Origin of the sequence: Janibacter sp. HTCC2649, from assembly GCF_000152705.1 — a bacterium.
GTDB lineage: Bacteria > Actinomycetota > Actinomycetes > Actinomycetales > Dermatophilaceae > Knoellia.
In genome coordinates, this window is sequence record NZ_CH672413.1 from 572052 (window position 1) to 1033424 (window position 461373).

Sequence of the window (461373 nt, forward strand, 5' to 3'; positions counted from 1 at the left end):
TCCGACTGTCGCTGGTCTCGGCCGCCGTGTGGTGGGCGGCCTTCACCATCATTCCGCTGCGCCGGCTGCGCAACTACGCCGCGACGAATGTGGTGCCGGAGGGTCCTTCGGCAGGCTTGTTCCAACGTAGTTTCGGGCAGTTGTTCGCGACCCTCAAGGACCTGAAGAACTACCCGATGACGCTGACATTCCTGGTCGCGTACCTGTTCTACAACGACGGCATCCAGACAGTGATCTATGCCGCGTCGACGTACGGCGAGAAGCAGTTGAAGTTCGACAAGTCGGTGCTGATCGCGACCATCCTGGTGATCCAGTTCGTGGCCTTCGGCGGTGCGCTGTTCTTCGGCCGGTTGGCCAGCAAATTCGGCTCCTTCAGGTCGATCCTGTGGGGCACCTACGCCTGGATGGTGATCGTGGTGCTCGCCCTGTTCCTTCCGGAGAAGAACGTCGCGCTCTTCCTTGCGCTGGCCGTGGCGATCGGCATCGTCCTGGGCGGCACCCAAGCCCTCTCCCGGTCCTTCTTCAGCCTGCTCATCCCCCGTGGTCGAGAGGGGGAGTACTTCAGCCTGTACGGCGCTGCCGAGCGGGGCACCTCCTGGTTCGGCACCCTGCTGTTCGGTGTGATGTTCCAGCTGACCGGGTCGTACCGACCGGCGATCTTCGCCCTGATCATCTTCTTCGTGCTCGGCGCGTTCTTCCTGTTGCGCCTCGACGCCGAGCGCGGGATCAAGGATGCCGGCAACACCCTGCCCGCGATCGTCTGACGCCGGCACCCGGCACCCGGCACGACGATGTGCCAGTGGCGGTCCAGATCCGCTAGACTGATCTGTCGCGCCGATACGGCGTGATTCCGGTCACAGGGGGACCTGCGCCCAAGCACGGGCGGCAGCGAGTCATCGCTGTTCTCGGAACAACGGCGGTTCCTCAGCCGTTTCACACTGTGACACCCGACGCGGCACCCTCCGTCGGGATCCACGAATTCGTTGGGAGATACCCCATGGCAGAACGCAGCCTGCGCGGCAGCCGACTCGGCGCCCTCAGCATGGAGACGGACGAGAACGTCGTCCCGAGCGAGCGTCAGATCACCACGTACCTGTGCCCGCAGGGACACCGCATCGAGCTTCCGTTCTCGATCGAGGCAGAGATTCCCGCCACCTGGGAGTGCCGTTGCGGCGAGGACGCCAAGCTCCAGGGCGGCGGCCCCGAGCCCGAGGCCAAGCCGGTCAAGCCGGCTCGTACCCACTGGGACATGCTGCTCGAGCGTCGCTCCATCCCCGAGCTCGAGGAGCTCCTCGAGGAGCGCCTCCTGCTCCTTCGCGCCTCCCGTGGCGAGAAGCCGGGCAAGAAGAAGTCCGCCTGAGGGTCACTCCCCCACGACGCCGTATGCCGTGTGCCCAGTTGGGCACACGGCATACGTGCGTCTGGTGGTGATGTCCTGACGGTGAACCGCCCAGCAGGTATGCCGGGTGGTTCAGTCGACGACTTCGCCGCGGATCGTGCCCTGCGCGCCCGGGGACGACTGACCATCCGCACCTGACGGGAACGGCATGCGCACGAGCACCCGGCTGGCGACGAAGGCCTCGAGGAGGCGCCGTGCGAAGACCCGGGTGAACGGGAGCACGAAGAAGAGCCCGATGATGTCACTGACGAAGCCGGGCAGCAGCAGGAACGCGCCACCGATGAGGACGAGCACCCCGTCGGCGATCTCGCGGCTCGGCATGCGGCCCGTCTGTGAGGCCTCTCGGAGAGCCTTCCAGGTGCGCGCACCCTCGCGGCGCACGAGCCACGTGCCAAGGAGGGTGAGGAACAGCAGCGCGAGGATCGTCCAGCCCAGACCAATGGTCTTGCCCACGGCGATGAGGACGGCAATCTCGATGATCGGGGTCAGGACGAGGCCGACCAGGACGAACACGAGCCAACGAGGGCGCTTCTGCCGTCGCGCATAAGGGGTGGAGCCGATCGGGTGTGTCACAACTTGTGCCAACGCGCACGGCGCGTCAGCCGTTCCCTCACCTGGTCGGCGCGACGCTGCACTCCCCAGACCGTGATGCGGGTCAGGGACTCTCGCACGATGCTCTGGTCCATCTTGGACTCGCCGTGCTCGCGCTCGACGAACGTGATCGGGACCTCGACCACGACGAGGCCCGCTTGGACGGCGCGACGGGTGAGGTCGACCTGGAAGCAGTAGCCGGCGGACTCGACGCTGGCGAGATCGAGCTGCCTGAGGGCCTCTGCCCGGTAGACGCGGTAGCCCGCCGTTGCATCGTTGACGTGCATGCCGAGCACGATGCGGGTGTAGATGTTGCCGCCGACGCTGAGGACCTTGCGGTGTGCGGGCCAGTTGACGACCTCGCCGCCGGGCACCCACCGCGATCCGATGACGAGGTCAGCCTCCTCGGCCGCCTCGAGCATGCGGCGCAGGTCCTCGGGCCGGTGCGAGCCATCGGCGTCCATCTCGACGAGCGCGTCGTAGCCGCGCTCCAGGGCCCAGGCAAAACCGTGGAGGTATGCCGCGCCCAGACCTTCCTTGCCGGCTCGGTGCAGGACGTGGATCCGGTCGTCGGCCTCGGCGAGCTCGTCGGCGAGGGCACCGGTGCCGTCGGGCGAGTTGTCGTCGAGGACGCAGACGTCGATCTCCGGCACGGCTCGGCGGACCCGGTCAAGGATCGTCGGGAGGTTCTCGCGCTCGTTGTAGGTCGGGATGAGCACGACAACGCGGTCGAGAGGGGGACGTTCAGTCAACGTGGTCCTTCGTGGATGGTGCCGAATCAAGTTGCTCGACCCTATCCCGTCGACCGCGCAGGCCAGCCGCAAGGACGAGGGCGATGAGCACCACAGTGGCGAGGCGCTCCGGCCACGGCCCCAGCTGATCGGAGACCGTCCGGTCGGCGCGGATCACGACGGAGCCGATTCCCTGCTCGGCGGTGAAGAGGCCGGTCTTGCCCGTGACCGCCCCGTTGGGGGCGATGAAGCCGGAGACTCCGACGGTCGACACGTGCACCACCGACCGGCCGTGCTCGATCGCGCGGATCCGGGAGATGGCGAACTGCTGCTCCGACTCCGCGGTGTAGCCGAAGGTGGCGTTGTTCGTCTGGACGAGAAGGAGGCTCGCGTCCTTCCCGGGCTGGGTCACGGAGTCGCGCATGAGGCCGTCATAGGCCACCTCGAAGCAGATCGTCGGCAGGGCCCAGTAGCTGCCGGTCGGCGCATCGACCTTGAAGGCGCCGAGCTGGGTGCCCTGGACGAAGTCCTTGGTGACGAGGTCGACCTTGTCGCTGAAGTTGCGGAAGAAGGAGCGGTATGGGATGTACTCGGCGAAGGGCACGGGGTGGTTCTTGACGTAGCGCTCGGGCTCCGCTCCCCCGGGCTGGTAGAACAGCGAGACGTTCGAGACCTTGGGCGCCGGCTCCTGGAGCACGGCCCCGACGATGATTGGCACCCCGACCGCTGAGACGGCGCGCTGCACCTGGGCCGCGGCGTCGGCGTTGCGGATGGGGTCGATGTCCGAGGCGTTCTCGGGCCACACCACCAGGCTGAGCGGCCCGGGTACCCGCTCCCCCAGGTCCGTCTTCGCCTTCTCCGCGAGGAGCTCCGTGCCCCGGACGTGGTTGTCGAGGACGGCGCGACGCTCGGCGTTGAAGTCGAGGCCGGCGTGCGGCACGTTGCCCTGGACCAGTCCCACTGTGACGCGCTGACCGTCGACGGACGGGGTCATGAAACCGACCAGGACCACCCAGGCAACGGTCACGGCCGCGATGGCGGCTGACTCGCGCGGGTGCCGACGCAATGCCGCGGCAGCCATGAGGAGCTGGGTGCCCACGACGGCGACTGCAAGGGTCACGCCTGGTGCTCCGAGCCATTGAGCCCAGTTCGCGAGCGGGCTGTCGGCCTGGCTGAACGCGAGCCTGGCCCAGGGGAATCCGCCGAAGGGTGTCGTCCCGCGGGCGAGCTCCTGGGCGACCCACGCCAGGGGAATCACGGCATACACGGCGTCCCCCCACCGCGGACGGAGACGTTGGCCGACGTAGCCGACCACGGCGCACATGACGCCGAAGTACAGCGCTTCGAGCGTGGCCAGGGCGCCCCAGGGGAGCTTGCCCACATAGACCCCGGACCACGAGAGGACGGGAACGAAGAACGCCCAGCCAGCCACCACACCGAGTCCGAAACCGCGCTTGGCGCCGACATCGAGCGTCACGGCTCCGAGGAGGGCAACGGCGATCGGCGCGAGCCACCAGAGGTTGTGTTCGGGGAAGGCCAACCACAGCAGGATCCCGGCAAGGATCGCACCGACGAGGCGCACGGCATACGGGATCTTGGGTGGCACGCAGCCACCGTAGGTCACCAACCTCAGCGGGGTGGCACCACCACGACACCGCGGGCCGTCGTGGCGACGATCGGCGGGTCGAGGACCTCGGCCGCGGACTCGCCACGCTCGGGAGTGCCCCGGGTGACGACGCGCACGACGAAGTCCATCTCGCGGCTGCGGGTACCGACGCGCACGAGCGTGGCCTCGATCTCGATGCAGTCGCCGGCGCGCACGGGAGCGAGGAACTGCACGTCGCTGTAGGACGCGAAGAGCCCCTCGTCGCCGTCGGTGACGATGCACATCTCGGTGGCGACGTCACCGAAGGCGGCCAGCGAGTAGGCGCCGTCGACGAGGTTGCCGGCGTAGTGCGCGTGGCTGTAGGGGACGTAGCGGCGGTGGGTGACCTTCTGGCCCTCACTCGCGTTCGACGTGGTCATGGGGTCATGCTCCCTTGGCCTGGCGGTCGGCGTCACGCTGTGGCACGAGGGCGTGGACGAGATAGCTCGCGACCTCGCCGGGTGTCGTGCCGCGACCGAAGATACGGTCGACGCCGAGGCTGCCGGCCGACCCTTCCTCGAACCGGGGCCCGCCGACCACGAGCAGCGGCACCTTGCCGGCCGGGAAGGCCTCGCGGAAGGCGGCCGACATCGCCGTCGTGTTGTGGATGTGGGCGTCGCGCTGGGTGACGACCTGGCTCACGAGGACGGCGTCGGCCCTGGCCTCGCGGGCGCGCTCGACGAGCTCGGGGATGAGGACCTGGGCGCCGAGGTTCACGACGGTGATCTCGCGGTGGTACTCGAGACCCTTCTCCCCGGCGAAGCCCTTGATGTTGAGGATCGCGTCGATGCCGACGGTGTGGGCGTCGGTGCCGATGCAGGCACCGACGACGACGAGCTTGCGACGCAGCTGCTTCTTGATCGCCGTGTTGATCTCCTTGCCGGACAGGAGCGGGAACTCGCGCTCGATGACCTCGACGAGGTGCGGCTCGACGAGGTGCTTGACCGATCCGTAGACGACGAAGAAGGTGAACCCGTCGCCGATGGCCTTGCTGTGCACGACGATCGCCGGCTCGATGCCCATCTTGCTGGCGAGCTGGAGGGCGGCACCCTCCGCCCGCTTGCTGCTGGCCATCGGGAGGGTGAAGGAGACCTGGACCATGCCGTCGCCGGTCTGGTCACCGTAGGGCCGGATGACTTGGGGGATGTCCGTGACGCTCATCGGGTGGCTCCCGTCTCAAGAAGGGTGATCGCGGGGTTGTCGTAGCCCGGGGCGCGCACGATGACACCGTCGAGGCCCTTGCCTGCTGTGGCCGGCCGCTTCATCTCGCCGAAGGTCCCGTCGGCGATGGCTTCGAGCAGGGGCGCCTTGCCGGGCTCGTCGGTGATCTGCTGGAGCAGGTCGATCGCCTCCCCCAGGACCTGGCGGGCCCGGGTCTGGATGAAGCCGTTGCGCGGCGGGTGGAAGTCCTCGGTCAGTCCGCCGGCCGCGTTGAGGACGTAGCGCACGTTCTGCAGGGCGATGTCACGGTCGGAGATCCAGGGCGTGACGACGGCCTCGGTCATCATCCCGACGAGGAGGATCCCCTGGCCGGTGAGTGCACCGACGAGGTTGAAGAAGCCGTCGAGCAGGTTGCCCTTGAAGACGTCACCCGTCATGTGCTTGGTGGGCGGCATCCACTTCAGGGGTGCGTCCGGGAAGAGGGTGCGCGCGAGCAGGGCGTGCGCGAGCTCCATCCGGAACGAGTCGTGCAGGTCTGGGTTGATCTCGAACGCGTGCCCGAGCCCGAGCTGCCAGTCCTCGAGGCCGGCCTCCTTGGCGAAGTACTCGTTGAGCAGCTGGCTCACGGTGACTGTGTGGGCGGCCTCGACGGCGTCGCTCGTCGTGAGGTAGTTGTCCTCACCGGTGTTGATGATGATGCCGGCGCGCGCATGCACCTGACGCGAGAACCGTTGGTCCACAAAGGTTCTGATCGGGTTGATGTCGCGAAAGAGGATGCCGTACATCGAGTCGTTGAGCATCATGTCGAGCCGCTCCATGCCCGCGAGCGCGGCGATCTCGGGCATGCACAGCCCGGACGCGTAGTTGGTCAGCCGGATGTAGCGACCGACCTCCTTGCTCGTCTCATCGAGCGCGGCGCGCATGAGCCGGAAGTTCTCCTGGGTGGCATAGGTCCCGGCATACCCCTCGCGTGTCGCACCCTCGGGCACGTAGTCGAGCAGGCTCTGCCCGGTCGAGCGGATGACGGCGATGACGTCGGCACCCTCGCGCGCGGCCGCCTGCGCCTGCGGAATGTCCTCGTAGATGTCGCCGGTGGCGACGATGAGATAGATCCAGGGTCGCTGCTTCGGGTCGCCGTGGCGCTTGACGAGCCGCTCGCGCGCGACGCGCTGCTTGTCCATGGTGCGTATGCCGCGTGCCACCGCCGCGCGGGACTGCTTGGCTGCCGCTGTGGCGTCCTTGCCTTCGGGGATGCGGAACTCGACCGAACGGCTGCTCGCCATCTGGGCCAACGTCAACAGGTCGGGTGCGAGTCCACGGCGGAGCGCGTCCCAGACCGGGAGCGTGACGCCATGCTCGAGGCCCGCGCTCTCTCGCACGGCGTCGACGAGGTGGTTGACCCACGGGACGCGTTCGTGGTCGGCGCCAGCGAGGCCCGCGAGCCTCAGCGTGGCGCGCTCGACCGACACGGTCGTGTGTTTGTTGGCGATGTCGACGACCGGCTTGCCGACCTTGCGCGCGAGGGCGCGGGCACGTCGGACATCGGCCTTGTCGAGCTCGAGCAGCGGGGTCACGCGTGGTCCTCCTGGGTGAGTCGGCCTTCGAACAGGTCACGCACCGCGGCGTTGCCGCGAATGAGCTCGAGCGCGTATGCCGCGTGTCCGGGAACGTAACCGTTGCCGACCAGCATGGTCACGTCGGCAGCCAGGCCCTCGGCGCCGAGCGCTGCTGCAGCGAAGTTCGTCGCCATCGAGAAGAAGATGACCGTGCCACCCTCGGCGGTCGCCAGGATCGCTGGCTGCTCACACCCGGTGACGTCGACACAGACGACGGTGAGGTCGGCCGGACCGCCGACGCTCGCGAGCGCTTCGGTGAGCCCGAGCGGGTTGCGGGCATCGGCGATGACGACGTGGGTCGCGAGGCCCGTGCCCTCGAGGAGGTTGGCCTCGCTCTGGTCGCGCACGACCGACACTCGGCGGGTGGCGCCGGCGTCGGCAGCCGCGGCGAGGGACAACGAACCGGACTTGCCGGCTCCTCCGAGCACGACCACGGAAGGTGAGGTGTCAGCGGACCCAGAGCGGGCGGCATACCCCTTGACCGTCCGGGCCACCAGCGCGGGTGCGCCGCAGACGTCCATGACCATGAGCGCGAGCTCGGGTGACAGGTCCGCGGGGAGTTTCGCCGCGATGGAGCGGCCGAACAGGATGGCGTGACCCTGTGCGGGCACCCGCTCCCCCAGTCCGTCCCAGCGCGCCAGATCGTCGGTGATCGCCAGCGGCGTGAGCGACAGCGACACGAGGGTGGCCACGCGGTCGCCGGCCGTGAGTCCCAGGGTCGACTCGGGCCCGACCTCGGCCACGGTGCCGATGAGCATGCCGCCACTGCCGGTGACGGGGTTCTGCATCTTGCCCCGCTCCCCCACGATCGCGAGGACCTCGCTGCGGATCGCAGCGCCGTCACCCGCGTGCTTGTCGTGGAGCTGGCGGTAGGACGCGGCGTCGAGGTTGAGCGTCTCGATGTCGATGCGCACCTCGTCGGGCCAGATCTCCGGGCGGGGATCGAGGACACGCGCGGCCTGCGGCAGCGATTCTCCGACCGGCTCGAGGACCCTGTGCACTCCGAACGGAGAGCTCGTCGTGCTCACCGGTGACGTTCCACGCACGGGAAGTTCTCCTGTCTGACAACACTGGGCAACAAATATTGCGGGATGAAGATGACTTGCGAGTGGTCTATCCGTATCCTCGCATGCATGACGACAAACATCGAGCAGCCCTACGTCTATCGGCGTCGCGAGCTCGTCGAGCCCGACTGGACCCGCTTCCCCGGGTATCGCCAGGTCACGAAGGACGAATGGGCCAGCGCCCAGTGGCAGCGGGCGCACTGCGTCAAGAACGTTGCCCAGCTGCGCGAGCTCATGGGAGACCTCCTCACCGAGGACTTCTACGCCGACCTCGAACGCGACCAGGTCGAGCGCGCCACGATGTCGATGCTCGTCCCGCCACAGATGATGAACACGATGGTCAGCGAGATGTCGTGGGCCGACGGCTCGATGCCTGCTGCCGGCGCGGCGTTCACTGAGGCGTTCCTCGCCGACCCGGTGCGTCGCTACATGCTCCCTGTCTTCAGCGACCGGCGCACCGACTGGCCCTCGCACCCGTTCGCCGCGCGTGACAGCCTCCACGAGCACGACATGTGGGCGGTCGAGGGCCTGACCCACCGCTACCCCACCAAGGTGCTGGCCGAGATGCTGCCGACGTGCCCGCAGTACTGCGGCCACTGCACGCGCATGGACCTCGTCGGCAACTCGACCGCGCAGATCGTCAAGCTCAAGCTCGCCGGCAAGCCGGTCGACCGCCACGCCGCGATGCTCGACTACCTGCAGCGGACCCCGCAGGTGCGCGACGTCGTCGTCTCCGGTGGCGACGTGGCCAACATGCCGTGGAAGAACCTCGAGGGCTTCCTCGACAAGCTCATGCGGATCGACAACATCCGCGACATCCGCCTCGCGACCAAGGCGCTCATGGGTCTGCCGCAGCACTGGCTCCAGCCGGACGTCGTCGAGGGCGTCGCGCGGGTCTCCGCTCTCGCACGCTCTCGTGGCGTGTCGCTCGCGATCCACACGCACGTCAACCACGCGCAGTCCGTCACTCCCCTGGTCGCCGACGCGTCCAAGGCCATGCTCGAAGCGGGCGTGCGCGACGTGCGCAACCAGGGCGTCCTCATGCGTGGCATCAACGACACGAGCAAGGACCTGCTCGACCTCTGCTTCGCCCTGCAGGACGAAGCGATGATCACGCCGTACTACTTCTACATGTGCGACATGATCCCGTTCTCGGAGCACTGGCGGCTCGCCCTGCACGAGGCGCAGCACCTGCAGCACTCGATCATGGGCTACCTCCCCGGCTTCGCGACGCCGCGCATCGTCTGCGACGTCCCGTTCGTCGGGAAGCGCTGGGTCCACCAGGTCGACACCTACGATCGCGACAAGGGCATGTCGTTCTGGCGCAAGAACTACCGCACGTCCATCGAGGGCTCGGACGAGCAGGCGCTGTCGCGCGAGTACGTCTACTACGACCCGATCTACACGCTGCCCGAGGCCGGGCGGCAGTGGTGGAACTCCAACACCGATGTCGACCAGGTCCACGCCGCAGCGCTCGCGGGCGCGGGTGCGAGCCGCGAGGCGTCTGCGCGCGACCTGCTCTGAGCGACTGACGCCGAAGGCCTGACCCTCCGCTTGAGGGTCAGGCCTTCGGCACGTTCAGGACGCTGTCGAGCAGTCCGGGGAAGGTGTCGTCGAGCTCCTCGCGGCGCAGTGACACCAGCCGCCCCCGCCCCAGGGGCTCGTTGCGCACGACGCCCGCTTCTCGCAGGACTTTCATCAGGTGCGACTTCGTCGACTTCGGCAGGGCGGGGTTCGTGGCGCCGCACTGGGCCATCTCGAGCGGGCCCTCGGCGAGGTCACGCACGATCTGCAGCCGGGCGGGATCGCTCAACGCGAAGAGGACGTCGGTGAGGGCCACGTCCCCGATCACGGGATGGGGCAGCACCTGGTTGGCGGTCATGGTTCGATAATAGTCGAACCAAATACTGGACACCGGGAATGTCCGGGGCGAAACCACAGTTCGATATCTTTCGAACCATTGTTTCCTCCGAGAGGCCCGTCATGAGCGCGACCAGCAGCATCCAGACCAGCCACGAGACGAGCACTGACCCCGTGGTGTCGCCCACCAGAGCGTCGTCGTCGCGTCGACTCGGAAGGGGTGCGGGCTTCACCCTGGCCCTCACGTCCGTCGTTGCCCTCATGGTCGGTGCGAGCGCCCCCTCACCGTTCTACCCGGTGCTCCAGGCGGAGATCGGGTTCTCCGCAGGCACCATGACGACGATCTTCGGGGTCTACGCGCTGGCGCTGCTCGCCACGCTGCTGGTCACCGGGTCGCTCTCCGACCACATCGGCCGTCGACCGGTGCTCGCCGCAGGGTTCGTCGTCCTCGCCGGGAGCATGGTCGGCTTCTGGCACGCCGACAGCGTCACGACCCTGCTCATCTCTCGCGCCGTCCAGGGCCTGGCAGCCGGTCTGCTCATGTCGACGATGACGGCAGCGGTCGCCGACCTCGAACCCGCTTCCCGGCCCGGCCTCGGCGCGACTCTCAACAGCGTGACTCCGCTGTTCGGCCTGGCCGCAGGCGCCCTCATCGGCGGTGCCGTCCTCGACTCCTCCCCCGTATCTGCCCTGACGATCGTCTTCGCGACCCTTACCGTGGTCTACCTCGTCATGGCTCTGGGCGCCCTTGCGCTCCCTGAGACGTCGCCGCGCCACGAGGGCTGGCGTCGATCCCTTCGACCGCGGGTGGGGATCCCTGCTCCGGCCCGTCCGGCCTTCCGACGGAGCGCTCCGGCTCTCTTTGCAGGCTGGGCCACGGGTGGGCTCTACCTGTCCCTGGGTGCGCCGATCGTCGGCCAGCTCCTCGGTGGTCGCTCGCACTTCGTCCAGGGCTCCGTCGTGGCCGTGCTCACGGGGACCGGTGCGCTCAGCTCCTTCCTCTTCCGCAACCGCACACCCCGACAGATCACGATCTACGGCACGACGATGCTCGCGCTCGGGACGGCACTCACCCTGGTCGCACTGCACGCCGAGTCGCTCACCGGCTTCCTGCTCGCGGCCGTGGTGGCAGGGTCGGGCTTCGGCACCTCCTTCCTCGGCATCATGCGGTCGATCTCGAACACGGTCGGTCCTGACCAGCGCGGCGAGCTCTTCTCGAGCGTCTTCGTCGTCAGCTACCTCGCCTTCGGCCTCCCCGCGGTGGCCGCCGGCTTCGCCGCTCCCCGACTGGGCCTCGAGACGACGGCCACCATCTACGGACTCGTCGTCGTGGTGCTCTCCGGTGCCGCCGCCCTGACGCGGACGTTCACCACCAAGGCCTGACCACACGGCATACTCGCCTGTCATGGCACGCAAGGAACGCGGTGGCTCGGTGGGCACTCCGGCGACCGTTGCGCTGGGCAACGCCGGGATTGCGTATGCCGTCCGTGCCTATGAGCACGACCCCGCGGCGGAGTCCTTCGGGCTCGAAGCCGCCGAGGCGCTGGGCGTCGAACCAGGTCGGGTCCTCAAGACTCTCCTCGTCGACACCGGCGCAGGGCTGGCCGTGGGCGTCGTGCCGGTGGATCGCACGCTGGACCTCAAGGCGATGGCCAGTGCGCTGGGTGTCAAGAAGGTCGCCATGGCCGATCCCGCTGCGGCAGAGCGCAGTTCGGGCTACGTCGTCGGCGGGATCTCCCCCATCGGACAGAAGCGGGCACTGCAGACGGTCGTGGACTCCTCCGCGCACGAACACGAAACCGTGCTCGTGTCCGGTGGGCGCCGAGGGTTGGATCTCGAGCTCTCGCCCAGCGACCTCGTCGCAGTCACACGCGCGAAGACGGGGCCGATCGCGAGATAGTCAGGACGCCATCCTCAGGTGGTCGGGCAGCTCTCGAACGAGGTTGTCCGTCGCGACGTAGGCACCGAGCAGCTCGATCTCGAGGTCCCGGCAGAGGTCGACCAGGACCTGGTGGCAGGCACGGTCCGTGTCGGTGAACAACGGGGACCCGGTGCGTCCGAGCGCCCCGATGATCGCCTGTGGTCGGGCTTCGGTCAGCAGTGCTCGCACCGGTATGGCCAGAGCTGGCGGGTCGGCCTCCCCCATCTCGGTGATGAGGACCGGTTGGACGATCCGGTGTGCGTCATCGAGCAGGACGATGGCGAAGCACCCGTCGAGGCGGTCGAAGTAGCCGACGAACAGGTCGACCACGTCGGCGCGCAGATCGGGGTCATCGAGTGAGAGGTCGCGCAGGTCATGGGGCAGGTCTTCGAAGGTCATGCCGGGATCGTGCCGGAGATCGCGATGACGGCCGCCGGGTTTTCCACAGCGGAGCGGGGGCCTACTCCCAGGGAGTGGAGAGAACGACCGTGGTCTTGGTGGAGACGTTGGCCGCGGCGCGAATGCGCGCAAGCAGCTCTTCGAGCTCGAGGGGTGTGGCGACCCGGACCTTGAGGATGTAGTTCATGTCGCCCGCGACGGAGTGGCACTCCTCGATCGCGGGGATGTCGCGCAGGTGATCGGGGATGTCGTCCGGTGCCGCGGGGTCGAGCGGCGTGATCGAGATGAACGACGTGATGGCCACCCCGACGGCGGCGTGGTCGACCCGGGCGGTGTAGCCCTTGATGACGCCGCGCTTCTCGAGGCGGCGAACGCGCTGGTGCACAGCGGAGGTTGACATGCCGAGGGCGCGTCCGAGGTCGGTGTAGCTCATGCGCCCATCGGTCGAGAGCTGCTCCACGATCTTGCGGTCAAGGTCCTCCACGTCGCCAACAGTAGTCACAACAGGGCACGATGCTCTGTCATGACCACAACAGCCGAGACGCGTCGCCGCCCGCGCGGATCCCTCGTCGTCCTCATCGTCCTGGTGGCTCTGTGGGCAGCGTGGCTCCTCTGGTTCACGACGGCACCGGACACGAATCCTGGCGGGCAGTGCTCCGGGCTCGGTTTCGGGTGCACGCTCACCCCTCATGACCTCGCTGCTTTCGCGGGCGCCATCGTCGTGGCCCCACTGAGTGCCTTGGTCGTGGCCGTGACTCTCGTCGTGCGGGTTGTGCGGATCGGACGAGGTTCGCCGAGGACGACTTGGGACGTCCTCCTGGGCGCCCTGTTGCTCCTCGTGGGCGTGCTCTGGTTGATCGGCACCGTCGCCGGCTCGTTCTGAGGCAGAGTGTCACGGTGGCGCAACTAGGGTGACGGGCATGACTTCGGAACGGCTGCTGCTCCTGGACTCCGCCTCGCTCTACTTCCGTGCCTTCTTCGGAGTGCCGGACCAGCGATCCTCGTCCGACGAGCCGCCAACCAACGCGCTGCGTGGGTTCCTCGACATGATCGCGACGCTCACCACCGCTCACCAGCCGACGCATCTCGTCGCCTGTTGGGACAACGACTGGCGCCCCCAGTTCCGGGTCGACCTCATCCCGAGCTACAAGGCCCACCGGGTCGGTGAGCCGGTTGGCTCGGCCAAGAACTCCGTCAACGTCGCCGCAGGCGCCGTTCCCGACCAGGCGCACCCAGCCTCTGCCGACACGGCCATCGAAGAGTTGCCCGACGACCTGTCGCCCCAGGTTCCTTTGATCGCTGACGCGTTGGCGGCGCTCGGTATCGCTCGCTTGGGCGCCGACGGGTTCGAGGCCGACGACGTCATCGGCACCCTCGTCGAACGGCACCGCGGATCGATGGCCATCGACGTCGTCACCGGCGACCGCGACCTGCTGCAGCTCATCGACGACGCCAACTCGGTGCGCGTGCTGTACACCGGCAAAGGCGGTGTGCGAGAGCCGGATCAGGGCACTCAGGCGTACCTGCAGGAGAAGTACGCAGTGCCCAACGGCGACGCCTACCTGGACATGTCGATCCTGCGCGGGGACACCAGCGACGGCCTTCCGGGGGTCAAGGGCATCGGCGACAAGACAGCGGCCCAGCTCATCGCGGCATACGGATCGTTGGAAGGACTGCGCAAGGCGGTCGCTGACGGGGACCCGGCCATCAAGGGTGCCCGACGGGCCAACCTCGAGGCGGCTGCGGCATACCTCGATGTCGCACCGCGGGTGGTGCGCGTTGCACGCGACGCTCCGGTCGCCGACACCGACATCTCGCTGCCGACCAAGGTCGCGGACACGCGCCTGCTGAGCCTGCTGGCGTCGACCTACGGCATCACGAACCCCATCAACCGCGTCCTCGGGGCTCTCCAGATTCCCTGAGAACCGTCTTCGTGCCCCTGACGGACATGAGGAGTGCAGCGACGAGCGTCCGTCAGGGGCACGAAGACGAAAAGGGTGCCTCAGTCGAGGCGGTCCGCCGACACGACTCCGCGCCGGACGCCGTCGATCGCCTTGCGGGCCGTGCGTCGCAGCTCGGTGTCGGGTGCGGCATCAGCGATCTGGCCGAGCAGGTCGACGATCTGCTTGCACCGTCGCACGAAGTCACCGGCAGCCATCTCCTGGCCGCGCAGCACGGCGTCAAGCCGTTCGCCGCTCGCCCAGCGGTGGACCATCCAGGCCATCCCGCCGTCGGGGACGGCGGTGACCTCGAGACCATGATCGCCCTCGAGGTCGTCCAGCTCGCTCCACCGGCGCTGCATCTCGGTGATGGCGGCGGCGACGTCTTCGTTGGGCATGCGTGGTGACGGGTCGGCCTGTTCGTGGCGGGGCTCGTGGACGAGGGTGGAGACACACGCCGCCAGACCCGGTGCGTCGAGGCGCATCCACACGTCGTGGCGCAGGCACTCGGCGGCGAGCAGGTCGCGCTCGGTGTAGAGGCGTCGCAGCCGCTCCCCACGCTCCGTGACGACATCGTCCTCGAGATAGCCGAGCTGGGTCAGGACGACGCAGATGCGGTCGAACGTGCGCGCCACCGAGTTGGTGCGGCCCTCGACCTTGCGCTTCAGCCCCGAGGTCTCACGCTTGAGCCGGTGCCACCGTTCGGCCCACCGTGCGTGGTCCTCGCGCTCGGGGCACTGGTGGCAGGGGTGGGCCTTGAGTTCGGCGCGCAGGTAGGCAATGCGGTCGTTCTCCTGGGCAGCTTCCTGTGCCACCTCCTTGGCCCTCATCGGTGGCGGGTCGTGGGGCACGGCGATGCGCATCGAGGTCGCGAGGTCGCGGCGCGCCTTCGGCGACTTGGGGTTGAAGTGCTTGGGGACGACGATCGATGCAGCGGCCGACACGGGCACCGGGACGTCGACGAGAGTGAGCCGGCGGAACTGCCGATCCTCGGTCACGACACCCGGGCCACTGGGCGCGCCCTTTCCGGACCGGGCGGTCTGCACGACGACGGCCCAGCCGGAGCGGCGACCGGCAGGCACCTTGATGATGTCGCCCATCCTGAGGTTCTCGAGGCTGACCGCGGCCTCGGCCTTGCGACCGGCAGAGCGCTTGCGCACGCCATCCTTCTCGGCATCGGCGATGGCCCGCCTCAGCTCGGCGTACTCGCGGAAGTCGCCGAGGTGGCAGTGCATCGACTCGGCGTAGCCCTCGAGGGCCTCGTCGTTCCGGCGGACCTTGGTCGCGAGCCCGACGACTGCACGATCGGCCTGGAACTGGGCGAACGACGTCTCGAGGATGTCGCGGGCCACCTGACGCCCCACCTGGGCGACGAGGTTGACCGCCATGTTGTAGGTCGGCTTGAAGCTCGACCGCAACGGGTAGGTGCGGGTCGAGGCAAGACCACCCACGGCCAGCGGGTCGAGGCCCCGGCTCCACTGCACGACGGCGTGGCCCTCGATGTCGATGCCGCGTCGGCCGGCGCGACCCGTGAGCTGGGTGTACTCGGCCGGGGTGATGTCGGCGTGGGTCTCGCCGTTGAACTTCACGAGCTTCTCGAGCACGACCGTCCGGGCCGGCATGTTGATCCCGAGGGCCAGGGTCTCGGTGGCGAACACCGCACGGATGCGGCCACCGGTGAACAGCTCCTCGACGATCTCGCGGAACAACGGCAGCATGCCGGCGTGGTGGCAGGCGAAGCCGCGCGAGAGCCCCTCGACGAAGTCGTAGTAGCCCAGGATCCCGAGGTCCTCCTCGGCCAGGGACCCCATGCGTTCCTCGACGTGCCGCCGGATCTGCTCACCCTCGCGCTGCGGGATGAGTCGGGTGTCGGACGACAGCAGCTGACCGACGGCGCCCTCGCACCCCATGCGACTGAAGATGAAGGTGATCGCGGGCAGGAGCCCGTCGCGGTCGAGCTGGGCGATGACCTCGGCCCGCGTGGCTCCCCCACCGGGGCGAGCGCCCCGGGTGAAGCCACGATCTGCGCGCCCGGCCGACGCACCGGAAACGGCGACCGATCCACCTCGTCCGGGGCCGCGTCCGTGATCACGACTGACCCCGCGACCGCCGCCACGCCCTCCGTCGCGGCCCTGGTCGCGCGGGCGCTCGGGCCCACGGCCCTTGTCGCGCGTGCTCCCCCGCACCCAGCCGTCGGCGCGCTGCTGCTCGGCGCCCCGGATGGCCTGGATGAGGTCTGGGCTGACCCGAGCTGACGCCCCGTCGGCGTCCGGCTCGGACGTCCCCTCGACGAAGAGGTCGAACATCGAGTTGCCGACGAGCATGTGCTGCCACAGCGGAACGGGTCGGTGCTCGGAGACGACGACCGCATGGTTGCCACGCACCTCGGCGAGCCAGTCGCCGAACTCCTCGGCGTTGCTCACGGTGGCCGACAGCGAGATGACCTGCACCGACTCGGGCAGGTGGATGATGACCTCTTCCCAGACCGCACCGCGGAAGCGGTCGGCGAGGTAGTGCACCTCGTCCATGACGACGAAGCCGAGTCCCTGCAAGGTGGACGACCCGGCATACACCATGTTGCGCAGCACCTCGGTGGTCATGACGACCACGGGAGCCTCGCCGTTGACCGACGAGTCACCGGTGAGCAGACCGACCTTGTCGACGCCGTGGACCGCGACGAGGTCGTGGTACTTCTGGTTCGACAGCGCCTTGATGGGCGTCGTGTAGAACGCCTTGCGTCCCGTGGCCAGCGCCATGTGCACGGCGAACTCGCCGACGATGGTCTTGCCCGCACCCGTGGGTGCCGCGACGAGCACTCCCTGACCGCGTTCGACCGCCTCGCACCCCTGCACCTGGAAGTCGTCCAGCGGGAAGTTCAGTGAGGCCACGAACGCGGTCAGGTGTGACGTGGACTCAGTCGTTGGCCCGCTCATAGCCGTCAGGCTACGTCAGGACGGTGACCGCTCCCGGGACGACCTCGCACTCGAGCGGCAGCGGTTCGAACCGCTCCCCGTCGGCGTACGACACGATGCCCTTGGCTTCCAGCCGGACGTGCTTGCCACGAATGATCTCGACCGCGGGGTGGCTCACGTGCTGGCCCTTGAAGACCTTGGGGAAAACGCGCAACAACGTGGGGATCGAGACCTCGTGGAGGATGAGGACGTCGAGGAGGCCGTCGTCGAACTGGGCGTTCGGGACGATTTTCATACCGCCTCCGTATGCCGGTCCGTTGGCGACCGCGACCAGCATCGCCTTGGTCTCGTGGCGGACTCCGTCCACCTCGACGACGTAGGGAATGGGCTTGAAGACGCCGAGCTCGCGCGCGATGGCGAGGTTGTAGCGCATCTGACCCTTGGGCCACTGCCAGCCGTTGGCGCGCTCGTTGACGACGGCGTCGAAACCGGCGGCCAGGACACCGGCGAACCAGCGCTCCTCACCGTGCGGCGTCACGTGGCGGACGGCATCGATCCGGCGGGTGGCTCCGTGGGTGATGCGCTCGACTGCCTTGGCCGCGTCGCGCACGGGGAGTCCGAGCTCACGGGCGTTGTCGTTGCCCGTGCCGGCGGCGATGATGCCGAGAGGCATGTCGGTCCCGGCGACGAGGTTCACACCGAGGTGCACCATGCCATCGCCACCGGCGACGACGATGCAGTCGATGCTGCGGTCGGCGATGGCGGCCCGGCCGCGCTCCACCGCATGGGCGCCGTCCATCGCGGACAGGTCGACGATCTCGTGTCCCGTGGCGGCCAGGAGCGAGGCAGCCTCGCGACCGATGCGGGCGCCGGTGTTCTTGCCAGCCGTCGGGTTGATGACCAACCCGATGCGCTGACGGTGCTCACTCACAGCGCGGAGGCCTCGTCGTCGGACGTCTCGAGCCAGTCTGGTCGGTCCTTGGCACGACGCCGATCGATGAGTCGGGCGACTCCGTAGGCCATGAAGTACAGGAGCATCAGCGGGGCCGCGAGCAGGAACATCGTCATCGGGTCCGCAGTCGGCGTGGCCACCGCGGCAAAGACGAAGATCAGCACGACCGCCACGCGCCATCCGCGGATCATCTTGTCGGCGGAGAGGATCCCCACGGCGTTGAAGGCCACGAGGAAGACCGGGAAGAGGAACCCGCCACCGAAGACGAGGATGAATCGGGTGACGAACGAGAAGTACGCCGACACCTGCTGGATGTTTGAGGTCCCCTCGGGCGAGAAGCCGTAGAGCAGCTGGAGCGACTGCGGCAGCACGATGTAGCCCAGCCAGCACCCACCCAGGAAGAGCGGCACGGTCGCGGCGATGAACGCCAGCGAGATCCGCTTCTCCTTCTTCGTGAGTCCCGGGACGATGAACGCCCAGACTTGGTACAGCCACACCGGGCTCGATGCGATGACGCCGACGAAGACCGACAACGTGATCAAGTTCGAGAACGCGGACGTCGCCTCACCGAAGTTGAGGCTGATGTCGCTCTGCGGGTTGGCGACCTTGTAGTCGTTGAAGGGCGCCGAGAGGAAGTTGAAGATCCGTTCGTAGTTCAGTCCGGCCGCAACGGCAGCAACGACCACCGTGCCGGCAGCAATGAGCACCCGTCGCCGAAACTCGCGCAGGTGGTCGCCGAGCGACATCCTGCCTTCGGGGTCGCGCTCACGCCGCTTGGGCAGGTGAGGCCGACCGGGTCTCGCAACTCGGGGCATCGAAGAGATGGGTCAGACAGTGGTGCCGGAGGTCGGACCGGACTGGTTGTCCGTCCGGGGGGCCGTCTCGTCGATGGGCGATGCGGGCCGCGGGGCAGGACCATCGGTCTCGCGACGAAGGGTCTCGCCCGGGACGGTCTCGGACGGCTTCTTGTCCTTGCCGTCGTTCTTCATCTCCTCGACCTCGGACTTGAACACCCGAGCCGAGCGGCCGAGGCTGCGTGCCGCGTCGGGCAGGCGCTTCCATCCGAAGATGACGATGAGAAGCACGGCGATGACGATGATCTCGGGGGCGCCAATGTTGCGCATGAGGGTGTGCCTTCTTCCAGTGTGAGGTCGTTGGTCAGTCTACGTCTTGGGTCTGTGGATCGAGCGCTGCGTGCGCTCTCGCGGCTATGCGTTCGCTGAGATCTTCCGGTGCAACGACCACCGCGTGGCCGCCCATCCGCAGAACGAGACGCTCGATCCAAGCCGTGTCGGCCGTGCGCAGCGTGATGGTGCGCGACCCGTCCTTGGCATCCCAGGAGGATTCCACCGGGTAGTAGTCGCTCACCCAGAGGGCGCCGGGCAGCAGTCGAACCGTCACCAGGAGGTCGTCCTCGGCAGGGCTGAAGATGCTCTCACCGAGCTCGCGCGGCGCCAGGCCCTCGGGCGGTGTCCCGTCCTGGTCGAGGACGGTGAGGTTCTCGACGCGGTCGAGCCGGAAGACGCGAATCCCCTCGGCGCGGTGGCAGTAGCCCTCGAGGTACCAGTGCCCGTCAGCGGCGATCACCCGCATGGGGTCGACGTCGCGCTCGGTCGACTCGTCGCGCCCGGGCACGTGATAGGTCAGGTGGAGGCGGCGCTGGTTCCTGACGCCCTCGCGGGCACCAGCCAGCGTGGCGTCATCGACGCGCTCTCCCGCAAGATCCACGGAGACCCGCGCAGCGGCCTCGGCAGCGGTCCCCGATGCGGTCTCGAGCTTGGCCAGGGCCCGCTCGATGGCATCGCGCTCGGTGAGGCCCGGGACGTCAAGGAGGGTGCGCAACCCGACGATGAGCGTCACGGCCTCGTCCACGCCGAGCCGGAGGGGCCGCGAGATCGTGTCGGCATTGCCCACGAAGACCCGACCCTCCTCCCAGTCGGCCTCGATGAGCTCGTCGGGCATCTGCCCGTAGCCACACAGGAAGAGCAGGTTGAGGTCGGACTCGAGCTGCTCGACGCTCACGTCGAGGCCGCGCGCAGCCTCCTCGAGCTCGATGCCCTGGCGGTTGACGAGCCACGGCACCATCGTCAGGAGCCGGGCGAGCCGGTTGGTTGCGGTCTCGGTGGCCATCAGACGCCTGCCTCGTGTGCGGCGAGGGTGGCCCGCAGCTGGGTCTGGACGCGGTCGAGGAGGTCGGCGGGTTCGAGCACCCGCACGTTGTCGGCGTGCCCGGCGATCTCGGCCGCAAAGCCGTCGACGTCGTGGAACTCGATGCTCAGCTCGGACCAGCCACTGTCGACCTCGGTCGTCGACGTGGCCCGGCGGCGCAGGCTGTGGGCGGCACCGGGGCGGACGAGCAGGGTGGCAGGACGGGCCTCGCCACGCGGAGCCGAGCGCTCGACCATGATGCGGGCCTCGTGATCGGCCGGGACGTCGAAGGACCCCGCCTTGCCTGCTTTGCGCACCGAACCGTCGACACGCGACAGCCGGAACACTCGGGTGTCCTCGCGGTCGAGGTCGTAGGCCGCGAGGTACCAGCGGCCGTGCCACTGCACGAGCGACCACGGCTGCACCTTGCGCAGCTGGGCCTCGCCGAGCTCGGGACGTCGGTACGTGAACGTGATGGGCGTGCGACTGAGCACGGCGTCCTTGACGGCCTCGAAGGCCGGCTCGGTGGTCCGCAGGCGTGGCTCGATGCCGATGAGGGCTCCCTCATCGCGTTCGACGCCAGCTGCGCGCAGCTTGCGCAGCGCCTGTGCCGCGGGACCGGCCATCGACGCCTGCGCCCAGCTGCGACTGGCCAGACCGAGGACGGCCAGCTCGTCGGGCTCGAACTCGAGGTCGGGCAGCGCGTAGTCGCGCTGGTGGATCCGGTAGCCCGGCTCGTCCTCGTGGAAGAGGTCGATCTCCTCGGTCGCCAGCGGCACACCGAGTGCGCGCAGCTCGTCCTTGTCGCGTTCGAACATCCGGTCAAAGGACTCGGTCGACGCGGTCTCGCCGTACTGCGGGACGAGGGCACGGATCTGCGCCTTCGACAACGGTCGGCGCGTGTAGAGAAGCACGAGCACGAGGTTGAGGAGGCGCTCCGTCTTGGCCGCCGGGCCCGTCGCTGCGCTCATGTCTGCGACGCTACTCGATAGCCTGCACCTCGTGATGCAGTGGCGCGAGGGCGTAGTCGTCGAAGAGATCCGTGAATGGCCGGGATCGGTTGAGTATGCCGTGAGGCTGGCTTCCGCTGATGACACCGGTTCCGAGGTGCGTTGCCTCGCCTACACGGCGATGGTCGGGCGCCCCGAGCCGGGCGACCGGGTGATCCTCAACGCCTCGGCCCTCCTCAAGGGTTTGGGCACCGGTGGGCTGGCGTTCATCGTGGCCATCCCGGATCGCCTTCCCGAGGATGCGCCCGACTCCCCCGGGCACATCGTCAAGGCGCGCTACACCCCACAGCAGCAGATGTTCCTCGCGGTCGACGAGCAGGACAGCATCCACCATGACGTCCTCATCGACGCGACGTCCCTTGACGCGATGCCTGTCGTCGTCGCGGACCTTCACTCAGCCCTGCCCGCGATCATCGCCGGTGTGCGGCTGGCGCGACCGGATGCCCGGGTCGCCTATGTCATGACCGACGGCGGCGCGCTGCCGATCGCCTTCTCCCGTGCGGTCGCCGGGCTGAAGGAGGCCGGGTGGCTCGCGGCGACCCTGACCGTGGGCCAGGCGTTCGGCGGTGACTATGAAGCGGTCTCCTTGCACAGCGGCCTGCTGGCTGCGCGCCACGTCGTGGACGCCGACGTCACCATCGTCATCCAGGGCCCGGGCAACGTCGGCACGGGAACCCCTTGGGGCTACTCCGGTGTGGCCGCGGCGGAAGCTCTCCACGCCACCCACGTTCTCGATGGCACGAGCATCGCGGCGCTGCGCGTCTCGGGAGGCGACCCCCGCCCACGGCACCGCGGGATCTCGCACCACAGCACCACGGCATACGGAAAGGCTCTGCTCTCGCCTGCGATCGTTCCAGTCCTCGCGGGCGGTGGCGAACTCGCCGCCCTCATCCGTCGGCAGGCCACGGAACTGGCCGCACACAGCCGTGCCGACCTCGACGTCGTCGAGATCGGCACGGAGGGTGTGCTGGAAGCGCTGCGTCAGACCCCGGTCAAGCTCTCGACGATGGGGCGCGGCCTCGAGGAGGACCTCGCCGCGTTCATCGTCAGCGCTGTCGCGGGTGTCTGCGCGGCTCAGCGGATCAGCGAACGCTGACGAGGTCCACGACGAAGATCAGGCTCTCGCCCGGCTTGATGACGGCGCCGGCGCCGCGTTCACCGTAGGCGAGGTCGCTCGGGATGAGCAGGCGACGTCGGCCGCCCTCCTTCATCCCGACGATGCCGTCGTCCCAGCCGCGGATGACCTGGCCGACGCCGAGACGGAAGTCCAGGGGTGCACCGCGACCCCACGAGGCGTCGAACTCCTCGCCGGTCGAGTGGGCGACACCGACATAGTGCGCCGAGATGGTCGAGCCGACCGTGGCCTCGGCGCCATCACCGACGGTGATGTCCTCGATGACGAGCTCGGTGGGTGCTGCATCGCCCGGGAAGTCGATCTCAGGCTTGGTGGTTGCGGGGTCAAAACCCATGGAAGGTCCTTCCGGAGGTGTGGTCAGGGTGGGTCGTGCTGGGTGGTGCCTGGTCGTGCAGGTCAGACGGCGCCGAGGATGTCCACGACGAAGACCATGGTGTCAGTGCCCTTGATCTCGCCCTGGCCCTCCTTGCCGTAGCCATCGGCCGGCGGGACGACGAGCAGGACGCGGCTACCGACGGTCTGGCCGACGATCGCCTTGTCCCAACCGGGAACGACCGCGCCGACACCGATGGGCGTCGGGTAGCCGGGCGAGGAGTCGAAGACCTTGCCGTCACGCCAGAGGGCGCCGGTGTAGGCAACCCGCAGGGTCTGGCCGCTCGTGACCTTGTCGCCCTTACCGGTGATGAGCGGCTGGTTGACGAGAGTCGTCGGGGCCGTGGCCTTGGGGATCGTGATGACGGCGGGCTTGCCGAGGGTCGTCTTGGCGGTGGGCAGGCCGGCCTTGGGGGCGACGGCCGTGCCTTCGGCCTCCTTGAGCGGGGAGACGACCTTGACGACGTCGACGACGAAGAGGATCGGGTCCTCGGCCTTGAGCCCGAGATCGGTCTTGCCCTCGGGGCCGTAGACGGCGGAGGTGGGGGCACCGATGAGGATGCGGGCGCCGGGCTTGGCGCCGGGGAGCTGGCTCGTGAAGATCGGCAGCATGTTCTTGTCGGTGAGGTCGATACCGAGCGTCTGCTCTTCCTTCCACGTGGTCGTGGCGACCTTGCCGTCGGTGCCGTTGATGATCTGCGCCTTGATCGAGAGCAGGTCGGTCTTGCCAGCGGCCTGGCCCTTGCCCTCCGTGATGACGCGCTTGCTCTCACCGGTCAGCTTGAGCGGCTTGGTCCCGAGAGTGACGGTCGGCTCCTTGGCCGGGTCCGTTCCCTCGACCTTGACCGAGGCGAGCGGGCCGGTGTCAGCCTTCGCGTCGCCGGAGCCGGAGGAGTCGCCGCAGCCGGCGAGGGCCACGACACCGACGGCGAGAGCCGCGGCGAGAGGTGCAAAGCGGGGGCGGAACACAGGTGATACCTCAGATTTCAGCGGTGGCTGGGAAGGGGCCACCATAACCAGTGGACCTGTCCCTTTCCTGAATCCCGACCTCGGAGCGACCGGCGATCACATGCCGGCGATGAGCCGTTCGACGCGGGGGTCCTCGTTGCGGAACGGGTCCTTGCACAGAACGGTGCGCTGGGCCTGGTCGTTGAGCTTGAGGTGCACCCAGTCGACGGTGAAGTCCCGCCGGTGCTCCTGCGCAGCCCTGATGAAGTCACCGCGCAGCTTGGCCCGGGTCGTGGGCGGTGGCTTGACCTTGGCCTCGAAGATCTCGGGGTCGGTCACTGCCCGCGCCGCCCGCCCTCGGGCCTGGAGCAGGTAGAAGAGCCCGCGCCGGCGGTTGATGTCGTGGTAGGCGAGGTCGATCTGGGCCAGTCGCGGGTGATCGAGGTCGAGGCTGTGCTTGGTGGCGTAGTCACTGAGCAGCTTGTGCTTGATGATCCAGTCGATCTCGGTGTCGACGAGCGAGTGGTTGTCGGTCTCGATCGCCTCGAGCGTGCGCTCCCAGAGGTCGAGCACCGTCTTGTGGTCCGGATCGCTCGTGCCTTCTCGCTCGACGTATGCCGTTGCCGCGGTGAGGTATTCGCGCTGCAGATCGAGGGCGCTGAGTTCGCGACCGTTGGCCAGGCGCACGAGGCGTCGACCCGTCGTGTCGTGGCTGATCTCGCGGATGGCGCGGATGGGGTTCTCGAGGGTGAGGTCGCGCATGACGACACCGTCCTCGATCATCCGCAGGACGAGGTCGCACGATCCGACCTTGAGCAGGGTCGTCGTCTCGCTCATGTTGGAGTCACCGACGATGACGTGCAGACGCCGATAGTGCTCGGCATCGGCGTGCGGTTCGTCGCGGGTGTTGATGATCGGGCGGGAACGGGTGGTTGCCGACGACACGCCCTCCCAGATGTGGTCCGCCCGCTGACTCACGGCATACTCCACGCCTTTGGAGGTCCGCACGAGCTTGCCCGCGCCGCAGATGATCTGACGACTGATGAGGAAGGGCAGCAGGGCGTCGGAGAAGACCTGGAAGTCGCCGGCGCGGCCGACGAGGAAGTTCTCGTGACAGCCGTAGGAGTTGCCAGCAGAGTCGGTGTTGTTCTTGAAGACGTAGATGTCGCCGCGGACGCCGTCCTCGCGCAGACGCGCCTCGGCGTCGGCGACGAGTCCTTCGACGACCCGCTCCCCCGCCTTGTCATGCGCGACGAGCTGGCGCAGCGAGTCACATTCGGCGGTCGCGTACTCGGGGTGGCTGCCGACGTCGAGGTAGAGACGCGAACCGTTGGCGAGGAAGACGTTGCTGGAACGCCCCCAGGCGACGACCTTGCGGAAGAGGTAGCGGGCGACCTCGTCGGGCGTGAGCGTGCGTTGCCCCTCGGACGAGGCGGTGATGCCGTACTCGTTCTCGATCCCGAAGATCCGTCGGTCCATGCCGTCACCCTAGCCTCGTGGCCCTGCGCGCCGACCCTGCGACAGGCAACCGACTCCCCCATGACGTGAACTGTGGCGTCCAGCATCCGGAACGTCGATACCAGCATCCGGTACTTAACGGCATGTTTGGTGTCTGACAACTTCGTGTTACCGATGAGAGGACCGTTCCCATGGCCACGCTGCGTCTCGGCGACAACGCCCCCGACTTCACCGCTGAGACCACCGAGGGTGAGATCAGCTTCCACGAGTGGAAGGGCGACGGCTGGGCCGTCCTCTTCAGCCACCCGGCGGACTTCACACCCGTCTGCACGACCGAGCTCGGCCGGGTCGCCGCGCTCAAGGACGAATGGGCCAAGCGCGACGCCAAGGTTCTCGCGGTCTCGGTCGACGCGATCGAGGACCACAACGCGTGGAAGAAGGACATCGAGGAGGTCGGCGGTTCCGCCGTGACCTACCCGATCGTCGCCGACAAGGACCGCAAGGTCGCCGAGCTCTACGACATGATCCACCCCGGCGAGGGCGACACCTCGAGCGTGCGCTCGGTGTTCCTCATCGACCCCAAGGGCAAGGTGCGCCTCTCCCTCGTCTACCCCAAGAGCGCCGGCCGCAACTTCGACGAGGTCCTGCGCGCCCTAGACGCCCTGCAGGTCAACGACTCCGGACCCTTCTCCACCCCCGCGGACTGGAAGCCGGGCGAGCGCGTCATCGTTGCGCCGACCGTCTCCACCGAGGACGCGCGCTCGACGTTCGGCGAGGTCGAGGAGATCAAGCCCTACCTGCGCTACACCGCGGCACCCACAGCCTGAGGCCTCAACTTATTGCGCAATCCGTCGGATGCGAGCTCTGCGAGCCGCGACGGATTGCGCAATAAGTCGAGCAGGATGTCTGCATGGCTGACAACATCGCACTCGACCTTCCCGCAGACCTGCTGATCCCCGCGTCCGGCTCCGGACCGGGGATCGTGCTGTTCCAGGAGATCTTCGGGGTCACCGACTACATCCGATCGCGCGCGCAGGACCTGGCCGATCTCGGCTACGTCGTCCTCGTCCCCCACTTCTACGGGCGGCTCGGCGACCCCGTGGTTGAGGAGGGTGGCGACGGACTTCCCCAAGCGATGGGCCTGCTCGAGGAGCTCGACTGGGACCGTGCCGTGACCGACGGTGTGGCCGCCCTGAACGCGCTGCGCGACCACCCCGCCATCTCTGGCGGCGTCGGCCTCCTCGGCTTCTGCTTCGGTGGCGGCCTGGCCTACAACGTTGCGGCAGTGGCGGATTCGAAGCCCGATGCCTTGGTCAGCTACTACGGCTCAGCCCTGCCGAACCTGCTCGGTCTCGCGTCCCGGGTCACGACACCGAGCCTGCACCACTTCGGGGACAGCGATGACTACATTCCGCTGGACATGGTCCGCGAGATCGAGCAAGCCGTGACCGATGGCCACGACGAGGTCACGTTCGTGGTGCACCCCGGCGCCGGACACGCCTTCGACAACCCGTCACCGATGTTTCACCACGAAGGTGCCTCACTGGAGGCCTGGGCCAAGACCGTCGCCTGGCTCGCCGCCGAGCTCCCCACTGCCTGACCGACCCTTCGACTCCTTGCGCATGACTGTGCGCGCTCAGTCGCCCTCCGGGCTGCGCGCGCACAGTCATGCGGTTCGGTGACACTTGTCGTGCCAGCGCGCTACGCCCTGCGGTCGAACGCACGCACAGCCATGCGCAGTCGGAGTCGAAGGGCCTCAGTCGGAGTCGGGCGTCCCCTCGTCGCCGTGGCGCTGCGTCTGCGGGTTGCTGGCAGCCTGTCGCGGGCTGTCGTGGTCGACGGGCGGCACGTCGTCCGTCGGGTCGTCTTCGGACAACAGCTGGCCCAAGAGGTCCCCGTTGATCCGGCGGAACGTGCGTCGCGATCTGGTGCGATCGAGAACCGCCACTTCGAGTGCGTCCGAACCCAATTCACGATCGGGACCCCCCGCGGGATCATGGGCGAGACCGGCCACGGCGAGCTGCAACGCCTGGGCCAGCGTGAGCCCGGGCCTCCACTGCTCGGTGAGACGCTCCTCGATCTGGTCGGAGGCGCCACCCATCGCGACGAGACCACGCTCGTCGGCGACCGAGCCGTCGTAGGTGAGCCGATAGATCTGGTCGCCATCGACGTCCTGACCCACCTCGGCCACGACGATCTCGACCTCGTAGGGCTTGGACTCCTGGGTGAAGACGGTGCCGAGTGTCTGCGCGTAGGCGTTGGCCAGACCGCGCGCAGTCACGTCGCTGCGGTCGTACGAGTAGCCACGCAGGTCGGCATACCGGACACCCGCAACGCGCAGGTTCTCGAACTCGTTGTACTTGCCGACCGCCGCGAAGGCGATGCGGTCATAGATCTCACCGATCTTGTGCAGGCTGCGCGACGGGTTCTCGGCGACGAAGGCGATGCCGTGGTCGTAGCCGAGGACGACGACCGAACGACCGCGGGCGATGCCCTTGCGCGCGAAGTCGGCTCGGTCCTTCATGAGCTGCTCGGGCGAGACGTAGAACGGCATACCCGCGGTCATGAGGCACCTCCCCCACGTCGTCCGCCGGGATTGCCCCGACGATCGGCCACGATGGCGTCGACGACGGGCGCCACACCGTCGTCGGGCACGAAGCGCGCCCCGTCGGAGTCCACGAGAGCCACGGTCGGCCAGATGCGGCGGCCCACGTCCGGGCCACCCGTTGCCGAGTCGTCGTCGGCGGCGTCCCACAGAGCCTCGACAGCGATGCGGACGGCCTCGTCGCTCGACATGCCGGGACGGTAGAGCTTCTTGAGCGCGCCGCGGGCGAAGAGCGAGCCCGATCCGACGCTGTGGTGGTCGTGCTCCTCGTAGCACCCGCCAGTGACGTCGTAGGAGAAGATGCGGCCGCACTGGCCGTGGTGGTCGAAGCCGGCGAAGACGGGCACGACGCTGAGGCCCTGCATGGCCATCCCGAGGTTGCCGCGGATCATCGAGGCGAGCCGGTTGGCCTTGCCCTCGAGAGACATGAGCGTGCCCTCGATCTTCTCGTAGTGCTCGAGCTCGACCTGGAAGAGTCGGACGAGCTCGATGGCCAGACCAGCCGTGCCGGCGATGCCCACGACGGAGAACTCGTCGGTCGCGAAGACCTTCTCCATGTCGCGGTTGGCGATGATGTTGCCCATCGTGGCGCGGCGATCACCTGCCATGAGGACACCGCCCTCATAGGACAGGGTGACGATCGTCGTGCCATGAGGTGCGTCGATCGTTGCTCCCGGCGGCAGACCGCGCCGCGACGGGATGAGGCTCGGCTCGTGCTCCGCGATGAACTCGGTGAACGACGCAGAACCCGTGCGCAGGTATGCCGCCGGGAGACGGCCGCTGTCCGACACGGGGCTCACTGGCCGCCCTTCTGGACGAACCCGCGGACGAACTCCTCGGCGTTGGTCTCGAGGACTCCGTCGATCTCGTCGAGGATGTCGTCGATCTCGGTGTCGGAGACCTGGGCGGCGGGTGCTGCCGCGGGCTCGGGCGCGTCGTCCGGACCGTCGTCCCGTCGACCTGGCTTGATCTGCTCCTGGCCGGCCATGGGCTCCTCCTCGTGTCGCGTCGAGCACCGTCACGGTGCCTGAGGTCCGAGCCTAGTCCGCGGCCCGCTCCACAGCGGCCAAGGACTCGAGGAGCGACCGGATGTCGGACGCCCCGTCGACGAGGTCGCCGACGGCATCCTTGGTTCCGCGCAGCGGTTCGAGAATGGGAATCCGCTGGAGGGAGCGCTCCCCCGGCACCTCGACGACGACGGAGTCCCACGATGCGGCGACGACCGACTCGGGGAACTTGCGCAGGCACGCCCCCCGGAACCAGGCCCGGGTGTCCTCGGGGGCGTTGTCCATCGCGGCGGCAGCCTCGGCCTCGGGGACGAGGACCTCGACGCGACCCGTGGCGGCCAGCCGGTGGGCGAGACCGCGATCGGCGCGCACGTCGGACCACTGGATGTCGACGGCCTTGAGACGGGGGTCGCCCCAGCCGAGCGAGTCCCGCTCGCGATAGGCCTCGAGCACCGACAGTTTGGCCACCCAGTCCACCCAGCGACGCGCGTCCATCGGGTCCCCCTCGAGCGCGGTGAGCACGGTGTCCCACCAGTGCAGGACCTCGGTGGTCTCGGCATCGACGTCAGCACCCCACTTGTTGTCGACGTAGCGGGCGGCGAGCTCGTGGAAGGTGCGCAGCAGCTCAACGGATCGGATCGACCGACCGTCCACGAGCTCGATCGTCGACCTCAGGGTTGGGTCGTGGCTGATTGCTCGCAGCGTGGGCACGGGCGATCGAACGCTGAGGTCGGTCGTGAACGCGTCGTCCTCGATCATGGCGAGGACGAGCGAGGTCGACCCCATCTTCACGAGGTTCGCGACGTCGCAGTGGTTGGCGTCGCCGAGGATGACGTGCAGTCGTCGATACAGGTCGGCGACAGCATGCGGTTCGTCGCGGGTGTTGATGATGGGGCGCTTGAGCGTCGTCTCGAGTCCGACCTCGGCCTCGAAGAAGTCAGAGCGCTGGGCGATCTGGTAGCCCGTCGTGCGCGAGTCCACGCCGATCCCGACCCGACCCGAGCCGGACATCACCTGGCGCACGACGAAGAACGGCGTGAGCTGGGAGATGATCCTCGCGAAGGGCGTCCGGCGCGACATGAGGTAGTTCTCGTGGGTGCCGTAGGACGCACCCTTGCCGTCAGTGTTGTTCTTGTAGAGGTTGACGCCCGGGGGCACCGTCGCGAGTCGCTGGACAGCCTCGCGCATGACGAGCTCCCCGGCCTTGTCCCAGACGACCGCGTCGCGCGGGTTCGTCACCTCGGGCGAGGCGTACTCGGGGTGGGCGTGGTCGACGTAGAGCCGGGCACCGTTGGTGAGGACGACGTTGGCCATCGTCGGGTCCTCGATGTCGGTGAGCTGGCTCGAATGGGCCGCTCCCCGCCCCATGTCGAACCCACGGGCGTCGCGCAGCGGCGCCTCGTCGGCGTAGTCCCAGGAAGCCTGCGCGGGACGGATTCCCCGGCTCGCGGCATACGTGGTCACGACGTCTCCGGACAACACCATGGGGTTGGCCGAGGGTGACCCCGGGACCGAAATGCCGTACTCGGTCTCGATACCCATGACTCGTCGCACTGACATGGATGCAAGGAAACCACGCGTGACGCCGGATGCCCGTCGCGCCCCCCGGCATACTCCTCGCATGCGCTCCTACCGCGGGATGTCCCCGTTGACCACCGCGACCGTGGCCGTCGTCGACCGGATGCGGACGCCCGTCGAGCAGATGAGCGAGGAACAGCGCCACCAAGCCCGAGCCAGGACCTATCCGGCCAAGCCGCCGTACTCGTGGATCACCGGCGCGGTCGACCCTGCCGTCGGCATCACGTTCGGGACAGCACCCGCGCGCGACGGCTACGAGATCCCGCTGCGGATCTATCGTCCGCGGGCCATCCGGGACTCACAGACCGACGTGCCGGTCATCGTCTACTTCCACGGTGGTGGTTGGGTTCTCGGCAACGTCGTGAACTACGACCCACTCTGCACGCATCTCGCGGCCGAGGTCGGAGCCGTCGTCGTGAGCGTTGACTACCGGTTGGCGCCCGAGCATCCGGCGCCCACAGGCGTCAACGATGCCGTCGACGCCACGACCTGGATCGCGGCCCAGTCGGACGTGTTGCGGGCAGACGCCCACCGCATCGCGGTCTGCGGCGACTCCGCCGGTGGGCACCTCGCCTCCGTGGTCGCCCAGGTCGTCCATGGCAGCGGCGCCGACTGGATTCGCCATCAGGCGCTCATCTATCCGGCCACCGACCTGACGATGCAGTCGCCGTCGATCGACGAGCACGCCAACGCTCCGATCCTCACCAAGGCGTCGATCGTGGCCTTTCGGGAGATGTATGCCGATGGGCAGGATCTCGCGGCTGCGGTGCACTCACCGTTGTTCGGCCAGCTCGTCGGCCTTCCTCCCGCGCTGATCCAGACTGCGGACCTCGACCCGATCCGGGACGACGGATACCGGTATGCCGCCGCGTTGCGTTCCGCGGGAGTCGACGTGCGCCACACCAACTACCTTCGGGTGCCGCACGGTTTCGCGAGCTTCCCCGGCGCGGCTGCCGCGGGCGCCCAGCATCGTTGGGAACTCGTGAGCGAACTCCGTGCTCACCTGACCTGACGTCTGGCCTAGGGTCGACCCATGCGCGAGATCGTCGTCTTCTCCGGTAGTGCCCACAAGACCCTCGCCTCCCAGATCTGCGACCAGCTCGGGGTGCCCCTGTCCGGCAGTGAGATCAAGCGGTTCAGCAACGACTGCCTCCAGGCGCAGCTGCTCGCGAACTGCCGCCAGCGGGACGTCTACATCATCCAGCCGCTCGTCCCGCCGACGCAGGAGCACCTCATGGAGCTGCTCCTCATGATCGACGCAGCCCGTGGTGCGTCGGCCGCGCAGATCACCGCGGTGATCCCCCACTACGCCTATGCCCGGTCGGACAAGAAGGACGCATCGCGGATCTCACTCGGTGGCCGACTCGTCGCTGACCTGATCTCCACCGCTGGCGCCCACCGCGTGCTGACGATGAACCTGCACGCCCCACAGGTGCACGGCTTCTTCTCCGTCCCCGTCGACCACCTCACGGCGCTCGGTGTCCTCGCCGACCACTTCCGCGGCACCGACCTCACGAACTCCGTCGTCATCTCCCCTGACCTCGGCAACGCCAAGGAAGCGACCCAGTTCTCGCGCCTGCTCGGCCTGCCCGTCGCGGCCGGAAGCAAACAGCGCCAGAGCGACGACAAGGTCGTCATCGACTCGATCGTCGGCGACGTGCGAGGCAAACGCGCCATCGTCCTCGACGACGAGATCGCCACCGGCGGCTCGATCATCGAGCTGCTCGACCGGCTCGCCGACTTCGGCGTGACCGAGGCCGCTGTCGCGTGCACCCACGGCCTCTTCGCCGGCAAGGCCGTCGAGCGCCTGCGCGGCCACCCGATGGTGACCCAAGTCGTCACCACGGACACCGTGCCGGCCCCGGCCGACTGGCCCGAGCTCCAGGTCCGCACCGTCTCGGGCCTCTTCGCCGAGGCGATCACCCGCATCCACGGAGGTGAGTCGGTGAGCATCCTGTTCGACGGCGTCGACCCGACGCACGCACCGCCCCAGGGATCGCTCTTCGACAAGGTTGGTGGGTGAGTCGATGAGTCGCCTCCTCGCCCCACTCCTCGACCTGCTGGCCGTCGCGATCTTCGCCCTCGTCGGGCGACGCTCGCACGCGCACGGGATCACCCTCGTCGGCGTCCTCGAGACCGCGGCACCCTTTCTCTGCGGCACCGCAGCGGGCTACCTCGTCGCCTCGATCGCGACGGACGCGGCACCTCGCTCCTGGCAGTTCGGCACGATCGTCGTCGTGGCCACCGTCGTGGTCGGCATGCTCTTCCGCCGGCTCGCCGCAGCGGGCACGGCCCCATCCTTCATCGTCGTGGCCACGATCTTCCTTGCGGTGACGATGCTTGCCTGGCGCGTCATCGCGCGGTTCGTTTAGGTCGGCGGTCCGTCCTCGCATTGCGTGGGACGCGCTAGCTGTCCTGCGGTCTGCACGCGCCCACGAATGCTGCGCGCTCAACTCTCGTTGTCAGGCGCGCCCAGACCTTCGGCCAGACGCACGTCCCACGTAATGCCACGGCCGACCTCGCGTCACGAGTTGCTGGCTCTTCCCGGGTCTTGGGGGGCGCGGCTAGCTGTACTGACCCGACAGGTTGGTTAAGCGGGTGATGGGTGGCTTGTTCCCGCAGGCGGTGTGGGGTCGGTGGTGGTTGTACTCGTGGAGCCATGCTGGCAGAGCTTGGCGTCGTTCGGTTTCTGAGGTGTAGCAGCGGGCGTATCCCCACCCGTCGGCCATGGTGCGGTGGAAGCGTTCGATGCTCCTATGTTCGTCAAGCGGCAGTTTCGACCGTGCGCGCGAGTGGGTCCGCGATGGCGGGTGTGGGCAGGTTGTTGAAGACCTCGCGGGCGATGTAACGCTTGAGGCACCGGATGATCTCGCGTTTGCTCAGGCCCTCGGCGGTTCGGCGCTCGACGTATTCACGAGTTGGTTGGTGGTGGCGCATCCGGACGAGCGTGACGATGTACAGCGCGCTGTTGGCGGCCCGGTCACCACCTCGGCTGAGGCGGTGTCTCCCGCGGGTGCGGCCGCTGCTGGCAGGTTGAGGCGCGACACCGCAAAGCTTCGCGAACGCGGCCTCGTTGCGGATCCGATCAGTGTTGTCACCGGCGGTGACGAGGAACTGGCCGGCGATCTCTACTCCGACGCCATGCAGCTCCAGCAGTTCCGGTGCAGCCGCCTGGACGAGGGCCTCGATCTGCTTGTTCAGAGTCTTGATCTCGGCGTCGAGGCCCTTCCAGCGGCGGGCCAAATCCCGCAGCGCGGTCTTGACCCCTGCCATCAGCATCCGGTTGGGGTCGTGGGCCAAAGACTGCAGGTCATCAGTTTCCGGACGTAGCCCGAGGCAGCGGTTGACTAAGGTTCGTTTGCTGAGGATCACCAGTTCGTCACGCAACGGTGACGGGGAACCGATCATTACCCCGAACAGGGTGTTGAACGCCTGCGTGCGCGCTTTCACGGCACTGGTGCGGGTCACTCGTAAGGTGCGGATCACCTCAACGGCACCGGACTTGGCCTTCGGGGTTGCTGTCGACGTTTCGCCGAGTACGGCGCGCGCGATCTGCTCGGCGTCCAGGCGATCAGATTTGCCATCCATGCGCCTGGCTGCCCGGTTGGGTCGGTTGACTTCGACCACTCGTTCACCAGCGGTCGTGAGCGCCCTGGTCAGCGTCGCGCCGAAGGAGCCGGTGCTCTCGACGCCGATTGCCTGCACGGTCCCGTGCTGGCGAATCCAGCCCAGGAGCGCCTGGTAGCCCGAATCGTTTGCCGGGAACTCGTGGTGGCCGAGCAACCTGCCGTGGTCGTCGATGGCTGCTGCGTAGTGGGTGTGCTTGTGGGTGTCGACGCCGCCAATCACGGTGACAGTCGCGGTGGTGGTTGTCATGCTGGATTTCGCTCCTCCGTTAGGGCTGATCTGACGGATGCGGCGAACCGGCCGGACGGACGACAGGTCTGTGACGGGGCTTCTAGTCCAAGCTCCTATCAGGTCAGTTCCGTCTGGCCGGTGCGCGCCACGGCGCTGCACCAGCACCGGTCGACAAATCGAACGCAGGACACCTTGGTCATACCTTGGCCGGGGTCAGACCGGGCCGGTGCAGCGCCTACCAACATGCTCACAGATCTTGCCGTTGGTCTGCGGACGGCGGGGTCGGGTGCGGGAGTGCTTGATCCCGAGCTCGGCGCACAGGTCGCGCCACAGGTGCGAGATGTAGGCGGATCCGTTGTCGGACAGGACTCTGCGTGTGGTGATGCCACGGACAGCGAACCAGGCGACGGCGCGGCGTAGGACACCAGTGGCGGTCACGGCGGTTTCGTTGTCGTGGACCTCGGCGTAGGCCACACGAGAGTGGTCATCGATGACGGTGTGCACGAACGCGTGGCCCATCTTCGGCTGGTAATGCTTGTTCCTCGGTTTGCCCGGGGTGCCTGCCCGGTTCTTCCCGCCTTGGGCTCGGCCCACGAAGCGCCACCCGCCACCGTCGGGGATGTTTCCGAACTTCTTGACGTCCACGTGCAGCATGTCCCCGGGGCGCTCGTGCTCGTAACGGCGCACCGGCTCCCCGGTGGCACGGTCGACGTGCGCCAACCGGTTGAGGTGGCACCTGGTGAGCACCCGGTGCACTGTGGAGGGTGCAACCCCCACGTGTGCGGCGAGCTGGACCGGGCCCAACCGTTTGCGCAGCCGCAACGACACGATCCGCTTCGTCGTCGAGGGAGACGTCTTGGCGGGCATCGCGTGTGGACGGCTCGAGCGGTCGCTCATCGGTTCACCAGCGGCGTACCGATCGGCCCATCGCTTCACCGTCGGCCAGGAACATTGGAATCGTGCCGCGACCTCGCTGATCGGGACTCGCTGATCGACGACGAGCTGAGCGACCTTGAGCCGGTGACGAACCGTCAGAGCGGCGTTAGCGTGGGACATGAGGGCCTCCTGTGTGTGGCAGTGGTGACTTGGCAGTTCCACTCCACCGCGGGAGGCCCTTCCCGCGCCACTGATCAGATCAGCGGATCGCAATCACTCAACCAACCTGTCGGGTCAGTACAGCTAGCCTCTGGGGGTGGCGATGATCGAGTGGCTGACGGATGAGCACTTTGGCTCGCGTGTCGGGGAGCGGTTCGACGCGATGGCTGGCGACGGGGTGGCGGTCGTTCTCGAGTTGGTGGAAGTTGTCACGAGCGACGAGCCGGGTGGTCGTGGGCCCGATGGGCAGGAGCGGACGCAGTTCTCGCTGCTCTTCCGCGGGCCGTTGTCGCCTGCTCTGGGCCAGGGCACGTATGACGTGAGGCATGCAGAGCTCGAGGACTTCGTTCTTTTCCTGGTGCCGCTGGGGCCAGACGCTGACGGGCCCCGCTATGAGGCGTCCTTCGCCTGAGCGAGCGGCCGAAGCAGGTCATCGGCCACGCCACTCCATGCGTCGGTAGGGGCCACGCTCGGCCACCACCTCGAAGCCCAGACGGGCATAGAGCAGTGCGGCCCGGTTGTGGATCTCCACGTGCATGCTGACCATCCGACCGGTCGCCGCAGCCTCGTCGGTGAGCCGGGTGACGAGGTCGCCGCCGATGCCACGGCTCCGGAACTGCGGCAGGAGGGAGATGTCGACGAGCCGGATCTCGGCCGGGCGGCGATCGACGTACATCCGTCCTGCGTCGATTCCATCGACCTCGACCACGTCGAAGCAGCCATGGGGGTTCTGGGCTCGGTACGACCTGTCCTGGGCGTCGAACTGAAGACGCACGAACGCCTCCATCGCGCCCTCTGGCCAGTCGACCGACGCCAGCTCATCCTCGCGAGTCGACCCGTAGACACCGACGAGGAAGTCGCGGTCCCGTTCGGTGACGGGTCGCAACCTCACGGCGGATGCCGTCACGGCGACGTCCGCTAACTCCGCGGCGGGAAGATGCCCTGCAACGCGATGCAGAAGTTCACGGTCAGGTAGGGCTGCATGTTGTTGTGCGGCAGGTCGCCGCCCGCAGGTGCCACCGCCTCCGCCGCCAGCTGGGTGTCCTGCGCCGACTGGTAGATCCCGCCGCCCTGACTGAGCGACCACGACGCCGACGGGTTGACCGCCTTCGCGAGGGCCGGGTCCTGGGCCGCCCCTTGCATCTGGTGGGTGTGGGTGGCGAGCTCGCTCTGCAGCAGGGTCACGCTCTCACTCCCCCCGGACTGACCAAGGTCGTAGAAGCTGAGCCCCGGACCTTGCCCGGGATGCATCGGCGCCGCGCCCCTGAGGTCAGGGAGCGCGAAGGTCACCTTGCCGTCCCCGCCGTAGACCGTGCCGAGGAGGGAGAAGAGTGCGGTGTTCTGCGAGATCGGCATGAGCTGTCCGTTGCACATCGCCCAACCAGTGGGGGCGAAGTTGAACGGAAAGATGCGGATCTCGGCCACGAATTGGTCAGTCATGTCGGCTCCTAGGTGGGTGAGGGGAAGATGCCGAACAACGAGATGATGAAGTCGACGCAGAGATAGGGCTGCAGGTTCGTGTGCGGCTGCGAGCCCCCAGCGGGTCCGATCGCGGACGCGTTGAATGCCGAGTCCGGAGCGGTGTTGAGGTAGGGCGTGATGGTCACCGAGTTGGCCGGGAGGGCGCCGCCGGCGCTGGCCTGGTCGGCCGTGACCGCCGCCCCGATCGCGGGATGGTTGTGAGAGGGGATCTGCTGCGTGGTGAGGGTGACCTCCTCCGCTCCGCCGTTCTGGGACAGGACCAGGCCATTGCCCTGGTGCACCGGGACCCTGCCCCGAAGGTCGGGCAGCATGAAGGTGCTCTCCCCATCTCCGCCGTAGGTCGTCCCGATGAGCTGGAAGAGAATCTCGTTCTCGGAGATCGAAAGCGGCTGGCCGTCGCAGAACAGCCAGCCTGCCGGCGCGAAGTTGCCTGCGAACATCCTGATTTCGCCGACGAAGGGTTGCGACATGTCCGTGACCTCAGTTCGGGGAGGGGAAAATACCTTGCAGGGCGATGCCGAAGGTCAGCGTGAGGAACGGCTGCATGTTTTCGTGCGCCTGGCTCCCGCCGGTGTTCGTGATCGTCCCGGGGTTGAGGGTCTGAAAACTCACCGGCGAGTGATAGAGATTGCTCGCGCTGCCGAGGAAGCGACCAGTGGGATCGTCCGACCCGCCCGATGCCGTCGTCGACCCGTTCATCGCATGGCCATGGGTCGGCATCTCGTTGGTCGTGAGGGTGTGCGCCTGCTCGCCGGCGACCTCACCCAGCGAATGGCCAGCGCCCTCGCTGATCGGCACCCGTGAGCGCAGGTCCGGCAACGCGAACGTGGTCTGACCATTGCCGCCGTAGATCGTGCCGAGCAGGGAGAACAGCGCCTGGTTCTGGTTGATCGGCAGCAGCTGCCCGTTGCACATCGCCCAACCTCGTGGCACGTAGTTGAACGAGAACAGCCTGATCTCCGACAGGTACGGTTCTGCCATCGCGGTGTCTCCTTCTGGTCGGGCCCGAGTCGGGCGAGGTGGATCAGGGGCAGGTGGACCCCGCCCCGCTGAACGTGCCTGGTGCGTTGGCCACGGCTGTGCCCGCGGCTCCGCTGCCGATGAGTGAAGCGGCGTAGTTGGCGAACGCCGTGCCGTCGGTGCTGCCACCCACGTAGCCGGGCTGGCGCAGTGTCGTCTGCTGGCTCGCGACCAACCGGAAGTCGCGCCCGGCGCTTCCTCCCGCACCACTGATGGAGTTCGCGCCGAACTTCACACAGGTGGAGAACGTGTCGGCCGTGTCGACACCGCTGTCGACGCGAATGCCCTGCAACAGGGTGATCAACGGGTTGGTACCCGGATTGCCGACCACGTTGCCGCTGACGTTGAGGTTCATCTGACCCGTGGCCGTCACACCAGATCCGGCGACGAACTGAATACCGCTGGAGTTGTACTGGCTGATGTTGTTGTTCAGCACGTTGAACGTCGCGTTGCCGTCGCCGAACGTCGTGATCTCCATGCCGTCACCCTCGAACGAGCCGGAGTTGGCCGTGGCTGCGACACCGATGGTGTTCCCGGTGATGTTGCTGACCAGGGGGTTCGTCCCGGCCGTCGCATCCGCGCTCTTGATCACCGTCAGGGCGTTCGTCAGCGAGTCCCGGAACGTGTTGCTCACGATGTCGAGCGTCGCAGCGCCCTTGGCGCCGGCCACGATCGCGACACCGCCACCACCGGTGGCGATGCTCGGCTCGTTGTTGGTGAACGCGTTGGACGTGAGGTCGAGGTTCCCACCGCCCGTCCCGTCGCCGATGTACTGGAAGAGGTCACCCGTCGCCGTGCCGATCGCGCTGTTCTTGTAGTCCACGTTCATCGTCGATGTGCCGATGCCCTCGAACTGGACCGCGTCGTCGCCGCCAGTGGCGTTGATCGTCCCGCTGTCGACATTGTCGAAGGTTCCGTTGAGGATTCCCGCGGTGTTGTCGACCATGAGGTTGGTGAAGTACCCGCCGCTGAGCGCCACGTTGGTCATGGCCACCGTGCCGGTCAGCTCCACGAAGCGGACGCTGCCGTCCTTGAAGGTCGTGGTTCCGTTGGTGCCGTTCACGCCGTTGACCACACTGTCCACCATTGAGAAGCCGACCACGGACGTGCCGCGTATGCCGTAGTTGGAGTGATCGTGGAGGTGCATCCGGGTGAGCGAGACTCCCCGGGTGTTGTTGAGGACGATGCCCGTGCCGGTAGGCAGCGCTCCGCTGTCGTCGACACCGGTGGCGCTGCGGATCTCTCCACCTGTGCAACCGCTCTGGTCAGCGGCAGTACAGGTGCCCGAGCCGCTGCTCGCGACCACGAGGGCGTTGTTGGAGCCGGTGTTGCTGAGGGTGATCCCTGCACCCCCCAGCGAGGAGATGCGTTGCAACGACAACGGACTGGGCCCGACATCGGTGTCCGAGACACTCAACGCCTTGCCCGCGCTGGTGTCGATGGTGTTGCCTGCGCCGGTGATGTTCAGCGTCCCGGAACTGGCCGCGTCGACGCCTGTCCCCGAGACCGTGTCGATGTCCAGGCCACCGCCGGAGAGGGTCAGCGTGTGACCGTCGCTGCTGCTGAAGTCCACCGCCTTCTCGCTGCCGGTGTTCAAGGTCTTCGTCGTGCCGCTCAGGACCGTTGAGCCGCCCGAGTTGCCCGTGACGAAGATCCCGCCACCGACATCGTTCGTGTCGTTGATGTTGCCGGTCAGGGTCACGGTGCCACCTGTGCGGGCCGAGACCTCCACGCTCCTGCCGGAGCCGTTGTTGATCGTGCCGCCATAGCTGATCGGGCCGTTGCCGGTTCCGGTGGTGAACGCCGTTCCGGCGGTGTTGGAGATGCTTCCGGTTGCTGCGCTGAACGACCCAGTGCCCAGGGCCACAGCCGCGATCCCGACACCGCTGGGGTTGCTCACCACGGTGACGTCGTCGAACGCCAGGGAGGATCCGGACGAACCGTTGACGAAGACCCCGGCCCCGGCCGTCGCATTCACGTTCGCCGTCCCGGCAGCGGGCACGGAGACCGTGCCGGTGCCCTGGAGGTTGAACGCGGACCCGCCCGTCGTCGTCAATGCAAGGTCGACTCCGACGCCGTCACCAAAGGCCGTGCCCGAACCAAGACTGTTCACCATCGAGACACCGCCGGTGGGTGAGCCGGTGACCGTGATGTCGTCGAAGACACTGGCCAGGCCCATGTTGGCGCCTGTCACCTCGAGAGCCTTCGCGCCCTTGGTCGTGAGGGAGATCGTCCCGGCCGATGCGAAGTTCGCCGTGAAGCCGAGGATGTTGCGATTGAGCCGGACTCCGATCGAGCCGGCGGTCTGGCCAGTCGCTGCTGAGTTGTCGACGGTGAGGTCGGAGATGTCGTAGGTGCCCTCCACGCCGTCGAGCTCGAGACCTGGCTGCGTTCCAGCCGTCCCGGTGTCGATGATGCGCACGTCGGCGATCGTGCTCGTGCCCGGACCAGAAGCGGTGCCGATGCCCGCGATGCCTCCGCCCGCGCCCTGTGGGTCGAGCTGGACACCGCGCACGGTGGTCGCGTTCGCCAGCGTCACCACGTCCTCGTCGTTGGCGGTGAGCGTCGGGCGGTTCGCCGGAACGCCCGTGTAGAGGACGTCGGCACCCACCTGGAGGGTGACGGCCTCCCCCAACAGCCGTTCGCCCGCAGCCATCACGAACCCGGAACCGAGGTTGAGCGAGGTGTTGTCACCGTCGAAGACGTAGGTCGTGTCGCCGGCGTCGGCGGCTGTCTCGGCCTCGCCCAGGGTGTCGAACGGCGCCTCAGAAGTGCCGTCGCCTCCGGCCACTGCGTTGTTCCTCACGTACCAGACCTGCGAGCTGCTGATGGGAAGGTTCAGGGTGCCCGTTGCATTGGCAACGGTGCTCGCGTTGCAGGGCGAGGCGTCGCACACCCGATAGGTGAACGAGTCGGTGACGCCGGAGTCCCCGTCGTCGGGGTAGAAGGTGAAGTTGCCGTCGGACTCGATCGTGATGCTGCCGCCGAGTGTCGTCGGCGCGTTCGTCACGGGCTCCGCAACCAGGTTGGCCTGGGCGGTGTCAGGGTCGGTGTCGTTGGTGAGGACGGACCCGGTGAGCACCTTGCCCGCCTCGCCTACCGGTCGTGACGTCCCGACGAACAGGTTGGTGTTGCCGTGCGTCTGGAAGGAGTCGGTCACGGCCGTCGGGGCATCCGAGACACCATTGATCGTGATGGTCACGGTCGCTGTGCTCTGTGCCCCGCTCCCGTCCTGAGCCGTGTAGGTGAAGGTGTCCGTTGCGGACTGTCCCGTCGACAAGCCCTGGAAGAGGCCGCCGGGGTTGTAGGTGAAGGAGCCATTGGCGGCGATCGACACGGCAGCCCCGCTGGTCGACGTGCCCGTCAGAGTTGCGCTTCCGTTGAGCCGGGTGACGGTCCTGGTGTCCCCCGTGTCGGGATCGGTGTCGTTGGCGAGGACGCCCGGTGCGCTCTGGCTGAGGGTGGTGTCCTCGTCCGTCGTCCCGGTGTCGTTCACGGCGACGAGGGGGTCGTTGGCCCCGGTGACGGTCACCGTCACCACGGCTGTGTCCGTTCCGCCGTTCCCGTCCGAGACGGTGTAGCTGAAGGTGTCGGTGGCGGTCGCCCCGGCGGCAAGGTACTCGAACTGGCCGTTGGGGTTGTAGGTGACCACCCCGCCGACCAGGCTGACCCCGCCGATGGTCCCGGTCGTGTCGACCGAGGTCACGGAAAGCACGTCGGTGGGGTCCGGGTCGGTGTCGTTGGCGAGTACTGGGACGGCTGCGCCGGCAGCGCCTTCGCCCACACTCGTGGCGTCGTCGACCGCGTTCGGTGGGTCGTTGACGCACGTCACGGTCAGGCTGACGGTCGCCGTGGAGCCACCGGGCGTGAGTGTGTAGGTGAAGGTGTCCAGGGTCGTGCCTGGCGGGTTGTTGCAGTAGTTCGCGTCCGGCTGATAGGTCAGGCCGGTGCCGCCGCCGCTGATCACCACGGTCCCGTTTGTCGGCTGGTTGACCGACGCGATGGAGATGGGACCACCGTCGACATCGGTGTCGTTGGCCAACACGTCGACTGCCGTCGCTGCAGCATCCTCGACCACGGTCTTGGCGTCGTCGACCGCGACCGGAAGGTTGTCCACGCAGGTGACCGTCACTGACACGGTCGCTGTCGAGCCACCGGGCGTGAGTGTGTAGGTGAAGGTGTCCAGGGTCGTGCCGGGCGGGTTGTTGCAGTAGCTCGCATCCGGCTGATAGGTCAGGCCCGTGCCACCGCCGGTGATCACCACGGTCCCGTTTGTCGGCTGGGTCGCCGACGCGATGGAGATGGGACCACCGTCGACGTCGGTGTCGTTGGCCAACACGTCGACTGCTGTCGCTGCGGCGTCCTCGACCACGGTCTTGGCGTCATCGACTGCGACCGGTGGGTCATCGCACACGACCCTCACGCTCACCATCGCGGTCGAACCGCCGTTGAGGGTGTAGGTGAACGTGTCCGGTGTCGTGCCGGGCGGATCGTCGCAGTAGCCAGCGTCCGGCTCATAGGTCAGGCCCGTGCCACCGCCGGTGATCACCACGGTCCCGTTCGTCGGCTGCGTCACCGACGCGATCGACAGCGCCCCACCGTCAACGTCCGTGTCATTGGCCAGGACCATGAGGGCGGTCGCGGTCGCATTCAGCGTGACCTGTTCGGAGTCGTCGACTGCGACGGGAAGATCGTCCACGCAGGTGACCATGACGCTGACGGTGCCCGTGGACCCGCCGTTGACGGTGTAGGTGAAGGTGTCCGGAGTGGATCCGGGTGGGTCGTTGCAGTAGTTCGCGTTCGGGTCGTAGGTCAGGCCCGTGCCGCCGCCGGTGATCGCCACCGTCCCGTTCGCAGGCTGGGTCACCGAGGTGATGGAGATCGGGTCACCGTCTGGGTCGGTGTCGTTGGCGAGAACGTCGACTGCTGTCGCTGCGGCGTCCTCGACCACGGTCTTGGCGTCGTCGACCGCGTTCGGTGGGTCGTTGACGCAGGTCACGGTCAGGCTGACGGTCGCCGTGGAGCCGCCGGGCGAGAGCGTGTAGGTGAACGTGTCCAGGGTCGTGCCGGGCGGGTTGTTGCAGTAGTTCGCGTCCGGCTGATAGGTCAGGCCGGTGCCGCCGCCGGTGATCACCACGGTCCCATTTGTCGGCTGGGTGACTGACGTGATGGAGATGGGACCACCGTCGACATCGGTGTCGTTGACCAGCACGTCGACGGCTGTCGCTGCGGCATCCTCGACCAGGGTCTTGGCGTCGTCGACCGCGACCGGAAGGTCATCCACGCAGGTCACCGTCACCGACACGATCGCCGTGGAACCACCGGGCGTGAGTGTGTAGGTGAAGGTGTCCGGGGTCGTGCCGGGCGGGTTGTTGCAGTAGCTCGCATCCGGCTGATAGGTCAGGCCCGTGCCACCGCCGGTGATCACCACGGTCCCGTTCGCAGGCTGGGTCACCGACGCGATGGAGATGGGACCACCGTCGACATCGGTGTCGTTGGCCAACACGTCGACTGCCGTCGCTGCAGCATCCTCGACCACGGTCTTGGCGTCGTCGACCGCGACCGGCAGGTCATCCACGCAGGTCACCGTCACCGACACGGTCGCGCTCGAACCACCTGGCGCCAAGGTGTAGGTGAACGGGTCAGCGGGACCGGCGACCGAATTGCAGTAGCCGGCGTCCGGCTCATAGGTCAGGCCCGTGCCACCACCGGTGATCACCACAGTCCCGTTCGCGGGCTGCGTCACCGACGCGATCGACATCGGCCCACCATCAACGTCCGTGTCGTTGGCCAGCACGTCCACCGTCGTTGCTGGGGCGTCCTCGACCACGGTCTTGGAGTCGTTCACGGCGACAGGAGGATCCGCCAGTCCGGTGACCGTGACGGTGACGGTTGCGCTGTCGGAGCCGCCGAAGGCGTCGGTGATCGTGTACGTGAAGGTGTCCGTGTCCTGCTCGCCGGGTGCGAGGTTGTCGAACTTCCCGTCCGGGTCGTAGGTCAGCCCGGTTCCGCCGCCCGTGATGGTGACAGCGCCCTGCGTGCCGGTGGTGCCGATCGCGGAGATCGTGAAGGCGTCACCGTCCGGGTCCGAGTCGTTCGTCCGCGGATCGAACGAGGTCGAGCTGTCCTCGTCGATCGTCACGGCGTCGTCGCTGGCGTTCGGCGGGGTGTTGAGCGCCGTGTAGCCGGTGAGCGTCGTCAGCGGCGAGGTGCGGTTGGTCGCAGAGCCGATCTTCGCGATGACGGTCTTGCCCGGACCGGCGAGCGTGGTGATGGTGACATTGCTCCACCTGCCGAGCACGACGCTCGCGGTGGTGGGCGCAACGGGACCTGAGGAGAAGGCCCCCTGCCCCGCGAGGAAGGTTCCCCCCAGGCTGGACTGGGCTGCTGTCGGTGTCAGCGTGCCGGTGGTGCGGTTGCGGCCGCAGATGACGATCGTGTGCCCAGCACTCCCGGTGACAGCACTCTTGGCCGGCGACGGACAGGCGCTTCCCACCGTGCTCGTCGCGGGGTCGACGACCGCGTCGAGGATCTGGAAGGAGTGTGCCGTGATTCCGAGGCCGGGCGAGGTGGACGCTGCGGCAATGAGCTTGCTCTTGGTGTCGAAGTTGCTGGAGCGGCTCACCTTCACCGGCCAGGTTCCGGTGAGGTTCTGCGTCCCGGGCGCCACGACGGCGGTGACCCGGAAGGCCGTGGTCTGCTGACCCGGCGCGATGTCGTCGCCGGTGCCGGCTGCACTGCGGAAGCGGCATGCAGTGTCGGAGCGTTGCGCGCTCCATCCGGTGGGCGCGGACGGACAGCCGGTGATCTGCCACTGTTTGCCCGGTCGGTCGATCTCGACGGCGCCGATGGAGTCCGCCGTCCCCGTGTTCGCCACCATGAACGTGAAGGTGACGCCGGTGGAGTCGCCGAGATACTGCACCCCCGGCGAGACCGACGCAACAGCCGCGTAGGGCGCTGCGGCGGCGCTGGGCGTGAGCCCCATCGCCGCGACGACCACCCCGATCCCCGTCAGGGCGCACCAGCGACTCAACATGGGGCGCACGTGCTGAGATGTCATGAGACTCTCCAAGCATTGTGTCGCGACGAGCCGACGCACGGGCATCAGCGATTGACGTCTGTCGCGAAGGAATTTGCCCCGTGCGCTCGTGACGCTAGAACTCGCGCAGCGCGAGCAAAATGGTTCTATCTGGCCACCCCGATGGACACATCATGCTCACGCGCAGGGGGCCCGCCCTCCCCGGCCGCCTGCTCGTCGGGGCCGCCCGATGGGGTCACCCCTGCAGGGTCAGGTCCCTGCCCAGCAGCTCGGCCAAGCGGTCGACCTCACTCGCAAGGGCCGCCTCTGGGCGCCGTCCCGGACCGAGCCAGGTCACTGTCACGGCGTCGCGGGCGCGAGCCCACGTGCCGCACACGACACCCCCATCGATGACGGGGTTCGCCTTTCGAGTCATCAGATCTCGGTGTGCCGGCGGTGTCACGTGGCCATCGCTCGTTCCGGGCCCCATGATCCATTGGTCGTGCCCGGGGAGGAGCCGAACCACGTCCGAGGGCGTGGCAGCCTCAAGGGCGTCAACATCCTGCCGCGCCACGTAGGCAAGTCCTCCCTCGAGGTCGACGGGGACCAACTCGTCCCCGAGGTCGTCGAGCCACCCGCCAAGCCTCTTGCGCCCAGCGCTCAGACCCTTTCCCAGCCAGTGGTCGAGGTTGTCGAGCGACGCCGGCCCATAGACGCTGAAGTAGGCCTTGATCGCTCGTGGACCGGCGACGTCGAGCTCAGGGATGCCGCCCCACCGGGGGTTGCTCTCGAGGAGCTGCAGCGTCAGGCGTCCCTCCCGCCGCGGCCCCAGAGTCAGGTCCCCCTGCCAGCTCAGGGGTTTGATCAGCGTTCCCGCTCCGTCGTCGAAGACCGGTCGCAGGTGCTGGTAGGCACGGTGCTTCGCCACCGCCTCGCCGAGCTCGGCAACGGTGAGCGGTCCGTCGGCCAGTGCCTCCCGCACTGCGGCCCTGAAGTCCGGCCAGTCGGAGGGCGTCAGCTGGTAGTGCTCCACCCAGCTCGGCAGCTCCCACTGTCGACCTGCTTGTCGGAGGGACAGGTAGACACCACCCTCTTCCGGCGAAAGGTAGTGCACGGCTCCCCGGAACGCGAAGGCCTTGATCACCTCGCCTGCCGCGAGGGCCCTCGTCAGATCTCCCGACTGCACCGAGCTGCTACGGGCGTGGACCGCGAGCTCGGCCAGGGACTCGTCCATGGAGAGCACTGCACCCAGACGACCCACAACCTCCGCTGCTGACCGCGACACCAAGGGTCCGAGGAACTGTCGCTCCGTCCGCCACGACAGGGCCTGCGCACGGGTCACCGAAACGTGTGCAGTGGTCTTCATGCCGCCGAGCCTTGCACGGGATCCGGACGAAAATCGTCCTGGTTCTCAACTGCCGGTCTGGGCAGGCTCAGAGGTACTGGCCGGTGTTGGCGATCGTGGAGATCGAGCGGCCGGGCTCGTTGCCTTCCTTGGTCTTGATGAGCGTGCGGATGTAGACGATCCGCTCACCCTTCTTGCCCGAGATCCTCGCCCAGTCGTCGGGGTTGGTCGTGTTCGGAAGGTCCTCGTTCTCCTTGAACTCGTCGACGCAGCTCGCCAGGAGGTGGTCGACGCGCAGGCCGCGGTGACCCGTGGTGAGGAAGTCCTTGATGGCCATCTTCTTGGCGCGGTCGACGATGTTCTGGATCATGGCGCCACTGTTGAAGTCCTTGAAGTAGAGGACCTCCTTGTCGCCGCCGGCGTAGGTCACCTCGAGGAACTCGTTGTCCTCGTCCTCCGCATACATACGGGTCACGACGGCCTCCGTCATGGCCTCGACCGTGGCCTCGGGAGAGCCACCGTTGACGGCGAGGTCGTCGGTGTGGAGCGGCAGGTCGGGGGTGAGGTACTTGAGGAAGATCTCGGTCGAGGCCTGGGCATCGGGGCGCTCGATCTTGATCTTCACGTCGAGGCGGCCAGGGCGCAGGATGGCCGGGTCAATCATGTCCTCGCGGTTGCTGGCGCCAATGACGATGACGTTCTCGAGGCCTTCGACACCATCGATCTCGCTGAGGAGCTGCGGGACGATCGTGGTCTCGACGTCGCTGGAGACGCCCGATCCACGGGTGCGGAAGAGGCTGTCCATCTCGTCGAAGAACACGACGACGGGGAAACCTTCGGAGGACTTCTCGCGAGCTCGCTGGAAGATGAGCCGGATGTGGCGCTCGGTCTCACCGACATACTTGTTGAGCAGCTCGGGGCCCTTGATGTTGAGGAAATAGCTCTTGCCCGGCTCACGCCCTTCCTTCTCCGCGATCTTGCGCGACAGGGAGGCGGCGACGGCCTTGGCGATCATCGTCTTGCCACAGCCGGGAGGGCCGTAGAGGAGCACACCCTTGGGGGCCTTGAGGTGGTGCTCGGTGAACAGATCCGGGTGAAGGTAGGGCAGCTCGACGGCGTCACGGATGAGCTCGATCTGGCTGCCCAGGCCCCCGATGTCGTCGTAGGCGATGTCGGGCACCTCTTCGAGGACGAGGTCGGCGACCTCGGCCCGAGGGATCTGCTCGTAGACGAACGCGCTGCGCGACTCGAGGAGGAGGGCGTCTCCGACACGCAACTTGACGTCCTTGAGGGACGCAGCCACGCGGCATACCCGCTCTTCGTCGGCACGCGAGAGGACGAGAACTCGGCCGTCGTCGAGGATCTCCTTGAGGAGGACGATCTCGCCAGCACGCTCGAAGCCATGCACCGCAACGACATTCATCGCCTCGTTGAGCATGACCTCGCGACCGACCTCGATGTCGCTCGCATCGATCGTCGGGCTCACGGCAACGTGCATCTTGCGGCCGCCAGTGAGCACGTCGACCGTCTTGTCGGGAAAGGTCTCGGCGACGATGCCGTAGCCCGAGGGCGGCTGCCCGAGACGGTCGACCTCGGTCTTGAGCGTGACGATCTGCTCGCGAGCGTCACGCAGGGTGCGCACGAGTCGCTCGTTCTGTGCCGACACGGTGTTGACCTGCGAACGCAGGTCGTTCACGGTGCCTTCAAGACGGCGCGTGGCATCGCGTTCGGACGGAGTGAACTCGGTCATCGGGGCCTCCTGAAGCTCTGCTGGCCCCTCAACGCTAACCCGTGATGCTGCGACGGACCTTGCGGACTCGCTTGTCGGACGGAACACGTTCGCCGATGGCCTCCGAGGTCCACTCCTCATCAGTCGAACCGGGCAGGCCCTCGATGGGGTTGCCCTCGGCATCTTCGGTGCCCTCGTAGCCCTTGCCGGGGCGGCGCTTGCGCAGTGGCGGGGTGACTCCGGGCGCCAGTCGACGCGTGGTGATGAGGAAGCCCGTGTGGCCGTGCATGCGGTGCTCGGGGCGGACGGCGAGGCCCTCCAGGTGCCATCCGCGCACGAGCGACTCCCACGCCGAGGGCTCGGTCCAGTTGCCGGCGTCACGCATGGCTTCGGCGACCTTGGACAGCTGCGTGGCGGTGGCGACGTAGCAGATGAGCACACCACCGGGCGCGAGCGCCTCACCGACGACGTCGAGGCACTCCCAGGGGGCGAGCATGTCGAGGACGACGCGGTCGACGGTTCCGGGCTCGACGTTCTGGGGCAGGGCCTCGACGAGGTCGCCGACCGTGACGGTCCACGCCGGGTGGTCCTCACCGAAATAGGTGCGGGCGTTGGCCATGGCGATGGCGGCGAAGTCCTCGCGGCGCTCGAAGGAGTGGAGCTTGCCCGTCTCGCCCACGGCCCGCAGCAGTGACATCGACAGTGCGCCCGAGCCGACACCGGCCTCGACGACGACGGCACCGGGGAAGATGTCGGCGAAGGTGACGATCTGGCCGGCGTCCTTGGGATAGACCACGGCGGCGCCGCGCGGCATGGACATGACGTAGTCGGAGAGCAGCGGCCGCAGCGCGAGGTACTGGAAGCCGGCAGTGTTGCTCACGGTCGAGCCGTCGGGCGAGCCGATGAGGTCGTCGTGCTGCAGGTAGCCGCGGTGGGTGTGGAACTGCTTGCCGGGCGCCAGCGTGATGGTGTGGAGCCGCCCCTTGGCGTCGGTGAGCTGCACCCGCTCACCTTCGGCAAAGGGTCCACGTCGCAGGTCAGAACCGGTCGCACTCATGAGGGTGGAGTCTAGTTGGCGGCGATGGCCGCGTTGACCGCCTCGACGGTGACGAGCCCGAGGACCCGACCACCCTCGACAGCCACGACGACGTTGCTCGTGGATTCCTGGATCGCGGTGACGACGGCGGTGAGGTCATCCTGTGGCCTGGTGTCGGCGACCCATCGTTCGGGTTGCACCCTGGCAAGGGCGGAGGCGGGCGTGCTGGCCCATCGTTCGCGCGGCACGGTCTGGGCGTCCTGCGGGAGGACCAGCGAGGTGGGGCGCCCGGATTCGTCGACGACGACGGCGAGGCCTCCGGTGGCGGCGGCCGCCTCGAGCAGGTCGCTGCCGCGCAGCACCGGAACCGGGCGCACGACCTGCGCCACGGTGCCCCGGGCGAGCATTTGCCTCGCCTGGCCGGTGCGGATGGCGCCGGTGGCTCCCTGCCACATGAAGACGCAGATGAGCCCCATCCAGATGATGGAGGTCAGCGACGGTTGGCTGCCTTCGACCAGTGGGCGCACGACGAACCATCCGATGACGCCGAGGGTCACGACCCGGCCGGTCCAGCCGGCGGCGATGAGGCCCTTCTCGCGTCGCCCGGTGAGCTTCCACACCAGGGCGTCGACGAGCTGTCCTCCGTCGAGGGGCAGGCCGGGGAGCAGGTTGAAGCCCGCGAGCAGCAGGTTGACGAACGCGATGCCGAAGAGGATCCGGCTCGGCACGTCCGCACTGACGGCGAGCGACGCGATCCACGCGACGAGGGCCAGTGCCCCGTTGGCGACCGGGCCGACGACGGCGATCGCCGCCGCCCTTCCGGGCGTCGAAAGACGTGCGTCGTATGCCGTGTGCCCACCCCAGAGGTCGGCCACCACTCGGTGGACCGGGAACCCGAGTGCACGGGCCATGCCGGCGTGGGCGCCCTCGTGCACGAGGACCGAGACGAGGAGCGAGATCGCATAGGCCACACCGACGACGTAGGCCACGGCGCCGAGCTCGGGCGCACCACTGCCGACGATGTAGGTGATGACGGCGGCCAACAGGAGCCAGCTCGCGCCGATCTGCACAGGGACACCGCCGATGCGGGCGATGACGAAGCCGGAGGACCCGGAGGACGATGTCTCATTGGGTGCGGCCACGCCGCGACCCTACAAGCACGACGGCATACTGGGGCAGGTGACTTCCTCCCCCACCGAACTGTCGCCCGTGGACACCGCGGTCGACCACCGTCCGGATGCGACGGCCGCCCTGACGGCCGCCCTGACCGAGCGCGTTCTCGTGCTCGACGGTGCGATGGGAACGATGATCCAGCGGGAGGGTCTGTCCGAGGAGGACTACCGCGGTGAGCGGTTCGCGGACTGGCCCAGCGACCTCCGGGGCAACAACGACCTTCTCAGCCTGACGAACCCGTCGATCATCGAGGGAATCCACCGCGCCTACCTCCTCGCCGGTGCGGACCTCGTGGAGACGAACACGTTCAACGCCCAGCGGATCTCGCTGGCGGACTACGACATGGCCGACATCGCCTACGAGATGAACCTCGAGGCAGCCCGGTTGGCCCGCCGTGCGTGCGACGAGGTGGCTGCCGAGACCGGGCGCCCGCGATGGGTCATGGGCGCGCTCGGGCCGACCACGCGCACCGCCTCCATCTCCCCGGACGTCAACGACCCGGGTGCACGCAACGTCAGTTTTGACCAGCTCGTCGAGGCCTACCTCGAGCAGGCACGCGGCCTCGTCGACGGCGGCGCGGACGCGCTCATCATCGAGACGATTTTCGACACCCTCAACGCCAAGGCGGCGATCTTCGCCGTCGAGACCCTCTTCGACGACCTGGGTCGGCGCTGGCCGGTCATCATCTCGGGCACGATCACGGACGCCTCCGGGCGCACGCTGTCGGGTCAGGTCACCGAAGCCTTCTGGAACTCCGTGCGCCATGCCCGCCCCCTCGTGGTCGGCCTCAACTGCGCCCTCGGCCCCGACGAGCTCCGCCCCTACATCGCCGAGCTCTCACGCATCGCCGGCTGCTTCGTGTCGGCCTACCCCAACGCCGGTCTGCCCAACGCCTTCGGTGAGTACGACGAGACCCCGGACCAGATGGCGTCGGTCGTCGGCGAGTTCGCCACGAGCGGGCTCGTCAACATCCTCGGTGGCTGTTGCGGCACGACGCCGGAGCACATCGAGGCCATCGCCGAGGCGGCCGCCAAGGGCAACCCGCGCGTCCCGTCCGAGGTCCCCGGAGCCCTGCGCCTCAGCGGGCTCGAGCCACTCACGGTGGACGAGAGCTCGCTCTTCGTCAACGTCGGCGAGCGCACCAACATCACCGGGTCGGCTCGCTTCCGTCGCCTCATCAAGGAAGAGGACTACCCGGCTGCCCTGTCCGTCGCGCGGCAACAGGTCGAGGCGGGCGCCCAGGTCATCGACATCAACATGGACGAGGGGATGATCGACGGCGTCGCCGCGATGGACCGCTTCGTCAAGCTCATCGGGAGCGAGCCCGACATCTGTCGCGTGCCGCTGATGATCGACTCCAGCAAGTGGGAGGTCATCGAGGCCGGCCTCAAGTGCTCCCAGGGCAAGCCGATCGTCAACTCGATCTCCATGAAGGAGGGCGTCGAGCCCTTCCTCGAGCACGCCCGCCTCTGCCACAAGTACGGCGCGGCGGTCGTCGTCATGGCCTTCGACGAGGAGGGTCAGGCCGACTCGCTCGAGCGCCGCAAGGTCATCTGCCAGCGCGCCTACGACCTGCTGACCCAAGAGGTCGGCATGGACCCGCACGACATCATCTTCGACCCCAACATCTTCGCGGTGGCCACGGGCATCGAGGAGCACGCGGCCTACGGGACCGACTTCATCGAAGCGACCCGGTGGATCAAGGAGAACCTGCCCGGGGCGCTCGTCTCCGGTGGCGTCTCCAACGTCTCCTTCTCGTTCCGGGGCAACAACCCCGTGCGCGAGGCGATCCACGCGGTCTTCCTCTACAACGCCATCCAGGCCGGCATGGACATGGGCATCGTCAACGCCGGAGCGCTCGTCGTCCTCGACGACGTCGACCCCGAGCTGCGCGAACGCATCGAGGACGTCGTCCTCAACCGCCGCCCCGACTCGACCGAGCGACTGGTCGAGATCGCCGACCGGTTCAACAACACCGGCGAGGCCGCACCCGAGGTCACCGAGGCCGAGTGGCGCGGGCTGCCCGTGCGCGAACGCATCACCCACTCGCTCGTCAAGGGCATCGACGACTTCGTCGTCGAGGACACCGAGCTCCTGCGCCAGGAGATCGAGGCGGCCGATGGCAAGCCCATCGAGGTCATCGAGGGTCCGCTCATGGACGGCATGGGCGTGGTCGGCGACCTCTTCGGCGCGGGCAAGATGTTCCTCCCCCAGGTCGTGAAGTCGGCGCGCGTCATGAAGAAGGCGGTCGCGCACCTCATCCCCTACATCGAGGCCGAGAAGGAGCGCTCCGGCGTCTCCACCCAGAACAGCAAGGGCCTCATCGTCATGGCCACGGTCAAGGGCGACGTCCACGACATCGGCAAGAACATCGTCGGGGTCGTGCTGCAGTGCAACAACTACGACGTCATCGACCTCGGTGTCATGGTGCCGACCCAGAAGATCCTGGACACGGCCAAGGAGAAGGGCGCCGACATCATCGGCCTCTCCGGCCTCATCACGCCTTCGCTCGACGAGATGGTGCGCGTGGCCCAGGAGATGGAACGCCAGGGCTTCACCATCCCCCTGCTCATCGGTGGCGCGACGACGTCCCGGGCGCACACCGCGGTCAAGGTCGACGGTCAGTACTCCGGACCTGTCGTCTGGGTCAAGGACGCGTCACGGTCGGTGCCCGTCGCCAGCCAGCTGCTGTCGGCGACCCAGCGCGAGCCACTCCTGCAGACGATCAAGGCCGACTACGACTCCATGCGTGCCCGCCATGCCGCCAAGTCGACCGAACGCCCTCTGGTCTCGATCGACGCGGCACGCAAGGCACACACCCCCATCGACTGGACGGCATACCGGCCGGTTCGTCCGCACCTGCTCGCCCAACAGAGCAAGGACGTGTGGTCGGGCAAGGCCGACACGAAGTGGCACCGGGCCGCAGCCCAGTTCACCAGGGAGTTCATCAGCTACCCGATCGAGGAGCTGCGCCGTTACATCGACTGGACACCGTTCTTCCAGGCCTGGGAGATGAAGGGGCGCTACCCCGACATCCTGTCCAACCCGGCGACCGGCGAGACGGCACGCAAACTGTTCGAGGACGCCAACGCGATGCTCGACAGGATCATCGAGGAGAAGTGGCTCACCGCCAAGGCGGTCATCGGCCTCTTCCCCGCGAACGCCGTCGGCGACGACATCGAGGTGTATGCCGACGAGTCCCGCGAGACCGTCCTCACGACGATCCATGGGTTGCGTCAGCAGGGACAGCACCGCGAGGGCGTGCCCAACCGGTGCCTGTCCGACTTCATCGCGCCCAAGGAGACCGGGTTGCGGGACTACGTCGGCGGGTTCGCCGTCACCGCGGGCCACGGGACCCACGAGCGGATCAAGGCCTTCCAGGAGGAACTCGACGACTACAGCGGGATCCTCCTGGAGGCGCTGGCCGACCGGCTGGCCGAGGCCTTCGCCGAGCGCCTGCACGAGCGGGTCCGGCGCGAGTTCTGGGGCCACGCGGGTGACGAGCACCTGTCCAACGAGGACCTCATCTCCGAGAAGTACGCCGGCATCCGTCCCGCCCCCGGCTACCCCGCCTGCCCGGACCACACCGAGAAGGAGACGCTGTTCAAGCTCCTCGGTGCGGCCGAGCGCGCAGGCATGGAGCTCACGGAGTCGATGGCCATGCAGCCGGGAGCGTCCGTGAGCGGCTGGTACTTCTCCCACCCGCAGAGCCAGTACTTCGTCGTCGGACGGCTTGGTCGCGACCAGGTCGAGGACTACGCCGCGCGCAAGGGTTGGACCCTCGCCGAGGCCGAGCGCTGGCTCGGGCCCAACCTCGGCTACCAGCCCGAGGACTGAGCCGACGATCGCGCCCTGAGGTCAGGCGTCGAGGTCTGGGCGCGATCAGGCGTCGACGTCGTCCAGGTGGGCGATGACGCCCTCGAGCAGGCGGGCGAGCTCGCCTCGCTCGTCGGCGCTCAGCCCGCGCAGGACGTCGCTCTCGACGACGTCGGACTCACGGATCGACTGGGTGAACACCTGCCATCCGTCCGGTGTGAGTGAGACCAGGGTGCGGGTGCGGTTGTCCGCGTCGGGCCGGCGCTGGACGTAGCCACGCTCGGACATCTTGTCGAGCCGATGCGTCATGGATGACGGCGCAACGCTGGTGAGCTCGGCGAGCTGGCTCGGCGTGAGGCACTCCTCACCGGCCTTGGCGAGGGCTGCGACGACGGCCCACTCCCCCTGGGTGAGATCGAGGTCCGCGAGCTGGCGGGCGTACCACTGGTCGAGCTTCTTGGTCACGCCGTAGACCGCTGTGATGACCCGTTGGACCGACTCCTCGCCACCTGCTGCGACGTAGGCCGCCACGGCATCTCGGTGCTGTTGCGCGGCCGATCGTTGGCGTTTGGGCATAACCGAGTGTCGCACGGCGTTCTTCGTTTGCTAATATTTCGATATCGAACGTTCGACCTCGAACTTTTCGACCTCGAAACCCTCCGGACCACGATCGGTCCTCTCCCAACACCTGAAGGGTGTGATTTCGTCATGCGCGCCAAGCTCCTCATCCTCGCGTCGTCCATCGGGATGCTCGGTTGGGGTGCGGTCCTGCCGTATCAGTACGCGTATGCCGCCGACACCCGCGGGTGGGGTGCGCTCGTCGCCGCTGCGGCATCGTCCCTCTTCTCGGTCGGGGCGCTCGTGGCTGCGCCGATCGCCGGTCGGCTGAGCGACCGCTTCAACCCGGTCGCCGTCGCGGTGCTCGCCCAGCTCCTCGGCGCCGTGGGCGTGGGTTCGCTCGTGTTCGCCGACTCGGCCGCCGTCTTCCTCGGCGGAATGTTCGTCTTCGGCCTCGGCCTGACCGCAGCCGTTCCGGCCAAGCAGGTCCTCGTGCTGCGCTGGGTCGACAGCAACGACCGCCGCCGCACCTTCGCCTACAAGTTCACGGGCGAGGCTCTCGGCATGGCTGCCGGTGCCTACGTGGCCGGGCACCTCGTCGATCTGCGCGCACCTCAGGGGCTGGACGTCGGATTCCTCACTGCCGCAGCCGGTTTCGCGATCTCGTCGCTCATCATCGGTCTCGCCGGACGAGGCGCCATCAGCCACGAGGGCAGCGACCTCACCGCCTCCTCCGAGCTCCAGCCCACGAGTCCGATCGAGTCGATGCGGGCCATCTTCGCCACGCCCGCGCTGCGGTGGACCGCCGTCATCACGGTGGCGCTCGCCCTCGGCTTCTACGCCCAGTTCGAGTCGGGCCTGCCCGCCTATGCGCTCACGACCCTCGATGTCGACACGTCCACCGTCGGGACGGCTGCGGCAGTCAACGCACTCGTCATCGTCGTGCTGCAGGTCATCGTGGTGCGCCTCACGGCGAAGCGGAGCGCGCCGACACTGCTCATGGCGGTCGGTGGGATCTGGGTCCTGTCCTGGCTGGTGCTCTCGACCGCACAGTTCGCTCCCGGGGTCGCCTCAGCACTGTTCGTGACGACCTATGGCATCTTCGCCGTCGGCGAGACGATGTACAGCCCGGTCCTCAGCCCGCTCACTGCCTCCCTCGCACCGCGCGGGATGGTCGGCCAGACCCTGGGGACGTTCGCTGCACTGCAGACGACCTTCTCGGCGCTCGGACCGCTCGTCGCCGGAGTCCTCCTCGGTGCCGGCCTCACAACCGGCTTCCTCGGCCTCCACATCGCGATCAGCGCGCTTGCGGTGTATGCCGCGTGGCGCCTTCGCGTAGCCCTGCGCCGCTCGGTGGCCGTACCCACAACGACGGTGCCGGTGGGCTCGGACGACCAGGTCCTTGCCGCCTGACCATCGTCGACTTCGTGCCCGCGACGGACGGCGAGCGCCAGCGAGTTGTCGTCTCGGGCACGAAGTCGCGGTTGGGGGCTGGGAGGTGAGGCGTGTAGGGGTGTCGGCGCGACGGCATACCGTGTCGTCCATGACTCCCGCACTGTCTCCGAGCCGCGCAGCGGACTTCAAGCAGTGCCCCCTGCTGTTTCGCTTCCGGACCATCGACAAGCTCGATGGCCCGCCCTCTCCCGCAGCAGCTCGCGGAACCTTGGTCCATGAGGTCCTCGAGCACCTCTTCGAGCTGCCCGCGGCCGAGCGCACCCCGGAGGCCGCGCTGGCGCTGCTGCAGCCACGCTGGGCGAGCCTCGTCGAGGAGCGCCCCGAGCTGGCCACGATGATCGAGGACGACGAGACCCTCACCGAGGACGGGTGGTTCACCGCTGCCGGCGCCCTCGTCGAGCGGTGGTTCACCCTCGAGAACCCCCAGTGGCTGGAGCCGGCCGAGCGTGAGCTCTATGTCGAGACCGAGGTCGACGGCCTCACCCTGCGTGGCTACGTCGACCGCCTCGACATCGCGCCGGACGGGTCGATGCGGGTCGTCGACTACAAGACCGGCCGGTCGCCGCGGGAGGCGTTCGAGGGTAAGGCCCTGTTCCAGATGAAGTTCTACGCCCTGGTGCTGTGGCGCCAGCGCGGCGTCATACCCAAGCTGCTCCAGCTCGTCTACCTGGGCAACGGCGAGATCGTGCGCTACGAACCCGACGAACACGACCTGCTCGGGCTCGAGCGCAACGTGCAGGCCGTGTGGCAGGCGATCGTGCGCGCCAGCGAGACGGGCGACTGGCGCCCGCGCGCGTCCAAGCTGTGCGACTGGTGCGACTTCAAGGAGTTCTGCCCCGAGTGGGGTGGCACTCCCCCGCCACTACCCGCCGACGCCGGCCGCATCGTCCTCGACCCGAGCGTCACCGGCGAGGCGCTCGTCGGCGACGACTGAGACGAGATCCTGCGGGGTGAGACCTCGCAGGCTCGGCAGCTGGACGGCGCCCCGGGTGATCGGCACCGGCACGACGTGAGGGACGGCGATCGTCGGCACGCCCGCGGCAACCGCAGAACGCACCCCCGTCGGCGAGTCCTCGATCGCGATGCACTCGCGCGCCTCGACACCGAGCATGCGCGCGGCTGCGTGATAGGGCTCGGGGTGCGGCTTGCCGTGCTCAACCTCGTCGCCGGTGATCAACACGGTGAACGTGCCCTCCGGCAGTGCCTCCACGACGGCAACCGCCAGCGAGCGCCACGACATCGTGACCAGCGCATTGGGCACTCCGGCCTCGACGAGGGACGCGAGCAGCTCGCGGGCACCGGGACGCCACGGCACGTGCTCGCGCACCTGTGCGGTGACGCGCACGAGCAGCTCCTCGATGATCCGCTCGGGCTCCCAGGTGATCGGTGAGTTGTCGCGGATGAACACCGCGCTCACCATGAGGTCGTTGCCGACCAGCTGGTGCGCGTACTCGTCGGACCAGACGCCCCCGTGCTCCTCGACGATGTCGTGCTCTGCCGCAATCCAGTAGGGCTCGGTGTCGACGAGCGTCCCGTCCATGTCCCAGAGAACCGCCGCAGGCAACGTCATGCGCCGAGTGTACGAATAGGGTGGAGTCGTACCTACGAGGAGGACGCGTTGATCGAGCTGGACGACCTGCCCGAACTGGAGAATGCCGTGTTGATCGCGGCCTTCGAGGGCTGGAACGACGCCGGTGAAGCAGCCAGTGGTGTCATCGAGCACCTGGCCCAGCTCTGGGACGCCGAGCCGGTGGCAGCACTGGACCCCGAGGACTACTACGACTTCCAGGTGAACCGGCCCCGCGTCGTCTCCGAGGGTGGTCAACGACGGATCAGCTGGCGCACGACACGCATCCTCGTGGCGACCAACACCTCGCTCGGGCGCGATGTGATCCTCGTCCAGGGGGTCGAGCCGTCCTTCCGCTGGCGGTCCTTCGCCATCGAGATCATGGAGCTTGCCCAGGCCGCCGACGTCACGACAGTCATCACGCTCGGCGCGCTCCTCGCCGATGTCGCGCACACTCGCCCCATCCAGGTCACCGTGACGTCGGACAGCGAGGACACGCGTCACCGTCACGACCTCGAGGCCAGCACCTACGAGGGTCCGACCGGCATCGTCGGTGTCATCTCGGACGCGGCCATCCAGGTGGGGATCAGCTCCATCTCGGTGTGGGCCGCCGTTCCGCACTACGCCCACCACACGCCCTCGCCCAAGGCCACCCGCGCCATCGTGTCCCGGCTCGAGGAGCTCCTCGACGGAACCATCGATCACGAAGGCCTCGACGACGACGCCCGAGCCTGGGAGAACGGCCTCGACGCCCTCGCCTCCGAGGACTCAGAGGTGGCTGAGTACGTCGAGTCGCTCGAGGAGGCCCAGGACACGGCTGAGCTCCCCGAGGCCAGCGGAGACGCCATTGCCAAGGAGTTCGAGCGCTACCTGCGCAAACGCGGCACCGACGACTGACAAGGCCCCATGGCGTTGCACGGGAGGTGCGTCCGACCGGAGGACTGCGCGCGTGGACAGCGTGAGGCGACGTGACCCGGGAACGTCGCGCGCGTGCCGGAGGTCGGCTGGCGCCTCACGCGCAACGCGAGGGGCCGCCTCAGGCGAGCCCAGCGCCTCGCGCGCAAAGCGGGTCCGCGGCCGGGGGCGGTCAGACGCGGATGCCGAGGAGGGCGTCGAGGGCGCGGCCGAGCACGCCGGGCGCGGCTTGCTCGTCGCCGCCGGTCGACAGCGTCTTGTCGGCCCAGACGTCGATGGCAGCGAGGGCGCGAGGTGCGTCAAGGTCGTCGGAGAGGGCGGCGCGGATCGCGGCCACGGTCTCGTCCGCTGAGGGCGCGGTGTTGACCGACAGGGCTTCACGCCAGTGCTCGAGGCGGGTCTGGGCCACGGTGAGCAGCTCGGGGGTGTAGTCCCAGTCGGAGCGGTAGTGCTCGGCGAGCAGGACGAGGCGGATGGCCATGGGGTCGACTCCGTCCGCGCGAAGCTTGGAGACGAGGACGAGGTTGCCGCGCGACTTGCTCATCTTGTGGCCATCGAGACCGACCATGCCGGCGTGGGCGTGGAGCCGGGCGTAGTCGTCGACGCCGATGGCGCTCGCCTGGGCGACGGTCATCTCGTGGTGCGGGAAGATCAGGTCAGAACCGCCGCCGTTGACGTCGATCGGGACGCCGAGGCGGTCAAGGGCGATGGCCGTGCACTCGACGTGCCAACCGGGCCGACCGGCCGGCAGGCCCTCGAACTCCCACGAGGGCTCACCGTCACGAGCAGCGCGCCACAGCAACGGGTCGAGGACGTCGCGCTTGCCCGGACGGTCGGGGTCACCTCCGCGCTCGGCGAACACGGTCAGCATCTGCTCGCGCGTCCAACCGGACACCTTGCCGAAGCCGGAGACGTGAGAGAGGTCGACGTAGAGGTCGGGCCCCTCGGCCTCGTCGTTGGGCAGCTCGTAGGCCGCGCCACTCTCGATCGTGCGCCGCACCAGGTCGGCGATGACGGGCAGGGCCTCGACGACACCGATGTAGTCCTGGGGCGGGATGACCTGCAGGGCCGTCATGTCCTCGCGGTAGAGGTCCGCCTCGGCGACGGCCAGGTCGCGCCAGTCGATGCCGTCACGCTTGGCGCGCTCGAGCAGCGGGTCGTCCACGTCGGTGACGTTCTGCGTGTAGTGCACCTCGTGGCCGTTGTCGCGCAGGACGCGACCGACAAGGTCGAAGGCGACGTAGGTCGCGGCGTGCCCGAGGTGGGTCGCGTCGTAGGGGGTGATGCCGCAGACGTAGAGCCGGGCGACCTCCCCGGGGACGACCTCGCGCAGCTCACCGGAACTGGTGTCGTGCAGGCGAAGGGCCAGCCCGTCTCCGGGGATGGCGGGCAGGAACGGAGGCGGCCACGAGATCACGGAGGAAGCCTACGGCGCAGGGGTCACATCGCTGGCCACGGGATGGCCGGCCACCCCGGCAGCGGCAGTGGATGCCGCCGGTCCACGAGCAGGTGATCGGCCCGGGCACGCAGGGCGGCGACCTCGTCGGCAGTGAGCAGGGCAGAGAGACGCTGCGCGAGATCACCCTCCGACAGGGCGTCACGGACGCGTTCGAGCCGCGTGAGGTCCTCGTTGGCGAGCGGTTCGCCGGCCCAACCCCACAGGACGGTCCGCAGCTTGGGCTCGACCCCGAGGCTCACCCCGTGGTCGACGCCCCAGACGGTCCCGTTGATGCGCAGGAGGTGTCCGCCCTTGCGGTCGGAGTTGTTGATGAGCGCGTCGAAGACAGCAGCGGTGCGCACGCCGGGCTCGACCGCGTGAGCGACGACGACCTCCTCGCCCTCGGGCGTCTCGCCACGGAGCACCTCACGCCACCCCTCGGGGACCTCGCCCGGGGCGACGACGTCAACGACGAGGTCCGGTGCTGTGTGCGGCTCCCCGACCCACTGTTGCGTGGCCGCCAGACCCCACGGGCCCTCGTGCAGGACGGTCGGCGGAACGACACCGAAGCCTCCGGCTTCACTGATCAGGTATGCCGCCCGCTCCCTTCCAGCCAACGTCCCGTCCGGGTAGTCCCAGAGGGGGCGTTCGAGGGCGACGGGTTTGTGGATCGCGAGCCGTGAGTCCTCGTCGAGGGTCACCCGCACGAGGACGGCGCCGTTGGAGGACTCGACGATCCGCCCGAGCGGCTCGACCTCTCCGGACTCGAGCAGCAGCTCGACCTCGGTGACCACGATCTAGCGCTTGTAGCCGTTGGACCGGGGGCAGATGTGCCCCTCGGGGTCGAGCGGCTGACCGCAGAAGGGGCACGGCGGTCGGCCGGCCTGGACGATGGCCTGGCACCGCTTCGCGAAGGCGCGCGCAGTCGTCGGGTCGAGGACGACCCGGACGGTGTCGCTCGGCAGAGCCTCCTCAGGGTCGCTGTCATGGCACTCGATGACGATGCTCGCACGGTCCTCGTCCCAGGCAAGGCTCACGGTGTCGACGCGGAACTCGTCCTCGATCGGAGTCTCAAGGGCGTCGGTGTCGACGAGGTGCTCGGCCACTGACGCTGCACCGGCAAGGCCGCCCATGGTGTCGAGCAGGTCCGAGATCCGATCGGCGAGGATGCTCACCTGGACCTTCTCGATCGACACCGAGACGAGTCGGCCTCCCCCACGTGCCTGCAGGAAGAACGTGCGGCCACCGGGAGGGCCGACGGTGCCGGCGACAAAGCGCTCAGGCGGGTCGAAGTCACTGATCGCCATGCGCGCAGACTAACCCGAGAAGCCCCACGGCAGCTCCAGGCGGTGCTGCGCGAGCAGGGCTTTGTCGTCGAGGATCGCTCGGGTGACGCCGTCGGCGGCGACGATCCCGTCGGAGAGGATGACCGATCGCTCACACAGCTGCAGTGCGAACGCGAGATCGTGCGTGACCATGAGGACGGTGACGTCGAGCGACTGGATCAGCTCGCCGAGCTCGCGCCGCGAGGTGGGGTCGAGGTTGGACGAGGGCTCGTCGAGGACGAGGATCTCGGGCTCCATCGCGAGGACGGTCGCGATGGCCACGCGTCGGCGTTGACCGTAGGACAGGTGGTGCGGCGCCCGGTCGGCGAACTCCAGCATGCCGACAGCCGTGAGGGCGGCGGTGATGCGACTCTCCAGCTCTGGGCCGCGGAGCCCGAGGTTGGCCGGCCCGAAGGCGACGTCGTCGCGCACCGTGGGCATGAAGAGCTGGTCGTCCGGGTCCTGGAAGACGATGCCCACCCGGCGACGGATCTCGAGGTGGTTCTCACGGACGACGGGCAACCCCGAGACGCTGACACTGCCCGCACCAGCCTCGAGGATCCCGTTGAGGTGGAGCACGAGGGTTGTCTTGCCGGCGCCGTTGGGTCCGAGCAGAGCGACACGTTCGCCGCGATGCACGTGGAGGTCGACGCCGAAGAGCGCCTGATGGCCGTCGGGATAGGCAAAGGCCAGGCCGCGGATGTCGAGAACGGGAGTGCTCACAGGACGTGCACCGTGATGAGTGCGACGAGGGCGAGGGTCGCGGGCACGAGGCCACGCGACCAGTCACCTCGATGAGCGTGCAGTGGATCGGTCACCGGCATCCGTCCGTTGTAGCCGCGAGACATCATTGCGAGGTGCACGCGCTCGCCGCGCTCGTAGCTGCGGATGAACAGGGCCCCTGCACTCGAGGCGATGACCGGCCACGAGCGCACCGACCGCGCCGTGAAGGCCCGTGACTCCCTGGCGACCTTCATGCGCTGGGCCTGCGATCCGACAACACCGAGGTATCGCACCATGAACGCGAGAATCTGGACGAGGCGGTCCGGTAGCCGGAGGTGCTGCAGGGCGCGCACGAGGTCACGGCTGGACGTCGTCGTCGCGAACGCCACGGCCATGAGCACGCTCGTCGTCGCGGTGAGGAGCAGGGCGATGCTGGCCTCGACCCCGTCGCGCGACACGGTGAAGGGGCCGACCTCCATCGCCGGACCGGTCGCCACGAAGGGCAGGACGAGAGCGAAGACGACGAAGGGCGTCTCGACGACGAGGCGGGCCGCCACATGACGCAGCGGAACCCTCGTCGTGACGACCACCGCTGCCGCGACTGCCAGCATCACCAGGCGCGCCACGTGGGCATCGCGCGGCAGCGCCACGACCAACAGCACGAAGGTCACCAGGCCAACGAGCTTGACGTGGGCGGGTAGCCGGTGGACGACGGAGTCCCCGTCGACGTGGAGGTGAGGGCCGAGCTCGGCGCCCATCTCAGTCGTCGTCGCGTGAGCCGCGGCGACGGAGCAAATACATGAGCCCGAAGGAGATCAGTGCCACGACGACGACACCGACAAGGCCGGCCAGTCCCCCGGACAGACGAGCGTTGTCGACGCCCGCCGTGCCGTAGCCGGCGAAGGGTGAGCCATCGGACGCGTGCCGTCCTGCGGAGTCGATGAAGCCGAGCCGCTTGGCAACGAACTCGAGACCATCGGGATGGCCAGAGGCCCACAGGGAGACGACGCCAGCGAGCACCAAGCAGATGACCAGACCCGTGACGACGAGGCGCGTGGTTGAGATCCGGCGTCGGGACGCGAGGCTCATGCGTGCGCCTCCGTCCGGATCTCGAGCTGTCGGGTCTCGACCAGCCCACGTGCTCCGTGGACGAGGTCGGGCCGGGTGGCGATGATGCTCCCGACGGCCAGCAGGGTGATGACGCCCTCGCCAAGGCCGATGACGGTGTGCCAGCCCACCATCGCCGTGACGAGCTCACCGAGCGGGATCGGCGCGCGCCCGCCCACGGCATACAGGGCCGTGAAGGCCAGCGCAGCGACGGGAACCGAGACGAAGGCCGCCCCACCCGCAAGGGCAGGAACGGCCTTGAGCCCGTAGCCGCGCGCGACGCGACGCAGGCCGACGAAGACGAGCCACCCGGTCCACACCCCGACGAGCGCCATGAGAGTGACGTTGGTTCCGAGAGCCGTGATGCCGCCGTCGGCGAAAAGCAGGGCCTGCACCGCAAGAACGACGGTCAGGCAGAGCGTTGCCGTCCACGGACCCACGAGGACCGCGGCGAGGGTTCCGCCGAGGAGATGGCCCGAGGTGCCCGCTCCTACGGGGAAGTTGAGCATCTGGGCCGCGAAGACGAAGACCGCGACGAGACCGGCCAGGGGCGCTGTGCGGTCATCCAGCTCGCGGCGGGCCCGGCTCAGGGCCAGGGAGACGCCAGCAACCGCAACCACGGCAGTGCCGATCGAGGTGGGTGCGTCGAGGAACCCATCAGGAACGTGCATGCCGAGAAGCCTTCCGAAGTCGCCGAGCACGATCGTGAACGACCGTGCTTGTTGCACATTGTTTGCAACAACGACTCTAGCCCGTTCCTCCGCCGATGGTGGCGTCACCTGCCGGGACAACCGCCGCGGACTTCTGGTGCGGCCGAATGGCGCCACCGGAGGAGTTCACGGCCATGACCATCGACCGTTCCCCCGTACGGCGGATGACCGAGACGGAAGCAGGGTCGACGTGCACCCGCTGCAGGCCACCCAGGCCCGCACCCATGGCATCGGCAATGACGGCCTTGATGGGGTCGCCATGGCTCACCGCGACCCAGATGGCATCAGGCCCGCGCTCGGCCTCGACCTCGGCGTCGATGCGGTTCACGACCGCCACGATGCGGGCCGCCATCTCGGAAAGGGACTCTGCGGCATACACGTCGCTGTCCGGGAAACGGGCGGACGCCGGGTCGTCCTGCACGGTGCGCCACAGCGGCTCTGACGTGAGCTCGGCAATCGGGCGGCCGGTCCACGCACCGTAGTGGCACTCCCCCAGGTCGTCGACGATCTCGGCGGTCGCGTCCGGCAGCAGCAGGCCGGCAGTCTCGCGGCAGCGCTGAAGGGGGCTGGTGACGAGTCGCGCAACCTCCGTGCCGGCGTCGGCCAGACGGGCGGCGAGGCGGCCCACGTCGGTGCGCCCACGGTCAGTGAGACCAACACCCTCGCTCCAGCCCGCGAGGACGGAGTCGGCGTTGGCCGTTGAGTGCCCGTGTCGAACGAGCAGGAGCAGTGCCACGGCGCCCACTGTAGGCAACAATGACGCGCGTGATCATCGACAAGGCGTTGTATCGGGACGGCAAGCGCGGATCGTGCGGCGATCTGAGCGATGAACTCGACATCCTGCGGGCTGCCGGGTCGAGTACCGACTTCCTCTGGATCGGCCTCAAGGACCCGACGATGGCCGAGCTCGAGCACGTCAATGACGAGCTTGGTCTCGGTCTGCACCCCCTCGCGATCGAGGATGCCGTCAGCGGAAGGCAACGCGCGAAGATCGAGCTCTACGGTCGCAACGTGTTTGTCGTCCTCAAGACCTTGAGCTACGTCGAGGCCACGTCCGACATCGAGACCGGCGCGCTCATGGTCCATGTCGGACAGCACTTCGTCCTGACGATTCGCCGGGGCGAGCTCAGCCCTCTTGCGGGAGTTCGCAAAGGGCTCGAGGACGACCCGGCCAAGCTCGCCCTCGGGCCGATGGCGGCCCTGCACGCCGTCATGGACCGCGTCGTCGACCAGTACACCGAGATCGACGTCGAGGTCGCCCGAGACGTCGACGAGATCGAGGAGGCGGTCTTCTCCGAGGGCCTCGTCTCGTCGGACACGATCTATCGGCTCAAGCGCGAGGTCCTGGAGTTCCGCCGAGCCATCACTCCGCTCATCACACCGCTGCGCATGCTGCACACCAGCCCGCGCTCACCGGTCCCCGACGACGAGCTCCGCCTGCTCTTTCGCGACGTCGACGACCACCTTCACTTCGTGGCGGACCGGATCGAGTCCTATGACGGGCTGCTCACGTCAGTCCTCAGCGCCAACCTCGCCAAGATCTCGGTGCAGCAGAACTCGGACATGCGCAAGATCTCGGCGTGGGTCGCCATCGCCGCGGTGCCCACGATGATCGCCGGCATCTACGGGATGAACTTCGACAACATGCCCGAACTCCGTTGGCACTACGGCTATTTCATCGTCGTTGGCGTCATGGTGGCTGCATGCGCGACCCTCTTCGCCACGTTCAAGAAGGTGAAGTGGCTCTGAGGTCCGCGCCGTTCGTGGGTCAGGTCGCGGTGATCCAGCCGGCGCCGAGGGCCAGGATCATGAAGGACCCCAGCACGACGCGGTAGGCGATGAACGACATGAGCGAGTTGCTCTGCACGAACTTCAACAGCCAGGCGATGGACGCGTAGGCCACGACGAATGCCACGACGATGCCGGTGATGATCGGGCCGATGCCGAGGGTCTCGAGTGCGTCGAGGTTGCCGAGGGTCTCGTAGAGCCCCGCTCCCGTCAGCGCCGGGATCGCGAGGAAGAAGGAGAGCTCCGTCGACGTGACCCGGTCGATGCCCCGCATGAGGCCCGCCGAGATCGTCGCACCCGAGCGTGAGACACCGGGGATGAGCGAGAAGCACTGCACGAGACCGATGATCAGGCCGTCCTTGATGGTCAGGGCGTCCTCACCGCGAGCCACACCCGACTTCGCGAGGACGTCGTGCCGTCGCTCGGCGACCCACATGACCGCGCTCCAGGCGATGAGCGCCGCGGCGACCACCCACAGGTTGCGCAGCGGACCCGAGATGAGGTCCTTGAACAACAGCGCTGCGATCACGACGGGGATGGAGCCGACGATGACCGCCCACGCCAGCTGGTAGTCGTGGTGCTCGCGCGCCTGCGCGCTGCGCAGTCCACCCACCCAGGCGAGAAGGAGACGCAGGATCTTCTTGCCGAAGTAGGTGAACGTCGCCGCGATCGCGCCGATCTGGATCAGGGCCGTGTATGCCGTGATCGCATCTGCGTCGACCGGCAGACCGAGGAGCTTCTCGGCAATCGTGAGGTGGCCCGTGGACGAGACCGGGAGGTACTCGGTGAGACCCTCGACGATGCCGAGGACGACGGACTGGAAGTAGCTGAGTTCAACAGAGACGTCGATGGTGGGGATCACGGAGCGGGAACTTCCTCAGGAGTGGACGGGACGAGCTCGGACATGACCCGCAGGGTCTCGAGGCGTTCCTCGATGGTCAGGGCGAACGGCGCGACGCCGAGTGTCGTGACACCCGCCTCGGCGTAGCGACCGATGCGCTCGGCGATGCGGGCCGGCGGACCGATGAGCGAGGTGGCGTCGATGAAGTCGAAGGGCACGGCTTCTGCCGCATCCCGGTGCTGACCGGCCAGAAAGAGCTCCTGGACACGCGCAGCCTCTTCCTCGAAGCCCATGCGGCAGGCGAGCTGGTTGTAGAAGTTCTTCTCCTTCGAGCCCATGCCGCCGATGTAGAGAGCGGAGTATGCCGCGACGGCCGCAGCCCCCGCTTCGACTTCGTCGGTGACGACGACTGGCACGGTGGGCACGATGTCGAACCCGTCGAGCGGGTTCTCCTCGGTGCCCCTGCCGGCCGCGCGACGGCCGGTCGCGATCGACTCGACGATGTCACCGGAGTGTTCGGGCGAGAAGAAGATGGCGAGCCAACCGTCGGCGATCTCGCCGGTGAGCTCGAGGTTCTTGGGGCCGACCGCTGCAAGGTAGATCGGCAGGTTCTTCTGCGTGGGCGCGATCGTCAGTTTGAGAGCCTTGCCGGGACCATCCGGAAGCGGCAACGTGAAGTGCTCGCCGGCATACTCCACGCGTTGGCGCGACAGCGCCTGCCGCACGATCTCGACGTACTCACGGGTGCGACCCAGGGGCTTCGTGAACCGGACTCCGTGCCAGCCCTCACTGACCTGAGGGCCCGAGACACCGAGGCCGAGGCGAAAACGCCCTCCGGACAGGTGATCCAGCGTCGCGGCGGTCATCGCCGTCATGGCGGGGGTACGGGCCGGGATCTGCATCACGGCCGAGCCGAGCCCGATCTGCTCGGTCTTCGCGCCGATCCACGCCAGGAAGCTCACCGCGTCGCTTCCATAGGCCTCGGCAACCCACGCCGAGTCGTAACCGAGCCGATCTGCCTCGGCCGCGAGCGTGAGCATGTCGTGGCTCGTCGAGAGGCCCATGTAGCCGAGATTCACTCCGAGTCGCATGCCGTCAACCGTAGTGGCGCAGCGCGGCTCGACCGTCACCGAGGTGGGTCAGCGACGGCGCGTGTCGCCGTTGCGGCTGCCGATGGGCGTGGCGCCGCCGTCGTCGTCGGAGGCGTCGGACTCTTCCGACTCGTCATCGAAGTCCTCGTCGTCCAGGCCCGAGTAGACGCCGTCGTCATCGTCATCGTCTTCGTCGAGGTCGTCGTCCCCGTCGTCGTCGTCCTCGTCGTCACTGTCATCGCCGGTGTAGACGTCGAGGGGCGTCATCTCACCAAAGGCCTCGTAGAGCGCGTTGTCGTAGGTCTCGAACGCGTCGAGCAGGTCGTCGTAGGCCGCTGCGACCGTTGGGTCGTCCTCACCGCGACGACCGGAGCACGCTTCCAGGTGACGTTCGAAGGCGGAGACGAGGAGGGAAAGGGTGGCACGCGGGTCGGCGCTCATAGTTCAGAACGGTAGCGCCTCGTGAAGCACAATGGGTCGATGGTCGAATACGAGTATCGGGTCCTGTCGTTCGGGCGCGACACCCGCCGCGGTGACATCCGACGCGCCCTCACCGAGCACGCCGAGTACGGGCACTGGGAGTTGCACCGCACGCGCATCTACATCGGCGGTGTGACGCGAACATGGTTGCGGCGCAGGATCATTCGCGCTCGACGCGTCTCCTGAACGGAGGTCGGCAAGGCCGCCGTTCAGCTCGGCAGGCGGTCAGCTGGTCTCGATGAGGCGCTGCAGAACCCGGGCCCCGAAGCGGAGCGATTCGGTGGGCACGCGCTCGTTGATTCCGTGGAACATCGGTGCGAAATCGAGATCTGCCGGGAGTCGCAGCGGAGCAAAGCCGTAGCCCGTGATCCCGAGCAGTGACAACGCCTTGTTGTCGGTGCCGCCGGACAGGCAGTAGGGCAGCACCTCGGCCTCGGGATCCTCGGCCTTGAGGGCAGCGACCATGGCCTCCACGAGCGGGCCCTCGAAGGGCGAGTCCAGGGCGATGTCGCGGTGCAGGACCTCGATCGTCACGTGCTCGCCGACGAGGTCCTTGACGGTCTGCATGAGCTCGTCCTCGTGACCGGGCAGGAAGCGACAGTCGACGTTGGCGCTCGCGTGTTGCGGAATGACGTTGTGCTTGTAGCCGGCGTCGAGCATCGTCACGTTGCTCGTGTCCTGGAGCGTGCCGCGGACGAAGCCCTGAGCGCCGCCGAGGTGCTCGAGCAGCTCCTCGGCGTCCTCGTCGGAGTAGCTCACGCCGGTGAGTTCGCTCAGACCGTCGAGCAGGGTGCGCACTGACGGGATGTACTCGCGGGGCCACTTGTGCGCGGCCAGGCGACTGATCGCCTCGGCGAGGCGGGCAATGGGGTTCTCGTCATTGGGGACCGAGCCGTGACCGGCGCGTCCGGTCGCGGTGAGCCGGATCCAGGCGATCCCCTTCTCTGCAGTCTGCAGGAGGTAGGCACGGGTCTCGCCGCCGTCGGCCGTGGGCACGGTGACGCTGTAGCCGCCGACCTCACTGATCGCCTCCGAGACACCCTCGAAGAGGTCCGGACGGGTGTCGATGAGGAAGTGGGACCCCCTGAGTCCCCCCGCCTCCTCGTCGGCGAAGAACGCGATGACGAGGTCGCGCGGCGGCACGATGCCCTCGCGGGCGATGTGCCGGACGCAGGCGATGATCATCGCGTCCATGTCCTTCATGTCGACGGCGCCGCGACCCCAGATGCACCCGTCCTTCTCGAGGCCGGAGAACGGATCGACCTCCCAGTCCTTGGCATCGGCCGGCACCACGTCGAGGTGACCATGGATGCAGAGCGCCCCGCGTTCGCGATCCTTGCCGGGGATGCGCACGACGACGGAGGCCCGACCCGGGTCGGACTCGATGATCTCGGGGTCCAGGCCGACCTCGCGGAAGAGCCCGGCAACGTGGTCCGCGGCAGCCCGCTCCCCCGGCCCGGAGCCGTCTCCGTAGTTCGACGTGTCGATGCGGATGAGGTCCTGACAGATGCCGACGACCTCGTCCTCCGGGCGGCTGTTCGCGGTCTGCGTCATGCCTTCCACCATAGGACGCAGACCCGATTTCTCGATGGGCCGGTATGCCGTGTAAAGTTCCGGCACGTTGCAGACACCGCGTTTTGGGGTGCTGCGAACACCCTGTCCGGGTGGCGGAAATGGCAGACGCGCTAGCTTGAGGTGCTAGTCCTCGTATAGAGGGTGGGGGTTCAAGTCCCCCCTCGGACACAGACTGCGCCCCGAGTCCTTGCAGGTCAAGGACTCGGGGCGCTTCTCTTTGCCCTCGTGGCGTCAGCCGGGGGTTCGCCAGCGGCACATCAGGGCGTGCGCTGGCCCACTGACCGTGGCTGGTCCGCGTTCTTGAGGACCCCGCGGTTGCGCACCACCATCCCGAACACGGCGGCGATGGGGAACATCAGCACGCCATAGACCGCGGACGGGACCGACATCTGCGCATTGCCAATCACGGTGAGGGCCATGGCGATCGCCAGGGTGCTGTTGTGGATCCCGATCTCAAAACCGCACGCCACCGCCTGGTCCTCCGTGAGTCCCAGTCGACGCGGGACGACGTAGCCGACGCTGAGCGAGATGAGGCAGAAGACGGCGGCGATGAGGCCGACCTCGGCGAGGTAGGTGGAGATGTTCTCCTTCTCGGTGTACATCGCACCGACGACGACGAGGAGCAGCATCACGGCCGACGCGGTGCGCACGGGACGGTCCATGCGGTTGGCGAACTCGGGCGAGCGACGCCGGACGAACATCCCGATGAGGACGGGGATGAGGACGATCGCGAAGACCTGCAGCAGTTTGTCGAACTGGAGCCCGATCTTGGACGACCTGTCGACGAAGTGGTCGATGGCCCAGCCACTCACCAGTGGCAGGGTGACGATCGCGATGACCGAGTTGATGGCCGTCAGGGTGATGTTGAGGGCCACGTCGCCACGGAACAGGTGGCTGTAGAGGTTGGCCGTCGTACCACCGGGTGAGGCTGCCAGGATCATGAACCCGACCGCGAGCAGCGGCGCAAGGTCGAACAGCTTGACGAGGCCGAAGGCCACCAGGGGAAGGACCAACAGCTGGCAGACGAGCGCGATCCCCACAGCCTTGGGGCTCTGCCGCACGCGGCGAAAGTCATCGGGGGTCAGTGAGAGGCCGAGTCCGAACATGATGACGGCCAGGGGGATCGGCAGGCCGACCGTGAGAAGCGCGGAATCCATGGGCGGACCGTACCGTCACCAGGCGTGGGTCAGGGGTTGAACGCGTCGGCGGCATCTCCCAGATCGCCGAGCGGGCCCTCGAGCTGAGCAGCTCCGGTCTCGGTGAGCTTGTTCTCCTGCCGGGCCTTGTCGAGCTCGCCCTCGATCTCGCCGACGAGGGAGTTCACCTTCGCTGCATCCTTGGCCTTCACGGCCTTGTCGATGTCGCGCAACTTGCTCTGGATCGTCTTGGCCACGTCCGCGTCCAGGTCGTCAGCCGACAGGGCGCTCACTGCGTCGCTCATGGCGGCGCTCGCATCCGTGACGGGGGTGGCCGTGTCGGACGGTGTGACCGAGGGAGTCACCGAAGGGGTCGGCGTCTCCGTCTTGGTCTCCGTGACCGTCGGGGTCGGACTGGCTGTCGTGGGCGTCGGCGTCGTGGACTCGATCGTGGGCGTCGTGCTCGGCGTCGACGAGGTCGACGACGTCGGCGTGTCCGCAGTGCCATCGTCCCGGTTCTGGAGGTACCAGATGCCGGCAGCCGCGAGGGCGACGGCGAGCAGCAGGAGCCAGATCCAGGCACGCGATCGACGCGGCTCGGGTTCCCAGGCCGGCTCATAGGCCTGCTCGTATGCCGGTTCGCTCCACTGTTCCTGGCGCGGCACCACTGCGGTCGGCGCCGCAACAGCGGCGGGAGGCAGGACCTCGGTCAGGGCCGGCGCCGTGTGGGAGCGCAGCAACTGGGCGACCTCGGTCCCTGACTGCGGACGCACCGTGGGGTCCTTGGCGAGCAGCGCCGTGATGAGACCGGCGAGGTCAGCAGGGGTTTCGGGTCGGGCGTCCCTCACGTCCGCGGGCAGGTCGTGCGCGTGCTTCATGAGGATCGCGACGGGGGTCGGTGCCGTGAACGGCGGTGAACCGGTCAGCAACGTCGTGAGAACGCAGCCCAGGGCATAGAGGTCGGCTCGCGCATCGACGCGCTGTCCCATCGCCTGCTCGGGCGCGAGGTACTCGGCCGTGCCAACGATCGTGTCGGTCATGGTCAGCTGGTGGTGGCCCAACGCTTCGTCGACGAGCTGGGTGATGCCGAAGTCCAACACCTTGACGGTGCCGTCCGCGGCATACGAGATGTTTCCGGGCTTGATGTCACGGTGGACGATTCCGGCGTCGTGCGCGGCCTGGAGCGCTCCGGCCACTTCGTAGCCGATGGTGCGGACCGCGTCGATGGGCAGCGGACCGAAGTCGCGCACCTCTTCGGCGAGCGTCGGTCCCGGGAGGAGTTCCATGACGAGGTAGGCCGTCTGGTCCTCGACGCCGGTGTCGTAGACGGTGACGATGTGCGGGTGGTTGAGCATCGCCGTGGCGCGGGCCTCGCGGCGGAAGCGCTCACCAGCGTTGTCGCTGTCGGGACCGGTGAGGTCGAGCGTCTTGACCGCCACTTCGCGACCGAGCATCTCGTCGTCGGCGCGCCAGACGACAGCCATGCCGCCTCGCCCCAGAGGGGCACCAAGTCGATAGCGACCGCCGAGCAGCCGCCCTTGCGTCGTGCTCATGCATCTCCTCGCGTGGACGTCCGTTCGACCCTAGTCCCTCCCGTAGCCTGTGAACGTGCTGCCCCACATCACTGCGACGAGGTTCGTCACCCCACTGCGCGAGGGTGGCTCCCTCCCCGGGCTGGTCGAGGCCTCGGACGACGGCACGTACGTCGTGAAGTTCCGCGGAGCCGGCCAGGGACTCAAGGTCCTCGTGGCCGAGGTGATTGTCGGCGAGCTCGCTCGACGGCTCGGCGTCCGCGTTCCCGAGATGGCCGTCATCGACATGCCCGCAGCCATCGCGCGCTACGAGGCCGACGAAGAGGTCCAGGACCTGCTCAACGCCAGTCCGGGCGACAACCTGGCCGTCGACTTCCTGCCGGGTTCCTTCGGCTACGACGGTTCGCGACCGCCGAGCGCTGACGAGGCCGCCGACATCGTCTGGCTCGACGCGTTCACCGCCAACGTCGACCGCACGTGGTCCAACCCCAACCTGCTCGTCTGGAACCGGGAGGTGTGGGCCATCGACCACGGCGCGGCGATCTGGTTCCACCACTCCTGGCCCAGCCGTGGGGCCGATGCCGGCCGGTTCGCCACCCAGCCCTTCGACACCTCCGAGCACGTCCTGCGTGACGTTGCCGGCGACCTGGCTGCGGCCCACTCCCGGGCCAGCGCCATCGTCACCCCCGATCTCCTGACCGAGGTCGTCGCGTTCGTGCCCGACGAATGGCTCGAGTCGGCACCCGGTCTCGATGACCCGGCAATGGTGCGCGCGGCATACGTCGACCACCTCACTCGACGACTCGAGAACGCGAGCTCCTGGTGGGAGGCGACCCGATGAGTCACCCCTATCAGTACGTCGTCCTCAAATGCGTGCCCCGCGTCGACCGTGGTGAGTGCCTCAACGTGGGAGTCGTGCTCTTCTCCCAGTCCGCCGGCTTCCTCCAGGCTGCCTGCCACGTCGACGCCGAGCGGCTCCGCTGCTTTGCGCCCGATCTCGACATCGACGCCGTCATCGCCTCCCTCGCGGTCGTCGACGACGTGTGCGTTGGCACCGACGGTGGAGGGCGTCCCCAGCTCGCGACGCCGGGCAAGCGCTTCGGCTGGCTCAGTGCACCGCGCAGCACCGTCCTCCAGCCCTCCGGCGTGCACGGTGGCACCGCCGAGGAACCGGCGGCCGAGCTTCAGGCCCTGCTCGACCGCCTCGTCCGCTGATGAACCACAATCGCGTATGCCGGTGAGCCACTCCCCGTTCGCGCTCGTTCCAGCGTCCTACGTCTACCTGTTGCGGGACAACGAGGTTCTGCTCCAGTGCCGCGCCAACACCGGATACATGGACGGCCACTGGGTCGCCGGGGCCGCGGGTCACATCGAGCGCGGCGAGACGGCGAGTGAGGCCGCGGTGCGTGAGGCGTCCGAGGAACTCGGCATCGGACTACGACCCGAGCACCTCACTCTGATCACCGTGATGCACCGGACCGACGGCACGGACAGCCCCATTGAGCAGCGCATCGATTGGTTCTGGTCGGCGCGCACGTGGAACGGCGAACCGCGGATCTGCGAACCGACGAAGTGCGCAGATATCCGTTGGCACGCCTTCGACGCCCTGCCCGAGCCGATCCCCGACTACGAGCGCGCGGTCATCGAGAGCCTCGCGGGCAATCCGCTCCCCCTCACGACGACCCACGGGTTCCACTAGCCATCACGCGGCACAGTCCATCCACGTCGTTCCCGCTGGGACATGGCGCCGGGGCAGCATGCGCCGTCGCCAACGACATGGACGGGCGCGAACTGCAGTTCTGGTCAGCGGGGGCGCAGGGCCCAGGCCGCAACGGCACCTGCCGCGGCCACGTTGAGTGAGTCCACTCCCCCGGCCATTGGGATCTTCACGACGACGTCGGCGCCCTCTACGGTGCGCCGGCTGAGCCCGTCGCCCTCGGTCCCCAGGACCAGCGCCAGTCGCTCCGGTGGGTTCGCAGCGAGCTCGTCAAGGCCCACCGCATCGTCGGACAGTGCGAGGGCTGCGACGGTGAACCCGCTGTCCCGCAACAGGTTGATGCCCCGCGGCCACGGGTCGATGCGAGTCCACGGGACCTGGAAGACGGTGCCCATCGACACCCGGATGGCCCGTCGGTAGAGCGGGTCAGCGCAGCGCGGGGTGACAAGGACGGCGTCCATGCCGAGAGCCGCGGCGCTGCGGAAGACCGCGCCGACATTGGTGTGGTCGACGACGTCCTCGATCACGAGGACGCGACGCGCGTCGGCGACGACCTCCTCCACGGACTTGAGCTCGGGGCGCTGCATTGATGCCAAGGTGCCTCGGTGGAGGTGGAATCCGGTGAAGCCTTCGATGACGTCGTGGTCGGCGACGAAGACGGGTATGCCGTCCTGCTCGGCTTGCGCCACCAGGTCACCGAGGTCGGTGAGCCAGCGCTCTGCCATGAGGTACGACCGCGGTCGGTGTCCTGCCGCCAGCGCGCGCCGGATGACCTTCTCGGACTCGGCGATGTAGAGGCCGCGTTCGGGTTCGGTGCGCCGACGGAGGGCCACGTCGGTGAGCGAGACGTAGTCGGCGACGCGTTCGTCGGTGGGGTCAGTGATCCGAATGGGCACGAGGTGAGGTTAGGAGGTGCGGGCCCAGAACACGAATGCATCACCAGGGCGGGGTGGGATCAGGAGAACCAGAGCATCCGCACGATCGCGACCACACCGATGACGATGATGACTGCTCGCAGGACCTGCGGCGGGAGACGGCGACCCACTCGGGCGCCGAGGACACCACCGAGCAGGGATCCTGCAGCGATCAGTCCGGCCACACCCCAGTGCACCTCTTGGGGCGCCACGAGGATGAAGGTCAGGGCAGCAACGGAGTTGACGATGGTGGCCAGGACGTTCTTGATGCCGTTGAGACTCTGCAGGGACTCGCTCGTGAGGGTCGTGAGGACGCCCATGAGGATGACGCCCTGCGCTGCTCCGAAGTAGCCGCCGTAGATCGCACCGGCGAACACGCAGAACATGAGCAGGGCCGAGCGCCGCCGCGAGTGTTCACCCAGGGCCGGCGGAGCCGCCGAGCCGCGCCGGGCCGTGGTCCACGCCGTCAGCCGAGGGCCGAAGGCGACGAGGAGGACACCCAGCCCGATGAGGACGGGCACGATGGCCCTGAACGCCGCAGGATCGAGGACGAGGAGCAGGACGGCTCCGGTGATCCCCCCGATGAGCGACATCGGGGCCCACCGCAGCAGGGTGCCCTTCGCGCCCCGGAGCTCGTGCCGGTAGCCCCACGATCCTGTGAGGCCACCGGCCACGAGCCCGATGGTGTTGGACACGTTCGCCATCACCGGGGCGTACCCGAAGAAGAGCAGCGTCGGGAACGTCACCAGCGTCCCGGAACCGACGACCGTGTTGATGGTGCCGGCGACGACGCCGGCCGTAAAGATGAGCGCTGCCTCGGCGGCGCCCACCTCAGCTCTCGCGCGGCGGGGTGGGGTCGACCGGCGGGGCTGCGGGCGGGGTGGGGTCGACCGGCGGGATCCGCGGGGGAACGGCGTCAGCGGGCGGCGTCAGCGGCGGCTGCTGCCGGGCCGGGGGCTTCGCGTGGTCCGAGGCCTCGCGGGAGGCCTCGCCCGCTTCGCCCCGGGCTTCGGCGAGGGCCTGGGCCGGGTCGGCCAGGACGGTGTCGTCGAAGACCGTCTTCAGCTCTTCGGACGGCTCCCACGGCTCGGCGTCGTCGTCGTTGAAGCTGCCGCCGCCTTCGCCACGACCGAGCATGCCGCCGATGCCCTTGAGGGCGTCGGTGAGTTCGCTCGGGATGATCCACATCTTGTTGGAGTCACCGCGGGCGATCTGCGGCAGCACCTGGAGGTACTGGTAGGCGAGCAGCTTCTGGGTCGGCTTGCCGCGGTGGATGGCGTCGAAGACCTGCTGGATGGCGCGGGCCTGACCCTGGGCCTCGAGGACCCGGGCCTGGGCCGAACCCTCGGCGCGCAGGATCTGGCTCTGCTTCTCACCTTCGGCGGTGAGGATGTTGGACTGCTTCGCGCCCTCGGCCGTGAGAATGATGGCGCGGCGCTCTCGCTCGGCCTTCATCTGCTTCTCCATGGACTCCTGGATCGACATGGGCGGGTCGATCGCCTTGAGCTCGACTCGGTTGACGCGGATTCCCCACTTGCCGGTGGCCTCATCGAGGACACCACGCAGCTGCGCGTTGATCTGGTCACGGCTCGTCAGGGTCTGCTCGAGGTCGAGCGAACCGATGACGTTGCGGAGCGTGGTGACGGTGAGCTGCTCGATGCCCTGGATGAAGTTCGCGATCTCATAGACGGCGGACTTGGCATCGATGACGGAGTAGTAGATGACCGTGTCGATGTTGACGACGAGGTTGTCGCTCGTGATCACCGGCTGCGGCGGGAACGAGACGACCTGCTCACGCAGGTCGATGTTGGCGCGCACCTTGTCGACGAACGGGACAAGGAAATGTATGCCGCCCTCGAGGGTCGCGTGGTAGCGCCCGAGGCGCTCGATGATCAGGGCGGTCTGCTGCGGCACGATCCGCACCGTGCGGACGATGACGATGACTGCGAAGAGCAGCAGCAGGCCCAGGATGATGAGTTGAATCATGAGTTCCCCTTAACGATCAGTGGCGGTCGGCGGCGACGATGGCCGTCGCTCCGTGAATGGCGATGACACGGGCGTCGTCACCGGGGCGCAAGGGCTCAGAACCCTCGGCGACCCGGGCCGACCACGTCTCCCCTGCGAGCTTGATGCGCCCGTCGGTGTCGGTGACGGTCTGGATGACTCGGGCCTCACGACCCACGAGGCCGGAGGCCCCGATGGTGTTGTCGTGCTCCCCCTCGGTGAACTTGCGCTTGACGATCGGACGCACCACGAAGAGCAGCAGCGCGGCGACGAGCACCGCGACGATGACCTGGACCGCGATGTTTCCGCCGAGTCCTGCAGCGAGTCCACCGGCGAGCGCGCCGCCGGCAAGCATGACAAAGACGAAGTCGACCGTGGCCGCCTCGATCGCGGCCAGGATCAGCGCCACCCCCACCCAGGCAACCCACGGATAATCAGTGAGCCAGTCCATGACACTCCCCTTTCGTGCCGTCGTCTTCGACGGCCTCTGTCAGGTCAACGAACCCATGAAGCACAACGATCCCATGGAGCACATCTCAACCACGGCAAGTGGTCGGAAACAATGAGGTGCCCACCGCTCAGCGGGACCACGCGGCATACCGGGAACCGCGCTTCTCCAGCTGGAGGTCGAGCCCGAACGTGGCACTGAGGTTCTCGGCGGTGAGGGTGATCTCGATGGGTCCCTGCGCGACGACGCGGCCGTCGCGGAGCAGGAGGACGTCGGTGAAGTTCGGCGGGATCTCCTCGACGTGGTGCGTGACGAGGATGAGGGCCGGTGCCGTGACGTCGCCGGCGATGACGCCCAGGCGAGCGACGAGGTCTTCGCGACCGCCGAGGTCGAGACCCGCAGCGGGCTCGTCGAGCAGCATGAGCTCGGGGTCGGTCATGAGTGCCCGGGCGATCTGCACGCGCTTGCGCTCCCCCTCGGACAGCGTGCCGTAGGTGCGGTCGGCCAGATGCGCGGCACCGAGGGCGGCGAGCAGCTCACCGGCTCGGGCGTGGTCGAGCCGGTCATAGGTCTCGCGCCAGCGGCCGACGACACCGTAGGACGCGGTGACCACGACATCGCCCACCCGCTCGTCTCCCGGGATGCGTTCGGCAAGTGATGCGGACGCCAACCCGATGCGCGGACGCAGCTCGAAGACGTCGACCGCGCCAAGGACCTCTCCGAGGATCCCCGCGACCCCACGGGTGGGGTGCATCCGGCCCGAGGCCAGCTGCAGGAGCGTCGTCTTGCCCGCTCCGTTGGGTCCGAGGACGACCCAGCGCTGGCCCTCCTCGACCTCCCAGTCGATCTCGTCGAGCAGTGTCGCGCCCCCGCGGACGACAGTCACACCGGCCATCGCCAGCACATCACTCATGACGGGAACCCTAGTTGAACGGTGCGTGCCTACGATGACGGCATGCCCGAGCTGCCCGCATCTGTTCGGATCGCGCTGTGGGTCACGTCCGCGTGGACCACGGGCGAGTCCCTCGAGAGCGCCATCGAGTCGGCCCTGCCCGACATCGACGCCGTCGGATCGGGGATCCACACTCTCGACCTGTGGCACGACCTGGGCGAACGCACCGTTCTCGTGGCCCTGCCCACGAGCGGTGACACCACCAGCCTTCCGAGGTGCCAAGCCGAGGCGCGCGAAGCCGCTGTCGAGGCCGAGGAGTGCCTCATTGCTCCCGGGCTCGGCGCACTTCTCGTCCCGACCCTGTCGACGTTCGGCGCGCCGGGGGCGACCGGACCCGACACGGGCACGCGACTGGACTGGACGGCATACGACTGCGATCCCGTCCCCACCCACCGGGTCGAGGCACTCGACCCGCGCGAGTCCATCCGGATGCTCACGACGACAGTCCTCGAGATGACCGATCAGCTCGACGCGCTCGGAGGCCAGCCCTTTGACGCCGTCTCAGCCCGAGAGGCGATGCCGCGCCCGGGTGCCTGGGCCCTGCCCGATGAACTCCCGGGTCAGGCGCTGCGCGCCATCACCTTCGCGGCAGCGATCAGCACGGCGGCTGCCGCCGGACTCGACGGACCTCAGGACGGGCCGGATGGGTGGACCCAGCAGCGGCGACTCGACCTGCTGCGAGACCTTCGGCGCGTGGCCGAACGAGCTCTCGTGGATGCGGCGAACGCTGGCGTCGCCGCTGTCGCTCACCCCAGGACGTCGCGATAGACCGCGAGGGTCTCATCACCAATTCGCGCCCAGGAGAACGACTCCACGGCCCGAGCGCGCCCTGCCTTCCCGAACCGAGCTGCTCGCTCGGGGTCTGACACGGCGGCGTTGAGGGCGCTGGCGAGGTCAGCGACGAACCTGTCGGGGTCAACCGGGGTGCCGGAGCCGTCCTGCACCTGGTCGATGGGGACGAGCCAGCCGGTCTCACCGTCGACGACGACCTCGGGGATGCCCCCGGTCGCCGTGGCGACGACGGGGAGGTCGCACGCCATGGCCTCGAGGTTGACGATGCCGAGAGGTTCATAGACCGATGGGCAGACGAACACCGTCGCGGCAGAGAGCAGTGCGATGACTTCGGCCCGCGGCAGCATCTCGGGCACCCACACCACGCCGTCGCGGGTCGTGCGAAGGTCATCGATCAGCTGCTCGACCTCTGCCTTGATCTCGGGGGTGTCCGGCGCGCCCGCGAGGAGCACGATCTGCACCTCGGGCGGCAGCTCGGCAACAGCCCTCAGCAGATAGGGCAGGCCCTTCTGGCGGGTGATCCGTCCGACGAAGATGACGCTCGGACGATCGGGGTCCACGCCGTGCCGACGGACCGTGTCGGGGTCCTCCGCGCGCTTCCACAGCTCACTGTCGATCCCGTTGTGCACGACCTTGACCTTGGCCGGGTCGATGGAGGGATAGCTGCGCAGGACGTCCTTGCGCATCCCGTGGCTCACCGCGATCACCGCAGCAGCGCCTTCGTATGCCGTTCGCTCGATCCACGAGGACAGGCGGTAACCGCCACCCAGCTGCTCGGCCTTCCACGGACGCATCGGCTCGAGGCTGTGGGCGCTGACGACATGCGGCACACCCTCGAGGAGCGAGGCCGTGTGCCCGGCGAAGTTGGCGTACCAGGTGTGGGAGTGCACGAGATCGGTCCCACCGCACTCGGCCGCGATGGCGAGGTCCACGCCCATCGTCACGAGCGCAGGGTTCGCTCCCGCAAGAGCCGGCAGGTCGGCATACCCCGTCGTCCCCTCCTCGTCACGAGGAGGGCCGAAGGCCCGGACCCGAACATCGATGTCACCGCGTTCTCGCAGGGCCCGGGTCAGCTCGGCAACGTGCACCCCCGCCCCGCCGTAGATAGTCGGGGGGTACTCCTTGCTGAGGATGTCGACGCGCACGTGACGACCCTAGCGCCGACGAACCGTTGTTGAGACGCCGATCACATCCGTGGACGAGGTCCACTAGGTTGGCGTCATGGCATACCGCAGCGGTGGACCCAAGGTTCTCGTCATCGTCCTTGCAGGTGGAGAGGGCAAGCGACTCATGCCTCTCACCGCCGACAGGGCCAAGCCAGCAGTGCCGTTCGGCGGCATCTATCGGCTCATCGACTTCGCCCTGAGCAATGTCGTGAACTCCGGCTATCTCAAGATCGTCGTGCTGACGCAGTACAAGTCGCACAGCCTCGACCGGCACGTCACCAAGACGTGGCGCATGTCGACGATGCTGGGCAACTACGTCGCCCCGATCCCGGCCCAGCAGCGCGTGGACAAGTCCTGGTACCAGGGCAGCGCGGACGCGATCTTCCAGAGCATGAACACGATCACCGACGAGAAGCCCGACATCGTCGTCGTCGTGGGCGCCGACCACGTCTACCGCATGGACTTCTCGCAGATGGTCGACCAGCACATCGAGTCCGGCGCGGGAGTCACCGTGGCCGCGATCCGCCAGCCGATCGGGATGTCCGACCAGTTCGGCGTCATCGAGGTCGAGGCCGACGACCACACGCGCATCAAGGCCTTCCGCGAGAAGCCCACGGACCCCGATGGCCTGCCCGACTCCCCCGACGAGATCCTCGCGTCGATGGGCAACTACGTGTTCGACGCGGACGTGCTCCAGGACGCCGTCACCCGCGACTCCGAGGATCCCGACAGCACCCACGACATGGGTGGCGACATCGTGCCGGCGCTCGTCAAGCAGGGCGCCGCCTACACCTATGACTTCAAGAAGAACGTCATCCCGGGTGGGACGGACCGTGACAAGGGCTACTGGCGCGACGTCGGGACGCTCGACTCCTACTTCGACGCCCACATGGACCTCATCTCGATCCACCCGATCTTCAACCTCTACAACTTCGACTGGCCGTTGTTCACGAGCTATGGCCCCTACCCGCCGGCGAAGTTCGTCCACGGGGCGTCCGGCCGGTTCGGCGAGGCCCTGAACTCGATGGTCTCCCCCGGCGTCATCATCAGTGGCGCCCGGGTCTCGTCCTCGATCGTCTCCCCCGACGTCCGCGTCCACAGTTATTCGGAGGTCGACGACTCCGTGCTCCTGGACGGCGTCGACGTCGGTCGCAACTGCCGGGTGCGTCGGGCCATCATCGACAAGAACGTCCACCTCCCCGAGAACACCTCGATCGGCTTCGACGCGGAGCACGACCGGGCGCGTGGTTTCACCGTCACCGAGTCCGGCATCACCATCGTCGGCAAGGGAACGGTGCTCGAGTCGTGAGCGCAGCGCGCATCGGCGTACAGATCCAGCCGCAGCACGCGGCATACGCCGACATCCGGCGCACGTGCGCGACGTTGGAAGAAATGGGCGTTGACGTCCTCTTCAACTGGGATCACTTCTATCCCTTGAACGGTGACCCCGACGGGGCCCACTTCGAGTGCTGGTCGATGCTCGCCGCCTGGGCCGAGGCGACCGAGCGCGTCGAGATCGGCGCCCTCGTCACGTGCAACTCCTATCGCAACCCGCAGCTGCTCGCCGACATGGCTCGCACCGTCGACCACATCTCGGCGCGAGGCGGCGAGGGCCGGCTCATTCTCGGCATCGGGTCAGGGTGGTTCGAGCGCGACTACGACGAGTACGGCTACGAATTCGGTTCTGCCGGTGGACGATTGAACGCCCTCGACCGAGACCTGCCGCTCATCAAGGAGCGCTGGGGCAAGCTCAACCCCGCACCCACGCGTCAGATTCCGGTGCTCGTCGGTGGCGGCGGAGAACGCAAGACATTGCGCATCGTCGCTGAGCAGGCCGACATCTGGCACGGCTTCGGCGACCCCGAGACGATCGGCCACAAGCACGCCGTCCTCGACGAGTGGTGCGCCCGCGTGGGTCGCGACCCGTCCTCGATCACCCGCTCCGCCGGAGTCAGCCCGACGCCGGGCCGGCTTCCCGAGGACGTCAAGGACTACGCCGCAGGCGCGCAGGCCCTGTATGCCGTGGGCACCCGTTTGTTCACCACCGGACTGAACGGTCCGGACCACGACCTCGGTCCGGTCCGTGATCTGCTCGCGTGGCGTGATGCGGTGAACTCCTAGCCTGTGCCAGTGACCACCCATCTGGCCCCTGACGGGCAGGAGCCCAAACTCCCGTCGACCCTGCTCGTGACGCTGACCGGCGAGGACCGACCGGGCGTGACCAGCACGTTGTTCGACGCCATCGCACCCACGGGGGCTGTCGTCCTCGACCTGGAGCAGGTGGTCGTTCGTGGCCAGCTCACCCTCGCGGTCCTGCTGGCCCCCGGTGGCACGGCGAAGGCGTTGCGCGACGTCGTGACCGCCGTCGGCGAGGAGCTCGGACTGGCCGTCAGCGTGGCCAAGGGGCGCGGTGACAACCGCCGCCGCCCCACCGGACGGGCGGCCGTCGTCGTCCTCGGAGCACCCCTGCGCGCCCACTCCGTCGCGGCCATCTCACGCTCGGTCGCGGCGCACGGCGCGAACATCGACCGCATCCGACGTCTCTCGCGCTATCCCGTGACCACCCTCGAGCTCGACGTCAGTGGCGCCGACCTCGACGCGCTGCGACGAGAGCTTGCCCTGGTCGCGGCCAAGGAGCAGGTCGACATCGCCGTGTCCCCCGCCGGGCTCGCCCGCCGTGGGCGGCGCCTGGTCGTCATGGATGTCGACTCGACCCTCATCCAGGACGAAGTCATCGAGATGCTCGCCCACCACGCCGGTCGAGAGGCCGAGGTGGCCGCGGTGACCGAGCGGGCGATGGCCGGTGAGCTCGACTTCGCCGACAGCCTGCACGCCCGCGTCGCGACCCTGGCCGGACTCGACGAGTCCGTCCTCGAGGAGGTGCGGGCCGCGGTGCGCCTCACCCCCGGGGCGCGCACGCTCGTCCGGACCCTCAAGCGCCTCGGGTTCACCGTGGCCCTGGTCTCCGGCGGCTTCATCGAGATCGTCCAGCCCATCGCCGACGAACTCGGCATCGACCACGCCCGGGCCAACCGCCTCGAGGTCGTTGACGGAAAGCTCACCGGTCGAGTGCTCGGAGCGGTCGTGGACCGAGAGGGCAAAGCCAGCGCCCTGCGCGAGTTCGCAGAGGCCGCCGGTCTCCCGCTGGCGCGCACCGTCGCCATCGGGGATGGTGCCAACGACCTCGATATGCTGGCGACAGCCGGGCTCGGGATCGCGTTCAATGCCAAGCCGGTTGTGCGTGAGCAGGCTGACACCGCAGTCAACGTGCCCTATCTTGACGCAGTACTCCACCTTCTCGGGATCACCCGGGAGGAGATCGAGGAGGCCGACGACGCTGACGGCACACCGACACCCGCGCCTGCCGTCGAGCACGGCTGACACCTCCTAGGCTGGTCCAATGCCCCGCTACCCGTCCACCACCCCGACGCTGTTCATCATCGGCGGCGCCGAAGACCGCGTCGGCCGGGCAGCACTGCTGCGTCGGTTCGTCCGAATCAGCGGTGGTCGACGCGCGCGCCTCGTCGTGATCCCCACCGCCTCGTCCTTCCAGGACGAGGTCGTCGCCTCCTATCGCGAGGTGTTCACCCGCTTTGGCGTCGAGGACGTCGACGTCGTCAACCCGCAGTCCCGCCAGGAGGCCCACGACCCCCACGCCGTGGCCCTGCTCGACCAGGCCACCGGCATCTTCATGAGCGGCGGTTCCCAGCTCCGCCTCTCGCAGTACTTCCCGGGCACGCCGCTCGGTGATGCGCTGCACCGCGCCCACGCTCGCGGTGCCGTCGTCGCGGGCACGTCGGCCGGTGCCTCGATCATGAGCGAGTTCATGATCTCCATGGGTGACGAAGGCATCACGCCAGTCCAGCGCGCCAGCCAGGTCAGCGCCGGCATCGGCCTCGTCAAGGGTGTCATCGTCGACCAGCACTTCGCCCAGCGAGCCCGCTACGGACGCCTGCTGTCCGTCGTCGCCGCCTCGCCCAGCCTGCTCGGCATCGGCATCGACGAGGACACCGCCATCGAGGTCACCGACGGCTCGCGCTTCACGGTGCACGGCCGCGGAGGCGTCATCGTCATGAACTGCCGCGACATCACCACCGACGCACCGGACGCCCGCCGCGGGGCCCCCCTCCTCGTGTCGGGCGCCGTCATCCACACTCTTCCCGCAGGCGCCACCTTCGACCTGATGTCGGCCACCCTCGTCGACTTCGTCGAGCAGCACGGCGACGTCGGCGTCACTCTCGCCACAGCGAAGTCCTGACCAGCTCCACCCGCAGCACCCCGCTCCGCCCCTGCCAGCACCGAGGAGTCCGATGACCGAGGACCGCCCCACCCCCACCGGCCCCGCCGTACCTGAGCTCACGATCGTCGAGTCGCGGATCTATCGCGGCGGCAACATCTGGTCCTACGATCCGGCGATCCACCTCATCGTGGACCTCGGCATCCTCGAGCAGTACCCCACGGACCTCCTCGAGGGCTTCACTGACCAGCTCCTCGAGCTGCTGCCCGGGCTCGAGAACCACACCTGCTCCCGTGGCGTCAAGGGCGGGTTCATCCAGCGGCTTCGCGAAGGCACGTGGCTCGGACACGTGAGTGAGCACGTCGCCCTCCAGCTCCAGCAGGAGGCGGGACACGACCAGCGGCGTGGCAAGACGCGCATGGTCAAGGAGCACCCCGGCCGCTACAACGTCGTCTACGGCTACACGGACGAAGGCGTGGGACTGGCCGCGGGCAAGCTCGCCGTGCGACTCGTCAACCACCTCGTCCGGGCCGAGGAGGACTTCGACTTCAACACCGCCCTCGAGGCGTTCCTGCGCCGCGCCGAGCGCACGGGCTTCGGACCGTCGACGGCCGCGATCCTCGAAGAAGCCGTCAGCCGCGACATCCCCTACATCCGTCTCAACAGCGGCAGCCTCGTCCAGCTCGGTCAGGGCGTCCACGCGCAACGCATCCGCGCCACGATGACGTCCAAGACCGGCGCGCTCGCCGTCGACATCGCCGGCGACAAGGACATGACCACCAGGCTGCTGGGCTCCGCCGGGCTCCCCGTGCCGAAGCAGGAGACCGTGCGTGGTCCCGAGGATGCCGTCGCTGCAGCGCGCCGAATCGGATTCCCGGTCGTGCTCAAGCCGCTGGACGGCAACCACGGACGGGGGGTGTGCCTCGACCTCACGACCGATGACGAGGTGCGCGAAGCCTTCGTCGTCGCTCGTGGGGAGTCCCGGCGCGGCAACGTCATCGTCGAGTCCCACATCACCGGCAAGGACTACCGCTGCCTCATCGTCGGTGGCCGGATGCAGGCCATCGCCGAGCGCGTCCCGGCACACGTCGTCGGCGACGGAGAGCACACCGTCACCGAGCTCGTCGAGATCACCAACGCCGACCCGCGGCGAGGAGTGGGCCACGAGAAGGTCCTCACCCGCATCAAGGTCGACCAGACCGCGGAGTCGCTCGTTCGCGACCAGGGCTTCGCGATGGGCGACGTCCCGCCCCAGGGCACCATGGTCAAGCTCGCCCTCACCGGCAACATGTCGACGGGTGGCATCTCGGTCGACCGGACCTTTGACGCACACCCGGACAACGTGGAGATCGCCGAGGAGGCGGCCCGCATGGTCGGGCTCGACGTCGCCGGCATCGACTTCATCTGTCCCGACATCGCCTCCCCCGTGCGAGAGACCGGCGGCGCGATCTGCGAGGTCAACGCGGCACCCGGATTCCGGATGCACACCCACCCCACCGTCGGCGAGCCGCAGTTCATCGCAAAGCCCGTCGTCGACCTGCTCTTCGCGCCGGGCTCGCCATCGCGTGTGCCGATCGTGGCGGTCACCGGGACCAACGGCAAGACGACCACGTCGCGCATGATCGCGCACATCATGAAGGGTGTCGGGCGCAAGGTCGGCATGACGTCGACCGACGGCATCGTCGTCGACGAGCGGCTCGTCTTCAAGGCCGACGCCTCTGGGCCCAAGTCTGCCCGCATGGTTCTCCAGAACCCCCGCGTCGACTTCGCGGTGATGGAGGTCGCCCGCGGCGGCATCCTGCGCGAGGGCCTGGGCTACGACCGCAACGACGTCGCCGTGGTCACGAACGTGGCGCCCGACCACCTCGGACTGCGCGGGATCAACACTGTCGAGCAGCTGGCCGACGTCAAGGCCGTCATCGTGGAAGCGGTGCCCCGCAACGGTTTTGCCGTGCTGAACGCCGATGACCCGCTGGTGCGCAAGATGCGCAAGCGCTGCTCGGGGTCCATCGTGTGGTTCACGATGTCGCCTCCCGGGTCGGCCGTGCGGGAGTTCGTCGACGACCACTGCCGTCGCGGTGGCCGAGCGATCGTGCTGGAGCCGTCCGACAAGGGCGACATGATCGTCATCCGGCACGGCCGTCGCGCGATGCAGCTCGCCTGGACCCACCTTCTGCCGGCCACGTTCGGCGGCACGGCGATGTTCAACGTGGCCAATGCCATGGCCGCCGCCGGCGCGGCGTTCGCAGTCGGCACGGGGCTGCACGAGATCCGTCAGGGACTGCGCACCTTCTCGACGAGCTACTACCTCTCCCCCGGCCGCATGAACCAGGTCAACGTCAACAACATCGACGTCATCGTGGACTACTGCCACAACGCTCCGGGCATGAAGGTGCTCGGCGACTTCGTCGAGCGCTACGCCGACGCGAAGGCCGGGTCGAGCGAACTCGGCAAGATCTCGCGTCTCGCCGTCATCGCCACCGCGGGTGACCGGCGCGACGAGGACATGCGCGAGCTGGGCTCGATCGCCGCGCACCACTTCGACGTCATGGTCGTCCGCGAGGACGAGCGACTGCGTGGTCGCAAGCCCGGTGAGACGGCAGGTCTTGTTGCTGAGGGCGCCAAGGCTGCCATGGCCGACGGAGCTCGCTGCCGCCAGGTCGAGGTCGTCACCGAGGAGCTGTCGGCCGTGCGCCACGTCATGGCTCGCGCCAACCCCGGTGACATCGTCGTCGTCTGTGTCGACCAGCACGGTGTGGTCATGAACGAGCTCGAGACCATGACCAAGCAGGCCCAGCCGGGAACGCACACGGCCGACTCCCTCGCCGACCCCGACCTCGACCCCACGACCCTGTCGGCCGAGGCTCAGGTCAGCGGTGAGGAAGCCACCGACCAGGACCTCGCCGAGCACGACGCCGACACCGGTGGCGAGCCCGACTCCGAGACCGACCCCGACGCGGACCCGGAGGAGCCCGCTCAGCCCAGCAGCTGAGCCCTCAGGGGACGACGATCACCGGCACGGGTGAGTGCCGGACGATCTTCGTGGCGCTCGAGCCCAGGAAGAGCCGTTCGAGACGGCCTTCCCGGGACGAGCCGACCACGAGCACGTCGTCACGCTCCCAGCCGACCGCGTCGAGAGCGGCTGTCCAGGACCGTCCGGCGCCGACGACCGTCGTGAGGGCCTCGGGCGCAGTTCCGGTCGCTTTGAGGCCCTCGACGGCGTCGACCTGCGCCCGTCCCGCCTGTTCGAGCCACGCATGGAGGACCGCGTCCTCTGCGGCCACACCCACCTCCGGCGGATACATCGTGCGGCCCCGCACGGCGAAGGTGGCCACCCGCAGCTCGGCGCCGACCTCGGTGCAGATGATGGCCGTCCGCTCCAGGGTGGAGAGTGAGGACTCGTCACCACGGAAGGCACACGTCACCCGCCTGACTCGAGCCGCCTCCGACTGGTGGTAGCCCCGCGTCGCCAGGGCCACCGGCACCCGTGAGGAGTGGAGCAGGCGGCTCGCGATTGAGCCGACGTTGACCTGCCCGTGCCCGGCATCGGATCGGGACCCGATGACGATCATGTCGGCGCCTGCCTCCGCGACGGCGTCGAGCAGACCGGTCGCCACCGACCGGGAGGACGTCCATCGCGTCGTCGTCTCGAGGTCGGGGCAGATCTCGGCGACGAGTTTCTCGGCCTCGCGAACGGCGGCGTCACCCTGCTCCGAGGACCACCGGGCAAAGTCGCGGTCCGCAGCACCCGCGATCGGCGTCGGCCATGACGCCGGGACGACCGAGAGGATTTCCAGCGGCACGCCCGACGAGCGCGCGAGCGTCGCCGCGAGCTCCAGCCCCGACAGGTCGTCGGCTCCCCCGCGGAAGCCCACGAGCAACGTCACGACTCCTCCACGTCAAGCGAACCGAGCCGGGAGTGCTTGCGTCCCCAGAAGAAGTAGAACGCCAGCACGATGGCCAGCCAGACCGCGAAGACGATCCAGGTGATGGCGGCCAGCCCGGAGAGCACGTAGACGCACGCAACGATCGTGATGATCGGCGTCACCGGGTACCCCGGGATCTTGAAGGGCCGGTGCAGATCCGGGCGGGTACGCCGCAGGACGATGACACCGAGCGCCACCACGGAGAACGCCATGAGCGTGCCGATCGACACCGTGTCCCAGAGGTAGTCCGAGGGGACGAAGCCAGCGATGAGGGCCACGACCGTGCCGACGACCACCGTGTTGAAGACTGGCGTCAGGGTCTTGGGGCTCACCTCGGCAAACTTGTCGGGGAGCATTCGGTCCCGACCCATCGCGAAGAGGATGCGGGTCTGCCCATAGAGCGTCACCAGTGTCACGGAGAAGATCGAGATCACCGCTCCGGCGGCAAGGATCGTCCCGGCCACGGCGTTCCCGGTGATGTTCTCGAGGATCACGGCGAGTCCAGCACTCTGCTGCTCGTCACTGGAGAACTCTTCGAGGGGCTGTGCACCGATACCTGCCAGCGCAACCAGTACATAGACCGAGATGACGATGACCAACGCGGCCATGAGGGCACGCGGCAGAGCCTTCTGGGGATCCTTCACCTCCTCGCCCGCTGTCGACACGGCATCAAGTCCGATGAAGGAGAAGAAGATCGTGCCCGCGGCCGCGCTGATTCCCGCCGAGCCTGACGCCCAGAAGTTGTCGAAGCGGTCGACCTGGAAGGCCGTGAGGCCGATGACGACGAACAGCACGAGGACCGCGAGCTTGATGAGCACCATGATCGTGTTGATCCGCGCGGACTCACTCGCTCCGCGCATGAGGAGCAGTGTACACATCACGACGAGGATGACGGCCGGCAGGTTGAGGATGCCGGTGGTGTTCTCCTCAAACGGAATCGGGCTGTAGGACAGGGCGTCAGGGAACTGCACACCAACGGTTTGCTCGAGGAACTCGTTGAGATAGCCGCTCCACCCGACCGCGACCGCCGAGGCCGCGACGCCGTACTCGAGGAGGACACATGCGGCGATGACCATCGCGACCAGTTCGCCAAGCGCGTGGTACGCATACGAGTAGGTCGATCCGCTGACCGGGATCGCACTCGCCATCTCCGCGTAGCAGAGCGCCGAGAGACCAGCAGCCACACCCGCGATGATGAACGAGATGATGACCGCGGGCCCCGCGTCCGGCACGGCCTCCTGGAGCACGAAGAAGATGCCCGTGCCCACCGTGGCGCCGACACCGAACATCGTCAGCGCAAAGGTGCCGATCGTGCGCTCCAGCTCCGGGCCGGCGTGGTGGTGCTCCGGATGGTTCGGATCCGTCGCGAGGGCGATCGGCTTCTTGCGGGTGAGCTGCTGCGACAACGAGATGGCCATGGGGCACTCCCCTGCTCGGCGGGACACGCGAATTCCGTGCTCGCGAACCTAGACCCACTCGCCCCTCTGCGGCCAGACCTCGGGCAATTGGCTCAGTCGCTGGACTGCGCCGGACGAGCCAGTTCTTCGGCGTATGCCGTGAGCGAACGTCGGTAGCGCAGGACGTCCTCGTCCATGCTCCCGTGCGCCACGGCTGCCAACAGGCTGCCGAGGGCCTCGTCGGATCGTCCCGCGGAGTGCAGCGCGAGGGCCCGGAAGCCGGCGATGCCGATGGACTCGGGGCGGTCAACGGCCAGGTCGTCGAGGAGCGCGACAGCCTCGTCGTGCCCACCCACGTTGCGCAGCGATGACGCCATCTGGATGACTGCCCGGTGCCGAAACGGCTCTCGCAGACCTCCGCTCAGCGCTTCGCGGTAGAGCTCGATGGCCCGGTCCGGCTGTCCTGCGGAGTCGAAGGTCCCGCCGTACTCGTAGGCGATACGAGCGTCGTCGGGATACGCGGCATACAGCGCCGTGCCGGTGGCGATGCGGCGTTCGGCGTCCTCGTCCTCCCAGAGGGCCGTGATGGCCTCCTCGGCCTCGTGCTCACCGCGGGCCAGGATGACCTTGCGCCGGATGCTTGCCGTCGTGTCGGCGACGGCACCGATCTCGGCGAGCCAGTCGTAGATCGCCTGGCGTTCCGAGTGGCACATGATCGCGACCACGTCGCCGTCGTGGGCCACTTCGACCAGGGCCCTCAGACCGGTCAGCTCGGTTTCGTACGAGTCGATGTCGGCAACCCCGGCGCGCTGGAGGCCGATGCGCAGGTGCGCCTCGAGGTCCTCCATGCTGCGGCCGCGCAGGTAGTGCGCCTTGTGTGCCGCGACGATGTGGTCGGCGCGGTGACCGGCGATCTCGCCGAGGTTCTCCAGGATCTCGTCTGTGCGGTCGCCGCCGGCACCGAGTCCGAGGTGAATGCGCGAACCGGGCTGGCGCAGGCCCTCGGCGACGTCCATGAGAGCCTCGAGCCCGGCCTCGTTGTGGGCGAGGTCGACGACCACGGTGCACGTGCCGCCGAGCCCGCCGGGAGCCGAGTAGGTGTTCATGCGACCGGGGTTCAACGCGGCATCGGGCCGGAAGGTGCGCAGCCCCTCGATGACCGCGGCACGATCGATTCCGAGCGCCAGCGCCGCTGCCGTGGCCGCCAGGACGTTGGTGACGTTGTGGCGCGACAGACCACTGATCGTCATGGGGACGTCGACGACGGACACCAGCCGGTCCGGGACGCCGGAGTCGGTCAGCACGGTGACGCGGTCGTCGAGCACCGTGATGGCGCGACCACCGGCTCCGAGTGCCTCACGGATGGCCGGGGAGTTTGCGTCGAGCGAGAAGACCCAGGGCTTGGCGGGCGACCCGGTGCGCATCGCCCAGACACGGGGGTCGTCGCCGTTGAGCACGGTCCATCCGTCGGGGCGGGTCGCCCGCGTGATGATGGCCTTGACCTCGGCGAGCTGGTCGACGGTGTCGACGCCTTGGAGGCCGAGATGGTCTGCCGTCACGTTCGTCACGACCGACACGTCGTTGTGAGAGACGCCCAGCCCCTTGAGGAGCATGCCGCCGCGGGCCGTCTCGAGGATGCCGATCTCGACACCGGGCGCGCCGAGGACGCCACGTGCACCAGCAGGGCCGGAGAAGTCGCCGGGCTCGATCATCGTCCCGTGGTCGACGACACCGTCGGTCGAGCTCCAGGCAGTGTGCTTCCCGGACGTCATCGCGATGTGGGCGAGCAGGCGGGTGGTCGAGGTCTTGCCGTTGGTCCCGGTGATGGAGGCCACGGGGATGCGGGGCGTGACGATGCGGGCAGGTGGGCCATCGGGCGCCTCGCGCACCAGGACAGCCTGCTCATCGACGACGTCGCGCCCCTCGAGCCACGCCGCGAGAACCGGCGCGACCGACTCGCCCAGGGCCTGGGCCGGTCCGCGTCGGCGCCACACGAACGACACGACGACGACCGAACGGTCCCCACCCGAGCGGGACTTCACGCCGAGCCGGCCCGTCCCGGAACCCACCGACACGCGACGCACGGCCCGCTCGGCCAGTCGGGCGATGACCCGCTGGCGTTGCTCGGTGCCGGGCGACCCGGCCTGGATGGCGCCGAGGCCAGCCGTGCGGGCGACGCGACGGACCGTGTCCTTGTCGGCCTCGAGGTATGCCGTGAGGTCGAGCGTGACTTTGACGGCTGGCTTCGGGAAGTAGAGGTTGGGTCCCTCGAGGACCCTGACCTCGGTGGCGGTCACGGCAGGGCTGGTGTGAAGGTCGCTGGTCACCAGCAGAGCCTAGTTGGAGCGGGGAGGATCAGAAGCCCATCGCGTGCACGCCACCGTCGACGTGGACGATCTCGCCCGTCGTCGCCGGGAACCAGTCGGACAGCAGCGCCGCACAGGCCTTGGCTGCAGGAACGGCGTCGTTGACGTCCCAGCCCAACGGCGCGCGCTGGCCCCAGGACTCCTCGAAGGTCTGGAAGCCCGGGATGGACTTCGCGGCCGTCGTGCGGATGGGGCCGGCAGCGACGAGGTTGCACCGCACGCCCTTGGGCCCGAGATCGCGCGCGAGGTAGCGGTTGGTCGACTCGAACGCGGCCTTCGCCACGCCCATCCAGTCGTAGACGGGCCAGGCGAACTTCGCGTCGAAGGTGAGGCCGACGACGGACGAGCCGGGCGTCATCAAGGGCAACGCAGCGACAGCCAGGGACTTGAGTGAGTAGGCCGAGGCGTGCATCGCGACCGAGACGTCCTCGAAGGTCCCCTCGAGGAAGTTGAAGGCGCCCTGGGGTGCGAACCCGATCGAGTGCAGGACTCCGTCGAGGTGGTCGACGTGCTCGCCGAGGCGCTCCGCCAACGTGTCGAGGTGTTCGGCGTCGGTGACGTCGAGCTCGACGACGGGCGGCGTCGTCGGCAGGCGCTTGGCGATGGTCGTCGTGATCTTCATCGTCCGCCCGAAGGAGGTGAGCACGACCTCGGCGCCCTGCTCCTGTGCCAGCTTGGCGACGTGGAAGGCGATCGAGGAGTCCATGAGGACCCCCGTGATGAGCAGCTTCTTGCCCTCGAGCAGCATCGGCGTCGTTCTCCTTCAGGATGTGGTCTACAGGGTGTGTGGGTGAAGTCTGGTGTCAGTGGCCCATGCCGAGGCCGCCATCGACGGGAATGACCGCGCCGGTGATGTAGCCCGCGTCGTCGGACGCGAGGAAGCGGACGACGGCGGCCACCTCTGCGGGCTGGGCAAAACGACCAGCAGGTATGCCGGCCTTGTAGGACTTCTGCGTGTCGTCCGGCAGCGCTGCGGTCATGTCGGTCTCGATGAACCCGGGCGCCACGACGTTGGCCGTGATGCCACGGCCGCCGAGCTCGCGGGTCACCGATCGCGCGAGGCCCACCAGTCCCGCCTTGCTGGCGGCGTAGTTGGCCTGTCCCGGCCCTCCGTAGAGCCCGACGACGCTGGAGATGAGGATGATCCGGCCACCACGGGCCTTGATCATCCCGGTGCTCGCGCGCCGGACGCAGCGGAACGTCCCGGCAAGGTTGGTGTCGATGACCGCGTCGAAGTCCTCGTCACTCATGCGCATGAGGAGGCCGTCCTTGGTGATGCCGGCGTTGGCCACGAGCACCTGGACGGGTCCTCCGAAGATCTCCTCCGCCGCACTGAAGGCCGCGTTGACCGACTCGGTGTCGGTGACGTCACACGTCACGGCGGTCAGACCGTCCGGGGCGTCGCCGCTGCGGCTGGTCACGACGACGGTGTCGCCGGCCTCGACGAAGGCGGTGGCGATGGCCTGACCGATACCCTTGTTGCCACCGGTGACAAGGACGTTGCGTGCTGCGCTCATGGCGCACGACGCTAGTGGACTACCGCCCGGTAGCTCGCATCCTCGGGGCCGTGCCTCGTCCTCAGGATGCGGACGTAGAGTGGCGTGGTGAGCACGAACCGGCGAGGCGAGCCGACGGTGCAGTCCGTGACGAGTGCACGGTCCGCCGCCGATGACGACATCAACGCGAGGATGAAGCACTACCTCGTGACGATGGGAGTTCGCACGGGGTGCTTCGTGCTCGCGTTCGTCACCCAGGGGTGGATCCGCTGGACCTGCGTGGGGCTGGCCGTTGTCCTGCCCTACGTCGCGGTGGTGTTCGCCAATGCGCGTGCGCCGCGCGTGGCCGGTCGGGTCTCCGCCGTCACCCCGCAGGACCCCCACCGGCGACAGCTCGACCAGTGAGCGGTCTCTTCGGGCTTGAGCCTTCGAAGACGCAGGGCCCCGAGATGATCTGCAGTGCCAAGGGCTGTCGCGAGCAGGCGACGTGGGGGTTGCTCTGGAACAACCCCAAGCTGCACACCGCCGAGCGACGCAAGGTGTGGCTCGGCTGCGACGAGCACCGCGTCACCCTGGGTGACTTCCTGTCGATGCGGGGCTTCCTTCGTGACACAGTCCCCGTCGACGAGATTCCCGCCGACGCAGGCTGAGGACCCTCAGCCGCCGATGGCGCTCATGGGCCGGATCGGCTGTACGAAGTCGGCCGTGCCGATGCCGTGCCCCTTGGCCTTGCGCCACATCTCGCCCGTGATGAGGGCCGCGAGGTCGTCGTCGCTGGCACCATCACGCATGGGCGCGCGCAGGTCGGTCTCACGCTGGGAGAAGAGGCAGTTGCGCACCTGGCCGTCCGCCGTGAGTCGAGTGCGGTCACACGCTCCGCAGAACGGAGCCGTCACGCTGGCGATGATGCCCACGGTGGCGGGTCCGCCATCGACGAGGAACCGCTCGGCAGGCGCACTCCCCCGCTCTGACACCGGCAGCGGCGTGATCGTGAAGCGCTCCGAGAGTCGGGTCCGGATCTCGTCGGAGCCGATCATCGTTGACGCGTCCCAGCCGTGCTGCGCATCGAGCGGCATCTGCTCGATGAACCGCAGCTCGTACCCACGCTCGAGACACCACGCCAGGAGGTCGGCCACGGAGTGGTCGTTGATGCCCCGCATCGCCACCGCGTTGACCTTGACGGGCACCAGCCCGGCTTCGCGGGCCGCCTCGAGTCCGGCCTCGACGTCCTTCAACCGGTCGCGCCGGGTCAGGTCGGCGAACTCCTTGGGGTCGACCGTGTCCAGGCTGATGTTGACCCGGTCGAGACCGGCAGCGGCCAGTGGTCCGGCAAGCCGATCCAGCCCAATGCCGTTGGTGGTCATGGCGATGCGCGGCCGCGGCGTGAGGGCGGCGATGCGGCCCACAAGGTCGGTCAGGGACCGGCGGAGCAGAGGCTCGCCACCGGTGAGACGCACCTGCTCGACGCCCAGTGCGACGAAGATCGACACGAGCCGGATCAGCTCGTCGTCGGTCAGCATCTCGGGCTTCGCGAGCCAGGGCAGGCCCTCGGCCGGCATGCAGTAGCGGCACCGCAGGTTGCAGCGGTCCGTCACCGACACCCGTAGGTCACGTGCCACCCGACCGTGTTGGTCGAGCAGTTGGGCGGCGATCGGGGCGGTGGACATGACCTCAGGGTATGCCGGGTAGCGTGACGAGCGTGTTTCGGCGTCTGTTCACCCCCCGTTGGATGGGTGCTCTCGCCCTCGCCATCCTCTACGCCTTCCTCGGCTACCACCTGGGTCACTGGCAGTACGGCCGCTACGAGTTCAAGGCGGAGCGCAATGCTCTCCTCAACGCCCACTACCGCGCCGCTCCCGTTCCGGCCACGGATGTCCTGTCCCACCGGCCGGTGAACCGGGCCAAGGACGACTGGACGAGGGTCACCGCGTCCGGCACGTATGCCGGTGAGCAGCTGCTCGTGCGCAACCGACCGAACAACAGTGTCTTCGGCTATGAGGTGTTGGCTCCCCTGCGACTGGCCGACGGCACCACCGTGGTGGTCGACCGCGGCTGGGTGCAGAACTCCGACCGCGGAGCGGCTGTGGTCCCGGACGTCCCACCGGCGCCACAGGGCGAGGTCACGGTCGTCGGTTGGGTCCGCCCCCTCGAGAACACCGACAGCAAGAAGTTGCCGTCCGGTCAGGTGGCGAGCATCAGCCTTCCCGACGTCGAGAAGGCGTGGCGCACGCAGGTCCTGGATGGCTATGTCGTCCTCGACGCCGAACAGGTCGCTGACGGAGCGTCACCAGCACGCCCGGCGCCCCTTGCCGATCCCGACCGCAGCCTGGGGCCACATCAGGCCTACGCGTTCCAGTGGTGGATGTCCATGCCCGTCGGGCTGTTCCTCATCTGGCTCGGACTGCGACGGGAGCTGCGCGATGAGCAGCCGGAGCGCCCCGCCAAACCCAAGAAGGTCCGCATCTGGGACGAAGAGGACTACTGATCCCCTCGACGACTCGCAGTGAAGCCCTGGTCACCTGACCCGACCGTCAGAGGGCGTCCGCGACGACGACGTAGTTCGCGACGCGATGTCCATCGCTGCGATAGCCGAGCTCGTCGTCGCAGGTGATGAGGACGATTCGCCGCTTCGAGGTGTTCTGTCCCCAGACGTCGGCGTCATGGGTCAGGGCTGACTTCTTCACGACGGCTGCGCGGGTGACGACATAGGTGCGTGACATCGACCCAGACGTGACAACCACCTCGTTGCCCACCCGGACTGACGAGAGGCGTGAGAAGACGTCCGGGTCACCCGACGAGACGACGTGCCCAGCGATGACGGCCGTCCCGACCTTGCCCGGTTGCACCCGACCAAAACCGCGCACCCAGCGGGCCTGGCCCGCCGGCGGGCTGATCACGCCCGACGCATCCACGCCGACCGACCGCAGGGAGGTGCGGAGGTTGATGGCAGCAACGCTCAGACGCAGGCCCGCGGTGGCCGGTGTCGACACGCTGGGACTCGCGCCCTGCACCGCCTTACGGACGGCTCGCGTGGGTGTCGGCGACGGGACAGGGACCGGGACCTCGGGCTGGGAAGGGCTGACCGACGGAGTCGTCTGGGATCGACTCGCCTCGGAATGACTGGGCGAGGCAGAGCTGGCAGACGCCGATGGCGCAAGTGCGGAGCGCAGCGCGGCCGGCGCGGCCTCCTCCCCCGCCCGGCCCAGGCCGAGCGAGAGGAGGAGCGCGCCGACGAAGATGGCGACGAGACCCCCGACGTGCAAGGGGCTTCGTGGCATCAGGAGTGGCTACCCCGGCGACGCGCGGCGGCCACAGACGCAGCAGCACCGGCCAGGAGCAGCGCGGCGCCACCACCGAGGAGGGCGGGGTTGGGGCCGGCCGGGTCGACGAGGTCGGTCTCGACGACCGGACCCGTGGGACCCGAAGGCGTGGAGGTTCCGGTCGGGGTCGACGTCGGGGTCATGGTCGAGGTCGATGTCGGGGTCGATGTCGGGGTCACGGTCGGCGTCGGGGTCGAGGTGGAGCCGGGGGCCATGCAGTCGGCCTTGGTCACCTTCTCCAGCGCGACACCCTCGCCATTGGTCTCCCAGTTGTCGTCCCAGTTCAAACCGTCGAAGCTCACCGTCTCCTCAGTGTTCTCGGAGACGTACTCAAACGGCGGAATGACGTCCTGTTTGCCCTGGTGCTCGCTGTGTCCGTTCTCCTCGACGATCGAGGAGGCGTCCACCTTGATGACGACGAACTCGTTGCTCGTCGAGCTGGTCGCGTGGCAGATCGTGATGTTCTTGTTCGGGTCAGCGTGTGCCGCACCGGTGAAGGCGATGCCGGACGCGCCGACCAGCGCCAATCCGAAAGCCGCACTGGTGAACCGTCGTGTCGTGTGCCGAGCCATGAGCCGTGTCCCTCCGAGGAGTCCGTGGGACGCACGAGTCGTGCCTTCCCCACTGTCCATGCTTGGGATGCATCACGCACAGAACCGCGGAACTGCCGGAAGTTGGCCCAAAGGGATTACCACCTGCGCGCCAAGGGACTAGACGTGGGGCGCCGGAGTGACCTTCGTGTCATCGGCGAACTGGGTCGTGTAGAGGTCGCTGTAGAGACCTCCGCGCGCGAGCAGCTCCAGGTGCGTCCCCCGTTCGACGATTCGGCCGCCGTCGAGCACGAGGATGACGTCGGCATGGCGGACCGTGGAGAGTCGGTGGGCAATGACCAGCGCGGTCCGGCCCTCGAGCGCGGCGTCGAGTGCTCGCTGCACCGCCACCTCGCTCTCGCTGTCCAGGTGGGCGGTGGCCTCGTCGAGGACGACGAGCCGGGGACCCTTGAGGAGCAGGCGCGCAATCGCGATGCGCTGCTTCTCCCCGCCGCTGAGGCGGTGCCCGCGGTCCCCCACGACCGTGTCGAGCCCGGAGGGCAGTCGGTCGACGAGGTCCCAGATGCGGGCCGCGCGCAACGCCGCCTCGATGTCGGCATCGGTGGCCGACGGGGCGGCATACAGGAGGTTCGTCCGGATCGTGTCGTGGAAGAGGTGAGCCTCCTGCGTGACCACGCTGACGGTGTCGCGCAGCGACTCCAGGCTCACCGTCCGCAGGTCGGCACCGTTGATGCGCACGGCACCGCTCGTCGGGTCGTAGAGGCGAGCGACGAGTGAGGTCAGGGTCGACTTGCCGGCACCGCTGGGTCCAACGAGTGCGACCAGTTGACCGGGCTCGATCGTCGCGTCGATGTCCTCGAGCACGACGTCACCGGCTTCGCGGTCGCCGGTGGCGGTGGACTCGAGGGAGCTGAGCGACACGGCGTCGGCGGCCGGATAGGAGAAACCGACATGGTCGAGGTCGAGGCGCACCGGTCCAGCGGGAACGACTGTGGCGTCGGGCGCCTCGGCCACGAGGGGCTCGAGGTCGATGATCTCGAAGACACGCTCGAACGACACGAGCGCGGTCATGACGTCGACCCGAGCGTTGGAGATCGTCGTCAACGGACCGTAGAGACGGGCCAGCAGCGCGGTGAGGGCAAGGAGCGTCCCGACCGAGAGCGTCCCGTTGACCGCCAGGACCCCACCGAAGCCGTAGACGAGCGCTGTCGCCAGCGCAGCGACCAGGGTGAGGCCGACGAAGAAGATCGATCGGTTGACCGCGATCTTCACGCCCACGTCCCTGACGCTGCTCGCGCGCTGGGCGTATTCGCGGTTCTCGACCTTGGGGTTGCCGTAGATCTTGACGAGCAGTGCGCCGGCGACGTTGAACCGTTCGGTCATGCGCGTGCCGAGGTCGGCGTTGAACCCCATCTGGTCGTGGGCGAGGCCAGCCAGCCGACCACCCATCGTGCGCGCCGGGATGAGGAAGAGCGGCACGAGGACGAGCGAGGCCAGGGTGAGCTGCCACGACAGGAACCCCATGACACCAATGATCAGGACGAGTGAGACGGCATTGCTCACCACGCTCGACAGCACCGAGGTGAAGGCCTGCTGGGCCCCGATCACGTCGTTGTTGAGGCGCGAGACGAGCGCGCCGGTCTGGGCGCGGGTGAAGAAGGCAATGGGCTGACGCAGCACGTGGGAGAACACTTGGGTGCGCAGGTCGACGATGAGCCCCTCGCCGATCCGGGCCGACAGCCACCGCGACAGCAGGGTGACCACGGCGCTCACGACCGCCAGCGCGGCCACGAGGAGGGCGAGGCGGATGACGAGGCTCGAGTCCTTGGGCATGATGCCGTCGTCGATGAGGCTCTTGAGGATCAGCGGTGTGGACACGATGAGCAGTGCGTCCACGACCACCAGCAGGAGGAACCACACGATGATCCGGCGATAGGGACGCGCATACGACAGCACGCGTCGCGCCGTCCCCGGCGCGAGCTCCTTGGACTTGACGCTCGCGTCCTTGCTCAGGCTCTGGATTGCCTGCCAACCGGCCATGCTCATGGTGTGTGGTTCCCGACCTCGTCGAACGTGTTCATGTGAACGATCCTCAATCCTCAGGTGCGCTTGAGGTCAAACCAGCGTCACTGCGCCCGCATTCCGTGGACTTCGGTGCGACCCACCTCGACGTTACGGCGCGGCACCGACAGCCGTCGCCCATCCCGCGAGTCAGGCGAGGTTGACGAGGTCCTTGTAGTCAGGACCCCACAGGTCCTCGACACCGTCGGGCAGCAACAGGATCCGCTCGGGCTCGAGGGCATCGACGGCACCCTCGTCGTGCGTCACGAGGACGACGGCACCCTTGTAGGTCTTGAGAGCGCCGAGGATCTCGGCGCGTGATGCCGGGTCGAGGTTGTTGGTGGGCTCGTCGAGGAGCAGCACGTTGGCCGACGACACGACGAGCAGGGCGAGCGACAGACGGGTCTTCTCACCACCGGAGAGAACTCCGGCCGGCTTGTCGACGTCATCACCGGTGAAGAGGAACGAGCCCAGCGTCTTGCGGACGTCCGTCTCGCCGAGCTCCGGTGCGGCCGACTTCATGTTGTCGAGCACGGACCGGTCGACGTCGAGGTTCTCGTGCTCCTGGGCGTAGTAGCCGATCTTGAGACCGTGGCCGGGCTCGACCTGTCCGGTGTCCGGAGCGTCGACGCCGGCGAGCATGCGCAGCAGCGTCGTCTTCCCCGCACCATTGAGGCCCAGGACGACGACCCGAGAACCTCGGTCGATCGCGAGGTCGACGTCGGTGAAGATCTCGAGCGACCCGTAGGAGCGGGACAACCCACTCGCTCGCAGTGGCGTCTTGCCGCACGGCGACGGGTCCGGGAAGCGCAGCTTGGCGACGCGGTCACTCACGCGCTCGGTCTCGAGCCCCGACAGCAGGCGCTCGGCTCGGCGCGCCATGTTCTGGGCGGCAACCGTCTTGGTGGCCTTGGCGCGCATCTTGTCGGCCTGCGCCATGAGGACGCCGGCCTTCTTCTCGGCGTTGGCCCGCTCGCGCTTGCGCCGACGCTCGTCGGTCTCACGCTGCTGGAGGTAGGCCTTCCAGCCGAGGTTGTAGATGTCGAGCTCGGCCCGGTTGGCGTCGAGGTGGAAGACCTTGTTGACCACGGCCTCGAGGAGGTCGACATCGTGCGAGATGACGATGAGCCCACCCTTGTAGCCCTTGAGGTGGTCACGCAGCCAGACGATGGAGTCGGCGTCGAGGTGGTTCGTCGGCTCGTCCAGGAGCAGGGTCTCGGCGCCGGAGAAGAGGATGCGCGACAGCTCGATGCGGCGACGCTGACCACCGGACAGGGTGGCGAGGGTCTGCTCGAGATGGCGCTCCTCGAGCGCAAGAGCGGAGGCGATGGACGCGGCCTCGGACTCAGCGGCATACCCTCCGGCCGCGTGGAACTCACCCTCGAGCCGACCGTAGCGACGCATGGCCTGCTCGAGCTTCTCGCCCGTCTGCTCGGCCATGGCCACCTCGGCGGCGCGCAGCTCGCGCACGATGCGGTCGAGGCCACGGGCGGACAGGATGCGGTCACGACCCGTGACGTGGAGATCGCCCGTGCGCGGGTCCTGCGGCAGGTAGCCGACCTCGCCCGTGCTCTGCACCGACCCGGCCGCCGGTTGACCCGAACCCGCGAGGACCTTGGTCAGCGTGGTCTTGCCGGCACCGTTGCGACCGACGAGGCCGATGCGGTCACCCGCCTGCACTCGGAAGGAGACGTTGTCCAGCAGGAGACGGGACCCCGCGCGCAGCTCGATCGCAGCGGCAGTGAGCACAGGGAAGTCCTTAATCGGGGGAAACTGAGGTGGATCATGAGGCGCACCGCTGACGCACCGCGGGCCTTTCGACGTTTAGTCTAGGTGGGCCGTGCTCCGCACGGAAAACGCGATACATGGGAGGCCTTGGATGAGCTTCAACGACGGCGCCGGTCTGGACACCTCACAGGTGGAGTCCGGAGGCGGTGGCGGAGGTGCCCCGGGAGGCATCGCCGTCGGCGGTGGCATCGGCGGCATCATCCTGCTCATCATCGGTTTGATCTTCGGCATCGACACGTCCGGCATGTCCCCCGACACGTCGGGCAGCAGCCAGGAGCAGGTCGACGGCACGTCCGGAAGCAGTGCCGACTTCGACAAGTGCAAGACGGGCGCCGACGCGAACGCCGACGTCCAGTGTCGCGTCGTGGGCACGGTGAACTCGGTGAACGCCTTCTGGGCCGCCGAGCTCCCCCGCTACCAGAAGCAGTGGCAGTTGACGAAGACCGTGATCTACACCGGCTCGACGCAGTCGCAGTGCGGCACGGCCAGCAACCAGGTCGGCCCGTTCTACTGCCCCCTCGACCAGAAGGTCTACATCGACGCCGACTTCTTCGCGATCCTCACCAAGCAGTTCGGGGCTGACAGTGGCGCCCTCGCGCAGGAGTATGTCGTCGCCCACGAGTACGGCCACGCCCTCCAGGACCAGCTCGGCCTCCTCGGTCGCGCGCAGCAGGACCCGCAGGGCCCCAACAGCGGCGGCGTGCGCATCGAGCTCATGGCCGACTGCCTCGCTGGTGTCTGGGCCAAGAACGCCTCGACCACCAACGACGCGAGCGGCAAGCCCTTCCTCAAGGCGCTCACCGACACCGACATCAAGAGCGCCCTCTCCGCGGCCTCGGCAGTCGGCGACGACCGCATCCAGGAGAAGACGCAGGGGCAGGTCAACCCCGAGTCGTGGACCCATGGTTCGGCCGAGGCGCGCCAGCGCTGGTTCCTCCAGGGCTACACCAAGGGCGACATCAACTCGTGCAACACCTTCAACGTCGACACGGTCTCCTGAACCGCACCTGACGCAGGCACGCTCACCCCGGGCGCATCACTGCGACCCGGGGTGAGCTTTGTCCAGTTCCTGAAGCAACCGATGGGCGGCGAGCTCGACCTTCTTGTGCCGCCACTCCGACGCCCGATAGACGCAGGCGATCAGCGCACTCCGGTGCACCTTGGTGAAGTCTCCATAGACAAACGCGTGACGCGCCTTGGTCTCGTCGTTCGCGTCCTTCGTGAGACCGAGGTGCCACACCGCGTAGTCGTCCCATTCGTGCTCCTGCAGGAACGCGTTCTGCGCGTCGGCGTCGGGTTGGACGTCTCCCCAGTCACTGTCGAGGACGACCTTGCCGGCCTCGATGAGCTCACGGCAGTGCTTCACCGCAGCCTTGTTCACGCTGTAGCTGGCCATCTCCCCATCATGGCCCCGTCACGCCGTTGAGTCGCGTCACGCGCCGTCGTCGATGCGGATCTCGACCGACCGCGCTCGCTTGAGGACCTCGTCGAGCACGGCTCGCCGGGGGTCGCCGATGTCGTGGAACTCGCGACGCGGCAGCTTCTCCAGGAACGACATCCGTGCATCCTCGAGGACTTCGCCCACCAAGGTCTTGTCCCCACCGACAACCAAACCTTGGGGTATGCCGGCCGGCACGATCCGCAGGAAGTGTTCCGTCACAGCCCGGACGAGTTCGTCGGCCTGGTTGCCCCGGCGTCGGGCGAACCGCTGCTGTGACCACCCACCCGCCGCGGTGCGCGACTGGACGTGACGCGTCCCGACCTTGTGCGCGACGAGAGCGGACCCCTCGACGAGCGCGACGGCATACCCACCCCTGCGGATCAGGACCACGGCGAGCGGTGAGTGCTCGAAATGCGCAATCCCGACGATCCGCTGGGGACCGTCGGGATTGGCGGCGTCGAAGCGCTCGCGCCAGGCGGGATACCGCTCGGGCGAGACTTCAACAACACGACCAGCGAGGCTCAACGCCTGGGTCAGATGTTGAAGCCGAGGGCGCGGAGCTGGTCGCGACCGTCGTCGGTGATCTTGTCCGGTCCCCACGGCGGCATCCAGACCCAGTTGACGCGGTAGGACGAGACGAGTCCCTCGAGGGACTGCTGCGTCTGGTCCTCGATGACGTCGGTCAACGGGCAGGCCGCGGACGTCAGGGTCATGTCGATGACGGCGTGGTTCTGGCCGTCCACCGTGATGCCGTAGACGAGGCCGAGATCGACGACGTTGATCCCGAGCTCGGGGTCGACGACGTCGCGCATGGCCTCCTCGACGTCGGCCACGTTGACCGGTGCGTTGGTGGTCTCACTCATGACGTTCCTTCCACGATCTTCAAGGGTTCGATCTCGGGCTCAGTGGTGGTCACAGTGGCATTTCCACGACCACTCTGGTGCAACGCGTCGGTGAACGCCATCCATCCAAGGAGGGCGCACTTGACGCGTGCGGGGTACTTGCCGACGCCAGCGAGGGCAACGCCGTCGCCGATGACGTCCTCGTCGCCGGGGTCCTCGCCCTTGGACGTGAGCATCGCCTTCATGGCCTCGAAGGTCACGAGGACCTCGCTCAGCGGGCGACCGATGCTCTCCTCAGCGAGGATGGACGTCGAAGCCATGCTGATCGAGCAGCCGAGGGCGTCGTAGGAGATGTCTTCGACGAGGGGGCCGTCGGCGGTGTCGACGACATGGATCCGCATCGTCACCTCGTCGCCACACGTCGGGTTGACGTGGTGCACCTCGGCCTCGAACGGCTCGCGCAGCCCCGCGTGCTGCGGGCGCTTCGAGTGCTCGAGGATGAGTTCCTGGAAAAGGTCCATCAGCTGGCCACTCCATAGATCTGTGGGACGCGGTCGAGCGCTTCGAGGAGCACCTCGACCTCGTCGAACGTGTTGTATGCCGCGAAGCTGGCCCGCGTCGTCGCCGCCACCTTGAAGCGGCGGTGCAGCGGCCAGGCGCAGTGGTGTCCGACCCGCACGGCCACACCGGAGGCATCGAGCACGTGCCCGACGTCGTGGGCGTGAACGCCGTCGACGACGAAAGCGACTGTGCCGCCACGGGATTCGAGATCGGTCGGGCCGACCACGGTGACCCACGAGCGGGTCGCGAGACCGGCGAGCAGGCGTTCGGTGAGGGCCAGCTCATGCGCGTGGATGCGATCAATGCCGAGGTCGTTGATGTAGTCCACGGCCGCGGCGAGCCCGATGGCCTGGGCCGTCATGGGCACGCCCGCCTCGAAACGCTGCGGCGGCGGCGCGTAGGTGCTGCCCTCCATGCGGACGGACTCGATCATCGAGCCGCCCGTGAGGAACGGCGGCATGGCCTCGAGCAGATCGCGACGACCCCACAGGACGCCGATGCCGCTGGGCCCGAACATCTTGTGGCCGGAGAAGGCCACGAAGTCCGCGGCGAGCTCGGTCACGTCGATGCCGATGTGGGGCACCGACTGGCAGGCGTCGAGCACGACGACCGCGCCGACGTCGTGGGCCCGCGTGACGATCTCGTCGAGCGGGTTGACGGTGCCAAGGACATTGGAGGCGTGGACGAACGCGACGACCTTGGTGCGCTCGGTGATGAGCTCGTCGAGGGTGCTGAGGTCGAGTCGGCCACCGTCGGTGACGGGGATCCAGCGCAGCGTTGCTCCCGTGCGGCGGCAGAGTTCCTGCCACGGCACGAGGTTGGCGTGGTGCTCCATCTCGGTGACGAGCACCTCGTCGCCCTCGCCCAGCGCGAACCGCTCGCTGCCCGGGATGCCCGGGTGCGGCGAGTTCGAGAAGGCGTAGGCCACGAGGTTGAGCGACTCCGTCGCGTTCTTGGTGAAGACGACGTCCTGGGCCTGGGCCCCGATGAACGCCGCGATGCGCTCACGCGCTCCTTCGTATGCCGCCGTCGCCTCTTCCGAGAGTGCGTGCGCCCCGCGGTGTGGCGCGGAGTTCAGACGCTCGTAGAAGTCACGCTCGGCGTCGAGTACCTGGACGGGTTTGTGCGAGGTCGCACCCGAGTCGAGGTAGACGAGCGGTGCACCGTCACGCACGGTGCGCGCGAGGATCGGGAAGTCGGCCCGAATCCGGGCGACTTCCTCATCGGTGAACGGCGCGGCAGTCATGTGGGTCCTAGCTCAGGCAGTGGTGATGGTCGCGGGGGCCGTCTGGAAGCGGTCGTAGCCCTCGGCCTCGAGGCGGTCGGCGAGCTCGGATCCACCCTGCTCGGCGATCTTGCCGTCGACGAAGACGTGCACGAAGTCGGGCTTGATGTAGCGCAGGATCCGCGTGTAGTGCGTGATCAGGAGGACGCCGGAACCAGTGGACTCCTTGGCGCGGTTGACGCCCTCGGAGACGATGCGCAGGGCGTCGACGTCGAGGCCGGAGTCGGTCTCGTCGAGGATGGCGATCTTGGGCTTGAGGAGCTCCATCTGGAGGATCTCGTGGCGCTTCTTCTCGCCACCGGAGAAGCCTTCGTTGACCCCGCGCTCGGAGACGGCGGGGTCCATCTTGAGGTCGGCCATCGACGACTTGAGCTCCTTGACCCAGGTGCGGAGCTTGGGAGCCTCACCATCGATCGCGGTCTTGGCGGTGCGCAGGAAGTTGCTCACGGTCACGCCGGGGACCTCGACGGGGTACTGCATCGCGAGGAAGAGGCCGGCGCGGGCGCGCTCGTCGACGCTCATCGCGAGGACGTCCTCACCATCGAGGGTGACGGTGCCGCTGGTCACGGTGTACTTGGGGTGACCGGCGATGGAGTAGGCGAGGGTCGACTTGCCCGAGCCGTTGGGGCCCATGATCGCGTGGGTCTCGCCCGAGTTGATGGTCAGGGTGACGCCGCGGAGGATCTCCTTGGTGCCCTGATCGGTGTCCACGGTGACGTGGAGGTCGGTGATTGCCAGAGAGTGATTCTGTGTGCTCATTCGTTGCAACTCTTCTCAGTTCTGGGAGAGGGCGACGTAGACGTCATCACCCTCGATCTTGACGGTGTGGACGGCGATGGGGACCAGCGCCGGGGGGCCGGACGGCTGCCCGGTGCGGATGTCGAAGCGCGAGCCGTGGAGCCAGCACTCGAGGGTGCAGCCGTCGAGCTCTCCCTCGGACAGGGAGACGTTGGCGTGACTGCAGGTGTCGTCGACCGCGTGGACGTTGCCGTCCTCGGTGCGGACGATGGCGACCGTGCGGCCGTGGATGTCGGCCGCGGCCGCACCAACGGCCGGCAGCTCGTCGAGTGCGCACACCCTGACGAATTCGGACTCCGCCGTCGCTGTGCTGGATCCGGTGACCTCGCTCACGCGGTGGCCTCCAGCTCGCGGTCGATCGCCTCCATGAGGTGGTCCTCGATCTCGGGAACACCGATGCGGCCGACGATCGAGGCGAAGAAGCCACGGACGACGAGACGGCGCGCGGTGTCCTCGTCGATGCCACGAGCCTGCAGGTAGAACAGCTGCTGGTCGTCGAACCGCCCTGTGGCGGAAGCGTGCCCAGCACCGGCGATCTCGCCGGTCTCGATCTCGAGGTTGGGCACGGAGTCGGCACGGGCACCGTCGGTGAGGATGAGGTTGCGGTTGAGCTCGTAGGTGTCGGTGCCCTCGGCGCTGGCGCGGATGAGAACGTCACCGACCCAGACCGTGTGAGCACTGTCGCCCTGGAGCGCGCCCTTGTACTCGACGTTGGACTTGCAGTGCGGCGCCTCGTGGTCGACGAAGAGACGGTGCTCCTGGTGCTGACCGGCGTCGGCGAAGTAGACGCCGAGCGCTTCGAACGAACCGCCGGGACCGGCATACGAGGCATTGGTGTTGAGCCGCACGATGCCGCCACCGAGGGTGACCGCGATATGACGGACCTTCGCGTCGCGACCCACGACGACGTCGTGCTGCCCGAGGTGGAGGGCGCTGTCGGCCCACTCCTGGACGGTCACGACGGTGACGTCCGCGCCATCGCCGACGACGACGGAGAGCAGCTCGGAGTACTGGGCGTCGCCCTCGTGACGCAGGACGATCGTCGCCCGGGCGAACTTGCCGACGCGGATGACCGTGTGCGCGTGCGACAGGCCGCCCTCACCGGTGAGGATGAGGCGCACCGGCTCGGTCAGCTCGGCCTCGGCCGGGACGTCGAGGACAGTGATCGACTCGGCCTGAGCCGTCGCGATGACGGCGGCCCGGTCGGCTGGCTTGGGTGCGCCGCTCCCCTGCCACTCGTCACGCGAGAGCGAGGAGACGGTCACGCCGTCGGGCAGTGACTCCTCGCGCCGCAGCGCCGTGCCGGCCGTCTCGGCGAACAGTGCCTGGAGACGGTCGACTGGCGTGAAACGCCACTCCTCCTCGCGACCGGACGGGACCGCGAAGTCCGCGACGGCATACGAGGTCGTCCGCTCTGCGCGCGACTGGTCGGGCACAAAGGCGGAAACTGCATCGGAGTGCGCCGCTGAACCGTCAACGGCGGGGACTTTCTGGGCCAGCAGGCTCAACCCACTGCTCCTTCCATCTGGAGCTCAATGAGGCGGTTGAGCTCGAGGGCGTACTCCATGGGCAGTTCCTTGGCGATGGGCTCGACGAAGCCGCGGACGATCATCGCCATGGCCTCGGTTTCGGACATGCCTCGGGACATGAGGTAGAACATCTGGTCCTCGGACACCTTGGAGACCGTGGCCTCGTGACCCATCGTCACGTCGTCCTCGCGGATGTCGACGTAGGGGTAGGTGTCGGAGCGGCTGATCGTGTCGACGAGCAGGGCGTCACAGACGACGCTCGACTTGGAGCCGTGCGCGCCTTCCATGATCTGCACGAGACCGCGGTAGGACGTGCGGCCACCACCACGGGCGACCGACTTCGACACGATCGTCGACGAGGTGTTGGGGGCAGCGTGGACCATCTTGGATCCGGCGTCCTGGTGCTGACCCTCGCCGGCGAAGGCGACGGAGAGCGTCTCGCCCTTGGCGTGCTCGCCCATGAGGAAGACGGCGGGGTACTTCATCGTCACCTTGGAGCCGATGTTGCCGTCGATCCACTCCATCGTCGCGCCCTCGGCGCAGGTCGCGCGCTTGGTGACGAGGTTGTAGACGTTGTTGGACCAGTTCTGGATCGTCGTGTAGCGCACGCGGGCGTTCTTCTTGACGATGATCTCGACGACGGCAGAGTGCAGCGAGTCGGACTGGTAGATCGGCGCGGTGCAGCCCTCGACGTAGTGAACGTAGGAGCCCTCGTCCGCGATGATCAGGGTGCGCTCGAACTGGCCCATGTTCTCGGTGTTGATCCGGAAGTAGGCCTGCAGGGGGATGTCGACGTGGACGCCCGGCGGGATGTAGATGAACGAGCCACCCGACCAGACGGCCGTGTTGAGCGCCGCGAACTTGTTGTCACCGGCGGGGATGACGCTCGCGAAGTACTCGCGGAAGAGGTCCTCGTGCTCGCGCAGGCCGGTGTCGGTGTCGACGAAGATGACGCCCTTCTCCTCCAGGTCCTCACGGATCTGGTGGTAGACGACCTCGGACTCGTACTGGGCCGCCACGCCAGAGACCAGGCGCTGCTTCTCGGCCTCGGGGATGCCGAGACGGTCGTACGTGTTCTTGATGTCCTCGGGCAGGTCCTCCCAGGAGGTCGCCTGCTTCTCGGTGGACTTCACGAAGTACTTGATGTTCTGGAAGTCGATGCCGGTGAGGTCACTCCCCCACGTCGGCATGGGCTTCTTGTGGAACAGGCGCAGGGACTTCATGCGCAGGTCTTCCATCCACTGCGGCTCGCTCTTGCGCCGCGAGATGTCGAGGACGACATCGTCGTTGAGTCCCCGTCGGGCGTTGGTGCCAGCTGCGTCGCTGTCCGCCCATCCGAAGTCGTAGCGCCCGATGTCTTTGAGACCCGGGTTGAGTTCCTCGATGGTGCTCATCGCGTGGACCTTCCTGTTGAAAGCTCAGCCTTGGTGGGGACGAACGTCGTGCACACGTGATCTCCGTGCGCGAGTGTTGCGAGTCTTTGGACGTGCACGCCGAGCAGGCGTGAGAACGCGTCCGTTTCAGCGTCACAGAACTGGGGAAATTCCCGAGCCGCGTGCTGGACCGGGCAGTGACCCTGACAGAGCTGTATGCCGGTCAGTGGACTTGAGCTGCCCGAATCGCCCACGGGGCGGGCCGAGGCGGCGAAACCGTCGCGCGTCAGCGCGGTGACGAGCGCGTCGACCCGAGCGGCAGTGTCACTGCCTGCGGCGGCGAGCTCTGCGGCATACCGGACTTCGAGGGCACCGACCCGTGACTCGGCAAAGCGTCGCACGGCTTCGGGGCCGACCTCGGCCGAGAGGAACCGCAGGGTCTCGGTGGCGAGGTGGTCGTAGTCGGACTCGAGGGCCAGGTGGCCGCCCTCACTGAGGACCCAGGAGCGGGCCGGACGACCGCGACCGCGACTCGTCGAGGACGTGGACTCACGCTCATCGATGAGGCCGGACTCGGTGAGGTTCTCGAGGTGACGGCGCACTGCCGGGACGGTCAGCCGGAGTTCGTCGGCCAGCGCCGTGGCGGTCAAGGGGCCGTGCTCACTGATCGCCTGGAGGACCCGGTCGCGCGTACGCGACTCAAGGACCACAGGCACCGCAGTGGAGGCCGGGATATTCACAACGACAATGTTACGTAATTGCGCAACCCCCATGAAACGAAGGTGAACCTAACCCCGTCAGCAGGCCTCGTGGGACGCGTCGTCGCTGTCGGTCTCTGTATCGGGCAGGAAGACCGACGGCATGCGTTCGCGGCGCGGAGCGACCGCCTCCGGGCCCAGGAACCGCTCACGAAGCGGGGCCGTGAGAACGCCGAGCGGCGCCTGGAGGATGTAGCCGTACGCGATGACGAGGCCGGTGAGGCCGGCATTGATGACGAGGCCGACGATGATGACCAGCGCGCCGAGGCCCGTGGTGATCCAGCCGGCGCGGCCCGTGGGGGCCAGCAGGTTCCGGAAGGACCGGAACCGGATCGACGTCACCATGAGCACCGCCGGGACGAAGCTCACGATGACCGGCACGATGAGCGAGGTGTCGTAGCCCCCGGCCTTGGGCTGGTTGAGGGCGAGGATCGTCGCCATGACGACTGCCGCCGCTGCCGGGCTGGGGAGCCCGACGAAGTAGCGCTTGTCGGCCGTGGGGTCGACCGTGACGTTGAAGCGCGCGAGGCGGAACGCGGCGCAGCCGAGCCAGAAGAACGCGGCCAGCCACGAGAGCACGGGATAGTCCGGCAGGGCCCAGGTGTGCACGAGGATCGCCGGCGCGAACCCGAACGCGATGAGGTCCGCGAGCGAGTCCATCTGCAGGCCGAACGGCGACGTCGCGCCGACGAGGCGAGCGACCCCACCATCGGCGATGTCCATGACGATCGAGACTGCGATGAGCACTGCGGCCCACGTGAACTCACCACGGAAGGCGAGGAGCACGGACGAGAGGCCGCTCATCATGTTGACGATCGTGAAGAGGGTCGGGGCGGTGACCCGCAGCCGCTCGCGCTTGCTCAGCTGGCGCAGCGAGACGACCTCGGCACCGGTTGGGGAGATGAGCCGCCAGCGGTCGAACCGGCGGCGTCGCCCAGCCTCGTCGTTCATCGGGGAGCGTCCGAGGACGGCCATCGGGCGATGACGGTCTCACCGGCGATGACTCGCTGCCCGACGTGGACGAGGAGTCCGACCTCGGGGGGCACGAAGACGTCCATGCGCGACCCGAACTTCATCAGGCCGACGCGCTGGCCGGTCGTGACCTCGTCGCCCTTGGCCACACGGGTGACGACGCGACGCGCCATGAGCCCCACGATCTGGCGGAAGTGGACGACGCGCTTCTGGCCCTCGACCTCGCGCTCGACGACGAGGTCCGTGCGCTCGTTGAGGTGAGCACTTTCGTGCGTGTATGCCGCGAGCCACTTGCCGGGTCGGTACGTCACGTCCGTGAGCCGACCGCCGTACGGCGCCCGGTTGATGTGCACGTCGAAGGCCGACAGGAAGATGCTCACCTGCTGCCACTCCCCCTCAGGAGCCACGCCGTCCTGGCCGGGCCCGGCGTACATCACCTTGCCGTCGGCGGGCGACACAACGGTGTCGGCGTCGATCGATCCGTGGTCCGGACCGTCGGGACGACGGTCCGGGTCACGGAAGAACAAGGCGATGGCGGCGGGAAGAACACCGAGGGCGAGTGCCGTTCCGCGCCGTCCGGCGAGGGCCGCCGCGAGGGCGGGAACGGCTGCAACGGCGGTTGCCGGTGCGGCCTCGCGGTCGATGGTGACCATGTGACTCCTTGGGTTGAGTGGGGGCCAGCCTAGGATGTGCGCCGTGTCTGCAGTCGAGGTCGTCGGTCTGCGCCGCGATGTCGGCGCGGTGCGTGCCGTCGACGACGCGTCGTGGTCAGCACAGTCTGGCGCAGTCACGGCCGTCCTCGGTCCGAACGGTGCCGGGAAGACCACGACGATGGAGTGCCTCGAGGGTCTGCAGCGCCCCACGGCGGGTTCTGCTCGTGTCCTCGGGGTCGACCCCTGGCGGGCACCGGCCGAGCACCGAGCCCGGATCGGCGTGATGCTGCAGGACGGCGGGTTGCCCGTGACGACGACCGCACGACGGCTGCTCCGCCACGTTGCTCGCCTGCACCAGACCCCTGCCGACGTGGCGTCGCTCATGACGCGGCTCGATCTCGACCGGGTTGCGGACCGTTCGATCCGTCGACTCTCTGGCGGCGAACGACAGAGGGTCGCTCTGGCGGCCGCACTCGTCGGTCGCCCCGACGTCGCCTTCCTCGACGAACCGACGGCCGGACTCGACCCGCACGCCCGACTCGAGGTGTGGGACCTCGTGCGCGAGACCGCACGGTCCGCTGCGGTCGTGGTGACCACCCATTCGTTCGAGGAGGCCGAGCGCCTCGCCGACCACGTCGTCATCATGAATGCCGGTCGAGTCGTCGCCGAGGGATCGTTGGCGCAGGTGTGCGACGGGCGGCCGCTCGAGGAGCGCTACTTCGCCCTGACGGCGGGGGTTCGACGATGAGCGCGGCGACGACTGGTGCGGCTCCGGCCCGGGCGACCCAGCGGTGGCTGGCGCAGGCACGCTTCGAGACTGCGACCATCCTCAGCCACGGCGAACAGCTCCTCGTCGCGCTGGTGCTGCCTGCCCTGGCACTCCTGGGGCTCGGCCTCGCCGACGTCCCCGACCTCGGAGCGGGCCGGCGCATCGACGTCGCGACGGCAGGTGTCTTCGCCCTGGCAGTTGTCTCGACGGCCTTCACCGGGCAGGCCATCGCGACCGGCTTCGACCGGCGTCATGGTGTCCTCCGGTTCCTCGGGGCGAGCCCGCTGGGTCGCGAGGGCCTGCTCATCGGCAAGCTCGCGGCGGTCGGCTTCGTCATCGTGGTGCAGCTCGTCGTGCTCGGCACGATCGCGGCCATCCTCGGTTGGCACCCGGCGATCGCCGGGCTCCTGCCTGCGCTGGTGACGGTCGTGCTCGGTGCGACGGCGTTCCTGGCCCTCGGGCTGCTCCTCGCCGGGACGGTTCGCGCCGAAGGTGTGCTGGCCCTGGCCAACCTCGCATGGGTGCTGCTGCTCGGGCTCGGTGTCCTGCTCCCCACCGAGCGCCTTCCGGACGCCGTCGCCGGACTCGCCAGAGCGCTGCCCTCGGGCGCGTTGGGCGATGGCCTGCGGCTCGCCCTCGTCGACGGCCAGTGGCCTCTGGGCCAGTGGCTGGTCCTCGCGGTGTGGGCGGCGGCAGCTGGTGCCGCCACCGCCCGATGGTTCCGCTGGTCCGACTGACCCCCACCTGCGACTTCGTGCCCCGCACGGACAACTCGCTGGCGCTCGCTGTCCGTGCGGGGCACGAATTCGCTACGGGTTGTGGTCAGGCGGGGTTGGTGGCCAGGGCTGGCGTCGACTCGGGCACCATCTCCTCCTCGAGCTCAGAAGGGATTGCCGGCACGATCGGGGTGCTGCGGGGGCGCAGCACCACGAGTGCGATGAGCAGGGCGATCCCGACGAAGAGAGCCGACGTGTGGAACGCGGTTGCCGTGCCGGGCACGAACTGTCCCGGGATGGAGCCCGAGGCATAGACGCTGACGATGACCGCCAGACCGACCGCACCGCCGAGCTGCTGGGCCGTCTGGAGCAGGCCCGAGACCGTTCCCGCGAGCGTCCGGTCCACGCCACCCAGGACGATGACCGACACAGGCATGAACACCAGGGCGGCCGAGGCGCCGTTGAGCATCAGCGGGCCGAGAAGGTCAACGGCGTACGTGCTCGTCTCGGAGATCTGCGCGAGCCACAGGAAGCTCACGACGAGGCCAGCCGCGCCGAGCATGACGAGACGTCCGGGTCCGACCTTGGCCACGAGACGGGCAGCGACACGTGAGACCGCGAAGATCGCGAGGCTGAGCGGGAGGAAGGCCGCACCCGTCGCGATCGGGCTGAACCCGAGAACGCGTTGGAGGTACTGCGTCACGAGGAAGAATGTCGAGAACTGAGCGCCCACGACGAGCATCATCACGATGAGGGCGGCCGCCCGCTGACCGTTGCGGACGAGCGCGAGCGGCAGCAGCGGGGCCACGACACGGGACTCGGTGTGGATGAACAGTCCCAGCAGGGCGACACCGATGACGAACGAGCCGATGGTCGACGGAGCCGTCCAACCGGCGTCGGGCGCGTTGATGAACCCGTAGACGAGTGCCACGGCGCCGACCGTTGCGGAGATCGCACCGATGACGTCGAAGCGGCTCGTCTGACGTGGGGTCTCGACGACGAATCGGCGAGCGAACACGAGGACGGCCAAGCCAATGGGGACGTTGACGAACAGCGTTCAGTGCCAGCTCAGGACGTCGGTGAGGAAGCCTCCGAGCAGCAGGCCAAGGGAAGCGCCGGCCGACGAGACGGCCGCAAACAGGGCAAGCCCGCGGTTGCGCGCGCCCTCGTCCGGAGCGCTCGTCGTCACGAGGGCGAGGACACCCGGGGCCGCCAATGCGGCTCCGACCCCCTGAAGCGTGCGAGAGGCGATCAGCCACGACGGGCTGGTCGCGAGCCCGCCGAGCAGGCTGGCCAGGGTGAAGATGGCCAGACCGAGCTCGAAGGTGCGCAGGCGCCCGAGGACGTCGCCGAGGCGGCCGCCCAGGAGCAGCAGGCCGCCGAAGGCCAACGTGTAGGCGTTGAGGACCCAGGACAGGCCGGCCGGGGTGAAGCCGAGGTCGGCCTGGATCTCCGGAAGGGCGACGTTCACGACGGTGGCATCGAGCACGAGCATGAGCTGTGCGATGAGGACGATGCCGACGCCGACGGCAGCGCGACGGACGTCACGTTCTCGAGGCGCCTCGGCGGTGGATTCGGTTACGGGTGGAGTGGTGGTGCTGATCGACATCAGTTGCCTCGGTCTTCGTGGATCTCGGGTCGGTTGGTGTGGTCGGTGTCCGTGCGCGGGCCGGGAGCCATCGGTGTGAAGGAGGTGGCTCGGACGCGGGCTCCTCCCCCGGTGCGAGGCGAGAGGGGCGCGCGGTGGGTGGTGGCGAGGTGGGACCGGTGGAGGCGCAGGGCCTGCGCGGTCGGGTGAAGGGTGGTGGTGCTCATGGGTGCCGAACTCCTTTGTGACGAGCTGCAGTGGCAACTGGCGGCTGCGGCGTCAAGCGGCGTACGCTTAACGGAGAGCCACTCCGGTTCTGCAATGACCACAATACGGAGACTGTCTCCGTTTTTGCAAGGAGGAATCCTGTGACACCTGCGGACACTGACCGCGCGACACTCGACTTGTCGCCGGAATCCGTTGTGGCACAGGCGAACTCGGCAGCACGGGTCGACGCAGATGTCACCGAGGATTCGGCCCGCCCGATGCGCGCGGACGCTCGCCGCAACTACGACAAGATCCTCGCGACTGCTCGCGTCGTCTTCACCGAGCGGGGCACGGACAGCTCCTTGGACGAGATCGCCAAGCGCGCCGGCGTCGGTCCGGGCACCCTCTATCGCCACTTCCCCACCCGTGAGGCCCTGGTCGACGCCCTCATGAAGGACTGGACCGACCGCGTGGAGGCCGACGCCGACGCCGCGATCGCGACCGCCCTCCCGGCGCGCCCCATGCTCCTCGGCTGGTTCGAGCACTTCATCGACCACATCACGCTCCACCGCGGGCTCGCGAGCAAGATCTGTGCCGCCATGGACGACCCCGACTCCCCCATGTACCGCAAGTGCCGCGTCATGGGTGACGCCAACCGACGGGTCGTCGCCCACCTCGACGCGCGCGGTGAGCTCCGACCCGACATCGACCCGGTCAACGTCATGCGGCTCGTCAGCGGGATCGCGAGTGTGGCCGACATGAGCCCCGAGGGCCTCGACGTGCGCCCGATGCTCGAGGTCGTCGTCGACGGGATCGTCCGCGGCTGAGCGGGCCCCCCTCCTGCTCTCCCACCGCTTCGCACTCCTGGCCCTGAAACGCAATGCGCCGCCGACCCTGAGGTCGGCGGCGCATCATCATCCCACCACGAGGTGGGTCGGGGTCAGCAGGTGGCCGAACCCGCCGGAACCGCGATGGCGTCGAAGGCCGACTTCACCGCGACGCAGGTCGGTGACCCAGCGCCATACAGCTCCTTCGCCGAGGTGATCGCACCCTCGCGAGCAGCCTTGTAGTCGCTACGCGACGTGAGCTTGGTCGACAGCGTGCGGTACCAGACCTTCTCGATGTTGGCCCGGCCCGCACCCGTCACGGCAGCGGCAGTGCCGCAGACCGGGCTGTTGTAGGCGACGCCGTTGACGGTCCGAGCACCTGAGCCCTCGGAGGCCAGGAAGAACCAGTGGTTGAGCGGACCCGAGGAGTAGTGCGGGTCGAGGTTCTTCAGGCTGGTGCTCCAGCAGTCCTTGGAGGCACCGTCCTTGCTCGGCTTGTCCATGTATCGCAGCGGCGTGCCGTTGCCACGGATGTTGATCTTCTCGCCGATGAGGTAGTCACCCGGGTCGGCGGCCGAGTTGGCGTAGAACTCGACTGCTGTGCCGAAGATGTCGGACGTGGCCTCGTTGAGTCCACCCGCGTCTCCTCGGTAGGCGAGTCCGGCGGTGTTCTCGGTGACGCCGTGGCTCATCTCGTGGCCGGCGACGTCAATGGCCGTGAGCGGCTGCGTGTTGTTGGCGCCGTCGCCGTAGGTCATCTGCGTGCCGTCCCAGAACGCGTTCACGTAGGCGTTGCCGTAGTGGACGCGGCTGCGCGCCCCGACTCCGGTGTCCCAGATGCCATTGCGGCCCTGGACGTTCTTGTAGTAGTCGAACGTCTTCTCGGCGCCATAGTGCGCGTCGACCGCTGCGGTCTGGCGTGAGCTCACCGACCCGTTGCCCCACACGTCATCCGCGTCGGTGAACTGCGTGCCGGTGCCGGACGTCCCACCGTTGAGGTCGGTCGTGTAGTTGCCGAACGCGTCCTTGAGCTGGTACGAGCCACCGGACAGCGTCGTTCCGAGGCTGACCGTGCCCGAGTACTGCGAGTTGCCCGTGCCCTCGACGATGTCGTCGTAGCGGTCGAGGGTCGCGCCGCTCTGGGCGTCGACGATCGTGTGGAGTCGGCTCGGGGTCTGGTCGGCCCTGACGCTCTCGACGACGACGTCGTACGCGAGTCGCGGGCCGGCCTCACCGGCGAAGACGACGAGGCTCGAGACGTCCTGTCCCGCTGCCTTCGCGGCGCTGCGGGCCTGTCCGGGGCTGAGCTTCGGCGTCGTCGCGACCTCAACGGCCTTGGTGGCGTTCCACCGGACCGACTTCGTGGCCCCGTTGGCGGCGCGCTCGACGACCAGGTCGCCACCGATGACCCGAAGGCCCTTGAACGTGCGCTCGTAGCGGACGTGCTTGGTGCCGTTGGGGTCCGTCACGACGCTCTTGACCGAGAGCTGCTGGCCGGAGCCGAGACCGAGAGTCTTGGCCGCGTCTGCGACCTTCGCCTGCTCTGCCTTGGCGGCCGGGGACTGACCTGCGTTGGCCGTGGGAGCGCTGGGGGCGGCCTGGGCCACCGCCAGTGGCGCGGCAACTGCTGTTGCCACGGCGATACCGAACGCGAAACCTGCTGACAGCTTCTTCACGTGATCTCCTTCAGGGAAAGGTGCGCCGGGTTGGCGCGGTGGTGACGGTGGATGCGAGACCGGAGGTGCCCCGCATCCACCGTCACCAGTTCAGGGGGCGGTCAGCTGGTGCTGACCGCGGTGTCGTCCACGACGAACGACGTCTGGAGCGAGGAGTCCTCGCTCAGGAGGAACTTCACGGCGACGGTCTTGCCCTTGTATGCCGTGAAGTTGAGTGACTTTTGCGCGTACGTCGCGTTGGCGCCCACGTTGGAGTACGTCGCCAGGGTTGTCGTCGTCGAGCCGTCGACGACCTGGACCTTCAACGTGTCGTATGCCGTGCTGCCGGACTCGGCTGTGTCCGTGCGCAACCAGAACGAGAGGTTCGCTGCGGTGACGGTCGAGGGGATCGCGACACTCTGCTGGATCGTCTCGGTCGAGGTCGAGCCGTTACCACCCAGCCACGCCTTCCACGTGCCCGTGCGGGCCGGACGAGCGGAGTTGTTGGTGATCGGACCCGACGTCCCGGTCCAGTTCACCGCGCCGGACTCGAAGCCGGGGTTGACGAGCAGGTTGCCGCCGGTGGGCGGCGTCGTCGTGCCGTAGTCCTTGGCGGCATACAGCCACAGCATGTGACCGATGAGGTCCACCCCGCGGTCGAGCGACGTCACGTTGATGTTGCTGATTGTGTCGCATGACGAGTGGTAGCAGGGGTCGAACGCGCGACCCGCGGTTCCGCCCCACTTGGTGGCCTGGCTGCTGGACTTCAGCGTCTCGGCGCCACTGAAGATGCCGGCCGTGGCGATGCCGTACGACCGGAAGGCCGCGTGGTCGCTGCGACCCTGGACGTCGATGTACTCCCACGGAATGCCCTTGGAGGTGTACCAGGCCGTCAGCTCGTCGCGGGCGGCGTTGCCCGCGGCGTTGTCGTCATAGACGAAGTAGCCCGGGTTGGGCGACCCGATCATGTCGAAGTTCAGGTAGACCCGGATCTTGTTCTTCTCCGCGGTCGGCAGGCTGTTCATGTAGTACTTCGAGCCCAGGAGCCCGAGCTCCTCAGCACCCCAGAACCCGATGCGAAGGCGACTCTTCGCACTCTGTCCGCTCGCGGCATACGCCAGAGCGGCCTCGAGCACTCCGGCGCTGCCGGAACCGTTGTCGTTGATGCCCGGGCCGTTCGACACGCTGTCGAGGTGGCCGCCGAGCATGACGACGTTGTTGGCGTCACCGGCCGGCCATTCGGCGATGAGGTTGGAGGACGTGCCGGCTGAGGTACTGAAGTTCTGGACGGTCGTCGTGTAGCCAGCGGCGTCCAGCTTGCCCTTCACGTAGGTGATCGATGCGGTGTAGCCGGCCCGACCGGTGTAGCGGTTGCCGCCGTTCGCCGTCGCGATCGACTGCAGCTGGTTCAGGTGCGCCTGCGTGTTGGCGACCGAGATGTCAGGGCTGGCCGCAACCGCGGTGGCGCCTGCGGGGCGTGCCTGGGTGATGGGCGCTGCGGCGACCACGGTGGCCGCGGCGAGTGACGCGACGGCCAGTGGGGCGAGGAACTGTCGGACGTGTGAAGGCATGCGAGGTCTCCTTGTGGATGCAGCGAATGGGGCCGGGTCGGCGCCCGAGTGGAGCGCCGACCCGGCCCGGATCCGACTAGCTGGTGGCCAGTGCCGTGTCGTCGACGACGAACGACGTCTGCAGCGAGGAGTCCTCGTTCATGAGGTACTTCACGGTGATCGTCTTGCCCTTGTATGCCGTCACGTTGAACGACTTCTGGGTGTAGGTCGCGTTCGTCCCGACGTTGGAGTACGTCGCCAGGGTGGTGGTCGTCGAGCCGTCGACGACCTGGACCTTCATCGTGTCGTAGGCCGTGCTACCGGACTCGGCCGTGTCAGTGCGCAGCCAGAACGACAGGGTTGCGGCGGTGACGGTCGACGGGATCGCGACGCTCTGCTGGACCGTCTCGGTCGAGGTCGAGCCGTTGCCACCGAGCCACGCCTTCCAGCTGCCGGTGCGTGCCGGGCGACCCGTGTTGTTGGTGATCGGGCCAGCGGTGCCGGTCCAGTTCACCGCGCCGGACTCGAAGCCCGGGTTGAGGAGCAGGTTGCCACCGGTGGGCGGCGGCGTGGTGCCACCGTCACAGGCCTCGGTGCCGGCCGGGACCGCGATGGCCGTGAAGGCCGCCTCGACCGACTTGCAGGTCTGGCTCGTGGCGCCATAGAGCTCCTTGGCCGATGCGATCGCAGCGTTGCGAGCGGCCGCGTAGTTGCTGCCCGAGGTCAGCTTGGTCGCCAGCGCGCGGTACCAGACCTTCTCGACGTTCGAGCGACCGGCGCCGGTGACGGCCGGAGCGCTGCCGCAGACCGGGCTGTTGTAGCTCACGCCGTTGATCGTCTTGGCGCCCGAGCCCTCGGAGGCCATGTAGAACCAGTGGTTCAGCGCTCCCGAGGAGTAGTGCGGGTCGAGGTTCTTGGTGTTGGTCGACCAGCAGTCCGGGCTCGACCCGTCCTTGCTCGGCTTGTCCATGTAGCGCAGCGGGGTTCCGTTGCCGTTGATGTCGATCTTCTCGCCGATGAGGTAGTCGCCCACGTCGGTGGCGTTGCTGGCGTAGAACTCGACCGCGGTGCCGAAGATGTCCGACGTCGCCTCGTTGAGGCCGCCAGCGTCGCCGCTGTAGTCGAGGCCGGCGGTGTTCTCCGTGACACCGTGGCTCATCTCGTGGGCCGCAACATCGATCGAGGTGAGCGGGTGGGTGTTGCTGATCCCGTCGCCGTAGGTCATCTGGGTGCCGTCCCAGAAGGCGTTGACGTAGGCGTTGCCGTAGTGGACGCGGCTGCGCGCACCGACTCCGGTGTTCCAGATGCCGGCGCGGCCGAGGACCGAGTTGTAGTAGGCGTAGGTCTTCTCGGCGCCGTACTGCGCGTCGACACCAGCCGTCTGGCGGTTGCTCGCTGCACCGCTGCCCCAGACGTTGTCGGCATCGGTGAACTGCGTGCCCGTGCCGGACGTGCCGCCGTTGAGGTCGGTCGTGTAGTTGCCGAGCGAGTCCTTGAGCAGCCAGGAGCTGCCGGACTGGATCGTGTTGAGGGTGACGGTGCCGGAGTACATCGAGTTCCCGCTGCCCTCCTTGACCTCGTCCCACGAGTGGAGGATCGCGCCGGAGTCGGCATCGACAAGGGTGTGCAGACGGCTGGGCGTCTGGTTGGCCTTGATGCTCTCCGTGATGACCTCGTACGCGAGTCGGGGCGATGCGCCACCGGCCCACACGACGAGCTCACTGTCGGTTGCCTTGGCCGAGGCCTTCTTGCTCGCCACCGCAGAGGCGTCGGCGGCGCTCTTCTTCGGGGTCGTCGACGCAACCGCGGCCTTGCCGGAGGCGTTGAACTGGACGTCCTTCTTGGCACCGCTCTTGGACTTCGCCAGGACGAGGTCCCCACCGATGACGCGCAGACCCTTGAAGGTGCGGTCGTAGCGGATGTGCTGCGTGCCGTCCTTGTCCGTCAGGATCGACTTCACGACGAGCTTCTCGTCAGCCGACAGTCCCAGGGCTGCGTGGTCGCCTGCGGGGTCGGCCTTGGCGTTCGAGGTCATGGTCGGCCACGTCGTGTCCGCGCCAAGGGCTTGTGCCGAAGGGACGGCCAGGGAAAGGGCCAGAGGAAGGGCCAGGGCGGCGGTGACCGCCATTGCACCTGTGGATCGTCGATTCACGTCGTACCTCTTCTCGTTCGGACCGCACGGGATGACGTGCGATCGCGGGTGGAAGCGTCGTCCCCCTCCGGAGCGGCCTCGGGTGTGCCACGGGCTTCGGCGCGATCCGAACACAACTCGCCAGTAGTGGTGTGCGTCAACGAAACTGACCAACCTTTTGCCAAACTCACACTTTTCTTTGCAGTGGCACGACGTTGGTCAAGGCAGGGTCAAGGCTTGGTCAAGGGGGTGACCCCCGACAGCGCGGGGGCCGCTGGAGATTTCCTCCAGCCCCTGCGCGACCACCGAGGAGGTGCACTGTCAGGCCCGCACACCGCGGTCACCTACCCTGCGTTAGGTGAGCACGCTGATCTCCCGCAACCACCACCGCATCCTGTTCGCCAACCTTGTGGCCCAGGTGGCGATCATCGTCTCGGGCGGCCTCGTGCGCCTCACGGGCAGTGGGCTGGGCTGCCCGACCTGGCCCCAGTGCGTGCCCGGCTCCTACGTCCCGGTGCGGGAGCAGGCCGAGGGCTTCCACAAGGTCATCGAGTTCGGCAACCGCACCCTCACCAGCGTCCTCACGGTCATCGCCATCCTCACCGTCCTTGCCGTCTGGCAGTGCGCGCCGGTGCGGCGCCTCAAGATCGCGGCAGCCACGGTGCTCGGCGGCGTGATCTTCCAGGCGGCACTGGGCGGCGTCACCGTCCTCACCGAGCTCCACCCGGTGACGGTCGCGGCGCACTTCCTCGTCTCGGCGGGCCTCGTGGCGGCAGCGGCATACCTCTGGTTCGCCCGCAACGAGCGCGACGGCGAGCCGGTCTCGCTGGTTCCCGAGCTCGTGCGGCGGATCGCTTGGCTGACCTCCGGCGTCGGCGCGGTCGTGCTCGTCCTCGGCACCATCGTCACCGGTTCGGGTCCCCACTCCGGCGACGCCGACGCGCCCGCCCGGTTCGGCTTCGACCCCCGCACGATCTCCTGGCTGCACGCGGATGCCGTGATGCTCTTCGTGGGTCTCGTCGTCGCCGTCTGGCTGGCGACCCGCCTCTCCCCTGCCCCGGCATCGGTCAGCTCGGCCTGGCGGGCGGTGCTGCTCGTCACGCTCGCGCAGGGACTCATCGGCTATGTCCAGTACCTCACCGACCTGCCGGAGGTCCTCGTCCTCACCCACATGCTGGGTGCTGCGGCGCTCATCGTGGCCCTGACCAACGGTCTGCTCGCGCTGCGTCGCGTGTCACCCCACGATGTTGCACAAGAGTAGTTGCACAAGAGTTCTTGTGGGTTTATGGTCGTGCGTATGACCACACCTCAGACCCCCGGTCGGCGGTCCTCCGACGGCGTCCGGACGATCACGGATGCCAAGGCCCTCTCGGCCATGGCCAACGCCTTCCGCTCGCGCATGATGGATGCCCTCAAGGTGGATGGACCCTCGACCGCCTCCGCCCTCGCGGCCCGCACCGGGCAGGCCGTCGGCTCGGCGAGCCACCACCTCAAGGTGCTGAGTGAGGCCGGCCTCGTCGAGGAGGCCCCGGAGCTGGCCAAGGACCGTCGCGAACGGTGGTGGCGTCTGGTCGACCCCGGCACCCGGTGGTCGCGCGCCGACTTCGCGGACGACACCGCTGCGGTCACAGCGGCGTATGCCGCCGAGGCGCTCACCGTGCAGCGGCAGTTCGAGCGGGTCCAGGAATGGAACGCCAACGCCGCCACAGTGCCCGAGTGGGATGACGTGGCCTTCGCCACCCAGAACTGGATGCGCCTCTCCCCTGCGGAATTGCGAGAGGTCGCCGACGAGCTCGTCGAGGTTCTCGTGAGATGGAGTCAACGGCAGATCCCCGACGACGGCGTCGAGCGAGAACCGGTCTTCGTCTTCTCCCGTGGCTTCCCGGCCCAGCCGTGATGACGCCCATCGACGCCCTTGCGCCCCAGCCCACGTTGGCCCGCAACCGCAACTTCCGACTGCTGTGGATCGGCGAAGGTGTGAGCGTCCTCGGCTCGATGACGACCACCGTGATCTTCCCGCTCATGGCCGTGACCCAGTTCGACGCCGGACCCTTCTGGATGGGCATCCTGGCCGGCGCCATCTGGTTGCCGTGGCTCGTCCTCGGGCTCTTCGCCGGCACGTGGGTCGACCGATCGGACCCGCGCCGGATCATGATGCGGGCCGACCTCGTCGCCGCGGTCGTGGTGGCCACGGTGCCGGTGGCCTGGGCGCTCGGCGTCCTCACCCTCCCCCACCTCGTCCTCACCGCGCTGGGACTGGGCGGGTGCACGGTCTTCTTCCGGACGGCATACGCCGCGTTCGTTCCGCGGGTGGTGGCGAACCCGGACCTCGAACGCGCCAACGCTCGGATCTACGGCACCGAGTCAGCGATGCAGATCGGCGGCCCCGGCGTGGGCGGCCTTCTCGTGCAACTCTTCTCGGCCGCCTTCGCTGTCGTCATCGACGTCCTCAGCTTCGTCGTCTCCTGGGTGTGCCTCGCCCGGATGCGCCCCGAGGAGCTCGGCCCAGCGCCGGAGAAGCCAGCGCCGCAGTCGATGCTGCGACAGGTGCGTGAAGGGATCTCCATCGTCGCTCGCGACCCCTACCTCCGGTTCTTCTCCATCCAGGGCGGGCTGAGCAACTTCGCCCTCACGGGGTTCTGGGCCCTGATGGTGCTCTTCATGGTGCGCGACCTCGACCTCGAGCCGGGGGCCGTGGGTGTCGTCATGGCCCTGGGTTCGACGGGCGGCCTCCTGGGCGCCACCCTGGCCACCCGCACGACCCAGCGGCTCGGCAATGCCGGCGCTCTGCGGTGGCTCCAGGTTCTCGGCGGTCCGGTTGCCATCCTCGAGGGCCTGGCCTGGCCCGGGATCGGCGTGGTGCTGATCCCCGTGGGTGCCTTCCTCGTCGGCGTCGGAGTCGTCGGCGCCAACGTCGTGCGGTCGTCCTTCCGAGTGCGCTACACGCCGGCGGAACTCCTGGGTCGCACGACGGCAACCTCGTCGGTACTCAACTTCGGGACGATGCCCCTGGCCGGGCTGGTGGCTGGAGGGCTCGGCACCTGGATCGGGGTGCGCGAGACCATCCTGCTCATGGCAGCGATCCACGCGCTCGTGTCGCTGTCCGTCTTCTTCGGCCCGTATCGCACGGGCCGCGACCTGCCCGATCAGCCGATGGCGAGGTGGACCAGCGGGTCGATGGCGACGGCCAGGAAGAGCAGCGTCACGTAGGTGATCGAGAAGTGGAAGAGCCTCATCGGCTTGAGCACCTTGGTCGCTGCACCGGTCTTGGCAAGGCGCAGGAGGCGGTGGGCCTCACCGATGAAGACGGCGCCACTCACGACCGCGGCCACGAGGTAGATCCAGCCCATGTCCGCGACGGGCACGAGGGCCAGGGACACGGCGACCATCACCCAGCTGTAGGCGACGATCTGGCGGGCAACGGCGATCGCGCCCCGCTCGACGGGAAGCATCGGCACGTGCGCGTTGGCGTAGTCGTCCTTGAAGGCCATGGACAGCGGCCAGTAGTGCGGCGGGGTCCAGAAGAAGATGACGAGGAAGAGGATGACCGCAGGCCAGCCGACCGATCCGGTGACGGCGGACCATCCGATGAGCGTCGGCATACAGCCGGCGACGCCGCCCCAGACGATGTTCTGCGGGGTGCGGCGCTTGAGGATCATCGTGTAGAGCACGGCATACAGGACGATCGCCGCAAGGGACAGCAGGGCCGAGGCGACGTTGACGAAAACGACGAACCACGCCGTCGAGAGGACGGTGAGGGCGGCGCCAAAGACCAACCCGGCGCGGGGCGTGATCTCGCCCGTCACCATGGGCCGCTTCTTGGTGCGATCCATGAGCGCGTCGATGTCGCGGTCGTAGACACAGTTGAAGGTGTTGGCAGCGCCAGCGCTGAGGGTGCCGCCGATGAGCGTCGCGACCACGAGCCAGAGGTTCGGAACCCCGCGCTCGGCCAGGAACATCACGGGAACCGTTGTCACGAGCAGCAACTCGATGATCCGCGGCTTGGTGAGCGCGACGTAGTTGCCCACCGATCGCTTCCAGCCAGTCGTCGGCAAAGCCGGCGAGACGGTGCTGATCGGGGCGGTGGCCACAGCGTCCTTCGGAAGTAGTTCACGGTGCAGTGGGGCAGTCAAGACAACGTGAGTCTAACCGGGGCTGGACGTGGTCGCTCGCACCGGTGGGCGTCGGTCTAGGGTGGGAATCAAGTGATTGATCTTCATCACATTCGCTCGACGTCAGAGAGGCTCCACGTGACCACCACCCCGACGAAGGCAAGCCGGCCGAAGACCCGCCGCGCCTCCGCAGCGACCGCCGCCCGTTCCACCGAGATCGCCCGCCCCACGGCCCGCAAGGCAAAGTGGAACGACCTCGACGTCAAGGCCGTCGACACCGTGCGTGTTCTCGCGGCGGACGCCGTCCAGAAGGTCGGCAACGGTCATCCAGGGACGGCGATGAGTCTCGCGCCCGCGGCCTACCTGCTCTTCCAGAACGTCATGACGCACGACCCGTCGGACCCGACGTGGCTCGGACGTGACCGGTTCGTCCTGTCCTGTGGCCACTCGAGCCTCACCCAGTACATCCAGCTCTACCTGTCGGGCTACGGCCTGGAGCTGAAGGACCTCAAGGCGCTGCGCACCTGGGGCTCGCTGACCCCGGGCCACCCCGAGGTCCACCACACCCCCGGCGTCGAGATCACGACCGGCCCGCTCGGCTCCGGTCTCGCGTCCGCCGTCGGCATGGCCATGGCACAGCGCCGCCAGCGCGGCCTCCTCGACCCCGACGCCAAGGCCGGTCAGAGCCCGTTCGACCACCACGTGTGGGTCATCGCCTCCGACGGCGACCTCATGGAAGGTGTTGCCTCCGAGGCCAGCTCGCTCGCCGGCCACCAGGAGCTCGGCAACCTCACGGTCATCTACGACGCCAACCAGATCTCCATCGAGGACGACACCGACATCTCGTTCTCCGAGGACGTCGCCAAGCGCTACGAGGCCTACGGCTGGGAGGTCGCGGACGTCGACTGGCGCAAGAGCAACGACCCCGCGGGCTCCCCCGACTACGTCGAGGACGTGGACGCGCTGCTCGACGCCCTCACCAAGAGCAAGAAGTCGACCAAGCCGACGCTCGTCCGCCTGCACACCGTCATCGCCTGGCCCTCGCCCACCAAGAAGGGCACCGGCAAGTCGCACGGTTCGGCGCTGGGTGACGAGGAGATCGCCGGCCTCAAGTCGCTGCTCGGCTTCGACCCCAAGAAGACCTTCGAGGTCGACAAGGCCGTGCTCGCCCACGCCCGCAAGGCCAAGGCCCGAGGCAAGGCCGCCCACAAGGCCTGGAACACGACGTATGCCGCGTGGCGTCGCAAGAACAAGGACGCCGCCACCCTGCTCGACCGCCTCGTCGCCGGCGACCTGCCCGACGGCCTCGATGCCGCGCTGCCGAGCTTCCCGGCCGACCCCAAGGGCATCGCGACCCGCGCCGCCTCGGGCAAGGTCCTCGGTGCGCTCGCGCCGATCATGCCCGAGCTGTGGGGCGGCTCGGCCGACCTCGCCGAGTCCAACAACACGACGATGGAGGGCGAGCCGTCCTTCATCCCGAAGTCGAAGCAGACCGACGCCTGGAAGGGCGGGCCCTACGGCCGCACCCTGCACTTCGGCATCCGCGAGAACGCCATGGGCATGATCCTCAACGGCATCGCGCTCGAGGGCCTGACCCGTCCCTACGGCGGCACCTTCCTCGTCTTCTCCGACTACATGCGCCCGGCCGTGCGTCTCGCTGCGATCCAGCAGCTTCCGGTCACCTTTGTCTGGACCCACGACTCCATCGGTCTCGGTGAGGACGGCCCGACCCACCAGCCGATCGAGCACCTCGCCTCCTTGCGCGCCATGCCCGGGCTCGACGTCGTCCGCCCGGCCGACGCCAACGAGACCGCTGCCGCCTGGGGCGCGATCCTGCGCAACGCCGTACCAGCAGCTCTGGCCCTCAGCCGCCAGAACCTGCCGATCGTGGACCGTTCCACGCACGCCAAGGCGAGCAACGTGGCCAAGGGTGGCTACGTCCTCATCGACGGCGGTACCGACGGCAAGCAGACCCCTGAGGTCATCCTCGTCGCGACCGGCTCCGAGGTGTCCGTCGCCGTCGAGGCACGCCTCGCTCTCGAAAAGTCCGGCGTCCGCACGCGTGTCGTGTCGATGCCCTGCCGCGAGTGGTTCGACAACCAGACCAAGGCCTACCGCGACAAGGTGCTGCCGCCCGCGATCCGCGCGCGTGTCAGTGTCGAGGCCGGTGTGGCACAGGGTTGGCGCGAGATCGTCGGCGATGCCGGGCGCTCCATCAGCATCGAGCACTTCGGTGCGTCCGCCGACGCCAAGACCCTCTTCACCGAGTTCGGCTTCACCCCCGACGCCGTCGTCAAGGCGGCCAAGGACTCCCTCAAGGCGGCCGGCGCAGATGCCCGCGTCGCTGCTGCCGTCGAGACCGCGCCACGCAGCCGCAAGGACACCGGAACCGACGTGCCCACCACGAAGAAGCCTGCCCGCAAGAGCGCGGCCAAGGCTGGGAAGTGAGTTCTCGCATGACAGATCAGACTGACAACTCCGCACTCAAGGCCCTCGCCGACAACGGCGTCTCCATCTGGCTCGACGACCTGAGCCGCGAACGGCTCACGTCGGGCAACCTCCAGGAAGTCATCGACACCAAGGGCGTCGTCGGAGTGACGACCAACCCGTCGATCTTCCAGGTCGCCCTCTCCGACGGCGAGAGCTACAGCGAGCAGGTCGCCCAGCTCGCCGCCGACAAGAAGACCCTCGACGAGGCCGTCACCGCCATGACGACCCAGGACGTCCGCGACGCCTGCGACGTGCTCCTCCCCGTCTTCGAGGCCACCAACGGCCTCGACGGTCGGGTTTCCATCGAGGTCGACCCCCGTCTCTCCGCCGACACCGGGCGGACGGTCGCGCAGGCCAAGGAGCTGCGCGACCTCGTGGACCGCCCCAACCTGCTGGTCAAGATCCCGGCCACGGTCGAGGGCCTCCCGGCGATCACCAAGGTTCTCGCAGAGGGCATCTCGGTCAACGTCACGCTGATCTTCAGCCTCGATCGCTACCGCGCCGTCATGAACGCCTTCCTCACCGGGCTCGAGCAGGCCCGCGAGGCCGGCAAGGACATCAGCACGCTCGAGTCGGTCGCATCGTTCTTCGTGTCGCGGGTCGACAGCGAGGTCGACAAGCGGCTCGATGCCATCGAGGGCGAGCACGCCGAGACCGCCAAGGGGCTCAAGGGCAAGGCCGCCATCGCCAACGCGCGACTGGCCTACCAGGCCTATGAAGAGGTCTTCTCGACCCCGCGCTGGAAGAACCTCGAGGCCGACGGAGGCAAGCCACAGCGTCCACTGTGGGCGTCCACGGGAGTCAAGGACCCGGCATACCCCGACACCATGTACGTCACCGAGCTCGTCGCCCCCGGCACGGTCAACACGATGCCCGAGAAGACGCTCGACGCGGTCAAGGACCACGGCGAGATCACCGGCAACACCATCGAGGGCACCTACGAGGAGTCCGCCGAGGTCCTGGATGCCCTCGAGCGTCTCGGCATCTCCTACTCCGAGGTCACCGCACTTCTGGAGAAGGAAGGCGTCGACAAGTTCGAGAAGTCGTGGGGAGAGCTGCTCGACGGCGTGCAGTCCGAGCTCGACAAGGCCTCTCGATGAGCAGCCTCGAGATCACCGCGCGCGGCGCCGCCGCGGACGCGATCGCGACCCACGTCCCCCAGCTCGTCAAGGACGAGGTCGCGAGCAAGCTCTTCGCCCAGGACGCCACCCTCTGGGGCAAGGACGCCGAGCAAGAGGCCAGCAAGCGCCTGTCCTGGGTGGGCCTCCCCCGGACTTCGCGTCCACTGCTCGGCGAGATCGCCGCGCTGCGCGAAGAGCTGCGCGGTGACGGGGTGTCGCGCATCGTCCTGTGCGGCATGGGCGGATCGTCGCTCGCGCCCGAGGTCATCTGCGCCACCGCCGGGGTCGACATCGTCGTCCTCGACTCCTCGGCGCCTGACGTCGTGCGCCGTGTCGTCGCCAAGGACCTCGACAAGACGGCGGTCGTCGTCTCGTCCAAGTCGGGCTCGACCGTGGAGACGGACTCCCAGCGGCGTGCGTTCGAGCAGGCGTTCACCGACGCCGGCATCGACGCCACCCGCCGGATCATCGTCGTCACCGACCCCGGCAGCCCGCTTGACGGGGAGGCTCGCACGGCTGGCTTCCGTGTCATCAACGCCGATCCCGACGTGGGCGGCCGCTACTCCGCGCTGACCGCGTTCGGTCTCGTGCCCTCCGGTCTCGCCGGTGCCGACGTCGGTGCCCTCCTCGATGACGCCGAGGCCGTGGCCGACCTGCTCGCCGACGACGGCGAGGGCAACCCGGCCCTGCAGCTCGGCGCGGCAATGGCTGGCACCAAGCCGCTGCGCGACAAGCTGGTCCTCGTCGACGCAGGAACCGAGAATGTCGGTTTCGGTGCGTGGGCCGAGCAGCTCATCGCCGAGTCCACCGGCAAGAACGGCAGGGGCATCCTCCCCGTCGTCGCCGATGGTGAGGCACCGAAGCACACCTACGCCGATGCCAACCTCGTGCGCCTCGTCGCCACGGGCGGCGACGACGACCTCGATGACGACCCCACGACCGACTCGGACGGCGCACCTCGCCATCCCGACTCGATCGCCGCCGAACAGCCCGGCCCCGGTGACCCCCTCCCTGAGGAGAACCTCGGCGACAGCGGCTCGGTGATCACCGTTGCGGGGACGCTCGGAGCGCAGCTCCTCCTCTGGGAGGTCGCCACCGCCGTCGCTGGTCGCCTGCTCGACATCAACCCCTTCGACCAGCCCGACGTCGAGAGCGCCAAGAAGGCCGCCCGCGGCCTGCTCGACCAGGCCGGGTCCGTGGCCGAGGATCCGGCGTTCGTCGACGGCTCCGTCGAGGTCCGCGCCCTGGGCGGTGACTGGCTCGGCGACGCAGCAACGCTGCCGTCCGCCGTCGCAGCCCTGCTCGGTCAGCTCGACGAGTCGAGCGGCTACGTCGCGGTCATGGCCTACCTCGATCGTGAGCAGGACGCCGACCTCGAACACGTCGCCCGCACCCTGTTCGACCACACCGGACGTCCCGTGACGTTCGGGTGGGGCCCTCGCTTTCTCCACTCCACGGGGCAGTACCACAAGGGTGGACCCGCCAACGGCGTCTTCATCCAGATCACGGCGACCCCGGACGAGGACCTCGCGGTCCCCGGGCGTGAGTTCACCTTTGGTGAGTTCATCTCGGCCCAGGCAGGCGGCGACGCCCAGGTCCTGGCCGAACACGGTCGTCCCGTCCTCCGCCTTCACCTGACCGAGCACCGGCGCGGCCTGAGTCAGGTGCAGTCGGCCCTTTCGACACCAGGAGCTTGATGAGTCCGTCGCGGATCACTGCCACCCACAACCCCCTTCGCGACCCGCGCGACAAGAGGCTTCCCCGCATCGCCGGGCCGTGCAGCCTCGTGTTGTTCGGGGTCACGGGCGACCTCGCCACCAAGAAGCTCATGCCGGCGATCTACGACCTCGCCAACCGCGGTCTGCTCCCGCCGGGCTTCTCGCTCATCGGGTTCGCCCGTCGCGACTGGGCCGACCAGGACTTCGGCAAGATCGTCTACGAGTCGGTCAAGGAGCGTTCGCGCACACCGTTTCGTGAGGACGTCTGGCGTTCGCTGAGCGAAGGCATCCGCTTCGTGCCCGGCACGTTCGATGACCCCAAGGCCTTCGACCTGCTCGCCGAGACCGTGCGCGAGCTCGATGAGCAGCGGGGCACCGGAGGCAACCACGCCTTCTACCTCTCGATCCCGCCGTCGTTCTTCGCGACGGTGTGCGAGCAGCTCAAGCGTTCGGGTCTGTCCACGCCCCCAGAGGGTTCATGGCGACGCGTCGTCATCGAGAAGCCGTTCGGTCACGACCTCAAGAGCGCCCGCGAACTCAACGAGATCGTGGCCGAGGTCTTCCCGGCCGACTCGGTCTTCCGGATCGACCACTACCTCGGCAAGGAGACCGTCCAGAACCTCCTGGCCCTGCGCTTCGCCAACCAGATGTTCGAACCGGTCTGGAACAGCCACTACGTCGACCACGTCCAGATCACGATGGCCGAGGACATCGGCATCGGCGGACGGGCCGGCTACTACGACGGCATCGGTGCGGCGCGCGACGTCATCCAGAACCACCTCCTGCAGCTGCTCGCCCTCACGGCGATGGAGGAGCCGGTGTCGTTCGACGCCGACCACCTGCGCAGCGAGAAGGAGAAGGTCCTCTCCGCGGTGCGCCTGCCCAAGGACCTGACCAAGGGCACGGCCCGAGGCCAGTACGCCAAGGGCTGGCAGGGTGGCGAGGAGGTCATCTCCTACCTCAAGGAGGATGGCGTCGGCGCAAAATCGACGACCGAGACGTATGCCGCGGTCAAGCTCGAGGTCGACACGCGCCGTTGGGCGGGAGTTCCGTTCTACCTGCGGACCGGCAAGCGTCTCGGCAAGCGAGTCACCGAGATCGCCGTCGTCTTCAAGAAAGCGCCACACCTGCCCTTCACCGACACCGCGACCGAGGAGCTCGGCCAGAACGCCGTCGTCATCCGGGTCCAGCCCGACGAAGGCGTGACGATGCGCTTCGGCGCCAAGGTCCCCGGCGCACAGATGGAGGTGCGCGACGTGACCATGGACTTCGGCTACGGCCGGGCCTTCACCGAGAGCTCGCCCGAGGCCTACGAACGCCTCATCCTCGACGTGCTCCTCGGCGAGCCGCCGCTCTTCCCCCGGCACGAGGAGGTCGAGCTCTCGTGGGAGATCCTCGACCCCATCGAGCAGTTCTGGGCCAAGACCAAGGGCGGCATCGACCAGTACGAGTCAGGCACCTGGGGACCCCAGAGCGCTGACGAACTCATGAGCCGTGACGGCCGCGAATGGAGACTCCCGTGAACACCCCACAAAGTTCTCCCCCGCTGCGCTCCTCCGATACTTCGCGGGGACCCCGGAAAACCAGGAGATCCCATTGATCGTCGACCTGCCCAGCACGACGACCGTCGACATCTCCAAGAAACTGGTCCGGCTTCGGTCCGAGACCGGTTCCATGGCGCTGACGCGCGTGCTCACCCTCGTGGTGGTCGTCGGCGAGAACGACGCCGACTCCGCCATTGAGACCGCGAACGACGCGAGCCGCCAGCACCCCTGCCGGATCATCGTCGTCGTCATCGCCAACCGTCGGGGTGCCACGCGGCTCGACGGCCAGATCCGGATCGGCGGAGACGCCGGCGCCAGCGAGGTCGTGGTCCTCCGGTTGTTCGGACCGCTGGCCTCGCACGGTCGAGCCGTCGTCACCCCGCTCCTGCTGGCTGACGCCCCGATCGTCGCGTGGTGGCCCACCGAGGCCCCCAAGGACCCGGGCGCCGACCCGATCGGCGAGATGGCCCAGCGCCGGATCACCGACGTGTCCCGAACCACGGGCGCTCCCCGGGCTCCGCTGGCCCGTCTCGCGGCGGCATACTCCCCCGGTGACACGGATCTGGCCTGGTCCCGGATCACCCTGTGGCGAGCCCTGCTCACCGCGGCGCTCGACCAGGCGCCCTTCGAACCGGTCACTGCTGTGACGGTCACCGGCGGCACCGACTCCCCGTCCGCAACGCTGCTGGCCGGGTGGCTGTCCAAGCGACTGCGGTGCCCCGTCACCCTCGTCCCCTCACGCAAGGGCACCGGCATCATCAGCGTCCGGCTCGACCGACCCAGTGGGCCGCTCGACCTCGTCCGTCCCCAGAACGGCACCACGGCGACGATGTCGCAGGCCGGTCGTCCCGAACGGACGATCGCACTGCCTCCGCGCAGCGACGCCGAGTGCCTGGCCGACGAGCTGCGCCGGCTCGACCCCGACGAGGTCTACGCAGAGGCTCTGCGCCAGGGACTCGACGGTGTCAGCCACAGCCGCCGGACCTCCACCGAGGCCCAGCGCAAGGGCATCACTCCGTCCGTGGCCGAGTCCCGCGAGGACGCCGCGCGTATCCGTCGCGAGTCCAAGGTCAGTGCCAGCTCGGCGATGATCGAGGCACCCATGCCGGAGAAGGCCGATGACCCCAAGCAGGTCAAGAAGGCAGCCGCGGCGCAGCTCGAGACGGCCCGAGCCAAGCGCAAGAAGTCATCCTGAGAGGACCGACCTCATGACCGAAGCGAAGGATGACAGCCCGGTGGGCGACGTCGAGATCGTCGTGCACCCGGGCAAGCAGGAGCTCAGCGACGCGATCGCTGCACGGCTGGTGACGTCCATCGCCGACGCCCAGGCCGCTCGGGGCGTCGCGCACGTCTCCCTGACAGGAGGTTCTCTCGGGTCTGACCTCTGGGCGTCCGTGGTGGCCCTGCCCGCGCGGTCGGCCGTCGACTGGTCACGTGTCGAGCTGTGGTGGGGCGACGAGCGCTATCTCCCCGCCGGTGACGCCGACCGCAACGACGTCCAGAACGACGCCGCCGGTCTCGCGTCGCTCCCCCTCGACCAGGCCCGCGTCCACCGGGTCCTTGGACCGGACGCGTCCGACAGCGCGGAAGCCAGCGCCGCGGCCTACGGAGAGGTCATGCGCGCCAGCGGCGCCGGTGCGTTCGACGTCATGATCCTCGGCGTCGGACCCGACGGACACGTCGCCTCGCTCTTCCCGGGGCACCCGGCCCAACAGAGTGTCGACGCCATCGCGGTCGCCGTGCACGACTCCCCCAAGCCGCCACCGGACCGGGTCAGCCTGACCTTCGAGGCCCTGCGTCGCTCGCGTGAGGTGTGGTTCATCGTCGCTGGTGCCGACAAGGCCGAGGCCGTCGCCAACGGCGTCGCAGGAGCAGACCCGGCCGTGAACTCGGCCGCTCAGGTCAAGGGCGAGCAGCGCACCCTCTGGCTCATCGACAAGGACGCAGCCGAGAACCTCTGACACCGACTTCGTGCCCGTGACGGACATGAGGAGCGCAGCGATGCGTGTCCGTCACGGGCACGAAGTCGAACGACTACTGGATGAGTCCGCGCTCTCGCAGTGACCCGAGCGCCTCGTCGAGGATCGCTTCGCCGTCCTTGTCGGAGCGACGCTCCTTCACATAGGCGAGGTGCGTCTTGTAGGGCTCGACCTTGGTCGGGGCCGGCGGGTTGTCCTTGTCCTGACCGGCGGGCAGCCCGCAGCGGGGGCAGTCCCAGGTCACCGGGATCTCGAGGTCCTGATCCTGGGCGAAGCTCGGCCGGGTCTCGTGCCCGTTGGAGCACCAGAACGAGACGTGGACCCGGGGGGCTGCTTCGCCGCGCTCGGCCTCGCCCATCGGGCCAGCGCCAACTCGGCTACCGCGGATCGCGCTACCACCAGCCATCGCCATCGCCTTCTCTCTCGTTCAGGGAGTGAATCTGCGGATCAGGATGCGAAACGGTCGAGGACGCCGAGACCGACGATGCTCACGAACCACACGACCGCCACGGCATACGTGATGCGGTCGAGGTTGCGCTCAGCGACCGAGGAGCCACCGAGGGAGGTCGACATCCCTCCGCCGAACATGTCGGAGAGTCCGCCACCCTTGCCCTTGTGCAGCAGGATCAGAAGGGTGAGGAAGAGCCCACCAAGGACCAAGAGGACCTGGAGGCCGATTTTGACCGCTTCCACGGTGCTCCTTCGATAGTTGTCGTTGACTGTCTCGACGCAGTGCAGGCGTCACCCGACGAGGGCGCGCGGCTACAGGATACCTGTCGCGTCAGCTCGTCTTGAGATGGTCGCGGTAGCGGCAGATCGACGCGAACTCCGCGGGGTCGATCGAGGCGCCTCCGACGAGGGCGCCATCGACGTCCACCTGGCTCATGATCGCCGCGACGTTGCCCGACTTCACGGAGCCGCCGTAGAGGATGCGGACACGGTCGGCCAGGTCGCCGGAGTAGAGCTCGGCAAGCGCCGTGCGGATCGCTGCACACACTTCCTGGGCGTCCTCGGGGGTCGCGACCTCGCCGGTGCCGATGGCCCACACGGGCTCATAGGCGATGACGATGCTCGCAGCCTTGTCGGCAGGCAGGCCCTCGAGGCCTGCGCGCACCTGGGTGAGGACGTGCTCGACGTGGGTGCCCGCCTGGCGGATCTCGAGTCCTTCGCCGACGCAGAAGATCGGTGTCAGACCGTTCTCGTATGCCGCCGCAACCTTGGCCTTCACGGTCTCGTCGGTCTCGCCGTGGTACTCACGACGCTCGCTGTGCCCGACCGCGACGTACGTGCAGCCGAGCTTGGCGAGGAAGGCGCCGCTGATCTCGCCGGTGTAGGCACCGTTCTTGTGCTGGGAGAGATCCTGGGCGCCGTACTTGAGGTGCAGACGGTCACCGTCGACGAGCGTCTGGACGCTGCGTAGATCCGTGAACGGCGGCAGCACCGCGACCTCGACGGCGCCGTGGTCGTGCTTGGCGTCCTGGAGCGTCCAGTCGAGCTTCTGGACGAGGTGGGTCGCCTGGAGGTGGTCGAGATTCATCTTCCAGTTGCCCGCCATGAGCGGGGTGCGCTGGGTCGAGGTCTTGGCAGCCATGGGTGCGCCGTCCGTTCAGTTCTCGGAGAGAACGGTGAGACCGGGGAGATCCTTGCCTTCGAGGTACTCGAGGCTCGCACCACCGCCGGTGGAGATGTGTCCGAACTGGTCATCGGTGAAGCCGAGCTGACGCACAGCAGCAGCCGAGTCGCCACCGCCGACGACGGTGAGAGCGCCGTCAGCCGTGATCTCGACGAGAGCCTTGGCCAGGGCGGCCGTGCCCGCTGCATACGGTTCCATCTCGAAGGCGCCCATGGGCCCGTTCCAGAAGACCGTGCGGCAGTCCGCGAGCTTCTGCGCGAAGAGTTCCGAGGACTTCGGTCCGATGTCGAGCCCCATCCGGTCGGCGGGGATGGCGTCGATGGCCACGACCTCGTGGTCGGCATCTGCCGAGAACGCGGTCGCGGCAACGACGTCGACGGGCAGCACGATCTCGACTCCGCGCTGCTGCGCCTGGTCGAGGTAGCCCTTGACCGCCTCGACCTGGTCCTGCTCGAGAAGGCTCTTGCCGACCTCGTGACCCTGGGCCTTGAGGAAGGTGAAGACCATGCCGCCGCCGATGAGGAGGCGGTCTGCGGTCTGGATGAGGTTGTCGATGACCGCAAGCTTGTCGGACACCTTCGCGCCACCCAGCACCACGGCATACGGGCGTTCGGGTTCGGTCGTGAGGCGACGCAGCACGGCGACCTCGGTCTCGACGAGACCACCGACGGCCGAGGGCAGCAGGCGGGCGACGTCGAAGACGGACGCCTGCTCACGGTGGACGACACCGAAGCCGTCGGAGACGAAAACGTCTGCGAGAGAAGCGAGCTGGCCCGCGAACTCGGCCCGGTCCTGCTCAGTCTTGCCGGTCTCCCCCGCGTTGAAACGGAGGTTCTCGAGCAGGACGACGTCGCCGTCCTGAGCGGCGGCAACGGCAGCCTGCGCGCTCTCGCCGACGGTGTCGGTCGCGAAGGTCACCTCGCGCCCGAGCAGCTCGCCGAGGCGAGCGGCCACGGGGGCCAGGGAGTACTTGTCCTCCGGCGCACCCTTGGGGCGCCCGAGGTGGGCGCTCACGATGACGCGAGCACCCGCCTCGGACAAAGCCTTGATCGTGGGGACCGACGCGATGATGCGTCCGTCATCCGTGATCGTGGTGCCCTCAAGGGGAACGTTGAGGTCGGACCGAACGAGGACGCACTTGCCCCGCAGGTCGCCCAGATCGGCGATCGACTTCATGTCAGACAACTCCGTTGTTGGTGGTCAGCGCAGGTCAGAGCGAGGCGCCGACGAGCGTGACGAGGTCGGCGAGGCGGTTGGAGTAGCCCCACTCGTTGTCGTACCAGCCCACGACCTTGACCTGGTTGCCGATGACCTTGGTGAGGCCGGCGTCGAAGATGCACGAGGCCGGGTCGGTCTCGATGTCCTTGGAGACGATCGGGTCCTCGGTGTAGACGAGGATGCCCTTGAGCGGACCCTCGGCGGCCTTCTTGATCGCGGCGTTGACCTCTTCGACGGTGGTCTCGCGGCCCGCCTCGAAGGTGAGGTCGGTGGCCGAACCGGTCGCGACCGGGACACGCAGGGCGTAGCCGTCGAGCTTGCCCTTGAGCTCGGGGAGGACCAGGGCAACTGCCTTGGCCGCGCCGGTCGTCGTGGGCACGATGTTGAGCGCGGCGGCGCGGGCGCGACGGAGGTCGCTGTGCGGGCCGTCGTGGAGGTTCTGGTCGCCGGTGTAGGCGTGGATGGTCGTCATGAGTCCCTTGACGATGCCGAACTCGTCGTTGAGGACCTTGGCCATCGGCGCGAGGCAGTTCGTGGTGCACGACGCGTTGGAGATGACCGTGTGGGTTGCCGCGTCGTAGTCGCCGTCGTTGACGCCCATGACGATCGTGACGTCCTCGTTCTTGGCGGGTGCCGAGATGATGACCTTCTTGGCGCCGTTGTCGACGTGGACCTTGGCCTTCACCGCGTCGGTGAAGAAGCCGGTCGACTCGATGACGACGTCGGCGCCCAGCTCGCCCCACTTGAGGTTGGCGGGGTCGCGCTCGGCGAAGACCTTGAACGTCTTGCCGTTCGCGGTGATGTCGGTGTCGGTGGACGTGACGTCACCGTCGAAGCGACCCAGGATCGAGTCGTACTTCAGCAGGTGGGCCAGCGTGGCGTTGTCGGTGAGGTCGTTGACGGCGACGATCTCGATGTCGGCGCCGGACGCAATCACGGCGCGGTAGAAGTTGCGGCCGATGCGGCCAAAGCCATTGATGCCAACGCGGACAGTCACGAGCAGTCTGCCTTCCGGAAGGGAGGGTGCGCGGGGTCAGCCACGTCACCGGATACGAGGCCCAACCTTAGTGCTGTGACCCGGCTCACTCCCCCAGAGGTCCGCAGTACGGGCAGGTAACCGCGTCCGGCCTCCGCTTACGTCCGCGCCAATGGTCACCTTCGCGACCGTTCACGCGGACGTTGGCGTATGCCGCCCGCGTACGTCCGCGCCAACGGTCACCTTCGCGACCGTTCACGCGGACGTTGGCGTATGCCGCCCGCGTACGTCCGCGCCAACGGTCACCTTCGCGACCGTTCACGCGGACGCTGTGTCGGGCGGCCGTCAGGTGTCGAGCATGTCCGGTGTGAGGTCGGCGTCGGTTCCGGGGATCCCCATGTCCTCGGCCCGCTTGTCCGCCATGGCGAGCAACCGTCGGATACGACCAGCGACGGCGTCCTTGGTCATCGCGGGCTGGGCCAGCTGGCCGAGCTCCTCGAGCGAGGCCTGCTTGTGCTGGAGCCGCAACTGACCGGCCTCGCGCAGGTGGTCGGGGATGTCCTCGCCGAGGATCTCGAGTGCGCGTCCGACGCGCGAACCCGCTGCGACCGCCGCGCGGGCGGACCGGCGCAGGTTGGCGTCGTCGAAGTTGGCCAGACGGTTGGCGGTGGCACGGACCTCGCGGCGCATGCGGCGCTCCTCCCAGGCGAGCACCGCGTCATGGGCGCCGAGTCGCGTGAGCATCGCGCCGATGGCGTCACCGTCGCGGATGACGACGCGGTCGATGCCGCGGACCTCACGAGCCTTGGCCTGGATGCCGAGGCGACGAGCGGCGCCGACGAGGGCGAGCGCGGCTTCTGGGCCCGGGCACGTCAGCTCGAGAGCGGACGAGCGGCCGGGCTCCGTGAGGGACCCGTGGGCGATGAACGCCCCGCGCCAAGCCGCCTCGGCGTCACAGACGGAGCCGGACACCACCTTGGGCGGGAGCCCTCGCACGGGTCGCCCGCGGCCATCGATGAGACCGGTCTGCCGGGCCAGTGCCTCGCCGTCCTGGACGACGCGCACGACGTAGCGACTCCCCTTGCGCAGTCCGCCCGCAGCGAGCACGAGCACCTCGGGCGTCTGCCCGTAGAGCTCGTGGATCTCGCGGCGCAGCCGACGTGCAGCGTTTGCCGTGTCGAGCTCAGCCTCGACCACGATGCGTCCCCCAATGATGTGCAGCCCGCCCGCGAACCGGAGCGTGGCAGCCACCTCAGACTTGCGGCAGCAGGGCTTGGTCACCTCGTGGCGGCTGAGTTCGTCCTTCACCTTCGCCGTCATTGCCATGCCGGTCATCCTGCCACGCGTCATCAGGGGCGGCGTCCGGAGCCAAGAACGTCCTGCAGTGCCGCGGCCAGCCTGAGCCGGTCGTGCTCCTTGGGCGAGGTGGACACGGCGACCCGGTGGATGTGCAGCTCGGCCCCGAGGGCACGGCACGCTGCCGCGAGTTCCTCCTCGTCATCGATGACCGAGGGATCGGCGAGGACCGCATCGAGACGGACGCCGGGCGCGTGTGCACCGAACGACTCGAGGTGATGAATGGCCCGGAACCCCGCGGTCTCGTTGGTCACCATCTCGAGGTTGAGGACAAGGAGTCGCTGGGCCCGGGTGACGGCCAGGGCCTCGGCCAGATCGGGCACGAGGAGGTGCGGCATCACCGAGGTGAACCACGATCCGGGGCCGAGGACGACCCAGTCCGCGGCCCTGATGGCCGCGATCGACTCGGGGTATGCCGGTGGGCTGGCCGGGACGAGCCGCAGGTCGCGCACCTTGCCCTTGGTCGTCGCGACCTGGGCCTGCCCGCGCACCAGGGTCACCGCGTCGGGCTCTCGCGGATCGGCGCCGACGACGTCGGCTTCGATGTCGAGGGGCACGGACGCCATCGGCAGGACCCGCCCTCGGGCGTTGAGCAGTCGACCGACGAGCTCGAGGCCGGCGACCGGGTCCTCGTGGAGCTCCCAGAGAGCGACGATCAGCAGGTTGCCGAGGGCGTGCCCGCCAAGTGGCCCAGTGCCCTCGAAGCGGTGCTGCAGGACGTCACGCCACGTGTGTCCCCACTCGGTCTCCTCGCAGAGGGCGGAGAGGGCCATCCGCAGGTCCCCCGGAGGCAGGACACCGAACTCACCACGCAGTCGCCCCGACGACCCGCCGTTGTCGGCCACGGTGACGATCGCCGTGATCTCGTCGGTGACGAAGCGCAACGCCGCGAGCGACGCCGCCAGGCCGTGCCCACCTCCGAGCGCAGCAACGACCGGGCCACTCACTCGCGCCCCAGGTCACGGTGGACGAGGAAGGTCTCGATGCGGTCCGAGGACAGCCGTTCGGCCAGCGCCTCGGCCATGGCCACGGACCGGTGCTTGCCACCGGTGCACCCGATCGCGAGCGTGACGTAGCGCCGCCCCTCGGAGTGATAGCCCCGGGTCACCGGCTCCATGAGCGCCACGACCCGGTCGAGGAACTCCCCTGCATCGCTCTGTCCCAGGACGTGGGCTGAGACCTCGGGGTCGCGCCCGTCGAGCGATCGCAGCTCGGGCACCCAGAACGGGTTGGGCAGGAAGCGCATGTCGAAGACGAAGTCGGCATCGAGGGGAACGCCGTACTTGAAACCGAAGGACAGAAGGGCAAGGCGAAGCGAGGGTCCGTCGCCGGTGCCGAACAGCGGCGCGACCTTGCGGGCGAGCTGGTGCACGTTGAGGCCGGAGGTGTCGACGACGATCTGGGCCCGCGATCGCAGGTCTCGCAGGATCTCGCGTTCGTGCTGGATGCCGTCGAGGAGGCGGCCTTCGCCCTGGAGAGGATGAGGTCGACGCACCGACTCGAAACGCCGCACGAGGGCCTCGTCGGTGGCGTCGAGGAAGAGCAGCTGAGGCGTCCACCCCGTCGCCTTGAGGTGCTGTGCGGCGTCCTCGAACGCAGTGAAGAAGTGCTTGCTCCGGACGTCGACGACGGCCGCGATCTTGATCTCGCGGCCCTCGGCTCGCGCCTGGTTGCCGAGCTCGGCCATGGAGACGAGCAGCTGCGGGGGCAGGTTGTCGACGACGTACCAACCCTGGTCCTCCATGACGTTGGCCGTCGTGGAGCGCCCGGCACCACTCATCCCGGTGACGATGACGAAGTCGGCACCCGAGGCCACTGTGGGCTCGGGTGCGTCGGGGACGGGACTCTCAGGCATTGCTGCCCCTCTCGTCGTCGAGGATCTCGCCGGTCATGAGATTGACCGTGGGTTCTGCCGGTGCGCCGGTCAGCTCGCGCTGAATCGTCTCTGCCAGCCTAGGTCCGATCCCGGCGACTTCAACGAGTTCGTCCAAGCTTGCCGCCCGGATCCGTTTGACCGAACCGAAGTGCCGCAGGAGCGACTTCTGCTTCACGTCTCCCAGACCAGGTATGCCGTCCAGTGCCGAGTTCGTCATGGCCTTGCTCCGCCGTTGGCGGTGGAACGTGATGGCGAACCGGTGTGCCTCGTCGCGCAGTCGTTGGAGGAGGTAGAGACCCTCGCTGGTCCGGGGAAGGACGATCGGGAAGTCCTGACCGGGCACCCAGACCTCCTCGAGCCGTTTCGCGAGTCCGACCACGGCAACGTCCACGATGCCGAGGTCCTCGATGGCCCGAGCCGCGGCGTTGACCTGGGGCAGGCCACCGTCGACGACGACGAGCTGCGGTGGGTACGCGAATCGCGTTGGCCTGCCTGTCTCCTCGTCTCGCCCCTGCGGCTCGTCACGGTCCTTGAGGTAGCGGCGGAAACGACGCGTCAACACCTCGTGCATGGCGGCGGTGTCATCAATCGTCACAGCCGCCCCCTCGTCGTCGTTGGCCCCGCGGACGATGAACCGGCGGTACTCGCCCTTGCGCGCAAGACCGTCCTCGAAGACGACCATGGAACCGACGACCTGCGTGCCCTGGACGTGGCTGATGTCGTAGCACTCGATGCGCAGCGGCGACTCGTCGAGGGCGAGGAACTCCTGAAGCTGTTGCAGGGCTTGCGAACGCGCCGTCAGGTCGCCGGCGCGGGCAACCTTGTGCCGGGCCAGGCTCTGGGTCGCGTTGCGCTCGACGGTCTCCATGAGGGTCTTCTTGTCACCGCGCTGTGGGACGCGCAGGTCGACCCGGCTCCCCCGCAGACCGGACAGCCACTCACTCATCGAGTCGGCGTCGTCGGGCAGCACCGGGACGAGCACCTCGCGCGGCACGGACTCGCCCTCCTCGCCGCCATAGAGCTGCTGGAGGAGGTGCCCCACCACCTCGGGCACGGTCTCGAACTCCTTCTCGGCGACCCACCCGCGCTGTCCCCGGATGCGTCCGCCGCGGACGTGGAAGACCTGCACTGCAACCTCGAGCTCGTCGTCGGCCAGGGCGAACACGTCGGCGTCGGTGCCGTCGCCGAAGACGACGGCCGACTTCTCCAGAACCCGTTGCAGCGCACCGATGTCGTCACGCAGTCGCGCGGCCGTCTCGAACTCCAGCTCGTCCGAGGCGTCGCGCATCTGACGCTCGAGCCGCTTCATGAACTTCGTGCTCTCCCCCGCCATGAAGTCGCAGAACTCCTCGGCGATCTGACGGTGCGCATCGGCGTCGACGCGCCCCACACACGGGGCCGAGCACTTGTCGATGTAGCCGAGCAGGCACGGTCGCCCGACCTGGCTGGCGCGCTTGAACACGCCCGACGAACAGGTCCGGATCGGGAACACGCGCAGGGCCTGGTCGAGCGTCTCGCGGATCGCCCACGCGTGCGCATAGGGGCCGAAGTAGCGAGTGCCCTTGCGCTTGGCCCCTCGCATCACCTGCGCCCGCGGGTACTCCTCGCCCAAGGTCACGGCGAGGTAGGGGTAGGACTTGTCGTCGCGGTACTTGACGTTGAAGCGGGGGTCGAACTCCTTGATCCAGGAGTACTCGAGCTGGAGCGCCTCGACCTCCGTGAGGACCGTGGTCCACTCGACGCTCGCACCAGCCATGACCATGGAGGCCGTGCGCGGATGCAGCATCCCCACGTCCTGGAAGTAGGACGACAACCGGGGGCGCAGCGACTTCGCCTTGCCGACGTAGATGACGCGTCCGTCCTTGTCCCGGAACCGGTAGACACCCGGGTCGGTCGGGATCTCTCCCGGCCGGGGACGGTAGGTCGACGGATGAGCCACCCCCCAACCCTAGGACGCGGCACCGTCAGCCTCGGACGGCACCGTCGGGACCACGCGGCATACTCACCGCTCTGGTATGCCGTGCGCTCAGGTGATGCTGATGCCATCCGCTCCCACGGTCACCGTCTTTGCCGGCAGTCCGGAGGTGGCCGGGCCGGCCTTCACGTCACCCGTGGCGATGTCGAACTTGCTGCCGTGGCACGCGCAGTTGATCGTGCCGTCGGCGACACCCGACACGGTGCAGCCCTGGTGGGTGCAGACGGCGGAGAAGGCCTTGTACTCACCAGCGGTGGGTTGGGTGATGACGACCTTGGCCGAGTCGAAGATCTTGCCGCCACCCACAGGGATGTCGGCCTTCTTGGCGAGGTCCTTCACGGCTCCTGCTGCGCCCGTGGCGGCCGAGGAAGCCGCGTCAGCGACGTCACCCGAGCCCGTGCCACAGGCCGTCAGGCCAGCGCCGGCGATGGCGACGACACCGGCGGCACGCAGTGCCTCGCGCCGGCCACAGCAGGCCAACGTGGAAGCGGCGTTCTCGGTGCGTGTGTCGTGGGTGTCCAGTGCTTCTGCCATGGTCCTGCGCCTTTCGTCGTGCGCTGACTTCGTGCGGTCAGGCGTCAGTATGCCGATGCTTTCTGTTCTGCGCCTGTGGAGATTGCACAAGGAATTGTGCATAACGGCCTTGGTAACGACTCGGCACAATCTCTGGCAACGTGCCCGGAATGGGGGTGCGCCGTGGATATTGTTCGCCGTGCTCGCACACCCGTCGCGAGCTCCTCGGCACATCGCCGCGGGAGAAGAAGTTTCAGGAGGAAACGTGGCTCAGCGTTCCGTCATGACCATGGGTGCATCGCTGCTGGTGGCCTCGATCGCCCTCGCCGGATGTGGATCCCGCGGCGACGACACCACCGACACCGGAACCACCGGCGGCGCCGCCAAGGTCGCCAAGATCGGCGTCATCGCGCCCCTTTCGGGCGACCTGTCCGCTCTCGGCAAGGGCATCCAACACTCCGTCGAACTTGCCGTCAAGCAGGCCAACGACTCCAAGGCCATCCCCGGTTGGACCCTCGAGGTCGAGGCCGCGGATGACGAGGGCAAGGCCGACGTCGGCAAGAACGCCGCGACCAAGCTCGTTGCGGACGACCAGCTCATCGGCGTCGTCGGCAACCTCAACTCGAGCGTCAGCCAGCAGACCCAGCCGGTCTTCGCTGCCGCCAACATCACCCAGATCTCCCCCGCCAACACCGGCCCCGCCCTGACCCGCGGTGCAGACAACAACGCGCCGGCACGTCCCTACAAGACGTACTTCCGCACCTGCACCACGGACATCGCGCAGGGTGGCTTCGCGGCGAAGTTCCTCATCGACCAGGGCATCAAGACGGTCGCGACCATCCACGACAAGAAGACCTACGGCCAGGGCCTGGTGCAGTACTTCACCGAGGCCTACAAGGCTGCGGGTGGCACGGTCGTGGCCGCCGAGACGATCAACCCGGACGAGTCCAACTACGCCCCGGTCGTGTCCAAGGTCGCTCCGTCCAAGCCGGGCGCTGTGTTCTACGGCGGTGAGTACCCGCAGGCCGGACCGCTGTCCAAGCAGATGAAGGCCGGTGGCCTCAACGTCCCCCTCATGGGTGGCGACGGCATCTTCGACCCGAAGTACATCGAGCTCGCGGGTTCGACGTCCAACAACGACCTCGCCACCTCGGTCGGCGAGCCGACCGACGCCAGCGAGGCCGGCAAGAAGTTCCTTGCTGACTACGAGGCAGCCAAGTACGCCGAGCCTTCTGCGGCCTACGGCGGCTACTCCTACGACGCCGCGAACGCCATCATCAACGCGCTCAAGGTCTCGCTCAAGGACGCCAAGGACGCCAAGTCCGCTCGTCAGGCCACGGTCGACGCTGTCGGCAAGGTCTCCTTCGACGGTGTCACCGGCAAGGTCTCCTTCGACGAGTACGGCGACACGCTCGTCAAGGTCATCACCGGCTACAAGGTCGAGGGTGGCAAGTGGGCCTCCATCAAGTCGGAGAACGTGGGCTGATCGGCTGACGCCGAAAGTCTGACGTTATTCCTTCGAGCAGGGGCGGACAGGTGTCCGCCCCTGCTTGAATGTGCGAGCCCCCTACACAGAGAGGTGCCGGGTCTGCGATGACCGAGTTCCTGCAACAGATCGTGAACGGCTTGACCATTGGGTCGCTGTACGCGTTGATCGCCGTCGGCTACACCGTTGTCTACGGCATCGTCCAACTCATCAACTTCGCCCATGGCGAGGTCTTCATGATCGGCTCCTTCGGCGCCCTGGCCACCTGGACCGTCCTGTTCAAGGGACAGACCGGGCTGTGGGTGCTGCCGATCATGATTCTTGGCGCCGTGGTCGTCTCGGTGCTGACGGCCGTCGTCATGGAGCGCCTCGCCTACCGGCCGCTCCGGAACGCCCCGCGCCTCGCGCCGCTCATCACCGCCATCGGCATCTCGGTCTTCCTCCAGGAAGCCGTACGCCTCTTCTACCCCGGCGCCAAGAGCAAGCTGGTGTTCCCCGACATCGACGTCGTCACCGGCCCGGCTCTCTCGCTCGGCGGGCTCACCATCCAGCGCGCGGCGATGTTCACCGTCGGTGCGCTCGTGGTCGCGGCGTTCCTGCTCTGGTTCTTCGTCAACCGGACCCGGCTCGGTCAGGGCATGCAGGCCGTGTCGCAGGACCCTGACACTGCTCAGCTCATGGGCATCAACGTCAACCGGATCATCGTCATCGCGTTCGCGCTCGGTGCCGCCCTCGCCGCCGTGGCCGGTGTCGCGCAGGGACTGCTCAACTCCAACATTGACTTCCGGATGGGCTTCCTCGCCGGCCTCAAGGCCTTCACCGCTGCCGTGCTCGGCGGCATCGGCAACATCCAGGGCGCCGTCGTCGGCGGCCTCACGCTGGGCATCGCCGAATCCATGGCGACCCAGTTCATCCCCGGCCAGTTCGGCGGGTCGGCATGGAAGGACGTGTGGGCGTTCGTGCTCCTCATTCTCGTGCTCGTCTTCAGGCCGCAGGGCCTCCTCGGCGCAAGGGTGGTGGACCGCGCATGAGCATCAACACTCCTGACCTCACCCAGGCCCCGGACGACGATGTCCGCAAGGTCCCCCTCCTTGAGCGCATCCCGGGCCGCGGCAGTGCGGCTGCCTGGCCGCTCGGTCTCGTCGGCGTCCTGCTCCTCGTCGGGGGCACCTTCCTGTCATGGAGCTACACCCCGGACGTCCTGGGCGACCTCTCGATCAACTTCTACCCGGGCGGCGTGCAGATCTGCATGATCGTTCTCGGGCTCCTCGCCCTCGTCGGCCTCCTGGCACACCAAGGCCTCCTGCGCGGACTCGGCGGCTGGCTCAAGACAGCTGCTGCTGTCCGGATCCTCGGCTTGGGCGCTGCCGTCTACATGCTCGTCGCCGTCGGCTACATCGCGGCGAAGTCGGGTGGGCTGATCAACATCAACCCCGGCGGATGGATCTCGCTCGTCGGGTCCCTCCTGCTGGCTGCGTCCGGTCTCATGCTCGTTCAGGGCAAGACGAAGGACCCGTTGTTCGCCAAGACCTCGTCCTGGCTGGAGATCCTCACGATCATCGCCCTCATGGCGTTGGTGCTCTTCGGTGCGGCCTACGCGCTGGGTGTCGGCGACGGGACGAGCTTCCTGCTCTTCCTGCTCTTCGTCGGAGCAGCCGCGTGGGCGCTGGCCAAGGCCGGAGTCTTCACCTGGATCGGTCTCATCGCGCAGAAGAACCGTTCGGTGCTCATGCTCGGCGCGTTCGCCGTCGCGTTCCTCTTCCCGTTCACCCAGGGCGGGTCCGACGAGAACATGTCGATCGCCACCCAGGTGCTGATCTTCGCGGCCACGGCCCTCGGCCTCAACATCGTCGTCGGCCTGGCGGGCCTGCTCGACCTCGGGTACATCGCCTTCCTCGGTGCCGGTGCCTACGTCGGTGCCACCCTCTCGACGTCGGCGTTCGCGACGATCGGTTGGAAGCCGCCGTTCATCATCGTGGTCCTCGTCGGTGCCTGCTTCTCGGCGCTCCTGGGGCTCATCATCGGGTCGCCCACCCTGCGTGTCTCGGGTGACTACCTCGCCATCGTGACGCTGGCGTTCGGTGAGATCTTCCGGTTCACGATGGGCAACCTCGATGGCAACAACGGTCCCGACCTCACGAACGGACCGAACGGCATCCCAGCCATCCCGGACCTTGCCATCGGCTCGTTCGACTTCGGTCAGCCACACACGATCGCCGGGATCACGCTCGGCCGATTCGCGAACTACTACTTCCTGCTGCTCGTCATCGCGGCGTTCATCATCCTGGTGTTCACCCGCCTCAACAACAGCCGCATCGGCCGTGGTTGGGTCGCGATCCGCGAGGACGAGAAGGCCGCCGAGGCCATGGGTGTCAACGTCTTCGGCCTCAAGCTGTTCGCCTTCGCCGGTGGTGCGTTCCTCGCCGGCATGGCTGGGACGGTCAAGGCCCACCACGACGTCTCGGTCACTCCTGACCAGTACGTCTTCCTCGAGTCGGCGTTCCTCCTCGCAGCCATCGTCCTCGGTGGCATGGGCACCGTCGCCGGCGTCCTCGTCGGGGCGACGATCCTCAAACTCCTCCCCGAGAAGCTGCGTGACGCCGCCGACTACCGGCTGATGATCTTCGGACTCGTGCTCGTCCTCATGATGCGCTTCCGTCCGGAGGGGCTCATCGCGAGCCAGCGTCGCAAGCTCGAGTTCCATGAGGACGACGAAGAGCTCGCGGAACGAATAGAAGAAGTCCATCTAGAGGAAGCGGAGGCCACGGCATGACCGTCACCGAAACTCCCCCGCCTGCTGCGGATGCCCCGACCGTGGGTGCCACGATCCTCGAGGCTCGTGGTGTGACCATGCGCTTCGGTGGTCTCACTGCCGTCAAGGACGTCGACATGGTCGTCCGCGAGGGCGAGATCGTCGGCCTCATCGGCCCCAACGGTGCCGGCAAGACGACCTTCTTCAACTGCCTCACGGGTCTCTACAAGCCCACCGAGGGAGTCGTCACGCTGGGCGGTGCGGTCCTGCCGCCCAAGCCGCGCGCCGTCGTCATCGCTGGCATGGCCCGCACCTTCCAGAACATCCGGCTGTTCGCCAACATGACGGCCCTCGAGAACGTCATGGTCGGCCGCTACTGCCGCACCAGCTCGATGGCACTGACATCGATCCTGCGCGGACCGAAGTTCCGTCGGGAGGAGGCAGCCACCAGGGCTCGCGCCCAGGAGCTCCTCGAGTTCGTCGGTCTCGGCAACTCGGCCGAGAACCTCGCGCGCAACATGCCCTACGGCGACCAGCGCCGGCTCGAGATTGCTCGTGCTCTGGCCACCGACCCCAAGCTCATCCTTCTGGACGAGCCCACGGCCGGCATGAACCCGCAGGAGACCAAGCAGGCGAGCGACCTGATCTTCCGGATCCGGGACAGCGGACTGGCGGTCGTCGTCATCGAGCACGACATGCGGTTCATCTTCAACCTCTGCGACCGCGTGCTCTGTCTCGTGCGTGGCGAGGTCCTCGTCGAGGGAACCCCCGGTGAGGTGCAGTCCGACCCGCGTGTCATCGAGGCCTACATCGGTGGCGGCGACGACGAGGATGAGGACGAAGTCACACCCGCCCCATCCGCCGAGAAGACGGAGGACCAGCTGTGAGCCCCATGCTCGAGGTCAAGGACCTCGTCGTCGCCTACGGCAAGATCAAGGCCGTCAAGGGCATCAGCTTCTCGGTCGAGGAGGGAGAGGTCGTCACGCTCATCGGCACCAACGGCGCCGGCAAGACGACGACCCTGCGGACCATCTCTGGTCTCCTTCGACCAGCTAGCGGCTCGATCCGCTTCCAGGGCAAGCGCATCGACGAGACTCCTGCCCATCAGATCGTCACGCTCGGACTGGCGCACTCCCCTGAGGGTCGCCGGATCTTCCCGCGACTCACGGTCGAGCAGAACCTGCTCCTCGGTGCGTTCTCGCGGCGTGACAGCGACGTCAAGAAGGACCTGCAGGCGGCCTACGACCTCTTCCCGATCCTCGGGGAGCGCAAGGCGCAGGCGGCCGGCACGTTCTCCGGTGGCGAGCAACAGATGCTCGCCATGGGTCGCGCGATGATGAGCCGCCCCAAGCTGCTCATGCTCGACGAGCCGTCCATGGGTCTGTCGCCGCTCATGATGAAGACCGTCATGTCGACGGTGACGACGCTTCAGCAGCAGGGCACGACGATCCTGCTCGTGGAGCAGAACGCCCAGGCCGCGCTCAAGCGAGCCAGCAAGGGCTACGTCCTCGAGGTCGGCAAGATCGTCCTCCAGGGCACGGGCAAGGAACTGCTCGCGAGTGATGACGTCCGCAAGGCCTACCTCGGCGAGGACTGAGGCCGGGTCCCATGCGCCCACGCAGACCGTGGGACCCGTGCGTGGGCCCGGGCACGCGTCACCTGAGAAGGCCCCGCACCGTGTTGGTGCGGGGCCTTCTCATGGGCGGGTTGACAGACGGGGAGTATGCCGCCCGCTCACCTACGCGCTCTTGCGCGGCGTCCGCTTCGCTGTCTTGGTCGTCTTGGCTGTCTTGGTCGTCTTGGCACCCGTGGACGGCCGGGCCGACGTCGCGGCCGTCGTCTCGGTCCGCGTCGCGGCGCGCGCCGCCGCGGTCTTCTTGGGTGCCGCAGCCTTCTTGGTCGCAGCGGTCTTCGCGGTCGCCTTCTTCGGGGCGACTCCCCTTGCGGCAGCTGTCGTCTTCGATGTGATCGCCTTGGTGGGAACGGCCTTCTTCTTGGCTGCTGCCGTGGGACGCGTCGTCGTGCGTGACGTCTTCGCGAGCACCGGCGCGAGGAAGTGGCCGGTGTAGCTGTCTGGGTGGAGCGCAACCTGCTCGGGCGTGCCGGTCGCGACGACGGAGCCACCCTTGTTGCCGCCCTCGGGTCCGAGGTCGACGATGTAGTCCGCGCACTTGATGACGTCGAGATTGTGCTCGATGACGATGACGGTGTTGCCCTTGTCGACGAGGCCCTGGAGGACGCCGAGGAGCTTGCGGATGTCCTCGAAGTGCAGACCCGTCGTGGGCTCGTCGAGGACGTAGATCGTCCGGCCCGTCGAACGCTTCTGCAGCTCGGTCGCGAGCTTGACGCGCTGCGCCTCGCCACCGGAGAGCGTGGGAGCCGGCTGCCCCAACCGCACGTAGCCCAGGCCCACCTCGGTGAGCGTCGTCATGTGACGGGCGATCGCCGGGACGGCCGCGAAGAACTCGGCCGCCTCCTCGATCGGCATGTCCAGGACGTCGGCGATGGTCTTGCCCTTGAAGTGGACCTCGAGCGTCTCGCGGTTGTAACGGGCGCCGTGGCAGACCTCGCACGGCACGTAGACGTCGGGCAGGAAGTTCATCTCGATCTTGATCGTGCCGTCGCCGGAGCAGGCGTCGCAGCGACCACCCTTGACGTTGAACGAGAAGCGCCCGGGCTGGTAGCCGCGGATCTTGGCCTCGGTCGTCGTTGCGAAGAGCTTGCGGATCGCGTCGAAGACGCCCGTGTAGGTGGCCGGGTTGGAGCGCGGTGTGCGGCCGATCGGGCCCTGGTCGACGTGGACGACCTTGTCGAGATGCTCGAGCCCGGTCACCGTCTTGTGGCGACCGGGGACGTGTCGTGCGCCGTTGAGCTTGTTGGCGAGCACGTGGTAGAGGATGTCGTTGACCAGCGTGGACTTGCCCGAGCCGGACACACCGGTCACGGCGACGAGGTTGCCGAGGGGGAAGCTGGCGGTGACGTCATGGAGGTTGTGCTCGCGAGCGCCGACGACGGTGACCTCGCGGCCCTTCTCCTGCGGCCGGCGGACGGCCGGGAGCGGGATCTCGGCGCGACCCGAGAGGTACTTGCCGGTGATCGACGTGGGGTGGGTGAGCAGGTCGGCGACGGTGCCGGAGTGGACGACCTCTCCCCCGTGCTCGCCCGCGCCCGGGCCGATGTCGACGACCCAGTCGGCGGTGGCGATCGTGTCCTCGTCGTGCTCGACGACGATGAGCGTGTTGCCGAGGTCTCGCAGTCGGGTCAGGGTCTCGATGAGCCGGTGGTTGTCGCGCTGGTGCAGCCCGATGCTCGGCTCGTCGAGGACGTAGAGGACGCCGACGAGGCCGGAGCCGATCTGGGTGGCGAGCCGGATGCGTTGTGCCTCACCACCGGACAGGGTGCCGGACGGCCGGTCGAGACTGAGGTAGTCGAGGCCGACGTCGAGGAGGAAGCCGAGTCGGGCGTTGATCTCCTTGATGACCCGCTCGGCGATCTGCTGCTCGCGCACGGTGAAGTCGACGTGCTCGAGGAAGCCAGCCGACTCGGAGATGGGGAGGGAGCAGACGTCGGCGATGCTCTTGCCGCCGATGAGGACGGCGAGCGACTCGGGCTTGAGCCGGCTGCCTCGACAGGCAGGGCAGGGCACCTCGCGCATGTAGCCCTCGTAGCGCTCACGGCTCCACTCGGAGTCGGTCTCGGCGTGCCGACGCTTCACGAACGGGATCGCGCCCTCGAAGCCGGTCGTGTAGGAGCGCTCACGACCGAAGCGGTTCTTGTACTTGACGTGGACCTTGTGGTTGCGGCCGTGGAGGAGTGACTCCCTGGCGCGTTCGGGCAGGGACCGCCACGGGGCGTCGATGCTGAACTTCAGCTCCTCGGAGAGAGCGCCGAGAACCCGCTGGAAGTACTCGGACGCGCCACTGCCGGACGCCCATGGCGCGATGGCGCCCTCGGCCAGGGACAGGTCGTCATTGGGGACGACGAGCTCGGGGTCGACCTCGAGCTCGGTGCCGATGCCGGTGCAGACCGTGCAGGCACCAAAGGGTGAGTTGAACGAGAAGGAGCGGGGCTCGACCTCATCCATCGCCAGCGGGTGGTTGTTGGGACAGGCCATCTTCTCGGAGAAGCGTCGCTCGCGGGGCAGGGCCTCACCCTCGGCTCCCTCGGGGACGTCGACGAACTCGATGAGCACGACACCACCAGCAAGGCCCAGCGCGGTCTCGACGGAGTCGGTGAGACGCCGCTTGGACGAGGCGTCGCCACCCTTGGCGACGAGGCGGTCGACCACGACGTCGATCGTGTGCTTGATCTGCTTCTCGAGCGTCGGCGGCTCGGCCAGAGAGACGACCTCGCCATCGACGCGCGCTCGAGCGAAGCCCTTGGACTGCAGCTCGGCGAAGAGGTCGACGAACTCCCCCTTGCGGGCCCGCACGACCGGCGCGAGCACCTGGAAGCGGGTGCGCTCGGGCAGTTCGAGCAGCTGGTCGACGATCTGCTGCGGGCTCTGCCGCGTGATCGGCTCGCCACACGTTGGGCAGTGCGGTCGGCCGGCACGGGCGAACAGCAGGCGGAGGTAGTCGTAGACCTCGGTGATCGTGCCGACGGTCGAGCGCGGGTTGCGGTTGGTGGACTTCTGGTCGATCGAGACGGCCGGGGACAGTCCCTCGATGAAGTCGACGTCTGGCTTGTCCATCTGCCCGAGGAACTGACGGGCATAGGCGGACAGCGACTCGACATAGCGGCGCTGTCCCTCGGCGAAGATCGTGTCGAAGGCGAGCGAGGACTTGCCGGACCCCGACAGACCCGTGAAGACGACGAGCGAGTCGCGCGGGAGGTCGACCGAGACGTCCTTGAGGTTGTGCTCACGCGCACCACGCACGATGAGGCGGTCGTGGGTGGCGCTCCCGGAGCGTCGGGCGGGCGTGGGGGTCACAGCAGAAGTCACGTTCACCATGCTAGGTGTCGCCACCGACATTTAGCGTTGGGGTAGGTTCGCGGGCGGCCGAACCACCGACCGGGACACGTGGTGATCCCTGAGCGCTGAGTGGTCGTCCGCGAGCCGGTGTCTGGTCGATGCGGTGTCCCTGTTCGGGAACTTGGAGCCAGCCGGTTGGCGTGGACTCCTGCTTAGAGAATGTCTGGGCCGCGGCCGCGAGGGTCAGTCACCTGATGGATCAGGATCCGACTGACAGGAGCGGTGACGATGGTATTGACATTGGGTATCGACGTGGCCTGCAGGGCTGCGCATCAAGCGACACTCGTACGCGATGGCGCGACCGTGTGGCGGGGCAGAAAGTTCTGGACCCGGCCCGCGGATCTTGATCGGTTGTGGGCCGATCTGGACCTTTGTGACCCGGGCGATTTGACGGTCGTTGTTGAGCCCACCCGCAATGCGTGGATCGTGGTCGCGGAATGGTTCCGGCGTCGCGGAGCCCGGGTGGTGATGGTCCCGACGACGCAGTCGGCGGACCTGCGGAAGTACTACTCCAAGCACACCAAGAACGACCGGATCGACTCTGAACTGCTCGCCAGGTTGCCGATGCTGCACCCCGAAGGCTTGCGTGAGTATTCCGGCCAGGGACCAGCCGACGCGCTACGGCGGCTGGTCAAGCAGCGCTCGACGATGGTCAAGCGCCGCACTGCGGTCTACTCCCGGCTCGACGCTCTGGTCGAGCTCCTGGGCCCTGCCTGGTACGAGGTGCTCCGGTCGAACTATGGCATCGCTGCGCTCGAGTTCCTGGCCCGCTATGCCGACCCGAACGCGGTGATCCGGCTCGGTCAGGCACGGCTGGCCAGGTTCCTGATCGCTCGTTCGCGCGGTGCGTGGCGTCAGGATCACGCAGCAGGACTGGTCGTGGCAGCCAAAGACACCCTCGCCCTGTGGGGACCTGCCGGGATGGACTTTGCCGAGCTCGCCGACGACATCGGCCACGAGGCCGAGCAAGCCTTGTTCCTGACCCGTCAGATCAAGCAGATCGACGAGCGGGTCGCGAACCTCTACGCCGAAGCCGACCCCCAGGGCATCGTGGCCTCCGCCCCCGGAGTGGGCCCGGTGATCAGCGCCGTCATCGCCGGCCGGATCGGCGACCCGCACCGGTTCACTTCGCTGGCCGCGATCCGCGCCTACACCGGGCTGGTCCCCAAAGTCAGCCAGTCCGGGGTCCGCAAGGTCGAGTCCTCAATCACCAAAGCCGGCGACCCCCTGCTGCGCGAAATGTTGTTCACCGCCGCCGACCAAGCCCGCAAGATCGACCCGCAGATCGCCGCGAAATACCAGCGACTGATGGTCGGCGACCGCCACCATGACTCCGCGATCTGCCACCTGGCCACCCAACTGCTCACCCGCATCGCGACCTGCATGCGCACCGGCCAGCCCTACGCCCTACGCGACGTCGACGGCACCCCCATCACCGAAGCCGAGGGCCGAGCCATCGTCAAAGAGCGATACCAGATCCCTGCGCGGCACCGCGACAACCTCCGCCACAAGCAGATGCGCGACCGCCGCAAGCAGGCGGCGAGCCCGGAGTCACAGAAGTCGCAAAGCGCTCCAACATCCGGGCCCGCCAACACCAAGCCTACGAGCCGCCAAGTGGCTTGACTCTGGTTAGGAACTCAGCCTCTGACGAAGACTCCTCGCGCCCACCACAGGCGCACCTACAGTGACAGGGGTGAAGGCGCGTTCACTCATGCTCGGGGTCCTCGTGGGATCGGGACTCCTCGTCGGTGCGTGCAGCACCGACTCCCCCGAGCCCACGCGCACCACCGGCCCCACGAGCCACCTCGGCCTCTCCTGGCAACGGGTCGCACTGCCTCCAGGACTGTCCGCGGTGACCCTGGCCAGCGACGACAGCACTGTCCTCGTCGGCGCCTTCAGCAGCGAGCGGCCACACCCCCGCATCCTGGTCGGGACAAGTCCCACGACCTTGCGCGACGTCCCGCTCACCCCACGCTCCCCCTACGCCTTCGAGGGCCGCTGGTCACAGATCGTCGCCCGCGACGGTCACATCGACGCCATCGCCGGCGCGCGCGGTGGAGCCCACGGCAACTACCGCTGGACGACGTGGTCGGGCACCACGACCGGTGTGGCAGAGCAGGAACAGCCCTTCGGGGTCTTCGGCAGCTACGGCGCGGGAGACCTTGCCGGCATGGCGTATGCCGGCACGTCACCCGTGATTCTCGGTGCCTGGCAGAGCGACCGAACCGGTCTGGACATCGCGACGTGGAACCGCACCGGCCCCCGATGGGCCCGGCAGACATCCACCGGCACCCCCTTGGGCAGCACCCCGTCAGAGCTGGTCGGCGCGACGGCCATCACGTCCGGGGGCGACGGTCTCGTCCTGTCCGGCTCCCTCACCCGACTCGAGCCCGGCTCCGTCACAGTGAGTCCCGCCGTGTGGACCTCACCTGATGCGGACGGTCCGTGGACCCGGGTGGACCTCCCCCACGCGGTCCCCTCACAGGGCAGCACCCTCGCCGAAGCGCACGCTGCCACGTGCACCCCACACCAGTGCCTCGTCGCGGGCACGGTCGGCGGACGCTTCAGCCTCTGGGAGGTGGGCGGCACCACGACAACGAACGCACCCGGCATACCCGACATCGAGGTGACCGAGAACGCCAGCGTCCTCCCGCCCGTGAGTGTCGACGGGAAGGACGACTTCGTCGTGCCGTCCGGCAAGGGCAGCAAGGTGCTGCAGCGGTCGGGCGAGGACTGGTCGGTCGGTGACGGACCCGATGGGACACCCGTCTCCGCGATCGCCCATGGTGATGAGGTCTGGGTCGTCACCACGGACGCGCAAGGCATGGGCACGTTGTGGCGCTCGCGCGTAGCCTGACGTCGTGACCGATCTCCTTGCCGCCATTGATGATCACACCGCCCGACTGGTCTCCGACGCCCGTGGCGCCGACGACCTCACGGCCCCGAGCCTGTGCGAGGGGTGGAGCCGCGACCACGTCCTGAACCACATCGCGCGCAACGCGGAGGCCCTGAGCCGCCTCGTGGCGTCGGCCGTCGACGGCACCGGCGAGACGATGTACGCCTCACCGGAACAGCGCGACCTCGACATCGATGCCGGTGTCGGCCGTCCACCCGAGGTCGTCGTGGCGGATGTCGAGGAGACCGCGGGGCCCCTCAGCGCCGACCTCGCTCGTCTCACTGATGAGCACCGCGACATCGTGCTGGAGCGGACGCCCGGTGGACCGACCTTCAAGGGCGGGATGCTCACGTTCATGCGCCTGCGCGAGGTCATCTACCACCACGTCGACCTCGACCTCGGGTTCGGTTTCGACGACCTCGACAAGGACCTCCAGACCCTCTTCATCGAGAACGAGCTCAAGCGCCAACAGGGCGCGCCCGCAGCGCCCTCCGTCACGATCCGCAGCGACGAGGGTGATGTCTGGACCATCAGCGACGGCGACACGGCCGTCGAAGGCACGCGCGGCGGCATACTCCACTGGTTGGCCCGCCAGGACCCGTCGGGCGTCCGCAGCGACGCCCTCCCGGACCTCACGGCCGGACTGTGACGATGACGGACTACACCGGCGACGTGGCCCCCGGCGGTCCCACTGACACCCGCGAGCTCGAGCACCTCGTCATCCGCAAGATCGCGGTGTCGGAGATGTCGAACAACGCCTACCTGCTGACCTGCCGCGCCACTGGGGAGCAGCTCCTCATCGACGCGGCCGACGACCCGACCCGGCTCACCGCCCTCATCCGTGAGGGCACCGGCAGCCTCGAACACATCGTCACGACCCACCAGCACTGGGACCACGTGCGGGCTCTGCCCGACCTCGTCGACGCGTTCCATCCGCGCACCTACGCCGGGCGCGACGACGCCGAGGCCCTGCCCGTGCGCCCCGATGTCCGCCTCGCCCAGGGCGATCGGATCACCGTCGGCCAGTGTGAGCTCGCGGTCATCCACCTGCGCGGACACACCCCCGGATCGGTGGCGGTGGCGTACGCCGACCCCGCCGGGCACACGCACCTCTTCACCGGCGACTCACTCTTTCCCGGTGGGATCGGCAACACCAAGAACCCCGGCCAGAGCTTCGACAGCCTCATCGAGGACGTCTCCGCACGACTCTTCGACGTCTTTGATGACGAGACCTGGGTCTACCCGGGCCACGGCGGCGACACCACCCTCGGAGCCGAGCGACCCCATCTCACGGAGTGGCGCGAACGCGGTTGGTGAGTGGGGCGACCTAGCCTGACGACGTGCGTCGTCTCGAGAGTGTGCCCGCCCCGCTCCTCGTCCTCGCCGGCATCATCTCGGTGCAGTTCGGTGGTGCCCTCGCGGCCACCCTCGTCCCCGAGATCGGCGCCGGCGGTTCGGTGGTCATGCGGCTGCTCTTCGCAACCGTCATCCTGCTCGCGATCGTGCGGCCACGCTGGCGGGGGCACTCACGCCGCGCCTGGCTGACCGTCATCGGCTTCGGGCTCGCGCTGGGGCTCATGAACTTCACGTTCTACGGCTCGCTCGCCCACCTGCCCATCGGCGTCGCGGTGACGATCGAGTTCCTGGGGCCCCTGCTCCTCGCGGCGGCCATGTCGCGACGAGCCGTGGACCTCGTTGCCGTCGCCGCTGCCGCCGGTGGAGTCCTCCTCATCTCGCAGGCGCTCTCGGTGCCCTTCGCCGAGCTCAACCTCACCGGGCTGGGACTGGCCGCGGCAGCGGGAGCGTTCTGGGCGGCATACATCATCTTCAGCGGGCGAACGGGAGCCGAGTTCGAGAAGCTCGAAGGACTCGCCCTCGCGATGGTCGTCGCCAGCGTCGTCACCCTGCCGCTGGGGATCGCGTCCGTCCCCGACTGGACCGGCGGGCTCATCGCCAAGGGCCTCGGGATCGCCGTGCTGTCCTCGGTCCTGCCGTACTCCCTCGAGCTCGTCGCGCTGCGTCGCCTCAGCGCCCAGGCGTTCGGCATCCTGCTCAGCCTCGAGCCAGCAGCGGCTGCCCTGGCGGGGTTGCTCGTCCTCAGTCAGACGCTCAACGGCTGGCAGCTGGTCGGCATGACGCTCGTCGTCCTCGCGTCAGCGATCGTCCTCGGTCTCGGGACACGCAAGGACCCCGCCGAATCGACGGGGTCCTAGACGTTTTCACACGGCGTATGCCGTGTGCGCGGCTCAGGCGTTGATCTCCGCCTTGGCGTCGCGCTTGGTCTTCCAGAGGCTGGCCACCGTCGTGACACCGAGGATGACGACGATCGCGCCGAGCGAGACCGCGATCGGGATCTCCGGGACCCTGATGTGCTCGCCACCGTTGATGAACGGCAGCTCGTTCTCGTGGAGCGCGTGGAGGATGAGCTTGACGCCGATGAAGGCCAACAGCACCGAGAGGCCGAGGCTGAGGTAGACGAGCTTCTGCAGCAGGCCACCCAGCAGGAAGTACAGCTGCCGCAGACCCATCAGCGCGAAGAGGTTCGCAGTGAGGACGAGGTAGGGCTCCTTGGTGAGGCCGTAGATCGCCGGGATCGAGTCGAGCGCGAAGAGCAGATCGGTCGTGCCCAGTGCCAGGACCACGATGAAGAGCGGCGTGACGACGCGCTTCGCGTTCTCCTTCGTGAAGAGCTTGCTGCTCCACTCCTTGGTCGACGGGAGCGTGTTCTCGACCCACTTCATGAAGCGGTTCTCCTCGTACTCCTCGTCGTCGCTCTCACCCTCCGTCGCGAGCTTGATCGCGGTGTAGATGAGGAACGCGCCGAAAATGTAGAAGACCCACGAGAAGTTGTTGATCGCAGCCGCGCCCAGCCAGATGAAGATGCCGCGCAGGACGATCGCGATGATGATGCCCCACATGAGGGCGGTCTGCTGGAACTTCTCGGGCACGGCGAACTTCGCCATGATCAACAGGAAGATGAACAGGTTGTCGACCGACAGCGAGTACTCGGTCAGCCACCCTGCATAGAACTCACCCGCCAGCTGACTGCCGTGGCTCAACCACACCCAGACGCCGAAGAGGACTGCAGCGCCCACGTAGAACGACAGGGCGAGGACCAGTTCCTTCGTGGCGGGTCGATGCGGATTGCGCGCGATCATGACCACGTCGAAGATCAGGACGGCGACGGCGATACCGATGGTCAGGAGCCACTGCCACGTGGCGACGTTCATGGACGGTGTCGCCGCTGCGAGGGTGCTGAGAGAATGCAAAGCGGACAACCTTTCGAGGTTGGGGACATGGCCCGGAGGTCTCTCCCGCCCCTGAAGGCTGGACCGGCTCCCCGGGCTGGCGCTGAGGCCAGCCGTGATGACGAGGAAACCGCACTGGGGATACTCCCCTCCGCTGGTCAGGATTCTCTCACGGCTTCGCTCGTGAGATGAATCCTGACCACCGGAGTGGGCCCGCCCTCCGCTGAAGGAGGCCCGCCCTCCGCTCGCACGGCTTCGCTCGTGAGATGAATCCTGACCACCGGAGTGGGCCCGCCCCCGTTCGAGGAGGCCCCTCCGGTCAGTCAGCGACCAGCAGCATCCTCAGAAGGGTGGGTCGTGGGTGATGGGCCGTTGGCCGGGGCCGTGACTCGTGCCCGCGTGCTCGAAGGTGATCTCGTCAGTGGGGTGAGACCAGATGACCCTGACTTCGTCCGCGTATCGCTGTGGTGGCGGCGGGCCGAGGGCGGAGCCCTTGTGAGCGGTCTCGAGCTGACGCCACAGGTGGTCCTCGAACACGGACGGGATCGCGTCGAGGTCACGCAGGTGGGTGCGGACCATGTCGTCGAAAGTGGCCGCGTCGGAGTGTTCGCACCTTTCGGGCACGTCTGGGCCCAACGGGACGGTAATGCGTTCGAGGTGGTTGATCGGATGAGTCGCGCTGACCCGGCCGGTGGGGTCGGTCCAGTGCACGACCCCATCGGGGTCGAGTCGAACCCTCCAACCGGGGCGTTGCTTGACCCGGTGATGCCGTCGACACAAACACATCAGGTTGATCGGGATCGTTTCACCGACCGGCCACGCGACGACGTGGTCCTGGTCGGTCTTGCTCGCGGGAACCACACAGTTCGGGAAGCGGCACCGCCCATCACGCAACCGCACGAGGCGGGCCATGTCCGCTGGGACGACGTACTTGTCGCTGCGCCGGGCAGCGTCTTTGCGGACCAGCCTGGCCAACGACGCCGGCACGATACCGCCGATGATCGCCCCCGTGTCACGGTGGCAGGTCAACGCTGTCGAGGGCACGACCTTCACGCCACGAGCAGCGGCGAGCCGGACCAGGTCAAGCAGGGTCGGTTGCGTCGAACCCAACCCACCGACCTCGGTCAACCGCCCAGCTGATGTCCGTTCCGCCGCAGCCGCAGCTGCGGGTTCCGGTTCACCTGCGGATTCCGGTGCAGGGCCGCCCTCGGCCCACGAGGGCTTGCGGGCCGACGAGGACTTGCGGGTCGACGAGGACTTATGGGCCGACGAGGGCTTGCGGGTCGGCGAGGACGAGGTCGAGGCCGAGGTGGCCGCACTGGTGTCGCGGTCCCTGCCTGCCGGTTCGGTGGTGTCCTCGGGCACGGTGCCGTGCAGGTGGATCGTGATGTCGGCCTGCTGCAAAACCAGTTGCGCGAGGGCATCAGCGCGGGCCTGGTCGATCTTCAGGGACGGGTCCGCGTTCTTGAGTTCCCGTGCGAGGGCTTCGACGGCCTGCCACATCGGCAACGACACCTCCACCGGCAGGTCGGCCTCCCAGTGATCGGTACCCAACGTCGCCGGAGAACGCCGCACCGACCGCCCCTCACGCGCTTCCGCTGCCTCCTTCTCGACCAGGTCGGGGTGAGCCCGCGCGACCATCCGCCGCACCCGACCCCGCAACGGACCAGCAGTCTCGTGCCAGCCCTGGCCGCGGCCCTCGTAGTGCTCGAACAGGTCGTCCACGATGTCCTGAGCGCCGTCGGACTCTTCCTCCCCCGCGCCACCGCACGCCTCAGCGTCGTCAGCATCGCCCGCCGCATCCGCCGCTTCGGCTCCTCCGGCCGCATCTGCTGCTTCCGCCGCACTGTGCTGGGTGCCCCTGTCCGTATCCGCGTTCGCGTTCGTGTTCGCTTCGGTGTCCTTCGGGATGATCTCCACCTCGGTGGTGACCACCCGGGCCCGCCACGGGTCCAGGTCACCGGACAACATCGCTCCCACCAGGCGCGGGGTCCTGCTCACCTGGTGCACCGCCAACTCGACCAACGTCGAGGCTGCCTGCGCACTGATGCCCAACACCGGCGCGATCAACCCGGGGGCATCCAAGGACACGTGCCCCAGCCCGCGGTGCTGCTCCACCCACGCACCGTGCACATCAACGTTGTCCTCCACCGCGGCCAGGTGCGCCACCGCGACGGTCTGCACCCCCGCCATGGTGTTGCTCGCACGGTGCGCCGCCTCGACCACACAGACAAGCTGCTCGCGGGACAACCCGGTCAGATCTGCCTCGCGCAACGCATCGACCACCGAGGCCGTGGCGGCCTTCAAAGTGGTGAGTGCGGCATCGAGTTCCATGCCTTGATTCTACCCGAACGTGAGTTCGATATTCGCGATATCCACAGATGAATCCGGTTCTGCTGTAAGCGAATTCGCCGAATTTCACGACGAGCACGCAGCTTCCCGTTAGCGTAGGAACAGTCCATCACGACCCACCGACAGCCCACCAAATCCGGCGAGCCGCCCAAGGCTTCGACTGCCCCATGGCGCGACGTGGAACGAGGGCCTGACCCACTGGCGGCATAGGGTGCGTTCGTGCCCACTCGCAGGTCGATCCTCCTCGCCGCGACAGTGCTGCCCCTCGCGGCGTGTGAGGCCTCAACGCCCGATTCGACCACCGATGGAGATGGACCGATGCGGATCAGCTATGGCGACGACGAGAGCCAGTTCGGCGAGCTGACCAAGCCTGCAGGTGCGAGCAAGGGTGTCGTGGTGGTCATTCACGGTGGCTTCTGGAAGTCGGCGTACGACCTCGACCTGGGGCGCCCCCTCGCGCAATCCCTGGCCGGGCAGGGCTGGACGGCCTGGAACATCGAGTACCGCCGGGTCGGGAACGGCGGCGGCGCTCCCGCCACGTTCGATGACGTCGACGCGGCCATCGACAAGCTCGCCGACATCGACGGCCTGGACACCACCACGACGCTCACGCTCGGGCACTCCGCCGGCGGGCACCTCGCAGTGTGGGCCGCAGGTCGGCAGGACCAACCTCAATGGCAGGGCGCCAAGGTCCACATCACCGGCGCGCTCTCGCAGGCCGGAGTCCTCGACCTGCGAGCCGCCCACGACGACGACCTCGGCAGCGGGGCCGTCGAAGCGCTCCTGGGCCATGCGCCCACGAAGGCGGACGTGGCCTACGACCCGCAGCAGCAGATCCCGCTCAAGGTGCCGGTGCGCTGCATCCATGGCGGCAGCGATGAGAACGTGCCACCGAGCCAGTCCACCGACTACGTGGCCGCAGCCACCAGGGCCGGCGCGGACGCGTCAGTCGTCGAGATCGCCGGCGACCACTTCATCGTCATCGACGTGGAATCGAGCGCCTGGACCCGTCAGCTGGACCTGCTGGACGAACTGTCGGGCCGCTGACTTCGGGGCAGCTTCCCGACGACGAGGTCGTACGACGTGTCGATTGCCTCGCGCAACGCCTCGTCGGGGACGGCACCACCGATCGCCAAGGTGTTCCAGCCGTGGCGCCCGATGTAGGGCGAAACAGCAGCGTCGTCCGGAAACTCGGCGATCCACTCGTCGGCCTCGGCCCGTGACCCGAGCTTGACGCCGACGCGGGCACCATCGGGCCCGCCACCGCCGAGGAAGGCGAAGATCTTGTCGCCGACCTTGGCGACGTCGTCGCCTTCCCAGGGCTGGTCGGCCCACGCACCGGGCTTGCTCAACGCGTAAGCGCTCACCTCGTCGGGAGTCATGCGCTTACCCAGACCAGGCCCGTCAGGTTCACTTCGTGGCCTCACTCATCTGGCGAAGCTCCTTCTTGAGGTCGCCGACCTCGTCACGCAGACGTGCCGCGAGCTCGAAGTGGAGGTCCGCCGCAGCCTTGTGCATCTGCGTCGTGAGCTCCTGGATGAGGTTGGCGAGGTCCCCGGCAGCGATGTTCTCGAGCCGACCGGCACCGACCGTGACCGCATCCGCAGCCAGAGCCCCGCGACCGCCACGACCGCCATCGCTCTTGCCCCGCGAGCGAGCACGACCCGAACCGAGCAGCTCCTCGGTGTCGGCATCCTCGCGTTCGAGCATGTCGGTGATGTCGGCGATCCGCTTGCGCAACGGCTGCGGGTCGACGCCGCGTTCGAGGTTGTAGGCGACCTGCTTCTCGCGTCGACGACTCGTCTCGTCCACGGCCTCCTGCATCGAGGGCGTCACCTTGTCGGCGTACATGTGCACCTGACCGGAGACATTTCGGGCAGCGCGACCGATGGTCTGGATGAGCGAGCGGGCCGACCGGAGGAAGCCCTCCTTGTCGGCGTCGAGGATGGACACCAGCGAGACCTCGGGAAGGTCGAGACCCTCACGCAGCAGGTTGATGCCGACGAGGACGTCGTACTCCCCCAGCCGCAGCTCGCGCAGCAGCTCGACCCGCCGCAACGTGTCGATGTCGGAGTGGAGGTAGCGAACCCGCACACCCTTGTCCAACAGGTAGTCCGTGAGGTCCTCGGCCATCTTCTTCGTCAAGGTCGTCACGAGCACGCGCTCGTTCCTGGCAGCTCGCAGGTTGATCTCGTGGAGCAGGTCGTCGATCTGGCCCTTGGTGGGCTTGAGGACGATCTCGGGGTCGATGAGCCCCGTCGGGCGGATGATCTGCTCGACGACACCGTCGGCCTGCGCCATCTCATAGTTGCCCGGCGTCGCGGACAGGTAGACGGTCTGACCGATGCGCTCGAGGAACTCCTCCCACTTGAGCGGGCGGTTGTCCATGGCCGACGGCAGGCGGAAGCCGTGGTCGACGAGGGTCCGCTTGCGTGAGGCGTCGCCTTCGTACATCGCACCGATCTGGGGCACGGTCACGTGCGACTCGTCGAGGACGAGAAGGAAGTCCTCGGGGAAGTAGTCGAGCAGGCAGTTCGGAGCCGTGCCGGCGGTGCGACCGTCGAGGTGCATCGAGTAGTTCTCGATCCCCGAGCACGACCCCACCTGGCGCATCATCTCGATGTCGTAGGTGGTGCGCATGCGCAGTCGTTGGGCCTCGAGCAGCTTGCCCTGGCTCTCGAACGTCTTGAGCTGCTCCGCGAGCTCGTGCTCGATCCCGGCGATGGCGCGCTCCATGCGCTCCGGTCCGGCGATGTAGTGCGAGGCGGGGAAGACGTACATCTCCTGCTCGTCGCGCACGATCTCGCCGGTGAGCGGGTGCAGCGTGTAGATCTTGTCGACCTCGTCGCCGAAGAACTCGATGCGGACTGCGAGCTCTTCGTACATCGGGATGATCTCGACCGTGTCGCCGCGCACCCGGAACGTCCCACGGGTGAACGCCAGGTCGTTGCGCGTGTACTGCATCTGCACGAACCGCCGCAGCAGGTCGTCGCGGTCGAGCTCGTCACCGACGCGCAGCTGCACCATCTTGTCGACGTACTCCTGCGGTGTCCCGAGACCGTAGATGCAGGACACCGACGCGACCACGATGACGTCACGACGGGTGAGCAGCGAGTTCGTCGCCGAGTGCCGCAACCGCTCGACCTCGTCGTTGATGGACGAGTCCTTCTCGATGTAGGTGTCGGTCTGCGGGACGTACGCCTCGGGCTGGAAGTAGTCGTAGTAGCTCACGAAGTACTCAACCGCGTTGTTGGGCAACAGCTCCCGGAACTCGTTGGCGAGCTGGGCCGCGAGCGTCTTGTTGGGGGCCATGACGAGCGTCGGCCGCTGCACCTGCTCGACGAGCCACGCCGTCGTCGCCGACTTGCCCGTGCCGGTGGCACCGAGCAGGACGACGTTCTGCTGGCCGGCGTTGATCCGCTCGGTCAGGTCCTTGATCGCTGCGGGTTGGTCGCCGGCCGGCTCGAAGTCGGACACGACCTGGAACGGTGCGACGGTGCGCTTCAAGTCTGTGGTGGGACGCATGCGTCCACGGTATGCCGTGCCACTGACAGTCGTGCCCGCCGTGGCACAGGACAGTCGCGTATGCCGGACGGGTACCTCCCTGACACGGAGTCACTTCGTGCGCGACGATGGTCCCGTGACCACGACGCTGCCCTTCCCCCGCACCCCCGACCCGCGCACTGCCCCGACCCTTCGGTGGGGAGTCCTCGGGCCCGGCTACATCGCCCGAGAGAGCGTCACGGCCCTGCGTGCCGAGACCGACCAGGTGATCCAGGCGGTCGCGTCGCGCGACCTGACCAGGGCGCAGGCCTTCGCGGACGAGTTCGGTGCGCACACGGCATACGGGTCCTATGAAGAGCTGGTCAACGACCCCGACGTCGACATCGTCTACATCGCCACCCCTCACTCCGAGCACCATGCCCAGGCGCTGCTCGCGCTCAACGCCGGCAAGCACGTCCTCGTCGAGAAGGCGTTCGCACGCAACGCTGCCGAGGCGCGCGACATCCTCGACACCGCGAAGGCCAAGGGCCTGTTGGCGATGGAGGCCATGTGGACACGTTTCCTGCCCGGCATCGATGTCGTGCGGCAGTGCCTCGAGGACGGCCTGCTCGGTGAGGTCGAGAACGTCTTCGCCGACCACGGCCAGCCGCTCTACCCGGGCGGGCCGCAGCGCCTCTCCGACCCGGCACTGGCCGGCGGCGCGCTCCTCGACCTCGGGATGTATCCCACGTCCTTCGCCAGCTTCGCGCTCGGCGGGATCGACACCGTCACCGCCACGGGCCGCCTCACCGACGAGGGGGTCGACGCGGAGGAGACCATCCTCGTCACCGGCACCCGGGGTGGTCGCGGTCTGCTGCACGCGACCATGACCACGCGGACGCCCACGACGGCGAGCATCAACGGCACCGCAGGGCGACTCGAGCTCGGCGACCCGGACAACCCCTCGAGCAGCTGGTACGCCCCCTCACGGGTCCGGTTCGTGTCACGCGACGCGCAGACCGACATCTCGTGGGAGCCCGAGAGCCGCACCCACGGGCTGCACTTCGAGTTCTGCGAAGCCGCGCGCTGCGTCGACGCCGGCCTCACCGAGAGTCCGCTCCTCCCCGCGGCCGAAACCCTGCGGATCATGGAGGTCCTCGACGCAGTGCGCGCCGATGTTGGGGTCACCTATCCCGGCGAGTGACCCGTCACGCGCTCATGCACGGAGTCGAACCACGGCTCCTTGGCATCGGTGTAGTCGTCGGTCGTGATCATCTGTGCCAGCAGGTCCATCTTGAGAGCCGCGTACTCCTCCCGCGCCTCGGCGTCCGTGCGTAGCCAGTCGCGGAAGTCCAGCGCCCAGCGATAGCCCGGCCCATCGACCTCGCGCACGTGAATGTGAGCGACTCGGCCGGGGTCCGCACTGCCGTGGAACCGCTTGGGCCACTCCGTGCCGTCCTTGCCGTTGTCCCTGGTGCTGTCGGGCACGCGCGGAAAACCGCTGCGCTGCAACGCTTCCACGAACTCCGGTGCATCGGCATCTGACAGGGATCGGACGCCGATCTGGAGGTCGATGACGTCCTTGGCGACGAGCCCAGGAACCGCGGTCGAGCCGATGTGGTCGACGCTGACCGCTCGGTCCCCCAACGCCCGCTGGAGGCGCGCGATGAGGCGTGCTGCCTCGGCCGACCACTCGGCCCTGTGTGAACTGAGCGTCAGTGCGTCCGGGCGACGAGCGCGTATGCCGTGAATCAGGTTCTCGTTGAACGGTTCCAGCCGCTCGGCCCAGAGTCTGCGAACCTCGGCCTCAAGGTGCTCACGCGTCCCGTTGTTGTCGAGCCAGATGTCAGCGGCGGCCATCCGGTCCTCGTCATCGGCCTGGGCGTCGATGCGGGCTTGAGCGTCCTCGGTGGGCATGTCACGGTCGCGCACGAGCCGCGCGAGCCGCTCCTCCTCGGCCACGCCGACGACGACGACCAAGTGGTAGTCAGCGCCCATGTGCTTCTCGACGATGAGCGGCATGTCGTGGACGACAACGGTGTTCGTGGGCACGGCGCTCATGAGCTCGGCGGTGCGCTTCCAGATCGCCGGGTGAGTGATCCCCTCGAGATCGGCCAGCGCGCTCGGGTCGGTGAAGACCACGCGCCCCAGCGCGGGCCGGTCCAGCTCGCCGTCAGCGGTGAGCACAACGTCCCCGAAGCGTTCGCGGATCTCGGTGAGGGCCGGCATACCCGGTTCGACCACTTCGCGGGCCACAACGTCTGCGTCGACAACGACGGCACCCAGCTCCGCCAGGAGCTTCGCGACCGTCGACTTGCCCGACCCGATTCCACCAGTGAGACCCACACGCAACATGGGCACAAGGTACCCGGCGGCGTCGTAGGGTCGCCCCCATGACCTCGGCCCTGGAAGCGGGCCTCCTGGCAATGGGGCTCGTGATCATCGTTCTCGTGTGGTGGATGCGCCGTCTCCGGATCCGGTTGCGCACGAGCACTCGAGAGATCGCCCGGCTGCACGATCTCGCCCTGAGACGGGCCGACCAGGTGTCCGTCCTCAGCCACGAGGTCCGCACACCGCTGGCGCTCATCAAGGGCTCGGCGGACCTCCTCGCCGAGGAGACTCCGGGACCGCTCACCACGACGCAGGCCAAGTTCGTCGACACGATCTCCGGAAGCGCCGAGCACGTCATCGCCCTCGCCGAGGACCTGCTTGCCCACGCCCGCATCGAAGCCGGACTCTTCGAGGTGCACCTGCGCCAGGTCGAGCTGCGGGCCTACCTGCGCACGGTCGTGCGCGAACTGCGTCAGGTGCACCACCACCGCGCCATCGCCCTCGACGCACCGGGTCCTCCCACGCGGGTCTATCTCGATCCGCAACTCATCCACCAGCTGGTGAGCAATCTCGTCGGAAACGCACTGCGGCACGACGACTCCCCCGCGAACGCCGTCGTGGTCCGGGGCCTGACTGCCGATGGCAACGTCATCATCGCCATCAGTGACCAGGGCCGTGGGATGAGCGAGGCCGAACGCTCCCGCCTCTTCGCCCGGTTCTCGAGCAGCGCACCCGTCGGCGAGGGCACGGGCCTCGGCCTCTACATCTCGTCGCACATTGCGGAGCTCCACGGCGGCCGGATCCTCGTGGACACCATCGCCCAACACGGCACGACAATGCTTGTGACCTTCCCGGCGGGAGAGGACAAGGTGGAGACATGACAGAAGCCCCGTGGCGCGCCCTCGTCGTCGAGGACGAGCCCGCGATGCGCGACATCATCACCTTCGCGCTCGAGACCCAGGACTTCACGACCCTGACCGCCGGGTCTGCGGAGGAGGCGTGGACGATCATCAACGAGCAGCAGGTCGATCTCGTCGTCCTCGACGTCATGCTGCCCGGGATGTCCGGCATCGAGCTGTGCAGGCGGGTCACGTCGACCAAGCCGGTGCCGGTCATCCTCCTGACCGCACTGGGCGAGACCTCGCAACGCATCGCCGGCCTCGAGGCCGGGGCCTCCGACTACGTCACCAAGCCCTTCCATCCACGAGAATTGGCTCTGCGGGCGGCCGGGCTGGTACGACGCTCCCCGCTCAGCCGTGGGGCGCTCACGCAAGCAGGCCCGGTCACCCTCGACCTCAGGTCGGCCACGGCCTACGTCACCAGCAAGCGGGTGGACCTGACCTCGCACGAATACCGTTTGCTGGCAGCCCTCGTCACCCATCCCGACGAGGACCTGCCGTTCCGCCAGCTGCTCCTTCTCGGCTGGGGCGACGCCCAACCACTGGGTGGCCGCGAACTCCTCAAGACCGCGGTGTATCGGCTGCGGCTCAAGCTCGAGTCCATCGACCCGGTGGCCAAGGGCTGCATCCAGAGCGTGCGCGGTGTGGGCTATCGCTACGTCCAGCCCCCTGTCGAGACCGATGACTCGGTCACAGGAACGTGACCGACTGACCCTGTTTCGTGACCCGTTCGCGCGCCGGGGCGACCTAGTGTCGGGCCCGCAGCAGGCCGTAAGTGTCACGGTCGGTCATTGACAAAGGAGTCAACCGCCATGCGTCGTACCCGTTCTTCCGCCATCCTCCTCGCGGTTCCCCTTGGGCTCACCACGCTCCTGGCAGCGTGCGCCGTCGAAGAGCCCACCACCTCCACCCCGGGCGCCAGTGGCTCCGGTGGCGGTTCGATCAAGGGCACCGGTGAGGTCGTCGTGGCCTGCACGCCCCAGGAGGAGCAGTGCCAGGCCATGGCCGCCGCCTTCACCAAGGCCTCGGGCATCAAGACCTCGTTCGTCCGGATGAGTTCGGGTGAGGGAGTTGCCCGACTCGATGCCGCCAAGTCCAAGCCCGAGTTCGACGTCCTCTACGGCGGACCGTCCGATGGCCACGTGGCTGCCTTCAACGCGGGACTCATCGAGCCCTACGTCTCCCCCAACGCAGCCGTGATCCCGGACAAGTACAAGGACAAGGACGGCAAGTGGACCGGCACCTATGTCGGCGTCCTCGGCTTCTGCTCCAACAAGGACCAGCTCGCCAAGGCCGGCGTCGCTGCTGCCCCCACGTCGTGGGCGGAGCTGCTCGATCCCAAGCTCAAGAATCAGGTCGCGATGGCGCACCCGTCGACGTCCGGCACGGCATACACGGCTGTGTGGACACAGATGGTCCTCAACGGCATGGACGTCACCAAGACGTTCGGCTACCTCGCCAAGCTGCACAACAACGTCCTCCAGTACTCCAAGAGCGGTTCGGCACCCGGGCAGATGGCCGGGCGCGGCGAGGTCGCCGTCGGCGTGATCTTCAGCCACGACTGCGTGAAGTACCAGAAGGAAGGCTTCGACATGCTCGAGTCGACCTTCCCCAGTGAGGGCACCGGCTACGAGATCGGCGCGGTCTCCGTCGTCAAGGGTGGCCCCAACGCCGAGAACGCGAAGAAGTTCATCGACTGGTCCCTGACCCCGGACCACCAGAACATCGGGCCGACCGTCGGCAGCTTCCAGATCCCGACGAATCCCGACGCCAAGATCACCGATGACATGGTCAAGCTCGACGAGGTCAAGCTCGTCGACTACGACTCCCTCGCCGCCGGTGAGAAGAAGAAGGAACTGACCGCGAAGTTCGACGCCGAGGTCGCGCCCGCTCCCAAGGAGTGACGGCGACCAGACCCATGACCACCACGCTGCTCCCCGCAGCCGCTGACCCGGTCGGGGCGAGCCACCCCTCGCCCCGACCGCGCCGCGGCTCCGGACGCGACCTCACCCTCATCGCGATGGTGACCGTCGTCGTCCTGCTCCTCGCCGTCATCGTCGGGCTCCCCCTCGTGCGGATCCTCACCGTGGCCTTCTCCAGGGAGGGCTGGGAGATCGTCAGCTCGATGCTGACGAACCCAGTCAACCGGCGCATCCTCTGGAACACCGTCCAGCTCGGCGTCATCGTCGCGGTGCTCGGGACCGGGGTCGGCTTCGTCATGGCCTACGCCCAAGTGCGTCTCAAGTTCCGCGGCAAGAAGCTGCTCCACCTCATCTCGCTCATGCCCATCGTGTCGCCGCCGTTTGCGGTGGCCACAGCAGCCATCACACTCTTCGGGCGCAACGGGATCATCAGCAACGGGGTCTTCGGGCTCGACATCAACATCTACGGGCTCAAGGGCCTGGTCTTCGTCCTCACCCTGTCGTTCTTCCCCGTGTCCTACATGAACCTCAAGGGGATGCTCGAGAGCCTCGACCCGAGCCTGGACGAGGCCGCGGCCAACCTGGGTGCCAACAAGCTCAAGATCTTCACCTCCGTCACTTTGCCGATGCTCATCCCGGGGATCGCCGGATCGTTCCTGCTCCTCTTCGTCGAGTCGATCGCCGACCTCGCCAATCCCCTTGTCCTGGGCGGCGACTACACGGTCCTGGCGTCGCGGGCCTACCTCGCTGTGACGGGCGAGTACAACGTTGCCGGCGGAGCGGCATACTCGCTCGTCCTGCTTCTCCCTGCGCTGAGCGTCTTCCTGCTCCAGCGCTACTGGGTGAGTCGCAAGAACGTCGTCAGCGTGACGGGCAAGCCGGCTGGCAGCCCCGAGCTCATCACCGCTCCCGCGCTGCGCATCCCGATTCTCATCGTGGCTGTCTTCGTTGCGAGCCTCGTCGTCCTGATGTACGCCACGGTGATCTTCGGTGGGTTCGTCAAGATCTTCGGCGTGAACAACGACTTCACCCTCGCGCACTACCGGTTCGTCCTCGCCGGGATCGGCTCGGACGCGATGTTCACGACCACCCTGCTCGCGCTCATCGCCACCCCGATCGCCGGGCTGCTGGGCATGCTCATCGCGTGGCTCGTCGTCCGCAAGCTCAAGCGGACGTCCGGGCTCATGGACTTCATCGGCATGCTCGGACTGTCGGTGCCGGGCACGGTCATCGGCATCGGCTACGCGATCGCGTTCAACACGCCAACGATCTTCGGTGGGCGGCAGTGGTTCCCGGCGGTCGCCGGTGGCTCGGCCATCCTCGGTGGGTCGATGGCGATCGTCATGGTCTTTGTCGCACGTTCGCTCCCGTCGGGTCAACGGGCCGGCATCGCCGCCCTGCAACAGATCAACCCGGCCATCGACGAGGCGGCGACAAGCCTCGGCGCGGACAGCCTCACCACCTTCCGGACGGTGACCCTCCCCCTCATCCGCCCGGCGCTGCTCTCGGGCCTGACCTACGCCTTTGCGCGGTCGATGACGACCCTGTCACCGATCGTCTTCATCACCACGCCGCAGACCAAGATCATGACCAGCCAGATCCTGGCCGAGGTCGACGCCGGTCGCTTCGGCAACGCCTTCGCCTACTGCGCCATCCTCATCGTCATCGTGCTGAGCTTCATCGGACTGCTCAACCTCGCGATGCTCCTCCCCTCCATCCGCGGCATCCAACGCCGATGACTGCCACCTCGGAGAATGCCATGACGCAACAGATCGACGAGACCATCGAGTCCGCGCGCGACAGCCTCGCCACGGCCACCCCGGGCCGCGTGTCCCTGCGTTCCCTGCGCAAGGTCTACGGCGACGACAAGAAGGCCGCCCCAGCGGTGCAGGACGTCGACCTCGACATCGAGCCGGGCGAGTTCATCACGCTCCTCGGTCCCTCCGGCTGCGGCAAGACGACGACCTTGCGGATGATCGCCGGATTCGAGACGCCGACCGCCGGCGAGATCCATCTCGACGATGACCTCATCAACAAGGTCGCCCCCAACAAGCGGCCCATGGCGATGGTCTTCCAGTCCTACGCGCTCTTCCCCCACCTCAGTGTCTTCGACAACGTGGCCTACGGGCTCAAGCTCAAGAAGCTGCCGTCGGCCCGGGTCGCCGAGGAGGTCGAGACCGCACTGACCTCGATGAACCTCGGGCCCTACCGGGACCGTGCACCGCACCAGATGTCCGGTGGGCAGCAGCAGCGCGTCGCGCTCGCACGCGCCCTCGTGATGCGCCCCAAGGTGCTCCTCTTCGACGAGCCGCTGTCCAACCTCGACGCCAAGCTCCGCGTGCAGATGCGCGGCGAGATCCGTCGACTGCAGCGACGGCTGGGCATCACGACGGTCTTCGTCACCCACGACCAGGACGAGGCCATGACGATGTCCGACCGGATCGTGGTCATGAATGTCGGCGTCATCGAACAGGTCGACACGCCCCAGGAGATCTACCGACACCCCGCCTCGGTTTTCGTCGCGGACTTCATCGGGCGCGCCAACTTCCTCGACGTGGACGTCCACGGGGTGACCGACTCCGACGCCGACGTGAGCGTGCTCGGTCAGCGGTGGACCGTCCCCAAGCACGCCGCCGTGGGTGTCGACGGCTCGGTCACCCTCATGGTGCGTCCTGAGTCGGTGCGGCTCACCGCCACCGAGGGCCGCGCGGTTGGCGGGTCTGTCGGTCGCGTCCTCTCGTCGATGTTCTATGGCCAGTCGATCGAGTACGACATCGAGACCGAAGCAGGCAACCTCGTTGTCTCCGTGGCCGATCCGCACGCCCACGAGACGTTCTCCCCCGGCGACTTCCTCGATGTCGGTTTCGAGGCAGGCCGTGCCTGGCTCATGCCGGTCGACGGCGACGCCCCGTGACGGACGCCGGGACCAGCACCGACGAGTCCCGCCACCTCCGGTGCGTGGCGGAGGAGGTCGCGGCCCAGAGCGCCGACCACCTGATGCGCGCCTTCCGCCGCCCCATGTCGGTCGAGCACAAGGGCGGACCGTACGACCTCGTCACCGAGCATGACCTTGCGTCCGAAGCCATCATCCGGGAGGGGGTCACCCGTGCCGTCCCCGACAGCGTCGTCCTCGGAGAAGAGGGCGGACTGTCGGGGACGGGACGGGTGACGTGGCACGTCGACCCTATCGACGGCACGGTGAACTTCAGCCACGGGCTGGCGTTCTGGTGCATCTCCATCGCCGCCGTGGTCGACGATGTCGTCGTGGCCGGCGTCATCGCGGCACCCGCTCTCGGTGAGGTGTATGCCGCCGACCTCACCGGGGTGACCGTCAACGGTGTCCCCGCCGGCCCCAGGCGCGTTGAGCGCGAGATCGACAGCCTCGTCATCTCGACCTTCCCGCGCGACCTCGACCTCGAGTCCAACGGTGATGACGCCCTCACGGCGAGTGGACGGATCATCAGGTCCTACGGTGCATCACGCACCCTCGGCAGTGGCGCGCTGGGTCTGGCTCACGTCGCCACGGGTCGCGCCGACGCCACCTTCGACCTCCACACGAACTCCTGGGACGTCGCTGCCGGAGCGTTCATGGTGCGCCTCGGTGGCGGCCGCTACCTGGGGTGTGAGAACGGCGTCGTCGACGAGGAGCCCCGCACGTCCTACCGCCGTCCGGCCTACTGGGCGACGGCCGCCCACCTCGAGCACCCGACCCTGCGCAGCGTCGTCACCGATCTGACGGCGGGTCGTCAGTTGCCAGCCGAGCAGGGAACCCACCAGTGGCGACAGGCCCCCAGCGCGTCGGCGTGATCCTCAGCAACGACTTGTCCTGCGCGCGCATGGCCTCGCGGTGCTCGTCCCAGTCCGGGTGCTCCCCCGAGATGCACCGGAAATAGTCCACGAGCGCGTCGGCTGCCTCCGGCATGTCGATGACTTCGCAGTCACCGTCGACCTGGACCCAGGCGCCGTCGAAGTCGTCCGACAACACGAGGACGCTGACCCGCGGCTCGCGACGGGCGTTGCTCGTCTTGGCCCGTTCCGGGTAGGTCGAGATGACGATGCGGCCCTGCTCATCGACGCCGCCCGTGACGGGTGAGGCCTGCGGACTGCCGTCCCGACGCACGGTCATGAGCACCATGTGGTGCCGGGGCCGGACGAAGTCCAGCAGCCCGTCGAGGTCGGTCGTCGTCTTCGTCGCGATGGTGCGTGCCATGCCGACCACTGTGGCATGCCCGGTCAGCAGCCCGCCTTGGTGTAGCGGCACAACTGCGGCACGACGTGCTCGATGGCCGGCCGCGACCTGTCAATCAGGTACGGGTCGATGGTGTCCTTCAGCTCGGAGCGGGTTGAGAAGTTGGCGAAGGTCACGGCTCGTCCCACCCTGACGAACAGGTCGACACCCGTGGCGAGAAACTTCGGCTCCTCGTAGTTGAGATCCCGGTTCGACTGGGCGACGGCGAGCCCAGATGCCCACGGACCTGAGAGGGGTTGAACCAGCGTCTTGGTCTGCCCTGACGACTCGTCAGGGCACGACAGGGCAGCGGCCCGCACGCTGTCCATGTAGGCGACGGCATCGCCCGCGGAGGGGAAGATCACGATGCCTTCGGACCGGTTGGCTCCGGCGATGTGGGTGTCCCAGATGACCCTCAGCTCCTCGTATCCCTGAGGCTCGGGAATGACGGCGGCCTCGCCCACGCACAATCCGCCCTCGAAGGTCGACTTCACCCATTGAGCGTTGCCCTGATGGAGCAGGGTCACCGGCTTGAGCGTGACGGATCGTGGCGGGGTGTACGACGGCGACGGCGTGGAGCTGGCTCTGGTGGTCGACGTGGACGGCGTGTTCGTCGGCGAGGGAGTTGCCGTCGGCGTCGCCGTCGGTGACTTCGTGCTCGTCACGGTCGGCGTGATCTCGGGTTGGGTCGGCGTGGGCGTCGGTGTGGCGGGCAGGGCCGTCTCGCGTCCCAGCTGGTCGCTGATCACGAACGCCCCTCCGCCGATGACAGCGACGGCAGCCGCAGCCGCGATCCCCGCGACCCACTGCTGGCGACGGCGCCGGAAGCGCCCCTGGTGGACGACCTGCTCGGCAAACCCCGGCCGTGCCGTTGCGGGCTGCACGCTCCTGAGCCGGGCGCGGAGCTCGTCCTCGCTGATCGGGCTCATGACAACCTTCCTTCTCCCACGCGCTGCGTTCCGAGGCGGGCAATCGCTCGGGAGCACGTGGATTTCACTGTTCCGACGGAGATGTCGAGTTCTTCGGCGACCTGGCGTTCGCTGAGGTCGAGGTAGTAGCGCAGGACGACGATCGTGCGTTCGCGATCGGAGAGCCCTGCGAGCTCGTGGACGATCGAGTCCCGGTGGTCGACGGTGGCGTACCCCCGCGAGGCCGCTGCACTCACATGGTCGTCACCGATGTCACCGACAACCGGCTCGAGGTGGCGTCGGCGCCACCTGTCCGTGTTGAGGTTGACGAGGATCCTGCGGGTGTACGAGTACGCGCCCTCGGGTCGCACCTTCCCCCAGTGCAGGTACGTCCGGATGAACGCCTCCTGGAGCAGGTCCTCGGCCGTGGCCCGGTTGCCCGTGAGCAGCACCGCGACCCGCGACAGCCGTGGCTGCGCCCCCTCGACGAACGCCGTGAACTCGACGTCCGCCCTCTCCGATGTCTTCACATCGCCCCCCATCGTGTGGTCCCCGTTGTCCCCTGTCACCCATCCCTACGAGTCAGCGACTCGATGGGTTGAGTGTCTCCGACAGGTGCTTCACAAGCCCGGGGACAGGCCGAAGGCCCGGCTCCCCGCAAGGGGAAACGGGCCTTCGGTGGTGCGTCACGGCATACGCAAGGTATGCCGGTCGGCTCAGTTTCCGGTGAGCTTCTCGCGCAGTGCAGCGAGGGCCTCGTCGGAGGCGAGGGTGCCCTCGTTGGCCGGCGGGGCGGCCGGACGCGAGTCCGAACCCTCGTCGTCCGAGTCGGACGCTGCAGAGGACGAGTCGCTGCTGTAGGACGTGGCGGAGTCGCCACCAGCTGCGGCCTCGGCGTCGGCCTTGGCGGCCTCCTCGACCTGGGTGCGGTGCGACTCCCAGCGCGCGTGCGCCTCGGCGTACTGCTTCTCCCAGACCTCACGCTGCTTCTCGTAGCCCTCGAGCCACTCGTTGGTCTCGGAGTCGAAGCCCTCGGGGTACTTGTAGGCACCCTGCTCGTCGTACTCGGCAGCCATGCCGTAGAGGGTGGGGTCGAACTCGGTGAGTCCGGCGCCGTCCTCGTTGGCCTGCTTGAGCGAGAGCGAGATGCGACGACGCTCGAGGTCGATGTCGATGACCTTGACGAAGATGTCGGCACCGACGGTGACGACCTGCTCCGGCAGCTCCACGTGGCGCTCGGCCAGCTCGGAGATGTGGACGAGGCCTTCGATGCCGTCCTCGACGCGCACGAACGAGCCGAACGGGACGAGCTTGGTGACCTTACCGGGCACGACCTGACCGATGGCGTGCGTGCGAGCGAAGTGCTGCCACGGGTCCTCCTGCGTCGCCTTCAGCGACAGGGAGACACGCTCACGGTCCATGTCGACGTCGAGCACCTCGACGGTGACCTCGTCGCCAACCTCGACGACCTCGGACGGGTGGTCGATGTGCTTCCAGGACAGCTCCGAGACGTGGACGAGACCGTCGACGCCGCCGAGGTCCACGAACGCACCGAAGTTGACGATGGAGGACACGACGCCCGAACGGACCTGGCCCTTCTGGAGCTCCTTGAGGAAGGTCGTACGGACCTCGCTCTGGGTCTGCTCGAGCCACGCACGACGCGACAGGACCACGTTGTTGCGGTTCTTGTCGAGCTCGATGATCTTGGCCTCGATCTCCTTGCCGACGTACGGCTGGAGGTCGCGGACACGACGCATCTCGACGAGGGAGGCGGGGAGGAAGCCGCGCAGGCCGATGTCGAGGATGAGTCCACCCTTGACGACCTCGATGACGGTGCCGGTGACGACGCCGTCCTCTTCCTTGACCTTCTCGATGGTGCCCCAGGCACGCTCGTACTGAGCGCGCTTCTTGGACAGGATGAGGCGGCCTTCCTTGTCCTCCTTCTGGAGAACGAGGGCTTCGACCTCGTCGCCGACCTTGACGACCTCGTTGGGGTCAATGTCGTGCTTGATCGACAACTCACGCGAGGGGATGACACCCTCGGTCTTGTAGCCGATGTCGAGCAGAACCTCGTCGCGGTCAACCTTGACGATGATGCCTTCGACGATGTCGCCGTCGTTGAAGTGCTTGATCGTCGCGTCAATGGCGGCGAGAAGGTCTTCCTCAGAGCCGATGTCGTTGATGGCGATCTGAGGGGCGGTCGTTTCGACCGTGCTGGCAGTCATGTAGTAGGAACTCCGATGTGGACAGATGGATGTGGGTTGGTACTGGTGCCGTTCGACGCGCTCTCGAGCCCTTGCGGGCATGCAAGAACACACACGAATGCTCGCTCACCTTACCGAGGTTGTCTGTGAGCGGTCAAAGCGGGGTATGCCGGTGAGCGACGACGTCGCACGGCGCACCGCTGACACGGGCGAGACCCATTCCGCGAACCGGGCCTGGTGGGACGGCGAGGCGGCCGAGTACTACGCCGAACACGGCTCGTTCCTCGGCGACGACGAGTTCGTCTGGGGTCCCGAGGGGTGGACCGAGGAGATGCTCGATCTGCTCCGCGCGACATCGGGCCAGCGCATCCTCGAGATCGGTGCCGGTGCGGGTCAGTGCGCCCGGTGGTTGATGCGCCACCACGAGGTCGAGGTCGTCGCCAGCGACCTTTCCGCAGGAATGCTCCGCGTGGGACTCGAGGTGAGCGCACGGACCGGAGTCGCTCCCCCGCTCCTGCAGTGCGACGGACTTGCGTTGCCCTTCGGTGACGCATCCTTCGACACGGTCTTCACGGCATACGGTGTCGTGCCGTTCGTCGCCGACAGCGCGGCGGTGATGGCCGAGGTGGCTCGCGTGCTGCGACCCGGCGGACGCTTCGTCTTCTCGACGACCCACCCGATCCGGTGGGCCTTCGCCGACGATCCGACCGAGGCCGGGCTCACGGCTCGGCTCAGCTATTTCGACCGGACGCCGTATGTCGAGTCCGACGGCTCGGGTCGGGCGACCTACGTCGAGCACCATCGCACGATGGGCGACCGCATTCGCGAGATCGTCGCGGGTGGGCTCATCGTCGAGGACGTCGTCGAACCCGAGTGGCCAGAGGACAACACGGCGACCTGGGGCGGATGGTCACCCACCCGCGGGGCGGTCATCCCCGGGACAGCAATCTTCGTCTGTCGCAGACCGTCGAAGGCCTGAGGCTCGACGGCCCGGGCCTCAGGGAGCCGACCAGGGGTGCACTTCGCGGAACCAGGCGATCGTGCGGGCCAGTCCCTCGTCCATGTCGACCTTGGGCTCCCACTTGAGGATCTCGCGGGCGAGCGTCGTGTCGGGCTGGCGCACCGTGGGGTCGTCCACCGGACGATCGATGAGCACGATCTCGGAGGAGGACTCCGTGAGCGAGATGACCTTGCGGGCCAGGTCGAGCATGGAGATCTCGTGCGGGTTGCCGATGTTGATCGGGCCCTGGTGCTCACCGTCGGCCATGCGCAGGATGGCCTCGACGAGGTCGTCGACGTAGCAGATCGACCGCGTCTGGGACCCATCACCTGCGACCGTGACCGGCTCGCCAGCCAGCGACTGACGGATGAAGTTGGGGATCGCTCGACCGTCGTTGGGCCGCATCCGCGGACCGAAGGTGTTGAAGATGCGCACGATGCCGGTGTCGACCTGGTGCGTGTTGCGGTACGCCAGAGTCAGCGCCTCGGCGTATCGCTTGGCCTCGTCGTAGACCCCACGAGGTCCGACCGGGTTGACGTGTCCCCAGTAGGTCTCGGGCTGGGGGTGGACCTTGGGATCTCCGTAGACCTCAGAGGTTGAGGCCAGGATGATCCGGGCGCCCTTGTCCCGGGCCAGCCCCAGAGCGTGGAGGGTCCCGATCGAACCCACCTTGAGCGTCTCGATGGGCAGCTTGAGGTAGTCGATCGGGGACGCCGGGCTGGCGAAGTGGAGCACCAGATCGACCTTCCCGCCCACGTGGACGAAGTCGGTCACGTCGGAGCGGATCAGCTGGAAGCCCGGCTCCTCCATGAGGTGCGCAACGTTCGCCGGGGTGCCCGTGAGGAAGTTGTCGAGGCAGACGACCTCGTCACCGCGGCGGATGAGCGTCTCGCACAGGTGCGAGCCAAGAAAGCCGGCGCCGCCGGTGACGACGACGCGCACGTCAGGATTTGCGCAGGTCGGTGCGGCGGCGCGTGGTGTCCTCTGGAGCGTTGTCACCGAAGACGTCGTCGAGTGAGTTGGCCCCGCCGGCGTTGTCACCGTCGCCACCACGGCCACCCACGACGGCCGGCTGGCCCTGGGCGGTGGCGCGACGGGCGGAGTTCCAGAGGAAGAAGCCCACGACGCCGGACAGGAGACCGAGCAGACCGGCGATCAGCGGGAGCTTGCCGATGAGGCCGAGCTGGGAATCTGCTTCCTTGGACGACTTCACGTTGGCCGCGACAGTCTCGGGGGTGAAGCCGAAGTCGAGGTCGAGGACCGTGGTGCCGTTGTCGAGCTTGCGAATCTGCTTCTCGGTCTGCTTCTGGATCGCGCCGGTGCGCTGGTCGATGTACATCGTCTTGAGCGACGAGTAGGTGCCCTGGATGCCCGACGAGATCTCGGCAGGTTCGTCGGCAACGTCGATGACGAACTTGTAGGTGTTCCAGCCGTCGACCTTCTCCTCACCGTCGAACTTCGCGTCCACCGCGCGGCCGAGGATGCCGTCCCAGAAGGGGTACGTCTTCTTCTCGACGTCGAAGGGGAACTTGTTGACCAGGCCCTCGTGGGGCTGCGCGTCGCCGATGTACTTCTTGTCGTTGACCGCGACCCCGGTCTTGCGGTCGGTCGCGAAGCGGTCCGTCGTCGCGGAGACGAGGCGCTTGTCGGGGTCGGTGTCGTCGACGCAGTCGGGCGCGTCACCGTTGGGGTCCGTGATGAGGCAGGTGAAGGTGTCGAAGACGACGACCTTGCCATCCGACTTCGTGCCGTCGGCCACCGTGTGGCTCAGGGCCTTGACCGGTGCGCCGCCACCCGTGGGGAGCGCCGCAGCCTGGCCGGTGAGACGAGTGTTGGAGTCGGTGTCCAGGGGGGTCTTCTTGACCGCGCCGGGAATGTAGAGCAGGGCCAGCAGGGCTGTCGTGACCAAGAAGCCGGCAAGCCCCATCAGGACCAAACCGATGATTCTGCGCATCTGCGGGACACCTTTGTCTCAGGGAAGCATGGAGCGTGACTGCGGTGACCCTACCAGTCGGTATTGCCGATGTCCGGCGCCTCGCGGACGTGATCCGGATCTCGCCTAGCATGCGGGCATGAGCGCGCGCGAGGTCACGGCTTCCCCCCGGGGTGCCGTGACCTTGATCCCGGCGCTCGACGGGCTCCGTGCCGTGGCCGCCGTCCTCGTGGTCATGACCCACGCGGCCTACCTCACCGGCTTTGGTGTGGGCGGCGGTCTCGTGGGCAGGTTGTGGGCCAGGGGCGACTTCGGAGTCGCGATCTTCTTCGCCCTGTCGGGCTTCCTGCTGCACCGCGGACTGGTCTCGGACGACTCGAGCGGACGCCTCGACATCGGCGGCTATGCGCTGCGCCGTGCGGCCCGCATCCTCCCGGCCTACTGGCTCACTCTGCTGGCTGTGACACTCGTGGCGCGGCCGCCACTTCACGATGTCGCGATCCACGCCGCCGGCCTCCAGATCTACTTCGCGGATGCCTGGATCCCCGCGTTCGGCCAGTCGTGGAGCATCTCGACGGAGCTGGCGTTCTATGCCGCACTGCCTCTCGCGGTCCTTGCTCTGAGGCCGTTGAGGCGGCGTGGCGCAGCACTTCCTCTCGTCGTCCTCTCCATCCTGATCGTCCTGCTCACCCTGACGTCCGGCATCGGGGGCGGCGCCGAGTTCGGCGAGGACGTCCTGTACGAGCGCTGGCTCTACGCACGCGCTCCGCATTTCCTGGTGGGGATGGTCTGCGCCGAGGCTCTCCTGCTGCCGATGCATCCGATCGCGCGTCGGCTGTCGGCGTGGGGGTCGCAGGTGCCCACCTGTCTGGCGGTCGCCGCCTCGGCCTATCTGCTCGCGACCACGCCGATCAATGGCTCGCTCACCCTCGAGCCAGCAACACCTGCTCAGCTCGTCGTACGCAACGCGCTGTCCGCGATCGTTGCGCTCGCACTTCTCGTCCCGCTCACGCATGGTGGACCCTCGGCCTACCGGGCAGCGCTGTCCCAGCCACTCGTGCGTTGGCTGGGCGTGACCAGCTACGGAGTGTTCCTGTGGCACCTTCCGGTGTTCGAAGCCCTGTATGCCGCGACCGGAGTCAAGGTCTTCCAGGGCGGTCTGCTGCCTCTCCTGGCCATCGGTGTGCCGGTCACCGTGTTGCTGGCGGCCATGAGCCACCACTGGGTGGAGGTCCCGGCGTCACGCCTTGCGGGACGCGTGCTGTCCCGCCGTCGCCGCCGCGAGCGCGAAGGCCGCGAGCACGAGCAGCCTGACGGTTCCCTCCACCGCTGACGTCCCGACCGCTCCCGGAGCCAGCCAGGTCTGAATGGCCGCTGCCACGAGGCCGAACCCGAAGACCGCGGCGGGTGCCGTCACCTCAGACCTCGGCAACCATCGGGCGGCGGCGACAGCAACGAGGCCGACGAGCAGGCCGACCGGCCCAGCCAACAGCCCCGCTCCGAGGATGACGCCCAAGGCGGCGATCCGGGGGCGCCCAGCCAGCGAGGGCGTGGCCGCCAGCGAGAGCGTGCGTCTGCGGCGATCGGGCCAGACGGCCGCGACGACCAACATCGCGGCCAGGAGTGCGCCGAACAGGAGTCCCCATCGGTACGAGCCATCGGGGCCGAACTCGATCGTGAGCGCCCCAGACAGGCCAGCCGGAACGACGAACCCCTGCCGGTGGCCGTCCACCACCTGGGGTGTGAGGACGTGTCCGTCGACCCGTGCCTCCCAGCCCGGGTTGGGGTTCTCGGCCATGACCAGGAGCCGTTGGGTGCCGCTCCCGATCTGGGCGTGCAACGCCGTCGGGCTGTCCCGAACGAGCGGCACCGCCGTGGGGGTGGCCGCCGTGGGAGCCGTCTGTGGCCGGATCACCGCCGTGCGGGGCGCCAAGTCGTGCCAGGTGTCGAGAACGACCCGGTGGGTCTCGGCATCGGTGAGTGTGAAGGTGCCGCAGGCCTGCCAGCTGAACTCACCGAGCCCGAAGAGGGCACTGCGGGGGCCTCTGGCCGAGGTCGGTACGGCACGGCCGTCCACGGTGAGGGTTGGGCCGGAGCCGCACTCCCCCGCGAGCTCTTGGCCGGGAGGCGCGAAGTCGCGCCCGGCGATCACGAGGTTCTCGAGCTCAAGGGCTCCGAGGCCCGGACGCCCATTGCCGGGTACGTGGATGAAGGTGAGCGTGATGCGGCGCCCGGTGGTCGGCGGGATGGTGACGACACCATTGGGTTGGAGGCGGCGTGTCACGGCGGTCCCGTCCACGCCAACGATGACGGCCGGAGACTCCTTGAGCGCCCAGTCCCGGCGCGTGTCGAGCCTCAGGATCGTCACGGTCGTGGGTTGGTCGAGATCCAGGGTGATCGACGGGGACTCGTCGCTGGACGACGGGCTCCACGCGGTGTGTGGGTCCGAGTCGATGACGCCCACCGGGAGTCCGACGGGGGCGTATCCACGCAGGCTGCTGGCCGTGACTCTCACGCCCGGGACGGTCATGAGTTCGCTCGGTGGCTTGAGCGGGTTGACCGCCAGGGTTCCGTGGGCGATGCGAGTACCACTCGTCAGTCCCCTGACGTCGCGAACCATCTGCCCCGTGGACTCCGGATCAACGAGTTCGCCGGTGAAGCACACCGGCTCTGAGGCCAGCGACGCGCACCCGTCCCTGCCCGTGAGTCCTGCCGAGAGCACGGCGGTGTCAGCCTTCGCCCCCACCGGCACCGGGGTGGTGACAACCTCGCGCGGGGTGATCCCCGGAAGGCCGACCTCTGCCAGGCCGGTGACGACCCGCGACGGCGGTCCGCCCGTGGTGTCGTGGATCGCAATCCGAACGGAGGTCGTGGGGCCGACCGGCAGGGTCACCGTGGTCACCGCACCGGTGCCCGGAAGGTGCACCTCGGTCGAACCGTGATCCGTGGTCACCAGGATCTCGGTGGCCACCCCCAGGCCCTCGCCGAAGCGCACCCGGTCGGCCAGGGGCTGCAGCGTGATCGAACCGAGGTCGACTGCCGACTCGAGGTCGATGGTGAGCTCCGGGTCCTCGGACCACTGCGCGGCCCAGGCCGTGCGCTCGTCACCGTCGAGGGCCGCGAAGGGTCGATGGGCCGGCTGCAGACCGGCGAAGCCGAAGTCCTGGGCGATGGACGCCGTCGCGCGCACGGAGCGGACACCCTCGGTCGTGATCACCGACCGCCGATCGACCTCCGGCCACGGAAGGTAGTCCGGCGCGTCAGCGGCCTGTGCAGCGTCCAGAGCGTTGGTCAGGTCCTGGCCACGAGGGGCTCCGAACCATCGAGTCCGCGCGCGGAACCCGTCGGTGACGACCTCCTGTGTCGGAGCAATCACCTTGTCGTTCCGGTCGCCGTCGAAGATGACGGGACGGCCACCCACTCCGGACCCGGCCAGTCGCGCAAGGTCCTCGGGTGCACCGCTGGCACCCACCACGTCCGCGCTGTCCCAGAGGGCCAGCTCGGGCGCGACCTCGCCCACGAGGCTGTAGACCTCGACCGGGTGCACGCGCTCACCGGTGGAGTCGACCACTGTCGATCCGAAGCCTCGGGTGAAGGTCACGTCAGAGGTGTTGCGCACCGATGACCGGGCGAGGGCCACGGGGGGCTGTCCACCTTCCTGCGCAGAGAGGTCGTTGCGCACCACGAGGTAGCGCACACCTGCCGAGCGAAGCATCTGCGTCGCTCCACCCAGCGACCGTCCGGTCTGAAGGCGCCGTTCCACCTCGTCAAGGAGGCGAATCGTTCCGGCAGGCGTGAGCGGGACCGCATCTCTGACGGCATACGGGGCAGTCGACAGGCTGCGCAGCGGTTCGTCGATGGTGCGACCCCAGGTGTACTCACCGAAGTTCGCTGCGGGCACGATCAGGGCCCTGCCCCGGCCCTCGGTCTCGAGCCAGCTGCCGAGGTCCTTCCACTGCGATGCCATCTCGGTGAAGGTGCCCCTCGTGGCGATCGCCCCGCTGAAGGCGGGCGCGGCCGCACCGATGATGATGGCGGTCGCTGCGGTCAGTGCCGCTCCCCTCAACCAGTGCCGGCGCGGGCGCCAGGCCATGGCTCGCGTGAGGAGCTGGGCCAGACCGATCGCCAGCGCGAGCCGCACGAGGAGATCCGCCTTGTGAATGTTGCGCAGGGCCACGAGCGGTCCGTCGAGCGCGGCCTGGGCCTGGTCCACCAGGGGCGAGTCGAAAGGCCCCTCGTGAGGGAGGCTCAGGGCGACGACGCCGCAGAGCAGCATCACGAAGAGAAAGCGTCGGTGCGGCGACGGGCGCAGGGTCAACCCTGCGAGCCCCGCAGCCATCACGGCCGTGGTCAACATGATGCTCGTCCGGGAGGTCACGAGCTCATGGCCTGCTGGCCACCACACGCCACCGGACGTGACGAGGTGCCCGAGCCAGTGAGTGGTTCCCCGAAGGACGTCAAGGAGCGTGATCTGCGAGGACACCGCGTTCGCGTTCTCGATCCAGTTCAGGAACGGCGGCGAGTAGCGACCCATGGTGACCAGAGGGACGACCCACCAGCTCGTCGCGGCCGCGACGGCCACCCCCCACACCCACGTGACGGGCTGACGCCACCACCTCGGGCGGGTCAAAAGCCACAGGGCCGCCGGCAGGATGGCGAACGCGGTCGCGGTGGCGTTCACTCCCCCACAGCAGAGGATCGCGAGGCCGCTGAGGGCCGCTCCCCCACGAGGTCCCAGTCGTCCTCGGTCGACGAGGACGAGTGGCAGGAGAACAGCAGGTGCGAGCAACTGAGGCTGTGCCTCGGACGACAGGCCACCGATGGTGCTGACGACACGTGGGGCCAGGACGTACGCGAGCGCCACCAGGACCCGCACGCCCGAACTCTTGACGTCGAGAGCCCGCAGGAGGGCGAGCATGGCGACGAACCCTGCCGTGAGGAGGGTGGTCCACCACAGACGCTGGACGATCCACATCGGCAGGAACTCGGACCCCAACCCGAAGAAGGGGCCCATGGGGAAGAGGTAGCCGAAGGCCTGGTTCTGCAGTCCCCCCCAGGTGACCTGGGGATCCCAGAGGTGCAGCGCCCGCCCGAGGAAGTGCCACGGGTCCACATACAGGTCGTTCTTGGTGTCCTCGGCGATTCGCCCCGGAGTGACCGACCACGCCACCGTCCACACGACGAGCAGGCCCGCCCAGGCAAGGCCGCTGACGCGCGGACCTCTTCTCACGTGCGACGCAGAACCATCATCAGGTTCCACGTGAGGACCTCTCGCAGGCCCGGCACGCTGAGCACGCCATCTGCCCAGTCAGGGTGGTAGCGGGGGGCCGCTTCGATGAGCCAGGCATCGGACTGTCTCCGGGCCCAACGCAGCCCGCCGGACACGGTCGTGGCATGCATCGACTCTCCGAAGACGTTCTTCGGGGGGTGCCCGTGTTTGCGCTCGTAGCGCTTGGCCGCGTAGTTGCCACCGAGCCAGTGCCACGGCGAGGTCTCGTGCCCTCCCCACGGCGAGGCCCATGCCGTGTAGGAGATGAAGACCAGTCCGCCCGGTCGAACGACGCGGAGCATCTCCTCGCCGACGACTCCGGGTTCGAGGACGTGCTCCATGAGGTTGTTGGCCATCACGATGTCCACGCTGCCGTCAGCCACAGGGATCTGCTCGCCTCGACCCACGACCCCGACAGCGGCGGAGCCGACCGGGAAGGACTCGCGCTCCAGGTCCACGGCCACATAGTTGGCGCCGCGAGCCGTGAACTCCCGGCCGAACTGCTCCGAACCGGCACCGATGTCCAGCACCAGGCGGCCGTCAAGGGGCTCGTGCCGAGTGATGAGAGTGATCGTGTCCTGCGCCAGGTCCGTGTAGAAGCGTTCCGGATCCGACTGCTCCACGAGGAAAGAGCGGAAGAGGTCGGCCGACCTCCTTACTGTCCGGTATCTTCGGTTCGGCGTCGGGAGCATCCCTGAATGCTAGTCAAGGCCGACTGGCCCGCCGCACCGACCAACGACAACGTCGTCAGCAGAGGCATTCATGTCACTTCGCATCCTCATGTTCAACTGGCGCGACATGCACCACCCCGAGGCTGGCGGCGCCGAGAAGTACCTCGTCACCGTCGCGGAGGGGCTCGCGGCGCGTGGTCACGAGGTGATCTTCCGCACGTCGGGCTACCCCGGCGCCCTCGAGGACGAGGTGGTCGGCGGTGTGCGTTACGTCCGCAAGGGCGGTCGCTACGGCATCTACCCACGCGCGCTCGCGGCAAACCTCACGCGGCGCTACAACGCCGACGTGGTGATCGACGTCCAGAACGGTGTGCCATACCTCAGTCCGCTGACGCGTCGCGGCCCGGTCATCAATCTCGTCCACCACGTCCACAAGGAGCAGTGGCCCATCGTCTTTGGCCCGCGGCTCTCGCGCGCGGGCTGGTGGCTCGAGTCCAAGCTCGCGCCACACGTGTATCGCCGCACCGACTACATCGCCGTGAGCGACTCGACCCGTCGAGAGCTCGCTGGTCTCGGCATCGATGAAGAACGAGTCCGGGTCATCCACAACGGGACGGACGCGACCGCGTTGGACGGCACCCCCCGCTCCGAGAACCCCTCGATCATCGTTCTCGGTCGCCTCGTTCCCCAGAAGCGCGTCGAGTTCGCGATCGAGACCGTGGCGCGGCTCGTTCACGAGATCCCGAACCTCACGCTCGACATCGTCGGGTCGGGCTGGTGGGAGCCACAGCTCGTGGCCCGCGCCGAAGAGCTCGGCGTCGAGAAGTACGTGACCTTCCACGGCCACGTGTCCGAGGCCGAGAAGCACCACCTGCTGGCACGGGCCTGGGTCCACGCTCTGCCGAGCCTCAAGGAGGGCTGGGGACTCGTCGTCGTCGAGGCCGGTGTCCACGGCACTCCGACGGTCGCCTTCACCGAGGCCGGCGGGCCGACGAACTCGATCGTGGACGGCAAGACCGGGATCCTGGTCGACCACGGGTCGGAGGAGCTCACCCCCGCCATCAGGTCACTGCTCCTGGACGATGACTTGCGCGGGCGCATGAGTGCCGAGGTCGCCACCTGGGTGACGCAGTTCCACTGGGACGAGTCAGTCGACCGCTGGGAACGTGCCCTGCTCGAGGCCGCTGGCCGAAACTGACCCAGCTGACGCAGGATCGCCCGGACCCAAAAGGGTCCGGGCGATCCCGTTCTCCACGGGACACGACGAGACCGGCACCCCAACGGGGTGCCGGTCTCAGGTTTGATCCGGGGCGAAGCCCCCTCGATCAAGGAGCGTCGTAGTTGACGACCTGCTCGCTCTTCGCGGCCGAGTTGGCCGACGGGGTCACAGCGGAGACGCCGCCAATAACGGCGACGAGTGCCAGGACGACGCCAGTGATCGTCGCGCCAATGGCAGAAGCGGAGTTCGTCATGGGCGAAAGATTAGCAGACCCACCGGTAACCTCCGACGCAGTTGGAGCACGACACCCCGTGTGATCACCACGACAGCGGTCAGCAGCGACATGAGCCAGCCGAGCCGGCCCGGTCCACTGCTGCTGGCGCCGTGCTCGCCACCACCGACATCCACGACGAGGAGCGTCGGGTCGTCCACCACGACCACGCCCGAAGACCTCACTGCAGCAACGTCGACGTCGAGTCCGGTCCGTAGCTCGGCAGCGATGTAGCGCACCCCAGCGTCGCGCAAAGCCTGCACCGGCGACGCTCCCGCAGCGATCGCGCGGGAGACGCGGGCGGCCCGCGGGCTCTCGCCATCGACCCTCCCACTGCTCAGGGGCAACGAGTCATCGAACAACACCGTCTGATCGATGATGCGGGGCCCCAGGGTGAGCGACACCCTCCTGTCGTTCCAGTCGTAGCGCCGGTACTGGCTCCAGGGCAGAAGTCCGACCTCGGCGGGGGGAAGGTCGGAGAGCCGAGTGGCGGCCGTGCGATAGCCCTCGGGGACGTCGACCGCCTGCAGCCGGCCCCCCATCCCCCACGCCATCTGGGGTGACAACAACACGACGAGTCCTGTGACCCCCACGGCGGCGGACCCGATGATCGCGCGCGGAAGGACACGAAGCAGGCGCTCGACGACGAGGCCGACCCCGAGGGCAAGAGCGAGCACCCAGATGGCCAAGAGCTTCTGACTGTCCCGGAGGGCACCGCCACCCGGCAGTCCCGTCACCAGCCACGACCACGCGTCACGAGCAAAGGGCGCCGCGCTCAGGCCCACGACAGCCACACCCACGAGGACCGGGGCGGCCAGCGGCCAACGATGACTTCGTCGCACCTCCGCCACGAGGCTGGCGACGGCGACCAGTGAGAGCAGCGCCGCCAGCAGGGCAATGAGGGGGACGGACCTGGCCGTCGGGTGTGAGGCTGTGTTCCAGAAGCCACCACCACTCAGCAGGGAGCCCCACACGCCGAAGGGCGTGTCGGCGCCCGGGCCGAACGCATCAGCACTGGCGCCGGACACTGGCGGCGAGTTGACCAACGAGGGCACCATCCACACTGCCGACACTCCCACGATCGTGGCCACCACGACGGCGAGAGATCGCAGGACCGACCGCGTGCCACGACCCAGGCCGGTCAGCAGCACGGGCACGACCGCGGCCGCCACGATGAGGACGGAGTTCACCCCGCCGACTCCGGCAACGCACACAGCCAGCGTCACGGCATACGCACCGCTTGTGCCCTGGGCTGTCCGCAACGCGGCACGAAGTGCCCACGGAAGCACGGCCAACCCCAGGACGACGACCCACTGCCCGATCACGAGCCGTTCGGAGACGAACGGATTCCAGACCGCGGCGACGGCGCACGCGCACCTGGCCGCCAGTCCCGCGTCAGGAGCGATCTCCTCAAGGAGGGCGACGGCACCCAACGCGAGGCCGACGAGGATCGCCAGCAGGACGAGGGACTGCGTCAGGCCGGCTCCCAGTACCTTGCCCAGGAGCACCATGACCGCGTCACTGGGGACGACGCGAGGGGCAGGAGTGTCCTGCCCGAGGACGAACGGAGTCCACCGGGCATCCGGCGACCACGGCATGTCGTAGGCGATGACCACCCCCGGCCCCAGGGCCGGCCCCAGCACGACGAACGCCTGCACCCACGCGACAGCAGCCGGCAACCAGCGGTGCAGCGTCCCGGACTTCACCTCGCGCGAGTGGCCTTGGCCGCGCCGAGGGCGTAGGCCACAGCCTCGGCGACCCGCAGACCCCCCAGCGCCACCGCGTGGATCGGGTCCCCGGCCAGAGTGGGGAGGCCGCGCGCGTAGGCCTTGACCGTCGCGACTCCCTGGGCGCGGATGGCGCCCGGCTGCGCGTCGTTGTATGCCGGAAGCGACTGTCCGTAGTAGTAGCGCTTGCGCATCACGTCACCGAAGGTCAGACGGCCCTCGTCGTGCAGGATCGTGGCATCGATGTGCGTCATCCTCGCGCCGCTGCGGAGCAGTCTCATGCGAAGGTCAGCGTCCTCCTGCCCGGCAACGGTGAGGACGAACCCACCGTGCTCGGTGAAGAAGTCGCGACGGATGAGCCGAGGCGCCTCGATCATCTCCTCGCCGACGTAGCACTTGCGCTCCAGGGTGCGGCACGCCGTGAGAAAACCTTCGCCGACGGTCTCCTCCGGGATGAACACGGCCGTGCTGCCGGTTCGCTCCGCCGCGAGAACGGCGTCCTCGAGGACGTGAGGTGTGAGGACCATGTCGGCGTCGATCCACAGGATGTAGTCGCCCGTGGCCTTCTCGATGCCGAGGTTGCGTTGAGCGCTGCGCTCTGGGCCTGCCTGCACGGCAATGTCTGCGTACTGCTGCGCGATCTCGAACGTGCGGTCGTCGCTGAAGTTGTCGATGACGACGAGCTCGGTCGCCTCCCAGCTCTGGCCCGCGATGGAGCGCAGGCACCGATCCATCGTCCGTTCGACATTCTTCGTCGGGACGACCACGGACACGACGGGCCGTGTTGCCACGTGGTTCCTCCAAGTTCGCGCGCCACCCCACCCGGATGGTCGGTGACGACTATGCCTCATGGGGCACCGATCCCCGCGACTTTCACATAAGATCTGGCCGGATTGCTACTGAGGAGTAGATGATGCGTTCACAGTTGCCGCGCGGCCTCCCGCTCACGGAGCCGGCAGGCCCGTCGGTCGATCTGGGGAATCGCGCGACGGTGAACGGTGACCGTGCGAGCGTTGCCCCATGACGACGCAGCCCACGACGCGGAGCAGCCGGTCCCGCGTTGCGCCCACGGAGGCGGAGGCGGAGGCGGATTCCGGGGCGGAGTCGCACGTCGTCAAGCTCAAGCACCGACCGGCCCTGGACGGGCTGCGCGGGTATGCCGTGGCGGCGTGCCTGCTCTATCAGACCTTCACCTGGATCCTCACGGGTGCGTGGATCGGCGTGGACATGTTCCTCGTGCTGTCTGGGTTCTTCATCGCCTCGATGCTCCTGCGGGAAGAACGCACGTGGGGAAGCATCGACTACCTGACGTTCCTGTCGAGGCGGGCGCGACGGTTGTTGCCGACCCAGTTCTTCATGCTGGCGGTCGTCGTCGTCCTGGGCTTCTTCTACATCGTTCCGGCGAGGCGGCCCTCGTTGGGAGCGGACGTCGTCGCGTCGGCGTTCCAGTTCGTCAACTGGCGATTCATCTTCTCGGACCAGTCGTACTTCGCCAACCTCTCCATGCCGACGCCGTTGCGACACATGTGGTCGCTCAACGTCCAGGAGCAGTTCTACTTCGTCTTTCCCTTCGTCGTCATGGGCCTGTTTGCCCTGACGCGACGGCGGTCGGTGCATGTCGCCGCCCTCGCGGGTCTGGCCGCACTGTCGATCTGGCGGATGGCCACGGTCTACGTCCCCGGAACGGACCCGAGCCGCGTCTACTACGGGACCGACACCCGAATCTTCGAAGTCATCATCGGGGTCATCGCGGCCTACCTCATCAGCGAACGCAGTTTCGCCATGGGGAGCGGACGCCGCCATCGGGGGTGGCTGGACCGCTGGGACCGTCAGGTGGGGTGGGCGGGCCTGCTGAGCATGGCCATCCTCACCGTGCTCATGTTCACGGTGTCGGAGTACTCCACGTTCGTCTTTCGAGGCGGCCTCGTGGCCGTGTGCCTGCTGACCCTGGTGGCCATCGTCGCCGCGAGCGGACCCACGACCAACGTCCTGCAGCGTGTCCTGTCCTGGCGCCCCCTTCAACGCGTCGGCGTCATGGGGTACTCGCTGTACATCTGGCACTGGCCAGCGCTCGTCTTCTCCCTGGCCGCCTTCACTGCCTTTCCCGTCTGGATGCGACACGTGCTGGCGATGGCCCTGACGGTCCTCGTTGGCGGGTGGGCCTACAAGCACATCGAGGAACCGGCCCACCGGCGCGGTCTGAAGGCACTGGTGCCCGGGCGACCGGTCCTGCGCAAGGTGCTCATCGTGGGCATGTTGCCGGCGCTGCTGCTCGGCGCCTGGGGCCTCACCCGCAGCACGAGGCCCGTGGCATCCTTCGGCGGATCCTCGGACATCACCCTCGAGACACCTCAGTACACGCCCCGGTCTGCGCCCCGGAAGATCGTGATCCTGGGGAACTCGGTGGCCCACAGCGTCGTCGTCGACCGCGGTGACTCGACACCGGATCTGGCAGTCGACATCGTTGCCCGGTTTGGCTGCGATCCGTTCGACAGGGAGCTGGTTCGAGGAGACAGGACCATCCCGCCGACCGAGGAGTGCCGTCAGTACCAGAAGACCTGGCAGTCGAACGTCAAGGCGGACGAGAAGCCCTTTGTCGTCTACTTCCTGCCCATCAACCTGTTGGCCGACTACCGGATCTCCGGTCGAACGATCACACCGGGCAGCGCGGAGTACGACGCACTGGTCAGGAGTGTCCTCGATGAGGTGCTCAAGAAGTCTCGCGACAACGGCGCCACCGGGTTCGCGCTGAACAACCTCGCGTGCCACGAGCGCCCGGACTTCGGCGGAGACTCCAGCATCACGCGCTCCAACGACACCACTGCGGTGCGCCACCTCAACGACGTGGCAGCGCAATGGGCCTCGGCCTCCGGCGTCACGGTGTTCGACACGTACTCCGCACTCTGCCCCGACGACCAAGTGCACGCCACGATCAACGGCACCGGGCTCTACGGCGACACTCTCCACTTCACTCCGACGTCTGCGCCGATCTACTGGCGCTGGCTGGCCCCGCAGATCCGGGCGGCTGCCGAAAAGTGACGTGGCGCCCCTCGTGAACGGGGTCGCGACCATATAGTGATGGCGCATCAGCGCCCCGAGGCGAGACCTCCATGACACAACGAAGGCTCATTTGATGGCTGACCGAGAAGCTCACAGCACCGACCGCCGCGCGGTCCGCATTCCGGGCACGGGGGCCAAGGTGTGCCTGCTCATCGCCGCACTGCTGGTGGTCGCCGGCGCCTACTTCCTGCTCACTCCCCTGATGATCATGACGACCAACGGGACCAGCTGGAACTGTGGAAGCGCGATGAGCCCTCCCACTGACGCCTTCGGGAGCAAGATCTGCGGTCAGCTGAACGGCGCGTACGTCGCGCGCGGCATCGCCTGCTTCGCAGCCGCGGCAGTTACCGGTGTGGGTGGGTTCCTGCTGTTCGGCAGCGTGAAGCGCATCGAGCAGCGGCGCCGGTCGGCCGACGAGCCGAGCGCGTCTGCCTCGAGGGTCTGACCAGGGCGGCTTCCCGCCGTCAGACTCCCTGACTCAACTGTTGGTCATCGGCCGCCCGAGGTCAGCAGCCCGCCGTCAGCAACCGGCGTGGCGACGCCCCGCGGGCGGAGTGGGCCACGGGCCGGTGGGTGCCTTGCCGACGTAGAGGAGGCCGGACGCCACTGGGACCAGGCGACGTGACAGGACCTTGTCCAGCTTGTCGATCGGCGGCGGGAAGAAGGTCGGAACACCCTCTCGCCGGGTGACGACGAAGCCGTAGCGCTCGAGGATCTCCTTGAGCGCCTTGTGGGTGAACACCTTGAGGTGGCCCTGCACCTGGTTCCCCTGACCCAGGACCCGGTGCTTGCGACCGAGCGCGATCTCACTGCTCGTCTCGGTGCCCAGCGGCTGGACTCCGAGAGGCACGAGGATCCGGTTGGCCCAGGAAACCATGTTGGGGGTCGAGATGATGAGGTGGCCACCCGGCTCCAGAACTCGTCGGATCTCCCGCAGGAAGTGGTCCGGGTCCGGGACGTGCTCGATGATCTCCCCCGCCACGACGCAGGCGAAGGACGCGTCCTCGAAGGGCAGGCGCTGAGTCACGTCGCCCCTCGCGTAGGACCATCGCTCACTCACGACGTCGTCGTAGACATCGACTCCGGTGAGACCGGTGAGGCCTGCGTCGGCGAACTGGTCCAGGAGGAAGCCGCGCCCACAGCCGATGTCGAGGAGAGAGCTGGGCGCCAGTTCGCTGGCGAGCTCGATGATTCTGGCAAGCCTGGGGTCAACCCGGGAGATGTAGGTGACGTTGCCCTGGTAGTACTCCTCGAAGCTCACAGTCGGCTCCTCCGCGTCTCGATGATCGGGGGGTCGGAGTCGGGGCCGACCTCGTGCGTGCCTTCATGGTCGAACCCGTCGTGAGCCACCTCGTCCGAACCACCGGGCTCGTCCCCCGGCAGGTCCTCGACGGCATCACCGGACTCGTCATCGTGGTCACGTGGCACGGGTTTGGTGCCGACGTAACCTGCGGCCGCGATCAGCAGGATCGACAGGGCGGCCCCGCCGAACGCCAGGGTCCGCTGCCGCTCAGGCAGCTGTCCACAGGTGCCACGCACGAAGGGGTCCGCCGAGGGCCGGACTGCTGTGCCACAACGGATCAGGCTCCCGTCCGCTCCCTCGGTGCCCACAGGTGAGAACAACGCTGCGACGGAGAGTGCGGCCAGTGGCACGGCGAGGGGAAGGATTGCCGCAACACCACGAAACCAAGCGCGATCCCAGACCAACCGGGCGACCTGTTCGCTGATGAGGAGCAGAACCGCGGCCGACGCGAGGAGGGCAAAAATGGTCAACCGAGTTCCGGCGAGGTCCGACTGGCAGATGAGTTCCGCGAGCTTGCTCTTCACCGGAGACGCCGGTGATCCACAGCCGAACGGCTGCAGGTTCTTGCCGGGCACGTTGATCGGCGTGAACCACACGATCAGGGCGCCTGCGAGCAGGAGCACGCTCGAGGCCCGGAGCAGGCGAATGGGCCATGCGGGACCCGCACTGGTGGCGTTCATCGTTGAGCCCTTTCGCGAGGTTTCAGGTCCAGCAGGACAGCGACGCAGAGCATCCACATCGCCAGGCCGCCCAGTTGGTGCGCAGCCACGTTGTCCTGGAGTCGTTGCGACGGCAGGTTCAGTGCCACGCCTGTGCCGAGGAGCCACACCACAGGGATGGCGACGAAGAGCACCACCGTGGCATTGGCCAGAACCTTGCGGCCGGGCGAGATCCACCGATCCCAGACGAGGAGAAGCACGGCGCCGAGCGCGGCCCAGATGCCGACCGTGAGCCAGACGAGGCAGGCGAGAATGCCGGCGCCGAGGACCCAGCGCCAGCTCAGGCTCGCCAGCAGTGCCTTCACGGCAACGTCTCCTTGACCTCGTCATCACGGGCATCAACTCGGCTTCCAGCACGCGCTGTGACCGTCGGACGCCGAACGCCCACCACCAGGAGCCCCAGGCAGGCGAGCAGCGCGGCCGCGCTGATCAGCCAAGCGGCCAAGGCGGCCCTCGCGGGCCCAAACGTGATGTGAATGACGTCACCCGGCGCGGCATTGACACGCCATCCAGCCGCAAACCCGTCCACCACCAGCGGTTTGCCGAGGTCGCGGCCACCCGCGGCCGCCGTCCACCCGGGGTCGAACGCCTGACCAGAGGACACCAGGCACGGCGAACAGTTGCCGGTGATTCTCAGGTCCATCGAGGCCGACGCATGCTTGAGAACCTCGACGCGCGGTCGCAGGTTCTCCGAAGGGGTTTCCTCGGCCGACGCGAGGCGGAGGTCGTCAATGGCGAAGTCGGCCACCGACCCGACGTCGTGCCGACCCTCCGCGAGCCGCAGCGTGGAGTCACAGGCCCGGAAGGGAACCGGCCGTCCGTCCAGCAGGTCCTGGAGCGAGGCACCGATGTCAGCGCGCAGAGGCTTGCCATCGACGGTGCCGATCACCGCACACCGGTCGGGCAGCTCGGTCGGTGGCGCCACTCGCGGGAGGCCGACGTCCTCGAAGCGAACGAAGCCGTCGCCCGCGCGAGCCGTGAGGAGGATGCGCACCCGTGTGGCATCGACCGCTTCGGGCAGCTGCACGCGTGACGTGCCGGACACCAACGTGGCCTCGAACGGCTCGCCGTCGTTGACGGAGACGAGCGCGCGGGTGACGTGGGCGCCCGTTGCTGCCTGCGTGATGGTGAAGGAGCTCAGCCGTCGCTCCGGGAACTTCAAGGTCAGCCACTCCCCCACGACCGGCTCGTTGGGCACCCAGGCAGTCTCTCGATCCGGTTCGCCACCGACGTCGTCGAAAGCCATGGAGGCTCGTTGGCTGGGGTTGTTGAAGACCCTGGAACTCGAGTCGGCGACGACCGTGCCCTGACCACCGGCCAGCTCGTCGATGCGTGAGTCCAGCACCCCACCCGCGAGACGCACCGTGCCCGATGGGCTGAAGCTGCGCTCCTGGTCGAGGGTGAACTCCCGCTCGAGTCGGTGCTCCTCGGTGCTCAGGCCGTTGGCGTCGCCGACCGAGCGTCGCAGGACCACGTCGACAGGAACATCCGACGGGTCGACGCCAGCGACCTTGGCCGCGTCACCCAGGCGACTCATGAGGGTGTGCGGGAGGACGTCCACCTTGCGCACCGAAACGCCGGGGATGGTGATCTCGGAGAAGCCCACGGCACCCCCACCATCACCCGCGACCCCCGTGACCAGAATCTTCACCGCCGAGACGGTGCCGGCCCCGAGGTCGACCTGGACGGGGAAAGTGTTCCACTCCGTGAACGTCACGTCCTTGACGACCTGGCGGCCCGACACGGTCGCCGTGACGCGTGCCGTCGTGATGCGGTTGACCCCACCCTGCATGGGCGCCAGCGTGATCGGCGAGGCAGGCCTCGGAGTGTTGAACCGGACCAGCACGGAGTTCCCCACACCGGTGCCGAAGTTGCCGAACTGCCATCCGGTGGTGCGGTCGCCGTCGAAAGCCTGGGTGACCTGGCCCGTCGCGTGCGGTCCGAAGAGAAGCCCTCTGCCGGACGTCGTCAGGCGAGCGTTGCCACGAACGATCGCCACGGTCTGCTCGGAGGTCTCGAAGAGGGCCCTCGTGGACGTCGGGTCCTGGGTCGCAGTCAGGAGGGGGCCGCTCCGCACCGGGTCCGTGTTGCTGGCCTCTCGGCGCGAGTTGCTGTCGGTGAGCACGACGCGGCCCTCGTCGCGCAACGCCTCCTGCAGCTGGGTGGAGTCAAGCGCCCCGGCGAGCAGCAGACCCGGCTGACCCTCGAGGAGCCCTGCGGCCTGGAGGTTGGGAAAGGAGGTCCCCGCGCCGTCCACGATCAGGGTCCCGCTGGCAGACCGGGCCGTCGCCGACGTTGTCGGAACTCCCCCGGCGACAGCTCGCACCGTCGCGGCGTTCGATGCGCCGTGCGCCGCGTCCTGCGGGCCGAAACCCGCCGGGGCGGTGAGCCCCGGGTCAGAATCCAGGTTGGATTCAACGCGCTCGCCGATGCTGCCCCCGTCGGTCACGTCGTAGCGGCCGACGACATCACCCACGCCGAGGTATCCGGCCAGGGCCGAGACCGTGCCCTGCGGCAAGGTGCCCTGCTGCAGTCGCGTGTCGACGCCCGACAGCAGGTTGGAGGCGTAGGTACCTCCCGACGGGGATGCGCTGCGGAAGACGAACGGCCGCCGAAACAGGGACGGTCCGATCTCGTCCGGCCCGGAGTAGCCCCACGAGTACGACGGAAGCCCCGTTCCGGGGACCATGAGCACCCGACTGTCCGCGCCCCGTGAGTTGACGAGGTCCGAGGCCTGGGTCCAGTAGCGGGGAACGTTCATGGGGACGGTGTACAGATCGCCCGTCATGGCCGGGAAGACCGATGCCGCGACCACGGCCACAGCGCCCAGCAACGAGAGGCTCTTGGCCCACCACGCCTTGACCCGGGCGGCCACCCCCATGGCACCCAACCCGATGAGGACCGCCATGCCGAGCTCGAGGATCGCTCCGGCCTTGTTGGTCGTCCTGAAGGCGATGAGGCCCGGCACGTCCTCGATGGCCACATTGACCAGGCGACCCCACGGGGACTGGTTGAGGTGCGGGAAGGTGCCCACCATGACGAGGGCGCCGGTGAGCACGGAGACAGCACCGAAGAGCCGGGCCGGCGAACGCGTCAGGCGCACGCCGAGTGCGGCCACGACCGGACCACCGAAACTCAGGATGACGATGAGCGGCGCCAACACGTAGGAGACGTGCCCGGGTTCGAACCAGCCGTCGCCGCCGGACCCGTACAGGGTCCACATGCCCAGACCGCGAAGCACCTCGGGGAAGGAGTTCGCCATGTTGATCGCGCCGACACTCTCGGTCACCCCGGCGATCGACTCCCCCACCGCCAGTGCCGAGATGGCCGGCACCAGCCAATAGGCGGACAGGACAACGAAAATGAGGCCGGTGCGCACGACGAGCCAGGCCACGGACCGAAAGCGGTGGCCCTCGACGAGGCACGCGTGCACGACAACAGGCACGAGCACGACCAGCTGGAGGACCGCCACGACCCCGGCGTTGAGTCCACTCATGCCCGTGAGCACGAGAGCAGCCGCAGCCGCCCAACGCCAGGACGGAGCCCTGAAGCCTCGCAGCCAGGACACGACCAGCCACGGAAGCAGTGCGTAGGGCAGCATCGTCGGAGTGGTCGCCCCACCCACCACGACGTAGGGGTTCGCCGCGTAGGCCACGGCAGCCGCGACGGACGCGACCTGCGCACCTCGGCCGTCAGCCGAGTCCCTCATGAGTTCCCGCAGGACCAGACGGGCCCCCCAGGCTGCAATGAGCAGGAGGGCGAAGCGCCACAGCCGCATGATGACCCACGTGGGGATCCCCGCAGCATCGAAGATCGAGAAGAGGGCCGCGACGGGCACGACCCCCACGTTGTAGTTGGGGGCGCCGAGGTTCGGTGTGTCGAGCCAGGATGACGCGAAGCGGGCCGCAGTGCGTGCCGGTGCCAGGAAGATCTCGGGTTTGGTGTCAGGAGTGAAGATCCCGAAGCTGTTCGCGACCAGGACCGCGGCCATCGCCAGGGAGAGGACGGCGAGCACCATCGTCGATCGTGACCAACGACGCGGGATCCCGAGACGCAGTCGGGCCGCTCGACGTGTGGTCTTCACTTCACTCCATGTCTCTCACTTACCAGCGGGTACTAATGTAACCGCCGATGGGACTCGACGATCTGCGCCGCAACTGGAACACGCTGGGTTCCGTGGACCCCCTGTGGGCCATCCTCGCGTACCCGGAACAACACCAGAACCGGTGGGACGAAGAGGAGTTCTTTGCCACAGGTCAGCAGGCCGTCGACGAGGTGATGACCGTCCTCGATCGGCTGGGCCACCGACCGCAACAGCACGGCCGCGCCCTGGACTTCGGCTGCGGAGCCGGGCGTCTGACTCGGGCCCTCGCCGCGCATTTTGACCGGGTCGACGGCGTCGACATCGCGGCCTCGATGATCGAGCTGGCTCGTGAGAAGAACACGGGCCACGAGCGCGTCCAGTTCCACCTCAACGAGGCCGCCGATCTCAGCCTGTTCGACGCAGACACGTTCGACCTCCTGCTCAGCATCATCGTGCTGCAGCACATCCCCAACGAGTTCAAGAAGGCCTACCTCGCCGAGTTCGTGCGAGTGCTCCGCCCCGGCGGAGTCGCGGTCTTCACGGTCCCGAGCCACGCGGACTGGTCACCCACGGGTGTTGCACGTCGCCTTCCCAACCGCATCCAGAACATCTACCGTCGTCGCGCCTACGGCTATGACTCGGTGATGGAGTTCCACACGTTGCGACGCCGCAAGGTCGAGGACGTCATCACCAGCGCGGGTGGACGCATTCTGCATGCCGAGGAGGAGCCGATGGCCGGTCCGCCCTTCACGTCCTACCTCTACGTCGTCGGCAAGGACGCGTGACCCAGCAGCCCTCCCGGGCACGCAGCGGATGGGGGGCAGGCGCAGTGGGCGCCGGCAGCCTCTTGGCCAATGTCTTTGGCTACGCCCTCTTCCTCGTCCTCAACCGTGAACTCGGAGCCGACGAGCTCGGGGCCGTCGCCTCGCTCCTCAACCTCGTCATCATCGCGAGCGTCGCCGCCCTGTCGACCCAGCTCGTCAGTGCGTGGCGCGTGGCCCTGCACCGGCCCGACGCCCGGGCGTCCGCCCTGCGCACCGGTGCCATCGTCGGCCTCATCATCACGGCGGTCGTGGCCCTCCTCACCCCGGCGATCGTCCCGCTGCTGCACCTCGACGGTCCCGTGCCGGTCTTCCTGGTCGCGGCCTCGATCCTGCCGACCTGCATCACAGCTGCGGTCCAGGGCACCCTCCAGGGTGGGGAGCGTTTCGTCACCCTCGGAACCGTGTATGCCGTGGCGTCCGTCGCGCGCGCCACTGGCGGTGCGCTCGCGGCGTGGCTCGGTTGGGGCGTCACGGGGGTCATGGCCCTGACCGCGCTCGCCTCCTGGCTGCTGGCCCTCGGCGTCCTCGTCCTGGTGCGCGGCGACCTCGGTCGGATGATGCACGCCGACGTGCCCACGCAGGTGCGACGTGTCCTCGCCGGCATGGCCGGCACCTCCGCCCTGCTCGTGGCATCGACCATCGACACCCCTGTTGCCCGTCACGTCCTGTCGGGCGGGGACTCCGGCGCGTATGCCGTCCTCAGCCTTTTCGCGAAGGCCGCCTTCTGGGGTCCGGCCTTTCTGGCGACGGTCCTCTACCCCGGGATGTCCCGGGCCAAGGGGTCTCGCCCGCTCTTCCTCGCGCTCGGAGGCACCGCGGCCATCGTTGCGGTCGGCGTCGCCTTCTCAGCCCTGATCTCGGGCCCGCTGGTCCGGATCGTCGGCGGGCCGGCATACACGCATCTCGCAGACCTGGTGCCCGCGTTCACGGCCCTCGGAGGTGCGTGGGCACTCTCCCAGGTCCTCGTCTTCTGGGGTGCGGCCCGTGGGCGGCACGTCGTGGGCTACCTCGTCTGGGGAGCCGTCGGTCTGGCGACCCTGGTTGTCGAGCTCTGGCGCCATGACAGCGTCACGCAGGTCGCGACCACCTTCCTCATCGCCTCCGTGCTGGTGACCGTCATCGGTGTCGCCGTCAGCCTCCCCCGCCGCCCCAGGGACCCCGCCCGCCCCTGATGCCGGTGCCGTCGTCACCGGACCCGAGTTCCATGCCAGGGACGACGGCCGCCCCGATGGCGACTCCAGCGACGAGGGCCAGGAAGACACCGATGAACGGCCGGTTGGGCGACGGGATGAGCTGCCACGTGGCAGCAGTGGTGAGCAGCAGGAGGACGAGCCACACCATGCCCGCGTTCCCGGGCGTGATCCCTGACGTCATGCCCCTGCGCAACGTGATGACCAGCGTGATCGCCATGAAGCCGAAGATCGCGGAGGTGAGGATCATCGACGGGCTGATGCTGTGCTCACCGTGGTAACGCCACAACGACGCAACGAAGCTCACGACCAACGTCAGGGCGCCGATGGCGATGTTGGTGATGCGGGCAATTCTCACGGCTCGCTCCGTCCGTCGAGCGGCATGGGTGTCCAGATCGACCACGCCTGCCGATGACCGCAGGGTACGACCGCCAGCGCCTCCCGGACTCACGAACGCCCATCTTGGCTGGACCCGACCGCCCGGCCCGGCCACGACGGGGTCAGTGAGCCGCGTCGTGCCAGCTGTGGCCCAGACCGACGCTGACGTCGAGCGGGACGTCCATCTCCACGGCCCGACCCATCTCGGCGCGCACGAGCGCCTCGACGTCGTCGCGTTCGCCCTCGGCGACCTCGAGCACGAGTTCGTCGTGGACCTGGAGGAGCATGCGTGACTTCGCGCCGGACTCCCGCAGCGCCGAGTCGACGCCCTTCATGGCGAGCTTGATGATGTCGGCGGCAGAGCCCTGGATGGGGGCGTTGAGCGCCATCCGCTCGGCACCTTCGCGGCGCTGGCGGTTGTCGCTCGTGAGATCGGGCAGGTAGCGACGACGTCCGAGCATGGTCGCGGTGTAGCCGGTCGCACGGGCTTCCCCCACGACCTCGCGCAGGTAGTCACGCACCCCGCCGAAGCGCGCGAAGTACTCGTCCATGAGCCCCTGCGCCTCGCCGGTCGAGATGGTCAGCTGCTTGGACAGCCCGAACGCGGACAGACCGTAGGCGAGGCCATAGCTCATCGCCTTGACCTTGCTGCGCATCTCGGCCGTGACGTCCTCGGGCTCCACGCCGAACACTCGCGCCCCGACGAAGCGGTGGAGGTCCTCGCCGGTGCGGAAGGCCTCGATGAGCCCCTCGTCGCCGGAGAGGTGCGCCATGATTCGCATCTCGATCTGGCTGTAGTCGGCCGACATCAGCGACTCATAGCCCTTGCCGACGACGAACACCTCGCGGATGCGCCGGCCCGCCTCGGTGCGGATCGGCACGTTCTGCAGGTTGGGGTCGGTCGAGCTGAGGCGACCGGTCGCGGCGATGGTCTGGATGTAGGTCGTGTGGATGCGCTGGTCCTCGGCCACGGACTTGATGAGGCCCTCGACCGTGACACGCAGGCGCATGGCGTCGCGGTGACGGAGCATCGCTTCGAGGAACGGGTGCTGGGTCTTGGCGTAGAGATCGGTGAGCGCGTCCGCGTCGGTCGTGTAGCCGGTCTTCGTCCTGCGGGTCTTGGGCAGACCCAGCGTCTCGAAGAGGACGGTCTGCAGCTGCTTGGGCGAGCCGAGGTTGATCTCGTCGCCGCCGATGGCTTCGTAGGCGTCGAGCTGGGCCTCACGCACCTTCGCGTCGAAGTCGGCCTCGAGTGCGCTTAGCGCGTCGGTGTCGACGGCGATGCCGGTGCGCTCCATCGCGCCGAGGATGTCGACGAGCGGCAGCTCGATGTCGCGCAGGAGCTCGGTCCCACCGGTCGCCTCGAGTTGCTCGCTCAGCGGCACCGAGAGGTCGAGCACCGCGCGGGCACGCACCATCGCGTCCTGGCCGACCACCTCTTCGTCCGTGTCGAAGTCGAGCAGGCCCTGACCCCCGGCGTGCTCCTCGGCCTTGAGCTCCCGACCGAGGTGTCGGACGACGAGGTCGGCGAGGTCGAAGCTGCGCTGGTCCGGCTTCACGAGGTACGCGGCGAGTGCGGTGTCCATCGTGACTCCGCGAAGCGGCATACCCCTCGCTTCCAAGGCATGCATGGGCCCCTTGGCGTCGTGCAGGATCTTGGGACGCGCAGCGTCCGCCAGCCAGTCAGCGAGTGCCTTCTCACCGTCCTCGTCAAGCTCCGTGACATCGATGTATGCCGCCGCGTCACCTGCTGTGGCCAGGCCCACCGCCGTGACGTCGCCCGTTCCACGGCCCCACGCGCCCACGACGTGGACGCCGGTCGGCTCGGTCGTCGCGTGCTCGTCGAGCCACGGCTTGACCTCTGCCGAGGAGAGGACGGAGGCGTCGAGGTCGAAGCCACCCTCGGCCTCGTCCGGTGCAGCGTCGAAGGTCTCGAACAGGCGGTCGCGCAGGACGCGGAACTCGAGGCCGTCGAAGACCTTGTGGACCTCTTCGCGGTCCCACGTCGCTCGTTCGAGCTCGGCGATGGTCACGGGCAGCGAGAGGTCACGGACCAGCTGGTTGAGGCGGCGGTTGCGCAGGACGCCGTTGAGGTGCTCGCGCAGGGACTCTCCTGCCTTGCCCTTGATCTCGTCTGCGTGGGCGACAACTCCTTGGAGGTCGCCGTAGAGACCGAGCCACTTGGCGGCGGTCTTGGGTCCGACCCCGGGCACGCCGGGAAGGTTGTCACTGGTCTCGCCGACGAGGGCGGCGAGGTCGCTGTAACGCTCGGGTGCCACGAGGTACTTGTCCTCAACGGCCTTGGGGTCCATCCGCCACACGTCCGAGACGCCACGCACCGGATAGATCAACGAGACGTTGTCGGTGACGAGCTGGAACGCGTCGCGGTCGCCGGTGACGATGACGACCTCCATGCCCTCGGCCTCGGCCATCGTCGTCAGCGTGGCGATGACGTCATCGGCCTCGAACCCGTCGACCTGCACGTGCTTGATCCGCAGTGCGTCGAGCACCTCGCGGACCAGGGCCACCTGGCCCTGGAACTCGCTCGGCGTCGCGGAACGCGTGGCCTTGTAGTCGGCGTACTCCTCGGAGCGGAAGGTCTTGCGTGACACGTCGAACGCCACGGCGACGTGAGTGGGGTTCTCGTCGCGCAGCACGTTGATGAGCATCGACGTGAAGCCGTAGACGCCGTTGGTGTGTTGACCCGTGCTCGTCGAGAAGTTCTCCACCGGGAGGGCGAAGAACGCGCGATAGGCAAGGGAATGACCGTCGAGAACAAGGAGGCGACTCACGCGTGGCAGCCTATGGCCAACCCCCGACACCAGTGAAAGCGACCACGCATGAGCAACGAAGCAGACAACGCAGCGGCCAGCGACACCCCGGACCTCATGCCGTTCGTGGACCAGATGGCGGCCCTCAACCCGACCTCGCTCCTGCACCGCATGGACATCAAGGTCACCGAGGCCACGCTGGAGCGCGTCGTCGCGACGATGCCGGTGGAGGGCAACACCCAGCCCTACGGACTGCTCCACGGTGGGGCGTCAGTCGTCCTCGCGGAGACCCTCGGCTCCATCGGTGCTGCACTCCATGCCGGCAAGGACCGGATCGTCGTCGGCACCGACATCAACGCCACCCATCACCGCGCCGCCCGCAGCGGGCTCGTCACCGGCGTCGCGATGCCCATCTCCGTGGGCAACACGTTGAGCTCGTGGGAGATCGTCGTGAGTGACGAGGACGGCAAGCGAGTCTGCACCTCGCGCCTGACCTGCCTCATCCGCCAGGCACCGCCCGGCGCCTGAATGCCCAGATCACACCAGTCGAGAGGAGAGAACACGCCGAGTGTGCCGACCGGCATACGGCGCGTTCTCTCCTCTCGACTGGTGTGGAGGGGAGTGTCAGCTGGCGCGGGAGGCGATCGAACGCAGCGACCGGCGACGCCGGATGAGCTGGTCGACCGTGGCGTTGACGACGCTGCCCTGCGGGGCGAGTCGACGGCGCAGCTGGGTCGTGCCGACGACCCGGCGCACCAGGACCGACGAGAAGCCCAGCCGCGCGAAGAAGCGGTGCGCCTCACGACTCTGCGTCGGGACGTTGCTGACGACGACCTCGGATCCGGCGCGTTCGGCCAAGGACGTGACCGCCGACAGCAGGGCTCGTGCCACGCCGTGCCGGCGCGAGCCGGGGTCGACGAAGAGGAGCTCGATCGCGATCTCGGGCTCCGGCTGGAGTCCGAACGGGTTCTCGGTGGTGACGACGTAGCCGACCGGGCGTCCGTCGATGCGCGCCACGTGGGCGTAGACGTCGGGGCGCCCGAGTGCGAGCTCGAGTCGTCCGTCGTTCGCGAACCGTGTCGCCACTTCAAGTGGGACGCCAGCATCGATCTTCGATGCCAACCACAGTCCGACGAAGTCTCGCAGCTCGTCCCGTGGGACAGCTGTGACCTCGACCATGCTGCGCGCCACCGGCGCCTCCTCGACCTCACAGCCCCCTGCGCGGTTGACGTCCCGACCTTACGGTGCCGAGCGTCCCGGTGGTAGGTCTTGGGCAATATCGCTTTCAACCACCGTAGAGTCACGGCCGTGGATCCCTCGTTTCCCGGTCTCGGAACCGTCATCAACGTCGCCACCGTCGTCGTCGGTGCGCTGCTCGGTATGGCTGTGGGACACCGCTTCCCGGACCGCACCCGCTCCGTCGTCACGGACTGCCTGGGCCTCACGACGCTGCTCATGGCGGGGCTCTCAGCCGTGAGCGTCACCGACAAGGTGCTCTCCGACGCGACGGGAACCGGCGCACCGGTCCTCATCGTCCTGGGCTCGCTGCTCATCGGTTCCATCGCCGGGTCACTGCTGCGCATCGGCGATCGTCTGGAGTCGCTCGCCGGCATCGTGGAGGCGTGGTTCGCGCGCCGCTCCCCCGCCCTGGCCGACGTCGATGACGTGGAACCCGCGGACGGCACAGCGCACGGGACGACCGCCCGCGAGAAGTTCATCGAGGGGTGGCTCGGCGCATCCCTGCTCTTCTGCGTCGGCCCGCTGACGATCCTCGGGTCACTCTCCGACGGCCTCGGGCGCGGCATCGACCAGCTCCTGCTCAAGTCCGTCCTCGACGGCTTCGCCGCGCTCGCCTTCGCCTCGACGTTCGGCGTGGGCGTGCTGCTGTCGGCGGTGTCGGTCGCCGTTGTTCAGGGTGCCCTGACGGTTGTCGGGGTCCTGCTCGGCTCCGTCCTGCCCGAGCCGCACATCCTGGCGCTCACTGCCACCGGTGGCCTCATGCTCGCGGGCATCGGGATGCGCCTGCTGCGCATCAAGGACGTGCCCGTCGCGGACATGCTGCCCGCGCTCATCGTGGCGCCGCTGCTCACGCAACTCGTGATCACCCTCAGGTGAGAAGCGTGCGTATGCCGGCCGGCCGGCATACGCGATCGTCGCACCGAAGGTGCGTCAGGCCTTTTCCATCCCGGCGACGACGGCGTCCGAGACTTCCTTCATGCCCATCCGACGGTCCATCGCGGTCTTCTGGATCCAGCGGAAGGCCTCGGACTCGGTGATCTTGAGCTTGGCCATGAGCACGCCCTTGGCGCGGTCGACGGACTTGCGGGTCTCGAGGCGCTCGCCCAGGTCGGCGACCTCGGACTCGAGGGTCTTGAGCTCACCCCAACGGGAGAGGGCGATGTCGATGGCGGGGACGACGTCGGTGGCCGTGAACGGCTTGACGATGTAGGCCATGACGCCGGCGTCACGAGCGCGCTCGACGAGTTCGGTCTGGCTGAAGGCGGTGAGCATGACCACGGGGCAGATGCGTTCCTTGCCAATCTGCTCGGCCGCGGTGATGCCGTCCATGACGGGCATCTTCACGTCCATGATGACGAGGTCAGGGCGCAGGGAGGTGGCCATCTCGACCGCCTGCTCCCCATTGCTGGCCTGACCGACGACGTCGTAGCCGGCCTCCCCGAGCATCTCGGCCAGGTCGAGACGGATGATGGCCTCGTCCTCGGCAACGAGGATCCGCTTGGCGGTCGGCGTGCTCTCGGGGGTCCCGGGTGCTTCGGGGGTCGCGGTGCTCACGGGGTCAGCCTAGGCGACAGCGCACGTGGCCCGCGCAGGCAGGAGAGCGGCCAGTCGATACATAACCGTTCGTTATCTCACCCATTGACCCATGTGTGGTATTGCGTACCTGTCGGTGATTCGCTGAAGGCTCCCCCCACCACCACTCGTTCGGAGAACGCCATGAGCACCACCGACCAGCTGCTCCAGAACGCCGAGGCGTACGCCGCCTCATTCGACAAGGGCGACCTGCCGTTGCCCCCGGCCCGCAGGATCGCGATCGTCGCGTGCATGGATGCGCGGCTCAACCCCTACGGACTCCTCGGGTTGACCGAGGGCGACGCCCACATCATCCGCAACGCCGGTGGGGTCATCACCGCCGACGAGATCCGTTCGCTGACCATCAGCCAGCGCCTGCTCGGCACGGAGGAGATCATCCTCATCCACCACACCGACTGCGGAATGCTCACCTTCACCGACGACGACTTCAAGGAGTCCATCCGGGCCGAGGTCGGCATCAAGCCCGAGTGGGCGGCCGAAGCCTTCAGCGATCTCGACACCGACGTCCGGCAGTCGATCGCCCGCATCAAGGACAGCCCGTTCATCCCGAAGAAGGACAGCGTTCGCGGCTTCGTCTACGAGGTCGAGACCGGAGCGCTGCGCGAGGTTCTCTGAACTCCGTTGGTGCCGAGGGCGGGACTTGAACCCGCACGCCCTTTCGAGCAAAGCATTTTGAGTGCTCCGTGTCTGCCATTCCACCACCCCGGCGGGCGTGCGGAACCATCCTAACGGCGGTCGTCGGGGCTGCGTGCGCAGCCCCGACGGCGCTCACTTCTGGGTCGTGCCGGCAACGTCCTCGTATGCCGGTGCCACCCGGTTCTTCGCGTCACCAATGCGGTGCACGCGCAGGGCGTTGGTCGAGCCGGGGATGCCGGGGGGCGAGCCGGCGACGATGACGACGATGTCGCCCTCCTGCGCCTTGCCGCAGCCGAGAAGCTCCTCGTCGACCTGCATGGCGAACTGGTCGGTGTGGCGTGCCTCGGGGGTGATGAAGGTTTCGACGCCCCAGGTGAGGGCCAGCTGCGAGCGGGTCCACTGGAACGGCGTGAAGGCGAGCATGGGGATGCGCGGTCGAACGCGGGCCAGGCGCCGGGCACTGTCACCACTCACCGTGAAGCAGATGAGGAACTTGCACCCCAGGAGCTCGCCGATCTCGGCCGCGGCAGCCGTGACAGCGCCACCCTTGGTGCGCGGCTTGGTGTCGAGGGGCTTGATGCGGCCGAGGCCGTGCTCCTCGGTGTTCTCGATGATGCGGGCCATGGTCGTGACGGCCTCGATCGGGTGCGCGCCGACGCTCGTCTCCCCCGAGAGCATGAGCGCGTCGGCCCCGTCGAGGACGGCGTTGGCCGCGTCGGATGCTTCGGCGCGGGTCGGGCGGCTGTTGGTGATCATCGACTCGAGGACCTGGGTTGCCACGATGACCGGCTTGGCCTGGCGGCGGCCGAGCTCACACGCCCGCTTCTGGACGAGCGGCACGGTCTCGAGCGGCATCTCGACACCGAGGTCGCCACGCGCCACCATCAGCCCGTCGAAGGCTCGGACGATCTCGTCGAGGTTGTCGACGGCCTGGGGCTTCTCGATCTTGGCGATGACGGGGATCCGCACGCCCATCTCGTCCATGATCCGGTGGACCGGCTCGATGTCGGCGGCACTGCGCACGAACGAGAGCGCGATCATGTCGACCCGGATGTCCAGGGCCCAGCGCAGGTCCTCCTCGTCCTTCTCGGACAGGGCCGGGACACTCATTGCCGCGCCGGGCACGTTGATGCCCTTGTTGTTGCTGAGCACCCCGCCCTCGACGACCTCGCAGAGGATGTCGGTGTCGCTGGACTCGATCACGGTGAGCGCGAGCTTGCCGTCGTCGATGAGGATCGAGTCACCGGCAGAGACGTCAGCGGGAAGGCCCGCATAGGTCGTGCCGACCTCGTCCTTGGTGCCCTCGACGTCACGGTTGGTGATGGTGAACCGCGCACCGTTCTCGAGCATGACGGAGCCGTCCTTGAACCGACCCGTCCGGATCTTGGGGCCCTGGAGGTCGGCGAGGATGCCGACCGCGTGACCCAGCTCGTCGCTCGCGCGACGCACATCCATGTAGACCTTGGCGTGGTCCTCGAGATCCCCGTGGGAGAGGTTGAATCGGGCCACGTCCATCCCCGCACGGACCAGCTCACGAAGCTGTGCGGGAGAGGAGGTGGCAGGACCCAGGGTGCAGACGATCTTCGCGCGGCGCATGAGCGTCAGCCTATCTGCGAGAACGGTTGCGCCGTGATGCGGGTCACACAGTGAGAGGGCGGTCCGTCGGGTTGACCGGACGCGGCAGGCGCGACGGCTTTCCCGACAGCCAGGCGTCAACGTGGTGGGCGGCTGCCCGACCCTCGGCGATGGCCCAGACGATGAGCGACTGACCGCGACCGGCGTCGCCAGCCACGAACACACCGGGCACCGTCGACATGTAGTCCGACCCGCGACGCACGTTGGAACGCTCGTCGAGCTCGACACCGAGCTGGGCCACGAGGGTTTCGGTCTGCGGGCCGAGGAAGCCCATGGCGAGCAGCACGAGCTGCGCCGGGATGACCTTCTCGGTGTCCTCGACCGGCTCGAAGCCGTTCTCGCCGCGACGCACCTCGTGCACGCGCAGGCCGCTGACGCGACCCTCGTCGTCGGAGACGACCTCCTGGGTGCTCACGGCATACAGGCGTTCACCGCCCTCCTCGTGCGCCGAAGCGACACGGAAGGTCATGGGGTAGGTCGGCCACGGCTGACCCGGGGCGCGGTCCTCCCCCGGCTGCGGCATGATCTCGAGGCTCGTGACGGACTTCGCGCCCTGACGGTGCGAGGTGCCGATGCAGTCGGCTCCGGTGTCTCCACCACCGATGACGATGACGTCCTTGCCCTCGGCAGTCACCTGACCGTCAACGGTCTCGCCGAGGGACACGCGGTTCGCGGGCGGGAGGAAGTCCATGGCCTGGAGGACACCACTGGCCTCGTGGCGGCCCGGCACTTCGAGGTCACGCGGCACCGTGGCGCCCATGGCGATGACGACCGCGTCGTAGCGGGCACGGAGCTGCTCCCACGTGACATCGGCACCGACATCGACCGAGCTGCGAAAACGGGTGCCCTCGGACTGCATCTGCTGGAGGCGACGGTCGACGACCGACTTCTCCATCTTGAACTCGGGGATGCCGTAGCGGAGCAGACCACCGGGGCGGTCGGCGCGCTCGTAGACCGCGACGGTGTGGCCGGCGCGGGTGAGCTGCTGCGCGGCGGCGAGTCCTGCCGGGCCGGAGCCGACCACGGCGACGGTCTTGCCCGAGAGGCGCTCCGGCGGACGAGGCGTGACTCCCCCGTCGGCGAAGGCCTTCTCGATCGTCGTGACCTCGACCTGCTTGATCGTCACGGCGGGCTGGTTGATGCCCAACACGCACGCGGTCTCGCAGGGCGCGGGGCAGAGACGACCGGTGAACTCGGGGAAGTTGTTGGTCGCGTGGAGCCGCTCGATGGCGTTGCGCCAGTCACCCTTCCAGGCGAGGTCGTTCCACTCGGGGATGAGGTTGCCGAGCGGGCAGCCGCTGTGGCAGAAGGGGATGCCGCAGTCCATGCAGCGTCCGGCCTGCGTCTGCAGCTGGCCGAGCTCCTGCTCCTCGTAGACCTCGCGCCAGTCCTTGATGCGCACCGGCACGGGGCGACGAGCCGGGAGCTCACGCTCGCGGTTCTTGAGAAAGCCTTGGGGGTCAGCCACGGGAAGCCTCCATGATTCGGTCCCAGACCTCGGCGCCTTCGAGGTCGAGGCCCTCGACCTCGGCAGCGGCGCGGACGTCGAGGACTCGCTGGTAGTCGCGGGGAAGGACGAGGGAGAAGCGCTGTCGCGCGGCTTCCCAGTCCTGGAGCAGCTGGGTGGCCACGGCCGACCCGGTGTGGCTGCGATGGCGTTCGAGCAGGTCGCGCACGACCTCGATGTCGCTGTCCCGCAAGGGAGAGACGTCGACGAGGTCACCGTTGACCCGTGCGGCGTCGAGATCGAGGACGTACGCGACGCCACCGGACATACCGGCAGCGACGTTGCGGCCGGTCGATCCGAGGATGAGGACGGTCCCACCGGTCATGTACTCGAGGCCGTGGTCGCCCACGCCCTCCACGACGGCGGTGATGCCGGAGTTGCGCACACAGAAGCGCTCACCGACGCGTCCGCGCAGGAAGATCTCGCCGGAGGTCGCGCCGTAGCCGATGACATTGCCGGCGATGACGTTGTCCTCGGCCGTGAGCGGGGAGCTCGGGTCAGGCGCGACGACGATGCGTCCACCCGACAGGCCCTTGCCGACGTAGTCGTTGGCGTCACCCACGAGACGCAGGGTCACACCCTTGGGGACGAAGGCGCCGAAGCTCTGACCGGCCGACCCCCGCAGGGTGATGTCGATCGTGTCGTCGGGCAGTCCACCGGAGTGGACGCGGGTCACCTCGTGACCGAGCATCGTGCCGACGGTGCGGTTGACGTTGCGCACGGCCACCGTGCCGGTCACGGGGGTGCCGTCGTCGATGGCCTCGCGTGCGATGGCGATGAGCTGGTGGTCCAGGGCCTTCTCGAGCCCGTGGTCCTGGCTGATCGTGTGGCGCTTGGCGGAGCCGTCGGGGCTGTCGACCTCGGCGAGGATGGGCGACAGGTCGAGGCCGGCCGCCTTCCAGTGCGCGACGGCCTTGGTGGTGTCGAGCGCGGTGATCTGCCCGATCGCCTCCTCGATGCTGCGGAAGCCCAGCGACGCGAGGTGTTCGCGAACCTCCTCGGCGATGTACTCGAAGAACGTCTCGACGAACTCCGGCTTGCCGGAGTAGCGCGAACGCAGCTCGGGGTTCTGGGTGGCGATGCCGACGGGGCAGGTGTCGAGGTGACAGACCCGCATGAGGATGCAGCCGCTCACGACGAGGGGCGCGGTCGCGAAACCGAACTCCTCGGCACCGAGCAGCGCTGCGATGACCACGTCACGGCCGGTCTTGATCTGGCCGTCGACCTGCACGACGATGCGGTCGCGCAACCCGTTGAGGACGAGGGTCTGCTGGGTCTCGGCGAGGCCGAGCTCCCAGGGTCCACCCGCGTGCTTGAGCGAGGTGAGCGGCGATGCGCCGGTGCCACCGTCGTGTCCAGAGATGAGCACGACGTCGGCGTGTGCCTTGGAGACGCCAGCCGCGACCGTGCCGACCCCGATCTCGGAGACCAGCTTCACGTGGATGCGGGCCTGGGGGTTGGAGTTCTTGAGATCGTGGATGAGCTGGGCGAGGTCCTCGATCGAGTAGATGTCGTGGTGCGGCGGCGGGCTGATGAGGCCGACGCCGGGCGTGCTGTGACGCGTGCGCGCCACCCACGGATAGACCTTGGGGCCGGGCAGCTGGCCACCCTCGCCGGGCTTGGCTCCCTGCGCCATCTTGATCTGGATGTCGTCGGCGTTCGTGAGGTAGGCCGAGGTCACACCGAAGCGACCGGAGGCCACCTGCTTGATCGCCGAACGACGCTCGGGGTCGAGCAGCCGCTCGAGGTCTTCGCCACCCTCACCCGTGTTGGAGCGACCGCCGAGGCGGTTCATCGCGACGGCGAGCGTCTCGTGAGCCTCTTGGCTGATCGAGCCGTAGCTCATGGCACCGGTGTTGAAGCGCTTGACGATGTCGCTGACCGACTCCACCTCGTCGATCGAGATCGGCTCGCGCTCGGCCCGGCCACCGAGCTCGAAGAGCCCGCGGATCGTCATGAGGCGCTCGGACTGGTCGTCGATGCGCTCGGTGTACTGCTTGAAGATGTCGTAGCGGCGCTCACGCGTGGCGTGCTGCAGCCGGAAGACCGTGTCGGGGTCGAAGAGGTGCGGCTCGCCTTCGCGACGCCACTGGTACTCGCCACCCACGCGCAGCTTGCGGTGCGAGAGGATCACGCCATCAGTCGGGTATGCCGAGTCGTGGCGTGCCGCTGTCTCCGCGGCAATGACGTCGAGACCGATGCCACCGAGCTGCGAGACCGTGCCGGTGAAGTACTCGTCGACGAGTTCCTGGGACAGGCCGAGGGCCTCGAAGACCTGGGCACCGCGGTAGGACGCCACGGTGGAGATGCCCATCTTGGACATGACCTTGAGGATGCCCTTGCCCAGAGCCTTGATGAGGTTCTTGACGGCCTGCTCAGCGGTGACGCCGGTGACGGCGCCCGTGCGGACCATGTCCTCGACGGTCTCCATCGCGAGGTAGGGGTTGATCGCGGCCGCGCCGAAGCCGACCAGCAGCGCCACGTGGTGCACCTCGCGGACGTCACCGGCCTCGACGAGCAGACCGACCATGTTGCGGGTCTTCTCGCGGATGAGGTGGTGGTGCACGGCCGACGTGAGGAGCAGCGACGGGATCGGCGCGTGGTCGCGGTCGGAGTCACGGTCGGAGAGCACGACGAAACGTGCACCACGAGCGATGGCCTCGCTGACCTCGGCAAAGATCTCGTCGAGGCGGCTGCGCAGGGCAGACTCGCCCTCGTCGACCTTGTAGGTGCCGCGGACGACGTGGGTGGCGTAGCCGGGCAGGTCGCCGTCGGCGTTGATGTGGACGATCTTGGCGAGCTCGTCGTTGTCGATCACCGGGAACGGCAGGACGACCTGGCGGGCGTGCACCGGGGTGGCCTCGAGCATGTTGCCCTCGGGTCCGATGACCGTGCCGAGCGAGGTGACGAGCTCCTCGCGGATCGCGTCGAGCGGAGGGTTCGTCACCTGCGCGAAGAGCTGGGTGAAGTAGTCGAAGAGCAGGCGCGGCTTGTCGGACAACACGGCGACAGGCGTGTCGGTGCCCATCGAGCCGAGCGCCTCACCACCGGTGCGAGCCATGGGCGCGAGGAGGATCTTGAGCTCTTCCTCGGTGTAGCCAAAGGTGCGCTGGCGACGGGCCACGGACGCAGCCGTGTGGATGATGTGCTCGCGCTCGGGCAGGTCCTCCAGCGAGAGCAGGCCGGCGTGCAGCCACTCCTCGTAGGGGTTCTCCGCGGCGAGCTCGGACTTGACCTCGTCGTCGCTGACGATGCGGCCAGCGGCCGTGTCGATGAGGAACATGCGACCCGGCTGGAGGCGGCCGCGCTTGACGACCTTCTCGGCAGGGAGGTCGAGGACACCGGCCTCCGAGGCGAGGACGACGAGACCGTCCTCGGTCACCCAGTAGCGGCCGGGGCGAAGTCCGTTGCGGTCAAGGACCGCGCCGATGAGCGTGCCATCGGTGAACGCGACGCAGGCGGGGCCGTCCCACGGCTCCATGAAGGTCGAGTGGAACTCGTAGAAGGCACGGCGGGCCGGGTCCATCTCGGCGTGGTTCTCCCACGCCTCCGGGATCATCATGAGGACGGCGTGCGGCAGCGACCGTCCGCCGAGGTGGATCAGCTCGAGCACCTCGTCGAAGCTCGCCGAGTCCGAGGCGTCAGGCGTACAGATCGGGAAGAGCCGGTCGAGGTCGCCGTGGAACGTGTCGGACACGAGCTGGCTCTCGCGGGCGCGCATCCAGTTGCGGTTGCCCTTGACGGTGTTGATCTCACCGTTGTGCGCCATGAGGCGGTAGGGGTGGGCCAGGGGCCAGCTCGGGAACGTGTTGGTGGAGAAGCGCGAGTGGACCAGGGCCAGCTCGCTCGCGAATCGCTCGTCCGACAGGTCGGGGAAGAACGGCTCGAGCTGACCGGTCGTCAGCATGCCCTTGTAGACGATGGTGCGGGCCGACAGGGACGGGAAGTAGACCTCGACCTCGCGCTCGGCGCGCTTGCGCAGGCAGAAGGCGAGACGGTCGAGCTCGATCCCCGAGACACTGCGATCGGGAGCGGCGACGAAGAGCTGGCGGAAGACCGGCATACAGGCTCGGGCAGCGTCCCCGACGAGCTCGGGGGTGACGGGAACGTCGCGCCACGCGAGGACCTCGAGTCCCTCCTCGGACGCGATCTCGGCGATCCGCTGCTCGGCAGCGGAACGCTCGGACTCGTCCTGGGGCAGGTAGGCCATGCCCGCGGCATACGCCCCTGCAACCGGAAGCTCGATGTCGAGAACGGCCCGGAAGAACGCGTCGGGCAGCTGCGTGAGGATGCCCGCGCCGTCACCGACGAGCGGGTCGGCACCCGTGGCGCCCCGGTGGTCGAGGTTGCGCAGCGCCGTGAGGGCGTGCTCGACGATGTCGTGGCCAGCCGTGCCTCGCATGGTCGCCACCATGGCAACGCCACAAGCGTCGTGCTCGTGGTCGCGCCGGTAGAGACCGGTGTCGGCCGGGTGGGCGGAGAAGCGCGTCGGAGACACGTCGGGTCACCGTCCTCAGGGAGTCGGGGCCGGGCTCGCGAGGACGCGAGGATCCGGGCACAGAAAGGTCATCGGACGCGGACAGCGGTGGCCACGTTTCGACGGATGCTATCCCACGTCCGTCTTGCAATGCGAGCGGACGTATCTCACATCGTGGATGGTTGGGGTGTGGCCGCGGCCTTGGTCCGGGCCCGTCGACCCGTGTGGACCACGATCGCGATGCCGATGAGGAACACGATGATGCTGGTCCAGACGTTGAGGCGCTGCCCCAGGATGAGCTCGGCCTCGTCGGTGCGCATCTTCTCGATGATGATCCGGCCGATCGGATAGCCCGCGATGTAGAGCCCGAAGAGCTGCCCGGGGGCCAGTTTCCGGCGGCGCTCGATGAGCAGCAGGACCACGGCGAGGAGCATGACGAAGATGGCTTCGTAGAGGAAGGTCGGGTGATAGACGCCCTGGATGATGGCGTCACCGTTGGCGTCGGTGACGGCGCGACCGGCCGAGGCGTCCCACTTGTGGATCTCGAGGCCCCAGGGCAGGTCGGTCGGTCCGCCGTAGAGCTCGTTGTTGAACCAGTTGCCCCAGCGGCCGATGCCCTGGGCGACCGCGATGCCGGGTGCGGCTGCGTCGGCGAAGTCGAGATATCTCACACCGACCCGGCGGCAGCCGAACCACGCGCCCAGCGCACCGAGAGCGACAGCCCCCCAGATACCGAGGCCGCCTTCCCAGATCTTGAGCGCATCGATGGGGTGGCCGTCCTTGCCCCAGTAGGGCTCCGGCGTCGTGATGACGTGATAGAGACGCCCGCCGATGATGCCGGACACGACGGCGTATGCCGCGACGTCGAGTGCCTGCCCCGGCTCACCTCCGCGGTCGCGGAGCCGGCGATCCGTGGCCCAGACGGCGACGACGATGCCGAGAAGGATGCACAGGGCGTAGCCGCGGATCGGCAGCGGTCCGAGGTGCAGGACGCCCGCCGTGGGGCTCGGCATGCTGGCTGGGAACATCACTTGGTGGCCGCTTCGACGGCCGCCGTGAGAGCGGCCGCGTCGGACACCTGGTTGAAGTCGACCTTCGCACCTGCGAGCAGGACCGTCGGGGTCCCGGTGATGCCGGCCCTGTTCGATGCGTCCTCGGTCGACTGGACGTACTTGGTGTACTTCTTGTCGTTGACACAGGTCGTCCACGTGTCCAGGGCGCTGCCCGAGATCCCCGCCTTCTCGGCGAAGGCCTTGGTCTGGGCCTGCGTCCAGCCCTCCCCCTCCTGCGCGGGCATGTTGGCGTAGACGTCGTCGTGGAACGGCTGGAACGTGCCGGCGTCAGCAGCACACATCGCGGCGTTGCCCATCGTCAGGGAGTGGGTGGTGCCGGTGTTGCCGTCGATGATCGTCTTGAGGTGGTACACGAGCTTGATCTTGCCCTGCGCGGCGAGGTCGGTGACCGTGCTGCCCATGATCCGCTCGAACTGCGCGCAGGCCGGGCACTGGAAATCCTCGTAGACATCGAGGGTCGGCGCACCCGCGGCAAGGGTGACGTCCTTGTTGGCGACGAAGCCCTCACCCATGGCGCCGGCCGCTGCCGGGACCGCGGTGCTCGTCCCCACCCGGTCCTGCTTCTTCTCCTGGGCAATGACCACTCCCCCGACGACCGCGATGATCGCGACGACGACGACCACGGCGGCGACGATGATCTTGCTGACGCCGGCGCCGTTGTCGTTCTTGCGGGCCGCCTCGATCTTCGCCTGGCGCGCGCTGGCCGGGCCTGTCATCTTTTTCGCCATGGTGCTCGGCTCCTTGGGCAATGCGGTGGTGGGAGGTGAGGGTCAGGTGGGCTGCGCGGCCGAGCCGAACAACACGCGTTCGAGGGAGAAGAGGGACTTCGGGCGCCAGGAGAGCCACACACCGCACGCGAGCAGCCCGAGATCCTCAAGGATGCGCGGCAGGTAGGACGTCTGGTCGGCGCTCACCGTGCCGCCACCGCCGAAGCAGCCGCAGTCGATGGTCAGGCCACGCGCCCAGGCCTGGGCGATGCCGATGATGAACGCCACGAGCAGCAGCGACGTGATGACCGCCGATGCCCGGGTGAAGAGCCCGAGGATGAGCAGCAGCCCGAGGATGATCTCCACGATCGGCAGGGCATAACCGACGTAGGCCGCGAGGTCGTGTGGGAGGACCTGGTAGGCCTGCGTGGCGGTGGCCAGGGCTTCGGGGGTGGTGACCTTGAGGGCACCGGCGACGAGGAAGACTGCGCCGAGGACGAGACGGGCGATCAGCCCGAGGCCGTCCGCGACACGAGTGCTCACCTCGCTCCTTCCCTCACTCCCCTGGCCAGATCAGTCGTCAACTCGCGCAACGCGTCGAGGCGGGCCCCGAGTTCCCCGTCACCGCTGAGAGTTCTGACGAAGGCGGTGCCGACGATGACGCCGTCGGCGTACTGGGCCAGCTCTGCGGCCTGGTCACCGTTGGAGACACCGAGGCCGACGCACACGGGCAGGTCGGTGACGTCCTTCGTCCGGTCGACGAGCTCGCGGGCCGAGGAGCCGACGCTGGTCCTCTCCCCCGTGACCCCCATTGTCGAGGCGGCGTAGACGAAACCTCGGCAGGCGTGGGTGACGCGGGACAGGCGCTCCGGTGTGGAGCTCGGCGCGACGAGGAAGACGCGATCAAGGCCCTCGCGCTCGCTGGCTGCGATCCACTCGTCCGCCTCGTCGGGGATGAGGTCCGGCGTGATGAGACCGGCGCCGCCAGCGGCAGCCAGCTCCGCGGCATACCGATCGACTCCACGACGAAGGATGAGGTTCCAGTAGCTCATGACGAGCGCGGGAGCGCCGGCGGCGCGAACCGCCTGCGTCGCGCGGAACCCGTCGGCGACGTGGCTGCCAACAGCGAGGGCAGTCTCGACGGCGTGCTGGATGACAGGGCCGTCCATGAGCGGATCGGAGTACGGGAGACCGACTTCGACGATGTCGACGCCGCACTCGACCATCGCCACCATGGCGCGGATCGAGCCCTCGACGTCGGGGAAGCCGACCGGAAGATAGCCGATGAGCGCAGCGCGCCCCTCTGCCTTGCACTTCGCGAGGACGTCACTGACGCCAAGATTCGCGCTCACAACTGAGTCCGTCCGTCGCCGGAGGCGCCCGGTTCCTGGGACTCACCCGACGGGACGATCTCGTCCTCGACGACGTCGTCAACGAGACCAAACCACTCGGCTGCCGTGTGCATGTCCTTGTCGCCGCGTCCCGAGAGGTTGACGAGGATCGTGCCTTCCGGCCCGAGCTCTCGCCCGAGGACCATGGCGCCGGCCAGCGCGTGGGCCGACTCGATCGCAGGGATGATGCCCTCGGTGCGGCAGAGCAGCCCGAAGGCCTCCATGGCCTGATCGTCGGTGGCGTAGACGTACTCGGCGCGGCCCGTGTCGCGAAGGAAGGAGTGCTCGGGCCCGACGCTCGGATAGTCGAGACCAGCCGAGATGGAGTGTGACTCGGTCGTCTGACCGTCCTCGTCCTGCATGAGATAGCTCATCGCGCCGTGGAGGACCCCGGGCACCGCGGTGGCGAATCGGGCGGCGTGACGGCCCTCGAGGCCCTCACCACCGGCCTCGACGCCGACGAGCCGGACGCCCTCGTCCTCGATGAAGCGGTGGAAGATGCCCATGGCGTTGGATCCGCCACCGACACACGCCACGACCGCGTCGGGAAGTCGACCGGTGAGCTCGAGCACCTGCTCGCGCGCCTCGACCCCGATGATGCGGTGGAAGTCGCGCACCATCTCGGGGAACGGGTGCGGGCCCGTGACCGTACCGATGAGGTAGTGGGTGTTGTCGACGTTGGTGACCCAGTCACGCAGGGCCTCGTTGATCGCGTCCTTGAGGGTGGCACTGCCGTGCTCGACGGCGACGACCTCGGCGCCGAGCATGCGCATGCGCGCGACGTTGAGCGCCTGGCGCTCGGTGTCGACCTTGCCCATGTAGACCCGGCACTCGAGGCCCATGAGGGCGGCTGCGGTCGCGGTGGCGACGCCGTGCTGGCCGGCGCCGGTCTCGGCGATGACGCGGGTCTTGCCCATGCGCTTGGTGAGCAGCGCCTGGGCGATGACGTTGTTGATCTTGTGCGAGCCGGTGTGGTTGAGGTCCTCGCGCTTGAGGATGACGCGGGCGCCACCGGCGTGTGCGGCGAACCGGGGCACCTCGGTGATGATGCTCGGCCGACCCGTGTAGGTGCGGTGCAGCTGGTCGAGCTCGGCCTGGAACGTCGGGTCCTGCATCGCCGTGAGGCGAGCCTCGTCGAGCTGCTCGAGAGCAGGGATGAGCGCCTCGGGGACGTAGCGTCCGCCGAACTCACCGAACCGTCCGGCGGTCATGCGGGGCTCCCTGCGCCGGCCGCGATGATGTCGCGGACGGCCACCGACGGGTCCACGCCTCGCACGAGCGTCTCGCCGACGAGCACGGCCTGAGCGCCCTGGGCGGCATACATGGCTGCATCCTCTGCGCCACGGATGCCGGACTCGGCCACGGTGACGATCCCCGGAGGGATGAGCGGCACGAGACGCGAGAAGGTGTCGGGGTGGATCTCGAGGGTCTTGAGGTTGCGGGCGTTGACCCCGATGACCCGGGCGCCAGCATCGACGGCACGCTGCGTCTCACCCTCGTCGTGGACCTCGACGAGTGCTGTCATGCCGAGGTCGTGGGCGAGGCTGTGCATGCGGACGAGCTCCTCGTCGGTGAGTGAGGCGACGATGAGCAGGATGATGTCGGCACCATGCGCGCGGGCTTCCCACAGCTGGTAGTCCGTGACCATGAAGTCCTTGCGCAACACCGGGATCGACACGGCGGAGCGCACGGCATCGAGGTCGTCGAGGCTGCCTCCGAAACGGCGCTGCTCGGTGAGCACGCTGATGGCAGTGGCGCCGGCCTCGGCGTAGGTACGAGCGAGGAACGCAGGATCCGGGATGTCGGCGAGGGCACCCTTGCTGGGGCTGGCCCGCTTAACCTCGGCAATGAGCGAGAGGCCGTCGGCGCGCAGCCGCTCCTCGGCGTCAATGGCACCGGGGAGCTCGGAGATCGCTCGCTCGAGATCATCGAGACTGACCCGCTCGGCCCGGACAGCAAGGTCTTCGCGCACACCGGCGACGATGGCGTCGAGCACGGTGGTCATCGGCGCCGGCTCAGGAGAGGTTGGTGTCGCGGCGCGCGATGTCGCCATTGATGCCGTAGCCCGCGAGGGCCAACACCTTGCCCGCGACGAGCCCGACGATCACGAGCACGGCGCCGCCGACGAACAGCGGGACGTTGGGGAAGATCATCGCGATGGCCATGATGGCCGAAGCGACGAGCACGGTGCCCACCATGACCCAGGCCGCCACGCTGTTGCCGTGGTTGTCGTCGTCGTGCTCAGCCATGAATGCCTCCCGAAAAGATGTGAGTTCGCGCGTCATTGTGTCAGGTTCGCGGTGTCTGACCGACATCGGTGGGGTCGTCTCCGGCGGTGAGCTGGTCCCAGTCGCTCTCCGGCGCGCGACCGGGTGCCTCGTAGCGGGACGACAGCCCGGGGGCGACGCGACGCACCCGCGTCAGGCCGGCGAGAGCAAGGCCAGCCACAACGAATCCGAGCAGGGCGACCCAGGGCCAGGCATTGACGCTCGAGTGGGTCTCCAGGGAGCCGGTGCGGCCGGCCGCCGCCGCGGCGATCGGCCCCAGGACCGACCCTGGGTCGAGGAGCACTCGGGCGACGCTCGCGATCCCGGTCACCACGGCCAGGGCGGTGAGGACGAGAGCGACGATGCGGGCCCGCGGCCCGGCAGTGGCCGACGCCACGGCACCGGCGACGACGACGAGAGCCAGGGCGACGACTCCCCCGGCTGCCTGCGCCCCGGTCGCATCCACCGACCTGGCACCGAGGACGACGTCGTCAACGGACCCGGTCAGCCAGGTGCGCGAAGCCACGACGACCACAAGGAACGCGCCAAGGATGACGAGGAGAACGAGAACGCCGCGGCGCCGCAGGGCGTTCACGGCACTCTCCTGAGGGCCGAGGCCGTTGCCACGGCACGCAGCACCGCCGTGGCCTTGGCAATGCACTCCTGGTGTTCGGTGCGCGGGACCGAGTCGGCGACGATGCCCGCACCGGCCTGGACGTGAGCGGTTCCGCCGTCGATGAGGGCGGTGCGGATGGCAATGGCCATGTCGAGGTCTCCGTGGAAGTCGAGGTAGCCGACGACGCCGCCATAGACCCCACGGCGCGAGGGCTCGTAGCCCTCGATGAGCGCCAGCGCCCGCGGCTTGGGCGCGCCCGAGAGCGTGCCGGCCGGGAAGGTCGACACGAGCACGTCATAGGCCCGCACACCGGCACGCAGCTGCCCCACCACGGTGGACTCGAGGTGCATGACGTGGCTGTAGCGGCGCACGTCCATGAACTCGACGACGTCGACCGTGCCCGGCTGGCAGACCCGTCCGAGGTCGTTGCGGCCGAGGTCGACGAGCATGACGTGCTCGGAGCGCTCCTTGGGGTCGGCGAGGAGGTCCTCGGCCAGACGCACGTCATCCTCGGGCGACTTGCCACGAGGCCTCGACCCCGCGATGGGGTGCGTGATCGCCTGCGTCCCCGTCACCTTGACGAGCGCCTCCGGCGAACTACCGACGACGTCGTATGCCGTGCCGTCGGGTCGCGTGAACCGGAACAGGTACATGTAGGGGCTGGGGTTGCCCGCACGCAGGGCGCGGTAGACGTCCAGCGCGTCGGCGGGACACGGCATCGAGAAGCGCTGTGAGAGAACGACCTGGAAGACCTCGCCAGCGCGGATGTCCTCCTTGGCGTTCTCGACGATCTGCTCGTACTCGTCTCGCGTGAGGTTGGTGCTGACCGTCTCCAGCGCCTTGTCGACGACGTCGGTCTCGACGAGCGACACCGTGCTGTCGGCGCTCGCGCCCAGGGCCCGGGTCATCGTGTCGAGCCGGGCGACGGCGTCGGCCCAGGCGTCCTCGACCCGCTCGTCGGTGGCGTCGTAGTTGACGGCGTTGGCGATGAGGAGGACCGAGCCGTCGGTGTGGTCGAGCACGGCGAGGTCGGTGGCGAGCATCATCGCGATCTCGGGGATGTGCAGGACGTCGGGTGTCGTCGACGGGACCTTCTCCCAACGGCGGACGGCGTCGTAGGAAATCATCCCGACCATGCCCCCGGTGAGCGGCGGCAGCCCGGGGATCGGGTCGGTCGCGAGCGCAGCAACGGTGTCCCGCAACGCTTCCGTGGCAAGTCCTGTTGTGGGGACACCGACCGGAGGTTCGCCGATCCAGTGCGCCTCGCCGTCCTTCTCGGTCAGCGTTGCGCGACTGGCGACTCCGACGATCGAGTAGCGCGACCAGACTCCGCCGTGTTCGGCCGACTCGAGGAGGAAGGTGCCCGGGCGGTTCTGGGCAAGCTTGCGATAGAGACCGACCGGCGTCTCGGCGTCGGCCATGAGGCGGCGCACCACGGGGATGACCCGTCGTCCCTCGGCGAGCACCGAGAAGAGGTCGAGCGAGGGCCAGGTGGCGCCAAAACTCAGGTCGGGCGAGGGCTGCGGCTGCTCACTGGGGTTCACTGGCCGACCTCCCCGACGACGACGTCCAGGGCGCCCGCGTCGAAGCACGTGCGATCCCCCGTGTGGCAGGCCGCACCGACCTGTTCGACCCGGACGAGCAGCGCATCGCCGTCGCAATCGAGTGCGACCGACTTGACGTACTGGGCGTGGCCCGAGGTGTCGCCCTTGCGCCAGTACTCCTGCCGGCTGCGCGACCAGAACGTCACGCGACCCTCGCTCAGGGTGCGGCGCACGGCCTCGACGTCCATCCAGCCGAGCATGAGCACCTCACCTGTGTCGTGCTGCTGGATGATCGCGGCAACGAGGCCTGCGTCATCGAAGCTCAGGCGGTTGGAGACAGCGGGGTCGAGGTCGGGCACGTCCGCCATTGTGCCGCGCGGGACTTTTGGCGCGAGGATGGGTCCATGACGGAACCCTCGACCAACATCGCACGCAGGGAGCGTCTCGACCTGTGCGAGACCTTCGAGTCCGTGGGCCCGGACGCACCCACCCTGTGTATGCCGTGGACCACCCGTGACCTTGCGGCGCACCTCGTCATCCGGGAAGGTCGCCCCGACCTCGCCTCGGGCATCTGGCTGCCCTTCATGGCGGAGCGGACCGAGCGCGAGCAGGCCAAGGTTGCCGCGCAGCCGTGGCCCGCCCTCATCGAGGCCGTGCGCTCGGGGCCGCCGAGCTGGCACCCGACCCAGCTCGCCGTCATCGACAACGCCGTCAACCTCGCCGAGATGGTCGTCCACCACGAGGACGTCCTGCGTGGTGACGGCACTCCCGGTCCCCGTCGCGAACCCACGCCCCACCTCGAGGCCGCTGCGTGGGCGTTGCTCTCCCGCATGGGACGGCTCCTCTTCCGCAAGGCGCCCGACGGTGTCGAGTTGCACGCGCCCGGCCGTGGCGCGCTCACCGTCCGCAGTGGCGACGCGACCGTCCACGTGACGGGAGCGCCGCTGGAACTGTTGCTCACGGCATACGGGCGTCGTCAGGTCGCACAGATCGACCTGACGGGTGACGACGAGGCCATCGCGCGCTTCGAGACGGCCCGCTTCGGACTCTGATCAGCGGACGGGGTGGCCGTCGGCGCGCAGTGCGTCCTTGACCTGCCCGATGGTGAGGTCGCCGAAGTGGAAGACGCTCGCCGCGAGCACTGCGTCGGCACCGGCACGCACTGCCGGCGCGAAGTGCTCGACGGCCCCGGCGCCACCGCTGGCGATGACGGGGATCGTCACCTCGCGACGCACCCGCGCGATGAGGTCGAGGTCGAAGCCGGCCTTCGTGCCGTCGGCGTCCATCGAGTTGAGCAGGATCTCGCCGGCGCCGAGCTCGGCTGCGCGCACGCACCATTCGATCGCGTCGAGGCCGGTGCCGGTGCGACCTCCATGGGTCGTCACCTCGACGTCGTCGCTGACCGTGCCGTCGTTGTTGCGACGCCGCCGCACGTCCGCGGAGAGGACGAGGACCTGCGATCCGAAGCGATCCGCGGTCTCGGCGATGAGTTCGGGGCGGGCGATGGCGGCGGTGTTGACGCCCACCTTGTCGGCGCCGCTGCGCAGGAGTCGGTCGACGTCGTCGACGGTGCGCACTCCCCCGCCGACGGTGAGCGGGATGAAGACCTGCTCGGCGGTGCGCCGCACGACGTCATAGGTCGTCGCCCGGTCGCCGCTGCTTGCGGTCACGTCGAGGAAGGTCAGCTCGTCGGCGCCCTGCTCGCCGTAGGAGCGGGCGAGCTCGACGGGATCGCCGGCGTCCCGCAGGTTCTCGAAGTTCACGCCCTTGACGACGCGTCCGGCATCGACGTCGAGGCACGGGATGACACGGATGGCGACGCTCACGTGCGCAGGTTATCCGGCAGGGAATGATGCGGGGTATGCCGTCCGCCTCCGACCTGCCTTCCCGCGTCGCTGCGCGATCGCGCATCGAGGCTCGCATCCGCACCGACCGGCTCTCCGGTCGGCTCGCGTTCATCCTCCAGTGCGGCGTCGGGGCAGCCCTGGCGTGGTGGCTCGCGAAGGACGTCTTCCACCACCCCTTGCCGTTCTTCGCCCCCGTGACGGCGATCATCTCGCTCGGCCTGTCCTACGGACAGCGGGTCCGGCGGGCCGTCGAGGTGATGGTCGGCGTCGCGATCGGCGTCCTCATCGGCGACATCTTCGCCCACCTCTTCGGCAGCGGAGTCCTTCAGCTGCTCATCGTCATCATGCTGGCCATGACCATCGCGTCGCTCTTCGGCGCCGGGCTGCTCATCACCATCCAGGCGGGGGTGCAGGCAGCGATCATCACGACCCTCGTGGCCGCGCCAGGTCAGGCGTTCACGCGCTGGCTCGACGCGGTCATCGGTGGCAGCGTCGCGCTCGCCATCAGCGCCCTCGCCCCGGCGACCGGGCTGCACCGACCACGACAGCAGGCCGCCCGGGTCGTCGAGGAGATCTCCGGAATCCTGACCGAGACCGCCCGGGTCCTCCGAACGCACGACACCGCCCTCGCCACCCGCACCCTCGAGCGGGCACGGGCCTCGGAGTCAATGCTCGTCGAGCTCCAGTCACTGGCCTCCGAAGGCGTCGCGGTGGTGCGGCTCTCCCCCTTCCGCCGGCGCCACCTTCCCGGGGTCCAGGCGATCGCCGACCTGCTCGAGCCACTCGACCGGAGCATCCGCAACCTGCGGGTCCTGGTCCGGCGGGCCGCGGTCGGGACGCGGCGTCACGAAGTGGTCCCACCGGCATACGTCGCCCTCATCGACGACCTCGCGCGGTCGTGCGACGACATCGCCCGCGAGCTGCACGAACGCCACGAGCCCGTGTCGGCACGGCCCGGGCTGCGCCGGCTGGGCGAGCGCAGCGCTGCGATCGACCCGGCCTCCGGCCTGTCCGGAGAGGTGATCCGGGCGCAGGTTCGGTCGATGGTGGTCGACCTGCTCCTCCTCACTGGCGTGCCCCTGGAGGAGACGGGCGGCTATGTGCCTGTTTCTGCTCGGACGAGCGACGGCGCCGACGAGGATGAGTCGACGCCCTCCTAGGGTTGTGGGCGTGGCGATCGAAGCAGTGACCGACGTGGACGACCTCACGACCGAGGTGGAGCGACTCGTCGCCGAACGCGGACCCCGCTGCGGCGCTGTCACCGTCGTCGCGATCGACGGGCCCAGCGGATCCGGCAAGACGACGCTCGCCGCCGACCTCGGGCGAGACCTCGACGCCCTCGTGCTCCACGTCGACGACATGCACCAGGGGTGGACCGGTCTCCTCGCGACCGTGTCGCTGGCCCGTACTTCTCTCGTCGATGCCTGGTCGCGCGGCGAACCCCCCAGCCACCCCGCCTGGGACTGGGAGGACGAGGTGCGCGAGCCCGATCGGGCCGTGCCGCGCGCCGACGTCGTCGTCCTCGAAGGGGTCGGAGCGTTTGCGATCGCTGGCGCGAAGGCGTCGGCGAGCATCTGGGTCGAGGCTCCCCATGACGAGCGCAGGGAGCGCGCGATCGCCCGCGACGGGGACGTGTTCGCCTCGCACTGGGACGTGTGGGCCGACCAGGAACGACAGTTGTATGCCGTGTCCCCCGGTCGCGACGACGCTGACCTTCGCGTGGACACCGGTCTCGCGGAGAAGTCGCCCGTGCCCGCCGATGCGCCCGGTGGCCCGTCGCTCACGCTCGTCATCGTCGGCGTCATCGCCGTCTCGCTGAGCATGCGCACGCTCATGACGTCGCTGCCGCCGTTGTTGCCGCGCATCCGGGACGACCTCGGCCTGAGCTCGGTCTGGCTCGGGGTGCTCACGACGCTGCCCGTGCTCTGCATGGGGCTCCTGGCTCCCGCCGCCGCTCGGCTCGGGCTGCGCATCGGCGTGGCCAGGTGCATCTCGCTCGCCATGGTGGCGGTGGCTGTCGGCAACCTCGTGCGCGGTTTCGGGCACGAGGCCGTGGCGCTCTATCTCGGCACCTTGTGTGCCGGAACCGGCATCGCGCTCGCCGGCACGTTGCTGCCGGGGATGCTCAAGGGCTTCTTCCCTGCCGGGCGCGCCGGACTGGCAACCGGTCTGCAGATGTTCGCGATGATGGGCGGCGCCGCCGTGGCCGCCGCCGTCTCGGTGCCGTTGGCCGGGGCTCTCGGCGACTGGGACCTTTCGCTCGGCTTCTGGGGCATCGTTGCGGCCGTCGGAGTCGTGTTCTGGCTCCCGGTCGACCGAGCAGTGCACCGCGGTGGAGATCACGACCAGCACCCTGCCGACGTCGGTCACCGGTTGCCCTGGCGCAGCACGACTGCCTGGCTGGTCGCTGGCTTCCTCGCGATCCAGTCATGGCAGTTCTACTCGACCCTGGCGTGGCTCTCCCCCACCTATGTCGGCCATGGCTGGGACGCCCGGGATGCCGGGCTGCTGCTCTCTGTCTTCACCGGTGCGCAGTTCGTCTCGGGCCTCGTCGGTCCCGCGATCACCGACCGCGTGGGCGACTGGCGGATCCCGCTCGTGGGCGCCGGGCTGTGTGGACTCGCCGGCCAGACGGGCGTCTGGGCTGCTCCCGAGGCTGCGCCGTGGGTGTGGGCCCTGTTGCTGGGCGCCGCTCAGGGTGCGTCCTTCGCCATCGGTCTGGTCCTGCTCGTCCGGTATGCCGTGTCGCCGGCTGCCGCTGCCCGCTTCACGGCGATGGCGTTCCTCGTCTCCTACACCGTCGCCTCGATGGGGCCGACGACGATGGGCGCGGTGCGAGACCTCACCGGCGGCTACTCCGCGATCTGGTTGGTCCTGGCGCTGCTCATGCTTGCCCAGCTCGCCGCCACCCTGACCCTCAAACCCAGCCGAGCCCCCGTCCGCTGACCCCGCCCCGCCGACTTCGTGCCCCGCACGGACATCATCCGGCGGCTTCGTGCCCCGCACGGACAAGATCTGGCGCCTTCGTGCCCCGCACGGACAACATCTGGCGTCTTCGTGCCCCGCACGGACAAGCGGAGCGCAGCGACGTCTGTCTGTGCGGGGCACGAAGAGGATTGCCGGTGGCACCGCCGCATCTCCATCGGCCCGCCGACCTGCATGGGTCTGAGCCAGAGCCCAGCGTCTTCGTGCTCCGCACGGACAAGCGGAGCGCAGCGACGTCTGTCCGTGCGGAGCACGAAGAGGGTTTCGCACGGACAAGCGGAGCGCAGCGACGTCTGTCCGTGCGGGGAACGAAGAGGGTTTCGATCAGGGGTGGGTGCGGGACTCGGCCACGAGGTCGGCGAGGCGCTGGGCCTCGGAGCGGGCCGAGGCGCCATCGGCGCGCTGGATCGCCATCACCGCAACGGACTCGGTGTCCTTGAGGTGCAGGGTCGCCCACGGGTCGCCCTCGTCGAAGGTCACGTCCGCGACCTCGTCCCACGCGATGTCCCGGCGGCCGACGAGGTTCTGGATCGTGAGCCCCTCGTCGCCCGGCACGGCCCTGACGCTGGCCCAGCGCCACAGCACGCCAGCAATGGCGACGCCGAGAACACCCATCATGAGCCGGTCGGCGATGACCCAGTCGCCCCCCGCGTCCGGACCCGCCACGAGCAGGGCGAGGACGGTGAAGAGCACCACCGACAGGACCCCCATGACGATCGCCATGGTCCGGCCACGACGTGACCGGAACGGCGCCCTCGAGACCTCGTCGGTCACAGGCGGCACGCCGCGATGTCAGTGACGAGGATGGCCCGGGCACCGATCTCCCAGAGCTGGTCCATGACCTGGTTCGTCACGGACCTCGGGACCATGGCGCGCACGGCCTTCCAGTCCGGATTCTGCAGGTTCGAGACCGTGGGCGACTCGAGGCCGGGCGTGATCGCGCAGGCCTCATCGACGAGCGCGGCCGGAACGTCGTAGTCGAGCATCACGTAGTGGCGAGCCGTGACGACACCGAGCATGCGTCGGTGCAGCACCTCGATGCCCGAGTCCTCGTGGCTCCCGTCACGGCGGATCAGCACGGCCTCGCTGCGCAGGATCGGGTCACCGAAGACCTCGAGGCCCTGGCTGCGAAGCGTTGCGCCAGTCTCGACGACATCGGCGATGACATCGGCGACACCCAGGGTGATCGCCGTCTCGACGGCACCGTCGAGGCGCACGACCTGCGCCTGAACACCGTGCTCGGCCAGGTGCTTCTCGACGAGACCCTGGTAGCTCGTGGCCACCCGGCGACCCGCGATGTCAGCGACGGCCGAGACGGTTCCGGGCTTGCCGGCATACCGGAAGGTCGAACCACCGAAGCCGAGCGTCATGACCTCGGTCGCGGCACTGCCCGAGTCGAGCAGCAGGTCGCGACCGGTGATGCCGCAGTCCACGGTGCCGGAGCCGACGTAGACGGCGATGTCGCGCGGGCGGAGATAGAAGAGCTCGACGCCGTTGGCCTCGTCGTTGACGACGAGCTCCTTGGAGTCGCGACGCGTGCGGTAGCCCGCCTCGCGCAGCATTTCGGCGGCGGGGTCAGCAAGGGAACCCTTGTTGGGAACGGCAATGCGCAGCATGAGGGGCTCGTGTCTCAGAGGTGGGTGTAGACGTCGTCGAGGGTCAGACCCTTGGCGACCATGAGGACCTGCAGGTGGTAGAGCAGCTGGGAGATCTCCTCAGCCGCGCGCTCGTCGCTCTCGTGCTCGGCGGCCATCCAGACTTCGGCGGCTTCCTCGACGATCTTCTTGCCGATGGCATGCACGCCCGCGTCCAGCTCCGCGACGGTGCCCGATCCCTCCGGACGGGTCGCGGCCTTGTCGGTGAGCTCGGCGAACAGCGCGTCGAAGGTCTTCACGCGTCAATCGTACGAGGGGCCAGGTCGCGCAAGGTCACGGCGGTGGCCACGGCGGCCTGAGCGGCCTCCGCGCCCTTGTCCTCGCTCGACCCCGGCAGGCCCGCTCGCGCCAGGGCCTGCTCGGCCGTGTCGCAGGTGAGGACACCGAAACCGATGGGGACACCGGTGCGGATGCTCACGTCGGTGAGGCCATGGGTGACTCCGCTGCAGACGTACTCGAAGTGCGGGGTGCCGCCACGGATGACGACCCCGAGCGCAACGAGCGCGTCGTAGTGGGGTGCGAGGCGGGCGCACGCCACTGACAGCTCGACGGTGCCGGGGACGCGGATCACCGGGACATCCGGCAGCCCGGCCTCGGTGAGCGCGTCGACGGCTCCGTTGACGAGTCCGTCCATGACCGCCTTGTGCCAGGACGCGGCGACGATGGCGACCCGCAGTCCGGTCCCGTCGGGGAGGACCTCAGGTGCTCCGGCTTTCATGCGCTTGCCTCCGAGGAGTCGTGGGAGTCGAGCACGAGGTCGTGCCCGAGCCGGTCGCGCTTGGTGCGCAGGTAGCCCGCGTTCGTCGCCACTGGGGCGACCTGGAGGCGCTCGATGGTCGCGACGTCGATGCCGGCTGAGCGGACGGCCGCCACCTTGTCAGGGTTGTTGGTGAGCAGTCGCACCGCGCTCACCCCGAGGTCATGGAGGATCGCGGTCGCGGCTGAGTAGTCGCGGGCGTCGATCGGCAGACCCAGCTCCTCCTGAGCGGTGACGGTGTCAGCACCGGTGTCCTGCACGGCATACGCCGCGATCTTGTCGGCCAGGCCGACACCCCGACCCTCGTGGCCACGCACGTAGACGACCACGCCGCCCTCGCGAGCGACGCGGCACTGGGCCCGACGCAGCTGGGGGCCGCAGTCGCAGCGTGCCGAGCCGAAGACGTCACCGGTGAGGCATTCACTGTGCAAGCGGGTGAGGACCGAGCCGGCTCCGAGGCCCAGCGGGCTGACGAGCGCGAGGTGCTCATCGCCGGTGAGGGTGTCGCGGTAGGCGTGGACCGTGAAGACCCCGTCGGCCGTCGGCAGCGTCGTGGTCGCGTGGCGGACGACCCGGTCGTGACGCTGTCGGTGGGCCACCAGCTGCTCGATCGTGATGACGGGCAGGTCGTGCTCGGCGCCGAGGTCGAGGACGGCGGGAAGACGCATCATCGTGCCGTCGTCGTGGGTGAGCTCGGCGATCGCACCGACCGGCTCGAGTCCGGCGAGTCGGCACAGGTCGACGGCCGCCTCGGTGTGGCCACGACGGGCGAGCACTCCCCCGTCGCGGGCCCGCAGCGGGACGACGTGGCCGGGCCGGATGAAGCTCTCGGCCGTCGCCGTGGTCGACGAGAGGAGGCGCACCGTGTGCGCGCGATCAGCCGCGCTGATGCCGGTCGTCACGCCCTCGGCTGCGTCCACCGTGATCGTGTATGCCGTCCGCAACCGGTCCGCGTTCTCCCTCACCATGAGTGGGAGGTTCAGTCGGTCGGCGACCTCGTCCGGCATGGGGGCGCAGACGTAGCCCGAGGAGTGGCGGATGGTCCAGGCCATCCACTCGTCCGTGAGGGTCTCGGCAGCCAGGATGACGTCGCCTTCGTTCTCACGGTCCTCGTCGTCGGTGACGAGCACCGGACGACCGCCGCGAAGCGCCTCAAGGGCCTCCTCGATCGTCGAGAGCCGGGTCATGAGTTCACCTCGACCAGCTCGCGCTCGGGATCCTTCTCCTCGCGAGAGGCCTTGAGCCACACCGTGAAGCCGTAGAGCACCAGGACTCCATAGACCACGAAGAGAATCGCCGTCGGGTAGTACTGCGAGTGCCACAGCAAGGGCACTCCGACGAGGTCGACAGCGATCCAGGCCAGCCAGAAGTCGTTCCAGCCGCGGGCCATCGCATAGGTCGCGACCATCGAGCCGACGAAGATCCAGGCGTCGCACCAGAAGTACCAGCGCGGCGCGGGCCAGCCGGCCCCGATCACCGAGAACACCCACTGGAAGACCAGCACGCCTGCGACGGCTGCCACGAGGTATGCCGTCCGCTCGCGGACCGTGGCCCAGCGCGGCGTGATCGCAGCGGCGTTCGCGTCACCGCGGGCCTTGCGGTGCTCGTTCCAACGCCACCAGCCGTAGATGCTCGTCAGGATGAAGAAGACCTGCCGTCCGGCCTGACCGAACAGGGGCTGCTGCGCCTGGGCATCGAAGGTGGCACCGATGAACACGGTGAACAGCAGGACGTTGCCAACGATCCCGATGGGCCAGGCCCAGACGCGGCGCCGCAGCCCGCCGATGGCCGAGGCGAAACCGAAGGCGTTGCCCACGATCTCGCGCCAGGTGATGGGGTGGCCGGCGATGGTCAGGTGCGCCTCGTAGAGCCGGGTGAAGATGTTCATGCGGAGATCTCCTTGGAGGTGAGCAGGCGTTCGACGTATTTTGCGAGGACGTCGACCTCGAGATTGACGGTGTCGCCAACGACCCGGTGGCCGAGCGTCGTGAGGGCGAGCGTTGTGGGGATGAGCGAGACGCTGAAGGTGTCGTCGGTGATGGCCGAGACCGTGAGGCTGACGCCGTCGACGGTGATCGAGCCCTTCTCGACGACGTAGCGCGCGAGGTCCGCGGGCAAGGTGAAGGTGACGACCTCCCAGCGATCACCCGGGACGCGTTCGAGGACCACAGCTGTGCCGTCGACGTGCCCCTGGACGATGTGCCCGCCGAAGCGGCTCGAGGCGGCCATGGCGCGCTCGAGGTTGACCGGCGCTCCGGCCACGAGCTCGCCAAGACCGCTGCGGGACAACGTCTCTGCCATGACGTCGACGGTGAACCAGCCCGCGTCGACGTCATGTTCGACCACCGTGAGACAGACGCCGTTGACGGCGATGGACGCGCCGTGGACGGCATCGCTCGTCACGAGCGGGCCGCGCAGGGTGAGGCGTGCGGACTCGTCGCCCAGGTCGATGCGGTCGACCTGACCGAGTTCTTCGACGATGCCGGTGAACATCAGCGGGACTCCTCGAGGATGGTGGTGATGCGGATGTCGTGCCCGATGATTCGGGTGTCGGTGGGCTCCAGGCGGAGCGCGTCGGCGATGGTCGTGATGCCCAGGTCGCTCACGGACTGGCGACCGCGGCCGAGCAGAACGGGCGCGATGTACGCGACGATCTCGTCGACGAGTCCGTCGGCCATGAAGGCGGCTGCCACGGTGGGCCCGCCCTCGAGCCAGACGTGGTGGATCTCGCGCTCTGCGAGGTAGGCAACGACCTCACGCGGCTGGCGGGTGCGCAGGTGCACCGTCTGCGCCGAGTCGTCGAAGACGCGCGCGTCCGGAGCAAGGTCGCGCAGCCCCATGATCACGCGCAGCGGTTGGTGGTCGTGCAGGGTGCCGTCGGCTCGGCGTGCCGTGAGCCGGGGGTCGTCGGTGAGGGCCGTGCCGGTGCCCACGATGATGGCCCCGCAACGCGCGCGCTGCTCGTGGACGTCCTGCCGCGACTCGGGCCCGGTGATCCACTGGCTCGTCCCGTCGGCCGCCGCGCTGCGGCCGTCGAGGGTCGCCGCGAGCTTCCAGGTCACCCAGGGGCGACCCGTCCGGATGCGATGCAACCAGCTGCGGTTGAGCGCCGTCGCCTCGGCCTCGAGCAGGCCGCCCTCGGTCGCGACACCCCGCTCAGCCAGCCACGCGGCACCGCCGGCGGCGGACGCGTTCGGGTCGCTCACGGCATACACGACGCGTGAAACTCCCGCGGCAGCCAAGGCGTGCGAACACGGTTCGGTTCGTCCGGTGTGGTTGCAGGGCTCAAGCGTGACGTATGCCGTGCAGCCCTTCGCGCGCTCGCCTGCGGCTGCGAGGGCGGCGGCTTCCGCGTGGGGCGTGCCCGCACCCTGGTGCCACCCCTCGGCGACGAGCGCGCCGTCGGGGTCGACAAGGACACAGCCGACGCGCGGGTTGGCGTCGGACTCGGGTCCGAACGCCCCCACGACCAGGGCGCGCAGCATCCACTGCTCGTCGGTCGTGCTGTGCTCCTGCATTCGTCCTGCCCTCGTGCTCGAGACCTGGTGGTCGAGCTCCGGGGGACGTGCAGCGGGTGCCGTCGACGCATGACGCCGGACGGCGCGACCCCGAAAGGTCCCGCTGTCGCGTGCTGCCTACCATCCGGACTTTAACCGTCGGTCTGGGAGTTCCACCCAGTCAACCGACCGCTGGCTGCGGTCGGGTCGCGGACTGTCACCGCCGGTTCGGAATTGCACCGACCCCGGAGCACGTCAGAACCCAGTATGCCGCAGCCGACCCCCGACTCCGCAGTTCTGTCCACCGTGACATCGCCCACCGTCGGACTGGGCGTCAGGGGAAGGTGACTCCGAAGACATCGAGCAGCCCCGGGGCGGCGTCGAGGTCGAGGCGCGCGCCCTTGAGTCGGTTGTCCCGTGGATCGAGGGCGAGCCCACGGGTGCCCCGCAGGTCGGTGTCGCGCAGGTCGGTGTTGGAGAAACGGGCCCCCGACAGCTCCGAGCCACCGAAGTCGACACGACGCAGGTCGGCATCGGTGAAGTCGACGTCGGTGAGGACGCAGTCGCGAAAGACGAAGGCATTGAGGTCGAGACCGGCGAACGTCGTCCCGTCGAGGCGGCAGCGTTCGAACCGCAGGGGCTGCGCCAGGAGAGAACCCGCTCCTGTGACCGTCCAGTTGACCGCGAGCATCTTGCAGCCAAGGAAGGTGCACTCGACGAAGCGGGTGTCGGTCAGGTCCGTCATCGAGAAGTTGCAGCTCGTGAAGGTGCACTCCTCGAAGACGCAGTCGATCAGCCTGGCGCTCTCCCAGCTGAAACCGTTGAGCTCCTCACCGACGAGCTCGCGACCGCGCAGCGTCGCACCGGCGGGAAGTGACTCCAGCACCTGGTCGACCACGGTCAGTGGGCGTGTGACGCTGCGAGAGAGCGGAGTTCGTTGACGGCACCGGCAGCGGACTCGGCGCCGTAGACCGCCGACCCGGCCACGAACACGTCGGCCCCGGCCTCGGCGCACTTCTCGATGGTCTTGGCGGACACTCCCCCGTCGACCTGGATCCAGATCTCGCCGCCGTGGCGCTCGACGGCCTGGCGGACCTCGGCCACCTTCGCCATCTGGTCGGCCATGAAGGACTGCCCCCCGAAGCCGGGCTCGACGGTCATGACGAGCACCATGTCCAGCTCGGGCAGCAGGTCGGCGTAGGGCGCCCACGGGGTTCCGGGCTTGATCGCCATGCCGGCGCGGGCACCGGCGGCGCGGAGCGCACGGGCCAGCGTCTGGGGGTCGCGCGCGGCCTCGATGTGGAACGTCACCGACTGCGCGCCGGCCTCGGCATACGCCGGAGCCCAGCGGTCGGGGTCCTCGATCATGAGGTGGCAGTCGAGCGGGATCGGCGACACCTTGAGCAGCGACTCGACGATCGGCAGCCCGAGCGTGAGGTTGGGGACGAAGTGGTTGTCCATGACGTCGACGTGCGCCCAGTCGGCGTTCGAGATCGCCTCGAGCTCGGACTGGAGGTTGGCGAAGTCGGCGGAGAGGATCGACGGTGAGATCTGCACGCGAGCAGCCTACGGGTGGGACGGCAGCCGGCCCGAGGACCCTCAGGCCTTCTTGCGCAGCAGCGTGAAGAACATCGCGTCGGTGCCGTGCACGTGCGGCCACAGCTGCACCGACGGGCCGTCGCCGAGGTCGTGGAGGACCTCGCCGGAGGCGTCGCGGAAGAACTCGCGAGCGTCGACGACGTCGATGTCGTCGCGCTTCTTCAGCACGTCGCGCACCACGAAGGTCGTCTCGGCCGGGTGCGGGCTGCACGTGGCGTAGCCGACGAGTCCACCCGGAGCGACCGCATCGAGGGCACTGCGCAAGAGGTCGCGCTGGAGCGGGCCGAGCTGGACGAGGTCGCTCGGCTGGCGACGCCACCGGGCTTCGGGTCGCCGACGCAGCGCGCCGAGACCCGTGCACGGCGCATCCACGAGAACGCGCCCGTATGCCGCCGGCTCGGCTTCTCCGACCTCGCGGCCGTCCGTGGTGCGCACCTCGATGCGCCGCCCCGCGGCCCTGGCCAGCGCGATGACGGGTTCGAGGGTGCTGCGGACGAGGTCCGCGCGGTGGTCACTGATCTCCACGGCGACGAGGTCGGCGTCGGCCTCGACGGCGAGCGCTCCGAGGACGCCGCTCTTGCCACCGGGTCCGGCGCAGAGGTCGAGCCAGCGGTGGGGCACGTCGGAGTCGACGGGGGCCATGGCGAGGGCGGCGGACAGGAGCTGCGATCCCTCGTCCTGGACCGCGGCGCGTCGGTCACGGATCGCGGCGATGGCGCCGGGCTCGCCGTGCTCGAGGACGGCCCCGAACGGTGAGGTCGCACTGGCCGTGGCACCGGCATCGACGAGCTCGTCGACCGTCGCGAGGCCGGGGCGGGCCACGAGGCTCACCTTGGCGGGGATGTTGTCGCTGTCGAGGAGCTCGCGCAGCTCGCCGTCGACGGTCTCGGCGGTGGCCCGACCCCCGGTGAGGAGGGCGCCACGCAGGGCGCTCACGACCCATTCGGGGTGCGAGTACTCCACGGCGAGCGCTGCCGTCGAGCCGCCCTCGGGAACGACCTGGGTCACCCACTCTTCGCGGGTGCGTTCGCTGATCCGGCGCATCACGGCGTTGACGAAGCCACTGGCCCCTGCGCCGCTCACGGTGCGGGCGAGCCCGACGGTCTGGTCGGCCGCGGCGTGCGTCGGCACCCGCATGCCGAGCAGCTGGTGGGCCCCGAGCCGGAGGACGTCGAGGACGCCGCTGTCGATCGTGGATGTCGAGCGATCGGCCGCCCGCTCGATGACGGCGTCGTAGAAGCCCTGCATCCGCAGCGTCCCGAAGGCCAGCTCGGTGGCGAATGCCGCGTCGCGCGAGTCCAGTTTGTGGCGACGAATGATGGCCGGGAACTCGAGGTTCGCGTACGCGCCGTCATCGACCGCCCGAAGGAGTGTGTATGCCGCGAGCCGTGCCGGTTCGGCGTGCTTCGCGCGCTCGCTCGGCTTCTGCAGGGAGCGCTGGCTGCCACGGGGGCCCGAGCGTCCTTGGGGGCGTCGGGGCTGGGCGGAGTCGGGGGCGGGCATCAGGTCAGCGTAGTGGCGCGACCGAGCACCTCACGCGCGTCGATCCGCACGCCCCGGGCCCAGTCAGCGGCCGCCATGGGCTTCTTGCCCTGGGGGCGCACCTCACCGAGAGTCACCACACCGGACGCCGTGCCGACGTGGACTGCCTTCTTGGTGACGTGGACCTCCCCCGGGCTCAACGGTTCCGAGCTCTCTCGGGCCTCGAGGGCATCAGCGCCGGCAACGACGAAGGGACCGATTCCGAGCCGCTCGCCCCGAAAGGTCGTCCACGCACCCGGCGCAGGGGTGCACCCGCGCACGTGGCGACTCACGGCATACGCCGGCGTCGTCCACGTGATCTCCGCATCGGCGGTCGTGAGCTTCGCGGCGTGCGAGACGCCTTCGGCGGGCTGGGGCACGGCGTGCAGGTCGCCGCTCTCGAGGCCGTCCATCGTCGCGACGAGCAGACCCGCGCCGGCGTGGGCCAGGCGGTCGAGAAGCACACCGGAGGTGTCGTCAGGGCGGATCGTCTCGGTCATCAGCCCGAGGACAGGTCCAGTGTCGAGGCCCGCCTCGATGACGAACGTCGTGGCACCGGTGGCCTCGTCGCCGGCCATGATGGCGCGCTGCACCGGGGCGGCTCCGCGCCAGGCCGGGAGCACCGAGAAGTGCAGGTTGATCCAGCCATGGACCGGGATGTCCAGGACGTCAGGCGGAAGGAGCGCGCCATAGGCGACCACGGGGCACGCATCGGGCGCGATCTCACGCAGCCGCTCCTGGAACTCCGGGTCACGCGGAGACACCGGCGTGAGCACCTCGATCCCACGCTCGACCGCCAGGGCCTTGACCGGCGAGGGGTGCAGGGTGCGACCGCGACCCGCACGGGCGTCGGGTCGGGTGAGGACCGCGACGACTTCGTGCGGTGAGGCCAGCAGGGCCTCGAGGGCGGGCACGGCGGTCTCGGGGGTGCCGGCGAAGACCAGCCTCATCGGGGGTTGCAGCTCTGGCTCGTCACGCAGGTCAGTCTACGAAGGGTCGCGAGGATCGAGCCGAGCGGTCAGGGGCGCCGTGTCCTTGCGCGCAGAGCGACGGGCCCGCATCGCCGCCACCTCGGCCGCGAGGGCCGGGCCGTCGGACAGCGGTGCACTGAGCACCATCCGCTCGGTCTCGGCGTCGACGGGCAACGGGCCGAGGACCCGCACGGACTCCCCCAGCCGCATCTCGGTCACGGCGGCTTGGAGCGCGGCCCGGGCACCGGTCAGCGTCGCCACTCGCGCCGTCGGGGGCAGGGAGAGTTCCGTGCGCTCGGCCAGCTCGCGGTCGGCGAACCACGCCGGGTCCCAGCGCACGAGCGCTTCGATGGCAGGGACAGTCGTGTGCGTCGGAACCCCCGCGAGCACAGCGACTCCCCCATCAGCCGCACCGCGGGTGAGTGCGACAGCGTTCATCCACCGTCGCAGCGACTCCTCGGCCGCGTCCAGGGTCGGGCGGTCGAGCAGGGCCCACGCGTCAAGGAGCAGGCAGGCGGCATACCCGCCGTCGGCAACGGGCTCGGCACCCGGCGTCGAGATCACGAGGCGCGGCTTGGCATCGACATGGTCGACGACGGCTCCGGCGCCCGAGGTCGCCACCGGCACACCCGGGAACGCTCGCCCCAGCTCCTCGGCCGTCCGGCGCGCGCCGACAACCGACGAGCGCAACCGTGGGGACCCACAGTGCGAGCACTCGAAGCGAGTCTCGACCGCTCCGCACCAGCGACAGGTCGGCGGCTGACCGGGACCCGCGAGTCCGAGCGGACCAGCACACACCCGACAGCGCGCCGGTCGTCGGCAGTCCTGGCACGAGAGCGAGGGCAGATAGCCGCGTCGAGGCACCTGCACGAGCACGGGTCCGCGAGCGAGAGCGTCCTTGGCGACCTGCCAGGCCATCGACGGCAGGTGCGCTCGGGCGGCTGCGGGATCCCGGGCCAGGTCGGACCCCTCACCGGCGACGCGCACCCGGGCCACGACCTTGCGCAGCGCGGACCGGTCGACATCGAGGCCGACGACGACACCTTCCGCGCACCACTGCGCCAGCGCCGCGCTGCGGGTGAACCCAGCGCTGAGCAGCGCGGCCCCTTCGAGCTCGGCGCGGATCCGGGCCACCTGCCGCACCTGCGGGTAGGGCGCCCGCGGCTCGTCGTGAAGGTCGTCGCCGTCGTCCCACCATGCGACCAGACCGAGGTCACGCACCGGGGCGAACGCCGCCGCCCGGTTGCCGACGACAACGCGCGCGTGACCGCGCACCAGCTTCAGGTATGCCGTGTAGCGGGCCTGCGGCCCTTGGTCCGCGGTGAGGCGGACGTGGTGCCCCTTGCCGAGGCGTTCGGTGAGCGCGGCCTCGACGCGCACGACGTCGCGCGCGTCGGGAACCACGAGAATGCTGCCGCGGTCGCCGGCCAACGCTGCCGCCGCCGCGTCGGCCAGCAGGCGCGGCCAGTCCTCGGTGGGTTCGGTCGTCGGCGCTGCGAGCACCGAGGCTGCCGGACCCTCACCGGCGGTGACCCGGGAAAGGAAGGCCGGCCCCACGGCATACCGGCTCCAGGCGGAGGACACGGAAACCGGCACGGCGTCGACGTCAGGTGCGTCGAGCGCAAGGGCCTTTTCGGCAGCGGCGTGGCGAGGCGGCACGGCAAGCCGCAGCACATCACCCACGACCCCGCCGTAGCGACGCGCCACCGCCTGGGCGGTCGCGAGCACCAGTGGGGTGAGCACCGCCTCGGGCGAGACCACCCGCCGGATGAGCGCCAGGCGGCCTTCGTGTTCGGGTTCGGCCGTGCGTGAGATGACGAAGCCGTCGAGGTCCTGTCCGGCGAACCGCACCTTGACCCGCACGCCCGGCGAGACGTCGTCGGCCAGGACAGCGGGCACGAGGTACTCGAACGGTCGGTCCAGGTGCGCGAGCCCCGTGTCGACGAGCACGGACGCCACGGGGTCGACCTCGGCGACGGGCTCGCCCCCCGTCTTGGGTTTCGGCCGAGGCCGGGCAGCAGGCTGGATGAGCTCCAGCTGCGTCCCCTCACCCGGCTCGGTCATGTCCCGAAACTAGACGATGGGGCGGACAGGTCAGGTGTCGAGGTGCTGCAGCAAGAGCGCCGTCGTCTCGTCGGGACGCTCGAGTGACGGGAGATGGCCAGCCCAGGCGAGCTCGACCAGCTCGGCGCCCGGCACCTCGCGGGCCAGCAGGGTGGCGATGTCGCGGTGGTGCGCGACGTCGTGGGCCCCGGCGACGACCAGCGTCGGTGCCGTCACGGCCCGCGGGTCGACCTCGATGTGTTCCGCCCGCGGCGGCGGGTCCTGCTCGTCGGCGGCGAGCTGCACCTCGAAGGCACGGCGCTGCATCCGGGCGATGTCGTCCCGCACCTGCGGCGAGGCCTCGGGACCGGCCCAGAGGTCGACGTTCAGCGCGGTGGCCCCCTCCACGTCACCGGCCTCCAGCAGCTCGTCCTCCCGCTCGCCGAAGGCCAGGACGACGGGGTCGGTGACCTCGAGCCCGCGGTACGCCGGGCAGAGCAGGACGAGCGATGAGACCCGGTCAGGATGACGGGTCGCGAGCTCGAGCGCCACCCGTCCGCCGAAGGAGGCGCCGACGACGGCAGCCCGCTCGATGCCGAGCTCGTCGAGGAGGTGCACGACGTCGTCGGCGTCGGCGTACGTCTCCCCCGGCTGCGGCGTCTCGCCGAAGCCACGCAGGTCCGGCGCGATGACACGGTGGCCGGCGGCGAGGCCCTGGAGCAGCGGCGACCACATCCCCCTGTCGGTGACAGCCGAGTGGAGTAGCACGACAGCGGGTCCACTGCCCTCGTCGTCGTGCGCGAGGAGCAGCGGGTCCGAATTGTCGGTGGTCAGCGTCTTCAGCCCTTGACCGCGCGCTGGAGGTCCTCGACGCGGTCGAGGCGCTCCCAGGTGAACGGGTTGTCGTAGCCAGCCGCCTCGGTGCGACCGAAGTGGCCGTAGGCCGCGGTCGGCTTGTAGATCGGGCGGAGCAGGTCGAGTGCGTCGAGGATCGCGGCGGGCCGCAGGTCGAAGACGGACAGGATCGCGTCCTGGATCTTGTCGGCCGGGACCGTCTCGGTGCCGAAGGTCTCGACGTAGATGCCGACGGGCTGGGCCTTGCCGATCGCGTAGGCGACCTGGACCTCGCAGCGACGGGCGAGGCCCGCGGCGACGACGTTCTTGGCGACCCAGCGCGTGGCGTAGGCGGCCGAGCGGTCGACCTTGCTCGGGTCCTTGCCCGAGAAGGCGCCGCCACCGTGGCGGGCCATGCCGCCGTAGGTGTCGACGATGATCTTGCGACCGGTGAGGCCGGCGTCGCCCATCGGACCGCCGATGACGAACGTCCCCGTCGGATTGATGAGGGAGCGGTAGTCGGAGGTGTCGAGGTCCGTGCCGTGCTCGGCCAGCTCGGCGAGCACCGGTGCGATGACGTGCTTCTCGATGTCGGGGCTGAGCAGTCCGTCGAGGGAGATGCCGTCGGCGTGCTGGGTCGAGAGGACGACGGTGTCGAGCTTGACGGCCTTGTCGCCGTCGTAGCTGATCGTCACCTGCGTCTTGCCGTCCGGGCGGAGGTAGGCGAGCTCCTCGCTCTTGCGGACCGCCGTGAGTCGCTCGGCCAGGCGGTGGGCGAGGTAGATCGGGAGCGGCATGAGCTCGGCGGTGTCGTCGCAGGCGTAGCCGAACATGAGGCCCTGGTCGCCGGCGCCCTGCTTGTCGAGCGGGTCGATTCCTCCCGTGCGGCTCTCATAGGCCGTGTCGACGCCCTGCGCGATGTCGGGGCTCTGCTGACCGATGGAGACCTCGACGCCACAGGAGGCGCCGTCGAAGCCCTTGGTCGACGAGTCGTAGCCGATGCCCAGGACCGTGTCGCGCACGATCTTGGGGATCTCGACGTAGGCCTCGGTGGTCACCTCACCGGCGACGTGGACGAGACCAGTCGTCACCATCGTCTCGACGGCGACACGGGCTCCGGGGTCCTGCGCCAGCATGGCGTCGAGGATCGAGTCGGAGATCTGGTCACAGATCTTGTCGGGGTGACCCTCGGTGACGGACTCGGACGTGAACAGGCGTGCAGCCACCCGGGGTACTCCTTCGTGCGGAACGGTTCATCGCGCCGTCGCGGCGCGAGACCGCCAAATCTAACCCGTCCCGATGCCCGGCGGGGGTGGCGCCCACCACATGGGAGGTGATGCGCCCCACGAGGGGCCGTTCTCGGGCCGCAGGACTCGTCGCGAGATGCCAGAATGTCCGCGTGAACGACCGGCCGGAGACCTTGGCCCCTCAGAGTTCGTCACGTCCCACGATCACGTCGGCGGCGAGCTCGACATCCGGCGACCCCCTCGACCTCCTGGCCCGGGCCCAGATGCTCGCCGACCAGGTGCGCGGCGAGTCGATCCGCGAGGTGGCCGAGGCCCGTCGCGACGCCGCTCAGGTGCGGGCCCGCACCGCCGACGCCCTCTCGGAGCTCGAGAACGTCGAGGCCACCCTGGCCGCTGCCCGCGCCGAGGCTGACTCGGTCATCGAGGCAGCACGCCAAGAGGCACAGGCCCTCCTTGCCGACGCGTCAGATCAGGCCAACCTCCTGCGCGCCCGCTCGTCCAAGACCGCCGACGAAGCCCTGTCGATCGCTGAGGACGACGCCGCAAAGCGCCTTGCCGATGCCGATCGCCGGGCCCACGAGATCCTCGAGACGGCGGAGCGCTCGAGCCGAGAGCTTCTCGACCGGACGGCGGCCGACGTTGCCACGGCTCGCTCCGCGTGGGAGGCCGACCGCGCGACCGCCGAGGTGGAGATCTCTCGCCTGCGCGAGCTGGCCGAGGTCGAGGCAGCAACGCTTCGCAGCGAAACAGACGCGTATGCCGCCGCGCACCGTGACGATGCCGAGCGTCACGTGAGTGCCCGGCTGGCCGAGATCGACCGCCTCACCTCTGATGCCTCGAGTGAGCGCGAGCAGGTCCTCCAGCAGGCACGTGATGAGGCTGCCGCGCATCTCGAGCAGATGCGCGGCGAGGCCGACGGCGTCGTGGAGTCCGCCCAGACCCACCTGGCGTGGGCGCAGGCGACGGTTCGCGAGATCCTCGACAAGACCGAGCGTGAGACGTCGGCCCAGAGGCGTGAGGTCCACCAGGCCCTGGCCGAGCGCGCCAAGCAGAGCCGGGACCGAGCAGCGACCCTGCTCGCCTCCGCAACGGCCCGATCCACCGACCTGGGTGCCGAGGCCGCGGCCGAGTCGGACCGGACCCGCGCCCAGGCCACGTCAGTTCTCGAGGAGGCCAGGGCCGACGCTGCGCGCACCCTCGACGACGCTCGCCGGGAGGCCGAGCGGATCACGCAGAGTGCCCGCGAACGCGCCCAGGAGGCGGAGGCCCGGGCCGAACGCCGACTGGGCGAGGCCGAGCGCGGTGCCCAGCTCGTGCGCCAGAGCGCCGCCGACGACATCGAGCAGTTCCAACGCCAGGCACATGAGCAGCACCGGGCCGCTCGTGCCGAGATCCTGCGGATCACCGACGAGGCACAGCGCCGCTCCGACGAGATCCGCGCCGAGGCCCAGGACAGCGTGACCCGTGCCCGAGCCGAGGTGGCCGTTCTGGCTGCCCGTCGCGATGCCATCACGACCCAGCTGGGCGACCTCAGCGGCGTCATCGATGCCCTGTCCGTCGCCGACTTCCCCTCCCCTGCCCCCACCGACGAAGAACCCCTGCCACCGCCCACCCAGCACCAGGAGTCCCGATGAGCACGCCCCAGTTCCCGACGATCTTTCGTGGCTACGACCCCATCCAGGTCGATCGTCACCTCGCGTCGATCGGTGACACCGTCGATGCAGCCCGCCAGGAGGTCGCTCAGATCACCGTCGAGCTGACCAAGGCCAAGCAGCAGAACGCGGACCTCGCCTCCACCCTCAAGGAGCACAAGGCCCTCGTGGCCTCGCTCGAGGCCAAGGAGTCGCAGGTCTCGTCCCCGACGTTCGCCCACCTCGGCGAGCGCATCGGCACCATGCTGGGTCTGGCCGACGAGGAGGCCACGTCCATCCGTGCCACCGCCACCGCGGAGGCCGACAAGCACCGTCGTCTGGCTGACGAGTCCTCGGCGACCGTGCGCGCCGAGGCCGACCGCTACGCCGAAGAGGTCCGCTCCCGCGCCGAGGTCGAAGCCTCCGAGGTCGTCGCCAAGGCGAAGCAGGACGCGACCGCGCTGCTCGACGACGCCGGCCGCGAGGCCTCTGCTCGTCGTGAGGAGGCCGAGGCCTACTTCGAGAACCAGCGCGCCCGTGCTGCCGCGGCTGCCGCCGACTTCGAGAGCACCCTGCAGGAGCGTCGCGACCGCGCCACGAGCGAGTTCACGCTCGCCCAGAGCAGCCACGAGGATCGTCTGCGCGAGCTCCAGGAGCGCACCGACCAGCTCGCCAAGGAGTCCGAGGAGGAGCACAGGTCCCGCGCGGCCGAGGCCGTCTCGATCCTCGACCAGGCCAAGGCCGAGGCGTCCGCCATGGTCACGACGGCCAAGGAGCAGGCCGAGCGGATCAGGCGTGACTCCGAGCGTGAGCTCGCGGCCGCCACTGCTCGCCGCGACAGCATCACCGCCCAGCTGAGCAACGTCCGCAACATGCTCGGCACCCTCGGCGGTGCGTCGTCCATCGGTCAGGCCGACCACGCCCAGGCCGCAGCCCCCGAGGCCGCACCCAAGGCCCCGGCCACCGCCGAGGCTGAGGTCCAGGCCGAGACTCCCGCCGAGGCTGAGGTCCAGACCGAGACTCCCGCCGAGGCTGAGGTCCAGACCGAGACTCCCGCCGAGGCTGAGGTCCAGACCGAGACTCCCGCCGAGGCTGAGGTCCAGACCGAGCCTGAGTCCAAGCCGAAGGTGAACGCGAAGACCCGCTGACCCAGTCGAGGTAGTACGAAACGCCGTGGGGAGCTTGCGCCCACGGCGTTTCGTACTACCTCGACCTGGTGAGGTCTTGCTCTTCTGTCAGAGGAGGGTGGCGACGACGTCCCAGACGGCGTCGGACACGGCAGCCTTGGTGGCCGGGCCGACCTCGACCGACTCTTCGCTGCCGCGTCGCAGGACCGTCACGGTGTTGTCGTCGGAGCCGAAGGTCTTGCCCTCGCCCACCTCGTTGACGACGAGGACGTCGCACCCCTTGCGCTCGAGCTTGGAGCGCGCGTGGTCGAGGACCGATCCGTTCTCGTCGCCGGTCTCGGCGGCGAAGCCCACGATGACCGGGGTCGCAGAACCCCCGCGGTTCTGCACCAGCTCGGCGAGGATGTCGGGGTTGCGCACGAGGGTGATCGTCGGAGCGGAGTCGTCCTCGGTGCCGTCGACGTGGGCCTCGTGCGTCTTCTTGATCTTGGACGGCGCATAGTTCGCCGGCCGGAAGTCCGCGACGGCGGCGGCCATGACGACGACGTCGCTGTGCGCAGCCGCCTCGATGATGGCCTCACGCATCTGCAGGGCGGTCTCGACCGGCACGACGTCGACGCCCGGGAGATCCGCAGCGGCGGAGGTCACGAGGGTCACCTGGGCACCACGTGCGGCGGCAGCGACTGCGAGGGCGTGGCCCTGCTTGCCGGAGCTGCGGTTGCCGAGGTAGCGCACCGGGTCGAGGGGTTCGCGGGTGCCACCGGCACTCACGACGACCCGCCGACCACTGAGGTCACCGCGCCGGTTCCCCTGCACCTCTGGCGCAGCGTCTGCGGAGGTGGCCGTTCCAGCGACCGCATCCGCAGACGCAACGGTGCGGGAAGCGGAGGCGGAGCGAGCCAGCTCACGCTCGCACACGGCATACAGGTCCTCGGGTTCCGGAAGGCGTCCGGGACCGGTGTCCTTGCCGGTGAGGCGACCACTGGCGGGTGGCACGATGTGCACGCCGCGCTCGGTGAGCGTCGAGACGTTGGCCTGCGTCGCGGGGTGGTCCCACATCTCGGTGTGCATGGCGGGGGCCATGACGACGGGACAGCGCGCGGTCAGCAGGACGTTGGTGAGCAGGTCATCGGCCTGACCGGTCGCGGCCTTGGCCAACAGGTCAGCGGTCGCCGGGGCCACGATGACGAGGTCGGCCTCCTGACCGAGGCGCACGTGCGGCACCTCGTGAACGGCTGACCACACGTCGGTGCTCACGGGCTTGCCGGACAACGCCGCCCACGTGGGGGCGCCGACGAAGTTCAGGGCAGCGGCCGTCGGCACGACGGTGACGTCGTGACCTGCCTCGGTGAGGAGGCGTAGGAGCGAACAGGCCTTGTATGCCGCAATGCCGCCCGCCACACCGAGGACGACGCGCACGGTGGGCTCAGTCCTCGATCTTCTCTGAGGTCAGCAGGTTGCCGTTGATCTCACGCAGGGCGATGGAGAGAGGCTTCTCGTGGACCTCGGCGTCGACGAGCGGGCCGACGTACTCGAGCAGACCGTCCTGGAGCTGCGCGTAGTAGGCGTTGATCTGGCGCGCGCGCTTGGCCGAGTAGAGGACCAGGGAGTACTTGCTGTCGGCGTGCGTGAGGAGCTCGTCGATCGGCGGGTTGGTGATGCCGATGGGGTTGGCCTTGGTGCCTGACACGGAATCAGTCTCGTTTCGTCTGGTGGGGGGTGCGCATCAATGATACGAGTTCGTCGGCCACACGCCGAACGTCGTCGTTCACGAGCGTCACATCGAACTCTTCGGCGGCAGCGAGCTCGGCCTTGGCCGTGGTCAACCGGACCTCTCGCTCCTCCTGCGACTCGGTGCCCCGCCCGACGAGCCGGCGGACCAGCTCGTCCCAGCTCGGCGGCTTGAGGAAGACGAACAGGGCCTCGGGCATGGTCTCGCGGACCTGTCGTGCACCCTGCAGGTCGATCTCGAGGAGCGCCGGTCGACCCGCGGCGATGGCCGCCTCGACCGGCCCACGGGGCGTGCCGTACTGGGCCCGACCGTGGACCGTGGCGAACTCGAGGAACTCGCCGTGGTCGACCATGCGGCCGAACTCCTCGTTGGACACGAAGTGGTAGTGCTTGCCGTCGACCTCGGTGGGCCGTGGTTTGCGGGTCGTGGCCGAGACCGACAGCCACACGTCGGGGTGGTGCTCGCGAACGTATGCCGCGACCGTGCCCTTGCCGACCGCGGTCGGCCCGGCGAGGACGGTGAGCCTGGACGTGCCGGTCACGCCTTGTCGAAGCGGGTGAGGAGAGCCGAGATCTGGTTCTGGCCAAGGCCGCGCACTCGGCGGCTCTCGCTGATACCGATGTCCTCCATGAGGGCCTTGGCCTTGACTCGACCGACGCCTGGCATCGACTCGAGCAGTGCGGAGACCCGCATCTTGCCGATCACGTCGTTCGACTTCCCTTCGCTGATGACCTCTTTGAGGTCGCCCTGGGCGTACTTGAGGCGGTTCTTGACGGCGGCCCGCTCGCGTCGAGCCTGCGCCGCCTTCTCCAGTGCGGCAGAGCGTTGCTCGGGGGTCAGTGGCGGGAGTGCCATGGCGGAAGTCCTCCGTGTGAATCTTTTACGGCGCTGCTTCTCAACACCTCCGGCGATTTAATCATGCTGAGCCGGTTGGGATCGGACTGGCGCAAGGGCCTTGGCCGAGCCCGCGGCCCGTTCACATCAGGACAGCAGTGCCGCGAGGGACTCGTTGGACTGAGCAGCCCTGGCGCGCAGCGCACTCACATCCGGACCTGCAGAGAGGACCTCGCGGCTGCTCGCCGGAAGGACGTTGGGCAGGGCATCACCGAAGACGCGCTTGAGATCGTCGGACGTTCCACCCTGCGCTCCGACCCCGGGCGCGAGGATCGGGCCACCCATGGCCGTGAGGTCGAGACCGAGGTCCTGGACGGCGTTGCCGACCGTCGCGCCCACCACGAGACCCACGTGGCCGAGCTCGCCGCGCGCGAAGGCGGCGGCGTTGTCAGCCCTCGCTCCGTCGACGATCGACCCGGCGACGGACCGACCCTCGAGGACTGCGTGCTGGACCTGGGCGCCCTCGGGGTTGGACGTCAGGGCGAGGACGAAGACACCGCGTCCGGTCTGGTCGGCCAGGTCGATGGCGGGGCGCAGCGAGCCGTAGCCGAGGTAGGGACTCACGGTCATCGCATCCGGCGAGTCGATTGCGTCCTTGCCCAGGAAGGCTTCCGCGTAGGCGTCCATCGTGGTGCCGATGTCGCCGCGCTTGGCATCGAGGATGACCACGGTGCCGCTCTCACGCAGGGCGGTGACCGCACCCTCGAGGACAGCGACACCCGCCGAGCCGAACACCTCGAAGAAGGCCGACTGCGGCTTGACGACACCGACGTGACCGCCGAAGGCGTCAACACAGGCCCGGGTGAAGGCGCGCAGACCGTCGAGGTCGTAGGTGAGGCCCCAGGACTCCACGAGGGCCCGGTGCGGGTCGATGCCGGCACACAGGGGGCCGAACTGCTGGGTGGCGGCGCGCAGCCGCTGCCCGAACGTCGCTGCGCCGGTGCCGTCCTGGCTCTCGATGCGTGTGGTCATGGGATCACCATCCTGTCGTGCGCGATTCCGACGAGCTCGGTGATGCGGGCGACGCCGTGGGACTCGGCGAGGGCCTCGAGCTCGGTGAGGACGCGCTGGGGAGCGGTCGGGTCGTTGAAGGTCGAGGTGCCCACCTGGATACCGGTTGCTCCGGCAGCGATGAGCTCGAGGGCGTCACGCCCCGTGCGCACTCCCCCGACTCCGATGAGCGGCACGGTCTGGAAGCGCCCGTCACGCATGGCTGCCGTGACCTGCCAGAGGGCCCGGACGGCCACGGGGCGGATCGACGGCCCGGAGAGGCCACCGGTGATGCCGCCGAGCTGAGGTCGCAGGCGGTCCGTGTCGATGACCATGCCGAGCAGGGTGTTGATCATCGTGAGCCCGGTGGCGCCGGACTTCACGGCGGCGTCGGCGATCGACACGATGTCGGTGACGTCAGGCGTGAGCTTGGCGAAGATTGGCACGTCTCGCGGCAGCTGCTCCCGCACGAGCGCAATGACCTTGCCCGACGCCAGCGGGTCGCACGCGAAGACCAGCCCACGGTTGGCGACGTTGGGGCACGAGATGTTGACCTCGACGCCCACGACGCAGTCGAAGGCATCGCTGTCGGCGAGGACCCGCGCGACATCGGCGAACTCGCCCGCCGTGTTGCCGGCGATGGACACGAGCACGCGGGCGCCGACGGACTTCAGCCAGGGCAGGTCCTTCGCGACGAAGGCGTGGATACCGGGTCCTTGGAGGCCGATCGAGTTGAGCATGCCGGAGCTGGTCTCGGCCATGCGCGGGGTGCCACGACCCGACCGCGGGTCCATCATGACGGTCTTGGTGACGAACGCCCCGAGCTTGGAGACGTCGAAGAAGCGGTGCAGCTCGCGCCCGTTGGCGGCGCAGCCGGACGCTGTCATGAGGGGGTTGGGCAGGGTCCGACCGGTGAAGGTCACGGCCATGTCGACGGCCATCAGTGACCTCCCACTCTCGGTGCGCCCACGGCGTCTTCGGGGACTCCGCAGACTCCGTCGTGGAAGGCCTCCCAGCGGATGCGGTCGCCACGAAAGACCGAACCCTCGACACAGGACCGCACCATCGAGGTGACTCCGTCCTTGTTGCGGACGGGCATGACGCAGGTCATGCAGATCCCGATGCCACAGGCCATCGACTCCTCGACCGCGACCTGGGCGACGGCGCCGAACTCGGCGGCGACGCGCGTCACGGACTGGAGCATGCCCATCGGCCCACAGGCATAGGCCACGGGAGCACCGGTGCGTCGGAACACGTCAGGCAGGACGTCACTCACCCAGCCGCGCTGACCTGCTGAGCCGTCGTCCGTGGTCACCGTGACCCCGTCGGCAGCGCGTCGTGCCTCGACGACACCGAAGAGCCGGTCCTCGGACGCCGCACCGAGCACCATCTCGACGCTGCAGCCGCGCTCACGCAGGACCTCGGCGAGCCAGAACAGGGGTGCCGACCCGTAGCCGCCACCCACGAGCACACACGGCACCGGCTCGGTGGGCAAGGGGAAGGGGCGCCCGAGCGGAGCGACGACATCGACGGCGTCATGCGCCCGCAGCTGGGTGAGCCACTCGGTGCCCGCGCCCTTGGCCGCGATGACGAGGTCGAGCGTGCCGCCATAGGTGCCGGACGGGCTCACCTTGTGGATGGAGAAGGAGCGCCGGAGCAGGTTGCCCGTCGTGGGACCACCCACCGCCAACGCAGCGAACTGCCCCGGTCGAGCGAGCTCCGCAACACCGGGCGCGACGATCGTCAGGTGGTGGTAGGCGCCGACTCGACGGGTCGCGATGACCTCGCCCTGCACCTGGACCACGCCGCCCGCGCCGCTCGAGTTTCTCGTGCTCACTTGTCGGCCACCTGCATGAGGTCGAGGTGGCGGGCGTGCTCCTGGAGCGAGGTGACCGTGAGGTCGCCACGGCGCAGGGCCTCGATCGCCTGAACCGCAGCAGCGAACTCCTGGACGGTCGTGATGAGCGGGACGTCGGCGGTGTTGGCTGCGGCCCGGATGGCGTAGCCGTCCGCGCGAGCGCTCTGCCCGGTGGGCGTGTTGATCACCATGGCGATCTCGCCCTGGAGGATCAGCTCACCGATCGTGCGGGTGTCGCTGGCCTCGGCGTCACCCTCGCGCTCGGTGATCTTGCGGATGACCTTGGCGGGGATGCCGTTGCGCCGAAGCACATCTGTCGTTCCGGACGTCGCGACGATGTCGAACCCGAGGTCGACGAGTCGGTTGACCGGGAAGAGCATGGCGCGCTTGTCGCGGTTGGCGACGGACACGAAGACCGTGCCGCTGTCGGGCAATCCTCCGTAGGCCGCGAGCTGGCTCTTGCCGAACGCTCGGCCGAACGTCGTGTCGATGCCCATGACCTCACCGGTCGAGCGCATCTCTGGCCCGAGGAGGCTGTCGACCATGGAGCCGTCGGCCTGACGGAAGCGGTGGAAGGGCAGCACCGCTTCCTTGACCGAGATCGGCGCGTGCGGCGGAAGGTTCCCACCATCACCGCTCGGCGGGAGGACTCCCTCGGTCCGCAGCTGGGCGATCGTCGCGCCGAGCATGATGCGGCTCGCGGCGTTGGCCAGCGCGACACCTGTCGCCTTGGCCACGAACGGCACGGTGCGCGACGCGCGGGGGTTGGCCTCGAGGACGTAGAGGATGTCCTGCGCCAGCGCGAACTGGACGTTCATGAGTCCGAGGACGCCGATCCCCTGGGCGAGCTTGAGCGTGCTCTCGCGCACCAGCTCGATCTCGGCGTTGCCGAGCGTCGCGGGCGGGAGGGTGCAGGCGCTGTCGCCCGAGTGGATGCCGGCCTCCTCGATGTGCTCCATGACTCCCCCGAGATACATCTCGGTGCCGTCGTAGAGGATGTCGACGTCGATCTCGATGGCGTCGTCGAGGAACCGGTCGACGAGCACCGGGTGCTCCGGCGAGGCCGTCGTGGCGCGCTCGACGTAGGTGACGAGGGTGTCGTCGTCGTAGACGATCTCCATGCCGCGTCCGCCGAGGACGTAGGACGGTCGCACGAGCACCGGGTAGCCGATGTCGCGCGCCACGGCGAGTGCCTCGGAAGCGGAGTATGCCGTTCCGTGCTTTGGCGCTGGCAGCTTCGCCTCTGCGAGGACTCGCCCAAAGGCACCGCGGTCCTCGGCGAGGTCGATCGCCTCGGGTGAGGTGCCGACGATGGGCACGCCCGCGTCCTTGAGCGCCCGCGCCAGGCCGAGCGGCGTCTGGCCACCGAGCTGGACGATGACGCCCGCGATGGGGCCGGCCTGCTTCTCGGCGTGGTAGACCTCGAGGACGTCCTCGAGCGTCAGCGGCTCGAAGTAGAGACGGCTGCTCGTGTCGTAGTCGGTCGAGACCGTCTCGGGGTTGCAGTTGATCATCACGGTGTCGTAGCCGGCGTCGCGCAGGGCGAAGCTCGCGTGGACACAGGAGTAGTCGAACTCGACGCCCTGACCGATGCGGTTGGGGCCCGAGCCGAGGATGATGACGGCCTCCCGCTCGCGCGGCGCCACCTCGGTCTCCTCGTCGTAGGAGCTGTAGTAGTACGGAGTCTGGGCGTCGAACTCGGCCGCGCAGGTGTCGACGGTCTTGAAGACCGGGCGCACCCCGAGAGCGTGACGGACACCGCGAACGACACTCTCCGGCATACGCCGCAGTTCGCTCAGCTGAGCGTCACTGAAGCCGTGACGCTTGGCGAGACGCAGCAGGTCCGGCGTCAGCTCGGGAGCGTCGCCGATCTCGCGGGCGATGTCGTTGATGAGCTCGAACTGGTCGAGGAACCAGGGGTCGATGCCGGTCGCCTCGTGGGTCTCCTCGACCGTGGCGCCGCCGCGCATGGCCTGCTGGACCGTGACGATCCGACCATCGGTGGGGCGGGCCGCGATCCTGAGCAGCTCGAGCGCCTCGTCGCGGCTCGGGGTCTCGCCGCGCCAGTGGAAGGAGGAGCCCTTCTGCTCGACGGAGCGCAGCGCCTTCTGCATGGCCTCGGTGAAGTTGCGACCGATCGACATGGCCTCGCCGACCGACTTCATCGTCGTCGTGAGGGTGTCGTCGGCAGCCGGGAACTTCTCGAAGGCGAAGCGCGGCACCTTGACGACGACGTAGTCCAGGCTCGGCTCGAAGCTCGCCGGCGTCTCCTGGGTGATGTCGTTGGGGACCTCGTCGAGCGTGTAGCCGATGGCCATCTTGGCGGCGATCTTGGCGATCGGGAAGCCGGTCGCCTTGGACGCCAGGGCCGAGGAACGCGAGACGCGGGGGTTCATCTCGATGACGATGATGCGGCCGTCGAGGGGGTTGATCGCGAACTGGATGTTGCAGCCGCCGGTGTCGACGCCGACCTCGCGGATGATCGCGATGCCGACGTCCCGCAGCCGCTGGTACTCGCGGTCGGTGAGGGTGAGCGCTGGTGCGACCGTGATCGAGTCACCGGTGTGGACACCCATGGGGTCGAGGTTCTCGATGGAGCAGACGACCACGACGTTGTCCTTGTGGTCGCGCATCACCTCGAGCTCGTACTCCTTCCACCCCTTGATCGACTCCTCGAGAAGGACCTCGGTGGTCGGGCTGGCCTGGAGTCCGGCCCCGGCCATGCGGCGCAGCTCGGTCTCGTCGTGGGCGAAGCCGGAGCCGAGGCCACCCATCGTGAAGGACGGGCGGACCACCATCGGGTAGCCGAGCTCCTCGGCGGCCGCGATGCAGTCGTCCATCGTGTGGGCGATGACCGAGCGCGCGCTGTCGGCGCCGCACCGCTCGACGACACCCTTGAACAGCTGACGGTCCTCGCCGAGCTGGATCGCCTCGACGTTGGCGCCGATGAGCGGGCAGTTGTACTTCTCGAGGACACCGTTCTCGTGCAACGCAATCGCGCAGTTGAGGGCGGTCTGGCCACCGAGGGTTGCGAGGACCGCGTCGGGGCGCTCCTTCTCGATGATCTTCTCGACGACCTCGGGGGTGATCGGCTCGATGTAGGTCGCGTCGGCGAACTCCGGGTCGGTCATGATCGTCGCCGGGTTGGAGTTCACGAGGATGACGCGCACGCCCTCCTCGCGCAGGACGCGGCACGCCTGGGTGCCGGAGTAGTCGAACTCGCAGGCCTGCCCGATGACGATCGGGCCGGACCCGATGACGAGGACGCTCTTGATGTCGTCGCGCTTCGGCATGTCAGGCGTTCACCTTCTGGTTTGAGTTGAGCAGATCGACAAACCGATCGAACAGGTATGCCGCGTCGTGCGGTCCCGCTGCGGCTTCCGGGTGGTACTGGACCGAGAATGCCTTCAGTTCGCCTGTGCCAGAACGCAGTTCGAGCCCCTCGACGACGTCGTCGTTGAGGCAGATGTGCGAGACGCGCACAACCCCGAGTCCGGTCACTGTGCCTTCAACGTCCAGGGGTGCATCGACCGCGAAGCCGTGGTTGTGAGCCGTGACCTCGACCTTGCCCGTCGTGCGGTCCATGACCGGCTGGTTGATGCCGCGGTGGCCGTACTTGAGCTTGAAGGTGCCGAAGCCCAGGGCGCGTCCGAACAGCTGGTTGCCGAAGCAGATCCCGAAGTACGGGATCCCCGCGGCGAGCACCTCGCGCAGGACACCGACCTCGTGGTCGGCGGTCGAGGGGTCACCGGGACCGTTGCTGAAGAAGACTCCGTCGAGGCCGTCGATGGCCGTGATGTCGGCGAACGTCGAGCTCGCAGGGAGGACGTGGACCTCGATGCCCCGCTCGGACATGCGCTGCGGCGTCATCGCCTTGATGCCGAGGTCGATGGCGGCCACGGTGAAGCGCTTCTCCCCCACGGCCCTGACGACGTAGGCCTTGTCCGTGCTGACCTCCTGGGCCAGCGAGGCGCCGGCCATTTCGGGCGCGGCGGTGACGCGCTCGAGAAGCTGGGCGGACGGCATACGCGCGTCGTCTCCGGAGAAGATGCCGACCCGCATCGCGCCACGCTCACGCAGGTGGCGCGTGAGGGCGCGGGTGTCGATGTCGCAGATGCCCACGACGCCCTGGGACACGAGCTCGTCCTCGAGGGATCGCTGCGAGCGCCAGTTCGACGGCCGGAGGGCGGGGTCGCGCACGACGTAGCCGGAGACCCAGATGCGCGAGGACTCGTCGTCCTCGTCGTTCCAGCCGGTGTTGCCGACGTGTGGAGCCGTCATGACGACGACCTGACGGTGGTAGCTCGGGTCGGTGAGCGTCTCCTGGTAGCCGGTCATGGCCGTGCAGAAGACGGCCTCGCCGACGGTCTCGCCGTGCTTGCCGTAGGAGCGTCCGGTGAACGTGCGTCCGTCCTCGAGGACGAGGACTGCCGGTTCGCGGGTGTTGTCCATCATGAAATCTCTCCCTGACGAGCCGTGACCCTGCCGCGCAGGATCGTCGTGTGGACGGCACCTGTGAAGCTCATGCCATGCCACGGATTGTTGCGGGACAACGACTTTGATGCCGATGCGTCCACTGTCTGGTTGGCCTCGGTGTCGACGAGGACGAGGTTGGCGGGGGCACCCACCTCGATGGCTCGTCCATGGTCGCCCAGGCCGGCGATCCGCGCGGGCGCCGTGGACATGCGGTCGGCGAGGCCGGCGAGGTCCAGGGCACCGTTGCGGACCATCGTGTCGTGCACGACGGCGAATGCGGTCTCGAGGCCGAGCATGCCGAAGGCCGCGTCGACGAAGGCGTGTTCCTTGTCGTGACGGGCGTGGGGCGCGTGGTCGGTGGCCACGGCATCGATGGTGCCGTCGGCCAGTGCCGTCCTCAGCGCCTCGACGTCCTCGATCGGCCGCAGCGGCGGGTTGACCTTGAACGTCGGGTCGTAGCCACTCACCAGATCCTCGGTGAGGAGCAGGTGGTGCGGCGTGACCTCGGCAGTCAGGTCGATGCCCCGGGCCTTGGCCCAGCGGACGACCTCGACGCCTTCGGCCGTGGTCACGTGGGCCACGTGGACCCGCGAGTTCGTGTGCTGGGCGAGCTGGGCGTCGCGGGCGATGATGCTCGACTCCGCGACGGCCGGCCAACCGGGAAGACCGAGCCGCCCGCTGAGCTCACCCTCGTGGCAACAGGCGCTCGAGCCCGCGAGGTCGGGGTCCTGGCTGTGTTGGCTCACGACCCCACCGAAGGCTCGGACGTACTCCAGGGCGCGGCGCATGACGCGCGCATCGTGGACACAGCGACCGTCGTCGGAGAAGACGCGGACGTTGGCGCGCGAGCGGTGCATGAGGGCGAGCTCGGCGAGCTCCTCGCCGGCCAGGCCCTTGGTGACGGCACCGATGGGCTGGACCTCGACGAGCCAGGTTGCGCGCCCGAGGTCGAGGATGCGCTCCGCTGCCTCGGCGGTGTCGGTCACCGGGTTGGTGTTCGCCATCGCGAGGACCGCCGTGTAGCCCCCGACGGCCGCCGCGGCTGCACCGGACTCGATGGTCTCGGCATCCTCGCGCCCGGGCTCGCGCAGGTGGGTGTGGAGGTCGACGAAGCCGGGGAGGAGGGCGAGCCCGTCGGCGTCGATGGTCTCGACACCCTGCGGCACGTCGAGTCCGGTGCCGATCGCCGCGATCTGGCCCTCGAGCACGAGGACGTCGCTGGCGTCGCTCCCCAGGACTCGGGCCCCCGTGATGTGCAGCCGGTTCATGCCGCACTCCCCTCTGTGGTCACTGTGGTCTCTGTGGTCGCCCCGACTTCGGTGGGCGAGTCCTCGCCTGCCAGAAGGTGATAGAGCACGCTCATCCGCACTGCGACGCCGGCGCTCACCTGGTCGAGGACCAGGCTCTGCGCGGCGTCCGCGGCGTCGGCGCTGATCTCGAGGCCGCGGTTCATCGGGCCGGGGTGGCAGATGACGACCTCGGGGTTGGCGTCGGTGAGCCAGCGGAGGCGGTCGCGAGTGAGGCCGTAGCCGACGGTGTACTCACGCGCCGTCGGGAAGTAGCCACCGCTCATGCGTTCCTTCTGGACACGCAGCATCATCAACGCGTCGATCGGACCCGCGGACGCCCTGCCCTGCAGGACGCTGTTCAGGTCGTAGTCGAGCGCGAAGCCGTCGCGCTCGGCCCAGGTCGTGATGCCACTGGGCATGAGCGTTGGCGGAGCGACCACGGTGACGTCGGCGCCGAGCCGACGCAACGAGATGATGTTGGAGCGGAAGACGCGCGAGTGGGTGAGGTCGCCGACGATGGCAACGTGCTTGCCCTCGAGCGAGCCGAGTCGGCGCTCCATCGTGTAGGCATCGAGCAGGGCCTGGGTCGGGTGCTCGTGGGTGCCGTCGCCGGCGTTGATGACGTGGGCGTCCACCCATCCGGCCACCTGGTGGCAGGCTCCGGACGAGCCGTGGCGGATGACCATTGCGTCGACGCCCATGGCGTCGATGGTGCGCACCGTGTCGCGCAGGGACTCACCCTTGGAGGCCGACGACCCCTTGCCGGTGATGTTGATGGTGTCGGCGCTCATCCACTTGCCCGCGATCTCGAACGAGCTGCGGGTGCGGGTGGAGTCCTCGAAGAAGAGGTTGATGATCGTGCGTCCGCGCAGCGTCGGGATCTTCTTGACCTCGCGCTTTTGCACGTCGTGCATCTGGGTCGCCGTGTCGAGGATGGTCCGGATGCCCTGGGCGTCCAGGTCGGCCATCGAGAGGAGGTGGCGCGGCATACGCGTCTGCGTCTGGCTCTTGGTCTGGGTCATCGTGCGCCTCCGGTGATCGTCACGCTGTCTGCCTCGTCGAAGTCGGCGAGGCGCACGCGGACCTTCTCGGTCTGGGAGGTGGGGAGGTTCTTGCCGACGTGGTCGGCACGGATGGGGAGTTCACGGTGACCGCGGTCGACGAGCACGGCGAGCCGCACCGCAGCCGGTCGACCGTGGTCGGCCAGCGCGTCGAGCGCCGCACGGATGGTCCGTCCGCTGTAGAGGACGTCGTCGACGAGCACCACCGTCTTGCCGTCGACCCCGGACTCCGGAATCTGCGTCGGCATCGGCGCTCGCGTGGGTTGGCGGCGCAGGTCGTCGCGGTACATCGTGATGTCGAGGCTTCCCACGGGGACGTGGCTGCCTTCGAACTCGGTGATGATCGCGGCGAGTCGACGGGCCAGGGGCACTCCGCGAGAGGGGATCCCCAGAAGGACGAGGCCGTCGGCGCCCTTGTTGGCTTCGAGGATCTCGTGGGCGATGCGACGCAACGCCCGCGAGATGTCGGATGCTCCGAGGACCGTCCTCCCGTCAGTCGCGGGGTCGGTCTCACTCGAGGAGCTCTGGAGCTTCTCTGAACTCTGGGGACTCTGGGGCACAGCATTGTCAGGACACATCAGTGTCGTGACCTCCTTCCCTGCCTCACGGGACAGGTCGTTAAAGGATGTCGGTCGCCTCACTGTAGCGACTGGACCCGCCCTGCCCCAAAGCGCCCCGTTCGTGTGTCTGGTTGGTGAGATGACATAACGCAGTGCTATGCCTGCCCCAACATGTTGTGATGTACTGGCTGCACGTTCCCAGCCGAAGGAGGCACCGTGCACCCGCCAACGCTCACGACATCCACCTCTGGCAACACGTGTGCCGGCGCCGCGCAGGCGGACTCCGGTCGGGCGCCCCTCTTCCCGCCCCGCGACGCGGACGCGGACACCTACCGAGCGTGGCTCGCCCGGGCCGCCTGGCCCGAGGTCGTCTTCGGCGCCCGGGTTCCTGTCACAGCCGCTTCGCGGTGAGCTGCCACAGCGCCGCGATCCCGCGGTAGGGATCGCGGCGACAGAGGTCACGTTCCAGTGCGAGCAGCTGCTGGAAGTAGACGGGGTCGTGCTTCATCTCGTCGTGGACAATGAGGTCGTTGGCGATCCGCACCCCCATCCACTCGGTCTCCACCAGCCCGTTCTCGTGCAGAGCTGCAGCCACCTCCTCCCGACCCACCTTCTGCGAGTCGTGACCGAACGTGTGGCTGAACTGGGTCGTCTCGTCGAGTTCGGCGCGCGCTGCGGCCGGACCTTCGCGGGTGAGGGTTCGCAGGACCAGCCCCGCCTCGTTGGGACAGGCGATCGAGATGACCCCGTCCGGAGCCGTCAGACGCGACAGCGTCGCCACGTCTGCACCGAGGCTGCCCGCCGGTCGATAGTGCAGGACGAAGTGACAGACAACGACGTCGTATGCCGTGTCACCCGCCATCGGCAGTTCCTCCAGTCCCGCTGACACCCACCGCACGCGGTCGGAGACTCCGAGCTGTTCGGCAGCCTCTCTGCCCCGGTCGAAAAAGCCCTCCGCAGGATCGGCCACCGTCAGCTGGTGTCCGCGGATGGCATACGGAAGGGTTTCGAAGCCGTCAGCGCCCCCGACGTCGAGGATCCGCAGGGTCCGATCACCGAACTCTGCGATGGCCTCGTCGATCGCGTCGCCGATGAGGGCAAAACGGAGGCGACCCCACGGTGACGCCTTCCAGGCCTCCCACGCCTCGTTGCGTTCGTCAGCCGATGCCATGCGCCGATCCTCTCAGGGGCGACGAAGCGGAATTTTCCGGCCCCTCGCGCCTTGTCGGTCGTGCCCGGCATGGCCACAGTGGACGCCATGAGCGAGACCACCGCGACCTTCCTCGGCGCCGACACCGAAGCCCTGCGCCGCCTGCGCACCCAGTTGGACACCGTCGGCGAACAGCTGCGCCGTCAGGGCGCGACCACGACCCAGCAGCTTCAGTCCCTGGGGTGGGCCGGACGCGACCAGCAGACCTTCCTCGACAGCTGGAGCGGTCACTACCACCCGGCTCTGCTGCGAGCTGCCGACGCCCTGACGACCGCGGCCGGCACGATCGAGGGTCAGGCCGCTGACCAGGATCGGGTCAGCGGTGGGCCAGGTGGTGCCGGCTCGACCACTGGGGCGGCGGCGTCCACCGCCGCGACGGGGGCTCTCGGCGCGGCGGCCGCAGGGACCGAACAGACGGGCGCGGCCGGCACCCAGACCGCCGGTGGCGACCTGGGCAGCCTCAGCCGACGCTACGAGTCCAACGGGGACCCCGGCACCGTCTCCCAAGGACGCGGTGATCGCGGTGGCGTCTCCTACGGGACCTACCAGCTGTCGTCGACGATGGGCTCGGCCGGCGAGTTCCGCACCTGGCTGCGTCGCGAGCACCCAGACCTTGGCGCACGCTTGGGCAACGCGGCTCCAGGGTCAGCAGCCTTCAGCCAGGCGTGGCGCAACATCGCCGCGACGGACGGTGCCCAGTGGGGCCAGATCCAGCACGACTACATCCAGTACAGCCACTACGACCCGCAGGTCGCGGCGGTCGAGCGGGCGCTCCCGGGCATCAACCTCGAGGGCCGTGACCCCGTCGTGCGCGACGTTCTCTGGTCCACAGCGGTGCAGCACCGGAACGCCACGGACAACATCTTCACGCGCGCCGTGGCCGGCCGGGACGTCACGACCATGAGCGACGCCGACCTGGTCCGCGCGGTCTACGGCGAGCGGGGCCGCGACAACGGAGCCGCCTACTTCAGCAGGAGCTCCGTCGCGTGGCAACTGGGCAATGCCCGCCGCTTCCGCGAGGAGCAGGCCGAGGCCCTGAGCCGCCTCGGCCCCTGATCAGGACCTCGCTGGCCGTCGAGGCTTCTTGGCCGGTCGCACGACAAGCACCGGGCATGGGGCGTACTGCTGCACGCGCTGAGCCGTGCTGCCGAGCAACACCGTCTCACTGATCCCTCGCGAGCCGCTGGCCACCACGATGAGGCCGGCGCCCAGCTGAGTCGCAGCCTTGATGATCTCGTTGGCCGGGGATCCACTTCGGGTCCGCCTGTGGACCTTGGGCCCCCAGCCTTCGAAGACCTCGGCCACGACATCCGTCGCGGCTTCGGCCTCCGCCCTGAAGGAGGCTCCCTCGGCGGCCGACTTCGGCTTGCTCGCCGCGCCGAGTTCGTTCGAGAAGGACACCGCGGCGAGCGGGCGGACGACCGCCAGCACCGACACTTCCGTGACCTTGGTGGCGTCGAGCACGGTCGTGGCAAAGCGCGCCGCAGTCAGCGACTGCCTGGAGCCATCGGTCGCGATGATGACGTGCATGTCGTCACAGTCCGTTCTTCGGGTCGAGTTCTGACAGGTCTGCTGGCCGAGCCTCTGATGGGCCCCCACGGTGACCCGGCCGCCCGAAGATCAGCTCTGCGACGAACAGCGCTCCACCGAGGGCGAGCAGCCCAGCACACCAGATGAGCGAGCCCGGGTCGTCGATGACGACGTAGCCGAGCAGCAGGATGTTGCCCACGATTCCCACCCAGAGCAGCACGGTCGGGGCGTGGTAGACGTCCTCACGCTCCTCCTGACCACGCAGCTTGAGCGCAGAGAAGATCACGAGCGCGTAAATGAAGAGCGTGAAGACAACAGTCACCAGGGCGAGCCGCTCGACGACGTCGACGCCGACACCGACCTTGTTGAGCACCGCGCCGATGATGAGCAGGCCGCACACCACGGCAGCGGCGAAGCTCAGCGCCACCCACGGACTGCGACGGCTGGCATGGATACGACCGAAGACTCCGGGAACGACATCCTCGCGGGACATCCCGTAGAGAATGCGCGACTGGGTGACGACGGCGACGAGCGTGGTGTTGGTGATGGCGGTCATGGCGATGACGGCAAAGAGGATGGTCATGACTCCCACGGGCACGGGCAGGACGCCTGCCTTGACGACCTCGAGGAGCGCGGCATCCGAGTCCGCGAGGGTACCCACCGGCACCACGAGCGCCGCCGTGGCTGCGACCACGACGTAGATGACACCGGCGGTCAGCATGCCGCCGATGAGGGCGCGCGGGAAGGTCCGTGACGGTTCGACGGTCTCCTCCGCGACGTTGGCCGCATTCTCGAAGCCGGTCATGGCGAAGAATGCGAGTGCCACGCCAGCGATGATGGCGAAGATCGGGCTCTGGTCGCCGGTGTCGAACTGGGCCAGGGTGCCGAAGTCCGCCTTGCCCTGGGCGACGTAGACGATGCCGATGATGACGACGATGACGAGACCAGCGATCTCCACGAAGGTCATGACCATGTTGGCCACGACCGATTCGGTGATGCCGATGAAGTTCACGACCGCCAGGACAAGGATGAAGATGAGCGTGATGAGCAGCGCCGGCGGCAGATCCCACACCTGGCTGAAGTAGTTCGAGAACCCCGTGGCGAGAGATCCGGCGGCAGCGAAGCTCGCGGAGAGCATGCACACCGTGATCAGGAACGTCAGGGCCCGATTGCCGAAGGCCTTGTTGACGTACAGCGCAGCCCCAGCCGCCTGCGGGAACTTCGTCACCAACTCGGCGTAGGCCAGCCCGGTGATCGTCGCAATCGTGATGCCGACCGCGAAGGCGATCCAGAACGCCCCTCCGACGGCGGCGGCGACAAGCCCGATGAGGACGTAGATCCCCGACCCGAGGACGTCTCCGAGGACATAGAAGAAGAGGAGCCGTCCGGTGATGGACCTCTTCAGACCGTCGTCGTTGTCCGCCGCGAGCGGTTGGGCGTCGGTCTCGTCAATCACACGGGGACCCGCTTCCTGCCCGCGTCGGCGAGCTCGATCCGTCGACCCTAACAACGGCCGGTCGGGATCGCGCGGTGAGACAACGGGAGTGACCTGGCCACGACCTGACCGTCCCTCAGGTCTGTGACCTGCACGAACGCGGGGATGTGTCGAAGGGACGGTTCACGGCCCCGCGTCAGGAAGTGCGATCGAGGGTGACGACGCGGACACCGCCTGCGAGGTCCACCTGGCCGACCGGAGTGAAGCGTGCCTGCGTGAACTCCCCTGCGAACAAGGGGATCCCGGAGCCGATGACCGACGGGTTGACCTTGAGCACGAGCTGGTCGATCTCGGGCAACAGGGCGTGGGCGAGGGTGCCGCCTCCGACGAGCCAGATGTCGAGGCCGTCCTCGGCCTTGAGCTCCCGCGCGCGAGCCAACGGGTCGGCCGGCACGACCTCGACGGGCAGGTCGTCGCGCCCCGCGAGCGAGGTGGAGACCACGAGATGGCGCAGGTGCGGATAGGCGTCAGCGAGTCCGGCAGCCAGGCCAAGGTCGTAGGAAGCCCGCCCCTCGATGACCGTGTCGAAGTGCCGGCCCTCCCCCGCGATCCCCATGGCGTCGCGCGCCGGCCCGGGCAACGTCTCGGGATAGTTCGCCACGATGAACTCGATGAGATCCGGCGTGATCGGGAAGAACTCCGCCCCGCTCGGGTCTCCCCCGTCCGGTCCGGCGATGAATCCATCGAGCGTGACAGCGACGAAGTAGACGAGTTTGCGCATGCGCCCGATCCTGTCAGGCCGGCTCCCACGGGTTGATGACGGCAATGCCCGTGCCCTCGAAGTCCGTGACGTTGCGCGTCAACAACGGGACGTCATGACGCCGACAGACGGCCGCGATCCAGGCGTCCGAGATGCCGATGGGTCGACCGGCACGACGCCGCGAGGCCCGGATGGTTGCGAAGTAGGGAGCAGTTCGCGCATCGACATCGAGCACTCGTCCATCGAAGGTCATGAGCGCCGCATCGATCTCGGCTTCGAGCGCATCTCGCCTGCGCCCGTCGGGCAATTGGAAGGCTCCCTGGAGCAGTTCTCCAACGGTGATCACAGTGATGTGGGTCTGGCGCCAAGGCACCGTGTCCATCCACTCCGCCACTCGTCCGTCCGGATCCGCCCGCATCGTCTCCGAGACGACGTTCGTGTCGAGCACGATCACGAGAAATCCGGAATCCGCCGGTCGCTGTCATCCATGTCGTCCCGCGGCGGTAGGTCGACCTCTACCCCACCTGTTCGGCGTCGGAACTCCGCCATGACCTCACCGAGTGAGACCTCGTTCGGCTTGCCCCCGGCGACCGCTTCGCCGAGGATCGCTCGCACCTCGGCCTCCATCGACCGACCGTTCTCGGCAGCCCTGACCTGCAGGCGCTTCTTCACTTCTTCGTCCACCTTGCGGATGGTCAGTGTGCTCATCGTCCTCACCCCTGTCGCTCAACAAGTGCTGTCAATGCTAGCACTCACGCACCATGGCGACGCGGCCTCCAAGACGCATCAGCCCGATCCGCTCCTCGGCCTCGCGCAGCGGCCCCATCCACTCTGGCTCCGCCTCAAGCTCGACGAACCCATGCCGCGCGTAGAACGGCGCGTTCCACGCCACGTCGGCAAACGTGCGCAAGGTAACCGCACGCCCACCTCGAGAGGCGACCTCACGGCATACGCCATCGAGAAGAGCCGACCCGAGACCACGGCGACCGTGCGCTGGGTCGACGGCAATCTGTTCAAGATGCCAGCCACCGCCCAGCTCGAGGACGTGGGCAAACCCCACCACGGGCTCCCCCACGACCAGCACGAACCCAGGCTCGGCCGCGCGTTCCTCCCCCGACAGCGGCGCCGGCCAGTCGAGCGGGCCGAAGACCGTCTCGAACAACGCGTCCCCCAACGCCTCGACGGCCGCCAACCTCGAAAGGTCGGCGGCCGTCGCGGGACGTACGGGCATCGTCAGGCCAGGGTCGGCTTGACCTCGGCGAGGCGGGCGAGCAGGCCATTGACGAACTTCGGTGAGTCGTCGGTGGACAGCTCGGTGGCGATGGCCACGGCCTCGGCGATCGCGACACCCTCGGGCACCTCACCGAAGAGCACCTCGAAGGCACCCACGCGCAAGATGGCGCGGTCGACGGCGGGCATGCGCTCGACGGACCAGCCCTGGGAGTAGGTGGCGAGCAGGTCGTTGATCTGCGACCAGTTGTCGACCACGCCCGTGACCAGGTTGGCCGTGAACTCGTTGAGCGGAGCCTCGGTCACCGGAGTGGCGAGGCGCTCCTTGAGGAGCTCGGTGGCGTTGACCTGGCGCTGCTCGGCCTCGAAGAGGAGGTCGATGGCGCGGCGGCGCGACTTCGTGCGGGCACCCATGTGTGGAGCGTCCGCCGATCAGTTGACTCGGCCGAGGTAGGACCCGTCGCGCGTGTCCACCTTGACCTTGTCGCCGGTGTTGAGGAAGAGCGGGACGCCGATCTCGGCGCCGGTCTCGAGCGTCGCCGGCTTGGTGCCGCCGGTCGAGCGGTCGCCCTGGAGGCCGGGCTCGGTGTACTGGATCTCGAGGACGACCGAGGCGGGCAGCTCGATGAAGAGCACCACACCGTCGTGACGCGCAACGATGGCGTCCTGGTTCTCGAGCATGTACTTGGCGGCGTCACCGACGACGGTGGGCGTCACGGTGATCTGGTCGAACGTGTCGCCGTCCATGAACACGTAGTCGGTGCCGTCGTGGTAGAGGTAGGTCATGTTGCGCTTGTCCACGTTGGCCGTGTCGACCTTGGTGCCAGCGTTGAACGTCTTGTCGACGACCTTGCCCGACAGCACGTGCTTGAGCTTGGTCCGCACGAAGGCCGGGCCCTTGCCGGGCTTGACGTGCTGGAACTCGATGACGGTCCACAGCTGACCCTCAAGGTTGAGGACGAGGCCGTTCTTGAGTTCGTTCGTGGATGCCACGTGAGTTCACTTTCGATGAGATTGACAAGATTCGGTATGCCGTGTGCGCAGGCGCATGACGACGTCACGGAAATTCTGGTGCTGGGATTGCGTCGGCGAGTCTATCCGTCGACGACCCGTCGCCCGAATCTGCGGGCGGCGAGGGCGTTCGGTAGGGCGCGGCTCAGAGGAACTGCGACGGGTCGAACTCGCCGATCGGGATGACCCGGATGCGCGGCAGCGGCGAGGTGAACGCCTTGACGTCGTACTCGAGGTCGAAGGTCTCCAGCCCGTCCGCCTCCAAGGCGGTGAAGCCACTGTTGCGGAACTCGCGGAAGGCCATGACACCGACGCGACGGTCGTCATCGAGCAGTCCCTCGATCTCCTCGAGGAAGTCACCGTCGTGACTGACGAGCATGACGTCGGCGTCGCGGTCGCGGATGGCGCGCAGCGTCTTCTGGATGGCGACGTCGACCACCTTGACGTCGGCGTCACCGGACAGCGGCACCGGCGTGAACCCGAGCGCGTTGAGCGCCTGGATGAACGACATCGGCATGCTCGTACTCGCATTGAGGAAGAACAGCCCCTTGACGTCCTGGTCCCAGGTGTCCCGGGCGAACGACAGGAGGCGGTCCCAGCGCGGTCGCTCGTCGGGCTGGGGTCGCCGACCCAGGATCGAGGTGCCAAGGGTGGCGTCGATGTTCTCGCCGTCGACGAGGACGTAGGTGATGACGGGGTCACCACCGTTCTCGGACGGGGACGACGTGTGCGGGGCGGCCATGCGTTGGAGTGTAGGCCCGAGCAGGGTCAGACCCCGATCGTGAGGTTCGCGACGTAGCCGCTCGTGGCGTCACCGGTCACGGTGGCGAGCTGGTGGATGCCGCCGTCGTCACCGAAGACGTTGTCCGAGGTGAGGCTCGTCTGCGACATGTTGTTGACGCTCTGCTCGTAGCCGGCGGTCGCATAAACGGTGTTGCACACGGCCTCGGGCAGCGCGAGCTGCGACGTCTTGACGATCTGCCCGCTGCTCGTGGCCTCCGCCGTGCTCTTGTAGACCTCGAAGTGCACGTGCGGCCAACGACCGCTGTATGCCGCAGGGAAGATGCTCGTGAACGTCGCGGTCCCGTTCGCATTCGTGGGCTGCACACCGCGCAGGTAGTTCTCGTTCTCGACGCCCTGCGAGTACATCGAGTAGTTGCCGTCCCGGTCGCAGTGCCAGAGGTACACCGCCACGCCCTCCATTGCGGCATACCCGTTCGCACTGTCGGTGACGGTGAGGTTGATCGTCAGCGGAACACCCTCGGCTTTCGTCGTCGACGTGCCGAACGAGCTCGTGATGTCGGAGCGGATGATGCCGGCGTCGTCGAGGACGTTGGCCCCGTTGCTGCCATCACCCGGGTACGGGCCACCGGTCTCGTCGGGCACCTCGCTGGTCACCGTTGATGCAGTGGCACTCGTCGAAGCCGTGGCCGACGCGGACGACGTGCTGCTCGATGAGGCGGTCGATCCGGACGAACTCGTGCTGGCATCGGCGCACCCCGCCAGGGCGAGCAGACCGGCCCCACCGAAGAGGCCGAGGGCCCGGCGTCGGTCGAGCAGGGTGGCGACGTCGAACTCGAGGCCGCGGTCGTGGTTCGGATGGGGCTGGGTGGGGTTTCGGCGTTCGCTCATGGGTTCACTGTGGCGTCCGCCCCCAGTCGCCAACCATGAGCGCGCTGTGCGGATCCTGTGAACGACTCGCCACCGCAATCTGCTGGCGCGACCTCACCGCGCAACCGCCTGATGCACGGCAGACTGCGAGACATGAAAGCGAAGGCGCTCATCGGTGCAACTGTCGTCGGTCTTGCAGGGGTCGCCGTCCGGGACCTCACCCAGAAGAAGCACTCGCTCAAACGCAACTTCCCTGTCATCGCGAACCTCCGCTACCTCCTCGAGAAGGTTGGGCCGGAGCTGCGGCAGTACATCATCACGAGCAACGACGCCGAGCGCCCGTTCTCGCGTGACCAGCGCTCGTGGGTCTATGCCAGCAGCAAGCTCGAGAACAACTACGTCGGCTTCGGCACCGACAACGACATCGAGCACCTCGAGAACTACCCGATCATCAAGCACCGCACCTTCTCCGCGTCGGCTCCGTCGACCGCCGTCGCCCACGGGCATGACGACGCCGTCTCGCTGCCTGCCGCCAAGGTCCTGGGCGGACCTCGTGGCAGGAAGCACGCGTTCCGCCCCACCTCCGTCGTCAACGTCTCGGCCATGAGCTTCGGATCCTTGTCCGGCAATGCGATCGAGGCCCTCAACCGTGGCGTGGCCCTCGCGGGCGCGATGCACAACACCGGTGAGGGCGGACTGTCCGAGCACCACCGCAAGGGTGGCGACCTCATCCTCCAGATCGGCACGGCCTACTTCGGCTGTCGCGACGACCAGGGCCGGTTCGACCTCGCCAAGCTCACGGACCTCGTCCAGAGCGCGCCGGTCAAAGCGATCGAGATCAAACTGAGCCAGGGCGCCAAACCCGGCCTCGGCGGCGTCCTGCCGGCCGCGAAGATCACCGAGGAGATCAGCAGGATCCGCGGCATACCCTTGGGCGTGGACTGCGTCAGCCCGTCACGGCATGCCGAGTTCAACAGCGTCGACAGCATGCTCGACTGGGTCGAGATGATCGCCGACGCGACCGGGCTCCCCGTCGGTGTGAAGTCCGCCGTGGGCGAGATGGACTTCTGGACCGAGCTGGCGGAGAAGATGTCGAGCCGTACCCGCGGCGTGGACTTCATCACCGTCGACGGGGGCGAGGGTGGCACCGGCGCCGCTCCCCTGATCTTCAGCGACTCCGTCGCTCTCCCCTTCCGGGTCGGGTTCGCGCGGGTCTACTCGACCTTTGCGCGTGCGGGGCTCACGGACGACGTCGTCTTCATCGGCAGCGGCAAGCTCGGCCTGCCCGACAACGCGCTGGTGGCCTTTGCGCTCGGAGTCGACATGGTCAACGTCGCGCGGGAGTCGATGTTGTCGCTGGGCTGCATCCAGGCCCAGAAGTGCCACACCGACAAGTGCCCCACGGGTGTGGCGACGCAGGATCCGTGGCTCGCGCACGGACTCGATCCCACGCTGAAGTCCGTGCGGCTGTCCAACTACCTGCAGACGTTGCGGCGTGACCTGCTCAAGGTCTCGGAGGCCTGCGGTGTCCCCCACCCCGGCCTCATCGATGCCGACGCGATCGAGATCCTCGATGGCAACCGATCCGGTGTGCCGCTGCGCGAGGTCTACGGCTACGAGCCCGGCTGGGGCGCCCTCGGCCCGGACCTCGCTCGCGAGATCACCTCGATCATGTGGCCCGATCGCGACCGCGACACCAAGGCACCCGCCTCCTCGACCGCCACGACCTGACGTGGCCTGACGCGACCTGACTGATGACCGTCGCTGCCCAGTTCGGCGATGCACGCTGACGGTGGTTTGATCGGCCCATGCGCATCTTCTTCACCGGTGGTAGCGGCAAGGCCGGCAAGCACGTGGCAACGCACCTCGCCCAGCTCGGCCATCAGGTCACCAACGCCGACCTCGTTCCTCTCGGACACTCGTCGGTCAGCGACCTGAGGGTCGACCTCACGGACATCGGCGAGACCTACTCGGCCCTGGCCGGGCTCGCGACGTTCGACGAGCTGGAGCTGGCGAGCAAGCCCGCCTACGACGCCGTCGTGCACTTCGCCGCGGTGCCCGCGATCCTGCTCGCCCCTGACGCGAAGACCTATGCGACCAACGTGCTCAGCACCTACAACGTGCTCGAGGCCGCGACCCGGCTGGGTATCCGCAAGATCGTGTTCGCCTCGTCGGAGACGACCTACGGTGTCTGTTTCGCCCAGGGCGAGCGGCGTCCGCAGTACGTGCCCGTGGACGAGGAGCACCCCACCGTGCCCGAGGACTCCTATGCCATGTCCAAGGTGGCCAACGAGGTGACAGCGCGCTCGTTCCAGGCCCGTACTGGAGCGGACATCTACGGCCTGCGGATCAACAACGTCATCGAGCCCCACGAGTACGCCGACATGTTCCCGGACTTCCTCAACGACCCGTCACTGCGGCGCCGCAACATCTTCGCCTACATCGACACCCGCGATCTTGGCCAGATGGTGCAGCGCTGTCTCGAGGTCGACGGGCTCGGCTACGAGGTGTTCAACGTGGCCAACGCCGACATGTCCGTCGCGGCGACGACCCAAGAGGTTCAGGACCGCTTCTACGACGGAATCGAGGTGACGCGGGAGATGGGTCAAGACGAGACGTTCTACTCCATCGACAAGGCGCGCCGACTTCTTGGCTACGAGCCGCAGCACTCCTGGCGCGATGTCCTGCCCGATCCCCGGGTCAACACCTGACCTACGGGCATCCACCAAAGCGTGCAGCCTGACCCCTCTGCGGCGGAAAGACGCACCTTCTGGGAGGTTGGCCAGACTCGGGGATCGCGGCAGAAGGGTGCGTCGCTAGGTTCGACTCGTGACCAAACGTCCTGAGATCGTGTGCATCTGTGGGTCTTCGAAGTTCATGACCGAGATACGCGCGGCGAACCGTGAACTGACCTTCACCGGAGTTATCGTCGTCGCCCCCAGCGAGGCGGATGAGTCCCCCACCCCCGAGCAGAAGGCCGTGCTGGACGCTCTTCACCTGCGCAAGATCGACTTGTCCGACCGGGTTTTGATCGTCAACCCGGGTGGGTACGTCGGAGAGTCGACGCGAAGGGAAATCGCCTACGCCCAAGCGGCCGGCGAGCCGATCACCTTCACAGACCCGCTCTGACGACAGCGGGCGCGCTCATCGGCACGACCGCCCGGAACACGGTATGAGGGGATGAGCTCGTCCTGCGCTAGTTCTCGCGGTCGACAACAGTCGTAAGTACGCTCCCTCCATGACTGCTCGCCTCACAATTGCTAGACCCGCAGGTGGCTACCGAGACCGGGCCCGCGAGTATGTAATCGAGGTAGATGGCCACGAGGTGGGCCGCCTTCAGCGCAACCGCGACCTGACCGTTGACATCCCTTCCGACCGAGAAGTGGCAGTCCGAGCGGCCATCGATTGGACTGGCTCGCCGACGTGGCGAGGGCAGCTAGCGGAAGATGAACACGCGCTCATCGAAGTGGCGCCCAAGAGCGCATTCGCTGGCCTCATGAACCTGTTCGGCGGCGACACATGGATCCGTATCCGACGACTCGATTGATGGTCCTGCATTCTCGTGTCGCGGCAAATCCGGACGTTGCTACTCGGCCGCAGACCGCCGTCGGAACTCCGCAAGCCAATCGATCACCTGTTGATCGTCGTGCAAGTAGGGCTCTCCGGGACCATGACTCAGATCGATCCCATAGAGAACGCCGAGAGCCCACCAGACAACGCGATCGCCGCCGGCCGATTCATCGCTGGCCACCCATTGCGCCGCCCATCGATCGACGGCATCACGGCCCACCCGACCAGCGATGAGGTCTCTGAACTTTCGTTCGACATCGGCCCGTGATGGGGGTGGTGCGCTTCTCATGACCCAAGCATGTCCGTGCCGCGACCCGCTAGCACTCGACTCACGGAAGACCCGGACGGATCTTTCGAAGTCGCGACAGACTGTCAGTGTGGCAACCAGTCAGGCTATTCGGAACCTTCAGGCCTACATCTACAAGCGTCCCGGAGACGCGGATTTCCACCAGGTGTGCACCCGCGTGCAAGAGGTGGACTCAAGGGACAAGCTGACAGCGGCGCAGCGGGACGCTCTCCTAGTTCCGGTCTGCTCGCGCCCGGATGCCGAGTTGCTCCAGTGGCTTATTGACTACGGCTCGCGCCCTCAGAAGCAACTGAAGAAGTTGCTGACCATGACGGTGGGTTGGAATGAGCGGCGACTTGAGTGGGCCGAACGACAGATTGCCGTTCTGCAGCTCCTGCGCACGTTCGTAGCCGATGGTGAAGACCATCTGCTTTCTGAGGCCCTTTCGACGGTGTGCTGGTTCGGTAACACTGGGCCAGCCGTCTGGCTTATCGAGACAGGGGCGGACACCCACTTCTCCAGTTGGAACGCGCTTGGACAGAACCATGTCGATTGTCTGGCGAATGCCGAGATGCGTGGAGAGCGCCTCGGTGACTACTCCACATACGAATTCCTTCGCCCGTGGCACGAAAGCCGCGAGCCTTTGACCGACTGGAAGCAGCTCTACGAGGCTGGGTCCAACCTCACCTGAGCTGATAGCGGCATGTGAGGTAGTCGTTGTCGGTGAGCGGTGGCATCGTGCCCTCATGCATTAGCGAATCGAGCAAGCCGGGAACACCGTGGTTCCAGCCATCTTGGCAGTCGAGTCGCTGGGATTCGCGGTCGAGGTGAATCGCGATCGTGTCTGCGCCCGGCGTGGGCACGAGGAGTATGCGGCCGAGGATCCTGTGGCTCTGCTTGGCCTGATTCGGCTCGTAGAACTCCGCTCGTGGGATTGGGGCGCGAGCGACCTACAGATCGACGAGACGCTGCGGCGATACGGAGCCGGCTGACTTCCGCTCATCGGCTACTTGTTTCATTGACGGCATGTCCGTGAAACGAGGCGCCGCCGGAGCGGCGCCATCTGGGCGAAGTGACACGCCCGTTACGGGGGTCTGACTGACAGCGAGCCGAGACCCCCAGGGCCGGGACCAGCCAAGGATCACCCCTGGTCGATCCAGATCCTCGATGTTCCAGAGTTCAAACGCCGATCAGTCGGCGGTTCACTCCGAGACTGCGGCGTATGCCGTGTGCAGTTGTTCCGTCGTCGGGCCTTCCAGCCTGACAGGGCGGGCGATGTCCTCGAGGACGACGAACCGCAGGAGCGAACCGCGGGTCTTCTTGTCGCGCCGCATCGCCGTCTCGAGCTCGGCCCATCGACCGGCTTCGTAGGACGTCGGCAGCCCCACCGACTCCAGCACGGACCTGTGCCGGTCGACGACGTCGCGCGCGAGAACGCCTGCGGCACAGGCGAGTTCGGCAGCAAAGATCATCCCGATGGACACGGCCTCACCGTGGCGTCGGCGGTAGTGCTCGACATGCTCGATGGCGTGACCGAACGTGTGCCCGTAGTTGAGGATCTCGCGCAGCGAGGATTCCTTGAGGTCCTGGGTGACGACGTCGGCCTTGACCTGGATGGCCCGCTCGATGAGCTCGAGCGTGTGCGGACCGTCCGGTCGCGTCGCGGCCTCGGGGTCGGCGGCGACGAGGTCGAGGATGACGGGGTCGACGATGAAGCCAGCCTTGATGATCTCGGCCAGCCCGGCGACATAGTCCTCACGCGGCAGGGTTCGCAGGACGTCGACGTCGCAGAGGACGGCGCGCGGCAGGTGGAAGGAGCCAACGAGATTCTTGCCCTCGGCCGTGTTGATGCCGGTCTTGCCACCGACAGCCGCATCGACCATGGCGAGCAGTGTGGTCGGCACCTGGACCACGGGCACCCCGCGCAGCCAGGTCGCGGCGACAAACCCGGCGAGGTCGGTCACGGTCCCCCCGCCGACCCCGACGACGACGTCGGTGCGGGTGAAGCCGTGGTGTCCGAGCAGGGCCCAAAGGTCGGCGGCGACGAGAGCGGTCTTGGCGTCTTCGGCGTCAGGCACGCCCACGGCATACGCCTCAATGCCGTTGTCCCGCAGGGAGGCCGTGACCTTCTCTCCCAGGGGGCGCATGGAGTCGGGGTGCACGACCAGGGCGCGCTGCACGCCCTCACCGATGACGTCGGCGACCCGCGTGGAGCAGCCGGACTCGATGACGACGTCGTAGTCACCGACCGAGACGATGCTCATTGCGCCGCCTGCAGGTGCTCGGCGATCTCGCTGACGATGCCGGCGACCGGGCGCCCGGCCGTGTCGATGCGGTGCGTCGCGACCCGCTCGTAGGTCGGTCGGCGCTCGTTCATGAGCTTGGTCCACGAGGCGCGCGGATTGATGACGAGCAGGGGCCGACTGCCGTCGAAGCCGACGCGCTTGGCGGCATCGGCGATCGTGACATCAAGGAACACGACGACATGGTCCGCGAGGACCCTCTGGGTCTCCGCGTCCATGGGTGCTCCGCCTCCGAGGGCCACGACACCGGGCTCGACAGACACTGCGCGGGCAACCTCTGCCCGTTCGAGCGCCCGGAAGGCGGGCTCACCCTCGAGGACGAAGATGTCGGAGATCGAGCACCCCTGGTCGGCCTCGATGGCGGCGTCGGTGTCGTGGAACGGCACGTCGAGCTCGGCCGCGAGCGCCTCACCAATCGTCGTCTTGCCGGACCCGGGAGGGCCGATGAGGACAGCGACGGGACGGGCGGAGGTCACCACGAGCGCATCGTCTCGGGGATGGACGCGAGGTATGCCGCGTGGTTGCGTCGCGTCTCGTCCACCGAGTCTCCGCCGAACTTCTCGAGGCAGGCCTCGGCGAGGACGAGCGCCACCATGGCCTCGGCGACGACGCCGGCGGCGGGGACCGCGGAGACGTCGGAGCGCTGGTGGATGGCCTTGGCCTCCGCCTCACCCGTCGTGTCGATCGTGTCGAGGGCGCGGGGCACGGTGGAGATCGGCTTCATCGCGGCGCGCACCCGCAGGACGTCGCCGGTGGACATGCCACCCTCGGTCCCGCCGGCTCGGCCGGTGCGTCGCTGGATCGTGCCGGAGGCGTCGCGTTCCATCTCGTCGTGGGCGGCCGAACCTCGGCGTGCAGCGGTGCGGAAGCCGTCGCCGACCTCGACACCCTTGATCGCCTGGATGCCCATGAGGGCACCGGCGAGGCGGGCGTCGAGTCGTCGGTCCCAGTGGACGTGAGAGCCCAGGCCGGGTGGCAGTCCGTAGGCGAGGACCTCGACGACGCCGCCGAGGGTGTCGCCGTCCTTCTTGGCTGCTTCGACCTCGGCGACCATGGCGGCCGAGCCCTCGGCGTCAAGGGTGCGCACAGGGTTGGCGTCGATCTCGGCGACCTGGTCGGGGGTCGGCAATGGGGCATCCTCGGACACGCCGGCCGGGCCCATCGAGACGGTGTGTGAGACGAGACGGATGCCGTAGGCCTGCTCGAGGAAGCGCGCCGCGACCTCACCGAGGGCGACACGAGCGGCGGTCTCGCGGGCCGAGGCGCGCTCGAGCACCGGGCGGGCGTCGTCGAAGCCGTACTTCTGCATGCCCACCAGGTCGGCGTGACCGGGACGCGGACGGGTCAGCGGCTTGTTGCGCGCGACCTCCTTGTCGGCGTTGACGTCGTTGGACGCGGCGTAGGCCTCATCCGACACGGGGTCGGCCGACATGACCGTCTCCCACTTGGGCCACTCGGTGTTGCCGATGCGGATCGCGACCGGCGAACCCATCGTCAGGCCGTGACGCACGCCGCCGAGGAACTCGACCTCGTCCTGCTCGAACTTCATCCGGGCGCCGCGGCCGTAGCCGAGACGGCGGCGCGCGAGCGCGTCGGCCAGGTCCTTGCGAGTCACCTCGACTCCAGCGGGGAGGCCTTCGATCGTGGCAAGGAGGGCGGGGCCGTGAGACTCGCCTGCGGTCAACCAACGGAGCATGGCCCGATCTTCCCACGCGCTCTTGCGGAACCGCCGGTCGCGGTCAGCACGTGGGCGCGGTCGGGAGCAGGCGGCATACGCACTCTTGACAGGAAACCAATTGGTTTCCTATGGTGACGACGTGGACGTCATCTTCCGAGCACTCGCGGACCCGACTCGACGGGCCCTGCTCGATGCGCTGTTCACCCGGGACGGCCAGACGCTGGTCGCCCTCACCGCCGAGTTCGACATGACCCGGATCGGCGTGGCCAAGCACCTGGCGGTGCTCGAGGAGGCCGGACTCGTCGTCAGCCGACGACAGGGTCGGGAGAAGCTCCACTTCCTCAACCCGGTCGGGATCCGCCAGATCCACAACCGCTGGGTCAGCAAGTACACCGAGCCCTGGGCTGACGGCCTTCTCGGGCTGCGCGACGAACTGGAAGGACAGGACATGAGCACGAGCAAGGTGTTCGAGATCTACATCCGCACCACCCCTGAGCGCCTGTGGGAGGCCATCACCGACCCCGACACGCGCCGGCGCTTCCACTTCGGCAGCACGATCGCGTCGGACTGGACCCAGGGCTCGGCCTACGAGGTCACCCATGACGGCGTCGACGGCCCTCTCGTCGACGGCGAGAACCTCACCGTGGAGCCACCCCGGCTCCTCGTCCAGAGCTTCCACGCGCACTGGGACGATGCCGCCGACTCGGTCGGCACATCCCGGGTCACGTGGGAGATCGAACCCGTGGGCGACTCGTGTCGCCTCACGGTCGTCCACGACCAGCTCCCCGAAGGCGTCACCGAGGCGATCTACGGCGGCTGGCCCATGGTGCTCTCGGGCCTCAAGACCTGGCTCGAGACCGGCACCGAACTCACCACCCCCGGCTCGCAGATGTACGGCTGAGCCGCAGACACATCTGAGGAGCACGACATGACCACGCTCGACAAGACGTTCACCGGCACCCTCGTCACGAGCGGCGCCGACGGAGGTTGGACCTACCTCGACGGCGCTCCGTCCGCGTCGGTGAAGGCGTGATGTTCACCGACGTCAGGGCCGTTGCTGTCGGCGTCGCGGACACGGACGCGGCGATCACCTTCTTCACCGAGTGCCTCGGCTTCGAGGTGCGGATGGACGTCCCGATGAGCGCGACGATGCGCTGGGTCGAGGTCGCTCCACACGGTGCCGCCACGTCGGTCGCGCTGCTGGCGAGCAACGGTCCGCCCGTGGGCATCGACACCGGCATCCGCTTCGTGGTCGACGACGCTGCCGCTTCGCACGCCCGGCTGAGTGCGGCCGGCGTGCACGTGGACGAGCTCATCGTGTCGGACTACGCGCCCCCGATGTTCGACTTCACCGATCCCGACGGCAACGTCTACTACGCGAGCCAGCACGAGGGTTGACCATGCTCGCCCTTGCACCGTCGGCGACACGGTTTCGCCTAGTCTCGGCGCATGACGACGATACCTCCCACTGACGCGGCCACGACGTTCGCGACCTCCTCTCGAATGCTGACCGGCGCCATCATGGGCGCACTGGTCTTCTTCGGCATCGCGCTCTTCTTCGTCCTGGGCACGGACGCGACCCCACCGACATGGGTTCCGCTCGCCCAGCTCGCAGCCGGCGTCGTCGTGCACTTCCTCGTGGAGACGATCGGCTATCGGGTCGAACCCCTCGATCCGGCTATGAGTGACAGTGATGCCGCTGTCTCGGCCCGCACCCGCTGGCAGACGTCGATGATGGTTCGGATGGTCCTCATCGAGGCCATCGCCATTCTTTCGCTCGTTGCTGCCTTCGTGATCGACGGAGGCGTGTGGACCTACGTCGGGGGTGCTGTCGTGTCACTGGTGCTCCTGGCGGTCCACGTCTGGCCGTCGTCGCGCTCGGTGACCAAGAGCGCTGACGCTCTCGAAGCCCGGGGACAGGCGTCCTTCCTGCGTGAGTCCTTCGGCCTGCCCGCTGCCGGACCCATCCAGCAGCTCTAGCCTCGCGCGGCGCGCCGCACCATCCACACGTCGATGGGGTCCTCGCGTTCGAGTACGAAGCCGTGCCGCTCGTAGAGGCGCCGCGCCGGGCTCCCCTGCAGGACGTTGAGTCGGAAGGGACGTCCTTCGCTCTCCTGCTCCAGCGCCCACCGAAGCACTTGCTCACCGAGCCCACGGCCCTGGTGGTCCGGCCGCAGGTAGAAGTGCTCGATCCACGTCTCGTCCGCCTCCGGGCGAACGGCGATGAGGCCCACCTCGGCATTGGCCACCGCGATGACGTGCGCCACCTGTGGCCGGAACCCGGTGAGGAAGCGCTGGCGCACCCGGACCGGGTCGTAGCGTCCGAGTCGTTCGAGATCGGGCCGCATCACCTCGGCCCGCAGCTCGGCAACCCAGGAGGCGTCGCTGGCTGCGGCCTGCCGGAGCGCGAAGTCGCTCACTGGCCGACGAGCCCCGCGAGTACTTGCTCGGTCCCCGCCAGAGCCACGAAGACGCCGCCGCACATGAACGGCCCGAAGGCCATGGCCGACTTCCGACCGGCGCGCCCCGTGACCAGCAGCACCCCTGCGCCGAAGCCACCGAGAACGAACGCGGCGAGAGTTCCCACGACGACGTGCCCCACGGAGAACCACCCCAGGAGCAGACCGATGGTCGGCGCGAGCTGCACGTCCCCGCCGCCAAAACCTCCACCGGGCAGGAACGCGAACGCGACATAGATCGCGGTGAGCACGGCGCAGCAGATCCCCGCACTGACAAGGCGGTCCCACTCCCCCGTCGCGATCGTCGGTGGGATGAGCAGGAGGGCGAAGGCGGGCAACGCCGGGCGGGTCAGTCCGACTGGGAGCCGGTGGACGTCGATGTCGATCCAGACGAGACACACGCTCAACCAGGCGAAGAGCAGGTATGCCGGCAGCGCGGCATACGCCGCCGTGTCACCGACCGTCTGGGTCAGGAGGAGAACGAGGACCCCGAGCAGGGGCGCGACCCACCAGGAGGGTGGCGTGGCGTGGCTCGCCTCGTCCTCGGGGATCCGGTAGCCACCGGTGGCGAGCTCGCGAGCGGTGAGCTGCCCGACCACGAGAGCCGCCACGACGAGGACGATCGTTGCGACGACGCCGAGTGGGTGGGCGTCCATCAGGGGGCCATCGCGGCGTGCGCCGCGGCGAACATGACGTCGACCGGGCCGGGTCGTCCGGTGAACAGCTCGATCTGGGCTGCGGCCTGGTAGACGAGCATGTCGAGGCCGGAGATGACGTCCGCACCGGCGGCACGGGCCGATCGCGCGAGCGGTGTCGGCCAGTCGGCATAGACGACGTCGAGGAGCGTCACCCCCGCGAACGTCGAGCCGGACTCGTCCACTGCGTTGCCCGTGGCGGCGCTGGCTGCGGGTGCCAGCGTCGAGATGACGAGGCGACGCCGCTCATCGGCCCACCTCTCCAGCGGGACGTGGGCGGCTTCGACACCGTGACGGGACAGGAGAGCGACGACCTCAGCCGCAGCCTCGGCGTTGCGGGCCGCGACGGCGACGTCGCGCACCCCGAGCTCGGCCAGGGCCAAGGCGGCCGAGCGACTCGTCGCGCCCGATCCAAGGAGGGTGGCGCGACCGTCGTGCTCGACGTTCTCGACCGCGCGCACCAGGCCCACGACGTCGGTGTTGTGACCGTCCCACTGGCCGTCGTCGCGTCGCACGAGCGTGTTGATGGCGCCGGCGTCGCGAGCGATCCTCGTCACCGTGGTCGCGACGTCGAAGGCCGCTTCCTTGAGTGGCATGGTCAGGCTGAGGCCGCGCCAGGACACGTCGAGCCCGGCCACAACCTGTGCCAGCTCGGCTGCCGCAACCTCACGCCGGTCGTAGGTCCAGTCGCTCAGGCCCAGTGCGGCATACGCCGCGGTGTGGAGAGCGGGCGAGAGCGAGTGCGAGACGGGCGACCCGAGGACGCCCGCTCTCACTGCCCGCAGTCCTTCGGATTGGCCTTGCAGTAGGCATTGAGCTCACGGACGTTGGCGTTGTGCTCCGCCAAGGTGGTTCCGTACTTCGTCTCGCCCGTGATGGGGTTGACCGCGACGAAGAAGAACCACGGTCCGTCAGCCGGCTTGGCCGCCGCGTCGATCGAGGCCCGACCCGGGTTGCTGATCGGGCCCGGCGGCAGGCCGGGGTGGATGCGCGTGTTGTAGGGGTTCGACGCGTCCTTGAGCTCTGCCTGGCTCGGGAAGAGAGAGCGACGCTTCGCGCCGTACGACACGGCCGCATCGGACTGGAGGAGCCCATAGCTGGGCAGGCCCTCGGTCTCGATGCGGTTGAGGAAGACCCGGGCGATCTTGGGACGGTCCTCGTCGAGTTTGGCCTCGGCCTCCACCAGGGAGGCCAGGGTCAGGACCTTCTCGCGGTCGGCGTCGACCACACCTGCCGCGTCGAGGGTCTTGATGGTCAGCGCCACCATCGCCTTGAGCTGATCGACTGCGGGAGTGCTCTTGCCGAACTCGTAGGTCGACGGGAAGAGGTAGCCCTCGACGTTGCCCTTGGCCGAGGCCGGCAGACCGATCGCCTCGGGGTTCTTGGCGGCCTGGGTGTACTCCGCCACCGGCACCCCCGTGGCCTTGCTGAGCAGCGCGTAGACCTCCGTGGCCCACAGACCCTCGCGGATCGTGACCCCGCCGCCCTTGCGGCCGGCCGGGTTGGTGAGCAGCGTGAAGGCATCGATCGCCTTCATCCCCTTCTTGAGGGTGTAGGTCCCCGCCTGGATCTTGGCGCTCTGCTCCGGGTCCGCTGCCGAGGCGTCAAGGTAGGCCGTGCGGGTCTTGACCACGCCCGCCGCCTTGAGCGTGGAGGCGATCGTCTCGCCGCTGTCACCAGCCTTGATGCTCACGTCGACGTCTCCGGTGCCCGGACCCGGGAAGTCCTCGGCTTCCGAGGAGCCTCCTCCGACGATCGACGACACGAGCGGCTTGAGCAGGGTGAAGGCGGTCACCGAGGCGACACCCACGAGAACCACGGCGACGATCAGGGCAATCGTGCGACGACCACGGCTGCGCTTGCGGCGCTGGTGGCGACGACGGCGCGGCTCATCGGGCGCAGGCTCCCCGAAGATCGTCGTGTCAAGGTGGTTCTGGGTCACCGTGGTCCGTCCTTCGTCTTCGGCCTGCGCCGTTTGTGCCTCACTGGCTCACCCGGTGGGCGGCCCGAACTGCGTTCCTCATCCAGCGCGGCTTGAAGGATGAGGACCGCCGCCGCCTGGTCGACGACTGCACGCTGCCGACGTCCGGCGACACCACTGTCGCGCAAGGCTCTGTGGGCACTCACACTCGTGAGGCGTTCGTCGACCAGACGGACGCCCACGGGTGCAACCCGGCGAGCCAACTCCGCAGCATACTTGCGGGCGGCTTCTGCGCTTGGACCTTCGTCACCTGAAAGTGAGCGAGGTAGTCCGACGATGACCTCGAGGGCCGCTCGTTCCGCGCTCAGTGCGACGATTTCGGCGATGTCGTCGCCGGGGGTCTCGGCGTCCGGCCAGATGCGGGTGAGCGTGGCGTGCGGCGTCGCCAACATGCCCGAGGGGTCGCTGACGGCCACGCCGACACGCACTGTGCCGACGTCCACCCCCAGACGAACCCCGGGGCGGACGCTCAACCGACCAGCTCCCCGACGCGCCACTCGACGGCGTTGATGGCCTCGCCGGACTTCGCGATGTCCTGGCCACCGCCCTGGGCGATGTCGTCCTTGCCGCCGCCACCGCCACCGAGGGTCTGGGCGGCGATGCGCACGAGCTCACCGGCCTTGATGCCCTTGTCACGAGCGGCCTGGTTGGTCGCGATGACGACGACCGGTCGGCCCTTGGCGCCACCGGTCACGGCGACGACCGACGGTGCGGCGTCGCCGAGCTTCTGTCGGGCATCGAGGACCATGGCGCGAACGTCGTCCGCACCAGCCTCGCCGCCGGCGTCGTGTCCGACGAAGCGCACCCCGCCGACGTCCTTGGCGTTGTCGCTGAGGGATCCGGCTGCGGCGAGCACGGCCTGCTTGCGGGTGCGCTCGAGCTCACGCTCGGCGTCCTTGAGCCGCGCCACCATGGCACCGACACGCTCGGTGAGTTCACCGGGCTGGGCGCCGACGATTCCGGACAGCTCGGCGACGATCGCCCTCTCACGAGCGAGGTAGCGCAAGGCATCCATGCCGACGAAGGCCTCGAGGCGGCGGACGCCGGAGCCGACGGAGGACTCCCCCGTCACCGTGAGGGCACCGACCTGGGAGGAGTGACCGACGTGGGTGCCACCGCAGAGCTCGCGCGACCAGGGGCCACCGATCTCGACGACGCGCACGTCCTCGCCATAGGTCTCACCGAAGAGCGCGAGCGCCCCGGCCTCGCGGGCCTGGGCGAGCGACATCCACTGGGCCGAGACGGGCAGGTCCTTGCGCACGGCGAGGTTGGCGACCTCTTCGATCTCACTGCGGGTCTCGGGCGAGAGCGCCTGTCCCCACGCGAAGTCGAGTCGGAGGTAGCCCGGCTTGTTGTAGGACCCGGACTGCAGGGCCGACGGGCCGAGCACCTGACGCAGCGCGGCGTGGATCACGTGGGTGCCGGAGTGCGCCTGGCAGGCGGAGATGCGCCACTCGGGATCGACCTCCGCGAGAACGGCCGAACCAGCGCGCAGCGGTCCGTGGACGACCTCGACGGTGTGGGCGATGAGGCCCTTGACCGGGCGCTGCACGTCCATGACCTTGAGGTGGACACCGTCGGCCGTGATGATGCCCTCGTCGGCGATCTGCCCACCGGACTCGGCATAGAACGGGGTGCGGTCGAGGACGACCTGACCCTGCTGGCCCGGCTCGATCTCCTCGACCCGGACGCCATCGACGACCAGACCGACGACCTTGGCCTCGCTCGTCAGCTCCTGCCACGCGCGGAAGTCGGTCTCACCGGAGGTGCGCAGCTCCTTCCACACCTCGGTGTTGGCGTGGCCGGACTTCTTGGACTTGGCGTCGGCCTTGGCGCGGTTGCGCTGCTCGAGCATGAGGCGGGTGAAGCCCTCACGGTCGACGGTCAGACCGTGCTCCTCCGCCATCTCGAGGGTGAGGTCGATCGGGAAGCCATAGGTGTCGTGCAGCTGGAAGGCCTGGTCGCCCGCCAGCGTCGTGCCACCGGACTCCTTGGTCCTCGACACGGCAGTGTCCAGGATCGTCGTGCCGGAGGCGAGCGTGCGTCGGAAAGCCTCCTCCTCGGCATACGCGATCTTGCTGATTCGCTCGAAGCCGGTCTCCAGCTCGGGGTAGGACTGCTTCATCCGCTCCATCGAGATCGGGAGGAGGTGCGGCAGGGCCGGGTCCTCGAAGCCGAGGAGGCGCATCGAGCGCACGGCGCGTCGCAGCATCCGGCGCAGGACGTAGCCACGTCCCTCGTTGCCGGGCGTGACGCCGTCACCGATGAGCATGAGCGAGGACCGGATGTGGTCGGCCACGACCCGCAGGCGGACGTCGTCGGGGTGCGAACCCTGGGCGGAGTGTCCCGAGTTGGCGCCGTAGGACTTGCCGGTCATCTCCGCGGCCTTGGCGAGGACGGGGTAGACCTCGTCGATCTCGTAGAGGTTGTCGACGCCCTGCAGGACCGAGGCGATGCGCTCAAGGCCCATGCCCGTGTCGATGTTCTGTGCCGGGAGCGGGCCCTCGATGTCGAAGTCGTCCTTGGCGCGGACCTGCGAGAGCTCCTCCTGCATGAAGACGAGGTTCCAGATCTCCATGTAGCGGTCCTCGTCGACCGCCGGACCGCCCTCGACGCCGTACTCCTCGCCGCGGTCGTAGAAGATCTCGCTGCACGGGCCGCCGGGGCCGGGAACGCCCATGTGCCAGTAGTTGTCGAGCTTGCCGCGGCGCACGATGCGGTCGAGCGGGATCGAGGTGTACTCGGCCCACAGGCGCTCGGCCTCGTCGTCGTCCTCGTAGACGGTCGCCCACAGGCGGTCGGGGTCAAGGCCGTAGCCGCCCTCGTCCTGCGAGGTCGTGAGGAGCTGCCACGCGAAGCGGATGGCGTCCTTCTTGAAGTAGTCCCCGAAGGAGAAGTTGCCGTTCATCTGGAAGAACGTGCCGTGACGTGAGGTCTTGCCGACCTCCTCGATGTCGCCGGTGCGGACACACTTCTGCACGCTCGTGGCCCGCTCCCACGGCGGCGTCTCCTGGCCCGAGAAGTAGGGCTTGAACGGCACCATGCCTGCGTTGACGAACAGCAGGTTGGGGTCGTCGTGGATGAGGGGCGCGGAGGGCACCACCGTGTGGCCGTTCTTCTCGAAGAAGGCAAGCCAGCGGCGCCGGATCTCAGCGGTTTCCATGTGGGCAGTCCTGAGGTTGAAAAGGCAGTGGGTCGAGTGCGTCGGCCCGGGTGGGGGCACCGATGAATCCTACGGGTCGCACCTCCGCGAGCGCCGCGGCGTTCCTTGCCAGCACGCTCCGGTCCTCGCAAACGCGTGGTATTTCCCGCGTTTGCGAGGACCGAGGGGGTCAGCTGCGGCCGAGGCGTTCCTTGAGCCACGTCCAGCGCTCCTGGAGGCGCGCCTCGAAGCCGCGATCGGTCGGTTGGTAGTAGTCGGTCTTGCCGTGCAGGTCGTCCGGGAGGTACTGCTGACGCGCCACCCCGTCGGCCTCGTCGTGGGCATAGACGTAGCCCTTGCCGTGTCCGAGACGGGTCGCACCGGCATACCCGCTCCCGCGAAGGTGAGGTGGCACCGCCCCGCCACGTCCGCCACGGATGTCGGCAATGGCAGCGTTGATCCCGGCATACGCCGCGTTGCTCTTGGGAGCGAGAGTGTTGTGAACAACGGCCTGCGCCAAGATGATTCGCGCTTCTGGCATGCCGACCTGAGCGACGGCGTGCATCGCTGCGACCGCCGTCTGGAGCGCGGTCGGGTCGCCCATGCCGACGTCCTCGCTCGCCGAGATGACGATGCGTCGCGCGATGAAGCGAGGGTCCTCCCCCGCTTCGAGCTGGCGGGCGAGGTAGTGCAGCGCGGCGTCGACGTCGGAGCCGCGCATCGACTTGATGAACGCGGAGGCGACGTCATAGTGCTGGTCGCCGGTCTTGTCGTAGCGCACCGACGCCTGGGCAACCGCCTGCTCGGCGTGGGCGAGGGTGATCTCGATCGGGGTGTCGTCGGAGCGTCCCGCAGGGGCGTCGTCGAGGGCCACTCCTGCAGCCGCCTCGAGCGAGGTCAGCGCCCGACGGGCGTCACCGCCGGAGATGCGCACGAGGTGCTCGCGAGCTTCGCTCGACAGGGCGTATGCCGCGTCGAGACCGCGTGCGTCCGTCACCGCCGAGTCGAGCACCTCGGCGACCTGCGCGTCGTCCAGGGACGTGAGCGTGATGAGCATCGAACGCGAGAGCAGGGGCGCGATGACCGAGAACGACGGGTTCTCGGTGGTGGCCGCGACGAGGATGACCTGCCGAGTCTCGACGCCGGGCAGCAGGGCGTCCTGCTGGGCCTTGGTGAAGCGGTGGATCTCGTCGAGGAAGAGCACGGTCTGCCGGTCGTAGAGGTCACGGTTGCGCGCGGCCGCCTCCATCACGGCGCGCACGTCCTTGACGCCGGCAGTCACTGCCGACAGCTCGACGAACTCCCGGTTCGCCGCCGTCGCGACCAGGTGGGCCAGAGTCGTCTTGCCGGTCCCGGGAGGACCCCAGAGGATCGCGCTCAGCGAACCTGCCGTGCCGCCAGATCCCTCGATGAGGCGCCGCAACGGGCTACCGGGGCGGAGCACCGCGTCCTGGCCGCGGACCTCGTCGATCGAGGCCGGGCGCATCCGGACGGCCAGTGGCGGCAGGGTCGACGAGGTCGACCCACTCCCGGAGGAGGCGAAAAGATCGTCAACGGCTGCCACCTCAGCAGCCTAACGGTCACCACCGACGACCAGATTCGTGCCATCCGCGCTGGTCAGGCCTTCGTTTCCCTGCGTAGGTTGGGAGGCGATCGCCCAGTCTTTGACGAAAGGTGAAGTCATGCCCGACAGCTCGTCCATCACGGTGCACCACGAGGACACGGGCGGCGAGGGCCGCCCCGTCGTCCTCATCCACGGTTGGCCCTTGTCAGGAGCCTCGTGGAAGGACACCATCCCCGCGCTCACCGGGGCCGGGCTGCGTGTCATCACCTACGACCGGCGCGGGTTCGGGCAGTCGGAACCAGCGGCGGATGGTCGTTATGACTACGACGCCCTCACGGCAGACCTGGCCGGGCTCATCGAACGGCTCGATCTGCGCGACGTGTCGCTCGTCGGCTTCTCCATGGGTGGCGGCGAGGTCGCGCGCTACGTCGGGACCCATGGCGAGGAGCGCCTCCACAGCATCGCGTTCGCCGCGGCCATCCCGCCGTGGCTCCTCAACAGTGAGGACAACCCCAACGGTGGGCTCCCCCGCGCCGAGGCCGAGAAGATGCAGGCCGGCCTGCGTGCCGACCGTGAAGGCTTCCTCGACGAGTTCCTCACGAACTTCTTCAGCGCCGCCGGAGAACTCAAGGTCACCGAGGAACAGCGGGCCGAGGCCGTCGCGCTCGCCGCCCGGGCCGACCTCGAGGCCGCAGCCACGTGCATCGTGTCCTGGCTCGAGGACTTCACCGAGGACCTTGCCAAGGTCACCGTGCCGACGTTGGTCATCCATGGCGACTCCGACGCGATCGTGCCGATCGAGGTCTCCGGACAGCGCACCCACGACCAGGTCCCGGGCAGCGAGCTCGTCACCGTCAAGGACGGCCCCCACGGCATCAACACCAGCCACTCCGACGGGTTCAACGCGGCGCTCGTGCGCTTCCTCACCGCGTGACCCCAGCACCCTGCGACGTCGAGCGTCTCGCCACGCGGGAGGCGCTCGTCGTCGCGAGCGGGAGCCAACCCGTCGTGCGTTTCGACACCGGCCCGGGACTGCTGCTGCCGGCGCTCGGCCTCACCGGGACCTCCGCCGTTGCCTGGGCCCAGACCTGGAACGACGGGCGCCGGGGTGTACAGCTGCTCGGGTCCCGCGACGAGGTGGCGACGCTCCTCGCCGCTCCCCCGTTCCCGGACTGGTTCGCCCACCACGACCCCGTGCACGTCACGGCTCCGCGCGAGATCTATCACGTCGTCGACGAGGCGCTGCCGGTCCGTGGCGGCAACACGTGGGACTGGATGTGGACCGACACTCCCCCGCCGGCGCTGCCCGCCGAACCGCGTGTCGAACAGGTCCGGGACGACGAGCACGACGCCCTCGTCGACTTCCTGAAAGCCCACAACCCCGACACTCATGCGACCCCGTTCGCGCGCCCGCAGCAGCGGTGGGTCGTGGTGCACGACGACTCCGGCGGCATCATCGGCTGCGGGTGCGACGAGCCCGGCAACGCCGAGGTCCCCCTGCTCGGTGGCATCACCGTCGACCCCGCGCACAGGGGCGGCGGGCTGGGAGCCGCGATCACGGCATACCTGACTCGCGCAGCGATCGAACGCACCGGCGCGTCGTCGCTGGGAGTCTTCGAGGGCAATGACCACGCGCGCACCCTCTACGAGCGCCTGGGCTACGTCGTGGGCCTGGCTGCACGCACGCGCTTCGTCGTGCGCGCGACCTGACGATCAGGACTCGGCGGCGCGCACCGCGCACAACGTGCCCAGCCGCGCACGCATGGGTGCGCGGCTGGTGAGGGTCTGCGCGGCTGGTGCGGACAGCGACGACGCTGCGACGACGCTGAGGGTCAGGACTGGGTGGCGCGCACCTTGTCGAGACGGGCAGTGAGTGACTCCACGCGGTGCGCGTTGCCGTGCAGACCGATGTAGCGCGGCCCGAAGACGGCAAGCAGGGCATCGTCGAGGCGGCGCACGGCACCCGCCGGGTAGCGATAGTCCATGCGCTCGTTGATGCCCTGGGCGTCGATCGAACCCAACAACCCGCCGAGCTCGTCGAGCGAGGTGATGCCAAGTTCGAGGAGGAGCCCGGAGATCCACGAGTAGTGGTCGGTGCGGGACCAGCCGGCGTCCTGGAACTGAGCCGACAGGAACGCTGCGAGGTCGGTGCCGCTGATGCGCGGGTCGTCGTCCACGGCCCCGGAGTCCATGCCGGCGACACTGGCCTGGAGCCGGTCGCGGATCGCGGTGAACTCACGGTCAGCAAGCTCCAGAAGCCCTGCGGCGAGCGTGAATCGGCGGTCCAGGTCCGGCACGTCCGCCGCGGGGACGGAGCCCTTGTAACGGACGTCGTGCTCGAACTCGGCCCACGCGTGCTGGAGGATCGTGCGCACCTGGACGGACGCGGAGCGTCCCCGAAGATGCGTGTATGCCGGGTCGCTCTCGTTCTCGTCCAGGGTCACCAGGAGGTGCCGGCTGGCGTAGCCGAACCGCCCCTCGCTGGCAGTCTCCTGACCGAGGTCGCGGTCATCGAGGACGCTGAACTCACCGGACAGCAGGTCCGCGACAGCGGCCACGTCACCGTGCAGGTAGGTGACGACCCGGACGCCGATCTGGTCGGTGATCTCGGTGAGTGGGTCGGTGTAGAGCGACTCGCCATTGACCGTGCGGGCCGCCTTGGCCGCGAAGGAACCGACGCTCTTGGCCCGACCGGTGACGCTGACGTAGTTGATGCCGGCGTCGTCGAGCATGGCCGTGATCATCGTGGCGAAGTCGTCGGCGACGGGCCGCAGCTCCGGCTGCTGCGCGGCATACGCCTTGATCGCCTGGCGCACGAGGTCGCCGTCAGCCGACTCGGGCGTCGTGGTCACGCGGGCCACCCCAGAACGGTGCGCAGTCCCGCGACGCCGGAGGTCGGGTCGTGGTGCACGGCGCGGATGCCGAGCTGGCGGGCGGCTTCGACATTGGCCTCCACGTCGTCGACGAAGCCAACCTGCTCGGCGGGGACGTCGAGTGCCTCGAGCACGCGCTCGAAGTAGGCGAGCTCGGGCTTCCTCGCTCCCATGTCACACGAGTAGAAGGAGCGCGCGAAGACCGCGTCGTAACCGAACACCCGGCGCAGATAGGCCTTGCGGTGGTCCTGCTGGTTGGTCGCCAGCACACACGTCACTCCGGACGCCGCCACCTCCTGGACGAAGCGCACCGCCTCCTCGTCACCGTCGACCTGCTCCCAGAGCTCGAGCAGGTCACCAACGCTCGCCGTGGCCTCGGGCCAGTCGTCGAGCACGCCGGCGAGGATGTCATGGAAGGGGGCCTCCCCGCGCAGGGCGGGAACCTCGGCGGCGAACACCGCCTCGGCGAACCCCGGGCCGCCCCAGGCGTCGAGCTTGGGAGCCCACTCGTGCCGTGGGTGCTGGATGACTCCGTCGGCGTCCCAGAGCAGGACGCTGACCGGGCGCGCCGGATCGAGTGGCCGGTCGACCACGATGTCGATGTCGGCGCGCACGGTCATGTCAGCCAAGCTCCGGCTTCGACTCGGGCTTGGCCTCGGACGTGGAGTCAGACTTGGCCTCGCCCTTGGCCTCGCCCTTGGGCTCGGGCTTGGCGTCGACTCCGGCCTCCTTGCGCTGCTCCGGCGTGATCGGTGCCGGCGCGGCGGTGAGCGGGTCGTAGCCGCCACCGGACTTCGGGAAGGCAATGACGTCGCGGATGGAGTCGGTGCCGGCGAGCAGAGCGCAGATGCGGTCCATACCGACGGCGATGCCACCGTGCGGCGGGGCACCGAAGGCGAAGGCGTCGAGGAGGAAGCCGAACTTCTCCTGTGACTCCTCGTCGGTGAGGCCCATGACCTTGAAGACGCGCTCCTGGACGTCGCGGCGGTGGATTCGGATCGACCCCCCACCGAGCTCGTTGCCGTTGCAGACGATGTCGTAGGCGTAGGCCAGCGCACTGCCGGGGTCGGTGTCGAAGGTGTCGGCGAACTCCGGCTTGGGGCCGGTGAAGGCGTGGTGCACGGCGGTCCAGGCTCCGGCGCCCACGGCGACGTCTCCACTGGCGACGGCGTCGGAGCTGGGCTCGAACATCGGGGCGTCGACGACCCAGGTGAACGCGAACGCGTCCTTGTCGATGAGGTCCCCGCGCTGCCCGATCTCGAGGCGGGCCGCGCCGAGGAGCGCCCGCGACGACTTCGCGTCACCGGCGGCGAAGAAGATGCAGTCGCCCGCCTTGGCACCGACGTGCTCGGCCAGTCCGGCCACCTCGGTCTCGGTGAGGTTCTTGGCGACCGGTCCTCCGAGGGTTCCATCCTCGGTCACGAGGACGTAGGCAAGACCCTTGGCCCCGCGCTGCTTGGCCCAGTCCTGCCACGCGTCGAGCTTCTTGCGCGGCTGGCTCGCGCCACCGGGCATGACCACGGCGCCGACGTAGGGCGCCTGGAAGACGCGGAACGTCGTCTCGCTGAAGTAGTCGGTGCACTCGACGAGCTCGAGGCCCATGCGCAGGTCCGGCTTGTCCGAGCCGAAGCGACGCATCGCCTCGGCGTAGGTCATGCGTGGGATCGGACGCGGGATCTCGACGTCGATGAGCTTCCACATCTCGGCGAGGACGTCCTCCATCAGCTCGATGACGTCGTCCTGCTCGACGAAGGACATCTCGATGTCGAGCTGGGTGAACTCCGGCTGCCGGTCGGCGCGGAAGTCCTCGTCGCGGTAGCAGCGGGCGATCTGGTAGTAGCGCTCCATGCCAGCGACCATGAGCAGCTGCTTGAACAGCTGCGGGCTCTGCGGCAGGGCGTACCAGGAGCCGGGGGCCAGTCGCGCGGGCACCAGGAAGTCGCGAGCGCCCTCAGGGGTCGAACGCGTCAGCGTCGGGGTCTCGATCTCGACGAAGTCGCGCCCTTCGAGCACCCGTCGCGCGGCGGCGTTGACCTTGGAGCGCAGTCGCAGTGCGGTGCCGGCCGAGGACTTGCCCGGGCGGCGCAGGTCGAGGTAGCGGTGCTTGAGGCGGGCCTCTTCACCCACGGTGGTGCGCTCATCGATCTGGAACGGCAGCGGCGCACTCGGCGCGAGCACCTCGATGGCGCTCGCCACGACCTCGATGGCACCGGTCGGCAGCTCGGCGTTGACGTTGGCCTCGGTGCGCGCGACGACCTCGCCGGTCACCTTGATGCAGAACTCGGCGCGCAGGTCGTGAGCAGCACCGGTGAGGACCTCGTCACGTGCGACGACCTGGACGACACCACTGGCATCGCGCAGGTCGATGAAGGCGACGCCCCCGTGATCGCGACGCTTGGCCACCCAGCCGGTGAGCGTGACGGTCTGACCTGCTTGTGAAATGTGGTCGGCGGTAAGAGTGCCGGCCTCATGGGTGCGGAGCACGGGAGGGTCCTTCGGAACGGGGGTGGATGAACTCCGTCATCCTACGGAGTGGCCCCCGCCTCACACGAACCGCATTTCCGGTATGCCGACCGCCCACGACACGCAGAAGGGCCGTTCCACCCGATGGCGGAACGGCCCTTCGTCGATCATCGGCCCAGTGGCCGCCGCCGATCAGTCGGGAATGATGAACTTCTGGCCCGGGAAGATCAGGTCCGGGTTGTCGATGTTGTTGACCTTGGCGATCTTCTTCCAGCTCACGTCGTACTTCGCGCCGATGCCGGAGAGCGTGTCGCCCTTCTTCACCGTGTAGGTGCGCTGCGCTGGCGCGGCCGCCTTCTTGGGTGCCGGTGCCTGAGCCTTCGGAGCGGGGGCAGGTGCCGGTGCAGGGGCCTTCGGCGCGGGTGCGGGTGCTTTGGGGGCGGGCGCCGGGGCGGAAGCCTGGCCGGCGTCCTTGGCAGCCTTGTCAGCGTCGGCCTTGCGATCTGCTGCCTCCTTGGCAGCCTCGTCGGCCTTGCTCTTTGCCTCGTCAGCCTTCTCCTTGGCCTTCTCGGCGACAGTGTCCTTGTCGTCGTAGCCGAGGCCCTTCTTGACGTCGTCCAGGAAACCCATGGGGCTGGTCCTTCCGGTTCGATGCGGCCCCAGGCCACTCGGCCGCGGGGCACCCCCGGAGTCGGTGGGGGCAGATCGACGCTACCCAAGGTCGGCGGCGTGACGCCCCGAGAGCATCAGGGCAATCGCACGACGTGGATCACTACGTGAGTTCCACGCCGTCGCGATAGAACCAGCGACCGGCGCGATGGACGAACGTGCTCCGCTCACGCATCACGCCAGCCTGCCGCGACCGTCCTTCGCCCGAGCGCCAGTGCGCGGCGAACTCGACGACACCTTCGACGTCGCCCTCGGACGACGTCAGGATCTCGAGGCCCAGCCATTCGAGTGAGCCGTCGAGGCTCACGTCCGTGGGTCGGGTCGCCGGATGCCACGTCCGGAAGAGGTGGTCACTGTCACCGACGGCGTATGCCGTGTAGCGCGATCGCATGACCGTCACCGGAGTCGGTGGCCAGCTCTCCCCCGCCAGGTACGGGCCGCAGCAGGCGGAGAGCGTGGCTCCCTCAGGCTGACCACCGCAGGGGCAGCGTGGATCGCCGGCTGCGTTGATCACGCGCGCTCCGACCCGCCCGGCCCCTGGGCCCAGGGAGCGTCGTGGGGTCGCAGTGAGTCCCAGTTCCGCTGTCGCGCAACCTGAGCCGCGAGCACGGCAGACACGAGGATGCCGTTCTGGACGCGGCCCTCGAGCACCGCCTCGACGGCGTCGTCGAGCGCAACCCAGGCCAACGGCATACCCTGCTCCTCCGCCTCACGAACGTGACGATCGGATTCGGGGCCGCGCGAGACGTCACGGGTGAGGAAGACCCGGATGGCTTCGTCGAGACCGCCGGGCGAGGGGCGCAGGTCGATGAGGACGTCATAGCGGCCAGCGACGAGGTCGGCTTCTTCGTGCAGTTCGCGGGCGGCCGCTTCCCACGGCGGTTCTCCCTCGACATCGAGCAGACCCGCCGGGATCTCCCACTCGCGGGCGCGGATGGGGTGGCGGTACTGCTGGATGAGGCAGATGCGTCCGTCGTCGTCGAGAGCGACCACGGCGACGGCCCCGGGGTGCTGGACGTACTCCCGCACGTGCAGGCCGGCGTCGCCGAGGTCCACCTCGTCGCGCACGACGTCCCACACGCGGCCCTGCACCAGGACCTCGGAGCGGCGCACCGGACGAGGGTCGAACTCGTCGGCGAACCGATCCGCGGTCACACGACCTCGGCGTCGGCGCTGACCTTGGGACGCTCGACCTCGACGAGACGCGCAGCGCGCTGCTCCTCGATAGCGGCACCGATGAGCCCGGCAAAGAGCGGGTGGGCCCTCGTCGGACGGGACTTGAACTCGGGGTGCGCCTGGGTTGCGACGTAGTACGGGTGCTCGTCCCGGGCCAGCTCGACGAACTCCACGAGCCCGAGCTCGGGGTGCGTCCCCGAGATGACGAGACCCGCGTCCTCGATCTGGGCCCGGTAGGACTCGTTGACCTCGTAGCGGTGACGGTGGCGCTCGTCGGCGCTCAGTGCGCCGTAGACCTCTGCGACAACCGATCCCTCGCGCAGGTCGGCGCGCTGTGAACCCAGGCGCATCGTGCCGCCAAGGTCACCAGCTCCGTCGACGAACGCCTTCTGCTCCTCGATGGTCGCGATGACCGGAGCCGGCGTCTCGGGGTCGAACTCGGTCGAGCTCGCCCCCTCGATCCCGGCGACGTTGCGGGCGTACTCGATGACCATGCACTGCAGGCCGAGGCAGATGCCGAGCGTCGGCACGCGGTGCTCGCGCGACCAGGTCAGGGCGCCGAGCTTGCCCTCGATGCCACGGACACCGAAGCCGCCCGGGACGAGGACGGCGTCCACCCCACCGAGAGCCTTCTGGGCTCCCGCTGCGGTCTGGCACTCGTCACTGGCAACCCAGCGGATCTTGACCTTGGCGTCGTGGTGGAAGCCACCGGCACGCAGGGCCTCGGTGACGGAGAGGTAGGCGTCGGGCAGGTCGATGTACTTGCCGACGAGGGCGACCTCGACCTGGTGCTCGGGGTTGTGGACCCGCCCGAGCAGGCGGTCCCAGTCGGTCCAGTCGACATCGCGGAAGGTCAGCCCGAGGCGACGGATGACGTAGGCGTCCAGTCCCTCACGGTGCAGCACCTTGGGGATGTCGTAGATGCTCGGTGCGTCGACACAGGCAGCAACGCCCTCGGTGTCGACGTCGCACATGAGCGAGATCTTGCGCTTGATCGCGTCGGGAATCTCGCGATCTGCCCGCAGGACAAGGGCATCGGGCTGGATGCCGACCTGTCGGAGCGCCGCCACGGAGTGCTGCGTCGGCTTGGTCTTGAGCTCACCGCTGGGGGCGAGATAGGGCACCAGCGAGACATGGAGGAAGAAGACGCTGTCGCGACCGAGGTCATGACGGACCTGGCGGGCCGCCTCGAGGAAGGGCAGCGACTCGATGTCGCCGACGGTTCCACCGATCTCGGTGATGATGACGTCGGGCGCCTCGGCATCGTCGACGTCGGGAGCCCCGGCCGCCTGGGCGCGCATGCGTTCCTTGATCTCGTTGGTGATGTGCGGGATCACCTGGACGGTGTCGCCGAGGTACTCACCGCGCCGCTCCTTGGCAATGACCTTGTTGTAGACCTGACCGGTCGTGACGTTGGCCTTGCCGATGAGGTTGCGGTCGAGGAAGCGCTCGTAGTGCCCGACGTCGAGGTCAGTTTCGGCACCGTCATCGGTGACGAAGACCTCGCCGTGCTGGAACGGGTTCATCGTTCCGGGGTCCACGTTGAGATAGGGGTCGAGCTTCTGCATCGTCACGCGCAAACCGCGTGCCCTGAGCAGGAATCCGAGGCTGGATGCCGTGAGGCCCTTGCCGAGCGAAGAGGCGACGCCTCCGGTCACGAAGATCTGTTTCGTCTGAGCCACCACGGGCTTCAACACTACGTCATTGCGAGGGTCAGGCTCACCACGACTCGCAGGTCGAACACCCGATGCGTATGCCGTGCTGTCCGGATCTACGCGCGGCGCGCGACTTTCGCGTACCTCGCCTGCCACCATTGGGCGGTCGCGGCGCCGTCGGCCCACTCGGCTGCCCTGAGTCGGCCGGCCGCGGCGGAGCACTCACGTGCCTTCGGGTCGTTCAGCAGACCTCGCACGGCTGAACCCACCGCGAAGGCATCTCCGACCGCTACGAGCTCACCGACACCGTCGACGAGATCACGCAAACCGCCCGTGTCCGTGGACACCACGGGAACGCCAGCGGCCATCGCCTCCTGGACCACGAGGGCCCGTGCCTCCCAGGTGCTCGTGAGCACGAAGACCTCGGCGGCCTGCAGCCACGTCCCCGGATCACTCTGTGGTCCGACGAAGTGGACCGGCGCACCCTCGACGCGGGCACGCGTCTGCAACCTGGCCAGTAGATCGGGATCACCATCACCGACCACGATCCACGTGGACGTGATGCCCACGACGGACGCGGCGTCGATGATCGTGTCCAAGTTCTTCTGGGGCGCGACGCGCGCGATGGTCAGAACCATCGGCCCCTCCTCCGCAATCCCGTTCGCCTGCAACAGTGCTGCTCTGCGCGCGGCACGCGTCGTGCGATCGAGGGGCTCTGCTGCAAGCAGGCCCGGCACCCGTGGCGACGGGACGGGTGCGAGCACGGCGGCACGCGCCCCGTGCCTCTGCGCCTCGAGCACGAGGTCACTGCTCGCCCCCGTTGAGAGGGCTGCTCGCCCGGCCACGAACCGTTGGAGGAGGCGGGATGACAGCTTGCGCCTCCACCCACCGGCGAGCACGGCGTTGTGCTGGCTCACGATCACGGGTACCCCGGTCCCCGTGGCCGCGAGGACGGCGACCAACCCGGCCTGGTGTCCGTGCGCGTGGACCACGTCGGACGAGCGCGTCAGACGGCGCAGGCGCAGCAGGTTGCGGACAGATCCCGGTGTGGGGCCGGAGGGCCACCAACGCCGGGCATCGACCAGGCCGAAGCGTTCGGCGGTGATGGAGTCCGTCACCACCGTGACCTCGTCACCCAGGGCGCGAAGGTGCTCGGTCAGATCCACGGCGTGGGTGCCGATTCCCCCGGTGCTGCGACCGATCACCTGGACGACGCGCATCAGGGGCTCACCTCATGATCGTGGAGTCGGCACGTGGGAGCTGGGGTCATGCCCGATTCTCACCCCGACGGCGACGCCCGCGATCTCTCAACGCGCGCATTCCTTCACGGTCGGCCACCGCCATGACCGCGAGATGGGCGCCCATCGTCACGACGGCGACGACGACTCCCGCGAGGATCGAGCCGAGCAAACCGTCCCACGTGACCAGACGCTCCACCGTGTCGCCGACGGCGATGGCCACGGCCACGGCCACGATCGCCGAGGCAGCGGTTCGACCGCTCCCTTCGAGAGCCACGGATCCCCAGGAACGGCGCACGAGGAAGGCGAGTGCGATGGCCGAGAACGTCATCCCACACGTGGAGGCGATGCCCAGGATCCCCAGCGTCGTGCCGGCGTCGGAGCCCTCGGGAATGGTCGCCAGGGGAAGCAGCCCGGCAATGGCCCAGCCGGCGGCCACGGCCAGAGCTGCGTGGATCGGACGACCGCGCACATAGAGCGCCCGGGTGAGCAGCGCAGCGACGCTGAAGCCCACGAGACCGGGGGCATAGGCGGCCAGGGCCCCGGGGAGTGCCTCGAGGGCCGCCTGCGCACGGCCACCGGATCCACGGTCAAGGGCAAGGAAGAAGCGGCCCACGGGACGGGACACGGTGATGAGGACGGCGGCTGCACCGGACGTGAGCAACAGGATTCCACCGATGCTGCGCGCCAAGGTCCCAGCGGCCGTCGAGTCGTCGGACTCCCCCTCCTTCGCGCTCTCCGCGTGGGCCATGGCAGGAAAGGCGGTCGTGGCGATCGGAACGGCGAGAACGGCATACGGAAGGAGGTAGACCGCCTGGACGTAGGCATAGATGTTGACCACGCCGATGTCGATGGTGCGCGGGGAGTGCGTGAGCCAGAGAGTCAGGAACACCGCGGCCTGCTGCGCCGCAAGCGCCACCACCCCTGCGCCCGCCAGCCCCGCGGCACGGCGACCGAGATCGCCGGGGAACGACAGGGTGGGTCGGAAGCTGATTCCCGCCCGCACGGCCGGCACGAACAAGGGAATGCTCAGCACCAGAACCCCGAGGGTTGTGCCACCGGCAAGGATCCACACTGCGTCCGAGGGCACCGCGTCCGCGGCGACGCGTCCGCTGATCCGCTGCCCGTAGGCCACGTAGGCAGCCATCACCACAACGCTCGACAGCAAAGGCGCCAGGGCCGCGGCGAGGAACCGCCGGTGAGCCTGGAGCATGCCGGCAAGCACGACACCGATGCCATAGAGCGCGACCTGGGGGGCGAAGATGCGCAGCATCGTCGCCCCGAGATCCACGCTCCCGGGCTCCTTGCGGTCGTCGAGCAGCAGGTCACTGAGCCACGGCGCTGCGATGAAGACGATGGCGGCGAGCGGCACCAGGACGACGACGGCCCAGGTCAACAGGGCGGACCCGGCGCGGTCGGCGTCCTCACGACGGCCCATGCCGAGCTGCCCTGCGACGAGCGGCACCGCGATGGCAGCGAGCGCGCCACCGGCCGCCACTTCGTAGACGACATTGGGCAGGGTGTTGATCGTCTGGTAGGTGTCGCCGACGGGGGTCGCCCCCACGCTGCTGGAGAAGACGAACGTGCGCACGACTCCGGCGATGCGTGCAAGAAGGGTGGCGACGGCGACGACCAACGCCGCCCGGGCCAGCGACTGGCCCACGGACCCGGTGGTCACGGGCGACCCCAGGAGTCGACCCGTCGCAGGACCGGGTTGCCCTCGATGACCTTGCTGAAGGAGACCTTCTCGGACAGGACAGTGAGAACGGCGGTGACGGCCAGGAGGGCGAAGCGACCACGCGGCCCGGTGCGCTCGACGAGGGCGAGGCCCACCATGGCCCCGGCCGCGTTCGCGCCCGTGTCGCCGAGCATCGACTCGCCACGAAGGTCATGGGGCAGCGTGCCCACTGCCGCACCAAGTGCTGCCGCTGCCGTGGCCGCACCGTGAGCCCCCAGGGGAAGGAGCAGGGTGCCGGCTCCGAGGGACACGACCTTGAGCGTGCGTCCGGGCCGAAGGTCGAAGAGGTTGGCAAGGTTGGCCGATCCAGCGATGGCCGCACCCCCGATGAGGGTGGTGAGCAACCTGCGGTCCCGACCCCGGTCGGCGAGCACCGAAGCAGCCAGCCCGGTGGCCGCGAGTCCCACGATCTTGATCGCGCCTGTCGTCACCTCGCCGCGGGCCAGCGCACCGAGGTGACCCTTGAGGCCCTTGCTCGAAGCATCACCCGCGAGGTCGTCCAGGGCACCGAAGGCTCCGGCGCCCAGGCCTGCCACCACGCCTGCGGCCGAGGGGGCACCTGCCGCAGCCGCACCGGCAGCGGCGGCCGCGGCATACACGGGTCCCTCGAGGAGGGTGACCGTCCGGCCTGCATGGTTCGTGCGGTCCCACGGCGCGCGAAGGTGCGCGGGGACGTGCCGGCGAGCGAGCATCGCCCCACCTGCCGCTGCGGCCGCCACGACGGCACCCACGAGCGGTCGTCGGCTCATGGCGCCGGGATCGGCGGGTAGCCGGCAGAGACGCCGTCGCCGAGGCCGTACTGTCCGACTCCCCCGGCCAGCTGCTGCACCAGGGCATAGACCACGCTGACCTGGCCGAGGGACAGGCTCACGTCGTCGACGGTGGAGAGCGCTCGGGCCGTGGTCGCGTCGCCGCGCGCCGCACGCACCACGGAGGCGGCACCGGTGAAGCCGCTCACGCCGACGTCCTCGGTGAGAACGGCCCCCTTGCCCGCACGATCGAGCGCGACGGAAAGGGAGACCAGACGCGCTGCCTGACGGTCGCGGTCGGCCACGACATCACCCTTGACCGGCGCGGAGACGATCACTGCCGTGGTGGCCCGCACCAGATCCGCGGTCTCGACGTCGATGAGCTTGGCGCCCGTCAGTGCGTCGAGCGCAGCCTTGCCGGAATCGTTGGCTGCGGCGCCATCGGCGGCCACGAGCGAGGTGGCGAGCACGTCGTCGAGCGGGCTCGAACCTGCGTCAGCCGCTTCGGGCAGGCCCAGGGCCTTGCGCTGTTCGGTCGCCAGCTGCGTCTGCTTCGTGGTCGCCTCGACGTCCTTGGGAACCCACTCCTCCTTGACCGTCGTGCGGGACACGACGGTCGCGCCGGATGCAGTCAGGGTCTCGGTCACGGCCTTGACGTCATCGGCGTCGGCGTCCGGGAGCAGGACGAGCGCGACCTTGACGTCCGTGAGTGTTCCGCCGACCAGTCGGGTGCGCGCCTCATCGGTGAAGTCGTCGCGCGTGACCCCAGCCTTGCGGGCGGCCTCGAGCTCGGTGCGAAGGGCCACTCGGTCCTCGCGGAGCTGGGTGACCTCCTGCGTGAGGGTCTCGCCGATCGTGCCCTTGAGCGGGCCCGCGCCGAGCACGATCCCGACCGCGAGGGCCATGAAGATCGAGACGATCGAGACGAGGTGATAGCGAAAGTCGATCACGTGAAGATTCCTCCGAGAGCGGACCAGAGATCGTCGAGGCGGGCGCCGAGCACTTGCAACAGCACCTTGCCTCCGGGGGTGGCCCAGAGGGCTGCGGCCAGCGCACCCAGGCCCACGAAGACCATGAGCACGAGCCACGTCCCGGAGATGCGCGAGCGATAGAGACGGCTCACACCCTTGGCATCGATGAGCTTGCCCCCGACGCGCAACCGGGTGAGGAAGGTGCTCGCCATGCCCGATCGACCCTTGTCGAGGAACTCGATGAGGGTCGCGTGGGTGCCGACCGCGACGATGAGCTGGGCGCCCTTGTCGTCGGCGAGCAACATCGCGACATCCTCGCTCGTGCCCGTGGCGGGGAAGACGACCGGCTCGACACCGAGGTCGCGGACCCGCTCCAGGCCGGGCGCGCGACCGTCACGGTAGGCGTGGACGACCACCTCTGCCCCACACCGAAGCGTGGCGTCCGAGACGGAGTCCATGTCGCCGACGATGAGGTCGGGCTTGAGGCGGGCCTCAACGATGGCGTCGGCTCCCCCGTCAACGCCGATGAGGATGGGCTTGTACTCGCGGATGTAGGACCGAAGCATCTTCAGGTCCTCCTTGTAGTGGTACCCGCGGACGACGATGAGGACGTGGCGCCCGTCGAGGTTGGTGCGGATGTCCGGGACGCCGACACCGTCGAGGAGCAGGGCACGCTCCTGCTTGAGGTATTCCATCGTGTTGGCTGCGAAGGCCTCGAGCTGGACGTTGAGTCCGGCTCTCGCCTCGGCCATGGAGGCCATCACCGACGTGTCGTCGAGGGCCTGACCGGTCGCGATCACCGTGTCACCGGACATGAGGTTGTTGCCGTCGAGGTGGACGAGCGTGCCGTCGGTCAGCTCCATCGCCTCGTCGCCGACGGCGTCAAGGAGGGGAATGCCTGCCGCGAGCAGGATCTCCGGACCGAGGTTCGGGTAGCGCCCCGAGATCGACGTCGCAGCGTTGACGACGGCGATGGGACGGCAGGCGACCAGGGCTTCGGCGCTCACCCGGTCGATGTCGACGTGGTTGATCACGGCGACGTCGCCCGGCTTGAGGCGCTTGGTCAGGTCCTTGGTGCGGGGGTCAACGCGCGCCGGACCACTGACTCCGGCGGGACCGGGGTCGCGTTCGCGGCGGAGGCGGGTCGTGAAGGGCATCCAGCACATCGTGCCACGCTGGACGACTGCGGCCGCAGAGGGCGCGGCCGGTCAGACGTCGGCGCCCTGCCCGAGTTCGGAGAGCAGGTCGCGCGCGTGCTCCAGGGCAGCATCACTGACACCGCCGGCCATCATCCGGGCGAGCTCACTGACGCGTTCCTCACCGGTCACACGAAGGACCCCACTGCGGGTCACCTTCCCGTCATCGGCCTTGGACACGACGAGGTGGTGGTCGGCGTGGGCTGCGACCTGGGCCAGGTGGGTCACGACGATCACCTGCGCGGTCTTGGCGAGGGCTGCGAGGCGAGCGCCGACGTCGAGGGCGGCTCGACCGCCGACGCCGGAGTCCACCTCGTCGAAGACGAAGGTCGGCACCGAGCTCGTGTGGTCGGAGGTGGCCGTCGCGACCTCGATCGCGAGCATGACGCGCGAGAGCTCACCTCCGGAGGCTGCCTTGCTGACACTGCGTGGCGTGCTGCCGACGTTGGCCGCCAACCCGATCTCGACGTCGTCGCCGCCGTGCGGACCAAGCCGAGCGGAATCCTCGACGCCCACGACCACGGTGGCTGACCCCATGGCGAGGTGCGACAGCTCTTCGCCGATGCGGGCCGAGAGGGTCTTGGCGGCCTTGCGACGGGCCGTCGACAACTTCTTGGCCGCCGTGGCGCGCTGGGTCTCGAGCTCGAGCACGGCGCGCTCGAGCTCGCCGATCCGGTCGTCGTCGCCCTCGAGCTCCATCACCCGCTTGGACGCAGCGGCACTCCACGCGATGACCTCGTCGATGGTCTCGCCGTAGCTGCGGGTGAGGTCGGTGAGCTGTGCCCGTCGTTGCTGGACGAACTCGAGCCGCCCCGGATCGAGGTCGACATCAGCGACATAGCTGGACAGGTCCGACGCCAGGTCTGTGACGAGGTGGGTGACCTCGTTGAGACGGCGTTCGAGATCGGCGAGGGATGGATCGTTGGAACTCACCTGACTCATGGACGACCTCGCTGAGGCAAGGGCACCCATCACGCCGCCGTCCGCGCCACCCGAGGCATCGTCGTCACCGACGAGGAGCAGGTGGGCCTCGCTCGACCCGCGACGGAGCTCCTCGGCGTGGGCGAGTCGCTCGTCCTCGATGCGCAGGTCGGCGTCTTCGCCCGCGAGCGGTTCGACTTCGGCAATGCGCTCGAGCCCGCGGTGCAGCAGGTCCAGTTCCTGGGCGCGCTCGCGCGCGGCAGCGCGCAGCGACTCGAGTTCCGCGAGAGCCGATGCGTGTGCGGCATACACCTCGTTGTATGCCGTCCGCGCACCTGCCAGCGGACCTCCACCGAACGCGTCGAGCAGTTCGCGGTGCTCCTCCGGTCGGCGCAGGCGCCACTGGTCGGCCTGCCCGTGGACGGCGACGAGGTGTTCGCCCAGCTCTGCAAGGACGCCGACCGGCGCGCTGCGTCCGCCGACGTGGGCACGCGAACGGCCTTCGGTCTGGACGGTGCGAACGAGGACGAGCGTGTCGTCGACCTCTCCCCCGGCCTCGGTGGCGCGCAGGGTTGCGGGGTGGTCGGCGGCAACCTCGAAGACGCCTTCGACGACGGCCCGGTCAGCGCCCTCGCGGACGAGCCCCGCGTCGGATCGGGCGCCGAGGAGCAGCCCGAGGCTGGTCACCACCATGGTCTTGCCGGCCCCGGTCTCGCCGGTGAGCACGGTCAGTCCCGGCCCGAACTCGATGATCGACTCATCGATGATGCCGAGGTCCTGGATCCTGATTTCCTGTAGCACTGGGTCGGTCAGCCCGTCCCGGGTCCGGACTCGTTCGCGCGACGAGCAGCGCCACGCCAACCATGGACCGACAGGTCGAACTTCTCGACGAGGCGATCGGCGAACGATGACGCGGCAAAGCGGGCAAGCCGCACCGGGTCGGGGCTGCGATGGACCTGGATGCGCGCACCCGGGGGCAGGTCGACGGCCCGACGGCCGTCACACCAGACGACACCCGAACCCTGGGTGCGCGGCACGACCTCGACGGCGAGCTGGCTGTCGGGGCCGACCACGACGGGTCGAGCGAAGAGCGCATGGGCGCTGATGGGCACGAGCAGCATGGCCTCGACATCCGGCCACACGACCGGTCCACCCGCAGAGAACGCATAAGCAGTGGAACCGGTGGGCGTCGCCATGACGAGCCCGTCGCATCCCCACGTGGACAGAGGGCGGCCGTCGATCTCGACGGTGAGCTCGATCATCCGCTCACGCGAAGCCTTTTCGACGGTGACCTCGTTGAGCGCCCAGCTCTCGAAGACGGTCTCACCCTCATGGATCGCGACGACCTCAAGGGTCATGCGCTCCTCGACGGTGTAGTGCCGGGAGACGATGCGTTCGACGGTGACGTCGAGGTCGTCGCGCTCGACCTCGGCGAGGAAGCCCACGTGGCCGAAGTTCACGCCGAGGAGCGGGACGCCGGAACCTCGAGAGAGCTCGGCCGCGCGCAGGATCGAGCCGTCGCCACCGAGGATGCAGACCAACTCGCAGTCGCGCGTCGGGTCGAGGGGGTCGGCGCTGATGAGATCGGGCGCTCCTTCGAGGGGGGTCCCCTTCATCTCGTCGCTGATGACGGCAACGGACACGCCGGCCGCCGTGAGCCGCTTGACGACACCAAGGGCGTGGTCGTGGACCTCGGGACGGTTGGGGTGGACCACGAGAAGGATCCGTCGTGACTCGCTCACGCTCGAACCTCCTTGCTCAGCTCGCGGACTGCGGCGGCCACCGCACCGGGGTCCATCGTGCCCGAGACCCCTGACCGGACCCACAAGAGGTACTCGGTGTTGCCCTCTCCGCCATGGATCGGGCTGCGGATGAGGCCCTGGATACCCAGCCCGGCCGCCTGCGCAGCCGCCACGACGTCCTTGAGCGCCTGGCGGCGGTGACGTGGGTCGATGACGATGCCGTTCTTGCTCAGTCGGCCGCGCCCGACCTCGAACTGCGGCTTGACGAGGAGAACGACGTCGGCGCCGGGGTCGGTCAGCAGAGCCATGGGTTCGAGGACGAGGGTCAGCGAGATGAAGGACAGGTCACCGACGACGAGATCGAAGGTGCCGAGGTCATCGGGTCCGACGTCACGGATCGAGGTGCCGCTGCGTTCGGTGACGCGTGGGTCGGCCTGCAGCTCGGCGACGAGCTGGTCCCGGCCCACGTCGAGCGCGACCACGTGACTGGCTCCCCGGGCGAGCAGCACCTGGGTGAACCCACCGGTGGAAGCACCCACGTCGAGGCACGAGCGCCCGCTGGCCGCGAGCCCCTCGGGCTCCCAGGTCGCGAGGGCGTGGTCGAGCTTGTGCGCGGCGCGGCCCACCCATCGCGGGCCGTCCGAGGAGACCTCGATCGGGCTCGCGTCATCGGCAGGAGTGGCCGCCTTGCGCGCGACCTTCCCTGCCGCCGTGACGAGCCCCGCTTCGATGAGCTCCCTCGCCTCCCCACGGGAACGAGCGAGCCCACGTCGCACGAGCTCGGCGTCGAGCCGAGCGATGTCAGCCTCCGAGGTCGCTGAGCCGACCCTGCAGGGTGCGCTGCACCTGCTCGCCGCGCTCGATCTGCGCGTCGAGGTCGTCGACGGGTGCGTCGGCGAGGTCACGCAGGGACGCGTCGATGACGAGGTCACCCGTCTCGGGCGCTCCCCCGCTGCCGGCCTCAGGTGGCACCACGAGTTCCGACTCCGTGTCCGACTCCGGCTCCTGCGAGAACTGTTCGCTCACGTGCCGCTCGCCGTGCTCGGCATCGTCGCGGTCGCGGTGGCCTTCTTCACGGGCGTCGCCTTCTTGGCCGGAGCCTTCTTGACTGCGGGAGCCTTCTTGGCCGGAGCCTTCTTGGCCGGAGCCTTCGTCGTCGGCTTCGCGGTGGTGCTCGTCTTCTTGGCCGCAGGGGCCTTCTTCGCCGGGGTGGCCTTCTTCACCGCGGTCTTCTTCACGGCCGCCTTCTTCACCGGTGTCGACTTCTTGGCGGCGGGAGCCTTCGGGGCGGACTTCTTCAGCGCCGAACGCGCGGGGCGCCGGCTCGGCGCGACGGCCGGCTTGGCGGCGGCAGCGGTGTCGCTCGCCGCGTCACCAGCTGCGCCGACGAGGGTCGCTGCGCCGGTGGCGGCACCGGAAGCGGCCTTCGAGGTGCGACCCGCGAGGGTCAAGGCGAGCTCCTCGACCTGGCCGCGCAGGGCGTGGACGGTGTCAGTGACGTTCGACAGCTCCTGCTGCAGGCTGTTCACGTCCAGGCGACCCACGGCCCTGTCGACCTCGGCACGCACGAGGGAGACGAGGTTCTTGCGGTTGGTGTTGGCGGCCGCGACGAGGTCATCGGCGAGCTTGCTCGCCTGCTTCGTCACCTTCTTCGGAGACAGGTCTGCGTTGGTGAGGGCGACGAGCTCGGCGGCTGCGTCCTTGGCCGCGCCCTTCGTCATCTCGCCCAGCCCGGAGGCGAGCTCGACGTATCCCTGAATCGACCGCTTGGCCATGGTTCCTCCTGTGGTTCGTGATGGTTCCCACCCACGCTACTCGGAGCGACGTGCTCAGGGCAGGCCCGTCAGGCGCCCAGCGCGGCAAGTTCTGGCGGCAGAGCCCGGACGACACCCGGTTCGGCTTCACCGTTGTCCCGGATCTCCCACTCTGCACGCAACACCTCGGACGTCGCCTCGAGCTCATCAACGTCGGCCAGGAGGGCACGCAGATCGCGCGCGACCCAAGTGGGACGCGACTCAGGCGCGGCATCGAGGGCATCCCTGACGCCGTGCACTCCCGTCAGCACCAGCAGTGAGTCCATTCCCGCATGGTGAGCTCCCTCGATGTCGGTCTCGAGCCGATCACCAATGGCGAGAACGCGATTCGGCGGGACACCCAGGCGTTCGGCACACATCAGGTAGAGCGGCTCGTCGGGCTTCCCGGCGACGAGCTCGGGTCCGCGCCCAACGGCTGCACCCACGGCGAGGACGAGTGCACCATTGCCCGGTGCATACCCGTCGGCAGTGGGAAGGGTGTGATCCGTGTTGGTCGCCATCCACAGCGCTCCGCGCTGCACGGCGTATGCCGCCTGCGCCAGATCCGTTGCACTCACGTTCGGTCCGTACCCCTGCACGACAGCAGCGGGCTCGTCATCGACGGAGGTGACCGGAACGAAACCGCTCTCGCGCAAGGCTTCTGCCACTCCCTCGCCACCGATGGCAAGAACTGCGGCGCCCGGCTCGAGGTGTCGGGTGAGGACCCAGGCAGCCGCTTGGCTGCTCGTCGCCACCGCGTCATTCGCAATGTCCAGCCCCAGCCGACGCAGGTGATCAGCGACCTGGCTCGGTGGACGTGACGCGTTGTTCGTGGCGAACTGTATGGGAACGCCGACCGCCGACAAGGCCTCCACGGCATGCGGAACCGCGGGGTCACCGCGATAGACGACTCCGTCGAGGTCGCAGACGATCGCGTCGTAACGATCGACGAGCCTCACTCTTCGCCCTCGTCCTCCTCGTCAGCACCACCGAGCAGGTCGGTCGTGCTGACCCCGTCGAGTTCTTCGAGCCGCTCGACCGCATCGGTCTCGAACTCGACGTCGGCATCTGCCGCCTTCTCGAACCAGTCGCGCGCTTCGTCCACGCGACCAAGTCCGAGCAGCGTGTCGGCGTAGGCGTACTTGAGCCGCGGCTGATTGCCCTTCTTCAGCTCAGGGATCTGGAGTGCGACGAGAGCTGCATCGGTCTGGCCGAGGTCGCGACGAATACCGCCGATGACGATCGCCAGTTCCACCCGCTCTTCCTTCGGCAGACGCTTGGCCTCAGGTGACTGGGCCAGGTCCAACGCACGCTCATGCCGTCCGAGTCCGCGTTCGCAGTCGACCATGAGCGGAAGGAGGTGGTCGGAGCCGCTGATCCGACGCACCGTGCGGAACTCGCTGAGGGCACGGGCGAAATCACCCGAGCGGTAGGCCACCATGCCCAGGGCTTCACGGGCGGCGGGGACACGACCGGCACGGCGCACGGCCGTCTCGGCGTGAGCCATGGCGTTCTCGATCTCATCCGCCTCGAGCAGGGCAGCCACCATGACCAGGTGCTGTGCCACACCTTCGGCGTTCTCCTTGCTCAGGGTGCGCAGCTGCTGGTGCACCGAACGGTCGAGCTCGTTGCCGGTCACGCCATCGGGGATGCGGGGTTCCGGACGACGAGGGGTCTTGGGAGCCAGGCGCGGTCCGCCTCGCTGCTCGCGGTCACGCTCAGCGCCGCCACGGGTGGGACGCCCGCCATCGCGACGGTCGTCACCGCCGGACCCACGCGATCCACGGTCATCCCGGCGGCCGGCGGAGGGACCGTCACGACGGTCATCACGCCCGCGGTCGGGGCGATCGGCACCTCGAGGTCCACGACCACTGGCGTCACGACCTCGAGACCCAGCGTCGCGGTCGAACCCGCCTCGACGTGGTTCGTCGCGGGCACCGTCTCGGCGCGGTCCACGGTTCTCGTCGGTCATGAATACCCTCCAGGGCAGGTCAGGCGGCCAAGGGCCGCATCGAGCACGAGCAGTCTATGGGGCGGTGCGTGACGGGGGACAGATGTGCATCCAACGACGGCACTCAGGCCCGCAAATGAGAAATGGCCCGCCATAGGTGGCGGGCCATTTCTGAATAATTGTCCGGCTGCGTCCTACTCTCCCACACCGTCACCAGTGCAGTACCATCGGCGCTGAAGGGCTTAGCTTCCAGGTTCGGAATGGAGCTGGGCGTTTCCCCTTCGCTATGACAGCCGAAACTCTATGGAGATGTGGTTGTACTTCCCTCGTTCACACGCATCAACCCGTCGGGTTGTGGTGTGTCGGGGGTTTCCCGACCGTATCTCGGGAACTGCACAGTGGACGCGAACGCAACTTTTTAGTGTGTATCAAGTTATCGGCTTATTAGTACCAGTCAGCTACATGCATTACTGCACTTCCACGTCTGGCCTATCAACCCAGTAGTCTAGCTGGGAGCCTCTCGGACATTAAAGTCCATGGAAATCTCATCTTGAAGCGTGCTTCCCGCTTAGATGCTTTCAGCGGTTATCACTTCCGAACGTAGCTAATCAGCGGTGCTCTTGGCAGAACAACTGACACACCAGAGGTTCGTCCATCCCGGTCCTCTCGTACTAGGGACAGCCCTTCTCAAATTTCCTACGCGCACAGCGGATAGGGACCGAACTGTCTCACGACGTTCTAAACCCAGCTCGCGTACCGCTTTAATGGGCGAACAGCCCAACCCTTGGGAGAGACTCCACCCCCAGGATGCGACGAGCCGACATCGAGGTGCCAAACCATGCCGTCGATATGGACTCTTGGGCAAGATCAGCCTGTTATCCCCGGGGTACCTTTTATCCGTTGAGCGACGCCGCTTCCACAAGCCAGCGCCGGGTCACTAGTTCCGACTTTCGTCCCTGCTCGACCTGCCGGTCTCGCAGTCAAGCTCCCTTGTGCACTTACACTCGAAACCTGATTACCAACCAGGCTGAGGGAACCTTTGAGCGCCTCCGTTACCTTTTAGGAGGCAACCGCCCCAGTTAAACTACCCACCAGGCAATGTCCCTGATCCGGATCACGGACCTAGGTTAGATATCCAGAACGACCAGAGTGGTATTTCAACGTTGACTCCACGAACACTGGCGTGCCCGCTTCACAGTCTCCCACCTATCCTACACAAGCCGTACCGAACACCAATACCAAGCTATAGTAAAGGTCCCGGGGTCTTTCCGTCCTGCTGCGCGTAACGAGCATCTTTACTCGTAGTGCAATTTCGCCGAGTTCATGGTTGAGACAGTGGAGAAGTCGTTACGCCATTCGTGCAGGTCGGAACTTACCCGACAAGGAATTTCGCTACCTTAGGATGGTTATAGTTACCACCGCCGTTTACTGGGGCTTAAATTCTGAGCTTCGACCCCGAAGGATCTAACCCGTCCTCTTAACCTTCCAGCACCGGGCAGGCGTCAGTCCGTATACATCGTCTTGCGACTTAGCACGGACCTGTGTTTTTAGTAAACAGTCGCTTCTCCCTGGTCTCTGCGGCCGTTCTCCCTAGACAGTAAATGTCTTCAGGATCCGGGCCCCCCTTCTCCCGAAGTTACGGGGGTATTTTGCCGAGTTCCTTAACCATGATTCACTCGATCGCCTTGGTATTCTCTACCTAACCACCTGAGTCGGTTTGGGGTACGGGCGGCTCGAACCTCGCTAGAAGATTTTCTTGGCAGCATAGGATCACCCTGCTTCCCGCATTCGCGGTCACTATCAGGTCTCAGGATATGTGTGAGACGGATTTGCCTATCTCACTCCCTACACCCTTGGACGTGGACTACCATCGCCACGCGGAGGCTACCTTCCTGCGTCTCTCCATCGCTTGACTACTACCAAATCGGGTCACGCGCTCCGCTCAACATTCCATCACCCGAAGGTGACAGAAAAAAGAGTTTTAGGCGTTTAGCATCAAAAGGTTCATCATGGGCGGTTCTTCGCCGGTTCCGGAATATCAACCGGATGTCCATCGACTACGCCTGTCGGCCTCGCCTTAGGTCCCGACTTACCCAGGGCAGATTAGCTTGACCCTGGAACCCTTGGTTATTCGGCGGACGGGTTTCTCGCCCGTCATTCGCTACTCATGCCTGCATTCTCACTCGTGTGGCCTCCACGGCTGGTTCACACCGCCGCTTCCCTGGCCACACGACGCTCCCCTACCCATCAACACGCTTGGACCACCAACCCGCAGGTGTGGTGGCCGGGCAATATGTCAATGCCACAGCTTCGGTGGTGTGCTTGAGCCCCGCTACATTGTCGGCGCGGAATCACTTGACCAGTGAGCTATTACGCACTCTTTAAAGGGTGGCTGCTTCTAAGCCAACCTCCTGGTTGTCAATGCAACTCCACATCCTTTTCCACTTAGCACACGCTTTGGGACCTTAGCTGGTGGTCTGGGCTGTTTCCCTCTCGACTACGGAGCTTATCCCCCGCAGTCTCACTGCCACGCTCTCACTTACCGGCATTCGGAGTTTGGCTAACGTCAGTAACCTGTTGAGGCCCATCGGCTATCCAGTAGCTCTACCTCCGGTAAGAAACACGTGACGCTGCACCTAAATGCATTTCGGGGAGAACCAGCTATCACGGAGTTTGATTGGCCTTTCACCCCTACCCACAGCTCATCCCCTCAGTTTTCAACCTAAGTGGGTTCGGTCCTCCACGACGTCTTACCGTCGCTTCAACCTGGCCATGGGTAGATCACTCCGCTTCGGGTCTAGACCCAGCGACTCATACGCCCTATTCGGACTCGCTTTCGCTACGGCTTCCCCACACGGGTTAACCTCGCCACTGAGCACTAACTCGCAGGCTCATTCTTCAAAAGGCACGCTGTCACCCCATAAGAGGGCTCCAACGGATTGTAGGCACACGGTTTCAGGATCTATTTCACTCCCCTCCCGGGGTACTTTTCACCTTTCCCTCACGGTACTTGTCCGCTATCGGTCACCAGGGAATATTTAGGCTTAGCGGGTGGTCCCGCCAGATTCATACGGGATTTCTCGGGCCCCGTATTACTTGGGATAACTCTCTGAAGTTCACGTCATTTCGTCTACGGGGGTCGCACCCTCTATGCCGGGCCTTTCAATGCCCTTCGACTATAACGCGAATTTTTGACTCCATGCCAGGATGTCAGTCCCAACTGAGAGGTCCCACGACCCCGTACCTGCAACGCCTGACAGCTATCACACAGATACGGTTTAGCCTCATCCGCTTTCTCTCGCCAATACTCACGGAATCGCGGTTGCTTTCTCTTCCTGTGGGTACTGAGATGTTTCACTTCCCCACGTTCCCTCTACCTGCCCTATATATTCAGGCAGGAGTGACTGGACTTGCCTCCAGCCGGGTTTCCCCATTCGGAAATCCACGGATCACAGTCTGGTTATCGACTCCCCGTGGCTTATCGCAGATTCCTACGTCCTTCTTCGGTTCCTGGTGCCAAGGCATCCACCGTGCGCCCTTAAAAACTTGAGCCACAAAGATGCTCGCGTCCACTGTGTAGTTCTCAACATACGGGCGGCCCCCACACCATCACCAACGCCTACCGAGAAAACTCAGCGGTTCATTGTGGCGGGGTTCCTGACCGGATACCGGCCTGAAAGAAACGAGCATGCGCTCGAGCCCTCAGGACCCAACAACGTGTCAAACGCCGTGTCCCCAACAGTCACTTTCCCTCCCAGCTCCGAAGAGACCAGGTGTACTCATGACCACGAGTAACGGCGTCAAATAATCGATGTTCCACCCTTGAGCACCTGCTGCCACACATTCGGTGACAGACCAGGCTCTGGACCCTTGCGGGCCAGTGCTCCTTAGAAAGGAGGTGATCCAGCCGCACCTTCCGGTACGGCTACCTTGTTACGACTTAGTCCCAATCGCCAGTCCCACCTTCGACGGCTCCCTCCACAAGGGTTGGGCCACCGGCTTCGGGTGTTACCGACTTTCGTGACTTGACGGGCGGTGTGTACAAGGCCCGGGAACGTATTCACCGCAGCGTTGCTGATCTGCGATTACTAGCGACTCCAACTTCATGGGGTCGAGTTGCAGACCCCAATCCGAACTGAGACCGGTTTTTTGGGATTCGCTCCACCTCGCGGTATCGCAGCCCTTTGTACCGGCCATTGTAGCATGTGTGAAGCCCAAGACATAAGGGGCATGATGATTTGACCTCATCCCCACCTTCCTCCGAGTTGACCCCGGCAGTCTCCTATGAGTCCCCACCATTACGTGCTGGCAACATAGAACGAGGGTTGCGCTCGTTGCGGGACTTAACCCAACATCTCACGACACGAGCTGACGACAACCATGCACCACCTGTATACCGACCTTGCGGGGCACCCATCTCTGAATGTTTCCGGTATATGTCAAGCCTTGGTAAGGTTCTTCGCGTTGCATCGAATTAATCCACATGCTCCGCCGCTTGTGCGGGCCCCCGTCAATTCCTTTGAGTTTTAGCCTTGCGGCCGTACTCCCCAGGCGGGGAACTTAATGCGTTAGCTGCGGCACGGATCTCGTGGATGAGACCCACACCTAGTTCCCAACGTTTACGGCATGGACTACCAGGGTATCTAATCCTGTTCGCTCCCCATGCTTTCGCTTCTCAGCGTCAGTAGTGGCCCAGAGACCTGCCTTCGCCATCGGTGTTCCTCCTGATATCTGCGCATTTCACCGCTACACCAGGAATTCCAGTCTCCCCTACCACACTCTAGTCTGCCCGTACCCACCGCAAGTCCGGGGTTGAGCCCCGGATTTTCACGGCAGACGCGACAAACCGCCTACAAGCTCTTTACGCCCAATAATTCCGGACAACGCTCGCACCCTACGTATTACCGCGGCTGCTGGCACGTAGTTAGCCGGTGCTTCTTCTGCAGGTACCGTCACTTGCGCTTCTTCCCTGCTGAAAGAGGTTTACAACCCGAAGGCCGTCATCCCTCACGCGGCGTCGCTGCATCAGGCTTTCGCCCATTGTGCAATATTCCCCACTGCTGCCTCCCGTAGGAGTCTGGGCCGTGTCTCAGTCCCAGTGTGGCCGATCGCCCTCTCAGGCCGGCTACCCGTCATCGCCTTGGTGAGCCATTACCTCACCAACAAGCTGATAGGCCGCGAGTCCATCCCAGACCGAAAAACTTTCCACACCATAACCATGCGGTTTAGTGTCATATCCGGTATTAGACGCCGTTTCCAGCGCTTATTCCAGAGTCAGGGGCAGGTTACTCACGTGTTACTCACCCGTTCGCCACTGCTCACCCGAAGCAAGCTTCGAGATCACCGTTCGACTTGCATGTGTTAAGCACGCCGCCAGCGTTCGTCCTGAGCCAGGATCAAACTCTCCGTTGATGTTCAAACACCCAACACCCGAAAGTGCCGAGCAATAACTGAACCCAATAAAGGGTTGTCTACCCAGCTGAGTCTGAACAACCAGCAATTAAGCTGAATGATCATTGTCAACCAAAGGATAATCGTTTCGAAGCAACCACCCACCACCACAAAGGCGATGTCGCAGCCACCCTCAAAACGAGGTTAATTGGCATCGATTTTTGACACGCTGTTGAGTTCTCAAGGATCGCACGCACACCATCACCCAACCCATCAGGGCCAGACTCAAGGGCAACTCTCCAAACTTACCCGCGGCCACACTTGGGAGTCAAATCCGTGACCCACTCTCAGAGTGACCGAATCCGACGCGCTTGGTTCTTCGCGGTTCACCCACACTAGCAACCTTGCGGCCGCCGTCCAAACCGGCGTTTCCGCTGGTTCTTGCTGTGGGGATCAACCCTGGGGACCGGCCTACTTCGTGTGTGGCACAAGGCCCCACGCGGTGGTGTCCGTTCCTCCCTCTCGGGCTGACATCGAGAACATTAGAGGACGTTCTCCCCCAACACCAAATCGGCCACCCGAAACGACCACCTGGAGCACACGGCATACCGAAAAGCCCTGTGCCACAGCGGTTCTAGACCTTGCGTGCGGCAGCCATGGACTTGCGGCCACGGCGAAGGATCGCCACGGTGCCGTGGAGGAAGTGCTCGTCAGCGAGCGTGAACTCGGGATCGGTGACCTTCTCACCGTTCACGGAGGCTCCGCCGTCACCGATGGCACGGCGTGCGGCGTTGCGGGAGTCGACGAGCCCAACCGCCACCAGGGCGTCCGTCATGGTCATCCCGGAAGACACCTCTCCCCCGGGCAGCTCCGCCGTCGCGTCCTGAAGCGTCCGAAGGTCGAGTGCCGCGAGATCGCCCTTGCCGAAGAGTGCCTCGGACGCCGCCTGGACCGACGCCGTGGCCCCGGCACCATGCACCAGGGTCGTCACGTCGGCTGCGAGCGCACGCTGCGCGGCGCGACGGAAGGGTTCCTCACTCACCTGGCGTTCGAGCTCGGCGATCTCGTCCTGGTTGCGGTCGGTGAAGATCCGGACGAGCTTGATCACCGAGGCATCCTCGACGTTGAGCCAGTACTGGTAGAAGGCGTACGGGCTGGTCATCTCGGACGACAACCAGACCGCGTTGCCCTCGCTCTTGCCGAACTTGTTGCCGGCGGAGTCGGTGACGAGCGGCGTGGTGAGCAGGTGAACCGAGTCCCCCTCGACCTTGTGGATGAGGTCGGAGCCGGCGGTGAGGTTGCCCCACTGGTCCTGCCCACCGGTCTGCAAGGTGCACCCGTGCGCGCGGTAGAGCTCGAGGAAGTCGAGCCCCTGGAGGATCTGGTAGCTGAACTCCGTGTAGGAGATGCCCTCGTCCGAGTTCAGCCGCGCCGCGACGGCGTCCTTCTTGACCATCTGGTTGACGCGGAAGTGCTTGCCGATGTCGCGCAGGAAGTCGAGCGCCGACAGCGGCGCCGTCCAGTCGAGGTTGTTGACCATGATCGCGGCGTTGTCCCCCTCGAAGTCGAGGAAGGGCTGCACCTGCTGCTGGATCCCGGCCACCCACTCGGCGGTCTGCTCCTTGGTCTTGAGGACGCGTTCGGCGCTGGGCCGCGGGTCACCGATGAGACCGGTCGAGCCACCCACGAGGCAGATGACCTTGTGGCCTGCTCTTTGGAGGTGTCGCATGACGATGAGCTGCACCAGGTTGCCGAAGTGCAGCGAGGGCGCCGTCGGGTCGAACCCGCAGTACGCGGTGATGGGTCCGCTCGTCAGGGCGTCGCGCAGAGCGCCTTCGTCGGTGGTCTGCGACACGAGGCCGCGCCACTGCAGTTCAGCAAGGATGTCATTCACAGGCGTCAGCCTGCCACGGTGAACTCGGTGGACGGCGCAGCACGTCGACGTGTGGGATGGGCTCATGCCGACACTGTTCGAGGGCGAGACCCCCGTGGATCTCGACACCGTCGGATCGTTCGTGGCACAGCAGTGTCCACAGTGGGGTCATCTGCCTCTACGAGCCATGACGACCTCTGGCACCGAGCACACGACCTACCGCCTCGGCGACGAGTTGCTCGTGAGGGTGCCTCGAGACGCCTCTTCCGAGGCCGGGCTGCGCAAGGAGATCGACTGGCTGCCGCGGCTGCGCGACGGCGTCGACCTCGAGATGCCCGTCATCGAGCACGTAGGTGCGCCCAGCTTGGACTACCCGCACACGTGGACCATCAACCGATGGGTGAGCGGCGAGGACGCCTCGGCACGGGTCCTCGCGGGAGACGTCCCGTCATCCTGGGCCGACGTCCTTGCCGAGCTGGTCGCGTCATTGCGTGCCGTCGACCTGCGCGAATTCGCGCCCCATGAATTGCCTCAGGGTCAGCGCGGCGGCCACGTGCGGTGCAGGGTCGAGGCCTTGCACGGGCAGACAGATCCCATGTCAGGTCCTCTCGACCCCACCCCGGTCATGGGACTCATGGAGGCCGCCCTCGACGCCGGTGCGCCAGCGCCGGAGCCCGTCCTCCTGCACGGCGACCTCATTCCCGGCAATCTCGTCGTGCGCAACGGTCGCCTCAGCGGGTTGCTCGACTTCGGCACGTTGACCACGGGGTATGCCGCGTGGGACCTCACGCCTGCATGGTGGGTTCTCGACCGATCCGGTCGCGAGCGCTTCCGTGAACTCCTCGAGGTGGACGACGTGTCATGGGCCTGGGGCCGTGCCTTCGCCGCGTCCCAGGGACTCCTCGCCGACTGGGTCTACGCCCCTCGTGGCCATGCTCTGGCTCCGCTGGGTGCGCGAGCCGTGGCCGAGGCCCTGGCGGACTGAAAGACTGCGCCCATGGTCAACGTGCAACGCGTGGCAGTGCTGTCCGATGTGCATGGGGTCCTGCCCGTGCTCGAGGCCGTCCTCGCCGAGCCGGACGTCGCGAGTGCAGACCTCATCGTCGTCACCGGCGATCACACGGCTGGGCCGATGCCCGTCGAGACACTCGATGCCCTCACGGCACTCGACGGACGTGTCGTGCTGGTCCGCGGGAACGCCGATCGCGAGGCCGTGGCCATCCGCTCGGGCGACGACAGCCCGCATCCCGAGGCCTTGTGGGCGGCCCACGCCCTGCGGGAGGACCAGATCGCCGTCCTGTCCGCGCTCCCCCACCCAGTGACCATCGACATCGCGGGATTCGGGGAGGTTCTGTTCTGCCACGGGTCCCCACGCGACGACGACGAGGTCGTGCTCGTCGACTCGCCGCCAACCGCCTGGCAGAACGCCCTCTCCATCGTTCCGGACACCGTGCAGACGATCGTGTGCGGCCACACCCACATGCCGTTCGTGCGACTGGTCGACCGTCGCACCGTGATCAACCCGGGAAGCATTGGCATGCCCTACGGCCGAGCCGGCGGCGCGTGGGCCCTTCTCGACCGCGGTCAGGTCTCGTTGCGTCACACCGAGATCGACCTCGACGCCGTGTGCGCCCGAATCGTCGCCGAGTCCGGCTACCCCGACCGGGCGGCGTGGGCAGACGAGTACGTCCGCTCGCGCAACAGCGACCTCGACGCCCTTGCCGCCTTCACGCCGAGGGTCGGTACCTCCCCCACTGCCTGACTGGCAGACTTCGGCGCATGGGTGAGCGGACGGCATACACGGAATTCATCGCAGGACTGCCGAAGGCAGAGCTGCACGTCCACCACGTGGGGTCGGCGCAGCCCGAGACCGTCGCGCGGTTGGCGCAGCGGCACCCGGATGCCGGTGTGCCACAGGGCATCGAGGCACTGCGCGACTTCTACACGTTCTCGGACTTCGACCACTTCATCGACGTGTACCTGGCCGTCGTGGGGCTGCTGCGCACGCCCGAGGACATCCATCTCCTGACCTACGAAGTGGCCGAAGGGCTTGCGGCGCAGCAGGTTCGCTACGCGGAGCTGACGATGACGCCCTTCACCAGTGTGCGGATGGGCATCTCGATCGAGGACTACACCGAGGCCATCGAGGACGCCCGGCGCGCCGCCGAACGCGACCACGGCATCGTCCTGCAGTGGATCTACGACATCCCCGGCGAGGCCGGGCTCGACTCCGCCGACGCCACGCTGTCCTACGCGCTCGACCACGGTCCGCAGTCGCTCATCGGCTTCGGTCTGGGTGGACCCGAGGTCCCCCGACCGCAGTTCAAACCTCACTTCGACCGCGCCCGGGCCGCCGGGCTGCGCTCACTCCCCCACGCCGGCGAGTCGACCGACGCGCAGTCCGTGTGGGACGCGCTCGACGCCCTGGGAGCCGAGCGCATCGGCCACGGCATCCGCTCCATCGACGACCCGCGCCTCGTCGAGCGGCTCGTCGCCGATCGGATCCCCCTCGAGGTGTGCCCGACGTCCAACATCGCAACCCGCTGCGTCGAGCGTCTCGAGGATCACCCGATCCGGGCACTGCGCGACGCCGGAGTCCTCATCACGGTGAACAGCGACGACCCGCCGATGTTCGGCACGACCCTCAACCGTGAGTACGAGATCGCCGCAGACCTGCTCGACCTCGACGAGCGCGGACTGGGCGACCTCGCCCTGGCCGCGGTCGAGGCGAGCTATGCGCCCGACGACGTGAAGCGCCGCGTTCGTACGGAGATCACCGAGTACGTCGGCGGATGACACCGGGACGGTAGGCACTGACCGTCGGCTCTGCCTCGATCCAGAACCGCCAGGGGTATGCCGTTCCGTCGCCACCCGGACCGCTCACCCCCACGCGTGGTCCGGTCTGCACCTGTGCGTCCTCGACAGGGTCGCCGGGTGAGATGGAGAGACCGATGAGCGGCACCTCGCCCAACGGTGGCCGGCAGAAGTCCCGACCGGTGTGCGACCCGTCGAGTCCCAAGGTCGTTGCGAGTCGTGCGGGACCGCGACACCAGTCGCGCTCCCGGATGCCCATTCGTCGCGCCGAGGCGATCCCGTGTCCGTCGATGACCTCCCCGGCACGCACGAGGACCGCTTCGGCCGTGCCGGTTTGACCGGCCACGAGGCAGAGCATCCAGTGCATGCCGTAGGTGAAGTAGACGTAGGTGACGCCGGCCGGGCCGAACATCGGTGCCGTGCGAGGTGTCCGTCCACGAAACGCATGGGAGCCCGGATCTCTGTCACCGGCATACGCCTCGGTCTCGGTGATGCGCACGGTGACGCCGCCGTGCGTGAGGTGCGCGCCGAGGAGGTCACGCGACACGTCGAGGACGGGACGCGCGAAGAACCCTCTCGGCAGGCGGGTCACCGGATGGTGGGCTGGCTCGCCGCCCAGGTACGGGCCTCGTCGCGGTGGGCCGCTGCCCGAGTCACCTGTTCGGCCACCCGCACCGGCGCCGTCCCGCCCTTGGCATCGCGGGACGCGAGCGAGCCCTCGACGGTCAGCACTTCGCGGACCGCGGGCGTGAGGTGCTCCGAGATGCCCGCTAGGTCCTCGTCGGTGAGGTCCCACAGCTCGATGCCCCGGCCCTCGCACACCCGCACGCACTCCCCCGCGACCTCGTGGGCGATGCGGAAAGCGACGCCTTCGCGGACCAGCCACTCGGCGATGTCGGTGGCGAGCGAAAAGCCCTGGGGTGCAAGGGATTCGAGGCGCTCGGTGTTGAAGACCAAGGTGTCGACCATCCCGCTGAAGGCCGGAAGGAGGACCTCGAGGGTGTCGATGGAGTCGAAGACCGGCTCCTTGTCCTCCTGGAGGTCACGGTTGTAGGCGAGCGGCAGCCCCTTGAGGGTCGTGAGCAGCCCCGCGAGGTTGCCGACGAGCCGCCCGGCCTTGCCTCGCGCAAGCTCCGCGACGTCGGGGTTCTTCTTCTGCGGCATGATGCTTGACCCTGTGGAGTAGGAGTCGTCGAGCGTGACGAAACCGAACTCCTTGGTCGCCCAGAGGATGACCTCCTCGGCAAAACGCGAGAGGTCGATGGACACCATCGCCGTGACGAAGGCGAACTCGGCGACGACGTCGCGGGCGGCCGTTCCGTCGATGGAGTTCTCGACGGCGGCGGTGAAGCCGAGGTCCGCGGCAACCGCTTCGGGGTCGAGCCCCAAGGAGCTGCCGGCAAGGGCACCGGAGCCATAGGGGCTGAGCCCGGCGCGGGCGTCCCAGTCGCGCAGACGGTCGACGTCACGCAGCAGCGGCCACGCGTGTGCGAGCAGGTGATGGGCCAGCAGCACGGGCTGGGCGTGCTGAAGGTGCGTGCGGCCGGGCATGGCCACGGTGGGGTGACGCTGGGCCTGGGCGATGAGGGCGTCGACGACGTCGAGCACCAGACCGGCGACCGTTCGGGCGTGCTCACGCAGATACATGCGCACGAGCGTCGCGACCTGGTCATTGCGTGAGCGACCTGCGCGCAGGCGTCCCCCGACGTCAGCCCCGGCGCGCTCGATGAGGCCACGCTCCAGAGCGGTGTGGACGTCCTCGTCACCGGGAGCCGGCACGAAGGTTCCGGACTCGACATCGGTCGCGAGCTGCTCGAGTGCCGCAAGCATCGCGGCCAGGTCGGCGTCAGCCAGGAGGCCGGCAGAGTGGAGCACCCGGGCGTGGGCCCGTGAGCCGGCGATGTCGTGCAGGGCCAGTCGCCAGTCGAAGTGCGTCGAACGCGACAGCTCCGCCAGGGCGTCGGCCGGGCCGCCGGTGAAGCGACCTCCCCACAGGCTCAGGCCGGGCTGGGGCTGGTTGACGTCCGTCGAACTCACACGTTCTCCTTGCGGGTGTAGGCCATGAGGCGGGAGGCGACCTTGCGAGAGGCCGCGGTGCCTGTCGTGATCACCATGATCGTGTCATCCCCGGCGATGGTGCCGACGATGCCCGGCACGGTCGTGTGGTCGATCGCCGAGGCGAGGAAGTTCGCGGCCCCCGGGGGCGTGCGCAGGACGACGAGGTTGGCCGACACCTCCGCCGACACGAGGAGCTCGTGGCAGCGCTGGGCCAGGCGGTTCGTCGTCTCCTGACCGTCGAGGGCGACGCGGACGGTGCGGTCACCGCCCTCTCCGGGCACGGCATACACCAGGAACTTGCCGACCCGAACCTTCTCGGCGCCGACGTCGACGAGGTCGCGCGAGAGGGTCGCCTGGGTGACATCGATGCCGTCCTCGCCCAGGATTTCGAGGAGCTCGGTCTGCGAACGCACCGAGCGGCTCGACAGGATCTCGACGATGCGCTGCTGGCGTGCCGTGCGTGTGCCGGAGACGGTCATCGGCGACCTCCTCCCGACTTCTCGACGAGCCAGGACAGGACGGCCTTCTGGGCGTGGAGCCGGTTCTCGGACTCGTCCCAGACCACCGACTGCGGGCCGTCGATCACCGAGGCATCCACCTCGAAGCCGCGATAGGCGGGCAAACAGTGCAGGAAGATCGCGTCCGGCTTGGCCTTGGCGAGCAGCTCGGCGCTCACCGCGTAGGCCGTGAAGGGGCTGGCGGAACCCTGACGCGACTCCTTCTCCTTCTCGAAACCCATCGAGACCCAGGTGTCGGTTGCCACGACATCAGCACCCGTGACGGCCTCGGCCGGGTCCTCGACGATGGTGATCGATCCGCCCTGCGAAGCCGCGATCTCGGTGGCACGGGCGAGGACAGAGGCGTGCGGCTGGTAGTCGAGAGGCGTTCCGATGCGCACGTGGAGTCCGGACATCGCCATGCCGAGGAGATAGCTGTGGCTCATGTTGTTGGCGCCGTCACCGACGTAGGCAAACGTGAGACCGGCCAGTGTCCCCTTGTGCTCCTTGATCGTCAGGAGGTCGGCGAGGATCTGGCACGGGTGGAACTCATCGGTGAGCGCGTTGATGACCGGCACGCTGGAGTGGGCGGCCATCTCCTCGATGCGCTCCTGCCCATAGGTCCGCCACACGATGGCGCGCGACTCGCGGGTCAGGACGCGGGCGACGTCGGCGATGGTCTCGCGGACGCCGACCTGGGCGAGCTTGCCGTCGATGACGAGGGGGAAGCCGCCGAGGTGGGCGATCGCGCCGGCGAAGGAGACCTGGGTGCGCAGGGTCTGCTTGTCGAAGAGGACGGCGACGACCTCGGGCCCTTCGAGGGAGCGATCGCTGAAGGGCCGCGCCTTGATGGCGGCGGCGCGGTCGAGGATCTCGGCCTGCTCCTCGGGCGTGACGTCGTCGTCCCGGAGGAAGTGCCGGACGGTTGTGGTCATGGTTTCGGCTCCTTGGCGGTGGCGATGAGCGCCGGCAGCGCGGCGACGAACAGGTCGAGCTCGTCGCCGGTGACGACGAGCGGCGGGACAAGGCGAATGGCGTTGGGCGCAACGGGATTGATGAGGAATCCGGCCTCGCGTCCGGCCGCTGCCACGGCTGCAGAAAGGTCGGAGCGGAGGACGATCGCGCGCAGCAGACCCCGCCCGCGCACGCCCTCGATGTCGGGGTGGCTCAGTGCCTCGACAGCGTCCACGAGGTGCTCCCCCATGGCGGTCACGTGGTCGAGCAGTCCGTCTGCCTCGATGGTGGCGAGCACGCTGAGACCGGCAGCGGCCACGAGCGGGTTGCCGCCGAAGGTCGAGCCGTGCTGCCCTGCCGTGAGCAAACCGGTCACGTTCGGGCCGAAGGTGACGAGGGCGCCGATGGGCAGGCCGCCGCCCAGGCCCTTGGCGAGCGTGATGGCGTCAGGAACGATGCCGCTGCTCTGGAAACCGAACCAGTCGCCGGTGCGACCGACTCCGGTCTGCACCTCGTCGATGATGAGCAGTGCGCCTGCCGCTGTGGTGATCTCGCGAGCTGCCCGCAGGTATGCCGGGTCCGCGACGATCGCTCCTGCCTCACCCTGGATGGGCTCGAGCACAACGGCCGCGGTGTCCGCGGTGACTGCGGACCGCAGGGCCTCGATGTCGTTGTAGGGAACGTGCGACACGTCGGGGATGAGCGGGGCGAACGGCTCGCGGTAGGCCGCCTTGTGGGTGAGCGCCAGAGCACCGGTGGTGCGTCCGTGGAAGGCACCCTCGGCTGCGACGATGCCGGTGCGACCGGTGCGACGGGACAGCTTGATGGCCGCCTCGATGGCCTCTGCACCGGAGTTCGCGAAGAAGACGCCGGAACCCTCGGGCGCCTCGGCGATCCCGAGGATCCGCTCGGCGAGCTCGACCTGGACGCGCGATGTGTAGAAGTTCGAGATGTGGGCCATCTCGCCGACCTGCTTGGAGACGGCGGCGACCAGCGCCGGGTGGTTGTGCCCCAACGCATTCACAGCGATGCCACCAACGAGGTCGAGATAGCGCTTGCCGTCGGTGTCCCACACCCAGGCACCGTCACCTCGCTCGAGGACGAGCTGTGGCACACCGAAGACCGTGATGAGTGAGCGGGCGTAGCGGTCGAGGACCGCCTGCTGTGACTCGTTGCTGTCGTGGTTGCTCATGCGGGGTCCCTGCGAAGTATTGGAGGAGCGAAGCGGGGGAAAACTTCGTGGGGTGCGTTCATGAGTCCTCCTCGATGAGGGTGCCGATGCCGTCGGAGGTGAAGACCTCGAGCAGCAGCGAGTGGGGTTCTCGGCCGTCGATGACGTGCGCCTGGGGCACGCCTTCGGCGACGGCCCGGATGCAGGCTTCGAGCTTGGGGATCATCCCGGCATCGACGGTCTTGACGAGCTCTCGTGCCTGGCTGAGGGGCAGGGTCGAGAGGAGCGAGGACCGGTCCGGCCACGCGGCATACACGCCCTCGACGTCCGTCAGGACGACGAACTTGCGCGCCCCGAGCGCGACCGCCAGAGCGGCCGCCGCGGTGTCCGCGTTGACGTTGAGCACCTGTCCTTCGTGGTCGAGGTCGGGGGCGATGGTCGACACCACCGGGATCCGGCCGACGTCGAGCAGGTCCATGACCGACTGGATGTTGACCGAGACGACGTCACCGACCAGACCGAGGTCCTCCTCCACACCGTCGATGACAACGCCGCGGCGGCGAGCGCCGAAGAGTGCACCGTCCTCGCCCGAGAGGCCGACGGCAAGCGGTCCGTGCTGGTTAAGCAGGCCGACGAGCTCACGACCGACCTGGCCGGTGAGCACCATGCGCACGACGTCCATGACCTCGGGGGTGGTGACCCGCAGGCCCCCCTTGAACTCGCTCTCGAGTCCGAGGCGGTCGAGCATGGCCTTGATCTGCGGACCGCCACCGTGCACGACGACGGGGCGCAGGCCGGCATAGCGGAGGAAGGCGATGTCCTGGGCGAAGGCGAGCTTGAGCTCGTCGTCGATCATGGCGTTGCCGCCGTACTTGATGACGACGAGGGCTCCACGGAAGCGCTCGAGCCAGGGCAACGCCTCGACGAGAGTGCTCGCCTTGAGCTTGGTCAGTTCGTCGGTCACCGGGGCATCCTCATGAGCTGTAGGCAGAGTTCTCGTGGACGTAGTCGTGCGTCAGGTCGTTGGTCCACACCGTGGCCGTGGCATCGCCTGCGTGCAGGTCGATGACGACGCGCACCTCACGCGGTTCGAGGTCCACGAGGTCCCGGTCGTCCCCGATCCCGGCCGCCCGACACACCTGGACACCGTTGATGGCGACGTCGAGCGTCGTCGGGTCGAACTGCGCCCGCGTGGTGCCCACAGCGGCGAGGACACGGCCCCAGTTGGGGTCCTTGCCGAAGATGGCGGCCTTGAACAGGTTGCTCCGGGTGACCGAGCGCGCGACGTCAACAGCGTCGGACTCCGTTGCGGCAGTGCGCACCTCGACGGCGATGTCGTGGCTGGCACCCTCGGCGTCGGCGATGAGCTGTCGGGCGAGGGAGGCACAGACGTCCGTCACCGCAGCGGTGAGGTCGGCCGCGCTGACGGTGACCTGGGAGGCCCCCGACGCCATGAGCAGCACCGTGTCATTGGTCGACATGCACCCGTCGGAGTCGACCCGGTCGAACGTCACCGCCGTCGCGGCACGAAGAGCCTCGTCGAGTGCTGCCGAGTCCGTCACGGCGTCAGTGGTGATGACGCAGAGCATGGTCGCGAGTCCGGGCGCGAGCATCCCGGCGCCCTTGGCCATGCCGCCAACCGTCCAGCCGGCACCGGTCGTCGTTGCGACCTTGTGGACTGAATCCGTGGTCATGATGGCGCGGGCAGCGTCGAGACCACCATCCCGGCCGAGTGCGACCGCGGTGAGGCCGACACCCTTCTCGATCTTGTCCATGGGCAGGAACTCACCGATGAGCCCCGTGGAGCAGACGACGACGTCCATGGCGCTGCACGACAAGGCGTCGGCGACGATCTCGGCCGTGCGGTGCGTGTCCTGGAAGCCCTGGGGTCCCGTGCAGGCGTTGGCGCCACCGGAGTTGAGGAAGACGGCGTCGGCTCGCCCGTCGCTCACGACCTGGCGGGACCAGGTGACGGGGGCAGCTTCGACCCGGTTGGACGTGAAGACGGCTGCTGCATGGTGGTCCGGGCCGTCATTGACGACCAGGGCCACGTCGCTCGAGCCCGATGCCTTGAGACCAGCCGTGGCGCCAGCGGCGCGGAATCCCTGTGCCGCAGTGACGCTCATGATCCGCTCCGACCCGTGAGCACGGTCGTCGTCACGATCAGACCGGCCTTGCGCCAGATCTCGCCGGCCGTGTCGATCTCACCCTCGGGGACAAGGATCCAGTCGGTGTCATACGTGGACAGGGCCAGGACGCTGATGCCGGCGGGCACGAGCGGGGTGAGGATCCCCGCCATCACGCCCACCGCGTCAAAGGCCAGCGGTCCGGCGACCTCGACAGCCCGGAAGGGCCCTTCGGTCAGGACACCAGCGGGAACGCGATCGGCGAGGCAGACGATCGACGTCTCCAGAGGTGAACGGGTCAGCGACGCGAAAGGGCCCGCCGCCCACTCCCAGGTGGGGTCCTCACCAGGCTCGAGTCGTGCGATCGCGAGCGACTCGGGGTGGGTCATGAGGTGCATTGGCATGGCGCTCACGGCGCCACCCCCGATCCGAGAAGGCCGGTCGACTCAGGGAGGCCGACGGCGAGGTTGAGGCACTGCACTGCGGCTCCGGCGGTGCCCTTGGCGAGGTTGTCGATGGCGGCGACGGCGATGACGCGACCGGCCCGCTCGTCGAGGGCGATCTGGACCGTGACGTGGTTGCTACCGATCACGTGGGCGGTGGTCGGCCAGGAGCCGGGCTCGAGCAGGTGCACGAAGGTCTCTTCTGCGTATGCCGCGTGCCAGGCTTCGCGGACGTCGGCTGCCGTGGTGCCGGGTGAGACCTTGGCCGTGCAGGTTGCGAGGATGCCGCGCGGCATCGGGGCCAAGGTCGGCGTGAAGGACACGGTGACCGGTGAGCCCGCAGCAGCGCCGAGGTTCTGCTCGATCTCGGGCGTGTGGCGGTGCCCTCCCCCGACGCCGTAGGGCGACATGGAGCCCATCACCTCGGAGCCGAGCAGGTGCGGCCTGAGGGACTTGCCCGCGCCGGAGGTTCCCGAGGCAGCGACGACGACGACGTCGTCGGTCTGCACCACGCCGGCGGCGAAGCCCGGTGCCAGAGCCAATGACACAGCCGTGGGGTAGCAACCAGGCACGGCGATCCGGTTCTGGCCAGCGAGGGCATCGCGTCCTGCGCCACCACCGGGCAGGGCCAGCTCGGGCAGGCCGTAGGCCCACGACCCGGCATACGGAGTGTCGTAGAAGGTGCTCCAGGCCGACTCGCTGCGCAGCCGGAAGTCGGCACCGCAGTCGATGACCACGGTGTCGTCGCCGAGCGCCTCGGCCACAGCGGCCGAGTGGCCGTGAGGGAGGGCGAGCACGACGACGTCGTGCCCAGCGAGGACCTCGGCCGTCGTCTCGTCGAGGACGCGGTCAGCGAGTCCGAAGAGATGGGGGTGGATGTCACCCAGGCGCGAGCCGGCGTTGCCACCAGCAGTGACGGCACCGATCGAGACTTCGGGGTGCTGCAGCAACCAGCGGAGGGCCTCGCCTCCGGCATAGCCGCTCGCACCAGCAACTGCGACGCTCACCATGTGCATAGTCTTGCATGCGAGGGCATCTCTATGCAAAGAGGTTCATCAGCGCAGCGGGTCGTCGTCCCCCCATGAAATCAGGCCCAGTGTCCGATCGTTCTCTGCCAGACCGGCTCTCGCCTGCGACTGCAGCGACGCCACAGTGTCGGTCCCTGCACGAACCATCCGGCCACTCCACGTGTCGAGCTCGCCTCGCGCGATGGCGAGGAGCAACTCGGTGACCTCTGCAGGTGAGGTCCACTCCGTTCGGTCGCGGTGGGCTTCCATGGCCTCGGTCATGTCGGTCCGCACGACACCCGGGGCGAGGTCGAACGTCAGCACGGTGCGATCGGGCCCCAGACCCAGTCCAGACGTGATGCGCGCGAGCGCGCCCTTGCTCACGTTGTATGCGGTGGCGATGTCGTAGTTCTTGTAGGCAGCGCCGGAGTTGATGTTGACAATCCGGCCCGTCGCGAGAAGGTGCGGGAGGACCGCACGCGTCATGAGATAGGGCCCGCGCACGTTGGTCTCGACCGTCGCCCACCACTCATCCGGATCACTGTCGGCCAGCGCCACCTCGGCGTCGATCACCCCTGCGTTGTTGACCAGCAGGTCGATCCGTCCATGGCGCGCCACGATGTCGGCCACCCACGCCTCCACCGCGGCACGCTCGGTCACCGGCGCCGTGGAGCGCGAGCCGCGCTCCACGGCATACCCGTTGTCCTGCAGGGCATCGGCGATGTGCGCGCCGATCCCCCGTGAGGCTCCAGTGACGATCGCGACCGGCTGGGTCATCGCTGGACTGCTCCCGTGGCTGACGCGGCCGAGGCGACTGCCGCATCACGCAGAGCTGACACCTCGTCGGTCTTGAGGGTGCGGTCACCACGGAACGTCAGCCGGTAGGCCAAGGACTTCCTGCCGGCCTCGAGCTGGTCCCCGCGATAGATGTCGAACAGGGACACCGACTCCAGGGACTCCCCCGCACCGGCACGCAGCGCCGCCTCGACTTCGGCGGCCGCAACGGGCTCGTCGACGACGAGCGCCACATCCGTGTGCGCCGCCGGGAAGGTGGACAGCTGGTGCGCCTGGACCGCGCTGCCGGACCCGGCCACGAGGACGTCGACGTCGAGCTCTCCGCCGACCGTGCCGACGGGCAGATCGAGCGCCGCGACCACCTTGGGGTGCAGCTCGCCCACGTGGCCGACTGCAGTGCCGTCGGACAGCGTGATTGCAGCACAGCGTCCCGGGTGGAACGGTGCCCGGTCACGAGCAGAGACGACGGACAGCTCGAGTCCAATGGCGCGTCCCACGGCCAGCGCCCAGCCGACGGGGTCCGAGGCATCTGCCCGCCGCGACGGGCCCCAGGGTCCGCCACGCTCGATGTCGCCAGCAGCCGCGAACGCGACGTGACGAGGCTGGGCGGGCACGGCCCCGAGAATCTGACCCAAGGTTGCGTCGTCGGGGCGTGCGTCAGCAGGGGGAACCGGTGCCGAGGTCGGGGACGACGAACCGACGGTCACCAGGCCAACTTCGTAGACCGCGACGTCGCGTGCACCACGAGACACGTTGCGGCGCAACGCGTCGAGGAGCGTGTCCAGGATCGAGGTTCGCATCAGCGGGGCCTCGTCGGAGAGAGGGTTGACGATGCGAACCGTCGAGCGGCGAAAATCGTCGGTCGCGTAGCCGAGCTGGTCGAACCGGCCCTCGCCGATGAAGGGATAGGTGAGCACCTCGACGAGACCCTGGTGAGCCAGGGTGTTGGCGATGGTACGCCGGACGCGCTGCCCGTGGGTGAGCCCACGTCCGGCACTCTTGGGCTGCGGCAGGACCGAAGGGATCTGGTCATAGCCACGAACCCGGGCCACCTCTTCGACGAGCTCGGGCCCATCGGTGAGGTCAGGACGCCAGGTCGCTGCTGCGACGGAGACGACATCCTTCTCTCGCTCGTCCACCTCGCACCCGATCGCGCGCAACGTGCTGAGGACCTCGTCACGCGAGTAGTCCAGGCCGATGTAGCGCGTCGGGAGCGTCACGTCGAAGTCGAATGCCTCGCGCTCGATGCGGTTGTCGATGTCGGTGACGCCGGCATCGGCCGTGCCGCCTCCGTGCTCGACGAGCAGGTCGACAGCCAACTGGGCCGCGGCCGCGGTGACCGCCGGGTCCACGCCACGTTCGAAGCGCTTGGACGCCTCGGTCGTGAGCTTGTGACGCCGCGACGAACGCGCCACGGTCACGGGGTCGAAGTGCGCGGCCTCGATGAGCACGTTGGTGGTCGAGTCACTCACCTCGGACGACTCCCCACCCATGACCCCGGCGATCGCCAGGGGCGTGTCGGAGCCGTCGACGATGAGCAGGTCCTCGGGGTCGAGGGTGCGCTCGACATCGTCGAGGGTCGTGAGCTTCTCCCCCGCCCTGGCGCGACGCGTGCCGATCGACCCGGACAGGGTGTCGAGGTCGAAGGCGTGCAGCGGCTGGCCGAGCAGCATCATCACGTAGTTCGTCACGTCGACCGCGAGCGAGATGGGACGCATCCCGACCTGGGTCAGGCGCTTCTGCATCCACTGCGGGCTGGTGGCCGTGGTGTCGACCCCGCGAACGACCCGGGCGACGTAGCGGTCGCAACCGGAGCGGCCGTCGAGCGGACGCTCGTCGGCCAGCGACACGGCATACCCGTCGCCGTTGGCCTCGGCGACGTCAAGGCGAGCCGGGTCACGGAACTCGCGCCCCGTGGACAGCGCGAACTCGCGCGCGATGCCACGCAGCGAGAAGCAGTAGCCGCGATCGGGCGTCACGTTGACCTCGACGACCTCGTCACCCAGGCCCAGCAGGGCAATGGCGTCGTCTCCCGGTTGCAGGCTGGAAGCGGCTTCCTCGCCGAGCCGCTGGGTCAGGACGATGATGCCGTCGTGGTCCTCGCCGAGACCCAGCTCGGCGGCCGAGCAGATCATGCCGTTGGAGACGTGGCCGTAAGTCTTGCGCGCCGAGATCTCGAAGCCGCCGGGCAGCACGCCGCCGGGGAGCACGGTGACGACGAGGTCGCCGGGGGCGAAGTTGTGGGCGCCGCACACGATCTCCTGGGCCTTGCCCTCGGTGACCATCTGACCGTGGTTGCCCACGTCGACGGTGCACCAGTTGATCGTCTTGCCGTTCTTCTGGGGTTCGGGCTGGACCGTGAGGACGCGGCCGACGACGAGCGGGCCGGCGATGTCACCACCGTGCAGGCCCTCCTCCTCGAGGCCGACGCGCACGAGGGCAGCCGCGATGTCGACACCCTTGGCGTCGGCCGGGACGTCGGCGAGCTCACGCAACCACGAGACGGGGGCGTGCATCAGATCTCCATTCCGAACTGGCGGGAGAAGCGAACGTCTCCCTCGACGATGTCGTGCATGTCACCGATCCCGTGACGCAGCATGAGCGAGCGCTCGATGCCGAGGCCGAAGGCGAAGCCGGTGTAGCGGTCCGGGTCGATGCCGGCGCTGCGCAGGACGCGACGGTTGACCATCCCCGAGCCACCGAGCTCGATCCAGCCCGTGCCGCCACACGAGCGGCAGGAAGGGTCTTCACCGCGGCAGATCCAGCACTGGCAGTCGATCTCGGCGCTGGGCTCGGTGAACGGGAAGTAGTTGGGGCGCAGGCGCGTGACGATGCCGTCGCCGAAGAGGCGCTGCACGAACGCGTCGAGCGTTCCGCGCAGGTGCGCCATGGTGATGCCTTCGTCGACGACGAGCCCCTCGAACTGGTGGAACACGGGGGTGTGCGTCGCGTCGAGGTCGTCGGTCCGGAACACCTTGCCCGGGCACAGGACATAGATGGGGGGTTCACGATCGAGCATGGTGCGGACCTGGACGGGCGAGGTGTGGGTGCGCAGGACCAGCCCGGAGCCGGCCGGTTCGAGGAAGAAGGTGTCCTGCTCCTGCCGAGCCGGGTGGTCGGGTCCGATGTTGAGGGCGTCGAAGGTCAGCCACTCCGACTCGACCTCGGGGCCCTCCGCGATCTCCCAGCCCATGGAGACGAAGATGTCCTCGACCCGCTCTGAGACGAGGTTGATCGGGTGGCGGGCGCCGACCGGTCGACGGGCGACGCGGACCGTCAGGTCCTGGGTCTCCTCGACGAGGACGCGTTCGTCGCGCTCGACCTCGAGCACGACCTGTCGCGCGGCGAAGGCCTGGTTGACGCGACCGCGGGCCTGCCCGACACGCTTGCCGGCCTCGGCCTTGGCGCTGGGGGGCAGGGCACCGATCTCGCGGTTGGCCAGGGCGAGCGGCGACTTGTCTCCCGTGTGAGTGGGGCGCAGGGTCTTGAGCTCGTCCAGCGAGCTCGCTGCGGCGACCGCCTCTAGTGCGCTGGAGACGGCGGCGTCGATGATCTCGGGGTCGAGGGCTGCAACCTCGACCGGATCGAAGTTCGTGTTGGGTCCAGACATGGCTTCCACTCTCATCGCGGGCGCACCTCGTGGGCGCCCTGCGGGCTGGGACATCGGATGCGTTGGGGAGGTCACGCGCCCCCGGGCCGGACGTCGGACGCCGGACTCGAATCCAACGAAGTCAGGCGTTCCGCGTCACCGCGCCCGAGGGCACGGTAAATCGGCGCACGGCACGGGGCGTGCGCGAAGCCGAGGCGGGAGACATGGCAGCCAGCCTAGCGCGCGGGCACGCGCCGGCGTCGGCGGGTTTGTGCCGCGACGGCCCCGACTGCCGCGACGACGAGACCCACGGCGGCCGGTGCGACAAAGCCTCCACCAGCGCCGACCTCGTCAATGGCGAGCCCGGCGAAGGGCGCGCCCATGGCGCCTCCGAGAGTCAGCGACGACCCGTGCCACCCCATCGCCTCACCGCGCGCCGACGCCGGGACGATCCGGCTGGCCTGGTCGACACTCGCCGTGATCGTCGGCGCACACAGCAACCCTGCGACAAAGGCAAGCAGCGACAACGAGACGAGCCCGTGGGCCAAGCCCATCGGCAAGGTCACGAGGGCGAGGGCCCCGAGCAGCCAGAACGTCGAGATCGGCCGGCTCAAACCCCCGTAGACCAGGGCGCCGAGCAACGACCCGAGCCCCCACAGACCGAGGACGATGCCAATGGACGTGGGCGACCCCAGCTCGCGCATGCGCGCCACGATGCCGAGGTCGGTCCCCGACAACACGAAGGTCGCGCACGCCGCCGCGCAGCAGACCGCGATGAACGGCAACCCGAACCACGCCGAGCGCACCGGATGCTCCCCCGCACCCTCCTCCTCGGCGTCGCTGCGCAGGGGCAGGTTGACGAGCCACAGGGTCAGCCCGCCGACGACCCCGAGCATCTGGACGGCGAACAGGACCCAGCGGGTGTCCCAGTGCGAGGCGGCCCAGATCGTCGCGGCCGGCCCGATGATGAACGCGATCTCGACCGCCACCGCATCGAGGGAGATCGCGGTTCGGCGCTCCTGGCTCGGCACGGCAGCGATGACCGCCTGCCGGATGATCGAGAAGCTCGGGATGACGAACAGTCCAGCGACGCCGGCAAGCACGAGCAGGGGCAGGTAGTCGACCCAGGGCGCGACCGACCAGCAGGCGAGGGCGACGACAGTGGAGGGAAGAACGACCCGACGGAGCCCGAGACGGTCGAGCAGTCGTCCACGCCACGGCCCGCTGACGGCCACGGCGATGGTCGCGACGGAGGCGAGCAGGCCGGCCGCGGCATACGAACGATCGAGCGTGGTGACGACGTGGACGGTGAGCAGCACGCCGGCGGAGAACACGGGGATGCGCACGAACGACCCGAGCAGCAGCGCCAGCCGCAGGTCCCGGCTCGCCAGGGCAACCCGGTAGGGCGCGATGGACACCACCGACACCGGACACCCCTCTCCCTCAGCAGGATTCGTTGCTGATCTCCTGGAGGGTATGCCGGGTGGGCCAGTCGGCCCAACCCGGTTTTGCTGTGCGCCCGGTGCGTCAGATGGCGCAGCCGTCGGGGCCGCAGACCTCCGCGTCGGCTCCGCCGGTGCTGACCATGGTCAGCGGGTTGGCTTCCTGCCATGCCTGCTCGAGCGCCCGGCTGAACACCTCGGCGGGCTGGGCGCCGGAGATGCCGTACTTCCGGTCGATGACGAAGAACGGGACGCCGGTGACGCCGATGGTGCGGGCGTCGGCAAAGTCCTGCCGGACCTCATCGGCGTACTTGTCGGTGTCCAGGGCCTCGTTGATCTCAGCGGCGTCCAGACCGGCTTCGCTGCCGATGCGCACCAGGTCGCCCCGGTTGCCGATGTCGGCTCCGTGCTCGAAATGGGCCGACAGCAGGGCCTCCTTGACGATGTCGCCACGTCCTTTGGCTGCGGCCAGGTGCAGAAGCTGGTGGGCGTTGAAGCTGTTGGCCACCACGACGTCGTCGAACCGGTAGTTCAGGCCCTCACCCTTGGCCTGCTCGGTGACGTGGGCAAACATGCTCGTGACCTGCGCCGGGTCCATGCCCTTGCGCTCGCTCAGATAGCTCAGCTCGGTGCCGTCGTAGTGCTCGGGGATGGTGGGGTCCAGCTGGTAGCTGCGCCACTGCACCTCCACCGAATCCTTGTGGGGGAACGCCTTCAACGCAGTTTCGAACCGGCGCTTGCCGATGTAGCACCAGGGGCAGGCCACATCGGACCAGATCTCAATCTTCATACAGGCGGGAACGGGCGCGTGGTGGGGACTATTCCGGTGACGCGGCCCGCGCTGTCGCCCGCGCCAGGACCGCCCAACCGGCTTTCGCTCAGACCGGCTCGCTCGGCAGGAAGACCCGGACGACCGCTCCCCCACCACGGGCATCGTCAATCTGGGACCAGCCGCCGTGCGCCTCGACGACACCCTTGACGATGTAGAGACCCAGCCCTGTGCCCGTGCCGCTCGGCCCGTGCCAGAAGCGACCGAAGACGGCACGCCGCTGCTCCGGGGGGATCCCGGGACCGTCATCGCTCACGCTGATGACGACCCCTCGCTCCCCGTCTGCCGTGTGCGGAGAGGCGGAGAGGACGACCTTGCTCTGACGGTGCCGGATGGCGTTCTCGACGAGGTTGGAGAGCACCTGGTCGAGGCGATCGCTGTCGGCGTAGATCTCCTCGGCACCGCTTTCGACGTCCACCGTGAAGCCGTCCGCGTCGTGCCCCGCGGCCACCGCACGCTCGACGTGTCGGGTGAGCATCGCCTTCGAGTCGACGGGGATCTCATGGATGCGCAGTTTCCCGGTGTCGATGCGTGAGACATCGAGCAGGTCCGTGATGAGCCGGGTGAGTCGGTCGGCGTCGGAGTCGATCGCCTCGAGCATCGTGATGCGCTGTGCCTCGGTGAACTGGTCCCACCGGCGCAGCAACGTCGACGTGAAGCCCTTGACGCCGGTCAGTGGTGAACGCAGCTCGTGGGCGATGGTCGAGATGAGCGCGGCGTGGTCGTGTTCGGCACGTCGTCGCGCCTCGGCGTCGCGCACCCCGAGGAGGATGGCGCCCAGAGGACCGGCGCGGCCCGCGCGGAGGTACTTCGCGGTGATGAGAAGCTCCCTGCCGTCCGGCAACATCAGCAGCTTCTCGCGGTGACCCGTGCGAATGCTCAGCCCGCCCCACGGGTCGGTGAGGGCCCACCAGGACTCGCCGTTGCGCGTCTCGAGCGGCAACACCACTCGGATGTCGCGACCCACCATCTCGCCGGCGGGACGGCCGAGGATCTGCTCTGCCCGGTGGTTGACCGACGACACGGCACCCGTTGCGTCGGCAGTGATGAGCCCGTCCGGCAGCATCTCCGCCGCCGAAGAGGCAGCCGGAACCGGGACGGTCATGTACGAGGGGGGCGGATCAGCCATACCGCCATCCCACCACGTCAGGCCCCGGACGTCAGGACCGACGCGTCGCTCCAGCAGATGTGGCCAGGCAGATCGTGGCGGCCATCGCCAGGTTGAGCGACTCAACGCGCTCGTGGATCGGCACCCGGACCACGTCGTTGCAGCGGTCGCGGATCTCCGCGGGCAGCCCCCACGCCTCGTTGCCCATGACCCAGGCATGGGGCTGGCTCACGTCGACATCGGGCAGCAGGGTCGTGCCGACTCCGTCGGCGGCATACGTGCGTATGCCGTGTGCGGCCAGGGCGTCCAACGTCTCGTTGACATCGAGTCCGGTGACGACCGGCAGGTGGAAGAGGGACCCCACGGTCGACCGAACCACCTTGGGCGAGAGGACATCGACCGACCCGTCGGTGACGAGCACGGCATCGGCGCCAAAGGCATCGGCACCACGGATGACCGTGCCGGCATTGCCCGGGTCGCGCACGTTGCTCAGCAGCACGACCAGACGGGGCGCGGTGGCGAGCACCTGCTCGAGGGTGTGGGCTTGCGCGGCGACGACGGCGAGAACACCCTGCGGTGACTCGGTGTCGGACATCGCGGCCAGGACGGCGTCGTCGGTCTCGTGCAGGTGGATGTCGGCATCCTGCGCGGCCGCGATGAGGTCCTGGTGACGCTCGATCGCCTCGGCGGTGACGTAGATGTCATCGACGAGCGGAGCGGCATACCGGATCGCCTCGCGCACGCCCTGCGGTCCGTCGACGACGAAGCGACCGGTGCGCTCACGCGCCGAACGCCGGGAGAGCGATCGCACTGACTTGACCCGATCGGATCGGATGTTGGTCAGCACGGCTCTCCCGGCGTTGCGAAAATGGCGCGGTGCGCCCGAGGGTTGCTCAGACGGCAGCCTTGTCGACGACCGGCTGTGCCGGAACGTTCGCCTTGGCGATCTCGACGAGGGCCGTGAAGGCCGCCGCGTCGTTGACCGCGAGCTCGGCGAGCATGCGACGGTCGACCTCGATCTCAGCGACCTTGAGTCCCTGGATGAGGCGGTTGTAGGTCATGCCGTTGGCGCGGGCCGCAGCGTTGATGCGCTGGATCCACAGACGACGGAAGTCACCCTTGCGGGCGCGACGGTCGCGGTAGGCGTAGCCGAGGGAGTGAGTGACCTGCTCCTTGGCCTTGCGGTAGAGACGGGACCGCTGACCGCGGTAACCACTCGCGCGCTCGAGGACGACCCGGCGCTTCTTATGGGCATTGACTGCCCGCTTCACGCGTGCCACGTGAGACTCCTTGCTGTTCTAGGACGTTGGGGGGTGCCGGCTCAGATGCCGAGAAGCTTCTTGACCTTCTTGACGTCGGCCTTGGACACGAGAACGTCCTTGCTGAGGGCGCGGGCCTTCTGGGGGGTCTTCTCGTGGAACTTGTGGACGTGACCGGCCTGCTCGCGCATGACCTTGCCGGAACCGGTGACGCGGAAGCGCTTCTTGGTGCCGCTGTGGGTCTTGTTCTTCGGCATGGCTGCCGATCTCCTTCGCTGTCGGTGGTGCTGACGGTGCTGCTGTGTGACGGTGCTGCTGGGAAATTCGTGGTTGACGCCTATTCGGCGACAGCGGCCTTCTTGGGGGCCTTGGGCTTCGTGTCGACCTTCGCGGCCGGCTTGGCCGCAGGGGCCGGCTTGGCCTTGGGAACGGGCTTCGCGGTGGGGACCGGCTTGGCTGCCGGGACCGGCTTGGCTGCCGGGGCCGGCTTGGTCTCGACGACCGGCTCGGCTTCGACGACGGGCTCGGCCTCGACGACGGACTCGGGCTCGGCCGGGGCGACCGGCTCAGCCTCGACGACCTCTTCGATCTGCGCGACCTCGACGGGCTGCTCTGCTTCCATCGCCGCAGCGATTTCGTCGTTCAGCTCGTCCTGCGAGTCCTGCACGTCGGTGTCGGCTGCCTGGCTGGCATCCGCGCTGTCGTGCTTCTTGCGACGCTGCTCGGCGCGGGCCTCGGACTTCTTCTTCGTCGGCGCCAGGACCATGATCATGTTGCGACCATCCTGCTTCGGAGCGGACTCCACGGTGCCCAGTTCGATGACGTCCTCGGCCAGCTTCTGGAGGAGGCGGTAACCGAGCTCGGGGCGCGACTGCTCGCGACCACGGAACATGATCGTGACCTTGACCTTGTCGCCGCCACCCAGGAACCGGACGACGTGGCCCTTCTTGGTGGCGTAGTCGTGGGGGTCGATCTTCGGGCGGAGCTTGATCTCCTTGATGACCGTGTTGACCTGGTTCTTGCGCGCTTCTCGGGCCTTCATGGCGGCTTCGTACTTGTACTTGCCGAAGTCCATGAGCTTGGCGACCGGCGGCTTGGCCATGGGGGCCACCTCGACCAGGTCGAGGTCAGCCTCGGCCGCGAGACGCAAAGCATCCTCGACGCGGACAATGCCGACCTGCTCGCCGTTGGGGCCAACCAACCGCACTTCCGGAACCCGGATGCGGTCGTTGATACGAGGCTCGCTGATGTCGAACTCCTTCTGAAGGGAACTGAAGACTGTGCTGTGGCCCGAAACAAGTCCGCCACATCTCAAAAATGAGAAAAGAGGCTCCTCGCGCAGCGCACGAGAAGCCTCACATCCGTCCACAAAAGGCACCCACGACACACACTGCTGCCGTGGACCGTGTGGAGAAACCCGGCGACCTGAGGTCGACGCGGGTGGAAGCGAACTTCACTTGCGCACTGTGTTCATCACCTGGAGGGTGGCGACACAGCCGGTCCGGCAGCAAGGTTAGCAGTCTGGCGCCATGAGACCAATTCGGCGTATGCCGAACCCCTCGTGTCCGTCGAGACGCGCTAGCCGCCCTCCGGGCTGCGCACCTTCAGAACGAGGCCATGGAGCTCAGGTGATGCGGAAGGCCAGGCCGTCGATGCGGGCGCGGAGTTCGCCGTCGGTGGCGAGGCGCTCCCCCACGCGGGTGGCGATCTGCTGGATCTCGGTGGGTTCGAGGCCCTCGGTGAGTTCGAGGACGAGGCCGAGGATTCCTTGGCCTGTGGGGGCGCCCTCCTCGATCCGGTGGGTGCGGACAGCTGACTCCTCGGCGAGGGCTGCTGCCACGGCCTTCTCCACGAAGGGGTCCTCGTGCGGGATGAGCCATTCACGTTCTTGGGCAAGGGCCCAGACCATGGACGGGCGCAAGGCACGGGTGAGTGGGCCGGCGACATCGATGACGATGACGTCGCAGAGCTCGCTGACGGCGGCCTGGCCTGCGCGGGCGGAGGTGACAGGGACGGGTCTGGCGCTCGGGTCCCAGGCCGCGAGAGACGCGAGGCTGGTGAAGACGGGCAGGGCGCGCTCTCCGTCGGGGGCGACCAGGGTCACTGCGGCCATGTCGGTCTGCTTGTCGACAGTGAGCCCGTCCCGAACCTCTGTCTCCACGGGTTCGGCGACGATGGGGACGAGGAGTCGGGCCCCCTGGAGCGCAGCCATGAGGGCGGTCGCGTCACCCGCCTCAAGGGCGGAGGTCAGGGCTGGGTCGGCAGCGCCGTCGTCACCCTCGAAGCCGGTGGATCCGCTGAAGACACGGTCCCGGGTCACGGGCGACCGGCGACGTCGAGTGCGTCAGGGAGCGTGAAGGCACCGCGATAGAGGGCGGATCCGGTGATGGCACCCTCGACTCCCTCGCCGACCATGGTCCGAAGCGCTTCGATGTCGGCGAGGGTCGAGACCCCACCCGAGGCAATGATCGGTCGGTCGGTGCGGGTGCAGACGTCGCGCAGGAGGTCGAGGTTGGGGCCCTTGAGCATGCCGTCCTTGTTGACGTCGGTGACGACGTAGCGGGCGCAGCCCTCGGCATCCAGCCGCTCGAGCGTCTCCCAGAGGTCGCCGCCCTCCTGCGTCCAGCCGCGGGCCGCCAAGGTGGTGCCGCGCACGTCGAGTCCGACGGCAATGCGGTCCCCGTGCTCGGCGATGGCCGAGGCCGTCCACTCGGGGTTCTCAAGTGCGGCGGTGCCGAGGTTCACCCGTCGGCAGCCGGTTGCGAGGGCGCGCTCGAGGGTCTCGGCGTCGCGGATGCCGCCGCTCATCTCCACGTCGATGTCGAGCTGTCCGACGATCTGGGCGAGCAGTTCGGCGTTGTCACCTCGGCCGAAGGCAGCGTCGAGGTCGACGAGGTGCAGCCACTCGGCGCCCTGCTCCTGCCAGCGCAGCGCAGCCTCGACCGGTTCGCCGAACTCGCCGCCGGACCCGGCGACTCCCTGGACGAGCTGGACCGCTCGGCCTCCGGCGACATCGACGGCGGGCAGGAGCTGGAGGCGAGGGGTGGTCATGGCACCTTCATGGTTGAGGTCACGGTCGGGGTGTGGTGAAACATGCGGTTCAGGTGGATCGAGATGGCCGCTCAGAGCGACCGGACCCAGTTCTCGAGCAGGTGCAGACCCGCCTCGCCCGACTTCTCGGGATGGAACTGGGTGGCGGACAGGGGGCCGTTCTCGACGGCGGCGACGAAACGCTCACCGTGAGTTGCGTGCGTGACCCGAGGGGCGACGACCGCGAACGCCCCGGTGGGTTCGGGAAGCGTCCAGGTGCGGACGGCATACGAGTGCACGAAGTAGAAACGCTCGGACTCGACCCCGGCAAAGAGTGAGGAGCCGTCAGGCACCTCGACCTCGGTCCATCCCATGTGCGGAACGATCGGAGCCTGGAGCCGCTCGACCGTGCCGGGCCATTCGGCCAGGCCCTCCTCGGTCGTGCCACTGGGCTCGGTCGAGGACTCGAACAGCGCCTGCATGCCGACGCAGACACCGAGGACGGGACGGCCTCCGGCAAGGCGGACGTCCACGATGCGGGGCGCCTCGGCTGCACGCATCCCGCGCACGCAGGCGTGGAAGTTGCCCACGCCCGGCAGGAAGAGTCCGTCGGCGTCGAGGGCTCGACCGCGGTCAGCAGTGAGCTCGACCTGGGCGCCCACCTGCTCAAGGGCCCGGACCGCACTGTGGACGTTGCCGCTGCCGTGGTCGAGGACGACAACCCGGCGGCCCGTCATCGCTCGTTCTCCGAGCGGTGCGCTGCCTCCTCGGCGACGAGCGCGTCGAAGGCAGCGATGGAGCGGGGGCTGGGATCGATGCGTTCGTGGCTCTCGTCGATCTCGCCGAGGAGGAGCTCCTCGCCGGGCAGACCGAGAAGGCGCACCAGGCCGATGAGGACGTCGAGCGGCTGCCCCTGCGTGTCGGCGAAGTGCTCGCTGACCGCGGCGGCAGTCGTGCGCGACCGCGCCCCGGCGACGTCGACGATGAGTCCGGCTGGCAGGGCGGGAAGGTCTGGCGTCCGGCGGATACCGGTGCCGGGCTCCCACACGATCCACCGCTGCTCGAGACGCCAGCCACGTGCCTGGACCGTCACGACAGCGCAGCCGTCGATGACGAACAGCCCGATGGCCGGACGGTGCCGGGTGGGCACCCGTCGGGCGGCGAGGATCTCGAGCCCGACGTCATAGGGCGCAACAGACAGTGCCCGGTCCTCCGCGAGATAGACGCCGGTCCAGCCTGCGAGCGGAACGACGCGGACGGCCACGAGACCGCGCCGGACCCAGCGGGCCGACGCCGCGGCCCCACCTCGGACGAGGACGACACCGTGCCCGAGCTCTGGTGTCTGGTCAGGGGTTGCCACGGCTCAGAGCGCACCCTTGGCACTGGGGATGCCGTCGACGCGGGGGTCGCGCTCGATGGCAGCACGAAGTGCCCTGGCCACGGCCTTGAACTGGGCTTCGACGATGTGGTGCGGGTCGCGACCAGCGAGAACGCGCACGTGCAGGGCGATACCCGCGTGGTAGGCGAAGGACTCGAGGACGTGGCGCGTCAACGAGCCGACATAGTTGCCCCCGATGACGACGTACTCCTGACCGGCGGGCTCCCCCGTGTGGACGACGTAGGGGCGACCGGCGACGTCGACGACCGCGTGGACGAGCGCCTCGTCGAGGGGCACCGTCGCGTCACCGAATCGCGAGATGCCGCGCTTGTCACCGAGCGCTTCGCGCAGGGCATCACCCAGGACGATGGCGACATCCTCGACGGTGTGGTGCGCGTCGACGTCGACGTCACCCGTGGCCCTGACCTTGAGGTCGATGAGCGAGTGCTTCGCGAGCGACAGGAGCATGTGGTCGTAGAACCGGACTCCGGTGCTCACGTCGCCGACGCCGGTGCCATCGAGATCGATGGTCAGCTCGACGCTGCTCTCGGAGGTGGAACGCGTCACCGTCGCGGTGCGGTTGGTGGTCACGACTGTCCTTCCAGGTGTTCGGGGCCCAGGGCGGCGACGGCTTCAAGGAACGCCGTCGTCTCCTCCGGCGTCCCGGCGGTCACTCGAAGATAGTGCTCGATCCCCACGTCCCGGACGAGAACCCCCCGGTCGAGCAGTGCCTGCCAGGTCACATGGCTGTCGCGCAGCCCGCCGAAGAGGACGAAGTTGGCGTCACTGGGGACGGGGTCGAGGCCGAGCGCGGTGAGTTCATCGACGATCCGGTCGCGCTGGTGCTTGATGACGTCGACGGTGCCGAGCATGGCGTCGGCGTGCTTGAGCGTGGCCCTCGCGATCGCCTGCGCGGGCGACGAGAGGTGATAGGGCATGCGCACGAGCCGGAGCGCGTCGACGAGCTCGGGATCGGCGGCCAGATAGCCCAGTCGACCCCCGGCGAAGGCGAACGCCTTGCTCATCGTGCGGGTGACGACGAGCCGTGGACGTCCCTCGAGGAGGGTGAGCGCACTGGGCGTCCCCGGTCGGGCGAACTCGGCGTAGGCCTCGTCGACGACGATGACGGCGTTCGGAGCGGCGTCGTGCACCGCCGTCACGACGTCGAGGGTGAGGGCCGTGCCGGTCGGGTTGTTGGGTGAGCACAGGAAGACGACGTGTGGGTCGTGCTGCTGCGCCTGTTCCACGGCGGACTCGGCCGACAGGTCGAAGGCACCCCCGCCCTCCACGCCACGCAGACCATCGACCCAGGTCGTGCCCGTGGTCGCGGAGATGATCGGGTGCATCGAGTACGCAGGAGTGAAGCCGAGGGCGGTGCGACCCTGACCACCGAACGCCTGCAACAGGTGCAGGAGAACCTCGTTGGACCCGTTGCCGGCCCAGACCTGCTCCGGGCTCACCGACGTTCCGCTGCGCGAGAGGTATGCCGCGAGGTCACCTCGCAGGTCCGTGAACTCGCGATCGGGGTAGCGATTCAGACCCGAAGCCATCCCGGCCACGGCGGCAACGATCTCGTCGACGACGGCGGGCGGCACGGCATACGAGTTCTCGTTGGTGTTGAGGGCGACCGGGACGTCGAGCTGAGGTGCGCCGTAGGCCGTGCGCCCGCGCAGGTCCTCGCGCAGGAGCTTCTCTATGTCGCTCATGAGAGCTCGGGAAGGCGCGCGATGACGGCCTCGCCGTGGGCAGGGAGGTCCTCGGCGTTGGCGAGGGTGACGACGTGGGCGCCGACCTCGCGCAGGGCGTCCTGCGAGTATTCGATGACGTGGATTCCGCGCAGGAAGGACTGCACCGACAGGCCGCTCGAGTGGGAGGCGCACCCGCCGGTGGGCAGGACGTGGTTGGAGCCGGCGCAGTAGTCGCCGAGGCTGACCGGTGACCAGGTGCCGACGAAGACCGCGCCGGCATTGCGGACCCGTGCCGCGACAGCAGCGGCGTCGGCCGTGTGGATCTCGAGGTGCTCCGCGGCATACGCATTGACGACGTCGAGTCCGACGTCGACCGAGTCGACGAGGACGATCGCCGACTGGCGACCGGTGAGCGACTCGATGACCCGCTCGGAGTGCTTGGTCGCGGCGACCCGACGCTCCACGGCGACCTGGACCGCGTCGGCGAGGTCGGCGCTGTCGGTGACGAGAACCGCAGCCGCCAACGGGTCGTGCTCGGCCTGGCTGATGAGGTCGGCGGCGACGTGGTCGGGGTCGGCGGTGGCGTCGGCGAGGATCGCGATCTCGGTGGGCCCGGCTTCGGAGTCGATGCCGATGAGCCCCTTGAGCAGGCGCTTGGCGGCGGCCACGTAGATGTTGCCAGGACCGGTGACGAGGTTGACCGGCTCGAGCGGCTCGGCGCCGTCGAGCTCGTCAAATCCGTGGGCGAAGGCGGCCACGGCCTGGGCGCCACCCATGGCCCACACCTCGTCCACCTCGAGGAGCGCGCACGCAGCCAGGATCGTGGGGTGCGGCCAGCCGCCGAAGTCCTTCTGCGGCGGGCTCGCGACGGCAACCGACCCGACCTCTGCGAGCAGGGCGGGGACGACGTTCATGACGACGCTGCTCGGATAGACCGCGCGACCGCCCGGGACATAGAGGCCGACCCGATCGACGGGAACCCAGCGCTCGGTGACCGTGCCACCGGCGGTCACCGTCGTGGTCGACTCGGTGCGGCGCTGCTCGGAGTGCACCAGGCGGGCGCGGCGGATGGATTCCTCGAGTGCCGCGCGGACCTGCGGGTCGAGGTCCGCGAGCGCCTGGGCGATGACCTCGGCCGGCACGCGCAAGGACGCCGGGCGCACGCCGTCAAAGCGCTCCGAGGCGTCGAGGACGGCCTCGCCACCACGGGCGGCGACGTCATCACAGACTGGACGGACCGCAGCCAGCGCTGCTTCGACGTCCAGCTCGGCACGCGGCAGGGTGCCCCTGAGTTCGCGGAGGGTGGGCGTGCGTCCGCGAAGGTCGAGAACCGGGATCATGAATCCCAGTCTAGGTAGCGTCCCCATAGAAGACGTGCTCGGCCGCATGCCGGGCACGACGGGCGACGCGGCGGTAGCGGTTGGCCAGCTCCTGGCCCGATCGCGCCGGCAGACCCATGATCCGGGCCATCCCGTCGGCGTCGCGGACATCGGACGGGACGGAGTCGACGGGCCGTCCGCGAGAGAGCAGACCAGCGTTGCGCATCTGCGACGCGAGGCGCCACGACTCGGCGAGAGCCACTGCGTCGTCGCTCGCGATGAGCCCCTCGGCCTGAGCCGCCGTCAGGGCCCCGAGCGTCGACGTCGTCCGCAGGCCCTCGTGGTCGTGGGCGTGCTGCAGCTGGATGAGCTGCACGCACCACTCGACGTCGCTCAGGCCTCCGTGACCGAGCTTGAAGTGGGTCTTGCGGTCCGCGCCCCGAGGGAGACGCTCGGCCTCCATGCGCGCCTTCAGGGTGCGGATCTCGCGGACCTGTCCCGCGTCGATGCCACCCTCCGGCCAGCGCAGGGGGTTGATGAGCTCGATGAACGCGGCTCCGAGCTCGACATCGCCCGCCACCGGGGCCGCGCGCAACAGCGCCTGCGACTCCCAGACGAGGGACCACCGCTCGTAGTAGGCGCGATAGGAGTCGAGGGAGCGCGTCAACGGGCCGTTCTTGCCCTCGGGGCGCAAGCCGGCGTCGACCTCGAGCCGGGGGTCGGGCGCAGCAAGACCCAGGAGGCGGATGAGCTCCTTGACGACGTCGAGGGCCTGCTCCTGGGCAGCGCGAGCGTCCACCCCCTCCAGCGGGTCGTGGACGAAGAGCACGTCGGCGTCGCTGCCGAAGGCCGCCTCGCCGCCTCCGAGACGACCCATGCCGACGACGAGGTGACGACTCATCGCAGGAGCGCCGGTCTTCTTCTCCACGGCCTCGAGGACGACCTCGAGCGTGACGTCGATGAGGGCACCGCTGAGGTCCGCGAGCGCCCTGCCGAGATCTTCGAGAGTGAGGTGCCCGAGCAGCGAGGCGACCGCGAGGCGGAAGAGTTCCGAGCGTCGCACCGCGCGTGCCGCGAGGACAGCGGCCTCGGACCCGTCCTTGCGTCGAGCCGCGGCCCGCATCCGTACCTGCACCTCGTCTCGGGTGCGCGGCCGCAGCCCGGTGGACTCGCCCAGGAACTGAACTGACTCCGGTCCCTGCTCCAGGAGGTCCGCGGCATACCGGCTCCGCCCGAGCGTGTGGGCGAGGCGTTCGGCGGCGCTGCCCTCGTCGCGCAGCAGGCGGAGGAACCAGGGCGTCGTCCCGAGCTCGTCACTGATGCGTCTGAAGGCGAGCAGGCCGGCGTCGGGAGCGGCCTCGTCGGCGAACCAGCCGAGCATGACGGGCAGCAGTTGTCGTTGGATCGCAGCTCGTCGACTCACTCCCCCGGACAGGGCCTCGAGGTGACGCAGGGCTCCGCGGGGGTCGGTGAAACCGAGGGCCGCCAACCGCTCGCGCGCGGCCTCCGGTGCCAGGCGCACCTCGTCGGGACCCAGTCGGGCCACAGCCGACAGGAGCGGGCGGTAGAAGATCCGCTGGTGCAGCCGGCGGACTTCGCGAGCGGCCGCGCGCCACTGAGCCGTGACCGAGTCCTCGGGATCGCGCTGGTGGCCCAGCGCCCGGCCGAGCCGCCTCAGGTCGCTGGGCGCCGTGGGCATGAGGTGCGTGCGCCGCATGCGGAAGAGCTGGATGCGGTGTTCGAGAGTACGAAGGAGCCGGTATGCCGCCTCGAGAGTTTGTGCGTCCTCTCGCCCGACGTAGCCACCCTGGGTGAGAGCGGCCAGGGCCGTCAGGGTCGTGCCCGACCGCAGGGACTTGTCGGCGCGACCGTGGACGAGCTGCAGCAGCTGGACGCTGAACTCGACGTCCCGCAGCCCGCCCGGCCCGAGCTTGAGCTGACGGTCGGCCTCTCCCGACGGGACGTTGTCCTCGACGCGACGACGCATCGCCTGCACGTCCTCGACGAAGTTCTCGCGCGAGGCTGCCGACCAGACGAACGGCGCGACAGCGTCGACGTAGGCCCGACCCAGGACGCGGTCACCGGCGATGGGGCGAGCCTTGAGCAGGGCCTGGAACTCCCAGGTCTTGGCCCAGCGCTCGTAGTAGGACACGTGCGAGCGGAGGGTGCGCACCAGCGGGCCGTTCTTGCCCTCGGGGCGTAGTGCGGGGTCGACCTGCCACAACGCACCGGCCGCAGTCTGGCTCGAGCAGATCTTGATGATCGCGGTGGCGAGCTCGGTGGCCACCGCCACGGCCGCGTCCTCATCACAGCCGTCGGCGGGCTCGGCGACGAAGATGACGTCGACGTCGCTGATGTAGTTGAGCTCGCGTCCCCCGGTCTTGCCCATGGCGATGACCGAGAAGCGGCACTGGTCGGCGGTGGGCCCGAGGGCTGCGCGAGCCATGACCAAGGCGGCTTCGAGCGCGGCCTCGGCGAGGTCCGCCAGCGCTGCGGCGGTCTCGGGGAGTCGGGCCTGCGGATCCGGTCGCGAGACGTCGAGGGCCGCGATGCCGAGCAGCTGGCGGCGGTACTCGATGCGCAGGGCGTCCTCGGGCGTGGTGCCGTCGGCGGGTGCGGTCACGGCCTCGGTCATGAGGTCGATGCGTTCCTCGACCTCGAGCTGGACGGCGTCGACCACGGCGGTCCAGTGCTCGGGTCGGGCGATGAGGTGATCGCCCAGCGCGATGGACGCACCCAGGACGGAGAACAAACGGTCGCGGGCGCGGCCGGGTTCGCGCAGAGCCGGGACGAGCGCCTCACGCAGGGTGGCATGGGCCGGGGTGGCGACGCACTCCATGAGTCGCACGAGGGCGAGCAGGGCCTGATCGGGGTCGTTGACCCTGGCCAGGGTCACGGCCAGGCCATCGGTCTCGACCCGGCTCCGATCCTTGACCAGCGGTGCCAGGGCAGGGTCGGCCAGCAGGTTGTCGGCCCTGCGTGGTTCGGCAAAGCCGAGCCGGGTCAGATCGCCCGGAACGGACGGCATACGAGCGCTCACAGTGCGCCCCTCACAGTCGCGGGAGGTACCGCTCGAGTTCGAACGCGGTGACCTGTCCGCGGTAGTCAGCCCACTCAGCGCGCTTGTTGCGCAGGAAGAAGTCGAAGGTGTGCTCGCCCAGCGTCTCGGCGACGAGCTCGCTCTCCTCCATGACCTCGATCGCCTCACTGAGCGAGGCCGGGAGCGGACGGATGCCCATGGCCTTGCGCTCGGAGTCGGTGAGGCCCCAGACGTCGTCCTCGGTCTCGGGGGCGAGCTCGTAGCCCTCCTCGATGCCCTTGAGGCCGGCCGCGAGCAGCACCGAGAAGGCGAGGTAGGGGTTGCAGGCGCTGTCGATGGAGCGGACCTCGACGCGGCTGCTCTGTCCCTTGTTGGGCTTGTACATCGGCACGCGCACGAGGGCGGACCGGTTGTTGTGGCCCCAGGTGAGATGGGCCGGGGCCTCACCGCCACCCCAGAGTCGCTTGTAGCTGTTGACCCACTGGTTGGTCACGGCCGTGATCTCGGCGCCGTGGTGGAGCAGACCCGCGATGAACTGGCGCCCCGTCTTGGACAGCGAGTAGGGGGCACCGGCCTCGTAGAAGGCGTTGCTGTCACCGTCGAAGAGCGACATGTGGGTGTGCATGCCCGAACCCGGGTGCTCGGCGAGCGGCTTGGGCATGAAGGACGCGAAGATGCCCTGCTCGAGCGCAACCTCCTTGATGACCGTGCGGAACGTCATGATGTTGTCAGCCGTCGAGAGGGCGTCGGCGTAGCGCAGGTCGATCTCGTTCTGACCGGGTGCGCCCTCGTGGTGGCTGAACTCGACACTGATGCCCATCGACTCGAGCATCGTGATCGCGGCCCGGCGGAAGTCCTGCGCGGAGCCGTGCGGCACGTGGTCGAAGTAGCCGGCCTGGTCGATCGGCGTCGGCTGCTCCCCCGGCTTGAAGCCCTTCTCGAAGAGGAAGAACTCGATCTCGGGGTGCGTGTAGAAGGTGAAGCCCTGGTCGGCCGCCTTGGCGAGCGTGCGCTGCAGGACGTGGCGCGGGTCGGCCATGCTCGGGGCGCCGTCGGGAAGCGTGATGTCGCAGAACATGCGTGCCGTGCCCGGGTTGTCGCCGCGCCACGGCAGCACCTGGAACGTCGACGGGTCCGGCTTGGCCAGCATGTCGGCCTCGTAGACCCGGGCGAAGCCCTCGATCACCGAGCCGTCGAAGCCGATGCCCTCGGAGAAGGCCCCCTCGAGCTCGGCCGGGGCGACGGCAACGGACTTCAGCCCACCGAGGACGTCGGTGAACCAGAGGCGGACGAAGCGGATGTCCCGCTCCTCGATGGTGCGGAGAACGAACTCCTGCTGGCGATCCATGTTCGGCATCCTAGGGGGAGGCAGGGCAAGGGCCCCGAAGCATCTCGCTTCGGGGCCCTCGTCGTGTGGTGGTGAAGAGTCAGATCTGGGTCACTTGGTGGGGACCGTGATCTTCAGCTCCATCTCCGTACCGTTCTTGGTGGTCTTGGCCACGGTGATCTTCGTACCGGTGCCAGCAACCTTGACCGAGTTCCACGGGTTGTCCGCGGTCCAGTACTTGTTGACGTCGGTGTCGTCGAAGGTCGGGATCGCAGCCTGCTTGTTGATCGTCACCGGGACTCCATTGCGGTGGAAGGTGACCTTGTCGGTCTTCTCCTGACCGAAGGTGGCGTCCCACGGCTGACGGCGGTTGCCGAGCAGCTGTCCGGTCGGCCACTTGACCGGTGCCGGGCGAGCGTCAACGGGAAGCGACTGTCCGCCACCGGGGTGAGCCGACGTGTTGTTGTCGGCGAACGAGGAGTCGACATACCAGACGAGAAGGCCGTTCTGGTAGGGGAAACGCTCCACCCAGTCGGGCTTCGTGTTGGCCCAGCCGAAGTTGTACGGGCCGGTCTTGAGCGTCTCGTCGTAGCCCGAGTACACGCGGTTCTCAGCGATGTAGTAGCGCGGGTACAGCTTGTCGATCGTGCCGTTGATGATCGAGAACCCGACTGCCGTCCAACCGTTGGCACCGGACTCGACGTTGTCGGTCAGGACCGGGGCGCCGTCCGCCGTGATGGCGATGTCGTCGATGAACGCGCCCTTGAGGGCCAGTCCACCATCGGTGGCGTAGTTGAAGCGGAACTTGACGTTCTTGCCCGCGAAGGCGGAGAGGTTCCAGGACTTCTGGACCCAGCCACTGCTCTTGCCGCCAATGGCGTCGACGTCGGTCCAGTTGGCGCCACCGTCAGTGGACGCCTGGACGTAGAGGAAGTCGTAGCCCTGCTCGATGTCGTAGTCCAGCCACGCCGAGACGTTGGCCGACGTCTTGCCGGTCAGGTCGATGTCGCGGGTGATCGAGTTCTTCAGGTCATCGCCCGATCCACTCCACCACTCGGCTGCGCCGCTGTGGGGGGTGTTGTACTTCGTGACGACGCGCTTGTCTTCAAGCGGGACAACGACGGCCTGAGGCGTCTTCTTGCCATCGAGGTCGGCCTGGCCGAGCGTGTATTTGCCGCTCGTCGAGGCGGTCGCGTAGTCGAGCCAACCGAGGTCGAGCTTCTCCTTCGGGCCCATGTAGCCGGGCTTGGAGCCGATGTCGACGGTGCCGTTGTTCAGCCACGAACCACCGGACATGAGCGTCCAGAAGCCGGTGCCGTTGTCGCCACCAGCGGTGTCGTAGTAGTCCGGCAGGCCGAGGTCGTGACCGAACTCGTGGGTGAAGACGCCGAGGCCACCGTTCTCGGGCTCGGTGGTGTAGTCACCGATCCACATACCGGAGTTGCCCAGCTGGACACCGCCAGCCTTGTTGACCGCCGGACCGGTCCGGCCGATCTGGTTGGAGTAGGCGTACCAACGGTGGGACCAGATGGCGTCCTCGCCCTGGGCGCCGCCACCAGCCTCTTCGCCCTCACCGGCGTGAATGGCCTGGAAGTGGTCGATGTAGCCGTCGGGCTCGTTGAAGTTGCCGTCACCGTCGTAGTCGTAACGGTCCACGCGGTCGAACTGCGCAAGGTAGGTCTTGATCTCGGCGTCGGTCTTGCCCGCAGCCTTCTCGCTGTTGTACCAAGCGGTCGCCGAGTCCTGGATGAAGGACCAGTAGCCGTCGGCCTCGGTCGTGCCATCGCCCGCCGCGGGGTTGTGACCGTAACGCGCCTCGTTGTAGGGCACCTTCACCCAGTCGGAGACGTCACCCTTGGCCAGAAAACGGCCGTTGGACTGCTTGAGGTAGAAGTCCTTGAAGGACTCGCCCTCACCGAACATGAGGTCCTGGTAGTGCGCGCGGTCGTAGTTGGCCGACCACTCGGTCGAGTTGTTGTCGGTCGCGTTGCCGTCCCACGTGCGGTCGGGCTCCGGGATCTGGTTGCGCGCGGGCCCGGCGTCGCCGCCGGTGGCGGGCTTGGTCTGGGTGCCGAACTCGGCGAGGATCGTGAAGATGTCCTCTTCGCGCTCCACCGGGTAGGACACGAAACGGTCCTTGCTGCCCTTGGCACCCTTGGCGCCCTTGGCAGCCTTGTCGTCGCCTGCGATCTTGATGACGCGCTGTCCACCGCGGATCTCGGTGGTCGCCTCACCCTTGACGAGCTTGTTGATGGCGTCCTGGCGCAGGGCGCGCTGGGCGTCACCCAACGGGTTGGGCAGGTCGTCCTTCTTCTGCGTCGAAGCCTTGGCGTCCTTTGCCACGGGTGCGGCGTCCTTTGCCTGCGCGCCCATCGGCGCGAGGCTCACCACCAATGCTGCTCCGGCCAGTCCGGCCAGGGCACGACTGTGTCGTCTGATCACGATTCCTCCGAATGTGTTCGCCCGCCAGGGGTAGGCGTGCTTATGCAGAGAAACATGTGCGATCGGATTGCACAATGGTTTGTGCGGTTTTTTACCTGCCCTTTACCTTCCCGTCACAGGGAGAGTCGGGTCCCGGACTCTGACAGGATCGGCCCATGAGCGATCAGCCCACTCCCCCCGCCGAGACGATCAACCCCTACGGCACCGGCGCGCAGGCAGCGCCCCAGAAGCGCATCCGGGTCCCCCATCTGCAGAAGATGAAGGAGACCGGTGAGAAGTGGGCCATGCTCACGGCCTACGACATGTATGCCGCCGAGATCTTCGACGAGGCCGGCATCCCCTGCCTGCTCGTCGGTGACTCGGCCGGCAACAACGTCTACGGCTTCGAGACGACGGTCCCGGTGACCGTGGACCACCTCGTGCCGCTGTGCCGCGCCGTGACCTCGGCTGCCAAACACGCCATGGTCGTCGCCGACCTGCCCTTCGGTTCCTACCAGGCGAGCCCGCAGCAGGCGCTCGCCACGGCCACCCGCTTCATGAAGGAGGGGCTGGCGCACGCGGTCAAGCTCGAGGGCGGCAAGGCGATGGTCCCCGAGATCGAGCTCCTCGTCCGTGCCGGCATCCCCGTCATGGGGCACATCGGCTTCACCCCGCAGAGTGAGCACGTCCTCGGCGGCTACCGCGTCCAGGGACGAGGCGACGGTGCCGACCGGCTCCTCGAGGACGCCCTCGCCCTCGAGGCGGCCGGTTGCTTCGCCATCGTCATCGAGATGGTCCCGGCGCCCGCGGCCAAGAAGGTCACCGAGGCGCTGCGCATCCCCATCATCGGGATCGGCGCCGGCCCCGACTGCGACGCCCAGGTCCTCGTCTGGCAGGACATGGCGGGCCTCCGAGGTGGGCGCGCTCCCCGCTTCGTCAAGAAGTACATGGACATGCGGACCGGTCTCGCGGATGCCGCGAAGGAGTATGCCGCCGAGGTCGCCTCCGGCGCGTTCCCCGCCGCGGAGCACAGCTTCGAGTCATAGACGACAGATCGAGAACGAGAGCGGCGTATGCCGGGTGCGCACCCGGCATACGCCGCTCTCGTCCTGTCTGTGGTCCCGTCAGTCCTCGAGGTCCTCGTCCTTGCCGTTGTCCCAGGCGCGGTCCTCGGCGTCCCACTTCTCGGTGTTCGCGGCGGCGGTGGCCAGCGCGTTGCGCGCCTCGTCCTCGGTGTCGTAGGGACCCAGGACGTCGTCGTTGCGGCTGCGGCTCTCGTCGGCCTCAACCTGCTTGGTGGTGGTGTTGTACCAGTACGCCACGGTGTCCTCCTGAGTGTCTGAGCAGGCGCTCTGCCTAGACTCCACCGTATGCCGATGACGTACGGAAGTGTCGCTCCCGGTGAGGTCTCCCCAAGGCGCGCCGTGCCCGCGAGCATCGAGCGCCCCGAGTACGTCGACAAGCCGTCGCCGGACAAGAACCTCTCCCCCGAGGTCAAGGACGCCGAGACGATCGAGCTGATGCGGGTGGCTGGTCGCATTGCGGCCCAGGCGATGGAGGCAGCGGCCGCGGCCATCGCCCCCGGAGTGACGGCGGACGAGATCGACCGCATCGGTCACGAGTTCCTCCTCGATCACGGTGCGTACCCCTCGACCCTGGGCTACCGCGGCTTCCCCAAGTCGCTGTGCACGTCGGTCAACGAGGTCGTGTGCCACGGCATACCCGACTCCCGTCCGCTCGAGGACGGCGACATCGTCAACATCGACATCACCGCCTACATCGGTGGGGTGCACGGCGACACGGACGCGACCTACCTCTGCGGCGACGTCGACGAGGAGTCCCGGCTGCTCGTCGAGCGCACCCGCGAGGCGATGATGCGCGGCATCAAGGCGGCCGTCCCCGGACGCCAGATCAACATCATCGGACGCGTCATCGAGAGCTACGCCAAGCGGTTCGGCTACGGCGTCGTGCGCGACTTCACCGGGCACGGCATCGGTCGGTCGTTCCACTCCGGTCTCGTCGTGCCGCACTACGACGCAGCACCGTCCTACGACACGGTCATCGAGCCGGGCATGACGTTCACGATCGAGCCGATGCTCAACCTCGGCACCGAGAGCTGGGACATGTGGGACGACGACTGGACCGTCGTCACGGCCGACCGCAAGCGTTCGGCCCAGTTCGAGCACACCATCCTCATCACCGACACCGGCAACGAGATCCTCACCCTTCCCTGACCCGGCCACCCAGCACCCTCCACCCACACGACGGACGAAGGAGTCCTCCATGAGCAAGAAGAGCGCACTGCCCCTCGGGATCGACGTGGGCGGGAGTGGCATCAAGGGTGCACCGGTCGACCTGAAGAAGGGTGAGTTCGCCGGGAAGCGGAAGCGGATCGACACTCCGGCGAAGTCCACTCCCGAGGCCGTTGGCGACATCATCGGCGAGATCGTCGAGCACTTCGACGACGTGCGCGGCGACTCCCCCATCGGCATCACCATCCCCGGTGTGGTGACCAAGGGGGTCGTGCGGTCCGCCGCGAACATCGACAAGTCCTGGCTCGACTTCGAGGCCGAGGAGATGCTCGAGAAGAAGCTGGGCCACGACATCGTCCTCGTCAACGACGCCGACGCTGCCGGTGTCGCAGAGCTGCACTACGGCGCGGCCAAGGGGCAGAAGGGGCTCGTCATCGTGACAACCCTCGGCACCGGCATCGGGAGCGCCCTCATCTTCGACGGCAAGCTCATCCCGAACTCCGAGCTGGGCCACCTCGAGATCGACGGGTTCGACGCCGAGAAGCGCGCCGCGTCCTCGATCAAGGACATCGAGGGCCTGACCTACCCCGAGTGGACCGAGCGCCTCCAGCGCTACTACAGCCACCTCGAGAACCTGCTCTGGCCGGACCTGTTCGTCGTCGGCGGCGGTGTCTCCAAGGATCACGAGCAGTTCCTGCCGCTGCTCAAGCTGCGCACCCCGATCGTCCCGGCGGTGCTCGAGAACAAGGCCGGCATCATCGGCGCGGCCCACCTGGCGCAGGAGTACCACGACTCACACTGACAATTTCGTCTTCGTGCCCCGCACGGACGGCTCGCTGCCGCTCGCCGTCCGTGCGGGGCACGAAGACGAGAGTGCGATGTCGGTTCAGCGCTGGCGCGCGACGACCATCGCCTTCTTGGGGATGTTCTTCTCGAGGTCGTACTTCGCCTTCTTGCCCGTCGTCAGCTGCTCCGCGTAGCCCATCTTGGAGAGCCGCATGAGGACAACGGGGCACGCCTTGCAGCGTGGCTTGTCCTTGCAGCACTTCTTCTTGGCGGAGACCTTGGGCACGCGCTCGAGAGTAGGTGAGCCTTACCTACATCTCCAAACCAGGTCCACGACGTGAGCGAGTTGCGCCTCGAAAGGGTCAGCGGGAGAAGTCGACCGCGCCCTGGCCTGCGAGGTCGTGAATGACCGTGTCGGCTCCCCCGAGCCGGTCCGCCTGGCCGAGGTAGAGCGCTCGGCCCGTCTCGTTGAGCAGACCGTCATGGATCGGCACCGCGGACGCCGGATTGAGCCGCCGCAGGAACCCGGCCATGTCACGACTGCGCTGCCAGGGAGCACTGAGGGGGAACGCCACGACCTCCACGTCGCCCGGCTCTCCGTCGAGGCTGTCGCCCGGGTGGAAGAGGCCGGGCTCGCCCTCGGCGCGCAGCACGACACCGACGTTGGGAATGCGTGGGATGTCGTCGTGGATCAGCGCGTGGAGCTCGCCAACCGGGGTGAGGGTGACGGCACCGATCGTCGCCGTGCCCTCATGGGGCTGAGCATCCACCCCAATGCCGGACAGGAGGTCGAGGCTGCCCGGGTCGCACAACACCGGCGCCGAGGCGTTGGCGCGCATCAGGGCCGGGAGCCGGTCCGGGTCGACGTGGTCCGGGTGCTGGTGGGTGATGACGACCGCCGAGAGGTCGCGCAGGTCCTCGAACCCGGGCGTGAAGGTGCCGGGATCGATGAGGACGCGTTCGCCCCCGGTCTCCACGAGGAGGCAGGCATGTCCGAGGTGCGTGAGTCGCATCTCTTCACGGTATGCCGTGAACCGGCTTGGGTGCGGACGAGTCAGTCATAAGCCGGGTTCTGTCGCGTGGCCGGTTGCCCGGGTCACGCTGACGGTCATCCATCTCGGACCACTGTTGCCAGTGGCCTCCAGCGCTCTACCCGTGTACTCGGGCGGGCCGCCCTCGAACGCACACTGTCTGAGCTTGCTCCGGGTGGGGTTTACCTAGCCGACTCCGTCACCGGAACCGCTGGTGGTCTCTTACACCACCGTTTCACCCTTACCGCCCGACCGGAGTCGGGAGGCGGTCTGTTTTCTGTGGCACTGTCCCGCGGGTCACCCCGGGTGGCTGTTGGCCACCACCGCGCCCTGTGGAGCCCGGACTTTCCTCGACATGGTTGCCCACGCCGCGACCGTCGGACTGACTCGTCCGCCGGCACAGCATACGGGTGGACGGATGCTCGGGTGACGCAAGAAACAGTCAGCAGTGCTGGTTTGTTCGGCTGCGAGCGCTTACCGTCGGGCCATGACCATTGAGAAGAAGACCGGGATGTCACTGGCGGGCCGCACCATCCTCATGTCGGGCGGGAGCCGGGGCATCGGGCTGGCCATCGCGCTACGAGCCGCCCGGGATGGCGCCAACGTGGCCCTGCTGGCCAAGACCGACCAGCCGGACCCCCGGCTCGAGGGCACGGCTCACACCGCCGCGCTGGCGATCGAGGAGGCCGGCGGCCACGCGCTCGCCGTCATCGGGGACGTGCGCGACGACGCCTCCGTCGCCGACGCGGTCGCGCAGACCGTGGACCGGTTCGGCGGGATCGACATCGTCGTCAACAACGCGAGCGCCATCGACCTGTCGCCCACACCGCATCTCTCGATGAAGAAGTACGACCTCATGCAGGACATCAACTGCCGAGGATCCTTCCTCCTTGCCAAGTCGGCGCTGCCACACCTCACCCGCTCCGATGCAGCGCACGTGCTGACCCTGTCGCCGCCGCTGAACCTCAGGCCCGAATGGGCCGGCCGCCACTTGGGCTACACGATCGCGAAGTACGGCATGAGCCTGGTGACGCTCGGTTTGGCGCAGGAACTGGCCGACTCGGGGGTTGCGGCCAACAGCCTGTGGCCACGCACGCTCATCGCCACGGCCGCCGTCCAGAACCTGCTCGGAGGTGACGAGGCCATCCGCAGCAGCCGGAGCCCGGAGATCATGGCGGACGCCGCGCACGTTGTCCTCAGCCAGGATCCGCGCACCTGCACCGGCAACTTCTTCATCGACGACGAGGTCCTCGCCGAGGTCGGCGTCACGGACCTCTCGGTCTACGGCGGACCGGACTCCGAGCTGCAGAAGGACATCTTCCTCGACTGACGCGCTCCTGCGCCGTGCCCGACGGATGTGCCCGACGGGTCAGGCGAGGACGAACTTCGCCTGGCCCGCGGTCAGGTCGACCGACTCGAGGCGCACCGAGACCGAGGCCCCGAGCTCGGCCTCGCCCTTGGCGCGCACGATGACGGGCAGCTGGAGGAGCTGCACCTCGAGGCCGCGGTCGTCACGCTCGACGACGACCGCGTCGAAGGCCTGGCCAACACGCGACTGGAGGACCGCTGCCTCGACGGCGTCGGCGCACATGCGCTCGGCCGACCCGGCGCGGCGGTCGGAGTCCTTCATGATCTCGGGGATCGTCGGCAGGGCCTCCCGGACCCAGGTCGGGACCTCGGCGCCGCTGCTGATCGCCTCGCAGATGACCAGACCGAAGCGATCGACAAGGCGGCGCAGTGGTGCGGTGACGTGGGCATACGCGTCGGCCACCGCAGCGTGCTCTGCCTGCTCCGGGACATCGCCCTCGAACGGCGTGTAGCCAGCCCCACGGAAGAGGGCCGTCGCCGAGTGGATGAGGGCAAGGTGCTTGGGGTTGTTGCGGTCGAGGCTGCGCAGGAAGTCGCCGTAGTTCTGTTCTGCCGGCCACGGGGCGCCCAGAGCCTTGGCCTGGCGTCGGAAGCGGGCCACGGCGTTGTGGTCGGCATCCGGCATCGTCCGCAGGATGCCCACTCCGGCGTGCAGCATCATGTCGGCCGCCACCATGCCAGTGAGCAGCGAGATCTGGGCGTTCCAGTCCTCGGAGCTGCGCGGCGGACGGAACGCGAGGGTGAAGTTGCCGTCGTCGCCGACGCTGACCTCCTGCTCGGGCATCGGCAGGCTGGCGCCCCCTCGGAGCTGCTCCTGACGGACGCGCTTCTCGCCGATCTCCTTGAGGAGGACCCAGCGTTCGTCGGTCGTGCCGGCATCGATCTGCTCCTGCACCCCGACGTAGTCGAACCGCTCGACCGACTTCACCCGGGCTCGATAGAGCTCGGCGCCGGTCTGCTCACCCTCGGCGTCGAGGCGGATGTCCCAGACGAAGGCCGGTCGCACCTGCCCGGGCAACAGGCTCGCCGCCCCCTCGCTCAGCACGGGCGGGTGGAGTGGCACCCGGACGTCGGGGCAGTAGATCGTCTGGCCGCGGCGGCGGGACTCGGTGTCGATCGCTCCCCCGGGCGCCACGAAGGCAGGGACGTCGGCGATGGCGTAGCGGACCCGATAGCCCTGGCCGTCGCGCTCGAGACACATGGCCTGGTCGAGGTCCATCGAGGTCGCGGGGTCGAGAGTCACGAAAGGCACAGAGGTCTCGTCCCGCTCCGGCGCTGCGGGTGGAGCCGCCGCGACCTTCTCGGCCTCGGCCTGCACCTCAGGTGGGAACGCCTCGCTCGCCTGCACCTCGGCGCGGATGGCCGCGAACCGGGCAAGCAGCGCCTCCCGGACGCTGTCGGTCGTCGTGGCGTCCGCCGGGGCAAGGCTGATCTGGCGCTGAGGCATGCCAGCCAACCTACAAGGGGTGCGCCCCGCATAGGGTGACCGCGTGCTCATCGTCCTGCCCCCGTCGGAGTCCAAGTCGAACCGTCGCCGAGGCAAGCCCGTCGACCCGAGAACGTGGTCGTTCCCGGAGCTCGCCGACACCCGCACGGCCGTGGCCACCCACCTGCGACGGGCGAGCGAATCCCCCACTGCCACAGTCGATCTCGGCGTCTCCCCCGGTCTCGTTGCTGAGGTTGCCCGCAACCTCACCCTCGACACCGCCCCAGCAACACCGGCCGCCGAGGTCTACACCGGCGTGCTCTACGACGCCCTCGGTCTCGACTCGATGGACGCCTCGGCGCGTCGCCGGGCCAACCAGTGGGTCGTCATCGTCTCCGCCCTGCACGGTGCCGTGCGGCTCAAGGACCGGATCACGGCATACCGGCTCTCCATGGACGTCAACCTGGCCGGGCTCGGCCCGGTCGCGGCCGCGTGGCGACCAGTCCTTGACGACGTGCTCGTCCCCGCTGCCGGGCGCGAGGTCGTCGTCGACTGCCGAAGCTCGACGTATGCCGCCGCGTGGACTCCCACGGGCGACGTCGCCGACCGCTGGGTGCAGATCCGCGTGCCCGGCGCCAGCCACATGGCCAAGCACACCCGGGGGCTCGTGGCCCGCCACCTCTGTGTCAGTGGTCAGCGGGCACGGACGCCGGAGAAGCTCGCGGCCATCATCGGCGAGGCCTTCGACGTCGACCTCACTCCCCCGGCACGCCGCGGAAAGCCCTCGATCCTCGACGTCACTGCTCGCTGAGTGCGATCCCGGCGGCCATGAGCCGCCAGCTGCGTCCGGGCCCTCGACGCAGTTCCCAGCGACCACAGCGCGCGAACTCGTCGAGGTCGTCGACCAGCACCCCCGCCACCGCCTTGGCCTCGGCATCTTCGGTACCTCGCTCGGTGGCCGGCACGAGGAAGCGCAGGTGGAGCTGCGGCTGGGGACGACTCGAGGTCGCATGGGCGACATCGAGCAGTCGGTCCTCGACCTGGTGCGTCCTGGCGAGGATGGACTCCGCGGCCGGGAGCACGTCCTGGGGCTGCACCCCGGCACGGACGTCGAGGATGTCGACCGTGACGCGGTAGGACGGCATCAGGCCTGCAGGGCTCCGGCCAGCGCCGCTTCGACGTCCTCGATGAGGTCCTCGACGGACTCGAGCCCGACCGAGATGCGAATGGTGCCGTCGGTGATGCCGACGGCGGCCCGGGCTTCTGGCGCGAGTCGGCGATGAGTCGTGGTGGCCGGGTGTGTCACGAGGGACTTGGCATCGCCGAGGTTGTTGGAGATGTCGACGAGCTGCAGGGCGTTCATGACCTTGAACGCGACGTCCTTGCCGCCCTCGACCTCGAACGTGATGACGGTGCCGCCGCCGGTCATCTGCTGCTTGGCGAGCTCGTGCTGCGGGTGGCTCTCGAGCATCGGGTGGATGACCTTGACGATCCCCTCGCGCCCTTCGAGGTGCTGGCCGAGCCGGAGCGCGTTGGCGGACATCTTGTCCACGCGCAGAGCCATCGTCTCGAGCCCCTTGACGAGCACCCAGGCGTTGAACGGCGACATGGCTGGCCCGGTGTGCCGCATGAGGTTCTTGACGGGACCGTCGATGAACTCCGCCGGTCCGAGGACGGCACCGCCCAGGACACGGCCCTGACCGTCGATGTGCTTCGTCGCCGAGTAGACAACGATGTCGGCGCCGTGCTCGAGCGGACGGGAGAAGACGGGGGTGCCGAAGACGTTGTCGACGACGACCTTGGCGCCGGCAGCGTGCGCCAGCTTCGACACCGCGGCGATGTCGACGAGCTCCTGCATGGGGTTGCTCGGTGTCTCGAAGAAGACGGCGGCCGTCGGCACGGACAGCGCCTCCTCCCACTGCGCGAGGTCGGGGCCGTCAACGAAGACCGCCTCGACGCCGAACCTGGGGAGGATCTCGTCGATGATGACGAAGCAGGAGCCGAAGAGCGCCCGCGAGGAGACGATGCGATCTCCCTTGCCGCACAGGGCCGCGAGGGCGACCCAGACGGCGGCCATCCCCGACGCTGTCGCGAAGCAGGCCTCGGCGCCTTCGATGAGTCGAAGCCGCTCCTCGAACATGCTCACGGTCGGGTTGCCGTAGCGGCTGTAGATGAACTTCTCGATCTCGTCCTTGAACGCCGCCTCGGCCTGCTCGGCCGACTCGTAGACGAAGCCGGACGTGAGGAACATCGCCTCGCTGGTCTCGTCGAAACCGCTGCGGCTCAACCCTCCTCGCACGGCGAGGGTCTCGGGGCGGAACGAACGACCTGACTCGCTCAGTGCGTCGTCCATGTCAGCCCTGCTTCCACGGGAGGCCGGCGACCTTCCAGCCGGCCACGGTGCGGTGACCCTCGGAGTCGTGGGGACCTTCAAAACCTTCAAGGACGTTGTATGCCGGTCCCAGGCCTGCCGCTGTGGCTGCCTCCGCCGCGGCGATGGAGCGCACACCCGAGCGGCACAGGAAGTAGACGGGCTTGCCCTCGCCGACACCGGCGGCGCGCAACTCGTCCACAAAGGAGTCGTTGATGCTGCCGTCGGGGTACTGCTGCCACTCGACGAGCAACGGCTGGCGGGACGGATCCAGCTGCGGGACACCGACATAGGACCACTCGGCACGCGTGCGCACATCGACGAGGACAGCGTCCTCGCTCTGGGTCACCGCGGCAAAGGCCTCGGACGGAGTGACATCACCGGCATAGCTCATGGCGCCAGCCTAGGTGCGCCCCGCACGTTGCGGGAGCGCTGGTTCAGAGACCGGACTCAGCGGTGCGCACGAGGATGCGACGGCACTCCTCGCACCGGTGGACCTCGTCCTGGGGAGCCGACTTGATCTCCCGGAGGGCAACCGGGTTGAGCTCCAGCTGGCAGCCACCACAACGGCGCTGTCGAAGCGGTGCAGCACCCGTGCCACTCGTCGCCCGGATCTTGTCGTAGAGCGCCACGAGCTCGACACCTGCAGCGTGCACGAGACCATCGCGTGGGGCGGCAACTTCTGCCTCATCCGCGTCGAGCTCGGCAAGGCGCTTGTCACGAGCCGCTTCGAGCTCCGTGAGCCGGTCCGTGATCTCGCCGCGGCCCCGCTCGAGCTCGGACACGTCGGACTGGACCGCTTCGGCGCGCTCCATCACCTCGAGCTCGACGTCCTCGAGCTCTGACTGGCGACGCGCCAGCGACTCGAGCTCGTGCTGGATGGCGGTGAGGTCCTTGGCGCTGCCGGTGCCCGAGTCCAGACGCTGCTGGTCGCGCGTGGCGCGGTCGCGCACCTGCTGCACGTCGCCGTCGGCCTTGATGACCTCACGCTGGATGTCACTGAGCTCCGTGCGCGAACGCACGAGCTGGTCATCGAGCAGGCTGGCCTTGCCCTCGAGGTCGGCGATCTCGGCCAGCTGCGGGAGGGTCTTGCGCGCGTGGGCGATCTGCGACAGACGCGTGTCGAGGGCCTGGAGGTCGAGGAGCTTGGACTGTTGTCCGGGTTCGGCTTTCACGGCATTCCTCCGGCTGTTGTTGCTCCGACCGTGAAGGTCCACGGGTCGGTGCGCACTGTGCTGATGTCGATGTCCACCCTAAGGGCAGCGGCGAGGGCGTCACGCACGGTTGGCAGCCACACGGACTCGCTCGACCAGTGGCCGGCGTCGACGAGGTAGGGCGTGCCTCCCCTGGCCTCTTCGCGAGCCTCGAGCGCGGGATGGTGACGCAGGTCGGCGGTCACGTAGACATCGGCTCCGGACGCTCGAACGGCGTCGAACTGGTCGTCGCCCGCTCCCCCGAGAACGGCGACCTTCTCGACCATCGCGTCGGCCGGGCCGGCGACGCGCAGACCGGCAGCGGCAGCCGGCAGGGCGGCATACAGGGCCGTGGCGAAGTCGCCCAAGGTCAGGGGTGAGGCGAGGAGGCCGACGCGACCGAGCGGTTGTCCCTCGACGAGGGCGAGGGGCTCGGTGGCGGTCAGGCCGGCTGCCACGGCCAAGGCCTCGCACACTCCGGCCGCTGCGACGTCGGCGTTGGTGTGCGCCACGTAGAGCGCGATGTCACCGACGACGAGGCCCGTGACGCTCGCACCCTTGGACGTCGTGGTGGCCACCGAATGGATGCCGCGCAGGAGGAGCGGGTGGTGGGTGATGAGGAGGTCGGCCTGCGTGGCCCGAGCCTCCTCGATGACGGCGAGGGTCGGGTCGAGTGCAAGCAGGATGCGCTCGACCGGCTGCTCCGGGTCCCCCGTCACCAGGCCCACCTGGTCCCACGACTGCGCGGTGTCCAGCGGGTAGAGGCGTTCCAGGACATCGACGACGTCACGCAGGAGCAGGGTCATGTGGGCCCGGCCGGCCTCGAACCGACGACACCCGCGGTGTAAACGCGGTGCTCTACCAACTGAGCTACAGGCCCCGACACGGCGCGGGGCCGTGACCGGTCGCCCATTGTGTCAGGCGATGACCACGATCGGGTCAGGCGTGCGACATCGCTGTGTGATAGCCGCTGAAGTCACGGCGATCGCCGATGCCGGTGACGAGGGACCAACGGATGACGCCGTCACGGTCGATGAGGAAGGTGCCACGGCGCGCAACGCCGGCCTTCTCGTCGAAGACGCCGTAGGCCCTGGCCACCTCTCCGTGGGGCCAGAAGTCGGACAGGAGCGGGAAGAAGTAGCCGTCGCGGTCGGCGTAGGCCCGCAGGGAGAACATCGCGTCACACGAGATCGTGAGGACCTGGACGTCCTCGGACACGAAGCGCCCGAGATCGTCGCGGATCTCGGTCAGCTCACCGGTGCAGATTCCGGAGAACGCCCACGGGTAGAACACGAGGAGGACGTTGCGGCGCCCGAGGTGGTCCGTGAGCGAAACATCAGCACCGTTCTGGTCGCGCAGCGTGAAGTGAGGAGCACGCTTCCCCACTTCAAGGCCCGACATGGCGTCCGTCATGCCTGCAGTCTGCCGCAGAACGATCAGAGCCGTCCCCTGGGTGCGCCGAGCTTGATGGCCCGCCAGTGGGGAGACGCGTGGAAAGCGCCACCGGAGTGCAGACCCGCGGTCGCGGCTGCTTCGTCGATCTCGGCGGCGTCGACTGCGCCGTCCTTGGCGTCCTTGGGTGTGAGAGCCACGACGAAGCCGCCCTCGGCGAGAACTCCGACGAGATCGACGAGCGCATCGGTGAGGTCGCCGTCGTCGGCGCGCCACCAGAAGACGACCGCGTGGGCCTCCCCGGTGTAGTCCTCGTCCTCGAGGTCGGATCCGATGACGTCCTCGACGGCGAAGCGGAAGTCGTCGTCGACGTCGTCGTCCCAGCCGAACTCCTGCACGATCTGCTCGGCGGCAAAGCCGAGGCGCTCGACGGCACCTGAGCCGTCAGGCCCGGCTTCGGCGGGCGGTGGTGCAGCGGTGTTCACGGTGGGGCTACCTCTCGTCGTGGATGTCTGGAGTCACTAGTTGACTAGGAAGATCGTCGCTGGTGCAAGCGGTTCTCGACATTTGCCGGGCATCACGCGCTCTGGCGGCCTCGTCACGGAGGAATTCCGTGGCGGTCTGGAGGTCGAGATGAGGCACCATCACGTCGACGGGCCCCGGGGTCGAGACCAGCGTGACACCTGCGAGGTCGAGGCGCCGGTCCAGGGGTCCCTGGGCGAGAGTGAGCGACTGAACTCGGGCGTGCGGCATGACCGAGACGCGGCGCGACAGGCGGCCGGCGCGGACCATGACCGAGTGCGGCGACACGGCAAAGCCCGACCGCCGCCAACTCAGCCAGTCGAACCTCCTGGCCCGGGGCGACACGAGGGTCCAGCCGCCGTCGGTCCCGTCTCCGAGAGCGGCGCGTCGCAGGTCGGCCTCGGAGAGGGCCGGATCGAGGAGGATGAGGACGTCCAGCGCCTGGTCGAGCGTCCCGACGCGAAGCACCGTGGTCTCGTCGTCGTCATCGCCCGCAGAGTCATGGGCGATCCCGGCGACATTGACCTTGACCCGCCACCAACCGAGCGGTCGCCACCACAGCGGCTGCACCATCCCGACCGCCTGGATGCGGTGGAGCGGGACGGTCGTCGTCCGCTTGTCGGTGAGCCCGTGCTGGATCCGCACCGACGTGCCGGTGTCGGCGAGATGGAAGTTGCCGTGCTTGAGCAGCTCCCCGACGCGGTTGACCGCGATACCGAAGGCGATGGGCCCGAGGGCCGGAAGCGCGATCGCGGCACCGGTGAGCGCCTCGAACCTCGATCCGTAGGCCGCGAGCGCAACGCTCCCGGCCAGCAGGGCCATGACGCCGAGGAAGATCGTTCCGCCGTGGAGGATCGTCGCGACGAAGAGGCGCGAGTTCGGCACGCGCAGCACCTCGCGCCCCTCATCGGTGCCGAACGACCTGGGCTGGTCGAGGGCTTGGGCACCCACGTCGTCCGTGACACCGTCAGCGCCCACCGAGCGGGCCGGAGCTGCCTCGTCACGACGGCCGGCGAGGGCGAGGAGCTCACCGCGGACCTGGTCGGCGCGACCCGCACTGAGGAAGGCGAGCTTGAGCTGGGAGTCGCCGCCACCTGCGGACTGGACGATGACCTGGGACAGGCCGGTGATCTGCGCGAGCAGGGGCCGGCTGATCTCGATGGCCTGGACCCGCTCGAGAGGCACCTGGCGGTGCTCGCGGAAGATCCATCCCTTGCGGAACTCGATCTGCCCGTCAGCCACGCGGAACTTCGCGAACCGCCACGAGAGCCAGCCCAGGAGACCAACCACACCGAGGACGGTGAGGAGGACGGCACCGGCGATGAGCGAGTGGTCGAACAGCACCCCGAGACCTTCACGAAGGCCCTGGTCTGTCCCGTCGTCTCCACCACTGTCCCCGCCACCCAACGAACGGAAGATGTCGTCGACGAACTGCGTCGCGGCATACCCGAGGACCGCAATGCCGGCCACACCGAAACGCAAGAAGGGCGACAACGGGTGCAGGTGTTGCCACTCGTGCAGCTCGAGGTCGCGCCCTGCCGAGGTCGACACGTCGGCAGGAGTCTGAGGAGCTGAATCGGGTTGTGTCACAGGCCCGCTCGCTGAGCCTCGCCGCGCGCGGCCAGGCGTCCCCGCAGCGCTTCGGCCTCATCGACAGGCAGCCCCGGCAGCGTTCCACCGCTCTCGGGTGAAGCGGTGTGGAACTCGCACGACGCGATGCCACGCGAGCGCATCAGCGGTCCGGACTCGACGTCGATGTACTGGAGGCGGCCGTAGGGGATGCTCACGAGCGAACGGAACAGGCGCCCCTTGCGGATGACGATCTCGTCGGGCAGTTCGATCCAGGTGATGGCCGACACCTGCCGCACGATGAGCCACGCGCCCCAGCCGAGGAACACTGCGGCCACGGCGGCGCCGATCCAGAACCAGGGCGACACGAGCACGGCCAGGACGATGAACGCCACGAGGAAAGGCACGAGCCACACGAAGAGCGTGATGAGACGCACCGTGCGCAGCGCAGGACTCACGGGACGCCACGGCAGCTCGTCGCCCCGAAGGGTCACAGCGGCCGGGTCGAGCGGAGTGGTCATGGGGCCAGCCTGCCATTCGACCCCGGGGTGCCTGCCATGTGAACCCGACTGTGACCGCCACCACTTCCAGTGGAAGGATGGATCACTCGGCCCCACCGGGTCGGATCCGCAAGCAAGAAGGAGCATCGTCGTGACGTTTCGCGAGGAAGCCGGTCCAATTCTCAATGGCCTTCCCAGCAGCCTCACCGACATCGACCCCGAGGAGACCTCGGAGTGGTTGGCATCGCTTGACCAGGTGATCGACGAGGGTGGCCGCAAGCGGGCCCGCTACCTCATGCTGCGCCTGCTCGAGCGGGCGCGCGAGAGCCAGATCGGTGTTCCCTCCCTCACGGCAACGGACTACGTCAACAGCATCGACCAGGAGCAAGAGCCCTGGTTCCCCGGTGACGAAGAGGTCGAGCGGCAGTACCGCCGGTGGATCCGGTGGAACGCCGCCGTCATGGTCCACCGCGCGCAGCGACCCGGTGTCTCGGTCGGTGGCCACATCTCCACCTACGCCTCCGCGGCCACGCTCTACGAAGTCGGCATGAACCACTTCTTCCGCGGCCAGGACCACCCCGGTGGCGGTGACCAGATCTTCTACCAGGGCCACGCCTCCCCCGGCATGTACGCCCGCAGCTTCCTCGAGGGCCACCTCAGCGAGACCGACCTCGACGGATTCCGCCAGGAGAAGAGCCACATCGTCGACGGCAAGATCCGGGCGCTGTCGTCCTACCCGCACCCGCGGATGATGCCGGACTACTGGCAGTTCCCGACGGTGTCGATGGGCATCGGCCCGATGAACGCGATCTACCAGGCGCAGTTCAACAAGTACCTCCAGAACCGCGGCATCAAGGACACCTCCGAGCAGCGCGTGTGGGCCTTCCTCGGCGACGGCGAGATGGACGAGCCCGAATCCCGTGGTCTGCTCCAGCTCGCGGCCAACGAGGAGCTCGACAACCTCACCTTCGTCGTCAACTGCAACCTGCAGCGCCTCGACGGCCCGGTCCGCGGCAACGGCAAGATCATCCAGGAGCTCGAGGCGTTCTTCCGCGGTGCGGGCTGGAACGTCGTCAAGGTCATCTGGGGCCGTGGCTGGGACCCGCTGCTCGCGGCCGACCGCGACCACGCCCTGCGGCACATCATGAACACGACGACCGACGGTGACTACCAGACGTTCCGCGCCAACGACGGTGCCTACGTCCGCGAGGAGTTCTTCGGTCGCGACCCGCGCACCCGCAAGATGGTCGAGAACCTCACCGACGAGCAGATCTGGCACGACCTGCAGCGCGGTGGCCACGACTACCGCAAGGTCTTCGCCGGCTACCAGGCCGCGGTCAACCACACCGGTCAGCCGACCGTCGTCCTCGCCCACACGATCAAGGGCTACGGCCTGGGCAAGGGCTTCGCCGGTCGCAACGCGACGCACCAGATGAAGAAGATGTCGGTCGACGACCTCAAGGGCTTCCGCGACCAGCTGCGGCTCCCCATCACCGACGCGCAGATCGAGGAGAACCCGTACCAGCCGCCGTACTTCCACCCCGGCGAGAACGACTCGACGCTCGACTACATGCTCGAGCGTCGCCGGGCACTCGGTGGCTCGATCCCCCAGCGACGCAGCAAGTACACCCAGCTCTCGCTCCCCGGGGACGAGGCCTACGCCCAGGTTCGCAAGGGCTCCGGCAAGCAGACCATCGCGACGACCATGGCGTTCGTCCGACTGCTCAAGGACCTCATGCGCGACAAGGAGTTCGGCAAGCGGATCGTGCCGATCATCCCCGACGAAGCTCGCACGTTCGGCATGGACTCGTTCTTCCCGACGCTGAAGATCTACAACCCCCACGGGCAGAACTACACCCCCGTCGACCACGACCTGATGCTCAGCTATCGCGAGTCGGTGTCCGGGCAGATCCTGCACGCCGGCATCAACGAGGCCGGGTCCGTGGCGGCGTTCACGGCAGCGGGTTCGAGCTACTCGACGCACGGCGAGCCGATGATCCCGATCTACGTCTTCTACTCGATGTTCGGGTTCCAGCGCACCGGTGACTCCATCTGGGCGGCCGCCGACCAGCTGAGCCGCGGCTTCCTCATCGGGGCCACGGCGGGTCGCACCACACTGACCGGCGAGGGCACCCAGCACGCGGACGGACACTCGCCGCTGCTGGCCTCGACGAACCCCGGTGTCATCACCTACGACCCGGCCTACGGCTACGAGATCGCGCACATCATGCGCGAGGGCCTGCGACGGATGTATGGCGAGACGCCCGAGAACGTCATCTTCTACATCACCGTCTACAACGAGCCCAACGTGCAGCCGAAGGAGCCCGAGGACCTCGACATCGACGGTCTCCTGCGAGGGATGTACCTCCTCGAGAAGGCCGACACCTCCGGCTGGACCCACACCCCGGCCCGCGCGCAACTCATGGCGTCCGGCGTCGGTGTGCCGTGGGCACTCGAGGCCAAGCGCCTCCTCGCCGACCACTGGGGTGTTGCGGCCGACGTCTGGTCCGTGACCTCTTGGGGCGAGCTGCGGCGTGACGGTCTCGCGGCGGACGAGGAGGCCTTCCTCCACCCCGAGAACGAGACCCGAGTGCCCTACGTGACGCAGAAGCTCAAGGACGTCGAGGGCCCCGTGCTCGCGACCTCCGACTACATGCGTGCGGTGCCCGACCAGATCGCGCAGTACGTCCCCGGCGAGTTCCACTCGCTCGGCACCGACGGCTTCGGTTTTGCCGACACGCGTCCGGCGGCACGGCGCTTCTTCCACGTCGACGGCCCCTCGCTGGCGGTGCGCACCCTCCAGGTGCTCGCTGCCCGTGGCGAGATCGCCGCCGACATCCCGGGCAAGGCTGCCGAGAAGTACGACCTGCTCGACGTCCGCGCCGGCACGAGCGGCAACGAGGGCGGCGACAGCTAAGACCACCCCGACTTCGTGCCCGAGACGGACAGCCGAGCCCCGCGAGGCTGTCCGTCTCGGGCACGAAGACGCAAACTTGGGTATGCCGCCCGCTCGCCTCAGCCGATGAGGCCGAGTCTGCGGGCGGTCGCCACGGCTCCCGTGCGCGAGTCCGCTTCGAGCTTGCCGAAAAGGTGGCGCAGGTGGGTCTTCACCGTCGCGCGGCTGATGAAGAGCTGCTTGGCGATCTCGTCGTTGGACAGGCCCTCGCCGACGAGAACGAGGACCTCGCGTTCGCGTTCACTCAGGGGCCGCTGACCGACACGCATCGTCTCGACGACACGTTGGGTGAGCTGGGCCGACAGCACCGTCTCACCGACGGCGGCCGCTCGGATCGCGGCGATGATCTCGTCGGGCAGGGCGTCCTTGAGCAGGTAGCCCGCCGCCCCCGCCTCCACGGCTCTGACAATGTCGGCGTCGTGGTCGAAGGTCGTGATGATGAGCACGGCCACGTCCGGGTGGGTCGCCCGCACAGCCCTGGTCACGCCCACCCCGTCGAGCCCGGCGCCGAGTCGCAGGTCGCTGAGCACGACGTCGGGAGAGGTCGATCCGACGAGTGCCAGGGCTTCGTCACCGTTGCCTGCTTCACCGACGATCTCGATGCAGGGCGAGGCCGCGAGCAGGGTGCGCATGCCCGAGCGCACCACCGGGTGGTCGTCAACGATGAGCACCCGGATCGGGCTTTCGGGGTGGGTGATGCCGGGCTCGGTCATCGAGCAGTCCCAAGCGGCAGGTGGGCCGAGAGGGCGGTGCCCTCCCCCGGCGCGGACTCGAGCACGAGGTCTCCCCCGAGCTCGCGCAACCGTGCCCTTGTCGACGGCAGGCCGTAGCCGCCATGGCTGTAGGCCCCCGCCCGCTCAGCCACCGCTTCGGGGTCGAAGCCCCGTCCGTCGTCGACGACCTCGAGCAGGACACGGTCCTCGAGGCCAGAGAGGGTCACGACGACCCGGCCGGCGCCCGAGTGTGATCGGACATTGGCGAGGGCGCCTTGCGCAGTGCGCAGCAGCGCGACCTCGTTGGCGGTCGGCAGGTGCAGCGGCTCACCCTCGACTCTCAACTCCGTGGCTATGCCGGTCTCCCGCGAGAGCGTGTCGACGATTCGTCCCAGCGCCTGCACCAAACCGCTGTCCGACAACGTTTTTGGCGCAAGGGCACTGACCACCTCACGCGCTTCGGTCAGGTTGCTGCTGGCCGTGGACTCGATCTGGGTGAGCAGGTCGGTGAGCCCCGCTTCACCCGCGACGACGGATCGCCCGCGGGCGAGCAGAACGATCGACGAGAAGCCCTGGGCGAGAGTGTCGTGGATGTCGCGCGACAGCCGTCCACGCTCCTGGAGGACGCCGGCTTCGCGTTGTGAGGACGCGAGCTCGTCGTGCAGGGCGGCCATCTCGTCCTGGGCCTTGACGAGTGAGTCGACGAGTCGTTGCCGCTCGATGGCGTCGCGCACGAGCTGGTGCTGGCCCCGGGACAGAGCGAAGGCGAAGAGGGCACCAATGGCCGGTCCGAGCGCCTCGGCGACTGTCAGCCCTCCGGTCTCGAACCAGGGACGCCAGATCACGACTGCGAGAACGCCGACGCTGATCACTACCGCCCACCGCACGGGGAAGAAGTGCGGGATGAGGAGCCACAGGCTGAAGGCCAGCCAGACATTCTCGGAGGACACGAGGACGAGGGCCAGCCAGCAGGCCACGAGTCCAAGCAGCCACCAACGGCCGTGGGTGCCAGCCACCGCCGACCCGGACGGATCGGTCGAGCGGGCACCCCACCGCAGGCCCACGGCATACCAGGCAAGAAGGGCGACGGCAGCGACGACCAGCGGGACGCGAGGAGCGCCGGTCGACCAGGAACGCGTCACGCAGACGGCGGCCAGCACCCCGAAGAGGATGTGCTGGACCACCGTCAGCGTGCGCATGACGCGGTGCATGTCGGCGACGCTACTTCAGCCGACCGGAGCGAGGTCCGAAGGCTGGGGCTGTGCCGTCACTGCTTCGATCTGCGGAGGACGCGTCGGCCACCAGACCCGGTCTCCGAGGAGTCCGAAGACCCCGGGGACGAGCACGGTGCGGACGAGGAACGTGTCGATGACGACGCCGAGCCCGACGATGAGGCCAAGCTGACCCAGCGCCACGAGCGGCAGCACTCCCAGCGCGGCGAAGACGGCAGCGAGCACCAGCCCTGCACTCGTGATGACGGCTCCGGTGCCAGCCACCGCGCGCACCATCCCGGGCCGGGTGCCATGGACGACAGCCTCGGAGCGGGCACGGTGGACGAGGAAGATCGTGTAGTCGATCCCGAGGGCCACGAGGAAGAGGAACGACAGCAGCGGGACCTGGAGGTCGAGGGCCGGCCAGTCGAGGAGGTGTCGACCGATCCATGAGCCGGCGCCGATCGTCGCGAGGGCGCTGACGATGTTGACCCCGAGGAGGACCATCGGCGCGACGAGCGAACGGGTCAGCGCGACGAGGACCAGCGCATTGACGAGCAGGATGAGCGGCACGATGAGCATCAGGTCGCGGCTGTTGCCGTCGCGGGCGTCGAGGTCGACGGCCTGCTGACCACCGACGACGGCATCGGCTCCGGGCACGGCATGGGCCGCCGAGCGCACGGTCTCCACCGTCTCCCGTGCGGTCGCGGTGCCAGGGTCAGCCTGTGTGATGACGCTGATCCGCGCGAGTGGGGTCGCACCGGGTGTCGTGCCCTCGATCGGCCGAACAGAGTCGACTCCGGGGAGGCTCGACAGGGCAACCGTCACCGCATCGACGCGGTCGGCATTCGTCACCACGGTGAGTGGCTGAGCCGCACCCGCCGGGAAGTGCTGGCTCAGCACCTCGAGCCCGGTGGCCGACTCGGACGCGACACGGAACTGTTCGGTCTGAGCGAGGCCGACTTTGGTCCCTGCGAGTCCGGCCGCGAGCACGCCGAGGACGAGCAGTCCCGATGCCACGACGGCGGCGGGGCGACGCATGACGGCTCCGGCGACCGAACCCCACAGGGAGGAAGCGTGTTCATCGGTGCGATCGACGACGGGCACCATCGGCCAGAAGATCCGGCGCCCGGTGACCGCGAGCGCCGCAGGGAGCAGAGTGAGCACGGCAACGAGAGCGACGACGAGGCCGAGCGCAGTGGCCAAGCCAAGTCCGCGAGTGCCGGGGATGACGGCGAGTGCCAAGGTGGCCAGGGCCACGACGACGGTGGCGTTGCTCGCGACGATGGCGGGCACGGTGGCGCGCCATGCTTGGGCGAGAGCGATCCGGTGGTCCGGCTCGTGACGAAGTTTCTCGCGGTAACGCGAGATGAGCAGCATCGCGTAGTTCGTGCCCGCACCGAAGACGAGGACGCTGACGATGCCGGCGTCGAAGGAGAGGTCCGCGGCCGAGCCGAGCGCCTTGGTGAGGACGGTGGCCAATTGATCGGCGAGGCCGACGACGATGACGGGGACGAGCCAGAGGATGGGCGAGCGATAGGTCAGCAGGAGGAGCAGGGCCACCACTGCGATCGTCACCAGGAGCAGGGTGATGTTGGCGCCGTCGAAGGCCTGAGCGATGTCGGCGCCAAAGGCCGGGCCGCCCGTGACGAGGACCGACATGCCGGCAGGTGTCTGGGCCCGCACGAGCTCACGAAGGTGGGTGATCGTGTCGGCGTTCGCGCCGTTGTCGTCCGAGGCGACCAGGGGAACCTGGACCAGTGCCGCCCGCCCGTCACCCGAGGTCACCGCCGGGGTGGCCGGATGGCCGTCGACCGGGGGCAGGGACTGTCCGAGGGCGGTCAACGCGGTCGTTTCAGCGTCGGTCACCACGGCCCCGTCGTCACGGGTTGCAACGACCAGGACGCTCTGGATGTCGGCGCTGGGGAACTGCTTCACCAGGTCGGCGACGCGTGCCGACTCCGAGGTGGTCGGAGCCGCGGAGGCCCGAGGTGGCGCCTGCGCCGCGCCGAGTCCGCCCATGATGCCGAGGCTGAGGAGGAGGCCGAGAGCGAGGGTGATCCAGGCTCCCCGGCGGGAGGTGAGAGCAGAGATGAGGGCCATGTCTCGACGGTAGGAATTCGACCCTCACCACCGCCTCCGCCCAGCATCAACCTTTCGGCCGATGAGGGAGCCACTTCGTGCCCGAAACGGACACGCTCGGTCGGCCGAAGGCCTCCCTCAGCGTGTCCGTTTCGGGCACGAAGTCGAACTGCAGGTCTCAGCGGGCGAGGAACGCCTTGCGCGCGGCGACGCAGATGTCGGGCTGGTCGCAGAAGACGCCGTCGACACCGGCCTCGAAGAAGCGGGTCACCTCGTCACCCATGCGGCCATACGTCGCCGGGTTGGTTCCGATCCGGTAGTCCACGGGAAGGAACGAGTTCTCGGCGCGGAAGGTCCACGGCGTGACGTCGAGCCCGACCTTGTGCGCGTCGGCGACGAGGCTGGTCGGTGTGCCGAGCGTCCCGTCGGCCTTGCGCGGGATGACGCGCGCCTTGTCGACACCGAGACCGTCGATGTCCTTGTCGAGCGACTTCAGACTGGCCGGCGTGAGGAGGTCGGTGTAGGTGCGCGGGTCCCCCTGGTCCTCGAGGTCGAACGGCCGGCCGCTCGCGCTGACGAGGAACACGAGGTTGGCCTTGTAGCCGAGCTCGTTGTCGAGACGGACCAGCGGGGTGAGCTCGAAGCTCTGCACCCACAGTGCGGCGTTCGGACGGTTGAGACCGTGCGTGCGAAGGGCCGTCATGAGGGCGACCTCGGGGTCGAGACCCGCCTCGTGCATGAAGGTCGAGTGCTTGATCTCGGGGATGACGCCGACCGTGCGACCGGTCTGGGTGCTGAGCTCCTCGCGCAGGGCGAGCACCTCCTCCAGGGTCGGCACCTCGAACTGACCGTCGTAGCTCGCGCTCTCGGGGCGCAGGGCAGGGATGCGCTCCTTCGCGCGCAGCGTCTTGAGCTCGGCGAGGGTGAAGTCCTCCACCCACCAGCCGGTGGTCGCCTTGCCATCGAGCGACTTGGTGACCTTGCGGTCGGCGAACTCGGGGTGGGTCGCGACGTCGGTCGTTCCGCCGATCTCCGGCTCGTGACGGTCGACGAGAACGCCGTCCTTGGTCATGACGAGGTCCGGCTCGATGTAGTCCGCCCCGAGCTGCACCGCCAGCCGGTAGGCCGCGAGCGTGTGCTCGGGCCGATACCCCGAGGCTCCGCGGTGAGCGTGGACGAGCGGGGTCGCAAACTTCGCAAGGCCGTTGGACGCAGGCGGTGCGTCGGCCTGCGCACCAGAGGTCAGGGCCACCGAAGAAAGGGCCAGACCGGTTGCCACGGACAGAGCTACCAGAGATCGCTTCATGCCCTTCAACGTAGGGCGGTGCCGGTCACACCGCCTGTCGAGGAGATGGACCGGAGGTGACCAGCCCCGAACACCTGGGCACCCGGCATACTCACGCATTTGTGGTTATGCGCCGGACTGTATAGTCTTGCATTGTGTCCAAGGTACTCACTTCCCTGCCCGTCGGCGAGCGCGTCGGCATCGCCTTCTCCGGAGGTCTCGACACCTCTGTTGCTGTCGCGTGGATGCGCGAGAAGGGCGCCGTTCCGTGCACGTACACGGCTGACCTCGGTCAGTACGACGAGCCCGAGATCGACACGGTGCCAACGCGCGCCGGAGAGTACGGCGCGGAGATCGCCCGGCTCGTCGACTGCCGCAGCGCACTCGTGGAGGAGGGCCTGTCAGCGATCGCCTGCGGCGCCTTCCACATTCGTAGTGGCGGCAAGACCTACTTCAACACCACCCCACTGGGTCGCGCCGTCACCGGCACCCTGCTCGTGCGCGCCATGCAGGCCGACGACGTCTCGATCTGGGGCGACGGGTCGACCTTCAAGGGCAACGACATCGAGCGCTTCTACCGCTACGGGCTGCTCGCCAACCCCGGCCTGCGCATCTACAAGCCGTGGCTCGACGCCGCGTTCGTGAGCGAACTGGGTGGCCGGCACGAGATGAGCGAGTGGCTCACCGCACGCGACCTTCCCTACAAGGCCAGCGCCGAGAAGGCCTACTCGACCGACGCCAACATCTGGGGCGCGACGCACGAGGCAAAGACGCTCGAGCACCTCGACGAGTCCATGGAGGTCGTCGAGCCGATCATGGGCGTCAAGCACTGGGACCCCTCCGTCGCGATCGAGCCGGAGGACGTGCGGATTCGCTTCGTCCAGGGCCGGCCCGTCGCGATCAACGGCGAGGACCTGCCCCCCGTCGCTCTCGTGGACCTCGCCAACACCATCGGTGGTCGCCACGGGCTCGGCATGTCCGACCAGATCGAGAACCGCATCATCGAGGCGAAGTCGCGCGGCATCTACGAGGCGCCGGGCATGGCCCTGCTCCACATCGCCTACGAGCGCCTGCTCAACGCGGTCCACAACGAGGACACCATCGCGAACTACCACACCGAAGGCCGTCGTCTCGGCCGTCTTCTCTACGAGGGCCGGTGGCTCGATCCGCAGTCGCTCATGATGCGCGAGGCGATCCAGCGGTGGATCGCGTCGGTCGTCACGGGCGAGGTCACCCTCCGGCTGCGTCGCGGGGACGACTACTCGATCGTCAACACGACGGGCGAGCACTTCAGCTACCACCCGGACAAGCTGTCGATGGAGCGAGTCGAGAACGCCGCATTCGGGCCCCTGGACCGGATCGGCCAGCTGACCATGCGCAACCTCGACATCGCCGACAGCCGGGCCAAGCTCGAGATCTACGCCGGCCAGCCCGTCGACCAGGGCCAGTTGCTCGTCGAGAACGGCACACTCTTCGGCGAGCTGCCTGCTGGCGGTTACGACCGCATCGCCGACAACCCCGCCGATGGCGGTCCCGACGACGACGCCCTCGACCGCGCTGCCATGGAGTTCGGAACCGACTGACACCCCCGCCTTGTGTGCCTGACAACGGGAAATTCCTCGTTCTCAGGCACACGAGGCGGGTGGGGTGGATGCTGGCGGGATGGACGGACGACGCCTTCTCGAGCGAGTGGTTGCGACCCTCGGCGTGCTGGGACTGGTCGCCGCCCTGCCGTTCTACGTGTCATCCGGACTGGTCGCTCCCCTGTGGGCCATCGTCGTCCTGCTGCTGATCTGGGCGGTGCTCGCAGTGTGCTCGGTCCGCTGGTTCACCCGGCGGCCGTGGGTCGTCCTGCTGCTTCCCTTCATCGCGGCGGCGGTGTGGTTCGCCACGATCACCTTCGGCGAACAGGTCCTCGACTGGCAGGCCTGAGGGCGCACACCGCGAGACGATCGCGTATGCCGTGTGGTTGTGCACGGCATACAAATAGACTTCCAGCGTGGCCACCTCGAAAAGCCGACCTTCGGCAGCGACCCGTCGTCGGGTCGAACGCACCGCCGGAGATCTCGGCGCGGCGGCTGTGCAGCAGATGGAGAGCGACCACGAGTGGTATCGCGCCCTGCCCGCCGAAGAACGCTCGTGGGTCGGGCTCGTCGCCCAGGCCGGCATCAAGTCGTTCATCGAGTGGTTCAGCGGCAGCCAGGACCACGCCCACGTCACCGCCGATGTCTTCGGCACGGCCCCGCGTGAGCTGACTCGCTCGATCAGCCTCGGCCAGACCCTCGACCTCATGCGCACCGTCGTCGACGTCGTCGAGCGCGAGTCGATGCACCTGGCATCCAGGGGCGATGAGACCAAGGTGCGCGAGGCCGTGCTGCGCTACAGCCGTGAGATCGCCTTCTCCGTCGCCGAGGTCTACGCCCACGCGGCCGAGGCGCGCGGCGCGTGGGACGCCCGACTCGAAGCCCTCGTCGTCGACGCGGTCATCCGTGGCGAAGCCGACGACTCCATGCAGTCGCGAGCGTCGGCACTTGGCTGGGGCACGACGACCGACGTGTGCGTCATCGTCGGATCCACCCCTGGCACAGGCACGGCACGAGTGGTCGACGAGCTGCACCGCGGCGCCAAACGACATGGCGTGGAGGTGCTCGTCGCCATCCACGGCCGCCGGATCGTCAGCATCGTCGGCCGTGTCACGGACGCCCTCACCACCGCGTCCCACCTCGCCGAACACTTCGGCGAGGGTCCGATCGTCGTGGGTCCCGTTGTCCCGCACCTGTATGCCGCGGGGCGCAGCGCGCGTGCCGCGCTCTCCGGTCACACCGCGGCTCCTGCCTGGCCCACCGCCCCTCGTCCGGTCCGCAGTGACGACCTCCTGGCGGAGCGGGCCCTGCTCGGCGACCTGCCCGCTCGCGCCGCTCTGGTGTCGAGTGTCTATGCGCCCCTGTCGGCCAGCGGCGGCGGCAATCTCCTCGAGACCGCAGCTGCCTATCTCGATGGCGGGCTCGGGCTCGAGGGCACGTCGCGCGCGCTCTTCGTCCACACCAACACCGTGCGCTATCGGCTCGGCAAGATCGCCGACACCATCGGCTACGACCTCACCGACCCGCACGACGCGCAGACGGTGCGCCTCGCTCTCGCCTACGGGCGAGTAGCCCCGGAACCGTCCGGTCGGCTCACGCGTGGAACCGGGACCGCCGCGCTCGAGTTGTAGGAAACCTACAGATCTCGGGCCCGAGAATCGTTGCTGCCCGTTGCTCCTCGAGCACCCGACGACGGCCACTCTGAAGAGGTGCTTGTCGTCGTCTGCCCTGGACAGGGCTCCCAGTCCCCCGGCTTCCTCACCCCTTGGCTCGACATCCCCGGTCTGCGCGAGCGGATGGGGTGGCTCTCCGCCGTCGCAGGCATCGATCTCGTCAAACACGGGACCGAGTCCGACGAGGAGACGATCAAGGACACGGCAGTCGCCCAGCCCCTCATCGTCGCGTCGGGACTCGTCTCGCTGCTGGCGCTGTTCCAGCACCCGGCAGACGGCTTCCGACTCGTCGGCGCCGGTGCGGGCCACTCCGTCGGTGAGATCACGGCCGCCGCAGCCGGTGGTGTGATCTCGGCCGAGCAGGCGATGGTCTTCGTGCGTGAGCGTGGCAATGCCATGGCCGCCGCGAGCGCCGTGCAGCCCACCGGGATGAGCGCCGTCATGGGTGGCGACCCCGATGAGGTCATCGCCGCGATCGAGCGCCACGGACTCACCCCCGCCAACATCAACGGCGCTGGCCAGGTCGTCGCCGCCGGCACGATGGAGCAGCTCGCTGCCCTCGCCGCTGACCCGCCGGCCAAGACCCGGGTCATCGCGCTCAAGGTCGCCGGCGCGTTCCACACTGAGCACATGGCCCCGGCCGTCAACGTGCTGGCTGGCTACGCCAAGGCGATGTCGACCCACGACGCCCGCGTGCCCCTCGTCTCCAACCGCGACGGCGCCGTCGTCCACAGCGGGCGCGAGGTGCTCGGCCGGCTCGTCAGCCAGGTGAGCAACCCGGTGCGCTGGGACCTCACGATGCAGACCTTCAAGGAGCTCGGCGTCACCGGGATCATCGAGATCCCGCCCGCGGGGACTCTGGCCGGTCTGGCCAAGCGCGCCCTCAAGGACGTCGAGATCCTCGCGCTCAAGTCGCCGGACGACCTTGAGCAGGCCCACCGCATGGTCAAGGAGCACGCCGTCTCGACGGGCGTCGCCCAGGACCCGACGTGGCGCCTCGTCATCAGCCCCGCCAAGGGCATGGTCTCGTTCACGGCGACCGAGCTCGGCACCGCCGTCGAGGCCGGGAGCGTCATCGCCACGGTGGGCACGCTGCGTGACTCCTACGACGTCGTCGCACCCCACGGCGGCCGCATCGTCGAGTGGCTCGTCGAGGACGGCGACCCCGTCTCCCCCGGCCAACCGATCCTTCGCCTGCACCCCCAGGAAGGCTGAGCCAGATGGCCCCAGTCATCGCCTCCACCACGGGGGCAGCCCACACGCGCATCTCCGGGATCGGCGCCTACCGCCCACGGCGCATCGTCCCCAACTCCGAGATCGTCGACGCGATCGACTCCTCGGACGAGTGGATCCAGGAGCGCTCCGGCATCAAGACCCGCTATCGCGCCGGCGACGGTGAGAGCGTCATCGAGATGTCCGAGGCGGCCTCGCGTGGCGCCCTGGAGATGGCTGGTCTGGAGCCCACCGACATCGACGCCGTCATCCTCGCGACGGTGACCCACCCGTACCAAACCCCCGCTGCCGCACCGGCGCTCGCGCACCTCATGGGCATGAGCAACCCGGCCGCCTTCGACATCTCGGCTGCCTGCGCGGGCTACTGCCACGGCATCTCGTTGGCCCACGACATGGTTCGAGGCGGCAGCGCCCGCAACGTCCTCGTCGTCGGAGTCGAGCGTCTCTCCGACTTCACCAGCCCGACCGACCGCGGCACCGCCTTCATCTTCGGTGACGGCGCCGGCGCCGCGATCGTCTCCCCGTCCGACACTCCGGCCATCGGGCCGACGGTGTGGGGCTCCGAGGGCGACAAGTGGGACGTCATCGCCCAGAACGACAGCTGGGTCGACGTGCGCGACCACGACCTCGGCTGGCCCACGATCGGCATGAAGGGCCAGAGCGTCTTCCGTTGGGCCGTGTGGGGCATGGCCCCCGTGGCGCAGAAGGCCCTCGACGCCGCCGGTGTCACGGTCGACCAGCTCGACGCCTTCATCCCGCACCAGGCGAACAACCGCATCATCGACGCGATGTGCAAGCAGCTCAAGATGCCCGAGCACGTTGCCGTCGCCCGCGATGTCATCGACTCCGCCAACACGTCGGCCGCCTCTGTGCCGCTCGCCACCGAGCGGCTGCTGCGCGAGGGCCTTGCCCCTCGCGGTGGCCTGGCCCTGCAGATCGGCTTCGGGGCAGGCCTCGTGTATGCCGCGCAGGTCGTCGTCCTGCCCTAGAGACTCCCGCGGTCCGCGGGTCATCACGGACCACAACGCACCACCCAGCAACACCCCAGAGCGTCCGCAACCGGCGGACCCGAACCATGAAGGAGCAGGACACATGGCTCAGAGCGAGCAGGAGATCCTCGCGGGTCTCGCAGAGATCGTCAACGAGGAGACCGGCCTCGACCCCGAGACCGTCCAGAGTGACAAGGCGTTCACGGACGACCTCGACATCGACTCGCTGTCGATGATGACGATCGTCGTCAACGCCGAGGAGAAGTTCGGCGTGCGCATCCCCGACGACGAGGTCAAGAACCTCCGCACCGTCGGCGACGCCGTCACGTTCATCAAGAACAGCCAGAGCTGAACCAGCTGATCCGTCGGCGCCGCCCCCACCTCGTGGGGGCGGCGCCGGGACACCACCCCCACGCCAAGGAGTCATCGACATGAGCACCGAACGTCGCGTCGTCGTCACGGGTCTCGGAGCCACCACCCCGCTCGGCGGGACGATCACCCAGACGTGGGAAGCGATCCTCGCCGGCACGTCGGGTGCCCGGCCGCTGACCCAGGAGTGGGTGGCGGAGTACGAACTGCCCGTCACGTTCGCCGCCTCGATCCACACCTCTCCCGAGGAGGTGCTGACGAAGGTCGAGTGCCGCCGCATGGACCTGAGCGCGCAGTACGCCATGGTCGCCTCCCGCGAGGCGTGGGCCGACGCCGGCGCCCCCGAGGTCGACCCCGAGCGCTTCATGGTCGCCATCGGCACCGGCATGGGCGGTGTCACCACGCTCCTGGGCCAGTGGGACAACCTGCGTGAGAAGGGCGTTCGCCGCGTCTTCCCCCTGACCGTCCCGATGATCATGCCCAACAGCAGCAGCGGCAACGTCTCGCTCGCGCTCGGAGCCAGGGCTGGCGCCCACACCGCCGTCTCGGCCTGTGCGTCCGGCGCCGAGTCGATGGCCCTGGCCATGGACCAGATCCGCCTGGGTCGCGCTGACATCGTCATCGCCGGCGGCACCGAAGCCGCCATCCACCCGCTTCCCTTCGCTGGCTTCTCGCAGATGCAGGCGCTCTCCAAGCGCAACGACGATCCGACCGCGGCATCCCGCCCCTATGACACGGGCCGTGACGGCTTCGTCATGGGTGAGGGCGCAGGCGTCATCGTCCTCGAGTCAGAAGAGCACGCCAAGGCCCGCGGGGCGCGGATCTACGCCGAACTCAGCGCGGCCGGGATCTCCTCCGACGCCTACCACATCAGCGCCCCGGAACCCGAGGGCGCCGGTGCCTCGCGAGCCATGCGCGAAGCGGTCGAGCGCGCCGGGCTCACCCCCAAGGACATCGTGCACATCAACGCGCACGCGACGTCGACCCCGGTCGGTGACATCGCGGAGGCCAACGCCATCCGCCGCGCCTTCGGTGACGACACCGACGGCATGTGCGTGAGTGGGACGAAGTCGATGACCGGCCACCTCCTTGGTGCCGCTGGCGCTCTCGAGGCCCTGTTCACCATCCTCTCGGTGCACCACCGCATCGCGCCCGCCACGATCAACATCGAGAACCTCGACCCCGAGATCCACCTCGATGTCGTCCGGGGCGAGCACCGCAAGCTCCCTGACGGTGACATCGCCGCGCTCAACAACTCCTTCGGCTTCGGCGGTCACAACGTGGCCCTCACCGTGAAGAGCGTCTGATGGCGCGCCAGCCCAACGAGTCCTCCGCGAGCGCGTCTGCAGCGACGAAGACCAAGCCGGACCGGGCGACCGACCCGCGCAACCCGCGGCTGCGACTCGAGGCCTTCTTCGACGACGGCTCGGTCGAGCTGATCACGCCCGAGGACGACTCGGGCATGCTCGCCGCCGTCGGCACGTGCCAGGGCGTGCGCGCTGTCGCCTTCTGCTCCGACGCCACGATCATGGGTGGCGCCATGGGCGTCGCCGGCTGCAAGGTCGTCGTGGCGGCGTACGAACGAGCGTTGGCGGACGGCATACCCGTCGTCGGCATCTGGCACTCCGGAGGCGCACGCCTGCCCGAAGGTGTCGTGAGCCTGCACGCCGTCGGGCTGGTCTTCGCGATCATGACCCGCGCGTCGGGCAAGATCCCGCAGATCTCTGTCGTCATCGGCGCCGCCGCCGGTGGCGCCGCCTACGGTCCCGCGTTGACCGACATCGTCATCCTGGCTCCGGACGGCCGCATCTTCGTCACCGGCCCAGATGTCGTCCGCTCGGTCACGGGTGAGAACGTCGATGCCCTGCGCCTCGGCGGACCCGAGCCGCACGGTCGTCGCAGCGGTGTGGTCCACGTCGTCACCGACTCCACCGAGCAGGCCTACGAGCGCGGCCGCCAGCTGTGCTCGTTGCTCGCCGACCAGGGCACGCTCGACGTGTCCAAGGTCGAGGACTTCGACCTCGAGGCGACCTTCCCCGAGTCGGCCAAGCGCGCCTACGACGTGCACCCGGTCGTGGACAACGTCCTCGACAAGGGCGCCGATTCCATTGAGCTGCACCCGCGTTGGGCTCCCAACATCGTCACGCAGCTCGGCCGCTTCGGTGGTCGCACGGTGGGTGTCATCGCCAACAACCCGATGCGCCTCGGTGGCTGCCTCGACTCCCCCTCGGCCGAGAAGGCCGCTCGCTTCGTGCGCATGTGCGACGCGTTCGGGGTGCCGCTCATCGTCCTCGTCGACGTCCCCGGCTACCTTCCCGGCGTCGGCCAGGAGTGGGACGGCGTCGTGCGTCGTGGGGCCAAGCTGCTGCACGCGTTCGCCGAGGCCGTCGTGCCCCGCGTGACACTCGTGACGCGCAAGACCTACGGCGGCGCGTACATCGCCATGAACGCCCGCTCACTCGGAGCCACCAAGGTCTTCGCGTGGCCCACCGCTCACGTGGCGGTCATGGGGTCCGTGGCTGCCATCCGGATCCTGCACCGTCGTCGCCTCGCCGAGGTCGATGACGCCGATCGCGCGGCGGTCGAGCAGCAGCTCGCCGAGGAGCACGACGCCCTGTCCGGTGGTCTGGCGCGCGCGGTCGAGATCGGGGTCGTCGACGAGATCGTCGAGCCCAACGTGACTCGATCGGCCCTGGCTCGGGCCATCTCCGAGGCGCCCCAACGCCGAGGGAACCACGGCAACATTCCCCTGTGATTTCCTCGCAGGCTCGGATCTCCCCGGAGGACCCCGCCCTGTAACCGGCATACCCCACTGCTTGTTCAGGCAAGCGAGAGGCCCGCTCCCCCTGTACGGGAGCGGGCCTCTCGACGCCGTGGTGGTGACGTGACGCAGTCGGCGTGTCAGCCGACCTTGTGCAGCCAACGGACGGGCGCGCCGTCACCGGCGTAGCGGAACGGCTCGAGCTCGTTGTCCCAGTCCGTGCCGAGGACCTCTTCGACCATCTCCGTGATGGCCTCGGGTGATCCCTGCGCGAGCATGAGGATCTCCTTGAGGCGCTCCTCGTTGATGACGTTGTCACCGCTGGCGGAGGTGTTGGAGTGGTGGATGCCCAGACTCGGGGTGTGGGACCAGCGCGAGCCGTCACAGCCAGCACTCGGGTCCTCGGTCACCTCGTAGCGCAGGCCCTGCCATCCGCGCAGGGTGGAGGCCAAGCGGGCGCCCGTGCCCTGCTCACCGATCCAGGACCACTCACCACGGTTGAAGCCGGGCGCAGCCGGCTGCGGGGTCCAGTCGATGGAGACGCGCGAGCCCGTAGCGGACTCGAGCGCCCAGTTGATGTGAGGGCACAGCGCTGCCGGGGCCGAGTGGATGAACACCACTCCCCGGGTCGACACACGTCGCGTCGCGACAGACATCCTGGCCTCCTTCACGTGCAAGGGACGTCTTCCCCAACGCCGTCGCACGTGTCTCTTGGAGGCAACAGATTCTGTATGCCGTTCAGCTTGCTGTGAGGGTGCCTCACGCACCGTTGTCAAAAGCCCCACGAGCGAACTCGGGAACCGTGAGCCACATCATGCCGCATGAGCACCAAGAACACCATGCGCGACACACGTTGACTCAGACCACACGCGTTGCTGCTCTCCTTACTGCACGTAACTAGTTATAAAGAACAATGTTCTCTAGTGACTATTTCCCAGATAGTCCTGAGCACGAATACCTACATTAACTATCTCATCTGGTCATTTCGGGTTGCGGGGCATGACTAGGAGCCTCACGCTGTGATCGCACCCGGAATTCGGGCATCCCCTGCTAGCACCACGAGGAGTACCCACGAATGGGAACCCACACCACTTTTGCCCGCCCCCTGCTGGCTGCCGTTGTTGTCGCCGCCGCAAGCATCAGCTGCCTCTCCGCCGCACCGGCCCAGGCCAAGAAGCCCACACCTCCCCCGCCAGCCACGACCGCCCTGCCGACCTATCCGACCTCCGTGGTCGGTGTGAGTCCGCAGGCAATGGAGAAGCCCAACGAGTCCGGGCGGACAATTCGCAGCCTGACGATGGACAACGGGAAGTTCTACGTCGGCTATGGGGACTACATCATCAATGGCGGCCCGACGAAGGTCACCACGTTCGACCCCACGACGAAGGTTTTCGCGGAGTCCGGTCTGACGGCACCGACCGAGGAGATCACGACCTTCCGCAAGATCAATGGCAAGCTCTACGCCCCCTGGAGTGACCCGACCGGCTCGGCCACGGCCAACCAGGGCTATTCCACGAATGCGAGCGGCACGTGGACCAACAAGTTCGCGGCCCCGGCAGAGCACGTCTTCGACGTCGCCACCCTCACCGGCTCGGACCTCTGGATGGTCGGGTCGGCCAAGAACGTCGTGGACGGCAAGGGCGGCGCCGCTGCCTACCGGTCCACCGACGGCGGTGCCACTTGGTCGCTCGTGTCCAAGGACACCTCGAGCACCGAGATGGGTCGCGAACGCTACTACTGGGCCGCAGCGCTCAACGGGAAGATGTACATGCAGGCTCAGGACGTGCTCGAGGGCGCTCCCCTGCGAGTCTTCAACGGCACCTCGTGGTCGACGATGCCCGGAGTGACTCCGTGCTCCACCGTCGAGGCGCGGGCGGTCGAGGTCTTCAAGGGCAAGATCATCTGCACGAAGTACGGATACGGGGTCATGGCCTTTGACGGCACCCGGGCCACGCAGGTGATGCCGCAGACCAGCTGGAACGTGCTCGACTTCGACGTCCCCGGTGACGGCTACATCTACGCCCTCTCGCGCGGCGGTGTCTACCGCAGCGCAGACGGACTCAGCTGGACCGGCCTGACCACCGTGCCCGAGTACGCCTGGGCCATCGGTGTGCACAACGGAACGATCTACCTCGGCGAGCGCCTCAACGGCACGATCCGCAAGGTCGACGGCCTGAACACCAATGCCCTCGCGACCACGACGGCAACGACGACCAGCACGGCAACGTGCAAGGGGAAGTCTGGCAAGACCTGCTGACCCAGCGCAGGTGACGAAGGCGGGTCGACCCACACCGGGTCGGCCCGCCTTCTGTCGTCCAAGGGAGTGGGGCGGCTGGGGCTTGAACCCAGGACCGACGGATTATGAGGCGGATTCAGGGCCGAGGGCCAGTAGGCCGCTGGCCTGCCCAGACACCACGTCGAGGCAGGTCAGAGGCCCTTTCCATGGCTGAGCCTGTCTCGGTCTGTCATGCCGTGGATTCGCATGCCGATGGCCCCAGAATGGCCCCCAACGTCTGACTGGCCCTGAGTCGGGGTGGATCGACCGTGACACGGCTTGCCAGCGTCGCTCATCCTCTTCGGCTTGCGGCTTGCCTTCAGCCGCCGCCGTGCTCTACGTTTGCGCCTGCAACATCCTGTGTGACCGCGAAGTCATCCTCCGCCGCAACCACCTTGGCTCAGCCAAGACAAGGCCGGTATTCGAGGCTCTGATACCCACGAGCGGCCAGCATCGGGCCTCCCTCCAGGGACGTATGGAGACGGGCGCGCGAGCAGATCAACTGTCAGCAGATTGGCAGTGGTCTAGCCGTGCGCCCTTTGTCGTCTCTAGCCGCTGCCTCCTACTCAGGAGGTCCACATGGACACCTTGCTCAACAAGAAGGACGTAGCCGCTCGTCTCGGCGTCTCGGCTCGGACGACGACCCGCCTCATCGAGTCCGGTCACCTGAAAGCTCTCAAGATTGGTGCGCAGGTTCGCATCCGCCAGAGCGACCTCGACAAGTTCATCGCAGCGCAGTTGAAGGCAGGCGCGCGATGAGCGCCGAAAAAGTCGAGCGCGTGTTCCGTAACGCGACTACGTGGCAGGACGACGACCTTGCTGTCTCGGTCGCCGACCTCACCGAGTGCGTGGACGAGGACGGCGATCCGGACGTGGACAAGATCTACGGCGAGGCCCATCGGCTCGTCACCGAGCGCCCCTACTTGAAGGGGCCGAAGGGGTCTCTCGGCAGCGACGTTCCGCATGGCCCGACGGCTCCGCTCGTCGGCAGCGGTCGGAGGCGGTACGGGCAACCCGCCCTCGATGAGTCAACCCTGCGTCGGAAGTATCCCGCGCTGAACGCCTGAGTGCTGGCCTGCCGCGCCACCATCCCCACGGCAGCAGGGCCAGCCAGCCGTCAGACCGTGGAACAGCACCAGCAAGCCCACCCAGCCGACCTCCGTTCTTGCGACGGTCAGGTCGGCTGAGTGCGAAACCTGCGAATCGTAGCGACGTCTCACGACGCCGCGTCTCGTGAAAACTCAACTGCCACAACGGAATTGGCACTTGCGGATTGCCCCGGTGGCTCAGTTGGCTGGTTCCACCGGGGTAAACCGGCCCGCTACAGCAAGGAGCAAGTCATGGCAGGAAAGCCTGGTCGACCCAAGCAGTTCGACCACGTCGTGGAGGTCGCAATTACGTCGGAGCAGTTGGCGCACGTTGACCGCGTCGCCACCATGACGGCTCACCCACGAGCAGCGGTCATTCGGGCCTTCATTCAGGACCGACTGGACATCGCTGAGGGTCGCTACTCGGCCTATCCCGAATCACTACCCGAGGAACACAAGAACACTCTCAGGAAGGCAGGGCACTGAAATGCCGAAGAAGACCGAGCGACTGGAGTCGTACGTCGAGATGGCAAGAGACCTGGACCGACAGGCACGCGCCGTGTTGGTCGAGGTCCTCCAGGAAGAGGACGCGATTGGCCGCGCTGGCCGCGTCAACACGGACGAACTCGTCAAGAAGTACTCGATGAACAACGGAGGCAACTGATGCCCAGCAACGCTTTCGCAGCACGCAAGCACGCTGACCTTGACCAGCCGGGGCTGAGTCCCAACGAGGCCAAGTCCCGCCAGCAGTTCTGGGACCACCTCGAGAAGAACGAGCAGAACCACTTCACCCTCATGGGCCACAACGAGGTTGCCGAGACGGACGCACTCCGCACGCGCCACGAGCAGCAGTGCAAGGAGGCCATTCAGCCGCTCATCGAAGGGCTGAAGCAGGCCGAGGCTCGTGGGAAGAGTGCCAGTGAGATCGCGGCGCTCCGTGAAGAGATTCAAGACTTCATCGCGTACTACGCGGGAGACGGCAAGGACCGTCAGGGGCGTCATCAGCACGATCCAGACCGGCTATGCACGCGCTGAGGAAATCCTTGAGGACCCCGGTGCGTACGCCGATCGGTTCTACGCCAAATATGGCCCGACCCTCGCGGCCACGCGCTTCGAGTCGCGTCCGCCCCGCAAGAGCTAGCGACGTCGAACGGCTGGCCTCAGGGGTCGTCATCCCTGCGTCTGAGGTCAGCCGTTCGCTTACACACCCAAGGAGAAGAAGATGCGCACACTCAGCGTGCAGAAGGCCTGTGCCACAGAGCAACCCATCACCCGCGACCACGTTCACGACCTAGGCAGCAGGTACGGCCTCGCCCTCGCGGGCGGAGGGCGCAGCCCGTACCGAGAGGTCCGCGAGGTCGCTTGGCTCGTCGAGGATCAGTGGAACGACTTCAAGGAGCGCGTCGTCGCTTGGAGGACAATCACGGTATTCCTCGCCGGCGCTGCCCAGATGCGAGACCTCGAAGTTCTGGACGACCTCTACACGTCCAAGGACGACTATCTCTACTCCGCTGAGTGGCGGCTGATGTTCGTCCTCAACCACCTTGAAGGCTCAGGTCTCGCCATCGTGCGGATGCCCACCCCATGAACGGCCAGTCGGGGAGTCGAGCGGAAGGGATGCGACGGGGCTATGAGGGCCAGCGTCGCGCCTCTGCCCGACTGCTCCTCCTCGGCTGGCTCCCCACGTCATCTGACCCGGCTCGGAGGAAGAGGGTCCTCAACAAGCCGGGTCAGAAGTTGGTCCAGGGCGGGACCGTGCCGAGTGAAGGCACTACCCAGCCTACGGAGTGCCGACGGCCCGAACAACCCTCAATATCGCGAGCAATTCGGCTGTGCTGCAACGTGTTTGGCGAGATAGTCCGTCCTTGCGAAGGCCCCTCCGCTAGCGCAGGCTTGAAGGTGCGGCGCATGGGCAGCGTTGCGGCACAACCGAATGCAGCGATACATCGAGTGAAAGGCAACACCCCGTGAGCGACACCTCTAGCAAACCCACCCCTTCGCGCCTTGATGCCGTGGCCGCAGCCGTCGACGGGTACGTGGGCAGCGATGGACAAGGGAGAGGGACGTGCCCTCTAACCGGCAAGGGTCCAGACAAGTTCGCCTTCTCGATCGGAGAGACGGGCCTCGTCGTTCTTGTGTGCCACTGCGGCAAGTGCAGCGTTCGCATGGCTGACACCGATTGGTCGAGAAAGGCCGCTGAAGCCTTGGTGGCCCGTGGCGTGCCGCGAGGAACGTTGCACGCGCTGGCGCACCAGTCAGGGCCACAGAACCGTTCTAGCGCCGATGCCGTCGGCCCAGCGCCCAACCTGCCCTCGGCCGACGCCCTTGACCGAGCCCAGCACCGCCTCCTCGGTAACCGAAAGCAACTGGACCTCCTGAAGACGCGCGTCGGACTGTCCGTGGAGCAAGCCGTCAACGCTGGCCTTGGTTGGGATCCCAACGAGGAACGGGTCTGGCTTCCTGTCGAGGATGAGTCAGGGAACCTGCTCACTATCATCCGACGCGACTTCCGCCCGGTCATGCCAGCGAAGCGCGTTAAGTCCATGATCTGGAGCGGAAGCAAGGGCGCGTTCCTCTATGCCCCGTTCGGCGTCAGGCAGGGCGAAGAGGTCATCGTCGCAGCCGGTGAACGCGACTGCCTCGCGCTGCTCGCGCTCGGCATGAACGCCGTCTGCTTCACAAACGGAGAGAAGGTCGTCCCAGCATCGGAACGGATGACCCCGCTCTTGGGCCAAGACCTCGTCTTCGCGTACGACAACGACGAGGGCGGCAGGCAGGTCCAGAAGGTTGCCTCCGCACTCCTTCCCCACGCCTCCTCGGTACGGATCGTTAACTGGTCCAACGACATCCCCGACGGCTACGACGTGTGGGACATCCTCAGCGACGACAAGCTCGGCATCGGGGCTGTCCAGAAGGCGCTCACTGACGCTAGCCCGTGGGGTGAGGGGGACGAGAGGGCGCAGCAAGACCAGGCGGAGTTCGACAGGGCGCTGGCACGCGCCCTCGTTACCGAGCGCGTCAGGGACCACATGGCCGTTCTTCGCGCAGACGCCCTGTTCTCCGCGCCTGTCAGTGACCACACCCTCGCGGAGATGCTGACGAAGGAGCGCGAGCCGCTTCGCTTCACCATCGAGGACTTGCACCCCGAAGGCAGCAACGGCCTCATCGCCGCGCAGTACAAGGTAGGCAAGACCACCTTGATGATGAATCTGCTCAAGTCGTATGCAGACGGAGACAAGTTCCTCGGCAACTTCAGGATGAACCCCGGCGACGGTCGCATCGCCTTGCTCAACTATGAGTTGACCGAGGACATGATCATCGACACCTATCTCAAGCCGCTCGGCATCGAGAACCCTGACCGGATCGCAGTCCTCAACCTGCGAGGCATGAACTTCGACCTGCGTTCCCCGTCAGCGTTCGCATGGGGTGTGAAGTGGTTGCAGGACCGAGGCTGCGACGCGCTCATCGTTGACCCGTTCGGCGCGGCTGCACGGCTGGCCAACGAGAACGACAACAGCGAAGCGCGCAACTGGCTGCTCGGCACCCTCGACCCCTTCAAGGAGGCGGCAGGCATCCGAGATCTGTGGATGCCAGCGCACACCGGACGAGCCGAGAAGGCTGAGGGTTCAGAGCATGTGCGCGGTGCGTCGTCGGTGGACGACTGGGCCGACGTGCGCTGGCTCTACACCAAATCGGCCGTGACCGACTCGGACGGCAACACGTTCAGCCGTCGATTCATGAGCGCCGCTGGCCGTGGGGTGGACGTGAGCGAGCGACAGATCGGTTTCGACAAGGACGACGGAACGCTCTTCGTGGAGGAGTTCGTCAGCCGAGCTAAGGCGCGCACCGAGGGCGCGTCCATCCAAGCACTCCGAGTCGCGGCAGCGATGGCTCACCTCAACGACGGCAAGGGGCCAAACACTGGCGCGCTCCACGACGCCATGAAGGGCGAGACAGGGGCGATCAAGAGCGGTGTGAAGGAGTCCATCGACAAGGGCTGGCTGGCTGTGTCCAAGGGGCCGAACAACTCCAAGTTTCTCGGCGTGACAGACGCCGGTCGAGCCGTACTGGGGGACGCATGAAGTCGGTTAGTCCGGTCCGTCTTCGGTCCGTCTTCAGCGCACAAGACGGACCCAGTTGGGTCGGTCTGGCTGCACCCGTAGGGGGCAGACCGACCCCACTGCCGTCGGGCCACCAGCCCATCGGTTGGTCTCCCCAGCAAACAAGACAAACCGAAGGCCTCAACAAGAAGGAGCAGTCATGAAAATCCCGTGGTGGTGTCGAGCCAGGTATCGCGAGCGTTGGTATGGACGTCTCTATGCATGGTGGTTGGTCGCATGAGCAAGGGGAACCGGACTCGACGTCGAGAGCTGGGGCTACTGCCCGAGCTGGTCAAGTGCTCCGCCAGGAAGACCAACGGCGACCCTTGTGCTGCCTCACCCGTGAGGGGAGCGACCGTCTGCAACAAGCATGGAGGCAGTGCCCCGCAGGTCAAGAGGAAGGCCCAAGAGCGGCTACTCGATGGCGTGCCGAAGATGCTGCGGATGCGCAAGGAACTGGCGTCCAACGAGGACGTACCTCCGCAGGTGCGTCTCGCTGCGATCCGGGACTGGCTCGACCGTGCAGGCATCGACCGCAAGATCGAAATCGAGGTCACGTCGTCCTCCTTCGAGGACTTCGTCTCGGGCGTGCTGGCGGAGGTGAGCGAAGACGTCGCTGTCGCCAACCGGCAGGACTACTCGTCCCGCTACGACAACGGCAACGTCGTCGCCGGCGAACTGGCGGTCTCGACTCCGGATGACAGCGACCGGGCACCCCTCCCGACCGCCTCTCCACCCACGGCTCCATACCGCGCGTCTCGCTAACCCGGCGATTCGTGAGCGGGTCTGTGCCGCAGCGGCTTTCGCGTGAGCACGGTTCTGAACTTCTCGCTCGATCCTCTGCAAGGTGGTCCTGTCGGACAAACGTCCGGCACGACCACCAGCCAGGAGGCACCCGCCATGTCCACGAACACCAACACGACAAAGGCCAGCACCGTGACCGCAGCCAAGAAGGCAGCCGCCAAGGCCAACGCCAGCGCAGCAACCAAGGCAGCAGCCAGCGCGCCGACGCAGAACGCACAGAAGGCCCCCAAGGCAACCACGGCGGCTACGCCAGCCAAGACCCCGCAGAACGCCGATGCGCCGATGTGGGCCAACGTGAAGTTCTACCGACTTCGCAAGGTCGGAACCGCTCGTCACCTGCCCTACTTTGCGCCGGGCACACCCGAGCGTAAGGACGCCGAGAAGGTGGCGTCACTGGTCGCTAAGGGCAAGTCCGCAAGCGAGGTCGCCGAAGCCACCGAGCGCAGTGTCTCCACCGTGCGCCGTCTCGTGGCCGCTGTGCAGTTGGCTCAGGACGTCGAGTCGGGCCAGTACGACAACGCCATCGTTGACGGCAAGGTCGTCCTCCCGGCGCGCGAGGAGACCAAGTGAAGCCCGTGCTGGTCATCCTCATTGCGCCCGTCAGCACCCACGCAGCCGAAGCGGGCAAGCGCGTCGCCCTGTGCGGACAGACCGGCGTGCCGTTGCTGACGTTGGTGCGCAGCTCGTTCGACTTCACCTGTGAACGGTGCGTGCCGCTGGTTCAGGACGCGCTTGGGCTGACGTCGGTCAACGACCCCGGCAGCGTCGGCTTCGTCGTCGTGGGCGAGTGGTCGGCGCGGTGCGTCACCTGTGGGCTGGTCGACGGGGCCGTCCCCGTGAGTGCCCACCTGCGAGAGACGGGCCACGAGGGCTACTCAGTCGTGGATGAGGACGAGTCATGAAGGTCATCGCCTACGTACGGGTCTCGACCGACGAGCAGGCAGGCAGCGGTCTCGGTATTGCAGCCCAACGAGCAGCGATCACGGATGAGGCCGAACGGCGAGGCTGGGAACTGATCTGGATCGAGGACGCTGGCGTCAGCGCTGGTTCCCTGGACCGTCCCGGCCTCGCCCACGCCCGAGAGATGCTTGCCGCTGGCAAGGCCGATGGGCTGGTCGTGTCGAAGTTGGACCGTCTGAGCCGCTCGATGCTGGACTTCGCCACCGTCATGGACGAGGCGAGGAAGCAGAAGTGGTCGCTGATCACTTTGGATCTCGGAGTGGACATGACTACCCCGTCAGGCCAACTCCTGGCGAACGTGTTCGCGGCCTTCGCGGCTTTTGAGCGCGAGTTGATACGGCAGCGCACTCGTGACGCGCTACAGGCTGCCAAGGCACGCGGCCAACGGCTTGGCCGACCCCGGCTCACCCCCGACGACGTGGTCGCCCGAGTGGTGGCCCTCAGCGCCAATCTGAGCGCTTCACAGGTAGCCAAGGCGCTCACGGCCGAAGGCGTTCCTACGACCCGTGGTGCGGCCGAGTGGCGACCGTCCACCATCCGGCGGCTCCTGAAGGGGCACGCGCTGGACCAAGAGTCAGTCGATGCGCTGGCATCGCGAGAGAAGGAGTCGGCATGAGTTCCAAGAAGGTGTACGAGAAGCGGGAGCGCGGCATCCGCGAGGTCTTCCGTGAGTACCCCGACGGGCGCAAAGAAAGCGCAGGTTTCGAAGTGCGCGTGGGGCAGAAGCGCGTCGGTGGACTCATCAAGGGCTTGAAGAACGCTCAGAAGATCCGAGAGGCAGCGGCAGCCGACAACCACAAGGGCGCGTTCATCGCTCCGAGCGAGGGTAAGGCCACGGTGAAGGAGATGGCCGACCGTTGGCTCAACGGCAGCAAGGCCGCGAAGTGGAAGCCCAGGACCCGAGCAGGCTACGAGGGCATCGTCCGGCATCGCCTCGCCCCGCTGCACGCCCACGCCGTCAAGGACGTGACACCGGCAGTCGTGGACGCCTTCCTCGCGTCGATGTTGAAGGAGGGGCTGGCCCCGTCGACTGTGCGGCACGTCTACCACGTCCTGAACCAGTCTCTCCGGCTTGCCGTGCGAGACCGCCTCATCCTCGCGAACCCGTGCGCTGACGTAGACCGCCCCGGCCTCGTCCGAGACAAGCCGGCGATCCCGGAGAGGGATGAAGTGGAGAAGCTTCTCAACGCGCTGGCTGACCTCCCGCATGACCGGGCGGCTGAGTGGTCCCTGTATGCGGAGGTCGCCGCGTATGCCGGTCTCCGAGCGGGTGAGATCACCGGCCTACGGGTGAGCGCCCTTCTGCCCTTGGAGAACTCGCTCCTGGTCAACGAGACCGTCACCGTCATCAGCGGCAGTCTCAGCGCAGGGACCCCGAAGAGCCGAGCCGGGAAGCGGCGAGTGCCGTTGCCGCCTAGCCTCAGTGCCCGGCTAATCGCACTCTCCATGGGCAAGGCCCGAGACGCCTACGTGTTCGGCGACGGGACGACCCCGTTCCGTCATGGCAACTTCTATCGACGGGTGTTCCGTCCCGCTGCCGCTGCCGTTGGTCTGCCCACTCTGACCTTCCACCAGTTGCGGCACTTCTACGCGTCGGTGCTGCTCACGAACCCGAACCTGTCCGCCGTGGACATCGCGAAGGTGCTCGGACACGCCGACGCCAACCTGCTCTTCAACACCTACGGCCACTCGTTCAAGGACGCGGGCGCTGGCGTGGGCGAGTGGCTGGACACCCTGCGCTCCTCCCCCACGACCACGGGAACCGTTGTCCCGCTCGCCACCAAGGCGACCGGCTGACGCGAAACCACACGGCCAAGAGGCCCGAACCGAAAGCGCCGGTTCGCGAAGAGGACCTAGTCGGAATGGGCGGCGCCCGCTGGGGCTAACCGGATCAATTCACCCAGCGCGACATACGTCTGCAAGAACACGAACCGCGCCTCCCCTGAACTGACCTCGGCGTGCAGCCCAGTCGACGTACGGTCGTAGAGGTCACTGACGGTCCTCCGCAGTCGGTCACGCCGACCTTTAGGGGCTCCACTTTCGTACGCCCAGATCTGCAGGCGATTCAGGACATTCGAACGCCCAGCCTTTAAAGGCTGCCCATCCACGACTACCGGTTCATCACGGGCCGGAACGAGAGCGTCCGCGACCGCGTCGATGAGGCGGCGACACGTACTCATTGCTTGACTTACTGCCTCGCCGTCTCCGCCGCGCAGCCGAGCAGTGACGCTCTCGATCTTCGACAGAAGCGTTCGATCGAGGCTGCCGAGCGTCCCATCGACCTCAGTCTGCGCCTGTTGAAAAAGAGACTCTTGGATGGCACTGAACTTGAGCTCATGGTTCATCGCACTGACTTGGTCGTAAACAGTCGTCACCACCTGCGTGGCAACGCTCTGCATCATTCCGAGGACTTCGGCGTGCTTCGATAGGTGATTGTCGTGATTTGTCGACGCAATCGAACCGTAGTCGCCCGAGAAGCTCCGGCCTCCCTTGTCCGAATCCAAGCGAGCCTTCGAAGACTCGGCGTTCGCGACGATCTTTGACAAGGGGACAAAGAAGTACTTGCCTTCGCTCTTCCCTGATTCGCGACCTGCCCGTCGGAGCCAGGCCCCATCGGTTCCATCGAGGGGATAGCCCTCCCGCTCGTACCGGAGGAAATTCGCGAAGTCCTCGTTCGGCACAAGCCTGACAAGGCGACTAGCCTTCATCACGATCTGCATCGGAGACAGGCGAGAGAGCTCAATGTCTTCCAAGATCTCTTCTGATAGCAAGAGTGCTTCAGCGGTGCGGTCCATCACGCTTCCCCGTAGTCGATGACTGCTTCGCGGTGATGATGTCACGCGCCCTGCCCCGAAGGCTCGTCATCACGACCGTCTTCGTCGTATAGAAAGTCCGCCAGTTGATCTGAGTTCCAAGACGACCAACGCTCAACCTGCCGGTGGATGCCCTTGTTCGCCTCCTCGAGTCGTCTCCACGTTCTGCATGGGTACGCCTGCCCGCACCAGCACAGCCCCTCAGTGCCTTCCTCCTCGTCGTGGTCGAGGACGACCTCCACGAGAGCGGCTCGCCACTTCGCGCGCTTCCTGTAAGCCTGTTGACGTTCTCCGTGAAGCGCTCGGAACTGCTCGTGGGCAACCGCTCTGTCGCGCCAATAGAGCGCGGCGTGACTCTCGGCTCGGGCCAATCGGCGCGCGTCGTCTTCGCCATTCAGGCTTCGGTGCCCTTCACACTCGATGCAGACAGTCGTTGCCACATCCTCACCACCTCGGTGCACCCAGCGTCGTTGACAGCACGGGCACGTCCTGGGCCAGTCTCTGGTGGGCGGAGTCGCCGGCGTTTTGAGCGGCATCGTCGCGCGAACAGGGATCGATCGGGACTCAGGGCGGCGTCTGCTCTTCCAGAACCTTCGTAAGGTGGCTTCCTGCGCATCCGTCAAATGCGCACCCATCCTGACGCGAGGGATTCCGCAGTCGCTGAGCGACTTGAACATGGCCTGCTTATCGATACCCAGCTCGCGCGCCAACTTGCCCGGCGTCATCTCCGTCATGGATCTATTGAGACACACGCTGCCGACAGTCCCGTGGAGCCATCCACAGGCAGAGGCAGCGGTGGCAATGGCCTCGCCCGGGTCGATACCTCCGTTTCGAGCCTCGGGTCACGAGCCCTTGCATTGCCGCGTGCCGATACGAGCCTCAGCGACCCCGTCGACCGATACTCAGACCATGGCAACTTGGGCGGATGCGGCACAAACCCTCGCGACAGCGGGCGTTGGTGGACTGGTAGTCGCCGGAGCGCAGTGGCTCCAGCAGCGTTCTCAGTTCAACGAGGCCGCTAGCGTTCGGGCCGAGGAACGCGAGGTACAAGCCCTGCGAGAGGCACGCGAAGACCGTTCCAATATGTGCGCTGCACTCGTGCAAGACCTGAACGAGGCACTAGATGCACGACAGGTCGCGTGGGATGGCCTTGATGAATGGGACGCACACCACGAGTACTGGAAGCGGAGGGATCGGGCCGACATGCCAGACGGGATGCCGGACCCAATGAGGCCGTTGTCGAAGTGCCGCACGGCTGCGCAGACGATGAATGCCGCGCTTGCACGGCTGGAAGCGCGCGCGCAGTCCGCTGCCTCTGAAACGTGGGTCAGCGACGCAGTGGCGGATGCGAGGGCCACGATCCACCCCTACAACGTGATCTTGCCCGGTCGTGATCGCGACGTCGACACGGACGAAAGCAGCACGGAGACCGGCGACACGGTGGCTGGGCGACTGACCCGAGTCGTCATGCAGACCTGCGCCAGCATCATGAAGCAAGACGACGGTCGCAAGTCTGAGTGAGGTGGGCGTCCCCACCGTTGAAGCCGCAAGTCAAATCCGCGCTGAACTTCCGCGCCCGCGTTCCCCACGCTTGGTACATGGCAACCGACGACGCATACGCAGACCACTCCGAGTACGACCCACCCATCGAGCTGCGACCGCTCAACCTCGCCGAGCAGATGGCAGCGCAGTTGCGCCGTCAGGCCCAGGAGAACGACGACCCGGTGCCACCTATCGGTGGTGCTTACTCTCGCGAGCGCATGGGTCGCTGACGTGGGAGACGTGAAGGGCCAGCCACACATCCCAGCATTCCCCCGGTCCAGCGGCGACCACCGCTGGATGAAGGACGCCTCCTGCGTTGGCAGGTCCGACCTGTTCTTCAGCGAGAGCACCAACGATCGCTCGGAGGCAAAGCGCATCTGTATGCGCTGCCCGGTGCTCCTCGCCTGTGCCGACTACAGCGCACGCGTCGGGCCGTCGTTCGGTGTGTGGGCTGGCGGCAAGGAAGCACGGCTGTACGTCGCGAGCCGTCGGGCACAGGCCGACGCAGACAGGCAGGCGGCAGCCAAGGCCGACCACGCACCCGCATCGGCTCAGATCGGCGCATAAGCCGACCAGCGCATCGGCTCAGAGGCCCTGCTGGCAGGGGCTGGTATCGACTGGCACGAAGTGGCAGATGGCCCCAAAGTGGCCCCCGAAGCAGGTTCGAGGGCCACTTGGATTTCAGCGAGTGCCAGTTTCCGCCTCTGGCCTGCATGGATGTGAGTGGGGCGGCTGGGGCTTGAACCCAGGACCGACGGATTATGAGTCCGCTGCTCTGACCAACTGAGCTACCGCCCCTGAAGCGGAGCCGAGCCTACCTGCGGGAGGCGAGCGGACGGCATACCCCATGCGTGAAAGCCGCACCGCGACGTTGCGAATCGGTGACTCATCGGCGCGGACCTACGTGACGGGCGACACGTACCGGTAGGTTGCCGCACATGACTGAGCCCCTGGTCGTTCTCAAGGACGTCAACAAGCACTTCGGCGATCTCCATGTCCTCAAGGACATCAACATGGAGATCGGCAAGGGAGAGGTGGTTGTCGTCATCGGCCCATCCGGCTCCGGGAAGTCGACACTGTGCCGCGCGATCAACCGCCTCGAGACCATCGAGTCCGGGACGATCACCATCGACGGCAAGACGCTTCCCGAGGAGGGCAAGGCGCTCGCCCAGCTCCGCGCGGACGTCGGCATGGTCTTCCAGTCGTTCAACCTCTTCGCGCACAAGTCGATCCTCGACAACGTCACGCTCGGCCCGATCAAGGTCCGCAAGCAGAAGAAGGACGCAGCCGAGAAGCGCGCCATGGAGCTCCTCGAGCGCGTGGGAGTCGCCCACCAGGCGGAGAAGTTCCCTGCGCAGCTGTCCGGTGGCCAACAGCAGCGCGTCGCCATCGCGCGCTCGCTCGCGATGGACCCCAAGGTCATGCTCTTCGACGAGCCGACCTCGGCCCTCGACCCCGAGATGATCAACGAGGTCCTCGACGTCATGGTCGGCCTCGCCAAGGACGGCATGACGATGATCGTCGTCACCCACGAGATGGGCTTCGCACGCAAGGCGGCCAACCGCGTCGTCTTCATGGCCGACGGTCAGATCGTCGAGCAGAGCACTCCCGAGGACTTCTTCACCAACCCCAAGAGCGACCGCGCCAAGGACTTCCTCGCCAAGATCCTCACCCACTGAGGACCGACCTCAGCACTTCACGACGTCACATCCAGGCACGCAGGGTGCCGACAACACAGGAGGAACACAGATGAACGCACGACGGATCGGCGCCATTGCGGCAGCCGCTGCCCTCGCTCTCGGCCTCACGGCCTGTGGGGACAGCGCTGACGACGGCGACACCGGAAGCACCAGCAGCGCCGGCAAAATCAAGATCGGCATCAAGTTCGACCAGCCCGGTCTCGGCCTCAAGTCGGGCTCGAGCTACAGCGGCCTTGATGTCGACGTGGCGAAGTACGTCGCCAAGGAACTCGGTCACGCTGAAGGTGACATCGAGTTCGTGCAGGCACCTTCGGCCCAGCGCGAGACCCTCATCTCCACCGGTCAGGTGCAGATGATCTTCGCGACCTACTCGATCACTGACAAGCGCAAGGCCACGGTCTCGTTTGCTGGTCCCTACTTCATCGCCGGGCAGGACCTCCTCGTCCGTGCCGACGACACGTCCATCACCGGGCCCGAGACCTTGACGGGTAAGAAGCTGTGCTCCGTCACGGGCTCCACCTCGGCGCAGAACGTCAAGGACAAGTTCCCCGGCGTGCAGCTCCAGCAGTTCGGCACCTACTCCGAGTGCGTGGCGGCTCTGGCCTCCAAGGGCATCGACGCTCTCACGACCGACAACACAATCCTCGCCGGCTACGCGGCCCAGGACCAGTACAAGGGCAAGCTCAAGGTCGTCGGCAAGACCTTCTCCGAGGAGCGCTACGGCGTCGGCATCAAGAAGGGCGACACCGCACTCTGCGGGAAGATCAACACCGCCCTGACCAAGATGATCGACTCGGGTGACTGGCAGAAGGCTGTTGACGCCAACCTGGGTCCGGCCGGTTTCAAGGTCGACACGGCGGTCAACCCGCCGAAGCCGGACGCCTGCTCCTGATCTTTCTCAGCGCATTTCCGGTATGCCGTCCGCTCACCTCAGTGGGCGGCATACCGGAGCCTGTGACCCACTTCGACCCGGCAACGGAAGGCTGCACGCATGGGTGACATTCTCGCCACCTACGGTGACGACATCCTCAAGGCATTCGGGGGGACCATCCTCCTGGCGATCCTGTCCACCATCGGCTCAATGGTTCTGGGGACCATCGTCGCGGTGCTGCGCCTGTCGCCGGTTCGGATCCTCCAGATGCTCGGCACCTGGTACGTCAACATCTTCCGCAACACCCCGCTGACGTTGCTCATGGTCTTCAGCATCCTGGGGCTGACCTACATTCTCGGGATCAACCTTGACCCGACCGACATCCAGGGCAACGCCTTCAGGTGGGCAGTGGTTGTGCTGTCGATCTACCACGGTGCGTTCATCTGTGAGGCCCTGCGCTCGGGCGTCAACACCGTCCCTCTCGGGCAGGCTGAAGCCGCGCGGGCCATCGGCCTGACCTTCGGGCAGAGCATGCGCGAGGTGCTCCTCCCGCAGGCCTTCCGTGGCGCGATCGCACCCATCGGGTCAACGATCATCGCGCTCACCAAGAACACCACCGTGGCAGCCGTCATCGGAGTGGGCGAAGCCACCAACGCCATGAACGTCATCATCGAGAACGAGGGCAGCGGGATCACCATCTTCCTGATCTTCGCCCTGGGCTTCGTCATCCTCACCCTCCCGCTTGGGACAGCCTTCACAGCTCTCTCCCGTCGACTGGCGGTGAAGCGATGAGTGCGCAGAACGTTCTCTTCGACGCTCCCGGCCCGCAGGCCCGACGACGCCACGCGGTCCTCGCCGGGGTTGGCGTCCTTCTGATGCTCGTGGCCGCGTGGGTCGTCCTTCGCAAGATGGCAGACGCCAACCAGCTGCAGGGCGCGATGTGGAAGCCGTTCGTCACCGATCGGGCCGTCTGGCGCGACTACCTGGTGCCCGGGCTGTGGGGCACGCTCAAAGCCGCGGCCATCTCCATCGTCTTGGCCGGCACCTTCGGCCTGATCTTCGGCATCGGCCGGCTCTCCACCATCGCGCCCATCCGTTGGCTGTGCGGCGCGGTCGTTGAGTTCTTTCGCTCCGTGCCCGTCCTCATCATGATGATCTTCGCCTTCGGCCTCTACGCGCAGAACTCGGTCTTCGCCAGCGACATCAACCCGTTGGCCGCCGTCATCACGGCACTCACCCTCTACAACGGTGCCGTCATCGCTGAACTCGTGCGCTCTGGTGTGTATTCGTTGCCCAAGGGGCAGGGCGAAGCGGGCCTTGCTGTGGGTCTCACCACGGGACAGGTGCTCCGCTCCATCCAGCTGCCGCAGGCACTGACGGCCATGCTCCCCGCCCTCATCGGTCAGTTCGTGACGGTCCTCAAGGACTCCGCGCTCGGCTATCAGATCACCTACTCCGAGTTGCTCAGCGGCGGCAAGATCCTCGGCTCCAACTTCGCCAACACAGTGCCTGCCTACATCGTCGTAGCGATCGTCTTCATCCTGATCAACTACTCGTTGTCCAGGTTGGCCATCTACGTCGAGCACCGGCTGTCCCGTCGTGGTCGACCCACCCTGAAGGCGCAGGGAATCCCCGGCGTCCCGGCCGTAGAAACCGCGAACACTGGCGGTCATTGAGGCGACCGCACCACCACGAAGGGCCCGGATCACAATGATCCGGGCCCTTCGTCGTACTGCTCCCCCGGTTGGACTCGAACCAACAACCTGCCGATTAACAGTCGGCTGCTCTGCCAATTGAGCTACAGGGGAATGGAAAAATCAGTGCCAACATTCCTTGCACAGCGTGCCGCGGGCGGCGCGCTGCGCAACGATAGCAAAGGGTGGGGCCTGTCACGAAAACGGCCCGACCGACCTCACTCGCGAGGCGCCGTTCAGTCGAGGCCGACCTGCTCCCGCAGCCGGTCGAGGGCCGCTCGAGTCTCCTCACGAACACCCGGATCCGTGGAGCGCACTCCACGTCCGAGGATCGTCTGACCCATCAGCGCACCGTTGGCGAGGTCCTTGCGGACGACGACGCGGGCCCGCCGCTTGTCCCCGAGGTCGACCTCGTCGGAGAGGACGACCGTGGCCTGGACCCGCTCACGAAGCACCTGCGGGAAGGTCCCGGGGTCGGCGCCGAGCTCCCAGACCGATGCAGGCGCCTTGTCGACCCAGTTGACCGTCAGGCGAGCCGTCGCGTCGTCCCATGTGCCGGTGTCGACCATGTGCCACTGACGGTCGAGGACCACGGAACTGTCACGGACGGCATACACGTGCGTTCTGGTCGCGACGATGTATGCCGTGGAGCGCGCGTCGCGCACGACTGAGAGGACGTCTGTGGCTCGCTCCCCCAAGGCCGTGGTGACCTCGGAGGGCACCTCGGGTCCGCGCCGGCCCAGTCGCCCGAACTTCATGAGGTGAGCCGATCGCGCAGTCGGGCGCGGTTCATCTCGAGCTCGATGAGTCGGCGGGAACGGGCACGCAGGGCCTCCTGGTCGGGTTCGGGTGTGTTCTGCAGGCGGCGGATCGCGGCGGTCTCGTCGGCGATCTGACGGCTGAGGCCGGAGTCGTGGACGCCGATGACCAGCGACTCGAGGTAGCGCTGCGGCGGGAGGCCACTCGTCGGGTCGACCTTCGTCGGCAGGGGTGCCACCGACAGCTCGGCCAACAAGCCACGCACAGCAAGGGAGGCGGCCTCGCTCACGGCAGCAACCCACCCCGCTGTCGACAGGTCGGCCGCGCGACCGGCGACGGTGCGAACCCCGTCAAAGATCGCCGAGTGCGCCGGAGCGGTGAAGGCCACCGGCGGGATCGCGTCGATCGTCTCGGTCGTGAAGCGCGTGGGGTACTGCAGGAGCGCTTGGAGGAGCTGGCGCTCGTTGTTGACCACGGGGTCGCGCAGGTTGGGCGGGGGCAGCGCGGACGCACCCTCCTGGGCGTTGGGTTCGGGAACGTCGTCGGTCGAGGCCGGCGTGCGGTCCGCTGCTCGACCGGACGGGCCCGAAGCGGCGTCCGCGCCTTCACGGGCCTTGATGCGCCCGGCGCGCTGGACCTCGTTGAGAACCTGCTCGACCTCGACGCCGAGCATGCCGGCGACGCTGCGCATGTATTCGGGACGCAAGGACGAGTCGCGGATGGAGTTGATGATCGGCGCGACGGCCTGCATGGCCTGGACGCGGCCCTCGGGGGTCTCGAGGTCGAAGCGCTTCATGGTCGTGCGCACCGCGAACTCGAACATCGGCACGGCGTCGTCGACGAGCGCCTTGACCGCCTCGCCACCCTTGGCGAGGCGGAGGTCGCACGGGTCCATGCCATCGGGTGCCACGGCGACGAAGGACTGAGACGCCCACCGCTGGTCCTCACCGAACGCCTTCATCGCGGCCTTCTGCCCGGCCGCGTCACCGTCGAACGTGAAGATCACCTTGGCGGGGGCACCGTCGGCCTCGTCGCGCATGATGCGGCGCAGGATCTTGATGTGGTCGATGCCGAAGGCCGTGCCACACGTCGCGACGGCGCCCGCGACGCCGGAGAGCTGCGCGGCCATGACGTCGGTGTAGCCCTCGACGATGACGGCCTGCCGGTCGCCGGCGATGGCCTTCTTCGCGGCGTCGAGGCCGTAGAGCACCATCGACTTCTTGTAGATCGGCGTCTCGGAGGTGTTGAGGTACTTCGCCGCAATCCGGTCGTCGTCGAGCAGCCGTCGCGCACCGAACCCCACCGTGTCGCCGGTGACGTCGCGGATCGGCCACATGAGCCTCCCGCGGAAGCGGTCGTAGAGTCCGCGACTCCCCCGCCCGGACAGGCCCGCGGTGACCATCTCGTCCTCGCTGAACCCCTTCTCACGCAGGTGCCGGGTCAGGTCCTCACCGCCGCGGGGAGCGAAGCCCATGCCGAACTGCTCCGCGATCGCGCGGTTGAATCCACGGTCGCGGATGAAGTCACGTGCGGGCCGGGCATCGGGCCGGTCGACGAGAGCGGCAGAGTAGAACTCCTCCGCCACACGGTGGGCCTCGATGAGCCGCGAGCGCTTGCCGATCCCGCCCTCGCGCGGACCGCCACCCTCCTCGTAGCGCAGCTCCATGCCGATCTTGGCCGCGAGCCGCTCGATCGTCTCGGAGAACGTCAGGTGCTCGACCTTCTGGACGAACGAGATGACGTCGCCGCCCTCCCCGCAGCCGAAGCAGTGATAGGCCCCCACGGCCGGACGCACGGTGAACGACGGCGTCTTCTCGTCGTGGAACGGGCACAGCCCCTTGAGCGAGCCGACCCCACCTGGGCGCAGGGTCACGTGGTCACGCACGACGTCTTCGATCGAGGAGCGCTCCTTGACGGACTGGATGTCGTCAGCGTTGATCCGACCCGCCACGCGCGCTCCTCCCGTTTTCGTGTGCTCCTGTGTGGGCCTTCAGTATGCCGCGCTGCCCTTTCGTGCGAGCCGTCGTGTCCCCAGCCCCGGAACCCACGGCGCCGACGTCGGCGTAGGTTGCGCCCATGACTCGCGCCATCGTGGTCGGAAGCGGACCGAACGGACTCGCCGCTGCGCTCACCCTTGCCGTGGCCGGGGTCGACGTCACGGTCCTGGAAGCTGCGGCAACCCCCGGCGGCGGCACTCGGTCGGTCGAGGCCACCGTCCCCGGGGTGCTCCACGACGAGTGCTCGGGCTTCCACCCACTGGCCGTGGACAACGCCTTCTCACGCAGCGTGGACCTCAAGGCAGCGGGCCTGCGCTGGGCGTGGTCCGAGGTCCAGTACGCCCATCCCCTCGAGGGCGGCCGCGGCAGCAGTGTGGTGCGCTCGCTCGAAGCGACCGCTGAGGGGCTCGGGCACGACGCCGGACGATACCGGCGCGTCTTCGGTCCGCTGGATCGACGCTTCGACAAGATCGTCACCGAGTTCCTCCAGCCGATGCTGCACCTGCCCCGCCACCCTTTCGCCCTCGCGGGCTTCGGATCGTTGTCTGCCATGCCCGCGACTCTGCTGGCGCGCAACTTCCGTACCGAGGAGGCGCAGGCGCTCTGGGCGGGGGTTGCCGCGCATGCCTTCCGGCCTCTGGGTTCATCCTTCAGCTCGGCCATCGGTGTGGCACTGGGGACCGCCGCCCACCGCTACGGCTGGCCGGTGGCCGTTGGGGGATCCCGGGCGATCACCGACGCGATGATCACTCTGCTCGCCCAGAACGGCGGCAGGGTCATCACGGGAGAGAGGGTCACCTCGTTGGACGCCGTGAGGAAGGAGCACGAGGCCGAGCTCGTCCTTCTCGACACCTCACCCCGTGCCGCCGTCGGCATCATCGGCGACCGACTCCCCCAGCGGGTCCGACGGGCGTACGAGCGCTACCGCCACGGCACCGGAGCGTTTCAGGTCGCGTTCGCGGTGCAGGGAGGCATTCCCTGGACGTATGAGCCCACGCGTCGCGCGGGCACCGTGCATCTCGGAGGGACTCTCGCCGAGATCGGGGCTGCGGAGCGTGAGACCTGGCGCGGACGGATGCCCGAGCGACCATTCGTGCTTCTGGGCCAGCAGTCCTTGGCCGATCCCGGCCGAGCCCAGGGCGACGTGCACCCCATCGACGCCTACGCACACGTCCCTGCCGGTTTCCAGGGTGACGCCACACAGGCGATCATCAGCCAGATCGAGCGGTATGCGCCCGGTTTCCGGGATCGGATTGTCGGCACGGCTGTGCGATCGTCCACCCAGATCAGCAAACAGAACGCCAACTACGTCGGTGGGGACATCTGCACTGGCGCGAACACCCCGCGTCAGCTCGTGTTCCGTCCGCGGGCGGCGCTCAACCCCTACGCCACCGGCGTTCCCGGTGTCTATCTGTGCTCGGCCGCCACCCCGCCCGGAGCAGGCGCGCACGGCATGTGCGGCTACCTGGCCGCACGCTCCGCACTGGAAGGCCTCTGAGGTCTGGCCGTGCGACGAACGCGCTCAGGCCCACTGACGGTGCAGGTGCATGGCGCGCACGTCGGTGAGCGAGGCGACCTGGTCGACGACCACGCGCAACGCCTCAGCGTCGTTGCGGGCTGCGTCATGGTCCGCACGCAGCTCAGGGTCCAGCCGGGTCGGGTCCTGCCGATAGGCCGCCACGAGGTCACCGATGATGTCGCGCTCCCCTGCCATGAGCTCGACCCGCTCAACGGCGTTCATGACGAAGTGAGCGGCTGTCGCCTTGAGCACGGCACACTCGGCTCGCATCTCATCAGGGACGACGAGGTCGGCCTCGTGCCGCACGAGGTCGCCCCAGCCATGCCGTTCCCGAGTCGCGATCTCGACGCCATGGACGAAGCGGCCGATGAGCCGTGAGGTCATGTCCTTGAGCCGCGCGAGATCCGCTCGGGTGTTGGCGTATGCCGTGGGCACGGTGTCCGTGGCAATGATGCGTTCCAGCGCCTCACCGAGGGTGTCTCGGGAGAGGTCGGCGGCATAGGCCGCCGACGCGACATCGAGAACCGCGTCGATGTCGGCACCGTCACGCAGCCGCCGGGGGTCGAGCCGACCGGAGGCAATCGCGTCCTCCACGTCGTGGACGGAGTAGGCGACGTCGTCGGACCAGTCCATGACCTCGGCCTCGAACGCCCGCTGCCCCGTCGGGGCACCCGATCGGAACCACTCGAAAACTGGCAGGTCATCGGCATACACACCGAATTTGGCTGTGGGAGAGGGCGATTCACCACGCGACCACGGATACTTGGTGGTCGCGTCAAGGGAGGCGCGGGTGAGGTTGAGTCCGGCTGGGCGTCCGTCTGCGTGGAAGCGCTTCGGCTCGAGCCGGGTGAGGATGCGCAGGGTCTGGGCGTTGCCCTCGAACCCACCGATGTCGGCGGCGATGGCGTTGAGGGCGGTCTCGCCGTTGTGACCGAACGGCGGGTGCCCGAGGTCGTGCGCGAGGCACGCGGTGTCGACGACGTCGGCGTCACACCCGAGGGCGGCGCCGAACTCTCGACCGATCTGGGCGACTTCGAGGCTGTGCGTGAGGCGGTTGCGGATGAAGTCGTCACTGCCCGGCTGGAGCACCTGGGTCTTGGCCGACAGGCGCCGCAGGGAGGCCGAGTGGACGAGGCGGGCACGGTCGCGGGCGAAGTCGTCGCGGTCGGCGCGTTTGTGGGCCGGGTCCTCGGAGACCCAGCGTTCGCGGTCGCCGGCGGTGTAGGTCACGCGACTGACCCTAAACGGTGGAACCCGTCACGGCGTCGCGTCGGCCGCAGCCGCACCAGCACGCTCGACCCACTTGGGCATCTTGCCGTAGCGCTGGCTCGGGATGAGGCGGCCGTGGGCGCAGTCGTCGATGAGTTGGAGGAGCCGCTTCTCGCGGGTCTCCTCACGCTTGGCCGACTCCACCCAGTTCTCCGCGACCTTGCGATAGGAGGCCGTGGCGATCTCCCAGAAGGCCGCCGCCGCCGGGTTGCCGAGCAGCTGGGCGCGCTGGGCCTGGGAGAGCTCGCGGCCGGCTTCGTAGGCGTAGATGCCGCTGCGCTCGGGCGTGCGCTTCTCATAGGCCGCGACGCCGGCCGGCAGCATCTTGCCCTCGGCCGTGAGCCGCTCGACGTGGGCGATGTTGATCGCGCTCCAGATGCTCGTCGACTTGCGGGGTGTCCAGCGCTGTCGCGTCGAGTCCTCGTCGATGCGTTGGGCGACGCTGTCGATCCATCCGAAGCAGAGAGCCTCGGGCACCGCGTCCTCCCACGTGAGGCCCCGGTCCGGTCCGACGTGCTTCTTGCGCAGGCCCATCCAGAGCTCGGTCGCGCTCTCGTGGTTGGCCTCGAGCCACGCACGGAACTCCGCGGCGTCACGGAAGAAGGTGGCCGGACGCTCAACCGAGCCACCCGGCATACCGATCTGGGTCATGCAGGCAGTCTGTCAGCCACCTGAGACAGAGAGCTCTGCCTGCGCGATCTGATCGCGCTGGGCGTCGTTGAGCTCGCGAGACTTCAGCCAGTTCTCGGGGAGGGCGACGATGCGAGGCGAACCGGCACGCCCCCGCTGACCCTCGGCGGGATCGCCGGGCCACGGTGCATCGAGATCCATCGTGCCGATGAGGTCGTCGAGTGCTTGGAGGCCGTCGACGAGGGCGAGCTGGTTGCGCACGGTCGAGCCGGCCGGGAAGCCCTTGAGGTACCAGGCGATGTGCTTGCGTATGTCGCGGCAGGCCCGCAGCTCGTCGCCGTCATAGAAGTCGATCAAATAACGCGTATGCCGTGACAAGGTTTGCGTCACCTCGCGCAAACCGGGCTGAACCCGGGTCGGCGTGCCGGCGAAGGCTGCTGCGAGGTCGGTGAACAGCCACGGTCGCCCGAGGCAGCCTCGACCGACGACGACGCCGTCGCAACCGGTCTGGCGCACCATCTCCAACGCGTCCTCGGCGGACCAGATGTCACCGTTGCCAAGGACGGGGATGGTCGTGACGGCTTCCTTGAGGCGGGCGATCGCGGACCAGTCGGCCTGGCCCGAATACGCCTGTGCCGCAGTCCTTCCGTGCAGGGCGACAGCGGCGACGCCCTCACCCTCGGCGATGCGTCCGGCGTCGAGGTAGGTGATGTGATCGGCGTCGATGCCGATGCGCATCTTCACTGTCACGGGCACGTTGTAGGGGTTGGCCTCGCGCACGACGGCGCTGACGATCCCGCGGAACAGCTCGGTCTTCCAGGGCAGCGCCGCTCCCCCGCCCTTGCGGGTCACCTTGGGAACGGGGCAGCCGAAGTTGAGGTCGATGTGATCTGCGCGATCTTCGGTCACGAGCATGCGCGCGGCAAGACCGGCAGTCACGGGGTCAACCGAGTAGAGCTGCACCGAACGAGGGTGCTCCTCGGGGCCGTGGCTGATGAGGCGCATCGTCTCGGGGGTGCGCTCGACCAGCGCGCGCGACGTGACCATCTCGTTGACATAGAGGCTCGTCGCTCCGCTCGCGCCACCCGCTTCCGAGCCGGCAGAACCGTATTCACGGCACAGGCGGCGGAAGGCACGGTTCGTGATCCCGGCCATCGGGGCAAGGACGACGGGCGACTCGATGGTGTGGCGCCCGATCTGCAGCGGGGGCAGGACGGGCTTGGCGGTGGCTGGTGGGCCGATGGTTTCAGCACTCATGACACCGCAATCTTCTCACTGGTTGACTGTCCTTCATGTCAACGCTCATCACACCGGTCGAGCTCGCGCCCGCCATCGAGGCCGGAACCGTGCGAGTCCTCGACGTCCAATACACGTTGGCCGGCGACGGACCAGCCCTGTATGCCGCAGCGCACCTCGTCGACGCACCTCACCTCGACCTCGACGCCGTGCTTGCGGGGCCGCCCGGTGAGGGCGGCCGGCACCCGCTGCCTGACGCTGACGTGTTGGAGGCCGGTCTGCGAGCTGTTGGTGTGAGCAACGGTGACAGCGTCGTCCTCTACGACCAGTCGACGTCGCTCGCCGCCGCCCGTGCCTGGTGGGTGCTGCGCTGGGCCGGGCTGTCCGACGTTCAGGTGCTCGATGGTGGCCTCGCGGCGTGGCAGGCGGCCGGACTTGCCGTGACGACGGCCATCCCCACTCCACGCGCGGGAGACGTGAGCGTCAGCGTCTGTTCGGTGCCGGTCCTCGATGCGGCGGGCGCAGCGAGAGTGGCACAGGACGGCATACTCCTCGATTCCCGTGCGGGAGAACGCTTCCGGGGTGAGACCGAGCCGATCGACCCGGTTGCCGGCCACATCCCCGGTGCCCGCAACGCTCCGATGGCCGAGCAGCTCGAGGCCGACGGCCGCTTCCGGTCGGTCGAGGAGCTGCGCGACTACTTCACCGGGCTGGGCGTCAACGACGACAGCGAGATCGGCACGTCGTGCGGATCCGGCGTGACCGCCGCCCACACGGCGCTGGCGCTGCACCTTGCCGGGTTCGAGGCCGCGCCCTACATCGGCTCGTGGAGCCACTGGATCACCGACCCCGAGCGTCCCATCGAGATCGGGCCGGGGGCGTGAGGGCGCGTCAGCCGAGGAACTCGACGAGGTCGGCGCAGAAGTCGCGGCCGTCGGTCTGTTGCAGACCCGTGAGCCCGTCAAGGCTGACGAACTGCCCCTCACCGTCGTCGGATGGGTCAGTCGGCGTGCCGCCATTGTCGAACGTGAGGGTGAAGCGAACCATCCCTGTGTCGATGAACGCGAGCGTGCCGTTGTCGTAATACCGGTGGGGCCCGGTCTGCTTCACCTGCAAGCTGAGCGTGCCGTCGCCGTTGTCGACCACCTTCAGGTCACGGTCCGTGCCGGAGTACTCGTCGCGGTAGTTGCGCTCGTTGGCCGGGTTGGTCCAGGTGGTGGTGCCCTTGAACGTGGCTGCTCCGTAGAAGAGCCCTGCCGGTCCCCGGTTGTGACCTACGAAGCTGCCGAATTCTTGGACATGCGCGACGACGACGAACGGCAGGTTGCAGAAGTCCTGCGAGCCTGCACGGTGCACGACCGTGAAATCGTCGTCCCAGTGTTCGGTGAACGGCTGCGCAGCGGATGCAGTCGTGGCGAGTCCCATGACGAGCACCACGGCCATCCCTGCGATGGGCGCGACGCGCCCTCTACGGCTGAGCTTCCTCGTCATGACTCCTCCTGGACCGCTTGTCCCGGAGCGTCCGGAATGCGCGGTCTCTGGACGCTACTGCGGCCCGTTGCCGGCGGGAATGGCCCGAACTGAGGGCGTCCCTGCACCATCGGGCCATCCGCCCGGATCGCGGCGTGGCCAGCGTGGGCCGCACGCTGGCCTCACCGAGCCCGAGCGTCCCATCGAGAGCGGCTCAGGGAGCCAGCGCGACGGTGAGTCCGGGCTTGCCCATCGGTGAACCCTCGTCGCTGTCCGGAAGCGTCGACACGCGGGTCACGGCACCCGTGCCCACGTTCCATGCGAGCAGGTCGCGGCCGTTCCAGCGGATGAGGACCTGGTCGTTGTAGGCCCAGCCCAGCACTTCACAGCACCCCAAGGACACACCCTCGGTGCCAGGCGCCAAGAGGAGCCTGGCCGACGTGACCCCGTCGCGGTCGACGGCGAAGACGCCCTGGAACAACTTGTCGGGCTGCACCTCGTTGGCGAAGACCTCGGCTGACCGGTTGAGGAAACCGCCGGTCGCCAGGCGTCTCTCGGCATTGGTGAAGGTCGTCCCCCAGACCTGACTGAGCACGCGCGGACCACCGATGGTCCTGCTGCCGTTGCCGCCGGCGTCATATTCCAGGACGCGCATGGTGCCATCGTCATCGACCACGACCTTGTGACTGCCGGGGTTCGCACCCACCTCGCCCAACCGATCTGCCGCTCCGGTGGCTGGCGTGATGCGCCACTGACGGGTCCCGGACGACGCGATGACCGACTGTCCATCGGACGTCCACCCGCCTGCCTCGAGGTAGGGGTCGTCCACCGCGAACGTCGTCACCTTGCCCGAGAACGCGTCGAGGACCAGGACCTTGCCGGGCTGAAGGAACATCACGTGCCGGCGGTCGTTGGCGATGGCCGTGACCTCGAGGGGCTCAGAGCTGTTCCCACCCTCATCCACGTTCGGGAAGAGCGTGACGGTGTCGACGAGCATGAAGGGTTTGCTCAGGGTCGGCCTCACGAGTACGGGGCGCATTCCGTCGGGCGTGTTCCTCAGGAGCACCGCACGCACCGGAGCACTGTTGTTGCCGACCTCACTGAGGGTGGGCATGACCGTCTCCGTGCCAAAGGTCAACACTTCGGGGAGGGCGAGCTGGCTCCTCGTGAGGTCATCGATCTTGGGCAATGCGTTGACCTGGCTGAGATCTGGCCCCACCTGAGTCGTCACGGAGAACAGGCTGAAGGTGTTGGGCTCACCGTCGACCGTTGGCGCAAGTGACGTGGGGCGAATCGATGGCGACGGTGCGGGATCTACTCGGCCGGTCGTGGAACCCCGCGGGACGATGACGATCGCCGCGGCGACGAGGGCCACCGCGGCGGCAGTGGCCATCCCGAAGCGGCGCCGCCTCAGCTTCTTCGCCTGGGCGCCCGACTGAGCGGCATCGACGTAGTCCCTTTCGGCCACGGGTTCGGCCGCGTCGAGGAGCGACCCGTCGAGGCCGTCCCCCGCGTGGGCCTGGCTCCGCACGGCGCCGACCGAGATGCCGAGGATCTCAGCCGCCTCGTGTTCGGAGCGGTGCTCGAAGTGGAGCAGGACAGTGACGGCCCGCTGCTTCTGGCTGAGGCGGTCCAGAGCCGGCACATCGTGAGCTCCCGTGTGCCGCAGCCTCATCGCGTCGCGATAGAGGACCGATCGGACGTAGGTGTCCGGGGAGTCGTCCCGGATCTTGCTCCAGCGCGTCGCCAGCACCACGAAGGCATCGCGCGTGAGGTCGTCGGCCACCCGAGGATCGCCGCAGAGGAGGTGCGCCGCGCGCAGCACCTGGTGCTGGCGAGCACGCACGAACTCGGCGAAGTCGTCATCGACCTCGTTTCGCGACGGAGCCACTCCCCCAGTCTCCCAGTACCCAGCAACCCAAGGACCGACTTCGTGCCCCACACGGACACGACTGGGCGGCCTTCGGCCGGCTGGGCGTGTCCGTGCTGGGCACGAAGTCGCACGAAACGGGGTTCCGGCGGGTCGTCAGTCGGTGACGCGGCGGAGTAGCTCGGTGAAGTCGGTGACCTCGTCGAAGCGGTCGGTGAAGCCCGCCTCGCGCTGCTCGTCATTGGCGGGCAGGAAGCCCGAGTGCGCCGACGCCGCACCGGCCGTCACGCCGAGCAGCGCTGCGACAAGTTCGGCGGCGGCGCGGTCGATGCGACGGTCGAGGCCCGGAGTTCCGAAGTCCTCGGTCGCCGCCATGACGCCCGTCGGGACGACCGACGCATGGAGATAGCTGAAGAGCGGACGCATGGCGTGGTCGAGCATGAGCGAGTGCCGTGCCGAGCCGCCCGTGGCGCCCACGAGGACGGGCTTGCCGTCGAGGGCGTTGACGTCGAGGTTGTCGAAGAAGCTCTTGAACAGCCCGCTGTAGGACCCCGAGAACACCGGGGTCACGGCAATGAGTGCGTCAGCACCGATGACCTTCTCGATCGCATCTGTCAGCTCCCCACTCGGGAAGCGGGTGATCATCTGGTCGGCGATGAGGCGCGCCAGGGGCCGCAGCTCGACGACCTCGACGCTCACGTCCTCGCCATGGGCGGTGACGTGGCGTCGGACGGCCTCGGTCAGCGAGTCGGTGAGCAGACGTGTCGAGCTGGGCTCGGACAGTCCGGCGCTCACCCCGACGATGCGACGGGTCATGTCAGACCTCCACTGGGGTTCCGTCGAGGGCCTTGAGGCGCTCGGCGTGGCGGGGTGCCGTGGTCGGCACGTGGGCGGGACGACGTGCGTCCGCGATCTTGCGGAGCTCGGGCACGACCTCGCCACCGAGGATGTCGAGCTGCTCCAGAACGGTCTTGAGAGGCAGTCCCGCGTGGTCGATGAGGAACAGCTGGCGCTGGTAGTCACCCACGTGGTCGGCCATCGTGGCGTAGCGCTCGATGACCTGCTGCGGCGAGCCGACGGTCAGCGGGGTCTCGCGCGAGAACTCCTCGAGCGAGGGTCCGTGGCCATAGACCGGGGCGTTGTCGAAGTACGGACGGAACTCGCGGACCGCATCCTGGCTGTTGGCGCGCATGAAGACCTGCCCGCCGAGTCCGACGATGGCCTGGTCGTGCTTGCCGTGGCCGTGGTGCTGGTAGCGCCGGCGATAGAGGTTGACCATCTGCTTGGTGTGCGACAGCGGCCAGAAGATGTTGTTGTGGAAGAAGCCGTCACCGTAGAAGGCGGCCTGCTCGGCGATCTCCGGGCTGCGGATCGAGCCGTGCCAGACGAACGGGGGTATGCCGTCCAGCGGGCGAGGCGTGGACGTGAACCCCTGCAGCGGCGTGCGGAACTTGCCCTGCCAGGTGACGTTCTCCTCGGTCCAGAGCTGGCGCAGGAGCGCGTAGTTCTCGATCGCGAGATCGAGCCCATCACGGATGTCCTTGCCGAACCACGGGTAGACCGGGCCGGTGTTGCCGCGACCCATCATGAGGTCCATACGGCCGTCGGAGAGGTGCTGCAGGTAGGCGTAGTCCTCGGCGATCCGCACCGGGTCGTTGGTGGTGATGAGCGTCGTCGACGTCGAGAGCACGAGGCGCTCGGTCTGGGCGGCGATGTGCGCGAGGAGGACCGTGGGGTTGGCGGGCGCGGCGAACGGCGGGTTGTGGTGCTCGCCCGTGGCGAAGACGTCGAGTCCGACCTCTTCAGCCTTCCTGGCGATGGCGACGGTGGCCTTGATGCGCTCGTTCTCCGACAGCGTCTGGCCGGTGGTGGGGTCCGTCGTGACGTCCCCGACGGTGAAGATGCCGAACTCCATCTCAGTCACTCCTTGCTAGGTAGTTGAATGTTCATCTACCAGAACAGGTGATCCCGCCGGGACATTCCCACGGGTCACTTCAGGGCGGCGCGAGCGGCGTCGAGGCGCCTCTGGACGGCTACGAGCGCCTTGCGCGCAGCGCGGGCTGCGTTCTCCGCGGCATCCAGATCTGCCTGGGCGGCCTTCATCTCCGCCTCGGCTTCGGCAACCTCCGCCTCGGCCTGACGCCGCACCTTGGCCGCCGCCTTGGCTGCCTTCGCTTCGGCCACTGCTTGGGCGATCTCCTCATCGGTCAGCTCGTCGTCGTCCTCCGGCTCCCCCACTGGCGCCTGGGACGCAGCCTCCGGCTCCACGTCGCGCTTGCCGCCCTTGAGGACCGACATGATCGAGCCCGAGCTCGTGACCCCCACCGCGCCGGACAGGTCGACCTCACCGAAACCGCTGTAGCTCAACGCCCGCGTCAGCTGTCCCGACGCCAAGGCCTGCGCGGCTGTCTCGTCGGCGAGCGCCGCGATCGCCGTCGCGCGGACCTCGTCGAGACCACTGGCGCTGAGTGCGCCGCCTGCCGTCGTCGCCACCTGGGCGACGAGTGCGACGTATGCCGCCACGCTCGCGTCCCGCTCACCCCTCACCGAGGTGAGCACGCTGGCATCCAGACGAGCCTGGGCGGCGCGCATCCGGGCCCCGAGCCCGACGAGGTCGCCAATGACACGCGAGTCCTCGCGGGAGGCGAGATTCATCGCCCACGCACTGACGCTTGGCTTGCGCAGCGTGAGGATCTCCTTGGCCGCGGCCGCGTCGCCGGCGACCTTCGCGGACACAGCCAACGCCTTCCGCGAGGCGACGAACTCACCCAGCGGAACGGCATACACCTGCGCCGCGGCAGCGGCAACGACCTCGTCACTCACTGCGCGGCCCCGGCCATCAGCAGCCGATGAGGCGCTGGGCGAGATATCCCTCGACCTGGTCGAGGGCGACGCGCTCCTGCGCCATGGTGTCGCGCTCACGGATCGTCACGGCCTGGTCGTCGAGGGTGTCGAAGTCGACCGTGATGCAGAACGGCGTGCCGATCTCGTCCTGGCGGCGATAGCGCTTGCCGATGGCGCCGGCGTCGTCGAAGTCGACGTTCCAGTGCTTGCGCAGGGTTGCCGCGAGGTCGCGGGCCTTGGGCGAGAGGTCGGCATTGCGCGACAGCGGCAGGACCGCGGCCTTGACCGGCGCGAGGCGACGGTCGAGTTTGAGCACGACGCGCTTGTCGACACCACCCTTGGTGTTCGGTGCCTCGTCCTCGGCGTAGGCGTCGACGAGGAAGGTCATCAGGCTGCGAGAGAGACCGGCCGCCGGCTCGATGACGTAGGGCGTGTACTTCTCGCCCGTGGTCTGGTCGAAGAAGAGGAGGTCGGTGCCCGAGTGCTCGGTGTGCGTCTTGAGGTCGAAGTCGGTGCGGTTGGCGATGCCCTCGAGCTCGCCCCACTCACTGCCAGCGAAGTTGAAGCGGTACTCGATGTCAACGGTGCGGGTCGAGTAGTGCGACAGCTTGTCGGCGGGGTGCTCGAAGTGCCGCAGGTTGTCGGGGTTGATGCCGAGGTCGACGTACCAGCGGGTGCGCTCGTCGATCCAGTACTGGTGCCACTCGACGTCGTCGCCGGGCTTGACGAAGAACTCCATCTCCATCTGCTCGAACTCGCGCGTGCGGAAGATGAAGTTGCCGGGCGTGATCTCGTTGCGGAAGCTCTTGCCGGTCTGGGCGATGCCGAACGGCGGCTTCTTGCGCGACGTCTGCATGACGTTGAGGAAGTTGATGAAGATGCCCTGCGCCGTCTCGGGCCGCAGGTAGGCGAGACCCTTGTCGTCCTCGATGACACCGAGGTGCGTCTTGAGCATCATGTTGAACTCGCGCGCCTCGGTCCACTGGCCGCGGGTGCCGCAGTTCGGGCAGGCGATGTCGGCGAGCTGGATCGAGTCGGGGTCGACCTGCGCATCCGCAGCGGCCCGCTTGTTGGCCTTGTCGGCGATGGCTTCCTGCATGTGGTCGACGCGGAAGCGCTTGTGGCAGCTGAGGCACTCGGTCAGCGGGTCGGTGAAGGTGCCGACGTGACCGGAGGCAACCCAGGTCTCGCGCGGCAGGATGATCGAGGAGTCGAGACCGACGATGTCGTCACGGCCGATCACCATGGACTTCCACCACTGGCGGCGGATGTTCTCCTTGAGCTCGACACCGAGGGGGCCGTAGTCCCACGCCGAACGCGTACCGCCGTAGATCTCCCCACTCGGGAAGACAAAGCCCCGACGCTTGCAGAGGTTGACGACGGTATCGACGGTGGAGGTTTCCTTGGCCATGGGCGCAAGGTTACTGGCCGCTGAGCACGCTCCTCGCATCGGTTTCGCCGACCGCGATCGCCTCGCGATCCCGTGCGGTCGCCCCGGTCGACCATCGGCGTATGCCGGTTGCTCGCGTAGGCTCCTCGCTCGTGTCACCCCTACGCGAATCCTTCGAGCGCACGAGTGCGCCCATCCTCCAGACGTTGGCCGGCCTCCCCCGCGTCGTCCCGTTCCTCCTCGTCCTCGGACTGATGGTCGCGGGCATCGTCATCGAGGGCTGGGGCTGGATCCTCATCGCCATCGTGACGCTCTTCCTGCTCTGGCTGCTGCTCCTCGGCTGGCCCCGCCTCACGTCGCCCGAGCGCCTCATGCGCGTGGCCGTCGTCGCGATCGCCGCCGCGGTCACCATCACCCAGGGCGTCCCCAACTGACCGTCTTCGTGCCCCGCACGGACGGCGAGCGCCAGCGAGTTGTCCGTGCGGGGCACGAAGACGGAGTGGGGACAGGACGGCGAGCGCCAGCGAGTTGTCCGTGCGGGGCACGAAGACGGAGATGAGACCGGACGGCGAGCGCCAGCGAGTTGTCCGTGCGGGGCACGAAGACGGAGATGGGACCGGAGTTGACAATCATTCTCAACTGAGTTGAGAATGATTGTCATGAAGCGTTTCCTCCTCGCCCTGCCGATCGTCGGCGCCCTCGCTCTCAGCGGCTGCAGTGGCTCGAGTGACACAGCCGGGACTGCCGACGGCACCATCGCCGTCACCGCCGCCTTCTACCCCTTGGCGTATGCCGTCCAGCGCGTCGGAGGCGACCACGTCACCGTGACCAACCTGGCCAAGCCCGGAGCAGAGCCCCACGATGTCGAGCTCACCCCGCGCGACGTCGTCAACGTCGGGAAGTCGGCGCTCACGGTCTACGAGCACGGGTTCCAGCCCGCCGTCGACGACGCGCTCAAGCAGGTGGACACGGCCAAGACCCTCGACGTCGCATCTGCCGTCGACCTGACCATCGAGGCCACCGACGACGGGCACGAGCACACTGGTGACGATCCGGCCCACCGGGGCGTCGACCCGCACTTCTGGCTGGACCCGGTGCGCTACGAGAGCGCCGTCAAGGCGATCGCAGCGAAACTCAGCGAGGTCGACAAGGCCAACGCGGCGGCATACGCGGCAAATGCGGACACGTTCGTCGCCGAGCTGACCACGCTCGACCAGGAATTCGCGACGGGACTCAAGACCTGCACCAACCGCGACCTCGTCACCGGGCATGCGGCCTTCGCCTACCTGGCCGACCGTTACGACCTGCACCAGGAGGGCATCGCCGGCGTCTCCCCCGACGCCGAGCCGAACGCGGCCACAATGAAGGAGATCGTCGAGCACGTGCGCGAGCACAAGGTCACGACGGTGTATGCCGAGACGCTCGTCAGCAAGAACCTCACCGACACGATCGCGAGGGAGACCGGCGCCTCCGTGGCCGTCCTCGACCCCATCGAAGGTCTCACTGACGCATCGGCCGGCAAGAACTACCTTGAGGTCATGCGCTCCAACCTCGCGACGCTCAAGAAGGGTCAGGGCTGCCAGTGACCGCCGCCCCCCTCATCTCCCTGCGGTCGGCGTCCTTCGGGTATGCCGATCGCAAGGTCGTCGACAGCGTCACCCTTTCGCAGGGACCTGGTGAGGTGATCGCCCTGCTCGGCCCCAACGGCTCCGGCAAGACCACCCTCATCAAGGGCCTCCTCGGACTCTCCGACCACCTCGGCGGAGAGGTGTCGCTCTTCGGGACCCCCCTGGCACGCTTCCACGACAAGCCTCGCATCGGCTATGTCCCGCAGCGGCATTCGCTGTCTGCGTCGGTGCGCGCCACCGTCCGCGAGATCGTGGAGACCGGTCGGCTGCCCCTGCGTCCCTGGTGGCGACCGGCAAACGCCACAGACTCGGCGATCGTCGACGAGGCCCTCGACGCCGTGGGTCTGCGTGACCGCGAGCGCGAGGACGTTGCGTCGCTCAGTGGCGGCCAGCAGCGCCGGGTGCTCATCGCCCGCGCCCTCGCGGCCCAGCCCGACGTCCTCGTCATGGACGAGCCGACCGCCGGGGTCGACATCGCCAACCAGCGGATCCTCGCCGATGTGCTCGCCACGTTGGCAGCGCGCGGAACGTCGATGCTCATCGTCACCCACGAGCTCGCCCCCCTCAAGAGCGTCGTCACCCGGATCGTCTGCATGAACGGTGGGCACGTCGACTTCGACGGTGCGCCCGCGGCATACGCCGCAGGCCATCGTGGTCACGAGCTCGGCGACGGCCACCACCATGACTCGCCCGTCACCGACGAACGCGGCACGGGACTCGCGGCGATCGTCACCGACACCTTGCCCCCACGGAAGGCGCGGTCATGAGCGACCTCCTTTCCCTCGACTTCATGCGGCAGGCGCTCATCGCCGCCGTCCTCGTCGGACTGGCCGCACCGCTCGTCGGAGCGTTCCTCGTCCAGCGACGCATGTCCCTCATCGGCGACGGCATAGGCCACGTCGCCCTCGCCGGTGTGGCCGTCGGGATCCTCACGGGTTCGATGCCCGTGCTGACCGCGTTGGCTGCGGCGGTGGCCGCTGCCGTGGGTGTCGAGCTGATCCGCGCTGCCGGCCGCACGAGCGGCGACATCGCGCTGGCCGTCATGTTCTACGGCGGCATCGCGCTCGGCGTCGTCCTCATCTCGAAGTCGTCGGCGACCTCACCCGGCAACCTGACGGGCTATCTCTTCGGCGCGATCCTCACGACGAGCCGCGCCGACATCGTCGTGTTCGCCGTGCTCGCGGTCGTCGTGGTCGGGGTCACCTGGGTGCTTCGCCACCGGTTCTTTGCCGTGGCCAACGACGAGGAGTACGCCCGAGCTGTTGGCCTCCCGGTCATGGGCTACAACATCGCGCTGTCGGTGCTCACCGCCGTCACCGTCGTGGTGTCGATGCGGGTCGTCGGTCTGCTCCTCATCACGGCGCTGATGATCATCCCCAACGCCACGGCGCAGCTCGTGTCGCGCAGTTTCCGGAGCAGTCTCGCCTGGGCCTCGCTCATCGGTGTCGCCTCCAGCGTGAGCGGCGTGATCGCCTCGTTCTACGCCGAGACGCCCTCGGGCGGGACGATCGTGCTGCTGGCCATCGCGACCTTCCTCGTCGTGAGCGTCATCAGTGGACTCGTGACCCGCGCCAAGCGCGCCGCCCACGAGCGCGCGGAACGCCACGAGCACGAGCACGGTCCCGTCTGCGGTCACCCCGCCATCCCCCACCAGGACCACGTCGACTACCTCCATGACGGGCACCGGCACGCGCCGCACGCCGACCACTACGACGAGCACGACGGCCACGCCCACGACGGGCACACGCACGCACCCCACCAGGACACCGAGGAGGTCTCTCGATGACGACTGCTTCCACCGATCACGGCACCGCTGGCAGCTCGCGCCGACCCACCCGTCAGCGGGCGGCGCTGGCCGAGCTCATGGCGGCGACGCCGGAGTTCGTGTCAGCCCAGGACCTGCACTCCAAGCTGCAGTCCCGCGGCGACTCCGTCGGTCTGGCGACGGTCTATCGCAACCTGCAGGCCATGGCCGCCGACGGTGACGTCGACGTCCTGCGGACCGATGACGGTGAGTGCGTGTATCGGTCCTGCGCGACCGATGCGCACCACCACCACCTCGTATGCCGCGAGTGCGGGCGCACGGTCGAGGTCGAGGGGCCAGCCGTCGAGAAGTGGGCCGCCGAGGTCGCGCGCCAGAACGGCTTTGCCGACGTCACCCACACCATCGAGCTCTTCGGCACCTGCACCTCACACTGACGCAGCGTCCCTCGCGGGATCTGCGCGGTTCGCGCCGGCCGCGCACATCGTGACCATCCGCGCTCCCATGGGTGCGCGGCTGAGCAGCTTCTGCGCGGCGGGCGCCAGCCGCGCAGAAACTCAGGGCACCTCCGGCGAAGCCTTCCCCTGTTGCCCGTCGCCGGACGCCTCGGCGAGATCGATGGCGCCGCCGTAGCGGCGGTCGCGGTCGGCATAGATCTCGATGGCTCGCCACAGGTCGCGCCGGTCGAAGTCCGGCCACAGGGTGTCCAGGAAGACCATTTCGGCGTAGGCGCTCTGCCACAGCAGGAAATTGCTCGTGCGCTGCTCCCCCGACGACCGGACGAAGAGGTCGACGTCGGGCATGTCCGGCTCGGGGAGATAGCGGGCCAGGGTCCGCTCGTCGACGTTCCTGGCCTTGATCCGACCCCGGGCGACGTCCTCGGCCAGCGCCCGCGCGGCGTCACCGAGCTCGGCCCGCCCGCCGTAGTTCACGCAGAAGTACAGGGTGAGTCCGGTGTTGTGCCGGGTCAGCTCCTGGGCGATCTCCAGCTCCTTGATGACCGAGGACCACAGTCGCGGCCGCCGACCGACCCAGACCATGCGCACGCCCCACTCGTGGAGCTGGTCGCGCCGCCGCCGGATGACGTCGCGGTTGAAGCCCATGAGGAAGCGGACCTCGTCGGGCGAGCGCTTCCAGTTCTCGGTCGAGAAGGCGTAGGTCGACAGGTGCGTCACTCCGGCCTCGATCGCGCCCGCAACGACGTCGAGCAGGGCGCCCTCACCCGCCTCATGACCCTTGGTGCGAGGCAGTCCGCGCTGGTTGGCCCAGCGTCCGTTGCCGTCCATGACGATGGCGACGTGGCCCGGAACCTGTGCCTGGGCAAGGGGCGGCGGCTGCGCGCCACTGGGGTGAGCGAAGGGGCGGCTGGTCACCGCTCCACCATACGGAGCGAGCGCACCCCGTGTTCGAGGTGCCACTGCAGGAATGCGGTGGTCAACCCACTCCCCTCCCGTCGGTGGCGCAGGTCGGAGGCGTCGGCGATGAACCAGTCACCCGCGAGCAGTGCCGCAAGCAACCGGAGCGTCTCTGGCGCGGGTGCCGCCGACCCGGGCGGGCGGCAGGACGAGCAGACCGCACCACCGGAGACGATGTGGAACGCCCGGTGCGGCCCCTCGGCCCCACACTTCGCGCAGTCGTGGAAGCTCGGTGCCCAGCCAGCAATCGCGAGCGCCCTCAGGAGGTAGGCGTCGAGGACGAGGTTGGGGTCGTGCTCCTTGCCTGCGAGTGACCGCATCGCACCCGTCACCAGCAGGTACTGCTGCAGCGCCGGCTCGCGTTCCTCCGTCAGTCGGTCGCAGGTCTCGAGCACCGCACTCGCTGCCGTCCACACGTCGTAGTCGCGCGAGATGACATCACCCCACGACTCGAGGGTCTCTGCCTGGGTCACCGTGTCGAGGTTGCGCCCCTCGTAGCACTGGAGGTCGACGAGCATCCCCGGCTCGAGCCGCGCGCCGAAACGGGACTTGGTGCGCCGCACGCCCTTGCCCACCGTCCGGACCTTGCCCAGGCCGCGGGTGAGCACCGTGATGATGCGGTCTGCCTCACCCAGCTTGTGGGTGCGCAGCACGATCCCTTGGTCACGGTAGAGCGGCACGTGCCATTGTCTCCCGCCGCTCTGACAATCCGCGTATGCCGTGCCGCCCGTCGCGCCTACCGTCTTGCCCGTCAGCCCCACCAGAACGACGTGGCGATGACGCAGTAGAGCGCGATGAGGGTCGCGCCCTCGAGCCACGTCGACTCACCGTCGAAGGCAATCAGCGCCGTGAGGATCACCGCAAGCAGCAGCGAGATGATCAGCATCGGCGCGAAGACCAGTGTGAGAGCGCCAAATCCGAAGAGCACCGACACGAGGACGAGCACCGGTGCCAGGACGAGTGAGATCTGCAGCGGTGAGTTGAGCACGACCGAGAACGCGTACTCGGACTGACCCTTGGCTGCGAGCTGGACCCCGACGACGTTCTCGATGGCGTTGCCCGCGATCGCGACGATGACCAGACCCGCGAAGGCCTCCGAGACGTTGAGTGCCTCCATCGCCGGCTGCAACGCGACGACGAACCAGTCACTGACGAACGCCGAGGCGGCACCCGCCACGGCCAGAAGGCCCACCGCCAGTGCCACCGGCCAGCGCGGCTCCTCGTGGTGGCTGGAGGCGGCGTCGTCGGTCGTCGACTCCTTGCGCAACGAGAACGGCAGCGAGAGGGCGAAGAGGATGAGGAGCACCACCGAGACGATGACGGAGAAGGTCTTCTCGTGGTCCTCCACCGGAGCGTGCACCCAGTGGGCCACCGACGGGATCGCCATGGCCGTGACCGACAGGAGCATCAGGACGAGGATGGTGCGAGCTCGCTCGGACCCCAGCTTCTGCGTTCCGTTCTTGAGCCCGCCGACGAGGAACGCCAGCCCGAGCACGAGGAGGAGGTTGGCGAGGATCGAGCCGATGAGCGCTGCTCGCACGACCTCGTTGAGGCCGGCCTTGAGGGCGAAGATGCAGATGAACAGCTCAGGCAGGTTGCCGAGCGCCGACTGGAGCACCCCGGTGGCGCCGGGTCCGAACCGGTCGCCCAGCTGCTCCACCGAGCGTCCGACGAGCGAGGCGAGCAGGCAGACCGCGGCGGCCGAGACGACGAACGCCAGAACGGCGTTGAAGCCCCCGAAGTGAGCCACCCCAGCCGCTGCAATCGCGACGAGTGAGCCGACGAGGATCACCTTGTCGGAACGGACGAACGTCGGGGAGGCCACTGCGGTCGACATGCCGAGCAGGCTAGTGCTCCGGAGGCAGGAAATACGGACGGCGAGCGGCATCTGCGGGGAGTCCTCCCCATGTACGCGCAGACCGGGCACTTCTAGGTTCGTTGCGGCAGAGGCCATCCAGGCATCGAACGAGGGGTAGAACCATGTGTGAACTTCACGACCAAGCAGGCGACCACGACCACGACTCACTCACGCAGACGCCGGACGTGGGTCGGCGCACGCTCCTGCGCGGCGCCGGCGGTCTCGCCCTCAGCGGCGGTCTCGTCGTCGCCGGAGCGAGCGCGGCACACGCCGCCACCTCGCAGAACGGTTGGCCGGCCAGCAGCAGCGCGAGCGCCATCGGCATCACAGCGCTCACCGTGTCGGGCCACAGCTTCCCGGCAGGCGTCCGCGGTGGACAGGTTCACACGATCCTGGGCTACGTCGCGCGCCGCTTCCACAGTGAGGTCGAGGCCCTGGTCACGCCCGGCTGCTGGGGCTACAACTACCGCGTCATCTCGGGCAGCACGAGCCTGTCGAACCACGCCTCCGGCACGGCGATCGACTGCAACGCGCCGCGACACCCACTCGGCGCCTCGGGCACGTTCTCGTCGGCGCAGGTGAGCCGGATCCGCTCGATCCTCACCTACTGCAACGGTGTCGTGCGCTGGGGTGGCGACTACTCGGGCCGCAAGGACGAGATGCACTTCGAGATCAACGTCCGCCCCGGCGACTCGCGCATCGCACCGCTCGTGGCCAAGATCGGGGGCACCACCCCTGCTCCCACCATCGCGTGGTCCACCGTGAAGTCCGGCGCCACCGGCTTCCGCGTCACCACCATCCAGCACCTGCTCAAGGCCCGCGGTCAGTCACTGACGGTTGACGGCGTCTTCGGTTCGGTCACCGTCGGCAAGGTCAAGGCGTTCCAGACCTCCCGCAGCCTGCTCGCGGACGGCGTCGTGGGACCCAAGACGTGGGCCGCCCTCGTCGTCACGGTGAAGTCCGGCTCCTCCGGCCAGGCCGTCATCGGCGCCCAGAAGGCACTGACCGCGCGTGGATACACGTGCACCGCGGACGGCGTCTTCGGCTCGGTGACGGTCAGCAAGGCCAAGGCCTTCCAGACCAGCCGCGGTTTGCTCGCCGACGGAGTCGTCGGTCCGGTCACGTGGGCCAAGCTCACGATCTGAGTCATCTCCAGACGATCCGCTACGAGATCACCACGAACGCCCACGACCGCTCCCGCAACCCGGGAGCGGTCGTGGTGCACACGGCACACCCCGGTGTTCTGCACTAGAACACACGTTCGATTCTTTGGTAGGCTCGGCGGCATGGCCGCAGCGCTGCAGCACTCACTCTTCGACACCGGTGACGCCATCGACCTCGGGGCGCTCGCCCCGAACCGCACGATCCTGTCTCGCGGGGCATGGGTCGACTACCAACCGAGCTGGCTCACGGGCGCCGACCTCCTCTTCGACACGCTCCACGACGACGTGCCGTGGAAGGCCGAGCGCCGCGAGATGTACGAACGCATCGTCGACGTGCCCCGCCTGCTGAAGTTCTACGAGGAGGGCGAGGTGCTCCCCCACCCCGTCCTCATGCAAGCGCGAAAAACGTTGTCCGACACGTATGCCGGTGAGCTGGGTGAGCCCTTCGTCACCGCCGGGATGTGCCTCTACAGGGACGGACGCGACTCCGTCGCGTGGCACGGCGACCGGATCGGGCGGGCCAAGGACCAGGACACGATGGTCGCGATCCTGTCGGTCGGTTCTGCTCGATCGCTCATGCTGCGGCCTCGTGGGGGTGGTTCGTCGCTCGGCTTCTCGCTGGGACACGGCGACCTCGTGGTGATGGGTGGCTCGTGCCAGCGCACCTGGGACCACGCCATCCCCAAGACGAGCAAGCCGGTCGGGCCAAGGATCTCGATCCAGTTCCGGCCCCGCGGAATCCGCTGACGAGGGCAGTGGCGAGATCTCGCCACATTGCGTCATTTCGCGTGCATGGAGGCCGAGCACCTGTCAGCATCAGTCCGTTCGTCACCGATCAAGGGGATCCTCACGTGTTTCGTCGGCTGTGCTTTGTCCTGCTCTGCGCCATGCTCTCGCTCTGCGCGGTCCCCTCTCTCGCGAACGCCGCACCGGGAGACGTGACCATCACGGCGCCCGGTAGCGATGGCGAGGACCCCACTCCGCTGATCCAGGGCACCGCCGACCCGAGTCCCCCGGTTCACGTCGTGATCGACGGCGTCGAGGTCGCGGCGGTCACGCCCGCGGCCGACGGGGCCTGGGAGTACCAGGTGACCGAGCCGATCGCGCCCGAGACGTCGATCAACATCGACGCCATCATCCGCGACGAGATGGACACCCCCCTGGGGTCGGCATCCCTCTCCTACTACGTGTGGGAGGAGCTGTCCGTCATCACGGTCCAGTCACCGTCGCAGGGTGACGCCATCGGGCCGTACTACGCCGTGGACGCAGCAGTCACTCACCTGGCATTTCTCGACGACACGATCCGCCTCCTGTTCGACGGCCAGCCCGTGACCGACCCTCGCGTGGTGCGTGACGACATCGAGGGCTATCTGCAACTGCAGGTCGAGGACGCCCAGTTCACCGACGGCCCGCACACTCTGCAGATCGTGGCCGAGGACCGCCACGGCCGTGAGGTCCAGTCCGAGGTCATCGACGTGGTCGCTGATGCCACGCCTCCCGGAGCCATCGTCATCACCTCCCCCCGCAACGGTGAAGTGATCACCGACCGGACGCCGACGTTCTCGGGCACAGCGGATGCGGGCACCGAGGTCCGGCTCGCCTTCGAGGGCAGCGGCGAACCCCTCTGCGACGCGATCACCGACGCCTCTGGTCACTGGGCCTGCCAGCCGACCGGCCACGGAGCCGAATGGTTTGCCTCCATGGAGGGCAAGCGTGGGGACGTCACCATCTTCGCCATCTCCCGCGATGCCGTCGGCAACCTCTCGTTCACGTCGCTCGCGTTCACGGTGGACTTCCGCAAGCCTGCTGGCGGCACGGGGACGACCACCCCCAAGCCGACGCCGACCACCTCCTCACCGAAGCCCACGACGAAGCCGACGGTGAAGCCGACACCGTCCGCGACCCCGGTGGGTTCTGGCGACGGTGCGACCAACGGTTCCGGCACGCCACCGCTCGCCCAGACGGGCGCCTCCCCCGCTGTGCCGCTTATCGTGGCCGGCGCCCTGCTCTTCATCGGCTTCGGCCTCCGTCGGCTCTCGGGCTTGCGACACCGCGCATAGCTCTCTCAGCGCGGAACGCGCTGGCGATTGCTCTGGACACAGACCTGCCCCCGGCTGGCAGGATCAGTCCGTGCAGGAGTCGCGGACCCACGAGTCGGACACCCGGAAGCTCGACGTCCGGTTGCTCACGGCGATCGCCGAGATGCGCGAGGCCGACCTCCTCCTGCGGAAGGTCTGGGGAGCCGGGCCCGGTGACGACGCCCCGTTCACCGTGGACACGATGCGGGCCCTCTCGCACACGGGCGGCTACGTCGCGGCGGCCTTCCTGGACGACGAGATGGTCGGCGTCGCCGGAGGCTTCCACGCAATCTCCGGTCCGCTGCACTCGCACGTCGCCGGGGTGATCCCGGGCTTGCAGGGCAAGGGAATCGGCCTGGCGATGAAGCAGCACCAGCGCTCCTGGGCGGCCGGCCACGGCATTGCCTCGGTGTCCTGGACCTATGACCCCCTCATCCGCCGCAACGCCTACTTCAACCTTGCCCGCCTCGGCGCACAGGCGGTCGAGTACCTACCGGAGTTCTACGGAGTCATCAACGACAGCATCAACGCGGGTGACCTCACTGACCGGTTGTATGTCGACTGGCCGGTGGCTGAGGGCGCGCCGGCCGAACTCCCGCCGCTGGAGTCCTTCGAGGCCGTCGTCGACGTCACCGGCACGCGACCCGTGACCCCCACGACTGAGCCGACCGAGTGGGCGCCGCTCGTGCGATGCGCCGTCCCCGCCGACATCGAGGCGCTGCGCCGCACCGACCCGGATGCGGCGCGAGCGTGGCGCCTGGCCGTACGTGCCGGACTGCACGGCGCCATGGCTGCCGGCTACCGGGTCGTCGGCTTCGACCGATCGGGCTGGTACCTCCTGCAACGCCCCGACTCCGACCACACCGACACCCCACGAGAACGCTGAGGCCACGATGAAGATCGAGAGAGTCGAACTCCGCGAAGTCGCGCTGCCTCTGGTCACGCCGTTCCGCACATCGGTGGGCAGTCAGGACCACCGCAACGCATTGCTCGTGCAGATCACGACGGCCGACGGGGTCATCGGCTGGGGAGAGTGCGTCGCCGAGGACGATCCGTACTACTTCGCGGAGTACCTGTCCGGCGAGCAGGAGGTCCTGCGCCGCTGGCTGGTGCCGACACTCGCGGCCGAGTCGGACCTGCGCGCGGCCCACGTCCCGGGACTGCTGCGGTCCCTGCGCGGGCACACGATGGCGAAGGCCGCGATCGAGATGGCCGTGCTCGACGCGGAGCTGCGGGCCCTCGGGGTGTCGCTGGCGAGGCATCTCGGCGCCGTTCACACGTCCGTCCCTGTCGGCGTCTCGGTCGGAATCATGGACACCCTCGACGCCCTGGTCGACGCTGTCGACGGCTACCTCGTCGAGGGCTATGTCCGGGTCAAGCTCAAGATCGAACCGGGCTGGGACCTCGAGCCGGTGCGCCTCATCCGCGAGACCTTCGGACCGGACCTCGACCTGCAGGTCGACGCCAACACGGCCTACGGACCCAACGACATCCCCTACCTGCGTCGACTCGATGACTTCGGACTGGTCCTGATCGAGCAGCCCTTCGACCCCGATGACCTCGACAGCCACGTGCGACTGGCTGCCAGGGTCGACACCCCGATCTGCCTCGACGAGTCGATCCGGTCGGCGCGGGACGCCGCCACGGCGTTGCGGATCGGCGCCTGTTCGATCGTGAACATCAAGCCCGGACGAGTCGGTGGCTACCTCGAGTCCCGCCGGATCCATGACCTCTGCCAGGCAACGGGCGTGCCGGTGTGGTGTGGAGGGATGCTCGAGACCGGGATCGGCCGTGCAGCCAACCTGGCGCTTGCAGCGCTGCCCGGCTTCACGCTCCCGGGCGACATCTCCGCGACCGCTCGCTACTACGAGCGCGACATCACGGCGCCGTTCGTGCTCCACGAGGGCCGACTGGCAGTCCCCGACGGTCCGGGCATCGGCATCGAGCCCAACCCCGACGACCTCGAGGCAGCAACGACTTCGGTGGACGTCCTGACGTTCTGAGCGGCGCGCCACGAGGACTCATGGCATTTCGCTCGCCGCGCGCTGGGGCGCACTCAGTGCCAGACTCATCGTGTGAACAAGTTACGTTTGCCGGCTATTCATCGGGAAATTGTTTCCACCACACTCCGCCGCGGTGGACTTCTCGACATGCCCGCCTCCTCGCGATCGACCCGCTCTCGCACCTGGAAGGGCCTCGTCGCTGCGACGATCGCCCTCCCCCTCGGCCTCCTCGCTCCGACCGGAGCCCAGGCTTCCCCCACTGGCCCTGACGGCGATGGCAACGCCCCCGTCACGGCCGGCGTTGATCCGTCAGCCGGGCGAATCGCCGCTGGCAGCTCCAACGTCAGCGAGCCGAGAATCGTTGCGCCGCAGGCGAATCAGACCAACGATCGCCTCTGGCTGAGCGACGTGACCAGGCCGGTTGCACCCGCGGTGTCGCTGCGCTCCTTCGAGTGGCTCGATGCGGGCGGGTTCATGCGTGGCGACCTGCTCAAGGTCGACCTGGCCGCGGGTTCGGTGAAGCCGGACTACATCAACTCCGGCAAGGTGGCGTTGGCGACCCCACTGACGGAGCAGGCCGAACCTCGCCGCGCCGTGGCGGCTGTCAACGGCGACTACTTCGACATCAACAACTCGAGCGCCCCCGAGGGCGGCGCCAAGCAACTCGACGGCACGGTCGTCAAGGGCCCGAACCCGGGCCACAACTACGCGCTCGGGGTGGGCGACACCAATCTCGGCCAGATCACCTCGATGTTCCTGCAGGGCAGCATCTCCCTTCCGACTGGATCCATCCCACTGGACGGCCTCAACCAGACCACCATCCCCACCAACGGAGTCACCGTCTTCACTCCCCTCTGGGGTGACTACACCCGAACCCGTGTCACCGGCGGAGCGACGAAGGTCCGCGAGGTCGTGACCCGCGGCGGCGTGGTCGAGTCCGTCGCCACGGTCGCCGGTGAAGGACAGCTCGACAAGGACCAGCTCGCCATCGTCGGACGCGGCGCCGGAGCGGACACACTGGCTGCCCTCAATGTCGGCGACAAGGTGTCCGTGGACTACGCCCTGCGCAACGAGGGCGCCAACCTCAAGATGGCGATCTCCGGCAACACGATGCTGCTCAAGGACAACGTCGTCCTCCCCCAGACCGACAAGGCCATCCATCCGCGCACCGCCATCGGTTTCGACGCGGACGGTTCCACGATGTTCGTTCTCACGGTCGACGGCCGCATGGCCGCCTCTCGGGGCATGACCTACGCAGAGACGGGCGCGTTCCTCAAGGAGGTCGGCGCCACCTCCGGCATCAACCTCGACGGCGGCGGGTCCTCGACGATGCTCGCCCGAGAGGCTGGCGAGACCGACCTCGACGTCGAGAACCAGCCGTCCGACGGGCACCTGCGTCCCGTCCCCGATGGCGTCGGGCTGTTCGCCGCCGCCGGCTCCGGACAGGTGCGCGGCCTGCGTCTCATCACCACGTCCGACGAGGAGAACGTCGACCTCCTTCGCGTCTTCCCCGGCTTCACTCGGCAGCTCTCTGCCCTGGGACACGACGAGACGTACGCACCCGTGGCGGCCTCACCGGCATACCGGGCGCAGGGGAACGCGACCATCTCGACAACGGGACTGCTGCGCGCGAGCGCACCAGGCGACGTCGTCGCCACCGCGGAGATCAAGGCCCTCAAGGAGACCCTCACGCTCACCGTGCTGGGACCGCTGGCACGCTTGCGGCCCAGCGTTGACAGGGTCTCGATCCTCGACCCCGCCGAGGCCTCGACCTTCCGCGTCGTCGGGGCTGATGCCAACGGTTTCGAGACTCCGCTGGAGACCGGCAACGTCACGCTGGACTACGACAAGGCACTGGTCGACGTCACGAGCGAGGGTGTCGACTTCACCGTCAGGGCCAAGCCGGGTGTCACCACCGGCGCCGTCGTCATCAAGGCCACCGCCAAGGGCGTCGTCACTCACATCCCGGTCGCGATCGGCTCGGTCAGCACGACCCTGAGCACCTTCGATGACGCCGCGACGTGGCGCTTCACCCAGGCCCGCGCGGCTGGCTCGGTCGAGCCAGCACCGGGTCGCGAGGGCGGCACCGGCCTGAAGATGAACTACGACTTCACCCTGTCGACGGCCACGCGGGTCGGCTACGCCCGACCGGCCACGCCGATCACGATCACCCAGGGCCAACCGCTCGCGCTGGGCGTCTGGGTCCTCGGTGACGGCAAGGGTGCGTGGACGTCGTTCGGCATCAGCGACGGCGAGGGCAAGGCCGCGTCGCTCTACGGGCCCTACATCACCTGGACCGGTTGGAAGTACATGGAAGTGCCCGTCCCGCAGACCCTCCCCGGACCGGTCACACTCAATTTCGTGGCGGCCATCGAGACGGGCGCGGCCCGCTCCTACACGGGCGCCATCGTCTTCGACGACCTGGTCGTCAAGACCGCTCCGCCCGTGAGCGGGCCTGACGTCCCGGTCGTTCAGGACCCGGTGGTGCAGCAGCACACCGCCCTCAGCACGACCGGTGAGCAGTTCAGCTACGCAGTGATGTCGGACGGTCAGTTCACGGCAGACAACCAGTCGCTCGTGCCGGCCGTGCGTCGCACGATGCGCGAAATCGTCGCCAGCACACCGGATTTCGTCGTCATCACCGGTGACCTCGTCGACACGGGCTACCCCGCCGACTTCGCGCTGGCCAAGAAAGTCATCGACGAGGAGCTCACCGCCAAGGGGGTGAAGTGGTACTACCTCCCGGGCAACCATGAGATCTACGGCCCCGGGTCGACGAGCAACTTCAGCGCCGTCTTCGGGGCGACGCACCACAGCTTCGTCCACAAGGGCACGCGCTTCGTCCTGCTCGACTCCTCCACGGGCACACTGCGCGGCGGCGGGTTCGACCAGTGGCAGATGCTGCGGTCGGCCCTCGATGACGCCACGACCAACGACGCCGTCAACGGTGTTGTCGTCGGCTGGCACCACCCGCCGCGCGACCCCAGCCCCGTCAAGGCATCGCAGATGCTCGACCGGGTCGAGGCCCAGACCGTGGAGAACTGGCTGTCCGACTTCCGCGCCAGGACCGGCAAGGGTGCGCTCTTCGTCGGTGGCCACGTCGGTGCCTTCTCCGCAGGGCGCGTCAACGCCGTGCCCTACGTCATCAACGGCAACTCGGGCAAGGCTCCATCGACCTCACCCGACGAGGGCGGCTTCTCCGGGTGGACCACCGTTCGCATCGACCCCGAGGCGCCTCGCACCCCAGCGCCCAAGCTCTATCGCGTCGACCCGGCCGACCCCGGCCCTCACCCGTGGGCACGCGTCCAGATCCGTCCGCACGTCGACGAACTCACGGTGAGTATGCCGCCCCTCACCGTGGGTGCCTCGGTGCCCGTCACGACCACGGTCACCCAGGGCACGCGCACCTTCCCGCTCGCCTATCCGGTGAGTGCGTCGTGGAGCGGTGAACGGGTCCACGTCGGAACGGGACCGGCCCCCGCAACTGCTGTCGCGGCATACTCCCCCGCGACCGGGAAGGTGACCGGCCTGCGGGCCGGAACGGGCACGCTCACGGTGACCGTCAATGGCGTGAGCCGGACGGCCACGGTGACCGTCGGCTGAGTGGTGGCGGTCCGGGCAGTGCTCGGGGCAACCTCAGGTGAGGACGTCTTCGCCAGAGGACTGTTCCCACTTCTCCATCCGACGCAGGGCCTTCTGCCCCAGAGACTGCAGCACACCGTCCACCAAGAGCTCAGCGAGCACGAAGGCGGCGGCAGCCGAGTCGAACGGACCCACTGACGCCACCGATGTCGTGAGGGTGACCGTGGCGACGTCGGCAACGGGAGAGAGCCACTCGTCCGTGACACAGATGATGGTCGTGCCCTTCGCGGACAGCGCCACGGCAGCTTCGACGGTCGATGACTGGTAGCGACGCAGATCGAAGATCACCGCAACGTCTCGACGGCGGGCGTCAATGGCCAGCGACGAGCCCGTGTTCATGGCGTCGTCGAGCGTGCTCACACCGGGTCGGACCTGCTGCAGGTGGAAGGCGAGGTAGCGCGCGATGAACCCCGAATAGCGCCCACCAAGAACGCAGACGCGTCGCTTCGGGTCGGAGAGGAGGGCGACGGCGGCGTCGATGTCCGCCTTGGGAATCGCCTCCAATGAACGCGCCGCCTCGCCCACGGTGACGGCGACGGCGTCGTCGAACCAGTGACGGGAACCGGTGCGACGATCCGTGCTCTCGCCGTACTGGCTGACCGGCGAGGCCGCCCTCTCGGACAGTTCAGCAACGAGTCCGGCCTGAAGTTCGGAGAATCCGCCGTAACCCAGAGAACGGGCAAAACGCACCACGGTGGCGGCGCTGACATTGGCAGCCCGCCCGAAATCCGAACTCGTCCCGAGGGCTGCCGATGGGTAGTCGGACAGGAGCGCGCGCGCCAGCAGCTTCTCCCTCGGGGAGAGGCTGCTCATGTCGCGACGAACGCGATCCGCGACGGTCATGCGTGTGCGGGCGACGATGCGTCGCTGGAGGTGACGGCCACGAGTTCACGCTCGAGGGTCTCGGTGTCGACCATCAGGATCGTGTTGTCCGGCAGGGGCTCCCAGCCGGCCCCACGGATCCCGCTCGACGCGATGAGGACCCGCTCCTCGTCGGCGCGCATGGCCATCGTGAAGTAGCGGTCGAGATGGCCCTGCGGCGCCGTCGAGGCATCCGGGTAGAGCGCCAGGATGTCGTCGGTTGGCCCGGAGGCCAGGGCGTTGACGTGAACGGCAGCGAGACGGTGTGGCGCGAGGATGATCGCGTTGAGGCTCGAGTTCGGGAACTGGGCATGAAGGCGCGTCACCGCATCGATGATGCCCGAGTCGACGTCTTCGGCGTCCGCGACGCACTGCGCGACAAAACGAAAGTAGCGCTCACTGTCGGTGTCGCCTCGCAGGCCCTGGGCGAACTCGGGCCGCAGCAGTGCCTGCAGGGCGGAGATCGGCGCGATGCTGCCGTTGTGTGCCAGCGCCAGTTCGCCGCGCACAAAGGGGTGAGTGTTGCCGTCGGCGACGTCGAGCCCGTCGGTCGCCCACCGAAGGTGCACCAGCCCACTCCCGGCCAGAGCCGTGTCGGCAAGTTGCCGGTATGCCGGGTCGTTGGCGGCGCTGTCCGGCGACGTTGCGCTGTGGATCGCCTCAGAGTCTGCCTGCCATGCCATGCCCCACCCGTCTGCGTGCAGCTGCGAGAGCGAGGTGAACTCCGTGAACAACTCAGTGCCCAGGGACGTGGCCACTGGTTCGGCCCGGCGGCCGGCGTATCCGAGCAAGCGACACATGGTGTTGCACCTTTCAGACAGATCGAGATGTGAGCAATCCCTAGGCAAGACCAGCGCGATCGGCTATACATGGGGATGAAACGACCATAGCAAATTCCTCACTATCTGCCCATAACGAAATGGATGATTCACATGGTCACGCAGTCCACCCTCACGGATCGGGCCGAACACCTGCGCGGTCTCGGTGCCCGCACCCTCACCGGCGTGGTCAGCGACACCGGTGGGGTTCTTCGCGCGAAGACTGTGCCGGCAGCCCGCATCGAGAGCTTCGCGCGCTCGGGCATGGGCGCGTCCCTGACCTGGCCCGTGTTCTGCGTCGACAACGCCGTCGCGGTCACCGAGGCGCTGGGAGTCGTCGGTGACCTGCGGCTTGCGGCCGACCTCGACGCCGCCGTCGTCCTGGACCAAGGATTCGGTTGGGCGCCCTGCGACGTCCGGGACCAGGAAGGTGCACGATCACCGCTGTGCTGGCGCGACGTGACGCGGCGATCGGTCAAGAGGCTCGCCGCCCTCGGGATCAGCGCGCTCGTCGGCCACGAGATGGAGTTCACCTTCTTCACCGAGGCCGGTGACGTCCTGGGTGCCAGCGGGTGGGCAGCGTATGGCCTCGCTCCCCACAGCGAGCTCTCCGAGGTCCTCACCCAGATCTGCGAACGTCTGTCCGCCGCGGGGGTGCCCGTCGAGCAGATTCACGCGGAGTATGGCCAAGGCCAGTACGAGCTCTCGCTTCCCCCTCTCGAGCCACTCCGGAGCGCGGACGCCGTCCTCCTCGCCCGCACGGTGATCGGGCGCGTCGGTCGTGAACACGGTCTGCGCGCGAGCTTCTCACCGGTTCCCTTCGAGGGCGCGGCGGGCAACGGCGCACACCTCCACACGTCGTTCGCTCGCGACGGTTCGCCTTTGCTCGCGGGCGGACCCGGACCGCGAGGGATGCACCTGGAGGCAGCCTCTGCCATCGCAGGCATCGTCGCCAACCTTCCCGGTGCCATGACTGTCATGGCTGGGACAGTGGTCTCCGGTGAGCGGATGGCGCCCGGGCACTGGTCCGGCGCTCACGCCTGCTGGGGCCACGAGAACCGTGAGGCTGCGGTCCGGCTTCTCGCAGCCAACAACGGCAATCCACATGGTGCCAACGTCGAGGTGAAGTGCGTTGACGCCGGCGCCAACCCCTACCTGGCCACAGGCATCGTCCTCGGCCTCGCGGCCCACGGCATCGAGCGATCGCTCACCCTCTCGCCGGAGGTGACCGGGGATCCCGCAGCGCTCTCGGACGCCGACAAAGTGCGAGGTGGGGTCGTGCAACTCCAGGCCGATCGAGCTCTGCAGCTCAAGGACTTCCGCGCCTCTGGACCGGTGGGCGACATCCTGGGTCCCGAGCTGAGCGCTGCACTCGAAGCGGTGCGAACGCACGAGCTCACGGCCTACGAAGGCCAAGACGCGCGCACGCTCACCCGATACCTCTGGTCTGCCTGATCCATCGCCCTGACAACGCCTTTCTGTCCCTTCCCAGCGCTCACTCAGCACCCTGGTCCACCCTGCCCCGAAGGAGTCACCAATGACCCGCCGCAAACTCAAGTTGTGGGAGGCACTCGCCCTCTCACTCGGCCTCATGGGCCCCACCCTCGCCATGTCCGGCAACGGTCAGGGCATCATCGGCACGGTCGGCAAGGCCGTACCACTGGTGTTCCTTCTCGGCTTCTTCGGAGTGGCTCTCGTGGCGCACGGGTTCATTCGGCTCACGCAGCGCTACAACCATGCGGGCAGCGCCTATGCCCTCGTCGGCGCCACCCTCGGGCCACGCCCCGGGTTCGTCGCGGGTTTCGCGCTGGTGGGCACTTACCTCTTCTTCACCATCTGCACCGCATCCATCTTCGGCGCGTTCGTCAATGCCCTGCTCGGAGTGGGCTCCGGGGACAACCCACCGGCCATCGGGTTCGGCATCTCCGCGCTCGTCTGCCTCGCCCTCAACGCCTACCTGAGCACGCGTGACACGACCACGGTCTCGCGACTCCTGCTGCTCATCGAGGGCCTCGGTATCGCGGGCATGATCGTGCTCGTCCTGGCCATCTTCGGTCAAGGAGGGGCCGATGCCACGGGCATCGACGTCAGCACGCTTTCCCCGTCAGGTGTCTCGTTGAGCGCCGTCATCGCCGCGGTCGTCGCTGCCTTCCTGTCATGGGCCGGCTTCGAAGGGTGCGCCGCCCTGGGCGAGGAGACCGACGATCCACGACGCAACATCCCCCGCGCCCTCTTCGGCTCGGTCCTGCTCACCGGAGTGCTCTTCGTCGTCGTGATGTTTGCGCAAACGATCGGCTTCGGCACGGACAAAGCAGGCCTCGAAGCATTCCAAACCTCGGGCAACACGTTGGGTGACCTCGGCGACAGCTACGTCGGGCAATGGTTCGGCGTCCTGCTCCTCGTCACCGCTGTGATGTCAGCGTTCGCGTCAAACCTGTCGTCGGTCGCTGCGGCCGGGCGACTGGTCATGGCACTGGCTCGCCACGGCTTCGGTCCGGCCAAGCTGGCGCAGGTCGATGCACGCCACCACTCCCCGCGCTTCGCGATCCTCGCCGTCGCCGCCGTGAGCGTGGTCGTCAACCTCATCTCGTGGCTGTCCGGCTGGCCCACCATGGGCACCGGTGACGCCGCCATCGACTCGTACTTCTTTTTCGCGGTCGTGGGAGCGACCTGCCTGCTCTTCGTCTACTTGCTCGTCGAGGTTGCCGTCTTCGCGGCGTGGCGACGTGGACTTGTCACCCTCAACCCGGTCGAACTCGTCATCCCGACCCTCGGCGGGTTGTTCATCCTGCTCGTCATCTGGTTCGGGGTGAAGGACGCGACCGGTCTCTCCCCGGCCTTCGTGGCACTGGCCTGGGTGGCTCTCGGCCTCATCATTGCGGTGGCCGCCAGCAAGCTCGCTGCGCGCATCGGCGCCTCGCTGCGTGACGAACTTGACGCCGTCGACGAGGGCCACCCGCCCCTCGAGGAACCCCTGAGCATCACGCGGTGACGCCTCCCGTGTCGGCCACGGGGCCGGAGGACCTCATCACTCGAGACAACGTCGTCGCGGGGATCCAGAAGTTGCGCTTTTTCCCGCTCGCCTTGGTGGGCGGGAACGGCAGCCACCTGATCGAAGCTGGCGGACGCACCCTTCTGGACCTCTCGGCATCATGGACGGCGAGCGCCCTGGGTCACGGTCACCCGGTCGTGGCGAAGGCCCTGGCCAGGGTCGCCGCCTCCCCACCCGGAGCGAGCATCCTCAGCGCGACCCACTCCGAGGCCGTCGGGTTGGCCGAGGAACTGCTGGCGGTCGTTCCGGGCGGCGGCGAGCGACGGGTCCATCTCGGCCTCTCGGGCTCCGACGTCAACGACGCTGCCCTGCGTGCTGCACGTCACGCGACAGGTCGGCCCGTCGTCGTCGCGTTCGAGGGTGGCTATCACGGTGGTTTCGGGGCCGGATTCATGGCCTCTGGACTGCACATCTCCGCAGGCTCAGCCCCTGTGCGGGCAGATGTGCGACTCGTGCCCTACCCACAACCTTTCCGCGAGAGCGACGCGATGGCACGCTCCCTGTCTGCATTGGAGAACGCCCTCGCGCCGGGTGATGTCGCCGTTGTGGCCGTCGAGGCAATCCAGTGCGATGGCGGACTGGTCGTCCCCCCGGACGGATTTCTCGCGGCTGTGGCACAGCGCAGTCGAGCCGCCGGTGCACTCCTCCTCCTCGATGAGGTCAAGGTGGGGCTTGGTCGCACGGGGTCAATGAACTCGTTCGACCACGAGGGTGTCGTCCCCGATCTCGTCACGATCGGCAAAGGACTCGGCGGAGGACTACCGGCGGCCGCTCTCATCGGACCGGCATCCGTCCTCGACGAACGCCGGGCTTCGGCCCTGCTCACGACCGCTGGCAACCCCTACTCCTGTGCCGTCGCGCGCGCCGTCCTCGGGCACATCGTGGAGAGCGACCTCCCAGGCCGCAGCCGCATCGCCGGCGATCGTCTGCGTTCTGGGCTGTCCGAGGCCCTCGCCGACGAACCCTGCGTCGGAGAGGTCCGCGGCCGCGGCCTTCTGGTCGGGGTGGACTTGGTCACGGACCGCGACACTCGCGGCGGCGATGCGGCCTTCGCCCGGCGCGTGGTCTACCGGCTGTGGCAACTCGGGGCCATTGCCTACTACGTGGGCGGTCACGTCATCGAACTGACTCCTCCCCTCACGATCTCCGACACTGAGATCGACGAGGCCATAGCCCTCGTCTCGCGCGCCGTGCGCGAGGCCCACCTCGTCGACGACGAGACGATCGCCCCTTGGGCAGGATGGTGAACATGAACCTGGACCCCTCCCTCGTCGACGGCCCTCTGGCCGAGGCCCTCGCGCACGTCGGCCTCATCGACCACCACGTTCACGGCGCCCTGCGCGCGACACCCGAGCGGCGCGACTGGGAAGCCCTCGTCACCGAGGCTCCGGCAGCCCCAGCGGTGGGGTCCATCTTCGACAGCCAGGTCGGGTTGGCCATGCGTCGCTGGTGTGCGCCGCTCCTCGACCTCGAGCCCCATGCGCCAGCTGACGACTACTGGGCGCGGCGGACCGAACTCGGTGAACAAGAGGTCACCAGAAGGCTCCTGACCGCGACGGGCGTCGACACCTGGCTCGTGGAGACCGGTTTCCAAGGAGACCTCGTGCTCGGCCCCGCCGAGATGGCGGCCGTGACCGGCACCGCCCGCGAGATCGTCCGTCTGGAGACGGTCGCCGAGGGCATCCTGCGCGACACGGGAGCGGACGGCTTCCATGCGGCATACGCTCCGGCCTTGGCGCAGGCGACGCAGGGCGCCGTGGGCACCAAGTCCGTGATCGCCTATCGGCACGGTTTCGACATTCCTGCCGAGCGACCGTCGGCGAGCGAGGTGACTCGGGCCGCGGGGCGGACCCTCGCCACCGATGCGACGCTCCCCCGCATCTCCGACCCTGTCCTGCTGCGTCACCTTCTGTGGTGCGCCGTCGACCTCGGCCTGCCCATCCAGATGCACAGCGGCTACGGCGACCCGGACCTCGACCTGCACCGCGCCAATCCCCTGCTCCTCATGCCCTGGCTTCGCGCGGTTGAGCCCACCGGCGTTCCCGTCCTCCTGCTCCACAACTACCCGTTCCACCGCGAGGCCGGCTACCTCGCTCAGGTCTTCGACGTGGTCCACTGCGACGTTGGCCTGGCGATCAACTACACCGGCGCCCGGAGCCCGGCCATCATCGCCGAGTCCCTCGAACTCACTCCGTTCCACAAACAGCTGTACTCGTCCGACGCCTGGGGTCCGGCCGAACTCCACTTGCTCGGCTCATGGCTGTGGCGACGTGGGATGGCGCGAGTTCTGGGAACCTTCGTCGACGACGGCGACTGGTCGATCGCCGACGCCCAACGCGTCGTGCACCTGGTGGCGTACGAGAACGCCCGCAGGGTCTATCGCCTGGGCTGACCGGCCTGCACTCCGGAACGCTCACGGTGACCGTCGGTTAGCCAATGTGCATTTCTTCCGCACGTCGAGTCGCCGTTGGCACCACCAATCCGTAGGGTCGCACGTATGTCTTCAACCACCGTCGGTCGACCGGACAACACCACGAGGCGCGCAGTCCTCAACACGCTGAAGGGGTCGTCCGGCAACCTTGTCGAGTGGTACGACGTCTACGTCTACACGGTGTTCTCAACGTACTTCGAGCCCGAGTTCTTCGGTGGAGACGAGCCCAACGCCGGCATCTTCACGATGGCCATCTTCGCGGTGACGTTCATCATGCGACCTGTCGGCTCGTGGTTCTTCGGACGCTATGCCGACCGCCGCGGACGTCGACCGGCCCTCGTCCTCAGCATCTCGATGATGGCGGCGGCGTCGATGGTGATCGCCCTCCTTCCCACCCACGACCGCATCGGGTCGCTCGCGATCGTCCTGCTGGTGATGTGTCGCCTGCTCCAGGGCTTCGCGACAGGCGGCGAGTACGGCACGTCGGCCACCTACATGTCGGAGGCGGCGACTGCCGAACGGCGCGGCTTCTTCTCGTCCTTCCAGTACGTCACCCTGATCGGTGGGCACGCACTGGCGCAGCTGATGCTGCTCGTCCTGCAGGTCTTCCTCGACGACGACCAGATGTCTGCGTTCGGCTGGCGCATCGCCTTCGCCGTCGGCGGCATCGCGGCAGTCACGGTGTTCTGGCTGCGCTCGACGATGGACGAGTCCATGTCGGCCTCCGATCTGGACTCCGTCGACAAGCAGTCGGGCTCGCTGCGGGCACTGTTCACCACTCACCGCAAGGCCCTGATCACCTGCTTCCTCATCACCATGGGCGGCACCATCGCGTTCTACACCTACAGCGTCAACGCTCCCTCCACGATCAAGGCCACCTACAAGGGTGAGGGCCTGACGGCGAGCTGGATCAACCTCACCCTGCTGCTCTTCCTCATGGCGCTGCAGCCGATCGGCGGCCTCATCAGCGACCGGATCGGCCGCAAGCCGATGCTCGTCTTCTTCGGCATCGGCGGCGTCATCTGGACGTACTTCCTGATCACCTACCTGCCCCAGATCCACAGTCCGCTGGGGTCCTGGGCACTCGTCGCCGTCGGCTACGTCATCCTCACCGGTTACACGTCGATCAACGCGATCGTCAAGGCCGAGCTGTTCCCCGTCCGTGTGCGTGCCCTGGGTGTCGGCGTCGGCTATGCACTGGCCAACTCGGTCTTCGGTGGCACGGCTCCGGTCATCTACGAAGCCGCGAAGAAGAGCGACCACGTCACGGCGTTCATCGTCTACGTCACGCTCTGCATCGCTGCGTCCCTGCTCGTCTACATCTTCGTGCTGCGCAACAAGAGCGAGACCGAGCTCGACCGCGAGCAGGGTCACGCCTACGCCTCCCAGAAGGCCTGACCCCTCCCTCGACTTCGTGCACCGCACGGACGGCGAGCGCCAGCGAGTTGTCCGTGCGGGGCACGAAGTCGAAGTGGGATGAAGGGTCAGGCGTCGGCGTCGCGGGCGGCGCGGTTGACCGCCGACAGCACGGCCCGCATCGACGCCTTGACGATCGACTCGTGCAGTCCGACGCCCCACAGGACGCGGTCGCCGACAGCGCACTCGACGTAGGCCGCGGCGCGCGCGTCGCCACCGGCAGACAGCGCGTGCTCGGCGTAGTCGAGGACGCGCACGTCCACGTCGATGCCGGCCAGGGCGTTGATGAACGCGGCGATCGGGCCGTTGCCGCGACCGATGATGTCGAGCTCGTCTCCACCGTCGAGAACGGTGGCCTCGATGACGTCGGTTCCGGTCTCATCACCGCTGATCGTTGACCGCACCGGGGTGAAGCGGCCCCAACGCTCCTCGGGAACGTCCGCATGGAGGTATTCGTCCGAGAACATCTGCCAGATCTCGGCAGCGCTCAGCTCGCCGCCCTCGGCGTCCGTGCGCTTCTGGACGACCCCGCTGAACTCCACCTGGAGGCGGCGCGGCAGGTCGAGACCGTGTTCGGCCTTGAGGAGGTAGGCGACGCCACCCTTGCCCGACTGGCTGTTGACGCGCACGACGGCCTCGTAGGAGCGGCCGATGTCGTGCGGGTCGATGGGCAGGTAGGGCACGCCCCAGGCGAGCTCGTTGATCGTCTTGCCGTCCGCCTTGCCCCGACGTTCCATGTCGTCGAGGCCCTTCTTGATCGCGTCCTGGTGCGATCCGGAGAAGGCGGTGTAGACGAGGTCGCCACCCCACGGGTGTCGCTCGTGGACTGGCAACTGGTTGCAGTACTCGACGGTGCGACGGATCTCGGCCATGTCCGAGAAGTCGATCTGCGGGTCGATGCCCTGGCTGTAGAGGTTCATGCCCAGGGTGACGAGGCAGACGTTGCCGGTGCGCTCACCGTTGCCGAACAGGCAGCCCTCGATGCGGTCGGCGCCGGCGAGGTAGCCCAGCTCGGCCGCGGCCACTCCCTCACCACGGTCATTGTGTGGATGCAGGCTGACGACAACGGATTCGCGTCGGTCGAGGTGCCGCACCATCCACTCGATCGAGTCCGCGTAGGCGTTGGGCGTGGCCATCTCCACCGTCGCCGGCAGGTTGATGATCATCTTGTGATCGGGCGTCGGGTCGATCACCTCGATGACCGCGTTGCAGATCTCGACCGCGAACTCGAGCTCGGTGCCCGTGTAGGACTCCGGCGAGTACTCGTAGTAGACGTCGGTGTCGGGCACCGTCTCCTCGAGCTTGCGACACAACCGCGCGCCCTGCAGCGCGATGTCGATGATGCCTTCCTTGGGCAGGTCGAAGACGACGCGCCGCTGCAACACCGAGGTGGAGTTGTAGAAGTGGACGATCGCCTGCTTGCTCCCCCGGATCGCGTCGAAGGTGCGCTCGACGAGGTGGTCACGACACTGGGTCAGCACCTGGATGGTCACGTCGTCGGGGATGTGTCCACCGTCGATGAGCTCGCGGCAGAAGTCGAAGTCGGTCTGGCTCGCGCTCGGAAAGCCGACCTCGATCTCCTTGTAGCCCATGCGGACGAGGAGCTTGAACATCCGCATCTTGCGCTCGGAGTCCATCGGGTCGATGAGCGCCTGGTTGCCGTCGCGCAGGTCGACCGCGCACCAGCGCGGCGCCTTGGACATGACCTGATCGGGCCAGGTGCGGTCGGGGAGGTGAACCTCGATCTGGTCCTGGAAGGGGACGTACTTCGACGTCGGCATCCCGGACGACTGCTGGGGGTGGAACATTTCTCGCCTCTACTCACTGCTCGTCGTGTGCTCAGCCATGGGCACAGCGAACTCCGCGACGAGGAGGGCCGATTCAGGCCTCGCCGCGGCAGAGAAGGAGGAGACGGTGCTGCACGACATCGAGTATGCCGCCCGCACCTGTTCCCGTCCATCGGCAGTCCCGATTCGCCCACGTTCCAAGACGGCGGAGCCGACATACTTCACCCATGAAGGTGATCCTGTTTGGTGGAACCGGCATGGTCGGTCAGGCGGTCCTCGCGCAGTGCCTGGTGGATGCACGGGTCGAGGAAGTGCTGGCCGTGGGGCGCAGCCCGATCCCGGTGACGCACGCCAAGCTCCGACAGGTTCTCCATCCCGACATGTCCGACCTCTCCCCCATCGCGGACGAGATCCGTTCCTACGACACGGTTTTCGACGCCTTGGGTGTGTCTTCGTTCCGCATGAGCGAGGACGAGTACACCCGCTTGACCTACGACCTGACTCTGGGCCTCGCCCAGTCCGTGCGCGACGCGTGCGGGCCCGAGACGACGTTCATCTATGTGTCCGGAGCCAGCACCGACAGCACCGAGTCGGGTCGCGTCATGTGGGCCCGAGTCAAGGGCCGCACCGAGAATGCCCTGCTTGCCATGTTCCCCAACGCCTCCATGTTCCGACCGGGCGCCATTGCCCCACTCCCAGGGGTGAAGTCGAAGACGCGCTGGGTCGCGGTGACCTACGCCCTCACTGGCCCGCTCTTCAGGGGGCTGGCCAAGGTCGCTCCGGGGATTGCCACCGACTCCGTCACCATCGGACGCGCGATGATCAACGTCGCCGACGGTGATGTCCTTCCGGCCGCGGCGACCTCCCGGATTTTCGAGAACCGCGACATCGTGGCGGCCGGAGGAGCCTGAACCAGGCCCGGGCGAAGGTAGGTTGCCGAGCATGATGATCCGCCCGGACACCTTGGCCGCGATCAAGGTGGGCGAGGTCGATCTCGCCTTCCGACGATGGGACCGACCCCGTGTCCTCGTGGGGACCCGACTGCGCACGCGCGTCGGCCTGATCGAGGTCACCAGCGTCGAGCAGGTCGCCCCGAGTCGCATCACGGCGGCCGAAGCAAAGCGTGCCGGAGCGGCATCCCTCGTCGAGCTCCGGCGGATGCTCGAGGGCAAGGCCGACCGCCCGGCGTGGCGAGTCGGCCTGACGTATGCCGGCGCGGACCCCCGCGAAACCCTCCGCGCGACCGCGCCCGACGCGGACGAGGTGGCCACCATCCGGGCGCGCCTCGACCGACTCGACGCGGCCTCGTCGATCGGGCCCTGGACCCGCACGACGTTGGGCATCATCGACCGCTCCCCCACAGTGCGGGCACCCGATCTGGCCGCAGAGCTGGGTCGGGACACTCCGAGCTTCAAACGGGACGTGCGCAAGCTCAAGGAGTTGGGGCTCACCGAGTCCCTCGACATCGGCTACCGCCTCTCGCCCCGCGGTGTGGCTGTCGTCGATGCCGAGGCCAGCACACCTCGGCTCGACCGTGAGGTCGCCCCAGAGGGCACGCCCCTCCCGCGCATCGGCGCTCCCGCCACCCGCGCCCTGCGCGCGCAGGGAATCTGGACCCTGGAACAGGTGCGGGACCTGGGCGAAGCCCAGCTCACGGCGCTCCACGGCGTCGGCCCGGTAGCCGTTCGCTTCCTGCACGAGGCCCTGGCCGACCGAGGCTGGGCTTTCGCCGACTGAGCTTCGAGCGATCAGCCGCGGCAGCGCACCGACAAGCAGGTGACGCAGCCCTCGAGCTTCTCGAACTCGCTGATGTCGACGGTGACGACCTCGTGGCCGCGACCACGCAGCAGTTCGGCCGTGCGCGGCGCACTGGCGGCCATGAGCAGCAGGTTGTCGTCGAGGAGGACGACGTGCGCCCCGGGCTCCTCGGGCATCCCCTCATAGATCGGGAACGCTCCGGGCCAGTCCACGACCGGGTCCCAGCCGATGACGGTGCCGTCGGGCAACGCGGTCACGGCCGACTTCAGGTGGAGCGCACGCTCAACCGTCACAGCCTGCGTACGCATGCCGACGGTGGCCAGGTGATCGGCGAGCTGCTGGATCCCCGCACCGTTGGTGCGACCGCCCAGACCGACGTATGCCGTGTCGCCCACCTTGAGCACGTCTCCCCCATCGAGTGTCCCCGGGTCCTCGATCCGCACGACGCGATATCCCAGATCGCGCACCACCGACTCGACGCCCGCCACCTCCGGCTTGCGTTCTGCCGCACCGGGATTCGTCAGGACGGCCACACTGCCGCAGACCACGACGGCGTCCTCGATGAACACCGCGTCGGGGCAGTCGTCAGCAGGAGAGACCTCGACAGTCTCCCAACCTGCGGAACGCAGGCACGCGGCATACGCATCCCATTGTTCGACTGCGAGGTCAAGGTCGATGCTCGACTTCTCGAGGTGGGTGACGAGCCCGTCGGCGAGACGCGGGCCGGGGCGGCGAATGAGGGCGGCTTTGCGAGTCACGGAACCGACCCTATGTCCGGTCAGGCCGATCGGGGCGCGAGGTCCGGGAAGACCTCGTCGAGCTCCTCGATCGTGCGAGTGCCAGGGATCGGCGACTCGACGAGCCACAGGATCGACAGCGTTCCGCCGACGGCCGCAACCACCATCGTCGGTCCGATCCCGAACCACTCCCCCATGAACCCACCGAGGATGGCGCCCACGGGGCGGATCCCGAAGTTGATCGAGCTGAACGCTCCCACGACCCGGCTCCGCACGGCGTCGGGGGTGACTGCGGTCTGCAACGCGTTGAGCGGCACGTCCAGGAGCATGACCCCGAACCCCGCGATGAACTCCACGAGCCCGAGCACGCCCATCCGCATCCACAGCGGCCCGCCGGCCAACGGGAGCAGCGCGAAGGGTGCCGAGAAGAGCACCGCCCCGACACAGATCGTGCGACCGACGCCGAGCCAGCGGGTGATCCGGCCGGCGAGTACGGCACCGAGAACTCCGCCCGTGGCACCGATGCCCAGGGCCAGACCGATCGCGCCGGCGGAGAGGCCCAGCTGCCGACTGGCGAAGAGGATGAGCAGGGCGGCAGCCACGAAGTTGAAGAAGTTGATGGTCGTGACGCAGGCGAGGGACGCGCGCAGATAGGGGTGCCGCAGGACGAGACCCATGCCCTCCTTGGCCCGTCGCCACAGGCTTCCCTCGGGCTCGGCCACCGGGCGGTCCTCGACCTTCACCCGGCCGATGAGGAGCGCCGAGGCCATGAACGAGAGGGCATCGACAAGGAGGGCCACCGGGGCGGTCAGCGCCTGGATGAGCCCGCCGGCCAGTGCCGGTCCGCCGACGAAGGAGATCGACCGCGTCGAGCTGAGCAGCCCGTTCGCTTCCACGAACTGGTCCCGACGGACGAGGGAGACGAAGAAGCTCGGGTATGCCGTTTGGTACAGCACCTGCCCCAGTCCGGCCACCAGCGCCACGGCGATCAGCTGCCCCATCGTGACGACGCCGAACCAGTGCGCGAGCGGGAGGCTGAGCAGGACGACGGCCCGGAGGACATCGGCCATCACGAGCAGGCGACGCTTGCGATTCTGGTGGTCGACCCACGAACCGATGAACAGCGACAGGAGGTTGGGCGCCCACACGGCAGCGGTGAGGAGCCCCACGGTGGGTGCACTGGCGTGGAGGGTGGTGACCGCGATGAAGGGCAGTGCCAACTCGGTGATCCGGTCACCGAACTGCGAGATGCCCTGCCCTGCCCAATAGGTCGCGAACCGGCGGTCGCGCCACAGGGCTGGGCGCGTCGTCGCCTCGCTCACGACGTCTCCACCTCCGCGCTGGTCTCGTCGACAGGCGCGGTGTCGTCGGGCGGCGCGGTGGGCAGGACGTAGCGCAGCATCCGGACCCTGCGTGCACCCGCTGCTGGTTTGGCAGTCGCGTCAGCCTTGCGCAGAACGTAGGGGGCCAGCACCTCCTCGATGGCAGCCTCGATCTCGCCCAGCTCGTCGGCGCTCACGAGAACCGTCGTGTTGGACAGTCCCGCGGAGCGCCGCCATTGCGGCTCGAGCAATGGCTCGGCGTCGCGGGCCCATTGCGCCGGGAGGTGCTCCGCCTGGTCGATCAGCACGCGGGTGAGCAGGCTCGCGGCATCCTGGCTCTCGTCGTCGGTGGCGGCGAATCGGAAGCCACCTCCCACCGCCTCCCACCACCTCTGCCGCCCGTCCGCCTCGACGTCGGCATCGCGCACGAGACCGTGCTCGGCGAGGTGGCGCAGGTGCCAGCTCGTGACCGAGGGCGTGGCCCCGACCAGCGGCGCGAGTGCCGTGGCGGTGCTCGGACCGTAGCCCTGCAACCTGCTGAGGATCGCGAGACGCACAGGATGGGCGAGCGCCCGCATGCTCCTGGGTTCGAGCTCGACATCGCCGTACGGGTTGCTCATCGCCGACTCCTCGCCAATTGTGAGAGAACTGTATCGAGAGAACTCTCTCACAACTGGCCGACGAGGCCAAGGGCACGTCAAAAGTCAGGCGACAGTGCGGCATACCCTCCGGCATCCTGCTGCCATGGCACTTCCCGATGGCTACAGCGCACGCCCGCACGTCCCGACGGATGCCCAGGCCGTGTGCGACCTCGTCGCGGCCACCGAGGTCGTGGATGCCGGCGAGGCGGCCATCGAGGTCGAGGACATCCAGGGCGACTGGGCCCGGGGCAGCTTCGACCTCGAGACCGAGAGCATCGGCATCTGGGATGGCGAGCGCCTCGTTGCGGCCGGGGAGGTCTTCAAGGGGCGCCGGGCGGACGCAGGGGTCCATCCGGAGCACCGCGGTCGGGGCCTCGGCACGTGGCTGGCGGACTGGATCGAGGAGACCGCCCGCGCCAGGGGCTCGAAGCTCGTTGGCCAGACGGTCCCGGGCAACAGCGGCCCCGAGGCGTTCTTCCGGGGTCGCGGCTACCGCGAGGGGTGGACCTCGTGGGTGCTCCAGCTTCCGCGCGGATCGGCCATCGAACCGCAGCCCCTCCCCCGCGGTTACGCGCTGCGCGAGTTCGTCGGTGGACGGGATGGGCGCATCGCCTTCCAGCTCATCGAGGACGCCTTCAACGAATGGCCGGACCGCGAGCCGTCGACCTATGACGACTGGGCGCCGCGCGGACCCTTGCGCCCCGGCTTCGAGCCGTGGCAGATCCGGTTCGTCAGTGACGAGAGCGGGACCGAGATCGGGATCTGTTACACGATCCACGCCGGCGCCACGGGCTACGTCGACGCCATCGCCGTTCGGCGCGACCAGCGCGGATTGGGCCTTGCCAGAGCCCTGCTCGTCGATGCGTTCGCCCGGGCCCGCGACCACGGCGCCAGCGTCAGCGAGCTCTCGACGGACTCACGAACCGGAGCGCTGGGTCTCTACGAACACGTCGGCATGCAGGTCACCCAGACCTGGCGCCACTGGATGACCGACCTCTGACACCGACCTCTGACACCGGCCACGTCCCCCGACAACATTCGACCAATAGGTCACGAACTGCTCGAGCGATTCGTGACCTATTGGTCGAAGGTTGGGCAGATCCGGGCGTCGGGCTCAGCGGCGCTTGAGGAGCTCTTCGGCGACCTGGACCGCGTTGAGGGCCGCGCCCTTGCGGAGGTTGTCACCGACGACGAAGAGCGTGAGCCCCTTGCCCTCGGGTGCCGCCTGGTCGACGCGGACCCGCCCGACGAAGACCTCGTCGCGTCCAGCCGCCTCGAGCGGGTTCGGGACATCGGTGACGATGACGCCAGGGGCCTTGCCGAGCAGCTCGAGCGCGTGCTCGGGCGTGATGTCGTCGGCGAACTCGGCGTGGATGGCGAGCGAGTGCCCAGTGAAGACCGGCACCCGCACACAGGTCCCCGAGACCCGCAGGTCCGGGATGTGCAGGATCTTGCGCGACTCGTTGCGGAGCTTCTGCTCCTCGTCGGTCTCGAGCGAACCGTCGTCGACGATCGACCCGGCCAACGGCACGACGTTGAAGCCGATGCGCGCGGCATACAGGGTGGGGTCCGGGATCGTGACTCCACGACCATCGAGAGCCAGAGCGGCAGGCTCGCCAGCGGCATACCCGCCGCGCAGCTGGCCGTCGAGCTCACGCACGCCGGCACCGCCCGAGCCCGAAACCGCTTGGTACGAGGCGACACGCAGGGCCACGAGCCCGGCGACGTCATGCAACGGCTTGAGCGCCGGCATCGCGGCCATGGTCGTGCAGTTGGGGTTGGCGACGATGCCCTTGGGGATCGAGTCGAGGTCGTGCGGGTTGACCTCGCTGACCACGAGCGGCACGTCCGGGTCACGTCGCCAGGCCGAGGAGTTGTCGACGACGACGGCCCCGGCAGCCGCGACGCGCGGCGCCCATTCCTTGGAGGCGGCGCCACCGTTGGAGAACAACGCCAGGTCGAGACCAGAGAAATCGGCCGTGGCCGTGTCCTCGACGGTGACCTCCGTGTCCTTCCACGGCAATGTCGTGCCCGCCGAACGCGCCGACGCGAAGTAGCGCATCTCCTCGACCGGGAAACCCCGCTCGACAAGGAGAGCGCGCATGACATTGCCGACCTGACCGGTCGCTCCGAAGACACCAACTCGCATGGCCCCAGTCTAGGAGCCATGCGAGTTGGGTTGCTTCAGGCGTTCAGGACGTGGGCGAGCTGAGCACCTTGTCGTCCTCGCGCGCCCCGAGAGGAGCATCATCCTCGACTGCGTCGACCGCGGTCGACCCACCAGCCAGGGTGACGTGGTCGCCGACACCCTCGCCGGGTGCTGACTCCTCATAGGTGAGGGTGAAGTCGTCACCGTGCTCGGTCACTCCGGCGACGATGGCCTGCTCGACGGCCGCCACGGCATACGCCCGACGGACGACGAGCGGGTCGCTCGAGAGGTCCTTCACGAGAGCAACCGCCAGCCCGATCATCACGAGGAGGAACGGCAGTGCCGCCACGATCGTGATGTTCTGCAGGCCGGACAACGCATCCTCGCCACCGACGACGAGCATCACGGCACCGACGGCGCCAGTGGCCGCACCCCAGAAGATCACCGTGGGGCGGCTGGGCGCGAGGGTCCCGCGCTCCGACAACGTGCCCATGACGATCGAGGCAGCATCGGCGCCCGAGACGAAGAAGATCGCGACGAGCAGCATCACGACGATCGAGGTGACCGTCGACAGCGGCATGGTCTCGAGCATGCTGAACAGCGTCGCCTCGGGCGACTCGGCGCCGGCAAGGTCCACGCCGCCACGCTGGGTCGCGATTCCCGCGCCGCCGAAGATGGCGAACCACACGAGCGAGACCAGGCTCGGGACGAGCAGGACACCGGTGACGAACTGGCGAATGGTGCGACCACGCGAGATGCGCGCAATGAACATGCCGACGAACGGCGTCCAGGAGACCCACCACGCCCAGTAGAAGATCGTCCAGCCCGAGAGCCAGGTCTGCATCGCATCGCCACCAGCGGCGTCGGTGCGCGCCGACATCATCGCGAGGTCCTGGAAGTAGGACCCGACAGCGGTCGGCACCAGGTTGAGGATGAAGACGGTCGGCCCGACGACGAAGACGAAGACGGCGAGCACGAGCGCCAACACCATGTTGGTGTTCGAGAGCCACTGGATGCCCTTGGAGACACCCGAGACGGCAGACAGGATGAAGCAGAGCGTCAGCACGACGATGATCGCGACGAGCACGCCGTTGCCGGCACGCCCCACACCACCGACGATCTCGAGGCCGGAGCCGATCTGCAGGGCACCGAGACCGAGCGAGGCAGCCGACCCGAAGAGGGTGGCAAAAATCGCGAGGATGTCGATGACGCGACCGGCGGGACCGTTGGCCCGACGCTCACCGATGAGCGGCGCGAAGGCCGAGCTGATGAGGAGCGAGCGACCGCGGCGGAAGACGCCGTACGCAACGGCCAGTCCGACGACTGCGTAGATCGCCCACGGGTGCAGGGTCCAGTGGAAGAGCGTGGTCGCCATGGCCGTCTGGACGGCTGCGGGGTTGCCGGCCTCGCCGGTGCCGGGCGGCGGGGTGACGAAGTGCGACACGGGCTCGGAGACGCCGTAGAACATCAGGCCGATGCCCATGCCGGCGGAGAACATCATCGCGATCCACGAGACGGTCTTGAACTCGGGCTGCTCGTCGTCGCGTCCGAGCGGGATGCGCCCGAACTTCCCGGCCGCGAGCCAGATCACGAAGATGACGAAGCCGGACGCCACGAGCGAGAACAGCCAGCCCATGTTGTGCACGACCCAGGAGAGGCCGTTGTCCGAGGCCGTGCCGAGGGTCTCGGTGCTGACAAAGCCCCAGATGACGAATCCGATGGCGATGGCCGCCGTGACTCCGAAGACGATCGTGTCGAGCTTCTGCGGGGCGTCCGCCTGGTGCTCCTCGACCGCGTGGTCTAGTGCCGGGTGGGGGGTCTCCTCGAGGAGCGGTCCGTCAAGGATCTCGCGCTCCCCTGCTGCGTCCCCAGGGGCTGTTGGTCCGGTGTTCATGAGTTTTTGATTCACGGGTGATTCGGCGCGCGATGGCGCCGCTCCTTCGCTGTTCTCGTCAGTTACGTATCAATGTCAGTTCTCGTTCCAACCCTCAACCTTGCCTTCACGAACCTGTGAGTTCAAATTGGCAGCGGCGACCCACCGGTGTCGCGCCCCCTTCTCGAGGGCACGCCGAACACACCTCGGGTATGCCGGGTGCGCACCTTCGTGGGGTCAGAAACCCAAGCGCTGCAACTGTTTCGGGTCGCGCTGCCAGTCCTTGGCCACCTTGACGTGGAGGTCGAGGTGGACGCGCTGACCCAGCAGCTTCTCGATGCCTTCGCGGGCGTTGGTCCCGACCTCGCGCAGTCGTGATCCGCCTCGGCCGATGATGATGGCCTTCTGCGAGGACCGCTCGACGAAGACGTTGACCCGCACGTCCATCATCGGCTTGCCCTCGGGGCGGTCCTCGCGCGGAAGCATCTCCTCGACGACGACGGCCAGTGAGTGGGGCAACTCGTCGCGCACGCCTTCGAGGGCGGCTTCGCGGACGAGCTCGGCGATCATGATGGCGTGCGGCTCGTCGGTGAGGACGTCGTCGGGGTAGAGCGGTCCGGGCGAGGGCGGGAGGTACTTCGCGATGACTGCGGCGACGGTGTCGACCTGGTCGCCCTTGGTCGCCGAACACGGCACGATCTCGGCCCACTCACCGAGCTGGTCGATGGAGATCAGGTGCTCGGCCAGACGCTGGCGGTCGACCTTGTCGGACTTGGTGGCCAGCGCGATGATCGGCGTGCGCTTGGCCTGCCGCAGCTCGGCGAGCTCACGCGCGATCCACTGGTCGCCCGGGCCGATGCGCTGGTCGGCCGGGAGGCAGAAGCCCACGACGTCGACGTTGAGCAGGGTCTCGCGGACGAGGTCGTTGAGACGCTCCCCCAGCAGGGTCCGGGGCTTGTGCAGGCCAGGGGTGTCGACGAGGACGATCTGGCTCATCGGAGAGGTGACGATGCCGCGAATCGTGTGGCGCGTCGTCTGCGGCTTGCTCGACGTGATCGCGACCTTCTCGCCGACGAGCGCGTTGGTCAGCGTCGACTTCCCCGCGTTGGGGCGGCCGATGAGGCAGGCGAAACCCGCGACATAACCGGGCTTGGCGGGCTGGCCGAACTCGTCGTTGGCGTCTTCAGTCATGGAAACTCCCGGTCTCGGCTGTGTGCATCATCTCGCGGTCCGTTGTCGCTGCAACGCGTTCGACGATGACGGTGGCAATGCGGTGCCGGCGTCCGGCCATGCGTTCGGCGGTCAGGCGCAGACCGGCCACCTCACAGGTGGAGCCCAGGATCGGCACCCGTCCAAGGGTCTTGCCGATGAGGCCGCCGACGGTGTCGACCTCGTCCTCCTCGATCGTCACCCCGAGCTCTTCGGCGAGGTCGTCGATGTCCATCGTCGCGTCGACGCGCCAGCGGCCGTCCTCGAGCTCCTCGAGGTCGGGCGTCTCGCGGTCGTACTCGTCGGCGATCTCGCCCACGATCTCCTCGATGATGTCCTCGATCGTCACGAGGCCTGCCGTGCCGCCCCACTCGTCGATGACGAGGGCGAAGTGGGTCTGGTCGCGCTGCATCTCGCGCAGGAGCGCGTCGACGGGCTTGGACTCGGGGATGAACGGCATCGGCCGCATGAGGTCGATGACGGGTGTCACCGCGCTGGCGGGGTCGGCCGTGATGCGACGCACGACGTCCTTGAAGTAGAGGAGGCCGAGCACGTCGTCGGAGTCCTCGCCGGTCACCGGGATGCGCGAATAGCCGCTGCGGAGAAAGAGATTCATCGCCTTGCGGGCTTCGCGGTCGGAGTCGATCGTCACCATGTCGGTGCGCGGGACCATGACCTCGCGGGCCAGGGTGTCGCCGAGCTCGAAGACCGAGTGGATCATCTGGCGCTCACCCGCCTCGATGAGCGAGGACTCCCCCGCCATGTCGACGAGGTCACGCAGCTCGGACTCGCTGTCGAACGGTCCGTCGCGATACCCCTGTCCCGGAGTGACGGCGTTGGCGAAGAGGACGAGGAGCCGCGAGAGCGGGCCGAGGACCCGGCGCACCCAGATGGCCACAGGTGCCGCGAAGAGCGAGACCTTCGTGGCGTGCTGACCACCGAGGGTGCGCGGCGAGACGCCCACGAGGGCGAACGAGACCACGGCCATGATCGCGATCGCCGTGAGCAGCGGCAGCCAGGTGCCGTCGACGACGCGGTGGACCGCAACGGTCACGAGGACTGCCGTGGTCATCTCGGCGATGACCCGCACGAACGACAGGACCGACAGGTATGCCGCGCTGTCGGCCACGACCGTGGCCAGCGCCTTCGAGCCGGGTCGGCCGTCGTCGTGGAGTTCCTGGGCGCGCACCCGCGACACCCGTGACAGAGCGGCTTCGGCCGCCGACAGGGCAAAGGCCAGGACGAGCCCGAGGATGCTGATGACGACGAGCCGGGTCATGCGGCCACCGTCCGGGTTCCCGACGCCGAGCGGGCGTCGGGACTGGCTGGGTCAGGCACCGGGTCGACCCCTCGTCGCAAGGAAGGTGAGCAGGAGCTGGCGCTGCAGCTCGAACATCTCACGCTCTTCCTCGGGCTCGGCGTGGTCGTAGCCGAGCAGATGGAGGATGCCGTGCGTCGTGAGGAGCAGCAGCTCCTCCTCGGTGGCGTGACCGGCCTCGGCGGCCTGCTTCTGAGCCACGCTCGGACAGAGGACGATGTCGCCGAGGACACCTTCCTCCGGGTCGTCGTCGTCGCTGCCGGGGCGCAGCTCGTCCATGGGAAAGCTCATGACGTCGGTCGGCCCGGGCAGGTCCATCCACTGCACGTGGAGGGTCTCCATGGCAGCCTCGTCGACAAGGCGCAGGCACAGGTCGGCCTGGGGGTGGACCTTCATCTCGCCCATGACGTAGCGCGCGCAGGCCACGAGCTCGAGCTCGTCGAGCGCGAAATCCGTCTCGTTGAGGACGTCGATGCTCATGCGCCACCGTCCCGGTCCGCGGCGCGAGTGGTTCGACGGGCGCGCGAAGGCGTGGAACGTCCGTCCTGGTCGGCATCCCACCGGCCGTAGGCGTCGACGATCTCGCCGACGAGTCGGTGACGCACGACGTCCTGGGCGGTGAGTTCGGCGAAGTGGATGTCGTCGAGGTCGGTGAGGATGTCGCGCACGATCCGCAGCCCGCTCGTCGTGCCCCCCGGCAGGTCGACCTGGGTGATGTCGCCGGTCACGACCATCTTGGAGCCGAAGCCCAGACGGGTGAGGAACATCTTCATCTGCTCGGGCGTGGTGTTCTGCGCCTCGTCGAGGATGACGAACGAGTCGTTGATCGAGCGACCGCGCATGAACGCCAGAGGAGCCACCTCGATCGTTCCGGCGGCCATGAGGCGTGGGATCGACTCGGGGTCGACCATGTCGTGGAGGGCGTCGTAGAGCGGACGCAGGTAGGGGTCGATCTTGTCGTTGAGCGTGCCCGGAAGGAAGCCCAGCCGCTCCCCCGCCTCGACGGCCGGTCGGGTGAGGATGATCCGGTTGACCAGCTTGGCCTGGAGCGCGGCCACGGCCTTGGCCATCGCCAGATAGGTCTTGCCGGTGCCAGCGGGGCCGATGCCGAAGGTGATGGTGTGCTCGTCGATCGCCTCGACGTAGCGCTTCTGCCCCAGCGTCTTGGGTCGGATCGTGCGACCGCGCGAGGACACGATGTTCATCGTGAGGACGTCGGCCGGCCGCTCGGTCGTTTGGGCCCGCATCATCGCGATGGAGCGCTCGACCGAGTCACGGTTGAGCGCCTGCCCGCCCTCGATGACCGCCAGCAGCTCGTCGATGACGCGCTCGACGAGGGCGACCTCGGGGCTCGTACCGGAGATGTGGAACTCGTTGCCCCGCACGTGGATCGAGGTCATCGGGAACTGGCGCTCGATCGTGCGGAGCACCTCGTCCCGCGGGCCGAGGAGGGAGACCATGGGCACGTCAGCGGGGATCGTGACCGTGTGGACGGGGAGGTGCGTCGACGTCTCGGTGGGCGTGGACGGGCGGGGTGCATCTGTCATGTCACCCATGAGTCTACGGTTCGGTTCAGCCCGGAGGCCATTGCATTGACCGGCCACCCAGCAGGTGCAGGTGAGCGTGGAACACGCTCTGCCCCGCGCCGGCACCTGTGTTGAAGACGAGCCGGTAGTCGCCAGCCAGCCCTTCGCCCCCCGCGACGGAGCGGGCCAACAAGACCACGTCCTGCAGTTCCTCCGCCGATGCTTCTGCCAGTTCTCCCGCGTTGGCGACGTGCCGCTTGGGCACGACGAGGACGTGCGTCGGCGCCTGTGCGTTGATGTCACGGAACGCGAGGCTGTGCTCGGTCTCGCCCACGACGTCTGGCTCGATGTCGCGGGAGACGAACTTGCAGAAGAGACAGTCGGCTGAAGACATGCCCCGACAGTAAACCGATCGGGCCTGCTGTGCGTCTCACCAGCGTGACAATGACACTCGTGGGCCCACGACGTGACGCAGCAGCGCGCGCGGCCGCCGATGATGGCGTGTCGAGCCTGTATGCCGTGCACTGGGGTCCCATGGTCCGCCTCGCCTGGCTCTTCGTGCACGACGACCTCCTCGCCGAGGAGATCGCCCAGGACGCCTTCGTCTCGCTCCATCGCAAGTGGCACGACGTCCAGGAAGGGCGCGGGGCGGCATACCTGCGTCAATGTGTCGTCAACGGTGCGCGCTCAGCGCTGCGGCACCACAAGGTCGAGCAGCGCTACCTCGACTCGAACCGGGCCCACGCCCGACTCCACGTCGCGAGCGCCGAGGAGTCAGCGATGTCCGCGGCCGGCGCGGCCGACCTCTTCGCCCGCCTCCAGCGCCTCCCGGCACGCCAGCGAGAGGTCCTCGTGCTGCGCTACTACCTTGACCTCAGCGAGGCCCAGATCGCCGAAGCGCTGGGCATCGCGCCCGGATCGGTCAAGGCCCACGCCCACAGGGGCCTCGCCGCCCTGCGCACCCAGATGGAGGATCGATGACCACCCACGTGGATCCATCAGACACGGAGCGCGAACTTCGAGAGGCCCTGGCGACCCGAGCACGCGAGATCCGGCCTGCCGACCGGCTCGACGCAATCCTCGCGCAGGCGCACGAGCCCGAGGCCGGTGGGTTTCGTCACCGGTGGCTCGCAGGCGTTGCCGTCGCTGCGTCGGCGGCCGTCGTCGCGGGCACGGTCTGGGCCACCCGCCCGGAGACGGAAGGCACCCTCCCGGTCGCGCCGTCGTCCCTGACCCCGACGCCGACGAGCACGTCGCCCTCGCCGACGGTGAGCCCGTCCCCCAACTCGTCGAGCAGCGCCTCCACGACGCGCCCGCCCTCGTCGTCGCCGTCATCCTCGACCGCGCCGCAGCCCCCGACCAGCCCCACCGGGGCACTCGCCATCTATCGGGTCGGCACCAACGGTGGGGCGACGAACCGCCCGGGCCTGGTCCGCGAGTTCTGGTCGCCGTCGCTGGGCCGCACGACCGAGTCGCAGAAGGCCACGGCCGCGGTCGCCGAGGCGCTCAAGCGCACTGAGCTCTGGAGTGGTGTGACGCTGCGCGACGTGACCGTCGAGAAGAGCCGCATCTCATTGCGTCTGTCGGGGCCAGGTGCGAGCGCACCCTCTGCGGGCTCGGCCCAACTGGGGGTGTCGGCCCTCGTCTGGACCGCTCAGGGAGCGGTCGGTCGCGGGGACGTGCCGGTGCGGATCACTGCCGACGGCGGCGGCCAGCTCTTGGGCCAGGTCGGGACCGGTGGGAGTTTCACGAGGTCGTCCACACCTCTGGACGACCTGTGCGACATCTGGATCGACACCCCATCGCCAGGTGCCTCGATGCGCCCTTCTGACCCACTCGTCGTGCGCGGGCAGGCCGTCGCGTGGGAGGCGACCGTCGAGTGGGAGCTGCAGTCAGGGACGGCAACCGTGCAGGACGGGGTCGCCACGGCCTCGATCGGAGCACCCGGTCGCGGCACCTTCACTGTTGACCTGGGGCGTCTCGATGCCGGGACCTACACGTTCCGGGCCTTCACGACGTCGGCGGAGGACGGAGCCAGGGTCATCGCCGACCGGCAGGTGACCTTCACGGTGACGTAGTCAGCGCCACCGGGACGCGGCACTGAGGACGGCGAGTGCTGCGGGTCCGGCGCTCGACGAGCGGAGCACCGTGTCGCCCAGTCGGACGATCGAGGCACCCGCTGCCTTCAGGGTGTCGAGCTCGTCGGGGGCGATGCCACCCTCCGGTCCGACGATGACGAGGACGTCACCGTCGCTCGGCAGGGTGATCGCGGCGAGCGGTGCGTCGGCGTCCTCGTGCAGGACGTATGCCGTGGCGCCGGTCGCGATGCGATCCGCCAGTGCCGCTGTGGTCGCTGCAGGCGCAAGGAGCGGACGTCGTGGACGACGCGACTGCTTGGTCGCGGCCACGAGCACGGCGTCCCACTTGGCCCAGGCCTTGGCACCACGGTCACCTCGCCACTGGACGATGCTCCGACTGGCCTGCCACGGGACGACCTCGTCGACACCGAGCTCGGTCGCGGCCTCGATGGCCTGGTCGTCGCGGTCGCCCTTGGCGAGAGCCTGGACGAGGACGAACCGCGGACTGGGTTCGGGCACGACCTCGACCGACTCGGTGCGCAGGGTGAGCCGGTCCCGGTCGACCGACGCGACCTCACCCGTGACGACCCGACCGACGCCATCGGACAGCCGGAGGCGCTCGCCGATCCTGGTGCGCTTCACCGTGGCCGCGTGACGACCCTCGGTTCCGTCGAGGACGACGATGTCACCCGCCCGAGTCGCGTCGAGCGCCCCGGGAGCCACGAGATAGAGAGCCAGCGTCATCGCGTCCCCCGACCTGCACGCCGACTCTCCGGATTCGACTTCGTGCCCCGCACGGACACACCGAGCGCAGCGAGGGGTGTCCGTGCGGGGCACGAAGTCGGTGGGTGGGGCATGGGATCAGCGAGCCTTGAACGCGTCGCGGAGCTTGCCGAAGAGGGAGCCTTCGGAGGGGTTGGTGATGCGGCCGGTGGGCTTCTCCTCCTCACGCAGCCTGGCGAGCTGGCGGAGCAGATCCTCCTGCTCGTGACTGAGCTTGGTCGGGGTCTGCACCATCGCGTGGATGATGATGTCGCCGCGGCCGGAACCGCGAAGGTGAGTCACGCCGAGGCCGCGCAGGCGGATCTGCTCACCGGACTGGATGCCGGTGCGCACGTCGAGGTCACTCACGCCGTCAAAGGTCTCGAACGGCACGCTGGCCCCGAGCGCAGCAGCCGTCATCGGGAGCTCGAGCGTGGCGTGGAGGTCATCGCCCTGGCGCTGGAAGCGCTTGTCGCGACGCACCGCCACCTCGACATAGAGGTCACCGGGCGGACCGTCGCCGGGGCCGACCTCGCCCTCGCCTGCCAACTGGATGCGGGTGCCCGTGTCGACACCAGCAGGGACGCGGATCGTCATGGTGCGGCGAGTGCGGACCCGACCGTCGCCGGAGCACTCGTAGCAAGGTGCCTCGATGACCTGACCAGTGGCCTGGCAGTTCACGCACGGACGCGAGGTCATGACCTGACCGAGGAAGCTGCGCTGCACCTGCTGGATCGAGCCGGAGCCCTTGCAGACGTCACAGGTACGGGTGCCGGTGCCGGGCTGGGTGCCGGCGCCGTGGCAGGTCGAGCAACCGACGGCGGTGTCGATGACGAGTTCCTTCTCGGCACCGAAGACGGCGTCGACGAGGTCGAGGTCGAGGCGCACCAGGGCGTCCTGGCCACGCGACTGCCGCGAGCGCGGCCCGCGGCCCTGCGCCTGGCCGGCGCCCTGGCCGAAGAAGGCGTCCATGATGTCGCTGAACGCGAAGCCCTGGCCGAAGCCGGCCGCGCCGCCGGCATACGGGTCGGAGCCCATGTCGTAGCTGCGACGCTTCTCGGCGTCGGACAGCACGTCGTAGGCCTGCGAGACCTTCTTGAACTGCTCTTCTGCCTCCGGCCCCGAGTTCACGTCGGGGTGGAGCTTGCGGGCCGCGCGACGGTAGGCCTTCTTGATGTCGTCGGCGGTTGCGTCGCGGGCCACGCCGAGGTCGGCGTAGTAGTCGTTCACTGTGGTGGACGTCCTTCGCTGGGTGCTGATCGGGTGAAGTGGAAAGCCTGTGGGGCCAAGCCTTCAGGTGCAAAGGCGTGAAGTGCGCGGGTCATTCCGCAAGGATCCGGCTGACGTACGTGGCCACGGCTCGCACCGCTGCCATCGTCGTCGGATAGTCCATGCGGGTCGGGCCGACGACACCGAGTCCGGCCACGAGGTCGGATCCTGCGCCGTAGCCCGAGGTGACGAGCGACGTGGACTGCAGCCCGGCATACGGGTTCTCGGCACCGATGCGCACGGCGACGGCATCGCCCTGCTCGGTCACCGTGCCGAGGAGCTTGAGGAGGACAACGTGCTCCTCGAGGGCTTCGAGGACCGGCCCGATCGAGGTGGGGAAGTCCTCACCGGCGCGCACGAGATGCGATGCGCCGGCCATGACGACGCGCTCCTCCCGCTGCTCGACGAGAACCTCGGTCAGTTCGGCTGCGATGGCCGCGAGGAGCCCGCGGGCACCAGGGTCAACCTGCATCGGCAGTTCACCCAGCCCGCCAGCGGCATCGGCAAGGGTCTTGCCGACCGTGGCACCGTTGACGTCGGAACGCAGCGTCGCGAGCATCCGCTCGGCTGCGGGTTCGGCGAGCTCCAGGCCCGTCTCAAGGACACGCTGCTCGACCCGGCCGGTCGTGGTGATGAGGACCACGAGGAGGCGCGAACCGCCGATGGGGACGAGCTCGATGTGTCGCACGGAGGAGCGCGTGAGTGAGGGGTACTGGACGACCGCGACCTGACGGGTCAGCGAGGCCAGGAGCCGCACCGTGCGGTCGACGACGTCGTCAAGGTCGATCGCGCCGTCGAGCAGGGTGCTGATCGCGCGCTTCTCGGCTCCGCTCAGGGGCTTGACCCCGCTGATCCGGTCGACGAAGAAGCGGTAGCCCGCATCGGTCGGGATGCGACCGGCGCTCGTGTGCGGCGCGGCAATGAGGCCATCCTCCTCGAGGGCGGCCATGTCGTTGCGCACCGTCGCGGCCGAGACCCCCAGGCGGTGGCGTTCGAGCAGCGCCTTGGAACCCACGGGCTCGGACGTCTCGACGTAGTCCTGCACGATGGCGCGCAGCACTGCGAGCCGACGTTCGTCACTCATCCCCGACACCTCCCGTCCTCACTGGCACTCATGCTTGGTGAGTGCCAATTCTACGTCTACCCTCGCGCAGGTGACTGATCGCTACGGACCGGACGTGCTCTCCGGCGACTGGAAGGCCCCTCGCGGTGGCCGCTCCACGCCCCTCGCTGCCGAGATCGGTGTCGTCGTGGAGGACGTCGAGACGGGCTGGGTCGGTGCCGTGGTCCGCGTCGAGAAGGCGGGCGGCATCCACGTCGTCCACCTCGAGGACCGGCGCGGCAAGACCAAGGCCTTCCCGCTCGGACCCGGCTTCCACGTCGACGGCAGCCCCGTGACGCTCACCAAGCCCGCTGCGGCTGCGGACGCCAGGCTGGCGGCCGCACGCCAGACGGCGTCACGCACGGCGAGCGGGTCGCGGACTGTCGCCAACGCACCGGCCAAGGTTGCGAGCGCCTCACGGATCTTCGTCGAGGGCACGCACGACGCCGAACTCGTCGAGAAGGTCTGGGGCCATGACCTCCGCGTCGAGGGTGTCGTCGTCGAGCCCCTCGGCGGCGTCGACGACCTCGAGGCCGCGATCCGTGACTTCCGCCCCGGCCCCGGCAAGCGCATGGGCGTCCTCGTCGACCACCTCGTGGCCGGCACCAAGGAGACGCGCGTCGTCGACGCCGCATCCCGCCTCAAGCCCTACGCGCCGCACGTCCTCATCGTCGGCCACCCCTATGTCGACGTGTGGCAGTCCGTGCGACCCGAGCGCCTCGGCATGGAGCAGTGGCCGGTCATCCCGCGGGGCACCTCGTGGAAGCACGGCATCTGCGCCCACCTCGGCTGGCCGCATGACGACCAGGCCGACATCGCGCGCGCCTGGAAGCAGATCCTCGGCACCGTGCGGTCCTACGCCGACCTCGAGCCCTCACTTCTGGGTCGCGTCGAGGAGCTCATCGACTTCGTCACGGTGCACTGAGACTTGGCAGTGCCCTTCGGGCCTTTCGGCGTATGCCGGGTGCTCACCTCCCGCGGCAGGGTCACCCCTGACCTCACCCTGATCTGACCCCGAAGTGGGGATCATTCGGCCTCTGGATGGGTTTGACTGGGTGACAGCACCCCGTCCCCTGAAGGAGGACACCATGACCACCACCCCGCACCCCGAGGTTCCGCAGGGGCCAGAATCCCAGCAGCCCCGGGTCGAGCAGCCGCAGCCGTCCTACGGTGAGCAGCCGCCGCCCCCTCCCCCGCAGCAGCCCTACGAGCCGACGTTCCAGCAGCCGCAGCAGTCTGCCTACCAGCAGCCTGCTTCCGGTCAGGCCTACCCGGGTCAGCCCGTCACCTATGCCCAGCAGCAGGTCCTGGACCCGGCCCAGCAGCGCCAGTGGGGGATGTTCGTGCACCTCATCCCGCTCATCGCCATGGTTCTGAGTGCTGGACTCCTCGGCTTCGTCGGGTCGCTCGTCATCTACGTGATGTACAAGGAGCGCGGCGACTTCGTGCGGCAGCACGCCGCCAACTCGCTCAACATCCAGATCATCACCGGGATCGTCCTGCTCGTCTCGTTCCCGTTGATGCTCATCCTCGTAGGCTTCGGGACGTACTTCCTCGCCCTCGCGTTCGCTTTCGTGCTCCACATCATCGGAGCCCTTCGCGCGAACGAGGGGAAGCAGTGGACGCCCCCGTTCACCCCGCAGTTCGTCAAGTGATCTCCTAGGGCGCCCGCCTGCAGACGCTCGTCAGCCCCACCTGGAACGTCTCCGGGTGGGGCTGATGTCATTGTGGGACAGGGGTTTTCAGACGCCGCCCTTGAGGAGTAGTCCCCCGTCGACGACGACCAGCTGGCCAGTCATCCAGGCAGCATCGTCCGAGAGCAGGAACGCGACCACGGCGGCAATTTCCTCGGGCACGCCGAGACGGCCGAGTGGATAACCCGCAGCGACCTTCTCCTCACGCCCTTCGTAGAGCGCGGTCGCGAACTGGGTCTTGACGACTGCAGGAGCCACGGCGTTGACGCGCACGGTGGGCCCCAGCTCGACGGCGAGCTCCTCGGTGAGGTGGGTGAGCATCGCCTTGCTCGCGCCATAGAAGCCGATCCCCGGTGCCGGGCGCACGCCCGCGACCGACGACACGTTGACGATCGCCCCACCGCGCGTCTCGAGCCCGCCCGCGACCGCCTTCTGGATCCACGAGAGGGCGGCGATGCAGTTGACCTCGACGATCTTGCGGGCGGCGTCGAGATCGAGATCGACGAGCCGTCCGTAGGCCGGGTTGATACCCGTGTTGTTGACGAGCAGGTCGACGGGTCCGAAGGTCTCGGCCACCTTCGCGAGGACCTCGTCCTGGTGCGCTGCGTCATCCGCACGCCCAGCGACCGCCATGGCGACATCAGGTCCGCCGAGGGATGCGACGGCCTCGTCGAGTGCCTCCTGCTTGCGGGCCGTGATGCAGACACGTGCACCCTCGGCGATGAGCCGCTCAGCGATCGCGAGGCCGATCCCCCGGCTCGCTCCGGTGACGATGGCGGTGCGGCCCTCGAGCCGGCGCAGATTCATGGAAGTCATGAGCGCCACCCTAGGACGCGCCCAAGGGCGTCAGGGAAGAACAGTCCCGTCGCCAGTGAGGGCCGATCCCCCATGTCCTCCGGAGTCGACGCCAAGCAGTCGGCGAACCACCGTGTCGGCGAGCAGCCGGCCGCGAAGCGTGAGCACGACGCGGCGGTCGCGGACGGCGGCGGTTCCGTCCACGAGACCGTCAGCGACCAACCCCGCCACGGCGCGCCGTCCGATGTCGTCGAGGTCATCCACCACCAAGCCGTCGCGGACCCTGACCTGAAGCAGCACCTGCTCGTCGCGGACCTGCTCGGCTGTCAACGTCTCGCGCCCGGCACCCGGCGAGAGACCGTCGGTCAGCCGACCGGCATACGCCCTGGGGTGCTTGACGTTCCACCAACGCACGCCGCCCACGTGACTGTGGGCACCGGGACCGACGCCCCACCAGTCGCCACCGGTCCAGTAGCCGTCGTTGTGCCGGCATCGCCCCGCCGGGGTGCGCGTCCAGTTGCTCACTTCGTACCAGCCGAAACCGGCGGCGGACAGGACCTCGTCGGCGATCTCGTACTTCGTCGCCTCGTCGTCATCGTCCGGCCTCGCGACCTCGCCGCGACGGACCTGAGCAGCGAGCTTCGTCCCCTCCTCGACGACGAGCGCATAGGCCGAAACATGTTCTGACTCAAGGGAAATCGCTTGGTCGAGGCTGCGTCGCCAGTCGTCGACGGACTCCCCCGGCGTGCCATAGATGAGATCGACACTCGTCACCATCCCTGCGTCCTGGGCAGCGCGTACGGCCTTCTCCACCCCCGCAGGATCGTGGGTCCGGTCCAGAGTTGCGAGGACGTGTGGGACGGCCGACTGCATGCCGAGCGAGATGCGGGTGAACCCGCCGTCGGCCAGCTCGCGCAGCGAGTCCGGAGTGACGGAGTCCGGGTTGGCCTCGGTCGTCACCTCGACGTCGTCGGCCAGTCCAAACCGGTCGCGTATGCCGTCCACAGCCTTCACGAGATCGGCTGCGGCAAGCATCGTGGGCGTCCCACCGCCGACGAAGATCGTGTCGACGCGGGGGGCCGAATCCCCGAGCACCGCCTGGGCGAGGTCGAGCTCGGCCAGGGTGGTGTCGATGAACGTCGAGGTACTCGCGCCCGGCCCCAGCTCGGTGAGGGTGTAGGTGTTGAAGTCGCAGTAGCCGCAGCGCACCCGACAGAACGGCACGTGCAGGTAGATCCCGAAGGGGCGCTTGCCGAGGGTCTGCAGGGCCGTGGCCGGGAGCTCCCCCGAGTCCGGTGCAGGGTCTCCATCAGGCAGGCGGGGCATGGCGACGATTCTCCCACCCCGATCGGAACCGGCTCCCGCCGGTCACGGGACCGCCCGATCAAACGTCGACGGATGCCATGACGGCGTGTCCAGCGTGACACGCCGTCACGTCCGAAAAAGTTGGCGAAAGTTCGCGGTGAGGGGTTGTGTCCTCTCCGGTCGCGGACTAGAACTGTCCTTACGCACTCACCTCGGTGAGAGCGTCAGAGGAAGAACTTCGGTTCTGAATCTGCGAGGCCTCGGAAACTCATACTTTCCGAGGCCTCACCTATGTGCCGCACTAGGTTGGCGTCGTGCGCATCCTCACCGACGCCGATGTCCTGGCCTGCCTCCCACCCCTGGTCGAGGTGGTCGACCTCGTCGCCGACGCACTCTCCGCCCTGGCCGAGGGCCGCGCCGACGTCCCGCCCAAGCCGACCGTCCGGACCTCCCCGGGTATGTTCGCCAACGCCATGCCCGCGGCCTACCCGGAGCGAAACCTGTTGGGCTGCAAGTGGATCAGTGTCGTTCCGGACAATCCGGTGCACGGTTTGCCCACGGCCAGCGGCGTCATGGTCATCAACGACGGAACCACCGGTGTGCCCCGCGCCCTCCTCCCCGCGCACGAGCTGACGGCAATCCGAACAGCCGCCGTGACTGGTGCCTGCATCCGCGCGCTCGTTCGCGACGAGGGGCCGATCGCCTACCTCGGAGCCGGCGTCCAGGCCCGCTCCCACCTCCGCATCCTCGAAGCCCTCGGCCACACCGAGGTGCATGTCTGGGCGCGCCGCCGCGAGGCGATCGACGCATTGGTGAGCGACACCGCGAAGGTCGCACCCGGCATACGCGTCGTCGTCTCTCCGTCGCGGGAGGCGGCGGTGCGTGACAAGGCCGTCGTCATCACCGGGCTGTCGATCGGACTCACGGACATGACCATCCCCGTGACGTGGCCGCGCGACGACGCGCTCCTCCTGCCGATCGACTACGCCAGCTCGGTGGGGGCAGAGCTCGCCGACAGCGCCGTCCTCGCCGCCGACGACCCGCAACAGTTCGCCGCCGTCAGGGCCGTGCGCGGCAAGCTGGACGGCTACCCGACGCCCACGTCCTGGACGGGGCACCTTCTCCACGCGCCGCGTCCCGAAGGTCGGCTCGTCGTCCAGAACCTCGGCACGGGGATCACCGACCTCGTCGTCGCGAGCGCCATCGCAGACGGCGCCGAGGCGTCAGGAACTGGTCAGCTCGTCGACATCTGAGCCACCTACGATGGCGAGGTGAGCGACGCGAGCGAGCATCCCGTGACCGACGAGCCGACCGACGAGAGCCGGCCCGACCGCTGGATCGAGCTCGAGGGCGTCGTCAACATGCGCGACTCGGGCGGGCTCCCCACCCGGGACGGTGGCGCGATCCAGCCGCACCGGTTGTTGCGCTCCGACAACCTCCAGGACCTCAGCGAGGATGACGTCCGTCAGATCGTCGAGGACCTCGGCGTGAGCGACATCGTCGACCTGCGCAGTGACACCGAGGTGAGCACCGAGGGTCCCGGGCCGCTCTGGCACGTCGAGGCCCTGACCCATCACCACCACTCGCTCTTCGGCGACGGGCGATCCGTGACGGCCGAGCAGGCTCTGGCCATGCCGGAGCACTCGAAGCGTGCCACCCGCGACGCCGGATTCTGGTCCGACCACTACCTCGGCTACCTCGCCGCGCGCCCCGACTCCATCTCGGCGGCGCTCGACGTCGTGTCGCGCAGCACGGGCGCGACGGTGATCCACTGCGCCGCGGGCAAGGACCGCACGGGCACCGTCATTGCGCTCGCCCTGGACGCGGCCGGCGTCCCGCACGAGGCGATCGTCGAGGACTACGCCCTGACCGGTGAGCGCATCGAGAAGATCATCGCCCGCCTCATGCCCCGCGAGCTCTATGGCAACGCCCTGCGTCACCAGAGCGTCGCCGACCAGCTCCCCCGCCCCGAGACGATGCGCACCATCCTCGCCACGGTGCAGAGCGAGTTCGGCGGCGCACAGGGATGGCTGCGCGAGCAGGGCTGGAGCGACGCCGACATCGAGCGACTCGTCGCCAGGCTGACGTCGTGACCACTCCCCGGCCGGTGCTGCCGGCACCCGTCCCGGACTCACGTCGCCGCAACCGGCGCCGGGCGATGCGGGTCCTCCTGGTCGACACCGAGGACCGCCTGCTGCTCTTTCGCGACAGCGATCCGGGGATCGTGCCGGTGCCGACGTTCTGGATCACCGCAGGCGGTGGAGTCGACCCCGGCGAGACCGACCTCGAGGCCGCTGTGCGCGAAGTCGCCGAGGAGACCGGTCTGGCGATCACCCGGTCCGACCTCGTCGGACCCTTGGCCGAGCGCGTGGTCGTGCACGGCTACAGCGACGTCGTCACGACCCAGGACGAGGCGTTCTGGTTCGTGCGGTGCGCACCGTTCGAGATCTCGACCGAGGGCCACACCGAGGACGAGATCGCGACGATGACCTCACACCACTGGTGGACCCGCGCGGAGCTCGAGGCGAGCGATGAGGACATCTGGCCGCGCGACCTGCTGGCCGTGTGGGATCAGGTCGACCGCGATGGCACCTTCGGCGGCGCGCCCCTCGAGCTCGGCGAGGTCGATGAGTCCACGGTCGCACCAGCCTGACCACGCCCAGTCGAGAGGAGAGAACCCGCCGTGCCCAAGACGGCATACGCGGCGTGTTCTCTCCTCTCGACTGGTTCCGGAGAGGTCAGGGCTGGTCGACGGGCTCGAGCGCGAAGACCGGGATGAGTCGCTCGGTGTTGACCTGGTACTCCGCGTAGTTCGGGAACGCCGCCACGCAACGCGTCCACCACGTCTCGCGCTCGGCGCCTTCGAGTTCGCGCGCCTTCGCGACCCACGTGCGGGTCCCGTCCTGGAGCTCAAGGGTCGGGTTCCTGCGGAGGTTGGCGTACCACTTCGGATGCTCTGGCGCGCCACCCTTGCTGGCCACTGCGGCATACACGCCATCGTGCTCGACCCGCATGAGCGGAACCTTGCGCACGGTGCCCGTCACGCCGTTCATCGTCAGGAGCACGACGGGTCGCCCCTGGATGTCCACGGATTCGGTGGTGCCGGACGCCTCGATGGTGTCGACCTGCTTGCGCACCCAGTCGCTGGGGCTCGGGACATATTCGCCGGTGATCGTCATGCCCACCACAACACCACAGTTGGTCGAACTATTCGCTACTTCTTCTTGTCGCTCACATAGATCGTGATGACGCCCTCGACGACGGGGGTGCCGTCCTCGCGGATCGCCCTGACCCGCACCTTGACGTCGCCGGTCTGCTCCCAGTCGGCCGGGTCGGTGTCCGCGGTGCAGAGCAGGTCGGTCGTCGACTTGGCCGTGTAGGCGACCTCCATGCCCTTGGGGATCCAGCGGCGGTCTTGGGGCACGGTGGCCTCGGCGAGCAACCCCATCGCGGCCTCGAGCCCGTTGCACACGGCGATCGCGTGGACCGTGCCGATGTGGTTCTGCACCGCGCGCCGCTTCCTGATCGTGAGCTCGGCGTGGTTGGGGCGCACCTCACGAACCTGGGGCCGCACGGTCCAGAAGTACGGCGCCTTCTGCGCGAACAGGAACGAGAACGCCTGCTTCCCGAGGGGCAGGGCGGTGAGCTTGCGATACAAGGCGAAGGTGTCCGGCATACGACACATGCTACTGATCAGTAGATGGGTCGGCCGTGGACGTGGCCGATGTCGCAGCGGCA

Annotated in this window: 438 protein-coding genes, 6 tRNA genes, 3 rRNA genes, 1 other RNA gene, 3 pseudogenes and 1 riboswitch (1 of these 452 cut by a window edge); of the genes and pseudogenes, 157 read left to right on the top strand and 294 right to left on the bottom strand. The window is 68.1% G+C overall.

The window, feature by feature from the left end; translation table 11 throughout:
* Both JNB_RS02755 and JNB_RS02760 read left to right on the top strand, forming a co-directional pair.
* Positions 1–764 carry the 3' portion of an MFS transporter gene (locus tag JNB_RS02755; RefSeq protein WP_009774873.1) on the top strand. The gene continues 619 nt to the left of window position 1, outside the view, so 764 of the gene's 1383 nt are visible here — the last part of the coding sequence; its start codon lies off the left edge, out of view; it ends in the stop codon at positions 762–764.
* Positions 765–997: 233 nt separating this feature from the next.
* The gene (locus JNB_RS02760) at positions 998–1360 is read left to right on the top strand and encodes an RNA polymerase-binding protein RbpA (protein WP_009774874.1); all 363 of its coding nucleotides are present in this window, start codon (positions 998–1000) and stop codon (positions 1358–1360) included.
* 111 nt (positions 1361–1471) lie between these two features.
* Here the strand turns inward: JNB_RS02760 and JNB_RS02765 are convergent, their stop codons facing one another.
* Genes JNB_RS02765 through JNB_RS02795 form a run of 7 tightly spaced genes read right to left on the bottom strand, consistent with a single transcriptional unit; the run spans position 1472 to position 8171 of the window.
* The gene (locus tag JNB_RS02765; RefSeq protein ID WP_202795213.1) at positions 1472–1972 is read right to left on the bottom strand and encodes an FxsA family protein; all 501 of its coding nucleotides are present in this window, start codon (positions 1970–1972) and stop codon (positions 1472–1474) included.
* Positions 1969–2742 (bottom strand): polyprenol monophosphomannose synthase, encoded by a 774-nt coding sequence (locus tag JNB_RS02770; protein ID WP_040883531.1) that lies wholly within the window; start codon positions 2740–2742, stop codon positions 1969–1971. Before JNB_RS02770 ends, JNB_RS02765 begins: the two co-directional genes overlap by 4 nt.
* A complete protein-coding gene (gene lnt, locus JNB_RS02775; protein WP_040884131.1) occupies positions 2735–4327 on the bottom strand; it encodes an apolipoprotein N-acyltransferase in 1593 nt (530 codons plus the stop codon). Before lnt ends, JNB_RS02770 begins: the two co-directional genes overlap by 8 nt.
* 23 nt (positions 4328–4350) lie before the next feature.
* A complete protein-coding gene (locus JNB_RS02780; protein ID WP_009774878.1) occupies positions 4351–4746 on the bottom strand; it encodes a hotdog domain-containing protein in 396 nt (131 codons plus the stop codon).
* 4 nt (positions 4747–4750) lie between these two features.
* Positions 4751–5527 (bottom strand): OAM dimerization domain-containing protein, encoded by a 777-nt coding sequence (locus JNB_RS02785; RefSeq protein WP_009774879.1) that lies wholly within the window; start codon positions 5525–5527, stop codon positions 4751–4753.
* Positions 5524–7101 carry a lysine 5,6-aminomutase subunit alpha gene (locus JNB_RS02790; protein ID WP_009774880.1) on the bottom strand — a complete coding sequence of 526 codons (1578 nt, stop codon included), beginning with the start codon at positions 7099–7101 and terminating at the stop codon, positions 5524–5526. Before JNB_RS02790 ends, JNB_RS02785 begins: the two co-directional genes overlap by 4 nt.
* Complete coding sequence (locus tag JNB_RS02795) at positions 7098–8171, bottom strand: Zn-dependent alcohol dehydrogenase (RefSeq protein ID WP_009774881.1); 1074 nt, start codon at positions 8169–8171, stop codon at positions 7098–7100. Before JNB_RS02795 ends, JNB_RS02790 begins: the two co-directional genes overlap by 4 nt.
* A gap of 105 nt (positions 8172–8276) precedes the next feature.
* On the opposite strand from JNB_RS02795, the gene JNB_RS02800 reads away from it, so the two are divergent.
* Positions 8277–9731: a KamA family radical SAM protein gene (locus JNB_RS02800; protein WP_009774882.1), complete on the top strand. Its 1455-nt coding sequence runs from the start codon at positions 8277–8279 to the stop codon at positions 9729–9731.
* A 37-nt stretch (positions 9732–9768) separates the two neighbouring features.
* Here the strand turns inward: JNB_RS02800 and JNB_RS02805 are convergent, their stop codons facing one another.
* Positions 9769–10089 (bottom strand): helix-turn-helix transcriptional regulator, encoded by a 321-nt coding sequence (locus JNB_RS02805; RefSeq protein ID WP_009774883.1) that lies wholly within the window; start codon positions 10087–10089, stop codon positions 9769–9771.
* 101 nt (positions 10090–10190) lie between these two features.
* Here JNB_RS02805 and JNB_RS02810 point away from each other — a divergent pair, with 101 nt between their 5' ends.
* Both JNB_RS02810 and ybaK read left to right on the top strand, forming a co-directional pair.
* Positions 10191–11450, top strand: a complete 1260-nt coding sequence (locus tag JNB_RS02810; protein ID WP_009774884.1) for an MFS transporter — start codon at positions 10191–10193, stop codon at positions 11448–11450.
* A gap of 22 nt (positions 11451–11472) precedes the next feature.
* Positions 11473–11967 carry a Cys-tRNA(Pro) deacylase gene (ybaK, locus tag JNB_RS02815; protein WP_009774885.1) on the top strand — a complete coding sequence of 165 codons (495 nt, stop codon included), beginning with the start codon at positions 11473–11475 and terminating at the stop codon, positions 11965–11967.
* Here the strand turns inward: ybaK and JNB_RS02820 are convergent, their stop codons facing one another.
* Positions 11968–12387 carry a hypothetical protein gene (locus JNB_RS02820; protein ID WP_009774886.1) on the bottom strand — a complete coding sequence of 140 codons (420 nt, stop codon included), beginning with the start codon at positions 12385–12387 and terminating at the stop codon, positions 11968–11970.
* A gap of 61 nt (positions 12388–12448) precedes the next feature.
* Entirely contained in the window at positions 12449–12871 is a 423-nt protein-coding gene (locus JNB_RS02825) for an Lrp/AsnC family transcriptional regulator (protein ID WP_009774887.1), read from the bottom strand.
* Between the two features lie 39 nt (positions 12872–12910).
* Here JNB_RS02825 and JNB_RS02830 point away from each other — a divergent pair, with 39 nt between their 5' ends.
* On the top strand, positions 12911–13270 hold the full coding sequence (locus JNB_RS02830; protein ID WP_009774888.1) for a hypothetical protein: 360 nt from the start codon (positions 12911–12913) through the stop codon (positions 13268–13270).
* Between the two features lie 37 nt (positions 13271–13307).
* Positions 13308–14309 carry a 5'-3' exonuclease gene (locus JNB_RS02835; RefSeq protein ID WP_009774889.1) on the top strand — a complete coding sequence of 334 codons (1002 nt, stop codon included), beginning with the start codon at positions 13308–13310 and terminating at the stop codon, positions 14307–14309.
* Positions 14310–14389: 80 nt separating this feature from the next.
* On the opposite strand, the gene JNB_RS02840 is transcribed toward JNB_RS02835, so the two are convergent.
* From JNB_RS02840 to JNB_RS02865, 6 genes are read right to left on the bottom strand one after another with little or no spacing between them, the layout of a single operon-like run.
* Entirely contained in the window at positions 14390–17260 is a 2871-nt protein-coding gene (locus tag JNB_RS02840; protein ID WP_009774890.1) for an RNA helicase, read from the bottom strand.
* 10 nt (positions 17261–17270) lie between these two features.
* Positions 17271–18170, bottom strand: a complete 900-nt coding sequence (locus tag JNB_RS02845) for a diacylglycerol kinase family protein (RefSeq protein ID WP_009774891.1) — start codon at positions 18168–18170, stop codon at positions 17271–17273.
* The gene (gene tatC, locus JNB_RS02850; protein WP_237700595.1) at positions 18167–19006 is read right to left on the bottom strand and encodes a twin-arginine translocase subunit TatC; all 840 of its coding nucleotides are present in this window, start codon (positions 19004–19006) and stop codon (positions 18167–18169) included. Before tatC ends, JNB_RS02845 begins: the two co-directional genes overlap by 4 nt.
* A gap of 12 nt (positions 19007–19018) precedes the next feature.
* Positions 19019–19315 carry a Sec-independent protein translocase subunit TatA gene (tatA, locus tag JNB_RS02855; protein ID WP_009774893.1) on the bottom strand — a complete coding sequence of 99 codons (297 nt, stop codon included), beginning with the start codon at positions 19313–19315 and terminating at the stop codon, positions 19019–19021.
* A 34-nt stretch (positions 19316–19349) separates the two neighbouring features.
* Positions 19350–20321 (bottom strand): YafY family protein, encoded by a 972-nt coding sequence (locus tag JNB_RS02860; protein ID WP_009774894.1) that lies wholly within the window; start codon positions 20319–20321, stop codon positions 19350–19352.
* A complete protein-coding gene (locus JNB_RS02865; RefSeq protein ID WP_009774895.1) occupies positions 20321–21310 on the bottom strand; it encodes a YafY family protein in 990 nt (329 codons plus the stop codon). The genes JNB_RS02860 and JNB_RS02865 overlap by 1 nt, the downstream gene beginning before the upstream one ends.
* A gap of 31 nt (positions 21311–21341) precedes the next feature.
* On the opposite strand from JNB_RS02865, the gene JNB_RS02870 reads away from it, so the two are divergent.
* Positions 21342–22445 carry a DUF3866 family protein gene (locus tag JNB_RS02870; RefSeq protein WP_192807984.1) on the top strand — a complete coding sequence of 368 codons (1104 nt, stop codon included), beginning with the start codon at positions 21342–21344 and terminating at the stop codon, positions 22443–22445.
* Here the strand turns inward: JNB_RS02870 and JNB_RS02875 are convergent.
* From JNB_RS02875 to pafA, 3 genes are all read right to left on the bottom strand, one after another.
* On the bottom strand, positions 22432–22818 hold the full coding sequence (locus tag JNB_RS02875) for an FKBP-type peptidyl-prolyl cis-trans isomerase (RefSeq protein ID WP_009774897.1): 387 nt from the start codon (positions 22816–22818) through the stop codon (positions 22432–22434). The two genes, JNB_RS02870 and JNB_RS02875, sit on opposite strands and share 14 nt — an antisense overlap.
* A 62-nt stretch (positions 22819–22880) precedes the next feature.
* Complete coding sequence (locus JNB_RS02880; RefSeq protein WP_009774898.1) at positions 22881–23825, bottom strand: FKBP-type peptidyl-prolyl cis-trans isomerase; 945 nt, start codon at positions 23823–23825, stop codon at positions 22881–22883.
* Positions 23826–23921: 96 nt separating this feature from the next.
* Positions 23922–25283, bottom strand: coding sequence for a Pup--protein ligase (gene pafA, locus JNB_RS02885; RefSeq protein WP_009774899.1), 1362 nt, complete (start codon positions 25281–25283; stop codon positions 23922–23924).
* Between the two features lie 170 nt (positions 25284–25453).
* On the opposite strand from pafA, the gene JNB_RS02890 reads away from it, so the two are divergent.
* Positions 25454–26089 carry a peroxiredoxin gene (locus JNB_RS02890; RefSeq protein WP_009774900.1) on the top strand — a complete coding sequence of 212 codons (636 nt, stop codon included), beginning with the start codon at positions 25454–25456 and terminating at the stop codon, positions 26087–26089.
* An 83-nt stretch (positions 26090–26172) separates the two neighbouring features.
* On the top strand, positions 26173–26862 hold the full coding sequence (locus tag JNB_RS02895; protein ID WP_009774901.1) for a dienelactone hydrolase family protein: 690 nt from the start codon (positions 26173–26175) through the stop codon (positions 26860–26862).
* Positions 26863–27018: 156 nt separating this feature from the next.
* Here the strand turns inward: JNB_RS02895 and prcA are convergent, their stop codons facing one another.
* The 4 genes from prcA to dop are packed head-to-tail and all read right to left on the bottom strand — an operon-like array spanning position 27019 to position 30434.
* The gene (gene prcA / locus JNB_RS02900) at positions 27019–27828 is read right to left on the bottom strand and encodes a proteasome subunit alpha (protein WP_040883533.1); all 810 of its coding nucleotides are present in this window, start codon (positions 27826–27828) and stop codon (positions 27019–27021) included.
* On the bottom strand, positions 27825–28667 hold the full coding sequence (gene prcB / locus JNB_RS02905; protein ID WP_009774903.1) for a proteasome subunit beta: 843 nt from the start codon (positions 28665–28667) through the stop codon (positions 27825–27827). The genes prcA and prcB overlap by 4 nt, the downstream gene beginning before the upstream one ends.
* Complete coding sequence (locus JNB_RS02910) at positions 28664–28855, bottom strand: ubiquitin-like protein Pup (protein ID WP_009774904.1); 192 nt, start codon at positions 28853–28855, stop codon at positions 28664–28666. The genes prcB and JNB_RS02910 overlap by 4 nt, the downstream gene beginning before the upstream one ends.
* A gap of 52 nt (positions 28856–28907) precedes the next feature.
* Positions 28908–30434: a depupylase/deamidase Dop gene (gene dop / locus JNB_RS02915; RefSeq protein ID WP_040883535.1), complete on the bottom strand. Its 1527-nt coding sequence runs from the start codon at positions 30432–30434 to the stop codon at positions 28908–28910.
* A gap of 61 nt (positions 30435–30495) precedes the next feature.
* Here dop and JNB_RS02920 point away from each other — a divergent pair, with 61 nt between their 5' ends.
* Genes JNB_RS02920 through JNB_RS02930 form a run of 3 tightly spaced genes read left to right on the top strand, consistent with a single transcriptional unit; the run spans position 30496 to position 32824 of the window.
* On the top strand, positions 30496–31464 hold the full coding sequence (locus tag JNB_RS02920; protein ID WP_009774906.1) for an alpha/beta hydrolase: 969 nt from the start codon (positions 30496–30498) through the stop codon (positions 31462–31464).
* Between the two features lie 21 nt (positions 31465–31485).
* Positions 31486–32475, top strand: a complete 990-nt coding sequence (locus JNB_RS02925) for a ribose-phosphate pyrophosphokinase (protein WP_009774907.1) — start codon at positions 31486–31488, stop codon at positions 32473–32475.
* A 4-nt stretch (positions 32476–32479) separates the two neighbouring features.
* Positions 32480–32824 carry a DUF3054 domain-containing protein gene (locus JNB_RS02930; protein WP_040884133.1) on the top strand — a complete coding sequence of 115 codons (345 nt, stop codon included), beginning with the start codon at positions 32480–32482 and terminating at the stop codon, positions 32822–32824.
* 192 nt (positions 32825–33016) lie between these two features.
* Here JNB_RS02930 and JNB_RS20850 read toward each other — a convergent pair.
* The 3 genes and pseudogenes from JNB_RS20850 to JNB_RS02940 all read right to left on the bottom strand — a co-directional run.
* Positions 33017–33205, bottom strand: a pseudogene (locus tag JNB_RS20850) (integrase core domain-containing protein); the annotation flags it as partial.
* A gap of 10 nt (positions 33206–33215) precedes the next feature.
* The gene (locus JNB_RS02935) at positions 33216–34328 is read right to left on the bottom strand and encodes an IS110 family transposase (RefSeq protein WP_009774909.1); all 1113 of its coding nucleotides are present in this window, start codon (positions 34326–34328) and stop codon (positions 33216–33218) included.
* A 234-nt stretch (positions 34329–34562) separates the two neighbouring features.
* Positions 34563–35366, bottom strand: a pseudogene (locus JNB_RS02940) (IS481-like element ISJs1 family transposase); the annotation flags it as partial.
* Positions 35367–35508: 142 nt separating this feature from the next.
* Between JNB_RS02940 and JNB_RS02945 the strand changes: the two are divergent.
* Positions 35509–35817 carry a hypothetical protein gene (locus tag JNB_RS02945; RefSeq protein ID WP_040883537.1) on the top strand — a complete coding sequence of 103 codons (309 nt, stop codon included), beginning with the start codon at positions 35509–35511 and terminating at the stop codon, positions 35815–35817.
* A gap of 18 nt (positions 35818–35835) precedes the next feature.
* Here the strand turns inward: JNB_RS02945 and JNB_RS02950 are convergent, their stop codons facing one another.
* From JNB_RS02950 to JNB_RS02990, 9 genes are all read right to left on the bottom strand, one after another.
* The gene (locus JNB_RS02950) at positions 35836–36312 is read right to left on the bottom strand and encodes a GNAT family N-acetyltransferase (RefSeq protein WP_009774912.1); all 477 of its coding nucleotides are present in this window, start codon (positions 36310–36312) and stop codon (positions 35836–35838) included.
* A gap of 11 nt (positions 36313–36323) precedes the next feature.
* The gene (locus tag JNB_RS02955) at positions 36324–36845 is read right to left on the bottom strand and encodes a phage tail protein (RefSeq protein ID WP_009774913.1); all 522 of its coding nucleotides are present in this window, start codon (positions 36843–36845) and stop codon (positions 36324–36326) included.
* Between the two features lie 8 nt (positions 36846–36853).
* On the bottom strand, positions 36854–37357 hold the full coding sequence (locus tag JNB_RS02960) for a phage tail protein (RefSeq protein ID WP_009774914.1): 504 nt from the start codon (positions 37355–37357) through the stop codon (positions 36854–36856).
* A 10-nt stretch (positions 37358–37367) separates the two neighbouring features.
* Positions 37368–37868, bottom strand: a complete 501-nt coding sequence (locus JNB_RS02965) for a phage tail protein (protein ID WP_009774915.1) — start codon at positions 37866–37868, stop codon at positions 37368–37370.
* Between the two features lie 43 nt (positions 37869–37911).
* Positions 37912–44967 (bottom strand): Ig-like domain-containing protein, encoded by a 7056-nt coding sequence (locus JNB_RS20245; protein ID WP_158306117.1) that lies wholly within the window; start codon positions 44965–44967, stop codon positions 37912–37914.
* Positions 44968–45181: 214 nt separating this feature from the next.
* Complete coding sequence (locus JNB_RS02975; protein ID WP_009774917.1) at positions 45182–46291, bottom strand: DNA glycosylase AlkZ-like family protein; 1110 nt, start codon at positions 46289–46291, stop codon at positions 45182–45184.
* Positions 46292–46358: 67 nt separating this feature from the next.
* The gene (arc, locus tag JNB_RS02980) at positions 46359–48140 is read right to left on the bottom strand and encodes a proteasome ATPase (RefSeq protein WP_192807985.1); all 1782 of its coding nucleotides are present in this window, start codon (positions 48138–48140) and stop codon (positions 46359–46361) included.
* Positions 48055–49056 (bottom strand): tRNA (adenine-N1)-methyltransferase, encoded by a 1002-nt coding sequence (locus JNB_RS02985; RefSeq protein WP_009774920.1) that lies wholly within the window; start codon positions 49054–49056, stop codon positions 48055–48057. Before JNB_RS02985 ends, arc begins: the two co-directional genes overlap by 86 nt.
* Before the next feature lie 11 nt (positions 49057–49067).
* On the bottom strand, positions 49068–50177 hold the full coding sequence (locus JNB_RS02990) for a site-2 protease family protein (RefSeq protein WP_009774921.1): 1110 nt from the start codon (positions 50175–50177) through the stop codon (positions 49068–49070).
* 154 nt (positions 50178–50331) lie between these two features.
* Here JNB_RS02990 and metH point away from each other — a divergent pair, with 154 nt between their 5' ends.
* A complete protein-coding gene (gene metH / locus JNB_RS02995; RefSeq protein ID WP_305803887.1) occupies positions 50332–54045 on the top strand; it encodes a methionine synthase in 3714 nt (1237 codons plus the stop codon).
* 45 nt (positions 54046–54090) lie between these two features.
* Here the strand turns inward: metH and JNB_RS03000 are convergent, their stop codons facing one another.
* On the bottom strand, positions 54091–54600 hold the full coding sequence (locus JNB_RS03000) for a MarR family winged helix-turn-helix transcriptional regulator (protein WP_050766566.1): 510 nt from the start codon (positions 54598–54600) through the stop codon (positions 54091–54093).
* Between the two features lie 132 nt (positions 54601–54732).
* Here JNB_RS03000 and JNB_RS03005 point away from each other — a divergent pair, with 132 nt between their 5' ends.
* Together JNB_RS03005 and JNB_RS03010 are read left to right on the top strand one after the other, a co-directional pair.
* Positions 54733–55995 carry an MFS transporter gene (locus tag JNB_RS03005; protein ID WP_009774924.1) on the top strand — a complete coding sequence of 421 codons (1263 nt, stop codon included), beginning with the start codon at positions 54733–54735 and terminating at the stop codon, positions 55993–55995.
* Between the two features lie 130 nt (positions 55996–56125).
* Positions 56126–56971, top strand: coding sequence for a PD-(D/E)XK nuclease family protein (locus JNB_RS03010; RefSeq protein WP_009774925.1), 846 nt, complete (start codon positions 56126–56128; stop codon positions 56969–56971).
* Here JNB_RS03010 and JNB_RS03015 read toward each other — a convergent pair.
* A complete protein-coding gene (locus tag JNB_RS03015) occupies positions 56900–57607 on the bottom strand; it encodes an HAD family phosphatase (RefSeq protein ID WP_009774926.1) in 708 nt (235 codons plus the stop codon). The genes JNB_RS03010 and JNB_RS03015 overlap by 72 nt on opposite strands.
* A gap of 48 nt (positions 57608–57655) precedes the next feature.
* On the opposite strand from JNB_RS03015, the gene JNB_RS03020 reads away from it, so the two are divergent.
* Entirely contained in the window at positions 57656–58501 is an 846-nt protein-coding gene (locus tag JNB_RS03020) for a PAC2 family protein (RefSeq protein WP_009774927.1), read from the top strand.
* Between the two features lie 190 nt (positions 58502–58691).
* On the opposite strand, the gene mshC is transcribed toward JNB_RS03020, so the two are convergent.
* The 8 genes from mshC to JNB_RS03060 all read right to left on the bottom strand — a co-directional run bounded on the left by mshC (position 58692) and on the right by JNB_RS03060 (position 64558).
* Positions 58692–59936 carry a cysteine--1-D-myo-inosityl 2-amino-2-deoxy-alpha-D-glucopyranoside ligase gene (gene mshC / locus JNB_RS03025; protein WP_009774928.1) on the bottom strand — a complete coding sequence of 415 codons (1245 nt, stop codon included), beginning with the start codon at positions 59934–59936 and terminating at the stop codon, positions 58692–58694.
* Positions 59937–59959: 23 nt separating this feature from the next.
* Entirely contained in the window at positions 59960–60751 is a 792-nt protein-coding gene (locus JNB_RS03030; protein ID WP_009774929.1) for an SCO1664 family protein, read from the bottom strand.
* Positions 60752–60754: 3 nt separating this feature from the next.
* Positions 60755–61264 carry a DUF3090 domain-containing protein gene (locus tag JNB_RS03035; RefSeq protein WP_009774930.1) on the bottom strand — a complete coding sequence of 170 codons (510 nt, stop codon included), beginning with the start codon at positions 61262–61264 and terminating at the stop codon, positions 60755–60757.
* A 9-nt stretch (positions 61265–61273) separates the two neighbouring features.
* Complete coding sequence (locus JNB_RS03040) at positions 61274–62005, bottom strand: energy-coupling factor ABC transporter ATP-binding protein (RefSeq protein ID WP_009774931.1); 732 nt, start codon at positions 62003–62005, stop codon at positions 61274–61276.
* A complete protein-coding gene (cbiQ, locus tag JNB_RS03045; protein ID WP_009774932.1) occupies positions 62002–62763 on the bottom strand; it encodes a cobalt ECF transporter T component CbiQ in 762 nt (253 codons plus the stop codon). The genes JNB_RS03040 and cbiQ overlap by 4 nt, the downstream gene beginning before the upstream one ends.
* Position 62764: 1 nt before the next feature.
* The gene (locus JNB_RS21625) at positions 62765–63094 is read right to left on the bottom strand and encodes a PDGLE domain-containing protein (protein WP_009774933.1); all 330 of its coding nucleotides are present in this window, start codon (positions 63092–63094) and stop codon (positions 62765–62767) included.
* Positions 63091–63783 carry an energy-coupling factor ABC transporter permease gene (locus JNB_RS03055; RefSeq protein ID WP_040884137.1) on the bottom strand — a complete coding sequence of 231 codons (693 nt, stop codon included), beginning with the start codon at positions 63781–63783 and terminating at the stop codon, positions 63091–63093. Before JNB_RS03055 ends, JNB_RS21625 begins: the two co-directional genes overlap by 4 nt.
* 76 nt (positions 63784–63859) lie before the next feature.
* On the bottom strand, positions 63860–64558 hold the full coding sequence (locus JNB_RS03060) for an MSMEG_4193 family putative phosphomutase (protein WP_040884139.1): 699 nt from the start codon (positions 64556–64558) through the stop codon (positions 63860–63862).
* A 20-nt stretch (positions 64559–64578) separates the two neighbouring features.
* Between JNB_RS03060 and JNB_RS03065 the strand changes: the two genes are divergently transcribed.
* Positions 64579–65571 carry a magnesium and cobalt transport protein CorA gene (locus tag JNB_RS03065; protein ID WP_009774936.1) on the top strand — a complete coding sequence of 331 codons (993 nt, stop codon included), beginning with the start codon at positions 64579–64581 and terminating at the stop codon, positions 65569–65571.
* 19 nt (positions 65572–65590) lie between these two features.
* Here the strand turns inward: JNB_RS03065 and JNB_RS03070 are convergent, their stop codons facing one another.
* From JNB_RS03070 to JNB_RS03080, 3 genes are read right to left on the bottom strand one after another with little or no spacing between them, the layout of a single operon-like run.
* Positions 65591–66472 (bottom strand): undecaprenyl-diphosphate phosphatase, encoded by an 882-nt coding sequence (locus tag JNB_RS03070; protein WP_009774937.1) that lies wholly within the window; start codon positions 66470–66472, stop codon positions 65591–65593.
* Positions 66469–67542: an LLM class F420-dependent oxidoreductase gene (locus tag JNB_RS03075; RefSeq protein ID WP_009774938.1), complete on the bottom strand. Its 1074-nt coding sequence runs from the start codon at positions 67540–67542 to the stop codon at positions 66469–66471. Before JNB_RS03075 ends, JNB_RS03070 begins: the two co-directional genes overlap by 4 nt.
* 48 nt (positions 67543–67590) lie before the next feature.
* Positions 67591–67983 carry a hypothetical protein gene (locus tag JNB_RS03080; protein WP_009774939.1) on the bottom strand — a complete coding sequence of 131 codons (393 nt, stop codon included), beginning with the start codon at positions 67981–67983 and terminating at the stop codon, positions 67591–67593.
* 39 nt (positions 67984–68022) lie between these two features.
* On the opposite strand from JNB_RS03080, the gene JNB_RS03085 reads away from it, so the two are divergent.
* A complete protein-coding gene (locus JNB_RS03085; RefSeq protein WP_040884145.1) occupies positions 68023–68208 on the top strand; it encodes a DUF5703 family protein in 186 nt (61 codons plus the stop codon).
* Positions 68209–68247: 39 nt separating this feature from the next.
* On the opposite strand, the gene JNB_RS03090 is transcribed toward JNB_RS03085, so the two are convergent.
* The gene (locus JNB_RS03090; RefSeq protein ID WP_040883541.1) at positions 68248–69576 is read right to left on the bottom strand and encodes a M20/M25/M40 family metallo-hydrolase; all 1329 of its coding nucleotides are present in this window, start codon (positions 69574–69576) and stop codon (positions 68248–68250) included.
* Positions 69577–69680: 104 nt separating this feature from the next.
* Here JNB_RS03090 and JNB_RS03095 point away from each other — a divergent pair.
* Positions 69681–69765: transfer RNA gene (locus tag JNB_RS03095), tRNA-Leu, on the top strand.
* Between the two features lie 89 nt (positions 69766–69854).
* Here the strand turns inward: JNB_RS03095 and JNB_RS03100 are convergent.
* The gene (locus tag JNB_RS03100; RefSeq protein WP_009774942.1) at positions 69855–70754 is read right to left on the bottom strand and encodes a bile acid:sodium symporter family protein; all 900 of its coding nucleotides are present in this window, start codon (positions 70752–70754) and stop codon (positions 69855–69857) included.
* 29 nt (positions 70755–70783) lie between these two features.
* A complete protein-coding gene (locus JNB_RS20250; protein ID WP_050766567.1) occupies positions 70784–72286 on the bottom strand; it encodes a serine/threonine-protein kinase in 1503 nt (500 codons plus the stop codon).
* Between the two features lie 55 nt (positions 72287–72341).
* On the opposite strand from JNB_RS20250, the gene JNB_RS03110 reads away from it, so the two are divergent.
* Genes JNB_RS03110 through JNB_RS03120 form a run of 3 tightly spaced genes read left to right on the top strand, consistent with a single transcriptional unit; the run spans position 72342 to position 73964 of the window.
* On the top strand, positions 72342–73106 hold the full coding sequence (locus tag JNB_RS03110) for a HipA family kinase (RefSeq protein WP_040884148.1): 765 nt from the start codon (positions 72342–72344) through the stop codon (positions 73104–73106).
* Entirely contained in the window at positions 73103–73480 is a 378-nt protein-coding gene (locus JNB_RS03115; RefSeq protein ID WP_040884150.1) for a DUF3037 domain-containing protein, read from the top strand. The genes JNB_RS03110 and JNB_RS03115 overlap by 4 nt, the downstream gene beginning before the upstream one ends.
* A gap of 16 nt (positions 73481–73496) precedes the next feature.
* Positions 73497–73964 carry an NUDIX domain-containing protein gene (locus tag JNB_RS03120; protein WP_009774946.1) on the top strand — a complete coding sequence of 156 codons (468 nt, stop codon included), beginning with the start codon at positions 73497–73499 and terminating at the stop codon, positions 73962–73964.
* Positions 73965–74068: 104 nt separating this feature from the next.
* Here JNB_RS03120 and JNB_RS03125 read toward each other — a convergent pair whose 3' ends face one another.
* From JNB_RS03125 to JNB_RS03145, 5 genes are all read right to left on the bottom strand, one after another.
* Positions 74069–74878, bottom strand: coding sequence for an RNA methyltransferase (locus JNB_RS03125; RefSeq protein WP_009774947.1), 810 nt, complete (start codon positions 74876–74878; stop codon positions 74069–74071).
* A gap of 59 nt (positions 74879–74937) precedes the next feature.
* Positions 74938–75726 carry a sulfite exporter TauE/SafE family protein gene (locus JNB_RS03130; RefSeq protein ID WP_009774948.1) on the bottom strand — a complete coding sequence of 263 codons (789 nt, stop codon included), beginning with the start codon at positions 75724–75726 and terminating at the stop codon, positions 74938–74940.
* A gap of 1 nt (position 75727) precedes the next feature.
* Positions 75728–76882, bottom strand: a complete 1155-nt coding sequence (locus tag JNB_RS03135) for an SPFH domain-containing protein (RefSeq protein ID WP_009774949.1) — start codon at positions 76880–76882, stop codon at positions 75728–75730.
* 16 nt (positions 76883–76898) lie between these two features.
* Positions 76899–77351 carry an NfeD family protein gene (locus JNB_RS03140; RefSeq protein ID WP_009774950.1) on the bottom strand — a complete coding sequence of 151 codons (453 nt, stop codon included), beginning with the start codon at positions 77349–77351 and terminating at the stop codon, positions 76899–76901.
* Between the two features lie 127 nt (positions 77352–77478).
* Entirely contained in the window at positions 77479–78261 is a 783-nt protein-coding gene (locus tag JNB_RS03145; RefSeq protein WP_009774952.1) for an ABC transporter ATP-binding protein, read from the bottom strand.
* Positions 78262–78303: 42 nt separating this feature from the next.
* On the opposite strand from JNB_RS03145, the gene JNB_RS03150 reads away from it, so the two are divergent.
* A complete protein-coding gene (locus JNB_RS03150; RefSeq protein WP_148232297.1) occupies positions 78304–79068 on the top strand; it encodes a hypothetical protein in 765 nt (254 codons plus the stop codon).
* On the opposite strand, the gene glgA is transcribed toward JNB_RS03150, so the two are convergent.
* On the bottom strand, positions 79047–80237 hold the full coding sequence (gene glgA / locus JNB_RS03155) for a glycogen synthase (RefSeq protein WP_009774954.1): 1191 nt from the start codon (positions 80235–80237) through the stop codon (positions 79047–79049). The genes JNB_RS03150 and glgA overlap by 22 nt on opposite strands.
* Before the next feature lie 76 nt (positions 80238–80313).
* Here glgA and glgC point away from each other — a divergent pair, with 76 nt between their 5' ends.
* Genes glgC through cphA form a run of 5 tightly spaced genes read left to right on the top strand, consistent with a single transcriptional unit; the run spans position 80314 to position 87487 of the window.
* Positions 80314–81567 (top strand): glucose-1-phosphate adenylyltransferase, encoded by a 1254-nt coding sequence (gene glgC, locus JNB_RS03160; protein ID WP_009774955.1) that lies wholly within the window; start codon positions 80314–80316, stop codon positions 81565–81567.
* The gene (locus JNB_RS03165; protein ID WP_040883544.1) at positions 81564–82379 is read left to right on the top strand and encodes an LLM class F420-dependent oxidoreductase; all 816 of its coding nucleotides are present in this window, start codon (positions 81564–81566) and stop codon (positions 82377–82379) included. The genes glgC and JNB_RS03165 overlap by 4 nt, the downstream gene beginning before the upstream one ends.
* Before the next feature lie 9 nt (positions 82380–82388).
* Complete coding sequence (gene serB, locus JNB_RS03170) at positions 82389–83639, top strand: phosphoserine phosphatase SerB (RefSeq protein WP_009774957.1); 1251 nt, start codon at positions 82389–82391, stop codon at positions 83637–83639.
* 19 nt (positions 83640–83658) lie between these two features.
* Positions 83659–84516, top strand: a complete 858-nt coding sequence (locus JNB_RS03175) for a cyanophycinase (protein ID WP_009774958.1) — start codon at positions 83659–83661, stop codon at positions 84514–84516.
* A 52-nt stretch (positions 84517–84568) separates the two neighbouring features.
* A complete protein-coding gene (gene cphA / locus JNB_RS03180) occupies positions 84569–87487 on the top strand; it encodes a cyanophycin synthetase (RefSeq protein WP_009774959.1) in 2919 nt (972 codons plus the stop codon).
* Positions 87488–87491: 4 nt separating this feature from the next.
* Here cphA and JNB_RS03185 read toward each other — a convergent pair whose 3' ends face one another.
* From JNB_RS03185 to fabG, 5 genes are all read right to left on the bottom strand, one after another.
* A complete protein-coding gene (locus JNB_RS03185) occupies positions 87492–88382 on the bottom strand; it encodes a universal stress protein (protein WP_009774960.1) in 891 nt (296 codons plus the stop codon).
* On the bottom strand, positions 88379–89839 hold the full coding sequence (locus tag JNB_RS03190; protein ID WP_009774961.1) for an APC family permease: 1461 nt from the start codon (positions 89837–89839) through the stop codon (positions 88379–88381). The genes JNB_RS03185 and JNB_RS03190 overlap by 4 nt, the downstream gene beginning before the upstream one ends.
* Before the next feature lie 92 nt (positions 89840–89931).
* Positions 89932–92145, bottom strand: coding sequence for a tetratricopeptide repeat protein (locus tag JNB_RS03195; RefSeq protein ID WP_009774962.1), 2214 nt, complete (start codon positions 92143–92145; stop codon positions 89932–89934).
* Between the two features lie 28 nt (positions 92146–92173).
* Positions 92174–92932, bottom strand: a complete 759-nt coding sequence (fabI, locus tag JNB_RS03200) for an enoyl-ACP reductase FabI (protein WP_009774963.1) — start codon at positions 92930–92932, stop codon at positions 92174–92176.
* Between the two features lie 55 nt (positions 92933–92987).
* On the bottom strand, positions 92988–93701 hold the full coding sequence (gene fabG, locus JNB_RS03205) for a 3-oxoacyl-ACP reductase FabG (protein ID WP_009774964.1): 714 nt from the start codon (positions 93699–93701) through the stop codon (positions 92988–92990).
* Positions 93702–93788: 87 nt separating this feature from the next.
* Here fabG and JNB_RS03210 point away from each other — a divergent pair, with 87 nt between their 5' ends.
* The gene (locus JNB_RS03210; protein WP_237700598.1) at positions 93789–94085 is read left to right on the top strand and encodes a DUF3099 domain-containing protein; all 297 of its coding nucleotides are present in this window, start codon (positions 93789–93791) and stop codon (positions 94083–94085) included.
* A 44-nt stretch (positions 94086–94129) separates the two neighbouring features.
* Entirely contained in the window at positions 94130–94330 is a 201-nt protein-coding gene (locus JNB_RS03215; RefSeq protein WP_050766672.1) for a hypothetical protein, read from the top strand.
* Positions 94331–94336: 6 nt separating this feature from the next.
* On the opposite strand, the gene moaA is transcribed toward JNB_RS03215, so the two are convergent.
* Entirely contained in the window at positions 94337–95347 is a 1011-nt protein-coding gene (gene moaA, locus JNB_RS03220; protein ID WP_009774967.1) for a GTP 3',8-cyclase MoaA, read from the bottom strand.
* A gap of 32 nt (positions 95348–95379) precedes the next feature.
* Between moaA and JNB_RS03225 the strand changes: the two genes are divergently transcribed.
* The gene (locus tag JNB_RS03225) at positions 95380–96165 is read left to right on the top strand and encodes an SURF1 family protein (protein WP_148232298.1); all 786 of its coding nucleotides are present in this window, start codon (positions 95380–95382) and stop codon (positions 96163–96165) included.
* Between the two features lie 46 nt (positions 96166–96211).
* Here JNB_RS03225 and JNB_RS20255 read toward each other — a convergent pair whose 3' ends face one another.
* The 4 genes from JNB_RS20255 to JNB_RS03245 all read right to left on the bottom strand — a co-directional run bounded on the left by JNB_RS20255 (position 96212) and on the right by JNB_RS03245 (position 101361).
* On the bottom strand, positions 96212–96958 hold the full coding sequence (locus tag JNB_RS20255; protein WP_083784358.1) for a class F sortase: 747 nt from the start codon (positions 96956–96958) through the stop codon (positions 96212–96214).
* Positions 96958–97572, bottom strand: coding sequence for a hypothetical protein (locus JNB_RS03235; RefSeq protein ID WP_009774971.1), 615 nt, complete (start codon positions 97570–97572; stop codon positions 96958–96960). Before JNB_RS03235 ends, JNB_RS20255 begins: the two co-directional genes overlap by 1 nt.
* Before the next feature lie 138 nt (positions 97573–97710).
* Entirely contained in the window at positions 97711–99597 is a 1887-nt protein-coding gene (locus tag JNB_RS03240) for an ABC transporter ATP-binding protein (RefSeq protein ID WP_009774972.1), read from the bottom strand.
* A gap of 165 nt (positions 99598–99762) precedes the next feature.
* The gene (locus JNB_RS03245) at positions 99763–101361 is read right to left on the bottom strand and encodes an ABC-F family ATP-binding cassette domain-containing protein (RefSeq protein ID WP_009774973.1); all 1599 of its coding nucleotides are present in this window, start codon (positions 101359–101361) and stop codon (positions 99763–99765) included.
* A 130-nt stretch (positions 101362–101491) separates the two neighbouring features.
* Between JNB_RS03245 and JNB_RS03250 the strand changes: the two genes are divergently transcribed.
* Complete coding sequence (locus JNB_RS03250; RefSeq protein ID WP_009774974.1) at positions 101492–102400, top strand: neutral zinc metallopeptidase; 909 nt, start codon at positions 101492–101494, stop codon at positions 102398–102400.
* A gap of 36 nt (positions 102401–102436) precedes the next feature.
* Here JNB_RS03250 and JNB_RS03255 read toward each other — a convergent pair whose 3' ends face one another.
* The 12 genes from JNB_RS03255 to JNB_RS03310 are packed head-to-tail and all read right to left on the bottom strand — an operon-like array spanning position 102437 to position 111612.
* Positions 102437–102796, bottom strand: coding sequence for a hypothetical protein (locus tag JNB_RS03255; RefSeq protein ID WP_009774975.1), 360 nt, complete (start codon positions 102794–102796; stop codon positions 102437–102439).
* Between the two features lie 36 nt (positions 102797–102832).
* Positions 102833–103366: an acVLRF1 family peptidyl-tRNA hydrolase gene (locus tag JNB_RS03260; RefSeq protein ID WP_009774976.1), complete on the bottom strand. Its 534-nt coding sequence runs from the start codon at positions 103364–103366 to the stop codon at positions 102833–102835.
* Positions 103367–103374: 8 nt separating this feature from the next.
* Positions 103375–103704, bottom strand: a complete 330-nt coding sequence (locus tag JNB_RS03265; RefSeq protein WP_009774977.1) for a metal-sulfur cluster assembly factor — start codon at positions 103702–103704, stop codon at positions 103375–103377.
* Positions 103701–104204, bottom strand: coding sequence for a Fe-S cluster assembly sulfur transfer protein SufU (gene sufU / locus JNB_RS03270; protein WP_009774978.1), 504 nt, complete (start codon positions 104202–104204; stop codon positions 103701–103703). The genes JNB_RS03265 and sufU overlap by 4 nt, the downstream gene beginning before the upstream one ends.
* Positions 104204–105490, bottom strand: a complete 1287-nt coding sequence (locus JNB_RS03275) for a cysteine desulfurase (RefSeq protein WP_009774979.1) — start codon at positions 105488–105490, stop codon at positions 104204–104206. The genes sufU and JNB_RS03275 overlap by 1 nt, the downstream gene beginning before the upstream one ends.
* 12 nt (positions 105491–105502) lie before the next feature.
* Positions 105503–106288 carry a Fe-S cluster assembly ATPase SufC gene (sufC, locus tag JNB_RS03280; protein ID WP_009774980.1) on the bottom strand — a complete coding sequence of 262 codons (786 nt, stop codon included), beginning with the start codon at positions 106286–106288 and terminating at the stop codon, positions 105503–105505.
* Between the two features lie 15 nt (positions 106289–106303).
* A complete protein-coding gene (locus JNB_RS03285; protein ID WP_009774981.1) occupies positions 106304–106660 on the bottom strand; it encodes a non-heme iron oxygenase ferredoxin subunit in 357 nt (118 codons plus the stop codon).
* Positions 106657–107826, bottom strand: coding sequence for a Fe-S cluster assembly protein SufD (sufD, locus tag JNB_RS03290; RefSeq protein ID WP_237700742.1), 1170 nt, complete (start codon positions 107824–107826; stop codon positions 106657–106659). Before sufD ends, JNB_RS03285 begins: the two co-directional genes overlap by 4 nt.
* Positions 107827–107831: 5 nt before the next feature.
* Positions 107832–109250, bottom strand: a complete 1419-nt coding sequence (gene sufB / locus JNB_RS03295; RefSeq protein ID WP_009774983.1) for a Fe-S cluster assembly protein SufB — start codon at positions 109248–109250, stop codon at positions 107832–107834.
* Entirely contained in the window at positions 109247–109969 is a 723-nt protein-coding gene (locus JNB_RS03300; protein ID WP_237700599.1) for a metalloregulator ArsR/SmtB family transcription factor, read from the bottom strand. The genes sufB and JNB_RS03300 overlap by 4 nt, the downstream gene beginning before the upstream one ends.
* 57 nt (positions 109970–110026) lie before the next feature.
* Entirely contained in the window at positions 110027–110938 is a 912-nt protein-coding gene (gene pssA / locus JNB_RS03305; RefSeq protein WP_148232300.1) for a CDP-diacylglycerol--serine O-phosphatidyltransferase, read from the bottom strand.
* A complete protein-coding gene (locus tag JNB_RS03310; protein WP_009774986.1) occupies positions 110935–111612 on the bottom strand; it encodes a phosphatidylserine decarboxylase in 678 nt (225 codons plus the stop codon). The genes pssA and JNB_RS03310 overlap by 4 nt, the downstream gene beginning before the upstream one ends.
* Positions 111613–111646: 34 nt before the next feature.
* Between JNB_RS03310 and JNB_RS03315 the strand changes: the two genes are divergently transcribed.
* Both JNB_RS03315 and JNB_RS03320 read left to right on the top strand, forming a co-directional pair.
* A complete protein-coding gene (locus tag JNB_RS03315; RefSeq protein ID WP_009774987.1) occupies positions 111647–112360 on the top strand; it encodes an ABC transporter ATP-binding protein in 714 nt (237 codons plus the stop codon).
* A complete protein-coding gene (locus tag JNB_RS03320) occupies positions 112357–113118 on the top strand; it encodes an ABC transporter permease (protein ID WP_009774988.1) in 762 nt (253 codons plus the stop codon). The genes JNB_RS03315 and JNB_RS03320 overlap by 4 nt, the downstream gene beginning before the upstream one ends.
* An 85-nt stretch (positions 113119–113203) precedes the next feature.
* On the opposite strand, the pseudogene JNB_RS21705 reads toward JNB_RS03320, so the two are convergent.
* Both JNB_RS21705 and JNB_RS03330 read right to left on the bottom strand, forming a co-directional pair.
* Positions 113204–114706: pseudogene (locus JNB_RS21705) on the bottom strand (MFS transporter).
* On the bottom strand, positions 114706–114912 hold the full coding sequence (locus tag JNB_RS03330; protein WP_009774991.1) for a hypothetical protein: 207 nt from the start codon (positions 114910–114912) through the stop codon (positions 114706–114708). The pseudogene JNB_RS21705 and the gene JNB_RS03330 overlap by 1 nt, the downstream one beginning before the upstream one ends.
* Positions 114913–115053: 141 nt before the next feature.
* Between JNB_RS03330 and JNB_RS03335 the strand changes: the two genes are divergently transcribed.
* Positions 115054–115719, top strand: coding sequence for a TetR/AcrR family transcriptional regulator (locus JNB_RS03335; protein ID WP_237700601.1), 666 nt, complete (start codon positions 115054–115056; stop codon positions 115717–115719).
* A gap of 113 nt (positions 115720–115832) precedes the next feature.
* On the opposite strand, the gene JNB_RS03340 is transcribed toward JNB_RS03335, so the two are convergent.
* The 3 genes from JNB_RS03340 to JNB_RS03350 all read right to left on the bottom strand — a co-directional run bounded on the left by JNB_RS03340 (position 115833) and on the right by JNB_RS03350 (position 120959).
* The gene (locus JNB_RS03340) at positions 115833–117395 is read right to left on the bottom strand and encodes a M4 family metallopeptidase (RefSeq protein WP_009774993.1); all 1563 of its coding nucleotides are present in this window, start codon (positions 117393–117395) and stop codon (positions 115833–115835) included.
* A gap of 101 nt (positions 117396–117496) precedes the next feature.
* Positions 117497–118945 (bottom strand): M28 family peptidase, encoded by a 1449-nt coding sequence (locus JNB_RS03345; RefSeq protein ID WP_009774994.1) that lies wholly within the window; start codon positions 118943–118945, stop codon positions 117497–117499.
* 76 nt (positions 118946–119021) lie between these two features.
* A complete protein-coding gene (locus tag JNB_RS03350) occupies positions 119022–120959 on the bottom strand; it encodes a M4 family metallopeptidase (RefSeq protein ID WP_237700602.1) in 1938 nt (645 codons plus the stop codon).
* 454 nt (positions 120960–121413) lie between these two features.
* On the opposite strand from JNB_RS03350, the gene JNB_RS03355 reads away from it, so the two are divergent.
* From JNB_RS03355 to JNB_RS03365, 3 genes are read left to right on the top strand one after another with little or no spacing between them, the layout of a single operon-like run.
* Positions 121414–122316 (top strand): heme A synthase, encoded by a 903-nt coding sequence (locus JNB_RS03355; protein ID WP_009774996.1) that lies wholly within the window; start codon positions 121414–121416, stop codon positions 122314–122316.
* A 36-nt stretch (positions 122317–122352) separates the two neighbouring features.
* Positions 122353–122952, top strand: coding sequence for a helix-turn-helix transcriptional regulator (locus tag JNB_RS03360; RefSeq protein ID WP_009774997.1), 600 nt, complete (start codon positions 122353–122355; stop codon positions 122950–122952).
* Positions 122952–124265, top strand: coding sequence for an MFS transporter (locus JNB_RS03365; protein WP_009774998.1), 1314 nt, complete (start codon positions 122952–122954; stop codon positions 124263–124265). The genes JNB_RS03360 and JNB_RS03365 overlap by 1 nt, the downstream gene beginning before the upstream one ends.
* Here JNB_RS03365 and JNB_RS03370 read toward each other — a convergent pair.
* The gene (locus JNB_RS03370; RefSeq protein ID WP_202795252.1) at positions 124202–125131 is read right to left on the bottom strand and encodes a heme o synthase; all 930 of its coding nucleotides are present in this window, start codon (positions 125129–125131) and stop codon (positions 124202–124204) included. The genes JNB_RS03365 and JNB_RS03370 overlap by 64 nt on opposite strands.
* A gap of 174 nt (positions 125132–125305) precedes the next feature.
* Here JNB_RS03370 and tkt point away from each other — a divergent pair, with 174 nt between their 5' ends.
* The 6 genes from tkt to pgl all read left to right on the top strand — a co-directional run bounded on the left by tkt (position 125306) and on the right by pgl (position 134001).
* On the top strand, positions 125306–127615 hold the full coding sequence (gene tkt / locus JNB_RS03375; protein ID WP_009775003.1) for a transketolase: 2310 nt from the start codon (positions 125306–125308) through the stop codon (positions 127613–127615).
* Between the two features lie 8 nt (positions 127616–127623).
* On the top strand, positions 127624–128757 hold the full coding sequence (gene tal, locus JNB_RS03380; RefSeq protein WP_009775004.1) for a transaldolase: 1134 nt from the start codon (positions 127624–127626) through the stop codon (positions 128755–128757).
* Positions 128754–130475, top strand: a complete 1722-nt coding sequence (locus tag JNB_RS03385) for a glucose-6-phosphate isomerase (RefSeq protein WP_009775005.1) — start codon at positions 128754–128756, stop codon at positions 130473–130475. Before tal ends, JNB_RS03385 begins: the two co-directional genes overlap by 4 nt.
* Entirely contained in the window at positions 130475–132019 is a 1545-nt protein-coding gene (gene zwf / locus JNB_RS03390) for a glucose-6-phosphate dehydrogenase (RefSeq protein WP_009775006.1), read from the top strand. The genes JNB_RS03385 and zwf overlap by 1 nt, the downstream gene beginning before the upstream one ends.
* Before the next feature lie 73 nt (positions 132020–132092).
* Complete coding sequence (locus JNB_RS03395; RefSeq protein WP_009775007.1) at positions 132093–133235, top strand: glucose-6-phosphate dehydrogenase assembly protein OpcA; 1143 nt, start codon at positions 132093–132095, stop codon at positions 133233–133235.
* Positions 133236–133248: 13 nt separating this feature from the next.
* Positions 133249–134001, top strand: coding sequence for a 6-phosphogluconolactonase (gene pgl / locus JNB_RS03400; protein WP_009775008.1), 753 nt, complete (start codon positions 133249–133251; stop codon positions 133999–134001).
* A gap of 73 nt (positions 134002–134074) precedes the next feature.
* Here the strand turns inward: pgl and JNB_RS03405 are convergent, their stop codons facing one another.
* The 10 genes from JNB_RS03405 to JNB_RS03450 all read right to left on the bottom strand — a co-directional run bounded on the left by JNB_RS03405 (position 134075) and on the right by JNB_RS03450 (position 143587).
* Positions 134075–134425, bottom strand: coding sequence for an RNA polymerase-binding protein RbpA (locus JNB_RS03405; protein WP_083784558.1), 351 nt, complete (start codon positions 134423–134425; stop codon positions 134075–134077).
* 41 nt (positions 134426–134466) lie between these two features.
* The gene (gene secG, locus JNB_RS03410) at positions 134467–134712 is read right to left on the bottom strand and encodes a preprotein translocase subunit SecG (protein WP_009775010.1); all 246 of its coding nucleotides are present in this window, start codon (positions 134710–134712) and stop codon (positions 134467–134469) included.
* Between the two features lie 88 nt (positions 134713–134800).
* Entirely contained in the window at positions 134801–135610 is an 810-nt protein-coding gene (tpiA, locus tag JNB_RS21835) for a triose-phosphate isomerase (protein ID WP_009775011.1), read from the bottom strand.
* Between the two features lie 15 nt (positions 135611–135625).
* The gene (gene pgk, locus JNB_RS21840) at positions 135626–136828 is read right to left on the bottom strand and encodes a phosphoglycerate kinase (RefSeq protein WP_009775012.1); all 1203 of its coding nucleotides are present in this window, start codon (positions 136826–136828) and stop codon (positions 135626–135628) included.
* A gap of 34 nt (positions 136829–136862) precedes the next feature.
* Positions 136863–137867 carry a type I glyceraldehyde-3-phosphate dehydrogenase gene (gene gap, locus JNB_RS03425; protein ID WP_009775013.1) on the bottom strand — a complete coding sequence of 335 codons (1005 nt, stop codon included), beginning with the start codon at positions 137865–137867 and terminating at the stop codon, positions 136863–136865.
* Positions 137868–138191: 324 nt separating this feature from the next.
* The gene (whiA, locus tag JNB_RS03430; RefSeq protein ID WP_040884165.1) at positions 138192–139172 is read right to left on the bottom strand and encodes a DNA-binding protein WhiA; all 981 of its coding nucleotides are present in this window, start codon (positions 139170–139172) and stop codon (positions 138192–138194) included.
* Positions 139173–139195: 23 nt separating this feature from the next.
* Positions 139196–140149, bottom strand: coding sequence for a uridine diphosphate-N-acetylglucosamine-binding protein YvcK (gene yvcK, locus JNB_RS03435; RefSeq protein ID WP_009775015.1), 954 nt, complete (start codon positions 140147–140149; stop codon positions 139196–139198).
* The gene (gene rapZ, locus JNB_RS03440; protein ID WP_009775016.1) at positions 140146–141057 is read right to left on the bottom strand and encodes an RNase adapter RapZ; all 912 of its coding nucleotides are present in this window, start codon (positions 141055–141057) and stop codon (positions 140146–140148) included. The genes yvcK and rapZ overlap by 4 nt, the downstream gene beginning before the upstream one ends.
* On the bottom strand, positions 141050–143017 hold the full coding sequence (gene uvrC, locus JNB_RS03445; protein WP_009775017.1) for an excinuclease ABC subunit UvrC: 1968 nt from the start codon (positions 143015–143017) through the stop codon (positions 141050–141052). The genes rapZ and uvrC overlap by 8 nt, the downstream gene beginning before the upstream one ends.
* 87 nt (positions 143018–143104) lie before the next feature.
* On the bottom strand, positions 143105–143587 hold the full coding sequence (locus JNB_RS03450; RefSeq protein WP_009775018.1) for a Rieske (2Fe-2S) protein: 483 nt from the start codon (positions 143585–143587) through the stop codon (positions 143105–143107).
* A gap of 244 nt (positions 143588–143831) precedes the next feature.
* Between JNB_RS03450 and JNB_RS03455 the strand changes: the two genes are divergently transcribed.
* From JNB_RS03455 to JNB_RS03475, 5 genes are all read left to right on the top strand, one after another.
* Positions 143832–145052, top strand: a complete 1221-nt coding sequence (locus JNB_RS03455) for a branched-chain amino acid ABC transporter substrate-binding protein (protein ID WP_237700603.1) — start codon at positions 143832–143834, stop codon at positions 145050–145052.
* 107 nt (positions 145053–145159) lie between these two features.
* The gene (locus JNB_RS03460; protein ID WP_009775020.1) at positions 145160–146083 is read left to right on the top strand and encodes a branched-chain amino acid ABC transporter permease; all 924 of its coding nucleotides are present in this window, start codon (positions 145160–145162) and stop codon (positions 146081–146083) included.
* Positions 146080–147825 carry a branched-chain amino acid ABC transporter permease gene (locus JNB_RS03465; RefSeq protein WP_009775021.1) on the top strand — a complete coding sequence of 582 codons (1746 nt, stop codon included), beginning with the start codon at positions 146080–146082 and terminating at the stop codon, positions 147823–147825. The genes JNB_RS03460 and JNB_RS03465 overlap by 4 nt, the downstream gene beginning before the upstream one ends.
* Positions 147822–148691, top strand: a complete 870-nt coding sequence (locus JNB_RS03470; RefSeq protein ID WP_009775022.1) for an ABC transporter ATP-binding protein — start codon at positions 147822–147824, stop codon at positions 148689–148691. The genes JNB_RS03465 and JNB_RS03470 overlap by 4 nt, the downstream gene beginning before the upstream one ends.
* Positions 148688–149401: an ABC transporter ATP-binding protein gene (locus JNB_RS03475; RefSeq protein WP_040883553.1), complete on the top strand. Its 714-nt coding sequence runs from the start codon at positions 148688–148690 to the stop codon at positions 149399–149401. The genes JNB_RS03470 and JNB_RS03475 overlap by 4 nt, the downstream gene beginning before the upstream one ends.
* A gap of 141 nt (positions 149402–149542) precedes the next feature.
* Here JNB_RS03475 and uvrA read toward each other — a convergent pair whose 3' ends face one another.
* Complete coding sequence (gene uvrA / locus JNB_RS03480; RefSeq protein ID WP_009775024.1) at positions 149543–152758, bottom strand: excinuclease ABC subunit UvrA; 3216 nt, start codon at positions 152756–152758, stop codon at positions 149543–149545.
* 249 nt (positions 152759–153007) lie between these two features.
* Between uvrA and JNB_RS03485 the strand changes: the two genes are divergently transcribed.
* The 5 genes from JNB_RS03485 (at position 153008) to JNB_RS03505 (ending at position 157888) form a co-directional block, all read left to right on the top strand.
* Entirely contained in the window at positions 153008–154402 is a 1395-nt protein-coding gene (locus JNB_RS03485) for an IS110 family transposase (protein ID WP_083784559.1), read from the top strand.
* Between the two features lie 70 nt (positions 154403–154472).
* Positions 154473–155636, top strand: a complete 1164-nt coding sequence (locus JNB_RS03490) for a hypothetical protein (RefSeq protein WP_009775026.1) — start codon at positions 154473–154475, stop codon at positions 155634–155636.
* Between the two features lie 4 nt (positions 155637–155640).
* Positions 155641–156324: a maleylpyruvate isomerase family mycothiol-dependent enzyme gene (locus tag JNB_RS20260; RefSeq protein ID WP_009775027.1), complete on the top strand. Its 684-nt coding sequence runs from the start codon at positions 155641–155643 to the stop codon at positions 156322–156324.
* Between the two features lie 2 nt (positions 156325–156326).
* Complete coding sequence (locus tag JNB_RS03500; RefSeq protein ID WP_040883555.1) at positions 156327–156992, top strand: MBL fold metallo-hydrolase; 666 nt, start codon at positions 156327–156329, stop codon at positions 156990–156992.
* Between the two features lie 23 nt (positions 156993–157015).
* Entirely contained in the window at positions 157016–157888 is an 873-nt protein-coding gene (locus tag JNB_RS03505) for a DMT family transporter (protein ID WP_009775029.1), read from the top strand.
* 33 nt (positions 157889–157921) lie between these two features.
* Here JNB_RS03505 and JNB_RS03510 read toward each other — a convergent pair whose 3' ends face one another.
* Complete coding sequence (locus JNB_RS03510) at positions 157922–158905, bottom strand: TerC family protein (RefSeq protein WP_009775030.1); 984 nt, start codon at positions 158903–158905, stop codon at positions 157922–157924.
* A gap of 360 nt (positions 158906–159265) precedes the next feature.
* Complete coding sequence (locus JNB_RS03515; RefSeq protein WP_009775031.1) at positions 159266–161257, bottom strand: HNH endonuclease signature motif containing protein; 1992 nt, start codon at positions 161255–161257, stop codon at positions 159266–159268.
* Between the two features lie 237 nt (positions 161258–161494).
* Between JNB_RS03515 and JNB_RS03520 the strand changes: the two genes are divergently transcribed.
* On the top strand, positions 161495–162322 hold the full coding sequence (locus tag JNB_RS03520) for a S9 family peptidase (protein ID WP_009775032.1): 828 nt from the start codon (positions 161495–161497) through the stop codon (positions 162320–162322).
* Here the strand turns inward: JNB_RS03520 and JNB_RS03525 are convergent.
* A complete protein-coding gene (locus tag JNB_RS03525) occupies positions 162286–162657 on the bottom strand; it encodes an MmcQ/YjbR family DNA-binding protein (RefSeq protein ID WP_009775033.1) in 372 nt (123 codons plus the stop codon). The genes JNB_RS03520 and JNB_RS03525 overlap by 37 nt on opposite strands.
* Positions 162658–162685: 28 nt before the next feature.
* Complete coding sequence (gene uvrB, locus JNB_RS03530) at positions 162686–164800, bottom strand: excinuclease ABC subunit UvrB (RefSeq protein ID WP_009775034.1); 2115 nt, start codon at positions 164798–164800, stop codon at positions 162686–162688.
* A gap of 115 nt (positions 164801–164915) precedes the next feature.
* Between uvrB and JNB_RS03535 the strand changes: the two genes are divergently transcribed.
* A complete protein-coding gene (locus JNB_RS03535) occupies positions 164916–165962 on the top strand; it encodes a Gfo/Idh/MocA family protein (protein WP_237700604.1) in 1047 nt (348 codons plus the stop codon).
* On the opposite strand, the gene coaE is transcribed toward JNB_RS03535, so the two are convergent.
* Entirely contained in the window at positions 165947–167113 is a 1167-nt protein-coding gene (gene coaE / locus JNB_RS03540; protein ID WP_009775036.1) for a dephospho-CoA kinase, read from the bottom strand. The two genes, JNB_RS03535 and coaE, sit on opposite strands and share 16 nt — an antisense overlap.
* Positions 167114–167151: 38 nt before the next feature.
* Here coaE and JNB_RS03545 point away from each other — a divergent pair, with 38 nt between their 5' ends.
* The 6 genes from JNB_RS03545 (at position 167152) to JNB_RS03570 (ending at position 173717) form a co-directional block, all read left to right on the top strand.
* Positions 167152–167970, top strand: a complete 819-nt coding sequence (locus JNB_RS03545; RefSeq protein ID WP_009775037.1) for a sensor histidine kinase KdpD — start codon at positions 167152–167154, stop codon at positions 167968–167970.
* The gene (locus JNB_RS03550) at positions 167967–168692 is read left to right on the top strand and encodes a response regulator transcription factor (protein ID WP_009775038.1); all 726 of its coding nucleotides are present in this window, start codon (positions 167967–167969) and stop codon (positions 168690–168692) included. Before JNB_RS03545 ends, JNB_RS03550 begins: the two co-directional genes overlap by 4 nt.
* A gap of 108 nt (positions 168693–168800) precedes the next feature.
* Positions 168801–169892 (top strand): ABC transporter substrate-binding protein, encoded by a 1092-nt coding sequence (locus tag JNB_RS03555; RefSeq protein ID WP_009775039.1) that lies wholly within the window; start codon positions 168801–168803, stop codon positions 169890–169892.
* 14 nt (positions 169893–169906) lie between these two features.
* Positions 169907–171649, top strand: a complete 1743-nt coding sequence (locus JNB_RS03560) for an iron ABC transporter permease (protein WP_009775040.1) — start codon at positions 169907–169909, stop codon at positions 171647–171649.
* Between the two features lie 20 nt (positions 171650–171669).
* The gene (locus tag JNB_RS03565) at positions 171670–172824 is read left to right on the top strand and encodes an ABC transporter ATP-binding protein (protein WP_050766570.1); all 1155 of its coding nucleotides are present in this window, start codon (positions 171670–171672) and stop codon (positions 172822–172824) included.
* Complete coding sequence (locus tag JNB_RS03570; RefSeq protein ID WP_009775042.1) at positions 172821–173717, top strand: inositol monophosphatase family protein; 897 nt, start codon at positions 172821–172823, stop codon at positions 173715–173717. The genes JNB_RS03565 and JNB_RS03570 overlap by 4 nt, the downstream gene beginning before the upstream one ends.
* On the opposite strand, the gene JNB_RS03575 is transcribed toward JNB_RS03570, so the two are convergent.
* The 4 genes from JNB_RS03575 to rpsA all read right to left on the bottom strand — a co-directional run bounded on the left by JNB_RS03575 (position 173635) and on the right by rpsA (position 177271).
* A complete protein-coding gene (locus JNB_RS03575) occupies positions 173635–174120 on the bottom strand; it encodes a PPOX class F420-dependent oxidoreductase (protein ID WP_040884174.1) in 486 nt (161 codons plus the stop codon). The two genes, JNB_RS03570 and JNB_RS03575, sit on opposite strands and share 83 nt — an antisense overlap.
* Before the next feature lie 23 nt (positions 174121–174143).
* On the bottom strand, positions 174144–175067 hold the full coding sequence (locus JNB_RS03580) for a hypothetical protein (protein ID WP_009775044.1): 924 nt from the start codon (positions 175065–175067) through the stop codon (positions 174144–174146).
* The gene (locus JNB_RS03585; RefSeq protein ID WP_237700605.1) at positions 175064–175576 is read right to left on the bottom strand and encodes a SigE family RNA polymerase sigma factor; all 513 of its coding nucleotides are present in this window, start codon (positions 175574–175576) and stop codon (positions 175064–175066) included. The genes JNB_RS03580 and JNB_RS03585 overlap by 4 nt, the downstream gene beginning before the upstream one ends.
* A gap of 186 nt (positions 175577–175762) precedes the next feature.
* Complete coding sequence (gene rpsA, locus JNB_RS03590) at positions 175763–177271, bottom strand: 30S ribosomal protein S1 (RefSeq protein ID WP_009775046.1); 1509 nt, start codon at positions 177269–177271, stop codon at positions 175763–175765.
* A gap of 145 nt (positions 177272–177416) precedes the next feature.
* On the opposite strand from rpsA, the gene JNB_RS03595 reads away from it, so the two are divergent.
* Positions 177417–178229: a class I SAM-dependent methyltransferase gene (locus JNB_RS03595; protein WP_009775047.1), complete on the top strand. Its 813-nt coding sequence runs from the start codon at positions 177417–177419 to the stop codon at positions 178227–178229.
* An 18-nt stretch (positions 178230–178247) separates the two neighbouring features.
* Here JNB_RS03595 and JNB_RS03600 read toward each other — a convergent pair whose 3' ends face one another.
* Positions 178248–179192: a UDP-glucuronic acid decarboxylase family protein gene (locus tag JNB_RS03600; protein ID WP_009775048.1), complete on the bottom strand. Its 945-nt coding sequence runs from the start codon at positions 179190–179192 to the stop codon at positions 178248–178250.
* Position 179193: 1 nt separating this feature from the next.
* Positions 179194–180204 (bottom strand): DUF3068 domain-containing protein, encoded by a 1011-nt coding sequence (locus JNB_RS03605; protein ID WP_009775049.1) that lies wholly within the window; start codon positions 180202–180204, stop codon positions 179194–179196.
* Between the two features lie 118 nt (positions 180205–180322).
* Between JNB_RS03605 and JNB_RS20855 the strand changes: the two genes are divergently transcribed.
* A complete protein-coding gene (locus JNB_RS20855) occupies positions 180323–181516 on the top strand; it encodes an acyltransferase (RefSeq protein WP_083784364.1) in 1194 nt (397 codons plus the stop codon).
* On the opposite strand, the gene JNB_RS03610 is transcribed toward JNB_RS20855, so the two are convergent.
* Together JNB_RS03610 and JNB_RS03615 are read right to left on the bottom strand one after the other, a co-directional pair.
* On the bottom strand, positions 181424–185413 hold the full coding sequence (locus tag JNB_RS03610; RefSeq protein WP_009775051.1) for an alpha-(1->3)-arabinofuranosyltransferase family protein: 3990 nt from the start codon (positions 185411–185413) through the stop codon (positions 181424–181426). The two genes, JNB_RS20855 and JNB_RS03610, sit on opposite strands and share 93 nt — an antisense overlap.
* Complete coding sequence (locus tag JNB_RS03615) at positions 185410–186075, bottom strand: class I SAM-dependent methyltransferase (protein ID WP_009775052.1); 666 nt, start codon at positions 186073–186075, stop codon at positions 185410–185412. The genes JNB_RS03610 and JNB_RS03615 overlap by 4 nt, the downstream gene beginning before the upstream one ends.
* Before the next feature lie 139 nt (positions 186076–186214).
* Between JNB_RS03615 and JNB_RS03620 the strand changes: the two genes are divergently transcribed.
* Positions 186215–187321: a glycosyltransferase family 4 protein gene (locus JNB_RS03620; RefSeq protein ID WP_009775053.1), complete on the top strand. Its 1107-nt coding sequence runs from the start codon at positions 186215–186217 to the stop codon at positions 187319–187321.
* Between the two features lie 127 nt (positions 187322–187448).
* Here the strand turns inward: JNB_RS03620 and JNB_RS21415 are convergent, their stop codons facing one another.
* From JNB_RS21415 to JNB_RS03630, 3 genes are read right to left on the bottom strand one after another with little or no spacing between them, the layout of a single operon-like run.
* Positions 187449–187595 (bottom strand): hypothetical protein, encoded by a 147-nt coding sequence (locus JNB_RS21415; protein WP_009775054.1) that lies wholly within the window; start codon positions 187593–187595, stop codon positions 187449–187451.
* Positions 187592–189319 carry a hypothetical protein gene (locus JNB_RS03625; protein ID WP_009775055.1) on the bottom strand — a complete coding sequence of 576 codons (1728 nt, stop codon included), beginning with the start codon at positions 189317–189319 and terminating at the stop codon, positions 187592–187594. The genes JNB_RS21415 and JNB_RS03625 overlap by 4 nt, the downstream gene beginning before the upstream one ends.
* Positions 189316–190131, bottom strand: a complete 816-nt coding sequence (locus tag JNB_RS03630; protein ID WP_040883561.1) for a glycosyltransferase family A protein — start codon at positions 190129–190131, stop codon at positions 189316–189318. The genes JNB_RS03625 and JNB_RS03630 overlap by 4 nt, the downstream gene beginning before the upstream one ends.
* 229 nt (positions 190132–190360) lie before the next feature.
* Here JNB_RS03630 and JNB_RS03635 point away from each other — a divergent pair, with 229 nt between their 5' ends.
* Positions 190361–192379: an acyltransferase family protein gene (locus JNB_RS03635; RefSeq protein WP_009775057.1), complete on the top strand. Its 2019-nt coding sequence runs from the start codon at positions 190361–190363 to the stop codon at positions 192377–192379.
* Between the two features lie 94 nt (positions 192380–192473).
* Complete coding sequence (locus JNB_RS03640; protein ID WP_009775058.1) at positions 192474–192845, top strand: hypothetical protein; 372 nt, start codon at positions 192474–192476, stop codon at positions 192843–192845.
* Between the two features lie 75 nt (positions 192846–192920).
* Here JNB_RS03640 and JNB_RS03645 read toward each other — a convergent pair whose 3' ends face one another.
* Genes JNB_RS03645 through JNB_RS03660 form a run of 4 tightly spaced genes read right to left on the bottom strand, consistent with a single transcriptional unit; the run spans position 192921 to position 198506 of the window.
* Entirely contained in the window at positions 192921–193661 is a 741-nt protein-coding gene (locus JNB_RS03645; RefSeq protein WP_009775059.1) for a bifunctional 2-polyprenyl-6-hydroxyphenol methylase/3-demethylubiquinol 3-O-methyltransferase UbiG, read from the bottom strand.
* Positions 193658–194383 carry a hypothetical protein gene (locus JNB_RS03650; RefSeq protein ID WP_009775060.1) on the bottom strand — a complete coding sequence of 242 codons (726 nt, stop codon included), beginning with the start codon at positions 194381–194383 and terminating at the stop codon, positions 193658–193660. Before JNB_RS03650 ends, JNB_RS03645 begins: the two co-directional genes overlap by 4 nt.
* Positions 194380–194727, bottom strand: a complete 348-nt coding sequence (locus JNB_RS03655; protein ID WP_009775061.1) for a hypothetical protein — start codon at positions 194725–194727, stop codon at positions 194380–194382. Before JNB_RS03655 ends, JNB_RS03650 begins: the two co-directional genes overlap by 4 nt.
* Positions 194724–198506, bottom strand: coding sequence for an alpha-(1->3)-arabinofuranosyltransferase family protein (locus tag JNB_RS03660; protein WP_148232303.1), 3783 nt, complete (start codon positions 198504–198506; stop codon positions 194724–194726). The genes JNB_RS03655 and JNB_RS03660 overlap by 4 nt, the downstream gene beginning before the upstream one ends.
* A 47-nt stretch (positions 198507–198553) precedes the next feature.
* On the opposite strand from JNB_RS03660, the gene JNB_RS03665 reads away from it, so the two are divergent.
* Both JNB_RS03665 and JNB_RS03670 read left to right on the top strand, forming a co-directional pair.
* Complete coding sequence (locus JNB_RS03665; protein ID WP_009775063.1) at positions 198554–199291, top strand: class I SAM-dependent methyltransferase; 738 nt, start codon at positions 198554–198556, stop codon at positions 199289–199291.
* Entirely contained in the window at positions 199288–200502 is a 1215-nt protein-coding gene (locus tag JNB_RS03670) for a hypothetical protein (RefSeq protein ID WP_148232304.1), read from the top strand. Before JNB_RS03665 ends, JNB_RS03670 begins: the two co-directional genes overlap by 4 nt.
* Here the strand turns inward: JNB_RS03670 and JNB_RS03675 are convergent.
* On the bottom strand, positions 200462–200878 hold the full coding sequence (locus tag JNB_RS03675; protein WP_040883564.1) for a hypothetical protein: 417 nt from the start codon (positions 200876–200878) through the stop codon (positions 200462–200464). The two genes, JNB_RS03670 and JNB_RS03675, sit on opposite strands and share 41 nt — an antisense overlap.
* A 142-nt stretch (positions 200879–201020) precedes the next feature.
* Positions 201021–203690 (bottom strand): DNA polymerase I, encoded by a 2670-nt coding sequence (polA, locus tag JNB_RS03680; protein WP_009775066.1) that lies wholly within the window; start codon positions 203688–203690, stop codon positions 201021–201023.
* Positions 203691–203738: 48 nt separating this feature from the next.
* Between polA and JNB_RS03685 the strand changes: the two genes are divergently transcribed.
* Positions 203739–204197 carry a hotdog fold thioesterase gene (locus tag JNB_RS03685; protein WP_009775067.1) on the top strand — a complete coding sequence of 153 codons (459 nt, stop codon included), beginning with the start codon at positions 203739–203741 and terminating at the stop codon, positions 204195–204197.
* 96 nt (positions 204198–204293) lie between these two features.
* Here the strand turns inward: JNB_RS03685 and JNB_RS03690 are convergent, their stop codons facing one another.
* Positions 204294–204860 (bottom strand): GNAT family N-acetyltransferase, encoded by a 567-nt coding sequence (locus tag JNB_RS03690; protein ID WP_050766571.1) that lies wholly within the window; start codon positions 204858–204860, stop codon positions 204294–204296.
* 117 nt (positions 204861–204977) lie between these two features.
* Between JNB_RS03690 and JNB_RS03695 the strand changes: the two genes are divergently transcribed.
* Complete coding sequence (locus JNB_RS03695; RefSeq protein WP_009775069.1) at positions 204978–205784, top strand: DUF554 domain-containing protein; 807 nt, start codon at positions 204978–204980, stop codon at positions 205782–205784.
* 54 nt (positions 205785–205838) lie between these two features.
* Here JNB_RS03695 and JNB_RS03700 read toward each other — a convergent pair whose 3' ends face one another.
* A complete protein-coding gene (locus tag JNB_RS03700) occupies positions 205839–206462 on the bottom strand; it encodes an ANTAR domain-containing response regulator (protein WP_009775070.1) in 624 nt (207 codons plus the stop codon).
* 162 nt (positions 206463–206624) lie between these two features.
* Between JNB_RS03700 and JNB_RS03705 the strand changes: the two genes are divergently transcribed.
* Complete coding sequence (locus JNB_RS03705) at positions 206625–207116, top strand: carbonic anhydrase (protein WP_009775071.1); 492 nt, start codon at positions 206625–206627, stop codon at positions 207114–207116.
* A gap of 7 nt (positions 207117–207123) precedes the next feature.
* Here JNB_RS03705 and JNB_RS03710 read toward each other — a convergent pair.
* From JNB_RS03710 to hisI, 14 genes are all read right to left on the bottom strand, one after another.
* Positions 207124–207209 (bottom strand) — tRNA-Leu (locus JNB_RS03710).
* Between the two features lie 60 nt (positions 207210–207269).
* A complete protein-coding gene (gene pyk / locus JNB_RS03715) occupies positions 207270–208733 on the bottom strand; it encodes a pyruvate kinase (RefSeq protein WP_009775072.1) in 1464 nt (487 codons plus the stop codon).
* A gap of 43 nt (positions 208734–208776) precedes the next feature.
* Positions 208777–210240 carry a glutamate synthase subunit beta gene (locus tag JNB_RS03720; protein WP_009775073.1) on the bottom strand — a complete coding sequence of 488 codons (1464 nt, stop codon included), beginning with the start codon at positions 210238–210240 and terminating at the stop codon, positions 208777–208779.
* On the bottom strand, positions 210233–214777 hold the full coding sequence (gene gltB, locus JNB_RS03725) for a glutamate synthase large subunit (RefSeq protein WP_009775074.1): 4545 nt from the start codon (positions 214775–214777) through the stop codon (positions 210233–210235). The genes JNB_RS03720 and gltB overlap by 8 nt, the downstream gene beginning before the upstream one ends.
* 146 nt (positions 214778–214923) lie before the next feature.
* Positions 214924–215784: a prolipoprotein diacylglyceryl transferase gene (gene lgt, locus JNB_RS03730; RefSeq protein ID WP_009775076.1), complete on the bottom strand. Its 861-nt coding sequence runs from the start codon at positions 215782–215784 to the stop codon at positions 214924–214926.
* The gene (locus JNB_RS03735; protein WP_083784369.1) at positions 215784–216557 is read right to left on the bottom strand and encodes a thioredoxin domain-containing protein; all 774 of its coding nucleotides are present in this window, start codon (positions 216555–216557) and stop codon (positions 215784–215786) included. The genes lgt and JNB_RS03735 overlap by 1 nt, the downstream gene beginning before the upstream one ends.
* A gap of 42 nt (positions 216558–216599) precedes the next feature.
* The gene (locus tag JNB_RS03740) at positions 216600–217079 is read right to left on the bottom strand and encodes a MauE/DoxX family redox-associated membrane protein (RefSeq protein ID WP_009775078.1); all 480 of its coding nucleotides are present in this window, start codon (positions 217077–217079) and stop codon (positions 216600–216602) included.
* Positions 217076–217888, bottom strand: a complete 813-nt coding sequence (gene trpA / locus JNB_RS03745) for a tryptophan synthase subunit alpha (protein ID WP_009775079.1) — start codon at positions 217886–217888, stop codon at positions 217076–217078. Before trpA ends, JNB_RS03740 begins: the two co-directional genes overlap by 4 nt.
* Positions 217885–219138, bottom strand: coding sequence for a tryptophan synthase subunit beta (gene trpB / locus JNB_RS03750; RefSeq protein WP_009775080.1), 1254 nt, complete (start codon positions 219136–219138; stop codon positions 217885–217887). The genes trpA and trpB overlap by 4 nt, the downstream gene beginning before the upstream one ends.
* Positions 219135–219932, bottom strand: a complete 798-nt coding sequence (gene trpC, locus JNB_RS03755; protein ID WP_009775081.1) for an indole-3-glycerol phosphate synthase TrpC — start codon at positions 219930–219932, stop codon at positions 219135–219137. The genes trpB and trpC overlap by 4 nt, the downstream gene beginning before the upstream one ends.
* Before the next feature lie 10 nt (positions 219933–219942).
* The gene (locus JNB_RS03760; protein ID WP_009775082.1) at positions 219943–220176 is read right to left on the bottom strand and encodes an HGxxPAAW family protein; all 234 of its coding nucleotides are present in this window, start codon (positions 220174–220176) and stop codon (positions 219943–219945) included.
* Between the two features lie 40 nt (positions 220177–220216).
* Positions 220217–220789 (bottom strand): Trp biosynthesis-associated membrane protein, encoded by a 573-nt coding sequence (locus JNB_RS03765; RefSeq protein WP_009775083.1) that lies wholly within the window; start codon positions 220787–220789, stop codon positions 220217–220219.
* A complete protein-coding gene (locus JNB_RS03770) occupies positions 220786–222354 on the bottom strand; it encodes an anthranilate synthase component I (protein WP_009775084.1) in 1569 nt (522 codons plus the stop codon). The genes JNB_RS03765 and JNB_RS03770 overlap by 4 nt, the downstream gene beginning before the upstream one ends.
* Positions 222351–222722, bottom strand: coding sequence for a phosphoribosyl-AMP cyclohydrolase (gene hisI, locus JNB_RS03775; protein ID WP_009775085.1), 372 nt, complete (start codon positions 222720–222722; stop codon positions 222351–222353). Before hisI ends, JNB_RS03770 begins: the two co-directional genes overlap by 4 nt.
* 36 nt (positions 222723–222758) lie before the next feature.
* Here hisI and JNB_RS03780 point away from each other — a divergent pair, with 36 nt between their 5' ends.
* Positions 222759–223406 carry a TIGR03085 family metal-binding protein gene (locus JNB_RS03780; protein ID WP_009775086.1) on the top strand — a complete coding sequence of 216 codons (648 nt, stop codon included), beginning with the start codon at positions 222759–222761 and terminating at the stop codon, positions 223404–223406.
* Here JNB_RS03780 and hisF read toward each other — a convergent pair whose 3' ends face one another.
* On the bottom strand, positions 223407–224180 hold the full coding sequence (gene hisF / locus JNB_RS03785) for an imidazole glycerol phosphate synthase subunit HisF (RefSeq protein ID WP_009775087.1): 774 nt from the start codon (positions 224178–224180) through the stop codon (positions 223407–223409).
* A 35-nt stretch (positions 224181–224215) separates the two neighbouring features.
* On the opposite strand from hisF, the gene JNB_RS03790 reads away from it, so the two are divergent.
* Complete coding sequence (locus JNB_RS03790; RefSeq protein ID WP_009775088.1) at positions 224216–225361, top strand: aromatic acid exporter family protein; 1146 nt, start codon at positions 224216–224218, stop codon at positions 225359–225361.
* A 10-nt stretch (positions 225362–225371) separates the two neighbouring features.
* Positions 225372–227147 carry an MFS transporter gene (locus tag JNB_RS03795; RefSeq protein ID WP_237700606.1) on the top strand — a complete coding sequence of 592 codons (1776 nt, stop codon included), beginning with the start codon at positions 225372–225374 and terminating at the stop codon, positions 227145–227147.
* 363 nt (positions 227148–227510) lie between these two features.
* On the opposite strand, the gene JNB_RS03800 is transcribed toward JNB_RS03795, so the two are convergent.
* From JNB_RS03800 to metK, 15 genes are all read right to left on the bottom strand, one after another.
* Positions 227511–227909: a PH domain-containing protein gene (locus JNB_RS03800; RefSeq protein ID WP_148232244.1), complete on the bottom strand. Its 399-nt coding sequence runs from the start codon at positions 227907–227909 to the stop codon at positions 227511–227513.
* 47 nt (positions 227910–227956) lie between these two features.
* Positions 227957–228802, bottom strand: coding sequence for an ATP phosphoribosyltransferase (gene hisG, locus JNB_RS03805; RefSeq protein WP_009775090.1), 846 nt, complete (start codon positions 228800–228802; stop codon positions 227957–227959).
* 14 nt (positions 228803–228816) lie between these two features.
* A complete protein-coding gene (locus JNB_RS03810; RefSeq protein ID WP_009775091.1) occupies positions 228817–229080 on the bottom strand; it encodes a phosphoribosyl-ATP diphosphatase in 264 nt (87 codons plus the stop codon).
* The gene (gene ribH / locus JNB_RS03815; protein WP_009775092.1) at positions 229077–229559 is read right to left on the bottom strand and encodes a 6,7-dimethyl-8-ribityllumazine synthase; all 483 of its coding nucleotides are present in this window, start codon (positions 229557–229559) and stop codon (positions 229077–229079) included. The genes JNB_RS03810 and ribH overlap by 4 nt, the downstream gene beginning before the upstream one ends.
* A complete protein-coding gene (locus tag JNB_RS03820) occupies positions 229556–230785 on the bottom strand; it encodes a bifunctional 3,4-dihydroxy-2-butanone-4-phosphate synthase/GTP cyclohydrolase II (protein WP_009775093.1) in 1230 nt (409 codons plus the stop codon). Before JNB_RS03820 ends, ribH begins: the two co-directional genes overlap by 4 nt.
* On the bottom strand, positions 230782–231486 hold the full coding sequence (gene pnuC / locus JNB_RS03825; protein ID WP_009775094.1) for a nicotinamide riboside transporter PnuC: 705 nt from the start codon (positions 231484–231486) through the stop codon (positions 230782–230784). The genes JNB_RS03820 and pnuC overlap by 4 nt, the downstream gene beginning before the upstream one ends.
* On the bottom strand, positions 231483–232091 hold the full coding sequence (locus JNB_RS03830; RefSeq protein ID WP_009775095.1) for a riboflavin synthase: 609 nt from the start codon (positions 232089–232091) through the stop codon (positions 231483–231485). Before JNB_RS03830 ends, pnuC begins: the two co-directional genes overlap by 4 nt.
* Entirely contained in the window at positions 232091–233116 is a 1026-nt protein-coding gene (gene ribD / locus JNB_RS03835) for a bifunctional diaminohydroxyphosphoribosylaminopyrimidine deaminase/5-amino-6-(5-phosphoribosylamino)uracil reductase RibD (protein WP_009775096.1), read from the bottom strand. The genes JNB_RS03830 and ribD overlap by 1 nt, the downstream gene beginning before the upstream one ends.
* A 106-nt stretch (positions 233117–233222) precedes the next feature.
* Positions 233223–233353, bottom strand: a riboswitch (FMN riboswitch).
* A 76-nt stretch (positions 233354–233429) separates the two neighbouring features.
* Positions 233430–233993, bottom strand: a complete 564-nt coding sequence (locus JNB_RS03840) for a pentapeptide repeat-containing protein (protein ID WP_009775097.1) — start codon at positions 233991–233993, stop codon at positions 233430–233432.
* Positions 233994–233995: 2 nt separating this feature from the next.
* On the bottom strand, positions 233996–234652 hold the full coding sequence (rpe, locus tag JNB_RS03845; RefSeq protein ID WP_009775098.1) for a ribulose-phosphate 3-epimerase: 657 nt from the start codon (positions 234650–234652) through the stop codon (positions 233996–233998).
* Positions 234653–234694: 42 nt separating this feature from the next.
* Complete coding sequence (locus JNB_RS03850; protein ID WP_009775099.1) at positions 234695–236197, bottom strand: RsmB/NOP family class I SAM-dependent RNA methyltransferase; 1503 nt, start codon at positions 236195–236197, stop codon at positions 234695–234697.
* On the bottom strand, positions 236197–237165 hold the full coding sequence (gene fmt / locus JNB_RS03855) for a methionyl-tRNA formyltransferase (protein ID WP_009775100.1): 969 nt from the start codon (positions 237163–237165) through the stop codon (positions 236197–236199). The genes JNB_RS03850 and fmt overlap by 1 nt, the downstream gene beginning before the upstream one ends.
* Before the next feature lie 36 nt (positions 237166–237201).
* Positions 237202–239250, bottom strand: coding sequence for a primosomal protein N' (locus tag JNB_RS03860; protein ID WP_009775101.1), 2049 nt, complete (start codon positions 239248–239250; stop codon positions 237202–237204).
* Positions 239251–239280: 30 nt separating this feature from the next.
* Positions 239281–239997, bottom strand: a complete 717-nt coding sequence (locus JNB_RS03865; RefSeq protein WP_237700607.1) for an alpha/beta fold hydrolase — start codon at positions 239995–239997, stop codon at positions 239281–239283.
* 71 nt (positions 239998–240068) lie between these two features.
* Positions 240069–241289 carry a methionine adenosyltransferase gene (metK, locus tag JNB_RS03870; protein WP_009775103.1) on the bottom strand — a complete coding sequence of 407 codons (1221 nt, stop codon included), beginning with the start codon at positions 241287–241289 and terminating at the stop codon, positions 240069–240071.
* 173 nt (positions 241290–241462) lie between these two features.
* Here metK and JNB_RS03875 point away from each other — a divergent pair, with 173 nt between their 5' ends.
* Together JNB_RS03875 and JNB_RS03880 are read left to right on the top strand one after the other, a co-directional pair.
* Positions 241463–242944 carry a large Ala/Glu-rich protein gene (locus JNB_RS03875; protein ID WP_009775104.1) on the top strand — a complete coding sequence of 494 codons (1482 nt, stop codon included), beginning with the start codon at positions 241463–241465 and terminating at the stop codon, positions 242942–242944.
* Positions 242941–244089, top strand: coding sequence for a putative cellulose-binding protein (locus JNB_RS03880; protein WP_009775105.1), 1149 nt, complete (start codon positions 242941–242943; stop codon positions 244087–244089). Before JNB_RS03875 ends, JNB_RS03880 begins: the two co-directional genes overlap by 4 nt.
* Before the next feature lie 87 nt (positions 244090–244176).
* On the opposite strand, the gene JNB_RS03885 is transcribed toward JNB_RS03880, so the two are convergent.
* The 12 genes from JNB_RS03885 to pyrR form a co-directional block, all read right to left on the bottom strand.
* Positions 244177–245487, bottom strand: coding sequence for a phosphopantothenate--cysteine ligase family flavoprotein (locus JNB_RS03885; RefSeq protein ID WP_009775106.1), 1311 nt, complete (start codon positions 245485–245487; stop codon positions 244177–244179).
* A 7-nt stretch (positions 245488–245494) separates the two neighbouring features.
* On the bottom strand, positions 245495–245758 hold the full coding sequence (gene rpoZ / locus JNB_RS03890) for a DNA-directed RNA polymerase subunit omega (RefSeq protein ID WP_009775107.1): 264 nt from the start codon (positions 245756–245758) through the stop codon (positions 245495–245497).
* Between the two features lie 4 nt (positions 245759–245762).
* On the bottom strand, positions 245763–246341 hold the full coding sequence (gene gmk, locus JNB_RS03895; RefSeq protein WP_009775108.1) for a guanylate kinase: 579 nt from the start codon (positions 246339–246341) through the stop codon (positions 245763–245765).
* Positions 246338–246655, bottom strand: a complete 318-nt coding sequence (mihF, locus tag JNB_RS03900) for an integration host factor, actinobacterial type (protein ID WP_009775109.1) — start codon at positions 246653–246655, stop codon at positions 246338–246340. The genes gmk and mihF overlap by 4 nt, the downstream gene beginning before the upstream one ends.
* 126 nt (positions 246656–246781) lie before the next feature.
* Complete coding sequence (pyrF, locus tag JNB_RS03905; protein WP_009775110.1) at positions 246782–247666, bottom strand: orotidine-5'-phosphate decarboxylase; 885 nt, start codon at positions 247664–247666, stop codon at positions 246782–246784.
* A complete protein-coding gene (locus tag JNB_RS03910; protein ID WP_009775111.1) occupies positions 247663–248625 on the bottom strand; it encodes a dihydroorotate dehydrogenase in 963 nt (320 codons plus the stop codon). The genes pyrF and JNB_RS03910 overlap by 4 nt, the downstream gene beginning before the upstream one ends.
* Entirely contained in the window at positions 248625–249521 is an 897-nt protein-coding gene (locus tag JNB_RS03915; RefSeq protein WP_237700608.1) for a dihydroorotate dehydrogenase electron transfer subunit, read from the bottom strand. Before JNB_RS03915 ends, JNB_RS03910 begins: the two co-directional genes overlap by 1 nt.
* The gene (gene carB, locus JNB_RS03920) at positions 249518–252835 is read right to left on the bottom strand and encodes a carbamoyl-phosphate synthase large subunit (protein WP_009775113.1); all 3318 of its coding nucleotides are present in this window, start codon (positions 252833–252835) and stop codon (positions 249518–249520) included. The genes JNB_RS03915 and carB overlap by 4 nt, the downstream gene beginning before the upstream one ends.
* A gap of 1 nt (position 252836) precedes the next feature.
* Positions 252837–253994: a glutamine-hydrolyzing carbamoyl-phosphate synthase small subunit gene (gene carA, locus JNB_RS03925; protein WP_009775114.1), complete on the bottom strand. Its 1158-nt coding sequence runs from the start codon at positions 253992–253994 to the stop codon at positions 252837–252839.
* A complete protein-coding gene (locus JNB_RS03930; protein WP_009775115.1) occupies positions 253994–255286 on the bottom strand; it encodes a dihydroorotase in 1293 nt (430 codons plus the stop codon). Before JNB_RS03930 ends, carA begins: the two co-directional genes overlap by 1 nt.
* The gene (locus JNB_RS03935; protein WP_009775116.1) at positions 255283–256329 is read right to left on the bottom strand and encodes an aspartate carbamoyltransferase catalytic subunit; all 1047 of its coding nucleotides are present in this window, start codon (positions 256327–256329) and stop codon (positions 255283–255285) included. Before JNB_RS03935 ends, JNB_RS03930 begins: the two co-directional genes overlap by 4 nt.
* Positions 256326–256928, bottom strand: coding sequence for a bifunctional pyr operon transcriptional regulator/uracil phosphoribosyltransferase PyrR (gene pyrR, locus JNB_RS03940; RefSeq protein WP_009775117.1), 603 nt, complete (start codon positions 256926–256928; stop codon positions 256326–256328). The genes JNB_RS03935 and pyrR overlap by 4 nt, the downstream gene beginning before the upstream one ends.
* A 216-nt stretch (positions 256929–257144) precedes the next feature.
* Here pyrR and JNB_RS20860 point away from each other — a divergent pair, with 216 nt between their 5' ends.
* A complete protein-coding gene (locus JNB_RS20860; protein WP_040883573.1) occupies positions 257145–257339 on the top strand; it encodes a hypothetical protein in 195 nt (64 codons plus the stop codon).
* On the opposite strand, the gene JNB_RS03950 is transcribed toward JNB_RS20860, so the two are convergent.
* Entirely contained in the window at positions 257320–258099 is a 780-nt protein-coding gene (locus JNB_RS03950; protein WP_009775118.1) for a methyltransferase domain-containing protein, read from the bottom strand. The two genes, JNB_RS20860 and JNB_RS03950, sit on opposite strands and share 20 nt — an antisense overlap.
* An 87-nt stretch (positions 258100–258186) precedes the next feature.
* Between JNB_RS03950 and JNB_RS03955 the strand changes: the two genes are divergently transcribed.
* Positions 258187–259194 carry a hypothetical protein gene (locus tag JNB_RS03955; protein WP_148232306.1) on the top strand — a complete coding sequence of 336 codons (1008 nt, stop codon included), beginning with the start codon at positions 258187–258189 and terminating at the stop codon, positions 259192–259194.
* Here the strand turns inward: JNB_RS03955 and JNB_RS03960 are convergent, their stop codons facing one another.
* From JNB_RS03960 to JNB_RS04005, 10 genes are all read right to left on the bottom strand, one after another.
* A complete protein-coding gene (locus JNB_RS03960; RefSeq protein ID WP_009775120.1) occupies positions 259195–259668 on the bottom strand; it encodes a universal stress protein in 474 nt (157 codons plus the stop codon).
* Positions 259669–259672: 4 nt separating this feature from the next.
* Positions 259673–261124 (bottom strand): APC family permease, encoded by a 1452-nt coding sequence (locus tag JNB_RS03965; RefSeq protein WP_009775121.1) that lies wholly within the window; start codon positions 261122–261124, stop codon positions 259673–259675.
* 175 nt (positions 261125–261299) lie between these two features.
* Entirely contained in the window at positions 261300–261884 is a 585-nt protein-coding gene (locus tag JNB_RS03970; RefSeq protein ID WP_009775122.1) for a dihydrofolate reductase family protein, read from the bottom strand.
* Positions 261885–261897: 13 nt separating this feature from the next.
* A complete protein-coding gene (locus JNB_RS03975) occupies positions 261898–262317 on the bottom strand; it encodes a type II toxin-antitoxin system VapC family toxin (protein ID WP_009775123.1) in 420 nt (139 codons plus the stop codon).
* Entirely contained in the window at positions 262314–262571 is a 258-nt protein-coding gene (locus tag JNB_RS03980; RefSeq protein WP_009775124.1) for an Arc family DNA-binding protein, read from the bottom strand. Before JNB_RS03980 ends, JNB_RS03975 begins: the two co-directional genes overlap by 4 nt.
* Before the next feature lie 37 nt (positions 262572–262608).
* Positions 262609–263094: a GNAT family N-acetyltransferase gene (locus JNB_RS03985; protein ID WP_009775125.1), complete on the bottom strand. Its 486-nt coding sequence runs from the start codon at positions 263092–263094 to the stop codon at positions 262609–262611.
* A 2-nt stretch (positions 263095–263096) separates the two neighbouring features.
* Positions 263097–263507: a transcription antitermination factor NusB gene (gene nusB / locus JNB_RS03990; protein WP_009775126.1), complete on the bottom strand. Its 411-nt coding sequence runs from the start codon at positions 263505–263507 to the stop codon at positions 263097–263099.
* Positions 263508–263525: 18 nt separating this feature from the next.
* Positions 263526–264086, bottom strand: a complete 561-nt coding sequence (gene efp / locus JNB_RS03995) for an elongation factor P (RefSeq protein ID WP_009775127.1) — start codon at positions 264084–264086, stop codon at positions 263526–263528.
* A gap of 163 nt (positions 264087–264249) precedes the next feature.
* A complete protein-coding gene (locus JNB_RS04000; protein ID WP_009775128.1) occupies positions 264250–264846 on the bottom strand; it encodes an NYN domain-containing protein in 597 nt (198 codons plus the stop codon).
* A gap of 26 nt (positions 264847–264872) precedes the next feature.
* Positions 264873–265736, bottom strand: a complete 864-nt coding sequence (locus JNB_RS04005; protein ID WP_009775129.1) for an intradiol ring-cleavage dioxygenase — start codon at positions 265734–265736, stop codon at positions 264873–264875.
* 132 nt (positions 265737–265868) lie between these two features.
* Between JNB_RS04005 and JNB_RS04010 the strand changes: the two genes are divergently transcribed.
* From JNB_RS04010 to JNB_RS04030, 6 genes are all read left to right on the top strand, one after another.
* Positions 265869–267446: an FMN-binding glutamate synthase family protein gene (locus tag JNB_RS04010; RefSeq protein ID WP_009775130.1), complete on the top strand. Its 1578-nt coding sequence runs from the start codon at positions 265869–265871 to the stop codon at positions 267444–267446.
* Between the two features lie 77 nt (positions 267447–267523).
* Positions 267524–268426 carry an NAD(P)-dependent oxidoreductase gene (locus tag JNB_RS04015; protein WP_009775131.1) on the top strand — a complete coding sequence of 301 codons (903 nt, stop codon included), beginning with the start codon at positions 267524–267526 and terminating at the stop codon, positions 268424–268426.
* 166 nt (positions 268427–268592) lie between these two features.
* A complete protein-coding gene (locus JNB_RS04020) occupies positions 268593–268844 on the top strand; it encodes a hypothetical protein (RefSeq protein WP_009775132.1) in 252 nt (83 codons plus the stop codon).
* Positions 268845–268953: 109 nt separating this feature from the next.
* Positions 268954–269262, top strand: a complete 309-nt coding sequence (locus JNB_RS21240; RefSeq protein WP_148232307.1) for a hypothetical protein — start codon at positions 268954–268956, stop codon at positions 269260–269262.
* Between the two features lie 123 nt (positions 269263–269385).
* Positions 269386–269553: a hypothetical protein gene (locus JNB_RS21420; RefSeq protein WP_158306118.1), complete on the top strand. Its 168-nt coding sequence runs from the start codon at positions 269386–269388 to the stop codon at positions 269551–269553.
* A gap of 109 nt (positions 269554–269662) precedes the next feature.
* Positions 269663–270262, top strand: a complete 600-nt coding sequence (locus tag JNB_RS04030) for a hypothetical protein (protein ID WP_009775135.1) — start codon at positions 269663–269665, stop codon at positions 270260–270262.
* A 511-nt stretch (positions 270263–270773) separates the two neighbouring features.
* On the opposite strand, the gene aroB is transcribed toward JNB_RS04030, so the two are convergent.
* The 3 genes from aroB to aroC are packed head-to-tail and all read right to left on the bottom strand — an operon-like array spanning position 270774 to position 273570.
* A complete protein-coding gene (gene aroB / locus JNB_RS04040; RefSeq protein WP_009775137.1) occupies positions 270774–271835 on the bottom strand; it encodes a 3-dehydroquinate synthase in 1062 nt (353 codons plus the stop codon).
* Positions 271832–272353 (bottom strand): shikimate kinase, encoded by a 522-nt coding sequence (locus JNB_RS04045; protein ID WP_009775138.1) that lies wholly within the window; start codon positions 272351–272353, stop codon positions 271832–271834. Before JNB_RS04045 ends, aroB begins: the two co-directional genes overlap by 4 nt.
* Positions 272347–273570, bottom strand: coding sequence for a chorismate synthase (gene aroC / locus JNB_RS04050; protein ID WP_009775139.1), 1224 nt, complete (start codon positions 273568–273570; stop codon positions 272347–272349). Before aroC ends, JNB_RS04045 begins: the two co-directional genes overlap by 7 nt.
* A gap of 121 nt (positions 273571–273691) precedes the next feature.
* On the opposite strand from aroC, the gene JNB_RS04055 reads away from it, so the two are divergent.
* From JNB_RS04055 to JNB_RS04065, 3 genes are all read left to right on the top strand, one after another.
* A complete protein-coding gene (locus tag JNB_RS04055; RefSeq protein WP_009775140.1) occupies positions 273692–274453 on the top strand; it encodes a metalloregulator ArsR/SmtB family transcription factor in 762 nt (253 codons plus the stop codon).
* A 131-nt stretch (positions 274454–274584) separates the two neighbouring features.
* On the top strand, positions 274585–274950 hold the full coding sequence (locus tag JNB_RS04060) for a VOC family protein (RefSeq protein ID WP_009775142.1): 366 nt from the start codon (positions 274585–274587) through the stop codon (positions 274948–274950).
* 51 nt (positions 274951–275001) lie between these two features.
* A complete protein-coding gene (locus tag JNB_RS04065) occupies positions 275002–275532 on the top strand; it encodes a hypothetical protein (protein WP_009775143.1) in 531 nt (176 codons plus the stop codon).
* Here the strand turns inward: JNB_RS04065 and JNB_RS04070 are convergent.
* From JNB_RS04070 to JNB_RS04100, 7 genes are all read right to left on the bottom strand, one after another.
* The gene (locus JNB_RS04070) at positions 275529–275972 is read right to left on the bottom strand and encodes a GNAT family N-acetyltransferase (protein WP_009775144.1); all 444 of its coding nucleotides are present in this window, start codon (positions 275970–275972) and stop codon (positions 275529–275531) included. The two genes, JNB_RS04065 and JNB_RS04070, sit on opposite strands and share 4 nt — an antisense overlap.
* Positions 275969–276667: an A24 family peptidase gene (locus JNB_RS04075; RefSeq protein WP_009775145.1), complete on the bottom strand. Its 699-nt coding sequence runs from the start codon at positions 276665–276667 to the stop codon at positions 275969–275971. Before JNB_RS04075 ends, JNB_RS04070 begins: the two co-directional genes overlap by 4 nt.
* Entirely contained in the window at positions 276667–277482 is an 816-nt protein-coding gene (locus tag JNB_RS04080) for a shikimate dehydrogenase (RefSeq protein ID WP_009775146.1), read from the bottom strand. The genes JNB_RS04075 and JNB_RS04080 overlap by 1 nt, the downstream gene beginning before the upstream one ends.
* A complete protein-coding gene (gene mltG / locus JNB_RS04085; RefSeq protein WP_009775147.1) occupies positions 277479–278648 on the bottom strand; it encodes an endolytic transglycosylase MltG in 1170 nt (389 codons plus the stop codon). The genes JNB_RS04080 and mltG overlap by 4 nt, the downstream gene beginning before the upstream one ends.
* Positions 278645–279160 (bottom strand): Holliday junction resolvase RuvX, encoded by a 516-nt coding sequence (gene ruvX, locus JNB_RS04090; protein ID WP_040883586.1) that lies wholly within the window; start codon positions 279158–279160, stop codon positions 278645–278647. The genes mltG and ruvX overlap by 4 nt, the downstream gene beginning before the upstream one ends.
* The gene (alaS, locus tag JNB_RS04095) at positions 279157–281850 is read right to left on the bottom strand and encodes an alanine--tRNA ligase (RefSeq protein ID WP_009775149.1); all 2694 of its coding nucleotides are present in this window, start codon (positions 281848–281850) and stop codon (positions 279157–279159) included. Before alaS ends, ruvX begins: the two co-directional genes overlap by 4 nt.
* A gap of 169 nt (positions 281851–282019) precedes the next feature.
* Positions 282020–283393: a replication-associated recombination protein A gene (locus tag JNB_RS04100; RefSeq protein WP_009775150.1), complete on the bottom strand. Its 1374-nt coding sequence runs from the start codon at positions 283391–283393 to the stop codon at positions 282020–282022.
* Positions 283394–283511: 118 nt separating this feature from the next.
* Here JNB_RS04100 and JNB_RS04105 point away from each other — a divergent pair, with 118 nt between their 5' ends.
* Positions 283512–284327 (top strand): alpha/beta fold hydrolase, encoded by an 816-nt coding sequence (locus JNB_RS04105; protein ID WP_009775151.1) that lies wholly within the window; start codon positions 283512–283514, stop codon positions 284325–284327.
* Entirely contained in the window at positions 284324–285103 is a 780-nt protein-coding gene (locus JNB_RS04110; protein ID WP_009775152.1) for a GNAT family N-acetyltransferase, read from the top strand. Before JNB_RS04105 ends, JNB_RS04110 begins: the two co-directional genes overlap by 4 nt.
* Positions 285104–285225: 122 nt before the next feature.
* Here the strand turns inward: JNB_RS04110 and JNB_RS04115 are convergent, their stop codons facing one another.
* The 24 genes from JNB_RS04115 to tyrS form a co-directional block, all read right to left on the bottom strand.
* Positions 285226–286245 carry a GTP pyrophosphokinase family protein gene (locus tag JNB_RS04115; RefSeq protein ID WP_305803884.1) on the bottom strand — a complete coding sequence of 340 codons (1020 nt, stop codon included), beginning with the start codon at positions 286243–286245 and terminating at the stop codon, positions 285226–285228.
* Entirely contained in the window at positions 286242–286886 is a 645-nt protein-coding gene (locus JNB_RS04120; RefSeq protein ID WP_009775154.1) for an HAD family hydrolase, read from the bottom strand. Before JNB_RS04120 ends, JNB_RS04115 begins: the two co-directional genes overlap by 4 nt.
* 1 nt (position 286887) lies before the next feature.
* Positions 286888–288750, bottom strand: coding sequence for an aspartate--tRNA ligase (gene aspS / locus JNB_RS04125; RefSeq protein WP_009775155.1), 1863 nt, complete (start codon positions 288748–288750; stop codon positions 286888–286890).
* A 171-nt stretch (positions 288751–288921) separates the two neighbouring features.
* Positions 288922–289359, bottom strand: a complete 438-nt coding sequence (locus JNB_RS04130; RefSeq protein WP_009775156.1) for a LysM domain-containing protein — start codon at positions 289357–289359, stop codon at positions 288922–288924.
* 142 nt (positions 289360–289501) lie between these two features.
* Positions 289502–289912, bottom strand: coding sequence for a YchJ family metal-binding protein (locus tag JNB_RS04135; RefSeq protein WP_083784376.1), 411 nt, complete (start codon positions 289910–289912; stop codon positions 289502–289504).
* Entirely contained in the window at positions 289909–290553 is a 645-nt protein-coding gene (locus tag JNB_RS04140; RefSeq protein WP_009775158.1) for an NUDIX hydrolase, read from the bottom strand. Before JNB_RS04140 ends, JNB_RS04135 begins: the two co-directional genes overlap by 4 nt.
* On the bottom strand, positions 290550–292259 hold the full coding sequence (locus JNB_RS04145; RefSeq protein WP_237700611.1) for a CTP synthase: 1710 nt from the start codon (positions 292257–292259) through the stop codon (positions 290550–290552). The genes JNB_RS04140 and JNB_RS04145 overlap by 4 nt, the downstream gene beginning before the upstream one ends.
* Before the next feature lie 86 nt (positions 292260–292345).
* Positions 292346–293449 carry a glycosyltransferase family 4 protein gene (locus JNB_RS04150; RefSeq protein WP_009775160.1) on the bottom strand — a complete coding sequence of 368 codons (1104 nt, stop codon included), beginning with the start codon at positions 293447–293449 and terminating at the stop codon, positions 292346–292348.
* Positions 293450–293495: 46 nt separating this feature from the next.
* Positions 293496–295145, bottom strand: a complete 1650-nt coding sequence (gene murJ / locus JNB_RS04155; RefSeq protein ID WP_009775161.1) for a murein biosynthesis integral membrane protein MurJ — start codon at positions 295143–295145, stop codon at positions 293496–293498.
* Complete coding sequence (locus tag JNB_RS04160) at positions 295142–295954, bottom strand: hypothetical protein (RefSeq protein WP_009775162.1); 813 nt, start codon at positions 295952–295954, stop codon at positions 295142–295144. The genes murJ and JNB_RS04160 overlap by 4 nt, the downstream gene beginning before the upstream one ends.
* Positions 295951–296904: a copper transporter gene (locus JNB_RS20265; protein ID WP_009775163.1), complete on the bottom strand. Its 954-nt coding sequence runs from the start codon at positions 296902–296904 to the stop codon at positions 295951–295953. Before JNB_RS20265 ends, JNB_RS04160 begins: the two co-directional genes overlap by 4 nt.
* Complete coding sequence (gene steA / locus JNB_RS04170; protein ID WP_009775164.1) at positions 296901–298082, bottom strand: putative cytokinetic ring protein SteA; 1182 nt, start codon at positions 298080–298082, stop codon at positions 296901–296903. Before steA ends, JNB_RS20265 begins: the two co-directional genes overlap by 4 nt.
* Before the next feature lie 51 nt (positions 298083–298133).
* Complete coding sequence (gene recN, locus JNB_RS04175) at positions 298134–299843, bottom strand: DNA repair protein RecN (RefSeq protein ID WP_009775165.1); 1710 nt, start codon at positions 299841–299843, stop codon at positions 298134–298136.
* Positions 299844–299851: 8 nt separating this feature from the next.
* Entirely contained in the window at positions 299852–300784 is a 933-nt protein-coding gene (locus JNB_RS04180; protein WP_009775166.1) for an NAD kinase, read from the bottom strand.
* Positions 300781–301584 (bottom strand): TlyA family RNA methyltransferase, encoded by an 804-nt coding sequence (locus tag JNB_RS04185; RefSeq protein ID WP_040884195.1) that lies wholly within the window; start codon positions 301582–301584, stop codon positions 300781–300783. The genes JNB_RS04180 and JNB_RS04185 overlap by 4 nt, the downstream gene beginning before the upstream one ends.
* Before the next feature lies 1 nt (position 301585).
* Positions 301586–301810, bottom strand: coding sequence for a hypothetical protein (locus JNB_RS21425; protein ID WP_009775168.1), 225 nt, complete (start codon positions 301808–301810; stop codon positions 301586–301588).
* The gene (locus tag JNB_RS21245; protein ID WP_009775169.1) at positions 301807–302559 is read right to left on the bottom strand and encodes a hypothetical protein; all 753 of its coding nucleotides are present in this window, start codon (positions 302557–302559) and stop codon (positions 301807–301809) included. The genes JNB_RS21425 and JNB_RS21245 overlap by 4 nt, the downstream gene beginning before the upstream one ends.
* Positions 302560–302627: 68 nt before the next feature.
* Positions 302628–303536 carry an HAD-IIA family hydrolase gene (locus JNB_RS04200; RefSeq protein WP_009775170.1) on the bottom strand — a complete coding sequence of 303 codons (909 nt, stop codon included), beginning with the start codon at positions 303534–303536 and terminating at the stop codon, positions 302628–302630.
* Complete coding sequence (locus tag JNB_RS04205; RefSeq protein WP_009775171.1) at positions 303533–304216, bottom strand: tetratricopeptide repeat protein; 684 nt, start codon at positions 304214–304216, stop codon at positions 303533–303535. The genes JNB_RS04200 and JNB_RS04205 overlap by 4 nt, the downstream gene beginning before the upstream one ends.
* Positions 304213–304533 carry a hypothetical protein gene (locus JNB_RS21845; protein ID WP_009775172.1) on the bottom strand — a complete coding sequence of 107 codons (321 nt, stop codon included), beginning with the start codon at positions 304531–304533 and terminating at the stop codon, positions 304213–304215. Before JNB_RS21845 ends, JNB_RS04205 begins: the two co-directional genes overlap by 4 nt.
* A 176-nt stretch (positions 304534–304709) precedes the next feature.
* Positions 304710–304826: ribosomal RNA gene (gene rrf / locus JNB_RS04215) — 5S ribosomal RNA — on the bottom strand.
* Positions 304827–304952: 126 nt separating this feature from the next.
* Positions 304953–308080, bottom strand: a 23S ribosomal RNA gene (locus JNB_RS04220).
* A 339-nt stretch (positions 308081–308419) separates the two neighbouring features.
* Positions 308420–309940, bottom strand: a 16S ribosomal RNA gene (locus JNB_RS04225).
* Together the 16S, 23S and 5S rRNA genes form the textbook arrangement of a ribosomal RNA operon.
* A gap of 613 nt (positions 309941–310553) precedes the next feature.
* Positions 310554–311813: a tyrosine--tRNA ligase gene (tyrS, locus tag JNB_RS04230; RefSeq protein ID WP_009775173.1), complete on the bottom strand. Its 1260-nt coding sequence runs from the start codon at positions 311811–311813 to the stop codon at positions 310554–310556.
* 64 nt (positions 311814–311877) lie between these two features.
* Between tyrS and JNB_RS04235 the strand changes: the two genes are divergently transcribed.
* Genes JNB_RS04235 through JNB_RS04245 form a run of 3 tightly spaced genes read left to right on the top strand, consistent with a single transcriptional unit; the run spans position 311878 to position 314588 of the window.
* A complete protein-coding gene (locus tag JNB_RS04235; RefSeq protein WP_009775174.1) occupies positions 311878–312777 on the top strand; it encodes an aminoglycoside phosphotransferase family protein in 900 nt (299 codons plus the stop codon).
* A 12-nt stretch (positions 312778–312789) separates the two neighbouring features.
* Complete coding sequence (locus tag JNB_RS04240; RefSeq protein ID WP_009775175.1) at positions 312790–313554, top strand: metallophosphoesterase; 765 nt, start codon at positions 312790–312792, stop codon at positions 313552–313554.
* Between the two features lie 17 nt (positions 313555–313571).
* On the top strand, positions 313572–314588 hold the full coding sequence (locus JNB_RS04245) for an adenosine deaminase (protein WP_009775176.1): 1017 nt from the start codon (positions 313572–313574) through the stop codon (positions 314586–314588).
* Here the strand turns inward: JNB_RS04245 and JNB_RS04250 are convergent.
* From JNB_RS04250 to JNB_RS04390, 29 genes are all read right to left on the bottom strand, one after another.
* Entirely contained in the window at positions 314566–315198 is a 633-nt protein-coding gene (locus JNB_RS04250) for a DNA-3-methyladenine glycosylase (RefSeq protein ID WP_009775177.1), read from the bottom strand. The two genes, JNB_RS04245 and JNB_RS04250, sit on opposite strands and share 23 nt — an antisense overlap.
* Positions 315195–316643, bottom strand: a complete 1449-nt coding sequence (gene argH, locus JNB_RS04255; RefSeq protein ID WP_009775178.1) for an argininosuccinate lyase — start codon at positions 316641–316643, stop codon at positions 315195–315197. Before argH ends, JNB_RS04250 begins: the two co-directional genes overlap by 4 nt.
* Entirely contained in the window at positions 316640–317143 is a 504-nt protein-coding gene (locus tag JNB_RS04260) for a hypothetical protein (protein WP_009775179.1), read from the bottom strand. Before JNB_RS04260 ends, argH begins: the two co-directional genes overlap by 4 nt.
* Positions 317140–318096, bottom strand: coding sequence for an ornithine carbamoyltransferase (gene argF / locus JNB_RS04265; protein WP_009775180.1), 957 nt, complete (start codon positions 318094–318096; stop codon positions 317140–317142). Before argF ends, JNB_RS04260 begins: the two co-directional genes overlap by 4 nt.
* Positions 318093–319307 (bottom strand): acetylornithine transaminase, encoded by a 1215-nt coding sequence (locus tag JNB_RS04270; RefSeq protein WP_009775181.1) that lies wholly within the window; start codon positions 319305–319307, stop codon positions 318093–318095. The genes argF and JNB_RS04270 overlap by 4 nt, the downstream gene beginning before the upstream one ends.
* A 58-nt stretch (positions 319308–319365) precedes the next feature.
* Positions 319366–320250 (bottom strand): acetylglutamate kinase, encoded by an 885-nt coding sequence (gene argB, locus JNB_RS04275; RefSeq protein ID WP_009775182.1) that lies wholly within the window; start codon positions 320248–320250, stop codon positions 319366–319368.
* 10 nt (positions 320251–320260) lie between these two features.
* The gene (argJ, locus tag JNB_RS04280; RefSeq protein WP_009775183.1) at positions 320261–321412 is read right to left on the bottom strand and encodes a bifunctional glutamate N-acetyltransferase/amino-acid acetyltransferase ArgJ; all 1152 of its coding nucleotides are present in this window, start codon (positions 321410–321412) and stop codon (positions 320261–320263) included.
* Positions 321409–321816, bottom strand: coding sequence for an ACT domain-containing protein (locus JNB_RS04285; protein WP_148232563.1), 408 nt, complete (start codon positions 321814–321816; stop codon positions 321409–321411). Before JNB_RS04285 ends, argJ begins: the two co-directional genes overlap by 4 nt.
* Positions 321817–321821: 5 nt before the next feature.
* On the bottom strand, positions 321822–322865 hold the full coding sequence (gene argC, locus JNB_RS04290; RefSeq protein ID WP_040883591.1) for an N-acetyl-gamma-glutamyl-phosphate reductase: 1044 nt from the start codon (positions 322863–322865) through the stop codon (positions 321822–321824).
* A gap of 45 nt (positions 322866–322910) precedes the next feature.
* Positions 322911–323639, bottom strand: coding sequence for an SDR family oxidoreductase (locus JNB_RS04295; protein ID WP_009775186.1), 729 nt, complete (start codon positions 323637–323639; stop codon positions 322911–322913).
* Positions 323636–326173: a phenylalanine--tRNA ligase subunit beta gene (gene pheT / locus JNB_RS04300; protein WP_009775187.1), complete on the bottom strand. Its 2538-nt coding sequence runs from the start codon at positions 326171–326173 to the stop codon at positions 323636–323638. Before pheT ends, JNB_RS04295 begins: the two co-directional genes overlap by 4 nt.
* Entirely contained in the window at positions 326173–327267 is a 1095-nt protein-coding gene (pheS, locus tag JNB_RS04305) for a phenylalanine--tRNA ligase subunit alpha (protein WP_040883593.1), read from the bottom strand. The genes pheT and pheS overlap by 1 nt, the downstream gene beginning before the upstream one ends.
* A gap of 215 nt (positions 327268–327482) precedes the next feature.
* Complete coding sequence (locus JNB_RS04310; RefSeq protein ID WP_009775189.1) at positions 327483–328673, bottom strand: MFS transporter; 1191 nt, start codon at positions 328671–328673, stop codon at positions 327483–327485.
* Between the two features lie 100 nt (positions 328674–328773).
* Entirely contained in the window at positions 328774–329478 is a 705-nt protein-coding gene (locus tag JNB_RS04315; RefSeq protein WP_009775190.1) for a DsbA family protein, read from the bottom strand.
* A gap of 88 nt (positions 329479–329566) precedes the next feature.
* Positions 329567–330646: an ATP-binding protein gene (locus JNB_RS04320; protein WP_237700612.1), complete on the bottom strand. Its 1080-nt coding sequence runs from the start codon at positions 330644–330646 to the stop codon at positions 329567–329569.
* Positions 330647–330677: 31 nt separating this feature from the next.
* A complete protein-coding gene (locus tag JNB_RS04325) occupies positions 330678–331472 on the bottom strand; it encodes an RNA methyltransferase (RefSeq protein ID WP_009775192.1) in 795 nt (264 codons plus the stop codon).
* 46 nt (positions 331473–331518) lie between these two features.
* Positions 331519–331905 carry a 50S ribosomal protein L20 gene (gene rplT, locus JNB_RS04330; protein ID WP_009775193.1) on the bottom strand — a complete coding sequence of 129 codons (387 nt, stop codon included), beginning with the start codon at positions 331903–331905 and terminating at the stop codon, positions 331519–331521.
* A 41-nt stretch (positions 331906–331946) separates the two neighbouring features.
* The gene (rpmI, locus tag JNB_RS04335) at positions 331947–332141 is read right to left on the bottom strand and encodes a 50S ribosomal protein L35 (protein ID WP_009775194.1); all 195 of its coding nucleotides are present in this window, start codon (positions 332139–332141) and stop codon (positions 331947–331949) included.
* Between the two features lie 80 nt (positions 332142–332221).
* Positions 332222–333091 carry a translation initiation factor IF-3 gene (infC, locus tag JNB_RS04340; protein ID WP_009775195.1) on the bottom strand — a complete coding sequence of 290 codons (870 nt, stop codon included), beginning with the start codon at positions 333089–333091 and terminating at the stop codon, positions 332222–332224.
* A 417-nt stretch (positions 333092–333508) separates the two neighbouring features.
* Positions 333509–334204 carry an SseB family protein gene (locus JNB_RS04345; protein WP_009775196.1) on the bottom strand — a complete coding sequence of 232 codons (696 nt, stop codon included), beginning with the start codon at positions 334202–334204 and terminating at the stop codon, positions 333509–333511.
* Positions 334201–334935, bottom strand: coding sequence for a bifunctional 1-(5-phosphoribosyl)-5-((5-phosphoribosylamino)methylideneamino)imidazole-4-carboxamide isomerase/phosphoribosylanthranilate isomerase PriA (priA, locus tag JNB_RS04350; protein WP_009775197.1), 735 nt, complete (start codon positions 334933–334935; stop codon positions 334201–334203). Before priA ends, JNB_RS04345 begins: the two co-directional genes overlap by 4 nt.
* Before the next feature lie 71 nt (positions 334936–335006).
* Positions 335007–335651: an imidazole glycerol phosphate synthase subunit HisH gene (hisH, locus tag JNB_RS04355; RefSeq protein ID WP_009775198.1), complete on the bottom strand. Its 645-nt coding sequence runs from the start codon at positions 335649–335651 to the stop codon at positions 335007–335009.
* Positions 335648–336274, bottom strand: coding sequence for a hypothetical protein (locus JNB_RS04360; protein ID WP_009775199.1), 627 nt, complete (start codon positions 336272–336274; stop codon positions 335648–335650). The genes hisH and JNB_RS04360 overlap by 4 nt, the downstream gene beginning before the upstream one ends.
* A gap of 3 nt (positions 336275–336277) precedes the next feature.
* Positions 336278–336883: an imidazoleglycerol-phosphate dehydratase HisB gene (hisB, locus tag JNB_RS04365; RefSeq protein WP_009775200.1), complete on the bottom strand. Its 606-nt coding sequence runs from the start codon at positions 336881–336883 to the stop codon at positions 336278–336280.
* Positions 336880–337998: a histidinol-phosphate transaminase gene (locus JNB_RS04370; protein WP_009775201.1), complete on the bottom strand. Its 1119-nt coding sequence runs from the start codon at positions 337996–337998 to the stop codon at positions 336880–336882. The genes hisB and JNB_RS04370 overlap by 4 nt, the downstream gene beginning before the upstream one ends.
* Positions 337995–339320: a histidinol dehydrogenase gene (gene hisD, locus JNB_RS04375; protein WP_009775202.1), complete on the bottom strand. Its 1326-nt coding sequence runs from the start codon at positions 339318–339320 to the stop codon at positions 337995–337997. The genes JNB_RS04370 and hisD overlap by 4 nt, the downstream gene beginning before the upstream one ends.
* Before the next feature lie 10 nt (positions 339321–339330).
* A complete protein-coding gene (locus JNB_RS04380) occupies positions 339331–342327 on the bottom strand; it encodes a bifunctional [glutamine synthetase] adenylyltransferase/[glutamine synthetase]-adenylyl-L-tyrosine phosphorylase (protein WP_009775203.1) in 2997 nt (998 codons plus the stop codon).
* A gap of 22 nt (positions 342328–342349) precedes the next feature.
* Complete coding sequence (glnA, locus tag JNB_RS04385; RefSeq protein WP_009775204.1) at positions 342350–343687, bottom strand: type I glutamate--ammonia ligase; 1338 nt, start codon at positions 343685–343687, stop codon at positions 342350–342352.
* A gap of 90 nt (positions 343688–343777) precedes the next feature.
* Entirely contained in the window at positions 343778–346108 is a 2331-nt protein-coding gene (locus tag JNB_RS04390; protein ID WP_237700614.1) for an immune inhibitor A domain-containing protein, read from the bottom strand.
* Positions 346109–346263: 155 nt separating this feature from the next.
* On the opposite strand from JNB_RS04390, the gene panB reads away from it, so the two are divergent.
* Positions 346264–347133 carry a 3-methyl-2-oxobutanoate hydroxymethyltransferase gene (gene panB / locus JNB_RS04395; protein WP_009775206.1) on the top strand — a complete coding sequence of 290 codons (870 nt, stop codon included), beginning with the start codon at positions 346264–346266 and terminating at the stop codon, positions 347131–347133.
* 78 nt (positions 347134–347211) lie between these two features.
* Here the strand turns inward: panB and JNB_RS04400 are convergent, their stop codons facing one another.
* Positions 347212–347409 (bottom strand): hypothetical protein, encoded by a 198-nt coding sequence (locus tag JNB_RS04400; protein WP_009775207.1) that lies wholly within the window; start codon positions 347407–347409, stop codon positions 347212–347214.
* A gap of 48 nt (positions 347410–347457) precedes the next feature.
* Here JNB_RS04400 and map point away from each other — a divergent pair, with 48 nt between their 5' ends.
* Together map and ppgK are read left to right on the top strand one after the other, a co-directional pair.
* Positions 347458–348321, top strand: coding sequence for a type I methionyl aminopeptidase (gene map / locus JNB_RS04405; RefSeq protein WP_083784379.1), 864 nt, complete (start codon positions 347458–347460; stop codon positions 348319–348321).
* A 49-nt stretch (positions 348322–348370) separates the two neighbouring features.
* Positions 348371–349141 carry a polyphosphate--glucose phosphotransferase gene (ppgK, locus tag JNB_RS04410; protein ID WP_009775209.1) on the top strand — a complete coding sequence of 257 codons (771 nt, stop codon included), beginning with the start codon at positions 348371–348373 and terminating at the stop codon, positions 349139–349141.
* 84 nt (positions 349142–349225) lie between these two features.
* On the opposite strand, the gene JNB_RS04415 is transcribed toward ppgK, so the two are convergent.
* The 3 genes from JNB_RS04415 to rnpB form a co-directional block, all read right to left on the bottom strand.
* On the bottom strand, positions 349226–349411 hold the full coding sequence (locus tag JNB_RS04415) for a hypothetical protein (protein WP_009775210.1): 186 nt from the start codon (positions 349409–349411) through the stop codon (positions 349226–349228).
* Positions 349412–349487: 76 nt separating this feature from the next.
* A complete protein-coding gene (locus JNB_RS04420; protein ID WP_009775211.1) occupies positions 349488–350138 on the bottom strand; it encodes an MBL fold metallo-hydrolase in 651 nt (216 codons plus the stop codon).
* 33 nt (positions 350139–350171) lie between these two features.
* Positions 350172–350546: RNase P RNA component class A (rnpB, locus tag JNB_RS20770), an RNA gene on the bottom strand.
* Between the two features lie 97 nt (positions 350547–350643).
* Between rnpB and JNB_RS04425 the strand changes: the two genes are divergently transcribed.
* Positions 350644–351486, top strand: a complete 843-nt coding sequence (locus tag JNB_RS04425) for an NAD(P)-dependent oxidoreductase (RefSeq protein WP_009775212.1) — start codon at positions 350644–350646, stop codon at positions 351484–351486.
* A 39-nt stretch (positions 351487–351525) separates the two neighbouring features.
* On the opposite strand, the gene JNB_RS04430 is transcribed toward JNB_RS04425, so the two are convergent.
* Positions 351526–352971: an RNB domain-containing ribonuclease gene (locus JNB_RS04430; RefSeq protein ID WP_009775213.1), complete on the bottom strand. Its 1446-nt coding sequence runs from the start codon at positions 352969–352971 to the stop codon at positions 351526–351528.
* Positions 352972–353014: 43 nt separating this feature from the next.
* Here JNB_RS04430 and JNB_RS04435 point away from each other — a divergent pair, with 43 nt between their 5' ends.
* Entirely contained in the window at positions 353015–353761 is a 747-nt protein-coding gene (locus JNB_RS04435; protein WP_009775214.1) for a YaaA family protein, read from the top strand.
* Here the strand turns inward: JNB_RS04435 and JNB_RS04440 are convergent.
* The 10 genes from JNB_RS04440 to JNB_RS04485 form a co-directional block, all read right to left on the bottom strand.
* Positions 353748–354095 carry a hypothetical protein gene (locus JNB_RS04440; protein ID WP_009775215.1) on the bottom strand — a complete coding sequence of 116 codons (348 nt, stop codon included), beginning with the start codon at positions 354093–354095 and terminating at the stop codon, positions 353748–353750. The two genes, JNB_RS04435 and JNB_RS04440, sit on opposite strands and share 14 nt — an antisense overlap.
* Positions 354095–355303: an O-succinylhomoserine sulfhydrylase gene (locus tag JNB_RS04445; protein ID WP_009775216.1), complete on the bottom strand. Its 1209-nt coding sequence runs from the start codon at positions 355301–355303 to the stop codon at positions 354095–354097. The genes JNB_RS04440 and JNB_RS04445 overlap by 1 nt, the downstream gene beginning before the upstream one ends.
* A gap of 1 nt (position 355304) precedes the next feature.
* On the bottom strand, positions 355305–355715 hold the full coding sequence (locus JNB_RS04450) for a rhodanese-like domain-containing protein (protein ID WP_009775217.1): 411 nt from the start codon (positions 355713–355715) through the stop codon (positions 355305–355307).
* Positions 355716–355758: 43 nt separating this feature from the next.
* Positions 355759–356496, bottom strand: a complete 738-nt coding sequence (locus JNB_RS04455; RefSeq protein WP_009775218.1) for a zinc ribbon domain-containing protein — start codon at positions 356494–356496, stop codon at positions 355759–355761.
* The gene (locus JNB_RS04460) at positions 356493–357320 is read right to left on the bottom strand and encodes a Nif3-like dinuclear metal center hexameric protein (RefSeq protein ID WP_009775219.1); all 828 of its coding nucleotides are present in this window, start codon (positions 357318–357320) and stop codon (positions 356493–356495) included. Before JNB_RS04460 ends, JNB_RS04455 begins: the two co-directional genes overlap by 4 nt.
* Before the next feature lies 1 nt (position 357321).
* Positions 357322–357394: transfer RNA gene (locus JNB_RS04465), tRNA-Val, on the bottom strand.
* Positions 357395–357453: 59 nt separating this feature from the next.
* Positions 357454–357927 carry a peroxiredoxin gene (locus tag JNB_RS04470; protein WP_009775220.1) on the bottom strand — a complete coding sequence of 158 codons (474 nt, stop codon included), beginning with the start codon at positions 357925–357927 and terminating at the stop codon, positions 357454–357456.
* Positions 357928–357950: 23 nt separating this feature from the next.
* Positions 357951–358391 (bottom strand): DUF3052 family protein, encoded by a 441-nt coding sequence (locus tag JNB_RS04475; protein WP_009775221.1) that lies wholly within the window; start codon positions 358389–358391, stop codon positions 357951–357953.
* Between the two features lie 7 nt (positions 358392–358398).
* Entirely contained in the window at positions 358399–359979 is a 1581-nt protein-coding gene (locus tag JNB_RS04480) for a PH domain-containing protein (protein WP_009775222.1), read from the bottom strand.
* Positions 359980–360014: 35 nt separating this feature from the next.
* Positions 360015–360518, bottom strand: coding sequence for a PH domain-containing protein (locus JNB_RS04485; RefSeq protein ID WP_009775223.1), 504 nt, complete (start codon positions 360516–360518; stop codon positions 360015–360017).
* A 130-nt stretch (positions 360519–360648) separates the two neighbouring features.
* On the opposite strand from JNB_RS04485, the gene aceE reads away from it, so the two are divergent.
* Positions 360649–363414, top strand: coding sequence for a pyruvate dehydrogenase (acetyl-transferring), homodimeric type (gene aceE / locus JNB_RS04490; protein WP_009775224.1), 2766 nt, complete (start codon positions 360649–360651; stop codon positions 363412–363414).
* A gap of 98 nt (positions 363415–363512) precedes the next feature.
* Here aceE and JNB_RS04495 read toward each other — a convergent pair whose 3' ends face one another.
* The 4 genes from JNB_RS04495 to JNB_RS04510 all read right to left on the bottom strand — a co-directional run bounded on the left by JNB_RS04495 (position 363513) and on the right by JNB_RS04510 (position 368765).
* Entirely contained in the window at positions 363513–364166 is a 654-nt protein-coding gene (locus tag JNB_RS04495) for a response regulator transcription factor (protein WP_009775225.1), read from the bottom strand.
* Positions 364163–365377, bottom strand: coding sequence for a sensor histidine kinase (locus tag JNB_RS04500; protein WP_009775226.1), 1215 nt, complete (start codon positions 365375–365377; stop codon positions 364163–364165). Before JNB_RS04500 ends, JNB_RS04495 begins: the two co-directional genes overlap by 4 nt.
* Positions 365378–365392: 15 nt before the next feature.
* A complete protein-coding gene (locus tag JNB_RS04505; protein ID WP_009775227.1) occupies positions 365393–367480 on the bottom strand; it encodes an MMPL family transporter in 2088 nt (695 codons plus the stop codon).
* Positions 367481–367637: 157 nt separating this feature from the next.
* Positions 367638–368765 (bottom strand): glycerophosphodiester phosphodiesterase, encoded by a 1128-nt coding sequence (locus JNB_RS04510; protein WP_040883599.1) that lies wholly within the window; start codon positions 368763–368765, stop codon positions 367638–367640.
* A gap of 134 nt (positions 368766–368899) precedes the next feature.
* On the opposite strand from JNB_RS04510, the gene argG reads away from it, so the two are divergent.
* The 8 genes from argG to JNB_RS04550 all read left to right on the top strand — a co-directional run bounded on the left by argG (position 368900) and on the right by JNB_RS04550 (position 377346).
* Positions 368900–370327, top strand: a complete 1428-nt coding sequence (argG, locus tag JNB_RS04515; RefSeq protein ID WP_009775229.1) for an argininosuccinate synthase — start codon at positions 368900–368902, stop codon at positions 370325–370327.
* Between the two features lie 79 nt (positions 370328–370406).
* Positions 370407–370676, top strand: a complete 270-nt coding sequence (locus tag JNB_RS04520) for a hypothetical protein (protein WP_009775230.1) — start codon at positions 370407–370409, stop codon at positions 370674–370676.
* Between the two features lie 67 nt (positions 370677–370743).
* Positions 370744–371958: a CdaR family transcriptional regulator gene (locus JNB_RS04525; RefSeq protein ID WP_040883601.1), complete on the top strand. Its 1215-nt coding sequence runs from the start codon at positions 370744–370746 to the stop codon at positions 371956–371958.
* A gap of 78 nt (positions 371959–372036) precedes the next feature.
* Complete coding sequence (locus tag JNB_RS04530; RefSeq protein WP_009775232.1) at positions 372037–373215, top strand: acyltransferase domain-containing protein; 1179 nt, start codon at positions 372037–372039, stop codon at positions 373213–373215.
* Positions 373216–373220: 5 nt separating this feature from the next.
* Positions 373221–374222 (top strand): beta-ketoacyl-ACP synthase III, encoded by a 1002-nt coding sequence (locus JNB_RS04535; RefSeq protein WP_009775233.1) that lies wholly within the window; start codon positions 373221–373223, stop codon positions 374220–374222.
* A 103-nt stretch (positions 374223–374325) separates the two neighbouring features.
* Positions 374326–374574, top strand: a complete 249-nt coding sequence (locus tag JNB_RS04540) for an acyl carrier protein (protein WP_009775234.1) — start codon at positions 374326–374328, stop codon at positions 374572–374574.
* 79 nt (positions 374575–374653) lie between these two features.
* Positions 374654–375898 (top strand): beta-ketoacyl-ACP synthase II, encoded by a 1245-nt coding sequence (gene fabF / locus JNB_RS04545; RefSeq protein WP_009775235.1) that lies wholly within the window; start codon positions 374654–374656, stop codon positions 375896–375898.
* Positions 375898–377346, top strand: coding sequence for an acyl-CoA carboxylase subunit beta (locus JNB_RS04550; RefSeq protein WP_009775236.1), 1449 nt, complete (start codon positions 375898–375900; stop codon positions 377344–377346). Before fabF ends, JNB_RS04550 begins: the two co-directional genes overlap by 1 nt.
* A gap of 146 nt (positions 377347–377492) precedes the next feature.
* Here JNB_RS04550 and JNB_RS04555 read toward each other — a convergent pair whose 3' ends face one another.
* Entirely contained in the window at positions 377493–378008 is a 516-nt protein-coding gene (locus tag JNB_RS04555) for a DUF3145 domain-containing protein (protein ID WP_040883604.1), read from the bottom strand.
* 419 nt (positions 378009–378427) lie between these two features.
* On the opposite strand from JNB_RS04555, the gene JNB_RS04560 reads away from it, so the two are divergent.
* On the top strand, positions 378428–379609 hold the full coding sequence (locus JNB_RS04560) for a hypothetical protein (protein ID WP_009775238.1): 1182 nt from the start codon (positions 378428–378430) through the stop codon (positions 379607–379609).
* A gap of 67 nt (positions 379610–379676) precedes the next feature.
* Here the strand turns inward: JNB_RS04560 and JNB_RS21250 are convergent.
* Positions 379677–379759: transfer RNA gene (locus JNB_RS21250), tRNA-OTHER, on the bottom strand.
* Positions 379760–380206: 447 nt separating this feature from the next.
* On the opposite strand from JNB_RS21250, the gene JNB_RS04565 reads away from it, so the two are divergent.
* The 12 genes from JNB_RS04565 to xerC all read left to right on the top strand — a co-directional run bounded on the left by JNB_RS04565 (position 380207) and on the right by xerC (position 388376).
* Positions 380207–380386 carry a helix-turn-helix domain-containing protein gene (locus tag JNB_RS04565; RefSeq protein WP_009775239.1) on the top strand — a complete coding sequence of 60 codons (180 nt, stop codon included), beginning with the start codon at positions 380207–380209 and terminating at the stop codon, positions 380384–380386.
* On the top strand, positions 380383–380694 hold the full coding sequence (locus JNB_RS04570; RefSeq protein ID WP_009775240.1) for a hypothetical protein: 312 nt from the start codon (positions 380383–380385) through the stop codon (positions 380692–380694). Before JNB_RS04565 ends, JNB_RS04570 begins: the two co-directional genes overlap by 4 nt.
* Before the next feature lie 273 nt (positions 380695–380967).
* Complete coding sequence (locus JNB_RS04575; RefSeq protein ID WP_009775241.1) at positions 380968–381201, top strand: hypothetical protein; 234 nt, start codon at positions 380968–380970, stop codon at positions 381199–381201.
* Between the two features lies 1 nt (position 381202).
* On the top strand, positions 381203–381379 hold the full coding sequence (locus tag JNB_RS21430; protein ID WP_009775242.1) for a hypothetical protein: 177 nt from the start codon (positions 381203–381205) through the stop codon (positions 381377–381379).
* Positions 381379–381750, top strand: coding sequence for a hypothetical protein (locus JNB_RS04580; protein ID WP_009775243.1), 372 nt, complete (start codon positions 381379–381381; stop codon positions 381748–381750). The genes JNB_RS21430 and JNB_RS04580 overlap by 1 nt, the downstream gene beginning before the upstream one ends.
* Before the next feature lie 187 nt (positions 381751–381937).
* Positions 381938–382303 (top strand): hypothetical protein, encoded by a 366-nt coding sequence (locus tag JNB_RS04585; RefSeq protein ID WP_009775244.1) that lies wholly within the window; start codon positions 381938–381940, stop codon positions 382301–382303.
* A 955-nt stretch (positions 382304–383258) separates the two neighbouring features.
* The gene (locus JNB_RS04590) at positions 383259–384797 is read left to right on the top strand and encodes a bifunctional DNA primase/helicase (protein WP_158306119.1); all 1539 of its coding nucleotides are present in this window, start codon (positions 383259–383261) and stop codon (positions 384795–384797) included.
* A gap of 444 nt (positions 384798–385241) precedes the next feature.
* Positions 385242–385580: a hypothetical protein gene (locus JNB_RS04595; RefSeq protein ID WP_009775247.1), complete on the top strand. Its 339-nt coding sequence runs from the start codon at positions 385242–385244 to the stop codon at positions 385578–385580.
* Between the two features lie 135 nt (positions 385581–385715).
* Entirely contained in the window at positions 385716–386189 is a 474-nt protein-coding gene (locus JNB_RS04600; protein ID WP_040883606.1) for a hypothetical protein, read from the top strand.
* Positions 386186–386521, top strand: coding sequence for a hypothetical protein (locus JNB_RS04605; protein ID WP_009775249.1), 336 nt, complete (start codon positions 386186–386188; stop codon positions 386519–386521). The genes JNB_RS04600 and JNB_RS04605 overlap by 4 nt, the downstream gene beginning before the upstream one ends.
* The gene (locus JNB_RS04610) at positions 386518–387195 is read left to right on the top strand and encodes a recombinase family protein (RefSeq protein WP_009775250.1); all 678 of its coding nucleotides are present in this window, start codon (positions 386518–386520) and stop codon (positions 387193–387195) included. The genes JNB_RS04605 and JNB_RS04610 overlap by 4 nt, the downstream gene beginning before the upstream one ends.
* Positions 387192–388376 carry a tyrosine recombinase XerC gene (gene xerC / locus JNB_RS04615; RefSeq protein WP_009775251.1) on the top strand — a complete coding sequence of 395 codons (1185 nt, stop codon included), beginning with the start codon at positions 387192–387194 and terminating at the stop codon, positions 388374–388376. The genes JNB_RS04610 and xerC overlap by 4 nt, the downstream gene beginning before the upstream one ends.
* A gap of 56 nt (positions 388377–388432) precedes the next feature.
* Here xerC and JNB_RS04620 read toward each other — a convergent pair whose 3' ends face one another.
* Complete coding sequence (locus JNB_RS04620) at positions 388433–389374, bottom strand: hypothetical protein (protein ID WP_009775252.1); 942 nt, start codon at positions 389372–389374, stop codon at positions 388433–388435.
* Positions 389375–390301: 927 nt separating this feature from the next.
* Between JNB_RS04620 and JNB_RS21255 the strand changes: the two genes are divergently transcribed.
* The 3 genes from JNB_RS21255 (at position 390302) to JNB_RS04635 (ending at position 391501) form a co-directional block, all read left to right on the top strand.
* The gene (locus tag JNB_RS21255) at positions 390302–390913 is read left to right on the top strand and encodes a hypothetical protein (RefSeq protein ID WP_148232311.1); all 612 of its coding nucleotides are present in this window, start codon (positions 390302–390304) and stop codon (positions 390911–390913) included.
* Between the two features lie 77 nt (positions 390914–390990).
* Entirely contained in the window at positions 390991–391164 is a 174-nt protein-coding gene (locus tag JNB_RS21435) for a hypothetical protein (protein ID WP_009775255.1), read from the top strand.
* A 1-nt stretch (position 391165) separates the two neighbouring features.
* Entirely contained in the window at positions 391166–391501 is a 336-nt protein-coding gene (locus JNB_RS04635) for a WhiB family transcriptional regulator (protein WP_158306120.1), read from the top strand.
* A gap of 157 nt (positions 391502–391658) precedes the next feature.
* Here the strand turns inward: JNB_RS04635 and JNB_RS04640 are convergent.
* Positions 391659–391732, bottom strand: a tRNA-Ile gene (locus JNB_RS04640).
* A gap of 140 nt (positions 391733–391872) precedes the next feature.
* Here JNB_RS04640 and JNB_RS04645 point away from each other — a divergent pair.
* The 4 genes from JNB_RS04645 (at position 391873) to JNB_RS04660 (ending at position 395181) form a co-directional block, all read left to right on the top strand.
* Positions 391873–392613, top strand: coding sequence for an amino acid ABC transporter ATP-binding protein (locus JNB_RS04645; protein ID WP_009775257.1), 741 nt, complete (start codon positions 391873–391875; stop codon positions 392611–392613).
* Positions 392614–392683: 70 nt separating this feature from the next.
* The gene (locus tag JNB_RS04650; protein WP_009775258.1) at positions 392684–393526 is read left to right on the top strand and encodes a glutamate ABC transporter substrate-binding protein; all 843 of its coding nucleotides are present in this window, start codon (positions 392684–392686) and stop codon (positions 393524–393526) included.
* A gap of 99 nt (positions 393527–393625) precedes the next feature.
* Positions 393626–394297 (top strand): amino acid ABC transporter permease, encoded by a 672-nt coding sequence (locus JNB_RS04655; RefSeq protein WP_009775259.1) that lies wholly within the window; start codon positions 393626–393628, stop codon positions 394295–394297.
* Positions 394294–395181 (top strand): amino acid ABC transporter permease, encoded by an 888-nt coding sequence (locus JNB_RS04660; protein ID WP_009775260.1) that lies wholly within the window; start codon positions 394294–394296, stop codon positions 395179–395181. Before JNB_RS04655 ends, JNB_RS04660 begins: the two co-directional genes overlap by 4 nt.
* A gap of 59 nt (positions 395182–395240) precedes the next feature.
* On the opposite strand, the gene JNB_RS04665 is transcribed toward JNB_RS04660, so the two are convergent.
* From JNB_RS04665 to dnaG, 3 genes are all read right to left on the bottom strand, one after another.
* A tRNA-Asn gene (locus tag JNB_RS04665) sits at positions 395241–395313 on the bottom strand.
* A 122-nt stretch (positions 395314–395435) separates the two neighbouring features.
* Positions 395436–395957 (bottom strand): hypothetical protein, encoded by a 522-nt coding sequence (locus JNB_RS04670; RefSeq protein WP_009775261.1) that lies wholly within the window; start codon positions 395955–395957, stop codon positions 395436–395438.
* Complete coding sequence (dnaG, locus tag JNB_RS04675; RefSeq protein WP_009775262.1) at positions 395954–397909, bottom strand: DNA primase; 1956 nt, start codon at positions 397907–397909, stop codon at positions 395954–395956. Before dnaG ends, JNB_RS04670 begins: the two co-directional genes overlap by 4 nt.
* 125 nt (positions 397910–398034) lie before the next feature.
* Here dnaG and JNB_RS04680 point away from each other — a divergent pair, with 125 nt between their 5' ends.
* Positions 398035–399453: an NAD(P)/FAD-dependent oxidoreductase gene (locus JNB_RS04680; RefSeq protein WP_009775263.1), complete on the top strand. Its 1419-nt coding sequence runs from the start codon at positions 398035–398037 to the stop codon at positions 399451–399453.
* A 24-nt stretch (positions 399454–399477) separates the two neighbouring features.
* On the opposite strand, the gene JNB_RS04685 is transcribed toward JNB_RS04680, so the two are convergent.
* From JNB_RS04685 to dusB, 3 genes are read right to left on the bottom strand one after another with little or no spacing between them, the layout of a single operon-like run.
* Positions 399478–400704, bottom strand: coding sequence for a deoxyguanosinetriphosphate triphosphohydrolase (locus tag JNB_RS04685; RefSeq protein WP_009775264.1), 1227 nt, complete (start codon positions 400702–400704; stop codon positions 399478–399480).
* 27 nt (positions 400705–400731) lie between these two features.
* A complete protein-coding gene (locus tag JNB_RS04690; protein ID WP_009775265.1) occupies positions 400732–401394 on the bottom strand; it encodes a YdeI family protein in 663 nt (220 codons plus the stop codon).
* Between the two features lie 12 nt (positions 401395–401406).
* A complete protein-coding gene (gene dusB, locus JNB_RS04695; RefSeq protein ID WP_009775266.1) occupies positions 401407–402630 on the bottom strand; it encodes a tRNA dihydrouridine synthase DusB in 1224 nt (407 codons plus the stop codon).
* A 35-nt stretch (positions 402631–402665) separates the two neighbouring features.
* Here dusB and JNB_RS04700 point away from each other — a divergent pair, with 35 nt between their 5' ends.
* The gene (locus JNB_RS04700; RefSeq protein WP_009775267.1) at positions 402666–403493 is read left to right on the top strand and encodes a sulfurtransferase; all 828 of its coding nucleotides are present in this window, start codon (positions 402666–402668) and stop codon (positions 403491–403493) included.
* A 7-nt stretch (positions 403494–403500) separates the two neighbouring features.
* Here JNB_RS04700 and JNB_RS04705 read toward each other — a convergent pair whose 3' ends face one another.
* The 6 genes from JNB_RS04705 to JNB_RS04730 all read right to left on the bottom strand — a co-directional run bounded on the left by JNB_RS04705 (position 403501) and on the right by JNB_RS04730 (position 410204).
* Positions 403501–404100, bottom strand: coding sequence for a hypothetical protein (locus JNB_RS04705; RefSeq protein WP_148232312.1), 600 nt, complete (start codon positions 404098–404100; stop codon positions 403501–403503).
* 193 nt (positions 404101–404293) lie between these two features.
* Positions 404294–405970, bottom strand: coding sequence for a sigma factor-like helix-turn-helix DNA-binding protein (locus tag JNB_RS20270; RefSeq protein ID WP_009775269.1), 1677 nt, complete (start codon positions 405968–405970; stop codon positions 404294–404296).
* 135 nt (positions 405971–406105) lie between these two features.
* The gene (locus JNB_RS04715; protein ID WP_009775270.1) at positions 406106–406765 is read right to left on the bottom strand and encodes an FMN reductase; all 660 of its coding nucleotides are present in this window, start codon (positions 406763–406765) and stop codon (positions 406106–406108) included.
* Position 406766: 1 nt separating this feature from the next.
* A complete protein-coding gene (locus JNB_RS04720; RefSeq protein ID WP_009775271.1) occupies positions 406767–407864 on the bottom strand; it encodes an LLM class flavin-dependent oxidoreductase in 1098 nt (365 codons plus the stop codon).
* Between the two features lie 74 nt (positions 407865–407938).
* Positions 407939–408772 carry a hypothetical protein gene (locus JNB_RS04725; RefSeq protein WP_009775272.1) on the bottom strand — a complete coding sequence of 278 codons (834 nt, stop codon included), beginning with the start codon at positions 408770–408772 and terminating at the stop codon, positions 407939–407941.
* A 16-nt stretch (positions 408773–408788) separates the two neighbouring features.
* A complete protein-coding gene (locus JNB_RS04730) occupies positions 408789–410204 on the bottom strand; it encodes a glycine--tRNA ligase (RefSeq protein ID WP_009775273.1) in 1416 nt (471 codons plus the stop codon).
* 131 nt (positions 410205–410335) lie between these two features.
* Here JNB_RS04730 and JNB_RS04735 point away from each other — a divergent pair, with 131 nt between their 5' ends.
* The 5 genes from JNB_RS04735 to JNB_RS04755 all read left to right on the top strand — a co-directional run bounded on the left by JNB_RS04735 (position 410336) and on the right by JNB_RS04755 (position 414010).
* Positions 410336–410617, top strand: a complete 282-nt coding sequence (locus tag JNB_RS04735; protein WP_009775274.1) for a DUF6703 family protein — start codon at positions 410336–410338, stop codon at positions 410615–410617.
* A 225-nt stretch (positions 410618–410842) separates the two neighbouring features.
* On the top strand, positions 410843–411769 hold the full coding sequence (locus JNB_RS04740; RefSeq protein WP_009775275.1) for a metal ABC transporter substrate-binding protein: 927 nt from the start codon (positions 410843–410845) through the stop codon (positions 411767–411769).
* Positions 411766–412578 (top strand): metal ABC transporter ATP-binding protein, encoded by an 813-nt coding sequence (locus JNB_RS04745; RefSeq protein ID WP_009775276.1) that lies wholly within the window; start codon positions 411766–411768, stop codon positions 412576–412578. The genes JNB_RS04740 and JNB_RS04745 overlap by 4 nt, the downstream gene beginning before the upstream one ends.
* On the top strand, positions 412575–413597 hold the full coding sequence (locus JNB_RS04750) for a metal ABC transporter permease (protein WP_009775277.1): 1023 nt from the start codon (positions 412575–412577) through the stop codon (positions 413595–413597). Before JNB_RS04745 ends, JNB_RS04750 begins: the two co-directional genes overlap by 4 nt.
* Positions 413594–414010 carry a Fur family transcriptional regulator gene (locus JNB_RS04755; RefSeq protein WP_009775278.1) on the top strand — a complete coding sequence of 139 codons (417 nt, stop codon included), beginning with the start codon at positions 413594–413596 and terminating at the stop codon, positions 414008–414010. The genes JNB_RS04750 and JNB_RS04755 overlap by 4 nt, the downstream gene beginning before the upstream one ends.
* Before the next feature lie 120 nt (positions 414011–414130).
* Here the strand turns inward: JNB_RS04755 and JNB_RS04760 are convergent, their stop codons facing one another.
* The 3 genes from JNB_RS04760 to cax form a co-directional block, all read right to left on the bottom strand.
* Positions 414131–414946 (bottom strand): isoprenyl transferase, encoded by an 816-nt coding sequence (locus JNB_RS04760; RefSeq protein ID WP_009775279.1) that lies wholly within the window; start codon positions 414944–414946, stop codon positions 414131–414133.
* The gene (gene recO, locus JNB_RS04765; RefSeq protein ID WP_009775280.1) at positions 414943–415668 is read right to left on the bottom strand and encodes a DNA repair protein RecO; all 726 of its coding nucleotides are present in this window, start codon (positions 415666–415668) and stop codon (positions 414943–414945) included. The genes JNB_RS04760 and recO overlap by 4 nt, the downstream gene beginning before the upstream one ends.
* A 71-nt stretch (positions 415669–415739) precedes the next feature.
* Positions 415740–416825, bottom strand: a complete 1086-nt coding sequence (cax, locus tag JNB_RS04770) for a calcium/proton exchanger (RefSeq protein WP_009775281.1) — start codon at positions 416823–416825, stop codon at positions 415740–415742.
* A gap of 143 nt (positions 416826–416968) precedes the next feature.
* On the opposite strand from cax, the gene JNB_RS04775 reads away from it, so the two are divergent.
* The 6 genes from JNB_RS04775 to JNB_RS04800 all read left to right on the top strand — a co-directional run bounded on the left by JNB_RS04775 (position 416969) and on the right by JNB_RS04800 (position 425693).
* Positions 416969–417991 (top strand): peptidoglycan-binding protein, encoded by a 1023-nt coding sequence (locus tag JNB_RS04775; protein WP_009775282.1) that lies wholly within the window; start codon positions 416969–416971, stop codon positions 417989–417991.
* Positions 417992–418132: 141 nt separating this feature from the next.
* Complete coding sequence (locus JNB_RS04780) at positions 418133–418756, top strand: alpha-ketoglutarate-dependent dioxygenase AlkB (RefSeq protein ID WP_009775284.1); 624 nt, start codon at positions 418133–418135, stop codon at positions 418754–418756.
* A 104-nt stretch (positions 418757–418860) separates the two neighbouring features.
* Positions 418861–420069 carry a hypothetical protein gene (locus tag JNB_RS04785; protein ID WP_148232313.1) on the top strand — a complete coding sequence of 403 codons (1209 nt, stop codon included), beginning with the start codon at positions 418861–418863 and terminating at the stop codon, positions 420067–420069.
* A gap of 70 nt (positions 420070–420139) precedes the next feature.
* A complete protein-coding gene (locus JNB_RS04790; protein WP_009775286.1) occupies positions 420140–420973 on the top strand; it encodes a hypothetical protein in 834 nt (277 codons plus the stop codon).
* A 7-nt stretch (positions 420974–420980) separates the two neighbouring features.
* Positions 420981–422090 carry an o-succinylbenzoate synthase gene (gene menC, locus JNB_RS04795; protein WP_009775287.1) on the top strand — a complete coding sequence of 370 codons (1110 nt, stop codon included), beginning with the start codon at positions 420981–420983 and terminating at the stop codon, positions 422088–422090.
* 147 nt (positions 422091–422237) lie between these two features.
* Positions 422238–425693: a phosphodiester glycosidase family protein gene (locus JNB_RS04800; RefSeq protein WP_009775288.1), complete on the top strand. Its 3456-nt coding sequence runs from the start codon at positions 422238–422240 to the stop codon at positions 425691–425693.
* Positions 425694–425726: 33 nt separating this feature from the next.
* Here the strand turns inward: JNB_RS04800 and JNB_RS04805 are convergent, their stop codons facing one another.
* Both JNB_RS04805 and JNB_RS04810 read right to left on the bottom strand, forming a co-directional pair.
* Entirely contained in the window at positions 425727–426545 is an 819-nt protein-coding gene (locus JNB_RS04805; protein WP_158306121.1) for a MurR/RpiR family transcriptional regulator, read from the bottom strand.
* A gap of 26 nt (positions 426546–426571) precedes the next feature.
* Positions 426572–427393, bottom strand: a complete 822-nt coding sequence (locus tag JNB_RS04810; protein ID WP_050766575.1) for a class II glutamine amidotransferase — start codon at positions 427391–427393, stop codon at positions 426572–426574.
* A 132-nt stretch (positions 427394–427525) separates the two neighbouring features.
* Between JNB_RS04810 and JNB_RS04815 the strand changes: the two genes are divergently transcribed.
* The 5 genes from JNB_RS04815 (at position 427526) to JNB_RS04835 (ending at position 434292) form a co-directional block, all read left to right on the top strand.
* A complete protein-coding gene (locus JNB_RS04815) occupies positions 427526–428866 on the top strand; it encodes a glutamine synthetase family protein (protein ID WP_009775291.1) in 1341 nt (446 codons plus the stop codon).
* Between the two features lie 82 nt (positions 428867–428948).
* Complete coding sequence (locus JNB_RS04820; protein WP_009775292.1) at positions 428949–430403, top strand: APC family permease; 1455 nt, start codon at positions 428949–428951, stop codon at positions 430401–430403.
* The gene (locus JNB_RS04825; protein WP_202795215.1) at positions 430400–431710 is read left to right on the top strand and encodes an aspartate aminotransferase family protein; all 1311 of its coding nucleotides are present in this window, start codon (positions 430400–430402) and stop codon (positions 431708–431710) included. Before JNB_RS04820 ends, JNB_RS04825 begins: the two co-directional genes overlap by 4 nt.
* A gap of 2 nt (positions 431711–431712) precedes the next feature.
* Positions 431713–432855, top strand: a complete 1143-nt coding sequence (locus JNB_RS04830; protein ID WP_040883611.1) for an amidohydrolase family protein — start codon at positions 431713–431715, stop codon at positions 432853–432855.
* Between the two features lie 105 nt (positions 432856–432960).
* A complete protein-coding gene (locus JNB_RS04835; RefSeq protein ID WP_009775295.1) occupies positions 432961–434292 on the top strand; it encodes an MFS transporter in 1332 nt (443 codons plus the stop codon).
* An 86-nt stretch (positions 434293–434378) separates the two neighbouring features.
* Here JNB_RS04835 and leuA read toward each other — a convergent pair whose 3' ends face one another.
* Positions 434379–436118, bottom strand: coding sequence for a 2-isopropylmalate synthase (gene leuA / locus JNB_RS04840; protein WP_009775296.1), 1740 nt, complete (start codon positions 436116–436118; stop codon positions 434379–434381).
* 206 nt (positions 436119–436324) lie between these two features.
* Here leuA and JNB_RS04850 point away from each other — a divergent pair, with 206 nt between their 5' ends.
* Complete coding sequence (locus JNB_RS04850) at positions 436325–437008, top strand: NAD-dependent epimerase/dehydratase family protein (protein WP_009775298.1); 684 nt, start codon at positions 436325–436327, stop codon at positions 437006–437008.
* Between the two features lie 31 nt (positions 437009–437039).
* A complete protein-coding gene (locus JNB_RS04855) occupies positions 437040–437834 on the top strand; it encodes a hypothetical protein (RefSeq protein ID WP_009775299.1) in 795 nt (264 codons plus the stop codon).
* A gap of 11 nt (positions 437835–437845) precedes the next feature.
* Here the strand turns inward: JNB_RS04855 and ddaH are convergent, their stop codons facing one another.
* The 3 genes from ddaH to JNB_RS04870 are packed head-to-tail and all read right to left on the bottom strand — an operon-like array spanning position 437846 to position 440534.
* Positions 437846–438613, bottom strand: coding sequence for a dimethylargininase (gene ddaH, locus JNB_RS04860; RefSeq protein WP_009775300.1), 768 nt, complete (start codon positions 438611–438613; stop codon positions 437846–437848).
* Positions 438614–438633: 20 nt separating this feature from the next.
* Positions 438634–439914, bottom strand: coding sequence for an MFS transporter (locus JNB_RS04865; RefSeq protein ID WP_009775301.1), 1281 nt, complete (start codon positions 439912–439914; stop codon positions 438634–438636).
* Positions 439911–440534 (bottom strand): helix-turn-helix domain-containing protein, encoded by a 624-nt coding sequence (locus JNB_RS04870; protein ID WP_009775302.1) that lies wholly within the window; start codon positions 440532–440534, stop codon positions 439911–439913. Before JNB_RS04870 ends, JNB_RS04865 begins: the two co-directional genes overlap by 4 nt.
* A gap of 124 nt (positions 440535–440658) precedes the next feature.
* On the opposite strand from JNB_RS04870, the gene JNB_RS04875 reads away from it, so the two are divergent.
* Positions 440659–441555 carry a GNAT family N-acetyltransferase gene (locus JNB_RS04875; RefSeq protein ID WP_009775303.1) on the top strand — a complete coding sequence of 299 codons (897 nt, stop codon included), beginning with the start codon at positions 440659–440661 and terminating at the stop codon, positions 441553–441555.
* A gap of 114 nt (positions 441556–441669) precedes the next feature.
* On the opposite strand, the gene JNB_RS04880 is transcribed toward JNB_RS04875, so the two are convergent.
* The 7 genes from JNB_RS04880 to JNB_RS04910 form a co-directional block, all read right to left on the bottom strand.
* On the bottom strand, positions 441670–442704 hold the full coding sequence (locus tag JNB_RS04880; protein ID WP_009775304.1) for an aspartate-semialdehyde dehydrogenase: 1035 nt from the start codon (positions 442702–442704) through the stop codon (positions 441670–441672).
* 43 nt (positions 442705–442747) lie between these two features.
* Entirely contained in the window at positions 442748–444598 is a 1851-nt protein-coding gene (locus JNB_RS04885) for a BCCT family transporter (protein WP_009775305.1), read from the bottom strand.
* A 216-nt stretch (positions 444599–444814) separates the two neighbouring features.
* Positions 444815–445768, bottom strand: coding sequence for a GTPase Era (era, locus tag JNB_RS04890; RefSeq protein WP_009775306.1), 954 nt, complete (start codon positions 445766–445768; stop codon positions 444815–444817).
* Entirely contained in the window at positions 445761–447065 is a 1305-nt protein-coding gene (locus JNB_RS04895) for a hemolysin family protein (protein ID WP_009775307.1), read from the bottom strand. Before JNB_RS04895 ends, era begins: the two co-directional genes overlap by 8 nt.
* Before the next feature lie 51 nt (positions 447066–447116).
* Complete coding sequence (gene ybeY, locus JNB_RS04900; protein WP_009775308.1) at positions 447117–447584, bottom strand: rRNA maturation RNase YbeY; 468 nt, start codon at positions 447582–447584, stop codon at positions 447117–447119.
* Positions 447581–448651, bottom strand: coding sequence for a PhoH family protein (locus tag JNB_RS04905; RefSeq protein WP_148232315.1), 1071 nt, complete (start codon positions 448649–448651; stop codon positions 447581–447583). Before JNB_RS04905 ends, ybeY begins: the two co-directional genes overlap by 4 nt.
* Before the next feature lie 25 nt (positions 448652–448676).
* Positions 448677–449024 (bottom strand): histidine triad nucleotide-binding protein, encoded by a 348-nt coding sequence (locus tag JNB_RS04910; RefSeq protein ID WP_009775310.1) that lies wholly within the window; start codon positions 449022–449024, stop codon positions 448677–448679.
* A 50-nt stretch (positions 449025–449074) separates the two neighbouring features.
* On the opposite strand from JNB_RS04910, the gene JNB_RS04915 reads away from it, so the two are divergent.
* Together JNB_RS04915 and JNB_RS04920 are read left to right on the top strand one after the other, a co-directional pair.
* Positions 449075–449611 carry a SigE family RNA polymerase sigma factor gene (locus JNB_RS04915; protein ID WP_009775311.1) on the top strand — a complete coding sequence of 179 codons (537 nt, stop codon included), beginning with the start codon at positions 449075–449077 and terminating at the stop codon, positions 449609–449611.
* Complete coding sequence (locus JNB_RS04920) at positions 449608–450708, top strand: Gmad2 immunoglobulin-like domain-containing protein (RefSeq protein ID WP_009775312.1); 1101 nt, start codon at positions 449608–449610, stop codon at positions 450706–450708. The genes JNB_RS04915 and JNB_RS04920 overlap by 4 nt, the downstream gene beginning before the upstream one ends.
* Here the strand turns inward: JNB_RS04920 and JNB_RS04925 are convergent, their stop codons facing one another.
* The 3 genes from JNB_RS04925 to hrcA form a co-directional block, all read right to left on the bottom strand.
* Entirely contained in the window at positions 450709–451452 is a 744-nt protein-coding gene (locus JNB_RS04925) for a 16S rRNA (uracil(1498)-N(3))-methyltransferase (protein ID WP_009775313.1), read from the bottom strand. It abuts the gene before it with no gap.
* Positions 451453–451569: 117 nt separating this feature from the next.
* Complete coding sequence (gene dnaJ / locus JNB_RS04930) at positions 451570–452700, bottom strand: molecular chaperone DnaJ (RefSeq protein WP_009775314.1); 1131 nt, start codon at positions 452698–452700, stop codon at positions 451570–451572.
* Positions 452701–452791: 91 nt separating this feature from the next.
* On the bottom strand, positions 452792–453823 hold the full coding sequence (hrcA, locus tag JNB_RS04935) for a heat-inducible transcriptional repressor HrcA (protein ID WP_009775315.1): 1032 nt from the start codon (positions 453821–453823) through the stop codon (positions 452792–452794).
* Between the two features lie 70 nt (positions 453824–453893).
* On the opposite strand from hrcA, the gene JNB_RS04940 reads away from it, so the two are divergent.
* Entirely contained in the window at positions 453894–454766 is an 873-nt protein-coding gene (locus tag JNB_RS04940) for a DUF3097 domain-containing protein (protein WP_009775316.1), read from the top strand.
* 163 nt (positions 454767–454929) lie between these two features.
* A complete protein-coding gene (locus JNB_RS21635; protein WP_009775317.1) occupies positions 454930–455496 on the top strand; it encodes a DUF4870 domain-containing protein in 567 nt (188 codons plus the stop codon).
* An 87-nt stretch (positions 455497–455583) separates the two neighbouring features.
* On the opposite strand, the gene JNB_RS04950 is transcribed toward JNB_RS21635, so the two are convergent.
* Complete coding sequence (locus JNB_RS04950) at positions 455584–456342, bottom strand: SDR family oxidoreductase (protein ID WP_009775318.1); 759 nt, start codon at positions 456340–456342, stop codon at positions 455584–455586.
* Between the two features lie 39 nt (positions 456343–456381).
* The gene (hemW, locus tag JNB_RS04955; protein WP_009775319.1) at positions 456382–457656 is read right to left on the bottom strand and encodes a radical SAM family heme chaperone HemW; all 1275 of its coding nucleotides are present in this window, start codon (positions 457654–457656) and stop codon (positions 456382–456384) included.
* Positions 457657–457949: 293 nt separating this feature from the next.
* Here hemW and JNB_RS04960 point away from each other — a divergent pair, with 293 nt between their 5' ends.
* Genes JNB_RS04960 through JNB_RS04970 form a run of 3 tightly spaced genes read left to right on the top strand, consistent with a single transcriptional unit; the run spans position 457950 to position 460288 of the window.
* Entirely contained in the window at positions 457950–458888 is a 939-nt protein-coding gene (locus JNB_RS04960) for an ornithine cyclodeaminase/mu-crystallin family protein (protein WP_009775320.1), read from the top strand.
* 18 nt (positions 458889–458906) lie between these two features.
* Positions 458907–459728 carry a tyrosine-protein phosphatase gene (locus tag JNB_RS04965; RefSeq protein WP_009775321.1) on the top strand — a complete coding sequence of 274 codons (822 nt, stop codon included), beginning with the start codon at positions 458907–458909 and terminating at the stop codon, positions 459726–459728.
* Entirely contained in the window at positions 459725–460288 is a 564-nt protein-coding gene (locus tag JNB_RS04970; RefSeq protein WP_050766577.1) for an NUDIX hydrolase, read from the top strand. Before JNB_RS04965 ends, JNB_RS04970 begins: the two co-directional genes overlap by 4 nt.
* Before the next feature lie 85 nt (positions 460289–460373).
* Here JNB_RS04970 and JNB_RS04975 read toward each other — a convergent pair whose 3' ends face one another.
* Positions 460374–460814, bottom strand: coding sequence for a nitroreductase family deazaflavin-dependent oxidoreductase (locus tag JNB_RS04975; protein ID WP_009775323.1), 441 nt, complete (start codon positions 460812–460814; stop codon positions 460374–460376).
* 35 nt (positions 460815–460849) lie between these two features.
* Positions 460850–461311: a hotdog fold domain-containing protein gene (locus JNB_RS04980; protein ID WP_009775324.1), complete on the bottom strand. Its 462-nt coding sequence runs from the start codon at positions 461309–461311 to the stop codon at positions 460850–460852.
* Between the last annotated feature and the right edge of the window lie 62 nt (positions 461312–461373).

Bases quoted from the DNA above. Each gene is read 5' to 3' on its own strand.
- JNB_RS02760 (WP_009774874.1), top strand. From the start codon at position 998: ATGGCAGAACGCAGCCTGCGCGGCAGCCGACTCGGCGCCCTCAGCATG.
- JNB_RS02780 (WP_009774878.1), bottom strand. From the start codon at position 4,746: ATGACCACGTCGAACGCGAGTGAGGGCCAGAAGGTCACCCACCGCCGC.
- JNB_RS02785 (WP_009774879.1), bottom strand. From the start codon at position 5,527: ATGAGCGTCACGGACATCCCCCAAGTCATCCGGCCCTACGGTGACCAG.
- JNB_RS02800 (WP_009774882.1), top strand. From the start codon at position 8,277: ATGACGACAAACATCGAGCAGCCCTACGTCTATCGGCGTCGCGAGCTC.
- JNB_RS02805 (WP_009774883.1), bottom strand. From the start codon at position 10,089: ATGACCGCCAACCAGGTGCTGCCCCATCCCGTGATCGGGGACGTGGCC.
- JNB_RS02810 (WP_009774884.1), top strand. From the start codon at position 10,191: ATGAGCGCGACCAGCAGCATCCAGACCAGCCACGAGACGAGCACTGAC.
- ybaK (WP_009774885.1), top strand. From the start codon at position 11,473: ATGGCACGCAAGGAACGCGGTGGCTCGGTGGGCACTCCGGCGACCGTT.
- JNB_RS02820 (WP_009774886.1), bottom strand. From the start codon at position 12,387: ATGACCTTCGAAGACCTGCCCCATGACCTGCGCGACCTCTCACTCGAT.
- JNB_RS02830 (WP_009774888.1), top strand. From the start codon at position 12,911: ATGACCACAACAGCCGAGACGCGTCGCCGCCCGCGCGGATCCCTCGTC.
- JNB_RS02835 (WP_009774889.1), top strand. From the start codon at position 13,308: ATGACTTCGGAACGGCTGCTGCTCCTGGACTCCGCCTCGCTCTACTTC.
- JNB_RS02840 (WP_009774890.1), bottom strand. From the start codon at position 17,260: ATGAGCGGGCCAACGACTGAGTCCACGTCACACCTGACCGCGTTCGTG.
- tatC (WP_237700595.1), bottom strand. From the start codon at position 19,006: ATGCCCCGAGTTGCGAGACCCGGTCGGCCTCACCTGCCCAAGCGGCGT.
- tatA (WP_009774893.1), bottom strand. From the start codon at position 19,315: ATGCGCAACATTGGCGCCCCCGAGATCATCGTCATCGCCGTGCTTCTC.
- JNB_RS02860 (WP_009774894.1), bottom strand. From the start codon at position 20,321: ATGGCCACCGAGACCGCAACCAACCGGCTCGCCCGGCTCCTGACGATG.
- JNB_RS02865 (WP_009774895.1), bottom strand. From the start codon at position 21,310: ATGAGCGCAGCGACGGGCCCGGCGGCCAAGACGGAGCGCCTCCTCAAC.
- JNB_RS02875 (WP_009774897.1), bottom strand. From the start codon at position 22,818: ATGGGTTTTGACCCCGCAACCACCAAGCCTGAGATCGACTTCCCGGGC.
- pafA (WP_009774899.1), bottom strand. From the start codon at position 25,283: ATGGACCGACGGATCTTCGGGATCGAGAACGAGTACGGCATCACCGCC.
- JNB_RS02890 (WP_009774900.1), top strand. From the start codon at position 25,454: ATGGCCACGCTGCGTCTCGGCGACAACGCCCCCGACTTCACCGCTGAG.
- JNB_RS02895 (WP_009774901.1), top strand. From the start codon at position 26,173: ATGGCTGACAACATCGCACTCGACCTTCCCGCAGACCTGCTGATCCCC.
- prcA (WP_040883533.1), bottom strand. From the start codon at position 27,828: ATGACCGCGGGTATGCCGTTCTACGTCTCGCCCGAGCAGCTCATGAAG.
- JNB_RS02910 (WP_009774904.1), bottom strand. From the start codon at position 28,855: ATGGCCGGCCAGGAGCAGATCAAGCCAGGTCGACGGGACGACGGTCCG.
- dop (WP_040883535.1), bottom strand. From the start codon at position 30,434: ATGTCAGTGCGACGAGTCATGGGTATCGAGACCGAGTACGGCATTTCG.
- JNB_RS02920 (WP_009774906.1), top strand. From the start codon at position 30,496: ATGCGCTCCTACCGCGGGATGTCCCCGTTGACCACCGCGACCGTGGCC.
- JNB_RS02925 (WP_009774907.1), top strand. From the start codon at position 31,486: ATGCGCGAGATCGTCGTCTTCTCCGGTAGTGCCCACAAGACCCTCGCC.
- JNB_RS02930 (WP_040884133.1), top strand. From the start codon at position 32,480: ATGAGTCGCCTCCTCGCCCCACTCCTCGACCTGCTGGCCGTCGCGATC.
- JNB_RS02935 (WP_009774909.1), bottom strand. From the start codon at position 34,328: ATGACAACCACCACCGCGACTGTCACCGTGATTGGCGGCGTCGACACC.
- JNB_RS02945 (WP_040883537.1), top strand. From the start codon at position 35,509: ATGATCGAGTGGCTGACGGATGAGCACTTTGGCTCGCGTGTCGGGGAG.
- JNB_RS02955 (WP_009774913.1), bottom strand. From the start codon at position 36,845: ATGACTGACCAATTCGTGGCCGAGATCCGCATCTTTCCGTTCAACTTC.
- JNB_RS02960 (WP_009774914.1), bottom strand. From the start codon at position 37,357: ATGTCGCAACCCTTCGTCGGCGAAATCAGGATGTTCGCAGGCAACTTC.
- JNB_RS02965 (WP_009774915.1), bottom strand. From the start codon at position 37,868: ATGGCAGAACCGTACCTGTCGGAGATCAGGCTGTTCTCGTTCAACTAC.
- JNB_RS20245 (WP_158306117.1), bottom strand. From the start codon at position 44,967: ATGACATCTCAGCACGTGCGCCCCATGTTGAGTCGCTGGTGCGCCCTG.
- JNB_RS02975 (WP_009774917.1), bottom strand. From the start codon at position 46,291: ATGAAGACCACTGCACACGTTTCGGTGACCCGTGCGCAGGCCCTGTCG.
- arc (WP_192807985.1), bottom strand. From the start codon at position 48,140: ATGAGGAGTGGACCTCGGAGGCCATCGGCGAACGTGTTCCGTCCGACA.
- JNB_RS02985 (WP_009774920.1), bottom strand. From the start codon at position 49,056: ATGAGTGCGACCGGTTCTGACCTGCGACGTGGACCCTTTGCCGAAGGT.
- metH (WP_305803887.1), top strand. From the start codon at position 50,332: ATGGGAACGATGATCCAGCGGGAGGGTCTGTCCGAGGAGGACTACCGC.
- JNB_RS03000 (WP_050766566.1), bottom strand. From the start codon at position 54,600: ATGCCCAAACGCCAACGATCGGCCGCGCAACAGCACCGAGATGCCGTG.
- JNB_RS03005 (WP_009774924.1), top strand. From the start codon at position 54,733: ATGCGCGCCAAGCTCCTCATCCTCGCGTCGTCCATCGGGATGCTCGGT.
- JNB_RS03010 (WP_009774925.1), top strand. From the start codon at position 56,126: ATGACTCCCGCACTGTCTCCGAGCCGCGCAGCGGACTTCAAGCAGTGC.
- JNB_RS03015 (WP_009774926.1), bottom strand. From the start codon at position 57,607: ATGACGTTGCCTGCGGCGGTTCTCTGGGACATGGACGGGACGCTCGTC.
- JNB_RS03035 (WP_009774930.1), bottom strand. From the start codon at position 61,264: ATGGCGATCAGTGACTTCGACCCGCCTGAGCGCTTTGTCGCCGGCACC.
- cbiQ (WP_009774932.1), bottom strand. From the start codon at position 62,763: ATGGGCGCCGAGCTCGGCCCTCACCTCCACGTCGACGGGGACTCCGTC.
- JNB_RS21625 (WP_009774933.1), bottom strand. From the start codon at position 63,094: ATGAGCCTCGCGTCCCGACGCCGGATCTCAACCACGCGCCTCGTCGTC.
- JNB_RS03055 (WP_040884137.1), bottom strand. From the start codon at position 63,783: ATGCACGTTCCTGATGGGTTCCTCGACGCACCCACCTCGATCGGCACT.
- JNB_RS03065 (WP_009774936.1), top strand. From the start codon at position 64,579: ATGACGCGCGTGATCATCGACAAGGCGTTGTATCGGGACGGCAAGCGC.
- JNB_RS03075 (WP_009774938.1), bottom strand. From the start codon at position 67,542: ATGCGACTCGGAGTGAATCTCGGCTACATGGGCCTCTCGACGAGCCAC.
- JNB_RS03080 (WP_009774939.1), bottom strand. From the start codon at position 67,983: ATGAGCGCCGACCCGCGTGCCACCCTTTCCCTCCTCGTCTCCGCCTTC.
- JNB_RS03085 (WP_040884145.1), top strand. From the start codon at position 68,023: ATGGTCGAATACGAGTATCGGGTCCTGTCGTTCGGGCGCGACACCCGC.
- JNB_RS03090 (WP_040883541.1), bottom strand. From the start codon at position 69,576: ATGACGCAGACCGCGAACAGCCGCCCGGAGGACGAGGTCGTCGGCATC.
- JNB_RS03100 (WP_009774942.1), bottom strand. From the start codon at position 70,754: ATGGATTCCGCGCTTCTCACGGTCGGCCTGCCGATCCCCCTGGCCGTC.
- JNB_RS20250 (WP_050766567.1), bottom strand. From the start codon at position 72,286: ATGAGCACGACGCAAGGGCGGCTGCTCGGCGGTCGCTATCGACTTGGT.
- JNB_RS03115 (WP_040884150.1), top strand. From the start codon at position 73,103: ATGAGTCACCCCTATCAGTACGTCGTCCTCAAATGCGTGCCCCGCGTC.
- JNB_RS03120 (WP_009774946.1), top strand. From the start codon at position 73,497: ATGCCGGTGAGCCACTCCCCGTTCGCGCTCGTTCCAGCGTCCTACGTC.
- JNB_RS03135 (WP_009774949.1), bottom strand. From the start codon at position 76,882: ATGATTCAACTCATCATCCTGGGCCTGCTGCTGCTCTTCGCAGTCATC.
- JNB_RS03140 (WP_009774950.1), bottom strand. From the start codon at position 77,351: ATGGACTGGCTCACTGATTATCCGTGGGTTGCCTGGGTGGGGGTGGCG.
- JNB_RS03145 (WP_009774952.1), bottom strand. From the start codon at position 78,261: ATGAGTGATGTGCTGGCGATGGCCGGTGTGACTGTCGTCCGCGGGGGC.
- JNB_RS03150 (WP_148232297.1), top strand. From the start codon at position 78,304: ATGCCCGAGCTGCCCGCATCTGTTCGGATCGCGCTGTGGGTCACGTCC.
- glgC (WP_009774955.1), top strand. From the start codon at position 80,314: ATGGCATACCGCAGCGGTGGACCCAAGGTTCTCGTCATCGTCCTTGCA.
- JNB_RS03175 (WP_009774958.1), top strand. From the start codon at position 83,659: ATGCCCCGCTACCCGTCCACCACCCCGACGCTGTTCATCATCGGCGGC.
- cphA (WP_009774959.1), top strand. From the start codon at position 84,569: ATGACCGAGGACCGCCCCACCCCCACCGGCCCCGCCGTACCTGAGCTC.
- JNB_RS03190 (WP_009774961.1), bottom strand. From the start codon at position 89,839: ATGGCCATCTCGTTGTCGCAGCAGCTCACCCGCAAGAAGCCGATCGCC.
- fabI (WP_009774963.1), bottom strand. From the start codon at position 92,932: ATGCTGCTCGAGGGCAAGAAGCTGCTCATCACGGGGGTCCTCATGGAC.
- fabG (WP_009774964.1), bottom strand. From the start codon at position 93,701: ATGAGCGCAGCACGCAACGTCCTTGTCACCGGTGGCAACAAGGGTATC.
- JNB_RS03215 (WP_050766672.1), top strand. From the start codon at position 94,130: ATGATCTGCAGTGCCAAGGGCTGTCGCGAGCAGGCGACGTGGGGGTTG.
- moaA (WP_009774967.1), bottom strand. From the start codon at position 95,347: ATGTCCACCGCCCCGATCGCCGCCCAACTGCTCGACCAACACGGTCGG.
- JNB_RS20255 (WP_083784358.1), bottom strand. From the start codon at position 96,958: ATGCCACGAAGCCCCTTGCACGTCGGGGGTCTCGTCGCCATCTTCGTC.
- JNB_RS03235 (WP_009774971.1), bottom strand. From the start codon at position 97,572: ATGGCTCGGCACACGACACGACGGTTCACCAGTGCGGCTTTCGGATTG.
- JNB_RS03240 (WP_009774972.1), bottom strand. From the start codon at position 99,597: ATGAGCATGGCCGGTTGGCAGGCAATCCAGAGCCTGAGCAAGGACGCG.
- JNB_RS03250 (WP_009774974.1), top strand. From the start codon at position 101,492: ATGAGCTTCAACGACGGCGCCGGTCTGGACACCTCACAGGTGGAGTCC.
- JNB_RS03255 (WP_009774975.1), bottom strand. From the start codon at position 102,796: ATGGCCAGCTACAGCGTGAACAAGGCTGCGGTGAAGCACTGCCGTGAG.
- JNB_RS03265 (WP_009774977.1), bottom strand. From the start codon at position 103,704: ATGAGTGAGACCACCAACGCACCGGTCAACGTGGCCGACGTCGAGGAG.
- sufU (WP_009774978.1), bottom strand. From the start codon at position 104,204: ATGGACCTTTTCCAGGAACTCATCCTCGAGCACTCGAAGCGCCCGCAG.
- JNB_RS03275 (WP_009774979.1), bottom strand. From the start codon at position 105,490: ATGACTGCCGCGCCGTTCACCGATGAGGAAGTCGCCCGGATTCGGGCC.
- sufC (WP_009774980.1), bottom strand. From the start codon at position 106,288: ATGAGCACACAGAATCACTCTCTGGCAATCACCGACCTCCACGTCACC.
- sufB (WP_009774983.1), bottom strand. From the start codon at position 109,250: ATGAGCACCATCGAGGAACTCAACCCGGGTCTCAAAGACATCGGGCGC.
- pssA (WP_148232300.1), bottom strand. From the start codon at position 110,938: ATGAACGACGAGGCTGGGCGACGCCGCCGGTTCGACCGCTGGCGGCTC.
- JNB_RS03310 (WP_009774986.1), bottom strand. From the start codon at position 111,612: ATGGTCACCATCGACCGCGAGGCCGCACCGGCAACCGCCGTTGCAGCC.
- JNB_RS03315 (WP_009774987.1), top strand. From the start codon at position 111,647: ATGTGCGCCGTGTCTGCAGTCGAGGTCGTCGGTCTGCGCCGCGATGTC.
- JNB_RS03320 (WP_009774988.1), top strand. From the start codon at position 112,357: ATGAGCGCGGCGACGACTGGTGCGGCTCCGGCCCGGGCGACCCAGCGG.
- JNB_RS03330 (WP_009774991.1), bottom strand. From the start codon at position 114,912: ATGAGCACCACCACCCTTCACCCGACCGCGCAGGCCCTGCGCCTCCAC.
- JNB_RS03345 (WP_009774994.1), bottom strand. From the start codon at position 118,945: ATGCCTTCACACGTCCGACAGTTCCTCGCCCCACTGGCCGTCGCGTCA.
- JNB_RS03350 (WP_237700602.1), bottom strand. From the start codon at position 120,959: ATGACCTCGAACGCCAAGGCCGACCCCGCAGGCGACCACGCAGCCCTG.
- JNB_RS03360 (WP_009774997.1), top strand. From the start codon at position 122,353: ATGACCACACCTCAGACCCCCGGTCGGCGGTCCTCCGACGGCGTCCGG.
- JNB_RS03365 (WP_009774998.1), top strand. From the start codon at position 122,952: ATGACGCCCATCGACGCCCTTGCGCCCCAGCCCACGTTGGCCCGCAAC.
- tal (WP_009775004.1), top strand. From the start codon at position 127,624: ATGACAGATCAGACTGACAACTCCGCACTCAAGGCCCTCGCCGACAAC.
- JNB_RS03385 (WP_009775005.1), top strand. From the start codon at position 128,754: ATGAGCAGCCTCGAGATCACCGCGCGCGGCGCCGCCGCGGACGCGATC.
- zwf (WP_009775006.1), top strand. From the start codon at position 130,475: ATGAGTCCGTCGCGGATCACTGCCACCCACAACCCCCTTCGCGACCCG.
- pgl (WP_009775008.1), top strand. From the start codon at position 133,249: ATGACCGAAGCGAAGGATGACAGCCCGGTGGGCGACGTCGAGATCGTC.
- JNB_RS03405 (WP_083784558.1), bottom strand. From the start codon at position 134,425: ATGGCTGGTGGTAGCGCGATCCGCGGTAGCCGAGTTGGCGCTGGCCCG.
- tpiA (WP_009775011.1), bottom strand. From the start codon at position 135,610: ATGGCTGCCAAGACCTCGACCCAGCGCACCCCGCTCATGGCGGGCAAC.
- pgk (WP_009775012.1), bottom strand. From the start codon at position 136,828: ATGAAGTCGATCGCCGATCTGGGCGACCTGCGGGGCAAGTGCGTCCTC.
- whiA (WP_040884165.1), bottom strand. From the start codon at position 139,172: ATGGCAATGACGGCGAAGGTGAAGGACGAACTCAGCCGCCACGAGGTG.
- rapZ (WP_009775016.1), bottom strand. From the start codon at position 141,057: ATGCCTGAGAGTCCCGTCCCCGACGCACCCGAGCCCACAGTGGCCTCG.
- JNB_RS03450 (WP_009775018.1), bottom strand. From the start codon at position 143,587: ATGGCAGAAGCACTGGACACCCACGACACACGCACCGAGAACGCCGCT.
- JNB_RS03460 (WP_009775020.1), top strand. From the start codon at position 145,160: ATGACCGAGTTCCTGCAACAGATCGTGAACGGCTTGACCATTGGGTCG.
- JNB_RS03465 (WP_009775021.1), top strand. From the start codon at position 146,080: ATGAGCATCAACACTCCTGACCTCACCCAGGCCCCGGACGACGATGTC.
- JNB_RS03470 (WP_009775022.1), top strand. From the start codon at position 147,822: ATGACCGTCACCGAAACTCCCCCGCCTGCTGCGGATGCCCCGACCGTG.
- uvrA (WP_009775024.1), bottom strand. From the start codon at position 152,758: ATGGTGAACGTGACTTCTGCTGTGACCCCCACGCCCGCCCGACGCTCC.
- JNB_RS03485 (WP_083784559.1), top strand. From the start codon at position 153,008: ATGGTATTGACATTGGGTATCGACGTGGCCTGCAGGGCTGCGCATCAA.
- JNB_RS03500 (WP_040883555.1), top strand. From the start codon at position 156,327: ATGACGGACTACACCGGCGACGTGGCCCCCGGCGGTCCCACTGACACC.
- JNB_RS03510 (WP_009775030.1), bottom strand. From the start codon at position 158,905: ATGAACGTCGCCACGTGGCAGTGGCTCCTGACCATCGGTATCGCCGTC.
- JNB_RS03515 (WP_009775031.1), bottom strand. From the start codon at position 161,257: ATGGAACTCGATGCCGCACTCACCACTTTGAAGGCCGCCACGGCCTCG.
- JNB_RS03525 (WP_009775033.1), bottom strand. From the start codon at position 162,657: ATGACTCCCGACGAGGTGAGCGCTTACGCGTTGAGCAAGCCCGGTGCG.
- uvrB (WP_009775034.1), bottom strand. From the start codon at position 164,800: ATGCGTCCCACCACAGACTTGAAGCGCACCGTCGCACCGTTCCAGGTC.
- coaE (WP_009775036.1), bottom strand. From the start codon at position 167,113: ATGTTGCGTGTGGGTCTCACTGGTGGAATCGGGTCGGGCAAGTCGACG.
- JNB_RS03545 (WP_009775037.1), top strand. From the start codon at position 167,152: ATGACCTCGGCCCTGGAAGCGGGCCTCCTGGCAATGGGGCTCGTGATC.
- JNB_RS03550 (WP_009775038.1), top strand. From the start codon at position 167,967: ATGACAGAAGCCCCGTGGCGCGCCCTCGTCGTCGAGGACGAGCCCGCG.
- JNB_RS03555 (WP_009775039.1), top strand. From the start codon at position 168,801: ATGCGTCGTACCCGTTCTTCCGCCATCCTCCTCGCGGTTCCCCTTGGG.
- JNB_RS03560 (WP_009775040.1), top strand. From the start codon at position 169,907: ATGACCACCACGCTGCTCCCCGCAGCCGCTGACCCGGTCGGGGCGAGC.
- JNB_RS03565 (WP_050766570.1), top strand. From the start codon at position 171,670: ATGACGCAACAGATCGACGAGACCATCGAGTCCGCGCGCGACAGCCTC.
- JNB_RS03575 (WP_040884174.1), bottom strand. From the start codon at position 174,120: ATGGCACGCACCATCGCGACGAAGACGACGACCGACCTCGACGGGCTG.
- JNB_RS03580 (WP_009775044.1), bottom strand. From the start codon at position 175,067: ATGAGCCCGATCAGCGAGGACGAGCTCCGCGCCCGGCTCAGGAGCGTG.
- rpsA (WP_009775046.1), bottom strand. From the start codon at position 177,271: ATGACTGCCAGCACGGTCGAAACGACCGCCCCTCAGATCGCCATCAAC.
- JNB_RS03595 (WP_009775047.1), top strand. From the start codon at position 177,417: ATGCCGGTGAGCGACGACGTCGCACGGCGCACCGCTGACACGGGCGAG.
- JNB_RS03605 (WP_009775049.1), bottom strand. From the start codon at position 180,204: ATGCGCAGAATCATCGGTTTGGTCCTGATGGGGCTTGCCGGCTTCTTG.
- JNB_RS20855 (WP_083784364.1), top strand. From the start codon at position 180,323: ATGAGCGCGCGCGAGGTCACGGCTTCCCCCCGGGGTGCCGTGACCTTG.
- JNB_RS03620 (WP_009775053.1), top strand. From the start codon at position 186,215: ATGTCACTTCGCATCCTCATGTTCAACTGGCGCGACATGCACCACCCC.
- JNB_RS21415 (WP_009775054.1), bottom strand. From the start codon at position 187,595: ATGACGAACTCCGCTTCTGCCATTGGCGCGACGATCACTGGCGTCGTC.
- JNB_RS03635 (WP_009775057.1), top strand. From the start codon at position 190,361: ATGACGACGCAGCCCACGACGCGGAGCAGCCGGTCCCGCGTTGCGCCC.
- JNB_RS03640 (WP_009775058.1), top strand. From the start codon at position 192,474: ATGGCTGACCGAGAAGCTCACAGCACCGACCGCCGCGCGGTCCGCATT.
- JNB_RS03650 (WP_009775060.1), bottom strand. From the start codon at position 194,383: ATGAACGCCACCAGTGCGGGTCCCGCATGGCCCATTCGCCTGCTCCGG.
- JNB_RS03665 (WP_009775063.1), top strand. From the start codon at position 198,554: ATGGGACTCGACGATCTGCGCCGCAACTGGAACACGCTGGGTTCCGTG.
- JNB_RS03685 (WP_009775067.1), top strand. From the start codon at position 203,739: ATGAGCAACGAAGCAGACAACGCAGCGGCCAGCGACACCCCGGACCTC.
- JNB_RS03705 (WP_009775071.1), top strand. From the start codon at position 206,625: ATGAGCACCACCGACCAGCTGCTCCAGAACGCCGAGGCGTACGCCGCC.
- pyk (WP_009775072.1), bottom strand. From the start codon at position 208,733: ATGCGCCGCGCGAAGATCGTCTGCACCCTGGGTCCTGCCACCTCCTCT.
- lgt (WP_009775076.1), bottom strand. From the start codon at position 215,784: ATGTTCCCAGCCAGCATGCCGAGCCCCACGGCGGGCGTCCTGCACCTC.
- JNB_RS03735 (WP_083784369.1), bottom strand. From the start codon at position 216,557: ATGGCGAAAAAGATGACAGGCCCGGCCAGCGCGCGCCAGGCGAAGATC.
- trpB (WP_009775080.1), bottom strand. From the start codon at position 219,138: ATGACCGCCGGACGGTTCGGTGAGTTCGGCGGACGCTACGTCCCCGAG.
- trpC (WP_009775081.1), bottom strand. From the start codon at position 219,932: ATGACCACCGTGCTCGACGCCATCGTCGCCGGTGTGCGCGAAGACCTT.
- JNB_RS03760 (WP_009775082.1), bottom strand. From the start codon at position 220,176: ATGGCTGAGCACGACGACGACAACCACGGCAACAGCGTGGCGGCCTGG.
- hisI (WP_009775085.1), bottom strand. From the start codon at position 222,722: ATGGCGGACGTGCCCGACCTCGACCCCGCTGTCTCCAACCGCCTGAGC.
- JNB_RS03780 (WP_009775086.1), top strand. From the start codon at position 222,759: ATGACGGAACCCTCGACCAACATCGCACGCAGGGAGCGTCTCGACCTG.
- JNB_RS03790 (WP_009775088.1), top strand. From the start codon at position 224,216: ATGCCGTCCGCCTCCGACCTGCCTTCCCGCGTCGCTGCGCGATCGCGC.
- JNB_RS03800 (WP_148232244.1), bottom strand. From the start codon at position 227,909: ATGGCGATCGTCATGGGGGTCCTGTCGGTGGTGCTCTTCACCGTCCTC.
- hisG (WP_009775090.1), bottom strand. From the start codon at position 228,802: ATGCTGCGCATTGCCGTTCCCAACAAGGGTTCCCTTGCTGACCCCGCC.
- ribH (WP_009775092.1), bottom strand. From the start codon at position 229,559: ATGAAAGCCGGAGCACCTGAGGTCCTCCCCGACGGGACCGGACTGCGG.
- JNB_RS03820 (WP_009775093.1), bottom strand. From the start codon at position 230,785: ATGACCCGGCTCTCGACGATCGAGGAGGCCCTTGAGGCGCTTCGCGGC.
- pnuC (WP_009775094.1), bottom strand. From the start codon at position 231,486: ATGAACATCTTCACCCGGCTCTACGAGGCGCACCTGACCATCGCCGGC.
- JNB_RS03830 (WP_009775095.1), bottom strand. From the start codon at position 232,091: ATGTTCACCGGCATCGTCGAAGAACTCGGTCAGGTCGACCGCATCGAC.
- ribD (WP_009775096.1), bottom strand. From the start codon at position 233,116: ATGCAGGAGCACAGCACGACCGACGAGCAGTGGATGCTGCGCGCCCTG.
- JNB_RS03850 (WP_009775099.1), bottom strand. From the start codon at position 236,197: ATGCCCGCCCCCGACTCCGCCCAGCCCCGACGCCCCCAAGGACGCTCG.
- fmt (WP_009775100.1), bottom strand. From the start codon at position 237,165: ATGAGGCTGGTCTTCGCCGGCACCCCCGAGACCGCCGTGCCCGCCCTC.
- JNB_RS03860 (WP_009775101.1), bottom strand. From the start codon at position 239,250: ATGACCGAGCCGGGTGAGGGGACGCAGCTGGAGCTCATCCAGCCTGCT.
- JNB_RS03880 (WP_009775105.1), top strand. From the start codon at position 242,941: ATGAGCACGCCCCAGTTCCCGACGATCTTTCGTGGCTACGACCCCATC.
- mihF (WP_009775109.1), bottom strand. From the start codon at position 246,655: ATGGCACTCCCGCCACTGACCCCCGAGCAACGCTCTGCCGCACTGGAG.
- pyrF (WP_009775110.1), bottom strand. From the start codon at position 247,666: ATGACCACACGCATCGAGAGCCAGGACGGCACCGGCGCAGCGACGTTC.
- JNB_RS03910 (WP_009775111.1), bottom strand. From the start codon at position 248,625: ATGGCCGTCGACATGGCCGTGACCTTCACCGGTCGGACCCTGCCCAAC.
- carB (WP_009775113.1), bottom strand. From the start codon at position 252,835: ATGCCGAAGCGCGACGACATCAAGAGCGTCCTCGTCATCGGGTCCGGC.
- carA (WP_009775114.1), bottom strand. From the start codon at position 253,994: ATGGACAACACCCGCGAACCGGCAGTCCTCGTCCTCGAGGACGGACGC.
- JNB_RS03930 (WP_009775115.1), bottom strand. From the start codon at position 255,286: ATGAACCGGCTGCACATCACGGGGGCCCGAGTCCTGGGGAGCGACGCC.
- JNB_RS03935 (WP_009775116.1), bottom strand. From the start codon at position 256,329: ATGACCCAGACCAAGAGCCAGACGCAGACGCGTATGCCGCGCCACCTC.
- JNB_RS03950 (WP_009775118.1), bottom strand. From the start codon at position 258,099: ATGGCATCGGCTGACGAACGCAACGAGGCGTGGGAGGCCTGGAAGGCG.
- JNB_RS03955 (WP_148232306.1), top strand. From the start codon at position 258,187: ATGAGCGAGACCACCGCGACCTTCCTCGGCGCCGACACCGAAGCCCTG.
- JNB_RS03960 (WP_009775120.1), bottom strand. From the start codon at position 259,668: ATGCACGTCATCATCGCGACCGATGGCTCCAGGCAGTCGCTGACTGCG.
- JNB_RS03970 (WP_009775122.1), bottom strand. From the start codon at position 261,884: ATGCGCAAACTCGTCTACTTCGTCGCTGTCACGCTCGATGGATTCATC.
- JNB_RS03980 (WP_009775124.1), bottom strand. From the start codon at position 262,571: ATGAGCACACTGACCATCCGCAAGGTGGACGAAGAAGTGAAGAAGCGC.
- JNB_RS03985 (WP_009775125.1), bottom strand. From the start codon at position 263,094: ATGCCCGTACGTCCCGCGACGGCCGCCGACCTTTCGAGGTTGGCGGCC.
- nusB (WP_009775126.1), bottom strand. From the start codon at position 263,507: ATGGGTGCCCGCACGAAGTCGCGCCGCCGCGCCATCGACCTCCTCTTC.
- JNB_RS04000 (WP_009775128.1), bottom strand. From the start codon at position 264,846: ATGGCCGCCCCGCACACGTCGTCCCCGTCCGAGAACGGTGGTGACCCC.
- JNB_RS04005 (WP_009775129.1), bottom strand. From the start codon at position 265,736: ATGAGCGAACGCCGAAACCCCACCCAGCCCCATCCGAACCACGACCGC.
- JNB_RS04010 (WP_009775130.1), top strand. From the start codon at position 265,869: ATGAAAGCGAAGGCGCTCATCGGTGCAACTGTCGTCGGTCTTGCAGGG.
- JNB_RS04015 (WP_009775131.1), top strand. From the start codon at position 267,524: ATGCGCATCTTCTTCACCGGTGGTAGCGGCAAGGCCGGCAAGCACGTG.
- JNB_RS04020 (WP_009775132.1), top strand. From the start codon at position 268,593: ATGACCGAGATACGCGCGGCGAACCGTGAACTGACCTTCACCGGAGTT.
- JNB_RS21240 (WP_148232307.1), top strand. From the start codon at position 268,954: ATGACTGCTCGCCTCACAATTGCTAGACCCGCAGGTGGCTACCGAGAC.
- JNB_RS21420 (WP_158306118.1), top strand. From the start codon at position 269,386: ATGACTCAGATCGATCCCATAGAGAACGCCGAGAGCCCACCAGACAAC.
- aroB (WP_009775137.1), bottom strand. From the start codon at position 271,835: ATGAGCATCGTCTCGGTCGGTGACTACGACGTCGTCATCGAGTCCGGC.
- aroC (WP_009775139.1), bottom strand. From the start codon at position 273,570: ATGCTCCGTTGGTTGACCGCAGGCGAGTCTCACGGCCCCGCCCTCCTT.
- JNB_RS04060 (WP_009775142.1), top strand. From the start codon at position 274,585: ATGTTCACCGACGTCAGGGCCGTTGCTGTCGGCGTCGCGGACACGGAC.
- JNB_RS04065 (WP_009775143.1), top strand. From the start codon at position 275,002: ATGACGACGATACCTCCCACTGACGCGGCCACGACGTTCGCGACCTCC.
- JNB_RS04075 (WP_009775145.1), bottom strand. From the start codon at position 276,667: ATGGACGCCCACCCACTCGGCGTCGTCGCAACGATCGTCCTCGTCGTG.
- alaS (WP_009775149.1), bottom strand. From the start codon at position 281,850: ATGGAAACCGCTGAGATCCGGCGCCGCTGGCTTGCCTTCTTCGAGAAG.
- JNB_RS04105 (WP_009775151.1), top strand. From the start codon at position 283,512: ATGCCCGACAGCTCGTCCATCACGGTGCACCACGAGGACACGGGCGGC.
- JNB_RS04120 (WP_009775154.1), bottom strand. From the start codon at position 286,886: ATGACCGTGCGCGCCGACATCGACATCGTGGTCGACCGGCCACTCGAT.
- JNB_RS04130 (WP_009775156.1), bottom strand. From the start codon at position 289,359: ATGGGTTTCCTGGACGACGTCAAGAAGGGCCTCGGCTACGACGACAAG.
- JNB_RS04150 (WP_009775160.1), bottom strand. From the start codon at position 293,449: ATGCGCGTCGTCCAGGTGATCGGTCGCAGCACCGGGGGAATCGGCACC.
- JNB_RS04160 (WP_009775162.1), bottom strand. From the start codon at position 295,954: ATGAGCCGACGACCGCTCGTGGGTGCCGTCGTGGCGGCCGCAGCGGCA.
- steA (WP_009775164.1), bottom strand. From the start codon at position 298,082: ATGCCCTTCACGACCCGCCTCCGCCGCGAACGCGACCCCGGTCCCGCC.
- JNB_RS21245 (WP_009775169.1), bottom strand. From the start codon at position 302,559: ATGGCCAAGCGGTCGATTCAGGGATACGTCGAGCTCGCCTCCGGGCTG.
- JNB_RS04235 (WP_009775174.1), top strand. From the start codon at position 311,878: ATGCCGACACTGTTCGAGGGCGAGACCCCCGTGGATCTCGACACCGTC.
- JNB_RS04240 (WP_009775175.1), top strand. From the start codon at position 312,790: ATGGTCAACGTGCAACGCGTGGCAGTGCTGTCCGATGTGCATGGGGTC.
- JNB_RS04245 (WP_009775176.1), top strand. From the start codon at position 313,572: ATGGGTGAGCGGACGGCATACACGGAATTCATCGCAGGACTGCCGAAG.
- JNB_RS04260 (WP_009775179.1), bottom strand. From the start codon at position 317,143: ATGACCGTCTCCGGCACACGCACGGCACGCCAGCAGCGCATCGTCGAG.
- argF (WP_009775180.1), bottom strand. From the start codon at position 318,096: ATGACCACAACCGTCCGGCACTTCCTCCGGGACGACGACGTCACGCCC.
- JNB_RS04270 (WP_009775181.1), bottom strand. From the start codon at position 319,307: ATGAGCAACCACGACAGCAACGAGTCACAGCAGGCGGTCCTCGACCGC.
- argJ (WP_009775183.1), bottom strand. From the start codon at position 321,412: ATGAGCGTCACTGCGGCACAGGGATTCCGCGCCGCTGGCGCCACGGCT.
- JNB_RS04285 (WP_148232563.1), bottom strand. From the start codon at position 321,816: ATGCCAATGCACCTCATGACCCACCCCGAGTCGCTCGCGATCGCACGA.
- argC (WP_040883591.1), bottom strand. From the start codon at position 322,865: ATGGTGAGCGTCGCAGTTGCTGGTGCGAGCGGCTATGCCGGAGGCGAG.
- JNB_RS04295 (WP_009775186.1), bottom strand. From the start codon at position 323,639: ATGACCCAGCCGGTCGCGATCGTCACTGGAGCCTCACGGGGGATCGGC.
- pheT (WP_009775187.1), bottom strand. From the start codon at position 326,173: ATGCACGCCCCCGTCTCGTGGTTGCGTGAGCTCGCCGACGTCCCGGCC.
- pheS (WP_040883593.1), bottom strand. From the start codon at position 327,267: ATGTCTGGACCCAACACGAACTTCGATCCGGTCGAGGTTGCAGCCCTC.
- JNB_RS04315 (WP_009775190.1), bottom strand. From the start codon at position 329,478: ATGAAGATTGAGATCTGGTCCGATGTGGCCTGCCCCTGGTGCTACATC.
- JNB_RS04320 (WP_237700612.1), bottom strand. From the start codon at position 330,646: ATGGCTGATCCGCCCCCCTCGTACATGACCGTCCCGGTTCCGGCTGCC.
- rpmI (WP_009775194.1), bottom strand. From the start codon at position 332,141: ATGCCGAAGAACAAGACCCACAGCGGCACCAAGAAGCGCTTCCGCGTC.
- priA (WP_009775197.1), bottom strand. From the start codon at position 334,935: ATGACCACCCCTCGCCTCCAGCTCCTGCCCGCCGTCGATGTCGCCGGA.
- hisH (WP_009775198.1), bottom strand. From the start codon at position 335,651: ATGACGGGCCGCCGGGTTGTCGTCCTCGACCACGGCAGCGGCAACGTC.
- JNB_RS04370 (WP_009775201.1), bottom strand. From the start codon at position 337,998: ATGAGCGACATAGAGAAGCTCCTGCGCGAGGACCTGCGCGGGCGCACG.
- hisD (WP_009775202.1), bottom strand. From the start codon at position 339,320: ATGATCCCGGTTCTCGACCTTCGCGGACGCACGCCCACCCTCCGCGAA.
- JNB_RS04380 (WP_009775203.1), bottom strand. From the start codon at position 342,327: ATGCCGTCCGTTCCGGGCGATCTGACCCGGCTCGGCTTTGCCGAACCA.
- glnA (WP_009775204.1), bottom strand. From the start codon at position 343,687: ATGGATCGCCAGCAGGAGTTCGTTCTCCGCACCATCGAGGAGCGGGAC.
- panB (WP_009775206.1), top strand. From the start codon at position 346,264: ATGAGCGATCAGCCCACTCCCCCCGCCGAGACGATCAACCCCTACGGC.
- map (WP_083784379.1), top strand. From the start codon at position 347,458: ATGCCGATGACGTACGGAAGTGTCGCTCCCGGTGAGGTCTCCCCAAGG.
- ppgK (WP_009775209.1), top strand. From the start codon at position 348,371: ATGAGCAAGAAGAGCGCACTGCCCCTCGGGATCGACGTGGGCGGGAGT.
- JNB_RS04420 (WP_009775211.1), bottom strand. From the start codon at position 350,138: ATGCGACTCACGCACCTCGGACATGCCTGCCTCCTCGTGGAGACCGGG.
- JNB_RS04425 (WP_009775212.1), top strand. From the start codon at position 350,644: ATGACCATTGAGAAGAAGACCGGGATGTCACTGGCGGGCCGCACCATC.
- JNB_RS04430 (WP_009775213.1), bottom strand. From the start codon at position 352,971: ATGCCTCAGCGCCAGATCAGCCTTGCCCCGGCGGACGCCACGACGACC.
- JNB_RS04440 (WP_009775215.1), bottom strand. From the start codon at position 354,095: ATGCCGTCCTACCGCGTCACGGTCGACATCCTCGACGTCCGTGCCGGG.
- JNB_RS04445 (WP_009775216.1), bottom strand. From the start codon at position 355,303: ATGGACGACGCACTGAGCGAGTCAGGTCGTTCGTTCCGCCCCGAGACC.
- JNB_RS04450 (WP_009775217.1), bottom strand. From the start codon at position 355,715: ATGAGCTATGCCGGTGATGTCACTCCGTCCGAGGCCTTTGCCGCGGTG.
- JNB_RS04460 (WP_009775219.1), bottom strand. From the start codon at position 357,320: ATGACCCTGCTCCTGCGTGACGTCGTCGATGTCCTGGAACGCCTCTAC.
- JNB_RS04470 (WP_009775220.1), bottom strand. From the start codon at position 357,927: ATGACGGACGCCATGTCGGGCCTTGAAGTGGGGAAGCGTGCTCCTCAC.
- JNB_RS04485 (WP_009775223.1), bottom strand. From the start codon at position 360,518: ATGACCACTCCGCTCGACCCGGCCGCTGTGACCCTTCGGGGCGACGAG.
- JNB_RS04495 (WP_009775225.1), bottom strand. From the start codon at position 364,166: ATGACCGAGCCCGGCATCACCCACCCCGAAAGCCCGATCCGGGTGCTC.
- JNB_RS04500 (WP_009775226.1), bottom strand. From the start codon at position 365,377: ATGCACCGCGTCATGCGCACGCTGACGGTGGTCCAGCACATCCTCTTC.
- JNB_RS04505 (WP_009775227.1), bottom strand. From the start codon at position 367,480: ATGGCCCTCATCTCTGCTCTCACCTCCCGCCGGGGAGCCTGGATCACC.
- JNB_RS04510 (WP_040883599.1), bottom strand. From the start codon at position 368,765: ATGAAGCGATCTCTGGTAGCTCTGTCCGTGGCAACCGGTCTGGCCCTT.
- JNB_RS04520 (WP_009775230.1), top strand. From the start codon at position 370,407: ATGGACGGACGACGCCTTCTCGAGCGAGTGGTTGCGACCCTCGGCGTG.
- JNB_RS04535 (WP_009775233.1), top strand. From the start codon at position 373,221: ATGGCCCCAGTCATCGCCTCCACCACGGGGGCAGCCCACACGCGCATC.
- JNB_RS04540 (WP_009775234.1), top strand. From the start codon at position 374,326: ATGGCTCAGAGCGAGCAGGAGATCCTCGCGGGTCTCGCAGAGATCGTC.
- fabF (WP_009775235.1), top strand. From the start codon at position 374,654: ATGAGCACCGAACGTCGCGTCGTCGTCACGGGTCTCGGAGCCACCACC.
- JNB_RS04550 (WP_009775236.1), top strand. From the start codon at position 375,898: ATGGCGCGCCAGCCCAACGAGTCCTCCGCGAGCGCGTCTGCAGCGACG.
- JNB_RS04555 (WP_040883604.1), bottom strand. From the start codon at position 378,008: ATGTCTGTCGCGACGCGACGTGTGTCGACCCGGGGAGTGGTGTTCATC.
- JNB_RS04560 (WP_009775238.1), top strand. From the start codon at position 378,428: ATGGGAACCCACACCACTTTTGCCCGCCCCCTGCTGGCTGCCGTTGTT.
- JNB_RS04565 (WP_009775239.1), top strand. From the start codon at position 380,207: ATGGACACCTTGCTCAACAAGAAGGACGTAGCCGCTCGTCTCGGCGTC.
- JNB_RS04570 (WP_009775240.1), top strand. From the start codon at position 380,383: ATGAGCGCCGAAAAAGTCGAGCGCGTGTTCCGTAACGCGACTACGTGG.
- JNB_RS04575 (WP_009775241.1), top strand. From the start codon at position 380,968: ATGGCAGGAAAGCCTGGTCGACCCAAGCAGTTCGACCACGTCGTGGAG.
- JNB_RS21430 (WP_009775242.1), top strand. From the start codon at position 381,203: ATGCCGAAGAAGACCGAGCGACTGGAGTCGTACGTCGAGATGGCAAGA.
- JNB_RS04580 (WP_009775243.1), top strand. From the start codon at position 381,379: ATGCCCAGCAACGCTTTCGCAGCACGCAAGCACGCTGACCTTGACCAG.
- JNB_RS04585 (WP_009775244.1), top strand. From the start codon at position 381,938: ATGCGCACACTCAGCGTGCAGAAGGCCTGTGCCACAGAGCAACCCATC.
- JNB_RS04590 (WP_158306119.1), top strand. From the start codon at position 383,259: ATGATCTGGAGCGGAAGCAAGGGCGCGTTCCTCTATGCCCCGTTCGGC.
- JNB_RS04600 (WP_040883606.1), top strand. From the start codon at position 385,716: ATGTCCACGAACACCAACACGACAAAGGCCAGCACCGTGACCGCAGCC.
- JNB_RS04610 (WP_009775250.1), top strand. From the start codon at position 386,518: ATGAAGGTCATCGCCTACGTACGGGTCTCGACCGACGAGCAGGCAGGC.
- xerC (WP_009775251.1), top strand. From the start codon at position 387,192: ATGAGTTCCAAGAAGGTGTACGAGAAGCGGGAGCGCGGCATCCGCGAG.
- JNB_RS04620 (WP_009775252.1), bottom strand. From the start codon at position 389,374: ATGGACCGCACCGCTGAAGCACTCTTGCTATCAGAAGAGATCTTGGAA.
- JNB_RS21255 (WP_148232311.1), top strand. From the start codon at position 390,302: ATGGCAACTTGGGCGGATGCGGCACAAACCCTCGCGACAGCGGGCGTT.
- JNB_RS21435 (WP_009775255.1), top strand. From the start codon at position 390,991: ATGGCAACCGACGACGCATACGCAGACCACTCCGAGTACGACCCACCC.
- JNB_RS04645 (WP_009775257.1), top strand. From the start codon at position 391,873: ATGACTGAGCCCCTGGTCGTTCTCAAGGACGTCAACAAGCACTTCGGC.
- JNB_RS04650 (WP_009775258.1), top strand. From the start codon at position 392,684: ATGAACGCACGACGGATCGGCGCCATTGCGGCAGCCGCTGCCCTCGCT.
- JNB_RS04655 (WP_009775259.1), top strand. From the start codon at position 393,626: ATGGGTGACATTCTCGCCACCTACGGTGACGACATCCTCAAGGCATTC.
- JNB_RS04660 (WP_009775260.1), top strand. From the start codon at position 394,294: ATGAGTGCGCAGAACGTTCTCTTCGACGCTCCCGGCCCGCAGGCCCGA.
- JNB_RS04670 (WP_009775261.1), bottom strand. From the start codon at position 395,957: ATGAAGTTCGGGCGACTGGGCCGGCGCGGACCCGAGGTGCCCTCCGAG.
- JNB_RS04680 (WP_009775263.1), top strand. From the start codon at position 398,035: ATGACTCGCGCCATCGTGGTCGGAAGCGGACCGAACGGACTCGCCGCT.
- JNB_RS04690 (WP_009775265.1), bottom strand. From the start codon at position 401,394: ATGACCCAGATCGGTATGCCGGGTGGCTCGGTTGAGCGTCCGGCCACC.
- dusB (WP_009775266.1), bottom strand. From the start codon at position 402,630: ATGAGTGCTGAAACCATCGGCCCACCAGCCACCGCCAAGCCCGTCCTG.
- JNB_RS04700 (WP_009775267.1), top strand. From the start codon at position 402,666: ATGTCAACGCTCATCACACCGGTCGAGCTCGCGCCCGCCATCGAGGCC.
- JNB_RS04705 (WP_148232312.1), bottom strand. From the start codon at position 404,100: ATGACGAGGAAGCTCAGCCGTAGAGGGCGCGTCGCGCCCATCGCAGGG.
- JNB_RS04715 (WP_009775270.1), bottom strand. From the start codon at position 406,765: ATGACCCGTCGCATCGTCGGGGTGAGCGCCGGACTGTCCGAGCCCAGC.
- JNB_RS04720 (WP_009775271.1), bottom strand. From the start codon at position 407,864: ATGGAGTTCGGCATCTTCACCGTCGGGGACGTCACGACGGACCCCACC.
- JNB_RS04730 (WP_009775273.1), bottom strand. From the start codon at position 410,204: ATGGCCAAGGAAACCTCCACCGTCGATACCGTCGTCAACCTCTGCAAG.
- JNB_RS04740 (WP_009775275.1), top strand. From the start codon at position 410,843: ATGAAGCGTTTCCTCCTCGCCCTGCCGATCGTCGGCGCCCTCGCTCTC.
- JNB_RS04750 (WP_009775277.1), top strand. From the start codon at position 412,575: ATGAGCGACCTCCTTTCCCTCGACTTCATGCGGCAGGCGCTCATCGCC.
- JNB_RS04755 (WP_009775278.1), top strand. From the start codon at position 413,594: ATGACGACTGCTTCCACCGATCACGGCACCGCTGGCAGCTCGCGCCGA.
- cax (WP_009775281.1), bottom strand. From the start codon at position 416,825: ATGTCGACCGCAGTGGCCTCCCCGACGTTCGTCCGTTCCGACAAGGTG.
- JNB_RS04775 (WP_009775282.1), top strand. From the start codon at position 416,969: ATGTGTGAACTTCACGACCAAGCAGGCGACCACGACCACGACTCACTC.
- JNB_RS04780 (WP_009775284.1), top strand. From the start codon at position 418,133: ATGGCCGCAGCGCTGCAGCACTCACTCTTCGACACCGGTGACGCCATC.
- menC (WP_009775287.1), top strand. From the start codon at position 420,981: ATGAAGATCGAGAGAGTCGAACTCCGCGAAGTCGCGCTGCCTCTGGTC.
- JNB_RS04800 (WP_009775288.1), top strand. From the start codon at position 422,238: ATGCCCGCCTCCTCGCGATCGACCCGCTCTCGCACCTGGAAGGGCCTC.
- JNB_RS04805 (WP_158306121.1), bottom strand. From the start codon at position 426,545: ATGAGCAGCCTCTCCCCGAGGGAGAAGCTGCTGGCGCGCGCGCTCCTG.
- JNB_RS04810 (WP_050766575.1), bottom strand. From the start codon at position 427,393: ATGTGTCGCTTGCTCGGATACGCCGGCCGCCGGGCCGAACCAGTGGCC.
- JNB_RS04815 (WP_009775291.1), top strand. From the start codon at position 427,526: ATGGTCACGCAGTCCACCCTCACGGATCGGGCCGAACACCTGCGCGGT.
- JNB_RS04820 (WP_009775292.1), top strand. From the start codon at position 428,949: ATGACCCGCCGCAAACTCAAGTTGTGGGAGGCACTCGCCCTCTCACTC.
- JNB_RS04830 (WP_040883611.1), top strand. From the start codon at position 431,713: ATGAACCTGGACCCCTCCCTCGTCGACGGCCCTCTGGCCGAGGCCCTC.
- JNB_RS04835 (WP_009775295.1), top strand. From the start codon at position 432,961: ATGTCTTCAACCACCGTCGGTCGACCGGACAACACCACGAGGCGCGCA.
- leuA (WP_009775296.1), bottom strand. From the start codon at position 436,118: ATGTTCCACCCCCAGCAGTCGTCCGGGATGCCGACGTCGAAGTACGTC.
- JNB_RS04850 (WP_009775298.1), top strand. From the start codon at position 436,325: ATGAAGGTGATCCTGTTTGGTGGAACCGGCATGGTCGGTCAGGCGGTC.
- JNB_RS04855 (WP_009775299.1), top strand. From the start codon at position 437,040: ATGATGATCCGCCCGGACACCTTGGCCGCGATCAAGGTGGGCGAGGTC.
- JNB_RS04870 (WP_009775302.1), bottom strand. From the start codon at position 440,534: ATGAGCAACCCGTACGGCGATGTCGAGCTCGAACCCAGGAGCATGCGG.
- JNB_RS04875 (WP_009775303.1), top strand. From the start codon at position 440,659: ATGGCACTTCCCGATGGCTACAGCGCACGCCCGCACGTCCCGACGGAT.
- JNB_RS04880 (WP_009775304.1), bottom strand. From the start codon at position 442,704: ATGCGAGTTGGTGTCTTCGGAGCGACCGGTCAGGTCGGCAATGTCATG.
- JNB_RS04885 (WP_009775305.1), bottom strand. From the start codon at position 444,598: ATGAACACCGGACCAACAGCCCCTGGGGACGCAGCAGGGGAGCGCGAG.
- era (WP_009775306.1), bottom strand. From the start codon at position 445,768: ATGACTGAAGACGCCAACGACGAGTTCGGCCAGCCCGCCAAGCCCGGT.
- JNB_RS04895 (WP_009775307.1), bottom strand. From the start codon at position 447,065: ATGACCCGGCTCGTCGTCATCAGCATCCTCGGGCTCGTCCTGGCCTTT.
- ybeY (WP_009775308.1), bottom strand. From the start codon at position 447,584: ATGAGCATCGACGTCCTCAACGAGACGGATTTCGCGCTCGACGAGCTC.
- JNB_RS04905 (WP_148232315.1), bottom strand. From the start codon at position 448,651: ATGACAGATGCACCCCGCCCGTCCACGCCCACCGAGACGTCGACGCAC.
- JNB_RS04910 (WP_009775310.1), bottom strand. From the start codon at position 449,024: ATGTCTTCAGCCGACTGTCTCTTCTGCAAGTTCGTCTCCCGCGACATC.
- JNB_RS04915 (WP_009775311.1), top strand. From the start codon at position 449,075: ATGACACTCGTGGGCCCACGACGTGACGCAGCAGCGCGCGCGGCCGCC.
- JNB_RS04920 (WP_009775312.1), top strand. From the start codon at position 449,608: ATGACCACCCACGTGGATCCATCAGACACGGAGCGCGAACTTCGAGAG.
- JNB_RS04925 (WP_009775313.1), bottom strand. From the start codon at position 451,452: ATGACGCTGGCTCTCTATCTCGTGGCTCCCGGGGCGCTCGACGCGACT.
- hrcA (WP_009775315.1), bottom strand. From the start codon at position 453,823: ATGAGTGACGAACGTCGGCTCGCAGTGCTGCGCGCCATCGTGCAGGAC.
- JNB_RS21635 (WP_009775317.1), top strand. From the start codon at position 454,930: ATGACCACCACCCCGCACCCCGAGGTTCCGCAGGGGCCAGAATCCCAG.
- JNB_RS04950 (WP_009775318.1), bottom strand. From the start codon at position 456,342: ATGAATCTGCGCCGGCTCGAGGGCCGCACCGCCATCGTCACCGGAGCG.
- hemW (WP_009775319.1), bottom strand. From the start codon at position 457,656: ATGCCCCGCCTGCCTGATGGAGACCCTGCACCGGACTCGGGGGAGCTC.
- JNB_RS04975 (WP_009775323.1), bottom strand. From the start codon at position 460,814: ATGACGATCACCGGCGAATATGTCCCGAGCCCCAGCGACTGGGTGCGC.
- JNB_RS04980 (WP_009775324.1), bottom strand. From the start codon at position 461,311: ATGCCGGACACCTTCGCCTTGTATCGCAAGCTCACCGCCCTGCCCCTC.